Genomic DNA, 436,361 nt, shown 5'->3' on the forward strand with positions numbered 1-436,361 from the left:
TTTGAAAGGAAGTTTCTCCTAAAAATGAACTCGTAATAAATAGAAAGTACCCACTATTAAAAATTAATAGTGGGTACTTTCTATTTTATCTAAATTAATAACTATTTAAACCATTTATACTCTATTTTACGTTTTATGCCCAACCACGATAACGAGCTGCCTCTGCAGTACGTTTAATACCAACGATAAACGCAGCTAAACGCATATCAATTTTTCTATTTTGTGATAATTCATAAATTGTATCAAAAGCAGTTATAAGTTTTTCACGTAATTTAGTGTTTACTTCTTCTTCTGTCCAATAATAACCTTGATTATTTTGTACCCATTCGAAGTATGAAACAGTTACGCCACCAGCACTTGCTAATACATCAGGAACAAGTAGAATGCCACGTTCAGTTAAGATACGTGTTGCTGCTGGTGTAGTTGGGCCATTAGCAGCCTCAACCACGATATCAGCTTTAATATCTGCTGCATTATCTTCAGTAATTTGATTTGTAATTGCTGCCGGAATCAGCACATCACAATCAAGTTCGAACAATTCTTTATTTGAAATTGTTTCTTCAAATAAATTTGTTACTGTTCCGAAACTATCTCTTCTGTCTAACAGATAGTCAATATCTAAACCTTCTGGGTCATGTAATGCACCATAAGCGTCTGAGATACCAACAATTTTTGCACCCATGTCGTACAAGAATTTCGCTAAGAAACTACCTGCGTTCCCGAAACCTTGAATTACCATACGTGCACCTTTTAAGTCTAGCCCTCTTCTTTTTGCAGCTTGCTCAATGGCAATTACTACACCTAAAGCTGTTGAACGATCACGGCCTTGTGAACCGCCTAAAACAATTGGTTTACCAGTAATGAAACCTGGTGAATTGAATTTGTCTAATGAACTATATTCATCCATCATCCACGCCATAATTTGAGAGTTTGTAAATACGTCTGGTGCTGGAATATCTTTAGTTGGTCCAACGAATTGAGAAATTGAGCGCACATACCCACGAGATAGACGTTCTACTTCATGAATGCTCATTTGTCTTGGATCACAAATGATTCCACCTTTACCTCCGCCGTACGGTAAATCCACTATGCCACATTTCAATGTCATCCACATTGATAGGGCCTTAACTTCTTCTTCATCAACATCTGGATGGAAACGAACTCCACCTTTTGTTGGTCCAACAGCATCATTATGCTGTGCACGATAACCAGTAAATGTTTTAACAGTACCATCATCCATACGGACAGGAATTCGAACTTCAAGGAATCTTAAAGGTTCCTTTACTAAATCATACATACCATCGTCAAATCCCAGTTTATGCAATGCTTCTTTAATAATTTGTTGCGTAGAAGTAACTAAATTATTATTCTCAGTCATGATTCATTTCGCCTCTTTTTCGTAACTAATGATTTCGCTTTCATGATAATTGTAACATAACATTTCGCTTTTTAAAGAGTTTTCAAAACTTATATTTTTTAACTATAAATTTACTCGAAAACGCTTCTTACTTTGTCTAATGCAAAGTCTAATTCTTCTTTTGAAATAATAAGTGGTGGAGCAAAACGGATCACAGTGTCATGAGTTTCTTTACATAATAACCCTTTTTCTTTTAATGCTTCACAATAAGGTCTCGCATCTTCATTTAATTCAATTCCGATAAATAAACCGCGACCACGAACTTCTTTAATTGCAGGGTGATCTATTTTTTCTAGTTCAGATTTGAAATAATTTCCTAATTCTAATGAACGTCCTGGTAAATCTTCGTCGATAATAACATCTAATGCAGCATTTGAAACTGCACAAGCTAATGGGTTACCACCAAATGTAGAACCGTGAGACCCAGGTGAAAACACACCTAATACTTCTTCGTCTGCTAATACGACTGAAATTGGTAATACGCCGCCGCCTAATGCTTTACCTAAAATGTATACGTCTGGTTTAACGTCATCCCAGTCTGTAGCAAACAATTTACCTGAACGACCTAAACCAGCTTGGATTTCATCGGCAATAAATAAGACATTATGTTCATCACATAATTCTCTAATTGCTTTTAAGTAACCTTCTGGTGGAACATTGATTCCAGCTTCCCCTTGGATTGGTTCAATTAAAATTGCAGCAGTATTTTCGTTGATTGCGCCTTTAACAGCTTCAATATCTCCAAAATCAACTTTATTAAATCCTTCTAATAATGGACCATATCCACGTTGATATTCAGGTTCTGATGATAACGATACTGGAGCCATAGTACGACCATGGAAGTTACCATTGAATGCAATTACTTCTGCTTTATCTGGTTCTATATTTTTAACATCGTAAGCCCAACGACGTGCAGCTTTTAACGCAGTTTCAACCGCTTCAGCACCTGTGTTCATTGGCAATGCTTTTTCTTTACCTGAAAGTTTACAAATTTTTTCATACCATTCGCCTAGATTATCACTATGGAATGCACGAGACACTAAAGTAACTTTATCTGCCTGGTCTTTCAATGCTTGAATAATCTTTGGATGTCTGTGACCTTGGTTTACAGCTGAATACGCAGATAGCATATCCATATATTTATTACCTTCGGGATCTTTAACCCAAACACCTTCTGCTTCCGATATAACGATTGGAAGTGGCACATAGTTTTGTGCTCCATAATGATTTGTTACTTCTATGATTTCTTTTGATCTTGACATGATATCTCCCCTTTGAAAATATTTAAGAGTCTTTTTTAACTCTAAAACGATACTTGTTCATAGCATAACGTATTTAGAGTTCAACTGAAACCATTTTCTAAAACTACTCATTTCATGCGACTTATAAGCTGATACATCAACAAAAATCAAGCTTTAAACATATCTTTAAACTACTCGATTTATATGTAAGCCCTTACATATATAATGGCATAATTACCTATGTTTATACAAGATAATTTTGTCTGATTTAAAAAATAAAATATCGTTTATTATTTTTACATAAAATTGTATATTCAATCATAAATTCATGCATTATAACAGTGGATAAATTAATAAATATACACTGTTATTTACTCGTAATTATATATAATTACTAATGAATAATACCTTGCCCAATATCTACTAGTTTGATGAAGCCATAATAATAATTGTTATTTTTAAATTATTTTTCCGAATTTTTCGTTTTATTTCATCTATAAGCTGCTAATATTTTACTTTTATCTATAAATAAAAAAGTAGCATATCAATCACAATATCTTTGGAAAATTGTGATAATACACTACTTGATGTTCTATATACTATTTATTATCTGTTCTTGGAAGTGGGTAGAAACCTTTATTAAACTGTTCCCATAATTTTGGTGGTAAATGATGCTTGTCTTTTCTATTTGGATCAAAATGAGAAATAATTTGATCTTCTTCACCGTTTTTAATTTTACTAACAAAATTGTGATCTAATAAGATTTCTCTACCTAAAGCTACAAGTTCTACATTTGTTGATTCAATCGCTTCAATTGCTTGTTCCGCAGTAAATATTGAACCAATACCAACAAGTGGCATACGACCATTAATCCATTGTAATAACAATTTAATACGTTCTTGACCTTTATATTGTCCTTCACGCGTTTTTGAATGTATATCCATCAATGAAACGTGTAAATAGTCTAATGGTTTTTCAATTAAATGTTTTACTAACGTTTCTGTAATTTCCATGCTTATACCCGGTGTTTCTGCTTCTTCAGGTGAAAATCTATATCCAACGATAAAATCTTTATTCCCGTGACGTTTAACTGTTTCTGTCACTTCATCAACAACTGCATTTGCGAATTTATAAGGATCTTCGCCCCATTCATCATTACGACGGTTGTAATAAGGTGAGACAAATTGATGGATTAAATAGTGGTTAGCACCATGAATTTCTACGCCATCAAAACCAGCTTCAATCACTCTTCGTGTCGCTTCACCAAACGCTTTAATTGTTTTTTCTATTTCTTCAACAGTGATTTCACGTGCATGATGTTCTTCTTGTTCTCCAAAACTTTTTAATGAAATTGGACTCGGTGCAGCTACATCTCCATTAGGAGTTAAATTAGGTAATGCCTGGGCACCACCATGATGGATTTGAACGACAGCTTTAGATCCATTTTTCTTCATTGCCTCAGCTAATCGTTTCAACCCTTCTAAATTTGAATCATGTGCTACAGAAGGTTGTCCAGGAAATGCTTTACCTAAATCTGTTACATTACTAGCAGCAGAAATAGCTAATCCCACATCTTTTGAACGTTGTTCCATATATACTACTTCTTCATTTGAAATCGACCCATCATCATTAGAAGATACGTGTGTTAGCGGAGCTAAGACAAATCTATTTTCTAATACAACTTTATTAGGTAATGTGAGCTTTTCAAATAATGGTTGAAATTTTTTATCCATTACAATTATTCCTCCTAAGTAAAATACCATATCGCTTTTTTTCACACTATTTGAGTGCTTGTTAATTCTAACTACCTAAACTATAAAGATAAATAAATATGCTCACGCATGTAATTTTTGATTATATCTTCTTCACAATAAAAAAATACTGACATTTCTTATCGAAATGTCAGTATCTTGTTAAAGATGTTTTTTCATCTTTAATAGCGTTTTTGGACTGTTTAATCCAAACCGGCAAGCGTTCTTTAATTGTTTGAAACCCATATTTTTCGGTTTCTTTAATTTCATCTAATACTGATTGCTTTTCCTTCTTACGTTCATAATTTTTAAAATAGTCATTATCTTTTAAAGAAAGATTCAGTTTACCTTCATCATCAATTGAAATCACTTTCGCTCTTACAATTTGTCCTTCTGATAAAAACTTTTTCAAATTATGGACGTAATCATCCATAATTTCGGATATGTGGATTAATCCTTCAGCATTGTCCGGGGTTTCTACAAAAGCGCCATACGGTTGAATACCAGTCACACGAACTTTGATATGTTGACCTACTGTATAGTGATTATTCAACGTGATAACCCCTTATTTCGTTTTACTTAACACTATTATAATAGCATAAATTATAACTTGGTACTAACATTTAATAGAAAAATTTCACATTTTATATATTCCATACAATAATTCAACAAAATAAAAACCTGAACCTTCTATGTATAGCAAGTATCTACTCTCATTTAACACTTAAAATTGCTAGACTATAAAAAATTCATACATAAAAAAGTGTCTACCTATTTTCAATACGTTTAATTACATTGTTAACTTGTAAAGTACTTTCAATAAAAAAACAGGCTCAACTTCACACTCAACATAAAATTACTAAATTGGGTGTTCGATTGAACCTGTTTTATATATTATATTTTATATTCTGCTTATAATTGCAAAACTATCATTTCTTACTCGCTTACTTTTGGTTTTCTTCGATATCAATTGAATCAATTGTAATATCATGTACTGGTTTATCTTGAGGGCCTACTTTTGTATTTGCAATGTCTTCTAATGTTGCTTTCCCATCTATTAATTGACCAAAAACTGTATGTTTTTGATCTAACCAAGGTGTACCACCATTTTCACCGTATGCTTTAACAATCGGTTCTGGCCAACCACCATCTGCTAATTGATTTAGCATTGATTCAGGTACTTCTGTCATTTGGACAATGAAGAATTGAGATCCATTTGTATTTGGACCAGAGTTTGCCATCGATAAAGCACCATATAAATTAAATGCTTCAAGTGAGAACTCATCTTCGAATGCGCCACCATAAATACTTTCGCCACCCATGCCACTTGCTGTTGGGTCTCCGCCTTGTACCATAAAATCATTAATTACACGGTGGAAAGTCACACCATTATAATAACCATTTTTAGCATGTGTTACAAAGTTTTCCACTGTTTTTGGTGCCACGTCAGGTAATAATTTAAATGTCATATCTCCTTTATTTGTGTGTAATACTATTTTAATTTCGTTACCGTTTATTTCTGAATTTAACTGAGGATAGTTCGTCATTTTTATTCTCCATTTCATGTTAAGATGATATATGTATTCTAACACAAATGAAGGGATGTATTGAATTATGTTATATCGTTTTGCACATAAAACTGGAAGTTACGGTGTCATAATAAAGGAAGAAGATGAAAATCAAGTCTTAGTACAAGTGGAACAAGTTATCAAACACCCAAAACAAGGTGATTTACATAGCCCAACTGAAACTGAAAATGTATTTTTTCATGAGCGTAAAGCGTTAAGTCATTTTGAAAAGCGCTATACAACTAAATCGCATCTTAAATCATTCACAGAAGACGAATTACCTTATGAACAATCACTACAACAAGCAATCACTAAACTGGAACTTAAATTAAAAGATCAGGATACGTTACATGCAAAGAAATCACTCGAGAATTTACAGCAACTTAAGAAAGATTACGCAATTCAATATAAACAAAATTTTGAATAAAAATACTGCGTTTCTTCTTATTTAAATAAACATTAAATTCATGTGCTTCATGGGTTAGCCATGTTTTTCAGAATAGTCTAATTCATGTATAATAACCTTATACTATTTTTAAAGGAGGATAAAATAATGAGTTTGTTACATATAGCGGTTCTTCTACCGTTAATATTTGCACTCATTATTCCATTTGTATATCGGTTTCATAAACGAATACATTTAGGATGGTTTGTGTTACCTATCCCCGTCGTCTTATTTATATATTTCCTCTCATATATTTCTACAACCATGTCAGGGAATACCGTAATGCAGAAAGCAAACTGGATGCCTCATTTTGGTATGAATTTCGATTTATATGTTGATGGTCTGGGATTACTATTCAGTTTGTTAATAACTGGCATTGGTAGTTTAATCGTACTATATTCTATAAGTTATTTAAGTCGACAAGAGCAATTAGGGAATTTTTATTGTTATCTCTTGCTCTTTATGGGTGCAATGTTAGGTGTTGTTTTATCTGATAATATTATTATGTTATATCTATTTTGGGAGTTAACTTCATTTTCTAGTTTTCTACTCATATCATTTTGGCGTGACAAACAAGCATCTATTTACGGTGCTCAAAAATCAATGCTTGTCACTGTCTTTGGTGGCTTGTCACTACTGGGTGGTCTTATTCTATTATCACTCGCAGGTGGCTCTACAAGCATTCAAGAACTTATTGGAAATGCATCTGAAATCCAAACAAGTCCGTATTTCATTTTATCAATGATATTCGTATTAATTGGTGCGATGACAAAATCTGCTCAAGTTCCATTTTACGTTTGGTTACCGGATGCAATGGAAGCGCCAACGCCGGTCAGTGCCTACTTACACTCAGCTACAATGGTTAAAGCGGGTCTTTACTTAGTAGCACGTATGACACCCATCTTTGCACTTTCGCAAGGTTGGATTTGGACAGTAACTGCTGTCGGTTTAATTACTCTATTTTGGGCGTCATTAAACGCTACAAAACAACAAGATTTAAAAGGTATCTTAGCATTTTCTACCGTTTCACAACTTGGTATGATTATGTCTATGTTAGGTATAGGTGCAGTAAGTTATCATTTTGAAGGTGCTGAAAGTCAACTTTATGTTGCTGCGTTCACCGCTGCTGTGTTCCATCTTATAAATCACGCTACATTTAAAGGTGCGTTATTTATGATTGCTGGTGCCATTGACCATAGTACAGGTACTCGTGATGTAAAAAAATTAGGTGGATTGCTAACAGTAATGCCTATTTCTTTTACAATTACCATAATCACCTCACTCAGTATGGCAGGGGTGCCACCGTTTAACGGTTTCCTTTCTAAAGAGAAGTTCTTGGAAAGTATGATTGAGGTCACAAACGTAAACTTATTTAGTTTAAATACGCTTGGCTTATTAATTCCAATCATAGCAATTATCGGTAGTATATTTACATTTGTATATTCTATAAGATTTATTGGCCAAATCTTCTTAGGTAGCCATAAATCAGATGCTTTACCGAAAAAAGCACATGAAGCTTCTATACTAATGTTGTTTTCACCAGCTATTTTAGCAATATTAGTTATTGTATTTGGGTTCTTCCCTTCTATATTAACGGGATCAATTATTGAACCTGCTGTTAATTCAATTAGTCAAAGTACTGGAACGCATGCAGAATTCCATATGTTCCATGGTTTTACACCAGCATTTTTCTCTACCATTGGTATATATATTGTTGGTATATTGCTAATTTTATCGTTTGGCTATTGGGTGCGCTTATTACGCGCACATCCTACAAAACTTACAATCAATTACTGGTATGATAAGTTCGGTAATGATTCGCCAGGTTACTCAAGTAAGTTCACAAATGCTTATGTGACTGGTTTTACACGTAACAACTTAGTAATTATATTTATTTCTTTAATTTTAATTACTTTAGCTACATTATTAGTCACACCATTTGGTATTAACTTTAAAGACGTGAGTGAAGTACGTCCATTTGAATTAATCATAGTGGTACTTATAATTACATCAGCTTCTATGATTATATTTGCACGTTCACGACTGTTCAGCATCATTATGGCAAGTGCTGTAGGTTATTCTGTCGCTATATTCTTTATATTCTTTGGCGCACCAGACTTAGCCTTAACACAGTTTATAGTTGAATCAATTTCTACAGCGTTATTCTTATTGTGTTTCTATCACTTACCAAACTTAAACAGACATAAAGAGACGCGTTCATTCAAACTTGTAAATGTTTTAATTTCTATTGGTGTGGGTGCAGTCGTAACTGTACTTGGTTTAATCGCTTATGGTAACCGACATTTTAGCTCTATTTCTGAATTCTACAAAGAGCATGTATATGACTTAGCACACGGTACAAATATGGTTAACGTTATACTTGTCGATTTCCGTGGTACCGATACTTTATTCGAATCTGCGGTGCTTGGAATCGCTGGTTTAGGTGTTTATACAATGATTAAACTTCGTACAAGTAATAAAACAAATGACGAAGGAGGTAAAAACATTGAAAAGACAGAAGAATAATATAATCTTTCAATATTCAGCTGTTGTTATCTTCTTCCTCATCGTAATGTTTGGTTTATCTTTATTTTTGGCAGGACATTACACACCAGGTGGTGGCTTCGTAGGTGGACTGTTATTAGCCAGTGCGCTTGTCATCATCACTGTGGCTTTTGATATTAAAACTATGAAAAAAATCTTTCCTTGGGATTTCAAAATATTAATAGGCATTGGTTTGCTATTTTGTATAGCAACACCTATGGCGAGTTGGTTTTATAGTAAAAACTTCTTCACGCACACACCGTTTGAAATACCTTTAGGAATATTACAACCGATAGAAATGCACACAGCAACATTCTTTGACTTAGGCGTACTGTTTGCGGTTGTCGGTACCATAATGACTATAATCTTATCGATTGGAGAGGATGAGTAATGGAAATAGTAATGATATTTGTTTGTGGTATCCTCACAGCAATGAGCGTCTACCTCATTCTTTCTAAGAGTTTGATACGTATCATTATTGGGAGTACCCTTTTAACACACTCTGCCAACTTATTTTTAATTACAATGGGTGGGTTGAAAAAAGGTGAAGTACCGATATTTGAAAAAGATATTACTTCATATGTAGATCCGCTACCACAAGCGTTAATTTTAACAGCTATTGTAATTTCATTTTCTGTAACAGCTTTCTTCTTAGTACTTGCCTTTAGAAGTTATAAAGAGTTAGGAACTGACAACGTAGAAAGTATGAAAGGAGTGCTAGATGATGATCGAGAGTAATCTCATTATTTCACTACTCGTCATACCAATGTTAACTATTATTGCACTTGTGTTCATTGGTAAGCGCCCTATTATTAAACGATACGTTGCACTAAGCGGGACAGCTGTCACATTAATTTTTGCATTTATAAACTTAAACAACGTATTAAAGAATGGGATTATAACTTTAGAACTTGGTTCATGGGAAGCTCCATATAGTATTGTATTAGTACTCGATATATTTAGTATCCTTCTCGTGATTTCAAGTTTAATCGTAACAATGCTAATTATTTTATATTCTTATCAATCAGTGGGCATAGAACGTGAAACGTATTACTACTACTTCGCAGTAATGTTCATGCTAACAGGTGTCATAGGTTCATTTATCACAGGTGATATTTTTAACTTATTCGTATTCTTTGAAGTATTCTTACTGGCATCTTATATTCTATTAGTTATCGGTGGTACGAAAGTACAATTAAGTGAAACAATAAAATATGTACTTATAAATGTTACATCATCCGCTTTCTTTGTTATTGCGGTAGCAATGCTCTACTCGGTAGTTGGTACGTTAAATTTAGCCGATATTGGTGAAAAATTAGGACAACTACCTGCTGCTGATACTGGGATTGTAAATATCATATTCATCATGTTTATCTTTGTATTTGCAACAAAAGCCGGCGTTTTTCCAATGTACATTTGGCTACCAGGCGCTTATTACGCCCCACCAATTGCAATCATTGCCTTTTTCGGTGCATTATTAACAAAAGTTGGTGTCTATGCAATTGCCAGAACATCAAGTCTATTCATTCATGATACATCAAGCTTTCCGTTCTACATTATTCTTTTCTTAGCATTATTAACCATTATTTTTGGTTGTGTAGGTGCAGTGAGTTATTTTGATACTAAGAAAATTATTATCTACAATATTATGATTGCTGTCGGCGTAATTTTAGTCGGTGTAGCTATGATGACCCAAACTGGTATGATGGGTGCTATTTATTACACGTTACATGATATGTTAATTAAAGCAGCACTGTTTTTCTTAATTGGTGTTATGTACAAAATTACTAAAACGCATGACTTACGTAAGTACAGTGGTCTCATTAAAGACTATCCAGTTTTAGGTTGGACATTCTTTATTGCAGCGCTTAGCTTAGCAGGCATACCACCACTAAGTGGTTTTTATGGTAAATTTTATATTGTACAGGCTACCTTCGAAAAAGGTTTCTATTTAAGTGGTATTGTCATACTGCTTTCAAGTCTTGTTGTACTTTATTCCGTTATTCGCATATTCTTACAAGGATTCTTTGGCGAATCAAAAGGATATAAAATCAATCCTAAATTACAATATAAAGGTATACTTGCGATTGCTATTGTATCAGTTGTAATTTCAGTACTTTTCGGATTATCTGCAGACTTTCTACATCCAATTATAAAAGATGCTGCAGAGGCGTTCTATGATCCAAGTGTTTATATCGATGGCGTATTGGGGGGAAAATAATATGGCAGTCCAAATATTAGTAAATTTACTTTTATCCGTTTTTTGGTTGTTTGTAACAGGGAGTTATACTTTTAATAACTTTATACTAGGCTACTTATTTGCCCTATTATTAGTATACCTAATGCGTGGTATTTTACCTGGAAGGTTTTATATTATTACAGTTTATAAAATAATTAAACTTTGTTTTGTTTTCATTATAGAATTAATAAAAGCAAATATAGATGTGATACGTATTATTATTAAACCTAAGATGGACAATAAACCAGCATTTTTCACTTATAATACTGACTTGAAAACAGACTGGGAAATTGCGTTATTATCTAATTTAATAACTTTAACACCTGGTACAGTAGTGTTGGGTATAAGTGATGATCGTACTGAAATTTATATACATTGTATTGATTTTAGTACTAAAGAGGAGGAAGTGGACGGTATTAAATCCTCCCTTGAAAAAGTCGTTAGAGAGGTAGGCGAAAAATGATGAACTACAATATAATCTTAATTATCGCATTAGTCATCGTAGCGTTGTCTATGTTAGGTATGCTTGTGCGTGTAATCTTAGGTCCTTCTCTAGCTGACCGCGTTGTTGCACTTGATGCAATAGGTATTCAACTTATGGCCATCGTCGCATTATTCAGTGTGTTCTTAGGCACTAAATATTTAATGGTCGTCATCCTATTAATCGGCATTTTAGCATTCTTAGGTACAGCAGTATTTGCGAAATATATGGATAAAGGTAAGGTGATTGAATATGATAACGACGATCGTCATTAGTATCGCACTTATTTTAGTTATCCTTGGTTCACTCATCAGTGCACTTGCAGCGATTGGACTCTTACGTTTAGATGATGTCTATTCAAGGGCACATGCTGCTGGTAAGGCAGCTACATTAGGAGCTATGTTATTAATTAGTGGTGTATTCTTGTTCTTTATTGGACGTGAAGGCTACGCAAGTATGCAGTTACTTATTGGTATATTATTTATCTTAATTACCGGTCCATTATCAAGCCACCTCATTGTTAAAGCTGCATATAATTTAGATACACCCGCTTCAAAACGAACAAAACGTAACGATTTAAAAGATGAGTTAAAAGATACAAAAATCTAATATAAATTGCTTTTCCCTATATTATGAAACACTCAGCTATCATTAAATAGCTGAGTGTTTTTTTATAATTTATAGACACAGATTAAGATAATTTTAACCAGTATGTTCATTTCTATTTGTCATAGATAAAAATTAATGATATATTAAATCGTAATCATTTCGTTTTAAAGGAGATTTAATACTTATGACAACTTGGACAATTATCGGTGGTGGTTTGCATGCTGCTACAATAGCTATCAAACTAAGATCGAAGGGGTTAAAAAGTGACCGTTTAAAAATTATAGACCCACATCATAATCTCTGCGAACAATTCAATAATTATACTAAACGTATAGACATGCCCTATTTACGTTCCCCATGTGTACATCATGTTCATCCTAACCCATTTCATTTGAGACAATATGCTAAGAAAATGCACTACACACATCCAGCTTATGGTCCCTACAAACGACCAAACCGTGATATGTTTATGGATCATACGCATGAGCTTATTCATCACTTTGAATTAAACCAAAGTCATATACAAAGTTATGTCAATAAAATAGAAAAAGACGACAAGCAATGGTTAATACAATTAAGCAATAATGAATGGATACATACAGATAATTTAATCATTGCTTTTGGCTGTAATCATGAACCATACACGCCTAAACTGTTTGTACAACAACCCGATATATCACATGTGTTCGATAACGATGAATCCTATTATCAGGAAACTTCACATGTCGTTGGTAGTGGTATATCAGCTGCACATTTATGCTTAAGACTATTAAAAGAAAATAACAATAAAATTCACTTGTGGACGAATAAACACATAGATGTACATGATTTTGATGCAGACCCAGGATGGCTCGGTCCTAAAAATATGACTTCTTTTAATGCCATTGAATCTTCTGAACAAAGATTTGATATTATTAAACGCGAGCGACATAGAGGATCTATGCCTAAAGAACTAGAATTAAGGCTTAAAAAGTACACCAAACAAAACAGATTGAATATGCATATCAATGAACTTACAGATATTCAACAACATCATATTTGCACTGAAAAGTATTGCTTGCGCTATGATCATATTTTATTAGCTACAGGGTTTAAAGAATCAATCATGCAGCAGCCCATTATTAAGCACCTTACGAATCACTTCCAAGCCCCTATAACATCCTGCGGCTTGCCATATATTTCTCCAACCTTAGAATGGTTACCTAACCTCTTTGTCACAGGTGGTTTAGCTGATTTAGTGCTTGGACCATTTGCACGCAATATTATGGGCGGACGTGAAGCAGCACTTCGTATTGCAGAAGCTTATGATGAAATTGAAAATAAAAGCAAATCAAAAAGCGCTATAAAGTTAAATAATTAACTTTATAGCGCTTTTTGATTATTAACGTTTCAGAGGCTTTATAGCAATTGTTCCGCGCATGACACAAATTAATCTATCTGTATCATCTTTAATATCTATATTCCAGACCTGTGTTGTCTTACCCTCATGTATGATAGATGCTGTTGCGTAAATTGTACCCTCTGTAGTAGATCCAATATGATTTGCATTCATTTCTAATCCTAATGGTACATATTGAGTCGTATCGATTAAATATGCCGCACCCATAGAACAAGCTGTCTCTCCTAATGCTAAACTCGCACCACCATGTAAATAGCCAAATGGTTGTTTAACTTGATCCGTTACTGGCATAGACATAATTAACAAACCCTGTGCTTCTTTTTCTATTTTCATATTTAACGCTTCTAACATATTGGTCATTGCTGTCACTCCGTTTTCCACTTAATAGCTTTATAGTACCATAGCAGCAATTGTACCGAAAATAATTAACGGTATATTGTAAAACACAAAGTTAGGTATACACGTATCTCTAATGTGATCATGCTGACCATCAACGTCTAATCCAGCAGTTGGGCCAAGTGTTGAATCACTTGCGGGCGAACCAGAATCACCTAACGCACTCGCTGTACCAATTAAAGCTATAAGCCCCATTGTGCTTAATCCTAAAGATTCGCCTAACGGAACAAATAATGTAGCTATAATAGGTATCGTAGCAAATGATGAGCCAATACCTAACGTGACAACTAATCCAATCAAATACATTACGATAATACTTATAAGTTTATTATCTCCTATGACACCACTTATGCCATTCACTAACTTAGAAATGTCACCTGTTTCATTCATCACACCCGCAAAACCATTTGCAGATAAAATAACGACACCGATAAAGGACATAATTTGTATACCCTCAACAAATTTCTTGTCTAATTCAGTCCATTTATATGCTCTAGAAATAAAGAATACTAAGACACCTGCTAATGCACCAAAGATCATTGAATCAGTAAGTAATTGTACAAGGAATGTTGCGATAATGGAAACTACTGTAACTATAAGTATATAAGGTTTAATTTCAGTGTGAGTTGTATCTTTTACTTCATCACGTTGTATATATTTTCTTGGCTTTCTATAATAGTATATACCTGCAATCAAGCCGACAATATACCCTATCGATGGTATAAGCATCGATTTCCAAATCATACCCATTTCAATTGGATGATCTGCTTTTGAAAAACCACTTTGAATAATTTGGTGGTAAATTTGTCCAAAACCAAAAGGCATAAGAACATAAGGAAAACATAAACCAAAGCCAATGATGATTGCTATTTGTCTTCTATCGATATTAAGTTCATTAAATAAACTGATTAATGGTGGAATAACGATTGGGATAAATGCAATATGTACAGGAATTAAGTTCTGACTCATTATACTTATCGCTAATAATGCAACAATAATAACAATTTTCACTTTTACTCGTGACATTTTACTATTTTCAGCATGAATAGCATCTATAATTTTATTCACTAAATAATCGGTAATGCCACTATAAGAAATAAGTGCTGCAAAACCACCTAACAAGGCATAACTAAGTGCTACTTCAGCACCATCTACTATATTTTTACCAAATACGGACACAATTTCAGTGATATTCATTCCTGAAATTAAGCCACCTACGAGCGCACCAATAAATAAACTTATCACTACATTTAATCTACATAAACATAAGACAATCATCAGTACGACTGCTATAACTACTGCATTTATCACAAAGCATGACTCCTTTACCACGTTATCGAACTAAAGCATTACGAAATTTATAATATCAATATCCACTTCAATTGTCAATGGCATTTACCCAATGTGTTTCCATATTTTAGCTCATTGGTAATTCATAACCTACTGTCAAATGATTATTACATGTTTTTCATATTATAAATAAAAAAATGGAAAACCCTATAAAATAATTTATGAGTTTTCCATTACAATAATAACAAAATGATTTAAATTACTTTAACATTTACTTTAATGTGCGCAACCATTGAACAATGGTTGGAATTAAATAGCCTGTCGGTCCTTTTGGTCCTTTATATGTGTTGCTTTCAGTTGTTGCAGGCCCTGCAATGTCAAAATGTAAATGAGGTGTCTCACCTGCAAAATGATTAATAAATGTAGCAGCAAACAAAGCTTTTCCATGACCATTCGTATGATTCACTAAATCAGCGACTTCACTTTTACGGATTAAACTTTGTTCTGTAGAGGTCATTGGTAATTCAAAAACATATTCGTCTACTAATTGTGCTTTAGCAATTATAGCCTCAAGCTGGTGTTCTGCGTTATGTTTAAACACTGCAGCTTTATCTTCACCAAGTGCGGCTACAGCTGCGCCGGTTAAAGTTGCAAAATCAAGAATTACTTGTGGCTGAAATTGGTTTGCATAAAATACTGCATCACCTAATACTAAGCGTCCTTCAGCATCCGTATTCAATACTTCAACAGATTCACCGCTTAACGCTGTATAAACATCGTCAGGTTTCATAGCTATTTCATTCACCATATTTTCAGCAGCTGCAATAACCCCTACAATATTTACTTTTAGTTTTAATTGGCGTGCTGCTTCAATCATTGCGATCACATTCGCAGAACCACACATATCATACTTCATCGTTTGCATGCCTATTTTCGGCTTAATAGAATAGCCACCCGAATCGTAAGTAATACCTTTACCTACAAGTGCTATAGGCTCAGCATCCGCATTGCCTCCATTATATGTAAGTGTAATAACTCTAGGACCATGCTTTGAACCTTTACCAACTGCATGTATCAATCCAAAGCCTTCACGTTGTACGGTATCGCTATCTTTAATATCGACAGCAACGTCTGTATCTTTAAAGTGATTTTGAATGCATTCAGCATAATAACCTGGTGTTAATATATTAGGTGGTATATTACTATAATCGCGCGCTAAATTAATCGATGAACCAATAATTAATCCTTGCTTAACAAATGTGTGCACTGCTGAACTTTCTGTATGTATATCTAAATCAAGTTGATAAGGCGGCATTTTATTCGTTTTATAGCCATCAAATTGATACGTTGCTTGTTCACTTTGTTGCCCTAAAATTTCTGCAACCGTATCTATCGTAATTACTTGAGAGCCAAACGTATCAAATAAGAGTGAAGCCTGAGTAATTCTATCTTTTTTTAAATATTGAAATAAGTTGCCAAATACTTTTAAAAAATCACTATAGTTTGTTGTTTTTAAATTGCCTAAACCAACTGTGATGAGTTTTAATTTTTTACCATTTAATGAAAACAGTGTACTAGAAATTGCCCCAACATTTGTATTAATAATTTGATTGCGTTTTAGTTCTTCTAATTTTTCAATTATATTTTCATCTTCTATAGTTAACTCACTAATTTGATTCAAGTGTTCTGGCACACCAACTACTAAAGTTTTATTGTTAATATTAGTATTGCTTTGCATTGTTACTTGCATTGCGCATCCCTCTTTTTCAATTATATTTTTAATGTGTCATTATCTATCCATTATTTTATTAAAAATAATACCACAGTTTATATGGCTTAGCTTAGTGCTTTTTTATTTAATAAAAAGACCTATCTATTTACTAGACAGGTCTTTTTAAGTACAGAATCACATAGTGCATGCGCCTGTATTATTTAATTGCTATATTAAAATTTACCTTTTTTAAATGCTAAGCCGACACCGCCAAGTTTGTATACTGCACGTGTATCGATAACTTTTTTCATGAATGCAGCTTTTTTACCTTGAATATCTTTACCATAAACAACGCCTACACCATCATTAGAACCTAATGAACATACAGTACCACGATCAACATATTCAAATTCTTGAGTTGGTTGACCTTCTAAAATATTTATAATATTTTTAGCAGTCTGTTCACCTTGTTGCATAGCAATTTGCGCAGTTGTTGGTAATGGGCGTTCTTCACCAGCTGGGATAAATGCAGAAACATCACCAATTGCAAAGACATCGTCATAACCTTCTATAGTTAAATCTTGTTTAGTAACGATGCGTCCACGTTTAACACCTTCAAATGATTCTTCCATTAAATTGCTACCACGAACACCAGCAGCCCATACAGCTGTATTAGCTTCTAGTTGTTGCTCTTCATCGTTAACTTTTACTACGAAACCTTTTTCGTTAGCTGCAACGATTGGAGTACCAATTTTGAATTCTACGCCTCTATCTTCTAAGTAACTTACAGCGTGGTTAACTAATTCATCAGAGAACATTGGTAACATTTTTGGAGCAGCTTCGACACAAGTAATTTTAACTTTGCCTTGTTCTACACCATATTTATTACATAATTCAGGGATGCGGTCAGTTAATTCACCTAAGAATTCCACACCAGTAAATCCTGCGCCACCAACAATAATAGCTAAATCTTTGTCATCTTTTTGTTTAGAAGATGCATAGTTAGCAAATTTGTCTTCGATATGACGAGATAATTTACGAGCAGTTAAAACGTTTTCGATTTGGAAAGCATGGTCTTTCATGCCTTTGATACCAAATGTTTCAGTTTCGAAACCTAATGATACAACTAAGATATCGTAATCAAAAATACCAGCGTCAGTTTCTACTTTTTTAGCATTGCGGTCGATTTTTGTAACTTCTGCTTTAACAAAGTTAACTTTGTCTTTGTTTACTACACTTTCAACTGGATATAGTAAATCTTCATAGCTAATCGTACCTGCTGAAGCTTCATGTAACCAAGTAGCTTCATAATGGTAATCATTTTTATTAATTAATGTAACTTCAGCTTCATCTGCTGAAATTTGCTTTTGTAATTTTGTAATAGTTTGTAAACCTGCATAACCCGCGCCTAAAACTAATACTTTTTTACGATCTTGAGCCATTTCATTCACCTAAACTTTCATAATTTTTTTGTTGCCTTAGTCTTTTGCTATACCCTATATTTTAATTAGTAATTCACAAAAAAGACATTTTTTATCCAATACTAATTTTATAGTTTTTATAGCTTATTTTCAAGCGCTAATGCCCATATTGTTTATTATTTCACATAAACTTATAAAAGGCTATAGCTCACCTTGGATATTATGCGAACTATAGCCTTTAAATTTTAAAAATTAAATTAACAATCTTCTGGAGAACCAGCAACTTTGGCTGTTCTAAATGAACTACCGCAACCGCAAGATGCAATTGCGTTTGGATTATCAATTTGGAAACCGCCGCCCATGAGTGACTGTTTGAAATCAATTCTAGTACCATCTAATACAGGTTTGTCATATTTTTCTACAAGTATTTTCAAACCGTGGACTTCCAAGACTTCATCATTTTCACCTGGCTCTGCTTCAGCTGACATACCATAAGTAAGGCCCGTACAACCTCCACCATTTATTTTAATTTTTAAATAACCATCTGCCATATCATTTTGTTGTAACATGTCTTTTACTTCATATGCTGCTGATTCAGTTATTTCAACTACTGCCATTATAATTACCTCCTAAAAAATCCATGTTTCTTCTATATGTGCGTAAATTTTTTGTAATAAGTCATCTGGCGATTCACCTTCAACGATAACACCATTCACTAGTGCGTACAACCCACTTGAACATAGTCCACAATTTTGTAAGCAACCATATTCTAATACGTCTACTTCTGGGTCATTTTCAAGTTGATTATATACGTAGTCCCCGCCTTTCGCTAAATTCGAAATGCAGAACTCAATTATTGGATTCATAATACACCCTCTCATAAATTATCAGTTGAACAATTATAACAAACACTGCACATAGTTGACTACATACTAGCTTATAAAATCCACACTTTTATACTGTCTTATCAACCAGAATAAACAATTGATTATAGATATATAATTAATCAATTAGCCACATTTATTTATCAAATAGATTGCGTCAAAATAAGCCTTTATTACTTAAGTAGATGAAATAATAAATTCTGTTACAAATTAAATGTAATTACAAATAATAAAGTATCTACTTTATTTGTAGAAGTATTCAAAAAGGCTTATAATATATCTAAGTAAGCTGATTATAGAAAATTGGTATATCGATGAAAGACGAAATATGATTTAACCACATTATATTTAATAACTTACATTGACGAGTTGAAGATAAAATACATCTCATTTTATCTTCATGCTCAATACAATTTTTACTAGAGGGGTATCACAAATGAAAAACTTAGTCTTATTAGGTGGCGGCTATGGAAATATGCGCATCATGTCACATATTTTACCATCTGCACTTCCTGAAAATTATACGGTCACATTAATTGATCGTATGCCTTACCACTGTTTAAAGCCAGAGTTTTATGAGTTGGCTGCTGGTACTAAATCTGATAAGGATGTTCGTATGAATTTTCCTGATTCTGATCGCATCAACAATGTTTTTGGAGAAATTAATGATATCGATTTAGAAGATCAAATTATTTCCGTTGGCAATACGAAAGTAGATTATGATGAATTAGTGATTGGTTTAGGCTGTGAAGATAAGTATCACAGTGTGCCAGGTGCTGAAGAATACACACATAGTATTCAAACATTATCTAAATCTCGTGAGACATTCCACCATTTAAGCGAATTACCAAATGGCGCCAAAGTAGGTATCGTTGGTGCTGGGTTAAGTGGTATCGAATTAGCAAGTGAACTACGTGAAAGTCGAGAAGATTTAAAAATCTACCTCTATGACAGAGGCGAACGTATTCTACGTCGTTTTCCTGAAAAGTTAAGTCAATATATTGAAAATTGGTTTAAGAAAAATGATGTAACTGTAGTACCAAACTCTGATATTAATCGCGTAGAACCAGGCTGTATCTATAATAATGATGTACCTGAAGAATTAGATTTAGTCGTATGGACTGCAGGTATTCAACCTGTTGAGGTAGTTAGAAACCTTCCAATAGACATTAGTAAAGGTGGCCGTGTTATTTTAAATCAATATCACCAAGTGCCTACCTACAAAAACGTCTATGTGGTAGGTGACTGTGCAGAATTACCGCACGCACCAAGTGCACAGCTCGCTGAAGCACAAGGTGATCAAATTGCAGATGTTATGAAATTACAATGGCAAGGTAAAGCACTTCCAGAAAAAATGCCTGAAATTAAAGTTCAAGGTTTCCTCGGCTCACTTGGGGATAAAAAAGGATTTGCTTATATAATGGACCGAACTGTTACCGGCCGCTTAGCTTCTATTTTAAAATCAGGCGTGTTATGGTTATATAAATACCATAACGGTTAAAAAGTACTCTCTCCTCAAATTAGTAATACGAAAAACAAATTTGGACAATAAAGCGCTTAAGACATTATAATAAGATGTCTCAAGCGCTTTATCTTTTTAAAACGTAATATTTAATTGAAAGATTAAATAGGATGTGATTAATGCGCATCCATAAATTTCGTTATATCTTTTAATTGTACATAACCATCTGATACATATTCTTCATTTATAGTAACTAATGGATAGAATAATTCATCTTCTTGAATGCGTTCAATATACTGTTGGTCATGATCTGTTAAGTTCTCAGTATCTTTTTCAATATCAATATATGTGAATTCAAACTGAACATCTGGATATTTCCTTTTTAATAATGGTTGTAACCAATCGTAAGTATTGCGTGCTGTTGGCGCATTAACGCAACTTGCACAAACAATATCTGCACCATAAACGATGACACTAGCTTTATTCATTTTAACATTCCCCTTTTGTATTGATTGATAGATTTTTCCTTATCTTTCTATTATAATAAAAAGATAAGTAGAATATGAAATAACTCACTTGAAAGGAGGCATTTCCATGCCAACTGAAAACGTAACAATGTTTGATCAAGTAGCAGAAGTAATTGAAAAACTTCGTCCCTTCTTACTACGTGATGGCGGTGACTGTTCACTCGTTGATGTAGAAGATGGTATTGTTAAACTACAATTACATGGTGCATGTGGTACATGCCCTAGTTCAACAATCACTTTAAAAGCAGGTATTGAACGTGCTTTGCATGAAGAAGTACCAGGAGTAATCGAAGTAGAACAAGTATTCTAATTGATATATTCATATATAGATAACATCTCAAGATTAAGTTTCTTTCGAGCACTTTAATTAACTATTTCATTTTTGTAATGCGAATAGTTTCAAAGCATAGTCAAGCTAAACGAATAACATCGTTTAGCTTTTTATTTTGCAAAAATTACAAGTGCTTTACTAGAAATGTATTCTCCGTCATAATATCAATTTTCCGACTGATTATACAATATTCCGTACTTTTCCACCGTATATTTCTAGTGAATGCCACTTTTTGGATTGCTTAAAGTTAAACAAGAAGTGGAGTTATTTTAATGGCAATAAGCGTAAAGAAAATTGTTGATCATCGAGCTACTCAAATATATAAAACATAAAAATGATGGCTTCTATTTTATTTCACATAGAAACCATCATTTTTCAGTTATCTAAGAAGCTTATGTTCCAGATTTAATCCATAATTTTAACTATAAAAAAGAATAGAAGCGTTGAAACTTTCACATTTTCAATTCAGACAACAACTTGATTGATTTAACAATAGACTCTGAAACTTGTTAGTAAAATGCTAAATTATTCTTGTAAGTGTTGATTAATTCTTTCGCTTATATACACCCAGCCTTTCCATCCAATATGTACTGCATCACTTACAATATATGGTTCATAATCTTTATCTGACATATCATAAACGTCTCCACCATGTTCTACAATTGTTTGATTAATTTTTTTATAGATACCTTGTCTTCTCTGTTTATCAATACCAATATAATCATACCACTTACCATTAGATGGTAAGATTATATATTCAACATCAGCCCCAGCTTCGTTTAGTGTGTCTACTAACAATGCTAAATCATTAAACTCTGGAGAGTTAATATTAAACTCATAATCTCTATTTATTTTACGTTTATGACTTTTTATTAAATCCCAATATTCATCTCTAATACCAAACTCATTTGATTTCGTTCGTGCTTCACCATATTTTTCTGCTTGCTTTTGAATATCCTCCCATGACTGACCTTCTTGAGTTACAGGTTTAACTTGCGATAATGGAGAAGAAGTTAACGGAAACATCGCTTTTATTAATTCAATTTTTTTCAATTGATTATCTGTGAAAGATGAAATATAAGTATCCTTAACATTTTGGGGTTGTTGTGCTACTTTTTCCAAATAGGGCTTATTTTCAGCATCTTTAAACTATAACAGTCTTTTAGCAAAACGTTGTTTAAGTTCAGGGCTTAACTTATTTTGTTTAAACAGTTGGTTTAACTGCCCTTTAGCAATACGTGCTTTAAAATTTTCAGATGTTAAACCATTATTAGTAAACCATTGCGGTGATACAATAAACGCTATCTTTTTACCTTTAAGATTATCATATTGCGAACCAATTTCTACTGCATTGACTAAATCTGTTGAACCACCTGTTCCAATTAAAAATGGTTTGTCGGGAATATTTTTATCATTGTTTATTAATAAAGCTGGGTTAAAAGGATCATCTTTTTCAAGTTCACTCGAACCGTAAATTGGATAATATGCATCAGATTCATACATCTTATCTTGAATTAATGTTCCTTTTAACACTTGATCTGATAACGATATACGTTGTGTTTCTAAAGTTTTTGAATTAATTAATCCTGTAAACCAACTTACTGGTATAGCTAAGAAAATTCCAAACAATATAAGACTTGCGATGATTGGTATAAATGGTTTTAGTTTCATCTTAATTCTTCTAAAACCGCTACTATTTTATTTGGTGTTTCCCATTCGTCTCTATCAAAATCCATGATTGAAACCTCTATATCTAATTTGTTTTGTATTTCTAGTAAAAGTCCCACTGTTTGAAAAGAGTCTATTATACCTTCTTCAAATAATTCAACATCTGGATTTTCTTTAACGATACTATTTTCAGCTACTTCTTCTAATAAATCTAAAACTTGTTTTCTAAATTCCATAAAAATTCCTCCTATTTTTAAAACAGTTTTCCAGAAAATATCAGAAAACCAAACGTTACAAAATGAAATGTGATAATGATACTTAACATTGTTGTAAATAGATTTTGCCATCGTGGCGGATGATTTTTTCTCCACTTTTCCTAATAACCGTAGCCAATAAAAAGTACCGCATGATATAAACCATATAAAATATAATGGATTTCAATACCATGCCACACACCCATGATTAAAAAGTTAAGTGAAAATGCAATATTGGACATCGCAAATTGACTTTTCAATAATTTTTTCTTTGACATAAAGAATAATGATCTCATATATATACAATCTCTGAACCAAAACGATAATGACATATGCCATCTATTCCAAAAATCTTTAATATTTTTAGCTTTAAAAGGTTGCTTAAAGTTTTGAGGAGTTTGTATGCCATACAAATAACTAAATGCAATGGCAAACAACGAATAACCTGCAAAATCAAAAAATAAATATAAACTATAGGCATACATATACAGCCATTTTGCAGTAAAGCTCGTAAAATCTAACATGAGTGGATTGATTGCATACATTTGGATTAAGTACGCAATAATATATTTATACAAAAATCCAAGCATTATAAAATGAATTGCTTTAACTAATAGTTCACGATAACGTTCTCCATTAGGTATTTTATTATCATCTTTTACAAATCGTTTATAACGATCGATTGGTCCAGATGAAATGGTTGGAAAGAATGAAATAAATTGTATGACTTTCCAACTTTTTATTTCTTTAATTGAGCCGTCACGTATTTCCATCAATAATTGAACACTTTTAAAAGTTACATATGAAATACCTAAAAATCCTATAAATTCTATGACTTTATTTTCATGAAGTTTCAGCTGTGCAGCTCCAAACCAAGAACTTTGCATCACTTTCACAATAATTAACGGTAATATAGATAATGTGATGACCATAAAAAATTTACTGAATGTATTATTTTTAGCTCGATATTTCCAATAATACATAATAATTAAAACTTGCCAAATCGTATAGAGCAAAAAATTTATAACTTGAACACTTAAATAATCCTGTCCAAGTAAATTGTGTTTTTCAGATGAGAAAATAAGTACAATCATTATTACAGTACTCACACCATTATATATGCGGCTTCTTTTACCCATAAGACCAAGAATAATGACGGGTATTAATACTATAGTTGCTATGAGAAAAAACGTAAATGTGCCATATGGAATCATTACATTACATCCTCAGCAATCTTTTTACGATCTAATTTACCATTTACTGTTAAAGGCAATTTATCTTGGAATATAACTTTCCTTGGAATCATATATTCTGGTATCCGTTGTTTTAATTCATATTTGATGTTATGAATTGCTTCTTGTTCATTTTCCACACGGTCAGCTTCATTTACTACGATTACAGCATTTAAATGTATAACTTTATTACCTTTGTATATTGGCACTACTATAGCTTCCTTGATACATGCTATTTGGCCTAATTGAAATTCTATTTCTTCTAATTCCATTCTGTAACCATTTAATTTAATTTGAAAATCTATACGACCATTGATAAACCATTGGTCATCTCTTATTTCTGCTTTGTCACCTGTATAATAGTACTTTTTATTATTATTTATTTTAAACACTTCATTAGAACGAACCTCATCTTTGACGTATCCCGCGCTTACACACTTTCCAGAAATAACAAGCTCACCTTTATCTGTCAGTGATAAAGATGTACCTGGTCTTGGAACGCCCACCGGTAAAGGATTATATCGCTCAATTACCGCTTCAGTAATCAATATACTCGTAACAGCTACAGTTGCTTCTGTAGGACCATATGTGTTGTATATATAAGCAGATGGAAAACGCTGTAATAACATTTGAGCAGTTCTATGTGCCAAAATTTCACCACAAAAGAAAAATTCTTTTAAACTCGTGTATGTTGTCTCAGATAAATTGGGTAGCATTAAACACATCTCCATAAAGGATGGTGTTGAAACCCATATATTTATTTTTGAATGCTCCAGCATTTGATTTAATAGTTTAGGTTTATTAATCATCGTTTTATCTACTAAATTTAATGTACCTGCAGTTGTGATACATGGATAAACTGCCATCACTGATAAATCAAATGAAAATGGTGCTTGATTTAACCATTGTTGCTTATGACCTAATTTATTAAGGTCAACCATCCATTTAGTGAATTGATTCAAACTTTCATAACTTATTTGAACTCCTTTAGGTTCGCCTGTAGAGCCAGATGTGAATATCGTATAAGCAATATTCTCTCCTACCATCCTAGAATCAAATTGCTCCATGTTTAATGCGCTTGTCATCATACTCTGTTCTATCACATTAATTCCCTTTATATTTATATCATTTTCAGTTGTATTGAATATAAATTGACCTTCTATTTTTTCAATAATGGACTGAATACGCTCATGAGGTATAGATGTATCAATTGGAACATAACCGCAACCAGCTTTTATACTTGCTAACATACCGACAATCATAAATGGAGACATGTGACCATATAAAATGAGCGGTCGCTTAGAATCTTTAATAATGTCAGCCAGTATATTTGAATATTGGTTCAATTCACGATAAGTCAAACTCTCATTATTATGTTGAATTGCTTTATGATCAGGGTGATTTTGGGCATTTTCAATTAGTGCTTGTATAATATCTTTCATGCTTCTCTCCTCTATTAAAATTCATTATAAATAAAGTTATTATGAGTATCGCCGGTACCATATATGAGATACAGCGCTATAAAAATAGCAAAATAAAGCAGCGTTATGAGCCAAGGTTTTAACTTATTAAATAATGAATCTTGTTCTATTTTTTTACTCATTGGTCACCTCTTCTTTTCATTTCAGACTAAACTATAATTAAATTATGTAATAAATAAAATTTTATTAGTTAAAGCAATTTACATTGCGTTAACATTTTACTAATATATTATACATTTTTTACGACAGATTGACAATTGAATAAACAAATTTATATATAACAAAAGTGTTATATTGAATAACGCATAAAAAAGAGTGGGATTACTTTTTTTAAAATATTAATATAACAAAGTGAGTTTCATGAAAAGTTGTGCATAAAAAAACTGCTAATAAAGTCTTTGACTTTGTTAGCAGAAATATAGACTCATTATCAATGAGTTTTTGTTCTATAAGTTGGGTTCTAAAGTTAACAAATAGGGACTTTAATAATTTATCCATGATTGGATGTACTCTAAAACGATTGATTATTCTATATGATGGTTTTTGATTTTGAGATAACCACATCATACGAACACTATCGGAAAGTGCAGCTTCAATTCTTCGTCCAGAAAATATTGATTGTGTATAAGCAGAAAGAATTATTTTTAACATAGAAAAGCAGCAATCCATTAGAAACTAATAGATTGCTGCTTTTAATTTGAGAATGGGATATTTATGTCCCATTCTCTCTGAGAAGGTGTAATTTAATTTTATGAAATCGGTGTTTTAGCCTGTTTATGACTTAACACTAAGCGTATATTATCTACACAAAGTTGAATCATGCGATTTCTCGTTACTACAGATGCACTACCAATATGTGGTAAAATGACTGCATTTTTCATTGATAACAATGGATGTGTCATATCAATCGGTTCTTGACGTAAGACATCCAAACCACATGCACCAATTTCTCCATCTTGTAAAGCATTAACAAGTGCTTGCTCATCAACAACTGCACCTCGGCCGATGTTAATGAATATCGCATCATTTTTCATCTTTTTGAATGCAGCAGTATCAAATTTATTTCTTGTATCTTCAGTAAGTGGCGCTGTACAAATAATAAAATCACTATGCTCAAGCATTGTATCAAAAGGCACGTATAAAGCGCCTAATGCTTCTTCAGCATCTTTATGTCTTGACCTATTGTGATACATGATATTTGCATTGAATCCTTTCAAGCGTCTCGCAAAGGCTTTTCCGATATCACCCATGCCGTAGATGCCTACCTTAGCATTATATAAATCTTTACCTGCCAAAAGATATGGCCCCCAACTTTGCCATTCCCCTCTTTGTACGTATTGTTCCGCTTCAACAATGCGTCTTGCCACGGTCAGCATCAAAGTGAAGCCTAGCTCTGCTGTTGTCTCAGTTAACACGCCAGGCGTATTCGTAACAACAATCCCTTTACTTTGTACTAGTTGGACATCTATATTATCGAAACCAACTGCCATATTTGCAATCACTTTCAAATGAGGTGCTGCTTCTATAACTTCTTCGTCAATTTTTTCACTTAAAGTTATAAGACAGGCAGTTGCATCTTTTAAAGATGCCAAAAATTTATCTCTTGGCATTGGTGTATAAGATTCATTCCAAACTTCTACATCTGCAAGTGTTTCTAATTGTTCTATAAATGACTTAGGTATTTTTCTACTAACGACTATTTTATTCATACAATCACCCCTACATTTTGAGTTCTTTGATCACTTCATTCAAATCTTTAAACGTATAAGTCGGAGGTATTTCTTTGAGTACGATTTGTTCCTTAGTTGTGACACCTGTTTGTACATGTATCGTATCAATGTCCACATTAATTCCTGAAAGAATATCCGTATCATATAAATCTCCAACCATAGCTACTTCTGAACGCTCTAAATCTAAAATTTCCAATGCTTTTTTCATAATAATAGGTTCAGGTTTACCGATAAATGTCGGTTGAATACCTGTAGATACTGTTACAACACTCGTAATAGCACCGTTACCTGGTAAGAAGCCTCGTTCTTTAGGTATCGACACATCTTGATTTGTTGATATAAATTTCGCACCATTACGTACGCCTAATGTTGCAGTAGTCAATTTTTCATATGTAACTGCTTCATCTAATCCAATTACTACGTAATCCACAAACTCATCGTCTTTCAATATTAATCCGTGACTTGTTAGTGCTTTTTCAAGGCCGCTACCACCTAACATATAAACAGTAGCACCTGGAGATTCTTCTGAAATGTATTCAGCAGTTGCAAGTGCGGAAGTAACTACTTCGTCTGCCTTTGCATCTACACCCATTGTATGTAATTTTGAAGCTACTTCTTCTGGTTCTTTCGTAGAATTGTTCGTTACGTATAAATGTGGAATTTGTTGTTGGTTTAGATATTCTATAAATTGCGTTGCACCATCAATAGTTTCATTACCTTTATACATCGTGCCATCTAAATCAATAAGATAAGCTTTGTAATTTTTCATTAATATTTACTCTCCTTTTTTACCAAAAGCTGTAACTGGCACATCTTCACTTTTTAGAAAACGTATGACTTCTTCAATAAATTGTTGATAATAAGGCACCGTCTCATCAAAAAGTGGTATAAGACTAGCCGTATCAAGCTCATCATAATAGTGGACGAATTGTTTTCTTACATCGACCGTTTTGTTAATGTGAACTTGTGTGTCTTTAGAAATCACTTTTTCTAATTCTAAAATATCGATAACGTCTTTATAGTTACCTGGATCTCTTAATATAAAGCCATCAATAACCATATTTCCGATATCTACAGCTGACTCTATAAACATTTGTGCAATACGTTCAAACGCATAGTGATTATCTTTACTTTGAGGATAATCTGTAATTAATTGTTGTAAATAATTTAACTTTGTATTCAATTTTTCTTTATTAACAAAATACATCATCGTCACCCCTATCATTCTAATCATACCATACCTTTGCAGTCGAATTCATTTATCGTTATACTGTGAATTAAGACTTTTTAATCATGAAAAAAGAATCAACTACTGTATTATATTATAAGTCACACACTAAGAGGAGTGTTATAAAATGATTGATATGTATCTATATGATGACGACGAATCAGCTCAAGTCCAATTTGTCGGATTTGTAGGTGAACATAGTCGTTACGATTTGATGTTAGTCCAAACCAATCGTCATTTTGGTAAAACTATCGTATTAAATATGCAAACAAATAAATTTGGGATTATCGGCACAGATGATTTGGAAGAAGAAGGTTACATCTCATATATACTTGGTGTTAATGAAGATGAAGGAAATGAAATCACCGAATATTTAAATGAAGTCATTCAATAGTTATTAACTATTAGAAAGCTTCATTAATTTTATATCACATTTGCATATGAGACTCCTAGGAAACAACGGGTGTCACATACTACAGGAACAATACATATGCCTATGCCTACATAATCAAAATCGTAATATTTAAATATAGCAAAAGAACTCATCCACAAATTTTAATGGATGAGTTCTTTTTAAAACGAGAGCTTTATGTTCTGTTCCCTTTTTATTAATCAACATTTATTTTTCTGTATCTTGAATACTCGGCTTAATCTTTACATCTTGTAATTTATTTTCTTCAAAATCATGATCAACCTCTTCAGTTTCATCTACATATGCTTTAAGTTCTTGTTCTGGAATACGTCTCAAGATAAAATATGGGCAACCAAAATTACAATATTCTAATAAATAATCTTGTATTGTCGAAAAACGTTTGCTCAACTCTGCCTTTTTGTTTTTATCAGTATAAAAACCTTTTAATCTTAATTGTTCGTAACCAAAGTCACCTACAACGTAATCATACTTATCTAATATGTCAGAATAACGATTTGCGAAGGTTTCCTCGTCAAAACATTCTCTATACTCTTCTATGATTTCAAAGTAGTGTTCATTCACTTTTATCATTTCATTCACCTAATCTAAGTATACTATCCATGCATTCAATGAACGTCCAACTGCTATAGTCAGGCTGGTGCTATGCAATATATACTTTATATTTCTAATAAAGACTTAGCCCATAAAGTGAAGCTAAATTAAGCACACTTAACAAATGAACTAAGTCTTATTTACTATTAAATCTTTGTATCAGTACCCAATTTTTCTTCACCAATACGATGTTTTTCTTTGGCAGCTGCATTCACTTGTTCATCTGCATGATATGAGCTTCTTACAAGCGGACCAGCTTGGCAATGTTTGAAACCTTTATCCATCGCAATTTTTCTTAATTTACCAAATTCCAATGGTGTATAGTATTTTTCAACTTTTAAGTGTTTACGTGAAGGTTGCAAATATTGACCTATTGTTAAGATATCAACATCATTTGCTCGTAAGTCATCCATTGTTTCATAGATTTCTTCATGTGTTTCACCTAAACCTACCATTAAACTTGATTTAGTTGGAATATCGGGTTGTAACTCTTTAGAGCGTCTTAAGAACTCTAACGTACGATCATACGTTGCTCTTGCACGAACTGTCGGCGTTAATCGGCGGACTGTCTCGATATTGTGGTTTAAAATATCTGGTTTTGAAGCCATTAATGTTTCTAACGCTTCAAAATCTCCACCCATATCTGATGGCAATATTTCTATTGAAGTAAACGGATTACGTTCACGCACTTTACGTACCGTCTCAGCATAAACATTTGAACCAGCGTCTCTTAAATCATCGCGTGCTACTGCTGTTATAACAACATGTTTTAAGTTCATTAATTCAACAGATTCAGCCACACGTTCTGGCTCATCTAAATCTAACTCGTTAGGTAATCCTGTCTTAACTGCACAGAAACGACAAGCACGTGTACATACTGCACCTAAAATCATAAATGTAGCAGTACGGCGTTCTCCCCAACATTCATGTATATTGGGACACTTTGCTTCTTCACAAACTGTATTCAAATTCTTTTCGCGCATCATTTTCTTCAGACCAGTGTAGTTCTCATTAGTGTTCAGCTTTATTTTCAGCCAATCTGGTTTACGTAAAATTTCTTCATTTTTAGTAGCCATATCCGCACAATCCTCCTGAGTTTGAAATCTGTAATCATTATAACGAAATTTTCAATAAATTAAAACGTATATTGTTAATTTTTAAAATTCTAGTAATTTTTCCTTGAAAATATCTCTTAAGAACTCAGGCATTAAGTAATCTATAGCCTCATCTTTTAACATTGGGAAATAACGACCGAATGTGTACATATCAACTGTCCCTAAAATGTAAGTCGCTTCATCATCAATTTCTTCGCCGTTAATAAAGTAACGTGATTCAGATTCTATAAAACCTAAATTATATAATATATATCCACCAAATATATTACCTCTAAAGCCTAAACCTTGTGCATGCTCATGAATATATTCTTGTTTCTGGCTTTTTATTATAACGTTTTTCAATTCTTGTCCACTTAATTTAATCCTTACTGCATTAATTGGGTGAGGTAGCATCTGATGAATATCATATTCAGTAACTTGATCTGCAATGACACCTTTAACGATTAATCCAGCATTGATAATCGTACAGTCAGCATTCGTAAATTCAAATATACTTTCAGCAAGCATATGCGCCGTTTGCGTAATAACATCTGTTCTACGTGGCAGCTCGATTTGTCGATCGACAATAGGTTCACTTAAAAGTGCCTTACCTTCAGCTTCAAAACCTGTTTCAACTTCAGGCAAAGTTTCAACTGGATATATCGTAGCTTCTTTTCTAACAACTTGTTTGTTTTCAATTTCAAGAGTAACTTCACCTAAAAAATTGCCATATTTACCTGCTGCTGCCATTAATACACCGTTATTCATTTCACCATTTTCAAAATAATGATGAGTATGACTACCTAAAATAAGGTCAATTTCAGGAATTTCTTGGCATAACTTTTCATCGAAGAAAACACCGACATGACTCATAATAATTAATAAATCATACTCCCCTTCATTAGCACTAATTTCATCTTTTATTGCTTCTAAAGGATTAGTTACTACCCAATCAAGTGCTCTATAAAAAGGCGTAAATGGTGCAGTAGCTGCAATAAATAAAATGCGTACACCATCTATAACTTTAATTAAAGATGTTGATATATGATTTGGTAATTGTCCTTGTTCATCAAAAACATTGGCACATGTCACTTCGAAGTTCGCATCATCATAAAGTGTATTTAAAGCTTCATGTGAAATTGTCATACCTTCATTATTTCCTATCGTGGCAATATCACACTGTGCTTTATTTAACAGTTCAACATTTTTTGTACCCATCGTTGCCTCAGTAACTGGCGCAGATAAGTCAACATGGTCGCCAATATCTAAATAGAGTGAGGGATGATCTAGTTTCGGTCTATCTTCGGCTAAATATTTTGAAATTCGTGCATATTCATGTAAATGACTATGTATATCATTTGTATGATAAATCGTTAGTTTCATCTATAATTTCCCTCCTCTTACTTTATAGGAATGATTTTATTATTAAATATATACCCATAATTAACATAAATGTACGTAATAAAAAGACTACTGTATCTGATTTTATGGATTGATTCACTTTCACGCCTAGTTTAGCACCAAAATAACTCGCAATAATTAGGACGATAGCATATGACCACGCGACATGCCCTTGTACAATGTGTCCTGCTGAACTCATTATACTTGTGAAAAATATCATCATCATACTTGTACCAACTGCCACATGAGGCGGGAACCTAAATACAATAAGCATTAATGGTGTCATTAATGCACCGCCACCAATGCCGAATAATCCAGTTAAAGTACCAATAAATAGTGTCGCAATAAATGCTACTAGCGGCGGTACACTATAATGATATTTTTTACCAGTACCATCGACATAACTACGCTCATATTTGGGTTTATCAAATATTTTAAATGGTTTAATCTTATTTCTTATAATCAGTAAGATGGATACAATGATTAAGAATATACCAAAATATAAATTAAAGGATTCTAACGTTAAATAGCGACTTAGTAACGCTCCAATTAAAGAACCAGGCAATAAGCCAAATAAAAATATTGATCCGTTTTTCACATCTACTTGCTTTGTTTTTAAATAACCTAAAGTTGAAGTTAAACCCGTCACTATTAAAATAACGGAAGATGTTCCTATAGCGATTTGAGGCGTGATACCTTCTAATAGGTTATTCTCTACCCCAAGATATATCAAAGTAGGCACGATAATGATACCGCCACCGATGCCCACAATAGAGCCTAAAATTGCTGATAACCCTCCAATTAAAATCAATAATATAATTGTTAACATGTAATCTCTCCTAGAATAATTTTAATTGTTGCGGTGCTAACCCTTGATAATCAATGCCTAATATTTTTTGGTAAGTTTTTGCATTTTGAGCAGCATGGCCACCAGAATTATTATTAAAAACAACGTAAATGTTTTTAGCTTTGTGTTCTAATACTTTCATTTTACTTACTAAATCTTTTAATTCTTGTTCATTATAATCGTATAAATACCTTACATCTCTCCATGCTTCATCCGTCATATCTTTTTTAGTCCAGCCGTGAACATTTCTCCCATGATACCTAACAAATGCAGTTTCATGCGTAATGCGATTAACTAACGGAATCGAACCTTGACCTGCTTGTGGTTCATCACACACGGAATGTATTATTTGTTGCTGCGTTAAAAACGCTAATGTTTCTTCTTTATAAGCATCATTAAACCATGATCGATTACGAAATTCTACACACATAGGAAATGCTTTTAATTGCTCACGAATATAGCGTATATATGTAATATTCTGAACTGTACAATCAAACCATGGTGGAAATTGTACTAATACCATAGCCAGTTTATTTTCGTCTTTTAATGGTTCTAGCATCGCTTTAAATTGATCAAATAGGATTTGCCTAGTTTCTGCATAATCATGATAATCAGCATGCAAAGTTAATGCTTGATGTATCTTTACGACAAATTCAAAGCGTTTAGGTGTTTCTCTTATCCATTTTCTTATATTTCTTTCAGGTTGAATTGCATAATAAGTAGCATCTAATTCTACTATCGGGAAATGACTTGCATATGTCACTAGTTTATCTGCTTTTCGTTGCAAGTCTTCGTATAATGAATCATGATCGCCCCAACCCGTTAATCCAATATTTATCATAGTATCACCAATGTAATGATACCATATATGTTTTATTGGATTCACTTGATTAAATTTAATTTACTATAACTTTAAAAAACAAGAGATTTCTATAATATACAGAGTACACTTAGCCTAATTTACTCATCTCTATATTATAGAAAAACGATTGCTCATAATATAAGGATACGAGCAATCGTTTAGCGTAAGACATCTATGTTATTGATATAACAATTTAACTATTCAATAGTGCTTTTGATTCATTAATTATACGTTGAATTAACAACGTAGCGGACACATTTTGAGCAAGACGTGGACTTTGACCGCTCCATAAATGTGTCCACTGTGCATCCCCTTTTTGAGCTGCTTCTTTACGAATCGCACTCGTTAACTGGTTTTGAATTGGATAGTCCGGTATGTCATCGTTATATTCATCCATTTTATGGATAAAATCATTATCAATACCGCGAGCGGGCTTTCCAGTAAATACATTAGTGATTACAGTATCTGTTTCTTTACTTTGTTGTATCATATTTTTATATAGTGATGATGCACCACTTTCTTCAGTAGTTAAAAATGCAGTTCCCATTTGAATTGCTTCTGCACCTAAAACGATACTTGCCACTAGTCCACGACCGTCCATAATACCGCCAGACGCAATAATTGGTATATCAATTGCATCAGCAATTTGAGGGACGAGTGACATTGTTCCAATTAATGGCGTCTGGTTACTTCCAGTAACAGTAAATGAACCTCTATGACCGCCTGCTTCACTACCTTGTGCAATAATAGCATCTACCCCTGCACTTTCATTAGCGATTGCTTCATCTACAGAGGTTGCGGTACCCACAATGGTTATATCTCTTTCTTTTAATTTTGCAATGGTTATTTGATCAGGAATACCGAAAGTAAAAGTAACCACCGGTACGCCCTTTTCAATAACAACATCAATTGCATGATTAAATTGATGTGTTTCATCCATATTCAATACTGGCTCTTCAATGTTAAACGCACGCCGATATGGTTTTAGCCAAGCATTCATATGTTCTACTTTATCTGGAATATATAATTTCTGACTAGGTACAAACAAATTAACGGCATAAGGTAAATCAGTCAGTTGTTGTACATAGGTAATTTCTTTTTCAAGTCGCTCAGGTGTGAAATAACCTGCACCGATACTTCCCAATCCTCCACTATTACTCACAGTTGCTACTAATTCAGGCGTTGTGTTACCTGCCATGCCTGCTTGCACAATCGGAAATCTAATACCTAAAACCTCAGTAATTCTTGATGATAATTTCATATAGCACACCCCTTTTTCAACACTTATATTTAACTACAAAATGAGTATAAAAGTGTTATTAAAACGTTATTTCTTGTTGTATGCTTTCATTTGTTCTTCGATTTTTTCATTTTCTTCTTCATCCATTTCATCTTCTATCTCCATACCTAACATCTCTTCAATTAGGTCTTCATAAGATACAATACCTTCTGTACCGCCGTATTCGTCTAATACAATCGCCAAATGTTTACGTGATACAGTCATTTTTCTTAGCACCCACTCAGCCTTATTATGCTCATTTACAAATAAAGCTTCAGAAGTATATTGTGTCATATTGTTATCGGTCTCACGACTCCAAGCTAATAAATATTTTGAATGGAAAACACCAATAACATTATCTATATCTTCATCATACACTGGATAGCGGGTATAGGGATTTGAAACAACTGTATCATATGCCTCTTTGTAAGACACATCTGATGAAAACGCTGTAACATTTATTCTAGGTGTCGTATCAATATCTTTAATTTTTAATTTTTCAAAATCCATAACCCCTTGTATACGGTTGCGTTCCATTTCATTAAATGCACCTTCACTACCTGCAATCGAAACCATCTGTCTGATTTCCTCTTTTGAAAATCGTTGCTGGTCTTCATTACCTTTAGAAAGAAACTTATTTATCGCATCAGTCATACTATTTAAGATTAACGTTATTGGTTTAAATATAATAATAAAGAATGAAATCGGTGTATAAACTAAACGTGAAATTCTATCAGGGTATGTAGCAGCAATCGATTTGGGAATGACTTCAGATATTACAATAATCGTTACTGTTGTCACAGCTGTTGCAATACTAACACTAATTCCTAAATCAACAGCTAAAATTGTTATTAATGTAGGTAAAACAATATTTGCTATATTATTACCAATAAGAATAGTGGTAATAAATTCACTTGGTTTAACTAATAATTGCGATAATTTTTTAGACTTTTTATCGCCTTTTTGAGCTTGTGTTTGCATCTTCATCCTATTGGCTGCCGTCAATGCGGTTTCACTGCCTGAAAAGAAAGATGAAGCAAACAAAAGTATGATTATAGCTATAATCATATATGCATTACTCCTTTAGTATAATTTATAATAAAAAAATTTATAGGTTATAATTTGATTCCCTTCTTTCAAAACTTATAAACATTACAAAAGTATTAGGATTTTGAATCATCTAATTGTGATGAATTAACTAAATTAAATTTTAAATAAGTTAATTAGTAAATATCATCCTTTAGTACTATTTCCTATCATATATATATTATGAATTTTATAGCTATGCTAGAATTAAGATAAGCGTGACACTTAAGTACGCTAAATTCGGGAAACTCTTCACAAACTCACTTATATTAGTGAGTTTTTTAAGCTAACTTTACAAGGAATGTTTTATTTATGGGAAATTTAATGATGTATACGGCTTTTGCCTTTTTCTGTATATTATTCTTAATAATAATTTTCAGTCTCCTTTTTGATATTAGCAAACTGGGAAAATGGATTATTATTTGTACAGTAATGATACTGCTCTTATCAATTATCGTTTTGTACAGAACAGGTGCAGACCTGCGAAGAGAAAATATCAGTACGCTCCAATACGGTACTAGCTATACATAAGCACAAGTGCCCAACCAATTCATATGGCTGGGCACTTGTTTTCTTATCCTTCTTGAAATTCGTCAAATCCTCACCCTATTAATGGTGAAAAGTTTGAAATATACCTTAACTTTATTCTATTTTTCAAGAAAATATGTCACAAATAGTATGATTGGTGTATACCAATGCTATAAACTTCCCTTGTATTTTGAAATTTTGATAGCGCATAAAGTTGTTTCTTTACTAAAAGGGGTGTTTTTTATTAAGTATTATATGACTTTAGTTTCTGCTTTCGCTACATTAGTCGCCTATCTCATACCAATATTATCTTTTAACAAAGTATTTAATGGTAACTTATATTTTTATAGTGGATTTTTTATAATCATAATATTAATTATGATTAATATTATTTCAGCTATCAATGGTGACCGCATTGTAAATAGCTTACTGTGTTTATTAACACTGGTAGCACTACTTATTTTTACTTTTCCAATATGGAAGGTTTTAATTTTTTAAAATTATGCATAAATAGCAAAGTTATGTATAAAAAAGCACGAGATGATACGCAAACTTCGATAACATTTAAAGAATAAATGATATTGAATTCGTATCTCTCGTGCTTTTATTTTGTAAGAAATTGTTGAATCAGCAGCTAAGACTAGCCAATTGATCCTTCCATTTCGAATTTGATTAAACGGTTCATTTCAACAGCGTATTCCATTGGAAGTTCTTTTGTAAATGGTTCAATGAAGCCCATTACAATCATTTCAGTCGCTTCTTCTTCTGAAATACCACGGCTCATTAAATAGAATAATTGTTCTTCTGAAACTTTAGATACTTTTGCTTCGTGTTCTAACGAAATATTGTCATTAAATACTTCATTATATGGAATAGTATCTGAAGTAGACTCGTTATCTAAAATTAAAGTATCACATTCGATGTTTGAACGTGCGCCTTTTGCTTTACGACCAAAGTGCACGATACCACGATAAACAACTTTACCGCCATCTTTAGAAATAGATTTAGAAACAATTGTAGAAGATGTGTTTGGCGCTTTGTGAATCATTTTAGCCCCAGCATCTTGTACTTGTCCTTTACCAGCAAATGCGATAGATAACGTACTGCCTTTAGCTCCTTCGCCTAAAAGTACACAGTTTGGATATTTCATAGTTAACTTAGAACCTAAGTTACCATCAACCCATTCCATATTACCATTCTCGTATACTAAAGTACGTTTTGTAACTAAGTTATATACGTTGTTCGCCCAGTTTTGAATCGTTGTATAACGTACATGCGCGTCTTTGTGTACAATGATTTCAACAACAGCTGAGTGTAACGAGCTTGTTGAGTAAACTGGTGCTGTACAACCTTCTACATAGTTTACAGATGCGCCTTCATCAGCAATGATTAAAGTACGCTCAAATTGACCCATGTTTTCAGAGTTAATACGGAAATAAGCTTGTAAAGGTGTATCTAATTTAACGTTTTTCGGAACGTAAATAAATGATCCACCTGACCACACAGCTGAGTTTAACGCTGAGAATTTATTATCTGCAGCAGGTACAACTGTTGAGAAGTACTGTCTGAATAAATCTTCGTTTTCTCTTAAAGCGCTGTCTGTATCTTTAAAGATGATACCTTGGTCTTCAAGTTCTTGCTCCATGTTGTGATAAACAACTTCTGATTCATATTGTGCTGAAACACCAGCAAGATATTTTTGCTCAGCTTCAGGAATACCTAATTTATCAAACGTACGTTTAATTTCTTCAGGCACTTCATCCCATGAGCGTTCAGTATTTTCTGATGGTTTAACATAATAAGTGATATCATCAAAGTTTAATTCTGATAAATCTCCACCCCATTGAGGCATAGGCATTTTGTAGAATTGTTTTAATGATTTTAATCTATAATTAAGCATCCATTCAGGTTCACTTTTCATATTCGAAATTTCGCGGACAATATTTTCTGTCAAACCGCGTTCTGATCTAAAAATGGAAACATCTTCGTCGTGGAAACCATATTGATAATTCCCAACATCAGGTGCTTTTTTAGCCATTTAAATCACTCCTTTTATATATTAAAAACAACTTACGTGCAAGTTTATTTATTGTATTATTCTCTTTTAACTGTCTGCTATAAGAATAATGATTTCATTTATATACGTTCATGAAATTTCATGTTGTTCCTACTAGTTTGAATGGGATTTTACACAATGTCAATGGTTCGACTCGAATTAGTCTTCTGCATTGCCTTCCTTTTCAACTGTACCCTTTTCTAAGGCTTTCCAAGCTAACGTGGCACATTTAATTCTTGCAGGAAATTGTGAAACACCTTGCAGTGCTTCGACGTCTCCCATGTCTTCACTGATTTCATAATCTTCGCCAAGCATCATTTTTGAGAATTCTTGACTCATTTTCATGGCATCAGCTAACGAATTGCCTTTAACCGCTTCGGTCATCATTGAGGCGCTAGACATTGAAATTGAACAGCCTTCTCCATCAAATTTCGCATTTTTGATAAAACCATCTTCTATATCAAACGTAAGATGAATACGATCCCCACACGTTGGATTGTTCATGTCTACTGTCATAGATCCATTATCTAAAGTACCTTTGTTTCTAGGGCTTTTATAATGATCCATAATCACTGAACGATACAACTGATTTAAATTATTAAAATTCATATGAGAAAAACTCCTTCGTTTGTTTCAAGGATTCAACTAATTGGTCAATATCTTCTTTCGTGTTATAAATATAAAAACTTGCACGGGCTGTAGAAGATTGTTTTAACCATTTCATTAGTGGTTGAGCACAGTGGTGCCCTGCGCGAACAGCTACACCTTCAGTATCAACCGCAGTTGCAACATCATGCGCATGAACATCAGTCATATTGAAAGTAATGATACCAGCACGACGATCTTTTGCTGGACCATATATCTCGATACCTTCTATCTCTGACATTTTGTCATAAGCATACTGTGTTAACATTGCTTCATGTTGATGAATTGCTTCGAACCCTAAATTTTGTAAATATTTTATAGCCTCTGCAAAGCCAATCGCTTGTGCAATCAGTGGCGTACCTGCTTCGAATTTTGTTGGCAAATCTGCCCATGAAGCTTCATATTTATCAACAAAATCTATCATATCTCCACCAAATTCAACCGGTTCCATGTTATTTAACAATGTGCGTTTACCATATAAAACACCTATACCCGTTGGGCCAAGCATTTTATGACCACTAAAACTATAAAAGTCAGCATCTAAGTCTTGCATATCTATATCCATATGAGGGGCAGCTTGTGCACCATCCACACTGATAATTGCACCATGATCATGCGCTATTTCGGCAATAGCTTTGATATCGTTTATAGTGCCCAATACATTGGAAACGTGCGCTATAGCAACTATTTTTGTTTTTTCATTAATAGTTGCTTTAACATCCTCAATCGCTAATTCTCCATCTTCAGTCAATGGAATAAATTTCAATTCTGCCTTTTTACGCTTCGCTAGTTGTTGCCAAGGAACGATATTAGCATGATGTTCCATTTCAGTAACAACGATTTCATCACCTTCATTAACATTTGCATCGCCATAGCTATGTGCAACAATATTAATTGATGCTGTAGTACCACGTGTGAAGATAATTTCTTCAAAGTATTTCGCATTTATAAAACGTCTTACCGTTTCACGTGCATTTTCATAACCATCTGTTGCTAATGAACCAAGTGTGTGAACACCACGATGCACATTAGAGTTATATCGTTTGTAGTAATCATCAATCGCATCAATCACTTGAGTAGGCGTTTGACTTGTTGCTGTAGAATCTAGATAAGCTAGTCTATTACCATGTACTTGCTGCTTAAGAATTGGAAAATCTTTTACAATTTCACTAACATTTAATGATTCGGTCAAATTATCCACAGACCTTTCTTAATTAAAAATCTATAATCAGACCTTAGTAAAGTTAGGAAGGCTACTTTTAATTCAAATTTAAAAAGTACTTAACAAAAATTATTCGCATCCCTAACAATTGAATTACTACTGTCTTTAACGTAATTAATATCGTTAATTATTTATTAATTTTAAGTTCAATTACTTCACGTAATTTGCGTTTTACATCTTCAATCGGTAATTCACGTACAACTGGATCTAAGAAGCCGTGAATAACTAAACGTTCAGCTTCTCGACGTGAAATACCACGACTCATTAGATAATAAAGTTGTTCTGGGTCTACACGACCTACTGATGCTGCATGTCCTGCTTCTACGTCATCTTCGTCTATTAACAGAATAGGATTCGCATCCCCACGTGCCTTTTCAGAAAGCATGAGTACACGTGATTCTTGTTGCGCGTTTGATTTAGCGCCACCATGTTTAATGTAGCCAATACCATTAAATATTGTTGAAGCACTTTCTAACATAACGCCGTGTTTTAAAATATATCCGTTTGTTTCTTTACCGTATTGTACGATTTTAGACGTTAAATTGATTTTTTGACTACCCGTACCAATAACAACAGATTTTAATTCACTTTCTGAACGATCACCAATTAAATTAGTAGTATTATCAATTATTTGGCTACCTTCATTCATTAGTCCTAATGCCCAGTTAATTGTTGCGTCTGCTTCTGTCATACCGCGACGAATAATGTGACCTGTAAAGCCTTTGTCTAAATAATCTACTGAACCATAAGTGATTTTCGAATTTGCAGCAGCACTTACTTCTGAAACGATGTTAAGTTGGTTACCTTCACCACTTGCATTTGACAAATAGTTTTCAACATACGTTACTTCTGCACTTTCTTCAGTAGCAATAATAACGTGATTATAGAAACTTGCATTAGCATCGTCATGTAAAACAACGTATTGAATTGGATGTTCAACTATTACGTTTTTAGGTACATATACAAACATACCGCCATTAACAAGCGCTGTGTGTAATGCTGTTAATCTATGTTCATCAACAGTTACTGTGTCATTCATAAAATATTTTTTTACTAAATCAGGATGATTCTTCAACGCATCTGATAATCCTTCAATGATTACGCCATCGTTTTTTGCAGAATCAGAAACCTTTGTATAAGCAAGTGTATTATTATGTTGTATTACTAAGTTCTCTGTGTTTTCTACATCAATAATTTCTTTTACTTCTGCAGGTAGATTTTCAATTGATTCATAAACATTACCTACTGTTTCATGTTGTTTAAATGAATCGAAATCCCATTTGTTAATTTTTGTTTTATCTGGTTTTGGCATTTCTAAAGTTTCAGTTAATTTCAACGCTTCTCTACGTAATTCAGTTAACCAAGAAGGTTCATTATGGGCTTGTGAATATTCAACAAGTTGAGCTTCAGAAATGTTCAAAGTTTCAGTCGTCATACTATTTTTTCCTCCCATTTGATGATTGTATGATTTAATTCATTGGTATAAATCAAAACCTTAAATCTTCATCTAAATTAATGTTTTCATATGATTTGAGACTTATTATTGAGCGTTGAACTCTTCTTTAACCCATTCATAGCCTTCTTCTTCTAAACGTTTTGCTAATTCAGGTCCGCCTGAAGTAACCACTTTGCCCGCATACATAACATGTACATGGTCTGGAGTAATGTAGTTTAATAGACGTTGATAGTGAGTGATAATTAATGCACCGAATTCTTCGCCACGCATTAAGTTGATACCTTTAGATACTACTTTTAGAGCATCGATATCTAAACCAGAGTCAATTTCATCTAAAATTGCGAATTTTGGTTCTAACATCATTAATTGAAGAATTTCATTACGTTTTTTCTCGCCGCCAGAGAATCCTTCGTTTAAATAACGTTGCGCCATATCTTGATTGATATCTAAACGATCCATTTCTTTATCTAATTTTTTGATAAATTGCATCAAGTTAATTTCATTACCTTCTCCACGTTTAACATTAATTGCTGAACGTAGAAAATCTGCAGTTGTAACACCAGTGATTTCTGACGGATATTGCATAGCTAAGAAAAGTCCAGCTTTTGCACGTTCGTCAACTTCAAGTTCTAATATGTTAACACCGTCTAATAAAACTTCACCTTTCGTTACTTCGTAGTTAGGGTGTCCCATGATTGCTGATGATAATGTTGATTTACCAGTACCATTTGGTCCCATTACAACGTGTATTTCGTCTGTGTTAATTGTTAAGTTAACACCCTTAAGAATTTCTTTATCTTCAATAGACACATGTAGGTCTTTAATTTCTAATGTTGATGGCATACATATTCCCTCCGTATTATATGATATGTTTTTCTTATCTAGTTTATAATAATTTTAATCTACAGTCAAAAGACTGAGCCTTTCTTACATCTTCTAATTATAACGTAGTTATATTCGAATATAAACCTTTTCAGGAGCTAAATTAAAATCGTTATTAAAACACAATCATTTTCGATAGGGATTCTTTAATTTTTGTAACTGATAATAATATCATCTTTGTTCTCAATACCTATATTCTTTTAAATTAGAGTCTCAGTTCATTTATATGTGATAAACAATAATCTTTTCTATTTTGCTTTTAATATTATCATGCTTACTTTTATGCTATTATCATTTATATATTTTTAATCAAAAGGAGACTGTCATGTCAAAAATAAAATGGTCAAATATTTGGAAAGGATTTGCTATGGGAACAACTGATTTAGTTCCGGGAGTGAGTGGAGGTACAATCGCCCTCTTACTCGGTATTTATGATGAGTTTATTCGTTCTGTTAGTGGTCTTTTTTCAAAACGTTTTTGGGAAAGTTTAAAATTTTTAATACCAATCGGATTAGGGATGGTAATTGCTATTGGCTTATTAAGTAAAGTTATTAATTACTTACTTAATGAACATACAGTACCCACGATGTTCTTTTTTGTTGGGTTAATCTCAGGAATCGTTCCATATTTATTAAAAACTTCTCGATTTAAACAAACATTTAATGTTAAACATTACTCTCTTGTAGTATTAGGTATCATTATAATTGTTGTTATTACTTTATTAAACAACGGCGACAAGCATGCAGGTGAAACACTAGAACTTTCAACTGGTCTTTTCATAAAATATTTTATTGCTGGTGCGTGTGCTTCTAGTGCTATGTTACTTCCAGGTATATCAGGATCATTTATGTTATTAGTGTTTGGAGTATACGGTACAGTAATGTATGCTCTCTCAGAATTTATTTCGCTAAACTTTAATGCCATTCCTGTATTGATTTCTGTTGGTTTAGGCGTTATTGCCGGTTTCTTATTTGCTAGTAAAATCATTCAACATTTACTGACTTACCATACTTACTTAACCTATGCATTAATTATTGGTTTTGTAGTAGGTTCGCTTTACGCAGTATTTCCTGGCCTCCCGGATTCTATTTTAATATGGATAATTTCAATCATAACGATAATTTGTGGCTTTATTATTAGTTATAAATTAGGAAGCACTACAAAAGATTAAAATCAATATATGTTTGAAACGCCGTCGATATTGCTCGATGGCGTTTTTAAATACACTTTCTCAAATTTTTCGATGACACAAAAAACAAATTCAATTTTTTAACCTCTGTAAATCTTGATAGTGGATAACTACACTCATTTTTTATATAATGAACTTTCAATCATTTTTAGATTGAATCAGAAAATATTGGAGGAATTAATTAATATTTGGGAACCCTTATTAGTTTAATCACGTTTATCATTTTATTAATACTTACTGCATTCTTTGTCGCTTCAGAGTTCGCAATAGTCAAAGTTCGAACATCAAGAATCCACTCGCTTGCAACAGGTAATAACAAAAATGCACTTTCAGCACAAAAGGTAGTAACACACTTAGATGAATACCTAGCCGCCTGTCAATTAGGTATTACAATTACCGCTTTAGGCATCGGTATGGTCGGCGAATCGACTTTCGAGTTTATGTTACACCCGCTTTTCAGTAGTTTAGGTTTGTCAGATTCGATGATACATGTCTTCACTTTAATTAGCGCTTTCGTAATTGCAACCTATTTACACGTTGTAGTCGGCGAAATGGCTCCTAAGACAGTTGCGATACAAAAAGCCGAACAAATCACATTAATTATAGCTAAACCAATGATCATGTTTTACAAATTATTTTATCCATTTATATATATACTTAATGGTTCAGCGAGATTAATTTTGAAGATGTTTGGTATGCAACCTGCTAAAGAAAGTGAACTCTATCATTCCGAAGAAGAATTAAAATTATTGATTAAAGAAAGTCATGAAGGCGGAGAAATCTCTGAAAATGAATTAACACATATCAATCGTGCATTTGCCTTTGATGAAATGACGGTTAATGATGGTTATATTGCTCTCAACAAAGTTTCAATTATCGATATTAAAAATGATGTAGATGAAACAAAAGCTTATATAAATAATGCGAATTACACAAGATTCCCTGTATTTAGAGATAACCCAACTCAAATTGTTGGTTACTTACATGCTAAGGATTTTTTAAATGATGATTTAACGACACTTGAAGATATTACAAACGATATTCTAAAAGTAAGTCTTAATACTAAATACCATCATGTATTAGAGCTGATGAAAACACATCAAATCCACATCGCACTTGTCGAAGATGAAAACCGTGATCCTATTGGTATAATTACCATGGAAAACATTTTAGAAAATATAGTTGGCGATATTAAAGATGAGCATGATTTAGTCTAAATATATACTTTAATTAAAATAGTATTTCAACCGTAGACAAACCACCGACGAAGTTAAGCAACTTTGTCGGTGGTTTTTTGTAGTTCTTTAAGTACAATCTTATTATTTTATATGTCAGAAGCGTTTGGCTCAGACACGGTTACATATTTACGTATTGAAGTATTCTGCAAGCACTAAATTAGTCCCATTTGCTCATGCGTCTTGTAAGAACCCAGATAAATGCGCTAAAAAATAACCCGGAAGTATATGTCCCATCACTTTTAAATCATTTATGATATAAAAGCATCCCATAACCTCCGAGCTATTAAATAAAATATCAACAGCGAAAGTGATATTTTAGTGATTCTATATATAATCAATATATAAACCTTCCATTATTATAGAAAGCTTACCATTAATTTGTTAGTTCTCCCATTGAAAATTAAACTGATTTTTCTCAATCAATCTATTTCCATTCTCTTATTTTACTCACCTGAGACCACTATTTCAAATATAAGAGATAAGCGTGCATCACATGTTTCAATAATTTATTACAATTTACTTTATAAATTCTATACACAACTATATTTTACAGTTTTTTATTATTGCCTTATATTCTCCAAACGTCAAAAATACATACCCACGCATTTATATGTTTTGATAATCTAATATATAATTTATGATATCCTTAAGCAAAAAGGAGATTTATTATGGGTTTACTAGCTGCTATTGTATTAGGGATTATTTTCATACCTATCTACGCTTATTTTTGGGCTTTTATATTTCGCTGGGAAAATAATAGAAGAGTTAAGCGGAACAACTTTACCCCATGACTGATAAACAGTATTATTTACTTTTAATCGTACATGGAATATTTGCTACATTTCTAGTTATCTTTGCAATATACATAAGTTACTTTAAATGATATGTGCCTATTTCATAATAATAAAGCCCTCTACACTCATATTCTCAACTTTAATTTTTTATTATCGTATTAATTAAAAACAAGAAAGAGTCAAAATGGAATGACAATTATTACCTAAATAGCAATTTTGTGTTAACGAATCACAAAGGCAATCCTATACAACTTAGACGCTTTTACATATTTTTAAGAACGACTGTTAAAGATGAAGAGATTATAAAAGAAGTATCTTCACAAATATTAAGTCGTAGCCATATCTTTAAAAAGTGTTATAGAACAAATAGATAAAGAAATGATGAACAACCTTGAATAAGTAAAACTTAGTTAACACGTCCAAATTTGGTCGTGTTTTTTATGCTTTATATTCGATAATTTTTACATACTGCTCTTTTTCAATTCTTACAACCATAAAAAAGAACCCTCAAACCATTGCGGTTAAAGGATTCTTCATGAAATTTGATGTTATTTTGCTGGAATAATTGAGCAATTTATCAAGGAAGTTCATGAATAATCAAAATACTGATATATAGGAATTTTTAGTTCATTCAAGTTAATTTATTGTTCATACCCTTGCCCTTATTATCAAAATTACACGCTTATTTGCCCTTGAATTTTAACCAGAAGCTTTCTTTTTCTTCAATGCCAAATAAGCACCAAAGCAAGCTAGAAGGGTCCCCATTATAAGATTTATGCTAACCACCGATTCTCCCATAAGAACGCTTGCCGCTCCTCCAATTGCTGGAAACATCGCAACCATATATCCACTTTCAGAAGCACCGATGTTGCTAATTAGTTTCAAATAAAATAACCATGCTAAAAATGAAGCTAATATAGATAGATATAATAGTCCAAACCAGAAATTAGGTTCTTGTGGTAACGCATATGAGTATCCTTTAAGACTAGTATAAATAATTAAAAATAGTACGGCAGATGACATACCTATTGTATTAGCTAAAACCGGATTAGTATTGTTATCACTATTATATAATGAAAATACATCTCCAATAGATGTAATAATAGTACCAGCTAAAGCCATTATTACACCAATTATAAATTTACTTGTTAGATTATTTAAATCTGGGAATAAAATTATAAAAACACTTAATATGCCTATAAATCCACCCCAATATATCCTATTAGGTATTTTCTTTTTAAAGATTAGACTTATAAATATCGGTGTTAATATCGCCTTCATAGAAAATATAAGAGTCACTATTGCTGCAGTACTATAAAATGTACCATAATAGAGCAACAGATAACTTATTGTAAAATTACACAAACCAAACCCAATCACAGTAAACCAATTCACACTTTTTAAGTCTATTTTTTTCATTAGAAAGGAGAGTAGTATCGAAAACAAAATTAAGGCAATAACCGATCTGTATAATAGTGCAACTTCTAATGGTACGCTATCACCTTGAATTTTCACAGCTATAAAATTTAAGCCCCATACTAGCATACAGAAAAAATACATTAAAAAATTCATAATTACACACTTCGCTTAATATTTAATTTATCAAAAACAAATACAATAGAGGATACTAATAACTCCATTTGTTCTTCAGTATGATTTGGCGTTACATTAATTCTGAATCTTTCAGTACCGCTCTCCACAGTAGGTGAATTAATTGCTTGGACATATATGTTAAAATTATCAAATATTAATTTAGCTACTTGAGTACATTGCTTAGAACCACCTATTATAACTGGCAGAATGTGAGTTGTACTCTGTTCTAAAACTTCTAAACCATTTTCTTTCAATTCTGAAATCTTGTTAAAAAATAAAGTTTTATACATTAGCATTCCCCTTTATAATGTTTTATCCAGCAACTGATATTAAGTTAATATTCCCTTTCAGCTTATATTATACCACCCACTTTAATAATATTTAAATATAGTTTATAGCAATTTAAATATTATGTTATTTATAATTCCTAACTGTAAAATTTTAATGCCTAACTGCTTTACAAAATATTATATTTTTGATAACTATTTTTTAAAACATTATTTTTAGTTTAGTGATTAATATTTTGGATAAAATTGCCAAAAGTTATTAAACATAGACACAAAAATTCTATATTAATGAAAATGCTAATTAACTTTATATATTTTATAAATGCATAACTACCCACCAACACTTCTGCTGACGGGTAAAAATCAAAATGATTTTATGTTATCTTTTAATTTACTACAAGACAGTTATGTCCTAAAAATAACCGCTTATGGAAACTTTAGATATTAAAAGTAAGACTCAAGTACAAAGATGATGAAAGTAATAACTTTCATCAACAATTTGGAAAACAATATTCATATGGAAAAGGAATTGAAGAATTAAATAATGAGATAAATTAAAATTAAAAATTAAGCGTCAACAAGCTGAAATTGATGTTTAAATAAGTACGAAGAATTGGAAAGGAAGTGGCGACAAAAGTAATGATACGAGTAGTTAATGCGTTGAAATTGAGCTTTCCAGTAAAAGTAATATTAGAGGTTTTTAACATCCCCAAATCTACTTATTATCGTTGGAAACGTAAAAATTATGAAGCAGATTCAGTTGAAGAAAAAACTAAATATATTTGTCATAAACACAACTATACCTATGGCTATAGAAAAGTAACTACAGAATTAAATAAACATAGTGTCAAAAAGGTTAACCATAAAAAAGAACCCTTAAACCGTTGCGGTTAAAGGATTCTTTATAGAATTCGATATTATTTTGCTGGTACGACCGCACCATCGTATTCTTTGTTGATGTAGTCTTTAATTTCTTTAGATTGGAGTACATCAATTAGTGCTTTGATTTTCTCGTCATCTTTATGACCTTCTCTTACGCCAATTAAATTCGCATAAGGATTGTCTTTTGCTTTCTCTAGAACAATTGAATCATCTTTAGGGCTTAAATCTTGATCAATTGCAAAGTTTGAATTAATAATTACAGCATCAGCATCTTCGTTTTGATAAATTTTAGGTAGATACTCTGCAGATTGTTTATTATTAAATTTGATGTCTTTTTTATTTTCTACAATATCATCAAACGTAGCGTCTTCTGTTTTAACGCCATCTTTTAATTTAATAAGTCCTTCATCTACGAAGAATTTTAAGAAACGTCCTTCTTCAGCTGGATTATTCGAAACATATACTGTTGCGCCTTTTGGTAAATCTTTTAAACTTTTATATTTTTTAGAGTAAACTGCCATAGGCTCCAAGTGAACGTTTCCTGCTGATTCCACTTTATAGCCTTTGTCTTCCTTCTCTGTTTTTAAATATGGTGTATGTTGGAAGAAGTTCGCATCAAGTTCACCTTTATCTAATAATTTATTCGGTGTTGTATAATCATTAATCGTTTTGATTTTTAGCTTATAACCTTTATCTTCTAACAATGGTTCTGCTTTTTCTAATATTTCTGCGTGCGGTGCTGGCGAAGCTCCGACTGTAATTGTCTTATCTTTTTCATCTCCGCCACCGCCACATGCTGCTAATAAAAGTGCTAAAGCAACTACAGAAACTAAACTTAATATTTTTTTCATATAATAAAGTCCCCTTTTAAAATTTATCGTTTATCTATTTTATTTGTAGACCAGTCACCAATAAATTGAATGATAAATACAATAATCAGTATTAAAACTGTTGATACAAATATGACGTCATTTTGATTTCGTGTGAAGCCAGTTAAATACGCTAAGTTACCTAAACCACCTGCACCAATTACACCTGCAACCGCTGTTGATCCAACTAAAGCAATTGCAGTCACTGTAATACCGGATATTAAAGCTGGCATTGCTTCTGGTAAAAGGACTTTTTTCACTACTGTCCATGTATTTGCGCCCATTGACCAAGCCGCTTCGATTACGCCTTTGTCGATTTCTTTAAATGCGATCTCTACTAATCTTGCATAGAACGGTGCAGCACTAATAATCAATGCTGGTAAAGCTCCAGTTGGTCCACTAATTGTTCCTAATATTAAACTTGTGAATGGAATCAACAAGAGTATGAGAATAATGAAAGGTATCGCTCTGAATAAGTTTACGATAAATGAAACTACACTATAAAAGACTCTTGCCACTGGTGATTTACTTTTAGCTGATAAGAAGAGTAATACACCTAAAATCAGTCCTAAAACAAAAGCAAACGCTGTTGCTATTACAGTCATATAAATTGTTTCATATGTTGCTAACCAAACTTCGTCCCAACTAATATTTGGCATAGTAACCATCTCACGGAGTATGTCACCAAACGAATTACCCATGCTTTAACACCTCCACTGAAACGTGTTGCGCTTCTAAATCATTTTTGAATTTTTCGAATTTTTCTGAATTTACTGTTGGTAAATGCACTACTAAAAAGCCGATTGAACCGTCTTTCGTATGTTTAATATTAGCTTCCAATATATTTACATCAATATTATGCGTCTTAGTTATGTATGATACTAACGGCTCCGTAGTATTGCTTCCTGTAAAATTCAAGCGAACTACATAATCATTTTCATTTAATGTTATTAAATCTGTGATAGATTCATCAAAATCATCGTCTAAATCATCTTTCACAAAGCGTTTTGTTACTTCATGTTGTGGGTTTTCAAAGACAGTTGTAACCTTGCCTTGTTCAATTACACGGCCACTTTCCATAACAGCGACTTCATCACAGATACGTCGAATGACATGCATTTCGTGTGTAATGATTACGATTGTTAAATTTCGTTCTTCTTTAATCTTTAATAATAATTCTAGAATTTCATCTGTCGTTTGAGGATCTAACGCACTTGTTGCTTCATCGCAAAGCAATACAGTAGGTTCATTAGCTAATGCACGCGCGATACCGACACGTTGCTTTTGACCGCCTGATAATTCCGATGGATATGCATTTTCTCTTCCTTTTAGTCCTACCAATTCCACTAGTTCTAAAGCACGTTGCTTCGCTTCACGGCGTGAAACACCAGCAATTTCTAGCGGAAATGTAATATTATTTAATACATTTCGTGACCACAGTAAATTAAAATGTTGAAAAATCATGCTCACTTTTTGACGTTTTTTTCTTAAATCTGATTTAGATAAATCACCAATCTTATCTCCATCAATAATTACGTCACCTGAAGTAGGTTGCTCAAGATTGTTCAAGAGTCTTACTAAAGTACTTTTCCCCGCTCCTGAAAAACCAACTACTCCAAAGATTGAGCCTGATTGAATGTTTAAATCAACATGATCTACAGCTAGTACGTCGTGTTTTTTTGTCTTGTACCTTTTGACTATTTGATTTAATTCAATCATCACACTTGCCTCCTTGTATTACACTATCAATTAAAAAATGCTTCCTCTTTTATTCAGTGAAGAAAAGAGAAAGCATTAATCGCTTCTCTCATCTCCCAAAGTTAATCGTAACTTCATGTGAATTGGCACCATTTCTGATTCAGACGGTTGCCGGGCTTCAAAGGGCACATCCCTCCACCACTCTTGATAAGAGTATCATTTATTTAATTATTTTTAATCCTATCATCGCACTCATGTTTCGTCAATAACTATTTTAAATTTTCTAACAAATAAGGAACAGATTGAAATGCGTAAATTCTTTTCTGCTCTTTACCTTTAGACATCAACATGAGCACAGGTACAGATTGTATTTCTTGCGCTTGGCTAAAATCAGGATGAAAATTCAAATCTATTTTTGTAATTGGTAGTTTCAAAATTTCATTTGCTATAGCTAACATGCGTTCTGAAACTTTACAAGTTCCACACGTTGGTGTATAACCAAATATTAAATATTTTTCTTTTTCTTCATGTTCGTGCACATCTGCACGGTGTTCACTTGTTACATTCATGTTAATAAACTTACCCTTTCAGCTATATAATCTAATTTTGCTTTAGCTACTTTTTCTGCGTCTTTTACAGAAAAACCATGTTTTCGCAGTACTTTGGATAAATATGGTTTAGGGCATCTAGCAACCTCACAATATTGTCTATCTATGCGTATATGTTTACTTTCACTGAGATATCGTTTGAACCATTTCCGTATCTTTTCACCTTCTTTATCTGAATCAACAAGAATATACACTTGTTTATCATATAAAGTTTCAACCATTTCATCGATTTTATCAATGCCCATAGTACCGTTTGTACATATGATATCAATTGGCTGATCAATAACTTGCTTTACCCGCTTCTTGTCTGACTTGCCTTCGACAATGATAACTTGGTTTAGTATCGTCATGACATCCACCCTCTAAATGTTGATAGTTGTTCAATCTACTTAGTTCTTCACAATACTTAGCGACTATAAACATAATTTACATATTCCTAATCTTATCTTATTATTGAAAATAATTTTTGTCATTTAAAGACATCTAATTAAATATTCATTATCTTATATAAGAACTGTTTTTTAGTACTATTAAGCTATGATTTACTATAGCTCACTTTATGCATCTTTTAACTTGACTAAAAATCACATAAAATAGATTATTCTCATTAAAAAAACCCCAAGATAATCTATATCATGGAGTTCATACTTTGTTTTTATTCACCAATCATTTCTGAGTATTGCTCAGCTGATAGTAATTCATCTAATTGACTTTCATCACTTAATTCAACTTTTACCATCCATGCTTTATCGTATGGTGATTCATTTACGAATTCTGGGCTGTCTTCTAATTCTTCGTTAGACTCGACAACTTTCCCAGTAACAGGTGCGTATAGTTCTGAAACTGTTTTTACTGATTCAACACTACCAAAAGTTTCACCTTCGTTAATCTCATCGTCGACTTCTGGTAATTCAACGAATACGATATCTCCTAATTCACCTTGAGCATATTCAGTTATACCAATTGTTACTGTATTTCCTTCAATTTTAACCCATTCATGTTCTTTAGAATATTTAAATTCACTCGGTACTGCCACAAGAATCCCCTCCTAAATGATTTTACATATTAATGATGCCATATGAAAAGCTTTCAAGCAACTATTTCCTGATACCATAATGCAATCAGATGTTTTCACAGCAATAGATGAAGCGTTTCCACAATCACTATTGTAACCACTTATTTAATTATGAATTTAAAATTTATTTTATAACCAAGTTTCTTTATATTGGTCTTCTTTAAATCCAACTGTAACTTTATTTCCTGAAATGGCTAGTGGTCTTTTAACTAACATACCATTTGAAGCCAATAAATCTAACTTTTCATCATTCGTTAGATCTTTCAACTTATCTTTCAATCCAAGCTCACGATATTTTGCGCCATGTGTGTTAAAAAGTTTATTAATATCAATTTCTGTCGCTTCAATAATATCTTTAAACTCGTTTTTAGTAGGTGTATGTTGAACGATATCAATTGGTTCAAAACTAACACCATACTCCTGTAAGAACTTAGCTGCCTTCTTACAAGTTGTACAATTAGGATACTGGTAAAATTTTATCATTATGCTGTACCTCCTATGTCTAGTTAACACTAATATATCAAATTTCTACTTAAAACGCTCTTAATATCAAGCTGATTTTTTTAATAATGGCTAATTGTCAGTTATAATAAAGTTAATAATATCTAAAATAAAGGAGTTATACTATGCAACCAATAAATTCTACAGACAATTTTAAAGAAACAATACAAAGTGATAATCCTGTCATTGTTAAATTCGAAGCAGGCTGGTGTCCAGATTGTAAAGCGATGGACATGTGGATTGATCCAATCACTGAAAAATATAATGATTACCAATGGTTCACTGTAAATCGTGATGAATTAGAAGACGTAGCGTCTGACAATGATGTAATGGGTATTCCTAGCTTGTTAGTTTTCAAAAATGGAGAAAAACTAGCTCATTTACATTCAGCAAATGCAAAATCTCCAGAACAAGTTGAATCATTTTTAGCAGAAACATTTAAATAAATTATAAAATATTGCAGATGAAAATCTAAGGCATACATTTAAATATAAAGGCCGCATTGAATTTTAATTTCAATGCGGCCTTTATATATTTATCTCAACAATCATTCAAATGACTGCTTACCCACTTTACAATTATTATATGACAGTTAAAATTTATCAATTATATTATTTAGATGACGTTCTCTATGTGGTACTTCGTCTTCTAAATCAGTTAAATATAAAAATCCGACTAAGCTCTCATCGCCTTTCACTCCAAATAACGCACGCATTTCAGGTTCAAAAATATATGCTGGCGTTTTCCAACACGTACCAATGCCAACTTCATGTAGAAGAAGCATTAAATTTTGAGTGAAAGCTCCAAATGCCATATAATTTTCTAAATTTTGTTTTTGTCTTGGATCTTCTTTTAAGACTAAAGCTAGCATGCCCCCAAGATTTGTTGCTACATTATAATGATCTTCTTGTTTTTTCTTCAGATTAGGAAACGCAATTTTGGTAAGCTGTTTACTCATATCCCCTAATCTATCTTTAGCAATATGAACAACTCTCCATGGCTCTCTCATACCATGATTAGGTGCATCAGTAGCTTGTTGAATAGCTTGATATAAAGCAGCATCGTCTATATTCATATCTCTTTTGAACACTTTAATACTACGACGTTGTGCTATTGCTTCCTGCAATTCCATATAATATCGCCCTTTCACTATTGATAATTATTTTCAATTATAAGACAGGTCGAGATTATTTTCAAACTACTCATATAACTTTAATTGTTGTTTTAACGCTTCAACATGAATTTGACCTGGTGCTTTAGGACTATCAAGACAGCCATACGTTACAGTGCCTCCAAATAATCCCTGCGCAGTCCTTGATATAACACCCAATTTTGACATTGCAATGCCTATTACTTGTTGAGTGACTGAATCAGACGTTTCTGACATCGCACTTAATAAATTAAGCACATCTTGTTTTTCATGAGGCATTACTGCAACTTTTAAATAATCTGGTTCAAGTTGATGCATTTTAAAATAAAGATGTTTTAAAGCTTCTAATGCCGGTGTTTTTTTAAAATCATGATAGGACAATACCACTTGGATTTGTTTGCTTTTAAATTGTTCAATTAAATCTATTAAAGGTTGTGTTGATTTCCCGGGTTCAAATTCAATATCAACTAAATCAATATGTGCTAAATTGATCATTTCAGCTAATGCATTCAAATATGCTTCTTGTGATAACGTGCCGTTTCCACCTTGTGAAGAAGTACGATAAGTAACGAGTATTTTTTTCCCTAAATTTAAACTATAGATATTGTCTACTACTTTAGACACATGCTTCACATCAAAATCCACCCACTGATCTATTCTAAGTTCAATGATTTCTATTGAATCTTGAAATTTAATTAAGTCTTTTATAGTAGATTGTGAAAGTTCGTTTTTTGGCGCTATCGTAACAGCTATATTAACTTCAGTCATTTTTATTACTTCCTTTATCTGATATGATTAAAATAATTGTATAACAATTTTCAAAAATAAAACAATCATTATACATTAACTTATAAAATGGCAGTATTAATCAAAGAATGAATTTTATATGATTTAAAAATAATTCTTCGGGTATACAGTAATAGTAAGTCATTAAGGAGGTAATAAAATGGCAGTAAATTATGAAACTAAAGCAACAAATACAGGTGGCCGTAACGGACATGTTCAAACAGATGATAAAGCAATTGATGTAGCGGTTATTCCACCAGCACAAGCTGACGCTGAAAAAGGTACAAACCCTGAGCAATTATTCGCAGCAGGTTATGCCTCTTGCTTTAACGGTGCATTCGATTTAATCTTAAAACAAAACAAAGTGAGAGATGCTGAACCAGAAGTAACTCTAACTGTACGTTTAGAAGATGATCCAGATGCTGAAAGCCCTAAATTGAGCGTTTCAATTGATGCTAAAGTTAAAAGCGTATTATCTCAAGAAGACGCTGAAAAATATTTACAAGACGCGCACGAATTTTGTCCATATTCAAAAGCTACACGTGGCAACATTGACGTTGATTTAAACGTAGAAGTTGTTGACTAGTATTTAATATAATATTTAACCCCTAGACTCTATTTCGAGCCTGGGGGTTATTTTGTGCTTTGATGTTTCTGCCCTCTTATTTCTTGATGTCTTTAGTATTCTCTGTCTAGGTATTTAATTGTCATCATCACTAAATTGAGTGAAAAAATAAACAACTAAAATTGCAAAAGAAACCAGGATAAGTGCTGTCAGAGAAACAATAATTATAATTAATGCCTCCAAAAGTCTTGCCTCCACTTTAGTATATACCACTATATTACATCATAATCCATCAAATGAATTTCAATTCTTTAAATTTTAAATTTAATTAAAAATAAATTTAAAGCGATGAATTTATTAATCCGAGGAATTTTAAGTTAATTATATTTTTGACATAAGCAAATGGAAAAGTTGCCCAATCACTTCTTTTACTATAGTATTATAAATAAAATATCAGAATATTAATTATTTTATTATATATACTTTGTACAGTTTAGGAGGCATTCAATGACAGATATACGTTACTTAACAAGTGAAGATTCATCTATTTATCGCGCTTTTTTATTAAAGGGCATCCACAAAGAACTTGAAGTATTTGCATGGAAATTGCAAAATGACAAATGCTTAGTTGAATTAAATATACAAAAATTACTTTCTTCACAAACATCAGATTATGCAGTGCTTGGTGCCTTTGAACAAGATGAATTAGTTGGTGCGGCTACTTTAATTCACAAACAAAAATATAGCTTATCTCATAAAGCAATAATGGAAAACATGTGTGTCCAAGGTCATGATGATTATTCAAGAGATTATATCTCTAAATTGTTAATGCGCCATATTTTCCAAATTTGCCATGACAAAGAAATAGAAATCTTATTAACTTCACTCATTTCTAATAATATTAGTGGAAAAGTATTTTTCAGTAACCTCAACTTTGACACACTCTTTTTAGAGGAACATGCTAGAAAATATGAGGACTATTACGTCGATGAACATTGGTTAATATATTACTTTAAAGGCAATGATTTAGAACTATTTAATTAAATAGTTGATACCTGTATATAAAATAATGTTATATTTATTTCATAATCACAATAGCTCACTTTATGTAGCAAAATCATCGAGTTAAAGTAATTTTCCAAAAGTTTTCCTATAATGGCTTGCAATCAAAAGCATTTAGAAATATTATTTTAATAAGTCATACTTACAATCTACATATGCACATTAAAATATCATCTTTCCAATTATAGAAAGGACTGAACAAATTGAAATATGCTACTACATTACTATCTTTGTTCTTATCATTAATCACTTTAGCTACACCTTTACTAGCTGTTAACAAAGTGATAGAAGGCGATATGGCAATATTAGCAGGCGCTTTGTTTATCTTAGGTGTTTTATTATTTAACCTATACGCTTGTATACGTGGCGATCGTGTAGCTAATATCTTTGCTATGTTCGTATCCATCTTCGCATTTATTCTAATGAGTTATCCAATGTGGAAAACATATGTAATGGGGTTTTTAGGTTAGCTTTCTTTTTATACATAACTTCATCTATTTACTATCAAGTGCATCTATTGTTAAATTCAAATTTATCAATAGATGCACTTTTATTTTAAAATTAATTCTTTAGAAAGTTTTTATATAAGTTTTTATTTTTCATTTTACAAATTAAATGAAAGCGCTATAATCAGACAGATGGGGGGAGTCAAACATATGAATTTAGCTTTATTAGGTTTCATTATGATTATCGTTTTCTTGATATTAATCATGTCACGTAAAATGTCAGCATTAACAGCATTGATTGTTGTACCAACTGTTTTTGCTTTGATTGGCGGTTTCTACTCTGGTCTTGGCGAATACATGCTTAAAGGCATTGAAACAGTTGCACCAACAGGTATTATGCTCACGTTCGCCATTTTATATTTTGGTGTCATGATCGATGCCGGGTTATTCGAACCTGTCATCAATCAAATTATTAAAGTAGTTAAAGGGGATCCAGTTAAAATTGCAATGGGTACTGTTGTCCTAGCTTCTATGGTCGCATTAGACGGCGATGGCACTACTACATTCATTATAACTGTAACTGCAATGATGCCACTATATAAAAAAATTGGCATGAGCTTATATACACTTTCAACCTTAGCACTACTATCAATTGGGGTTATGAACATGTTACCTTGGGGTGGCCCGACAGCACGAGCAATTTCATCTTTACAGGTTACCACTGAGGAAGTTTTCATACCTATTATTCCTGCAATGATTGCAGGTATCGTTTTTGCTTTTGCTGTAGCATACATACTAGGTAAACGTGCAAAAAAATACATTACTTCTAATACACATATTGATTTAGATGATGTAAGACCTACAGATACGAAAGAAGAGTCATTATTAAAAAGACCTAAAATGCTCATACCAAACGCAATTTTAACAATTTCATTAATTGTTTGTCTTGTGATTGGTCTGTTGCCTATTCCAGTTATGTTCATGCTTTGGTTCGGTGTTGCAGTTGTACTCAATTATCCAAACCTAAGTATTCAAAATTCAGTAATTAAAAAGCATGCTGGCGATGTACTATCAGTAATAAGCCTTGTTTTTGCATCTGGTATCTTTACGGGTGTTATGGATGGTACACATATGGTTGATGAAATGGCAAATACATTAGTGCAAATTATTCCTGATGCTTTAGGTAATCATTTTGCTTTAATTACTGCCATACTAAGTGGGCCTTTCACTTACTTTATGGCCAATGATCCATTCTATTATGGCGTATTACCAATTCTTGCTGAATCAGCACAACAATTTGGTATATCTAAAGTAGATATGGCCAGAGCTTCAGTATTAGGACAACCACTTCACGTATTAAGTCCACTGTATGCTGCCGGTTATTTACTAGTCGGTATGCTAGATATTGAATATGGACAAAACCAACGTATTGTTATCAAATGGGCAATAGGATCAAGTTTATTTATGATTCTAGTCGCTTGTATTCTCGGTATTATACCTTGGTAGAATTATTTTTTTGACGTGTATAACAACGTTTGAAATTAAAAGAGCCTGGGACATAAGTATCCCATTCTCAAATTAAAAGCAGCAATCTATTAGTTTCTAATGGATTGCTGCTTTTCTATGTTAAAATATTCCGATTTTGAAAGTGCATGCTTGCCTGGGGGTTCGAGCCTGTAGTCTCTCACTCATACTATTCCCCCTAGGCGTCAGCGCTTTACAAAATCGGTACAATTATATAAATTCATACAAAATAATAAGCCACTTTCGTATAATAAAGTTACTCTAACATAACTTTAAAACGAACTCTCTTATGTATAAAATTACAATATGACTCAGCTAACACTACCAATGGAAACTGAAATTTTGATTACTAACAATGATATCGCACATGCAGTTAATCAAATTATTAATACAATTCCAGAAATAGAATTCTACGAATTCAATTACTTAAATGGTGCATCCTCTTATCATCCTAAAATGTAGATAAACCAATTGCTATAAAAGCATTTGGGTTATTTTTATATTTTTTCGTTGATATAATCTTTGTAATTAATTCATTTATCTTCATTAGTATCTATATTGGCCTTTATATAAGTTCAATCAATGAATAATCTATCGTTTTGTTTTTGTTTAAAAATGGTAGTGCTTTGGGCTGACTCCTGCGGGAAAAGCACTAGCCGAAGACTACAGGCTGAGTCTGAGGCTCACGGAAAGCATGCACAAAAGCTACCCATAAAATCGTAAATTTTTTCAACGCTATAACTGGAAACACTCTTTTGAGTGCTTCCAGTTTTTTTATTTAGTAATATTCATATTTTTTGATTAACACATACTAAAAAGCGGGTATATAAAAAGAAAACGCATAACCCATTGCGTTACACGTCATCAAGTATTATTTATTTGAATTACTTGTTTATTAACTTTAAAATTATATAGCTAGAAAATATGATTAAATTTCATTTATTTCACAATTATCGTTTTACCCATATCATACATGGGTAAAACTTAATGTCGGATTTACAATATTAAGGAGTGTTATTTATGAATCAGCTCAAAGAGTGTAATTATATTAATCCTTCGAAAGTTTCACTTGATTGGGAATGTTTTGTCGTCAGTAAGACTGATATGGAATTAGATGGATTACCTAGAGAGCTTATTAATTCATGGATGGCTCAAAGTATACTTGAACCATTCTCTATTAGAAATAATGAAATTAATTTTAAAACAAAAGATATTAAAGATGCCTTAAACAAACAAAACTGGTATTACGAAACATAGATTACTAAATATATTAAGCTATGCTTATATTATTAAGATATAAACTCAGTGCCCGTTTAGCAGAAGCTAACATTTCATGATCTATATAATTACTATAAAAATACGAGTTTAATTCATTATAGCTAGTTGCATCTTTAGGGAAATTATTATCCCTTTTAATTTTGTGAGCGAGTTGTCCAAGAGGTGTATCGTCTTCTATAAAACTAATTACAAAATCATAAAATGTCATAAGCATTACCTCGATTTTATATATTTTTAAATCATTACATGATTTACCATATCGTACTTTTGTCTAATCATATCAAATATAAGTTATTTGTCTACCACGATTCTTTTTATTATTTAAAAAATTAAAAAGAATTGTTGTTATGGCTATATTTAATTTGGAAATGTAAACTTTATAAAGTTTTTTTAATTTAAAGTAAACATTATAAACTGCCTGCAAAATTGCGTGTTTTGCAGGCAGTTTTTTTTACTTAAAAAAATAAATTATTACTTTTTATGATATGACAAGAATTAGAGTTAACACCCTTTTACAGCCATTATCTTCATATATTTTGAACTAAAAAATGGCTGTTAGATTTCCGTAGAATTCTAACAGCCATTTAATAAGTCTAGGATTGCTAGCCTAGACTTATTTATATTCATACTACTTATACTAATACATTACCGTTCTGATCAGCTGGTTTCAATAATGTAAGGATAGCACCAATAATCGCTAATATTTGAGGAATACCTGTCCAACAAAATACTAGGTATAAAATCCCTACGCCCGTTTTCCTAGCGTAGAATTTATGAATACCAAAGCTACCTAGAAACACTGCTAATACAATGTAAATTACTTTATTTACTTCATTCATAGCCAAATCTCCTCGCTTATTTAATTTACTTTCATTATACATCAAACTACTTAATTAATTAAATAATATTAATTATCGCTATATAATAGTTCAAAATACGACCTCTCAATTGTCAAAATCTCACTATATTCATTTGGCATTATTTCATTACTTAACTCTATTAATTCAGTCAAAATATAATCCATCAATTTAGCATTTATTTTATGGTCGTCAAAATGGACTTTCACTTGCTCAATCAATGTATTTTCTTCCATAAGTAATAATGCACGTCCATATGCTTTATCAACTTTTCCCCTTTGAAACGTCGGTGTTAAATAATCAATAACCTCATCCATATTGTCAAATTCATCAAAGGCTACTTTTATATGCGAACTAAGTTTACTCGCTATTTCTTTGATACGTTCATCTTCTTGTTTGTTATCAGGCATGAGATTATTTCGTATATAGACTTTTTGTTTTATAATTTTGGCTTCAGTTTCATTATATTGTTGTTTATTATCAGAGTAATCCTTGGACTTTAAACTATTAACTGCTTCTTTAGTTTCTTCTAAGTTCACATTCATATTTTCCAATATATAACCACCCCTTCCAGAAAATCGTTATTTAAATAGTATAGTATTATCTTTCCTAATTTGAGCTTTTGAAACTTTTAATTAATCAAACGGTGCTTATCCATTTGATTGTGACTCAATATATTTTATATAAATATTTACACTATTGCTGTTAAGTATTTAGTGATAAACTGATAATGCTATAATAAAAATTATATTTACTACATTTAAAATTACAAAAAGCAATAATATTACGCCTTAAATCATTGGCAATTCAACTTTTATATTAAAGGAGGCCTAGTGCTTTGAGTCTACATTTCATGATTATATTCTGGTTATCATTAGTTTTTCTAGTATGTGGTATCGTGTTACTTATCACTTACAAAAACAAAAAGTCTCAGCAAGCTAAAGAATCATTACTTGGAGCAACATTTATGTTAATTATTTTAGGTGTCGCTGGTATTTTATGCTCAATTATATTCAGTTAATCAAATTAAGTCCTGATCACAACGCGAATAATCCCTTAAAGATTATTATATATCGTGACCAGGACTTTTTTAATTTCTCATAAAATTGTAAACCTAATTTACATGTACAATTACAAAACTAAATTTTCGATATAAATCTGGTGTAATCGTAATTAATCAGTAAGAAAATGATAAATTGTTAACATAGCAATTCCTAAAATAAAAAAGTATATAAAGCGTTTATACGCTCTCCTTTTCTCATGACGAACCTCTTCACTTGAATGGTTAACATTTTCGTGCAACCTCGTATTTACAAATAAAAATGGCATTGTTCCTAAAAATGCGAATACAAGACTTAATATTATTGCTATCAGAATATTCATAACATCACCTCTATTAAACAATTTCTTCAATATTGTTATTCCCTGTAATTAACATTTTAACTAAATGAGTCGCATTTACTTTCAGTTGTGTTTAATACCATTTTCAGCAATATAGTTTATAATGAAAATTAAATAATAACTTTTGAACAACAACAATTAGGAGGGTTAATTTTGAATTTAACATACTTACCTCAATGGGAGATTATTAATCAAAGTCAGAAACAATTTATAATACAGGAAGATGCCAATTCTATTTCATTGGTCAGCCCAATTAATGACTATGCAATGGGTATCTTAAGCCAAGTTCATTTTTCTATACAAAATGGTGAAGTAATTAGCACTACTGTAGAAAATAATAGTAAAAATCTAAAAATAGAAATTAATGAAACACAATCACAACTTAAAATCATCGACGTTTAATTTTTTAGACTAAGCCCTTTCTACAATTTGTGTAAAATGCCAATTACAATATTGTAGAAAGGGTATTATATTAATAAGGCAATTATGTATTAAAAATATGTTGCTATATTTAAGTCGTTTTAATAAAGACGGGTGAGTGATAATTATGAAATTATTCAAAAATTTACTTTTACTATTAACTGGTGCACTTATAGTACGAGCATTATTATTAAGTGTAGACAACTCCACTGACGAAAAAGTCGAAAATAAAGTTAGCATACAAGATAAACAAAAATCTTAATATGGAAATTAACTGTACTCATAATCGCTATTAATATAGCTTAGCGATTATGAGTTTTTGTGTTAAAACTTAAACTTTTTACTTTAAAATCATAATAGTATTTTAGAGTGGGACAGAAATCTAATTTTTTAACAAGATTTCGTCGTATGAACCTAGCCTGGCTAAGCTGACTGTAAAATGGAATGCAAGAGCTACTTGTCTTCATAATTGAAGTAGTAGTTCTTTAAAGGTTTGCTATAAGCCCATTTTCAATTCAATCAGCCACTGCGAATTTATAAATTGAGGATTAAAAATTAAAAAACAACAAAACCCACAAGGCTTTGCTGACCATTTAAAAAACCCCTAATTAAAGGGGCTTTTTGACTATAACGGGAGTTATGAATCTTCACATGTCAAAGGACACGTAGAAAAACCATCTCCGTTAAATTCTATCATGCCCTAAGACATGCCTTGGTTATTATATCAAAATAAAAGTTGCCTATACAATCAAAAACTTATTATATCGTCAAATGCGTATATTAAATTTCATAGAGTATCACATTAAGTTATAATTAATTTGTATACATCATCTAAAAGCGAGGTCATTATGCAACACTTTAAAAGTAAAATTGAACACTATCAAATTTATATATATTTTGTAGCACTTGTGCTAGGTATATTAGCTGGTTTATCCTCACAAATATTTTCTATTTTTCTAGAGTCTGTGGTTTCAATTTTTATTGGTATATTAATGTTTAGCATGTTTTCACAAATTCCTTTTTTCAATATTCGCCAAAATCTTTTTACCACGAAATATATAATTGCATTAATTTTATCTAACTTTATAATCATACCTATCTTTGTTTTTGCTTTAATACAATTATTTGAAGTTAGTTCTGCTCCAATATTAATTGGGCTATATCTCGTACTGTTAACACCATGTATTGATTACGTTATCGTCTTCACCGCATTAGGAAAAGGAAATGCACAGCATATGCTTATTTCTACACCTATATTATTTGTATTACAAATTATTCTACTGCCCGTTTATTTTACTATTTTTTTACATAATGAAATCTTATCAATCATTGATATAGCACCATTTATTAATGCTTTTTTCACATTCATCATTATTCCTTTGATGCTCGCATTATTATTACAACTGCTCAGTAAAAAATCTAACTCTATGAATCGTGTCTTAAATCTTACTGCATGGTTACCGGAACTCTTTATGTCACTCGTACTTTTTTCAGTCGTCGGTTCACAAATAAACAAGATTACGAATGATTTAAATATTGTATTAACTGTTGTGCCTATTTATATCTGTTTTATGATTATTGCACCTATAATAGGCTTATTTTGTGGAAAGTTATTCCGTTTAGATATTCCGAATTTAAGAACATTAGCTTTCAGTACTAGTACGAGAAACGCATTGGTTGTGTTACCTCTTGCCCTTTCCTTACCAAACCATTGGATAACCATCACTACAACAGTCATTATTACTCAAACATTAACCGAACTCATTGGTGAGCTTGTTTACATTAAAGTTATTCCTAAGCTTATAAAATAAACAATTAAAATTGAATATTGGTGTCGCTAATCCTATATTTAGATATTTAACAACTCATTTTTTTAGTATAATTAATAAAAATACTAACAAACTCATCATATATATATTCGTTTGTCAGTATGGCTGTATGGTAAACTATCTAACAAAGAGGAGCTTGATGTTATGAAAAAAATTGCCTTAGTCTCATTAGGTATTGTTTCATTTTCACTATTAGTAAAATCTATATTAAGTACATCTACTGATTACGGCACAGATGAATATATTGTTGAAGAAGATAGAACAAACGATCAATTTTAATCATTTTTTACATTGCAATTTTATCAAATCATTATAGAAATAGATAAAGCGAGGCTGAGTTCATATATACATTTCTCAGTCTTTTTATATCGTTTAATCACCCTTTTTAAAATCCAATTATTTCCTATTTGATCAAAAATGCTTTAATATAATCGTTAGGTAACATTTTACACTTAAAAGTTTTTGATTTCCTCTTTCTTGCACTTTCGTATTTCTATTTGATGAGGTGATAAAGATGCAAATTCTAAGAAAAGTATATGAAAACAAGGCACCTATTTATCATATAAAGACAAACTTAGGTTTATTAATTAAAGTCAAAACTGATGACAAATCGAATAAAACTGAAATAACTCACTTATTAACTGCCGTTGCTAAAGACATGGACGAAAAATTAAAAAATAATATTGAATAACGGAAAAGCTATACACCACTCGTGTTTATTCAAATAAAATACAGTCCAATAAATTGAATTAAATTCAACTTATTGGACTGTATCTTTATATACATTAATTCATAACAACTATAATAAAACCTACAAATAATATAAGCATAGATAATCTAGGTTTTTGCTTTCCGACTAATCCACTAAGTAAGACTAATGATAGCCCTACAATGAGTAATTGACCATTAAAAATTGTAATACCCATGGCATCACCAACCATCATAATCACACCATAAACAATGATCAATGCTATAAATATGCTACAAACCAATGATAGTATATTGAGTAATTTCATCTTTTACATCCTTTTAATTTAAATGATACTATTAATATAACTTATCGCTATTATAAAAGAAATACGCCACTTCGAAAAGTGGCGTGAAATCTCGAATCGAAAATATATTCCACACTAAAGTTTGGAGGACTTCTTGTGCTTAGTTATATTTACCCGTTTTTATATAATAAAAACCTAAATAACTAAATTTTGTAAATCGTTCTCAAATTATTTATTTGAACTTATAATTGATTTATCAATGAAGAATATAGCAATAAATGTAAATATTAATAAATTTAAATAAAATTAATCATACTGTTGGAAATGAATCCAACAAAAAGTTATCCTATAGTTAAAGTATTAATAACTAGCAATTTATTTTATAAAAATGATTGCTAGTAACGATAACAACTCAATTCTTTACTTTTAACCATTATGTGTTACTAATTATATTGAATTGTTTCAGATAAAAAAGGGTGATGAAATGGAAGTACTACGCAAAGTTTATAAAGATGACGAGCCTATCTATCATGTTAAAACAGATAAAGGTTCTGTTATAAGAATTAAAGGTTCTGATGATTTAACGGACTCTGAAACTGAAGAATTATTAATGTTAGTTTCTCAAGATATTGATAAAATGAAAAAACAATAAATCAGAAGCTAAAGGATATGCATTTAAGTTGGTGTATCAACCGGAGATATTCAAACAAACATTAAGGGGCTATCACATTTGTTTGAAAAAAAGTCTTTCTAAATGATTTTTCTAAAGACGATGAGTTCAAAAAGACCGAAATTACATCTAGGTAAACCCTAGTTAAATTTAAAAGAGTAGTTTCCATTTCGGAAGCTACTTTTTTTAAATCTATCTAATCCGTTTTGTATTAAATTTAAACAGTTCAAACACATTTCGTTTATTAAACCTTCTTATTATCTTGCCATCATTTCAAATTTAATATGTGGAATATCGTCTTCTAAATAAATATCAGAAACACCTTTAAAACCAAATGATTCATAAAATGATTTTAAATAGGCTTGCCCCAAAATACTGATGAGTGATCCACTATATTTTTCATTTATAATATCTATTGTTTTCTGCACAATGTTACGCCCAAAGCCTCGCATTCTATAGTTTTGTGCCACTAACACCCTTCCGAAGCTAATATGCGACTGGCGATCAACAATACGCGTGTATGCAGCAATGTGGTTTTCATCCTTCAATATAATATGCAAAGCTTCCTCGTCGTCTTTATCTATTTCTTGGTATGCACATTTTTGCTCTACTACGAATACTTTTATTCTTTCTTCTAAAATATGTAATAGTTCAATATTTGATAAATCTTTTGTCCGTTTAACTACTAATTCCATAAAACACCTCCTATAATTCTTAGAAAATAAACTAAATTAATATTAATGGTAATAGTTCAGTAGTCGGTTACAGTGTCTTTCATCATATATTATTGTTCTATAAGCTGAATTAAATTACCACAAGTATCTTTTATAACCGCAAGTTTGGTGCCATCAACTACCTTAGGTTCAGTATGAAATTCGACACCTAAATTAACTAAACGCTCATGTGATGCTTCCATATTTTCAACACCAAACATAGTTACGGGTATACCAGCACTATATAAACCTTCTTGATAATTTTTGGCAATCTCACTCACATTAGGTTCTAACACTATTTCAACTGGATTATTAGAATTATTTTCTTTTACGGTCAACCATTTAAATTCCCCGCCCATTTCAATATCATGTTTCAGTTCGAATCCTAATTTTTCAGTATAGAATTGTTTCGCTTTATCTTGATTATCAACAAAAATACTCATAGCAATAATTTTCATATGAATCCACCTTATCTCTCTTTTTCGAATTTTTTATTATTAATACATTCTAATCCTTCTCTTATTTAACAAGCTAAATTGCATAATACCAGTATATGATAACGCCTTTATAAGTTCACTGATTTGAAAATAAATAGTGTGTATACTACAATTAAATACGGATTTTATTACAACTCGTTTGGGAGTGATTAATTGTGAAAGTACTAAATGATTTACGTGAAAAATATAATTTAAGTATCTCTAGATTAGTTGTTAATTTAAATAATAACTATGGCAAAGATTTTAGAATTTGTCAGGTTTGGGATTGGGAAAATGGATACCGTCGTGTTTCAGAAAACGATATTGCCATTCTCGCAGATTATTTTAATGTTTCTAAGCAGACATTTAATGCATAATGCTATTGTTATATTAAGCTAAGTACGCATTAAGGGACAGAAATTCGAATAACGTTCTTAGTTATAATAAAGTGGAAAACAACAATCGTTTTCCACTTTTATTTTTTAAATACGACGGTAATAAAATAATCTACGCCTTCCAAACTATTTGTAACAGATGGTGTAACGCTCACAAGATCCCAATGTTGCTTTTCACTAACTTCTTGTAGGAATTCGTTCACTCGTTCATCGAAAGCTTCAAAACCCTCTTCATATTGCATATGCAATGTTTTTATCATCATAAATAATTTCTCTCCTTAAACATGACTTCTACACTTATTGTAAAATGTTCAATAGTTCAAAACAAACATTTCCTGATAGTTTATAAATTATTGAGCAATAATAATGATGTATACTTTAAAATTCCAAAGCTATTTTAGTTCATAATTTAGCCAATCTACAATTTCATTAAATATACTTTTGTTATAAGAAGATTCGTTAAATATTTCGTGTTGCAAGCCGTCATAAATATGAATAGATTTATGCTCTGAGCCTATTTCATTATATAATTGAATTGAATCCTTATAGCTAACTAAACCGTCTTCTTTACCATGTAACATTAATATATTATCCTTGAACTGCTTTGCGTTATTTTTTAAATACTCAACACCATCAAGTAATGTATAAATGAGCCCCATGGATATTTGTTTCGCATTTAAATCATCTAATTTATACTTTTCAACAACTGTTTGGTCAGAACATAATCCATCACTTAATTCATTTTCTACATATTCATATGGAGACATACTTCTATCTAGCTCACCAAATAATTTAATATTATAACGTGTTAATCCCCCCGAAGTGATTATGCCATCTACTGCATTGGGATATTGCGTACCAAATAATGTCACTGTATAGCCTCCCATACTATGGCCAATCAAGTATACTTTACCCTCAAAATTCGATTCCACATAATTAATTACTGCTGATAAATCTTCTACTATTTCATTCATATTACTATAATACGTTTGACGTCCTTCTGAGCGTCCATGTCCTCGTTGATCATATCGAATGACATTGAATTTATTTAAATTTAAATGCCTTGTTAATTCATCATAGCGATCTAAATGTTCTCCTAATCCATGCACTACGATGATATTTGCTTGTGCTTCTTTAACATCATTAATCTTCGTATAAATTCGGGTACTATCTTGAGAATTTAAATATTTTATATAATTCATAAAATACACCCTTTCATTTAAATTATTGCGCCTCAACAATTTTATTCTAACGGCTCTTTAAAACAACATGACTGTATGATTATTCATGCATGTATGAGTAGTAACATATTATATCTATACCCCTAAATTTCTAATATATTTTATTTTCCGTAGTATATAGAAATGGTTTAATTAAAAAAAGCCAACAAAGTCAGAAACTTTGTTGGCACTCTAAATTAAAATCTTATTTACAGAGACCATTTGAATACTCTGGGTTATCTTTATTTAACAACCAATTGCCAGTATTTAAATAGCTAGCATAACTAGACCAAAGAACATAAGGGAAAAGCAAGATACCTGAAATAGGCTTGTTTTTAAAAAATACAACAACGTTAGTCGTTACTGCTATTAATAAAATAAAACTCTCAATCAATGCGATGCCCCTTACTTTCTTTTTAAAATACAATAATGACCATAGAAAATTCAAACTAAGCTGAGTATAATGCGTAGCAGTTGCTGCTTTGGTATTTGTTCCATTGCCTTTAACCAAATTATAAGCTACACCCATGCATAAATATAATATTGGCCAAACAATAGGAAACGCATATCGTGGTGGAGAATACGGTGGTTTTTCAAATTTGCCATAATCTTTTGGTGCTTCTTTTGCAGTGATTTTGCCTATGATATTTCCACCCACAAAAGGTAATAATGTTCTCGTTAACATTTTTATCATTCCCATTATAATTCCTCCTATTTCAAATTTTTTATAATTGAAGATTGTTTTATATAATCAACGTTGTAAAAACAAGCCATACTTTTGAGAAATTCTAAAAGATAAGTTTCATCTATTTTATGTTGTTGAAATTGATATTTTAAACTTTTCTGGAATTCATTTTCTGATGAACTACGTATTTTTTTAAAATACCCCCACATATGATCATAAGCATTGATAATAGAACCTTCAGTTGGCTTTAATGTTAACGCATATGAAATCAAAGATGCTATATCTCCATATGTCGGATTTTGTTTCATTGTTTCTCTAATTTTATTGTAACTATTTTGGTCGTGCCATAACACTTCATATTTATATTGACGCCATAACTGTTCAATTTGATAACGTTGTGTCATATTTATCCGTACCTTTTTTAATACCACATCGTGGCGGTATTTTATCTTTTTTCCATTTATTGAATAATAATGTTTGATATAACTCAAATGCATCTTCACCGTGTACTTTATAATCACCAAAAACATAAAATGGAGGTAGTTTTTCATGTGAAAAATATTTTTGATATTCTTTTTTATAAACAATTTCTCTCAAACGTGCTATATCATTTTTAAAATCTACAGACCGTTTTCCTCCTCGTCGAATATGCTCTTCGTTCATACATTCTAAAATTTTGAAAGTATCTATAATATATGGTTCACCATTGTTATAAACATGAGCAACAATTGGATGTTTAATATAATTACTGTTTACATCAACAAGGTTTAACTTTGCTAAACATACTCTAATAATTTGATATAATTCTAATACTTGCTTCGATAGCCTTCTATTATCTAAAAAACGTGCACTTTTCTTATGGTCTGAGCTTATTCTGAAAATTTGCATATGCATCTTCCCTTACTTATATAGATTATGAATTCTCTAACAAAGTCATTTTTTAAATCCCTACATACAGTATTCACTTTTAAATATTTATATGCAAATAAGAGCTATTTCTCTCAATTTAAATTACCTCTAAAATAAATTAAGCTTCAGTAAATAGAACATTAAATTAAATACTTTTTATAATTCTTGTAAAAGCTTACTCTAAATTCGCTTAATATCAACCTTTGCCCAACTTTTATTTTACAGTTAATGATATGCTTATATAGGAGGCTGATATTAATGTCAAAATACATATTGTCGTATAATTTGAATTCTATTTCATATGGTTATGAAAAATTGCCTGCTAAATTAAATACCTTGGGTAATGCTTTGTATATTTATAGAGGGTTATGGCTTTTAAAAAGTGATTTAGAAAGAAACGAAATATACGAAAGTATTAAAAATTCTTTTAATTCAAACGATGATTTTTTAATATTTAAATTTGAAGAAAGTCCATTAGGTATGTTGAGCGAACAAAAATACGATGAAATCTTGCAAATACTTAATGATTAAACACATCCAAAATTACTGATGTGTTTTTTATTTACATAAATTTCATGGAATAATTCTTGCTAGTAAATCATATTAATACGATTTTAAAGTGCCTACTTGCCTGGGATATGGCTCGATCCTGTAGTCTCTCGCTCATATTATTCCCCTAGACGTCAGCACTTTATAAAATCGTTATTATCTCAGTTATATACACAAAATAAGTAAATCCTATAAATATTAATTTATAGGATTTACTTATTATTATTCATTAGTTATAAAATATCTTCATCTAAATATATATTAACATCACTTATTTAATCGTATTTCCACCATCTAATACAATGGTTTCTCCGGTCATAAAATTGGTCGCGTCACTTGCTAAAAATAAAGCGATTGCTGCTACTTCCTCAGGTTCACCAAATCTTCCTAAAGGGATACCAGCTAAAGCGTCTTCTCTTGCCTTACCTACCCATGCTTTATCAGACAATTCTGTTGCAACAATTGTTGGCGCAATAGCGTTAACATTAATATTAAATTTTGCCCACTCAAATGCCAAGCTCTTAGTTAAATTAACAATTCCAGCTTTTGTTACTCCATAAGCAGTATGTTTATCTAATGTTATTAAAGCATTTTGGCTTGCCATATTAATAATTTTTCCACTTTCACCTTGTTCAATAAATTCATTCCCAACTTTTTGAGCCATTTTAAACGAGGCAGTTAAATTTAAATCAATTTGTTTTTGCCAAATCTCGCTAGACATTGTTTCCGCTTTATCTAACAGCGCAACACCTGCAGAATTCACCAATATATCAATACGGTCAAAAGTCCGCTTTGTTAACTCAATCGCATTATCTATATCTTGTTCATTTGTTATATCACATTGAATACCTAGAATGTGATCACCTTTCAATTCTTTTACACTATCTTTTATATCTAATACTGCAACTTTAGCCCCTTTTTCTATGTAAAAATCGGAAATTGCTTTACCTATACCACTGTTACCCCCAGTAATAATAGCTACTTTATCTGTAATATTAAAATCTTTATCAAATCCTTTATAATTTTGCATAATATCCGCTCCTTTAACTATATATTAAGTATACTAGTTAAATTAAGCGCTTACAAAATAATCCTCTTATACTTTTCTAAATATTCATTATAATTTATTGCTATTTTTCTTTTAATTTTTAACATAAAAAAACACCCACCCCGTAGGGTGAGTGTTAAAGATAATTTATTATTTTAAATTATGCTTTGTTAACGTTAGCAGCTTGTTTACCACGGTCGCCATCAACGATGTCGAATTCAACTGTTTCGCCTTCTTCTAATGATTTGTAACCTTCAGAATTGATAGCTGAGAAATGTACGAATACGTCGTCGTTATTTTCTACTTCGATGAAACCGAAACCTTTATCTGCATTGAACCATTTTACTGTACCTTTATTCATATGAAAACCTCCGTGTGCTTTAGCACATATATTTGTAACTTGTTATTAAAAAATCCAAAGGAGTAAAATTCAATGAATAAGACTACTTTTAAAATTTCCGAATTAAAAATTACTTGAATACAAATATACTATGGTTATAACGCTTTGTCAACAACTTCTATAAAAGTTTGTGTTTCTACATTTTAATTAAACTATCAAATTTTAGTAAATATAAAATTAAATTACCTTTTATTACCTTTTTTACAACAAATTAACTTTATATGTAGTACAATTAGATATAATTAGTTATACATCGTTCAAAACAATTAAAAGTCACGAAAAATTACGAACGCATTCATTGTATAATAAATTCAATTTCCGAGGAGAAATTTATGCAAATCATTAATTATAATATCAATCTTGACCACGTCACTTATACTGTTGAAACTAAAAACGGGCATGTATTCACTCACAGTTTACCGAAAGATACCACTTCAAATAATATATATCGCTACTTAGAAATTTTATCAAATAATGTAGATGGAGCTAACTCATAAATGGGCATATTAATCATTATTACTTTCATAATTAGTTTGATTCTATTGATCATTAGTTTGTTTTCATTTTATGAATTTAATAATGAGCGCAAAATCATCAACGAAAAAAACTTAGACAATAACCATGAGTTAGTATTCAAAAACAATCTAGAAAACTCGTGTTTTTTGGTACTATCTTATTTATTTTATCAGCCGTATTTTTTGCAATTTCTATAATTTTATTATAAAATATAAAACGACAACAAACATTCTAAGTACTTATTTTAGAACTTAAACAAACCATTTGTTATAAAAGCATTTGGTTCTTTTTTATGAGCAATTTCTTCATAATACGACGTTAGTAGTGAATCTTCCAATTTTGAAAGGACATATCATGATCAACAAAACCTTGAATTTCACTGGTTTAATTTTTATTATTTTACTTTTTTTATATACTTCTATTAATTACAATAGTTTGCCAGAGAAAGTACCTGTGCACTTTGATTTATATAGTAACCCAGATGCGTGGGGATACAAAAAAGAAATATTCATTTTTCCAATAATAATTTTAGCTTTATGGATTTTCATGTATCTCTTATTTAAGTATTACGTAAAATTCGAAAATTTTAAATCCACTTTTGAGAATAAAACAATATCCAAAGACGCTATAAATTTCAATAGAAGATTCATTACTATATTAAATTTCGAGTTATCCACGCTTCTATCTTTCATGGGTATTAAAGATGTATATAACGCTACTGGCGGAAACATTGATATAGGTATATTTCAATTTGTCATCATTTTAGTAGTCATTTTTTCTACAATTATTTTGCACCTCTACAAGTGCTACAAACACAAATATTTCTAAAGTTTAGTACTTATAGTAGAACACCACTTAAAAGAGTTATTCTTCGTCTTTTAAGTGGTGTTTATATTATTATATAAACTCTTTCTGAAATGCTATGAGGCATTGTTTTACAAAAATACAGTCTTTATCTTTAAAATAGATGGCTGCTTCATATTGGATAGGCAAATTATTTTTTAATGTTTTAACATTTTCTTTCATTAAATTTGTCTTGCCTCCATTAATCCTGATATCATCACTCAAACAGTCTGGCGCTGTGAGGACACTTCGACCTATATCCCAAGCACTAAGTAAATTATAGAATGTTTCTGTATCTAAACTTTCCAGAAAATTTAACCCTTCACTTTTCGTTTCAGGGTTTTTAATAAATAGTCCAATTAATTTATCTACGACGTTTTTTCGTTTATCATTTTTACTTGTTGTATAAGCATTCGAGAGTATTACTTTATAGGTATTTATGACATTATTTAAATCCATAGTTATCCAACCTCTCTAAATATCTCATTTAAATTAACTTTACTATACCCTTATAGCAAATACAAAAGTATCTGTTCACTATTGTTATAAAGCATAAAGTTCTGCACATACTTTTTAAAAAACGCTTAATTTCTAAAATGATATATCAATTTCTTTTACGTAAACAGCATTGCCAGTTATTTCGATTTCGTTATTTTCTGCAACATTCACTATCATATGGCCATCCTTATTCATTTCTTGTCCTTGTTCTACAATAAGATTGATAGGCATATCACACTCTTTTTTTATATACTTGGCAAAATATGCCCCCATTACACCTGAAGCAGTGCCAGTCACCGGATCTTCTATTGTTCCTGAAAAAGTTGAAGAAAAATGACGACCATGCATATCCGCTTCTTCATAATAACTTTCAAGGCAAAATGGATGTACCGATGCGTTTGGTATTTCATTTAAAATTGAAGAAAACACCTTATTATTTGGTTCCATTTTATTAAAAATATCAAGTGACTTTATAGGTATTAAAAGTGTCCATGCCCCAGTGCTACCGTACATTATGGGTAGCTCATCGTCAAAATCCACTTCTTCAATGCCAATTGCTTTTGCTAAATCATATCTAGATCCTTCAAATTTTTTAAATTGTGGTAATGCTTGTTTCATTGTTATATGTATTTCCTTTTGCTCATTCTTTGTAATACGTATCGGTAAGACCCCTGCATTGGTTTCAATAGTTAGCTCTGTTTTATTTTCTAACCATCCGTTTGTCTTTAACGCATAAATGGTTGCCATTGTTGCGTGGCCACAAAGTTCCATCTCTTGTTTTGGTGAAAAATAGCGTATTCTAAGGTCTGCTCTATCAGATGCTATTGGAAAAGCTGTTTCATTAAATCCTACTTTAAAAGCAACGTCTTGCATCTCCGTTTCTGTTAGGTCATCTCCATTTAAAACAACTCCAGCGGGATTACCTTTATTTGGCTTTTTACTAAAAGCATCATAATGATACACTTTTATTGATTTCATCTATAACCCTCCATTTTTCTGTAACTTAATAGTTTTTATAAGCGTATCATGCATCCAAAAAACTGAAAATCAGAAAATGAAAAAACACTAGGTATCTATGGCTACCTAGCGTTTAACTTTATATCTATATTAATATTACTTAAAGCAATATATTTTTAATCATTTTTAGATATTAATAGCATTAACCACATTAAAAGAATGGAATTGTTTTACTCGCTTTCATAATATCTTTTGTAAAAAAGAATTGTCTACCTTCTCCAGTATATGCAGGGTTCAATATCATATTAGCTTTAGCACTATATAACCATTCAGGATTAATGCCAGACTTTAGTATTTCTTGGAATTCTTGAAAATCTTTTTTCCAATTTAAATTTGGCTCCATATTTATCACCTCAAAGATATAATAGAACACTTGTTCTTGTTTGTAAACAAAAAAAGAAGTAACTGTTAAAACAGTTTACTTCTCAAATATCACATTTAGATTAGAAGAAAATAAATAGAGTATCAATTTCAAGCGTGGATACGTGAAGTCGAGCCAAACTTGTTTAAACAACTGGATTACCTTCTATTTATTTTTTTATTAATCTATTTAGCCTCCCTATTATGCTTTTTTTCATACAAGAAAGAAATAAAACTTCCAAAAAAGCCTAATAGTGCCATAATCACACTACCAAGCAGTTGATCTTTTCCTGTGCCTATAAACATTAATAAGAAGATTAAAATCCCAATTAAGATGCTCATCCCAAGAGCCTTAACATATAATAACATTTATAATCCCTCACTAAATCCCCAAAATACCACACTAGACCATTCTATTATTTATATTTAGTATCGTAAACCGCCTTTTTACACTTTTCAGATATAAAAATAAGGCTAACGCAACGCTGCGCTCGCCTTAAATTATAATCTGTTAACTTTTTATTAATTAAATAAGAATGAGTAATTGGTCAAGTGTTGTGTGCATCATCAATCTTTATAGAAGTAATCTTCGCTACATTTACATAGCTATCACAATCTTTTAGATAAAAGTAATTATATCTATGAATACCTTTTTCAAATCTTTTAAGTGCTAATGCCTTATCAATTTTCCATATATTCTCCACATACTCACGATAAACATTACCATCGCTACATTCTATTATGAATACATATACATCACTCATGTGTTGTCACCCTAATTAATATTTTATGGTTCTCATACGTTAACTCTATTATCCACCTAATGAGTTAGGGTTGCAACATAATGTGGAGTTATTTATATCAAGATACTCTTGTGCATAATTTTGATTAACCGTTCCAATGATAAACAAACGTATTAATCATGAAGTAATTTATTGAACATAATGAGGACGTATAAACCACATTTCAGTTTCATAATATTCATTTAATGATTTTAAAATGAATATACTATACCATCAATTAATTTTTTTGTCTTTTATAGCCTTTTTATAATTTGACTCTTTATATTTCTCCCAATATAATTTTTCTCCATTCTTTCCAATAGTTGATTTTCTTTTACCTAAACAAACAGCACTAATCCCATTAGAAGATATACCTGTTTTTCTAGATGCTTCTGCTATTGAATCGTACACAATACCTGTATTAAGGCACTTCACTTTAATATGTCTATTTTTATTTTTATAAACTCCATGTCTTTTAGCTATATTGGTAACATGTTTAACAGAAACATTATATTTATTTGATATATAATTAGATGACAGACCTAATTTATAATCATTTAAAATTAAGAATTCATTCTTATTAAAACGTCTATCTGCAATTTGAGACATCATTTTTAATTTAATTTCAGTTGTTATTTTAGGTAAAATACTATCATTTACCGATTTCATTAAATAGTTAAAGTAACTTTTACTTCCATCTATTTCTAAAAGATTTATTTGATTATCTATACAGTACTTTCTTTTAATTTCATCTGAAATAATACTCTTTTCATATGAATTTTCCCACTTACTATTTTGATTATCTCTATAATGCTGTTCTCCATGTACCTCTATAGCCAAATTATCATCTGGTAAATAAAAGTCAATATACCTTCTTAATTCGCCTAATTTAAACTGGTGAATATATCGAATTGACACGACTTCTAAATAAGCCATTATAAACTTTTCTGGATAACTCAAAAAAGGTCTACAATAAGGGCATGAAATCCCATAAAAATATAAGTTCCGTGCTATAACATATTTTTCTTTATTACAATTTGGACAAATACATAATATTTTAGCATCGCTACCTATACTATACTTCTTTGCATCTTCTGGTTTTTTCAATAAAGGAATTAAGTGTTTTTTATTATGTAACCAATTGTCTTCCCAAACTTTTTTTCCTGCTGCGTATGGGCTTCCATAACCATAAGCTATATTGTATTGTGTTTGTTGAAAAATTTTACCTGTTTCATTACATTTAACTTTATAACTCAAAATGTTGTGACCTCTAGAATCCTTTCTTCTTAGTTGCTCCAATACAGTTATATTATTAACAATATCTCCTACTTCATATTTATGGTTTTTACTTATTTCACCAATTAGCACACCTATTTTCCCTTTAATGAAATTAGTATTAAAGATTATTTGTGTTTTATCTTTATAAACAACTTTTAATTTAACGCCACCTTTACATCTTTCATAAAAGCTTACATTTAGTACACCTTTAATCCCTTTATAATTAAATCTAACTTTCGCATTATTCATATTTATCCAATAAATAATTTCTTTATTTCCAAATTGTCTTTTGGGCAAATCTAATACATTGATAATATTATTCATAACGACACCTCAGTGTAATTATACCATGATATATATTGATGAATGTACGTTATATCCCTTGTAACTTAATCATGTTCAGTTGCTAAATATATAATAATAAGATCCTCTATGAATTAAAATATGCCAGCTATTCGAAAAAATCAAACAGTTCATTATACTAAATCAATTCTTATTAATGAATCTCAGATCACCTTAATATGCCATGTATATTTCTGTTTTTTAATACCAGAACAAGTATGAAGCTTACTTATTTATATGAGTGGACACAGAGTATAGACAAATTCTTCGGCTAATATTTCATCAACTAGGAAGGCGTCAGACCAAACCTCTACGATTTCTGTAACAGTTTAAAAACAATCCATAGTAATTTTTAGATTTAAATGTCGTTCTTTTCCACATTCATTCTAAATTGTTCAATTTCTTTAATATTGGTTAAAACAAATACTTTTTTATCGTTTTTATTTGCCTTAATTTTTTGTAATAAATATGGTTTTCTGTGCTTAGGAAAATTCCAAATATATTTTAAAAATGTGAGATTGATCCTTTCTTTGCAATCTTTGCCCATATCAATTCTAGTCTTACCAATATTTTTAAACAATCTCTTAAAAACTCTATAAAAACAAATTTTTCTTGGCAAATCTAAAAGTATCACACTATCTGCAGCATTTAATCTTTCATCTAATATACCAGTATAACTTCCATCAATAATCCATTTCTTTTTTTGCAATAATGTTTTTTGAATTTCTTTTTGTTCTTCAGAACTTGTCATAACCCAATTAGGTTTCCAAAATAATACGTCTAAATGAAAAACAGGTATATTTAAAGTATGACCTAGTTGTCTTGATAACGTTGATTTTCCAGAACCCGAAGACCCGATAACCATTATTTTCTCCATATATTTACCACCAATCTATTTAAATGAGTTTCATTCACTATACAATAATTTGATTGCTTTCATTCTTAGCAGTTACTTATATTCATTACAGTATAATTCATGTAGTTTATTGATTAAATCATATGTAAAACACTCAACTCTTTATATTTAACATTACCACTGATACTTAAGAAAATAATATTAAAATAGATTCATTTACTAAACATGCTACATGTTCAGTAGGAATAACGAATATCAATGTTTAGATTCATACATTTAAAAATGAACCTATTGACCAAGAAAAAAATAGAAACTTATAGAAAAGTAACTAAATAGCATGGATAGACTGGTATACTTAATAGTGATAGCACTATCAACTGACAAATATTATTCTAATAATCAATTAGTCCAAATACTGAGTTATTCAATAACAATTCAGTTCATTATAAAATAAATGAATTATTCATCAGGTATTTAATTTACCCTATTATTGTTAGAATTATGTAGAACGTTGTTTTTTAAAAGAGGAGAATATTTATGAATTTAAACGAATTTCAAGCACATATAGAAGATAAATTACCAGCGTTAGATAGCTTTTACGACAAAGCTATCAACTATCAACTAGAAAAGGATAAAAGACGTCCACCGAAAAAGCGCTGGTCAGAGGCAAAAATAGAAAGAGCAGCAAATGCGATGTATAAAGATTTGATGAAAGGTATATATGAAAAAATTAAATCTTTAGTTGAAGAAAGAGAAAAGAAACCGAATGATGTATGGATTGATTATTTAGAAAAATATGAGCTGTACGAACAAATAAACGAATCATTATACGAAATAGAGTTTGATTAAACAATCACAGGTTAACCTCGTAACCCCTGTATATTTCCATCTTTCACTAGTATAAATTAACATTATTCTATTTCTGTTTTTTTAAATATCATAACAAGTAGTAGAGGCTGGGACATATCACATGTCTCAGCCTCTTTGCGAAATGTTCATTCCCTATTAACTTTATTTAAGCCCCTTTATTAAATTTAATGACTGTGTAAATAAATATTGGAATTAAAATAATAAATTCTAATGTTCCTATAATGAAAATGAACACTTCAATATTAGCACTAACTATTTCATTACTTAAGATTAGAAAATCCCATAAACAGTGATATATAATAAGTGGTATAAAGCTCTTTAAATTTATTGAGAGGCAAGCATACACTATTCCACCTAAAAATACCCCAATCATTTGGTTTATCACTTCACCTATTGATGATCCGCCAAAAATATTAACTTCGTGAAATAAGGAAAATAATATCGCACTAACTAAAATAGCTGTTACTATTCCGCCCTTTTGTAAAAATGTTTCCAACACTATACCTCTAAATACTACTTCTTCACTAACACCAACTAAAAGTGTTGTTACTAATATTAAAGAAACCATTGGTATTTTGCCTGTAAAATCTCCATTTATAAAAAATACAACCAATGTAATTATGATTAGAATAATAAGAGGTAAAAACCAAAAAGAAAGCCGTATGTTAAATAATTTTTGTATTGAGAAAAGTTTTTTATACATAAATATAGAAAGCATACTCATAATAATTTCAAAGTAAATCAATACTTTAACCATTTCCGAATTCTCATAATTATAGCCAAAAATATAATGCATTGTTGACATAGCTAATGCCATAATTAACGTAATAATCAATACAAAAAGTAAAGCTTTCTTTCTTTTATTTTTCATCTTATTCCACTCTCTCATTAGTGTAATTTTAAAAACTCAACCTATTTTTTTATCAAGCTAAACCATTTCCAATAAGTTCCCATTCTCCATATATATTCCAGTGGTCCATATTTAAAGTATTTCAGCCAAATACTTGTGAATAACAATTGTAAAATATAGATTGCAATACAGATCCATAAAGTATCCATATAATCTACTTGATCACTATCCACACATAATATAACCAGCCAAATTAATAAAGTTTGTCCTACATAATTTGTAAGCGCCATTCTTCCATATAATCGTAATGGGCTTAAGATTTTAGCAAAGCTTCGTACTTTTATAATTAATAATAATAGAGAGACATAAAATAATGCTATAAATGGACTAGTAGCAACGATTAATTGATCATACAAATCTTTATTTTGAATATATTTATTAATCAATTCATTGTTCGAATTATCTTCTAAAAATTTATATGTAGGAAATACATATGACTTATTTAGCAAAATCCAACTTAATGCAGACATCACACCTGAAGCACTTACTATTACAATTAACACTTTAGTCTTAATGTTCTCAAAAATATTAAATTGACCAGCTGCCAGTCCTAATATGAAATATGGTATCGGTAATATTGTTTTATTACCTATATATAAACAAATAGCCAATAAGATTAAGCCAATGATTAAATTGATATATCTTTTAAAATAAAAACATGGTAATAAGATTAAGCCAATGATTGAATATAATAATAAAGCTTCTCCTGGTTGAAGCATTTGATGCAATATACCGAAACACGCTAAGATTACTAACCTTCTTATAAATACGATATTACTATTTAATTGTTTTGCTTTAGCATTGCGAATAAATATATAAAATCCGACTCCAAATAAAAATGTAAATATTGTAAAAAATTTACTTTCAACAAAAAAATCAATGAACTTTAAATAACTAGCCTGATCGTAGTTACTTGGTGCTGGCAAGACAAATATTGAAATTATATTAGTTAGAATTATTCCTAGTAAGGCAAAGCCTCTCATATAATCTAATTCTGAAATTCTATTGTATTTTACGCTCTCGTTCATATTATCCTCCTAAATTAAATATCTATTTTTTAAAGTTGACTTTCATTAAGCCAAAGATAATTTTAACAAAGGCGGGTATTAATACAACTTACATTATTGTCACACTTCATTTTATTAAATTTAAAAACACACCACTTCTTACAACAAAAAGATTATTTTGTATACGGCACCCTATTTCAACAATCTTATATTCGACAATACTAAATCAACACAAACTAAAAAGACTAAGCCACAATGGCTTAGCCTTATAATCTAACGTCTGCGGGAGTTAATTACATCATTTAATACCGCTATAGGTGTTGCTAAATCATGACTCACATTGTATTTCTAGCTGAGTCTAAAATATAAAAATCACAAAAACAACATAAGTCGTTGCACTTTGTACATATTCATTTTCATACTTGTGTTAGGTAATTATTAAAAAGTGACATTACCTTCAAATTTAAGTACAGTTTCTATTTTAACAACATGATTTAAGTTAATTACTTTATTTTTTGGTTTTGTCACAAACAATAAATTCTCGGATGATTTATCAACATTAATTTCTTTAGCACGTTCTAATTTACCAGTTACCAATAATAAATCTATACTTACAACGTTTTCTTCTTTCAATAAATCAGTTACTATATTTATATTCATTTTATAAATCTCCTTTTCTTCATTACCTTCATTATACATCAAAATGTAATTTTTTACTTGATAATCAAAATTTATTATTAATTATACAATTTAATTGTTATATAATCGTATAACAATTAATGGTTTTTATAGTAATTAAGGGCATCTAATTGCAACATAATTTAAAGCCATCCCTCTACATTTATAATGATACTTAACTTAATCTTAACAATTTAGTTTCACTATTCATTTTTAAGTATAGTACAATTAAGTTATATAATTATTTTTTAGGGGGATGTATAAATGAAGAAGTTATTGTTTTTATTTCTAGCAAGCTTTTTAATATTGGCTGCATGTGGGAATGAAGAAGAAAGTAAGTTAGACGACACAAAGGAAACTAAATCTGAAGATAAAGATAGTAAGAAAGATGATAAGGATTCAGATAAAGGATCAGATGAAGAAAAAGATAAGTCAGATGAAAAACAAAAATCAGACGACAAATCATCTGAAGAAGTAACAACACAAGATGAAAGTACTGAAGAAGCTCAATCGCAAGAACAAGTAAATACACAAGAACAACAATCTACACAACAGCCGGCCCAATCACAACAACAAACACAACAAGCGCCTGTTCAGTCTCAAGAACAAGCTCCTATGGCTAATGAACAACCGACACAAGAGCAACAAAGAAGAGAAATTGATTTAAATAGATTACCAAATGGCGATTTCTCTACTGAAGGCATGTCCAAAGATGCTCAAATGCAAATAGAAGAATTAACTAGACAAAAAGATTTTGAAGGTTTACCACAAAAAGAGTACAACGATCAAGTATCTGCAATTATGAATAGTGAAATGAATTAATTACGATACATCTATCAAATGCTTTTTTTATTTAAAATCAATGAGTTTATTCAACTTATACTTAATACTCACAAACAAAAAAGGCTTAGCCACAATGGCTAAGCCTTTTGATATGGAGATGCGGGAGTTCATCAAAGCATTTATGTATCAAATCATTAAAATTTATAATCGTATTTTCACTTTTCTTTATTGTTATTATTACATTTACTTATCGTGGTTTTTATTTTGCTTTTTACGGAAATAAAAATTTAAAAATATAAATATTAGCCCAATCATTATGAATACACTATGACTTATAATTTTCAATAAAATAAATCTATCTAAATCAAAAACACTAAATACAATTGGCTATAAAATTACTATAACCAATAAATATATAACTACTTTATTAGAAGTTAGATACTTCGCAATAATAATGGACACTTTTTTATGTTATCCAATGTAATCCAGATATTCTCATAGAGTTATTATTTCTCTAAAACATCCTCATTTAAGATTAAAAATGCTATAACACCTATTGGTACACCTAATAATGGTGTTACAAATATACTTGCTATAATGATATAAAAAACTAGCATCCAAACGTCATCAGATTCCCATTTTTTATTTAACAAATAATGCCACATCTCTTTTAAACTCATTAAAAAATCATCTCTATATTCCAACCAATATATGTTTATTTAAAAATATATTATCACACTCACACTATAATACAAACCGCATATTTATATATGAGGTTTTAACTTAAAAGTATTACTTCAAATGTTAGTTTTAATAACTCAATAACTTTCCTTCTTTCATAAGAAATATCCCCTAATCATTTCCAGTTATAGTAGTATTGATTTATATAAATATTTTTCGGAGGTACGTTTATGAATATTGAACAGAAACTTTTTGAAGATGCTAAAACCTTGATAAAAGAAAGATATCCAAATGGATGGGGTGGTGCAGCTGCAATGTATTCAAAAAATGGAAACACTTATACATCTGTTGCGCCAGAGATTATAAATGCCTCTAGTGCTTTGTGTATTGAAACAGGGGCAATATTAGATGCACATAAATATCAAGACATTATTACTCATTCAATTTGCGTTGTAAGAGATGATGAATATAGTAATTTTAAAATACTTACACCTTGTGGTACATGTCAAGAAAGACTATTATATTGGGGAAATAAAATTAAAGTCGGTGTAACAACTGATAATAAGCAACCACAATACAAATTTTTAAATGATTTACAACCTTACCATTGGACTAAAGCTTATGATGACATTGAATTCTCAGAATAAATTTAATAAACATTAAGTCAACTATTTTTAGTTGGCTTTATTTTATATTATCTATACTTTTCGAAAATCCAGATGATTTGTTCTCAAAACCATTATTTTTATAAAAACTATGAGCATTATCCCTTTCTTCTCTATTTCCACTATTTAAAGTGATTGCTTTGCAGCCTAATTGAGTTGCTAATATTTCTGACTCTTTTAATAAAAGTGTTCCATAGCCTTCTTCTCTATAATTAGAATTAATTACGAATGCTAGTAAACGCATATATTCTCCATCTTTTTCATAAAAAAGCATTTTACACATACCACTCAAGCCGATTATTACATTATTCTTAATTAAAAGTAACAAATAATAATCTGTATGATTATATATCTTTTTCAAACGACTGATTAATGATTCTTTTGTTGTTGGATAACCTAAATCTTTATATAAACCTAGCAATTCATCTATCCGATTAATGTCATTCTCTTCAAATAACCTTGTTTCTATTGTCATAATATAACCTACTTATATATAAAATTTCATATCTGGCTTTTCTTCTTTATAATATTCTAATCTATCTTGCAACGTACCTGTATGCAATTCTAACTTGTGGCCGTCTGGATCAGTGAAGTATATTGATTGTTTATCTCTTACATCTCTATTACTTCCTTCTAATATATTAACGTTGTTATCTTTTAACCATTGATACCAGTCGCCAAATTCACTTTCATCTATTGTAAATGCCATATGTGTATATGAGTATTGAATTTCATTTCTAGGTATATTTTTTCTTCATTTAACGCTAGCCACAGACCACCTAATGTGAAATACGCTGTTTTGCCTCTCTCTACTAAAATTTTAGCTTTTAATATATCTTTATAGAAAGCAATAGATGTCTTAATATTCGATACTGAATAAGTCACGTGGTTTATAGATTGAATCATAAAAAATCCTTTCATATTATATAATCACTTCAATTTTTTCTCCATACGATAATTTGTAGTTTCGAAACCCATTTTATTATATAAAGATACAGCTCGCTTATTGTGTCCGAATACATGCAAACCAATACTTTCTACTTCTTTATTTTTGCAGTATTCTTCTATACATTCCATCGTTTTTGTACCTAAACCTTGCCCTCTATATGTATCTTTAATTTTAATATCATAAATAAAACATTTCTTTTGTTCTTTAACTTTAAATATATGTAACCATAAATAACCTATATCTACATTATTATAAATCACAGATAGTAAATATTGATTACTTGTATTTAACCCCTCAGGCAGTAAATTTTCAAATTCTGTACGCGCTCTTTCAATTGATCCATCTTTCTCCCAATCACCACTTTTAACATGTTCTGCAGCATATTCAATTATACTTTCCTCATAAAATGCTTTGAAAGTTTGCTGATTCATGTTTTCTAAGTAAAGACTCATATTTAATTCCTCCTTATTCTAATAAATACTTTGAATTATATGATATCATTGTTTAAATTGATTGAATATTCAAATAATAAAAATTAGGGAGTATTAAAATTATGATAAAAGCAATTTTATTTGATTTAGATGGAACAATTTTAGATAGACCTTCTTCGTTAAATAAGTTTATGGATTATCAATATGACAAATTCATTAACTACCTAAACCATATTGATAAAAATACTTTCAAAAGTAAATTTATTGAGTTGGATCAAAATGATTATGTTTGGAAGGATAAAGTTTATACACAATTAATAGACATCTTTAATATTAATCATATAACCGCTGACATTTTACTAAATGACTATATCAACAATTTCAGAAAACATTGTTTACCATATCCAAATCTAAAAGAATTGTTAGATATACTTGTCTCAAAGAATTACGAAATAGGTATTATCACAAACGGAAAATATCCTTTCCAGTACAATAATATTAAAGCATTAAAAATCGAACACTACATGGATGTCATTTTAGTTTCGGAAAAGGAAAACATCAAAAAGCCTAATCCTCTTATTTTTGAAAAAGCAGCTAAAGAATTAAATGTAGGTTTATGTGAGTGTATTTTCATCGGTGATAGTTTTAAAAACGATTATGAGGCATCTAAATTAGCAGGAATGCATAGTATATACAGATTTAATGGAGAAAATGATATTCCTAATGTAACTGATAGTATTCAAAATTTGTATGAACTAACTGGTATTATTAAAAAATGTTGATGAGCCCATATAAATTATTCGTTAATATTATATATTTATAATTAAAATGAAAAGGTGGATACGTATGGAATTCAGAAAAATTCAAAATGAAGATTACAATAATTGTGCAAAAAATTTAGTTTCAGCTTATAAGGGACCTCCATGGTATAATAATTGGACTGAAAAGGAAGCGTTACTTAGAATTGAAGCTACAATGAGCGGCTTTAATTCTAGAGGTTATGTCATTGAAGAAAATCACAAAATAATAGCCATGTGCATAGGTAGAATAGACTATTATTTTAGTGGCATGAACCAATTTTGCATCGACGAATTTCATGTCGTCCCTGAATCCCAAAACAATGGTATAGGTAAAAAATTAATAAATTCTGTCTCTAATTCACTCAAACTTAATGGAATATATAAAATTTTTCTAATTACAGGTGGAGAACCAGCAGCAAATTTTTATACAAAAAATGGATTTATAAAAACAAATGAAGGAATCATGATGGAACTCGAATTATGATTAAAAAACAGGAACAATTAGGATCAAAATAAACGATGTCAATTACGTGCAACAGTGGGATTTGAAATTAATATTAACTTAAATACAAAAAAGGCTTAGCCACAATGGCTAAGCCTTTTGATATGGAGACGGCGGGATTCGAACCCGCGTCCAGAGGTCCTGATACAGATCTTTCTACGTGTGTAGTCTATCATTGAGTTTCGCATAATGGTAAGTGATAGACGGCCATCATTATGCTAGTTTGATTAATCTCTTCTAGGCAGACTTCAAACGGCAGTGCCTAGCGTATCCTACTAAAGGTTGAATCGCGGTTAACGGCACATAGGAGATGCCGTTAGGCGATGCAGAGTGCTATTACGCAGCTACTGCGAAATTATTGTTTTCTTTGCCAGTTATTATAACTGTGTGTGTTAGTGACGGAGACAACCCTCCGACACGCTTAACCTGCTCATGGTACCCCTGTCGAATCCAAAAACGCCCCCTAAATAGTATAAAATGCACTTCCTATCCACTTCACGCTTATCGCTCAGCTTTTTAGAAAGCACATATTATATTACCAAAGATTAGGGTCTTTGGCAATATATCCGCTTAATAACGGTCTTTCATCGCTCTATCCATGTCACGTTTTACTGCTTTATCTTTCAATGCTTGTCGCTTATCGTAATTTTTCTTACCACGTGCAACGCCTAGCAATACTTTACAGTGTCCATGTTTTAAATAGAGTTTCAATGGCACAATCGAATAACCTACTTCTCTCGTACGTTCACCTAATTTTTCAATTTGACGTTTGTGCAATAAAAGTTTACGTGAACGGCGAGGATCATGGTTAAAGCGATTACCTTCTTCGTACGGAGCAATATGCATATTGTTAAGATACATTTCACCGCGATTAACTTGCGCATAACTATCTTTAAGATTGGCACTGCCACGACGAATTGACTTAATCTCAGTCCCTTGTAACACAATGCCCGCTTCAATCGTATCTTCAATGACGTAATCATGTCTGGCTTTACGATTTTCAGCTAGTGTTCCCGGTGATTTTTTCTTTGGCATTGAGTTTCACCTCTTTGTTGAGTTATTTTTTCTTCTTACGTGCTTTATTTTTCACATTTTTATCTTTATAAAATGGTTTGTGTTTTGTATTACCACTATTTGATTTATCGTTGTTACGTTGATTTTTACCTCGACGTTGTTTGTGTTTCGTTTTACCTTTGCTGTCACCTTTAGACTTATCTGATGATTGGCCACGAGGATTCGCTTGGATTGTCTTACCACGTGAAGGTCTTTGGCTACGTTCATTTTTAGGTAATGGCATACCAACGATTTGGAAATCGATCATGCGCTCATCTACGTCTACGTTGATGACTTTAATTTGAACTGGGTCGCCTATACGGAACACTTTAGCCTGACGTTCACCAATCATTGCCATTTGACGTTCATCGAAATGGTAAAAATCGTCTGTCATATTCGAAACATGTACCATGCCTTCAATCGTATTTGGCAATTCAACAAACATACCAAAATTAGCAACTGAACTAATAATACCTTCGAATTCTTCGCCAACATGTTGTACCATATATTCTGATTTTTTAAGTTCATCTGTATCACGTTCTGCTTCAATCGCTCTACGTTCTCTTTGAGATGTATGATCCGCAATTTCTGGTAACAGTGCTTCCCATTTTGACTTCTCTTTATTGTTCATAGATTGTTCTACAATATATTTACGTATTAATCTATGTACGATTAAATCAGGATATCTACGTATTGGTGACGTGAAATGAGTATAGTATTCAGCTGATAAGCCAAAGTGTCCTAAATTTACATCATCATAACGTGCTTGTTGCATTGAACGTAACATCATTGTTGAGATAACCATTTGTTCTGGTTGCCCTTCAACTTCTTGTTGAATCTTTTGTAATGTTGAAGGATGGATTTCTTCTCCTGTACCTTGAATCATTAGTCCAAAATTCGTAATAAAATCAAAGAACTTGCGTAAACGTTCTGATTTAGGTTGTTCGTGAACACGATATATGAATGGTACTTCTAAGTGATCAAAGTGTTCTGCAATCGTTTCATTTGCTGCAAGCATAAATGACTCGATTAAGCGTTCCCCTTCTCCACGTTTTCTTAATTCTACATCTGTTGGGATACCTTCTTCATTAACGATTACTTTTGCTTCACTAATATCGAAGTCGATTTCACCACGACGTCTTCTCATGTTAACTAAACGTTGTGATAAATCTTGTGCTAAGTCTAACATTGGCGTAACTTCACTGAATTTTTCACGTGTGTCTGCATTTTGATCTGTAATGATTTCATTCACTTCATCATATGTCATACGATAATTTGAATGTATCACACTATCAAAAATCTCATGCTTAACGACTTCTCCACATTCATTAAATTCCATGCGACAGCTCAATGTTAAGCGATCAACGTCTGGATTTAAAGAACAAATACCGTTACTTAAGCGGTGTGGAATCATAGGGATCACACGGTCAACTAAATAGACACTTGTAGCTCGACTATATGCTTCTTCATCTAAGGCTGATCCTTCAGTGACATAATAACTAACGTCAGCGATACTGACTGTTAATTGCGTATGACCATTGCTTAGCTTTTTAATACCAATTGCATCATCTAAATCTTTTGCGTCCGCGCCATCAATTGTAATTGTAAGTTCATCACGTAAATCGCGACGGCCTTCAATTTGTGATGGTTCAATTTCATCCGGCACGGCTTCAGCTTCTGCTAAAACATTGTCTGGAAATTCAATTTCAATGCCATGTTGATAGATGATTGATAATATATCTACCCCTGGATCGTTTTTATGGCCTAATATAGCCGAAACTTGTCCTTCTGGATTGTTTGTACCATCTGCGTACTTCGTGATCTGTACAAGTACTTTATGGCCGTCTACAGCGCCTAAGTTATGTCCTTTGGCGATAAAGATGTCTTGCATAATACGTTTATCATCTGGTAATACAAAACCGAAATGGCGTGCTTCGCTAAACGTACCAACCACTTGTGTGACTGAATGCGTTTCTATCGATTTCACTTCGCCTTCTAGCTTACCTTTATGTTCACCTTTTGAATTTTGTACTTCTACTAGGACCGTGTCACCGTCCATGGCTCTATTAATTTTTGTAGGTGGAATAAAGATATCATCCATTTCACCTTCTTCTGGACGTAAGAATGCAAAGCCTTTTTTATTCTGGCTTAGTTTACCCTTCACCAATTTTGATTGTTGGGATTTGTTAGATTCCTTGCGTTGATATCTATCTGTTTTTGTACGTTGAATTAAACCTGTTTGTTCTAATTCAACAAGCACCTTAATTAAGTCTCTAAATGAGTCGGCACTATTTAAACCTAATGCGTCTTGAAAATCAGATACAGACATGGGTTCATAATCTGGTTGTTTAATAATTTCTTCAATGGCTGGTTTTAAATTCATTATGCCCCTCCTTTCTTTTTTTAAATAATTCTATAATTTTTATTCAGACCAATCTAATGATTCTAAAAATTGGTATACATCTTCAAATACTAATTCTTTTTCCTTATCAATTGTAATGACATGTCCGGAATTCGCATACCATTTAATATCTTTCTCATCAGATTCGCTCTCATTGTATATAATGTTTGCAGAATCTGTATTGATCATTTGGTCTTGTTCTGCTTGAACGACCAATAATGGATCCATTACTTCGTCCACATGATCTCTTACATCTTGGATTTGTCCTTGAAGCTCTTTTAAAGTTTCTGAAGGTTGAAAAACGTCCATTTCTTTATTAATTGTGGTTTCATCTTTACCTTCATACTTTTTAAAATTGCGGGCATATTCTAGCACACCATCAAACATAGACCCTTCTGTCTTAATGTACATAGGTGAACACATAGTTATAATACCCTTTACATCTCTGTTTAAGCTTAATTTTAATGCATAGCAGCCACCAAGTGACAAACCAGCGACTACAATTTCATCGTATCCTTTTTCAACTAAAAAGTCGTAACCGTCTAATGCTTCTTTAAACCATACAAAAGGACTGGATTTTAATATTTCTTCAGGGGGTGCAGCATGTCCCTCATAGTGAGGCGCATAAGATGTGTACCCTTTTTTCTGTAAGAATCGGCCTAATTGTCTTACATCTGATGAATTCCCAGTGAAACCATGTAATAATAACACAGCTCGGTTGCCTTCTTCAAAAAAGAATGGCTTTGGAAGTTTGATTTGCATCGTGATTCAACCCTTTCGCTTATGCTTGATTTCGAGTTAATTAATTTTTATAAATTTCTTTTTAGCGTACAACATATCTATTATAAATAAAAAAGCCCGACTTTAACATTGTCGGACCTTATAAACCAAAATAACTTATGCCTAACATTAACAAGAAGAAAATGACAGACAATATAATTGTTAATCTATGCAAGAATAAATCGACACCGCGTTGCTTTTGTTTACCAAATAACTGTTCGGCGCCACCACTTATCGCACCTGATAGTCCATTACTTTTACCTTCTTGGAGTAATACAACAGTTACTAATGCAATACATACTAAAACTAAAATAATCATTACTACTGTATGCATGAAAATTGTCCTCCATTCATTATATACGAATCGCATTATACCACACGTTCGTCTTCTTTAGCAAACTACTATCTATTGAACGTACTCTTACGTTTAATAGAAACAGCTAACATATAAATCGCTAATACAAATGACATAATCAATACAACCGTTAATGGAATTAAATTAATTCCTGCTTTAACATCTAATATTGCTCCATATACCGGACCGATATTAACTACATTATACAAGATTTGTGAGATGAATACAGCAAACATAAACCACCATAAATAAGTATGTCTATTCCAGATGGCGATGATACCTGCTAAGTTAGCAAATATGTACATTACGCCTGTAAATTGAAAACTATTTTTAATTGTTCCAACAGCATTTTCCGATGGCTTTTGTTCACTATTTAAAAGTAATTGTTTAATTACACTATCATCTAAAACAACAAATAAATGTATTGCATAAAGAATAGCGATGATTAATGAACTATAAGCAATCAGATGAGCCGTTTTTGTTTCTCTTGATTTAGGTTTTACATCCATATAAATTAAGGCTCCTTCTATGATTTACATCTTTAATTATATCAGTTTCATAGTGAAAGATGAACAATTTAAGCAAGTCTTACTATATAAATTATGTGACATAATTTATATAGTCATATTGTTAGGAAGTACTACAAATCCTGTTCGTTTAGCATTTCATCTACCTTCATACTTCCGTTTAAGTAGACGTATTCATTAACTTCGCACCACTCAAGTGGGCTTCTGGAGGATTACAATAGCTAAAGCTATTGCATAAGAAGACCTAACCACTAAAGTGGACCCTGAGGTTTACAATAGCTTTAGCTATTGCATAAGTCCTACTAATCTCAATTTCATTGAAAAAGTAGGACTTTAAAAAAACACGCAAGCCATAAATGACTTGCGTGTTAGCGCGTGAACTCTTTAATTTTTAAGCGATATTATTTAGATAAGTTATAGAAAGATTTAAGTCCGTCAAACTTAGCAGTTTCGTATAATTCATCTTCAATACGTAATAATTGGTTGTATTTAGCAATACGGTCTGTTCTTGATAATGAACCTGTTTTGATTTGACCAGCATTTGTTGCAACAGCGATATCAGAAATTGAAGTATCTTCTGTTTCACCTGAACGGTGAGAAATAACTGCTGTGTAACCAGCTTTTTGAGCCATTTCAATAGCTTCAAATGTTTCAGTTAAAGTACCGATTTGGTTAACTTTAATTAGAATTGAGTTACCGATACCTTTTTCGATACCTTCTTCTAATTTAACAGTGTTTGTAACGAATAAATCGTCACCTACTAATTGTACACGATCACCGATACGTTCAGTTAATACTTTCCAACCGTCCCAGTCGTTTTCGTCCATACCGTCTTCAATAGAGATGATTGGATATTTGTTAACTAATTCTTCTAAGAAGTCAACTTGTTCTTCAGCATTACGTTTTTTACCATTTTCGCCTTCGAATTTAACGTAGTTATAAACGCCATCTTCAAAGAACTCAGAAGATGCACAGTCAAAGCCTAAGAATACATCTTTACCTGGTTCTAAACCAACTGCTTTAATTGCTTCTAAAATAGTTTCTACTGCGTCTTCAGTGCCTTCGAATTTAGGAGCGAATCCACCTTCGTCACCAACTGATGTTTCTAAACCACGGTTTTTAAGGATTGATTTTAAGTTGTGGAAAATTTCTGCGCCCCAACGTAATGATTCTTTAAATGTTTCTGCTCCAACTGGTAATACCATGAACTCTTGGAATGCGATTGGTGCATCAGAGTGAGAACCACCATTAACAATGTTCATCATTGGTACTGGTAATTGTGTACCGTTGAATCCACCTAAATATTTGTAAAGTGGTTGGCCTAATAAATCAGCTGCTGCACGAGCTACTGCTAGTGATACACCAAGAATAGCGTTAGCACCTAATTTACCTTTGTTTTCAGTACCATCTAATTGGATCATCATTTTGTCGATAGATACTTGTTCTAGAACTGAAAATTCACCTTCAACTAATTCTGGTGCAATAATTTCGTTTACATTTTCAACTGCTTTAATAACACCTTTACCTAAGTAACGGTCTTTATCACCGTCACGTAATTCTACTGCTTCGTGTTCACCAGTAGAGGCACCTGATGGAACTAATGCGCGACCAAAAGCGCCACTCTCAGTTAATACTTCTACTTCAACTGTTGGGTTACCGCGTGAGTCTAAGACTTCGCGAGCGTAAACATCTGTAATAATTGGCATGTTTATAATCTCCTTTATAAATAAGTAGTTTAGAAATATTAAATTTCATCTTCATTATAGCTTTAAATACTATAAATACAAAGTAATTTAATTCTCTTGTGTTGTTTATAGATGCTACAAATTATCAGAATAAGAAACCCTTCTATCTTAATTTATAGCATCAATTTTCACTCTAAATTTTAATTCATTAAATTAATGATTGATCAATGATTCACCAGTCATATCTTCTGGTTGGTTTACATTGAGTAAATCTAATAATGTTGGTGCTAAGTCACCTAGACGACCCGTTTCACGCAATGTTACGTCTTCTTTAGTAACGATAACTGGAACTGGATTCGTCGTATGTGTAGTCATAGGTTTATCATCATCTGTTAATACCATGTCTGAGTTACCATGATCTGCAGTAACGATAGCATGACCACCCATTTCTGTAATCTTATCAACCACTTCGCCTAGACATTCGTCTACAGCTTCTATTGCTTTAATCGTTGGTTCAAGCATACCACTATGTCCAACCATGTCAGGGTTAGCAAAGTTTAATAAGATTAAATCTAAGTCACCTTTATTTAATTCTTCAATTAATGCATCTTTAACTTCGTATGCACTCATTTCTGGTTTAAGGTCGTAAGTTGCAACTTTTGGTGAGTCGATTAGACGACGACGTTCACCTTCAAATTCAGCATTACGTCCACCACTCATGAAATAAGTGACATGTGGGAATTTTTCTGTTTCTGCAATACGCAATTGTTTTAAACCATTGTTTTGAACAACTTCGCCGATAGTATTTGTTAAATCAACTTTTTCAAAAACAATTTCTGCTTTCACATTGTCGTTATATTTTGTAAATGTTGCATAAAATAAATCGTCAATTTGTTCAACTTTGAAACCTTCGAAAGCTTTGTCTGTAAATATTTCAGAAAGTTGTCCTGCTCTGTCTGGACGGAAGTTATAAAAAACAACTGCGTCGCCATCATTCACACCGTCATTTTGATCTTTTACGATAAATGGTTCAACAAACTCGTCTGTTAAATCTTTCTCGTAGTTAGCTTCGACACCAGCTTTAGCTGACTCAAAAGTTTCACCTTTAAAATTACGGATTGCATTATAAGCTTTTTCTTCTCTATCCCAACGTTTATCACGATCCATTGCGTAATAACGTCCTGAAACAGATGCAAATTGGCCAATGCCAAGTTCATCGAATTTAGCTTGCGTTTCTTCGATATATTTCAGTGATGATTTTTGATTTACGTCACGTCCATCTAAGAATGCGTGAACATAGACTTTCTCAACACCTTGCTTTTTAGCTAATTCTAATAATGCGAATAAGTGTTTATAATGACTATGAACACCACCATCAGATAATAAGCCAAAGAGATGTAGCGCTGAATTATTGTCTTTAACGTGTTGAATTGCGTTGTTTAATACTTCATTATCAAAGAAATCACCGTCTTCGATAGATTTATTGATACGCGTTAAACTTTGATAAACTACACGTCCAGCACCAATATTCATATGACCAACTTCTGAATTACCCATTTGACCTTCAGGAAGACCAACATCTAAACCACTTGCTTCGATTTGCGTTGTTGGATATTTACTGTAGTAACGGTCGAAATTAGGCTTATTAGCTAGTTTTACAGCATTACCATGTTCTGTTTCTCTATTTGCAAAACCATCTAAAATAATTAATGCAGTTGGTTGTTTCGCCATATTATTTTGCACCTTCTAACAATTGTACAAAATCATCCACTTTAAGTGATGCGCCGCCTACTAATGCGCCATCGATGTCTGATTGAGCCATGTATTCTTTAATGTTGTTAGGTTTAACACTACCACCATATTGAATACGCGTTGCATCTGCTACTGTTTGACTAGATAACTCAGCAACTGTTTCTCTTACAAATGCACACATTTCGTTAGCATCTTCAGAAGTTGATGATTTACCAGTACCGATAGCCCAGATTGGTTCATAAGCAATAACTACTTGTTGTAATTGCTCTTCAGATAAACCTTCTACTGCTTTTTTCACTTGGTTGCCTACAACTTCGTTTGCTTTTCCACTTTCGCGTTCTTCATCAGTTTCGCCAACACAAATGATTGGTGTCATGCCATGGTTAAATACAGCATGTGCTTTTTTGTTAATGTCTTCGTCAGTTTCTTTGAAGATTTCACGACGTTCTGAATGTCCAATAACAACATATTTAACACCAAGGTCTGCTAATGCAGCTGGAGAAGTTTCACCAGTAAATGCGCCATTATCTTCGAAGTAAGCATTTTGAGCACCGATTTGTAATCCTTGTGCTTTACCATCATTTACTAAAGTAACTAATGCGTCTAATTGAATTGCTGGCGCACAAATTACAGATTCTACTTCTTTAGTATCTGGTAATGTTGGTAATGCATTAACGAAATCTTTAGCTTCTTGAACTGTTTTATTCATTTTCCAGTTACCTGCGATAATTGGTTTTCTCATTATATAACACTCCTATTAGTAATTTATGATTAATATTTTAAACACTATAATCATGTCTTGCATATTTAGTCGTGCAATTATTTGTTAGCAATTGCGATAACGCCCGGTAGCTCTTTGCCTTCAAGGTATTCTAATGAAGCGCCGCCACCAGTTGAAATGTGACTGAAGTCATCTGCATATCCTAATGAAATTGCTGCTGCAGCTGAATCGCCGCCACCGATAATTGTGTTAGCATCTTTTAATTCAGCGATTGCTTCACAAATACCAATCGTACCTTTGGCAAAGTTACTTAATTCAAATACACCCATTGGTCCGTTCCATATAACTGTATGCGCACCTTGTAATTGTTCTTTAAATAATTCTACTGTTTTCGGACCAACATCCATTGCTTCTTGATCAGCTGGGATATCATCAATAGATACTTCTGTGATTTCAGCGTCATTTGAGAATTCTTTAGCAATTTTACAATCTACTGGTAATACAATTTGATCGCCAGCACGGTCTAATAATTCTTTAGCAAAGTCAACTTTATCTTCTTCTAATAATGATAAGCCAATTTCTTTACCTTGCGCTTTGAAGAATGTGTACGACATTCCGCCACCGATAAGTACTTTGTCAGCAATTTTCAATAAGTTCGTGATGACACCAATTTTGTCAGAAACTTTAGCGCCACCTAAAATTGCAACTACAGGTTTATCAGGGTTTTCAACTACGCCACCGATATATTTAATTTCTTTTTCCATTAAGAATCCTGCAACTGTTTCTAAATTAGATGCGATACCAACGTTAGACGCGTGCTCACGGTGAGCTGTACCGAAAGCATCATTTACGAATACATCGCCAAGTGAAGCCCAGTATTTGCCTAAGTCAGAATCATTTTTAGATTCTTTTTTACCCTCAACGTCTTCATAACGTGTATTTTCAACTAAAAGTACATCACCTTCGTTAAGTGCTTTAACAGATTCTTCTAGTTTTTCGCCGCGTGTTTCAGGTACAAACACAACATCTTTACCTAATTTTTCTGTTAATGCTGTAGCCACTGGTTTTAAAGTTAATTCTGCTTTATCACTTTCTTCTTTAACTTTACCTAGGTGAGAGAATAATACTACTTTTCCACCTTGCTCAATAATATGTTTTATTGTTGGTAATGCTTGAACGATACGGTTATCATCAGTGATTTCGCCGTCTTTCATTGGTACGTTAAAATCTGCACGTACAAGTACAGTTTTACCTTTTAATTCTATGTCAGTTACAATTTTTTTAGCCATATAAGCTTCCTCCTCTGAATGGAACAATAAAGTAAAATAAGCGGAGAAGCGATGTGCTCCCCGCTTACTCCTAAGCTTATTGTTTAAATTTAACAACATTTAAGCTTGTTAAATTAATTTTTTAATCCGAATTATTTAGATTGGTCAGCTAAATATTCTAAAGTACGAACTAATTGTGAAGTGTAAGACATTTCGTTATCATACCAAGCAGCTATTTTAACTAATTGGTGATCTCCAACTGTCATAACACGAGTTTGTGTTGCATCGAATAATGAACCGTAAGTCATACCGATTACGTCAGAAGAAACGATTTCGTCTTCAGTGTAACCAAATGATTCGTCTGAAGCATTTTTCATTGCTGCGTTAACGTCTTCAACGCTTACGTCTTTTTCTAATACAACTGTAAGTTCAGTTAATGAACCAGTAGCAACTGGAACACGTTGAGCGCCACCGTCTAATTTACCATCGATTTCAGGGATTACTAAACCAATTGCTTTAGCAGCACCTGTTGAGTTAGGGATGATGTTTTCAGCAGCTGCACGTGCACGGCGTTTGTCGCCTTTTCTGTGTGGAGCATCTTGAGTACTTTGGTCACCAGTATATGCGTGAATAGTAGTCATGAAACCTTCAACTAAGCCGAAGTCGTCATTTAAAACTTTAGCTACTGGAGCTAGTGAGTTAGTAGTACATGAAGCACCTGAAACAACTGTTTCTGAACCATCTAATTCACTGTGGTTAGTGTTATAAACGATTGTTTTTAAGTCGCCTGTTGCTGGTGCAGAGATTAATACTTTTTTAGCGCCAGCGTCAATGTGAGCTTCTGCTTTTTCTTTATCAGCGAAGAAACCAGTACATTCTAAAACAACATCGATGTCTAAGTCTTTCCAAGGTAATTTACTTGGTTCAGGTTCTGAGAATGATTTAACTTCTTGTCCATTTACACGGAATCCGTCTTTTTCTACTTCAACTTCTCCTGTGAAGCGACCTTGTGTAGTGTCATATTTTAATAAATGAGCTAACATTTCGTCATCTGTTAAATCGTTAACTGCTACTACGTCAATACCTTCTACGTCTTGAATTCTTCTAAATGCTAAACGTCCAATTCTACCAAAACCATTAATTGCTACTTTAACTGCCATTATAATGGCCTCCTTTAAAATGATATTTAAAAAGTGTATTTCACCTTTTATTACTATTGTTTTGCGATTACTCTTGCCGAAGCTTCGTCTGTGATTAATACAGTGTTATTGGGTGCAATTGAAAGGTAAGCTTTAATAGCTTCTCCTTTTGATTTACCCCCAGCTACGGCAAAGATAAACTTCTTCGACTCAAGGTCTTCTAATTGTAGTCCAATCGTTTTCACTTTATGGACAATGTCACCTTGATCATCGAAATAATATCCAAATGCTTCTCCCGAGGCATTGTGATGTTGAAGTTTCTCTATAACTTCACTAGGTGATTGACGTCTTCGCGCCATCTTCAGCGCATCACCAATGCCGTGGATCGTAATATTGGATTCCTTAATTTTCTCAAGTGAATGGATAACTGATGGTTCTAACATAAGCGTATTATATGTTGTCTCACTTACATTATCTGGTACATATAGTGTTGTATAATCACCGTTCGTTTGCTGCGCCATACTTGCAGCAATCGTATTCGCTTGATATACAACATTTTCACCAAGTCCTCCACGTGCAGGTACGAATAATACGTTGTACGGTTGCTTGTGCATGGCTTCGCTGACATATGCCATCGTTGAACCACCAGTCACAGAAACTATTGCATGTTCGTAAAGAACATCTTCTACAAGTTGTCCCGCCTGACGTGACAACTCAATCTTAACTGTTTTATCAGCATCTGAATCGCCAGGTATGACGTAAACCTCTTTGATGTTGTACTGCTCTTTAATAACTTGCGCAAGATGATGATCGTCTGAATAAATATTGAAATAGCTATTCAATTGACGAATCGTTGTTTCGCCTGCTTCAGTTATTTCCATACCTGTTGGTTTAACTTTGATGAGTTCTTGTTTCTTCAATATATCTGTTTCTGAACGCAGTACACGTTCAGTCAAATCCATGTATTCACTTAAACTTCGTCTACCTACGGGTTGATGCTTGGAGATAGTAGTGAGTATTGAAAAACGACGATACATCTTTTCAACAATTTCTGGAACTAACTTTTGTTGAATTTTTATCAAGTCCTTCACTACTATCCACCTCCATTTCCATTTAAAGGGTCAAGTTCTAACCATAGATTGACTTTTTACGTCCCTGGTGGGACAAAAAAATATAACCTCTTATAACAGCAATACTACTACTATATTTTTAAAATTGCAAGAGAAATACCTATCTATTAATTATTAACTATTGACCATTAAAATTTTTGTTACTTTTGTAACTACCTACAATAATTTAATACCCGCTAAAAACATCAATTAATCATTCATACTTATTATTTTTTAATAGTACATATTATAATATAAACACATATTATTCACATTCTTATGCTTTTACAAGCGTGAATGATTGAATGGTTGTCCTATTATCATTAAAATAGTTTTATAATACTATTTTGGAGGAAAAACTATGTCACAAAAAGATCAACCAGAGGTTATCGATCCGGATGACCAACGATATAAGGACCCAGATCATTTTAATAAGCATAGTCAAAAACCATACGCTGGTACACACCAACACCAATCATATAATTATACAAAAAATATCGGTTGTGGTTGTGGCCCATTCGGTTGTTTGAGTGGTTGCATTACCTTAATACTCTTGTCATCGCTCCTTACTTTCTTATTAAACTTCCTATTTTAATTCAATTTGATTCACATTAGCTTTTATTTTATTTGAAATTATAAGCACCCTGCGCTTCAAGTTCATTAAAATAAAGTCTGCGTTTGTCTTTATAAGGGGTCAACTAATTACTAATGATGAATAATTGATTGGTTTAAAAAATGACAACGCTTTGGTCTGACTCCTTCAAGAAAAATCCTAGCTGAATACTATAGACTAAGGCTATGACTGCAGAAATAGCATAGAAAAACGCCAGCAAAGTCGTAGTCTTTGTTGACAATATAAAAGAAGCACCCGTGAGAACGAGTGCTTCTTTTTAATAGCTTATACAATTATATTTACTAAACCGTTATGAACAACGTTAATCTTCTTCTGATGAATTCGAGTTACTATTTTGTGTTGATCTTTCTTGTGTGTCAGCTTGACTACTTCTTTCTTCTGTTGAAGGTTCAGGTGTTTGCTCTTCAGTTGAAGGTTCTGAAGTTTTTTCTTCTGTAGATGGCTCAGGTGTTTTTTCCTCTGTTGTACGCTCTTCTGTAGTGCGTTCTTCTGTAGTGCGTTCTTCTGTAGTGCGTTCTTCTGTAGTTTGCTCTTCGGTAGAGCGTTCTTCAGTTGTTTCTTCTTTTGTTTTCTCAGGAGAGTCTTTTTCTTCTTCTGTTGTACGTTCGGCTGTTGCAGGTTGTTTTGTTTGTTGTTGAGTTTGTTGTGTCTGCTGTGTTTGTTGCGTAGTTGGAGCTTGCTGAGTTTGTTGTTGGGTTTGTTGCGTTTCTTGTGACTCTTCTGTTGATTTCTCTCTTTTCTTATCTTTTTCTTCTTTAGTCTTTTCTTTTTTCTTATCTTTTTCTTCTTGCTTTTGATCAGCTAAACGTTCATCGGCTTGTTTCGAATGATCTACAAAGGCAAAAATGGCAAAAACTAATCCACCTACTAATAACAAGACAATAATCGCACTCACAATTTTTGCAAAACTGCTCATTTTCTTGTTATTTTGATTATGCTTTGGCATAAGCTCCCCTCACTTCAATTTATATCATAACTTTTATATTTATTCTAAATGTACTTTCATTAACAAATGTATATTTTACACTATTTTTCATACTAATCAAACCGATTAACTATTTTTTAATATGGCTGTTATCTTGATGTCATATCTGTTGTAAAATACAACTATGCTTTAACATTTTATGATTCAGTATAATATTAATCTAAATCAAACTATATTTTCAATACTTTTATTTAATTTCAATTGTTAGTTTACATGTTTCACTATTATCATAACAGGATGTGAGCTAAATATGAATAAACATGATTTATTAAATGATTTTGAGCAGCAGGGTCACCCTAACAAAAAAGGCCTTCGTCAAATGATGGTTGAAAATGACAACTATGAACCAAAGCCTACTTCCAAGAAACGTAATCTTTTCTTTAGTTTTATTATTTTCCTTCTATTAGTTATTTTCAGTCTAATATTTCTTTTCATCTAATAGTAAAGCATTAAAAAATTTATTAGGGATACGTTTATATAAGCAATTTATAAATAAAAAGATAGTTATAAATCTTTAATTACGTTAGCATATAAATATAGGCCTATACGATAATCGCATAGGCCACTACTAAAGGGAGTCAAAATTTTACCTTCGTTAGTATATTATGGGGTATACTCGAAATAATTAAGAGATGATTAATTAATATCGAAGGTACCCTTATTATAACGGTATCCAATATTATTTTAAATACTTCTTAAGATGACTAAATGACATATTCTTGAACAATTTTCGAAAGAATTATGTCAGAAAAATTTAGCTTGAGTCGTTTTTTAATCATTACAGTCTAAAGCATTACTATTTTATGAGGTGATATAATGAAACACTATTTAATAACAGGTGGCACAGGTATGGTTGGTACCCAACTCGTTGAAGCTATCAAGCAAAGTGACGCGCATATAACAATTCTTACTAGACAAGACAAATCAACTTCACACCCAAAAATAACATACGTTAATTGGTCTAAAACGAATTGGGAATCTCAAATTCCTGATATTGACATCGTTATTAACCTTGCAGGTGCAAGCTTAATGAAACGTTGGACAAAAGAACATAAACAAGCAATTATGTTGAGCCGCTTACAGTCTACGCAAGCATTATTCGACTTGTTTAAAAACCGCAAACAAAAACCTTCAGTATTCTTTAATGCGAGTGCAGTTGGTTATTACAAGCCAGATTACGATCGAACTTATACAGAATTATATAAATCGCTCCCTTTTGATTTCTTATCAGAAGTAGTTTACCAATGGGAACGTCGCGCACGTCAGTTTGAATCATTAGGCACACGTGTTGTGATTGGTAGATTTGGCATGATCCTAGCAGAAGATGGAGGCGCCTTACCTTTGATGAAACTACCATATGAATTTTACCTTGGTGGTAAACTCGGTTCAGGTAGACAATGGTATTCTTGGATTCATTTAGATGATTTAACAAGAGCCATACTCTATACAATTAACAACGGAAATGCACATGGCGTTTTCAACTTTACAGCGCCTATTGTTGAACATCAAAATTTATTTGGCTATACATTGGCACGCGTCACACATCGTCCCCATTTCACTTGGGTACCAGCATTAGCCTTAAGATTAGCTTTAGGCCAAATGTCTACAGTTGTATTGGACACACAAAAAGTAATTCCAAATAAATTACAGGCTATAGACTTTAAATTTAAATATCCAGATTTAAAAATAGCTTTAGAAGATTTAGTAGAATAATAATTAAAAAAGACAAGCCACATGATGTGGCTTGTCTTTTTTAATTAAGCTTTTATATTAATTTTAGCGTTATGCTTCAGGAACCATAACTTGGTCAACTAGACCGTATTCTTTAGCTTCTTCAGCTGATAAGAAATTATCACGATCTGTATCTTTTTCAATTTTTTCAATTGACTGACCAGTACGCTCTGCTAAAATTTGGTTTAATTTAGCACGTGTCTTAAGAATATGATTCGCAGCAATTTCAATTTCTGTTGCTTGACCTTGCGCACCACCAAGTGGTTGGTGAATCATTACTTCAGCATTTGGTAAAGCAAAACGTTTACCTTTTGCTCCTGCTGCAAGTAGGAATGAACCCATTGAGGCAGCCATACCAATACAGATTGTTTGTACATCTGGTTTAATGTGTTGAATTGTATCATAAATTGCAAATCCAGCCGTCACACTTCCGCCTGGCGAATTGATATAAAGATAGATATCTTTTTCAGCATCTTGTGCTTGTAGGAATAATAATTGTGAAACAATAGAGTTTGCTACATTATCATCGATTTGTGAACCTAACATAATAATACGGTCTTTTAATAAACGTGAGTAAATGTCATATGCACGTTCCCCACGGTTTGTTGTTTCAATTACTGTAGGTATTAAATTCATTAATATTGCCTCCTCATTTCTAATTGATAAATTTATTTTAACTCAAAAGTCAAATATGGTCAAAAATTAAAGCTCGAAATTTCACGAAACTTACATTATTCTTATTGACCGTTACTTCTAAGATTTGTACACTTGTATTAGCGTGTTTTTTAACCCCTCGTAGTGTAATGGATAACACGTAAGATTCCGGTTCTTAAAATGGGGGTTCGATTCCCTTCGAGGGGACTTGAATAAGATTTTCTAAACATCACCCGATACCATAGGTTATATATCTATGGTATCGGGTTTTATTTTTTATTTAAAAACACTCAACTCATTAACCACTTTTACCATATACCCTTTTTCAATATATCTAGTAATCTATGTAGTCTATAATATGCTAAAAATCTATGCAAGACAATTGTTTCTCTTTTTTAAATCAATACTTTTATAAATTTATTTTACATTTATAAAAGTACTACCTAAAACATCTCTCACATCATGGATTACTAAAAAGGCGTTTTCATCTTCTTCGTTAACAAGCTTTTTCACTCTCGTCACTTGAGACTGTGGCACTACCACGTATAGCATATGCGTCTCACTCTTAGCATAGCCGCCCTTACCAGTTAATATCGTAGAGCCTCTTCCTGTAAAAGCATTAATTTTATCGCTAATTGTTTCACTTTTACTTGATATAATCGTAACTGCTTTTTTAGGATTAAATCCTTCTATGATAAACGATGTCGCTCTTTCGGTTACAAATAGCATAATGATTGTAAATAACACATTTTGTAAAGGAAGTACCATCAAAAAAGATAGAACGACGAGTGCATCCAACACAAAGATGCCTTGCGATGTTTTAATTTCTGAGTATTTATTAATTATCTTAGCTATAACTGATGTGCCTCCAAGTGTACTACCTGTCGCAATAACTAAACCTCCACCAATACCGATAATAGCCCCACCAAACACAGCATTAATCACGAAATTATCCACACCAAGATTTATATTTTCAGTTCAATGTAAGAACAGTGAAAGTGACGTATTTGCTATAACTGTATAGACTGCAGTTGTTTTACTCAAAAATTTCCAACCAATGAATACAACGAGCGTATTGATAATTAATGATGTCCAAGCCGGCGACAATCCAAATGAATATAATAGTGCTAAAGATATACCGACAGTGCCCCCGTCTCCTAAGTTAGATCCAAGTAAAAAACAATTGACACCTATTGCGTTAATAAACGTACCTATTATACAAAGAATAATATTTTTAGAATGCTTATTAAACAGTTTTGACATTAACTCACTCCTTCGACTCCAACAACAATAGGGTTTAAGCATAATTCTATTGCTATTACGCATCACAAATTGTATTAATTATATAAAAAAACACCTCTTTATAGAGGTGTTAATAATCAAAACTAAATTATACAATTATTTTATAATAATACTAGCATAACTAATTCACGTATGACTAGATTTATTTTTAATAATGCCACTAATATTTCTCGAAGGCAGAATTGAAGAGTCCAAGGTAAAATATAAAACTGTAAAGTATATTATTTCAGTTCAATTGGTTCGCCAGTTCTCAATTTATCCGCCATTTCATTCAACTTTCTTAATCGATGATTCACACCAGATTTAGATATATTGCCAGAAGTCATCATTTCTCCTAATTCTTTAAGAGACACTTCTTGGTGCTCTACTCTGAGTTTTGCAATTTCACGTAATCTTTCAGGTAAATTATCCAGACCAATTTCTTGGTCAATTAAACGAATACTTTCTACATGTTTCATAGCAGCGCTTACTGTTTTATTCAAATTAGCAGTTTCACAATTCACCAATCTGTTAACAGAGTTTCTCATATCACGTACGATACGAACATCCTCAAATTTCAAAAGTGCTTGATATCCCCCGATTAAACTTAAGAAATCAGAAATTTTTTCCGCTTCTTTTAAATAGGCAATACTACCTTTTTTTCGTTCGAGGTGCTTTGCATTCAATTCATATTTATTCATTAACTGCGTTATACCTTCAGAATGATCTTCATATAATGAAAATATTTCTAAATGATAAGATGACGTTTCTGGATTGTTTACAGAGCCACCAGCAAGAAAAGCACCACGTAAATAACTTCTTCTCATTTCATCATCATGAATCAATGCTTCATCAATTTCGTGCGTGAAGACACCACTTTTTAAAATACCTAATTCATCCAATATTTCTCTGGCACGTACTTTAATACGACAGATATAAATATTGTTCTTTTTTAATTTCATTTTCTTTCTCACAAGTAGTTCCACTTCAACATTAAATACTTTTTTAATTAACGAATATATACGTCTTGCCGTAGTAGCATTTTCGGTTTGTACGTTAATAACAAATTGTTGGTTGGAAAGACTGAGTGCACCATTCATACGAATAAGCGCACTGAGCTCTGCTTTTGCATTCTCTTCATCTACTTCTATTCTAGTCAGTTCATTTTTCATCTCGGATGCAAAGCTCATAGATTAATCAGTCCCTTCTTTAACTAAATGACATCACTTAGTTATTATTTATCATTTTCTTTCTCACGCGTAAATTCAATCGTGTCAGTTTCTCTCATAGCTATTTCATAAATCATTTTAGATAATACTTCAGTATTATGACGCACGTAGTATTCTTCAGAAACCTCTACTAAATTAGGATGTGTAAATACTTTAATATTTTGTTCTTCCATATGATCCATATTACATTTCACTGGTGATGCTCCATCTTCCATATAGCGCTTTAACACATCTTCAGTAAATGATTGGGTGCTACAGATAGAATAATTGATAAAGTTCTGACCAACATGATCATGTATTGCGTTCACATGATCGATTGCAGTGTAACTATTTGTTTCACCTGGTTGTGTCATAACATTTGAAACATATAATTTAGGAACATCTCCACCTAGCAGTGCATTAGAAATACCCTTCACGCATAGATTAGAAATCACACTCGTATAAAGTGAGCCAGGGCCTAATACGATTAAATCTGCCTCTTCTATTGCTTCAACTGCTTCTTCCATTGGCTCAACATCTTCTGGTTCTAAAAATACACGTTTAATCTTTTTATTCTTTTTTGGAATATTAGATTCGCCATATACAATTTCTCCATCTTCCATCACCGCATTTAAACGTACACTCGTATTGGTAGAAGGAATAACACGTCCTCTAATATTTAAAATTTGACTTAGTTCTTTCACTGCATGTCCAAAATCGTTATTGATGTTGGTTAATGCAGCAATGAGTAGATTACCTAAAGAATGACCTTCGACTTGGTTTTCTTTAAAACGATATTGAAACAATTGTTCTATTGTTGATTCTGTTTCACTTAATGCCGAAATAACGTTTCGTATATCTCCTGGAGCAGGTATATCCATTTCGCTTCGTATTTTACCCGTACTACCACCATCATCAGCTACTGTGACAATCGTCGTAATATCGATCGGATAACCCTTTAAACCACGTGCTAAAACGGATAAACCCGTACCTCCACCTATAAGTACAAGTTTAATTCTTTTCATTTTTTTGTTTCACGCCACTTTCGACATGTGCATCCCTATGTTGTACATACACATTATAGTCAAAACTCTCCCTGAGTTCTGCTCCGATACGTTTGGCTAGTGCGACAGAACGATGTTGGCCACCAGTACAACCTATTGCAATAACAAGTTGAGATTTTCCTTCTTTTTTATATCCTGGTATCATAAATTTCAATAAATCCATTAATTTTTCATAAAAAATGTTTGTTTCTTTCCATTTCATTACATATTTATATACTGCTTCATCTTCGCCAGTTAATGGTCTCAACTCATCAACATAGTGTGGATTAGGTAAAAATCTTACATCAAATACAAGATCCGCATCTATTTGTATACCATGTTTAAAACCAAAGCTAATTACATTAATATTAAATGTTTGATAGTTACTTTGATTAAAATAATCTCCCATACGTTTGCGCAATTCTTTCGGTGTCATTTGCGATGTATCAATCGTATAATTCGCTAAACTTTGTATTTCAGTCAACAACTCACGTTCTTCTTCAATAGCTTCAATTAATGAACGTTGACCTTTTTCATTTAAAGGATGTGCACGACGTGTTTCTTTATAACGAGAAATCAGTTTTTCATTCGATGCTTCCAAGAACATTAAATCAACAATAACATCTGAATTACTCTTAATTTGATCCATTTCTTTAATTAAAGATTTAAATAGTTCCTTACCTCTTAAATCAATAGCAATCGCTACTTTTTGTAAAGAAGGATTTCCTTGCCCCATCAATTCTACAAATTTTGGTAAAAGAATCGGTGGTAAATTATCTACACAGAAATATCCAATGTCTTCTAAACTCTGAATGACCACAGATTTTCCGGCGCCTGACAAACCAGTTACAACCAACAATTCACTCTTTACTATTTCTTTTTCTTCTCGTTGCATCTCTTTACACCATCCATTGATTATTTTAATCGCAAAATTAGTTCTACGCTGTTAATAGCTTATTTATATTGGCATTTATACAATATCTTTCATTTTTCTCAATATAAGTCTAACGAGTTAATATTATCACATTATATTTTACATGAAAAACGACTAAGGTAGTAGCTTTATCTATCAATATTATAACGCTATAGTTGTTTCATTATGTAAAAAAGCTAGAATGTTATAACTTACTATAGATCGTAAGTATGACATTCTAGCTATGACTGAATTTATCTATGATATTTTATAATCTATGACTTTATCCCATCAATGATTCAATTTATTTATGCTTCAATTGTATCGTGTAAATGCTCGATATATGCAATGGCACTTTGTGCAGCAATACTTCCATCACCAGTTGCAGTGACAATTTGACGTAACCCTTTTTCACGTACGTCGCCTGCTGCATATATACCAGGTACACTTGTACTCATGTCTTCATTCGTTAAAATGTAGCCAACTTCATTAGTAATACCTAAATCTTGGAAAGGTATTGTTAATGGTTTCATACCAATGTACACAAATACGCCATCGCCATCTAGTGTTTGTTCTGTGCCATCCTTTGTAGATTCTAATGTTACCGAACCAACTTTGCCATCTTTGTCATTAATTGTTTTTAAAGTGTGACTCCAAATAAAATCAATTTTATCATTTTTAAATGCACGATCTTGTAAGATTTTTTGAGCACGTAATTCATCTCTACGGTGAACAATCGTTACGCTATCAGCAAATTTTGTAAGGAATGTTCCTTCTTCTACGGCTGAGTCTCCGCCACCAATAACAAATAATTTCTTACCTTTAAAGAATGCTCCATCACATACGGCACAATAACTTACGCCACGACCGCCAAGTTCTTGTTCACCAGGTACACCAATTTTTTTGTATTCTGCACCTGTTGAAATGATTACGGCGCGAGCTGTAATTTCACTATTACCAAGGTTAATCACTTTATGAGTACCTTTATCTTCTATAGATTTGATATCGCCATATTGATATTTAGCACCAAATTTTTTCGCATGTTCAAACATTTTCGTTGATAAGTCCGGACCTGTTACCATTTCAAATCCTGGGAAGTTCTCAACTTCTTCTGTGTTTGCCATTTGTCCACCTGGCATACCACGTTCAATCATTACTGTGCTTAAATTAGCACGTGATGCATAAACTGCAGCAGTCATTCCTGCTGGTCCGGCACCTATAATTGCCACATCAAAATCCACTTGTTCAGCCATTTAAATTGCCTCCTGTTTAATAATTCATTATGCGCAGTATATATGATTTCTTGCATTTCTTAAACTTATATGCTCACTAAATAATCTATCGTTTTATTTAAACGGTAAGAAGATATATCAAACCATTCGATTACTTGTTGTTTTGTTATTTTACTATCAGCATTACGATAATACATATACACAAATGCTGCAATATATTCATTTACATTTGTTAAATCTACTTTTTCAGATATAATTGCTTCTGCTTGATCAATCCATACAATAAATAAATCCTCATTATTTTTCAATGATTTCACACCATACAACATCAATAAGCCTCTATGAATGAAATCTAATTTGTTTAATTTTAAATCTTGAATAATATACGTAAGATATAGCTTTTCGTAATCTTCCATAGATTCTAGAACTGCCCAAATTTCTTGTGTCAAAAGCACTTCGCGTCCCTTTAACTGGTTTAATAAGAAAATACCATATAACCTATGATGGCTATCGTCATGGAGTAATAATGGTAATACTTGTTCATCGAAATACATTTTACTCTCTGCAATAACCCAAGGTGCATAACCTACATCTACTTTAGTCATATCTTGCAACTTCGACCAATAATATTTACTATCCTCAATATTGTTTAAATAGTAACTATTATAACTTAACGCATTGTACATTTGGATGGAAAGGAATTTTCCTTTTCTATAAAGTGGCTGTAATATTTTTTGCGAAGCTTCATATTGTTTCAAGTAACATAAAACGATGCCTAGCTTAAATGATTCATCATCATTCATCGGCATGACTTTATTTAAAATTTTTAAATAGCGTTGGTATTTTTCTTTATCATTCGTATTATAAAGTAATAAAGTATAATGACATAATGCATGTACATCCGTATTATCTTCACTAAGCAATCGCTCAAACATTTCTTTAGCAATGTCATATTCATTCATGTATAAATAACACATTGCAAGTAAATTACGCACTACGCGATGTTCTTGAATTTCATCGTTTTGATTTAAGATAAATGTTCGTGCTTCGGGTAATCTTCCCTGAGAAAATAGGTATTGGAAAATAAGTTGTACTGCAAATAGCTGACTTTCTATCTCTATTTTTTCAGCTGAATTATAAGAAACTTCAAACATTTCTTCAAGTTCTTCTTTATAATCTTCATCGTTAGACATCGTGACATAATTTATACCAAATAAAAATGCTTTATTTGCTTCATTTAATGTAATGTTTAATTGACTAAGCTGATAATAACTTTCTTCTACTAACTCTTGTTGCGCAATACTTTCATAAAATAGATGCTCTGCTTTACCACTTAGTCCTATATTCACAAGACATTCCGCGTATTTTACTTTTACATCAAAATCTTGAGGTGACATATCCAGCACTTTGCCATAATATTCTGCTGCCTTTTTATAATCTTGGTGCAGAAATTTTTGGTCTCCCAATTTTTTATAAAATTGACTATCTAATTTCATTGGTATTACTTTGCCGTTATGCGCCATCCATTATCACCTCCTAAATATTAATTAAGTTCTTATTTGCATGGGATTTCCATATGCTAATGCCGAATCAGGTATGTCTTTTGAAATAACAGCACCCGCTCCGACTTTAACATTTGATCCTATGCTTACACCTGGTAATATTGTAACATTCGCGCCAATTAAAGTATTATCACCAATTTGGACACGCCCCGTTCGAAATTCATCAACGAGAAATTCATGAGTCAAAATTGTAGTATTATAACCAATCACACAATTTTCCCCTATGGAAATATACTCTGGGTATAATAAATCGGGAACTACTTTAAAAGCAAATGCTGTGTTTTTACCAATATTCATTTTCAATAAATTGCGATACGCCCAATGTTTTAATTTCACGTGAGGCAAATACCTGCAAATTTCAATAATTATCGTTTGTTTAAATATTTTAATGTATCTAATATAACGATACATATGCCAAAGTGGGTTATTGCCTTTAACTTTAACCTTTTTTAAATTACGCATGATATTTTATCACTTCACTTTTTGATTTGACCAAGTTAACGGACCAACATCTTTATATCTTGGTGCGTTATATTTCACTCTTCTTATAATCATAATCACAATACCTACTATAATCAGTATAATAGACATTAACTGCGCTACTCGAATATCACTAGTTAACATCAAGCTATCTGTACGCATGCCTTCTACGAAAAATCTGCCGATTGAATACCATATCAAATATAGACAGAAAGTATCTCCTATACGTAAATGTTTTCTAAGCAAGATTAGTATAACAAAGCCTAAAATGTCCCAAATAGATTCATATAAGAATGTTGGCTGGTAGTATTTGCCATTAATATACATATTATTAATAATAAAATCTGGAATATGTAAGTTTTCTAAGAATGTTCTTGAAACAGGACCGCCATGAGCTTCATGATTCATAAAGTTGCCCCATCTTCCAATACCTTGGCCTAAAATCATACTTGGTGCAATGACATCACCAATTTGAAACGGATTAATATTTTTTTGTTTACAGATGATAATCCCTGTAACAAATCCACCTATTAAGCCACCGTGTATTGCAATACCACCGTTCCATATCATCGGAATTTCAATTGGGTTTTGAATATAATACGGCCACTGGAATACAACAAAATAAAGTCTCGCCATAATAAATCCAAATATTGCACTCCAAAAAATGATATCAACTAATGTATCTGTATCAAAGCCAATTCGTTTCACACCTTCTTGAGCAATAAAATAACCCAAGAGTATCCCAACAGCGATAATAATTCCGTACCAACGTACTGAAATAGGCCCAAGCTCAAGTGCAATTGGATTGATATAATTTAATGTCATCATTACCTATTTCTCCTCACTATTGCTACCATTTCGTAATATTTCAGCATTTAAGCGATCATTAAACTCTTCTGCTGTATTGATGCCCATAATATTCAGTCGGTAATTCATTGCCGCAACTTCAATAATAACCGCTACGTTACGTCCAGGTCGTACAGGAATTGTTTTTTTCGTAATTTCAGTATCTAAGATACGTAATTTTTCTTCATTTAAGCCGACTCGATCATATAATTTGTCTTTATGCCAGTTTTCTAAATGAATATTTAAACGCAATCGTTTTTCAGTTAAAATCGAACCTGCACCAAATAATGTCATAACATTAATGATACCTAAGCCTCTAATTTCTAATAAATGTTCTATTAATTTAGGTGCTCTCCCAATCAATTCGTCTTTACTAATTTCTCTAATTTCCACATTATCATCTGCTACTAATCTATGACCACGTTTTATTAATTCTAATGCCGTTTCACTTTTACCGATTCCAGAATCACCAGTAATCAGTACACCTACACCATAAACGTCGACAAGTACTCCATGCAGTGATGTTGTTCGTGCTAGTTCATGTTCTAAAAATGTAGTTAAACGACTCATTAATTGTGTAGTAGCAATCGTCGACGCAATTAAAGGCGTGTCGAGTTCTTTTGCTGCAGCGATAAGTTCCTCTGGTGGTTCTAAATCTCTCGTCACAATAATCGCTGGTGTATCTGGACGACATAACTTTCTCATACGACCTTTACGTTCTTCATCTGGTAATAAGTTATAAAAAGATAATTCCGTCGTACCTAATAATTGAATACGGTCAGAAGCATAGTGAGAAAAATAACCTGCCATTTCCAAACCTGGTCTTGAAATATCTGTATTTTTAATTTGTTTGTTTAAACCTGCTTCTCCAACAATAAGATCAAGTTCAAAGCGGTCTACTAAACTCTTGGTAGTTAACATAGTTCACCTCTATCAATATTTCTCTTACATTTGCAATATGATATTATCATATCAAAAAGAAATGATAATCCATATCAAAAAGTGTAGAAGATCGATAATTCAACACATATCTATAATATCTATCATTATATCAATTATAAACGATATCACACACCAGTGACTGATTATATTTTCAATTTATTCATTTAATTTACTACAAATCATTTTCTAGGTATTTGTTGGTAATAAATACAAAAATACCCCCTTCAAAGTTTGCACGTTAAAGTACTTACCTTGAAGAGAGCCATTTATACTTATGTTCCAGCCTTTTTGAGTGGAGTTACATACTTATATTGTTTATTTTACTGTATCTCTTTCTAGCACAGGCTTTAAGTATTGTCCTGTATAACTTTCTTTTACTTCTGCAATTTGTTCTGGCGTACCGGTAGCTACAAGCGTACCGCCCCCATCGCCACCTTCTGGACCTAAGTCAATAATATGATCTGCCATTTTAATAACATCTAAATTATGCTCAATAATAACCACAGTATCACCATTTTCCACTAGTTTATTGAGTACTTTTAATAATCGACCAATATCATCAACATGTAAACCAGTCGTTGGTTCATCAAGAATATAGATCGAGCGACCTGTAGAACGTTTATGCAATTCAGATGCGAGTTTAACACGTTGTGCTTCCCCACCAGAAAGTGTTGTTGCTTGTTGTCCGAGCGTAACGTATCCTAGTCCAACATCAACTAATGTTTTCAATTTACGATGAATTTTTGGTACTTTTTCAAAGAAATTAGTCGCTTCTTCAGCTGTCATTGCTAAAATATCTGCAATGTTTTTACCTTTATACGTGACTTCTAGCGTTTCTCTATTGTATCTAGAACCACCACAAATTTCACACGGTACATACACATCTGGTAAGAAATGCATTTCAATTTTTATAATACCGTCACCTCTACAAGCTTCACAACGACCGCCTTTCACATTAAAGCTAAAACGGCCTTTAGTATATCCTCTTACTTTAGATTCGTTTGTTTGCGCGAAGATATCCCTAATATTATCGAATACGCCTGTATAAGTTGCTGGATTTGATCTCGGTGTTCTTCCAATAGGTGATTGATCAATATCGATTATACGTTCAAGTTCTTCTATTCCTTGAATTTCGTCACAATCACCTGGTTTTACTTTTGATTTATTAATGTGTTTTGCTAATGATTTATACAGCACTTCATTAACTAACGTACTCTTACCTGAACCAGAAACACCTGTAACTACTGTCATTGTTGATAATGGAAAATCTACATCGATATCTTTTAAGTTATTACTTCTTGCGCCTTTAACACTGACTTTACGATCAGTTATTTCACGGCGTTCCTCAGGTACTTCTATCAGTTTTTTCCCGCTTAAATATTGACCAGTGAGTGATTTTTTCTGATTCATTACTTGTTTAGGTGTACCACTCGCGACAATTTCGCCACCATGTTCACCTGCACCTGGGCCTACATCAACCAAATAATCAGCCGCACGCATTGTATCTTCATCGTGTTCTACAACGATCAAAGTATTACCTAAGTCACGCATTTCTTTTAATGTACTTATAAGTCGATCATTATCTCTTTGGTGAAGTCCGATAGAAGGCTCATCTAACACGTAAAGTACACCTGACAGTCTAGAACCAATTTGTGTAGCAAGACGAATTCGCTGCGCTTCCCCACCTGATAATGATCCTGATGCACGATTGAGTGTTAAATATTCTAAACCAACGTTGTATAAAAATTCTAAACGTGAGTTAATTTCCTTTAATATTTGATCTGCAATTTTTCTATCTTGATCTGACAATTCAATATGTTCATACATATGCAAAGCATCTTTAATTGAATGTTCAACAACTTCACCAATATTCTGACCAGAAACATATACAGATAACGCTTCACGGCTTAAACGTTTACCATTACAAGTTTCACAAGGTAGCTCAGTCATATATTTACTCATCATCTCTCTAACAAGTTCAGATGGTGAGTCATGATAACGACGATTAATATTATTAAGCACACCTTCAAATTCCATTGTTCGTTTACGTGTTTGACCATTGCGTTGTTTAAAAGTGAACTCAATTTCTTTACCTTTAGAACCGTTTAAAATGATATCTTGTTGTCTATCTGTTAATTTTTTAAATGGTTTATCCATATTAATTTTATATACTTCACAAACACGATTTAATAATGTTGGATAAAAATCAGAACTTGAAGATTCCCAAGCTATGATTGCACCTTCATTTAAAGTTTTGTTTGTATCAGGAACCACTAAATCTAAATCTACTTTTAATTTCAATCCTAAACCATCACATGTTGGACATGCACCAAAGGGGCTGTTAAAACTGAACATACGAGGTTCTAGTTCACCAATTGAAAAACCACATATCGGACAAGCATGGTTTTCCGAGAATTTTAATTCTTCTCCCCCAATTATATCAACGATTAATGTACCTTCAGCAAGTCTAATCGCAGTTTCTATAGAATCAGCAAGACGTCCTTCAATACCTGCTTTAACCACCAAGCGATCTATTACGACTTCGATAGTATGATTTTTATTTTTATCTAAATTTGGCACTTCGTTTACATCCATAATTTCACCATCAACACGTACACGTACATAGCCTTTTTTGCTAATGTCGTCTATGAGTTTTTCTTGTGCACCTTTTCTATGAGAAACCACAGGAGCCAATAGTTGGATTTTAGAACGCTCTTCAAGTTGCATCACTTGGTCTACCATTTGTTGTACAGTTTGCGATTCTATTTCAATACCATGATTGGGGCAAAATGGTTTGCCTATACGTGCGTAGAGCAACCGTATATAGTCATATATTTCAGTTACTGTCGCTACAGTTGATCTTGGATTTTTACTTGTAGTCTTTTGGTCAATTGATATCGCAGGTGATAAACCTTCAATCGTATCAACATCTGGTTTATCCATTTGACCTAAAAATTGTCTTGCATAAGCACTTAATGACTCTACATATCTACGCTGACCCTCAGCATATATTGTATCAAAGGCAAGTGAAGATTTTCCTGATCCAGACAGTCCCGTCATCACGATGAGTTTATCTTTCGGTATTTCAATATCTACACCTTTTAAATTATGGGCACGAGCCCCTTTTACTACAATGGATGGTTGTTTCATATTTGTCACCCTTCTGCTTTTAATTCAAACAACATATCTCTAAGCTCTGTTGCTTTTTCGAAATCTAAATCTTTAGCTGCTTGTTTCATTTCTTTTTCTATATTTGCGATTGTTTTTTCGCGTTCTTTTTTCGTCATTTTCTTAGGTACTTCAGTTTGTTGTTGTTCATTTGTTTCATCATTTTCGACAGTTGCACTAATAACATCATGAATTTTCTTATTAATCGTAGTAGGCGTAATATTATGTTTTTCGTTATATGCTTTTTGAATTGTACGACGTCGCTCTGTCTCATCAATGGCATAACGCATGGAATCTGTAATCTTGTCACCGTACATAATAACTTCACCGCGACTATTACGTGCTGCACGTCCACTTGTTTGAACAAGTGATCTATGTGAACGTAAGAAACCTTCTTTATCAGCATCAAGAATAACAACAAGAGATACTTCTGGTATATCGATACCCTCTCTTAATAAGTTAATTCCAACAATGACATCATAAGTTCCCATACGTAAATCACGAATAATTTCTATACGCTCCAATGTTTTAATTTCTGAATGTAGGTAATTGACCTTAACGCCAGCTTCTTTTAAATAAGTAGTTAAATCTTCACTCATTTTTTTAGTTAATGTTGTAACTAGCACACGTTCATTACGTTCAATGCGCTCATGGATTTCACTTATTAAATCGTCAATTTGTTTTTCCGTTGGTCGCACTTCAATCTCAGGATCTAATAGACCTGTTGGACGAATAATTTGTTGTACCATTTCATCTGTATGTTCTAACTCAAATGGACCAGGTGTAGCAGATACATAAACGAGTTGATTGGTTTTTTCTTCGAATTCTTCAAATTTTAAAGGTCTATTATCCAAAGCGCTCGGCAAACGGAAACCATGATCTACAAGCACTTGTTTACGTGCACGGTCTCCATTATACATACCCCTAATCTGAGGTAATGTCACATGTGATTCATCAACCATTACAAGCCAATCATCGCCAAAATAATCTAACAACGTATATGGCGTTGAACCCATTGGTCTTAGTGTTAAATGCACAGAGTAGTTTTCAATACCAGAACAGAAGCCCATTTCTCGCATCATTTCTAAATCATAATTCGTACGTTGTTCTAGTCGTTGTGCCTCTAATAATTTATTTTCTGAGCGTAATTCTGTTAAGCGTTCTTCTAGTTCATTTTCAATTCTTTGTATTGCAGATTTCATTTTCTCTTCACGTGTTACGAAGTGGGATGCTGGAAAAATCACAAAGTGATCGCGCTCTCTCAAAACTTCACCCGTTAAATAATTTACTTCACGGATACGATCAATTTCATCACCAAAAAATTCTACACGAATACACATTTCTTCTCTCGAAGCAGGGAAAATTTCAACTACATCTCCCCTTACACGAAATGTACCACGTCTAAAATCAATATCATTTCTCGAATATTGAACGTCTACTAATTTTTTTAAAAGTTCACTTCTGTCCATTTCCATACCAGCGCGAACACTGACTACTAAATCTCGATATTCTTCTGGATTACCTAAACCGTATATACAACTGACACTCGCAATAATAATGACATCGTCTCTTTCAAAAAGTGAACTTGTCGCTGAATGTCGTAATTGGTCAATTTCATCATTTATTGAAGCATCTTTTTCAATAAATGTATCAGTTGATGGCACATATGCCTCTGGTTGATAGTAATCATAATAACTAACAAAGTATTCTACTCTATTTTCTGGAAAGAATTCTTTAAACTCACTATATAATTGACCCGCTAATGTCTTATTGTGGGCGATAATGAGTGTGGGTTTGCCTACTTGTTTAATAACATTACTCATCGTAAAGGTTTTACCTGTACCTGTCGCACCGAGTAAGGTTTGATGACGTTTGCCCTCATTAACGCCTTCAACTATTTTCTTTATCGCATCTGGTTGATCACCCTGAGGTGTAAAATCAGATTGTAATTTAAATTGATGATGTTCCATAGTGACACATGCCTCCTATATAATTTCTAATGATACGAACATACCTGATGTGTCTATGTTTAAAATGTATATACCACTGTTGCTGTGTGTCTGCATCAAGTTTGCAGATTCATATTCTCGTTACATATTTTAACAGATTTACAAATGAAAAAACAAACATTTGTTCGCTTTTATCTTGCTGTATATAAAGAAAAACAAACATAGTTCTGTCACCATGTTTGCCTAAGTTGTATTTGTTTATCCTAAAATAAACTATATTGTTGAAGTTATACAATTATAAAATGCATATTTAACTATAGCAATTAAGTTGCTTAACACTTATTACTCAGTCATCTTCTTTTTTATGAAATTCTAATTGATCGATAATAAGGTAACCAGCTAGCAATGAGGCGACATCTATAAAAATGATCCATTCATTATGAAAAAAACCTTTTTGAACGGATGCACCTATTATAATTAATGTTAAAATCGTTCCTACCCATTTACTTCGTGTTAGCACGCTGAAAAATACCACGAAAATACATGGGAAAAAGGATGCGAGCACATACCAAATCATTCACTTCACCCATTTCTATTATTTAAAATAGCCATTGTTGTTTCACGTAATTCTGATCTTGGGATGAATTTTTCCGTTAACATTTCTGGAATAATATTATCTATAAAATCTTGTACCGAACTTAGATGATCAAATTGCATAATCGTTTCTAAGGACATCTCATATATTTCAAAAAATAGTTGTTCGGGGTTACGCTTTTGTATTTCTCCAAACGTTTCATATAATAAATCTATTTTGTCAGCTACAGAAAGTATCTGACCTTCTAATGAGTCATCTTTACCTTCTTGAAGTCTTTCTCGATATATATCTTGGTAGGCTTCTGGAATTTCTTCATTTATAAAATGATCTACCATTTCTTCCTCTACTTGTGAGAAAAGTTTTTTTAATTCGCCACTTGCGTATTTAACTGGTGTTTTAATATCACCCGTAAAAATTTCAGCAAAATCGTGGTTTAACGCCTTTTCATATAAACTTTTCCAATCTACTTCATTACCATGGTATTCCTCTACTGTAGCCAAATATTGTGCAATTTTTGTCACCTTAAATGAATGCGCAGCGACATTATGCTCAAAGTATTTAAATTTTCCCGGTAATCTAATTAATTTTTCTAAATCAGACAAGCGTTTAAAATATTGATGTACTCCCATGACATCGCCTCCTAGTTTGTTTAATGAATGATTATACTTAATTTTATAATATCATTCAACAATCAAAATGTCTTATCAATGTAATTGAATTTAACTAATTCAATTTATGGGGTGTCTAGTACATAAACTTATATCTCAGCCTCCGTTGTTATTTTGACAGTAATTGGCTGGGCATATACTACGAAATATTATTAGAAAAATTATATTTCTCTCCCATTACCTTATTAATGATATTATTTAAATACATTGATCTATAAACATAGAACCACTCCAAAACATGCAGGAGTGGTTCTATGATGTACCATTTATTATACTCAGCAAAACTTACCTCTAATATAATCTCACTATTAAGCACCTTTTCTTTAGGTATTCAGATGGTATTGTAGGTATATACCAATTTATGATTTGCTAATGAATATAATTATATTGACCAGTGTTGTGAATCGTTCTATAAGATTTTTGTCCTACACCTTGCCAATTCATTTCTGATACTACAATTGAGCCATCTGGGTTTTTACGTTCTACAACACCTACGTGGCCATAGTTACCAGCATTACTTTGTATAATCGCTCCCACTTCAGGTGTATGGTTAACTTTGTAGCCACTATTACTGGCTGCTGAAGCCCAATTATTCGCATTACCCCAAAGGTTGCCTACTGATTTTCCTAATTGTTGACGGCGATCAAATGCATAATATGTGCATTGTCCCCAATTATAATAATTACTACCATTTGAAGCGACTTGTGTTGGTTTATATTGACTAGAATACATTTGTTTGCTTTCATTTTGATTATTTGCTGCTTCTTTTTCCACGTAATTCCAAGTATGTTGTGTCGTTGGTACAAGGTTATTTGATGTTACTCGAACATCATTACCTTCTCTTGTTTCATTCTGTACTTGTTGTTCGTTAAATATACTATGAAGCTGGTTATTTAAATGTGCTGAACCCTTTTCAGATACTGCCACTAATTGGCCTGGGTAAATAACTTCACCTAGATTTGGGTTTAACTGATAAATTTGTTCTAAATTAAGTTGATATTTTTCAGCAATATTTAAAACTGTATCTCCTTGTTTTATTTCTACTATATCTTTGTCTGGAAGTACTAATTGTTCTCCTGCTTGTACAGTTACTCTTTCATTCAATTGATTTAATGACTGAATTTCATTTGTTGTTGTGGCAAATGCATGCGCTATATCAGATAATTTAGCATCTTCTTTTACTGTGTGAATTTGGTCTGCTGAAGCAATACCATTAAAACCAAAAAACAATGCTGCCGATGTTACAGAAAATGTTAATCCCTTCTTCATTACATGTTCAACCCTTTACTGTCTTAAATTTTAATCAATCATAATATAGCATAAAACATTTCGTCTTTTGCGGTTGTTATTATACTGTAATGTAATAGACAATTGATACTTAATATGGGTCAATTCAATTATCTTAAATAGCGCTTAAAACATTGATATTACAACCTTATAGAGGCTATATACATACATCATCCAAATCTAACGTGTAATATTTAAAATTGCATTTTACATGCTTTTATTCATTCTTAAAAAAACAAAAAATCTCGTCACTAGTTTAAATACTAACGACGAGATTTCTAATTTTCATTTGTTTAACTTTCTGAATGATCCATTTGACTACGTAAGTATGCTTCTATAAATGGACTTATATCTCCGTCCATAACTGCATCTACCTTACCTGATTCTTCATTTGTTCTATGATCTTTAACCATTGCATAAGGATGAAAAACATAAGATCTTATTTGACTTCCCCAGCCAATTTCTTTTTGCTCGCCACGAATTTCTGCCATTTCTTGCTCTTGTTCCTCAATTTTTAATTGATATAACTTAGCTTTCAATGTTTTCATTGCAGCTTCTCTGTTCTTAATTTGAGAGCGCTCATTTTGGTTGTTTACTACAATGCCTGTAGGTTGATGGGTAATTCTAATTGCTGATTCTGTTTTATTAATATGTTGACCACCTGCACCAGACGCTCTAAATGTATCAACATTAATATCATCTGGATTGATATCAATTTCAATTTCTGTATTATTGAATTGCGGTATAACATCACAAGAAGCGAATGACGTATGTCTACGTCCTGACGAATCAAACGGTGAAATACGGACAAGTCGATGCACGCCTTTTTCAGCTTTCAAATAACCGTAGGCATTATGACCTTTAACAATTAATGTAACGCTTTTAACGCCCGCTTCATCACCAGGTAGGTAATCTGCAATCTCAACTTTAAACCCTTTCTGTTCACAATACCGTTGATACATTCTTAAAAGCATATTTGTCCAATCTTGTGATTCTGTACCGCCTGCGCCAGGATGTAGTTCCATAATGGCATCGTTCGCATCATATGGACCATCAAGTAATAATTGTAGTTCAAACTTATCTAAGTTTGCTTTAAAATCTAATACGTTCTGTTCCAAATCTGACTTCATATCATCATCGTCATCGTCTAATAATAGTTCTCTTGTAGTTTCCATGTCTTCTATTTCAGATTCTAATCCTCGATATGCATTTACAATCGTTTTTAAAGCATTATTCTTATCAATAATTTCCTGTGCTTTATCTTGATCATCCCAAAAAGTAGGATCAGCCATCATTTCTTCGTATTCTTGAATATTTGTCTCTTTTTCTTCTAAGTCAAAGAGACCCCCTAAGTTGCTCTAATTTTTCATTATAATAATCTATATTACGTTTAATTTCTGATAGTTCCATCACTGCATCTCTCCTGTTATCGTACGATTGAAATACTACTATTAAATTATGTCATTTTATTCAATATATCTATTCTACAAAAGTTTGCAGTTTAATTACAACTCTGCGCTATTTTTTATTTATCAAAACAAGTTAATTTTAATTTTGATAAATAAAAACCGGAAGTTGATATATGCTTTATCAAGACTTCCGGTTTTATTTAAAATCACTTTCAAATTATGCACCGTGGCAGTTTTTATATTTTTTTCCACTACCGCAAGGGCAAGGATCGTTTCTACCGATATGTTCATCTTTAACATAAGGCGATGCTTTAGCCTTTTCTTTACCATCTTCTGCAGATACGTGTTCAGCTTTACCGAAATCTGTTGCTTTATCACGTTCTAAGTCATCTTCAACTGTAACTACTGATTTCAAGATATATTTGCTGACATCTTCTTCGATGTTTTGCATCATTGTATCGAAAAGTTGGTGTCCTTCGTTTTGATAATCACGTAATGGATTTTGTTGACCATAAGAACGCAAGTGGATACCTTGACGTAATTGATCCATTGTATCTATATGGTCTGTCCAATGTAAATCGATTGAACGAAGTAAAATCATACGCTCGAATTCATCAAATTGCGTACCAATTTTCTCTTTTTGATCTTTTAAAGCGACTTCAACTTTCGACCAAACAATATCAATGATATCCTCTTGATCCTTACCTTTGATATCTTCTAGTTTTAAGTCACCTTCATTTAAGAATACATCATCAATATAGTTGATAAATGGCTCGTAATCTAAATCTTCTTCATCTTCATTTATATAATAGTGAACGCTTCTATCTAATGTAGAATGGAGCATTTCATTTACTAAATCTCCGCTTTCATCATTATCAATAATACGGTTACGTTCACCATAGATAATATCACGTTGTTTACGTAATACATCGTCATATTCAAGTACACGTTTACGCGCATCAAAGTTATTACCTTCTACACGTTTTTGAGCAGATTCAACAGCACGTGACACCATTTTAGATTCTATCGGTGTAGAATCATCCATACCTAAACGATTCATCATACTTTGTAAACGTTCCGAACCAAAACGTACCATTAAATCATCCTGTAGTGATAAGTAAAAGCGACTGTCCCCTTTATCACCTTGTCGTCCAGCACGACCACGTAATTGGTCATCAATACGACGAGATTCATGTCGCTCTGTACCGATTACTGCAAGGCCGCCAATTTCTTCAACACCTGCGCCAAGTTTAATATCTGTACCTCTACCTGCCATGTTCGTAGCGATAGTAACCGCTCCACGTTGACCTGCATTAGCAACTATATCTGCTTCACGTTCATGATTTTTAGCGTTTAAAATGTCATGACGTACGCCATGTTTTTTCAATAAATTAGAAATATATTCACTGGTTTCAACTGCAACTGTACCCAATAGTACAGGTTGTCCTAGTTTATGTTTTTCAATAACATCATCAACAACTGCATCAAATTTACCTTTTTGACTAATGTATATTAAGTCTGGTTTGTCCACACGTTGTATCGGTTTGTTAGTAGGAATTTGAGTTACAGTCATATTATAAATGTTTCTGAACTCTTCTTCTTCAGTTTTAGCTGTTCCTGTCATACCAGAAAGTTTGTTGTACATTCTGAAATAGTTTTGGAATGTAATAGAGGCCATTGTTTTAGATTCGTTTTGAATCTTCACGCCTTCTTTCGCTTCTATAGCTTGGTGTAAGCCTTCTGAAAAGCGACGTCCTGGCATTGTACGACCAGTAAATTGGTCAACAATTAAGACTTCACCATTATTCACCATGTAATCCACATCTCTTTGCAATGTTACATGTGCACGTAACGCAGTATTAATATGGCTAATAATATCCACATTATTCACATCATATAGATTATCAATCTTAAACATGCGTTCTGCTTTATCAATACCTTGCTCTGTTAATTGAACAGCTTTTGTTTTCTCATCGTAGTTATAGTCGTCTTCATTTTTAAGCATTTTAGCAAAGACATTTGCTTGTGTATAAAGCGAAGTCGATTTCTCAGCTTCACCTGAAATGATCAGTGGCGTACGTGCTTCATCAATTAAAATTGAGTCAACTTCATCAATGATAGCAAAGTTTAAAGGTCTCATAACACGTTCTTCTGCATAGTTCACCATATTATCACGTAAATAATCGAATCCTAACTCATTATTCGTACTATACGTAATATCACTTGCGTATGCTTCTCGCTTCTCAGTTGTTGTCATACTGTTGATGTTTAATCCTACAGATAACCCAAGAAATTCATATAGTTCTGCCATTTCTTCGCTTTGCGTACTAGATAAATATTCGTTTACTGTAATAACATGCACACCACGACCTAACAATGCGTTTAAATAAACTGGCATTGTAGCAGTTAACGTTTTACCTTCACCTGTTCTCATCTCAGAAATGTCGCCACCATGAATTGCAATACCACCCATAACCTGAACTTTATATGGAATCATATTGAACACACGTTTTGAACCTTCCCTTACGAGCGCAAAGGCTTCCGGTAAAATATCATCGAGCATTTTAAATTGTTTTTTTATATCTTCTTCTGCTTGTAATTGTTTTTGAAATACTTTTGTTTTCTCCCTAATTTCTTCATCAGTTAATATCGACGTATCCTCTTCTAACGCAAGGACTTTGTCGGCTAATTTACCAAGGCGTTTTATTTCTTTTTTATTGCCATCTGCAATCTTTGATAAAAAACCCATTTTGTTCGCTCCTTTAGCTTTTTAACTCTTTGCTTACAACAATTTATGATATCATTTATAAGCTTAAATTTACACTTATTAACTTTCCATTTAAACAGTTTTCTCGCTTGTTAATGCTATTTTTTATTTATTAATAGTTTTCGTTTTTTATTTTATCTCTTATCCAATAAAAATATACACAAGATCTTACCTAACTTTCAAATTATTTCATAGTAACACAACAAAAAATGAGCGTCCATGATTTAACTCAATCATGAACGCTACGGTTAGTTTAATATTGGACTTAATTAAAACAAATTATTCAGTTGTTTCAATCAAACCATATTTTCCATCTCTTCTTTTATAAACAATACTCGTACCATCAGTTTCACGATCTGTGAAAATAAAGAAATCATGTCCTAATAAATCCATTTGTAATACTGCTTCTTCTGAATCCATAGGTTTCAAACTGAAATTTTTTGAACGAATAATTTCGATATCACTTTCATTGTCATCATTTTGAATTTCTTCTGCTTCACTTTCTTGTGGTAATGATGCAAATGCTTCTTGTTCTCCACGATTTCTATTTTTACGATTTACACGCGTTTTGTATTTTCTAACTTGTCTTTCAAGTTTACCGTTAATTAAATCAATACCAGCGTATAAATCATCGTGGCGTTCTTCAGCTCTTAAAGTAACGTTTTTCAATGGAATAGTTACTTCGATTTTTGCTGCCGAATTTTGATACGTTTTTACTTTAACGTGTGCGATTGCATTTGGCACATCGTTAAAATATCTTTCTAATTTACCAATTTTCTCCTCAATATAGTTGCGAATCGCATCAGTAATAGTGAGGTTCTCCCCGTGAATTTCAAATCTGATCATAATAATCGACTCCTTTAAAACCTCTATATTGGTAATATTGCTTACTCTTATAATACCACGTTTCTCCTACCGTGCAAACGTAAACACATCGAATTTTCTGATTTTTCTAACAAACAGCAACTCTGCGGCATTATGAACTGTTAATCCTGTGGTGTAAATGTCATCTACAAGTAAAATATTTTTATTTTCTAAATCTATATTTTTTACGATTTCAAATGGATTTTTTGTTTGCGCGCGTAATTGTTTTCCTAAAAGTGATTGCTTTGGACGGACCCGTGTATATAGTAAAGGTTCATAATTCACACCCATTTCATCTAACACGGCCAGCACGGGATTAAACGTTCGCTCCTTATCTCTAACTAACGGTGACGGTATAGGTACAATGTAATCATATGATATTTTAGGGAACTGAAGCTGTGTTGCTAATATTTCACAGATTGCGACATCTTTCTTGAATTTATATTGATGAATAAGCGTCTTTAACATACCTTTATATTGGTATTGGCAATATAACTGATTCATTAAGTTATATTTTGTTGCTAAAAATAAACAGTCTAAGCAATTCTTCTCATTTTCGTCTAATTTCTTTAAACATCTGACACAGCGATTGAGGGGTTTAATATTGATATCATCCCATTGTTCTATGCATGATTCACATAATTTAGATGCTTTTTTATAAAATGTAAAAGCATTAAACGCTTCAGAAAAAGTATGATGACATTGAATACATCTAGATATCTAACCATCCCCTGTTATGCGCTAATGCGTTCATTTTCTTAATGTCTTTTCGTGCTTTAAGCATGTCCATCGTAATTCCCTCATGTAAATATAATACTAATCCTGATGGTGCCTCTAATTTACGACCCACTCTTCCAGCAATTTGAACAAGTGCACTGCTTTCAAACATATGACTATTGAGCACAATAACGTCTAAGTTTGCCATAGTAAATCCTCTTTCTAAAATTGTAGTGGTAAACATAACTTTATATTCACCTTTTCTTAAAGCGCTCACTTTTTCAAAACGAAGTACATCCTCACTATGCACATAGGTCAATGAAGTTATTTCTGTTTTATAACAATGATACATTTGTTTCATATGCTGTATGTCATTAAAAAACACGAGCGTATATCTATCTGCTTCAATTTGTTGTTTCAATAGTTTCATTAGAAAGCGTTGTATTTTGTGAAATTTTATTTTGTGATATTTAAACTGAGGAACTGGCAAAGGTTGCCTATGAAAACGGGCGGGTAGCGTTATTATAGACCCTTCTTTCATTTTTCTAAGTAATTTAGTCGGCGGCGTTGCAGTCATATAAATGTGGCCATGATGTTCTTTTGAAGCATGTGTTATGACATCAAAGAGTATTGGATCCATTGATAATGGAAATGCATCAACTTCATCTACAATAATCAAGTCAAAATGATGTTTAAATCGATATAATTGATGCACCGTAGCAATCACAAAGTGTCCATTATGACATTGTCTCTGACCTTGATAGAGTACATCTATTGCTTCATCTCGAAAAGCTGCTTTAATACGCAAACTCACTTCTATAACAACATCAACTCTGGGCGATACAACCGCAACATTATAGCCTTCTCTTCTCGCAAAGCTAATACCTTCAAAAATCATTTCTGTCTTACCTGCGCCTGTCACAGCATATAATAAAATAGACGTTAAATTTTTAACCGCTTCTAAAATTTTAATTGAAGCAAAACGTTGTTGTTCTGACAATTTAAATGGTAAATGATATATTCCTTGGGACATATTTACATTTGTTTCAGTAATATATACTTCATTAATATTATCCATTCTTCCCAAATTGATACAATTTCTACAATACACAACTTCTTTATCTAATAATGTTGAAAAGTATTTGTAAAAATGACGTTTCTCTTGTGTATGACACTGTATACAATACCAACATCCTTTTTTGTTTATCACACCAAGTGAAATATGTCTGATTTTCTCATCAGATAAAATATTTTTTTCGATGATTAATTTTCCATAATGTTTTATTTCAAATAACCTCCAATAAAAAAAGACATGCATACCATTCTTGGCACAACATGTCTTTAAACGAGTTAATATTTATGATAAACGTATGTTTCTCCCTGTAAATCCTAGTCCCATACCACCAGAACCTAAGTGCGCTGCAATAACAGGTCCTAACTTAGATCGGTGAAGATTATATTGTGGATATTTTTCGTGTAATTCCTTTTCCATCCAATCTGCATCTTCTGGTTTATCTCCCTCAATAATATATAATGTTACTCCATCATAATCTTTCACTTGAGCGGTAACTTTATTAATTATTTCATTGAGTGCACGTTTTTTAGTACGGACTTTTGCTTCTGGTACAATTTTGCCGTCATCAAATGTTAAAACAGGTTTCATTTTCAACATTGTACCTACCCATGCTTGCGCTCCGGTGATACGACCACTTTTCTGTAGATTTTTCAAATCATCTACCATTAAGATTGCACCAGTCACTTCACGCATAGCTTCAAGCTCTTTAATAATATCTTGGGGCTCATATCCTTGTTCTATCATTTCAACTGCAAGTAGTACATAACCACCTTCTACCATCGCAGCTAATTTTGAATCAAATGTATGCACATTGATTCCTTCCACCATTTTTCCTGCTTGCGTAGCTGTTTGATAACTGCCACTAATTCCAGATGATATAAAAACAGATATGACATCTGTATAACCTTCCTCTCGGAGTTCTTTAAAATGTTTTATAAACTCTCCAATGGCAGGTTGACTCGTCGTAGGAATTGTATTTGAAGTTTCCATTCTTTTATAAAATGCTTCCGTTGATATTGTTGCATTTTCCACAAAGTTTTCACCGTTATCGAAAGTTACGCTTAGCGGCGCGATTCTTATATTATATTTTTCTATTAGTGTTTGAGATAGATAGCTCGTTGAATCTGTCAAGACAGCAATCTTCATCTTAATCCTCCTCAATTATACTCACAACTATGATACCCTATTTTAAGTAAAAAGAAAATTTATTTTTGTATTTAATCTATAATACAATACAGTGTATAATATGTGTAATTAATGAATTTTTAAAACATACATAAATGATTGTCTGACTATACAAAGATGAGGTGACGATAAATGGATGATGCAATAATCACAGTTAAACAAGAACATACAATTGAAAATATAATCAGTAAATCACGTTTTATAGCGCACATTAAACCTGTTGAATCTGAAGATGCAGCTAAAGCTTTTATCGACGCAGTGAAATCTGAACACCGAGAAGCAACTCATAATTGTTCAGCATATACGATTGGAGACCAAATGAATATCCAAAAAGCAAACGACGATGGCGAACCAAGTGGCACAGCGGGAGTTCCTATGCTCGATATTTTAAAGAAATTAGAGATACATAATGCTGCCGTGGTTGTTACACGCTACTTTGGTGGTATTAAATTAGGTGGTGGCGGATTAATACGTGCGTATAGTGGTGCAGTACGAGATGTAATTTATGATATTGGTAGAGTTGCTATGCGTCCTGCTATACCTACAACGGTTACCATTGCTTATGATTTAACGGGTAAGTTTGAATATGAACTCGCGAGCACACCTTACTTATTACGCGAAACAAATTATACCGATAAAGTAAGTTATTACATTGATGTTGTTAAAACAGACTACGATCAATTTATAGATTTTTTAAATCGTAACACTTCAGGGAATTACGATTTAATAGAAAATGAAGTGGTACGCTTACCTTTCGATATTCCTACTTCCTAATCTTAAAATCCAAATTATACGTATGTGAGTATAAAATAAAGAGGCCTCCGTCTTGGAAGCCTCTTTATTAATGATGTTCATCGTCTTTGTTCTGTTGTTTGTTTTCAATTAATTTCATTAAAGGTCTGTAATCATCATCAATGAGACCAGTAAATTCTACAATAAGCTCAATTGTAACTAAAATAAGAATGAGCATCATGAGTACACCCCATGGTTGAGACAAATATAATATAATACTAGCAAGACTAAATAGTAATGCTATAGAATATATAAGTACTACAGTCTGGCGATGTGAATAACCTAATTCTAATAATTTATGATGTAAATGCGATTTATCTGCCTGCATAATATGCTGACCTTTCTTCACTCGACGTATCATCGCAAACAACGTATCAATAAACGGCACTGCTAAGATAACAATTGGGAAGAATAGTGAAATGAAAGTTATATTCTTAAATCCGAGTAATGATAGGAATCCTACAATAAATCCTACAAGTAATGCACCACTATCACCTAAAAATATTTTAGCTGGATGGAAATTGAAGAATAAGAATCCTAAAAGCGCACCTATTAAGACACTGCAAATCATCATAATAAAAATATTTGCTTGTAATATTGCTATAAAGCCAATTGTCATTAAGGCAATCATCGATACACCAGACGCTAATCCATCTAATCCATCGATCAAGTTAATTGCATTAGTGATGGCTACAATCCAAATCACTGTGATAGGGATCCCAAATACGCCAAAATGTATCGTAGGCCCAATTGGTAAGGAGATAAAATCAATCGTCACTCCATAATAGACAACGACGAGTGCTGCAATTACTTGGCCAATTAATTTTATAACTGGTTTCAAATCATAGATATCATCTACAAGTCCCACCAAATAGATTAATACTGATCCAATAACAAGCGGTTTAACTTCGGTTTCTATCGGATGTCCTAGCCATATCCCTAATAGAAACGCAAAAAGTATTACAGTTCCGCCTAATACAGAAACGGGTTTTGTATGTACTTTTCTAAAATTCGGCTTATCTACAATGCCTAGTTTATGAGAAACCTTTATAATTATTGGTGTTAGTATTAAACTGACAATCATTGAAAAAATGATTAATAATAATGTATACATCAGTTCACCTTCATTAATATAATTCTTGATTATTTTGAATTTCAAAGTCGTTACATTGAAAATAATTTTAACTTTAAACTGCAAATTTATATTACCTATAAAATGGTCTGTGATGTTGATGCAACTCTAATAAATTGCACACCTACCATATCTAAATATTTATGCACTTAATACCATAATACCTCATACGCTTTTACTTATACAAATAGTAATGAGATAATTAATATTCTATAAACGAATTCGTTTTGATTTTTAATTATAAACTAAGTGATTTTTATATAATCACTCAGACAAATATTTTAACATGAATATTAAGTGAATGTTATAAATTTCTATTTCTATAGTGATGACAAAATGTAAGTTTTCACTTACAATAACTAAGTGTTTATTCAAAGGAGTGTAACGTTAAATGTTTGAAGCTATTATCTACAATATCTCTGTTATTGTGGCAGGAATTTACTTATTCCATCGCTTACAGTATTCAGAAAATAAAAACATGGTGTTTTCAAAAGAATACGTCACTATTTTAATGACGATAGTAGCACTTTTACTATCCGCCTATCCAGTGCCACTATTCAATGAATACGCACTCTATTTATCATTTGTGCCTATTTTATTCTTAGGTAGATACACAAATATGGTATACACCGTTCTAGCCGCAGTCATTGTCTCTGTAGTCAATGTGCTAATTGGTGATTTCACTATTATTATTGCTACGATTCTCATTGTTATAGCCATCGTAGTCGGTGCAGTTGGACCATTCTTAAAACAAAGCGACATTGTTTCATTACAAATCCTAAATGCAATTACATTAGTTATTTTGGTTATTTTATCACTTATTAGCCCTTATTATGAATTAACAGAAGTGTTGTTCTTAATACCCTTATCCTTTATTTTAACGATTACTTCTTCTATCACATTTGTTGATATTTGGCATTTTTTCTCATTAGTTAATCGTTATGAAAATGAAGATAAACTGGACTATTTAACTGGCTTGGGAAATGTTAAAGAATTTGACAGACATCTAAATGAAACGACGCGTATCGCTGAAGAAAACAATGAGAGCTTAGGATTATTGCTTATTGATATAGATGGTTTCAAAGATGTAAATGATAAATTTTCACATAAATCTGGCGATGCCGTGCTTAGACAAGTAGCTCAACTATTAAAAAATTATGTACCTCAACAATTTAGTATTTATCGTAATGGCGGCGAAGAATTTTCAATTGTTTTATACGATTATACTTTAGATCAATGTGTAAAACTTAGTGAAAATATTCGTGCAGGGGTTGAACAATCTACTTTCCATATGCCTAATAAAGAAGTCATCAAATTATCTGTATCCATTGGTGTAGGTTACTTAACTCAAGAAGATTACAAATCTCAACGTAAAGTATTCAAAATTGCGGATGACATGCTGCATATGGCAAAAAATGAAGGCCGTAATCAAGTTATGTTTAATCCAATTGTTAAATTATAAAAATATTACCAAATTTAACACTGTTCAAACTGGGAGTGGATGTATGAAATCAAGGTTCAATCTTTGATTTCATACACCCACTCTTTTTTTGTGCTCGCTTTTTGTAGAGACGTTTCAAATTATTTAATTTATCTTCAATTTCAAAAAAATAAATACGTCTAAAACAGACACAGTCAACACTCAAAGAATCTATATGTTAAAATTAAAATCTAGATTCAAGCGCATATTTCAATTGTTATTTTTTTAACTTAAAAACAACAATTGCAAAATTATGTTTGTTACAATATATAATGAAAGTTCAAAAATTAATAACATAGTATGAATCATTATTGAAAGTTACTGTTGTACGCTGTAAACTTTCAATTGTTATAAAATCATTTCAGGAGGTGACCAACTATGTCAGATACAATCACTATCATCGATGAAAACAAAGTGATTGACGTCGTACTTATTGCGGGAAGAATTTTGCTAGAAAGTGGCGCTGAAACCTATCGTGTCGAGGATACGATGACACGAATTGCTGCCAATTATGGTTTAGATGATACATATAGCTTTGTAACTTCTACAGCAATTATTTTTTCCCTTAATGATCGTACGAACACACGACTCGTACGTATTCGTGAAAGAACGACTGATTTAGAAAAGATCGCCTTAACCAATAGTTTATCGCGTAAAATTTCAAATAATCAATTAGATATAGACGAGGCAAAATCAGAGCTCATACATTTGCATCACGCATCTTTACAATTTTCATCTATTACAAAATTCTTCGCAGCAGCAGTCGCATGTGGATTCTTCTTAATCATGTTTGGCGGCGGAATTAACGACTTCTTTTTCGCAATTATTGCCGGAGCTGGTGCGTTTTTAACTTTTGATTTTGTACAACGCTATATTCAAATTAAATTCTTTTCAGAATTCCTTAGTGCAGTAGTTGTTATAACGGTCGCCGCCACATTCACTAAATTAGGTCTGGCAGAAAACCAAGACTTTATAACCATAGCTGGCGTCATGCCTCTTGTACCAGGAATATTAATCACCAATGCTATTCGTGATTTAATGGCTGGAGAATTGATTGCTGGTATGTCTCGTGGCGTTGAAGCAGCTCTCACAGCATTTGCAATTGGTGCCGGCGTTGCCATTGTTTTATTAATATTTTAAAAAGGAGTGCTTATATGCTCATCGGCTATTATGTTTTACAATTTATTGTCAGCTTTTTAGCAACAATGCTTTTTTCGATTATCTTTAACGCACCACGTCGACTCCTTTTAGCTTGTGGTTTCGTTGGCGCAATGGGCTGGATTATCTTCAAACTTACTGTGGACTTGGATTTCGGTAAAGTAATGGCTTCATTTTTAGGAAGCTTTATTTTAGCAATTATGAGTCACGTAATGAGTAGACGTTACAAACGACCTGTTATTATCTTTATTGTTCCAGGAATTATCCCATTAGTACCAGGTGGTTTAGCATATGAAGCGACGCGTTATTTAGTTAGTAATCAATATACACTCGCTACAAATACATTTCTTGAAGTCACGTTGATTTCAGGCGCGATTGCTTTTGGTATTCTATGTGCAGAAATCATCTATCATCTCAATACACGGATTAAACAACATTATGGTAGAATGAATGGTAAAACATATAAAAAATCTTACAATATGAACAATAGAGCTTAAGGGGTGTTTTTTTGAAAACTGATATAATTGATAGATTAACAAGATATGTAACAATAGATACACAATCTGATCCAGAGTCTAATACTACGCCTTCTACTGAGAAGCAATGGGATTTACTAAATTTGTTAAATGACGAATTAACGGATTTAGGTTTAGAAACTGACATTGATGAACAAGGTTATTTATTCGCAACATTAGAAAGTAATGTTGGCGAAGTTTTACCTACTGTTGGCTTTTTGGCACATGTTGATACTTCGCCTGATTTCAATGCATCAAAGGTAAATCCACAAATTATAGAAAATTATGATGGCCAACCTATCAAATTAGGTGAAACGAGTCGTATATTGAGCCAAGATGTATTTCCTGCTATGAAACACGTAGAAGGTCATACGTTAATGGTCACAGATGGCACATCACTATTAGGTGCTGATGACAAAGCTGGTGTCGTTGAAATCATGGAAGCAATGAAGTATTTAACAGAACATCCAGAAGTCAAACATGGACCTATTCGTATTGCTTTTACGCCAGATGAAGAAATTGGCAGAGGTCCTCATGCCTTTGATGTTGAGCGCTTTAATGCGGATTTCGCCTACACTATGGATGGTAGTGAATTGGGCGAATTACAATATGAAAGTTTCAACGCAGCAGAAGCAATCGTTACGTGTCACGGTGTCAATGTACATCCTGGTTCTGCTAAAAATGCTATGATTAACGCTATTCTCTTGGGTCAACAATTCAATTCATTATTACCACAAAATGAAGTACCCGAAAGAACAGAAGATTACGAAGGTTTCTATCATTTAATGAAAATGAACGGTGATGTTGAAAAAACGACATTACACTATATTATTCGTGATCATGATAGAAATCATTTTGAATTACGTAAGAAGCGTCTTGTTGAGATTAAAAATGATATTAATACGCATTATACTGATGCACCAATAGAAATCGAAATCAATGATCAATACTATAATATGGGTGAAAAAATCGAACCAAACCCACATGTAATTGATATACCTAAACGTGTCTTTGAAAAGTTAGAAATCCCTGCTAATACAGCACCTATTCGTGGTGGAACAGACGGGTCTCAACTTTCATATATGGGACTACCAACCCCTAATATCTTTACAGGTTGCGCTAACTTCCACGGCCCTTTTGAATATGCTTCCATTGATGTTATGGAAAAAGCTGTAGATGTTATTATTGGCATTGCGCAAGAAGTCGTAAACACTTATAAAAAGTAAAATGAATTTGTTATATAGATCCATGCTCAATAAAAAAGCGTAGATTCCTCACTTTGAGAAATCTACGCTTTTTCTATTACTCATAAATACTTATATTCATTCTGTGTCTGCTTACTGTTGTTTATTTAGCATGTGTTTAAAATGATTAACACCTATCTGTTTACACTTCAAATTGTGTTTTCAATAATTTAATTGCTTGTACTGTATAGTGTCTGATTTGAATACCCATCTTGAAGTCTGTAAAGCTTTCAGGCATTTCTATAAACGTATTAAATGTAGCAGTAACACCCATTGATTCAAACAAATCAAATTTGTCATCTGTTGCACATATGGCAATAGATGGTTTATTATGTTTGGTTGCTAACTCTGCAAGACGCACTGTTGTTGTTTCTAAGATTTGGTCTGCTTCATTTACACCTTCACCGAATATAATTAAATCCGCTTGTTGTATCAAATTATCTAAATGAGTAATTTGATCGACCAGTTCGTGGCTTGTCATAATTTTGGCATCATAAAGTACATTTAAGGCTGCAGCAATACCACCACCTGCGCCACCTCTTTGAACAGGACCCATTGTCAGTTTTAGCTCACTTTTGAAAATTTCACTTAAATACCACAGTAAGTTGTCTATTTCAGCAGCATCTTGACGTGTCATTCCGTAAAGTTCATATGTTTGCATAATTTCACTATTTTTACCATATAGTTTACTGTCAAAATCAGACATTAACTGAAAACGTACATTTTTCAATTGTGGATGAATGCCAGAAATATCTATTTTACGTATATATTTCAACATCTTACTACCTTGACGTAAATCCACTTCTTGAGCCTCATCATCATAGAATTTAGCTCCAAGTGCTTGTAACATACTTGCACCACCGTCAAAGCTGCCTATGCCACCTAACGACATAATAATATGTTCGGCATCATTATCTAATGCATCTAACACAATTTCGCCTAAACCATAACTTGTACGCTCAATGATTGGCTTGTCCCCTTTTAAAAACAAGTTACCTTCAATAATGGTCATATGGTTATCAGTAATGCCATAAACCGCTTCTACCTCATTCATATCTGCATCATGTGCTGGCACTTTATATTTCGTACCTGACTGCCATAAAAAGACAGAATCCATAAGTTCATGACGACCATTAAATAATGGCACTTGAACAATATCTGCTTTTTCTATTTGGCTAGCTACCGCTTCTTCCACATAACGATTGGCTTGATAGCTAGATATAATACCATTAAATTCATCCATCGCTACTAAAACTTTCATATTTGTCACCTCAAATTATTTTGTTAATAACTGTTATTTTATGATGATTATACATAACTCTAAGAAAATCATCTTCCCTCTGTAGACTTATTTATTATAATAGTACATATGTTGGTTTATATCCCTATGCGAGCATTTAAAACACACTTGCTTTGCAATTAAGCGTTCTAACTCATAACCAACGCTATAAATTATAAAGTTTAGCTCTATAAATTCGTTCACTACCAAATAGCAGTCTATATTTCTCATTCACTTATTTATTATACATGCCATTAGGAAATTTTTCACATTAAAAGAAACGCTTGCTAATCTCTTAGTGTTGATAAAAGATTAACAAGCGTTTCTAAATGTAATTAAATTTGTTTTACTCTTCAGCGTTTGCCAAAGAAGCAACATTAATTTTATCATGACTTGCATTCCAAATTGCTTGTCCCTCAACAAAATAAAATGCTTGTGGCGATTCGTGTTTCACATCTGTTTGTTCTTCTATATAATTAGATAAATCTCTCTCTTGTTGTACGATTAAGTAGTAACCATCCATATCTCTTTCATATAAAAATTTGTTGAATTGGTCCATTGCATTTGCTGAAATCGGACATGTTTCACTATGCTTCAATACAAATGCATATTTGTTTTCTTTAATAATTTGCTTAAACTGGTCAATCGAACTCAGCTTTATAGCCATTCTATTCACCTCTAAAAATATTTAACACACCTTAAGTCTCACCAAGTGTGAAAGTTCCACGATATTCTCATATCATTGTTTCCAATTATACACAATTCTCTTTTTATTGTTAACAGTTTATTCAAATTCTTATAACTTAACTTATACATCTATTAATTGTAGTTATCATTAGCTTGCTGATAATTCTTATTAAAAGTAGTTTCATACTGTTCTAGTTCTTCACCTTTTTGAGGTAACTTATTGTAATCTATTTTCGCTAATTGCTCACTAATTTCAATAGTTTCTTCTCTTGTTTCATAATAATTTTGCAAACTATAATACATCTCAATAGCATTTTTTCGAGCGTCATTGACATAGGCATCTGTTATTTCAGCTTTATTCAAGTCTCTAATTTGCTTAGTAATTAATGGCATAATTTGCTCTTTAATAGATTTTTTTATTTCATTTGAATCTGTAGAATCAGCCTCTTCTTCTGCAGTGTTTTTTAAGTCTTTATTGTTTTGTTCTAATTTATTTTTGAAATTAGTAACATCTGTACTATTACCAACTGTACTAGCTTTTTGTATATTGTCCTCTACTTGTGATCTGTTTTTCTCAAATAGTTTTGTGTATTCTAAGATATCTTCATTTGCTTTAATCGATTGATTACATAAATCAATAAACGTTTTCAATTCATTGATTGCTGATTTTTTCTTTTTTACTGAATCTAAATAAGTAGATTTAAGCTCTTTTGTTTCATTTGAACCCGTTGGTAAATTTTTTGCTGCTGTTTCGTATTCTTCTAGTTTAGGAATCAATTTGCTATTTAATTCATTTTGCAAATCATTAAATGCTTTCTTGTTTTTATCTGTCATATCTGTCTTACTCAAATTATCTAAACGTTTTAATTGTATGTCATCCATAACATTTCTTAGTTCTTTTTCTTTATTTTTCACGTCATTTAACGAACTATCAAAATCTTTGAATTCGTTTTCTCCTTCGTTGTTACAAGCAGCTAGTGAAATAGAAAAACAAACTAATAAAACAATGTACAGTATTTTTTTCATTTCTGAACTCCTTATCATTCCATATTATACAGAAACTTATTTAACTTGAAAATGATATATGATATATTGTTTCAGAATTTACAGTTTAACAGTTATATAATAACATTTAAAGGAGTGGTCAACCTATATGTATTCACGCAGACTATTATTTATAACTGAAGATAATAACAATCATTTCACCTAGCGATATAATTATCTCAAAAATGTTTTATTCATTTTATTAGATAAACCTGTCAAATCAACACATCACATCGGAGGCACAAGACACTTCATGTATCCTACTGAACCTATATTAGATATTTTAGTTGGGGTAAATAATTTACATGACGTGACTTCTTTAGACGAAAAGCGTTTGAATTATGAAGGCTTATATCGATTACACCATCCATATAAGAAAAAAATAGTCATGGCTCAATTTAACAATCTTATTGAGTTAAAACAAATCACACGACTACATATTATTCAAAAAGACACGCCACTCTACACTGATTATTTAGAGATGGATGATTTACTGGCTTCAAACAGTATGATTGCTATGCATTTTAATAATAAAAAAACAGCGTTTAGCAAGTCATAACGTAACCATTCGTGATTATGAAAAACACAAACTAATGTTATTTCAACAATTCATTGAACAAACAGACCACAAGTCATTATTAAAATGATTTATGATGACTTATTAATTTAATCAACAGCATAAAATTTGAATAAAACTATAAAACCTTTAATAAATTGCTTTACTATTTAGCAAAGACGGGTAATCATTGGTATAATAAACAAAATGAATTCAACAGGAAAGGATGTTCTAGACTTGCATAAAGATGACATCTTAAAAGAATTAGAAGCAATTGTTCCAAAAGAAATTATTAAAATAGACGAACCATTAAAACGTTATACATATACTGAAACTGGTGGTCAAGCAGACTATTATTTATCACCTACCCAAAATGAACATGTCCAATCTATCGTTCACTATGCATATACAAATGATATCCCGGTCACTTATTTAGGCAATGGCTCAAACATTATTATTCGTGAGGGCGGTATTAGAGGCATTGTAATTAGCTTACTCTCACTAGATTATATAGACGTTTCAGATGATGCTATTATTTCAGGCAGTGGTGCAGCGATTATCGATTTATCTCGTACTGCTAGAGACCATGCGCTAACTGGCTTAGAGTTTGCTTGTGGTATCCCAGGATCAATTGGTGGCGCTGTTTTTATGAATGCTGGTGCATATGGCGGCGAAGTCAAAGATTGCATTGACTATGCGCTGTGTGTAAATGATAAAGGTGAACTCATTACATTAACTAATAAAGATTTAGAGTTAGATTACCGTAATAGTATTGTTCAAAAAGAACATTTAGTCGTTCTCGAAGCAGCATTCACTTTAATGCCTGGTGACAAACAAGATATCCAAGAAAAAATGGATGATTTAACGGAAAGAAGAGAATCTAAGCAACCTTTAGAATATCCATCATGTGGTAGTGTGTTTCAACGTCCTCCTGGCCACTTTGCCGGTAAATTGATTCAAGATGCTGAACTACAAGGTCATCGTATTGGTGGCGTCGAAGTGTCTAAGAAACATGCTGGCTTTATGGTGAACGTAGACAATGGAAGCGCAACAGACTATGAAGATCTAATCCACCACGTTCAAAAAGTAGTAAAAGAGAAATTTGATGTTGAACTACATCGAGAAGTTAGAATTATTGGTGAACACCCAAACGATAATTAGGAGAATTGATTATGGTTAATATATATGGTTCTACTGTAGACAATGAAGCACGTTGCACGCATTATCCAACACCATTAGACATCATCGCAATTAAATTTAAGTGTTGCGGTAAATACTATCCATGCTATAAATGTCATAACGAACATGAATCACATGCTATAAAAAGATGGGATTCTAGTGAATTTAATGAAAAAGCAATTTTATGTGGTGTATGTAGACATGAAATGACAATCAATGAATATATGATGATTGAAGCCTGTCCTAAGTGTGATGGCCACTTTAATAATCGTTGTAAATATCATTACCATCTTTATTTTTCTATATAAACTTCATGCGTTATGCTTAATAATGAATTGAAAAAGGTACTAATCCGTTAATTAATGGATTAGTACCTTTTTATATATTTAAAATAGACTTATACCGATTTTCAAGTACATGCTTAACTAAGCAAACAAATATAAAATAACTTTAAGGCTTGGCACTATGTACTTTATTTTAAAATTCTCATACTATTTTATTTGTTCTTTTACAAATTGTACAAAGGCTTCTGCATCACCTTTTTGTATTTGCTTCATTGGCATTGGTCCAATATTAAAAGTAAAATCAATTTTTTCACCATCGTAACTAATTTGTTCTACTTCTTTATAAGCAATACTTCTGTAATAAAATTCCCCATTCATATCAACATTTAGAATAATACGTTCATTTGTTGCAATAAAAGCACCTTCAAATTCTGAAGAACCTTGAACTGAATATTCTATTGTTCCTAATACACTTGGCCCCTTTTTCTCAGTTGGAAATAAATCACTTGGATTTACATTATCTAAAATCATGTACTTCATTCACCCTTTTCTTTAGTTTATTATACAAGTTTTAAAAATGAATTTTCACGTACTTAACCAATTCATTTTTAGCATAACAAAGAAAATGTTTAATCTAAAGTTCCAAGCCACCCCAAACTATCTTCATGAAACATAAAAAGTCGACAAAGCCATATGGCTTTGTCGACTTTCTGAAAGGAATTGTATCCCCCACGATTATCCTTTTTAAATATTATTTTTCAAGTGCTTTTTCTACTTCTTCAATTTGTTTAATTGATGTAGTTGTAGAACCACTTGCGAAGTACCAAAGTTTTGGATCTAATTCATAAACTTTGTTTTCTTTTATAGCATCTACATTTTTGATAACGTCGTTACCTAAAGCTTGTTCAGCTGTTGACTTACCAGCAATTGCTTGTCCACGGTCCATAGCAAAGATGATATTAGGATTTTTTTCTGCTATATACTCATTCGTTACGTTTTGACCGTGTTTACTACTCTTAATATTTTCATCTGCAGCTGTGAAGCCCATTGTATCAAAAATCATTGCACCGAATCGTTCTCCAGCACCGTATGTTGATAATTCACCTTCGTTAACTAATAAGAATAATGCTTTTTCATCTTTTAAGTCTTTTGTTTTTTCTTTGATGCCAGCAATTTTATCATCTAATTTTTTAGTAAGTGATTTTGCTTCGTCTTCTTTTTGATAAATTTTACCTAATGTTTCAGTGTTTTTCTTCATTGAATTCACTTGGTCTTTGTCGTCAGCGCCAACATATACAACTTTTGCATCTGGTGCTGCTTTTTTGAATTCATCTAGATTTTTTTGATTTGCTGTACGCCCAGAAATATAAATTACATCTGGTTTAGCTTCTGCAACTTTATCGAAATTAACTTCTTTTAGGCTTCCTGTGTTTAAGTATTTTTCATCTTTAAAATCGCTTAAGAAATCAGGTAGTGACTTAGCACCTTCACCTTTAGGAAGTGCTTTAACTTTATCTTCAAGTCCTAATTCTTTCAATGTATCTAATGTACCATAATCAAAAACAACTGCTTTTTCAGGGTTTGTAGGCACTTCTACTGTTTCTTTAACCGTTTTAGCATCACTGCCATCACGTTTTTCCCCACTAGCCTTATAATTATTTTCAACTTTTACAGTTTTATTTGAACCTTCACTTTCTGATTTTGTATCAGATGATTTTTTATCCTCTGATCCACCATTACTACATGCTACTAATAAAAACATTAAACCTACAACTAATAATAAAGATAATTTTTTCATGTTTCTTACGCCTCCTGATTTTCCTAATGATGTATTCCTTTTATGCCCTTAAAAAGTATAACCACGTTACAGTTGCATCACTCCCTTCAAATGTTACGAATGGAATTACATTGAGTATGCGAGCTCTAAATCTTGAGTTGCTGTGAGCTCATCGAAATACACACAAATGCGTTGACCGCGGATTTCTTCAATTCTTACATCCATGTCATATAAAGCTTTTAATGTATCTGTTTGAATAACCTCATCTTTTGTACTTGCTTTGACAACTTCACCGTCTTTTAACGCGATAATATCGTCTGAATAACATGAAGCGAAGTTAATATCGTGAATAACAACGATTACAGTTTTATTTAAATCTTTTGCGAGTTGTCGTAATGTTTGCATAATTTGAACTGAATGTTTCATATCAAGATTATTCAATGGTTCATCTAACAAGATATAATCTGTATTTTGCGCAATTGTCATGGCTACATATGCACGTTGACGTTGCCCACCTGACAATGTTTTAATATAGCGATTTCTAATCTCTTTAAGATGTAACAATTCCAATGCATATTCAACTTGTTCTTTATCTTCTTGTTTGAGATGACCTTTAGAGTATGGAAATCGTCCAAAATTGACTAATTGCTCTACCGTAATATTGAGCTCGGTATGATTAGATTGTTTAAGTATCGATAATTTTTTAGCTAATTCATTACTTTTATAATCACTAATTGATTTACCTTCGATTTCTATAGAGCCATCTTCAAAGTCCATTAGGCGTGTAATTGCGGCTAACAATGTACTTTTCCCAGCGCCATTTGGTCCAATCATAGAAGTGAGTCGTCCTTTATTTATATCAACATTAATATCTTTTAAGATTTCTTTATCTTGAATATTTTTATTAAGCCCTTGTACTCGTATCAATTCGCATGTCTCCTTTTTATTAATAAGTAAATGAAGTAACTTCCACCTACTAAATCAATAATTATACTTACTTGCGTCGTTGCTTGGAATAAATTCTCTACTACACCTTGTGCTATGAATAGACTTAGCCAACTCATTAAAATAGTTGCTGGTAATATGTATTTATGTTCATATGTCTTCATCAATTCATGTGCTAAGTTAACAGTTAATAATCCTAAAAATGTAATCGGACCAACGAGTGCTGTTGAAACAGATACAAGCACTGAAACGAGTATTAACAATAATCTCGTTAACGTTTTATATGAAATACCTAAATTGATTGCTTGATCTTTTCCTAATAAAAGCACATCTAAATATGGTACAGCCCGCATCGTAATCAAAATGAGAATAACTAATATAACACCACAGAGCGTTACTAATTTAGTATTAGATGCGTCAAAGTTTGCGAACATGGAGCTTTGTACAGCCAAGAAATCTTCTGGGTTTATTATTAATTCTAAAAATCCAGTAATACTTCTGAAAAAGGTCCCGAGTATAACCCCTACGAGTAGGATGAAATAAACAGAAACATCACCAATTCTGAAGATACCTTGAAATAAAAGTAATGAAAAAACAATCATTACTAATAATGAAATTGCAAAACTGAGATACAAGTTAGTAACAAATACAGACTGTACGCCAAATGCAAACACGATTAGAACCTTCACAAACATGTATACAGAATCAAGTCCCATAATTGAAGGTGTTAGTAACCGGTTACTTGTAATCGCTTGGAATATCACTACTGAAGCTGCGATTGCGGCTCCAACTAATATCATCAGTATCAGTTTTCTTAATCGGCTAGAAAATTGATACTGGAAAATATCAAAATCAATACCTATTACAAGGTAAAGAGCTGCAGCTACCACTGTTACTGCAAATAAAATAGATAGTTTTGTTTTAGGGCTAGTTTGCATAGTTATGTCGTCCTTTCATCAGCAAGATTATAAAAATAACAGTGCCAAAAACACCAATTGTTAATCCAATATTGATTTCATATGGATACACAACAATTCTGCCGATTATATCTGAAAACATTACAAAAATAGCACCTAGCATTGCTGTATGTGGCAATGCGTTTTTTAAATGATCTCCTCTGAATATAGAAACGATATTTGGAACAATTAAACCTAAAAACGGAAGTGTTCCAACTGTTACAACTACTAAAGCAGTAATTGCTGCAGTAATAAATAAACCGACGTTAATTATTTTTTCATAATTAACACCTAGATTATTACTAAAATCTTTCCCCATTCCTGCAATCGTAAATTGATTCGCAAATATATATGTAAGTACTAATAAAGGAATGCTTAAGTATAATATTTCATATCTCCCGCTTGTAATAATGGCAAAATTCCCATTCATCCAGTTTCCGATACTTTGCACCGCATTCGTTCTTAAGGCAATAAATGTAGCGAAACTAGAAACGATACCACCGAGCATAATTCCTAAGAGTGGGATAAAAATGACATCAGTAAATCGAATAAATTGTACTAATTTCACAAACAGGAAGGTGCCACCAATGCTTAGCGTGACCGCAAATATTAATTTAATAATAATATTTGCTTCTGGAAATAGTATCAGCGATAATAAAATACCTAACTTAGCCCACTCCATCGTTCCTGCAGTTGTTGGACTTACAAATTTATTTTGCATCATTTGTTGCATAATCAATCCCGCAAGTGCCAACGTGCTTCCAGAAATTAATATACTTACCGTTCTCGGAATCCTACTAGATACAATTATGTTTATTTGCTCTTTAGATAAGTGGAATATGTCTGTAATTGAAACATTACTGACACCAATAAATAGAGAAAGGATAGTTAATAATAATAAAATGATAAATAGGACAATACCATTAAGTAAGAATTTCATAATGAGGTAACCTAATCCTTTCGATGTACAATGAATTCATAAACACTATTGGTTTTGATAATCATTATCAATAGTTATATTAAAATTTTAACATTTTTGGCGGTAAATTCAATAGCAATAGGCCATTTTAGTAAAAGTATTCGTAAATTATGTAAAAAATGACCTTTCAAATTACTTTTCACCAAATAAAAAGCCACCAAATTCTCCCCTCGGAAAATCTAGCAGCTCTTAAAATAGGAAGCATTGTTCCTAGTATTTTCTTGTAGCGTCATGTTGTCGAGACAGTCTTAAACAGACTTAATCAAATTACATAACTGCAACAATTTTATTTTAATCTTCAAATACAAAGTCTTCATCTTTTAATGCTTCAACATTCAACGCTAACGTATAACCGTCACCTTTAACTGAGAAAAAGTCATGGTTTTTCGTTGAAGTATCTAACGCATTTTCAATAATTGGGTTAAATTCTTTTTCTTCAAAGTATGAATCAAAGCCTAAGTTAGCTAATGCTTTATTACCATTATATCTAACATAATTTAGTACATCTTCTGCTATTCCTACTTCATCATATAGTGAATGTGTGTACGCTACTTCGTTTTTATACAAGTCATCTAACAACTTATACATGTCTTGATCTGCTTGTTGTTTTTCACTTTCTGACAGTTCATTACGCATACTTTGTGCATCCATACCTGTAAATACACCGTGGATAGATTCATCTAATAAGATTTTACGTATAATCTCGCCCGATGTTGTCATTCTTCCTTGTCCTGCAAGGTAAAGTGGATAATAGAAACCAGAATAGAATAAGAATGTTTCTAAAAATACACTTGATACACGTGCCATATATTGATCATATACAGATGCATCTTTACCCCAAAGTTTGTGATAGTTATTTACAATTTTATCTGATTTGTATTTTAAATGTGGTTCTTCTAAAACCCATTTATCTAGTAAATAGTTCGTTTCACTGGAAGGTAGTAACGTTGTAAAGATATGTGAATAACTTTTAGCATGGACTTGTTCCATCATACCCATAAATGAATAGACCGCTTTTTTACGTAAATCCGTTGTGTGTAACATGATAAGCGGCATACCGTCATCTGCTTGATGTGTATCCAATCCTGTTAAACCTGCTAAAGCTTTTTTGAAGGCGTTCTTTTCTGCGTCAGATAAAGTCTTCCAACTAGCAATATCTTTTGATACTTTAAACTCTGTTTCTACCCACATTTGTGAAATATTTTGTCGCCAAAACATATTTGTCATGTCTTCTTGCGTATTCCAATTGACTGCTTTCATTTAGATAAATTCCCCTATCCAGTAAAAATTTAATTAAGCAGTGATTTACAGCCTAATCTATATAAAAGACTAGGCTGCTTGTAAAAAACCACATTGCTTATCTGTTACTTAAAATTCTATATTGAACAACTTGTACATTCTTCAACGCTTAACAGTTTATTTCTAGTATAATATAACGATTTTAATCCTTTGTGATGTGCATAAACATATAGTCGAGACAGTTCACGCGTAGATATTTCTGAATTAACATAAAGAATGGTAGAAATACCTTGGTCCACATGTGTTTGAATCGTTGAGATTAAATCGATTAATTTCATTTGATCTGTATTAAATGCTGATTTATAGTACCACATTGTTTCTGGTGATAAGAAAGGCATAGGATAAAATGTTTCAGCATTACCATAAGTACGACGTTCAATTTGATCGACAATTGGCATAACAGAGCTTGTAGCATTTTGTACATAAGAAATACTTTGTGTTGGCGCAATTGCTAAACGATATGCATGGAATAAACCATTTGCTTCAACTTCTTTTTGCAATGCTTTCCAATCTTCTGGAGATGGTATCTCTAAACCATCAAATAATTTGCGTACTTTTTCAAATTTCGCTTCGAATGTTTGTGAAGTATAGAATTCAAAATATTTACCATTGGCATAATCTGATTTATCAAAGTCTTTATAAGTTTCTTGTCTTTCTTTAGCAATTTCCATTGAGCGTTCAATGGAATAGTAGTTCATCATCATAAAGAAGATGTTAGCAAAGTCTTTTGCTTCTTCAGACTCATAGCCAATTTTATTTTTCGCTAAATAACCATGTAAGTTCATTACACCTAAACCAACTGAATGTAACTCACTATTTGCTTTTCTTACACCTGGTGCGTTTTGAATGTCTGCTTCATCACTTACTACAGTCAATGCATCCATACCCGTGTGTACTGAATTCTTGAATTTACCTGATTCCATTACGTTAACGATATTTAACGAACCTAAGTTACAAGAGATGTCACGGTTAATTTCATCTTCTGTGCCATAATCGTTAATAATTGAAGTTTCTTGTAATTGGAAAATTTCAGTACATAAGTTACTCATTTTAATTTGGCCAATGTTTGAGTTTGCATGAACTTTATTAGCATTATCTTTAAACATTAAATAAGGATAACCAGATTGTAATTGTGTCTGAGCAATTGTGTTTAACATGTCACGTGCATCTTTTGTCTTTTTATCAATATTTGGATTTGCGACAAGTTCATCGTAATATGCATCAAGATCAATATCATCTAATGTCACACCATACTCTTTATAAATAGTATGTGGTGCAAACATATGGAAATCTTTACCTTCTTTTGCTAAATCAAAGAATTTAGACGGCACAATTAAACCTGTTGATATTGTAGATAAACGTAAATCTTCATCAGCATTTACTTTTTTCGTATCTAAAAACTCTTCAACATCATAGTGGAAGATATTTAAATATACTGCGCCAGCACCTGGGCGTTGTCCTAGTTGATCTGCGTAACTAAAGCCACCTTCAAGTGATTTTGCAACAGGTAGTACACCTTTTGCTACACCTTTAATACCTTTAATTGCTTCACCACGCGCACGTAATTTAGACAAGTTAATCGCAACACCACCACCAATTTTACTTAATTGTTTCGCTGTGGAATCAATGAAGTTGATAGAATTTAAACTGTCATCTGCCTCAAGTAAGAAACAAGATACAAGTTCTCCGCGGCGTGCGCGTCCAGCGTTTAAGAATGTTGGTGTTGCAGGTTGATAACGTTGTTCAACCATTGCAGAAATAAACTGTTTAGCTGTAGTTTTATGTCCATTTGCTAAATATAATGCAACAATTGCAACGTGTTGCTTGTAGTCTTCTAAATATTGGCTTTTATCATTCGTTTTCAATGCATAATCTTTATAAAACTTACTTGCAGACATGTAGCTCGCAAAATTGAATGGAATGCTTTTAGCATAATCAGTGATTTCTTCTAGGTCTGCCACTGAATATTTAGCAAATACATCAAAATAGAAATCATTATCAACGAGATAGTGAAGACGTTCAAGTTCAGTATCAAAATAAATTGTCTTATCCTGTATCTCTTCTAGATAGACTGCTAATGCCTCTTGATCTTTTTCTAAATCAAAAAAACCATTTTCTTTGCGCTTGGTAACTTCGTTATTTAATTCAATATGATTGTATTTCTTCTCGTCCATAATCTTCATTGAAATGCCCCACCTTATCTTTAAATTCGCTTATATCGTTCGTTGTGCCATGTAATTCAAACTTCATTAATAATGGTACTTGATACCGTTCCGAAATAGATCGTCCAGCTTTTGCAAAATTTTGTCCCCAGTTTCGGTTTCCGCTAGCTGCAACAGCTTGTAATAAGTCGTGATTAATATCTAAAAATGACTGAACAGGTGGCGGTACCTCGCCAAACCCTATTGTTCCAGTGACCAATATGAAAGGCTCATCCATTCTTTCAGAGCAATTATTTTGTGTGATTTCCATTACGTTGGTAAGTTCAGTTCGCTTTATGAATCTACGCACATTGCCAGAAAATGAAAAATATACAACCTTCATCGGATCACCTACTTTCTAAAATATATTTATCTTATTATGATAAAATCATGTATTATATTTAAATGATTAAAGGCGCTTTGAAAAATCAAAATAACTTAGTTTCTCGAACTAACCACAATATATAGTAATTTCTATATCTATATGTAGTTATGTAAAAACTCAATAATTAAGTATTAATGCTTGATTTGTCATGTTTAAGAGCCTAAAACAGTGTGATTTTACATAAATTTTGATTTATTATAAATAAATTGACCACGTAATAAAACACTATATATTGTGTTTTGTCCTGGCCATCAATACTATATTATGTGTTTCATTATACATAACTCAGAAGATTATTAAAAGGCTTTTATTTACGTCAAAATGTTGAATAATCAATAGAAATGGCACCAATTCAACCTTAAAGTGCTATTCATGAATCAAAAAATATTTTTTTGTGATTTTAAGGTTTTATTATTTGCTTTTCATAAAAATCTTGCAATGCTTGATGTGTCGTCTTTTACACAAAATCATTTTATACATTGTGTGAAACACAATGTGTCACTATCATATATTCTATTCTTATAAGTAAAAGATTCACCCTAAATAATAGAACGTTTGTTCGTATTTATATCTTAATATATTTCTCTTCGATTTTCAACCATATATACATCTTCAGAGCATATATGCTAATATGAATACGTTAAAAATTAAAAATTGAGGCGATACATGTGAATCCTAAAGTTAAAGGTATCATTGCTATCTTAGTTTCAGCAGTTGGCTTTAGTTTTATGACTGTCTTCTTCCGATTAGCCGGTGACTTGCCTGTATTTCAAAAGTCTCTCGCTCGAAATTTAGTAGCAATGTTTATACCATTATATTTTATTTTAAAGTATAAACAGCCTTTATTTGGCAAATTAAGTAGTCAACCTTTATTGATTTCTCGTTCAACGTTGGGATTGATTGGTGTGTTACTTAATATCTACGCTATCGATCACATGCTTTTAAGTGATGCAGATACATTAATGAAGCTCAATCCATTTTGGACGATACTACTAAGTATTATCTTCTTAAATGAGAAAGTACGTAATTATCAATTTGTAGCTATGATTGTAGCCATTTTTGGTATGTTGTTTGTTGTTAAACCAGAATTCTCCTCCACTATGATTCCTGCATTGGGCGGGTTATTCTCTGGTATTTTTGCAGCAAGTGCTTATACGTGTGTCAGAGCATTGAGTACACGTGAAGCACCTTATACTATTGTATTTTATTTTTCATTCTTTTCCATTATAGTATTGATACCTTTTACTGTGTTTACATTTGAACCCATGTCTATGATGCAAGTTGTTTATTTAATCGGTGCAGGATTAGCAGCTGCTGCAGGACAAATTGGTATAACACTGGCTTATAGTTACGCACCAGCTAAAGATATTTCAATATTCACGTATGCATCTATTATATTTACCGCAGTATTTGGTTTTATATTATTCGGTGAAACACCAGATTCATTCGCTATCTTAGGCTATATTATTATTATAGGTGCCAGTTACTATATGTTTGAAAAAGCACGTCGACAACCACTTACAATTCAAAAAGAAGAACAAAAACCTAAACGCTAAAGGAGCGATATGCAATGACTGAAGGACGCAATAAAGAAGAATTAGAAGATATTACATTATTAGGTAATCAAAACAATAAATATGATTTTGATTATAGACCTGATGTTTTAGAATCATTTGATAACAAACACCCTGGACGCGATTATTTTGTGAAATTCAATTGTCCAGAATTCACATCATTATGCCCTATTACAGGCCAACCTGATTTCGCAACGATTTATATTTCTTATATTCCTAATATTAAAATGGTAGAATCTAAATCGTTAAAGCTTTATTTATTTAGTTTTAGAAACCATGGTGACTTCCACGAAGACTGTATGAACATTATAATGAATGATCTAATTGATTTAATGGATCCACATTATATTGAAGTTTGGGGCAAATTCACGCCGCGTGGTGGTATTTCAATAGATCCATATACAAACTATGGCCGTCCTGATTCTAAGTATGAAAAAATGGCAGAACATCGTTTAATGAATCATGACCTTTATCCAGAAAAAATAGATAATAGATAATAAATCACTATTTTTTATCTACGCCTCACCTACAATGATTGAATTTTTGGGATATTAATATATGTCTACCATCATTAAACCATCGACTAAGTCACATGATTTAGCCGATGGTTTTTGTATGCTTTCACGGGGGTAAATTACTAAACTTTAATATGATATTCTCACCCTATTTTCATATTTTCAACTGTATAGTGTAAAATTTAATTATATTTGAATAATTCAGGGACACACTTGTTTTTTTTATGAAAACAGTATAGAATAAATCCAACCATTTAAGGGGAGGGAAATTATGAAAAAAGTTAATCATAGTCACGAAGAAATCATGAAAAGCATTCCAAACAAAGGTTTCTTCGGACATCCAAAAGGACTAAGCACACTATTCTTGACTGAGTTTTGGGAGAGATTCAGTTACTATGGTATGAAAGCCATATTAATTTTCTATCTATATTATAGTGTTGCTGACGGTGGCTTCGGGCTTAGCCAAGCAGTTGCTATGCAAATTGTTGCTATTTACGGAACTTTAATTTATATGTCTGGTCTTATCGGAGGGTGGATTGCAGATCGGATTACTGGAACGCAAGATGCCGTCTTCTATGGTGGGTTCCTCATCATGTTTGGACATATCCTATTATCCATTCCGGGTAATTTAACAGCAGCAATGATAGCTTTACTTCTAATTATCGCAGGTACAGGGTTATTAAAACCAAATATCTCTACTACCGTTGGTGAATTATACGAACGCAATGATCCAAGACGTGATGCAGCATTTACGTTATTTTACATGGGGATTAATTTAGGGGCTTTGCTTTCACCTTTAATTACTGGGCAATTGCAAACTAGAATTGGTTTCCACGCTGGTTTTTTAGCAGCAGCAATTGGAATGTTTTTTGGTCTAATCGTTTTTGCACTCAAACGTAAAAAGAATTTAGGGTTAGCTGGTCGCAATGTGCCAATACCGTTAACAAGACCAGAAATCAAAAAATTCGTACTTATTACTGTTGGCGTTATCGTTTTATTCTTAATATACTTATGGATTCTACATTTAAATAATGCCTTAACATTAGGTAACTTTAGTTTCTTAATTACACTGTTAGGTATTGTATTACCGGTATACATATTCCTTAATATGATATTAAGTAAGAATATAACAAAAGATGAACGTTCACGTGTTTATAGTTACGTACCTTTATATATCACTTCCGTGGCTTTCTGGATGATTCAAGAACAAGGTTCAACGATACTTGCAACATTTGCAGATAAAAAAACACAATTAGAAATGTCAGAATTAACAAATGGTTTAATTGATTTTTCAATACCTGCAGCATGGGCGCAGTCATTAAATCCAATTTTCATTGTGCTCTTGGCGCCAATTTTCGCAACACTTTGGATGAAATTAGGAAAGTACAACCCGCCTACCGTACATAAATTTGCTATCGGCACGATTATCGCGGGCTTCTCCTATTTAATTATGATTATTCCATTAGCTACAGGCAACGCGTTAATCAATCCATTATGGCTTGTACTAAGTTTCTTATTGATTACGATTGGTGAACTTTGTATCTCACCAGTAGGTTTATCTACAACTACTAAATTAGCACCAATAACGTTCACTGCACGTATGATGAGCCTATGGATGCTAAGTAATGCAACTGCACAAGGGCTTAACGCTCAACTTGTTGTTGTCTATACAAAGATGAATCAAAGCGACTACTTTATGTACTCAGGACTTATCGCTGTAATCATTGGTATTCTATTACTTATGATTTCACCAAAAGTAAGACGTGCTATGAAAGGCGTTTACTAAACAATCAAAACTAAATACGATTTAAAAAAGTAGTGTCACTTCATTGTGTCACTACTTTTTTGTGTATATTATCAACAAAGACTAATTTTACTAAATGTTAATGTTTTAAAATTAAAATCAAATAAAATAACTTTAAAATATTAACAGAATTTTCCGAATATTGTTATTGTGAGAATATTATTGAAATTTAGTTTTATTAGGAGTAAAATCTATTTTATACATTTTTTATTGGGAGCAAGAAAGGACGGGAATTTTTATGCAAAATCAGGACAAAACCCAAGACCAAGCCATCCAATCTATTCCACAAAAAGGATTCTTTGGTCATCCTAAAGGTCTAGGGGTTTTATTTTTCGTTGAATTTTGGGAGAGATTTAGTTATTACGGGATGCGCGCGTTACTTATCTTTTATATGTATTTCGCGATCAAAGATGGTGGCCTCGGTATGGACAAGGGTACTGCACAATCAGTCATGGCTGTTTATGGTGCTCTAATCTATATGACTTCAGTACTTGGTGGTTGGATATCTGATAGAATCACTGGTACGCGTTCAGCCACATTTTACGGTGGCGTATTGATCATCATTGGACATATATTTTTAAGTTTACCGTTAGATATCATCGGTTTATTCATCTCCATGTTCTTTATTATCGTGGGTTCAGGATTAATGAAACCAAGTATTTCTAATATTGTAGGTAGACTATATCCTGAGAACGATACACGTATGGATGCAGGATTTGTTATTTTCTATATGTCTGTAAATTTAGGTGGGCTACTTTCACCATTAATATTAGATCAATTCGTTAAATCAGGCGATTTCCATGCTGGATTTTTAATTGCAGCAGTAGGTATGGCACTAGGTTTAGTTTGGTATATGATCTTCAATAAGAAAAACATTGGCGATGTAGGAACGAAGCCTACGAATCCTTTAAATCAAAGTGAGAAAAAGAAATACGGTTTAATATTCGCAGCTTCAGCTATAGTTATTGCAGCGGTGTTAATCATCACTGGATTAACTGGAACACTTTCATTTAACATTGTAAGTACCACTGTATTGATACTTGGGGTCGCGTTACCTATCATTTACTTTACTATTATGATTCGCAGTAAAGAAGTTACATCTGATGAACGTTCACGTGTCATTTCCTTCATTCCCCTATTTATTTTAGGTGTGGTTTTCTGGTCAATTCAAGAACAAGGTGCAAATGTGCTTAACATTTTCGCGCTTGAAAGTAGTGATATGTCCTTAAATATATTTGGATGGACAACAGATTTTGGACCAACCTGGTTCCAATCTATTAATCCTCTATTCATCGTATTACTTGCGCCAGTACTTTCAATTATCTGGGCTAAAATGGCAAGACGTCAGCCAAGTTTAGCTACGAAATTTGTCTTAGGTGCATTTTTAGCTGGGGCTTCTTACATAATGATTGGCTTAATTGGCATTTCATCCGGTGGTGCAATGATAAGTGTAAACTGGATTATCTTGTCATATGTTATTTGCGTTATTGGTGAATTATGTTTATCACCTACTGGTAATAGTGCAGCAGTAAAACTTGCACCTAAAGCCTTTAACACACAAATGATGAGCTTATGGTTACTAACAAACGCCTGTGCTCAAGCCATTAACGGTACTTTAGTAAAACTTATCGAACCACTTGGCTATAAAAATTATTTCCTATTCCTAGGAGTAATTGCGATTGTAGTCAGCCTAATCATCCTTGCCTTTGTACCAAAAATCGTCAAAGGTATGCGCGGGGTTAAATAATAATTTAATGATTTAAGTTTGCACAGTAGCTGCCTGATATTTAGTCAGCCCTATGAGAGCGGGAATACGAAATCAAATTTCAAGTTTTGATTTCGTATTCTCCGCTCTTTTTATTTATTTTTATTGAAAATCGGGTAAACTTAATAGGTAAATCAAAATTCTAAGAAATATGGTGAATAAATTGACACAATCAAAATTTAAACACGGCGTATTATTTTACCATGAACACTCAGGTATAAAAGATATATATAACGGGCTCGGAGATGTAGCATCCTCATTGACAACATTTTGTAAACATCTCTCTATCCAATTAAGTGAAAATGAAGGAGACATAATTAGTTATTGTAAAAAAATAAAAGAACAAAGTTATAGTGATGATGTAGATATTATCTTTATTTTAGGTGGAGACGGCACGGTAAATGAACTCGTTAATGGCATGATGCAAAGTCAGCTTGATATCCCAATCGGTATTATACCTGGCGGGACATTTAATGATTTTGTAAAAACATTAAATTTACACCCACGTCATAAAGTAGCAAGTGAACAACTTAAAGAAGCAGAACTAAGATCTTATGATATTATGAAAGTAAATGATGAATATGCTTTAAACTTTGTAGGCATGGGGCTGATTGTACAAAACGCAGAGAATGTACAAAACGGTAACAAAGATGTCTTTGGTAAACTAAGTTACGTTGGTTCTACAGTGAAAACATTACTTAATCCAGAACACTTTGACTATAAAATAACTGTCGATGAAAATGAAATTGAAGGTAATACCACAATGCTTGTAGTAGCGAATGGCCCGTTCATAGGTGGCAGTCGTATACCTTTAACCGATTTATCTCCCAATGATGGTTATTTAAATACATTTATCTTCACAGAAGAAAGAACAAGTGTCTTAAACGATATATTTAAGCAACGTGACAGTATGAATTGGAATAATATGACGGATGGTATTAAACATGTATTAGCGAAGAAAATCACCATCGCTACTGACCCACAGATGAAAGTTGACATTAATGGTGAAGTTGACTTAAAAACACCGCTTCAAATCGAAGTTGTGCCTGATGCTATTCAAATACTAACACTTCCAGAACATAAACAAGTGACCGATACTGAATCAGAATAATTAAGCTTTAACGCGATGTTTTAAATTACAAACAACCACTTAGTTTCAAAAGTCGTTATATTTTAACTAGCAAAGAGGCTGAGATATAGGCTTCTCAATTAACTAAAAAATGGTGTTTTCTACGTGAAATAAAGTAGAAAACACCATTTTTATGTTGTTATATATTTGTATCCAAAACGCATATCTCAGACACTTAAATGGTTAAATGTTGTACTCACTATCTCCTAGGAAATAATTCTCAACATCTTTCCAATTATTCACACGATCAAATCTGTCATCATTGATATTGTGCGTTGCAGTATACATAATCGGTGTACCAGTAAAGATGCTCAACTGTCTAGGGTTATCATCGATTAAATAATCCGCTTTAACAATATCTTTTCGACCACAAAATACAAAATGCTGAGGGTCTAAAAATGGGAAGAAGTGTCTTAACCAATCATATTTATCATGAAATGAAGTCGGTACATCCATTGCTGCAGTTGCGATATATACATCATAATGCTCAGTTAGTTTTTTAACGACATCTTGTGCATCATCCATAACTTGTAATCTCCTGAAAAAGCCAGGTTCCCTTAAAATTTCTGTTAGTAAGCCATCATGCTCAGGCATTGCATGTCTCAATTTTATTCCGTCTAACATCTCATATGTAATTCCTAAATCCGTGCGTTTATTCACGTCATCAAGTAATGCACCTACTGTATCAGCAAGTACCTCATCCATATCAATAGCAATCGATTTTCTCGTCATTTACTACTCTACTCCCTTTTCAATAGCTTCAATCTTTATTATATATAGCCTAAACACTATGTAAAAAGCGACTACATATAACTCCTTTTTCACTTCTAAGTATAGCAAATAACGTTCAACTAAACCAAAATTGTACTTATAAATATAATTTAAACCATGTTAAATGCTATTCACATAACACTTCTCATCATCTTAAATGAATTGGTTTATTATATTTATCTTTACATACACATTTTAGTCTCGTTGAACGTCATCATCATTGATTATAATTAAAATTCAAAGCTTTTAAGTACTTCGATCATTTTATCATTTTGTTCTGGAAAACCGATTGTCACTCGAACCCCTTTAGGAAATTCTCTTGTAATGCAACCAACATTTAAAAACGCTTCATATAAATCATGCGGTTTGTCTGTATTGATATAGACAAAGTTTGTTTGGCTTGGATAAAATCTATCACTTACAGCTAATTCAAAGAATTTTGCTCTCTCTTGTGCGTTATGTTCGCGAATAGATGCTAAGTATTTTTGATCTTCTAATGCTGCCAACGCTGCATACTCAGATAAGCGTCCTACATTAAATGGTGGACGTATAATATTCCATTTTTCGATTGCTTCTTTAGCTGCAACGACATAACCAATACGCATGCCTGCTAAGCCATATGCTTTAGAGAATGTGCGTAATAAAAATGCATTTGTAAATTGCTCTTGTAAGGCTAATGTATCAGGGAAATCCTCCGCAGTTACAAATTCTACATAGGCTTCATCTATAATTACTGGAACATGACTTGGTACACGTGTTAAGAAATGTTGTAACTCTTCATGCGTAAAATAAGTGCCTGTTGGATTATTTGGATTACATAACCATACGAGTTTCGTATCATCGTCAATCTCTGCTAATATACCTTCTAAATCAAAACATCCATTTTGCATAGGCACTTGTGCTACATTTGCAGCTTCTACGGTTGCATTATGATAATACTGTCCAAACGTCATTTCACTTGTTACTATTTTATCTCCAGGAGTGAGTACCGCACGTGAAATCATTAAAATGACTTCGTCTAGGCCTGCCCCGAATAATATGCGTGATGCATCAACATTTAAGTGCTTACTGATTGCTTCTTTGATTAATGGAGAACCGGTCTCAGGATAAAATTGCAATTCATCTAAATGTGCTTGAATCGCCTCGTTAACTTTTGGTGACGGACCATATAAATTTTCATTTGAAGCTAATTTATATAATTCACCTTCAATCCCGTAACTTTCTTTCAATGCTCTAGGCGATAAACCTGGTTCATATGCTGATAATTGTTCAATTTGCTTTTTCATTGTTGCTTCGGGCCTCCTTAAATTTACAGAAATTTCAAAACTTAATAACTATTATAAACCCAATAATAGTTTAAAATCAATGTGTCCTCCTCAAACAGTTTGATTTGTAATCAGTAAAAAACGAGTTCAGATAAATTAAGCATGTTATTCCTATCGCTCATCATCCGAACCCGTAATAAAAGAGTTAATGTTTAATCTATTAAATTATGCTTTTCTAGATATGCTTTTGCAACTTCATATGGGTCTTCTTTTTTCACAGTCACATCGTAGTTCATTTGTTGCATTTCTTCATCTGAAATTTTACCTGCTAATTTATTTAGCGGTGCTTTAATTTCAGGATGTTCTTCTAAATAGGATTCTTTAAACATAGGCGCACCTTGATATGGTGGAAAGACATCTTTATCATCCTCTAGAACGACCATATCATATTGTTTTAATTCAGCATCTGTTGAATATGCATCTATTAAATTGATATCGCCACTTTCAATTGCTTGATAACGTAATTTAGGTTCCATCGTTTTGACGTCTCCTAAATCAAGGTCATATGCTTTTTTCACAGCTGGATAGCCATCTTCACGATCATTAAATTCTAATGTAAAGCCAGGCTTGATTTTGCTACTGACTTTATTTAAATCACCAATTGTTTTAATATCATGCTCTTCTGCAAAGTCTTTTTTCACTGCTAAGGCATACGTATTATTGTATTCCATTGGTTTTAACATCGTCATATCATATTTACTTTCTAAACTCGATTTAGCTTGTTCGTATACTTCGTCTTCTTTCTTAGACTGTAGATCTTCTTTCGTTAATTCACCGAGCACTGTCCCTGTAAACTCAAGATAACCATCTATATCATCTGATTTTAAGGCGTTAAATAAGAAAGCTGTTTTACCCAATCCGTCTTCAACTTCAACAGTATGATCTGTTTCTTCTTCAATTAAAATTTTATACATATTGGTAATCACTGAAGGCTCTGAACCAAGCTTACCTGCTAAAGTCACTTTATCTCCTTTTTGCGCTAACAACGGACCAACTATAAACAATAATAAGATTAATACGATAGCACCTAATGCAATCAGTAATTTTTTGTATGACATTTTTTGCATAAAGCGTAAGGCTAAATCAAATAAGATTGCGAGCAAGGCCGCTGGAATGGCACCGATAAGTATTAATGACGTATCATTTCTATCGATACCTAATAATATAAGGTCACCTAAACCACCTGCACCAATTAAAGCTGCTAATGTTGCCGTACCAATGATTAATACCATAGCTGTGCGAATACCCGCCATAATTACCGGCATCGCAATTGGCAATTCTACTTTACTCAAACGGCGTCCTGGTTTCATACCTATACCTTTTGCTGCTTCTATTAACGAAGCATCAACTTCGTTAATACCCGTGTATGTATTTCTCAAAATAGGTAGTAGAGCATAAACGACTAAAGCAATCACGGCTGGCACTTTACCTATACCAAATAGCGGTATCATCAAACCGAGTAAAGCAAGTGATGGTATCGTTTGTAGTATAGCTGCAATATTCATCACGACTTCAGAAAGTTTACGCGTTTTTGTAAGCAGAATGCCTAAGGGAACACCAATCAGAGTCGCTATTAATAAAGCAATAAATGATATTTGCATATGTTCAAAAATAGTTGTTAATAATTGACCTTTGCGCTCTACAAGAGTGTTAATGAATTCATTCATCCATTATGACCTCCTTTGCCTTCTGACAAAACTTTAAATATATCTTCTCGTTTTAGCACATGTTGTGTAGAAGCTGCTTCGTCATCGACAATAATTGCTTCATGGTCAATTAAATGCTCATAAATATCGCGTACAAAATAATTACTTTGTACAACAGGATAACTTTCATGAGCCATTTCTGATTTATTGTTTGGTAAATTGCTAACCAGTTCAGATAATTTCATATCATTAACCGTACGTTTTACTTTATCTCCCATAAACTGCTTCACAAAGTCATTTTTAGGATTTTTAATAAACCCTTCTGGTGTATCAATTTGTTCAACTCGACCCTCATTTAATAAACATATACGGTCGCCCAGTTTCATTGCTTCTTGAATATCATGTGTTACGAAAATAATCGTTTTTTTAATTTTTTGTTGTAATTCAATTAAATCATCTTGTAACTTTTCACGGCTAATCGGGTCTAGCGCACTGTATGGCTCATCCATTAATATCACTGGCGGATCGGCGGCCAATGCACGAACCACGCCTACACGTTGCTGCTGACCTCCTGACAACTCATCTGGTTTACGATTTTTATATAATTCAGGTTCTAAACCCACCATATTCAATAATTCATCCACGCGTTGATTAATATCTTTTTCTTTCCACTTTTTCATTTGTGGCACTTGAGCGATATTCTCTTTGATTGTCATGTGGGGGAAAAGTGCGATTTGTTGCAGTACATAGCCTATATCCCAACGCATTTCATAAATAGAATAATCACTAATTGGTTTATCATTAAAATAAATATATCCTTCAGATAACGAAATTAAGCGATTGACCATTTTTAAGGTCGTTGTTTTTCCACAACCTGAAGGACCAATTAACACAAAAAATTCGCCTTTTTTTATATTAAAACTGATGTCATCGACTGCAGTTTTATCTCCATATTTTTTCACTACATTTTTAAATTCTATCACTTTGTCACCTTCACTTTACTGTCCTCTATTTTAAAAAATTAGATTAAATTCACATTTACTACGACTATTCCCTATTTTCATATAATTCATGTATTTATCAAGCAATTATCAAAGTTTTTGTTTTACTTCATTAATAACTTGTTTTTACAAAAAAGCGAAGTTAACTCAAATCAAAAATATACCTATGATTTTTTGTTACATAGTATATTATAATTTGAAATTTAACTTCGCGGTTATGGTTATATTTATTAAAAGCAGAAAACTATGTGGCACTACAACAACTAACTTGATTATATTTTTGCTTTATATGATTGAATGGTTTCTAAGAACATTGGACAGTAATGTTTTAATTTGTAACTACCTACGCCATCAATTAAAATCATATCTTGTTTTGATTCTGGCTTTCTTTTAGCAAATTCTTCTAGTGTAAAATCAGAGAAGATACTTACTGGCGGAATACTCAAGTCCTCACTTAGCTGTTTACGTACAGCTATAAGTTCATCAAATAGTGCACGATCCACACCTTCAACGGTATTGATATTAACTTTTTCTGTAGTTTTACGTTTAAATGGCGTCGTAAATATAGTGACTTGATCACTCAATAAACTTTTCACAGAGTTATCACAAGTTAATATTTCATCATACTCATTTAAAAAGCCTTTAAATCTCAATTCATCAATAAGATGACTTAAATCTGATGTAGTGTAGTTTTTCATAATACCATGTGTCGACAATTCATTATAATCACAGTAGCGAATATAATCAGATTCTTCGCCTCTTAATACTTGTATAATGACGCTATAGCTTTCTTTCTGTTTCATACGTGCAATACAACTCACAATCATTTTTGCTTCATTTGTCATATCGTACGTTTTATTTTCTCTTACACAATTACTACACTGTTCACATTCTTCAAGCTTTTCATTCGGCTCAAAATAATGTACAAGTGTTGCTTCTAAACACTTTTTAGTTTTTGTATAAAGTATCATTTTATTTAATTTTTCGCCCATCTTATCTTTATAATCATCATCTGCTTTCGATGAAGATATAAAATACTGATGTAAGCCGATGTCACGTTCACTAAATAATAAAATACAATCACTATTTAAGCCATCACGACCTGCACGACCTGCTTCTTGATAGTATGATTCTAAATCGCCAGGCATATTATAATGAATAACAAATCTTACATTGGATTTGTCGATACCCATACCAAAAGCATTCGTAGCTACAACTACGCGTACACGATCATAAACAAAATCATTTTGGGCAGCTTCACGCTCTTTGTTCGATAGTCCACCATGATAGGTTGTACTCTTAATATCATTAATCGCTAACGCTTCTTGTAATTCTTCAACTTGTTTTCGTGTTGAACAATAAATAATGCCGGATTCTTTTTGATATTTTTTAACATATTCCAACACAAATTTTTGTCGTTGATATGTAGGATTGACTTGAAAGACTAGATTTCGACGTTTTGTACTTGTTTTAATCTCGTCATTTTTATTAATATTCAAGCGATCCATAATGTCTTTTTGAACTTCAATTGTCGCAGTTGCAGTAAGTGCTACAATTGTAAAATCTTGTGGTAATGCAAATACCTTATGAATCACATCTCGATAACTCGGTCTAAAATCGTGACCCCATTTAGAAATACAGTGTGCTTCATCAAAAGCAACTAACGGTATATTTAATTGTTGCACCATTTGAACAAAATAAGCATTATCGAAACGTTCAGGCGCCACATATAGAAATTGGATTTCACCTTTTCTAAGTTGTGCCTCTATTTCTTTTTGTTGTTTCTGAGTTAAACTACTGTTTAAGTACGCCGCGCGTATACCCATGGCCTTTAATTGATCAACTTGATCTTTCATTAGCGAAATTAATGGACTGATAACGATTGTCGTACCGCCCAACATTAATCCCGGAACTTGATAACAAATTGATTTTCCCCCGCCAGTAGGTAATACACCTAGCGCATTTTGATGATTCATTACTTTTGTTATAATTTCTTTTTGACCCGGACGAAATGTATCGTAGCCAAAATAATGCGATAAAGTTGATTCCATGTTAACAATCCCTCATTGTTCTTTTAGTTCTTCTAGTTCACTCCATCTTGCCATATCATCTTCGTACGTCTGGTTAAGACGACGTTGTTCTTCAGTTAATTCTTTGATTTTAGCATAATCTGAACTTGCTGCAATCATTTCTTCATCGATGCTTTCTAATCTTTGCTCAGTAGTTTCAATACGTTCAATAATTGTTTCATATTCTTGCTTTTCTTTAAAAGATAGCCCTTTTTTCTTATTCGTATTTTGTTTTACATGTGTTTGTTGTTTCTGTTGCTTTTGCTGTGCTTGGGCTTTATCTTGTTCTTTTTTATATGCTTCATAATCTTCAAATGTCCCTATAATACGTTCCATTATACCATCGTGAATATACCAATATTCTTGGGCTACTTTATTCAAGAAATATCTATCATGACTTACTGTGATTACAGCGCCGCCAAATGTTTCAATATAATCTTCTAATATTGTGAGCGTTTCAGTATCTAAGTCGTTTGTTGGCTCATCTAATAGCAAGACATTCGGCTGATGGACTAATAATCTCAACAGATATAGTCTTTTTTGTTCGCCACCTGATAATTTATATATTTTTTTACCATGTGTGGAACTTGGGAATAAGAAGCGTTCGAGTAGTTGTGTAATTGAAACTGAAGTACCATCTTTTTCTTTAGCTACTTCACTTTCTTCTCTTAAATAATCAATCATTCTTACATCACGATCTAATCGCTCTTCACTTTGTTTAAAGTAAGCAACTTTTACGGTCTGCCCAATTTTCAGATTACCTTCGAAGGCTTGATCTTCGCCACTCAATATATTTAACAATGTTGTTTTACCAGCACCATTAGGCCCAACAATACCAATTTGCTGACCACTTTGAATTATTTGAGTGATGTCTTCGAACAATGTCTTATCATTTATGCGCTTAGTCAGAGCATCGAATTCAAAGACTTGTTTCCCCAATCTTGAATAAGCAAGATTTAAAGATGCTTTATCTTGTTGATGCTGATTTTTGACCTCTTGTTCTAAATCGTTAAATCTATTTTTACGTGCTTGTTGTTTTGTAGTTCGTGCTTTTACACCCGCACGCATCCAAGCAAGTTCTTTTTTATATAAAGATTGTTGTTTCGATTGTTGTTTTTGTTCGATAATTTCATTTTCTGCACGTTGTGCTATATAAGCTTCATAATTACCAGCATAAGTGCGTAATTTCCCACGGTCTAATTCGATGATTCGTGAGGATACTTCGTTTAAGAAATAACGATCATGTGTGACAAATAACACCGTGTGTGGATATTGTTTCACATAATTGATTAACCAATTGATAGATTCAAAATCTAAGTGGTTAGTAGGCTCATCTAGAAGTAATAAATCAGGTTGTTCAATAAGTGTCTTCGCAAGACCCACTCTTTTTTGTTGACCACCTGAAAGTTCACTTACTTCTTTTGTCGTATCATGAATACCTAATTTAGAAAGTATCGTCTTGATTTCTGCACTGTAATCCCATGCTTGATTCGCATCCATTGCATCTTGTGCTTGCATCATTTTTTGTAAATCTGACTCACTCTGGGTCGTACTATATTGATTCAGTGCAGACTCATATGCACGTATAACTTGAAGTGTTTTAGTTTCTGAGGTTAGTACTGCTTCAAAAACAGACATATTTCGATCAAAATCTTGTTTTTGAGAAGAATAACGGACGCGATACGAATTGGGATGTGATATTTCCGCATCGTAATCTTCGTCTAGTCCTGCTATTACTTTTAACAAAGTACTCTTGCCAGTCCCATTTATACCAACGAGTCCTATTTTTTCTCCTTCAGAAATAGAGAGATGTAAATCATCGAAAATAGTCTTATCGGCATATGACTTATTTAAATGTTCAATTTTGTATGCTTCCATCATTCTACATCCTTTTTAATATCGAAATTTTTAAATATCGAAAATAGTAATTATATCTGTTAAACTTAATTTCAGTTCTATATATTATACACCTTTTTGAACTCAAATGATACAAAGGAGAGAAGCTTATGCCGGAATTTTTCCAAAACTTACCTCCTTACATCCAAGCATTAATAGCTGGTCTTATCACATGGCTACTTACTGCATTAGGAGCAGCATCGGTATTTATTTTCAAAAGAGTTAACGATAAGTTATTGAACTCAATGCAAGGTTTTGCTGCAGGCATTATGATTGCTGCAAGCTTTTGGTCATTATTACAGCCAGCCATTGCTTATGGTGAAGGCACAGCTTTCCCATGGTTACCTGCTGCTATTGGTTTTTTATTGGGTGGATTATTTATTCGTGGATTAGATTTAGTTATTCCTCATATACATCCAAACACCAAAGACACTAATCAATTTCATGAAGGTGTAGGTACTAAAAAACTCAACAAAAACACATTACTTGTATTGGCAATTACGTTACACAATATTCCAGAAGGTCTTTCTATAGGTGTAGCCTTTGGTGGTATTGTTTCTGGTAATGGCCAAGCAACATTTTTAGGCGCTGTTGGATTAGCCATCGGTATCGGGATACAGAATATTCCAGAAGGTGCAGCATTGTCAATGCCAATACGCGCTGCAGGTGCATCAAGATGGAAAGCTTTTAATTATGGACAAGCATCAGCCATCGTCGAACCTATATTTGCTGTAGTCGGTGCTGCTGCGGTGATAATGATCACCCCTATGTTGCCATATGCTTTAGCATTTGCTGCAGGTGCAATGATATTCGTTGTGGTTGAAGAACTTATACCAGATTCTCAAGCAAGTAATAATACAGACCTTGCAACGTTAAGTCTAATGTTAGGATTCACAATCATGATGATACTTGATGTCGCACTTGGATAAGGACGTAAATTTTGTATTAAAAATGGTTTAGACATAAACCTAATTAGAAAAATAGCTATGGGCACTTGAAAAAGTACCATAGCTATTTTTGTGTCATTTTTTAAATATGTAGTCGAATGAATCTAAAGTAAAATTTAAAAAGAGCCAATATACCTAAATTAGGTATATTAGCTCTATAAATTAACTATTATTTTTTCTCTTTTCCTTTTGGACCTGGCTTATATTCGTACTCAGAAGGTTTCACTTTTTCGAAATCTGGATTGTCATAGAATCTCAATAAGTCACCATTAATCAAATCGTCACTCATTTGTAGATCTTTTTCAGCTTGTTGTTTACGTTTTTCAAAATCTTTAGGTTTTTCTGTTACTGGTTCATTCGTTTTATTATCATAAATTCTACCATTAACATATTTATAATCTTTCGTTATAAAGTCACCGTTTCTGAATGGCACTGTGTTGTTATGTTCTTTCGATAACATGTCTGTACCCATCATTAGGTAATTCTTAGTATCAATACCCATTAAATGAAGCAGTGTAGGCATAACGTCTGCTTGACCAGCATACGTTTCATCTACTGCGCCTTCCTTACCTGGTATTTTCAGCCAGAAGCCTGTACGGTTTAAGTCAGTAAATTTAGCAGGTGTAATTTCTTCACCTAATAATTTTTCCATAGCTTTATTATGGTTTTCAGAAATACCATAGTGGTCACCGTAAATCATTATAACGGAATCTTCATAAAGACCTTTTTCTTTCAATTCATTAACAAATTCTTCTAACGATTCATCTAGATATCTAGCTGTTTGAACATAGCCATCTACCGTTGAATCTCCAGTATTTGGTGATTCTATTGTTGCATCCTCTGGTGATACAGTAAATGGATAATGGTTTGTTAATGTAATTAAATGACTGTAAAATGGTTCTTTTTCTTTAGCTAAGTAATCTGCTGATTTATCAAAGAACTCTTTATCTTTAAGACCTAGATTCTCAAGATTTTCTTCAGACATATCATAATAGGTCGCATCATAGAATTTATCTATACCAAAGTGTCTATACACTTGATCACGGTTCCAGAATGTTTTGTAATCACCATGCATTACACTAGATGTATAACCTTGTTTTTGATCAAGAATTGCTGGTAATGCTTGGTAAGTGTTATCACCTTTCAATGAAAAGGCTGAACCTTGAGGTAAACCATACAAACTATTATCCATTGTAAACTCTGAGTCTGATGTTTTACCTTGACCCGTTTGATGGAAGAAGTTTGGATAATATCTATAACCTGCATTCCCTGATGATAATTTATTTAAGAATGGTGTTACTTCTTCTCCGTTGACTTTTTTATCAATTAAGAAAGTTTGGAAACTTTCTAAGTGTATTTTTATAACATTTTTCTTTTTACCTGCACCAAAATACTCTTGGTTCGGTTCAACTCGTTTTTGTTTCGAATAATTTAACACTTTAGTTAAGTCATCTTCATTAGCTAAAGCTTTTTGTTGGTTATTTTGAATTGTTTTCACACCATCATAGACAGTGAAATTATACGGTCCTAAATATTTCACTAAATATTTGTGATCGAAAGTACGTGTTAATAATTCAGGACGATCTGATTCAGCAAAAGCTAAATTCAGGAAGAATAAGGCAATTGCAGCTGCCATAACTACTGGCACAAACTTTTTACTGAATACACGTTTACCTAACCATTTTTGTTTAAATATCAAGATAAAAAGGTAAATGATTGTATCAATAAAGTATACAAAGTCATACCATTTAAATGAAGCTGTCACTGCGCCGCCCATTGAATCAACATTTCCAACTTGGTTCAATGTACTAAACGTTATAAAATCAGAGAAGAATCTGAAGTAAACAACGTTCGCGTATAGTAGGAAAGTTAAAACAAAGCCACCAATAAAGATGAACCAGAATGCTTTCTTCCCTTTAAAGAATAAGAAAATACTTAATACTAAAGCGATTAAACTGTATGGATTCATTAATAGGATTAGGTTTTGTACTAACCCTTTAACACCTAAAGAAAAATCAACATAATATGAAAAATACGTTTTAAATGCGACAGTAAGCACGGTCAGAATAAAAAACGCAAAAAGAGTTAATTTCTTTTTGTGTAGACTCATGTTTGTTTCCCCCGATATAGATTAATATAGGTTGGAAAATAATCCATACCTAGTAAAAAATTGGCAAAGTTACTGTGTTCAATATGTTATTAGCGATGTTAGTATCCCTAACTAAACAAAGGTCGTTATTGGCAAAAGTTATCTTCTTTAGGTTAAGTTTTTTAAAATCCTGATCAGCTGTGTATGTAATTTAAATTTCTATACACTAGAATTTTATTAGCTTGTTCAATTGTGAACTAAAGTTATAGTTTTTGAAATTTTAAGTTTTATATATTCTAATTTAGAAACTTTTCATTTGTCTATATAGTGTAAATTGTGTTGACGCTTTCGATTATTGCTTAACGTCATCTTCACAGTTTTTATCATTTTGTAATGTTTCCGTAACAAAACGCATATAGTTCAATGTATAAATATAAAGCAATTCCGGTCAAATTTCAAGTAAAAACACACTTTCAAGCATAATTTAACGTTTTGCCACCGTTTTGTTAAAGGCTTGTTAATTGGCTGTGAATATATCATTAAGAAATAATATGCTTTTTAATTATACTCTGCTTGGTTTTTATATTAATCGGACTAGAGTCGTATATGAAATGAATTTTTATTTTAATATTTCACGAAATAATAATGCCCTTCTAGAAAGCTTTCTACAAAAACTCAAAAGTTATATATCTAAATATGCGCAATATAAAAAGCTGTAACCCTCGAAAAATTAACTTGAGGCGTTACAGCTGATCAGCAAGTCTATATATTATCTTTTATTCAGTAATATATAGACTTGCTATTTTTTATTTCAACATCTCTAACTGCATTCTATATTCAATACCATGAAACAATTGGTTTAACCAATTCGTATATTTAATTAAATTCTTTTCTACAGTTTCAATATCTATAAATTGGAACTTTAATTTTGTACCTTGATGCTTTTGACCCAACTTAGTTAAATGATAACTCGCTATTGTCCCAATTTGTGGGTAACTGCCTATTGTATAATGGTCATTGAGTAAAATAATCGGTGTACCATCTCTTTTAACTTGTATCGTGCCTATTTGAACAGACTGATGTGCCGGCATATCTTCATAAAAAGCCTTCACGGGCTGTCCTTCTACATACATCCCGACTCTATTTGCTTTACTCGTGACTTTATATTCTCCAAGCGTAAAGTGACTTAACGCTTCTTGTTCGAAGTCTTCTGTCCCTTTATTTTTAATGACATGAAAAACATCGGACATATAGTTAAAGGAAAGTGCATAACCATCAATACCCCAGTCTGTTTGATGTTTTTCTTCTAGATTTTCAAACAATTTAAGGTGACGTTCAGTATAGTCGCGTTTCATATTAATTTCGTCGCCTTTTTGCAATTTACGTCCATGAAAACCGCCAATTTTGACTTTGAAGTCGGTGGAGGTTGAGCCTAACCATTCATCTAATTCGAAACCACCACCGATTGCTAAATATACTCTAGAAGTGCGATTTGTCTCTGTAAATACAAGTACGTCACCTTTTTCCATTAAGTATAATTTATTTGGTAATACTTTCATATGCTCTGTTTTAGCTTTAAAACTACCACCGCTTAACGCAATCAATGTCGATTCAGTAAAGCGAATGCTCGCCATTCTATTTGTCATCTCTAACGTAGCTTCACGCTTATCATTTGCAACGAGTCTGTTCGCTATTTCATGAGATAATGGATCTAGTGCGCCACCAGGAATAACACCGTTGTGCTCGTAGCCTTTACGACCAAAATCTTGGAAACTTGAGAATAATCCTTCACCTTCTATTATGATTGACATGGTTCGAAGCCTCCTAGATCCAGCGTTTCTTCTGTTATTGCTTTAAATTTAACATTATCGCCTAATTTTAGCTTAGTAAAATCTGCTAGTTCTGGGTCAAACAAACGAATAGGTGTATAGCCAATGACTAACCAATCGCCATAAGTATCTATTGTAGTAATACCTGTCTTTTTCCCTTCTATTATGACAGAACCTGCTGGAATAAATGTTTTTTTGCCACCTGTGTGATTAACAAATAAACGCTTATCCATTCCGGTAAGATAAGGAAATCCAGGTGTAAAACCCATCATTGAGACAAAATACGTATGTTTCGTATGTAGCTTCACAAATTTATCAAAATCTAATTTGTAATGCGTTAATAAAGCCGCTAAATCAGGCCCAAATTCTCCACCATAAACAACTGGAATTTCCATCGGTTCAATCGTTTGCTCTTCGTGTTTAATCTCTAATTGTACGGTTTGCATTAATGCGTTCATATATAAAAATGGTGATTTAATATTGTAGTGTTTGATCATGTCTCGCGCATCATAACAAATCATCATATCTGATTCAGTAGGTACAATTTCGGTTATAAAAGGATAATCTTTTTCTAATAAATACGTTTTTAATGCTAATAAATCTTCTGTTAAATCCTTAGAGACTTCTTTTTCAATAGAAACTACAATTGCTTGGTCTCCCTGGCTATATATTTTCATAGGCTCACCTCTTATATTCTTACTAATGATAAAACACATTTAACCCTTGTACCAAATAACCCACAAGTGCTTTCACTAGAAAATAGACTATTACAAATTGAACCATGCAAGAGATGGTAATTACGAATCTTGCAATATAAATCTGTTGTTTCTTCAGCAAACGATTTACATACCATTTTGAAAGCAAGGTTATTAAAATCATTGTCAGTATCCAAACTAATATCATCGTTATGCCCCACTCGCTGTTTATAATTTATTACGTAATTATTTAAGTGTACCCTTGTATATAGTCTATTGGGAATGCTTGTGTATCACTAAATTTAATACTATGATACGCCTTATTTTACCTATGTAAATCAAAGGCTAATTTGTCACAACTCTCATATTTTCACGTTAACGGTTTTCTATAATAGGTCCCATCTCTGAATTCATGGTAAACCCAATGTTTATACTTTCTATATTCTATAGATAAATTTCAACCTCGGCAACCTCTCGCAAACTATTTATAAGAAAAACCTGTATCTGGTTTTTCAATATTTTATCTTTAAAATCATTTATATCGTAATTTTTTTGCGATAATTTCCCATCATCTATAAGTGATTGCCTCATACAACCACGCAAGAAATCTTCATTATATAGAGGTGTATAATAGCATTCATCTTCTTTTATCATGATATTTCCAATATCAAATTCTAATATTTTTCCATTTGAATCATACAACAACACAAGATCAGTCTGATGATTATGTGATAAATGTTTTCTAATAGTTGTCTTATTTATTAATTCGGGTTTATTTACATTATCTGTTAAAGGTAGTAATTTTGCTGTAAATTTATTTTTATCAGATAAGGTTGCAACAACATAATCTAGTGACCCATCTTGGTCTAATAATATTTTTATGCGATACGGACCTGTTGGATAATCATTCATTAACATTTCGATTAACTGATTCCATTTCGCTTCATCCAAGTTAAATTTAAGTTGCTCAGCAGACTGTTTTATTCTTTTTTTATGATAAGGCAGGCGCGGAAACTTTCCTTCTTCCAAACGCATCGTTTCAAATAACTGCATTATAACCTCTCCAATATCTTTGTTTTATCCTTAAATTCTTGCACTTCATCGTCAGGCTTAGAGTCTATAGTAATACCTGCACCCACGCCGTATATGGCTTGGTTATCCATGTATTGAATCGTTCGAATAGGCACGTTGAAAATGGACTTCCCTTCAGGCAACAACAAGGCAACTGTACCACAATAACCATTTCTCGGGGTTTGCTCTAACTTTTTAATATACTTCATAGTATTGATTTTTGGTGCTCCTGTAATAGAACCGCACGGAAATAATGCTTTTAAGATATGCATGAGTTTAGTCTCTTGATGTAACGTCCCTGTGACCATCGACGTCATTTGAAATACAGTGCTGTAGCGTTCTATATGAAATGGTTTATAGACTTTTACAGTTCCTGTCTCTGTAATACGGCTAATATCATTTCGTAACAAATCCACAATCATGACATTTTCCGCTTTATCTTTAACTGAATTCATTAACGTATGTAAATTTTGCTGATCTTGCGCTTCTGAATGTCCTCTAGCTATAGTACCTTTCATGGGCTTACTTAATAATACATCTTTCCGATTTTCAAACGGACCACGTTGGAAAAATAATTCTGGCGAAAGAGAAGCTAACTGTACTTCATCTGTATCGATTAAAGCAGAATAAAAACCATGATTTTGCTGCTGTAACACTTCATATAATGTAGCAATCGGATAATGAATGTCATCAGTCAAACGTGTCGTATAATTCACTTGATATGTATTACCTTCAATAATTGCGGATTGAACTGCTTTAATATGAGTAATTAATTGAGATTTATTTAATTGAAATTTAAAATCACATTTTGGTATGTATTGCTCTTTTTTGTCAGTTAATGTTATATCTTCCTTTTTGTCAAAAACATAAGCAGCTGCAAAAACATATTCACCCTGTATTTGTATTGTAGCCATCTGTTCATTAAAAAAAGGTGCCGCTTCATACGGTAAATACAAAGCTACATAGCTACCTTGGTGTTGATGCATTTCTGCAAATTGTATAACGCTGCCTACTTCGTCTAAATGATATGCGATTAATTTATCTTTACACTGCGTAAATTGGTATTGATGGGATTCATATTCTGATTCGTCTAATAAATAGCGATAATTAAATTGTATCTGCATGAGAACCCTCCACGATTTCTATAAATAATTTTATTTGTTCAATACCATATTCACTCAGGATAGATTCAGGATGATACTGTACACCAAAAACAGGTAACGTTTTGTGTGCACACGCCATAATGATACCTTCTTGATTTGTTGCTGTAACTTTTAATATTTTTGGAAATGTCTTAGTATCAGCAATTAAAGAATGATATCGCATAACATAAAATGTATCGGCTAAACCTTTAAAAATACCACTGTTATCATGTTGAATTTGAGTTGTGTGACCATGAATCGGTTTATCACCTTTTATAATATCTCCGCCAAAATAAGTCGTTATTTGTTGAAATCCTAAACATACACCTAGAATTGGAACTTGTTCTGAAAAAACTTTTATAACTTCATCTAATATAGGATAATCATCAGGTGATCCTGGTCCTGGAGAAATAACTATAGCATCTGGAGACATTTGCGTAATCTTCTCAGTAGTAATCTCTTCAACATCTACTACATTAACTGCCCCACTATAACTTTGCTTAATATAGTCTACAATATTGTATGTAAATGAATCTTTATTATCAATGATTAGTATCATTTCTTCACCTCGTTATGTATCTTTCACTACCTATTATACTCATTATCCCAAATCTCAACTTGATTTTACAGTTTAAATGTATTATTCTTATCACCGTATAAATGAATATAAAGAGGTTCCTAGCTGACACCCTCTATAAAAAACTAGACACGTAAACAACGTCTATCTTTTTTATAAGGATAGGCGTTTTTTTATGGTGTCATAGCGAAAATGAGTCAAAGCTAGTATGACATTATTAAGGAGTGCAAGATATTATGACGCAACAATCTTTAAACAGTAATAAAGCCATCGTGGTTTTCAGTGGTGGACAAGATAGCACGACTTGCCTATTTTGGGCTAAACAACATTACAATGATGTAGAATTAGTGACATTTGAATATGGACAAAGGCACGATACAGAAATTAAAGTAGCAAAGCAAATTGCTGAAACACAAAATGTAAAACATCACATATTAGATATGTCCTTACTTTCTCAACTTACACCAAACGCATTAACGCAGCATGATATGGATATTGAAGTTGGCGAAGACGGCGTGCCAAATACATTTGTACCGGCCAGAAATCTTTTATTCTTATCATTTGCAGGTGCGCTTGCATATCAAACAAACGCGAAACATATTATTACTGGCGTTTGTGAAACTGATTTTTCTGGATACCCTGACTGTAGAGATAGTTTTATAAAATCAATGAATGTTACTTTATCTCTATCTATGGATAAAGATTTCGTTATACAGACACCATTAATGTGGTTAGATAAAAAAGAAACTTGGGCACTAAGCGATGAACTTGGTGTACTAGACTATATTAGATACAATACGCTCACTTGCTACAATGGCGTTATCGGTGAAGGTTGTGGAGAATGCCCTGCTTGTGAATTAAGAGCACGAGGTTTAGACGCTTATCTAAAAGAAAAAGGAGCTGAATAACGTGTTCCAACAAAATTATCCTAACGTTCAACATCCTTATAGCTTTGAGCTTAATAAAGACTTCAACTTTTCTGCAGCCCACTACATTCCTAGTGAAGATGCTGGAAAATGTATGCGTACACATGGTCATACCTACTTCGTAAATTTAACAATTGGTGGCGACACATTAGATCATAATGGGTTTTTAGTGAATTTTAGCAACTTAAAAAAATTAGTTCATGACCAATTCGACCACCATTTACTCAATGATTTACCTCAATTCAAAGGCAAGAGTCCATCAACAGAAATCGTTGCACAGACTATTTATGAAATGGTACAAACTTCATTAAACGAACGAGACAACCAGCCTAAATGTCTACAAGTTTATGTTAGAGAAACACCAACAAGTTATGTGGTCTATAGACCAAAGGAGTCCAAATATGAGTAAAATTCCTGTTTTAGAAATTTTCGGTCCAACAATTCAAGGTGAAGGCCGAGTGATTGGACGAAAAACGATGTTTGTTCGCACAGCTGGTTGCGATTATCGTTGTAGTTGGTGTGATTCAAGCTTCACTTGGGATGGTAGTGCTAAAGAAGATATACGCATGATGACCGCTGAGGAAATATACGACTCACTTTATGAAATTGCTGGTGACTCATTTAATCACGTAACAATTTCTGGAGGTAATCCTGCTCTTATAAAAGGCATTCAGGATTTAGTCGATCTTTTTGAAACTAAAAACATTTATAGCGCATTAGAAACTCAAGGGAGTAAATTCCAACCTTGGATGACACAGATTGATGACTTAACTATTAGTCCGAAACCCCCAAGTTCAAAAATGAAACCTAATCTACCAATATTAGATGAAGTTATTGAAAATTGTATACCTGCTTCTTTAAATTTAAAAGTAGTAATTTTTGATGACCAGGATTACGATTTTGCTAAAATGATACACCACAGATACCCTACGATTCCTTTTTATTTACAAGTAGGTAATCCTTATCTAGATGGCGATTACGTTGAATCACATACTGAAAAGTTATTATCATTATATGAAACACTCGTCGATCGTGTAATGGCAAGCAGTGATATGAATAATGTTTACGTCTTACCACAGTTACACACATTGTTATGGAGTAATAAAAAAGGTGTTTAAATTGAGTATTTCGTACGATACGTTGTATAATGCTTCTTATCCACATAACGGTGTCACTCATTTTAGTGACTTTAAATCGTTAGGATAACTATCACTGCTAATATATAAGAAAAAATATTTATTTCTATTTGACCTAATATTTTATGTAAATTTAAATAATTAATTGTTATTAAATGATTAACGTAATATTAATTGGTATAATGTTGCAGTGAAGTATCTAGGTTAGGAGAGCAACATGCTAATAAATATAATTATAAATATAGCTGCGGTATTAATTATTCTTGGAATTGATTTATATCGTCAGAATTTCAAACAACTTAAGTTTAGCTCTATACTCATTGCTTTATCTGTAAATGGTCTCATCAATTTATTTCTCGTCGGTGAATATGACTACATCGCATTTTATACAAGTGCGCAACTCATCATTTGGACCATATTACAATTGTATATAAATAGAAAAGTAACTGTATACGTTATAACAGATCAAAAATTTATTGCGATTGTTCTTACTATTATAATGAGTACATCCTTAATACTTACTTATAGTACAAGTCATGATTCATTTTATATGTCTATTCCTTATTTAGCCCCAGCCATTTTTATCATAGGCGCTATCATGCTTTTTTATAGCACATTTCAACCAAAGGAAAAAGAACAACTTAAATTTATGAATCGTATTCGACGCCCTATTTTTGTGGGCCAAATATTAATTATTGCATCATCATCAGTAATGACACTATTAACGCCTTATTGGTATGCTTTTTTAATTATTCATTTATTATTTATATCATTCTTATTATGGCAGAATATATTTTCTTCACATAAATGATTAACCTTTTATATTTCGTGGTATAGATTAGAAGTCGAACGAATAATAAAGGAGGCAAAACAATATGGGCTTTATACTTATGTTAATAGTCGGTGGTTTAATCGGTTGGATAGCTGGTGGCATCGTAGGTAAAGATATTCCAGGTGGTATTTTAGGTAATATAATTGCTGGTATTGTAGGTTCCGCACTAGGCTCTTGGATACTTGGTGATTGGGGTTGGCATTTAGGTGGCATCGCGATATTCCCAGCGCTGATTGGAACAATCATACTAGTTGCACTTGTATCATTCATACTCGGTAAATTACGTAAAAAATAAAATTACTAATCTAAAACATTAATAATTTAAATCAAGGTGATAAACCAAATGCTGCAAAGGCACTTGGTTTATTTTTTATAGCTATTAATTCTCTTGAGTCAATCTGTGTTTATTAATTCCATTATTTAATGCCAATTGAAAAGGCTATTGATGATGACTGACTCCTAACTACTAGTTAATAAAGCACTAGACAGATACTAAATGCTGATACTGCGCCTACAGAAAGTGTACAAAAAAAAGTGAAGTTGAGACATGTATTTTGTCTCAACCTCACTTTTTAATTTGGCAGTGGCTGACTGAATTGAAAATGCACTCATATCAATATTTTAAATAACCACTACTTCATCTATAAAGTTAAGTTGTTATTATGCGAGCACATCAGCTCTTGTATTCCATTTTCTAGTCATCTTTGCCGAGCTTGGCTCATACAACGAAATCTTATTTAAAAATAAATTTTTGTCCTACTCGCACTTTAAAACATCTAATTTTTAATTATTATCTATTTTTAACAAGTTTTTTCTCTTCTTCACTTTCATTTATCTTACTTTCATAATTTTGATGATCTTGTTTAAAACGCTCATTCATAGTTTCTTCAAAGCTACGTTCCACTCGTTGACTTGAACAATTTAAGTTCGATGCCTGTACAATATATTTCGGTCGTTGTTTGACCTCATAATAAATGCGTCCAATATATTCACCAACGATTCCAATTGAAATCATTTGTATACCACCTAATAGTAATATTGCAGCAATAGTTGAGAAATAACCTGGTGTTTCAATACCATTAAACACAATTCCTGCAAAACTATAACCGATATACAACAGACTGATAAAGAACACAATAAAACCAAGATAAATCATTGCACGTAAGGGTTTGTTATTAAAAGATATCAAGCCATCAATACCATAATTTAACAATTTAGCAAATGACCATTTAGATTCTCCGTCTTCTCTTTCTACGTTTTCATAAGTAAACACTTTGGTGTTATACCCAATCCATTCATATAGCCCTTTTGAAAAACGGTTGTATTCATCTAAATCAGTCAATGAATGCACTGCACGTTGACTCAGCAATCTGAAATCACCGACACCATCTTCCAATTTAATATCTTCTACAAAACGATTAATCATTTTGTAATACAATCTTGTCATGAATCTTCTAGTTGGTTTTTCATTCTTTCTGTCACGCTTCGCAACAACTTGATCATAACCGTCCATATAGCCAGCAATCATTTGGGGTATTAATTCAGGCGGGTGTTGCAGATCAGCATCTATCATAATTGCTGCGTCACAATCTTTACTATTTTGGAAACCTGCAATCATCGCAGACTCTTTTCCAAAATTACGACTAAACGAAATAAATTTCACATGATTATCCTTAGTCGCTACATCTTGAATAAATTTTATTGTTTGATCTTTACTACCATCATCTACAAATAGTAAATCATAGTCATATTGATGATGTTGACTATCTTTTGATAATATCTCAGTCAAACGTTGATAAGTCTTTAATACTACTTCACCTTCATTATAACAGGGCACTATAACTCTTATTTGCATATTAAACACCTTCATTTCAATTACTTCAATTTCACTTTATCAATTTTTATCACTATAATGCTATACTAACCAATTAGATTTACACAATCTTTATATAGCCTTAATATTCATTGCCCGAACTTAACTTAAGCAACTTATTTTTTAAAAATATATAATCATTTAAATTAGATAGATCTTAAAAAACAGAGCAAAATGATTTAAGCGTTACAAAATAAGATAATACATTGAAATTTAAATATGGTTACTAATGTTGTTCAGTATTAAAATCATTAAAAGTTATAATTTGTAACTTTAGTCTATCAACTATTTGATGAATTTGGAAACAAAACCCTTTATTATCGCTACTAGAACTATTTCAATACTTATTATTATACATATATATAGCACATCGTTTTTTAAAGGTACTGGCGCATAAGGAATAGTATAAGTCAGAACTACTGGCTCAATCCATATTATAAAAATTAAAAGCACCAAGCCATTAGAAAAAACTAATAGATTGATGCTTTCTATTTGAGCTTGAAATATTTATGCTCTAGGTTGTTGTATCACTTCTTATTTCAAACTACCTATACGTACATTATCTGGATCATTTCCTTGACGGTCATCACAATTCAAACGATCTATCTCAGCAATATCTGTCAATTCTAAATTAAAGTCGAAAATATCGTAATTTTCTTTAATGCGTTCTGGTGTTTTTGATTTCGGAATAATTAAGCGATCATGTGACAAATGCCAACGCAATACAATTTGGGCTGGTGTTTTACCATAGCGGCTTGCCATATCTGTGATCAATTCGTGTTCTAATAAACCTCTATTTCTCATCAATGGCATCCATGCTGTCACAGCGATATCATGCTTATTACAAAAAGTTTGTAGTTCATGTTGATTAAAATACGGATGCACCTCTATTTGATTCACAGCAGGTACGATTTCAGTTTGCGACATTAGTTTTTCTAAATGGTGCGCATTAAAGTTACAGACACCAATTGCTCGGACTTTGCCTTCTTCATATAATTTTTCCATTGCTTTATACGTTTCAACAAATAAACCATCCGCTTCACATGGCCAATGTATTAAAAATAAATCTAAATAATCTGTTCCTAGGTTTTCTATCGATTTTGTGAAAAATTTGATTGTATTGTCATAACCTTGGTAATCATTCCAAATTTTTGATGTAAGAAATAAATCTTCGCGCGCTATTTCAGATTGTTTTAATGCTTTGCCTAACGCTATTTCATTTTTATAAAAATAAGCAGTATCAAATGCACGGTAACCCGCTTCTAAAGCAGCTGTTACTGCAGGTGCCATTTCTTCATCTGCAATTTTATATACTCCAAGACCCACTCTCGGCATTGGATAACCATTATTTAAATAATACACGTCTTCTAACATAATTAATCCCCCTTCAACTAAGTTGAAATTATTATAAAGATATATCGTTATACTTTAATCATTATAGCAATACGTAATACATGTATCACGCATAATTGTTTCAATATCAACGCCACCACTATTATGGTAGTAATCTAAGCCTTCTCATGTGAAACTCATATACAAAAAAGCTATCGACATAATCAGAGACTTTATCGATAGCTTTAAATATATAAGACAATGATTAATCGTTATCTTCATTGTCTTCATTATCTTCAGGTGTGGGACGTGTTGCATTGTATTCAACTTCTAATAAAACAGTAATGATTTGATGGTTATCGACTTCTGATATAATCCAACGATCATATTCAGTATCGACATAATCATTTTGTTGTAAGTTTGTATTATGTGCTTGCAACCAACCACCGATTGTATCAATGTCTTCAGAATCAGCAAATTCAATGCCGAGTTCATCATTTAAATCGTCTAATAATACACGACCACTGATTTGATATCTGCTGTCTGTTACTTTTACAACATCGTTTACTTCGTCGTCATCAAATTCATCACGAATTTCGCCAACGATTTCTTCTAAAATATCTTCCATCGTCAAGATACCTGCTGTACCACCATATTCATCAATAATCAAACTGATATGAACATGTTCACGTTGCATACGAACTAACGCATCGCTAATACGTGTTGTTTCAGAAATCATTGGTAAATCATGAATGTAATTACCTACTTTAATAGGTTTGCCTGAAGCATATTCTGTTAAAAACTCTTTTACATTAAGAAAACCTTTCACATGGTCTTTGTCCCCATCTTCTGTAATCGGGTAACGTGTAAATTGATGTTCTTTAATTGTATCTAATAGCTCATTTACATTAAACGGTTCGTTCAATGTAGTCATTTGTGTACGAGGCACCATGATATCTTTGGCTTGTCTCTCATCAAATGAGAAGATGTTTTGCATATAAGCCAATTCTGTTTGGTTTATTTCGCCACCGTTATAGCTATTGTTTATTATAATTTTTATTTCTTCTTCTGACATTGCATCGTTATTCGCATCAGGATCTACACCGAACATACGTATAATCATTCTTGAAGAACCATTCATTAGCCAGATCAACGGTTTCATAATGGCACCGAAGTAATACAATGGTCTAGCATATATCAATGCTACTTTCACAGTATGTTGAATGGCCAACGTTTTTGGTGCCAGTTCACCGAGTACTACGTGCAGGTAGGTCACAATGATAAATGCGACAATAAATGAAATTGTCGTTGTTAAGGCTTCAGGTAAATTAACTGCTTCAAATAATGGATGTAATAATTTACTAAAGGTCGGTTCACCTAACCAACCTAATCCTAAAGATGTCACTGTAATACCCAATTGACACGCTGATAAGTAGTAGTCCAAGTTTTTAATCATTTTTTTTACTATACGTGCATTACCATTGCCTTCTGCTACGAGTTGTTCAATTTTTGTCGCGCGGACTTTCACTAATGAAAATTCCGATCCTACGAATACCGTTGTTAATGCTATTAAAAAAACAAATAATGCTAAATTTATTATGGTCACAGTTTCCAATTAGTTCCCTATTTCTAGGGATTCACCTCCAAATATCGTGTCACAATAGGTGACCGTACATAAGATTTATTGCTATGTTGCATTTTCATATTATATACTAAATCCTTCCCATTTGTGACACCTCCCGAAAAATACGCATTTCTTCTATTTTATCACAATCTTAAGTCATCATGTAATTTGTACGTACGAAATTTTATTTCTCTAACTTAACATTTAAACGCAAATTTTAAGTCGCGTCAACTTTTTGATTCAATTTACACTTTACATAACACGTTTTAAAGTGAGTTAAATTTCAGATTGTTATTAAGAAAATTTGTGTATTTCGCCTGCTTTTATAGTAGTTTGGACTGTAATTTCATCATCTACTATAACGATGTCTGCGTCTTTTCCGACCTTCAAACTCCCTTTTTGCGATTCAATATTTAATGCGATTGCTTGATTTAAACTTGTTACTCGCCATAAATTATCTGGTGAATCACCCGTATATTGTATTAGATTTTTCAGTCCTTCATTCATTTTCAATATGCTACCCGCCAGTGCGCCAGATGCTAATCGAGCTTCAGAACCTTTTACTATAACGTTTTGTCCGCCTAAATCATATTCACCATCTGGCATACCTTTCGCTCTCATTGCATCAGTAATTAAGAAAAAGCGTGTATTCCCCTTTTGTTTATAAGCAATTTGAATCGCTGTAGGGTGTGAATGAATACCATCCACGATAAGTTCAGTACTTAAGCTATCATTGGTCCATGCCGCACCAAAAACACCTGGTTCTCTATGCTCGAATGGAGTTCCAGCATTATATAAATGCGTCACATGTTTAGCGCCACGTGCTACCGCTTCATTTGTTTCATCAAAAGTTGCAACCGTATGACCAATAGAAAAACGTATTTGATCATGTAACGCCTCTAATGTTTCGTGAGCACCTTCAACCTCAGGAGCAAATGTGATCACTTTAATTTGGTTGTTAGCTGTTTTTTGAAATTGTTGTACTTTTTCTATAGAGGGTCTTTGCACATAGGCTGGGTTTTGCGCTCCTACTTTATGTTCAGAAATAAATGGTCCTTCTAAATGTATGCCTACGATGTCGGCTGCTTTTAGAACGTTCTGTTGTTTCTGATATTCGATGATGTTTTCTAATGCTTTTGTAATATTCTCGTCAGATTGTGTCATTGTTGTGGCTAAGAAACTTGTTGTGCCTTCAGATAATAGTGATTCTGCTAAATGTTTCAATCCATCACATGATGCGTCCATCGCATCTTCTCCATAGCCACCGTGCATATGAATATCTATAAACCCTGGTAAAACATGCTGACCTTGAGCATCATAAGTTGTTAACGCACCTTCATAATCCCCTTTGCCTACGTCAGTAATTTTATCGTCCTTAACAATAATATATCCGCGTTCTATTATTTCTTCTTCAGTATAAATTCTCCCATTTTCAATCACATATTCAACCATTTTCTCTACCTTCTTTTCTTTGTTTTACGCAATGTGTCTATTTCAACACTTCGCTTTTTATTTTACCAAACTTAAGTCTTTTATTATATTCAAAAGTTTTTGAATTTCAGTATTACATATAAATAAAAACCAGCAGAAATACTCATTAACTTGTGAGCTTCTGCTGGTTTTTTCTAAGTTTATTCATTTTATAAAACTTTATACACTAGTTAGCTGTAACTTAAGAACTTTGTATTTCGTCTTCCGTCACTTTTGGTTTTAACAATCCATAAATGATTGCACCTACGATTGATCCTATAACAATTGCAATAAGTGATTGTAACACGTGACTGAAATCAGTACCTACTATAACAAAGATACCACCGTGTGGCGCTTGAATTGAAGAACCTAGTCCTAATGCGATTGCACCTGCAACCCCTGAACCCACCATCATTGATGGAATGACTCTTAGTGGATCAGCTGCTGCAAACGGAATTGCTCCTTCTGTAATGAAAGATAATCCCATTACATAATTTGGTGCGATAGAACCTTTTTGCTCTTTAGTAAATTTCTTGCGGAAAATTAACATCGCTGTTGCAATTGCGATTGGTGGTACCATACCACCAATCATTGCCGCTGTAATTGGTGCAGCATTGCCTTCTGTTAACGCTGCAGTCGCAAATACGTATGCTGCTTTATTAAATGGTCCACCCATATCGATAGCCATCATTGCACCAATGACTAATCCTAAGAGCATAATATTCGTTCCTGATAAACCTTCTAAACCATTAAGTAGTAAATTATTCAACCACGACGCTGGAGGGTTTAATACATAAACCATTACTAAACCTGTGATTGTTACTGATAATACTGGGAAAATTAATGTAGGTTTCAAACCTTCTAATGATTGAGGTAACCCGCTGACAAGTTTCTTAATACCTTGTGTTAAATAACCTGCTAAGAAACCTGCAAGAATACCTCCGATAAAACCTGCATCACCTGAAATTGCTAACATACCACCAACTAAACCAGCTGCAAAACCTGGTTTATCTGCAATACTACGCGCAATATAACCAGCGAGAATTGGTATAATTAACGCAAAGGCACTCTGATTACCAATATTCCATAATTGTTCAGCAAATGCATTATACTCAGAACTATTTGGATCATACGAGTTTGGTCCAAATAAGAAAGCGATTGCCATTAAAATACCACCGGCAATAACAAGCGGTAACATATTGGAAACACCATTCATTAAGTGTTTATAAATTGTTTTACCAAAGCCTTGTTTTTCATTACTTTCAGACTGATTTGATGCTTTATGATTGCCTTTGGCTACAAATGGTTTACGAGAAGTATCTTGTGCTATATTGATCAGTTCTTCAGGGCGTTTAATACCATCTGCAACTGGTACTTCCACAACATTTTTACCATCAAAACGGTCTGTTTCCACATTTACATCTGCTGCAACAATGACGCCAGTTGCGCGACGAATATCTTCATCAGTAATGTGGTTTTTTATGCCACCTGAACCATTCGTTTCAACTTTTATTTTTACGTTCATTTTTTCAGCTTGTTTTTTTAAAGCGTCACGAGCCATATAAGTATGTGCGATACCTGTTGGACATGCCGTAACAGCTAAGATATAGGGTTCATCCGAATCTGTTGCTGGTGTAGTCGCAGCTGCTTGTGTTTCTGCTTCTTCCTCTTCGGTCGCTTCATCATCTGCTTTATCTATAATTTGAAGCACTTCTTGTGGAGAATTTGCGTGAAGTAAATCTTCACGCACTTTTTCGTCCATTAAAATACCTGATAGCTTAGCTAATGCATCTAAATGAGTTTGTGCCCCACCTTCTGGCGCTGCAATCATAAAGAATAAATGTGCAGGTTGCATATCCAAACTTTGATAATCAACACCTGTTTTTGATTTGCCGAATGCAATCGCCGGTGTGTCTACTGCTGCTACTTTTGCATGGGGTATCGCGATACCTTCACCAATACCTGTAGTACTTTGTGATTCACGATTATGAATCGCTTCTTTAAACGTTGTTACATTATTGAGTTTGCCCGCTTTATCGAGTTGATTCACTAACTCATCAATAACACCATTTTTTTCTGTTGAAGAAAGGTCCATTGCAATTGTATCTTTTGTTAATAACTCGGTTATTCTCATCTTATTCACTCCCACCTAATGTTGTAATCATTACTTGTGATTTAATATTTTCAATAGACGTCCTCGTTGCCAAGTCATCGTTAAATGCTGTTGCCGTCCCAGCCGATACAGCCTGTTTAAATGCTTCTTTAATAGATAAACCAGAATTTAGCCCTGCAACCATCCCCGCTACAGTACTATCACCTGAGCCTACTGTATTTACTACTTGACCATTTGGTACAAGTGCTTTGTAACTATGTTGCTTGTCTACGTATACAGCTCCATCTCCACCGAGAGAAATAATGACTGAAGTCGCGCCCATTTTCAAAATTTCACGGCCGTAATTCATTACTTCTTTATCTGAATTGATAGTCGTATCGAACATCACTTCTAATTCATCTTTATTTGGCTTGATAAATAAAGGGTGATATTTCAAAACAGATTCAACGAGTTCTTTTTCAGCATCAACGACAAGTTTCGCGCCTGTATCTTGTGTGATTTCCGCAATTTGTTCGTATGCGTTAGCAGGTACACTTTTAGGAATGCTACCCGCAACAATAACTGTATCGTGTTCTGAAGTATTGCTGATTTGTGTTAATAAGGCTTCGAATTGTAATTGAGTTATATTAGGTCCTGGCGCGTTAATTTCTGTTTCATGACCTGTTTTCAATTTGACGTTAATACGCGTATCTTCATCAACATGCACAAAATCTGTATCAATTTCTGCTTGCTTTAATGTTTCTTCAATAAATCGACCTGGAAATCCCCCGGTAAAACCTAACGCTGTAGATTGAACACCTAATGTTTTTAAAACTCTTGAAACATTTATGCCCTTACCACCTGCAAATTTATTTGTTTCAGTTGCTCTGTTTAACCCATTAAGTTCAAATTCATTTGAAAACATAATGTAATCAATAGAAGGATTAAAGGTTACTGTATAAATCATAATGTTCCTCCAATAAAATTATATTTTTCAGCATAATATTGAAAAGTCACGCCTTGCATCGCTTTTGCAGAAGTGACTAACGCCACATTCTCTAGTAAAGGCACATGTGCGAAATATACTTTTTCATATTTAGCATGGTCTACTAATACATAAACTTGCGTTCCTAATTCCATAGCATGGTGCTTTATGATTGCTTCTTGTTCATCTGGTGTAGTCAGTCCATATTTCATGTCAATACCGTTCATACCGAGAAACACTTTATCAAAACGATATCGATTCAGCGTCTTCAGTGCACTCGCACCTACTGTCGCAAATGTTGTTGCTTTCACTTCTCCACCAAGGATGAGTGTTCTAATACCTCGTTTTAATAATTCTTCTACGTGCGTCAAACCATTTGTCACTACAATAATGTCATTTGCATTAATATATGGAATCATTTCTAAAGTTGTTGAACCCGCATCTAAAAACACACAATCGTCATCATCTATTTGGCTCGCTGCTAATCTCCCAATTTCTTGTTTTTCTCTTAGATTAGTACTTCTTTTATCAGCCAAATTAGGTTCTAACAAAGATGATTGATTTAGCTTTGCGCCACCATGTATTCTTTTTAACTTTCCCATTTGTTGCAATTTTGATAAATCGCGACGAACTGTTGAGGCACTACTACCTGTTCGATCAATCAATTCTTGTAGTGTTAAAAAGTCTTTTTGTGACAATTCAGCCAATATTAACTCGTGGCGTTTTTCCGTGATCATCGCTTCACCTCATCTCAACACCATTATAATGTTTCCGCTTTCATTTTTCAATCATTATTTACCAAAAACAATCAAAATCAATCAAAAATATAACACATTTTTTCAAAATCTCTTCATTTAGCTATCTGCTTTAAAAATCAAATCAGTTTTTTATTTCATAAAACAAAAAAACCATAAAGCAGGAAATAATCCGTTACTTTATGGTCATTAGCTTAATAATATTTAATTATGTTCATCATGTGTCACTTTTTTAACTTTGGCTCGTGTTGTTCTAATTAAATGCGCTACATCTATTTTAATTTGTGTACCACGTGCTCCACCACTGACATAGATAGCATCTATTTCTTCAACTTGTCGATCAATAATTGTTGGGAATTGCCGTTTCATACCAATCGGGGAACAACCGCCACGGACGTAGCCAGTCACTTTTTTTAAATCATCAAGTGGCATTAACTGTAATTTCTTTTCATTAACTGCTTGCGCTGCTGACTTCATATCAAGAGAGGCATTTACAGGAATAATAAATACAAAGTGCGCATGTTTAGCATTTTCTAACACGAGTGTTTTATAAACTTGTGATACATCTACGCCGACTTTTTCAGCTACAGTCTTTCCATCCATATGACTTTCTGATACCTCGTAAGTATTGACGCAATACTCAATTTTCAAGCGATCGAGCATACGCATTGCATTTGTTTTAACTTCCTTCATTACAACACCTCGTATCATATGTTAGTAATAATTCACTAAGTTATAACTGATATCATTCATACTTTTATTTAAAATCTAAGATTTATTTATCTAAGTCTAAGTTTTTTATAAAACGAGTTAATTCTTCATGCATAGATTCATCTTTTAAAGCAAATTCAATTGTAGTTTTCACAAAACCTAATTTTTCACCTACATCGAATCGATCACCTTCAAAGTCGTAAGCATAAACTTGATCGTGTTTATTTAACCTTTCAATTGCGTCCGTAAGTTGAATTTCTCCACCTGCACCTTTGCTTTGAGTTTTTAAATAATCGAAAATATCAGCTGTAAGAACATAGCGACCCATAATTGCTAAATTAGACGGCGCAGTGCCTTGTTTCGGTTTTTCAACGAATTCTTTCACTTCATATTTTCTACCTGATTTTTCTAATGGATCGATAATACCATAGCGATGTGTTTGGTCTTCTTCTACTTCTTGTACGCCGATCACAGACTTTCCAGTTTCTTCATAAGCTTCTATCAATTGCTTAATGGCTGGATTATCAGATTCAACAATATCATCACCTAAAAGCACCGCAAATGGCTCATCACCTATAAATTGGCGTGCAGAATAAATAGCATGACCTAAACCTTTTTGCTCTTTTTGTCTTACATAAAATATATTAGCAAGTTCTGTAGAATATTTAACTTTTTCTAGTAAGTCCGTTTTTCCTTTATCTTGTAAAATCATTTCTAATTCTTTTTGATTATCAAAATGGTCTTCAATAGCACGTTTATGTTTACCAGTAACTATAATGATATCTTCGATGCCTGCTCGTGCTGCTTCTTCTACTATGTATTGGATTGTAGGTTTATCTAATATAGGTAACATTTCTTTTGGCATAGCTTTCGTAGCTGGTAAAAATCTTGTTCCTAACCCAGCTGCAGGTATGATTGCTTTTTTTATCTTTTTCAAAAATGCTCATCCTTTTCATTAAAATATTTTAACCTTGGTTTATATAGTTTGCACTCATTTCAATTGATAATATTATCATAACATTGATACTTACTGCTTTATACTAATTTCATAGCATAAAAAAAGCCGCGCAACTCCATTTTATCATCAGTTTACGCGACTTTTATTTTACTTTTAATTTAAGGATGGCTGACGAACTACGTCACCCACTTTGTTTACTACCACTTTATATTCTTTTTCTGTTTTAGACTCATAAAAAGTATAAAACATACCTTCTTTAGATGTTTTAACATTTTTGAGAACTGCATTCTCACCGAGTTCATCTTTAGCATACTTTTCAGCAATTACTTTTGATTCTTGCGGTGAAATACTAGGTGTATTAGAAGTTTGTTGCTCTTTCACGCGATATGACTTATCAAAAATGTGCGCTTTATTATTTTTATCTACCGTAACTCTATAAAAAGTGTTGGGCTGTTCTTTGTTTTCAAAAGTAAAAATATAATAATAGGCACCTTGGCATGTGCGATCAATACCATAATCATTATATGCATTAGCAGCATTATTATCTTTATTCACAAGTGTTTGTGCTTCTTTTTGTGCTTCGGAGAACTTGGGTAAATTAGAATTCCCGATTTCATTATTTTTTAAATTGTGTGTCGTTTTTTTAGCTATTGGTACATATGCTTCGGCATTATAAGGTTCTTCTTGTTCAACATCTTTCACTGCTGCACTAATAGTATTATCACTGTTGTGATTGTCGTCACCTTTAGTTTCAGTTCGTTTATCATTGTTTGAACAACTAGAAATTGTTTCATGAACTTTTGCTAGTGCTTGTTGATTTGTAGCTATAAATAAGAGAAAACATAAACAACAAGCAAGAAGGAATGCCATAATTGATAAAATTAAATTTTTCAAATTCATCCCCTTACTTACATTACTTTTTTAATATTTCCTACATATTAGCATATTTTATTAACTTAAAACTTATATAGACCACAATTTAAACCAATCGTAATCTCTGTAACATTAATATTACGCAATATGACTTTATTTAATCTTAATGTCATATTGTGAGTCATATAACACAAAAATTATGTAAATTAAAAAGAACGTACGTGAATGAGTCTACGTACGTTCTACTTTATTTATCTTTTTTAAGTTATGATTTTCTAAGGTTCGTTCTTATCATTTTTTCAACTAGTATAACAAACATACCAAGTATCATTACTACAACTGCCATATATAAAGGATATTCAAAGTTAACGTCATATAACGTCCCAGCCACTAAAGGTCCTATAAAATTCCCCATACTCGTAAAAGTGGAATTTAAGCCACCTGCAAAACCTTGACGATCTCCTGCAATATTAGAAAAATAATTTGTGATTGCAGGTCTAATCATATCAAAACCAATAAACACAATAAAGCTGATTACCATGATAGACCAATAACCATCCACAAATGTCAAAGCGAGTAATACAATTGCTGAATATATCAACGAGTAATTGATAAATGTGAGTTCTTTAAAATGTTTCATAAATTTATCAAAGAAGAATACTTGGAATACAGCACCTAAGATACCTCCACCTGTAATTGCAAATGAAATATCTAAAGGTGAATAGTGTGCTTTATCTGCTGTATATAATGGGAATAATGTTTCAAATGCTGATAAGCCAAAAGCGAGCACAAGTGTTAAGGTGATTGGTGTAAGGAAGACTTTCCAATCAATTTTTGTAAGTAATTCAGGTTGATACACTGTAAATCCATCTTGCGTTTCATTTTTAGGGTTTTTAATCAAGATAATAGAAAGCAGTAATGCTAAACAGCCACTAAATCCTGCTACGTAAAATGGTAGCCTATGAGAAAATTCTGCAAGAAAACCACCTATACCTGGTCCTAAAATAAAGCCAGAATTAATAATTGCTGACATATAGCCAAAATTCTTAGCTTTATCTTTACCTATTGAAATATCTGCAATCATTCCAGTAACACCAGGCATAACCATACCAGCACTGAACCCACCAAGAATTCTAGACACAATTAAGAGTGAGAAAGTATGACTAGCGGCAAACAAGAATTCTGATATTGCAAAAAGTCCTAACCCAATACAAATAATTAATTTCTTTCCTAATTTATCTGCTAACGTCCCACCAAATGGCGAAATAACCATTTGAGCTAATGCAAAGACGGCAACAAGAACCCCTAAATCGCTACCTTTTAATCCTAAATCTTTCAAATAAACAGGAAGAACTGGAACAACTAAACCAATACCTAAAAAGACTAGAAAAATATTAAAATATAAAATTACAAATTGCTTATTCACGTTTCTCACTCCATTCGTTTATACCATTCATATCATGATACGTTCTTTTAATATATATATATAATATTAGAGTATTTTATAACATTTATACATCAAAAGACAATAGAAAATTTTGTTCATCTAAACACTTTTATATAAACTATAAAAAAGAACTTGTATACTATAGTTGTAATCAATTTTAAGAATGGAGGTTTCACATGGTATATCAAGTTGACGGAAAGACAATTGTGCTTGTTTTAGAACGTGGCGAAGACATTGTAGAAGCAGTGACAGATATAGCTAAAGAACAAGGCGGTAAATTCGGTACAGTAAGTGGCATTGGTGCTTGTGATGATGTAGAACTTAATTTTTATAACATCGACACTAAAACTTATGAGAAAAAATCCTTTGAAGAACCATTAGAATTAATTAGTCTTTTAGGTAATATCTCTCACATCGATGACAAACCATTTGCGCATTTACATGCAACCTTTGGGACTAATACTTACGCAACACTTAGTGGTCATTTAACGAAAGCGGTCGTTTCAGCTACAGCCGAAATTGTAATCACTATGACCGACTTAGATATTAACCGTAAACATGATGAAGCAATTGGACTTAATTTATTAAATTTATAACTGCATCCTAACCAGTGGATCGCACGTAGATTAATTGCACTATCGACTCATTAAAGACTGATGAAAGGTTCCGCATATATGGATTCATCAGTCTTTACTTCTTTTCTAGCTAAAACAATTAAGCTTTCATTTAGTCGTTTTTTTTAAATGTATTTATAACTACAATCATTCTTTTTTTATTCAACCGTAAATCATTTAGTTAATAACAATTCATCATTATCATTGATATTTACATTCAAAAAATGTATTATATAATCTCATATTCAAAAATACGAGTTAATTTTCCCTTAGCTTTTTTAATATTGAGAGGGAATTTTTATTGGCATTTTTTCAATAAAATTGCTATTACTAGTAATTTCCACAATATATTTAAATGCTTTATTCAGAAAGAAAGTAGGTGTATTTATGAAGGCTCGTTATATCGCTAGAACGATATTTCTAATATTAATCATTATTTCTATTTTCTTTAATGATTACTATCAATTTATGACTTTAAATTTATTTCTAGCATATGTGCCATTTGAACTATGCTTACTCTTAAATCTATTTAAACCTGTACATAAATATGAATGGCCACTATTTATTATTTTTGCTCTTATTTTCTTATTTATGGTGCCTAACACACTTTATATGGTTACAGATTTAATTCACTTAAATCAATTTACATTCAATTTCTATCAAGGTTTAATATTAGTAGAATGGGCATATTTCACTTTTCTAGTATCAGCAGTGTTACTTGCATTGTATTTATTAATTTTAATGTTTTTAGAAATGGAAAAATTCACGCCTTACCTCTGGTTAAATAGAACAATAATCATTGCAATGATGTTTTTAAACGGTTTAGGCATTTATATTGGACGTTTCTTACGTTTACATTCAGTCTACCTTATTAATGAACCGCTTCGCATTATCAATAAAGTATGGTCAAATTTAAATCTTGAAGCAATATGCTTTGTGCTGTTGCTTGTAGTATTACAAGGCATATTAATTTTATTTGCGAAAGGGGTACGAAGTGCAAGATGACATTTAACATTATAATTTTGCTTATTGTATTTCAATTAATTATTGGACATCTATTGCATGATATAGGATTTTCATATACTCGTAGTATCATACTCATGTGTCTCCCTTTAGGTATTGGATTATTTTATTTACAATTATTTTATTATGAACGCCGTTTCCCTAATTGGGACGTACCAAAAAATGTAAGAGTAAGACTAAAATACATGTATATATTAACATTCTTTGAATATGTTGCTTTATACATCTGTATTTTTAGATTGTAATTAATTCGAATTTGGATTATAAGTATAAGTAAGTAAATCTAGATCATAGTTTTAAGTTGAATAAAGGGCTATTAAGGTTCCATAACGGAACCTTAATAGCCCTTTTTTATATTGAAATAAAATCGGATGGTAATACATAAATCAAAAGTTGTAATTTGACCTAATATGCCCGCCCCACAAGTCTGCCTAGCAAATGGCATACAAGAGCTTAAGCTCTTGCATAAGAACTAAAGGGCATTTTCAATTCACTCAGCCACTGCTAATTTAATGATTGAGGCTGAGACATGTATTTTGTCTCAGCCTCATAGTTCTAATAATCTTTCTTAGTATATTTCACTATTGTTTATTGTTTGAGTGATTTTTTTACTTCTGTAACTGCGTTTGCAGAAACTTGTAATTGTGCCTGTTCGTCTTCAGATAATTGTAATTCTACGATACGCTCTATACCTTTAGATCCTAAAATTGTTGGTACGCCTAAACATATATCAGAGAAACTGTATTCTCCCTCTAATAATGCAATACTTGGTAATAAACGCTTCTGATCTTTTAAAATTGCTTCAACCATACTGTAGACCGCTGATGCAGGTGCATAATACGCTGAACCACTTCCAAGTAATTCTACGATTTCTGCGCCTCCTTTTCGCGTACGCTCTACAATCTGTGTAATTTGCGTATTGTTCAGAAGTTTATTCAGAGGCACGCCGTTTACATTTGTTGATGTTATTAAAGGTAACATCGTATCGCCATGGCCGCCTAACACTAATCCTCTGATATCTTTAACCGATACATTAAGTGCTTCTGCAATAAATGTTTGGTATCTAGCTGTATCTAAGACACCCGATTGTCCGATTACACGTTCCTTTGGAAAACCAGAGGCTTGTAATACAGAATAAGTCATGGCATCTACAGGATTTGTAAGTACGATTATTTTGCAATTAGGTGAATATTTTACAATTTCTTTCGTTACATCATGCATCACAGCTTCGTTGACTTGAACTAAATCGTCACGACTCATACCAGGTTTGCGTGCCACACCAGCAGTGATGACAACTACATCAGAGTTCGCTGAATCAGCATAATCAATAGTACCTGTTACATTAACATCGAAACCATATATCGGACTACTTTCTAATATATCTAGTGCTTTTCCTTTCACAAGGCCTTCACTCTCTGGACGGTCAATGAGTACGACATCTGCGAGTTCTTGTTGGGCCACAATAAAAGCTAATGTTGCGCCAGTATTTCCAGCACCTATTATCGAAACTTTTTGCTTTGTCATAATGCAATCCCCCTATATCGTCAATACATATTGTATGTTTATTATAACATTTAAAATATGTATCGCGCTATTTAAATCATAAGAATCTAAAATTTAATCTGGGGAGAATATCAATCTTATTTTTGCGTTCTTTGTCGTTTGAACCATTTCCAAATGACAAAAATAATTAAAATAGCTAAAATAATATAAATAATACGAGAATATATATCCATATAATAAACAATCGTGTGCCAATTACCACCTACGGCTTGGCCTAAATAAATTAACACTGCGTTCCAAATGATAGTACCTACTGTAGTAAATAGTATGAATAAGGGGATATTCATACGTGTTAAACCAGCTGGTATTGAAATTAAACTTCTCAATAAAGGAACAAAGCGACAGAAAAAGACTGTCCAATAACCATATTTTTCAAACCATTGAATTGTCTTATCTAAATCTTTCGTCTTCAAACGTAAAATCTTTCCATATTTATCTACAATACGGTAGAGATTACGTTCACCAATCCAAGCGCCTATACCATATAACACAATCGCTCCGACTACAGAACCAATTGTTGAGGTAACTAGAACACCAGTATAGCCTAATCCAGATTGGGTAGTCATAAAACCACCGAACGTTAAAATGATTTCAGATGGAATTGGTGGAAATATATTTTCTAAAAAGATAAGTAGGCCTATGCCCCAATATCCATATTGTTCCATAAATTGTGTAATCCACTGTTCCATTTACTTCCTCCTATTTTGTTCGATAATACATAACCTTTATTTCTCTGGACGTTCATAAATTAAAGTAAATTATTTGCCGCTGCATATAAATATAGTGATGCACCAAATAATGCCATAGATAAAATCGTTAATATTAACGCTAGTATTGCAGTACGTTTGTAATGTTTTATAAACGCTACAAATAAAATACCCGCGTTATAAAAGAAAAACAATCCAAATAGCGTCATCATTAAAGTTATATCAGGAAATGCTAAATTTAAAATTGCGATGACAAGTGCAAATCCTAAAAATGGGAAATTAATAAAATTACGTTGAAATTTAAGTTGGTTTCTTTGATGTTGTTCGTTCTGTGTATTCATTAGTTACGCTCCTTCAATATGTACTTTAAGGGATATCGTGGCCTAGGGAAGCTGTATAAATATCAAACCATTCTTGATCTGTAATTGTAACTTCTAAACCTTTTATTGCTTCGTCAATACGTTCTATTTTATGAGTGCCTAATACAGGCATTATTGTTGCTGGATGTTTATTTAACCATGCCATTACAATGCCATTCACACTAGTATGATATTTTTGTGCTAGGGGGGAAATCACGGCCATAATTCGAACAGATTTTTCATCTTCTAAATCGAATAATTTACCGCCTGCCATAGGACTCCATGACATCATTTTAACATTATCTTTATACATATGATTCATTAGGCCATTTTCAAGTATATCTATAGTATATGGCGAAATTTCTAATTGGTTTAATGTAATATGCAACTTATCAGAAACAAGATGTTTGCTCAATAAATCATATTCTGATTTATTAAAATTAGAAACACCAAATGATTTCACTTTCCCCTCGTTAACTAAAGCAGTGATTGCTTCAGTCACTTCTTGTGGATCCATCAAAGGTGACGGTCTATGAATAAGTAGTGAATCCAGATAATCTACTTGCAACTCTTGTAGAGAACGATCTACAGACTTTTGAATATGATGCTTACTATGATCATAACGGTGACCGTCTGCTTCATGTATACGTTCTGATGGCAGCACAATACCACATTTAGTAACAATCTCCATTTGTTCACGTAATTGAGGAGATAATTTCAATGCTTCTCCAAATATACCTTCACATGAGTACCCACCATATATATCAGCATGATCCATAGTAGTAATACCTCGTTCTACTAATTCATTAAGGTAACGATTTAATTGTTGTGGTGTCCACTGCCAATCTTTTGCTCTCCAGAATCCTTGTATTACTTTTGAAAATGAAACATGTTGATTAATCTTTACTTTATCCATATTACCAACACTCCTTTTAATATTTAAAAAATTAAGTGAATTGTAGCATGTCTAATTGATTGCGTATGCGATTAACATCTATTTGTTCACCTATAAGCACAATGGTTAAAGGCATGGATGCATCAATAACTTGATAGTCTGGCAAACCAAACGCATATTGAAATTCATATGTATCATTTGGCATATCACGAAACTTTACGTATCCCTTTAATCTTAAAACATTATCTGGCAAGCGTAAAATAAATTGATAGAATAGTTGCCTATCTATTGGTCCAGAAAACTGATATTGCATACTATTTATCCCATGATGATGTGTATGTCGTTCTATATTTTGTCCTTTATTTTGCGTTACTGAAATTAATTGCTCCATATCTAAATTTGCATAACTCGTATAAAATGTCGGTGCATATGGATTAATTTCAAAAATTTCATTTATACGTTCTTTCTCTTTTTCATCAATTAAATCCATTTTATTGACTACAACTGTATGACTTGCATATAATTGTTCTTCCATCAATTGTGTTGTACTATGAGTATATTGGGCTCTGGTTAAAAATCTTGGAGCGTCGACTAAGCCAATAACCACTGGTGGATTAACGCTTGCGACGATTTCAGGATCTTGACATGCCGCAATTATTTCGATTGGGTGTGCTATACCTGTCGCTTCAATAATAATATGGTGCATTGCACTTTTGTTTAGAAAATGTTTTAATTGTTTTATTAAATCTTGTTGCAAGTCACAACATACGCAACCATTTAATATTGACGCAACCTCAATATCATCGCTGATTGCACGGCTATCTACATCTAAGTTACCGTATTCATTTACGATGATACTCGGGTTTTCATCATTACTTAGTAAATATTTTACATAATTACTGAGAAATGTAGTTTTTCCACTACCTAAAAAACCTGTTATGATTGTAATTGACGTTTTTGGATTTTTAATTTTTTTCATATAACCACTCATTTCTTGATACAAATGTCTGCATAAAAGTACAATTATTCGTATAATTAAACTTTTACTTGATAAAATTTTAAATTTCTTCTAAACTTTATACGTACACTACATTTTAGTATGGCACAGTACAAAAGTGTTTTGAGGAAGTGTCACACACACATCATAAGACGGATTCAGGTCCGATACAGAAGAAAACGGATAGAATGTCTGGAGGAGAACTTTATGTCTGAACCACTTAATTTAAAAGAACAACTTTGTTTCAGTTTGTATAATGCTCAAAGACAAGTAAATCGCTATTACTCAAATAATGTCTTTAAGAAATACAAATTGACTTATCCACAGTTTTTAGTTTTAACAATCTTATGGGCTGAGTCACCTGTCAATGTTAAGAAAGTCGTTACTGAATTGGCACTTGATACAGGTACTGTATCTCCATTACTTAAAAGAATGGAACAAGTTGACCTAATCAAACGCGAGCGTTCTGAAATCGATCAACGTGAAGTATTCATTCATTTAACTGATAAGAGCGAAGCAATTCGCCCTGAATTAGATACAGCTTGTCAAGACGTTGCAGTAGCATCTTCATTAAGCACAGATGAATCTAAAGAACTAAATCGATTACTTTCAAAAGTAATCACTGCCTTCACAGAAGAAAAAGCAAAATAATTTTTCAATGGCAATGGTAAACATTAGATAGTTCTTCTATCTAAATTTATTCATTAAATATACTTGATTTATAATGAGAGCTCAAACACAAATGTGTTTGAGCTCCATTTTTTGACTTATAAGCAAAATAATGTAACGTTTCGTTTAAGAAACATTCATTTCAACCATTTGATATAAATAGCCTCTTTCTGTAATTAGAGACTGATAACTTCCACTTTCTACAATTTCCCCTTCACTCATAACTACAATTTTATCAAAATACGGTAGCAACCTTAAATCATGTGTTGCAACAATTAAGGTTTGAGCTTTGGTATGAATGATGTCCATTACACTATCTGTATGATATATATCGAGTGCTGTAGTAGGTTCATCCATGATCCAAATCGGTACATCTCTTAATAATAATCTTGCAATACCAAGTCTCTGTATTTCACCGCCTGATAATGTATTACCAGATATGGTAATGTATCGATCTAAATCGATATGATCCAAACCTAAATTAGCTAGAACGTTGCGTAGTTCAACATCATCTTTTTCAGTAAACAAGTTTTCTCTCACTGTACCATCAAATAACTGTTGTGTTTGTAATAGGGCATTGATTTGACTATATTTTTCTTCATCTACGATATTTGTAATATCTTGATGATTTAATAATATCTCTCCTTTATCACTTTGATACAAACCTAACATGAGTTGCAATAACGAACTTTTACCAGATCCTGAAGGTCCAATAATAGCAACATGCTCGCCTTTATCAATTGATAATTGGATATCTTGTAATACATAACTTGATTGATTCCAATACTTGAAGTTGAGGTCTCGAACCTTATACAATGGCTCGGTAGGTAAGACTTCTAAATACATTGCTTCCACGCCCTGCTTCATAGGATGAGCAATCACTTCATCAATATCATAGAAAGCTTCATCAGTATCCGCTTTAAAGTAAGCTACATTACTCATAGGTATCGCTTGTTCGAAAAGCGTCAGCATCATTAATACGATACTTGTTAAATAAACAACGTCTAATTCTTGATTTTGTACTTGAACTACACCTAAATACAGTGTGAAAAATAGTGCAATCATCGAAACAATATTTAAGCTATATTCGTATAGTGATAAAAATCGTTGCTCTTTTGCTTGAGCTGCTTCATAGTCATCCAGTTGATGAAGCACTTGTTTTTTATAAAATTCTGTTCGACCAAAACGATCCAACTCTTCATAACCTTCTTTATAATCATAAAATTGGTTTAAAAAATCGCCTTGAACTTTGTTAACTTGCCTTTTCAGTATACGTGCACGCTTAGCACTTAACCACGGTATAACTACTAAGGTAGCAATCATACTAATACATATGATAATCGCATGTACATATGAGAAGTAAATCATTACGATTGTAGAAATGATTGCTGTAACACCTATTACTACAGGTGGATAATAAACACGCAAGTATATATTTTGCAGAGCTTCAACTCTGCCAATCATTCGTGCGATTAAATCACTAGAATTAAATTTTCGATATACGTCGGGAACGACCGGAATTAAATGTTTGAAAAATTGAACCCTAACGTTTCTAAGCATTGTAAAAGTCGCTCTATGTGATAACAACCTTTCAATATATCTGGCAATTGCTCTTATAAATCCAAATAATTTTACTGAAGCTATCAGAACCATTAATGCAAATAACGGGGCGCCAAGTGCACTTTGCGTTACCATATAACCACTTAAAAAGAACATGCTAAGTGCTACTAAACTTCCTATAACTCCCACAATAATCGAAAGTATCAAATCTCTATCTATTTTAAATTGAATATGTGGCTTCATGTTACGTCACCACCTTTATCATTGTTTCTTCTCTCTTGTGTATCTATCGATGTCAAATAGCCATTTTCAATATATATACGTCTATCAGCATTTTTAATAGTATTTTCTCTATGTGCAATCGTAATAACAGTTGTATCCACAAATTGTTGTGCAATTATATCTTGTATAATATTTTCTGTTTTCACATCTAAGCCAGTAGCAGGCTCATCAAAGATAAGTACGTCTGGTTGAATCATTAGTACTCGAGATAGTTCTACACGTCTCATTTGACCGCCTGAGAGCATCTCACCGCCCTCTCCAATCCATGTATCTAATCCATCCTTTAAAGATAGTACTTTTTCTTTTAAATCAACATCATCTAATACTTTTAATATTTTATTTTCATCCATCGATTGAAACATAGTAATATTATCGCGTATAGAGGCATTAAAGATATAAGGCATCTGACTTAAAAAACCTAATTTCAAATTGGCATTTTGATAACTCACTTCACCTGACTGGGCATCGAAACGTTGTACAATAACCTGTGCAAGTGTCGATTTACCCGCACCACTTTTCCCGACGAGCGCAATTTGCTCTCCTCTAGAAATATTCAAATTAATATTATTTAAAGCATTTTGTTGTGCATCATCATATTTAAAGCTAACATTCTCCAATTTAATTAATGCAGATTGTTGTCCATTTGTACGAATCTCAGGTTTCAGCGCTTTTTCTTGTTCATCTAATAAATCGAACACAACGTCGCTCGATCCTTCACTTTGCTTTCCTGTGTGAAACGATTGCCCTAAATCTTTAATAGCGTTATAAAATTCAGGCGCTAATATGATTGCAATCGCAGCTGTTTTAAAATCAATACTATTGAATAAAATCAATCCTAATCCAGCTTCTAAAGCTACAAGACCAATCCCTAGCATACTAATAAATTCAAGCATGAGTCCGGATAGAAAAGCACTTTTTAAAATACGCATAGTTAAATCTCTGAATGTCGTACTTTCTTCATATAATTCTTGTTCTGTCTGAGCTGTTCTATTAAAAAGTTTTAAAGTGATAAGTCCTTTAACTTTGTTTAAAAATTGCTGACTGAATTGGTTTAAATAGGTCATTTTATCTTTAGATTCATCACGTGTTTTTAATCCAAAAATAATATAAAAAAGAGGAATAAATGGTGCAGTGACTATCATAATTAAAGCCGTATTTAAATGAATAAAACACATAGCAACAATGATAAACAATGGAATCATCATTGATTTAAATACTTGCGGGAAATAACTATTAAAAAATGGAACAATACCATCAATACTTTCAGTCAAAGTATTCATTTGAACGCCAATTGGCTCTTTTGACTGTTTGAATATAAGTTGGCGTCGCAAATCATATTTCACTTTTGTAGACATGCGATTACCGATCATTTGATTTATTGTATTAAATGTTGCGCGTGCGATTAAAATAAATAATGTAAACAGTAATAGTATTAACAAATTTTGGTTCGTTTCCAATAACATTGCATTTAAAATTTCTGCAATAGCAATATTCTGAACGACTACGGTAATAGCTAATAATGTACTGATTACAAACATAAACATTGGGTATATTTTATATTTAAATGCTAAATTTGTTAATCTTTTCACAATTATCACCTGCCACATATTATAAACTGATTCATTGAAAATTAAATGAATTCGCTCATTATTATTAGTAATTTTTTATGCTAATTTCATATTTCAGACATAATTAGGATTTTCTCTTTTTCAACGCTTGAATTCCTTTTATTATATTAATCTCAGTCTTTAGTCTAAAATTACATTTAGATGTGGCGCATTACATTTTTATTGTGCTATCATTATAAAATGAAAATCTATGAAATTTAATTAGTAATATGAAAGTAGGTAAATTATGTTAATACTTGAATTGATTAAAGGACTTATTCTAGGTATTGTTGAAGGCTTAACAGAGTTTGCACCTGTTTCTTCAACAGGTCATATGATCCTTATCGATGACATGTGGTTAAAATCAAGTGAATTTTTAGGATCAGAATCAGCCTTCACCTTTAAAATTGTAATACAACTTGGTTCTGTTTTTGCGGGTGCATGGGTATTCCGTGAACGTTATTTCGAAATGCTTCATATTGGTAAGTACAAAGCATCTTCTATCGATGGCGTTGGTCAAAAACCGAATCGCTTAAACTTACTACATATTATTGTCGGTATGATTCCTGCAGGTATTCTTGGGTTATTATTTGATGACGTTATTCAAAAATACTTATTCAGTGTTCCAACTGTAATGATTGGATTATTTGTTGGTGCTATATATATGATCATAGCTGATATTTATAGTAAAAAAGTTGCAAATCCACAATCAGTTGACCAAATCAATTATATCCAAGCATTTGTAATTGGGCTATCACAAGCAGTTGCAATGTGGCCTGGTTTCAGTAGATCTGGATCTACAATATCTACGGGTGTATTAATGAAGATGGATCACAAATCAGCATCAGACTTCACTTTCATTATGGCTGTACCTGTTATGTTAGCAGCTAGTGGCTTGTCACTCGTTAAAAACTTTGAATATATTCATTTAGACCACTTTGGTTTTTATGCATTAGGCTTTATCGCAGCGTTCGTTGTCGGTTTAATTGCAATTAAGACATTCCTGTACTTAATTAGTAAAGTTAAATTAATTCCTTTTGCTATATATAGAATTGTTTTAGTTATTATTATCGCTATCCTTTATTTCGGTTTCGGTATTGGACAAGGTATTTCAGGCGAATAATATTTCAATGGACTATTGCTTATGCATCAATATAACTAAATGTTTTGAAACAGTGAGACTGAAATCTAACTTTTCTAATAAAGTTTCGTTGTATAAACTCAGATTAATAAAGTTGACTAGCAAAAGAATGCAAGTGTATTTTTAGTTCAGTCAGCTACTACCAAATTAATAATCGAGGCTAAGGCGTATATTTGTCTTAGCCTCTTCTTTTTTATTATCGCTATGCTAAATGACGTTTATCTTTCTGTATAGACTGTATTTAGCGTTTATTTTCGTGTATTATAGGGTAATATGTAGATAGTATAAAATTAAATGGAGGCAACGAGTATGGACAAAAAGCAATTAATCAAAACAATCATCACAGTAGCACCTGTGTTTTTAGTACCGCTAATCGTTGAACGCAAACGTATTAAGGATCATCCTGATGTGAAAAAAGCAAGTGACGCAACAGTTAGTGCTTCTAAAACAGTTGCAGATAAATCTGTACGTGTTAAAGATAATGTTGTAGAAAAATCTTCTCACGCAAAAGACTACGTTGCAGATAAAAAACATGACATGGATCAAAAACGTGAACTTAAACGTATCGCAAAAGAACATGATCCAGCCTATATTGAGAAAAAAGGCGAAAAATTAGAAAAAGAAAATCGCAAAGAAGCAGATAAAATGAACAAACTTCTGCAAAAAAATATAGACAAACGTCATAAAGAAGAAGAAAAAGCACGTCAAGATAATAAGAAACAACGTATCAAAGACATGAAAAAATCAAATAAACACATGGAAAAAGTTGGTTTAACTCCAGGTAAACTTGATGATGAAACAGAGAAAAAAGGCGAAAAGCTAGAAAAAGAAAATCGCAAAGAAGCAGATAAAATGAACAAACTTCTGCAAAAAAATATAGACAAACGTCATAAAGAAGAAGAAAAAGTGCAAGAGAAAAACAAAAAAGCACGCTTATCTGAATTCAAAAAGTATAAAGACTACGTGGCCAAAAGTGTTGTTAAACAAAACAAAGAAGAAAATGGTAAATAACGCTAATGACACAAGTCATTATTGATGGAGATGCTTGTCCTGTAACCAATTCAGTAATTGAATTGACTGAGGGGACAAGCATTTTTGTTACCGTTGTTCGCAGCTTCAGTCATTTTTCTACAGTAGTACAACCAGACCACGTGAATATTATCTATGTAGACGATGGGCCAGACGCTGTTGATTTTAGAATTGTAAAACTGGTACGCCCTAGTGACATTGTGATCACACAAGACTATGGCTTAGCTAGCTTACTTTTAAACAAGACGAAAATAGTTATGCATCATAAAGGTTACATCTATACGCAACAAAACATTGATACATTATTAGAGCAACGTCATGCGAGTGCTCAATTTAGAAGAAGTGGCGGACGTACAAAAGGTCCCTCAGCTTTTACTGAGCAGGATGTAGCTGAATTTGAAGCTATCTTTTCGTCTATCATTGCAAATCAGATGTCGAGCAAGGAGGAATAAATATGAAAAGCATTGCGGTGTATTGTGGTGCCAGTAAAGGAAACGATGAAACCTATATTACTGAAGCTTATCAGTTGGGTAAGTATATGGCTGAACAAGGTTATGAATTAATATTTGGGGCTGGTTCTGTAGGTATCATGGGCGCTATTCAAGACGGCGTATTAGATCATGGCGGTCGTGCTGTAGGCATCATGCCAAATATGTTAAATGAAAAAGAAATTACAAGTGGAAAATTAAGCGAATTGATATTAGTAGATTCTATGCATGAAAGAAAAAATAAAATGGCTGAATTAGCTGATGCTTTTGTAATGGCTCCAGGTGGCGCAGGTTCATTAGAAGAATTTTTTGAAATGTATAGTTGGTCCCAAATTGGTATTCACGAAAAACCTATTGCCGTGTTCAATATCAATGGGTTTTTCGAGCCCTTACAAGCACTTTTAGATCACATGATTCAAGAAGGTTTCATAGATTCTAAATACAAAAACCTTGCTCCTTTGTGCAACACGAAAGAATCACTATTCGAAGCGATAAACAATTATAAACCACTTGGTATTAGAACTTATGATTAAATATATCGTATTAAAAAACTAAACGTTGGGATATAAATCCTAAACTTCAATAGACGGGGAGTGGGACAGAAATCAAAATTTGATTTCCGCCCCACTCCCCGTCTTATGTTATTATGCACTTTCTAATTATAAAATTTGAACACTCATTACACTACAGTAAAAGCATTATTAATTGTTTTAGAATCATAACCGCAACAATTAAAATTATAATAGCAGATACTTTATTTAATATCATAATGTATTTTCCTGTTTTATCAATGTTGCCTATCATTTTTCCAGAAATTGCTAAAAAGAAAAACCAAACCCATGATATAACTACAGTTGAAATAGTAAACAAGACTTTATCCGTACCATCATATATTGCCCCACTCGTTCCAATGACACCAATTGTATCCATAATTGCATGTGGATTCAGTAGCGATACAGAAATCGCAAAACCAACTTGCTTCTTCGCTGTCATTGGTCGATAACGCTTCAATTTATCTGGCCTTGCTTTCCATAACGACCAAGCCATATATATTAAAAAAACTAAACCTATACAATAGATAGAAACTTGCAGCATGGGAAATGAGAGTAAAATAACTGACACGCCTAATACTGCTAACACAATAAGAAATGTATCACACAGACCTGCTGTAATAATGACGGGTAACGTTTTATATATACTCTTATGGTTGGCACCTTGATTAAATACAAATACATTTTGCGCACCCAATGGTAAGATTAATCCCAATGCGAGTAAGAACCCATGAGCTAATGGTTGTAACATGTCAATTCCTCATTCCTCAATTTTAAATTTCCAAAAATAAACCAGACCAATTTTCAAAATCTTTATTCATTAAAAATGTATGAAGATAAGGTCTATAAGTACTATACTATAATAAATACAAGAAAATCGGACCAACCAGAAACCAATAAAAATACCAACCAAATTTGATATAGGAGCGTTTATATGTTCAAACCCAAATACAAAAAAATCATCGATGATATCATTTCAAAAATAAATGATGAGACATTTGAACGTGGTATGAAATTGCCATCTCAACGGAAAATGGCAAACTACTACGATGTAAACCGTTCAACTATTATACAAGCTTTAGATATTCTTCAAAGCTATGGTGTTATAGAAGGAAAAGAAAGAAGTGGACTTTATCTTTCAGACAACAAGTGGAGCACTTATATAAATAACAATACAAATTGGCAAAAGTATATTAGTAATAGTAGCTCAAAAAACAACCAATACTTTATACAAATGATTAACAAATTAGAGTTTGAATCTAATTTAACTCGCTTAAGCACTGGAGAACTTAGTCCAGATTTAATTCCAAATGAAAAATTCAAAGAAATTCTTTCTACAAGTGAAAAAGACTTACTTAATACAAACTATAAGCACCCACAAGGTAGTTTAAAATTAAGACAAGCGATATCAAACCATGTAAAAAAATTAGGCATAATATGTAATGAGGAGAATATTTGTATCACTTCCGGTGCTTTGCAAGGTCTGAAGTTAATTGCTGATGGCTTACTCGTTCCACAATCGAAAATCATTATAGAAACGCCATCATACATTAATTCTATACGTACTTGGCATAATATTAGAGCAGATATTAAACATATACCTATTTTTGAAATAAAAAGAAATATTAATAATATTTTTAATGCAACATCAGCATACAATAATAGTATTTTTTATTGTATTCCTACATTACATAACCCAACTACAAATTCCTATACAATAGATGAAAAACAAAAATTAATCACACAATGTAAAGAAGCTGGAATACCTATTGTAGAAGATGATGTATATGGTGATTTATGTTTTGATAATGAACGTCCACTTCCTTTAAAGTCTTTTGCAGATAATGATAATATCTTATATCTCAATAGTTTGTCTAAAACTGTGAGTCCCGGCTTGAGAATAGGTTGGATTATAGGAAAACCTTCAGTAGTACAACATTTAGCCGACTTAAAAATGCAAAATGATTATGGAGCAAGTTCACTTTCACAATTCGTTGCGACTGAATGGCTAAATGCGCCTTCCTATCATGAAAGTCATTTAATAAAATTGAAGCAAGAACTTTTAAATAAAAGAGATGTCTTTTTACATTCACTGGACAAGCACTTAAGTCTTTTAGGAACTTGGAAAAAACCAAAAGGCTCCTTTTATATATGGTTTAAATTAAATAAACCTGTTGATATGAAAATATTGTTTGACGAAGCTATAAAACACAAGATTTTAATAAATCCCGGAGAAATATATGATACAAAATCCAAAAATTATATACGCTTTTCTTATTCATATATAGATAACAACGATATAGACAAAACATTAAAAACATTAAGCGAATTAATTCAATTTCAAACACCTACTGCTTAAATTAAGTAAAATTAACACAAGAAGATCTCATCACTAGGTTCAATACTAATGATGAGATCTATTATTTTAAAGAAGATTATTTATACACTAAATCCATGTGTATTCACAAATTTTCGCATTTAACTACTTGATTTTAAGCTTTCATCATCTAACATAGCTAAATTTTTATAATATCTTACATGTCTATTAAGCGGATGATGTTTGCTTAATTCTGGATGTTCAAAATAATCATAAATTTCCATACCTAGTTTTTCCATGACTTTGAGTGAGGGCTCATTGCTTTCCGAAGTAAAAGCATATACCTCATTTAAGCCTTGTTGTTTCGCATACTTCAGTACCGCTTCTGCACCTTCAGTAGCTAGGCCATTGCCCCAAACTTCCGGAATGAGTCGCCAACCAATTTCATAAAATGGTAACTCTTCAAATGGGAACTTGCTCTCTTCTGTCACATAATTCAGGCCTATAAAACCTAACCACCCATTAGTTTCTTTAAGTTCTACAGCAAACAAACCAATACCATCATCTAATATCATTTCATTCATTTTATTCATATCGTGTTCTGAACGTTGATAACTTAATAAGCTCGGAAAATATCTACGAACTTGTTGATTCGCATTCATTTGTTGGAATGATAATAAGTCTTCCTCTTGCCAGTCTCGTAACCTTAAACGTTCAGTTTCAATATAAACTGTCATATGTTACACCTCTATACTGGAAAAATAATTTTCTATACAAAAGTAACGCGTTATGAATCTTTTCATATCGCGCTACCATACTGTTTTTTATAATTTGTTTATGCTCTTGTAATATAGCTAATTAATTCAAGATTAACAGCTACTTCTTTTAAGCGATTACGTTCACTTTTCGGTGCAGTAAATGTTGCATCGATAAAATCATTTTTATGGTTTAATTTATAAGTAGCAACAAACGTATCTGTATCAGATTCAAAGTTAGGTAAATGCGCAATCACGCGTTTGATTTCACCTGTTGAATCTTTTATTTCTCTACCTGTAATATTTTCTAATTCTCTACCTAGTTCAGGTAAAGTAATTGAACGACCTTCTAATAAATTAAAATCTTGTTCATGCATAATGCTTACCTCTCTTTCTATATAGACGACTTATTAATCTACTTCATTCTTACAGTTGCCCTATGAAGTGAAAATCACTGAATAATAATCGACCTATATTCCAAAATTCATATTTTAAAAAATTATTTTGTATGTTTTATATTAATCTTTATTATGTTTAATGATACCCATTATACCAATTACTAAAACCATAATACAATGATTTCCTAGGAAATAAAGAAATATCATCTGAAATAGCATTAAATGTGATTTCTATATGTTATACAAATAATATTTCATTTTTCGAGAAATTTGTTCGTCAATTTTGTATCAAATACACTATTTATTACTATGGTAAATGCCTAGGTATAGTAACAACAAACACCATAGCATCGTATATTTTATGTTTCAGCGTTGATTTCTTTCTCTAAATCTTTCGACTGGTCTTGTAATTTATCTTGCTCTTTTTCCAGTTTTTCTTTTTCTTTTTTCAAATCTTTATTCTTCTTCTCTAATTTATCTATATCTTTTTCTAAAGAAGCCTTTTCATCATCTTTACCACAAGCGGTTAATGCAATCGTCGATGCTAATATGAGTGCTAAACACTTTTTCATATATATACTCCTTTTTAATGCAATTATAATAAATTAATTTTATCATTTTTCTCTATTATCTTCATTATTTACCCTTAAATTTTTAGTCATTATGACTTTACTTATTTGATAGTCCATATTTCGATTTAATTGTTGCATCTGAACATTGTGACTGTCCACTGTGCTTTCTATTTTAAAAGCGCCTACTGCTCGTGCCCATGCTTCGACTTCATTTTTAAAACGCGTAGCAATCCCTTGCTTACGAAATGCTTCATTAACATATAGCATTTCTATTATCACTTTATTATAATCTTTCAAATAGCGTGCCCAAATAAAACCTATAAGTTCTTCCTTCTGTGTTTCGAGCCATACTAAATCTGTATTATATTTCAGCCCATGATTTATCATTTCTTCACGTAACCCAACAGATAACCGGCTTTTACTATAATCTTCATTTTGTTTTGCAAGTTCACTTTCATGTATGTCTGCAATTTCAGTAATATATTGTTTTTGTTTAAGTGAAAGTTTTTCCATGTTTTCTCCTTTAAAAAGTAATGTTGATTTATAATGTTATATTCGTCATAATAAGCCTTATCATTACATTCTATAAAAAGGACTGCGAAATTCAAATGAAATCTACTGACAAATTAATGCGAGAAAATAATGTAAAAGCTTTGCGATTAAATAATACAGATAGAGATGCATTCGAAAATTACATGACATACGTCCGAGCAGATTTAAGTGTTAATCCTCACGATTCTGAAAAAATGTTGAATCGCATTTTAAATCAATTATTGGAAGCTGAAAAAGAAGGTATACTCGCCATGGATTTCTTTGAACATGATCCTAAGTCACATGCCAAAAAGGAACTTAAAAAATTACCAAATGAAACAATTTTAAATATATTTAAATACATAATTCAGCACATCTTTTTGTTATTTGGTATATTTTGTTTCCTTAAAGGATTTATTGGCTTTTTCATTGGTGCGAAGCGATTATATTTATATTCATTTCCTCTTGTTGTATTAGTAGGAATTTTCATCATTTTTCTATTTATATGGATGATATTCCGAACTGTACAAATGCAGTGTTTTACAAAATCACATTGGACATGGATATTAACGTATGTCGTCATTTTATTACTATTATATGCAATATTTTATGTATTTTTCATTCCTCAATCATTTTTAGCATTTGGGCCTTATATATTAATAAGTAATTGGACCTTTATTATAATCTCATTTATCGTTATACCCATCGCTTTATTTATTGATCATCATTATACAAATAAAGATACAAATACATCTTTATAATCTTGTTGTTTAAATAATAGTGGCTATTTGGTACAGTCTCTAACCTTTTAATAAAGTGCTATATCTTCAATTATTAATTTTGCGTACCAACTAGCACCCACTTTCAAAAGTGAAATATTTTAAAACAAAAAGATCTCATCACTAGTTTAAATACTAATGATGAGATCTTTTTTGAGTCTGGATAATATATATCTTAGACTCTTGTACGTATTGTCACGTCATATGCATTGTTATTATGGTGCCATGCCTTCTTTTCTTTCCACAGCGATACTAATAAACAAGAATATCAGACCGATTGCAGTTAGTATCGGCGCAATTAGACTTAATGATGCTATCGGTAAATTCGTCACGACAACGCCACCAATAAAGGCACCAAGCGCATTGCCTAAATTAAATGCAGATTGGTTTAATGTACTTGCAAGCGTAGGCGCATCTTTAGAAATAATCGTACTTTTAAATTGTAATGATGGACTCATACTAAAGCCGATTAAACCAAAGAAGAATATGCCTGCTACCATTAAGAAACCATTCATTTGTATAAAGTATAATAGTAAGAAGTAAACGATAAAGATTGAGAAAATAATTTGTAACGCTTTATTTAAATTCCAATCCGCAAGTTTACCACCAACGACGTTACCTAATGTAACACCTACCCCAAAAATAATTAACAGATATGAAATCAAGTTTTCTTGTACATTTGATACATCAGTCAATACTGTAGAAATATAAGTAAAGTATGCAAATACACTACTGAAACCAAATAATGTCACTGCTAAAGTTAACCACAAACGTTTTTCTTTTAAAATTTGTAGTTCTTTTTTCAATGATGATTTTACTGTATCACGTTGCATAGGCACAAAAATAATAATGCCTATAAGTGCTAGTGTTCCTATAATAGCAATAATAATAAACGTCATCGGCCAGCCAAAGTTTTGACCTATTAATGTCCCGAATGGTACACCTAAAATATTACTTAAACTTAATCCCATAAACATTAGTGCCATCGCACTTGCACGTTTCTCTGGCCGCACCATATTCGCAGCTAAAATAGAACCTATACCAAAGAATGAACCATGAGCCAACGATGTAATGATACGACTTGTCATCATAAATCCATAACTCGTACTAAATGAAGCAGCAAAATTCCCTAATATAAAAATAGCCATTAAGGCTAGTAGTAAATATTTTCTATTCCATTTAATCGTCAACATAACTATGATAGGCCCGCCGATTGCAACACCTAATGCATAACCAGTTATCAATTGTCCTGCCTGACTTACAGTTACGTCAAAATCCCGTGCAATATTAGGTAATAATCCCATAATTACAAATTCTGTCATACCTATTGCAAACGCACCGATTGCAAGCATCCATATAGCAATTGGATATTTCATTTTTGACTCCCTTCCGAAATCATATTTTTTTCACATGTTTGTGATTATACTAAAATACAGTTGCCAAAAACAAGGGAGTTGCTTGGTTTTCTCCTATTTTTAAAATTAATTCGCTTACATTTAATTTAGCTGTATTCATTTAATAAATTGCTTTACATCATAATACTACCAAGAAAATTAAAAAAGTTAGCAATCGCCAAAAAAGTTAACAGTGTTTAGAACACTCAATTACCCTTCTTATGACAATAGCTAACTCACTAATTTTAATTAATTAGTAATGCATCGATAAAGAACCACACTACCATGATAAACATGATAATCCCTTGTGCAACAGTACTCGCTAAAAATGCTACGATAGACCCAAAACTTGCTTTTAAAGCCTTTGAAAAGTTGGGTTCTTGTATCATTTCAACAACTAGTACCGTGATAAATGGAATAATAATAATTCCAAATGGTGGAAATACAAAGCAACCTACGATTACACCAATGAGCGCCGCATACTCGCTAAGTTTAGAACCACCAAATTTATTTACAAAATATTTATTCATGATAAAATCTGCTACTAAAATAAACACGGTGAATAAAATCATTGATACATAGAATATCCATGATAAATTGCCATTATGAAATGCGAATTGATAAATTAAAAACCCTACCCATAATACAAGCACTGATGGAATAATAGGTTTAATTAAACCTACAAATGCTAAGACAAATGATGCGATAATTAATATCCATAAAATTACTGTCATTTTTATCTACTCCATACTTTCTTCTGTGAATTTTTGATCTTTTGTAAAGTATATTAATATCATACCTAAAAATATAGCTGTCGCTGATACAAAGAATACATTTCCCAAACCTACCCAGTGACTCATAATTCCACCTAATAAGTTCCCACATAACTGACCTATCACCATCGCGTTAGCAAAAAGTGTAGATGCATATCCTGGAAAATCTGGTAAAATATCTTGGAAATAACTGATGCCTAAACCAAGTAATATTGCTAAGAAAATAGCTAAAAATACTTGGCCGACAAACATCATTACCAAATTTTCGAACACACCAATACTAAAGTAAAACAGGCCACCAAACAATCCACCTAACATCAGTAGCACACGTGTCGTGAGTTTCGCAGATAAAATACCTAACACGACCATAAATGGAACTTCTAAACCGGCACATAGACTGGCTAAACCACCTACATACCCTTCAGCTTCATTCAAATATTTAGTGACGAACAACGGCATATTCAATGTATACATCCATTGACCAATATGTAATAAAATAAAGGCTAAAAATGGAACGATTAATGCCTTATCATGTAACATATTAGGTGCTTTCGCCTCAATATGATTCACATCAGTTGTGGTTTGTTTTGTTTTGATATCTTTAAAAAAGAATACCTGTAACATCAGTGTAAATAAAATAATGGTAACAGTTCCAGTAAATAACCCTGCGTAACCATTAACACCTAATAATAAAGCTCCGATTAACGGACCAAATAAGAATCCAAATGAGAACATGGAACGCAATACGGCATTAGCAAACTTCGCTCTATCTCTTGAAGCCGAAACATTGATAGACTCTCTAGCTGAAGCATACATTTGAGGCATTGCGGGCGCGAAAAACCCTTGAAAAACGGCATACATAACAATAAATATCCATACTTCATGAATATAGAAGTAAATAGAAAAACTAACAGCACCCATTAACAATGCTGTAATGATTATGACCTTCCTATTTATATTGTGTGTATCAGAAAAGCGTGCAACAATTGTGTTCATTATAAATTGGCTGATTGCTGCTAATGCTAATAGCAGACCATATTGTGTAGAAGTCATACCCAAATCATTGGTCGCAAATAAAACAAGATAAGGTACAGTGATTGAAATTCCCATACCTAAAAGCATCATATTGACTACAAATAGTTTGTAATTCTTAATATGTAATAAAGCACTAAACATATAACAAACCTCTATTCTACTAAATTAGGTGTCAATTCTCGTATATCACTTAAATAGGCAATGTATAAATGATTATGTATTAGCTCCCATTGATGTTATTCAACATATTCCATCATTAAATTGATAAATGATTCTACTTGAGGCAATTGTAACATGCTAGAATCGTAACTTAAAAATGTGGAACGAATCAATGGTTTTTCATCTATATTTACGCGTCTAAATTCAAACTGGTCACGGTCTAGATGCTTCATCATGATCTCAGGCAAAATTGTTACACCGACACCATTTAACAGCATCTCTTTACACGTGGCCACTTGATCAACAGTAATCATAGCATGATAATCCTGACCTATTTGACTCCCATACCATTCTTTAATTTGATTAATATAAATTGGATCTGCTTGAAATTCAATAAATGGCATTTTATCAACATCATCGTAACGATTTTTAGGATTAATAAAATAATGATCATCATTAAATAAATGTGTATTACTTAAGTTCATAATTTTATTACCACGTATAATCATCACATGGTAATCTCTATGGTTTGCTTTAATTTGTTCACTCGAACCTACTTGAACTTGAATCTCTACATTAGGAAATTGGCGTGTAAATAAGTTTAATACTTGCGGTAATAAAGTTTGTCCGATTAATGAAGAACAACCGATTGAAATCGTACCGTTGACTTCACCAATGTGCGCTTGCATTTTATCTAAAAATAAACGCTCTTTGTTCAGCATATCTCTAGCATGCTCTATAATCATCGAACCTTCTGTTGTAGTAATCAATTGTTTCTTAGTACGTATAAAAACATTTACACCAAAAGTATTTTCAATTGATTTTAAACGTTGTGTTACTGCAGGTTGTGATATATATAATATTTCTGCTGCTTTCCTTAGTGTTCTTGTTTCATCTAAAGTGGTTAACAAGCGATAATCGTCAATCTTCATATTATCCCCCTATATTTTAAAAGCACTTTTAATCATTTCATTGATTGGTTATTATTCATGTTCACTTAACATTTCATAATATAATTTCAAATTTCAAATTATACGTTTTTAACATTTATCATCTAGCAGTGTCACTATAACATGATTCACATGATGCTCATACACTGATTCACAATACATGTATCATTCAATTAAATTTGTACAAATAATCTTAAAGTTCTGGTTCTGAGTCGCGATGTGTTGAATGATTTTGGTTGTGATTACTACTTTGTTGATTGTGGTTTTCACTTTTAATATGCTTATTTGGGTGTTTATGATCGTGTTGTTTAGCTTTGTATGGTTTATGTTTATGCTTTTGCTCATTATATTTGGCTTTACCATGTAATGGGTGGTGTTGATTTTTTGATTTTTGTTTAATCTTGTAATAACAATACATAATTTTATCTTTCATCGTTGAAAAATCAGCCTCAATTTTTATCATTAATTGATGCGCAATAATATATGCTTCGTGATACTGCTTTTTAGTAATTTGTCCTTGATCTAAAGCACGTTGTAAATCGTCTTCATCTACAAGTTCATATTCCCCATTTGGTAATACAAGTACATCTAAACATAAATCTATTGTACGTGCGTTTCCTTTTTGTGTAACATTCTTAATATTTATATCAAAGTAATATTCTAATGGGTTGCCCTTGTCATCTAGCATCACTGTAATACTATATCGTTTTTTTTCGGGCAAGATTTGTAGCCATTGATAGTTATCATCCGCAACAATAATATTTTGGCCCACCACTGTCACCTCTAATGGTTCACGTACTTTTTTCATCGTCACCAAACCAATAATACCCTTGAACTTGTTGTTGTTTACTTTGACTTCTGTATACTCTTTGTCAATGATACGACGCCAGTGACGCTTATCAATATATTTTACTTTCACTGTCACCAACTCCTTGTCATTATTATATAAAACTGTTTACTTTATGTCATCTTATGGATTATACTGAACGTCTTCCAATTTTGTATCACGAATTTAATTATTATTATTGTACTATATTTCATAGTGTAAAAGCGAAATTGACAATTATAATAAAGTTTGATAGATTTTATCTATATTTTTCTGAAAATTCTATAAATAAAGGAGATAGTAACATGGCAGTCATTCAAAGACCTTTTAGAGCGGATCATGTTGGTAGTTTATTAAGACCACAACGCCTAAAAGATGCACGTAAAGATTATCAAAATGAAGTCATCGATGCACAAGCATTACGAAATATCGAGGACGAAGAAATTGAGCACATCATAGAGAAACAACTAGAAGTAGGTTTACATAGCATCACTGATGGTGAATTCCGCAGAAGCTGGTGGCATTTCGATTTCTTGGAAAATTTAGACGGTGTCAATGGCTATACTTCTGAGCGTGGTTTAGCATTTAAAGGCGTTGAAACTAGAAATCATAATGTTAAAGTTGAGAGTAAAGTCGCTTTTAACCCAAATCATCCACATTTTGAACACTTCAAATTTTTATATGACAAGGTTAATGGACGTGCAACAGCAAAAGTATCTATCCCAAGTCCAAACCAGCTGTTCCATCCAAATATCTTAAATGAAGACATCTATCCTGATATCGAGGATTATGCACATGATGTTGCTCAGGCATATCGTGAAAGTTTGCTCAAATTTTATGAATTAGGCGCACGTTACATTCAATTAGATGATGTTTATTGGGCTAACCTAACTTCTGGTTCTCAGAAAACACGTGGCCGTGACCGTACTGAAGCAGACAAAGAAGCAGCACGTCAGCTTGCATATCGTGTTGTAAATGAAGCAGTCCAAGATTTACCAGAAGATCTACTCATTACTACACATATTTGTCGTGGTAATTATCAATCAACTTGGGCAATTTCAGGTGGCTATGAGCCAGTCGCACCTTATTTATTCAAAGAAAATTTAGGTGGCTTTTTCCTAGAATATGACGATGATCGTTCAGGTGATTTTGAGCCATTACGCTTTTTCCCTAAAGAAAATTCAGCAGCTGTATTAGGGCTTTTCACTTCAAAAACAGGTGACTTAGAAGATAAATCTGCCATACTTGCACGTATTAAAGAAGCACAACAATATGTTGATTTAGATCAAATTTGTTTAAGTCCACAATGTGGCTTTGCTTCAACAGAAGAAGGCAATAAACTGACTGAAGATGAGCAATGGAAAAAACTAGCTTACGTTGTAGAAATTGCAAACGAAGTCTTTGGAACAGCAAAATAAACATACTTTACTAACTCGTAAGAAGTATTAATATTAAAATTGAGAGGCCTATCAGACTTAAAAATCTGATAGGCCTTTATTAATATCTAAATTTTTAAATTAAAGAACAATTAATTTCCAGCTATATCACTTTCGGATAAAGCATAACGTTCATGTATATCTTTTAAACTTGGAAATTGATTATTCAACCATTCTTTACTCAATAGTTCAAAATGTTCAAATTCAAATGCAGGTTGGCACATACAGCCTACAAGTGCATAACCATTTTCACCTTCAATTGAAGAAGCAAAAATCGTTCCTTTTGGAACTACATATTGTAAAACATCCCCCGCTTCAAGGTCTTTGCCTATTGTCACACTTTGATAACGTCCATCTGAATGAATCATATGCACTGTTAAAGAATCTCCAGCGTGGTAATACCATATTTCATCTGCATCGATACGATGAAAATGCGATATATTGTCATGTGTTAACAAGAAATAAATACTTGAATATACTGGTCTTTCATTTAGATTATTTGATTTAGCTTTGATAATCTCTTTATAATAGCCACCTTCTGGATGGGGTTGTAAATCTAGTTGATTAAGCCAATACTGGATATTTTCACCCATATTACTTCAAGTCCACATTATGGAAAACGTTTTGAACGTCTTCTAAATCTTCTAAAGCATCAACTAGTGTTTCAAAAGCTTCTTGATCTTCTTCAGATAATTCTATATCTGATTGTGGCAACATCTCAAATTCAGCAACCTTAAATTCTTCGACACCTGTTTCACGTAGAGCATCTTGAACTTGAGCAAATTGATCTGGTTCAGCGTAAATAATAGTTAACCCATTTTCTTCAACGATATCTCTCACATCGATATCTTTTTCCATCAACGCTTCTAACGTATCGTCTGCTGATTTGCCTTCAATACCAAACACAGCCGTATGATCAAACATATACGCAACTGAGCCTGAAACTCCCATATTACCGCCATTTTTACCAAAAGCTGCACGTACATCAGAAGCAGTTCTATTCACATTTTCTGTTAATGCGTCTACGATAATCATTGAACCATTTGGTCCAAAACCTTCATATCTTAATTCATCGTAGTTTTCTTCACTTGCTCCTTTAGCTTTTTCTATCGCTCGATCAATAATATGATTCGGTACAGAATAAGTCTTAGCTCTTTCTAAAGTTAATCTTAGCGCTTGGTTTGATTCCGGATCTGGTTCACCTGATTTAGCCGCTACATAAATTTCTTTACCGAATTTAGCATAAATTCGACTTGTATTTTTGTCCTTTTGCGCTTTTTTCTCTTTAATATTATTCCACTTACGTCCCATACTTTCATCACACTTTCTCGAAAAATATTTTTATTAACATGATATATTATACAATAATTTCGCTCTATTACATAGAACTACGTATATAAATGACAAATAATCGCACCTTATATATTACATAATAAAAAAGACTAGCCATACACAATTGAATTTCATGTATACCACTAGTCTTTTAAATCATCTTAAAATATGAATCAACAAGAGACATTTCTTTACTTGAAACTATATATTTTATTCAATATATGATTCAATTTCATCTAATAATGCTTCGTAATGTGCAGCGTTCTTTTCATTCATTAATAAATATACTTTACGTTCATCTTCTGTTGAACGTAGCTTACTCACTCTATCTTGATCAATCAAACGACGAATTGAAGCAAGCACTTTGGTTCTACTCAAATCCAATTCCGCAGTAGCTATTTTTAAAAATGGCTGCATCAACATATGTTTTTCACTACAATTTTGTTGAACCAATTCTAAAACTGCTACATCATTTATTGTCAATTTATATTTTTGTTCTATGTAATGCGTTAAACTTTTATATTTTTTATAAACATTTAAAAATTGAGCCTTTTTCTCTTCATTCATTGCTATCACACCTCCACATGAAAATATGATGAATGTTTCTAACACTTACTAAAATAACACTTTTTATTTTTGTATTTTTTATTTGAAACAACATACTTTTATCTTTACGCAATTTTGAATAAAATATTTAAATTTGTCAACACTTTTTCATTAATTTAACTAAATTATAATAACAACTAATTAGATTGCTCTTTTTTAAATCGTGTCATCACTATATAATTGCTATATAAAAAAACACCCTTAAAGTTGATTACTAAAATCTACTTTAAGGGTGTTAACATGTTAAATAATTAACTATCAAAAACCAAGTACTTTAACTATAATTACTTCATACTTTATCTTCTAAATTTATTCGCTAGTCTTAAAACGTATTTTATAATGTGTAATAAATTGATGAATAAATTAAAGCCCATTTCTCTTGGTGAGAATTGACCCCGTTTCATACGGTTAAAGTCGTATAAGGTGTAAAGCAGGAACAATAATAGACCTACCACAGTAATAATCGTGTGGAACAATGAATTTTGAATAAACATACCAATCAAGCTTGCAACAATTAGGGCTACTAATGTTACAAATAAGTATTTACCCATACTTGCGGCATTGCCAATTACAAAAAAGCCTATAATACCAAACACCATAAATCCTGCAATGGCAAGAATCACATTTTTATAGAATACTTCAGGTCCTAAATTTTGCATATATGTCGTAAATGTTGCGAATGATAGCAATCCTACTACAATTGCATATATGTGAGAAATTACTAAACCATATTTACGCGCTCTGTTAAAAATAACGGTGATAAGAACTAAACCAAGTAACACGAAAGATAAAGGTCTTCTCCATTCCAACGGCAAGTATTGTCCGAAGTAACAACCAATGCCAAAAATAATCCAGTAATAGACAAAAAAGAGCCATACTTTTCCGTAAGCATGAGACTTAGACTTATCTTTAGACTGTTGTTTATGCTTATTTATATGTTGTGCAGTTTCAGCCAATTGATTCACTCCTTAACTATAAAAAAGTATTTAAATACTTGAATATTATAATAACATTAATAACATACTATAATCTTTCAATAAGCGTAATACTTTAACTTTCACTATTTCAAACAATACCAAACATGAACCACATAATTTTCCAAATCTCTTTAGCTGAGTCTATTTATTTATAACTACAAGCAACTTAATTGTTACAAACACGAAAAAGTTCAATACAATTATCTCTTTATAATGTCTTATAAATCGCACAAGAAACGTCTTAAAGGCACTTCATCCTTTTTGTACTCAAATGTTAATAATATTACATCTTTATAACAACACCCACAAAACACCTGATTTTTGATAGTATGGAACGTGAATTGAGATTAAAGAAACTATCACATATATTTAATACATATCTGCTTTTGGGATATATAGGAATTGAAGGAGGAGTTCTTTTTGAAAAAGTTAGCATTTGCAGTAACAGCTGCTTCAGGCGCTGCAGCGGTTATTTCCAATCATGAAGCCGATGCATCAACACAACACACAGTAAAATCTGGTGAGTCACTTTGGACAATTTCACAACAATACGGTGTATCAGTAGATGAAATCAAACAAAGTAATGATCTCAATAACAATATCGTATTTCCGGGACAAGTTATTGAAATTGGTGGAAGTGGTTCACAAGAGCAAGGCTCAAGTTCAAACTCTTCTTCACAATCATCTGGTGGTTCAACGCATACTGTAGAATCTGGTGAGTCACTAAACATCATTGCCAATAATTATGGTGTTTCAGTAGATGAACTTATATCAGCAAACAATTTGAGTGGATACATAATCTATCCTAATCAAACGTTAACAATTCCAGGTGCAACTGGTGGTTCTGGCGGTTCTGGTGGTACAACAACTCCAAATACAGGTAGTTCTTCAGCAAGTGATGCTAATCTATACGATTGGGGTCAATGTACATGGCACGTATTCAATCGTAGAGCTGAGACCGGCAAACCAATCAGCACATATTGGTGGAACGCTGATCATTGGGCAAACAATGCAGCAGCAGATGGTTATACTGTAAATAATACACCAAGCGTTGGTTCAATTATGCAAAATTACGAAGGCCCTATCGGTCACGTGGCTTATGTAGAACAAGTTAATCCAGATGGTAGTATTTTAATTTCAGAAATGAATTATAATACAGCACCAGGGACAGTGGATTATCGTACAATCCCAGCTTCACAAGCTTCAAGCTATAATTATATTCATTAATCTATGAATATAATATTGAATAAAAAGCAGTTAGACTTCTCTTTAGAACTCTAACTGCTTTTTAATTTGAAAAATTTTAAAGAAAATTACATATAATATCATTCATAAGCTCACTCAGTCGTCTTATGAGCGTACAAATATCTTTACTACTCTTGTTAATACAACTTATAAACTGCTCATAACAAAGCCACTGATGTCTATAAATAAAGAACACCAAATTATAAAAGTAATAATTTGGTGTTCCTATTTTTGAGAATAGACAATCACGTCCAAACTCTTTTATTATTTAAAACGCTAATCATGCTATACCATGCCTACTTACAGGAAGATATTCACAACGAAATATACAAGGGCAGCAACAATTGCAGAAATAGGCATTGTAATAACCCATGTAACAATCATACGTTGTGCAGTATTCCATTTCACACCTTTAATACGATTAGATGAACCTACACCTAGAATAGATGAAGAAACAACATGTGTCGTTGATAACGGAAAATGTAATGAAGATGCTACAAAGATTGTTAAAGCAGATGATAAATCTGCCGCAGCACCATTAGCCGGACGAATTTTCATTATATTGCCACCAACTGTTTTAATGATTTTCCAACCACCAACAGCTGTCCCTAACCCCATAGCAGTAGCACAGGCAATTTTAACCCACAATTGTGGTTCAACAGTACCACTTGGTTGTAAGTTAGCTACGATTAAAGCTAATGTAATAATACCCATTGATTTTTGAGCATCGTTGGTACCATGTGAAAATGATTGTAACGACGCTGTGAAAATTTGGAAGAATCTAAAGTTTCTATTTGTTTTTGTTAAGTTTGCATTTTTAAATACGACTTTAACAATTGAATACATAATGAAACCTACACAAAAAGCAATTACTGGTGATATAAGTAAAACAGCAATGATTTTTGTAAAACCTTCATAGTGTAATACGGCAAATGACCCCTGAGATGCGATAGCTGCACCTGCAATGGAACCAATTAACGCATGCGAAGATGAACTCGGTATACCATAAAACCAAGTAAGCAAGTTCCAAAAAATCGCTGCAATGATAGCCGATAGCACCACAACAAGCCCATTTTCTAATTTAAATGGGTCTACAATATCTTTAGTTATTGTACCTGCAACTCCAGTAAAAGCTAATGCACCAATAAAGTTCATAACTGATGCTAATATAATAGCAGTTCTAGGCGTTAATGCACGAGTTGAAACAGCAGTAGCGACAGCATTGGCTGTATCATGAAAACCATTGATAAAGTCAAAGATAAGTGAAAAAATAACAATAGCTACTGTGATGATTAAAATATATTCCATTAGTTAGGACTCCTTAGCTATTTTTCATAATTATAGTTTCAAAGTTATTCGCTACAGCTTGACATTTATCTGCAATTTCTTCCATGCTTTCATAAATTTCTTTTATTTTAATAAGCGTTATTGGATCTGTTTCACTGTTAAAAATGTGTTTGATTGATTGACGTAAAATGCCATCACAATTTGTTTCAAATTCTTTAATATTAATAGAATGAATACGCATATGAGATAATTTTTTATCAACGAGTAAACCAACAGCTAATTTCATTTCTGCAATAGCTTTTTGGATATTATCAACAAATTCAGCCATATATTCATCTGTATATTCAATTGAATACATTTCAAACATCGCTGACGTTTCTTCTATTGCATCTAAAACATCATCAATTGCATTACATAATGAAAGGATATCCTCTCGTTCGATTGGTGTAATGAAGGTTTGGTTTAAATCGGAAATCACTTGATGCATTAATTCATCACCGTGTGATTCATATTTTTTAATATTGTCTGAATAAGCTTTCAGATCTAAGTGCGTATTAAAATCCATTTTCCCAAACTCAATTGCAGCTCGATCTAAGTTAAAGACCATTTCTTCAAGTTGCACCATGAACTTATCTTTTTTCTTGTTAAACATCCAAAAAATCCTCCATTTACAGCGACTGTTTCCAATCAGCTTCAATAAATTTAAAAAATCAAAACTCTTTTAAGACAAATTAAAATTGGCAAGATTTACAATTCACTCATCATTTCATTACTTAATGTGCCCTTACCTTCATGAAAATGAGTCTTTGCTTCTATACCGGTTAAAAAATCTCGCAAATGTTGATTTGTCCTTATATGAAAATAGCACAAAATTTACAATTCCACAATTAAATTTACAATCTATTAACATTTAGAACTTGTAAGAATAAAATATTCTTTTAAAATATAATATTCTAAAATATATTTTAGTCCCCATTTCAAATTGGCGAATTCCATAATTAACGTTTTATATTCATAATAAAAAAAGCATTGAAAGTTAAAAAACTTCAATGCTTCAGAACAAGGACAATTACGATTAATTGTATTCTTTTCTTTGAAAATGGAAGTGATTGGGCTCAAGTCCATCTTAGTTAATAAAGCAATAGTCGAAGACTCCCAGATGAGACTGTGCTGACGGAAAGTGTACACAAATTACTTCCAAAAGCCGTAAGACTTTATCAATGCTTTTCAGATAGTCTTGCAATAAGTTCATTTTGATTAGGAAACATAAATGTAGCCTTTGTTCCTATTTGTTCTTCGGAAGTGATATCTACTCGTATTCCTAATTTGTCTTTAACGTTACCTACTAAATATAAACCAATGCCCGATGAAGTAGTCTCATTACGGTAAGCAGTGGAAGTGAATCCTTTATCGTAAATTCTCGGCAAATCTTTCTTACTAATTCCTCTACCTTCATCTATAATTTCAAGTGTTATATGTTTATTAACTATATGGGCTTTTATGTGAATTGTACTATCTTCACTATATTTGATGGCATTAGATAAAATTTGTCTTATCATCATCCGACACCATTTTGTATCTGTATAGACATCGTAGTCCGCTTCAAAATCAAGATCGTAATCAATGCCTTTAGATTGACTAATATACCTTGTGATTTGTATTTCTTCTATAATAAGACGTTTTAATGCTACATGTTCAAAGTATAAATCATTATTTTGAAACTCTAATCTCGTTAAAAATAATTGTCTGTCTAACATTCCATTAATTCTCGACCACTCATAAAGCAAGGCGTACTTTCTCTCTACATCTCGCTCTTTTTCAATAAGTAGCTTCATTGCTGTTACTGGCGTCTTAATGTCATGCACAAAATCAGTTAATGACGCTTCAGTTGTTTGAATTTGTTGTTTTTGAGTTGTAACTAACCTTTTCTGACTAGTAATTTGATTATATAAATAATTTACCATCTCTTGTTGAAAGGGAGTATCAGCAAGAGATTTATGTTTTAGTTCTTCAGGCTCGATGTTATTGTACAAGTGTTTGAAAAATTTTACTTCCTTTATATATGTATATAACAAAAAAATCACTGAGATTCCTAAATTCAAAATAATAATATAAAAAATACTACTTACACTGATATCGTAATCTAAATATGCAATAAATAGAAAAATGAAATGTAATAATATGAGCCAAAGTATCCAATTTAATCGAGAACGAAGGAAAATTAATAACCATTTAATGTTAGCCATGCGCCATATACCCTTTGCCTATTTTAGTTTCAATCGCATCATTCATATCAATATCAGCTAATTTTTTTCTTAAACGATTCACGTTTACAGTTAACGTGTTATCACTTACAAATGCTTCATCATCCCACAATGCTGTAATCAAAGTATCTCTAGTAACGATTTGATTTTGCTTTTTCACTAACATTTCTAAAATAACCATTTCAGTCTTAGATAAATAGATTTGAGCATCACCTTTACTAATGCTGTCTTTAGATAAATCTAAAGTCGTTTCTTGCCAAGACAATACACGCTTCTCCTCAATACTGAATTGATAAACACGTCTATATATAGCTTGTAGTTTGGCAATAAGTACACTCGTATTAAATGGTTTTTGGACATAGTCATCTGCGCCTAATTCCATACTCATAACTTGATCCATTGGATTATCGCGTGAAGATAAGAAAAGAATAGGTGTATTGGAGACCTCTCTAATTTTTCGAGTCCAATAAAAACCATCATACTTAGGCAATTTAACATCCATAATTACAATTGCAGCATTCACTGCTTCAAACTTTGACATAACATCATTAAAATCACTGATGCCATGCACTTGAAAGTCCCATTGCTCTAATTCTTCGCTCAGTTCTTTAAATAATGTCATATCATCTTCTACTAATAAAATGTCCACATGATCACCTTTTCAATTATTTAGTATATTTTATTTCTTCTCCTGACTGTATACGACCATTGAAATGCTTAATACGACAATCTATTTCGAATCCTCTCATCATCAAATCTTGAAATGGCGATTGGAACAAGTAATACGCCGGCCAAATGAGTTTAGGAATATAATCATATAAATGAACAATTACAGTTTGTGTACCTTCCAGTTTTCGAAATTCTAACTTTCCTTGTTTCGTTAAATTCGGTTTCACTATCGATCCACCTACTAAATTTAATGTAATCATATCACTTTCTGTTACCGTTTTATGAAGTACAAGTATTGGATTGCGTTTATCTTTTATATAAACAACAAAATTATCGCCCTCATTATAAGTATGTAACATCGTTCCTTTAGTTTTATTTAACCAATCAAAATAATATTCCACCATCTGATTTAAGGTCCAGTTCATTGGCAGTTGTACATTAAGTGCACTGCGTACATCATCATACTTTGAAACTTGTAACTCGACTGCAACATGAGGTCGTGAAACTTTTACTTCTGTTTTTTCGACAGGCGTTCCATACGCAGACAATCGCTCTATTGACTCATTATCAAAGCGACTACCACTAATATAAATGATTTTTTTTATTCCTTTTTTAGCCGTCGCACGCCCAAAATTATCAGCAGCAATTAAATTCATATCTCTAGCTGTTGCTTTTGTCAGCTTTGCTGAATGCTTGGTTGGATCTAAATAATAGATGGCCATATCCATACCTTCCATTGACTCAAGGACATCATTATAATTATAAATATCTTTTTTTAACCATGTTACTTCTTGAAACTCATCTTCTTTAGGATATTTCGACATCGTAAAAAGCGTTGCGTCATCTTTAATGGATTGTATTAAGTTTTTTCCTATATAGCCTGTTACACCTGCTAATAAAATATTAGGTTTCATAGTTATACTTCCTTTATATTAATTTGGCCCAATTCAAATATCTCCTAGTAAAATCATGCTAATGATGTTAAGTTATACTATAACTGAGTATCAGCAAAATAGAAATAAGGAGTGGACACTTATGGTTCATCAAATTCGTGAAATTGGTATCAATGATATAGATCCATTTGTAAAATTATTAACTACTATCTATGATGAATCTGAATATTTAATATATAATCCTGGTGAGTATGCTCCATCTAACAGTGATGCTGTTTCAAACTTGGAACATTATATAACATCACCGTCCAATGCAATATACGTTGCCGAAAATAATGGTGAACTTGTTGGGTTTTCAATCGTAACAACTGAAAAATTTGAACGTACACGTCATGAAGCCAATTTTTCCATGGGTGTTATTAGACACTATCGAGAAAAAGGGCTTGGTCAATCACTTATTAATTCTATTGAAGCGTGGTGCTTAAACCATAACATTCGCCGAATCGAAGTTTCTGTAGTCCCTGAAAATGAAACAGCAGTAGCTTTATTTAAAGCTGCTGGATATCAGATTGACGGCGAACTTCGAGATAAACTTTATATCGATGGACGTTATTTCAATAAATATATAATGTCTAAGTTATTACTTTAGTCTACCTCAATGTTTATATATTAAACGTTTCACTATTATAGTTTAATTATAAATTAATAAATGGGAATGGAACAGAAATCTAATTTTTCTAATAACATTTCGTTATATGAATTAAGTCTGACAAAGAAGACTAGAACTAAAAACAGCTTATAGTATCCATTACAGGAGAGCTATAAGCTGTTTTTTGAATTTATTTATATAACTTTATTACTTCTAGCTAACTTAACACATTAGTAAGGATTCAATTGAACCCCATCAGGAATTTTTGATTCAGGTTTTAATTCCCTCTCTACACCAGAAGCACTTGTGTTTCTACTTAAGAAACTCAACGTATCTTTCATATTTTGCTGTGACTCTGGTAATTGCATATGAAATTGGTATTGATGTCTTAAATTATGTGATCCATCATAAAACAGTTTATCCACTGGAACATCTTTTTCTTTTAGTTTTTTATAAAAATCAATATTTTGACTATAAAATGGATCTGCATCCCCTACTGATAAAAATGTTGGTGGATAATCTTTTGTCACTTGGTTTATCGTAGACATTTCACTGATATATTTAAATTGTTGTTCCCAATCTCTCTTGCCAGTGTAACTCTCCATAAAGAGCTGTATTCTTGGAAATTCTGTTTCTTTCACAGTTTTCATATCATAAAAGCCACCAAAAAAGATTGCTGCTTTGATTTGATCTGGTTCAAATTGTTGATTAAACTCCATATCTTCTCGTAATGATTCATTTGTTTGGATAGCTGTAAATTGACTGGATAATTGGGCACCTGCTGAATCACCACCGAAAACAACTTGATCAAAATCTATAGGTAACTCATGTTTGTTCTGTTTGATAAACTGAACTGCGCGATCAATTTGTTTTAACTGTGTCGGGTATTTATAGTCAGGTGCAAGTGCATAATTAATATTCACTACGATATAACCCTGTTCAGCAAATTTTGATAATAACGGGTTTTTATATTGTTTATCTCCTGCAATAAATCCTCCACCATGTAACCAAAAAATGACAGGCAATTTATTATCTTGATCTAATTCAGTAGGTGTTAAAATATCTAAGCGGCTATTGGGTATCCCGCTACTATAAGTTATATTAGTAAATGCATTTACATTTTCATTATTAATTTGTACTTTTTCTTTAAATTCTTGGGCATTTTGTCGGTCATATTGTTGCTTTAGTAATATTGCAATCACAATTGCAACGATAACAAAAACAACAATAGCGATAATTGTCCATTTATGTTTTTTCTTCATGCTCGACCTTCCCTTTCGCATGCATTGTATCATAATTAATTAGTACGTAGTAGTATTTATTTGAACGATTATATTAGACAAAACTGCTATTTTCTTTATTTTAAAACCAAATTAATAAACTACCATTAATAATTATAAAATTTTCTCTATATAAGTTAATATCATATTTTAAAACAAAAAATGGCTGCTAGATATCCAATAGGATTCTAACAGCCATTTATTAAATCTAGGATTTATATCCTGATTTTATTTATATACTTTATTTCATCACAATTACGCTATGTGATCTTTATTTTGATTTTTTCTTGCATAGTATTTAATAAGTACTGCAATAACTACAACTAAGCCAATTACACCCATGATTGGATATAAGAAGTTAATTAAATCTGCGAAACCTACGAAACTTAATGCATAAGCTACGAGCACCATTGCAACTATAAACACATGATAATTTTTACTATATGGCTCTGTAAATCTTGCAGCAAACGAATACGTTAAACCAAGAATTGTATTGTACATAACTGCTAACATAATAATCGATAATACCAAACCAATCCATGGATTAATTTCATTTGCTAACGTTAGTGTTGGAATCGAAGCCTCTTTAATTGTTGGATACTCTGATTGTAATGCAAAGTTGATAAGCGCTAGTAATATTGTGTATACAACACCACCAAATAACGCACCTGCACCAGATATTTTTCGTTTAGAAGCATCGCCACCGATTGCAACAATTGTACTAAAACCAACCGCGAATGCTAATCCACCATAAATAATACCGTAAAGAATACCTTTCCAAATACTCGCCTCTGGAACTGTTTTGTTCACTTCTGCAATGGAAATATTTCCATTAAATAAGTAAAATATTGCAATGATAACAACTAAAATAATTAAGAATGGCGTTACCATACCTAATGCACGTACAATTTTGTTAAAGTCCATTAATAATGTAATATAGATAGCAATCACCATAATTAATGCACCTAACCACGTTGGTATGCCAAAACTTTCTTCAAACGTTGATCCTGCACCTGCAATCATTGTGACTGAGATACCAAATAAGAAGAAGATAAGTAAATAATCAATAATCTTACTAAATACACCACCGAATAAATAATCTAAAGTGGATTCATGATTTTGTGCATCGAATGCAGTACCAATCTTAGCAACTTGTCGACCTGCAAACCCTAATATCAATCCTGATATAATAACTCCTAGATACGACCAAAGCCCATAAGGAGTAAAGAATTGCATTACTTCTTGTCCAGTTGAAAAGCCAGCACCTACTACGATACCAACATAAGCGAAACCAATTTTTATAGCTTCTTTATTCAAGCCCATGTGATTTATAACCTCCTCTTAAGTTAACACATTGAATTATTATAACGCACTGTCATTATTTTGCAACACGACAAATTTTAAATTAACACTATTAATTATTTTTTTACACTAATCATCTAGTGAATTTACATACATTTAAAAATTCACTTTAATTTTTAAATATAAATTAAAACTCTGTATTAGCGGGTTTAAAACAGATTAAAGCTTTTATTTTTGAATTTTTATACATTCACCATACACTTATTATCACCATTTTAAAACTCTAAATTTTTTTAATTTTTTATTGCTTTCAAGTTAACTACATGTCATAGCATTTAAATCGTCGCTGTATTTCTATAATCTCAGTGAAAATTTATTATGTATATTATAATTAATAAATTTTTATAGAAAAACAAAATTAAAAACCGAAAAACTCAATTAAAAACTGAGCTTTTCGGTTAAATATGTTTTATTGCTAAGCATGTTAATTAATGTGCATTTTTATAGCGATTTAATTCATTGAAGTCTACAACGACATTATCCATACGTTTAGCCGTTTCTTTAAGCACATTACGCGCAACACTATTAGACGGATCTAATTTAAGTATTTGTCGAGACACATCAAATGCTTTTTTATCAGAAATGACTGGTTCGGGAACTGCATGTAACAATAACATTTGTAATAAACTTTTCACTTCTTTACTGTCCGTAAGTTTTATGGATGATTCTGCATGATAATAAGCTGAATCCAATGCACCTTGTAATTCACTTAATGGATAAACTAATAATAGAAAAGCCAAATCATGCATTTCTGCAGTTTCTTCTACTTTCATCATATCTAAAATACATGTATAAAACATGACGCTTTCTACTTCATGTGCACTTGAAATGTAAGCCTCTTCAAATTCCATAAAATCTGTCTGGGACATTAAACGTTTTACTGACTCGAATTCGCCGTTTAAGACATGCTTTTGTATTAAATCTTTCATGGCAATGTCCTCCTAGGTATCCAGATTTCTATAACAGTTAGGTTCTATTCTACCACATACCATTTATATATTCATATAAAAATGAATCTTTTTGCCATATTAATTGAAGACCTTATAATATTATAATTACCTAACCTATATCAATAATCTATCGGTATGAACAAGTGAATTTTTATCCGAAATTGCGTTTCAATTCTTCGACAATTTCTTCGATAGAACCGCCTACTGATAATTTAACAGCAGCTGTAAAACTACCTTCAACAATTGGTGCATCGACTTTTACTACTTGATACTTACCTTCATACATTTCAATAGCTAAATCTAAGTTCATTTCTGCGGAGCCAATATCATAGAAACAAAGTGCATCATCGTCTAAATCATTAATCATTTCTTGAATATGATCGTAAGATGTTCCAATTTTACCTTCAACGCCACCTTGTATTAATATTGAAACATCTCCTGCCATTTGTTCCAATAATACTTTTGTACCGTTTGCAATATCTTCGCTATGACTCACAATTACAATTTTCGTCATAATTATTCATCTCCAATCAATGCGTTTAATATATAAACACTACTCTGTGCACCTGGGTCAATGTGACCTTTTGATTCTTCTTTAAAATACGATGCTCTTCCTTTTGTAGCAACGATATCTTTTGTTTCGTCTGCGTATGTTTGTAGTACATCTGCATTTAAAGTTTCGCCTTGTTGTACCGCTTCATTTGCACGTTCTATAACGTCATACATCGTTTTTTCATTTAATTCAACTTTACCTCTTTGTTTAATCGCTTCAGAAAAAGAATTCAATACTTCTTTTAAGTTTGTGGCGTCTAACTCATCACCAACAACTTGAGACATTTTCACAAAACTAAAACCATACAATGGACCTGAAGCGCCACCAATATTAGACATCAAAGTCATACCTGTAGACTTCAATAAATTTTGCATGGAACTATCATCTATTTTCTCTGGTAATGCTTTAAATCCTCTAACCATGTTCACACCATGGTCGCCATCGCCTATTGCTCGATCTAATTCTGTTAATAATGTTTCTTTTTCTTCAAACACTTCTACTAAATTAAGTAATCTTTCCTTTAATTCACTTACATTCATTTGCGTTCAACTCCTTATCGTATCTATGACTAATCAACTATTAATTAAAGTAAGGACTTGCTGTAGACTGAGTTAATGCTGTTAACACTTCTTCAGTATATGGGACTAATGTTAAGGATAAGCCCTGCATATCTAATGCAGTCATATAATCTCCCACAAACCAATGTACAACATCAATGTGCTTCTCTTGGAAATTTTCTGCTACATATTTTGCTGCTATATTAAGTTCCGATAATGGTGTAGCACCCATACCATTCACCATAACGATAAGTTTTTCTGAGCTTACTTCTTCCATTAAAGCTTTAATTAATCGTTCGACAATTTGATCTACAGTTTCTACTTTTTCTCTAGATAATCCTTTTTCTCCATGGATACCTACACCGATTTCCATTTCATCACTTTCAATATCAAATCCATATTGCCCAGTTGTCGGTACCATTGGCGCAGTTAAAGCCATTCCCAACGTCTTAACACTTGGTAAAAATTGGTCTACTTTTTCTTTAATGTTAGTTAATGACTCACCTTGGTCTGCTAAATAACCTGCATATTTATGTGCTAATACTGTACCAGCAACGCCTCTTCTTTTATCATCATCGCTTACTGCAATATCGTCCTTAACAATGACTGTTGCCACTTGTATGTCTTCCATCTCTGCCATTTCTTGTGCCATTTCAAAATTCATAACATCACCAGCATAGTTCTTCACTATAAGTAAAACACCGTCTCCATTATCAACTGCTTTAATTGCACTTAGAATTTTATCAGGTGTAGGTGATGTGAATACTTCACCACAAACAGCGGCGTCGAGCATACCTTCTGCTACATAGCCAGCATGTGCAGGTTCGTGACCACTTCCACCACCAGAAACTAGAGCAACGCCTTGCTTTTTCTTATCTTTTCTTACAACAACAGTATCTGCAATGACTTCAATTTCATTATTCGTTAACGAAAGTCCGTCCAACATATCTGTTAAAAATTGTGTTTTATCTTTAATTAGTTTTTTCATAGAGATGACCTCCTAATTTGAATGTTCATTTATAGTATACCCTACACACGAATGCAAACGCTAACATATGAAAATTGATAATGATTTCTTTTGAAATTATTATCAAAAATATTTAAATAAAAAAGCTTGAGACATATAATTATGCCCAAGCTCCTTTTTCATTTAATTTATACTGATTTGGTTTTATACATTAAATATAAGAAATAAGGTGCACCAATGATTGCGACCACGATCCCAGCTGGGATACCTGAAGGTTGTAATATCACTTGTCCTAACGTATCTGCTAACACAAGTAAAAATGCACCTATTAATATTGAAATAGGTAGAAAGAGTTGGTGTCTTGGACCAACAATCGATTTAGCAATATGTGGTCCTAATAAGCCAATAAAGCCAATTGAACCAGCTACCGAAACAGCAGTAGAAGATAATATAACTGCAACAAGCAATAATACGATGCGTTCTCTGCCAATTTTTACACCTACACCTTGAGCTATATGTTGATGTGTATTTAATAAATTTAAAACATTAGACTTAAATAATAAAAATGGAATCAATATGAGAACCCATGGTATAAATGCAATGACAAATGCCCATTCATCTCCCCATATATTACCAGCAAGCCAAGATGCAATAAACTCTGACTGAGCTTCATCAAATGTGGACATTAAAGTCATTGAACCACCACTTAACGCAGTAGCCATACCTACCCCAACAAGTACCATACTTGCAGGTGTAATTCCTTCGCCTTTATTATAACTAAATGAGAAGATGATAAATGCTGTTAAGATGCCACCAATCATGCTTACGATTGGTAGTACGTAGACAAAATTTCCAGCATCTACATTTCCTATAACCATAAATAGCGCTATGGCGAAACCACTACCTGCATTAATTCCTAATATACCTGGCTCAGCTAATGGGTTCTTGGTAACACTTTGGATAATCGCACCACTCATAGCTAATGCTGCACCAGCTAAAATCGTAATAATCATCCGTGGCATTCTAAATTCCATTAATATCAATGTATCGGTATATGCGCCTTGACCAACTAAAGTCTTGAAAAATGTACCTATCGACATTTTATACTCACCTGAAGTCATACTCCACGCACAAGCTAGCAGTACAAGTATAATCAGAATCACCATTGTTAACCATTGTTTATGTCTCAGTTTTGGATCTATCATGAGAAGCGACCTCCTCTTTTAACTAAATACAAGAAGTAAGGTACACCTATAAAGGAAATAATAGCTCCAACTGGTGCTTCACCTAACATACGTGCAACCGTATCAGCCACAAGCATCAACAAGCCACCAACCAATGCTGTGAGTGGAATAACACGGGCGTAGTCTGTACCGACTATATATCTCACAATATGTGGCACCATCAAGCCAACAAATGCAATTTGGCCTACCATAGCAACAGCTACACCAGCCATCACCATAGATAAAATTAAAGTGATAGCACGTGTAAACGCCACATTCTGTCCTAAGCCTCTAGCCAATGTTTCACCTAAATTTAAAATCGTTAACTGTTTACTCATACTAACCATAATGATAAGCGCCACCAAAATAAAAGGCGCTGCCCACATCAACTGATTCCATGTTGTTCCAGATACGCCGCCAGCACTCCAAAACGTCAAACTTTGGTTCAATCTAAATAATAGCGCTACGCCTTGACTTAAGGCTGTTAGTAACGCACTAACTGCTGCTCCGGCTAATATAATTCTCATCGGGTTAAAGCCATCGCTTCTTGATCTTCCTATCATTAAAACGAAAAAGCCACCTATGAGTGCACCAATAAAGCCTGCTAACATCAATATGATGAATGGTGCAGATGGATAAAATGCGAAGGTAAGCGCCAACATAAATGAGGCACCAGCATTTAGACCAATTAAACTTGGATCTGCTAAACCATTTTTAGTAACACCTTGAATTACAGCGCCTGAAGTTGCTAAGGCAACCCCTACTAAGATTGCTCCGAGATCTCTTGGAATACGTATTTCACTTATAATATTATGCTGTTGGTTTTTAGGATTATAATTGAAGATTGCCTCGAATATAGTAGATATATGGATTTTTGCATCTCCATATAAAATCGACACAATTAAAGCAACTACTAGTAATATAAACACTATTATAAATGTAGTTGTAAAATTCAACTTACCCTTTTTCTTTGTGGTCATAATTAGCCTCTAAACTTCCGAATAACTTTTTCTACATAAATCGTACGTCACTAGCATAGGTTTCCCTGTTCTTGGGTCTGTGCTAATTTCAACATCTATATTGAATACTTTTTCTAAAATTTCTTTAGTTAATACGTCTTCAGTCTCACCATTAGCAATAATATCTCCATTTTTCATAGTGATTAAATGATCTGAAAATCTCACCGCTTGGTTAATATCATGTAAGACCATAACAATAGTACAACCTTGTTCTTTATTTAATTGTGTAATTAACTCTAAAATTTCTAATTGATGTGAAATATCTAAAAACGTCGTGGGTTCGTCTAAAAAGATTATATCTGTGCGTTGTGCCAATGCCATAGCTATCCATACTCTTTGACGCTGGCCTCCACTTAAATCATTAATAGGACGTAGTCTGAATTCATATGTGCCTGTAACTGATAACGCCCAATCGATTTCTTTTTTATCTTCTGCTGAAAGACGTCCAAATCCTTTTTGATGAGGGAAACGTCCATAGGATACTAATTCTCCCACTGTAAGACCATCCGCAACTTCAGGAGATTGTGGTAAAATCGCAATTTTTTTGGCAATATCTTTGGTTGCTTGTGCGTGTAAGTTCCCACCATCTAACTTAATTTCGCCACTTTTAATAGGTAATAATCTCGATAATGCTTTCAATAATGTCGATTTCCCACAACCATTCGGCCCTATAATTGATGTGATTTTACCGTCAGGTATATGGACATCTAAGTTTTCAACAATTACATTTTCCCCATAACCGATAGTAACTTGTTCTCCTTCTAAGCGACTCATAAATTCCCTTCTTCCTATATAAATAAGCATAATGCACTATATATGTTTTTACATTTAATTTGTCTCAATTCATCGTAAATATCATTAATTCAATTTAATAAATGATAATCATTATCACAGATGGTATTATATCATTTTTTATATATTATGACTATTAAATCTCATCCTTTTTAACGCTCTTTTTGATTAATTTAATATACATTAAAAAGAGACAATATCCCTTTTATAATCTTATATAATGTTAAATTACGGTAAAAATAACTAGTTGTTTCACCATTAATATAATAACTTCAATATCCACTAGACAGCTATCTAGATAATCTAACAAAACCCATAAATTACAGGTTTAAGCTGTGACCGCAAAAGGGGTACTTAAAAAACTGCCATGAGGTCAGGAGACTTCATGGCAGTAAAAAAATCTTTATTTATATTTCAAGCACTTATATTTTAAAATAAGTTAATGTTCATCAATCAAGAAACCATTACCATAAACATCACGCACATCATGAATAACTAAAAAGGCTTCCTCATCTATATTTCTTATCAAACGCTTCGCCTTGGTAACTTGTGTTTTAGTAATTACAACATAAAGTATATCTTTATCTTGTTTAGTGAAATAACCTCTACCATTTAAAATAGTCAGTCCACGCCCAACTTGTTCATCAATGACTTTTGCTATTTCGTCAGGATTGCTTGAAATAATTGTCATTGCTTTCTTCGTATTTAGACCTTCTATTACATATTCCATTACTTTCGTACCAATATATAATGAAATAACTGTTACTAGCGCGCTAGAAATTGGAATTACTGTTAGTGAAATTGCTACTACAATTAAATCAAAGAATAGCAATGCATATGGTGTACTTATATCCAAATATTTATTAGCAATTCTTGCTAAAATCGTTGTTCCAGCTGTTGTACCACCAGCAAGTACAATAACACCGATACCCAAACCAACGCATAGACCACCAAATACCGCATTAACTAATATATTTCCAGTTTCAATTTGCCAACTTGCTGTTAATTCTAAAAATATCGATATTAATATTGTAGCCACAATCGTTAAATACATACTTCTTTTACTTAAAAATTTATAACCAATTGCAATAAGCACAGCATTAAATACAAAATTGGTAATACTAGGAGAAATATGAAAGGCATAGTATAGTACGATTGCTAAACCAGTCACTCCTCCTTCACCTAAATCAGCAGATATAATAAATGTATTTACCCCTGCCGAGAATGCAAATGATCCAAATAGGACTAATATTAAATCACGTACTGTTTTATTCACCTACACGACCCCCTTGTATTTGCTTCAATCAATTGAATGTTAGCAAAAAATGACCAATACCACAACATCCACCAGCATAAAAACACATGAAAATTATATTCAAAAAGCAATTATAAAATTAAGTTTTTCAATTTTTAAAAATTCTGAATTTTCGGTTTACTTTAGCGCATTCCTTTGCTATAATAAAATCTATCTTCTTATTGATAGCCAATAAGAAGCCATCTCCTTTGTGTTGTTTATAGTAACAAACAAAACAATTTTTGCTCGAGTATATTAATGGTACCTAGTCCTTACTATTAGTATATAATTAATTCATTTCCCGTAAAAGCCAAGTAATGATGAATGTGTCTCCTCACTTCATTTACTTGGCTTTATTTTTATGTGAAATGTTAAACTATGAAGTATTTTCAAAAACGTAAAAACTACCCACAAAGTTTTATTGACTAAAATTTTAGATCATTGATAAACCACTTGTTGTAAAAGCGTGCATAAAAAAATGCCAACAAAGTCTCCGACTTTGTTGGCATTCTGAAACTATATTTTATCTACAACTTCTTACCAAGCAAACAATCCTACAAACCCTGCAGTCATTAATGACACTAAAATACCTGCAAGTAATAACATTGGCACGTATTGAGATACGAAGTCTGATGTTTTTTTATCAACAATACCTTTTAATGTACCTATGATCATACCGATTGTTGAGAAGTTCGCGAATGATATCAAGAACGTCGTAATAACAGCTCGTCTATGAGGAGAATAAGAATCTATTACATCTTTAATTTGCCCCATTACTACAAACTCATTCGTTACAATTTTCTTCGCCATTTGTTGTGCTACAATCCATGCTTCATCCCACGGTAAACCAAGCAGTAATGCGAATGGATACATGAATGCACCTAATATTTGATCTAAGCCAAAGCTTCCTTTAAGACCTGCCCAACCACCTATAATACCTGTTAGCAAGTTGATAAAGCGATCAATCAAATCAGAAAGTGCTACAAAACTGATAACGAATGCAACAATAATTAAAATTAATTTACCTGCATTTAAAACTGAATCTCCTAAGAATGAGAAGAATGGTTGACGCTCTATTTCATCATTGCGAATACTATAAATAATATCTTCTTTTTCCTCTACAGATACAGGATTTAAAATTGAAGACACAATAATCGCATTAATGATATTTAATGGAATTGCCGTCAATACTAAATCTCCCGGCACCATAGACACATATGCACCTACTATCGCACCAGATACCGAACTCATCGACATCATTGCGACTGTTAGTACACGCGTTTCTTTCATTCGTTTCAATTGTTCATTTGATACTGCAAGTGCTTCAGTATTACCTAAAAACATCATTTCTATCCCAAAGAATGATTCGAATTTAGGTTGGCGCGTAATTTTAGCTAATACCCAGCCAATTGCACCAATTAATTTTGGTAATATATTGAAATACATCAAAATATCAAATAATGGAACAACTAATAATATAGGAAATAACGCACTTACTGCCATATCCATCGCGCCGGGTTCTACCCAACTCGCAAAAGCGAAGCCAGTCCCTGCATGGGCAGAATCAATTACCCAAGAAATTCCATTTGCTAAACCTTGTACAGCTGTTTTTCCCCAAGTAAAAGACATAAAGAACCAAGATAAGAATAAATTTAAAACGACTAATATCCCAATCGATTTCCATTGGATATTTTTTTTGTTTCTAGAAAATAGTACAGCAAGTCCTAAGAAAACAAATAATCCAATTATGTTAATCACTAAAAACATAATACACCCACCATTCCTTTTTAAATCGATGATAACAATGAACTTCTAAAAGTAACTTGTTGCTATGTATCGGAATAACTAAAGCAAACACATTAAACGATTGTCAAAGCAGATAATGGCACATTTATAACAATCCTTAATGTGTTTACTTTTATATTACTTATCCCTGTTTAGTTAATTCAGTTATTTATAAATTTAGTTATATACTTTTCAAGTCATCGTTTCTTAATAATGCACAATAATTATAGCATGTATGGACTTTATATAAAATAACAATTTTATAGTTCGATTATCATAGTGAAAAACATGATTTTAAACGGGAAATGTCCGCTTTTTCTCATGAAAGCGAATACATCAATATGGTTTTCAAACGTGTTTTTCGCTTTTTACTATTTTGATAAATTTTGCGTGCGTACAAATTGTTGATATTTTTCGTGATTTTCCATTAATTCTTGATGGCTTCCTTTACCTGTAACCTCTCCACCATCAATAAAGATAATTTGTTCTGCTTTTTTAATAGTAGAAAGTCTATGTGCAATAACAACTGTCGTACGATTTTCCATTAGTTCTTCTAATGCATCCTGAATTTTACGTTCACTTTCACTATCTAAATTGGCAGTAGCTTCATCTAGTAATAAAATATCTGGATTTTTAACAAAGCTTCGTGCAATATCTATACGTTGACGCTGTCCACCAGATAATTTCAAACCACGTTCGCCCACTATCGTATCGTAGCCATCATCAAATTGTTCGATAAACTCATGACAATTGGCTAACTGTGCATAATGGATTAGCTCATCCTCTGTCACTTCACGGTTGATACCGTACAAAATATTATCTTTAATCGTACCGTTCATTAATGCGTTAGATTGCATAACGTAACCAATTTTCTCACGCCAATCTCCTAGCGAGATATCGTAAATAGATTTACCACCATATGTAATGTGACCCTCTTCAATTTCATACATACGTTCTATAATATTAAAGATTGTACTTTTACCTGACCCCGATGGCCCAACGAATGCTGTTACTTTGCTTGATGGTATATCAAAAGAGACATTTGAAAGTATCGGTTTAACGCCATATTTAAAATCAACATTTGTAAATGTTAGGCTACCATCAATGATTTCGCTTCCTTGATTTGACTCCAGTGGTTCGGTAGGTTCTTCCATAATTTCATAAATACGGCTACTAGCACCTACTGCTCTTTTATAATCCGTCACTAAAGTAGATAAATTAACGAGTGGCGCAGAAAGTTGAATAACATAGAAAATCATTGCAATTAATGTTCCAGCCGTAATCGCACCAGTAGAAATTCTAATCGCACCAAAACCTAAAATAATAGCTATCGTAAGTAACATGATCATTCCAGTTATAGGTTGTATGATAGCTGTAATTTTTGCTTGTTTTAAACCTAAAAAATAAATTTCTTTCAAATTTTTATGCGCATTATCCAATTCAAGCTTTTCAGTACTTGATATTTTAACTAAGCGCATTTCTGTTAATACGCGGCCAAGCAAACCACTAAAGTTAGCAATTTCTGATTGCGTTTTTTTAGATATATTTTGCATAATCTTACCTAAAGGTATCATGATAAGAATAAATAATGGGATTGTGATAAAAGTTAATAATGTCATTTTCCAATCCATTATAAAAAGCATAATTAACGAACCTATAATTGTTAATAAGGAAGGTAATAAATTGGGCAATTTACGCGAGATAAATTCATTTATTACTTTTGTATCATCTGTTAAACGACTCATTAATTGACCGCTTTCGTTTTGATCAAAGAATGGCATTTTCAAATGAATAATATGTCGCCATAGGACTGAGCGAATAGCATAAATAATCTTTTCACCAATCTTACTTAATAAATATAAGCCTAAACCGCTCAGTAAGGCATTTATGATAAATATAGCTATAAATGCGGCAATGAACATCCAGTTAATATCTTCAAAAGAAAATTCATCAACAAGTTTACCAGTGAAAAAAGGTACGGCTAGTCCTGTGATACTACCTAATGAAGAAATTGTTACAGCAATCACAATCAGCCCCACTGGCCAAGATAATTTTTTAAATAAGTAGAACAATGGATTCTCTTGCTTCATGTTTATTACCTCTTCTAAAATTATTTTGAAATTCAGTTACTATTTAATGAAAATGAGCAGTTCACCATAATAGTAATACAGATGTTACGCATACAACTCCACACAACAAGGTTTCATACAATCATTTATCTATAGCACAACAAGGCTAAAAACCATTGTTATAACATTTTATTATTGACCTAAATGTGCTAAGATATTTCTATTGCACTAAAACTGAATATATTAAGAGGGAATGTAATTATGAGAAAGTTAATTCTGACAATCATAACTGTACTCTTCGTTGGTACAATTATAACACCTTTTGCCGATGCAGAAACAGTAACACCTACTCAAGCGGCAAACCAATATGGTCAAAGTGTTTCCGAAGACTACCAACCAGAAGGTGCAGTTAATGTTGCACAAACAGGTCAAATTCTTTATCAGTATCAGATGGATAAAGATTGGTACCCTGCTTCAATGACCAAGCTGATGACAATGTACCTCACACTTGATGCAGTCAATAAAGGAAAGTTATCTTTAGATGATACTGTAAAAATTACAGAAGATCATTATCGAATGTCCACTTTACCAAAAATTAGCAACACGAAACTATATCCAGGTGAGACATACACTATCAAAGAATTACTTCAAATAACAGTCTCAAACTCTAGTAATGCTGCTGCACTTATTTTAGCAAAAGAAGTTTCTGGTAATGTTTCAGATTTTACAGACGCAATGAATGAAAAAGCAAAATCTCTAGGCATGAAAAACACTCATTTCGTTAACCCAACAGGCGCAGAAAACACTCTGTTAAAGGATTTTACGCCAGAGAAATATAAAGATCAACAGAGTTCTACATCAACAGCGAAAGATTTTGCTATTTTATCACAACGTGCAGTTCAAGACACACCAAAAATCCTACACTTTACAAAACAGCTTGCACCTACACAACACGGCGTTACTTATTACACCTTCAACCATTCACTTGAAGGTGCTGATATGAGTTTAGAAGGTACTGACGGTTTGAAAACTGGTTCAAGCGACATCGCAGATTACAACCACACCATTACAACCGAACGTGATGGTTTTAGAATTAATCAAGCTATCATGGGAGCCGGCGATTATAAGTCGCTCGGTGGAGAGAAAGAACGTAATAAGATTGGGAACGCCTTAATGAATATGTCCTTTGATCAATATAAACGTGAAAAGATATTATCTAAAGGTGAACAAGAAATTAATGGCGATACGTATTATGTAGAAAAAGATCTTTATGATGTGTTACCAAAAGAGTTTGATAAAAATGATTACAAACTCGTGGTGGAAGATGGCAAAATACATGTTGATTATGATCGAGAATTTATTTCTGATAAATATGGTCCACCAACAGTAAGTGTGAAAAAACCACTCGTTCATAAAACAACTACAGTTGTCCAATCATCATGGGATGACCATCCAATACTAACATTGCTGGGTACGGTCTTAATCATTACTGCACTTGCAATTATTGTTTATCTCATTTTAGATAAATTTAGAAAAAAATCAAAACGTAAATAATTAGTCTTGCTCGTTGAATAGCACTGCTCCTATTCAATACATTTAACTTAAAACCACTTTCATTAAATTCGATTTAAAATGAATTTATATGGAAGTGGTTTTTTCAATATAAAAACCCAAGTCATCTCGGCACTGAACCCTTAAAATGGGAACTTAATAAAAACACTATTTTCTAGGATGCTAATTTCCTGAACTCTATAGGAGATAAGTAGCCTAGTTTTTGTTGAATTCTTACTTTATTATAGTTTTCAATGTAATTTTCGACAATATCTATTACAATGTTATTAGAGCTCTTGAGCTCTTTATTTAAGTAGAATGTTTCACACTTTAGCGAGGAATGGAAACATTCAATTGGGGCATTATCAGCTGGCGTTCCCTTACGGGACATGCTTCTGGTAATGCTTTTTTCTTCGCATAATTTATAATATTCATACGATGTGTAAACACTTCCTTGATCGCTATGAAGTATACAACTATCTGGAATTTCTAATTGGTTCAAAGTCTCGTTCACTAAATTTTGATTCTGGTGATTATCTATAGTATAAGCAACTATTTCCCCGTTATAGACATCCATAATTGACGATAGATACAACATTGTATTACCGAAAGGTAAATAAGTAATATCTGTTACAAGTACTTCTAATGGACGATTTGCATTAAAATTCCTCTGTAACAAATTGCCTGTTTTATAGAATGGATTACCTGGTTTTTTAGATTTTTTAGGTTTAACCCTACAATTCAATTCGTTTTCTTGCATAAGCCTTTGCACTTTCTTGTGATTAATTTTTTCCTTACTAAATTTATTTAATTCAGCAGTCACTTTTCTATAACCATAGGTATATTTGTGCTTATGACAAATCGATTTAATTGCTTCTAATTCCGAATTTGTTTCATGTTTTTTACATTTCCAGCGATAATAGGTAGATTTGGGTATGTTAAATACCTCTAATATCATTTTAACTGTATATTTTGATTCTAATGCTTCAACCACTTGTATTATTATTTTGGGCGACACTCCCTTTCCAATTCCTTGTACTTTTTTAAAATTTCTAATTCTGCGTTTTTTCTTTTATTCTCCAATTTTAATTGTTCAATTTCTGAAAGTTCTTCTAATCCCTTTCCGTAGGAATATTGTTTTCCAACTTGTTGATGAAATCTATAATGTTCACCATTTTGGTACCATTTCCACCAAGTTTTCACTTGTGATCTATTTCTAATGTTTAATGTATTCATAATTTCTTTTGCACTATATCCCTCAATTTTCATTTCAATAGCTTTATTTTTGGTTTCTAGTGAATAAGTAACTCTTTTCATAGAAAAACACCTCCGTATAAATTCATTTTAGTATGAATTCAACGAAAGTGTTTTTATTTTATTCCCACAATTGGGGGTCAGTTCATCTCAATTTTGTGTAAACACAAAAACGAGATGACTTGGGTTAGTTAACTTTAATATTCAGTTTTAAAAAGTGATGCCTTCGACAAAAATTCTATATCAAACTCACTTTATTTTTCTGCGTCACCATAAAGCTCTTTTTTAATTTTAGTTGTTGAGATACCTTCTGTACGATTTAAGTAAATGACTTCACATTTCTCTTTCAAGAAATCAAATTCACCTTCCCAATCGTGGCCCATAACAAATGTATCTATTTCAAAACGGTCAACATCGATTTCTTTTTGACCCCAACCGCCTTCTGGAATAACTAAATCAACGTAACGAATTGATTCTAACATCATTTTACGTTGTTCGTAATTGTAATATGATTTTTTATTTTTCACACTATTAAACTCATCCGTTGATAATGCTACAACTAAATAATCGCCCATTTCTCTCGCTCTTCTCAATAATTCTATATGTCCGTAATGTAATAAATCATACGTACCATAAGTAATCACACGTTTCATAAGTATATCTCCCTTTACAGAATATTAACTTAAAATTTACATTTTTAAAAATTATAGCATATTGCTCAAAAGTTTACGAATTCTGTCATTTTTTAGCGTTTTAAATAATATTTTAATTTCATCTTTCCTCTTGATTTTGCACGCTTTGGCAGCACTTCTACTTTAAAACGATAATAATTAGGTCTACCGATTCCAACACTTAATAGTGTTTCTCTCCATTGTTGATAAAGTGCTTTATTCCATTTTTTACTCCCTTGCTCAACTACTTTAATTATTCTAAACATAGCCTTACCAGAGTAATCTGTTTTTTGCATTGCGTTGATATATGTTGTTACACTATCTAATAATTTTTTAGTAATCACATTATTCTTTTCGATATACGCTTGTAGTAAATAACTTACTATTAATTCATCCATTCGATAGCTATAATACGTTCTTTCATCTTTAGATGACAACAAGTCCATTACACGTGTTCTCACTTTTAAAGCATCTAACATGTAAGATTCAAACTGTTCTGCACGTTGATTTGTAACAGATCCTTCTATTTCATTGTATCCATATACAATATTAGGTAATAATTGAATTTTTTTCGCCTTTTTATATGCTGTTATAATAAAACAATGTTCTTCACAAAAAACAACGTCTTCATCAAATCTTAAATCAGCAAACTGTGCACTAAACATTTTCCCACCTGGACCAATTGACTGCATGATATCAGGGCATTGCGCTAACTCTACCTTCTCTAGCTTTTGAATCTCTTGATGCGTATATATTGGTTGCCACTCACCATGTTTACCTTTAGCTATTTGACCTAAAACGATATCCACATCTTCCGCTTTTTGATAAAAATCTGCCATAAAATCAATTCTACTCGTTAAAAATTCATCATCAGCATCTAAAAACATAAATACGTCACCAGTCATATGCGCAAGTCCTTTATTTCTACTTGCAGCTGCACCTTTGTTCTCCTGGTTAATTAGCGTAATATTTGGGTACTCTTTTTGTAATTGCTCTAGAACTGTTCTACTCTCATCAGTAGAGCCATCATTGATACAGATAATTTCATAATTTTGTTTCGTATCTACCGATGCAATCGCTCTACGAATTGTACTTGCTGCATTATATACAGGAATTATTATTGATATTTTCATAGTTTCACCATTTCCTCTATATAGTGAATGACTTGCGTTAAACTATCTTTAGCATTGTACTCATGCCAAGTTTCAAATAGTGGAGACCATACTATACTATTTTCTTGTAGTTTACGCACTAACTCATCTTCACTATAAACTTTATATTGGGCGGGTATGTCATAATAAAATGAATTCAAACCGCGTTCCTTTTCATATTGCTTCTCATCGTATACATAAAATAATGTGGGTTTATCTAAAATACTTGCTTCAATTGCCAATGAGCTATAATCACTTATAATCACATCTGCCATAATCATCAGAGATTGCAAGTTAATCGTTGTTTGATTATCGTTTGCTATAGAGGGATGTAATTTACTCAATAAAGTATAGTTCGGCAGTGCAGTTTCAAAATTCACTTTATCAATATTACGGTTAGATTGCTTATGTTCTCTATATGTCGGCACATATACTGCTACTTTTCCTTCTATACCATATTGTTTCTTAAGCTCTTTCTGTCTTTTTTCAACATTTAATAATGTATAAGGTACTAATCTTGGCAGGCCTGTTTTTAAAAACTGTTCGTCGGCGGCTTCAAATGCATCTTTAAAACAAGTGACCATAGGTTCTCCACCAACTAAATATTTATCTGTTGCTCGGTAAACCTTTTGATACTGATGGACCATTGGTTTATTCGATAAGTCCACTTGGTGATCTTGGAGCCCAAAGTTTTTAAGTGCACCAGCAGCGTGCCACGTTTGAATCACTGTCTGATTCGTCTTTTTCTTGAAACCACCAAACATTAAATAATACGTATCAATTATTATCACCTTGGCAGTGCTTAATGCTTTAATATGTTGAAATACTTTTTTATTACCTGCAGGTAGAAATGTCACATTTTCAAATTGTTGTATATATTTTCTATTTTCTTCGTTACCTATTACTGTAATTTTATATAATTTTCTATTTAACGCTTCTACAATGGGCAATACATCTTCTGCAAATGTCATCATGACCACGATATGATTATTCTTCAGCTTTTTTTTACTATAAATTAAATTTAATAAGCTAATGATAAACATATAAAGCTTTTTGATTATCTGTCTCACAAATTCCACCGCCAATTTAAATTTCGACTCTTATTGTTTACATTATATCTGTCTTGCACTAAAAATTATAGAAAAATCCTTTAACAACTATTTCAGTCATTAAAGGATTCATGTCAGCTCAAATAATATGAGTTAGTATTTTAAATTTCGACTTACATAAAGTCTGCGAATTGATCTCTGTAACGCATATGCATAATAGAACCTATTACAAATAAGAAGATAATAATAAACATATTATAAAGCGTTAGTTCCCAATGCGTGATAAAGTACCATTCTTTATGTAGCACTGCAGAACGATATGCTTCTGCAAGATAATATATAGGATTTAATTTCATTACATCTTTCACAATACCTTCTGGTGGCACAATCAAAATAGAAGATGCAAAGAACACCATTCTCATTAAAGCTTGAATCGCTTGTTGTGTATCTTTCACGAGTACACCAAGCGTTGAAGTAAATAATGCAATTGCTGTTGTAAGAATTAGTGCGAATGGCACATATAAAAACAGCTGCAACGTATAAATCGTAGGATAGTAACCTGCTAACATACAAAGTAAAATAACTACAACAAGTAACGCAAGATGTCCATAGAATCTACTCATTACAATATACGATGGGATAATCGATAGTGGGAAATTCATTTTTGCCACTTGATTATATTTAGTCGCTATTGATTTTGTACCTTCTAATATACCTTGGTTAACAAAGAACCACATGCTAATACCTACGAGCAACCAATAAATAAATGGTACACCATCTACTGGGCCGTTATCTCTAATTCCTAAACCAAACACGAACCAATAAACCATAATTTGCATTGCTGGATTAATTAATTCCCAAGCCGTGCCTAAATAGTTGTTTGTATTAGTGATTTTCATTTGGAACTGAGCCAATCTCTGAATAAGATAGAAATTTTTAAAATGCTCTCTAAAAACTACCCATACTGCATTCATTTTAATAAACCTCACTTTCAATCGATTTACCTTATCACATTCCATTTACGATGTTACACTTAAATTTAATATACGCTTTATTGTCTATCTTAACAACTTTCATTTACTATCGGAAATCAGAATAGCTAAAAAGTGCTATAAATGATATATTTTTGTATACTAAGTGATGAAACAACGTTAATGAAAAATGAGATATAAGCTATCGTAACTTTATATTTTTCATTAATTTATCTTTATAGTTGATTTTATAACGTAAGTTCAGTAAAATTTAACAACTGTATAAAACTTCACTTCGTTAAATTGTACTCACTTACTTTACAATAGGTTTATAAATTTAACAACTAATATAATATATAATACAATAAGAGTAACTGTAAATAAGGAAGGTAAAATTATGAATGTATCGGTTGACATTAAAAATGTGACTAAAGAATATCGAATTTATCGTAATAACAAAGAACGCTTAAAGGATGTCCTTCTTCCTTTTCACGAGAATAAGACTTTTTATGCCCTAAATGACTTGTCCTTAAAAGCATACGAAGGTGATGTCATAGGTCTTGTTGGTATCAACGGTTCCGGAAAATCTACACTGAGTAATATGATTGGTGGATCATTATCACCAACGAGTGGCGGTATCAACCGTGAAGGCGATGTAAGTGTAATCGCTATTAGTGCAGGATTAAATGGCCAACTTTCAGGTGTTGAAAACATCGAATTCAAAATGTTATGCATGGGCTTTACTAGGAAAGAAATCAAAGATTTAACCCCTGAAATCATTGAATTCAGTGAACTTGGAGAATTTATTTATCAACCCGTCAAAAAATATTCTAGCGGGATGCGTGCAAAATTAGGCTTTTCTATAAATATCACTACTAACCCAGATATTCTAGTCATCGATGAAGCTTTATCGGTTGGTGATCAAACGTTCGCCCAAAAATGTTTAGATAAAATATTTGAATATAAAAAACAAGGAAAAACTATCTTCTTCGTAAGCCATAATATGAAACAAGTCCGTGATTTTTGCACTAAGATTGCTTGGATTGAAGCAGGTAAACTTAAAAAGTTCGGTGAATTAGACGACGTATTACCTGAATATGAAAAATTCTTGAATGATTTTAAAAAACGTTCTAAAGCAGATCAAAAGAAATTTAGAAGTGATTTAGATAATTCTAGGTTTGTAGTTAAATAACAGTAGGCTCACAACTAGTGTTATGAAAAATATAAAAGCGTAAATTGCAGAGAATTCAAACTGCAATTTACGCTTTTATTACTTTTTACGGGTTTCTTTAATTACTTTAAAAACAAATCGAGGTATTGATTTCATTCTTCCTAAGCGTTTCCAGTCTATAATCAGACGGTAAACCCACTCTAAATTCAAGCGTCTAAATAATGCGGGCGCTCTTTTCTTCGTGCCACTAAACACTTCTATTGAGCCACCTACGCCCATCAATACTGTTTGAGTAAATTTATTCATGTGTCGTTCAATCCAGTGTTCCTGTCTAGGATATCCCATCCCCACAAAAACATAATCAGGATTAAATGAGGTGATTTGTCTTAAGACCATTTCATCTGTTAAATCGAAAAAGCCATGATGAAAGTCAAAGTGAATGTTTGGATACTTTTGTGCTAAATTTTGTTGTGCTTTGATAACAACTTCATTATTAGAACCTAGTAAAAAGACTTTTTGATAATTCGCATTAGCGATTTTTAAACATTCTTCCATTAGTTCAATGCCAGGCACACGTTCTTTCAAGGGCGTTCTAAGTAACTTAGACGCTTTTACAACGCCTGTACCGTCTGGAATAACATAATTCGCGCTATTAATTAAATTACGATATTTAATATTATCCGTAGCGTAATCCACTATTTCTGGGTTTGCAGTAACAATAAATAAATTTTCTGGACTATTGGATAAGAAAAAATGTTTAACATTCTCTCGCATGTCCTTTAAAGTAACATTATCAAAATATACCGATAAGACATTTACTTTATTTAATTTGTTGCTCTCCGTCATTGTTGGTGATCTCCTAACTCAAAATACATCAAATGTAATTTAACATTTAGTTATTATTGCAATATTAACACATGACGCGTTTTACAGATATTTTAAAACTGTTCTTACTTTTATTCTTATAATATACATCAAAAGTCTAAATGCTTTCTTGTCTAAATTACTTTATACTATAGATTATGCTATGACAACCTTACTTTTTTTATGAATATGAGGTTGTTGAAATATTAAATCGAGGTAATCATATGACAAAAATACATGAATTTTTCAGTTCAGCTATTCAGCTCAATTTATATTGGGTTATGATTATAGCTCTACTTTATATAATCATTCATAATTATCGCAATAAACCGATAAACCGAATTTTGGATATTTATTTAAATTACATCCCTGTATTAACACATGAATTTGGACACATTTTATTCAATAAATTAAGTGGTGGGAAAGCCAAAGATTTAGTTATTGTTGCATCGCCTACTGAACGTATTGCTACGTCGCAACAAGGATTCGCTGTGACTCAATCAAAAAGTCGTTTCGGTCAATCTATCACTACATTTGGTGGTTATATCATGCCACCACTCATGTTATTTTTAGGTTTCTCAGCTATTGAATTTCAATACCCTAGTTTATTTATAAGTGCATACTTAGTTATATTTATTTATTTTTTAATACTAACCTCAAGAAAGATACTGCCAATCTTCATTGTTATTTTACTTATTGCACTACTCTATTTTTTATTCCAAAGTGATAATCAATTGATGATGTTTTACATTGTGAGCCTTACATCTCACTTTATATTGGGTGTCTTATTAGGCGAAGTCTTGCAATCTTCAGTCACTATTTTTAAACTGACATTTTCACAACAGCCTGTATCTTGGGATGGTAGTACTTTAAAAGAGTTAACACATGTCCCTACCTTTATTTACAGCATGATATGGATAGCGATTAATATCTTCACAATTTATCAATTATTTCATGGGTACTTTTTTACTTAAATCACTGAGCTTGAGATGATGTTTCTAACATCTACCTCAAGCTTTTTTTATTTTTTTCAAACAAAAAAGTGGATGCTAAAAGCTACCCACTCCATAAATATCATTTATATTTCAGCGTAAATATGCGCTGCATTATCATAGCTTAAAATTGTCACATTTTCGTCTTTTTGAACAATAATCACTTTATTTGTATCGTCTTTATTAATGATTTTAATTTCTTCATCAATTAATATATCTTTGCTCGATAAATATATGAGTAATTCAGTACGATCACGAACACGTTTAATTGTCACCTTATCGTCAGCCTCAAATGAAAGTAAATTCGTAGTATAAAGTTCTTTGTATTTACTATCACGTGGTATCACGCCACCATGTGGACAAGTAATTGGATAATCCAATAGTTTATCCAAACGTTCTACAAACAAATTAGATACTTTGTGCTCTAAAACTTCTGCTTCTTGATGTACTTCTTCCCAATTATATTTCAATATTTTTATTAAAAACAATTCAATTAAACGATGACGTTTAATGATATCCAACGTGTATGTTAAACCTTTATCTGAAAGCTGCACACCTTTATATGGTTTTGTTTCAACATACCCAGTTTTTTCTAAACGGTGAACCATTTCACTGACTGAAGGTGGTTTGATGTTTAAATATTGGGATAGTGTCTTATTTGAAACAAAAAAATGATCACCATTGTGCGTTAAAATCGCCTTTAAATAGTCTTCTTTTTCTTCAGTTAGCATTATCTCACCTCTCAACTCATTCACTTCATTGTATCACGAATCGACTTGACACGCTAAATCTTCATGGTATATTATAAGATAAATTAGGTTAGGCTAAAAATATTATTAAGGAGGTCTAATATGTTAAGAGTTAAAAACCTAAATCTAACTTTAGGGAATAAACATGTCTTAGAAGATATTAATTTAAACATTCCTATAAAAGGCGAGATTATTGGCATAATGGGGCCAAATGGTGCTGGGAAATCATCTTTACTCAAATCTTTTATTGGGGAGTTTAAATCTACTGGGACCGCCCACTTAAACGATGATTACATACATAATTCATTAAAATCTATCACCTATATTCCACAAAAAGCACATATTGACTTAGATTTTCCAATTGATGTCGAACATGTTGTTATATCAGGCGCATACAAAGATATTGGTTGGATTAAATGGGTAACGTCAGAAACTAAAAAAAGGTTAAATCAATTGATGAAAACCTTGGAATTAGAAAGTTTACGTCATCGTCAAATTTCACAATTAAGTGGTGGTCAATTACAGCGTGTACTTGTCGCACGTGCGCTAATGACGGAAAGTACACTTTATTTGTTAGATGAGCCCTTTGTCGGTATTGATTTCCATAGTGAACAAATCATTATGACACAACTACAAAAATTGAAAAGTGAAGGTAAATTACTTTTAATTGTCCATCACGATTTATCAAAAACTGAAGAGTATTTTGATCGTGTCATACTTTTAAACAAAACAATTCGTTATTTCGGTGACAGTAGTACTGCAATGCTACCAGAGAATTTAAATAGTACATTTTTAAATTCAAACTCAAAAATTGAAGCGACTTAAAACAACAGAAAGGAGATAAATTTATTATGGAATTCGTTCAACATTTACTCGATTATAAATTTTTAAGCAATGCCTTAATTATTTCAATCGTAGTTGGAATTGTATGTGGTACAGTTGGCTGTCTCATCGTCCTTAGAGGACTTTCGCTAATGGGTGACGCAATGAGTCATGCTGTGTTACCTGGTGTCGCCCTATCTTTCTTATTCAATATCCCTATGTTTATTGGGGCATTAATCACAGGTATGATTGCCAGCATCTTCATTGGCTTTATTACGAAAAATAGTAAAACCAAACCTGACGCTGCTATCGGTATCAGTTTTACAGCATTTTTAGCGATGGGTATTATTTTAATCAGTTTGATTAACAGTACCACTGACTTATACCATATATTATTTGGTAACTTACTCGCTGTAACTCAATCAACATTTTGGTCAACAATTGTTGTCGGTGTACTGGTTATGATATTAATCATACTATTCTACAGACCGTTAATGGTCTCAACATTTGATCCAGTATTTAGCCGAATGAGTGGTCTAAACACCACTATAACTCACTATTTTGTAATGTTATTACTATCACTTGTAACTGTAGCGAGTATTCAAACTGTCGGCATTATTTTAGTTGTCGCATTATTAATTACGCCAGCCTCAGCAGCGTTTTTAATTGCAAAAAAATTACATACAATGATGATTATATCAAGTCTTTTTAGTACAATCAGCGCGATTGTTGGCCTCTATTTCAGCTATCTTTATAATTTGCCAAGTGGTGCAACAATTGTATTATGCGCATTCTTGATTTACATCGTTATTTTTATACTAAGTAAATTACAAATTTTTAATAAGAAAGGACAAACTATATGAAAAAAATAATAGCAATTGCACTCGTTTTCATCCTTTTTTTAAGTGCATGTAGCAATGGGAGCAATGAAAAAAGCGATACAGCTTCAAATGATAAATTAAAAATTGTTACGACAAATTCAATATTATACGATATGGTCAAAAACACTACCGGTGATAATGTTGAAATACATAGTATTGTGCCAATTGGCCAAGATCCTCACGAATATGAAGTTAAGCCTAAAGACATCAAAGCACTAACTGATGCAGATATTATTTTTTATAACGGTTTGAACTTAGAAACAGGAAATGGCTGGTTTGAAAAAGCATTAAGTCAAGCCAATAAGTCAACTAAAGATGATTCTGTAGTAAGACCTTCTGAAAATGTAAAACCACTGTATTTAGAAGGTGGCGAAGGTGACAAATCAAAACAAGACCCTCATGCTTGGTTAAGTTTAGACAATGGTATTAAATATGTTGAAACAATCAAAGATACAATATTAAAACACGATAAAAAACATAATGACGAAATCAAAGCTCAAAGCGAAAAGTATCTTGGAGAACTAGAACAACTTAATAAAGAAAGTCATGATAAATTCAATGATATTCCTAAAGAGCAACGCGCAATGATCACAAGTGAAGGTGCCTTCAAATATTTCTCTAAACAATATGACATCAAACCTGGTTATATTTGGGAAATTAATACTGAAAAGCAAGGTACACCTGAGCAAATGAAACAAGCAGTTCAATTCGTAAAAGATAATAATTTGAAGCATTTACTTGTTGAAACAAGCGTTGATAAGAAGAGTATGCAAAGTTTAAGCGAAGAAACGAAAAAAGACATCTTTGGCGAAGTATTTACTGATTCAATCGGTGAAAAAGGATCTAAAGGTGATTCTTATTACAATATGATGAAAGAAAATATCGAAACAGTACATGGCAGCATGGAATAAGTCGATAGGCTATTTAACCTATTATAGGTGAATAGCCCCATGTCGTTCGTTACCCTCCTTATAACGTACGGCATGGTGGTATTCAAGCCTTAAATCATCTCCTTAGCTCCATCAATGGTAGATTCCTCCCCCATTGATGGAGCTTTTTTTTAGCGAAACTTCTTCCTAAAAGGAAGTTAGTTTCGCTTATGCATGCGTCTTGACGCAGGCGTTCCTTAATCTCCCTGTTAAGATAGTGCCTCTTATGAATGCGCCATAGCACAAGTATTCTTCTTAAAAATTCACTTTAGTGTTTAGGTGTTTTTATGCATAAAGACTTACTTTCCAATTCATTGCGATTAGTAAGTCTTACGCATATGCTTTAGCATATGTGATCCACTACAACAGCTCAGGCGTTCCTTCTCTCCTACAAGGAAATTAGTTTCGCTTATACATTCGCCTTTAAGAATGTATTACTCAATCGTTTAACTCATTGATGTTATTCTAAATAACCTTTGAATAAGTAATATCTACATTAGTATTACAGGGTCTATTGATAATCTTCCATTATTTAATTTAAATATATTATTACTGTTTAAAAAATGTCAGTAATTTGAGTCGAAGAATACAGGCTGAGGCTGTGCCCGTGGAAAGCGTACAAAAAAAGTGCCAACAAAGTCGGAGACTTTGTCGACACTCTGAGAGGCTGAGACAAAATACATGTCTCAGCCTCAATTATTATATTAGCGGTGGCTGACTGAACTGAAAATGCGGTTATATTAAGCTCTTGTATTCCATTTTCTAGTTAGCTTTGCTGGGTTCGCTCATACGACGAAATCTTGTTAGAAAAATTAGATTTCTGTCCCACTCCCTCATGCTATTTAAGAATCATTCATTAATCCGTTAAACTATCTACAATAATCATTTCATCATAATTTATTGCTTCACGTATTTTTAAAGCAGTAACTTCGCTTACCTCTTCATCTTCAACCATTTGATTCAATACACGGCGTTGTTCTTTAAGCGCCGTTAATTTAATTTTTGTTATTGAATCCTCGCTTTTTGCATTAAAGAAATTAGACGGCGTTAAGTTATCTATACGTATAAGATAACTATCACAGATCATACCTACTTCTAATTTATTATCTTCAGTTGTTTCTTTAGCTAAACGACTTACGACGCGATAATGTACTGTACGCATAACATTAGAGATTTCTCGCAAGTTGTCAATGATGGATAATGAAGTAGCTGCATTGGTCTTAACTTTACGTTTAATTCTACGTTTTAAAATCATTGCTCTAAGTTCAACTTTTATACGTTGAAGTAACGAAGCTTGCTTATAGACTTGCGTACGTTCAGAATAACGCATATAGTTTTCTAGAACATTAGTAGTAATATCACCATTCTCTACTAAACCTTTTAATGTATTATTTTCAACCGCAAATGCAATATTTTGTAGTCTTTGAAGTTCCTTCGTATTTTCATCTTCGTTTTCCACAGTTTTTAAAAATGCTAATTTCTCATGATAATCCTTGATTACATTACCATATTGAAAACTAGATTCCACAGATGACATTTGATTTAAATTATCAATGACTTTTTCTAATATTAAAACACGTGCCTGCTTGAAACTCATTCCTTTTTGTTTCGGTTTTTCAGCATTTGGTGTAACTAATGGTAAGACAAATTGCGCAACAATCAAACTAATAATCACCATTCCAGATGCTATAAAAAGTAAATCATCTCTAAAAACAAAAGAATGATGATCTGCTAACACATACGGTAGAGTTAAGGCAATTGCTAACGAAATTGTGCCATGAACGCCGCACACCGTCATGACAAACGCATACATGCCACGTTTTGGAGGTGCTTCTGTCGGTTTCTGATTATCTTCATTATAAGAAATCATTTTTTGGAATGGACTGACTGGTAAGTAAAAGTAAGGATATAATATGAATACCCATAAAAATCTAAATAAATATATCGCAAGTGCAATTAAGCAAGTAACGACAATTAAGAAAATTAAATTATGAGGTTCATTTTCTATAATTCTTCCTACTACTTCAGGTATTAAGTATCCTAAAATAGAAAATACAAAACCATTTAATGCATAACCTAATATATTCCAGGTGTGGTTATAACTCATTTGCAATCTCGTACGTGCTTGAGCAATACGGTCACGCTCAAAACCATGTACTAAACCTGCCACTACAGCAGCAATGATACCTGATGCATGAAACATTTCTGCCACTATATATGTCACAAAAGGTGTAACAAGCTGTATAAAAGTGAACATATTAATATTTTCAATACCACGTCTAGATAACGTTACTCTAAATCTTACTAAAGCTACCCCAATAAGAAGCCCAACAATAAAACCGCCTATTGAAGAAACAAGAAATTGTTCAACAGCATGCGTCACTGAAAACGCACCTGTAACAAGTGCTGCTACAGCAATTTTAAAAGATATGATACCCGCAGCATCATTTAAAAGTGACTCACCCTCTAAAATTGTCATAGATCCTTTTGGTAACACTTTCCCATTTGTAATAGCTTGAACTGCAACAGCATCTGTAGGGCATAATATCGCAGCAAGCGCAAAAGCTGCAGCCATTGGTAATTCCGGCCAAATCCAATGAACAAAAAGCCCTACTACAATTACAGTAGTAATGACTAAACCTAATGCCATCATTAGTACCGGTTTAATATAACGCCTTAAGTGGACACGCGAAACCTTAACCCCTTCTACAAAAAGTAATGGTGCAATTAATGCAACCATAAACAGTTCTGAATCGAAATGAAGTTCAACAGGTACAGGAATCACATACACCAACATACCGAGTATAATTTGAATAAAAGCTAAAGGCACTTTCGGTATAAAAATGTGTACAAGTGAGCTAACGATTACTAGTGCTAAAAAAATGAGTATCGTCTCAAATATTTGCAAGGTTTCACCTCTTTTCAACTTAATTATTTTTTCATAATTGTTGAGGTTGAAACAATAAATAATATCGTTTTTTAAATGAACATACTGTGTCTCAAACTCTTACACCTAATAACAAATAGTATAACCCCTATCACCTATTTGATTAATATTTTTAAAATTAACACAATTACAAATATATATTATTTTATCATTTTTTTACCCTTTGCTTAAACGTATTACACTTAGGAAGTTGAATTTTTTTTACAACTTTTCATATACAGTCTAATGCACAATTAAATAGTATTACCTAATTTAATATAAAAATCACAATAGAATGCATATACAAAATAGGTCTGATGCATACGCGTTCGAGACAACTAAAAAAATGATGAGGCTGCGACATATACTTATGTCCCAACTTCATCATTTTTTAGAATTTATATATTAGTAATCGTGTTCTTTTTCATATGTTTTACGTCTACGTTCTTCACGATCTTCTGCACGTTTTTTCAACATATCAAATGTATTATTTTCCTTAGAACTCAACAATATATTTGTTTGTCTTGGCGCGTCACTTTTACGATACATGTATGCCCCTGTACGATAAGCGGCACGTGATATTAAGTGTCCTCCGACTGGCGACGTTAAATTAATAAACACCAATGCCAAAATAAGTCGCACACTTAAATAACCTTGTGAAGAAATAAAATAGATAATAACGCCTACAAGTGTCAGTAATACTGAAAGTGTAGAACTTTTAGTCGATGCGTGACTTCGTAAAAATACATCTTGAAATTTAATTAAACCTATTGCACTTATTAATGCGATAATACTTCCTAAAAACATCATAAATGCTGCGATTAAATTAACGATTTCGCTTGTTATTTGCATTGAAGACGTGCCCCCCTTCTATAAATCTAGAAATGGAAACGCTGCTTACAAATGAAATAATAGCGATTAATAGAATTGAATCAAGGAACGAGAATGTACCAAAGACAATACTTAGCATACCTACCATAGACATAAGTATGGCACTTGCGGTATCAAAAGCAACTACCCTATCAGCAGTTGTTGGTCCTTTAATCAATCTAAATAAAGTTAATAATAATGCAATTCCAAACAAAATCAGTGCACTTGTAATGAAAAAATCAATAAGGGATTCTATCATTCTGCCACCTCCAATATGAGTCCTTCATATTGTCTAATACTTTTTAGCAATTTTTGTTTTTCTTTGTCTGACACATCAATTGCGTGTATAAAGAACTTTTGTTTTTCTTTTGAGATTCTAATTACTGTTGAACCAGGCGTTATAATAATCAAAATTGTTAAAAAGCTAACTTCCCAATCACTACTTAACGTTGTTTCATAAGTTACCAAGCCCGGATTTAAATCTTTAGTTTTAAATAAAATATAATTAATTGTTGTCATACTAGACGTGACTAGTTGATATAGATAAACAGCTAAAAATTTAATCGTTACCCAAACTTTTTTCAGATAAAATTGCTGTCCAAAAAAGCGGTGTAAAATATAGATAACTAATAAGCCAATAAGATAACCTGAGGAGAACGTTGATGCTTTAAAAGATTCTTCATCTTGAAAAAGTACCCATAAAAAAGCAATGACAATGTTAAGCAAGACTTGTTGCATTATTTATCCTCCTTCACTAAATGAGGGTTAACCATTTTTTCATATAGTCCATCATCCATATTTAAGTGTGTCGCATTATCTGTCACTTTGAAAATCAATGGCGCTGCAAGTCCCATAGCGAGTATCACTGCTGTCAATATCCCAATGAGACTTTTACGATACGTAGGTATCTTTTTAAATTCTGTTTCTACAGCTTTCTTCTCATTACCCAGATACATCGTAAAGAAGATTCTGAACAAGCTAAACATTGCAATTAAACTTGTAATTATCATTAAAGCTAAGCCAATATAATTACCATTTTCTATAGCACCTTTAAAAATGAATACTTTACCAGGGAAACCACTAAATGGTGGTACGCCTCCGATAGCTAAGATCATAACTACAAAAGCCACACCAAAGAATGGTTCTTGTTTGGCTAGACCATTTAAATTTCTATATTGTCTGTATCCAGTAATATAGACTAAACTACCAATAATAAAGAATAGCAATGTCTTAACGACAATGTCATTAGCTAAATAGAAAATAGCGCCATTGACGCCAGCATAGGTATTTGATCCTAATCCTAATATGATAAATCCAATTGAAAGTATAACTTGATATGCTGCAATCTTTTTAATATCACGATAAGCAAGTACGCCAAATGCTCCAATCAGCATTGTAATACAAGCTAAAAATACCAGTAGTGGATGCGTAATGCCTTCATGACCATCAAAAATCAATGTAAAGAACCGGATTAATGCGTAAGCCCCTACTTTAGTCATTAATGCTGCAAACAGTGCTGCAAGTTCTGTATTTAAAACTGCATAGGCTTTAGGTAACCACATAAAGAGCACTAATGCTGCTTTAGCACCAAAGGCAATTAAAAAGACCATAGACACAATCGTTATAGCACTTTTGTCATTCATCTCATTCAATCGCTGTGCTACAAGAGCAAAGTTTAACGTACCTGTCATTTTATAAAGCAACCCAATACCTAGAAGTAACAACCATGATCCAAGTATATTAAGTACCACATAAATAATTGCCGCACGTAATTGCTCAATTGATTGTCCTAATGTGATAAGTACGAAGGATGCCAATAACATAACTTCAAACATGACATATATATTGAATAAGTCAGCTGTTAAAAATGAACCTATAACACCTACAGTTAAGAATAAGATGAAACTTGGTAGATAATAGCGTATTGCTCTTTTCTCTGTTCTACCAAAACCATAAGCCATAATTAACGTAACAACGAAGCTGGATGTAGTAACCATCAATAAACTTAATGAATCACCAACAAATTGAATACCAAAAGGTGCTTCCCATCCTCCAAAATCTAAGGCAATAGGTTTGTTATACATTACGTGAATTAATAAGTACAATGAAATAACTGTTGTAACAGCCATCGTTCCAATTGAAAAAACTCGAGACAATCTGCTGTTAGTACGGATGAAGACAAGGGCTAATGCACAAACTGCTGGGAGAAGTAACGGTAGTATTAATAAATTACTCATTAGCATCGTCGTCATCACCTCTCAATACATCAATTTCATCTTCTTTTGTTACACGATACGTTCTATATACAAGTACTAATAGAAAAGCTGTCATTGCAAAGCCAATTACAATCGCCGTTAACACAATTGCCTGTAATAAAGGATCAACAAAGTTTTTACTGCCTTCTCCTATCAAAGGTTCAACCATATTCTTGCCATATTGACCCATACTCATAATAATTAAATTGCCTGCATGTGTGTAAATAGATATACCTATAACGATTCTTATTAAATTGACTGATAATATCATATACGTTCCGATAAATATTAAGAAGCCAATAACCATTAATAATATAAGATTCATGATCGACCACCACTTATAGATAACATAACCGTTACGACAACACCTACAACAGATAATACAATACCTGCTTCAAATAACGTTACGGTCGTTAAATGGACTTCACCTAACAAAGGTAATTGTACATATGCGTCAGTTTGGTAAAGGAACGGTTTACCAAAAAACATAGGTACAACTGCAGTAGCAAAAGAAACTAATGAACCTATGATCATTAATATTCTAAAATCTAAAGGCAAAGCGACCAACACTTGTTTAACATCGAAGGCCAAGAACATTAAAATAAATGCTGAGCTAAATACAAGACCACCAATAAAGCCGCCACCTGGATTATTATGACCTGCCAAAAACAGATAAAATCCAAAAGTTAACAATATAAAAACGACAATCTTGGTTACCGTTCGTAATACAACATCATTCTCTTTCATCTTGACCCCTCCGTTCTTTAAAGTTAAGTAATGTATAAATTCCTAAACCAGCAATGATGAGCACCATACCTTCAAATAAAGTATCTAGTGCACGGAAGTCACCAAGAATGGAATTTACAATGTTTTTGCCGCCTGACAACTCATATGCATCATGGTAAAATGTCGAAATTGTAGGCATCGAGTCACTTTGTTGTGCAATAAATACAAGCATGACTACAATCACTGCCATCAATAGCGATACAATAATTTTGACCGCTTCACGTTTTTTGTGAACTTTTGTACGCGGTACGTTGGGTAGTCTTGAGAAACTAACAATAAATAATATTGTTGTAATCGTTTCGACAACTAATTGTGTTAATGCTAAATCTGGTGCTTTCATTAATATAAAGAATATCGTTACACAATAACCGATAATTCCATTTAAAATAACCATTGTTAAACGTTGACGTATAAATGTTAAAGCAATACCTAGTACAAATACAACAATTAATGTGATCACTTCTAACGGGCCAAATTCACTCACATGAATTTGTTGCACTTTTGGAAATCCTGTTTGAATAACTCCATATACCACAACCATTATAAAAATAAGTAAAGTTAATGTGATGTAATGATTTAAACGGTTATTCATTAAGCTACGGATTCCATATCCTGAATAATGTTCAAATTGTTTATATGACCCTAAATATAGATCTGTAATTGATGTTACTTTAATCTTATTAGCATATTTTTTCCAATCGATTTTAAATACTGCTGTGAAGCCAACAATCATTACAATCAAACTTAAAATCAACGGTAAATTAAATCCGTGCCACTGTGATACATGTGGCGCTATTTTATCTACATTTTCTCCAATTGTGATACTTCGTAATGCCGGTAAAATAATATGATGTCCAAATATATTTGGAACAAAGAATATAATCGGTAACAAAATCATCATAATTGCAGAAGGTAGTGTGAACATGAATGGTTCATGCGGATTTTTTATCGGTAAATCTGCTTTCTGATAGTCTCCCCAGAAAACTTCCTTAATCATGTAAACTGCATAAATCAAAGTAAATATACTTGCTACAACGCCTATCACCGCAATAATTACCGTAAGGAATATATTGAATTGGGGTAATTGGTGTGCGCTCACAAGTCCGTCAAAGAACATTTCCTTACTCAAGAAGCCATTTAAAAATGGAATACCTGCCATCGATAAAGCAGAAAGTAACATTATTATATGTGTAATGGGAAACACTTTTCTTAAACCTGATAAGCGACGAATATCTCTTGTACCTGTCTCATGGTCAATAATACCTACACCCATAAACAGCGCACCTTTAAACAAAGCGTGATTCATTAAATGGAATAAAGCTGCGAACAGTATTAAACCATAAATTTTAGAAAGGTCACCTGTCGGATGTTGAGCAAATCCTCCACCTAGTCCTACCATTGATACAATCATACCTAGTTGACTAATTGTAGAATAAGCTAATATTGCTTTCATATCGACTTGACGTATCGCATTGATTGCACCAAAAATCATTGTGATTAAACCAACGAATGTCACACAATAAATATAGAAATCACTTAAACCTAAAACAGGTGTGAATCTAAATAGCAAGAATATACCTGCTTTAACCATTGTTGCCGAATGTAGATACGCACTTACTGGTGTTGGAGCAGCCATCGCTTTCGGTAACCAAATGTGAAATGGAAATTGAGCTGACTTTGTAAATGCCCCTATTAAAATGAGAATAATAATAGGTATAAACAAGTCACTTTGGGCAATTTTATCACTCTGTTCAATAATTGAAGTTATTGAATTGGTTCCTGTTACAGTATAAATCATAATGAAACCTGCTAATAATGCCAAACCACCAAAGACTGTAATCATAAATGATTGTATGGCCCCAAATTGACTATCACCTTTATTGTACCAATAGGCAATAAGCAAGAACGAAGATACACTTGTTAACTCCCAAAACACATACATAAGAATCGTATTGTTAGCAGTAACGATACCTAACATACTGAGCATAAAAAGTAATAAATATACATAAAAACGTGGTAAATTGTCATGTTCTTTAGATAAATATTGAGTTGCGTAGTAAAATACGGCTAAACCAATGAGTGAAATTAATAAACTGAAGAATAAACTCAATCCATCTAATCTAAAATCAATATTGATATCTAAGAGTGTTAGCCACGATATCTTAACCGTTACAAAATGTCCTGCCATCACTTGAGGTATTTGCCATAAAAAGTAAATCGAAGAAATAATCGGTGCAATTAAAGCAATTTGACCTGCAAATCGCTGGAATTTAGGATTTATTAGTGTGCACAATACCGCTACCATGATTATAATCAAGGCACCCAGTAAATATATTAAGCTCATCATATCCCTCCTTTAATTATATTTTATAAATTTAAAGCTATTGTTGTTTTAGTAGTCTTTGCAGAAATACCTATGAATTTCATCGTTTCAAAAGTTGTTTGATGACCTAAATATTTTTGAATAATAGAAATAGATATACCAGATTGATAAGCATGATAAGCAAATGTCTTTCTTAACGTCGTCAAACCAATATGTAACATGCCTAACTCTTCAGCTGCAGCATGGATAATACGATATGCTTGTTGTCTTGATAGACCTTTTAAAGTTCTATTTGATCGAAACAATAGCTCATCATTTTTCAGATCTTCTTCTGTAATAAAGATCATTAATTCATTCCTCAACGTGTCGGGTAATCTAATATGAATATTGGGAGCATGGTCCTCTAGCCAATACTGCTTAATATCATCGTGTTCGTCTTTGACGTCTGACACACAAAGATTTAGTAGTTCGGAAAGTTTAACACCAGTATGTATTGCAAACTTGAATAATAAATAATCTCGTTTCGACTTATTACTTAATACTTCATACATAGACTTTATCTCTTTTATATCCCTTATAGGGTCCACTTGATTCATATATTCACCTCTTAACAAATTGAATGTTTCTTATTTAATGATATATGATATTTATGTCACATGGAAGTATTTAAACCGAATTTCCCAAAAAAATTTTGACCATTTTAGGATGTTTATTCGATATATATAGTGAAAGGAGGTTAAGCAAATGAATCAAATCAAACAGCTTGGAGTCACATTAACTCGCGTTTTGTATGATCAAGATGGAAAAGCTTCAAAGTTCAAGCGTCATTTCGCAAATTTAAATACCGAAGCAACGCCAGAACAAATAAAAAGCTTCAAGTCTATTATTGAGCAAATTACTGGTGAGCACTTTGACACTATCGAAGTTATTAAAACTGAAACAATTAATTAAGGAGGAGAAAGAAATGATGTCCCAAACATTAGAACTTATTTTCAATGATGCTGTGAATAAAACAATCAAATTGCAAATACCTAAGATCGAACATTCGGTAAACGAAGGTACGGTTAAGGAAGGAATGAATAAATTAATCACGCTTGATATTTTGAGACCAAAAACAGGCATCCCTACAAAAGTTCATTCTGCGCATATTATAGATAAGACAACCAATGTTCTATTTGAAAATTAGTTAATTCTATTATAAATATATTTACTTAGGTGATTAACTAAAAAAAGGCTTGAAACAATTTGAACTGACCCCCAATTGTGGGAATAAAATAAAAACACTTTCGTTGAATTCATACTAAAATGAATTTATACGGAGGTGTTTTTCTATGAAAAGAGTTACTTATTCACTAGAAACCAAAAATAAAGCTATTGAAATGAAAATTGAGGGATATAGTGCAAAAGAAATTATGAATACATTAAACATTAGAAATAGATCACAAGTGAAAACTTGGTGGAAATGGTACCAAAATGGTGAACATTATAGATTTCATCAACAAGTTGGAAAACAATATTCCTACGGAAAGGGATTAGAAGAACTTTCAGAAATTGAACAATTAAAATTGGAGAATAAAAGAAAAAACGCAGAATTAGAAATTTTAAAAAAGTACAAGGAATTGGAAAGGGAGTGTCGCCCAAAATAATAATACAAGTGGTTGAAGCATTAGAATCAAAATATACAGTTAAAATGATATTAGAGGTATTTAACATACCCAAATCTACCTATTATCGCTGGAAATGTAAAAAACATGAAACAAATTCGGAATTAGAAGCAATTAAATCGATTTGTCATAAGCACAAATATACCTATGGTTATAGAAAAGTGACTGCTGAATTAAATAAATTTAGTAAGGAAAAAATTAATCACAAGAAAGTGCAAAGGCTTATGCAAGAAAACGAATTGAATTGTAGGGTTAAACCTAAAAAATCTAAAAAACCAGGTAATCCATTCTATAAAACAGGCAATTTGTTACAGAGGAATTTTAATGCAAATCGTCCATTAGAAGTACTTGTAACAGATATTACTTATTTACCTTTCGGTAATACAATGTTGTATCTATCGTCAATTATGGATGTCTATAACGGGGAAATAGTTGCTTATACTATAGATAATCACCAGAATCAAAATTTAGTGAACGAGACTTTGAACCAATTAGAAATTCCAGATAGTTGTATACTTCATAGCGATCAAGGAAGTGTTTACACATCGTATGAATATTATAAATTATGCGAAGAAAAAAGCATTACCAGAAGCATGTCCCGTAAGGGAACGCCAGCTGATAATGCCCCAATTGAATGTTTCCATTCCTCGCTAAAGTGTGAAACATTCTACTTAAATAAAGAGCTCAAGAGCTCTAATAACATTGTAATAGATATTGTCGAAAATTACATTGAAAACTATAATAAAGTAAGAATTCAACAAAAACTAGGCTACTTATCTCCTATAGAGTTCAGGAAATTAGCATCCTAGAAAATAGTGTTTTTATTAAGTTCCCATTTTAAGGGTTCAGTGCCAATTGTTTCAGGCCTTCTTTTTACACAGAATAATTGACGTTTTAAACAGCTCACCAATTAATCTCACTATTATTGATTTATACCATTAATCTCTATAGGGTCTTAATCTAACCGTATCACCAAAAAATATCTTTTTCTTACCTAACTTCTTGCATATTGCATATTTATCATACACTTCAACAATTTGAGCTAAATTTTTATAAGATCTTCTTGGATTCAACACTTCTATAAATTGATTTTTCTTAATGCCATCATTACTTCCTGCCCCAACAAAAAAAGTTTCCTCATCTGTTAGTCGAATTATGGAAAGCTGTTTCAATATAATTAGTCACTCACTTCTTCAAAAGCTTTTATTATTATAAAGTTATTATTACTTCATAGTTGTTAATCTTATTTCCCAAAAACCATTAACATACGTATTCTATTATATTTTGTGTGTTGTGTACATCATAATAAACTAAAAAGCTATTTTCTTTTAAATAATTTAAACATAGGAAAAGCATAACCTTTCCTATATAATGTAATTATCCTATTAGAAAGCGTGATTTAATGTTCCTTTTATATATTATTGGGATTATCGCAGGTATGGTTGTTCCGTTCCAAACTTCAATTAATTCTAGACTAAGCCTTTATACAAAATCTTCATTCTATGCGTCAACAATCTCATTTGCAACAGGTACAATCTTTTTAATCATACTCAATCTTATAACTAATCCTCATGTTTTTACAGCACAATTTTACAGTAACCAATCTTTTAGTTACATATGGTTTGTCGGCGGTATGCTTGGCGTCATTTTCCTAACTGGGAACTTACTCCTTTTACCCCGTTTAGGTGCATCTCTTACTGTAGTGCTCACTGTAGCTGGTCAAATCATTATGGGTGTGACAATCGACACATTTGGCTGGTTTGGAGCTGATAAAGAAGCCTTCACAGCATTTAAAGTACTGGGTATTATATTTTTAATTTTCGGTATCATTCTGATGAATTATGTTCGCAGAAACCCTAAAGACAAAAATAAAAATAGTTCAATTTATATTTGGTTGTTTATTGGATTTATATTTGGCTTCTGTCCACCTATTCAAACTGCTATTAATAGCGCATTGGGTCAACAAATAAATTCCTCAGTAATGGCTTCACTGATATCATTTACAGTAGGTACAATTGTATTATTTATTTTGACTTTAATTTTCAATAGAAGTCTTAAACTTGCTACTTTCACACCTAGAGAAGGTCGTCTTAAACCTATTTACTTTATCGGTGGTATCCTTGGTGTGATTTTTGTGACTACAAACATTATTTTAATGCCTCACTTGGGCGCTGCATTGACTACAATTATTGTTATGCTAGGTCAAATGTTAATGGGTGTTATTATAGATCATTTCGGCTTGCTGGGCACTTACAAAAATAAAATTACTAAGAGAAAAGTTTTCGGTCTTATTGCTATAATGATTGGCATTATTTTATTGAGATTATTTTAAAAATTGTTCACTCGAGTCATTTACTTTTAACATTTAGTAAATGACTTCTTTTTTTATAACAAATCCTTTGTTTTTCGCTGTATAATCAAATCATCAAGACATCAAGAGGTGACATCATTGAAGAAAATCATTATTTTATTTACTGTGTTGATAATACTTTGTAGTATCGGCGCCCTAAGTTTTTACTATTTCAAAATTAAAATAACCACGAGTAAACCAGAGCATCATATTGACACTTTGAAAATAACCTATAATAAACCCTATACCTTTATAGGAAGGCAAGAGCCTGCTCAACGATTTCCAGTACATTATGAGCCCCATAAAGGCTATATTAATGATTGGTTCGTTAAGTCACATGACAAAATAGAAAAAAACCAGCCTCTATTTGAATATTATAATCCACGTATTGAACATCAAATTAGTAGCAAGCAAAAATACCTTTCACAATTAAAGCAAAACAATAAATCCTCCACTACCCCGGTACATTCAGAAATATTACGTCTACAAAATCAAATCGCACAACTCCAAGAACAACTTCGTATCACAGTTTATGCTCCAGCGTCTGGCATCGTTCATATTAATCAATCATGGTCTAATCAAACTAAATCTCCTGTTATGCAAATCTATGATTCTACTACAGTAATCAAAGCTGAAGTTGATGAAGTGATAATTGATAAGCTTCATTTAAAAGACAAAGTTTCTATTAAAGACAATAATCAGCAAACATTTGACGGTGAAGTGAATTATATTTCTAATTTCCCAATAAACATAGACATATCAACTAAAAATTCCAAATATTTAGTTGAGCTAAATTCAAATTCTGCCGCTGTTTTTGGTAAACATTTCACAGTAGAAATACCTAACCACATTATTGAAGTTCCCAAAACAGCAATATATGATAAGCAATTTGTTTTCATACAAAGAAATAAAAAATTTATAAAACGAGTTATTAAAACACAAAATTCGGGTACTAACAAAGATGTACTAATTCTTGAAGGATTAAATCAAGGAGATGTCATAGCTAGAAATGCCGATACTGTGCTGTCTAAAAATTAGACGTACACGTTATAAAAAGTTATCATTTTAAAATATGATAAGATTATTTACCCTTTTTATCATATTATGGTAAATTGAAAAACAGAAAAATAAATTTTGATTAGTGTATTGGTATTTAAAGAATTGAATTAATAATAGAAATCATTAACGTAACGCTTAAACATGTTTTTGTTTACTTTCTATTTTTATTTAGTTATAATAAACTAAATAATAGTGGTTTTAATATATTTCACTTAAATATAATCGAGCCACAAATTATGACAAACACTTTGTATTTAACTTTGAATTAAGACAAATAATCATACAAAAAAATTATTAATATGTATATTTGATTGGGCATTTAGAATAGGGAGGAATTAGGATGGCTATCACCAAAATCGATGATTGCTTTGAATTATTAGCTATGGTCACATATGCTGACAAACTAAAAGGTATTATCAAAAAAGAATTTTCAGTAAGTTTCGAGGAGTTCGCTGTATTAACATATATTAGCGAGCACGAAAGTGAAGAATATTATTTAAAAGATATCATTAATCACTTGAATTACAAACAACCACAAGTTGTTAAAGCTGTTAAAAACTTATCTCAAGAAGATTATTTTGATAAGAAACGTAACGAGCAAGATGAAAGAACTGTATTAATCTTAGTTAACACTAAGCAACGTAAAAAAATCAATGAACTATTAACTCGCGTTAATAGTCGAATTAAAGAAGCTAACGACGAAAAAGAAGTTTAAGCTAATTTAAATTTCTATAATATATTCAACTTATTTTTTAAAGAGGGAGTGGACATGTATTTATGTCCACTCCCCCTTTTTTATATGTACTTATCTTTTTCATGTTATCAACACCACTTCAAAGATCTTCATTCCATACAAAAAGTAAAAAATACCGTTGATAAAGTCCTGAGACATTATATCAACAGTATTTCATAAAAAAATAAAAAAATTGCAGTATCTATGCTCTATAAAATAACAACGTGTATTTTATAACGACTTTGCAAAACCCCTTTATACTAAATCATTCTTTTGATATTTCAAAGCATCAATAAAATCTAAATAGGCTTCCACAAAATGATCGGGCTCTTCAATATGTGGCGCATGACCTGATTGCTTAAATTCTAAAATAGTTAAAGTTTGAAACGCATGATTATATCTATCCGTTGATTCTCCCATATTTAAGGAGTCATATCTTCCATTAACTAGTAGTGTTGGAACATTAACATGTTCAATCTCAATGTCTTTATTAAAAACTGGAAATCCCATTATTGCTCTTGTTGCAACAGCACTATCTTCGGCTGATTGTCTACTATAAATGAGCTGATTTTGAAACCACTTTTTCGCTTTTCCTTGATCTTTATACATATACGGTAACAATAGAATAAGTGCTTCAGATTTATCAAAGCCTTCTATTTCATCTTGATGTTCTATCATTAATTTATTTAACCCGTGTACACTGTCTATGAGATTAGATGCAATTAAAGTTAATGATGTCACCATTGATTCATATTTGTTAGTAAAACTTTTAGCTATTAAGCCACCCATATCATGTCCAATTAAATGTGCTTCTTCAACTTCTAATTTTTTCATTAATATTTTTAAATCTTCAACATGATCTTCTAAATTAAAGGAGTTCGGCTTAGAAGATTTACCATGCCCTCTCACATCGTAAACAATAACATCAAATTTATTTTTCAATGCATCTTTCAAGTTATATAAAGAAGCCATATTACTATCTAGTCCATGTATTAATATAACAGGAAAACCTTGACCCTCACGGATATATGCTATCTCGTTGTTACAACTTGTTTCGATTTTTATCATTATGGGCCACCTCCCTTTTCAGAAGTAATATACCCTTATTTCGTGTTTATTACGCTACTATTTTTGCTTTTGTCAGAATATATCGTTTATAAATTTATTATTTTTCTATTCCAGCTATTAAAAAAAGCGCTTCAAGATGTTAACGAATTATTTCAGTTAACATTTTGAAGCGCGTTCTAAAAATATATTTATATAAACTATTTTAACTTTAGTTCCTAGATGAAATACGTATTGTGTAATAAATAATAACAATTAATAGCAAGAACCAAATAACGATAGATCCAATTTGAGCAATTTCAGGACTGCTAATCATCGCGTCTATTGTTTTTTGACAAAGTAGTAAACCAATACCAGTAAATTCTAATCTTCTAAAATAAAGACCAGCAATACTGAATATAATACCTACAAAAAATACAGCTTGGTGTCCGTATACAGTTACTGCTACGATACCCAAATTCATATTAAATGCGTGTGCAATAATGAGTATAAAAGACACACCTGCAACTACCAATCCTATTATTCTTTCGAATTTATTACTATAAAGATAGTTTTTCCAATCAATACGTAAATATATAAAAATCGAAATTGGTAAGATAATTAAACAATAAAAGATAGACAATCCTGTTGCTGCTTGGAACGGCACAAATTGTTTATCATATAAATACGATAGCAATATAAAATTCAGTATAAAAAACACAATAGGATTCAATTGCAATGTAAACAAATTACGTTGTATCGTCAAAATCACTTCAGCGGGTGATTTTTTTCTATATTCAATATAATCTTCATCTTTTTCTTCAGATTTCTGAAAATCTTTTTTCAATTTCACTTTAATATCATCTATTAAATTTGGTGAAAGACCTTTATGAGTGAAGTAATCATTAATGTTTTCCACTAGTACTTTGTCGTTAACTCTCATGACAAGCTCCTTTAATAATATTTGAACTATATCTACTATAATTTAATTTATAATCTCATACTTACACTTATTTTAACAATAAAATAACCGACAAGTATATAGCTTTACACTTGCCGGTCAAATTATTCTTTTTAAATGCTATAAGCAATATTTATTCACCAATATCTATACGATATAGTTTAATGTTTTTATCACTTGGAGATGATGAGCTGAATTGATATGAAACTTCATCATCTTGCACATAGCCAAAGTTACCAGTTACATTATTATAATGCTCACGTGCGACCGCATCTTTGCTTACTTCATTTTTAACTTTATCATAAGCTGGGCCATCAGTATCATTATAACTCATAGAAACACGAGTAATTTCGCCTTCATTTTTCTTACCATCAGTAGCTACAACAAGTACACCATTGTCTTTTTTAAATTCGTAATAATGTTCACTGTTATCAGGTCGATGAGAATAGACTGGCGTATCATTATTTTTCAATACACTTTGAATAGACTCGCCTAATGTTGCGCCTTCTAATGTTGTATCTCCTTCTTGTAATGCCTTAACATTTTGGATAGAGTTACCTGAAGCCGCATCCACACTACCTGCACCAATTCCAGAAAACGCTAATCCTGAAACTAAAACTGCCGCAAACATTTTTTTCATAAGCGCTCTCTCCTTCTATTTAAAAGTTATTTTGTGCTCATCAACAGTGTACTATAAATATTACGTAATTAACAGGGATGTTACAAAAAGATTACATATTCATATCTTTTGTAATATAAATGTGCGGCTATTCTATATTTTTGTTTTTTCATTTGCTTTAATAAAACCTGCTACAACGTCGAGGAATTTTTCTTGCTGTTCTATAAATGGATATAACCCTGATTTTTCGAACACTTCAAACGAAACATCCCCAATATAGTCACCCACTTCCTTAGCTTCTACAACGGTTGTTCTTTCACCGTGTTGACCAGCGATAATTAAAGTTGGTAAATGGATTTCCCCTAAATAATGCATTATTTGATTATTATTAAATGATTCCTTTACTGCTGTTAATTCAGCTTTCGTAGCAATTGCATTGGTATCATCTACTTGTTTTAAAACCTTTTTAGCTGCGCGTTTTGAATAATATAAATGCTTATCAAAAAACTTTTGTTGCGCTTTTTGTTCCCAATTACGTACTTTATCTGAATATTTGCGATACAAACGTTCTTCAGGTGTTATTTCATTAAGTAGCGTTGGATTCACTAATGTCAGTGTCGTTGCCATATCTGGATATTGAGCAACAAATGAGGCTGCAACTGATCCGCCTAATTCATGGCCAATTAATGAACATTCTGGAATATATAAATAATCTAATAACGCTTTAATATCTTCTGCATATGTTTTAAATTCAATACCATTTGGTTTATCTGAGTAACCATGGCCTCTTAAATCAATAAGCACAACCTGATGTGTTTTATTAAAAGCATTTTCAAGTTCATTGTAAATAGATAAATTATCTAAGGCAGTGTGTATCATTACAATAGCATTGCCCTCACCACTTGTTCTGTAATTCAAAGCGACACCATCTTTTGTTGTAAATAAATTCATTGATTATCTTCCTTTCTTCGCTATAGATAATATTGTTAATAATTCTTCAGTACTTCTAATCGTAAAATCTATTTCTTCAGGTAATGGTTCTACTTCAACATCATCGTCTTCCTTGAACCAAACGCTAATCATTCCCATCGCTCTCGCAGGTGCAACATCATTTAACGGATCATCACCCACATACATCGTTTCTTCTGGTTTTGTCCCTAATTGGGATAACATATCTTCAAAAATCTTAGGATGTGGCTTACGATAACCTACTGTTTCAGATGTAGACAAATAGTTAATCGCATCTTCTACACCTAAAGTATGCATACGAAATTGTTTAATTTTCGACTTTCCATTTGCGATTACACCCGTGAGGTAGCCACTACTTGTTAACTTTTCAAGTGTATAAAGCGTGTCGTAATAAGGAAATACATAACGATAAAAATGCATTTCAAAATCATTAAATAAGTCTTTCCACGTTAAGCGATCAACATGAAAATCTTTAATAATTGCTTTGTACAACTCTGGTTTATCATGATCTTCATCGTCATCTAATTCTATAAATTTTTTCTTAAAATCTTCAAGTTGTATACGTACTAAATAATCATGAAACCTTTCATACTGTTCTTCTATAAATTTTTCGCGTGATTTTTTTCGATCTAAAAGTGTACCTTCTAAGTCAAAGACGACCGCTTTTACTTGTGTTAAGTCCATCATCATTACCTCTTTAATTTAAACTTTTACTTTAATTCATGCTTAACTGTATATATTCATCTATTTATACTTCGTTATTCATACATGCGTGGTTGTGTAATCATGATATAGAATAATACTGGTATCCCCAGTAAAGCGAGTATAATACTTGCAGGCACTTGGAATGGTTCTAAAACAACACTTCCTAACCAATCTGAAAGCACCATAATTGTACCACCAATAATCATATTAAGTATCATTTGTTGCCCTAAATCATAATGACCACTGTGTCGCCGCACAAGTTGTGGTATAACCATACCAATAAAGCCAATAACACCAACAAAAGCAACGATTACTGCAGTTAAAATTGATGCAATCAACAACACGCTATATGTCATGCTTTGAACATTTAAACCTAATGATTTGGCTCGTAAATCGCCAAGTTGTAATAATTTAATTTTAGAAATCATGCTTAATAAAATAATAACACCAATGAGTAGCACTGTGCCAATGTATACCACTTCGTTATATTCAGCTGAAGAGAATCCACCAAACATATAATTGACAATATTATTCATTTTATTTTGATTAAATATAATGAGTATATATAGAAAGGCGTTAAATAAAGCCCCTATCATAATACCCGATAATATCAATGTTCTAATCGGATACCCCCTAGACATCGCTATCGTTAGAGCAAGGACTAAAATCAATGTAATAATACTGAATGCAACTGAAAATATTGGCAACCAAATAAATGACATTCCTAGGACGACAGCCAAGCCTGATCCAAATGTTGCCCCACTCGCTAATCCTAATGTAAAACTATCTGCTAATGGATTATTTAATAAGGTTTGAAACATATGGCCTGCAAGTGTTAAACCAATACCTGCAAGCAATGCTTGTAGTGTTCTTGGTATTCTAACTTGAAAGAGGATAGTTTGGGTCAGTGCGTTGCCGATATCCCCAATACTCCATAATAAACTTAGTAATATGCTAGCAATGAGTAATGTTAGCCATATTATGATTGATTTATAGTACTGCATTTTTTTGCCACGCTTTCAATGAAATCTTTCAATTATTACAATATCATCTGTTAATGCTTAACACTACACCTGCCCCTATAAATGCCAGGAATTTCATAAGCTCAAGATTGTACGGTAATATGGTTATAGAGATAAATATGCTACTCTTTGTATATGGCTTCTTTTAAAGCTTTTAGTCCATCATCAATACGTGGACCGGGACGCGAAATTTCATCGCCATCAACAGCTTCAACATGATTTTGTTGCACTGCTTTTATGTCACTAAATCCACCACGATTATTTAATATTTTTTGATATTCGGCTTTAGAAATACCCATTGTCGAAATCATAATATCTGGATTCTTCTTAATAATTGCTTCTTTACTTACTTTTTGCCAACCTTCTAAATTCGAAAAACTATTCGTTGCGTTTAATTCGCTTAACATATCATCAAAAAAAGTGTTATTACCCGCTGTAAATATTTCTGGTTCAGAAGATACTTCCATAAACACTTTTTGTGGTTTAGCATCTTTTGGTACAGATGCTTTCACTTCTTTAATATTTTGTTTTGTCTCTTTAATGAGTACATTTGCCTCATCCTCTTTACCAGTCACCTGCCCAATTTGTTTAAATGTGCTATACATTTCAGTAATTGACTGTGCATCTTTCACGTAGACTATTTTAACGCCACTATCTTTAAGCGTATTTAATATATCACTACTTGTCGATTTCTGGGATTCATGCGCTAAAATTAAATCTGGTTTTGCTTTTAATAAGGATTCTTTATTTAATTTCATTGCATCAAACTGCTGCTTATCTTTAACTTCTTGCGGATAATCATCAACAGTGGAGACACCCACAATATTATTTCCTAATCCTAATTCATACAATATCTCCGTATTACTAGGCATCAACGATATTATCCTATCATAAGATTGTTTGTCCGAATTCTTTGCTTTCTCTTTCGTTTGGTCTTCGTTTGTTCCACAAGCTGCTAATAAAAATACTAAAACAATAAAAAGATAAAATATTTTATGAGGTCTTTTCACGTCGTAATCTCCTAGTTCATATTTTTCTTTATCATATCAAAATTCAGCCCAATTTTAATTAACAAACCTAAATTTTTTCTATAAATACACATTTAATGGTGAAATCACTAAAAAAACACCAAACGACTGCTATCAGTCATTTGATGCCTAATTAAGCGTTTATGTCATATTTTATAAACAAATTCAATGGAAGACAAATTTAACTGAAATTATCTTCTTTATTAACAAATATACGCATTGTTTGAATTAAATAATGATGGAAATCATCGTTTCGATTTTTGTTAATATTCTTTATAAATCGCTCATCTTGTTCATACGTATGTGCCATATATTCGATAAATTGATTATCACAATTAGGCACTTGAATCGATAAAATACATTTGAGTTCTTCAATAGTGTCAACTGCTTGATTAGGTGTAACACCTTCATTTTGTAGTTGATTCATTTTATTAAAAAACGCTTCAAGTTGCTGTGCTATTTTATCATAATAAGACTGTTGTTGATTTTTAGTTTTTCGAGCGTTATTTTGTTCAAATGCTTGGTAATAATTAGAATCTTTATATTTGCTGTATGCTTCACGCTCATATTGTCCGGTTAAATCAAATCCATTGAAATCTTTAATCTCCAGCGCCTCATATTGATGGTTTTCAAAATGTTCTTCTAACTTTTCTAATATACGATTGAATTGATTACGTTTGTCTAAAACAATTTCATAACGAGTACTAAGAATTTCATTCTTTTCAGTTATAGTACTTTCAAAATATCGTTTTATTTCTTCTAACGTTAATTCTAACGCTCTTAAAAATAAAATATGTTGTAGTTTCGTTAAATTTTCCATGTTATATGATCTGTAACCTTGCTCATATACTTGATTTGGTATTAATAGACCTATCTCATGGTAGTAACGTAACGTACGTGTACTTATACCCGTGATATTTGCAATGTCTTTCGGACTAAATTGTTGTTTCATTTATCTCGCCTCCTATAACGTAGTATGTAGTATAACGTTACGTGAAGGTCAACCTCTTTTTTAATTTTCAAAATAATCATCTAAAAATGTATATTTTGTATTTATTTTACCGTTAAAATAATTTTTACCAAAATTATCTAACAATGCGTGGAATTCGTTAGCATCTTGATTTGAAAAATCATTTGGTAGTTTAATGTGTCGTTTTAATTGTTCATAACTGTTTGTTTGCCTATATCCTAATTTTCGATATAGCCTCCTTGAATAACTGTCTGCAATAAACTCAACGCCTCCAAAGATATATACAATGAGTACATCAGCTGTCTCACTACCAATGCCTTTAATTGCTATCAACGCTTTTCTCAAGTCTTGTTTATAATGATCATTAATCTCCTGGTAATCAAAATCATAGTGCTCCAACCAACTTAATAAAGAGAGAATTGTTTGCGCCTTATTTTTATAAAATCCACTCGATTTAATTAATATTTGTAACTCTTCTATCTTTAAATTCAAGATGTGATGTGGTTCTAAATGTGTTGCTTGCTTTAAAGATTCAATTGCATATGCTGCATTTCGCCAATTCGTATTCTGAACGAGAATCGCGCCCAACATAACTTCTATTTTTGATTCTGCCGGCCACCAACCCTGTGGACCCATGTGATCATATAGTAGTTGATATAACGTTTTTGTATCCAACATAGTATCCCCATCCCTCTTCAACTTTAAGTTTTATAATTATTTGTAAGTTAATTTATTAAAAAAGAGCGAGCAACAATTTGTTATTGGATAAGTTGCTAAACTATCTAATCCATACAAATCTATTACTCACTCTCGTTAAGCGAATCTTATCATTTTAAACTTTTACTTACATAGATTCTGGTGCATTAACGCCGACTAAATCTAATGCATTATGCATTGTGATTTTGACTGCATTAATAAGCGCGATTAACGCTGTTGTCTTTTCAACATCATCTGTTAATACTTTTTCCGCATTATAGAATTTATGGAAGTGAGAAGCTAACTCTTGAATATAATTCGTAATTCTATGAGGTGCTCTTTGAACTGCTGAACTTTCAATCATTGTTTCGAATTCAGCTATTTTTTTCAATAAATCAATTGCTTTTGCATTTGTGATATATGAATAATCCGCTTCTTTTGAAGGTTTAATCCCTCTTTCTTCAGCTTGTTTCAAAATCGAACAAATACGTGCATGTGCATACTGTGCATAATACACTGGATTGTCTTGAGATTCTTGTTTCGCTAGTTCCATATCAAAGTCAAAATGTGTATCCGGACTACGCATTGTTAAGAAATAACGCGCAGCATCTACGCCAACTTCATCCATAATTTCACGTAACGTAATTGCATTACCTGTACGTTTACTCATTTTCACTTCTTGTCCATCTTGCATTAAGCGAACCATTTGCATAATTTGGATCTCAAGGCGATCTTTTTCTACACCGAATGTTTCTAACGAAGCTTTCAAACGATTGATATAACCGTGATGGTCTGCACCAAATAAGTTGATTAACACATCGTTGCCACGTTCTATTTTATCAAAATGATAAGCGATATCTGGCAAGAAGTACGTGTAGTTGCCGTCTTTCTTAATTAATACTCTATCTTTATCATCTTTGAAATCAGTCGTACGTAACCACGTTGCACCATCTTGTTCATACGTATAGCCAAGGTCTGTCATTTTATCTAAAACTTTTTTAATTTCGCCTTTTTCGTATAAAGATGTTTCACTAAACCAACTGTCAAAGTGTGTATTGAAATCAGACAAGTCTGTTCTTAATTTTTCCATCTCATAATCGACACCGAGTTGTCTAAACGTTTTTATACGTTCGTCCTCTGAAAGGTCTTTTAACTCAGGTTGTTTGTCAGCTAAATCTTTACCGATATTAATGATATCCTTACCGTGGTAACCGCCTTCTGGCATTTCAAAAGAATCATCACCAAGCGCTTCGAAATAACGTGCTTCAATTGAGCGCGCTAAATTCGTAATTTGATTACCAGCATCGTTGATATAGTATTCTCTAGTTACTTGATAGCCTGCTGCTTCTAAGATATTTGATAATGTATCTCCGACTGCTGCATTACGGGCATGTCCAATATGTAGGTCTCCTGTTGGGTTTGCAGAAACATACTCTACTAAGATACTTTTACCATTAGCTTCTTCAGTATGGCCAAATTTGTCGCCTTTATCCATTGCTTCAGAAATGATTGCAGTTAAATACGAATTGTCTAAATAAAAATTAATAAATCCAGGACCTGCGATAGCTACTTTTTCTACTTTAGCTTTTGTTGTATCTAAATTATCTACAATAGCTTGTGCGATTTCACGTGGATTGCGTTTTGCTATTTTTGTTAAGACCATTGCAATATTTGTTGAATAGTCACCATTACTTTTATCTTTAGGAATTTCTATTTTGATTTCTGGAATTTCACTCGTATCAGCAAGTTGTGCCTGTTGGATACTGTTATTAATTTCTTCAACCAATGTTTGTTTAACTTGATCAATTATGTTCATTATGGTGTCTCCTTATAAGTAATTTCATATTGATAAGATCCCATTTTCTCTTCATCTTGAATTAAATCATAATGTACTTTCAATTTGCCACCGTCAGGCGTAACAAAATGTAAAATGGAATGTGTACGTACCGTTAGTGGGATGCGTCCGCCACTAATTTCATATAAAGTAATCGTATCTTCACCTTCAACGAAATGAAGAATCATTTTAATTTCACCGTTGCGAATGATTTTGACACCTGATTCTTCAATTTTCACTGTCACATTTACAATAACATCATTAATTTCTTCTTGATATCGGATAAATTCAGCATTGCGTTTTTGCCAAGATCCTTGTGTATTTTGCGAAAATTTCTCTTTATTATCAAATTGTTTAACAATTTGTTTCGTCTGGATATTAACATTGTTTTCCAATGTGCGTTTCACCCTAATCTTTAAAATAATACAAACAATTATAGCATACTTGAAATAAGCAATACAGTTGCGAAAACAATTTTCAAAGCGTTAATTTCACACTAACTGAAAATATAGAATTTCTTTTTACATACCTAAGTCAGCAGCAATATAAGAATAACTGAATAGATTTTACATGCAACACTTACAATTAAGTTGAATTCACATAATAAAAACAGCCAGAATTCAAACAATTCGGCTGTCTACTTAATCTAATGCCAACATGGCTTAGATGTTACTTACATTAAATTTACTGTGTGTTTAATGCGTCATGCAAAGCTTGTTCAGAATTATTCCACATCTCTATATCATGCGCTTTAAGAAAATCTTTTAAAACTTGTTTATTTTCTTCACCGATGTGTTCAATTTCTATTTGACGTTTCATAGATTTATCCATCATATTGACGTGTTCGGGCATACTTTTATATCCTCTACGAATACTTTTATTCACCATTAAATAACAGCCTGTAACACCTGCGTAGTATGGACCATTTTCGCCTCGTTCAGTCGTAACCCAGCATAGCCAATACTCTTTGGCATCTTCACCTTCAACGACTTCTTTTTCTTTAATCCATTTAACACCTTTTTCAACACTTGCGCGCGCATGCATACCACCAACATCAATAAAGGCTTCCTTATTTTGAACATCAATAAAGACAGGCGCTACGTTATCTAAACTGATTGAACCGATATTCGTACCTTTATGTCCATCTAGTGGGTCATTCTTAATGATGTTAAATTTAAAACCTTTGTTTTCAGCCACTAGCAAACACCTCCCATAAAATAAGTTTCATAATTAATTGTAATATCTACGTTCTATTTTAAAACCACAATACGTCTCATGTATACTTAAATGGTTTTTAAAAGTTAGATTCAAAACGACAATTTAATGGCCAACACTTTTCTACCATTGGTTAATCGCTAATTCAATTCATTTAAAATGCTGATAATCGCATTTCCTATATTTTCATCTTCAATTTCAGTAATAAACTCTTTAGGATAATATAGTTTATAATCCTCCCTGTTTATACCAGTAATACTATGAATGATCAATGACTGACTACTAATTTCACGTATTTTACCATTACGGCGCAATAAATGAATAGGTTGTCTATCTGATCCAGGCCTATCATAATCGTATGGTAAATCCGAGAACGATTCACTTACAAAATAATAATTTGGATCTATACCTGCTTGTATAAACAAATCGGTTAATTCTGTAATTGTAATAATAGAACCGTCAAACGGCATGTATTTAAATAAGTCACGATTAATAAAACGACGGGATAAATCACTTAAGATTGCATCATCTTCTTTCACCCATGCTTTTAAATAATACAGTACCACGGCTTCATCTAAATCCACGTATTGTTCAATTGTCATGGACTCTTCAAAGAACGGTATGAAATCTGTAGGATGCATTTTAAATGTATAGCCTTCCTCATATAACTGCTTCGCGCGTTTCAAACAATTATTTAATAATACTTCCCCACCTCGACTTACTGGGTGGAAGTAGATTTGCCAATACATTTGGTAACGACTCATAATAAAGTTTTCTACTGCGTGCATACCACTTTCTTTAATAAGCACTTCATCTTTAGATGGACGCATTAATCTTAAGATACGTTCCATATCAAACTGGCCATAAGATACACCTGTGAAATATGCATCACGCTGTAAATAATCCATTCTATCTGCATCAATTTGTGATGAGATCATAGAAATCACCAATTTATTCTTATGCGTTTTATTAATTACATCTGCAACTTGTTGCGGAAAATCTTCTGAGACACGCTTTAATACTTCATTTACTTCAGTTGGTCCCGTAATAATCGCTTGTGTAAATGCTTCGTGATCCGTGTTAAAAATTTTTTCGAAACTATGTGAAAATGGTCCATGCCCTAAATCATGTAATAAAGCAGCACATAAAGCTAAAGGTCTGTCATCATTATCCCATGCTTCGCGACCATCAAATGAATCATCAATCAATCTACGTACAATTTCATATACACCGAGCGAATGCCCAAATCTACTATGTTCTGCCGTATGGAATGATAAATATAATGTGCCTAACTGCTTAATACGACGCAAGCGTTGAAATTCTTTCGTCTTAATTAAATCCCAAACCACTTGATCTCTGACATGAATGTACCTATGAATCGGGTCTTTAAAAACTTTTTCTTCAGGTAACTTTTGTGTAGCATAAGTTGTAAATGTCAATGTAGTCCTCCTGTTCATACCCTATACTTTGCAGATCATTTTAATGGCTTACGTAACAACGCTAAGTCCATTGCTTCACCGTACATTACATGTGTGTATGAGCGTACTTTTTCAAAACCTTTTTGTTGGTAGAACGTCATAGCTTCTTCATTTTTATTATCTACTTCTAAATAAACTTCATTATAGTCATCTTTAAAATAACGAATACCTTCGGACAATAGATTAGAACCATAACCATGGTGTTGCCATGATGGGCTCACATAATGTGCAGACAAGAATAATTCAGTACCATAAATAAATATAGCAAAGCCAATAATATTTTCGTCTTCTTCGACTACTAAAAACAATTGATCTTCTAAACGTTTTAGTAAATGTTGTTCATTATATGAAGCAGCCAGTAATTCATTTACTGTCTTAGCTGCGTAAATATTTAAATACGTATTATACCAAGCTTTTGTTGCTACATCTCTGATGCTGACAACATCTTCAGCAGTTGCTTTTCTTACTTTGTGCATGTTGCTCTCCCCCTATTTAGATAGGTAATAATAGCTACATTATAACATAATTTTAGTATTCAAAATACTTTATCTATCTAGAATAAAAATAGTTTGAACAACATAAATCATTTGCTCAAACTATCCTTTAATATATTTACTTTTGGCCTAATGTTTGTTGCCATTCTTGTGCACGTTTTAATGCATAAACGTCCTTTTCAATATCGCCTGGCTTTTCAGCAGTACCAATAATATAACCTGATAACGTTGCGCCAATAAATTCCAAGCTATATTTCACTTGTGTGATACATGGCTTTCCTTTAACTTTCGGGAAATCTCCACCAACGATGATTAATCTAAAATCTTTTTTCGCCATTTCTTCTTTAAAATTTTTATAATTTGGATCCATTAATGTTTCAGACCAATGATCGAAAAATGCTTTTACTGATGCCGATAAACTGTACCAATACACCGGCGAAGCAATAATAATCGTCTCACTCGCTAATACTTTATCAATAATCTCTTTATAATCATCATTATATGATTCTATTACCTTATTATCATGTCTTACATCTCTAACTGGATTTAATTGATATTGTGTTAAATCTATCCATTCGTAGTCGTATCCTGCTATGGCCGCTTTAGTTAAATGAGCAGTGTTTCCCTCTGGTCGACTGCCCCCGAATAAAACTGTGATCATAATAATCTCCTTCTACTACTAAATTAATAATATATCTGTTGAGCTTTATAATTATACATTTTGACTATTTAGGTAAACTTAATTAATAATCCTACACTAAATAATGGAATTATTAAACAGAAAAATGAAAATACATTAATAAATTAAATTGTTTGCTCAAAAATAGTACTTTTCCAACATACTATTTATCTATATTTTTAGGTTTAAAGTTTATAAATATAAAAAGTAGATAAACACTACATGGTTCATCTACTTTAATGTTATTATTCTATTGGAAATAATTGTTCTATTTTTTCGATTTCCTCATTTGTTAATTTAAAATCAAGGGTTATTAAATTATCCACGACTTGGTTTGGTCGTTTGGCTCCCGGAATAATAACATCTAATGATGGTTTAGTAAGATAATACGCTAATACAACGTGTACTACATCTACTCTATGATTATCAGCAATCACTCTGAGTTGATCTACTTTTTCTAAGTTTTCTTGATATCTTTCACCTTGAAACTCTGGATTTTCAGCACGAAGATCATCAAACTTCGTGTTCTCTGTATATTTACCAGCTAATAGACCTGATACTAATGGGAAATATGGAATAAATGTAATATTATTTTCTGAAGTATATTCTAAAATCGCCTCATTTTTACGATTCAATAAATTATATTCCATTTGAACGACATCTACATATCCATCTTTATTCGCTTCTTTTAATTGTTCTAAGCTGAAATTCGAAACGCCAATTGCTTTTATTTTGCCTTCGTCTTTTAATTCTTTTAAAGCTGCTACGGCTTCATTTTTAGGTGTTGATTCATCCGGAGAATGAATATAATACAAATCAATATAATCTAATTGTAGACGTTTTAAACTTTGTGCCACCTGCTCTTTTAAGAATTGCGGATTATTCGAGATTTGTACATTTCCGTCTTCATCAAAATAATGTGCACCCTTCGTAGCTATCGCAAATTCTTCTCTCGTAAATTCTTTTACTGTCTCCCCGACAAGTTCTTCTGAACGTTCAGGTCCATAGATAAATGCCGTATCTAATAAATTAATATCATTTCTAATTGCTGTACGTACAGTTTCTTTCCCTTGTTCTTCATCTAAATTATTATAAAAGTTATGACCACCTACTGCGTTCGTTCCTAAAGCAATGGGTGATACTTTAACATCTGATTTACCTAATTGTACTTTTTCCGCCAAACTTCTTCAGCTCCTTATATTAAATATGAATCGCGTATTTTAAAATACGATTTCTATATTTATGCTCGTTAGCCTCGCAATATTATTGAACAACCTTTTGCACGTCTTTATAAATCAATAGCTAAAAACCGGTGTGCAAAGAACCATTAAAATTTAATTGTTTCACTAACTTCATAATTTGTATTTACCCTTTTCAGCTCATTTTATATGTGTTTTTATGAATAAATTGTATTTTTAAACCATTTCATTACTTTTATCAACAAATGAAGCAAATATAATACTATCTTTATAGAATTTATCATGATAATTCTAATATTTTAAATAAATTGCTTGGACCAGAACAACACTAATTGCTATAAAAAACACAAAAAACAGCAGTGCAACTTAAATTCATAAGTCTCACCACTGCTCATTCACTTTCAAATATTATCAATATAAACATTGCATCTATATGTTATTTCGCACTTTTTCGCTGTGCGAGTTTCTCTTTCAATTTTCTATCTTGTTCTTCTTTACGACGTTTACGCAACTCATTACGCTGTCTCAAGCGCTCTTCTTCTTCTGGATCTCTTGGTTTTTGTAACTGTTTCATTACTTTTTCCATGAGTTCTTCTTCTGTTAGTGCAGCCAGCGGACGGTTATTAACAAACGCAAATGTTTTTCGTCTGCCTGGACCACAATAGGATTGACAGCCAATCTCTATTTCAGCTTCAGGGTCTAATTTCGTCAACTTTTTTTCTAATGATTTACAATCCACACCCTGACAATCATCACAAATTAGAAATTTATTTTGCAACTACACCCTCACCTTTCTAGTAATATACAGAGTCAAAAATCCTATGCTAATTTAATATGTATAGGTGCACGCATTCACATTTTTTGTATTTACAACTCTAATTATTTTACTCTTTTAAGTAAAAATTTCAAGTTTTTAATTATATTGTTTGCCTATTATGACTTGATTCAAGTTGTCTTATAAATAAAAAAGTGAACTTAGTATATGCTTTTATATTCGCATACTAAGTTCACTTCATCGACTTTTAAGTCCACCATAAATCTGGTGCAGGATTTTCTATATTTACTGATTTCAAATTATTTACTGCTTTAGTAAAACCTTCTTCAATCGACATAATCGGATCTTCATGTTCGATACTTACGACATAATCATAGCCATTGATTCTCAATGCGCTAATGATTTCTCCCCATACTTGTGGGTTATGACCATAGCCTACAGTTCTAAATGTCCAAGCACGCGTTTGTACATTGCCATAAGGTTGCATATCCGTTAAACCATACATATTTACATTTTCTTGATCAATGTATGTATCTTTAGCGTGAAAATGGTGAATTGCATTTTCACGACCTAAAATTTTAATTGCAGCAACTGGATCGATACCTTGCCACCACAAATGACTAGGGTCTAAGTTAGCACCAATCGCATCATTTGTCGCTGCTCTTAATTTCAACAATGTATAAGGGGTATGTACTAAAAATCCCGCATGTAGTTCAATTGCGATTTTGACACCTTGTTCTTTTGCGTAATCTGCTGCTTTTTTCCAATATGGAATTAGTTTTTCTTCCCATTGCCATTCTAATATTTCAGAATAGGCTGTTGGCCATGGCGTTACTGGCCAATTAGGATATTTTGCTGTTTCATCCGAACCAGCCACACCTGAAAAAGTATTAACCACTGGCACATTTAATAAAGCCGCTAATTTTATTGTTTTAAACAAAGTATCATGCGCATCTTGTGCATGATCTTGATTTGGTGAAATTGGATTATTGTGACAGCTAAAAGCACTAATGCCTAAACCACGTTGGTGTATTTTTTTTAAATATTCAGCTCTTTTACTTTCATCTTCTAATAATTCATCTAAAGGGCAAAATTGATTACCTGGATTACCTCCAGTACCTAATTCAACCATATCAACACCCGCATCGGCTACATAGTCCAACATTTCTTCAAAAGTCTTATCTTGAAATAATACTGAGAACACACCAATTTTCATAAATTAAACCCTCCCCAAAATTTTAAAACATTACAATCGAATACTATGTCCTTCTGTGCTGCTTTGATATATCGCATCTATTAATATATTAATTTTTTGCGCTTGTTCAGGTTGTACGACTAACGCTTCATGCCCTAGACAACTGTTCACAAAATTAAGTGCTTGTCTCTGGGCTGCAATTTCTTCATCATGTGCTGCATCGGCTTGTTCTGTAAAAAACGTGCCAAACCGTGGTTGGTATATTTCAAAGGGATATAAACTTATGCCACCGTCCACACCTGAAATGCTTATATGTTTTGTATCTTCTTTAATATTTGCTGACCAGGAACATTCAAATTGCATCGTTGAATGATCTTCAAAAGTAATGAAGCTCGTGACATGATCATCTACATCAAACGTTTCATGATCAAATTCTCCCCAGTCATTGATTTGATTCGGCGTTTTGCTTAGTCTGTTATATGTTTTACCTAGGACTTCAATGGGTTCAACATCTTTTAATAACCATAATGACAAATCTAGCAAGTGACATCCGTAATCGATCAGACTACCGCCACCTTGCAATGTTTTATTCGTAAACACACCCCAACCTGGCACTTTTCTTCTACGTAAGGCTTGTACACGTGTGACAAGCGCATCACCAACTACGCCCTCATCCACAGCATTTTTTGCGGTAATCGCAGCATCCGTAAATCGATAGTGATAACCTATAGCCAATAATTTGTCAGCACGCATAGCAGCTTTAACCATCTGTTCGCATTCTAATTGATTCATCGCCATCGGTTTTTCACAAAACACATGGACACCCGCTTCTAAAGCCGCAATAGAAATTTCTGCATGGAATTTATTTGGTGTGCAAATAGCTACGGCATCAACCTTTTCAAACATAGCTTCATAACTTTCAAACACTGTACCAATTGCGAATCTATCCGCTACTGTTTTCGCCAGTGTTTGATTGACGTCTTGCACTGCCACAATTTCAGCAAGATGACTTAAATTTTGAAATGCAGGAATATGTCTGCCTTGCGCAATACCACCACAACCAATAATCCCGATTTTCAATTTTTCCACATTCCCCATAGTAATCAAACTCCCAACCCTATTTTTCTTTTATTTCTTCTAACGGTTGAGCATTGCCATATTGATGTTTCGGTGTATTGGAATTACATGCCCATTTCACACCATTTTTGATGACTTGTTGGATGTTGGCATTATAATATGTCGGATAACTTTCATGACCTGGTCTGAAATAGAATATTTTGCCATTACCCCTTTTAAAAGTTGCTCCGCTTCTAAAGACCTCTCCGCCTTCAAACCAGCTAATAAAGACAGTTTCATCAGGTGCTGGAATATCAAAATGCTCTCCGTACATTTCTTCTTTTTCTAATTCAAAATATGAATCTAAGCCTTCAGTAATCGGATGTGTCGGATCAACTACCCATAACCTCTCTTTTTCATCTGCTTCTCTCCACTTAAGGTCACAAGTGGTACCCATTAAGTTTTTGAATATTTTCGAGAAATGTCCAGAATGTAACACAACAAGCCCCATGCCATCCAATACACGTTGTTTCACTTTTTCGACAATGACATCATCAACTTCATCATGAGCTTTATGCCCCCACCAAACTAATACATCTGTGTTTGCTAATACATCATCTGTCAGGCCATGTTCAGGTTCGTCTAGTGTCGCTGTCTTAACTTGGTGTTCAGCCTCTAGAAAAGAAGCTAATGCTTTATGAATGCCTTCTGGATAAACTTTTTTTACTTCAGCACTTTCTTGTTCATGACGAAATTCATTCCAAATTGTAATATTCAATAGTAAGCTCCCCTTTGATTAATGTTTATTTAAGTATACCGCTTTTCCTGTTTTTGCAGATTCATATATCGCTTCTAATATTTGAGTCACTACAAATGCTTCTTTCGGTTTTACGACTGGCTCAGTATCATGAATAATATTATTTATCCAAGCACGTGCTTCTTCTTCAGCTTCATCGATTTTTTCACTTTCATAAAAATCAACACCTGCATTATCTACTTCAATTTGAGATGTATATAAAGTGCCGAATGATTCACCATGGATGCGCAAACCATCTTTCATATCAGCGCCACCATGCGTACCTGACAATGCACATTTCGCTTCATCCACGTCTAATGAATTGAGTGCCCAACTAGATTCTAAGATAATCGTTGCGCCATTACGCATCTTAATAAAGCCAAACGCTGAGTCTTCAACAGTAAATTTATCTGGATCCCATGATCCCCAAGCATTTGCCGCATTGTCTTGTTTACCTAATTTATGAAAAGTAGATCCCATAACAGACTCTGGCTCGTAATTATCCATCATCCATAATGTTAAATCTAAGGCATGTGTACCAATATCAATTAATGGTCCGCCTCCTTGTTTCTCTTCATCTAGGAACACACCCCAAGTAGGAACTGCACGACGTCGAATTGCTTGTGCTTTACTATAATAAATATCTCCTAAGTCTCCACGTTGCGTCACCTTCCGTAGATGTTGACTGTCTGCTCTAAATCTATTTTGATAACCAATTGTTAATTTTTTATTATTTCGCTCCGCTGCATCAATCATTTCGCGTGCTTCGTCTGAAGTTTTAGCCATTGGTTTCTCACACATTACATGTTTACCCGCATTTAATGCTGCGACTGTAATATCCTTATGTGTATTATTCGGCGTACACACATGTATGACTTCTATAGATTTATCTTCGAGTAACTGTTTGTAATCTTCATATATTGCCGCATTGTCTATACCATATGTTTCCGCTGCAGATTCAGCTTTCGCTATGTCTATATCGCAAAAAGCGACCATAGTTGCTTCTGAAATTTTTTCTAAACTTGGCAAATGCTTACCATTAGCTATGCCACCGCATCCAATTATTCCAATTTTCACATTCATAAGACTCATCCCTTTATATTAAATTTATCCAACCTTTAAAGTAACCGCTTACAAAATTTCGTATTACATTTAAGCTTTATTTCTTTTAAAAGCTTAATACTTAGTTTCATATTAAAATACAATATTAAAAATACCAATAAATTTGACGTATTTAGATTTTATATATTAACATTAGAATATATTTTCAAATTTCGGAAAATTTTCCAATGAATAGGTGGAATCTGCACATATGGTACTTGATCATCTTATAAATAAACACTTTGAAGAATTAACTGAAAATGATTTACATATCATCAATATCATACGTCAAAATATGGATGACATGTCAGCTATGAAAATTCATGATTTAAGTAAACTGACGCATACTTCCATCTCAACGATTCATAGACTCGTTAAAAAAATGGGGTTTGAAGGCTATAGCAACTTTAAGTTTTACTTAAAAATGGAAAACAACACGCAACCATCACATTTAGCAAACACTGACCCGATTGTCGAAGATGTGCAAAGAACCGTAGAACACCTTGAAATGTTCGACTATAAACTTTTAAACCGTTTATTAGAAGATGCACCTTTCGTCTATATATTCGGTACAGGCATGGCTCAGCAAAATGTGGCTCGGGAAGCCCAACGTCATATGCTTTCTATCTCTAAACGCTCTATTGTAGTTAATGATGAAAATGAATTGCGCTTAGCAATAGATCAAATGTCTCCAGAAGATTTACTTTTCATCATCTCTCTATCTGGTGAAACTAAAAATTTAAAAGAACCTATTCAACTCATTAAATCACGTGAATTGCATTACGTCTCAATCACAACTCTACATGACAATTATATTGCCAAAAATGCAGCATTCAATATTTACGTCAACAGTGCGCCAATGCAATTTTTTAATAATACGGAATATTACAGTTTCACTCCATATTATGTAGTTTTTGATTTTATCGCTAGAACATATCACAACTATAAAATTTCCAAATAATGATACAAATTATATGATGTAAAGCAACGATATTGTTGACTTTACATCATATTTAATTTTGTAGCCTTACGCATCGTGCTTAATAATTTGCTCTGCCGCTTCTCTCACTTGTGGAACCGAAAGCCCTACGATGACTTGCACGTTTTTACCACTTTTCACAAGACCATGCGCGCCACCTACTGTTTTAAAATAATCAGCTTCTTCTACTTTTTCAGGATCTTTAACAGTCACACGTAATCTAGTTGCACAATTTGTTATATCAGCAATATTTTCAGTGCCACCCAAGCCTTCTAAATAAATCGCAGCTTTTGTTTCATATTCGTTTTTATCACTATTTTTTTTATTTTTATTTTCCTTATAATCACGCTTCGTATAGAGCTTAGCATCTATATCATCATCCTTCTCTCTACCTGGCATAGGTATATCCATTTTTAGTATGATAAATCTGAATAAATAATAATAAATGAATATGAATATAATACCTATAATAAATTGAGCAACGTAAGTTCCCCAATGAGAACCAAATAGTGGAATCCAATTGGTTGCTGCAATTTCAATGAAGCCACCACCTAAATTACCTACGAGACCAAACCCATGCATAATTGTTACCATTGTTGCTCCAAGTATAGCGTGGATTAAAAATAGGAACGGTGCTATAAAGATAAACGTAAATTCTAAAGGTTCTGTAATACCTGCAAACACAGCTGTTAAAGTAGCCGCTAGTAATAATGCCCCAACTTCTTTCTTTTTATGTGCTTTTGCTGTTGAATATATCGCAAGTGCTATACCAATTGAACCGAACATTTTAATATTACCTTGTAATAAAAATCCACCACCGGGGAAAATTTCTTTTAGTGGTTTTGTTGTTTGCGAATACTCAGTTAAATGAGAAATCCAGTATGATTTTATACCACCATCGACCACTGCCGGTCCATATTCAAATGGTGTATATATGAAATGATGTAACCCTGTCGGAATTAAAATTCGTTCTAAAAAGTGGAAGAGCCATACGCCCACATAACTTGATGAAGCTAAAAATACTTGTAACGAAGCAATCCATCCTTGAACAATAGGCCACCCCCAACTTGTTAAAAAAGCTAAAGGTATCATAGCAAAAAATGCAATCATGACAACAAACGGCGAACCTTGGAATATTCCTAAAGACTCTGGCAATTTCTTATCATAATATCGATTATGTAACCAAATCGCGATGCCTGAGATGATGAGTGCACCGATAATATTTGTATCTAACGTTTTAATACCTGCGAGTTCCGTAATACCTGTGACTTCTCCAGCATCACCCTTAAAGTCCACGCCAAAAGCAGGCCCCCATGTCGTTAATATGCTATTTATAAAATAATTAAACATCATATAAGTTACTACCGAAGACATTACTGCATGACCAGCTGATTTTTTAGCTAGTGAAATAGGTAAGCCGATAACGAAAATAAGTTCTATATTTTCAAATACAGTCCATCCACCATTTTCAATTAATGACCATATTTGAAACCATAAACCATTAGGATCAGCTAGCTGACCCATAATCGCCTCGTTTTTAAACAGTGTAGCTATACCAATAATAATCCCGAAAAATGGAAATAGTAATACTGGAACAATCATTGCGCCACCAAATCTACGAATTGCATCTCCAAACTTACGTCCGAAATTCATAATAATCACCCTTCTATCACCGCACTATTGTAAGCGATTTCTTAAGATGATCGTATGCTTTAATCTCAATGAGTTCAATAACATTTGTACATTTAGACAATTGATTTCTACAACTGAATTTATTTCCATTTAGAGGTAAATTTTCCATAGAGTGATATTAGATGTATTCTGACTAACGACTACGTATTATGAGTTGATTAGCAATGGTCGATGGGTTTGGTTTATGGGTCTGGTTGATTCGCAGTTTACTTTTATTCAATTTCAGCAAAAAAAAAGACAGTAATGAGCAGGACATATATTTATGCCTCAGCTTCATACTGTTCATTTTCATTATTGACCGTGATATATATTAAACTCCAAAGGTTTTACTTCATTTTCTAACCATTCATCGTAAATGCGTTGTTTATTAATACCTTTATTGATTATCGTGATGCCACAATCTCCACCGCCTGCACCTGATGTTTTGGCAGCACCGCCATATTTTTCAGCTACAGAACACAACACTTTTAAATGCGCAGTTTCAATATCAACTGTCGCTTCTTTATCCATAGATTGAATAATTTCACGGTTGATGCGAATCATTTGTTGCACGCCTTTAATATGATTCGTTTTAAAAGCATGTATCAACTTCTCAACACATAAATGAGAGCGTTCCAAGAATTTACCATAAAAAGTAGGGTCTGATTTCAAGCGTTTCACTTCACTCACTAAATGGTGTGATGAAGCTGGTGAGCCAGTCCAACCTATAAGCACTTCCATATTCTCTGGTGGCTGTAATGGTTCGATATGAAGCCCAGGCCAGTTTTTATTCAATACATCATTGACTGACGTATCTTCGATTTGCTGTGATACCCATTCATGATCAAACGTACTATAAGCTAACCAGCCAGTATAAACACTAACAGCAATATCACCACAAGAACTTAAACTCTGTAACTTCATATTTGCAATAACTGCAAGTTTGTAAATATATAAATTAGATAAATGCATACCATAAAATTCATTCAAAGCTTTAACCACTGATACCAAGACAGCTGCACTAGAACCTAAACCATATTTATGCCCATTTGTATCGTCTAAATTACTATCAATTGTTAAATTGAAATGTTTTAAAGGCATATTATTACTTCTTACAAATTGTTCAAAGATTTCAATTGCTGTGATGACATACTTCAATTGTTTAGCCGCATTTAAATCTGAAACTACAATTTTATCTTCACGTCTTTGAAATGTGACTGGTTCATGATGTAAAGTCTTAGAATGTATCGTGCCTTGAGTTGCATTTGAATCTTCAATAGAAGCAGTTACAAATCGATCTACTGCGATTAATATTGATTTATATCCAGGTTCGACAACTGCGTATTCACCTGCAATGTATAGCTTCCCTGGTGCTTTAACTTGAATCATTTTATCTCTTCCTTACTCAATAATTTCTACGCCTGTACGTGTAATGTCGCTCGCAATGATTTGGTCTTCTTTAAACGATTTATGTAATGCATCAATAACCGCTTGTTTATTTTTCTTTTCTACTAAAATTTTAACATTAGGGCCTGCGTCCATCGTAAAGTAACAAGGATGACCCGCCTTACGACATTGGTCTACGATGTCCATCACTAAGTAACTGTCATCGACCATATAAGTGAACGGCGGTTGAGCACCTAAGTTTGTTGCATGCATGCGTAAACCATTGGCTTCAATCACTTCCCCTAATTGTTTAAAATCTTTTTGATTTATTGCATGTTTAACTGACGCTATGTCCTCATCCACATGGTCTAACCAATATTGATAAAAACGTGATGTATCACGTGTAAGTGACATACCGGCACGACTTGAAACTTTTTTCGATTTATTATTAATGACTACAAATATCATTGCTAAATCGTCTTCCCAATTATCTGCTTCAACAGGAAAACTGTACGATGTCTCATCATCATACCCTTTTTCCCATTCTACAAAACCGCCATAGATACTTCTAGAAGCTGATCCTGACCCCCTACGTGCCAATCTAGATAACGCTTTGCCTGTTAAACCAAGATTCAAAGCTGCATCACAAGCTGCTGCTAATGCCGCATAAGCACTTGCTGAAGATGCTAATCCTGCTGCTGTAGGGACATAATTATCACTTTCAATATAGGCAAACATTGAGGTTTGACTTAAGTCGCGGAACACATCCATAAAACGGTGTATCTTAGCCGCTTCTGCGTCATTTACTGCTTGACCATTCAAAATAAGCGTATCTTTAGTATAGCTTTCATCAAATGTCACTTTAGTTTCAGTATAAAAGCGATCTAATGTAACCGACAAACTATTATTCATCGGAATAATATAAGTTTCATCAGCTTTACCCCAATATTTTATTAGCGCAATATTTGTATGTGCACGTGCTTTACCACTATTAACCAACGTCATTAACCTCCTAAATATTCAATCCATGTGTGATGTGCGCCTAAGTCTTTCGCACTTTCAACAATTTTCTCAGCCACTTCTAAGGTTGAAGCAAGTACAATCATACTACCACCGCGACCGCCGCCAGTTAATTTTCCAGCAATGGCGCCTTGTTGTTTACTTGCCTCAAGTAATGTTTCAATTTTATTATGGCTTACCGTTAATGTACGTAAGCTTTCTTGACACAAATTAAAGATAGAGGCTAATTTTTCGAAGTTATGATGCTCTATAGAGTCACTTGCTTCATATACAAGTTGACCAATATGTTTCACATGTTCTAAGTACGTACTATCTTCTTTACATAAATTATGTACATCTTCAACTGCTTGTTTCGTAGAGCCGAGTACGCCAGTATCAATAACAATCATGTAACCATTCAATTCTAATGGCTTTAATGTCGTTACTTTACCTTGCTTAAACCATACTGGCTTATTCGATACAATCGTTTGTGTATCAATGCCACTTGGTTTACCGTGTGCAATACGTTCCGCCCAATTAGCTTCTTCTATCAACAACTTATCAGATAATGGTTTGTTGAGGTAATCGAAACTTGCACGCACAAAAGCAACCGCCATTGCAGCACTTGAGCCTAGTCCTCTAGATGGTGGTAAGTTTGTATCAATCGAAACTTTTATAGGTGTTTGGATTTCATATTTTTCTACAAAACGAGTTATTACTGCCTTTAAATGTTCAGGTGCATCAATTAACTCACCTTCATATACATCACTTTTAATACATGAAGAAAGAGGTTCTTCTATAGATTCTATTTTCGCTCTCACTTTCCCGGTCGTAAATGGAATCGCTATTGCTGGCTCGCCAAATGTAACAGCATGTTCACCAATTAATATTACTTTTCCATTCGCTTCCCCATATCCTTGTTGTGTCATATTCTCAATCACCTTTAGTATTTTCTTTAGTTTTATATTTTAAGTAAGCTACACATTACAGACAACACTGATTTTAATCATTTCAGAACACCACAATGCATTCTGCTTGAAATTTGCCAGGAAATTCCGTGTTTTAAAGTCTCGTTGTTAGCCAATCTAATATGTCTTTTATCATTATTAATTTGAAAAGACTGCTCGTATTCTATAGGAAAATACTCAACCTTAACTAATTTTACACACATTATTATACATTATCTCATAAATTTTATATTATGCCATACAACTCTAGTCATAGTTACTTGGTTTATTTTTAATTAAATAACAGAAAGTGCTTTTTCAAAAGTTAATACCTGCTACTAATTATAATCAATACTTTTCCATTATAAAACTCTATAGTCTTATATTCAAAAAGTTAACATGATTTTACGGAAATTTATTTAAATTAGTTAGTTTTAAACTACACTTTTCCTATATTACTTATTTAGTTTCTATAATTCAACAATTAGAAAGATTTATGTCAATATTTTTTATATTAACTATAAAAAAGACCAGAGCCGTTACTTTAATAAAAAAGTACCGTTTCTGGTCTTAATAATGATTTAATCCATTGCTTGATTCATCTTAGCGTTACGTTCAATCATTTTTTCAAAATAACCTTCATAGCGTTGCCATTCATCATCTGTTATAGGTTCCATATTTAATCGTCCACCTAAATCTTTAAGCGCGTATAATAACTTAAACATTACGTCTTGAACAGTGATTGCTTTGCTTAATAATGACTCTAATGACGCCATGCATTGTGGATCTATATTTGGATAAGTAAATTTTGTTTCTTCATCCTTTAACGCGCGCTTATAAAAAGACTTCATCATATCGGCGCGTTCACTGCCATCACCTTCTACACAAAGATATACTTGTACAGCAATGCCGCCACGTACTCGCCTTTGTGAAATGCCTGCAAATTTTCGTCCATTAATACTTAAATCAAATTTCCCTGGACAATATGAACGTTCAATTTCGTGTGTTTCAATCTCTACGTCTTCATCTTCAAACATTTTTGAAACCAATAAATACATTACTGTAAAAGCTTCGTCTATTGTAATGTCATGTTTACCTTTAAATAGGAGAGAAATATTGAGTATACCTTGGTCTAAGACTACACCTAGGCCACCTGAATTTCTAACAATCGCATTATAGCCACGTTCTTCAGTAAGATAACGAATACCATCTTGTAAAAAAGGTAGGCGTGAATCATGGATACCTAAAATGACTGTATGTTGGTGTATCCAAGTACGTACAACATTACATGATAAATCTTTGCCAACACTTTCTGAAAATGTATCATCGAATGCAAATGATTGCATAGGCGCTAACCCAGAAGAATGGTCAATATAACGCCAATCTATACCATTAAAGTATTTGCTTGCTAAATCCATTATTGTAATGTTTGCGCAGCAGTGATGATTGATAAATTATACACGTCTTCTGTTGAACAACCACGAGATAAATCATTCACTGGAGAATTAAGTCCTTGTAGTACTGGACCTACTGCATCAAAACCGCCTAAACGTTGTGCAATTTTGTATCCAATATTACCGGCTTCTAAACTTGGGAAGATAAATACATTAGCATTACCTTGTATTTTTGCGTCTGGTGCTTTTTTCTTAGCAACTTCAGGTACGATTGCTGCGTCAAATTGGAATTCACCATCTACAACAACATCTTCAATATTGTCAGTTTTAATTTTCTCTTGCGCTAAGTTCACTGCATTTGCTACTTTTTCAACATCGTCTGATTTTGCAGAGCCTTTTGTTGAAAAACTTAACATTGCTACACGCGGTGTCATGTCAAAGCTTTTAGCAGTTTTTGCACTCTCTACTGCAATTTCAGCTAAGTCTTGTGCTTCAAGTGTTGGATTGATTGCGCAATCGCCGAAGATATATTGTTCTTCTCCTTTAATCATAAAGAAAACGCCAGATGTTTTTGAAACGCCAGGTTTCGTTTTAATAATTTGTAACGCTGGGCGAACTGTATCGCCTGTAGAATGTGCTGCACCGCTGACTAGTCCTTCAGCTTTACCAGTATAAACAAGCATTGTACCAAAGTAGTTTACATTTTTTAGCATTTCTTGTGCTTGTTCTTCAGTCGCTTTACCTTTACGGCGTTCAACGAAAGCAGTTACTAATTCTTGTTTCAATTCACTTGTTTCTGGATCGATAACCTCAATGTTAGTAATATCTAATCCTTTATCATTAGCTAAAGTCTTCACATTAGCTTCATTACCTAATACTACTGGTGTAACATATTCCGTATTTTGTAATTGTGTTGCTGCTGTTAATACGCGTTCATCTTCACCCTCAGGTAATACGATTCTCACATTTTTTCCTGAAAGTTTTTCTTGTAATACATCTAATAAAGACATAGGGGCCTCCTCGAAATTTAAATCTATTTATTTACACTATATAGTATACGTTATTTTTTTATAGAATTCCATGTCACCAATTTGTAATCATTTACTTATGTTTTAACAGTTTCTTTATGGTAGAATTTTATAGTGAAGACATAGAAATTTTCACAAAGGAGCGATTTACAATGCCACAAGTACCAGAAACGTTAGACGGTTGGTATAGTTTACATTTATTATATGCTATTGATTGGACTACTTTACGTTTAGTTCCAGAGGAAGAACGTCAATCTCTCGTGGAAGAATTACAATCGTTTTTAGATAAGCACGAAGAAGCACGCACAAATAATGCAGGAGATCATGCATTTTATAATATTAATGGTCAAAAAGCAGACCTTCTTTTATGGGTATTACGTCCAGAAATGAAAGATTTAAATGCTTTTGAAAATGAATTTAATAAATTGAAAATTACAGATTTCTTAATTCCAACATATTCTTATGTTTCTATCATAGAATTAGGTAATTATCTTGCAGGAAAATCTGATGAAGATCCATATGAAAATCCTCATATTAAACCAAGATTATTCCCAGAATTACCTCGTACTGAATACATCTGTTTCTATCCAATGGATAAACGTCGTGGTGAAACATATAACTGGTATATGTTACCACTTGAAGATAGAAAGAAACTTATGCATGATCATGGCATGATTGGTCGCCAATATGCAGGTAAAATCAAACAATTCATCACTGGATCTGTTGGTTTTGACGATCATGAATGGGGCGTAACACTTTTTGCAGAAGACCCACTTCAATTCAAAAAAATTGTTTATGAAATGAGATTTGATGAAACAACTGCACGCTACGGCGACTTTGGTAGTTTCTTCGTAGGTAATATCATCACAAAAGATGTCTTACAAGATCTATTTTCATTATAAAATACAATAAACGATTCCGTTCATATTAATGGAATTGTTTAAGACTGTCGGCAAAGTATCTAACTTTGTCGACATTTTTTATACATTTTCATAAACCGTTACTCGCTCTTACTCGCTCTGGCATTTAACATGTTGTTACTTAAGGTTCGCAAGCTTACGCTTGCATAACTCGCTCTAGCTTTCAACATGTTGAAAGCAGAGCGAGTAAAAAAAGGCACACTTGCTATTAAACAAGTGTGCCTGAGTCTGTGTAGTGTGTTTGGGAGAACTTTAATCACTACTTAATTTAATATTAACTGTTAAATATTGTCGCTACTCAATATTTGTCTGAAACAGCTAACTAATATTATTTTAGCCTATTTGCGAAATTTGAAACATATTTAAATTACTTAAATTGTATAAAATGTTATATTTTAAATTTTATAAAGCGTATAAGTTACTTTCTGATTCTTCTAACAATTTTTAAGAGTAAAGTGTTACAATAAAAATTATTAACTCAATAACTTATTCCTATGCTATGAATACAAAAACATAGCTTTAGTTAAATACTTCATTATTGGTGATTAAATGACAATATACAATCAAACAGTTGAAAGTTATGATGAAAGAATGGCGAAAGATGTTATTTTGCTTGCAGGACGTATCCTGTTGGAATCTGGTGCAGAAGGTTCCAGAGTTGAAGATACAATGACTCGAATTGCAACTACATTAGGCTATCCAGAAAGCAATAGTTTCGTAACAAATACTGTAATTAACTTCATGTTACATAACGAATCTTATCCTAGGATTTTCAGGATTAAAACACGAGATACAAATCTTCATCGCATATCAAGAACAAATGGCATATCTAGGCGTCTTGCTTTAGGTGACATTTCACTTGAAGATGCCTTTCAAGAACTGCAAAAAATATATCACGAACAAAGCATTAACCATGATCTAATTTTCAAATTTATAGCTGCCGCTATTATCGCAGCGAGTTTTTTATATCTTCAAGGTGGCATCTTAACAGATGTACTTACTGCTATTTTGGCTGGGTCCTTTGGCTTCATTGTTGTAGAAACGCTTCAAAGGAAACTACATGCTCAATTTATCCCAGAATTTATGGGCGCAATTGTCATCGGCCTCATAACCGTTTCAGGGCATCATTTAATACCCGGTGGTTCGATATCTACTATCATAATAGCTTCAGTAATGCCTATCGTGCCTGGTGTATTAATCACGAATGCCATTCAAGATTTATTCGCCGGTCATATGTTACTATTTACCACTAAATCACTAGAAGCCCTAGTGACTGCTTTTGGTATAGGCGCCGGCGTTGGTACTATACTCATTATTTTTTAGGAGCAATGTCTATGTTTTGGATTTTAAATTTAATATTTAGTTATACTGCTTCCCTTTTCTTTGGTGTGATATTTGATGTACCAAAACGCCTATACAACACAGTTGGTATTGTAGGTGCGTGTGGGTGGATGTTTTATATTTTATTTTATGAAGGTTTTCAATTCCATACTATATATTCTAGTTTCTTTGGAAGTATTGCGTTAGGTATGCTGAGTCACATCATGGCTCGTTATAAAAAGGAACCCGTAATTATATTTATGGTTCCAGGTATTATTCCACTCGTTCCTGGTGGCCTTGCATTCGATGCAACAAAAAACTTAATCTTATTAGAATTTAGTAAAGCCATTAATACAATGCTAGAAGTGACTTTAATTGCTGGTGCTATCGCTTTAGGATTACTTTTTGCTGATCAAATATCAAAGCTTATTGTTTCTGGTACGAAAATACGTAAAAAAAGAATTTAAAATGCATGATACTAAATCAAAAACCTGAGAAAAATCATTTGTAATAATGATTTTTCTCAGGTTTTTTGTTACTCGTCATTTCTATAATCAAACCTCTAATAATAAAAGCCCTCCAATATAAACACTTTTAATGTGTCTGTATTGAAGGGCGTATATGAAATTATATAATCCAAGTTTAAATGTTAGAATTGCATAATTTTACATGCAAAAAACATGATTATTATTCACAAAAATAACTAGGTGTTCGCTTTATCTGATTTATTTTTATTAATTAAATCTACTATTTCATCTTCTGATTGATTTAAAATAAGTTTACTTAATCTGTCATTATCCATATTTTTCAGTTTTGGATAACGTACAACAAAGAAAATCAAACCAATGATTAACCAACCGCCTAATGCGATATAAGATGGGGTTGAAAGTGCCGCTGGTGACCCAGGGACTAATAATAACAGTAAGAACACAAATGAAACGATTGAACCTAATATCGCAAATACTTTGTATACAGGTCCGTATGTGTTACTTGATTTATCAAAACTAAAGAGTCTTGCTGCTGATAAACATGTAATAAAATAAGCAATTGATACACCTGTTGAAGACATATCAACAATCCATGTTAATGCAGTACGACCTAGCCACGGTGCAATTAATGTAACAGAAACTAAAAAGAAAATTGCAATATAAGGTGTCTTATATTTTTTATGCAATTTACTAAATACAGAAGGCATAATGCCTGAGCGTCCCATTGAGAATAATAAACGGCTTGAACTCATCAAGAATCCATTTAAACCAGTGAATATCCCCATCATAATTGCGATTGCTAGCACTGCTAAACCAATGTAACCAAATGCCTCTTGTGTCACAGCACCTGTTAACCATAAATTACCATTTAAACTTGTAGATGAGCTACTTAACCAACTTGTGTATAAAATCATTAATACATAAGTAAATGCTGCGGCAAGTAAACTATAAACGATTAATTTAAATGTTTTATTCGGCGCAAAATCAAATTCTTCTGCTGTTTGTGGAATATTATCAAATCCAACATATGCCCATGGCGCTACTGCCACAATCATAATAATGGATGTAAACCAACCTTCTTTTTCATTCGTTAACGGTTGTAAATTTTCAAAAGAGAAGTTATTCCCGAAGAATGAACCGAAAAATAGTAATACGATTGTTATAACCAATGCTACACAGAAATAAAATTGTAGAGACCCTGATACACTTGCACCTTTAATTGCTATAAACATAAAGACAATTAATAATAACGATGCAATAAGAATCTCAGTTATATAAACATCCCATCCTGCAATAGGATATAACTTACCAGTTTCTAATATATCTGGTAGTAAGAACTTAATTAATAAACTAAATGCTGTTGCGTTTAAAGCTACAACACATATATATCCAAAAGTTAAAAACCAGGATGAGAAGAAACTAACGTACCTTCCAAATCCTAAAAAACTAAATGCAAATGCTCCACCTGAAACTGGAAAACGTTCAACTAAAGCACCATAACTTACTGCAATCAGTATCATTAATAATGCACCAATTACAATACCTATCGCTGCAGATATAGGGCCTGATTGACCAATCCAGTCACCAGGTAGGATAAATGCACCCCAACCTATACATGAACCATAGGCTATAGCCCATACAAATTTCTCAGATAAGTTTTGTTTTAAATCTCCTCTATCTATTTGCTTATCATTTTGACTCATAAATAAAATTCACCTCATGGACTGTATTATACCCACAAGATGAATTCTATAACAATTAAAAATTTATAATTTAAATGTTCCGATAATAAGCATTAACCAACCTACTATGAATAAAACCCCACCGATTGGCGTAATTGCGCCAAGGATACGAATTTGAGTTAATGCCAAAATGTATAATGAGCCACTGAAAAAGACGATACCGAAGAACATGAGCCAACCTGCCCAATTCACGTTAATTGAAGTTGTACCACTAATGATACCAAGCGCAAGTATGCCTAAACCATGATACATTTGGTAAGTCGTTGCTTTTTCCCATACTGATAAATATTTTGCTGATAGTTTATTTTCTAAGCCATGTGCACCAAATGCGCCAGTTCCTACTGCCATCATTGTGTTCAATGCACCTAATATAATAAATACTTTCATCATGCTATTTACTTCCCTTCTTAATTAAAAATCAAATATTGAATCTCCATTACCTATTTCATCATCTGTAACCAACTTGTTAGCTGTAAGTGATGTGTCAGAAACGCTATTTTGTGGCGCTGGTTGTGATGTTTTACCGCCCATCGCTCGAATCTCTTCCTCAGATACAGCTGGTTTTTTAGAAGCTGATTGGGGTTTTGAAGTACCATTACTTACTATAGTAGATGTTTGAAATGACGAAGAAACATTATACGTATTATCTTTATAACTTTTATGCTGACTTGTCGACCCTGTAACAAGTGAAGTCAACGTATGAATAGCATAAATATGCTTTTCAAATTCAGCATTATTATTTGCTTCGTCCGCTGCTACTAATTCTTGCTCAATTAACTGTATAACCTTATCTTTTTCCATGTTTATGCCTCACCTTCACACCAATTCACTGGTGCTTTACCATTTTCTTGTAAATACGTATTTGTTTGAGAATATGGTTTTGAACCAAAGAAACCACGATAAGCAGATAAAGGACTTGGATGTGGAGACTTAATAATATGATGTTTTGATGTATCTATCAATTTGACTTTTTGTTGTGCGGGTTTTCCCCATAAAATAAACACAACATTTTCTAATTGTTCAGATACTGTTTTAATCACTTCATCTGTGAAAAGTTCCCAGCCAATTTCTTTATGTGAATGTGCTTCACCTTGGCGAACAGTCAGAACTGTATTCAATAACAAAACACCTTCGCGCGCCCAATCTTGTAAATGTGGCGTTGTTCTTTCACAACCTATGTCCTCTTTAAGTTCTTTATACATATTACGCAACGAAGGTGGAAACTTAGCATCTGGTTGTACTGAGAAAGCTAAGCCATGTGCTTGATTCGGTCCGTGATATGGATCTTGACCTAATATGACAACTTTCACTTGTTCAAATGGTGTTAAATCAAATGCTTGATAAACATTCTCTCTATCTGGGTATACAATTTCTGTTGTATATTCTTTTTCTAAAAATTCGTGCATCGCACTAAAGTCATGTCGTGTAGTAATTTCATGAAAAACATCTGACCATTCCATATTCCCTCTCACCTCAGTTTGTATTTTAACATATTAGAACTACTTTCACGTGCAAGAAATTATGCGCGTGAATAAGTAGATCTTATGCATGAGCTTCAGCTCAGGCGAACCATTATTTCTACTTTGTATTCACAAGAATAGAACCACTTATGCATGTAAAGTAGTACTTCTTGCGTTAGCAAGATTAGCACTACTTATGCAAGTGCATCAGCACTTGTATACCTTCAAACCAGATCAGGTAACTCTATTTCTCTTCATCAAAAATAAAATTAATCTACCTTATACAAAGTAGTTAAATATTGCTCGCTATTTAAAAGGTCATTATTTAGAATACTCGACAAACGTGGTATGATATGTACAAAAGAAATTTAGGAGTGAAGATTCATGGCATTGAAAAAAACATTAACGATTGCAGGTTCAGACACAAGTGCAGGGGCAGGTATGCAAGCAGATTTAAAAACATTTCAAGAGTTAGAGACATACGGCATTGTTGCTCTGACATCAATCGTTACAATGGATAAAGCGACATGGTCTCATGACGTAACGCCAATTCCATTTGATGTATTTGAGAAACAATTAGAGACAGCAATCTCAATCCACCCAGATGCTGTGAAAACAGGTATGCTCGGTACACAAGAAATAATCAAACGTGCTGGTGAAGCATATGTAGAATCTGGCGCCGACTACTTTGTCGTTGATCCAGTAATGGTCTGTAAAGGCGAAAACGAAGTATTAAATCCTGGCAACACTGACGCAATGATTGAACATTTATTACCTAAAGCAACTGTCGTAACACCAAATTTATTTGAAGCAGGACAACTTGCAAATCTAGGTACTTTAAAATCAATAGATGATATGAAAAAAGCTGCTGAAATCATTCATAAACAAGGCGCACAGCATGTCATTATTAAAGGTGGTAAAGCTTTAGATCAAGATAAATCTTATGACCTTTACTATGATGGTGAACACTTCTACCAATTAACTACTGATATGTTCCAACAAAGCTATAATCATGGTGCAGGCTGTACTTTTGCTGCAGCAACTACTGCGTATTTAGCCAACGGCAAAACACCTAGAGAAGCAGTTATTGCTGCCAAAGCTTTTGTTGCTTCTGCAATTAAAAATGGTTGGAAGATGAATGACTTTGTAGGACCGGTTGACCACGGTGCATATAACCGTGTTGAACATATTGATGTTGACGTTACAGAAGTTTAAAAACAACGCTATCAATAAAATAAACCAAGTAGAAATTAAATATATTTCTACTTGGTTTTTGTATATTAAATATGCTTTATGATACTGTCACACTCGTTACATAACCATCACTCATATGAAATACGATATAACCTTCGCCTACTTTATACCCATACAAACCATCGGAGCTATTTACTTTGTCCCCATGAAGCGGTGGTTGATATTCAAAGTTTTGTCCAAATTGCACTCTCATACCTTGTAAACTTACTGCATCTTCCGCTATCTCAAATTCTACTGAATTAGCTTTATTACCATTTACTTTTTCAAATTTTTGATCATAAATTACTTTGCTCTCAGAACCAGAATCATATTTACTATTCACTTTAATATCATTAAAAGTAACATTACCTGCTTTCAATCCATTATAAAATGCTTGATCTAATACAAAATCTCCACCTTGAGCTGTGTAGCCTTGATACTCATAATAAGGTTGCGTCGTTTCTGCTTGTGCTTCACTTTGTGATATGTCTTCGTTAGCAATGCTTAGGCCTACTGTAGTTCCAAACACAATACTACATGCTACAAAAGTCTTCGCAATTTTTTTCATACATTATCACTCCAAGCTTGAATTTTAAAACACGATACATCTCAGTTACAATTTACACCACAATTCAACAAAGTTCAATTCTAACCCTTTTGCTTCACTCACCATTTTCACATACTTTTTACTTTTTAAATCATATACGACATAAGACCGATACGAAGTTGATACTGAAGACTCATGTATTTTCCAAGTAAATCTATTAGTATATTAAGTGTAGAGAGAAAAAGGAGGGAATCACAGCATGATTATCTACAAACAGGCTTTTGAAAATGGTAACCCAATATATGAAATTATCACTAAAACTTTCAAAACAATTTCTGTTAAATTTGATGAAAATTTCAGCATGAATGAATTATATAAGTTACTCTCTCTACTTGAAAGTGATGTTGATAATATGAAACTAACCTATTAATAACATTTACTTTACACCTAAGACTTTTCAAAATTTAGCTTTAAACAGATTACAGAAGAACATATATGCAATAAACTCCCCTTTAGAAATTAGAAGTTTAAAAAGAATAAAGGCAACATAAGTTGTCCCCTTATGTTGCCTTGACTAACACAACCCTATAAACACTCACCCTATGAGCGGTACACAGTTAGACAAAGATTGTCCCCTTTGTTGTGCTTGGAGAGAATACTCGAAGCAAGTTCTAACTTATGTACCGCTCTTTTTTATACATACAATAACTTAAATTCTTCACACACCATAATTTCTGATTCATCAAAAGGAATACCTAATTCAGCATAATATGATTCGAAAAATTCGATATGTGCTTGGCGCCAATGTGCCAGTGACTTATCTCCTTCACCTTCAAGATATGCATGATGTTCAGTAACATCATTAAATGGTGTTTGATAAACACGTGTAGTTTCAATGATACATTGCGGGTTTCCTTTTTCATTTAATACAACACTGATATCACCGACTTGTGGTAACGCTTCTTCCTCTACTTTATAAGATGATAATCCACTTGTCGTCGCAGTTTTCATGCCCTTTTTCACTAAATCAGCTAATTCATCTTCGTCAACACCAAAAGACCAAGCATCAAATTGCACACCTTTATATTCAGGAAATGCTTCAATAAAAGATCTCCAATATGTTTCTACTGTCATAGTTATCCTCCTAGTATACTTGTTACTTCACTTATTATTGTATCGTACTCTTTTAAATTAACACAAAAAAGTACTCGCCAATGCATTATACCCTCATCCTTTGTATACACCTTGAACACCATAACCAATTCAACATTTATATTTTCACAATAAAAATTTTTACATCACCGCTTTGATTAGAAATAACCATTTTTTCGTTTGTTACAAGTTCAAAATTTAAAGATTCATTTATTTCAACCGTTGCCATGTATTTCACTTTGTATGCTACCCATGCTAATTTTTTATTTGTAAGTGCTAGCTGCACAATCAATTGACCAGGCACTATATGTTGATGCACTGGGTTTTGATCATTAATTAAGCCTAAATATTCATTCACTTGTTCTGTTGTTATTTGTATCATACTATAGCTGCTCCAAAAATATTTGTTTAATAGTGATATAGTTTTCACTATTTTTATGTACATCTAATTTAAAAGTATATTTCATAAATGATTTTATTTTCTTCTTCTCTATCATACACATATGCGCTAGATATGTCTCATTCGTTTCAAGCGATTTTGTATGGTTTATTTCTGTTTCTTTCAGCAAAATATTGCGGTTAGCATATTGCTGAAACAACTGAAATTCTGGCCATAACTTAGCACAATATAGTGGCGGTACTTTATTTAATGGATATTGATTAAAATATTGATTATAAGCTATGACATCATCTTCATTAAATATGATTTCTTGCCCTTCATGTCCATCTTTCAAACAATAATGCATTGCCCATGCCGCCTCCTATTCCCATAGTAGCAATTGTTCTTTGATATTCATCCATGTAAAACAAGCGCGTCACTAAAGCTGCACCACTTGCACCGTAGGGGTGCCCTGTAGCGATTGCGCCGCCATAAACATTTAATTTCGCATCAGTTAATCCCAACATTTCTTGACTTGCTAATACCTGTGATGCAAAGGCCTCATTCAATTCGACCGCATCAATTTCATCAATAGTATAGTGATTTTTTTCTAATAGTCTTGTCACTGCTGGTGCAGGACCTATCCCTAATATATTCGGGTCTACGCCTACAGTTAAACCATCTGTAAATGCTAACCCGCTATTAAAACCACATGCTTTGGCAGTTTCTTTTTCCATAATCATTAATAACACTGCACCATCATTTTTCATACAACAATTTCCAGCAGTAACTGTGCCTTCAGGTAAGAGTGGTTTCAAACGATTCAGCGTCCGTTCCGTTAACTTTGGTTTAATACTTTCATCTCGCTGAAATGTTTCATCCTTAACTTGAAATGGCATTATTTCTCGGGAAATGATTTGATGTTCATATGCAGCCATTGTTTTTTGATGGCTCATCCATGCATAATAATCTTGTGCCGTTCTTGAAATGTTGTAAGTTTGAGCTACATTTTCAGCCGCTTCAATCATTGAAGGGTCCTGTCTTTCAGGTGCAAATGATGCACGTTCAAAAAACTCTGGTAATTGGGTATCATAAACAGATTGCGGTCGCTTTATTTTCCAAGGTGAACGGCTCGTACTTTCTACACCGCCTGCCATATAAATTGTACCTGCGCCTGCTTGTATCATACGGCAAGCTTGTAATATCGCTTCTAACCCTGAACCACACTGTCTATCGATAGTTACGCCCGGGATGTGGTGATCTAGTTCTGCTTCAAGTAAGGACTTTCTCGCCAAATTACCTCCATTACCTACGACATTACCCAGAATAACGTCATCAATATCTGACATCACACGGGGGAATGTTTCTTTGAAATGTGTAAATAATGGCTTTATGAGGTGTTCTGGCTCTATATGCTTAAGCTTTCCTCCATATTTGCCAAATGCTGTACGTTTTGCCGCAACAATCACTGCTTCTTTCATTATTTAAACTCTCCTCCTAAGTAACGTTCCTTCATTTGTCTACGCGCTATTTTCCCACTTTGTGTATAGTACATTTCATCTATTTTAATCAATTTAGATGGTATTTGATATCTTCCCAAATATGATGACAAAAAACTTTTCAAAGATTGATAAGACACATATCGTGTACCTGTATAAAGTAGTACTGCAATCTCTCCGAACTTCGAATGTGGTTCACTCACTATGCACACTTCGTTAAAATATTCATATTCTTGGGCTACACGCTCAATTTCAGTTGGATAAACATTTCGACCACCAATAATCATGCGGTCACTCTGACGTCCGTGCAAATAGAGATATCCGTTATGATCAAGTGATGCAAAATCACCAATTTCCAGCCATTTACTTCGTGAAATATCTTGATTTGCATAACCACTAAACACCATATTACTTTGAATATGTAACACGCCTACACCCTGTTCATCCTGATGTGCCAAGTGTATTTTCACATTTGGAAAAGGTAAACCCACAGAATGATACGGTGCTTCATTATTGTAGTTATAACTTATAAAGCTTGCTTCAGATGTTCCGAAGAACTCTATTAATATAGTTTGCGGCATATATTGTTGAACTTTATTTCTTATTTCCAAAGGTAACTTATCACCTGTAGAAAAAATATAGCGCACTGACTCCATTTTAATATTTTCAGCCAAACACGATGTTAACATCGTCGGCACTAAAAACATGGCAACTGTTTCAGATACTTTTTCAATCGTTTGTAATAGCAACGGCGCATCAAATTGACGTTGTCCTATAAACGTTCTGCCACTATACAGCGCATAGATACAAGTATATAAAGACAACGAATGAGATAAAGGTCCAGGTGCAACGAGTATATTAATCAGCGTTCCTAAAAGCTTTTCGTTTTCTTTGTATGAATATATCCATGATTTTTCATTGCGATAATAAGCTTTTGGTAAGCCTGTCGTTCCTGAAGTAAAACCAACATGTAATAAATCATCATGCCACTTCAATTGATTATTTTTAATATGCTTACTTATTATTTCTTGTTCCTCATTGATTACATAAGAAATCCCATAATGGTTTAGTAATGTGTCTATCTGCGCTTGTGACCATTGAAAATCTAGTATGCATGGAATACAATTTTTCTTTAACAATGCACAATAATAGATGATTGTTTCCATAGGGTCTTTCATTATGACTGCTACAAATTGATGACTAGGAATACTCGCTATATCTTCAAGCACTAATTCGATATTTATTTTTAATTGTTTATAATTGCACTTTAAATCATCAAATTGCAACGCAAGGCGTTGTGGCAGTTCTTGTGCGTGTTGATCAATCTTTTCTAATATTTCCACTTTCATGTCACCCTTTGAATTGTAAACTTTAATATAATATATATTAACATTAATTATAGTTGTTTACCTTTACACAATCACTGATAAATTTTAATCGTGGAGGCTTAGGTCATCTTCTTCCCAATTCTTTTTAGAATTCAATGATAATTTCAATCCAAATCCCATTAGCACATTAAATTTTCCAGAAATAAAATATCCAAACCCAATTTTAGAAAAATCTGCGTACCAAAAATCCCTCACTGCATTTTGTAGTGAGGGATCTTCTTTTTAATAGAACAACTTATTTATAGTTGTTAAAGAAATCTATAGTTAGTGATTTTACTTTTGGTGAAAGTATAAGGACAGCAATAACGTTAGGTATAAGCACAATGGCAAGTGCTAAATCTAACAAATTCCATAGTTGTGTTGCTGCACCCAAAGCACCTACGATTAATGATAATACGTAGACGACTTTCATAATCCAACCACCTGTTAATCCAAATAAGAATTCTGCCATTCTAGAGCCGTAAAAAATCACGACGATGACCGTTGAAAATACGAAAAACACCATCGAAATCGATACAATCATACTGCCAAATTGTCCAAAAGCATCTTCAAACGCTCTGGCTATGAGCGCTGCAGATTGTGATTTTGCGTCTTCTGCTGTCCAGACACCAGAAACAAGTACAACGAAAGCAGTCGTACTACATACGACAAACGTATCGACTACAATTTCACTGACACTCCAAAAAGCCTGACGTACAGGATGATCCGTTTTAGCAGCTGCATGAGCAATAGGTGATGTACCAAGACCTGCTTCATTAGAATATATGCCTCGTGCAAATCCCCAACGGATGGTAGTTGCGAGCGCTGCACCGAATGTGCCGCCTAATGCTGCACTAGGATTAAACGCTTGTTCAACAACAAGTGCAATAATATTAGGCACTTGAGTGATATTCATTACGACAATAGCAAATCCTAACAAACAATATAAACCTACCATGATTGGCACAATCTTCTCAGTAAATGATGCGATACGTTGAATACCACCAAACACGACTAATGCTGCAAGAATAGCTAGAACGACACCAGTTACACCCATATGTATATTAAATGTATCATGAACAGTCCTTGCAGCCGAATGACCTTGTACCATAATACTTGGAATAAGCTCAAGCATCAGCGCAAAAGCAAAGACGATAGAAAAAATAGCGCCTAACTTTTTATTTTTAAAACCTTTCTTCATATAATATGTAGGTCCACCAACAAATTCGCCCTTTTTATTTTTTTCACGATAATGTACACCGAGTACGTTTTCACTGAATTTTAAAGCCATGCCTAGGAATGCAATTACTATCATCCAAAAGACTGCACCTGGCCCACCCATCATAATAGCCGTAGGTACACCAACAATATTCGCAGCGCCTATCGTAGATGATAACGCAGAGGTCAATGCTTGCCTCGGTGTGATTGTACCCTCACCCTTAGGCGTTTTATTGACACTTCCAAAGGTCTGTTTCATCATATAAAAGAAATGTCTAAACTGAATAAATTTCAAGTTTATTGTTAAATATAAACTTGCAACTAATAATAATGTAACTAAAGGAAACCCCCAAAGCCAATCTGAAAAAGCAACGATTTTTTCCATTATATCTCCCCTTTAATAATGTATTAAAATCAATTTGTCATAGATCTACGTGAAAATAGTCTAAAAGTAACTAAACTATTTTTTTATAGTATCCCCTATTTGTTTTATTCTTAATCATTAGTTGCCATTTTAAAATTCGTTTTTATATTCTAATTAACTTTCTTCTATAGTTTTTAAATTTATTATTTTTAATATTAAAATAAATTGTAGTATCAAAGTCTCAAAACTATATACTTTGTTATCAATCAACTGTTTAGCATAGCTATAGCACATACGCTTTAGTTGAGTTTGATTAACAATTAAACATCAGGGAAAAGGTAACATACAACAAATTTTTATCACGTATATTTATTTTTTCTTTTTTAAAATAATAACTAGTCAAAACCGACCTTAATGCATTGTAATTCATATAAAAACTTAAACAGTTAGGATGATTAAAATGAAGAAGATTTTAACTATTAACATCATCGTTTCACTTGCAATAATCGCTTTTATAACATGTAAACAATGTATAGATATGACACAAGAAAATAGTATGGAAGATCATAATAGAGTTCATTTAGATTAATTTTAATATACAGAAATAAAAAGAGAGAGGAAACTTAAATTTAGTTTCCTCTCTCTTTTTACTTTTATTAACACTTATATTTGGTTATTCCAAATTTGCGTGGTTTTGTTGCATTGCTTCTTCATCAACTTTTAACTCAGTCATTAAGTCTAAAACAATACTATCTAAAAACACTTGTGATGCTTGTTCAAATAGGCTACCTAGGGGTTGTGCTGAACCTTCAGCATCATATTTCGTCCCTGCCGGTAATTCAATAACTGCATTTGCAAGTTCACCTATCGCTGAAGCCGGGTTTGTCGACAATAATACAACTTCTGCACCTACAGCTTTAGCTTTATCTGCTAATAATCTTAAATGCTCTGTCGATCCTGACCCAGAGATAATAACAAACAAATCATTTTCAGTAATAGACGGCGTTGTAGACTCACCCACAACATGCGCGTATTTGCCTAATTGATTTAAACGCATTGCAAAACTATTTGCTACAAAGCCAGAGCGACCTTTTCCTGCAACAAATATTTGATTCGCTTCAACCACTTGTGTTAAAAACGTTTTTGCTTCACTATCTTTAACGTGTGATAGTGTATGGTCTAATTCATCTAATATTAAGCGATAATTTGTAATTTCAGTCATATTATCTGCCTTCAATCGCATCTCTACATTGTTTAGCAGCTTCAACTGGATTGTCAGCGTTAGCAATACCGCCACCAACTACAACCAAGTCTGGTTCTTCTGCTACAACTTCTTTAATTGTATCTGGTTTAATACCACCAATAACAGCTACTTTAGAATTAGAAATAACTGATTTAACTTTACGTAAACTTTCTAAAGGAGATTGACCTTCAGCTTGTAAGTCATAACCAGTATGCACAGCGATATAGTCTGCGCCTAAATCGTCTAATTCTTTAGCACGTTTTTCTAAATCTTGTACTGCAATCATATCTACTAACAATTCTTTACCACTTTTATGTGCTTCTTCAACTGCTGCTTTAATTGATGCATCTTCAGCAACACCTAAAATTGTTATTACGTCTGCACCAAATTTAACTGCTTGGCTTACTTCATAGTCTGCAGCATCCATAATTTTTAAGTCTGCAAGTACTTTTACGCCTTCTATATTATCATTTAAATGTTGAACCGCTGGTAAACCTTCATTAATAACGATTGGTGTACCAATTTCTACGATATCTACATAATCTTTAACTTTATTCGCAAGTTTTGCCGCTTCCTCTTTATTCAATAAATCAATTGCTAGTTGTAATTCCAAAATGATCATCCCTTCTTGAATTAAATTATAGAGCCATCGTTGTGACTTAACTTACTATATAATGTTGCACTTAAGCTATTTACCCTTAGTTTTATATATTAAACGAGTAAAATAACACGATAAACACTTGTATATCCTCTACCTAAAATGAATATACCCGTTAACACCTATGTTAATACTATGTTTTATTGTTAAAACTACAGTCATAATAAATTGATTGTTATGCAAATTATATATAAATCTTATTACACTTATGCATTATACTTCTTTTATATCTTTTTAACAGGAATTGGATTCCACCTCTATTTAAGTATTAAATTGAGACTTTTTAATATAAATTGAGCAGAGTGATACATTTCTGCTGTGCTTTTTAGTAGAATGAAGAGATAATCAAAATATAAAATACAATTCTTAGATATAAAATTCACTTTTCTGGTAGAAAATGTATACGAGTCGGTTTACACTAAAGTATAGACTTATATCATAGAAATCTATTGTGTTAAGTAAATATAAATAATTGAATTTTGTAATGTTGGGTTTGGAAGCAAGGAGGCAAAATTTTGGAACAAATAAACAATGAGGAAGTACAAGCATTACTTTCTTCATATGAGCATAAACCTGTATACTTACATGTTGAAACAACAAATGGTGCATATGCTGCTCACTTTGACCAACGTGTATTTAATGCGGGAACTTTTTTGAGAAATATTCAAGTGACTTACGAACACGCTCAACTTAAAGGTGGCAACAAAGATCCTTTCCGTGTCGGTCTTAAATTGAAAGATAGCGGTTGGGTCTATGTCCAAGGATTAACACATTATGAAGTGAATGAGAATGGTGAGCTTCTGCTAGCAGGGTTTAACTATGAAGGTCAATTAGCTGCTGCTTTAGAAATTAGTACTCAACCGTTCAAAGCATAAGGAGGGCGTATCATGACAGAGGAAAGCCAAGTATTAGTAATTTTTCCACATCCAGATGATGAATCATTCTCATCTGCAGGCACATTAGCACGCTATATCGATAATGGAGTTCCAGTCACGTACGCATGTTTGACACTCGGACAAATGGGACGCAATTTAGGCAATCCACCTTTTGCTACACGTGAGACATTACCAGATATTCGTGAAAAAGAATTAGAAAAAGCAATGGAAGCAATAGGCATAACTGATTTACGTAAAATGGGTTTACGAGATAAAACTGTAGAGTTCGAACCACATGATGAAATGGATGCAATGGTTAAATCCCTCATTGATGAATTACAACCATCTGTCATCATTTCTTTCTATCCGCAGTTTGCTGTTCATCCTGACCATGAAGCTACTGCAGAAGCAGTCGTGAGAACGGTTGGTCGTATGCCAGCATCTGAAAGACCACGTTTACAGCTTGTAGCATTTAGTAATGACGCACATGAAAAATTAGGTGCACCAGACATTCTAAATGAGATCAGTGATTATAAAGAGGTTAAACTACGTACATTCGAAGCACATGCATCTCAAACAGGTCCATTCTTAGAGTCACTTGCAACACCTGACGTACCTGGAGAAGCACACAGTTTCTTAGAAGTAGAACCTTATTGGACTTATAACTTTGAATCTTAAGTGGAGGCAATAGCATGACAGAATTTGACTTATCTACTAGAGAAGGAAGATGGAAGCACTTTGGTTCTGTTGACCCTATCGAAGGTACGAAACCAACTGAAAAAGAAAATATGAAAGACTTACAAAGTACACATAAAGATTTCTTGTTTGAAATCGAAGAGGTAGGTATTAAAAACTTAGTTTACCCAGTACTTGTAGATCGTTTCCAAACTGCTGGAAACTTTAGTTTTTCAACAAGTTTAAATCAAGACGAAAAAGGCATTAATATGAGCCGTATATTAGAAAGTGTCGAAAAGCACTATAATAATGGCATTGAATTAAATTTTGACGCACTTTATCAATTATTACGTAGTTTACAAGTTAGCATGGAACAAAACGCTGCTGGTTTAGATGTCTCAGCTAAATGGTTCTTCGACCGTTATAGCCCAGTCACTCAAATCAAAGCTGTTGGTCATGCCGATGTAACTTATGGTTTAGCGATTGATAAAGATGATGTAACCCGTAAAGAGATTACAATCCAAGCTGCGGTGACTACACTTTGCCCTTGTTCAAAAGAAATTAGCGAGTACTCAGCACACAACCAGCGTGGTATTATCACTGTAAAAGCTTTTCTAAATAAAGATGTTGATTTAATAGGTGATTATAAAGAAGTCATTTTAGATGCAATGGAAGCTAATGCAAGCTCTATTTTATATCCTATTCTAAAACGTCCTGATGAGAAAAGTGTTACAGAACACGCTTATGAAAATCCAAGATTTGTAGAAGACCTTATCCGTCTGATCGCTGCAGATTTGGTAGGTTTTGAGTGGCTTGATGGTTTTGAAATAGAATGTCGCAATGAAGAATCTATTCACCAACACGATGCTTTTGCTAAATTAAAATACCATAAATAGTTAAATACAATTTAACTCATACGCTTTATTTATTATAGGAGTACTAATATATATTTATTAGTACTCTTTTTTTGTTCAAAATTTGAATATCTCTAGTAAATGTAATTTCAATTTTTCTAGATTATCTATTTGATGTTATGTTTTTAATTATTAAAAAGTAAAATTTTAAGCGTTACTATTAAATTATTTACTCTAAAATCTAAACTCGCATATTAATTTTAAAATAATGTGTATCAAGAGTTAAATTTTGTTAATGTCCGATATACACTTTTCGTATTAAAATTATTATAGAGGAGATGCTTCTTAGTATATTGGTGTGGTGAAATAAATAATGGATTATGATTTAAAGATATATAATAATAAAACATTCAATTTTAAATGTTTACGTACTAACCATTTTTTAAATATCTATTTCGTTTTTGATGGAGCAATTACAATACTAAAAAACAACAATTTTCAACATTATCGTACAGGAGATATATTTTATATTCATGACTATGAATGTATTAATGATATCAACTTTGAAGGCACGTTATTATGTCTATCTATAAATAATTACTATTATTATAAAATTTTGAATAAGTATGCTCAAAATGAACATAATATAATAGATGAAGATAATCCCGATTTAAAAACACTTTATAACGACGTCATTTTATCAATGTTAAATCAATCAAACACTAAAGATATAGAACGAAAATTATTATATTTAATTAAAGCGACTTATCTTAATACCATAAATACAACTCCTCGCTCTAAATCTGAACGGAATTTTAAACATATATTGATTAGAGACGTTATTCAATATATTAATAACAACTGTGAAAGAAAATTAATTTGCCAAGATATTGCGCATCAATTTTTTGTGAATAACAGCTTTTTATCGCGTGAATTTTCAGCACTTATGTGTTGTACCTTATCAAACTACATTATTGCTTCAAAAATTCACTTTTCAGCATGTGCTTTATTAAATGGTGATAGTTTAGATTTTGTATGGAGACAGTATCACTTCCATTCACTTAAAGATTATATATATCATTTTCAAGTAATCAAAGGTGTAAACCCTTATGGATTTAATAATAAACAACCTATTATAGAAGGTATTAAAAATTTCAAAATAATACAACAAAGAACAAATAACTTAATGTGGTGATAACATGAATATAATAACTTACGAAGAAAAGAGAAAATTAATTAAAAAAGTAGTAAAACAAAATTTGAACCTTACATTTGCTGAAATAATTATATTGGATAAATTACTTTATATTAACAAAGAAAGTATTGAAGCGGTAGAACTCAAAAGGTTGTTGTATAGTCACAACACACCCATTTCAATACAAATCAACAATCTCATTGAGCTAGGGCTATTAAAAAAATCTAGAGATGCATATGATGAGCGTTGCATTCATTTACATAATATAGACCTACCTAAAATAAAGTCGATTTTAGATCAATATCATACAATCGTAACTTCTATTTTAAAGCCATCAAGCTCAAAATAGCATACATAAAAATAACTGTTAGGCCCTATTTAGAAACCTAACAGTTATTTTAGTATAATTTAATCATTTAACTTATTTTAAATGTTCATAAGGACTATTTTTAACAAAAGAAATGATTTGATCTACAAATAATCTAGCACGTAATTGGAATTCTTCATTATCTAAATATAATGTACCATCGTCTAATTTTTTATAATCTGTATCATGCGTAGCAATTTGTGTTGGCACTGCAATACCTAATAATGTACGTACAATTAAACGTAAATGTGATAGCGGTTCTGAACTTACGATACCTCCACTATTACCAATAAGGCCTACAGGTTTCATTTTGAAATCATCCATAGTTAAATGATCTAAAGCATTTTTTAAAATACCAGAGTATGAACCATGATAATTCGGAGATCCTAAGACGAAAAAGTCCGCTTCTCTTGCTTTAGCTTGTAATGTACTTAAATTATTTTTATATGTTTCACTTGGACTAGAAGCACCTGAAACATCAAGTTGGTGAATTGGATGTTCTGCAAGATCAAAAATTTCAACTTCAAAATCATGTTCTTCAAAATGCCCTTTTAAATATTGGGATAGCGCTGTTGTATGTGAACCTAATTTCGCACTCCCTACAATGATTAAACCTTTCATAATACACTTCTCCTCATACTAAATTTCATTATTTTCTTTGAGCAATTTCATAATCGCTTTTCCGACGCCACTTTGCTCATTTGTGTCTGTAGCATACTTAGACACTGCTTTTACTTCAGGCGTAGCGTTATCCATCGCTACAGAGTAACCAGCACGCTCTAGCATAGAAATATCATTCATGTTATCACCTATTGCCATAACATTTTCCATATCTATATTAAGACGCTCTGCAATCGTTTCTAACGCGATGCCTTTTTGTGCATCTGAGTGTGTAATTTCAATATTGCCTCTTGAAGAAGAAGAAATTGCAAGACTTTCTGATTGTGCTAGTTTCTCACTTGCACGGTCAATTTTTTCTAAATCACTGTCAAAAGCAAGGATTTTCATAACGATTTCTCCAGGGGTATCTTCAATCTTGTCATAATTATCTACAACTTTTAAAGTACCATTATCAATTCGTTTTTGAATACCAGCTTTAATTTTTTCTACGTCTGCTTTTTGACCAGCTCGTTCTGCAATATCTATATATATTTCTAAATCGCGTTGAGGGTTTTCAGTGTAGATACCTAAGTTTGTATAAACTTGATAATAAATATCTTCCTTATCCATCTCAGTTGTAATTCTATTAATTAACTCACGATTCAATTTAGATGTACTCATGATATTAAAAGATTCATCTCTCACTTCTGCACCATTTAAACAGATGTAAGGCACTTTCAAATCTGTTTGATTTACAGGTGAATTGGCTTCATAAAAAGCACGTCCCGTAGCAATAACTACTGTTATGCCTTGCGATTGTGCATATTGAATCGCCTTAATATTCTCTTCTGATATCTCATGTGCCGCATTTAATAATGTACCATCCATATCTGTTGCAATTAATTTTATCATTAATTTACCTCGTTTCCTTCTATGATCGATAACACAATCTTAATTACACACCATTCTCATTTGCCACAAATTTGTAACACACTCATATTCTACCAAATCTTTAGTGATTTGTATTATCGGCTGTTTGTATGATTTTTTTATTTTTTCTTAAATTTTTAAAAAATATTTTTAATAATTGGCTACATGCTTCTTCTAATACACCTGTTTGAACCGTTGCCCGATGATTAAATCTTGGTTCTTGTAACAGGTCCATGAGACTACCTGCACAGCCACCTTTGGGATCTTTGGCTCCATAAATCACATACGGAATACGGCTCATTACAATCGTTCCAGCACACATCACGCATGGTTCTAGCGTGACATAAAGTCGGCAGTTTTCTAAGCGCCAACTACCGACGACAGCAGCAGCTTTCTGAATTGCAAGATGCTCAGCGTGTGCAGTTGGGTCTTGTGATGATTCTCGCAAATTGTGTGCTCTTGCAATCACTTCATTATCTCGAACAATGACAGCACCAATAGGCACTTCACCAATATCCCCTGCTTTTTTTGCTTCTTCAATCGCAATTTTCATAAAATCTTGGTCAGTTGTCATGTGTCTTACACCTCACATATGGTACAATATTTATTGTCTATTTTAACATTGGAGCGGTAAATATGAAAAAACAATTTATTGCTGTTGAAGGCCCGATTGGTGTCGGAAAGTCTTCTTTAGCGCACAAACTTAGTCAAACTTACAATTACTATGAAGAAAAAGAAATTGTAAATGAAAATCCTTTTTTATCAGATTTCTATGAAGATATTTCTAAATGGAGTTTCCAAACAGAAATGTTCTTTTTATGTAATCGTTACAAACAATTCCAAGATCTTGTTTCAAATGAAAGTGGTATCGTTAGTGATTATCACATTTATAAAAATAAAATTTTCGCACATAATACCTTAACGAGTGCCGAATACAGTAAATTCTCAAGAATTTATGATATTTTAACTGAAGACTTGGAAATGCCTAATATCATCATCTTTTTAGATGCGGAATTAAAAACCTTAAAAGACCGTATAGCACAACGTAACCGCAGTTTTGAACATCAAATTGAGGATGACTACCTACTTAATTTAAAGCGTGATTACAATGCCTATTATAATTCGTTAAAAGCTGACGGAGAACGCGTCATTCGCATCGACACGACACGCCTTGATTTTGTTAAACACAATGATGACTATAATTATATTTTAGAATTAGTGAAACCACTGATTGGAGGACAAATGCATGAATAAATACGGTATCCCTCAAGATGCTGTGATTACTATCGCTGGTACTGTAGGCGTAGGAAAATCAACATTAACAAAAGCTTTAGCCGAACGCCTGAATTTTAGAACTTCATTTGAAAACGTGGACCACAACCCCTACCTCGATAAGTTTTACAACGACTTTGAGCGTTGGAGTTTCCACTTACAAATTTATTTCTTAGCTGAACGTTTTAAAGAACAAAAACGCATGTTTGAATATGGCGGTGGTTTCATCCAAGACCGTTCGATTTACGAAGATGTCGACATTTTCGCTAAAATGCATGAAGAACAAGGTACAATGAGCCCAGAAGACTTTGAAACATATTCTGAATTATTTAACGCCATGGTCATGACGCCTTATTTCCCTAAACCAGATGTATTGATTTATTTAGAATGTGATTACGATGAAGTCATTGATCGCATTAATCAGCGTGGTCGTCAGATGGAAATGGAAACTGACCCAGAATATTGGCAAAAACTATTTAAACGTTACGACGACTGGATAAGTGAATTTAACGCATGTCCTGTTGTACGTGTGAACATTAATGAATATGATTTACATGAAGATCCAGACTCATTAAACCCAGTCATTGATAAGATTCGTCATATCATTGAAACACATCGTAAAGTGGATCAACGCTAATACAAATAAAGTGTCGACAAAGCATCTGACTTTGTTGGCATTTTTTTGTACATATTTTTCTTAAATTCAATTTCGACTTTTCTATTTATTTCATACTCACTTGCCTAGGACACGGTCTCAGCCTGTAGTCTTTTACTATCGTTTTATTAACTAGCCAGGAGTTGGCCAAATCACTGCCATCATTCAAACAAAAATTATCAAGAAGAAAAAACAGCTATAAAAAACAATGGAGTGGGACAATTATTATGTCTCACTCCTTTTTCATTGCTATAACAATGTATTACTCAATATGTCTGCGGTAGATTATTTTTTCAATTTCGTCTTCTGTCACATACTTACTATAATAATGTTCATCTGTTTGATCTAATCCAAATGAGCTCGCTTTGTCTTGATCTTCTGTACCAATATAAAGTTGTTGTTCTGTATCTTGGTATAAATCAAAAACGGCACCTTCATATCTTGCTTCTTGAAATAATGAATAAAGCTCATCAACATCGTCTCTCGGGATACGTTTGAAATATAATGTATGCGCTGATTGATTTGCTGTTTGTGCTTCAAAACCATGTTCCAATGCCTTTTCGTCTTCTGTTGCTAGCACCAATTCGTTACCAACAATTTCAACTACTTTATAAGTTTCGCCTTTATAATCTGCGTATTTTCCATCAATCATACAATCACCTCTATGTTTATATTAAAGAAAAAAGTCATAATATACGATACGTATATTATGACACAATTTGTGAACTACGCATATTGATTTAATATTCCTAGAACGTCATTCGCGTTATCTACAATATGGTCAGCTTTATTAAGTTCTTGTTCTAATCCTACGCCCGTTAGTACAGCAATCTTAAGGCCTAACTTAGCATTTACACCTGTTTGTATATCATTGGCGGTATCACCCACGATGATTACATCTTGTGGTGATACGTCGTAGTTGTTAAACAAGGGATTAAGCACTTCTGGATTAGGCTTTTCAACTGCATTAGCTTCCGTAGATATGACTACATCAAAGAAATGATCAAATTGAGTTACTTCTAAAAATTGTTCTACACCCTTTTTAGAGTCACTTGTTACTATCCCCATTTTATAGCCTTGGTTTTGTAGCGTCTCCAACGTTTCATAAATACCTTCTACCAGAACATTTTCTGGCACTCTATTATCAACAAGTGTTTGGCTCCTCTTTTGTGCCCACTTAGAAACGTCCTGACCAGCAATATCACATAACGCTTTGACCATTTCTTCTAAAGCGCCTGAAGCCATTATTGTGCCAGGTTGAATTTCTCCATCTACGATACCTAAATGCTTATATGCTGCATCTATATCATGTATATTGTCCTTGTATGCTTCCATGAAATCGTCGACGAGTTGTAAGCCAATCTTCATCCAACTACCGTCAAAATATATTAATGTGCCATCTTTATCAAATAAAATCCATTTCATCGCTTGAACAGCTCCTATGTATTAACTTCATACTAAATTATATCGCACTTTATTTTAATATAAAGATATAAGGCTAAACAAATAATGAAACTGGGAGAATAATATTATTAAATTCAATATTTTAGAGAACGTTGAAAAAACATCTCTTTATGTTAATATTATTTCAAAGTTAAGTTAATTTTTTCTTGATATTTAATTTTTATAAAAAGGAAGATGATATATGATATATCTATTCGTAATCATTGTAGTCGCAACGTTAATTGGCATGTTTTTTTTAAAGAGACAAAAGCCTACGTCTCCCAAAAGTTGGCTTAAGGGCATTGGATTAATTATTCTTTCTATCATCATTGTAAATGGCTTTTATCATATAGATGAAATTTTAAACGGTGCTAAGAAAGAGCAAGAAGATATTCAAAATAGACAAAACCCAAAATAAAAAGTATCACTGCAATAATTACAGTGATACCTAAGCTTTCTAAAAGCTCATATTTTTAAATAATTTTCATACATTGATTATAAGACAAGTTTATGGATTTAAATAATCAAGAAAACCTTCTTTGTCACTTTAAGAAGCTTTGTGTCAAAATCGAACTTTTTTTAAACTTTTCTATTTTAATATTGTGTTATTTAAAACATCTCTCAATGCTTCTACCATCTCATATTTTTTCTCTGTTGTGAATGAAACGTGGTTCCCTGGTACAGTAACATAAGGTTTATCTAGCTTTTCAGCAAGTACCCGAGCTGTTCTCGCATAATAAGCATCTTTACTGTCTGCGCCAGCCATAAATACGAAGGACAAATTGTCTTTTTTTATTTTTTCTAAATCTGGTGTTTCACTCGAAATATGGGCATATTCGTGTGCAAAAAAATATTCAAGCGAGTTTGCAATCATCCCATCTTTATCATCAATTACATCGTTTTCGCTTCCTGCAGGATTAAAACCAACAAGTGAGTTACTGAATTCTTTCATTGCAGCAAAAGGTCCCTTTTCTTTATAAGTGTTATAAACGAAATCAACATATTCATCCCACTTCTCAGCATCTGGTAAAACTTTCATAATCGCTGGTTCATGTAAAAACCCACCAGCAATAACCTCCGGATAATCTTCAATGAGTTTCAAACCAATAGCGGCCCCACCACTGTTCGCAAATAACAATACTTTTTCAATTTTCATATCACGAACGATAGCAAGGGCATCTCTAGCCTCTTGTGACACATCAAGATCTGCATTAAAATCTCCAGTACTTCTAGAATTGCATCTTCTATCGTAACGTACGACAGTATATTCGTCAGACAAAATAGAAGATAAATCGGAGTAAGTATCTGCATCACCACCAAATCCTACTATAGTTAATAGAATAGGACCTTTCCCTTTTACATCATAAAATATTTCTGCGCCTTCGGTAACTACACTTTTTGTATATGACATTTTAACCAGCTCCTGTTCAAATTTAACTCAAATTTATTTTAGCCTTTATATATACTCCTAAACAATATGCATTGTATCTACAATTGTTTAAAAATATACACTAAACCTATAAATGTTTAGTAACGTACAATTTCATCTAAAAATCCACAAAAATAAATAGCACCCTAAAACAATGTTTGGGTGCTCTACTTTAAGTGATTCATTCAATATTTGTTCTACTTAGTGGGAATAAAGCAAAGACACTTTGGTTGAATAAATCACAGAATATTAATTTAATGCATTTCATATGTTTTAACTTTTTATTTTTGCTAAAATTTAGTCAATAGCGTTAAGGAGGAATGAAATACATGTTCATAGCACAAGCCAATTTTACAGCTTCTTTAGAAGATAGAGCGATTTTGGATAACAAAATAAGCCATGCTAAAGATGATTTTTCAGGATATGATGGTTTAATAGACGTAGAAATTTGGAAAAACGAAACAAAATCTAAAATTTCATACTCTATCGTATCGAAATGGAATGAAAAAAAGGATTTCCAAGCATGGGTGTCACGTCCAGCACATGTTGAAGAACATAAAAATATGCGCAAGGAAGAAAAAGAAAATACTAAACCTACAAGTATTGAAAAACAAATAAAACAATTTGAGTTACTAGATATATAAAATATAATCGATAATTATCATAAGAGACACTTCTTTTAAAAAGAAGTGTCTCAGAGTGCCGACACAGTTTCTGACTGTGTCGGCATTTTTTGCACGTTTTCTTAGGACCAGATTCTGTAGTATTAGTATAGTGCTTTATTAACTGTTCAGAAATAAATATGAAGTGCTTTCTATATCCGTATTAATTTCTAGTAATCACTTACTACGTATAGTAGAAACTATCTTATATTTAATTTTCATTATTTAAAAAGTATATTTATCCCCATCGTTTGGTACTTTAAGTTGTGAAGAAAATTGTTTTTCTTTTGCGAATTGCTTTAAATACTCTCTTGAAAGGTTCCAATGATTTACAGCTTCCATATGAACAACGATGATCTCAGATGATGGCATTAATTTAGCAACTTCATAAATATCATTTTCATCCATAACCAACGAACCGCCTTCATTAAATTGGTTATCTCCACCATTAACAACTATGATTTCAGGGTTATAAGTTTTTAAAGTTTTTTCAACTTCTTCATACCAAACTGTATCGCCAGCAATGTATAATGATTTTTCATTATCCTGTTGAAATATCAAACCACACACTTTACCTGCAATTTTCACTATATCACCACGACCGTGTTGACCTGGTGTTTTAATCACTTGGATATCTCCGATTTGATTTGTATCTTCTAAAGCTTCAACATCTGTGAACCCAACATTTTTTACTTCTTCAGCATCTTCACTGTTCTGTGTGTAAATTTTAATATCTATTCTGTAAGTTATACAAATATTTAAGTTTTATTTTTTTATTCTCAATAATTATAAGTAGACATGTTAAGAAGAGACTGCTTTTTTCTGTTATGCTCCCTTCAAAGTAGACACTTAAAAAGTGAAATCTTTGGAGGGTCTTTTTTATGTCTCGTAAACTTTAAGTTGAAAAACATTAGCAAGAAGTAAGCTCGATTTTAAAAAGGTAGCTCTTAATCATTTAATATATCATTAAGCTTTTCAGAGAATATTGGTGTATACAAATATCGGTAACCCTTTTGTGTTGGATGGGCATCATCTGCCATCATCGTTTTATCATCTTTAGCTAGTTTATTTATTATCTTGTCTCCCCATACATCAATAATATGGATATCCCATTTATTTTTTATTTCTAATAGTTTCTTAATCAAAAATTCATAATAAGGGTCTTTATCACGTATACAAGTATAAAATACAATAGGACAACCCCAATTTTCTTTAATATATGAAATAATAAATTCGATGGCACCTATGATTGTTTCCGTATCAAAATCATTAATACTATAAGATTCACTGATTGATCCTATAGGCTTGTTGAATCTTGCGTCATTTGTAGATAACTGACATACAAAGGCATTTAATTTGTTATCTGTAGAAACATTGCTTTTTAATCTTTCTACATAACTTGATTTTTGTTTACCAGCTAGTGTTGTACCTGATTGAGCTTCTTTAATTGTATCCACATCATATTCTTTATTTAAAAATGCTACAAATGAATTACCTTTAGCTGCAGCACCATAAGTAATTGAAGAACCTAAAAACAATATTCTTTTATTATTCAAATTACTGTTTTTATCTAAATAACTTTCATTTGGTCCAAATTCATCTTTGTTACCTTTAATTATATTCGGTGTATTTTTGATTAAAGAGATTAATGTGCTTGTCGTCTGCATAATTGTTCTGAGTTTGTTCATCTATATGCCTCCTATTTATCCTGCTATTGTTCTTGAATTTCCTTTTCTATTACTTTGTCGTTAATTTCTACTGAATGCACTAGCTACTTTCTTCGTAGAAAAAACACCTCCGCATAAATTCATTTTAAGATGAATTCAGCGAAAGTGTCTTTGTTTTACTGCCACTCATTGGAGTCCGTTCACATCACCAAATAATATACACATATACCGGTCTCGGTAGTCAGTAATTTCCGACCCTGTTTCTGCACCAATAACTCATACTTTTTATTTTGTACAAAAATAATAAATCCATTCGCTATATTAAGCACATATGTAAATCCTACACAAGTAGCGTTAATATCAAGCACTCCTGCATTTTTTATCTAGTTTAGCTAATACATATGAACCCTGTGCAGTTATTTTGGCAATTTACTTTATTAATAAGTACCCATGATAGCATCTTTGACTTTTTCTTTGTAAAAGTTTTTAATTTTTAAATTTTCGTCCTCTGTGAAAGATTTAGTATCTAATGCCTCTAAATTTTGTTTCACTTGTGTCACATTTCTAAACCCTGGATTAATACAAGATATTTCTTTAGCATCTAAAATCCATCTTAATGCTGTACTTGCCATGGAAGAACGACCTTCTTTAATCCATGTTAGTTGATCGGATAATTCGACCCCTTTTTGAAAACCTAGTCCAGAAAATGTTTCACCTACATTAAAAGCTTCGCCATTTTCATTAAATTTACGATGATCATCTTCAGCAAATTGAGTTTTCGTTGTAAATTTTCCTGTCAACAATCCACTTGCAAGTGGCACTCTCGTAATGATGCCTACACCTTGTTGGTAAGCTTTAGGAATTAATTCCTCTAATGGTTTTTGGCGGAACATATTAAAAATAACCTGCAAGCTTGCTACATTAGGATATTCTAAACATATTAAACCTTCTTCAACTGACTCAACACTCACCCCATAATGTCTTATGAGACCTTCTTCTTTTAATTGGTCTAATACGTCAAAGACACTACCCTCTTTTAAAATTTCAGTAGCAGGGCAATGGATTTGAAACAAATCAATTGTATCTCTGTTTAATCGACGAAGACTATCTTCACAGTATGACTTTACCGTTTCATAACTATAATTTTGTGGGTCAGCAATATCCCCTTGTCGACAGAATTTTGTTGCAATATAAATTTCATCTTCTTTGCCAGCAGTCGCCTTAGCTAATAATTCTTCACTATGACCATCTCCATAAACATCAGCTGTATCAAAGAAATTCACGCCTTGATCAATTGCATATTCTAAAGCACTTAATGCATCTTCATCATTTGTTTCACCCCATGCACCACCTATTGCCCATGTACCAAAACTAACTTCACTGATCATCATACCTGTATTACCTAACTCGCGATATTTCATAAAATTTTCCTCCCCTTAAAATAAAAAAATAGTTCACCATCTCTATTTATATGCTTAATTTCATTTTTGTATAATTCTATGTTTTACACATGTTCTTTACCCTTTATTAGTAAAAGTAATAAGCATTAACTATTATTTTATATCTTTGTATAAATTAAAGTTATATTGTATTTTTTAAAGTATGATACATTAAATTTTGAAAAACAGACAATATAATTTGAATTACTAGATATATAAAATACAAAAGGCGCTTCTTTTAAAAGAAGCGCCTTTTGTATTTTATTAATATCTTGGTACAACGACTCTCCAACCTTGTGGGTCTTCAAGTTTACCACTTTGGATACCAGTGTAGTTGTTATATAAATCTTGCGTGATTTTACCAGTTTCATTGTTATTAATTACAATTTCAGTTTCGCCATATTTCAATTGTCCTACTGGAGAAATGACTGCTGCTGTACCTGTACCGAATACTTCAGTTAACTCACCTTTATTATGTGATTCAATCAATTCATCAATTGATACACGACGTTCTTCTACTTCATAGCCTAAATTGCCAGCTAATTCAATGACTGTTTTACGTGTAATACCAGGTAAAATACTACCGTTTAATTCTGGCGTTACAAGTTTGCCATTCTCTACGAAGAAGATGTTCATACTACCTACTTCTTCTACATATTTTTGCTCTACACCATCTAACCAAAGCACTTGGTCATAACCTTGTGCAGAAGCATTTGTTTGTGCTAATAAACTTGCCGCATAGTTTCCTGCGACTTTAGCGTGACCTACGCCACCACGAACGGCACGTACATATTCATCTTCTACATAAATCTTAGTTGGGCTTAATGACTCGCCACCATAATAAGAGCCTGATGGTGATAAAATGATAAGTAATTTATAAGAGTATGAAGGACGTACGCCTAATATACCTTCAGTCGCGAAAACGTATGGTCGTATGTAAAGTGATTGACCTTCACCCTCTGGTACCCAGTCACGTTCGATATCTACTAATTGTTTTAGACCTTCTAATACAACTTCTTCATCAACTTTCGGCATATCTAAACGAGATAAAGAGTCATTAATACGTTTAAAGTTCTCAGATGGACGGAACAAATCAACTTCGCCATCATGTTTATATGCTTTTAAGCCTTCAAATACAGCTTGCCCATAATGAAGTGCTTGAGCTGCTGGAGAAAGTTCAATTGGACCATAAGGCACAATCTTTAAATCATGCCATCCTTGATCAATATCGTAGTCGAAACTTAACATATAATCTGTGAAGTATTTTCCAAAACCTAAACCACTTGGATCCGGTTTTTCTTTAAGTGTTTCTCGTTGTACAAATTCAATTTTTTCTGACATGATTTTTCCTCCTAATGTTATTTCCTTGAGTATTACTTTAAATTATACCAATCCACAGGGCACTGTTCAATAATTTTCAAATAATTTAAAATATACTAAAAATGCACACTACTTACTTTCAAAAGTATTTTGTGATTAATAATATCCCAATATGTCTATAAAGCACTCGTATATCAACAATACCTATGCAAATATTGATGAATAATTTTTGTTTTAAAAAATGGCAGAGATTTGGGTCTACTCTTGCGTAAAAGCACTAAGCGAAGACTACAAGCTTAAAGCCCCCACTACTGTATGAGTGAGGGCTTTAAATTAGATTATCTTACTGTTTCTTTATCTTCTATAGCCTTTAACATCGTTTGAGTCATTTTAGTTAAATCATATTGTGGATTGAATCCCCATTCTGCACGTGCACAGCTAACATCTATACTGTTTGGCCAACTATTCGCGATAGACTGTCTTATTGGGTCTACATCATATTCTAATTGAAACTCAAGATAAAATTCTTGAATTGCTTCTTTCACCATTTCTGGTTCAATACTCATTGCACTTAAGTTATATGCATTACGATTAATTAATTTAACGCCGTCCGCTTCCATAAGTTGAATAATGGCATCTATGGCATCTTCCATATACATCATATCCATATATGTGTCTTTTTCGATAAAGCTAGTATAACGACCTTCTCTCACAGCTTTGAAATAAATATCTACCGCATAGTCTGTCGTACCGCCACCTGGCTCTTTTATGTGAGAAACTAAACCTGGGAATCTCACACTACGTATATCGACACCAAATTTATCGAAATAGTACTGACATAATAACTCTCCAGCAACTTTATTCACTCCATACATAGACGTTGGTCGTTGAATCGTCACTTGTGGTGTATTCACTTTAGGTGTTGAAGGTCCAAATGCGCCAATTGAACTTGGTGTAAAGAATTGCAAGTTGTGTTCACGTGCTGTTTCTAAAGCGTTCATTAAACCACCCATATTTAAATCCCAAGCAAATAATGGATTTTTTTCAGCAACGCCTGACAATAATGCTGCCATATGCATCATTGTGTCTGGCTTAAATGTCTCAACTAACTCAAACATACGCGCTCTATCAGTAACATCTAATATTTCAAACGGCCCATCTACAATCGCTGAATCTGCTTCTGGTTGTTTAATATCTGTAGCTAAAACATTATCATTTCCATATAACATTCTACATTTCACTACGAGTTCGGTTCCAATTTGTCCTAAAGCACCTGTAATCATAATTTTTTTCATATTTCTATCTCCCCTTGTGCATTACAGAAACTGTAATGTTTTTCTCGTGCGTACACAATCCTTATTTTCAACTAAATTATACAATAAAAGCGCTTTATCGTATACATTGAGTGTACATTTTTTAAATGTTTTAGTATTTTAAATTTAAAACACACTCATTCAAACGTAAAAAACCCCCTTGCTACCATTAATAGCTAGGGGGTTAATGCACCAACATACTAAACTTTTGCCAATTTAGTTTTAACACCTTAGACTATATTATTGGATTGAACACACAGTATAATTGAGTTCCGTTCATTAGCTATGCAAACATAATGTTTAATACCCTGTTAATATAGATATTTTGATCATCTATACCACTTTCACAAAATTCATCTCAATAACAAGTACTTTAATGTATATTTTGAACAATAACTGATATTATTAATAAATAAATATGCAGTGAGAGGGATGACATAATGACTTATTTAATCATTATTTTATTCGCTGTTTTAATCATGTCATTAGTTTTAAGTTATTTTTGTTTTAAAGAAAGTAAAGCTGAAATTGACCAAAGTAAACAAGCGAAGCGTAGCGAAAACGAAAGAATAGGCGTAAAGAAACAGTCACATAAAGTACTAACCCTAGCCATCGTGTTACTTGTTTTCAGTGTACTCGTTTTAATAGGTATTATTTGGATTCTAATAGCAATGTAGATTCATTTATAAAAATTTAAAATGATTTAAATTTACAAATATATTTAAAAAGACGACCTTTTAGTTATAAGATCGTCTTTTTTGTATGCGATAAGCAGCTTTTTTACTTGTCATTTTCTAGTTTTATTTGCGCTTCGATAACTTCATTTTTACTATCAAAATCATAATTTTGAGAATTGAGCGGTTTCCCCGTTTCTACAATACTTTTTATACTTTCCATATGGAATTGCCAACCTGCAAAATCTATGATGATGTGTGGAAATTCAAATGGTAAATATTCAATAAATGTTAGTTCCGTTTGTTGAACTTTGTTATTTAATTCAAACTTCACATTCCCAATATCCCATGTAAAGCCAATCGTCTTATTTTCTTCAAGATGTGTGATTGTCATTTCTAAATCGTCTTCTTCCTCTAAATGGAAGTACATTTTTCCATTCACTTCTCTTTTTTCAAATGACAATTGTGGAAACCATTGCTGTATTCCTTCAGTAGTACTCAAATAATTAAATATCGTTTCCTTATCTCCATCTATATCTATTTGCAATGTTTGATAAACGCCTTGTCCATCTTTTGAATATTGTGTTTCCATATTTAAAGTTCTCCTCTCAATTCAAATATTATCTAGGAAAAATTTAAATTCTTAATTCTTCATGCTAATTTACCTAGACTCATTTAATACGTTTTACCCTTTTTCGTTATAAACTATTACTAATTCACATATATTTATTATGTGTCTCAACCAAATTTAATATGAGTAAAAAACTGAAATGACGCTATCCATGACCATTTAATTAGCTGCAATAGAGAATTAAATTTACCTATATTTTTCTCTTCACTCCCTTCTTTAATGCATCTTTTGCGTTTTCAAATTTCTCATTATTTTAAATTTTTCAATTTTTTTGTATAAATGTTTGTAAATTTCTATTTATTTATATACACTTAGTGAAATACTGGTGAGAGTATGTACTCTATTTTCAACTTATTCAGTAAAAGAAAGTTAGGTGTATATGGAAAAAGATAAGAAAAAGATGTTGAACAAAATGGTAAAACCTTTCGCAAAAACTAACTACACAAAAAGTACAATACAAATTATAAATACATTACTTCCTCTTATTGCAATTTTAGTAGTAAGCGGACTTTTATATAATGTGCATTGGTCATTAGCAATTATTAGTAGTATATTCGCGTCTATATTTTTAATTAGAACATTCATCATTTTTCACGATGCTTGTCACGGATCATATTTAAAAAAACAAAAGCACAATGATTTACTCGGAAACGTAACTGGTTTCCTTACGCTGTTTCCTTACAGAAAATGGCGTAGAGAACATTTAATTCACCATGCTGGTAGCGGTAATTTAGAAAAACGTGGTATCGGTGATATCTGGGTTATGACAGTAGAAGAATATACAGAAGCATCTAAATTCCAACGTTTAACGTATAGAATTTATCGTAACCCACTTGTGATGTTTGTATTAGGACCGTTCTTCTTAGTATTTATTTCTAATCGCTTTAATTCTAAAGACGCTAAAAAGAAAGAACGTATCAATACTTGGATGAACAACATTTTATTATTAGTCGTATACGGTGGTCTAATTTATCTATTAGGCGTAGGTCATTTCTTTGCAGTATTTGCACCAATGATCTTCATTGCTGGCATGTTAGGTATTTGGTTATTTTACATCCAACATACATTTGAAGATTCTTATTTCGAAGAAGCTTCTGAATGGGACTATGTAAAAGCAGCAATTGATGGTAGTTCGTACTATAAATTACCAAAAGTACTACATTGGGTTACAGGAAACATAGGTTATCATCATGTACATCATTTGAATCCTAGAATTCCTAACTACTCTTTAGAGGAAACACATGAAACTGTTACACCTCTACATCATGCAACATCTATTACGCTTAGAGAAAGTCTGACATCATTAAAATTCAAATTATATGATAAAAGTCATAAACGCTTTATCACTTTTAAAGAATTTTCACTTAGAAATAAACAACCATCATAAACACTTAATATTCAAACAAACAACAAAGGAGAAGTGCTTGTTAACCCAAGCACTTCTCCTTTTTCTATTTTGAAACTTCAATTTTAGTTAACTCATGCTATGTTTAATCTTTTTAATGTCCTCTGGTGTTGTTTGACAACATCCCCCTATAATTTGAACACCTTCCATTAACCACTTCGGAACTTGTTCAATAATTTCATCACTGTTAGCATCATTTTCCCATTTTTTGCTATCCGCATTATAATGAGAACCTCCATTAGGATACAACGCAATTGTCTGACTCAAACTAGCTAATCCTTTGTCTAATGATCGATTGATTCCTTTAACTGAAGAACAGTTAATACCAAAAATCGGAATAATAGTGCCCTTCTGTTTAATATAATCAATTAGTTTCTCGAATTCTGTTCCATCTGATAAATTTCCTGTGTCATCGACAGTTACAGAGATCCAAAATGTTTGTTCTTCGGTATAACTCGGTATAATATTTTCTATAATTGCTTGAATCTCTTCAAAATTAGGAACAGTTTCAAACACAAAATCATTTATCCCCCTTGAAATCAAAGCGTTTATGCGTTGTTCATGAAATTTAAAATAGGCTTCTCGACTTATTACATAATTCCCTGTATATTCTGAGCCGTCGCTTAAATATGCGCCATATGGACCCAAACTACCTACAACCACTTGATTATTATTTGTTGCATCCATAACTTGCTCTACCGCTATTGTAAAAAGGTCATCAATTTCCTCATTCTGCATTCCTATATCTGTAAATGTTTGATAACTTGCTTGATATGTACTTGTTAAAATAATGTCGGCACCTGCATTTGTAAAATCTTGATGGGCTTGCTTTATTTTAATTGGTTGATGTCTAAGTACTTCACTAGACCATAACGAAGAATTCAAATCACAACCAGCTTGTTCTAATGTAGTTGCTAGTCCGCCATCTAAGACAATTGGAGATTGTGTTTTCACTTTTTCTAACAGTCTCATCTATACTCCTCTTTTCTTATTAAATTTAACAAAATAATAAATTAACGCAATCGCTGCAAATGGTAGCCCGAAATAAAGTGCAGGTGCTTGATTAGGATCAAAAAGCATTCCAACACAAGAAATTAAGCATAATATAAACCCAATAATTGGAATCGATTGGTGTACTTTTAAGCTTCGGTCAATTTTTTTAGCATTAAAATATGCAATACAGATACTCATCCACACGATAACAACTGCTAAACCAGCAATTGAAACTAGAATTACATATAATGTATCTGCTACATACACGCTAGAAAATAAAGCCAATAAGCCACCAATCATGCTAAATAATGTTGCATTCACTGGCATATGATGTTTATTTAGCTTTCCAAACCATTTAGGAAACACACCTTCATTCGACAAACTCCAAATCATTCTGCTCGCAGCATATAACCCTGAATTAGCTGCAGATAACAAAGCTGTTATAATCACTAAATTCATAATGTCACCCGCATAAGGGATTCCCATTTTTTGAAAAATAACAACAAATGGACTTTCTAATGACTTACCTTGATAACTTGGTATTAAAATAGAAATAATAACCATTGTACCTATAAAAAAGACAATAAGACGCCATAACGTTGCTCTAATCGCTTTGGGTATTACTTTTTCAGGATTCTCTGTTTCACCAGCAGCAATGCCGATTAATTCAGTGCCACTAAATGCATAATTCACAGCTAGCATTGTTAAAAACACAGAACCTATACCATTAGGAAAAGTAGGATTCGTATATCTATCAGCAATTGTGTTTAAACCTTCATAACCATCGTAGTGAATAAATCCGATAATTACCAAAAGACCTAAAATAATAAATACGATAATCGCAATAACTTTTACTAAAGAAAAATAAAATTCAACTTCTGCATAAAACCGTGTCGATATAATATTAAATAATAAAATTAATATAATTGCAATCGTAGCAAAAATATAAACGGGGGTTTCAGGCATCCATTTCTGCATCAAAATACCCACTGCTGTAAATTCAGAACCTAATGCTACGGTCCAAGTTAACCAATAAAACCATGCTACGATATATCCAACAGATGGATGAATGTAAAGACTTGCATATGTATGAAATCCACCTGTAACAGGATGTTTGATCGCTAATTGCCCTAGACATAACATAACGAGATAAACTAAAATTGAGCCAATTAAATAAGATAGTACCGTTCCAAATGGACCTGCTTGTTGCAAAGTATATCCAGAACTTAAAAATAATCCTGTTCCAATAACACCACCAAAGCTAAGTAACATAAGATGACGTTGTTTCATTGCACGTTTAAATGATGGTTGTTCCATTAATGTTCTCCTTATCTTCAAGTTCTACACTTTTTAAATATAATTATTCATTCTATTAATTTCTGAAAATTTAGTCAATGTATTTTTTTCTCAATTCACTTCCCGCTCATATATGTATTGTCTTTAATGATTCTTTCGTTTTCAAAGAGAATTTCATCTATTTATTCACTGAATTTTCAAACTTTTATAAAAATTCAATCTCTAGTATTGATTTTCAGTCGTAAAGTCTATAACATTTATAGATAAGTAAGTACAAATATTATAAGTAATAGATAGAGGGGAAAATATAATGACAGAACATAATGACTTAGTGAAATCTACCCAAGAAATTACAAAAGAAGCATTACATAAATTAGGCTTTGACGATGGCATGTATGATTTAATCAAAGAACCTTTAAGAATACTAGAAGTCCGTATACCCGTCCGCATGGATGATGGTACTGTTAAAACTTTTACCGGTTACCGTGCGCAACATAATCATTCTGTTGGTCCTACTAAAGGTGGCGTACGTTTCCATCCTGATGTAAATAAAGAAGAAGTTAAGGCACTTGCAATGTGGATGACGATGAAATGTGGTATTACTAACTTACCATTTGGTGGCGGTAAAGGCGGCGTCATCTGTGACCCACGTCAAATGAGTAATCAAGAGCTTGAAAATCTATCTCGTGGTTTTGTTAGAGCTATATCACAATTCGTAGGTCCTGCGAGTGATATCCCAGCACCAGATGTTTATACTAATCCACAAATCATGTCTTGGATGATGGATGAATACAGTAAAATTAATCGTTCAAATGCTTTTGCCTTCATCACTGGTAAACCACTCTCTTTAGGTGGTTCAGAAGGTCGTAACCGTGCCACTGCGCTTGGTGCTGTAATTACTATTGAAGAAGCAACTAAACGTAGAAACATTGATATCAAGGGGTCTCGTGTTGCGATTCAAGGATTTGGTAACGCTGGTAGTTTTATTGCCAAAATCTTACATGATATGGGAGCAAAAATTGTAGCTATTTCTGAAAGTTATGGCGCTTTACATGATCCAGATGGTTTAGATGTTGACGAGCTTGTAGAGCTTAAAGAAAAACATGGCCGTGTTACACACTTATTTGAGGGCGTCATCCCTAATAAAGAATTATTTGAAGTCGACTGTGATATTCTTATCCCAGCTGCATTATCAAATCAAATTACTGAAGAAAACGCACATGACATTAAAGCAAGCATCGTTGCAGAAGCAGCGAATGGTCCTACGACAAAAGAAGCGACACGTATATTAACAGAACGTGGTGTGTTACTTATACCTGATGTACTTGCGAGTGCTGGTGGTGTAACTGTTTCTTACTTCGAATGGGTACAAAATAATCAAGGCTATTATTGGTCTGAAGAAGAAATAAACAGTCTACTCCGTGAAAAAATGGTAGAAGCATTCAATAAAATCTATGACTTAGCTGAAAGTAGAAAATTGGATATGCGTTTAGCTTCCTATGTTGTAGGTATCAAACGTACAGCTGAAGCTACACGTTTCCGTGGTTGGGCATAAATTTTCACAATATATCAATGTGATAAACATTGTCTTTTCAAAAGCTACACCTTCATTGGTGTGGCTTTTTATTATTATATTTATCTATACAGCTTCCAACAATTCTTCCTAATCCTTTTCACCCACCCTTTCCTCTTCATAATCTAATAAAAATTTATAAATAATCCTCTAATTCATATATATTTTGAATTATTCAATCAGTGAATTTTCTGATTTATTTGAAAAATAAAAAAATACTCTATATAATTATCTACAATAAAGGGGAGGATATAAATTATGAAAAATAACATTTATGGGAATACACCATGTTTTTTAAATAGTAAAAATTTAAATCAATCAAATACTTTAGATACAGATGTAATTGTATATGGAGTACCTTTTGAAGGCGAAAGCACTTGGGGAGATTATACAGGTGTAGAACTTGGTCCAAAGCAAATTAGACTGTCCTCTGCACGTTACAGTCAATATCTACCAGAACTAAACCACATTGATATTAGTGAACACTTATCTATGGGGGACGTCGGTGATGTGCCATTTGTCGCTCATGACAATAAAGAAAGCTATGATAACATTACAGATTTCACTAAAAAACTATGGGAAAGTGAAAAATTCTTAGTTGGCTTTGGCGGCGAACACGGTGTCACTTATCCTATTCTTAAATCATTAACAGAAACTGGTAAAAAAGTCGGCATCATTCATTTAGATGCACATTATGATAATATGCCAGATTATGAGGGTGAAGCTTATGCCCGTAATACACCTTTCATGAGACTTTATGAAACAGACGGTGTACGTAACGAAAGCATTATTCACACTGGTATTCACGGCCCGAGAAATCATCCATCAACAGGACGTTACGCTGAAGAAGCTGGTGCCGTAACGATAACAATCAATGATATCCGTGAATCAAATAATATAAAACAGTTTGCCCGTGACATCTACGCTCAAGCAAGTGCCGATGTAGATGTCGTATATTTAACAATATGTAGTGACGTATTGGATTTCGCTTATAATCCAGGTGGACCTGTCGATGGTAATGGTCTAACGTCCTATGAATTATTAACGATGATTCACGAATTTGGTGCGCTCGGCCTATGTGGTATGGATTATGTAGAAGTTTATCCTATGAAAGATGCCAATCAGAATTCTGCCCATTTCGTTTCTACAGCAGTATTATATGTACTTGCTGGCCACGTCGCTTATTTAAATAAATTAAAATAATCTGAGGAGTGGTTAAATGTTTAAACACGCGGGTAAGATTTTACGATCGCTTGGCCCTGGTATGATTATCACTGCTTCATTCATTGGCCCTGGTACAGTAACAACCATGACTCAAGGTGGCGCAGGATTTGGCTATAGTTTACTATGGGCAGTTGTCTTTTCAATCATCGCCACGATCGTGTTACAAGAAATGATTATTCGTTTATCTCTCGTTACACGTGAAGGCTTAGGTGAAGCAATTCAAGATTTATTTTCTAATAAAATTGGTAAGCTAATCATCGTGTGGTTCACACTCATTGCTGTAACCATTGGGTGTGCTGCCTATATTAGTGGTGACTTGATTGGAACCTCACTTGGGGCATCTTACTTACTTAATTTACCTGAGAATTGGGTTGCTCCAGTTATCGGCGTTATTATATTACTCATTGGATTATTTGGTAACTATAAATTTTTAGAAAAAGTTATGCTTGTACTTATGGTTATCATGGGCGCAATATTTATCACTACGATGATTGTTATAAAACCAGATGTTATGGGCATTTTAAAAGGTGCCTTCATTCCAACAATACCAGATGGTTCTATTCTTACTGTTATCGCTCTAATCGGTACAACCGTTGTGCCATATAACTTTTTTATCCACTCAACAGCTGTACACGAACGTTTTAATGGTGTTAAGGAGTTGAAATTTGCACGTTGGGATACAATTATTTCAATTACTGTCGGTGGTGTGATTTCTGCTGCAATATTAATTTCAGCAGCCACTTTAATTAAAGGTGAAGAAGTATCAAGTGTCATTCAACTTGCTGGACCGTTAGAACCTGTTCTTGGCGATGCTGCACCTATAGTGATTAGTGTTGGGTTATTCGCTGCAGGTCTGTCATCAGCCATTGCTTCTCCAACGGGTGCCGCTGCAACAATTAGTAGTCTACTCGGTTGGAAAGGCGGCATGCAAAGCAAGAAATACAAACTTGTCTTTGTTGTGATTATCATTATTGGAATTATTACTTCAGCACTTGGTTTTGAACCGCTTCAAGTCTTACTTATTGCGCAAGCGTTAAATGGTATGATTTTACCTATTATTGCAATACTTATCTTTATTATTATTAATAAGAAAAATCTAATGGGCCGCTTTGTAAATACACTTTGGCTCAATATTATCGGAGGACTCGTTGTTTTAACCGTTTCCTTCTTAGGTATCTATAGTTTTATCGATGCTATAACAAGTTTCATTTCAGGCTAAATTCATATTAAACATGACAAAAGGGCTAATAAAGCAGTTATTCAACTGTACTTTATTAGCCCTTTGCCTTAATTAATCCTATTCAATTAAAGATATGCATTTCATCTTTTAAAAGAATTTATACTAATTTTTTATCAGAAAATTTATTGTAAACCCACCTTATCACTAAAGCTAGCGTAATAAACAATCCGATATAACCGAATGTTTTAAATACAAAGTTTACTAAATCAACAAATCCAATAAAGCTTAATAAGAATGCCACAATTAATGTAATACCCATCATTACCACATAACTTTTACTATATGGTGTAGTAAATCTGCTTAAAAATGGATACATCATACCAACGCAACTATTGAATATAACGCCAATCATTACTGCAGACATAAAAATACCAATGACTGGGTGTATATCATTTGCCAACAATAACGTAGGAATATCTACACCATTTGCATTTTGAATATTTGCCAGTAACCCTGCAGTCATGATTAATAATAAAATACTGAATGCTAAGCCTCCGTAAAATGACCCTCTTCTTGCAGCTTTATGACTCATTGAATCATTACCGACAATTGTTAAGAATCCAAAACTATTTCCAATAATCAGTCCACCATATACGATAGCATCCCACCACCAAAATGAACTTGATGTTTTTGAGGGCTCTATTTGTTTACTAACTTCTGAAAATGGAACCGTTGGATTTAAAATATTATATCCTGCGATAATTAACACAGCAATCACTAGAAATGGTGTAACTATGCTCAATATCGTCATTATACGATTAAATTTAAGTTGTAATACAATAAACAATAGTATAACTAGGGCTAATGACCCTACCCATACTGGTACGCCAAACCCTTGTTCCATGGCAGAACCTCCGCCTGCTATCATAACTACGGTTAATCCAAACAGGAAGAAAATGGTTAAGTAGTCGATAATACGACCTACAATTTTACCAAACATATGATTTAGTGAAATTTCATAAGTATCTGAGTCTAATCTATAACCAACTTTTGAAGTTTGTCTCGTGGCGAAAGTCACAATTATACCAGTAACAATTACAGCTATGTATGCATAATTACCGTGATTCACAAAAAATTGTAGTAACTCTTGTCCAGTTGTAAAACCTGCACCTACAATAAAACTCAGATAAGCTAACGCCATTTTTATGGCCGCTTTATTATCCTTGCTCATTGATGAAGCATCCCCTTTTCAATTATTTGTAAAACATCATAAGTTTTTATTATAACATTCTTCGTTAATTCTTGTTTTATTAATATAATGCTCCGCTTTATTTTTTTGAACTTAAACATAAAAAAGAAGCAACATATCATCACTGATATATTGCCTCTGGGTTATTTTAATTAACGTTTTATTCTCTTACATCAATTTTGCAACATCACGCATAATGCTCGCTTTCTTATAGCCATGTAGGTCATGCAGTGATTGATATGCGTTAAATAATTTTTTATAGATTTCCACTTTATCCGGTTGAGGCTCAACAGTATATAATACGGGTTCTTTCATTGCTTTGACCGCCTCACTAAAGTCCGTATGCGCCCCACCACATATTGCGCCTAAAATAGCTGCGCCAATTGCTGGTGCATATTCGCTATCAATAACCGTCACTCGTTTGTTCAGCACGTTCGCATAGATATCCATGAGTAATGTATTCTTTTTAGGAATACCACCACAAGCAAATACATGATCCACTTCCATATGCCATCCTTCATACTGTTGCATAATCATTTTAGTACCAAATGCGGTTGCCTCCATGTACGCACGATAAATTTCTTCATGTTTCGTATGTAATCCCATGCCAAATAAGCAACCTTTTAAATTACTATCACTGAGTACACTTCTATTGCCGTTGTGCCAATCTAGTGCGATAAGTCCACTTTCGCCAGGGTATAATTTAGCGGCCTTTTCATTTAATAATTCAAAAATTGAAATATCCCGTAACTTCGCCTCTTTGACATCATCATACGGCGTTTGTTTCGCCACGTACTCAAATAAGTCACCTACAGCAGTTTGTCCTGCCTCGTATGCATAAAGTTCTGGAATAATGGCACCTTTAACTGAACCAGAAATACCAGGCACCTTATGTTGTTCTTTATTAAGCATTAAATGACATGTACTTGTGCCCATGACCATAGTCATTTCTTTATCTCTTTCTGAACCTATCCCTAATAAACTTGCATGCGCATCTATAATAAATGGACTGACTTGCGTTTCTGGTGAAAGTCCTAGTTTATCTGCCATTGTCTGACTAACCTTACCTACAGTTTCACCAATATTAACGACTGGTGCTTCCACTTTCGCTCTTACAATATTAGATAAATCATTATCTACTTTATCAAACAAATCATAATGGAATCCTGTGTCCGCTTCCCAAAACGATTTAAACCCTAAGCCACAATTTGATCTGACGTTTTGATCAGTGAGTCGATTGACAATCCAGTCCCCCGCCTCCATGATATACGCACTCTCAGCTATCACTTCAGGCGCCTTATTGTTTACTTCCATAATCTTAGGTATCATCCACTCACTACTCGCATTAAAGCCATAGTAGCCTAACCAACGATTCTTCTCTTCAAGCGCAGTCTTAAATAATACATCTGCCTCGTCTTGCGCACCATGATGCTTCCATAATTTAACGTAAGCGTGTGGATTATCTTTAAATCCTTCCTTATTATGAATAGGCTCCATATTTTCATCCACAAATACCACAGTTGACGATGTAAAATCTATACCGATACCGACAATTTCGTTTGGCGCAATTTGTGTTTTTGCTAAAATAGCTGGAATGCCTTCTTCAATAACTTCCATATAATCATTCGCATTTTGTAACGCATAACTTTGAGGTAGTTTTTGACCATCAAGTTCTCCTTCTATCGTGCCATGTGTATATGTTTTAATAAATTGCTCTACAATTTCACCATTCTCTGTATTTATAAGAAAGGCTCTACCTGAACCTGTTCCAAAATCTATCCCTATACTGTAAGCCATACTTTAACCCTCCAGATCTTCCTATACGACAGAAAGCGCTTTCTTAAATCATAATTAAGATTCTCTAAAAATACAAGGGAGCGGGCAAACGAAATCATAATTTGATTTCATTTGCCCGCTCCCATAACACTCACTATTATAATCACATTAAAACATTTTAAAACGTTTCAACTTCATTAAACTGTGATAAATAAAGTTGTTTATAGTGTCCATCTTGTTGCATTAATATTTCGTGACTACCTTCTTCTAAGATTTCGCCATCTTTGATAAATATAATACGGTCTACGTCTTTAATTGTTGATAAACGATGCGCAATAATGAGCGATGTTCTATTTTCAGACAGCTTTTTAAATGCCAATTGAATTTTATTTTCTGTTTCTATATCTAACGCACTTGTAGCTTCATCTAAAATAATAATAGACGGGTCTTTTAAAAACATTCTAGCGATGGAAATACGCTGTTTCTGTCCACCAGATAATTTCGTACCTCTTTCACCTACGAGTGTATCCAAACCAAAGGGTAAGTCTTCGATAAATGTTTCTAATTGCGCATTTCTAACTGCATCCCATATTGCAGTTTCGTCAGCTTCTAAATAGCCATATACAATATTATCTCTTAAAGTACCAGAGAAGAGAAATACATCTTGCTGTACGACACCAATTTCTGCACGCAATGAAGCTAACTGAATCGATTTGATGCTTTGGCCATTAATTAAGATATCACCGTCATCTACTTCATAAAATCTCGGCAATAAAGAACTGATTGTCGTTTTACCACTACCACTCGGTCCAACCAATGCAATCTTCTCACCATGCTGAATATCTAAATTTAGTTTTTTTAGAATTGGTGTTTCGCCATATCCAAATGTTACATCTTTATATTGAATCGTCTTAGGATCACTCGGCATTTGAATCGCATCTGGTGCATCCTGTATTTCTGGATTAATGCTTAATATTTCGCTAAAGTTTTTAAATCCTGCAATTGCTTTTGGAAATAGCTCTATAATCATATTAATTTGTTGTAATGGTTTAAAGAGTACATTCGTAATCATGATAAATGCAACGATACCACCATATGATAAATCACCATTCAACACAAAATAACTTCCGACTACTAACACAATAATTAATGTCAGATTTTGGGCAATATGACTAATTGTAATATTCCAAGACATATAATTATATGCTTTTAATTTTGTAGCTCTAAAATTATCATTTATATTTCTAAATTTCGTTTGCTCATGTTTTTCATTTGTAAAGGCCTGTACAAGTCTTATGCCACCCACATTATCTGCGATTAATTCATTAAAACGTGACACATTTGTAAATAAGTTCTTAAATGCACGAGACATTTTTTGGCTGAAAAATATAGCCAAGATAAAAACAATAGGCACCACACAAAACGTAATGAGTGCTAACTTTACATCAATCGTTAACATGATGACAAATGCACCAATCAGCGTCATGATAGATAAAAATACATCTTCTGGGCCATGATGGGCAGCTTCACCAATATCCATCAAATCATTCGTCAGTCGACCAATGAGCTTTCCGGATTTTTGGTTATCAAAATACTTAAAATTCAATTTCTGAATATGACTATATAAATCATTACGCATATTATGTATATGCCTAAATCACCATTAATACATAAACAAAACACTGTTAAATCAACGTTTTATATTCTCACACATGCCATTATTTTTAGTTTTTTCATTCCATTATGTCATAATTATGTCATGACAGAACTTAATTACATATTCATTCCCGTATGCGTGAGATTTATTATTTTTACATTTCTTCCAAATTAGAAATATTATTTTTTATCTCATCAATAACTTGCTTTCTTTCCCTGTCAATCCATTTATATGATATTAAAAATTCTTTCAAACCACTATCTATATCATCTACTCTCACTAAATACGAATTTAATTTACTATAGATTTCATCAATAATTCTTTCATTTTCTATATTTACAATTGGTTCTAACATATTTATTGTAATATTGGGAACTTCTTCTTCAAAATTGTTTACTTTTGATTGATCCATAACATTATTTCTTTGTTCTTCAATTTTCAGATGTTCTTGTATTATAAAACGAAAATCATTCACTCTTTTAGAATTTCCTATTTCATAGTCTTCATCTGAAATATCTTTATAGCTTTCACCAAATTGAATTGTAAAATTAATATAGCTTTTTATCAAAACTTCTATGTTCTGTAAAATAGAATTGTATGTATTTATTTCATGCAAATATTCTTTTAGCATATTGTTTTTGATTTCAGCTTTCAGTCTTTGCCTATTGAACTTTTCTATTTTTCTATTTTCATTTAATTGATTGTCTATTTGAATTTTAGTGTTTTTCGTAGCTGTTTCTCCCGAAATTTTTGCACCCCAATAAGCACCTCCAAATGTAGCAAATAAACCCATAAATAGTAAAGCTATTTCAAACGAATTTTCTTGCCCAAACATTAAGGCTAAACTCCCCAATGATAAACTTAGTAAAAAAATAAATAAAATGATAACTACATTATTTTTCATTATTAACAAAATATTTTTCAAAACATCATTCACCCTCTTAGTATATATATGTATAATTATCTACATAAATAATTATATAAGCAATCCTTTTTGTAAATTTCACTAACAATAGATTTTATAAAATAAATTTACTTATTATTATAAATATCCATCTCTGACATTCCCCCTGTGCTGCATCGAGAAATGAATAAACGTATAGTTGTTCGTTTGACGTTCTATAATTATGTCCATATTATCATTAAATATAAACAAATTCTTAAATTTTTATATTAACCATAACTTTTTGTTATCATCTTTATTTTTTATGTATAGTACAATTAAGTTAATAATTTATTTTTAAAGGGGATATGTAAAATGAAAAAGTTATTATTTTTATTATTAGCGAGTTTCTTAGTATTAGCAGCATGTGGGAACGAAGAAGAAAGTAAGCTAGACGATAAGAAAGAAACTAAAGCGTCTGATAAAGAAAGTAAGAAAGACGATAAGAAAAAAGATGAAGATAAAGAGAAAGAGAAAGAAAAATCAGACGATAAGTCTAATGAAGAAGTAGCAAACGAAGAACCACAATCACAAGAACAGCAAAGCACTGAACAACCTGTGCAATCACAAGAACAAGTGAATGCTCAAGAACAACAACCTGTTCAGTCACAAGAACAAGCACCTGTACAACAAGAGCCTACTGCCCAAGAAAAAGCAGAAGCTAATGCGAAAGTAGCTAAAGAACATGGTTATACTGGTTTACCTAATGGGGATGCTCATAGTGATGTGCCAGTTGGCCAAATTGAATTACCACCTGAAGAATTAGCTAAGGAAGAAGCTAAGCCTGAATATCAAGATGTAGTCGAAACCGAAGAAGAAAGTGATTGGGTAAAAGGTCAAGATGAATGGATGAATGCAAGCGAATCGGAAAGAACAGAAATTAGAAAAGCAGATGCTGAGAAATATGGGTATGAATACGACCCTAGCGACTATGAATAATTCTACGGGCATTTAACTATGCCCTATATATTTTTATCAAAAAAAACGCCTAACTAAGTTAGACCTTGAAAGGAGGTGATATTGTGAGTGATGAGTATTATAATAAAGAGCAAATAGATTATGAAATTAACGGTAAAACAGAAGGCGAAAAGAGAAACCAAGAATCTGGAGACAAAAGTAATCTGACGGTTGAAGAAATGAAAAAAAGACTTAAAGAAGATAAAGACTAACCTTATTTTTTCCAAAAATAATAATCAAGTTTAACTCTATTTTCAAAATCAATATATACCTCTGAATACTCTGATGTTTTAATAATTTCGTCTTTTAATTCAGAGTATTCTCTACTAATAATTATATTTCTATTAGACTTTTTAGAAAAACTTTCGATTATTCCTTCGTCTATTATACTGTTGTCCATTTCTTTAATAATAACATAAATCATATACTTATCATTTTCATATCTTTTAATGTGAATAGGTAAAGTATTTGTTAAACTTAAATTTTTTCTAGCTCTATTTGTATTAATGAATCTATTATATATATCTAGTAGCAATGGATAGATTATTTCAGTTAGTAATACAACTAAAATTATGCTACTAAAAAGGGATAAACTAATTTTTGTAAAAGATAAATTATTAAATAATTCATTAACATTATTTATTCCTGAAAACAAACTTAAAATTAACAAGAATATTAGTATAGATATAATAGAAAAGAAACTGAGTATTACATTTTTATTATCGCTATTATAGTAAATTATGTTTTTACTAGATAATGAATAATAAGTATAAAAACCTGGAATACCGGAAGTAATTAATAACAATATAATTTCCAACATCTCACCCGCTTTTTATTTAATTATAACACATACCTATAGATTATTCACTTTTCCATAGTTTTTATCTATAGGTATATATTTTTATCTTTTTTAGGAGGAATGATTATGACAGTCAAAAATACGGAGTTTAAGAAGTCTGCAACACCAGTGTTTTGCGCCATTTCGTTGGCGTGCTGTTGGCGTAAAAAAACATCTATTCATTTAGGTGGGTTTATTTTATCTCTATAATATCTAACAAATTAACCTTACTTAAACCAGTTTCTTCATATAAATAGAGTAATTGTGTGTGAACATCTACTTTGTGTATGTACCCCTCTTTTTCTTTAATATATCCATCTACAAAATAACGCAATTCAATTGTTGGGTCATGATACATTTGAATATTAACTTATCGTTTAGATCATTCAATTGATGGTCACTTAATGACGATCTATCAATCTTATTTTGGTCTTGTATGTATTGTTCTAGTTGCTCGTATTGTTCGGGTAACGTCTTAAAGGCTAGCCACTTAACCATGCCACGCCCTTGTGGTATACGTGGGTTAAGGTACTCTCTAGGGATTTTACGATAATCGGATTCATATTTATATTCATCTGGTGCATCTTGGTTAACAATCATTTTAATCACCTCACAAATATAACGGAACTTTTGTTCGTATGAATAAATAAAAATATATAATTGGCATAAAAAATAGCCGCCCCGAAAGGCGACTCTGTAATTTTTTAAAAAGAATAGTATATCTAAATATTCTATTTAATCAGAACTTTTCCACCAGGTATAAATTCCTACTAAAGTTATAAAGCCTGCTACATATAACCAATTCGGTATACCTGAGCTTCCAGATGATTTTTCAAATTCTTTATACTTCATATCTACCGTACTTCCTTGAAGTTCTTCCCCGTTTGGATCTACTGCCCAGTAGTCTATAAAGACCAATTTTTCCCCCTCTTTTTGAAATCTATATACAGGTGAATTTTTAGAATCACCGGGAGGCTCTGCTTCAATGTATATAATATTTTCACTTACATCTTGGATTTCATACTTTAAGGTGTATTTAAATATATCATGCTTAATAGTGATTTCACCGTCATCGAACGTTATTGTATAGTTTGATTCTTCTTGTGATTCCCAAGTACCTTGTAAAAATTTATCTGTATCATTACCACAAGCATATAAAAAGATAATCACAGAAATAATTAAAAAAGGTATTTTAAGATTTTTCACATTTTCCACTCCTTATATATATTCAAATTAAATTATAAATGAATTAAAGAATTTTTCAATGCTTTTTGCACATAAAAAAGTACCCCTAATTAAAGGGGTAAAAATATAATGTAAATTAATATATAAGGATCCAATTCAATTGGACTAACTCATTCTTTAATAATATAACATAAAAAACACCCAGTGACATGTTTGGGTGTTAGGGATTTTTTTACAAATAATGCATTTGTTTGGTAGTGATGTTTGCATGTAATAATACTTTACCACATTAAACATAAAAATAACCACTCCGAAGAGTGGTTCCATATATTTCGGTCTAATTTGCTCCATTATCTTTTGGTGCTATAGTCTGTTCAATTTTCTCTATATTTCCTTTCACAGCTTCGAGTATCTGTGTTGAAAATTCAGCTTTCTTTTCATTGCTCCAATCATTGTTATCTACATCATTATTATATGAATTTATTACTGATGGTATAATTTCTATAAAACAATGTAACAACACTTTAGATTTCTTAAGTGTTTCTTCTTCTTTTACATAATCTCCTGTATAATTATCTATATTAATATCAATTTGAGAATTATTTTCATAGAACCTAATCTCATAGGTATTTTTGCAATGTTGAAATTGAGCTAAAATCTCAGTTAAAGATTCCATTTCAATAATAAAAGATAATGTGCTAAATAAATTCATAACATCGTTGCCAGATCCAGTTAAAGTTGCTTGATTTTGGTTTCCTAAACCTTTAAACCCCGTAACACTTTTTAAAACAAGCTCTTCGACCTCATCAATATTGTTATCATTTTTAAACTTGGATACTAACCAAAGAAAAAAATCAGATTCGAATACAAAAGCTTGTGCTTCTATTATTTTATTTTTATCACTATTATTAAATTTCCTCAAAATTTTCAATGCATTAGATCCTCTAGCTTTATCAATTAAATATTGAGTTCTCATACCATCCGTATAAATAACAAAAAAACCTGATGTAGTTTTAATTCTCTCTGCAAATATCGGATTTTGTTCTTGACCTTTCATCAAGGAGTCAAATTTATATTCGAAATAATTATACTCAAACTCACTCTCTTTTATAGTCACTTTTTTATTTTCATCAAAATATTTATTAATACTGTAATCTAATGGTTCACCAGTATAGGTATCTATTTCATTATCTCGCCAATTTTCATAATCAAGAATATTATTGATTATTTCTTCGATATTCCTATAATCTCCGTCTTGATTTTTTGAATTATCTACATACTTACTATACATAAAATCTTCCTATCTGTTATGAATTTTTAAGTTTGTAACGTTTTTACCGTATTTTATTTTACAGCCTTTAAAATCAACTTTTATTTCACTTTCTCTAACTGATTCTTCATATAGTGCATTTATATTAATATCAAAATTAAATGTAAAACTGTTAGTATTATTTTTCAAATTGTAACTATATATATATTGAGATATCGTTTTAATTTCAGGATCATTTGTTTTTGTAACATCTATCCAATCTGGGAAATATACAAAAACATACCCTTTTGCATTACTAGTGTTACCTAAGATGTCAACTTTCACTGATATCTTTCTTGGTTTTCCATCTAATTTTATAGTATTTGATTTATCTCTAGAGTCTATTACTTTCATATCCACCATAGACCTAAAGGATAAAAATAAAAACAAAATAAAATTGAATATAGAGGTATACAGAGCAACACTCATAGTAAAAATAATATCTTGAGGAAAAAAATGAGTAAGAAAAGGAAAAATACACATAAAGTTATAATTAATTGCGCAGAAATACGAAAGAAAAATAAAAATAAATGTAAATATTGCTTTAAGAAGATCTGCTTTCCACTTATTATTCATTTAAGTATCCATTCAATATTTCTTTTATAATGTCCATAAATATCAATTCATTATTTTGTCCGAAAATAAGTCCATTAGAGTGAACCTCTTCTGAAACATTTGCTTCAGTATTATACAAAATTATTTTATCAATAAATATCGAACCATCATCAAGTGCCCAAAATAAATATTCTTTCATTAACGTAAAATCTTTTTCTTTATTTTTAATTTGATTAAATATTAATTTTATTTCATCAATTGTTTCTTCATCAATTGTAGGGTCTGTTATTTCCATGTTAATAATCTCCCAATCCCTAGAACCATTTACTTTTTCAAGTATTTTCAACATAAGATATGAGTTAATTGTAATTTGAGTATAACCTTGTTCATATATTTTTTTCATTATTTCGGGATATGAGCCAAATTTAGACAAATCATCAATTTCAACTGAAATCACGTCATAAACATTATCATTATATATTTTCATTAATTTCACATAATTTGTCATTGTCATTTCCCCCTCCCGAATTTTATTGTCATATATAATATAACCTATAAATTAATTGTAATACAACAAAAAATATTGTATTAATGCAATACTTTACCCAACAACTCATTTAGCATTTGCCTAACTCTCGGTGCTTGCACACCAAATATACTACCAGCCTTTTCGAAACTAACTCCATTACAAATTAATAAAAACAAATTATGTTCTTTTTCAGTCGCTACTCTTTCTACAATAACCTCTAACTCGTTAAAAAATATAATATCCTCAACATTGCTATTATCTATCTCATTCGTTTCTTCTTGATCATTCACATTAAAGAAGTCATCAATACCAATATCTTCATCACACGTAACTTTATTATCTATTGTATTGTGATAATTCAATATGAACTCTTTTACAGTTGCTTTATCGTATCTCATACATAATCCACTGCCTTTGCAACACGTTTCAATATAACCTCTCTAGCGTGTCTTAGTGTTAATTCACTTACACCTATCACATCAGCTATCACTTCATCTGTATACTTCTTATCATCCCACCAAGTGAGTTTAATAATCTGTTGTACTTTAACTTCACTATTGTTAAATACCTCTGTAATACCCTTTACAATCGATTCTAGGTTCATGTACTTTAATTCGTTCATATCACTAGGTTTATTCTTATAAGTATCAACCATACTATGATAATTACGCATGTATTTTTCTAATATTGGATAATCTACTTTATCTAATCCCCTAATCACACAACCAACTCCTCACGCTCATTATTTAGGCTTTTTTTTACTTCTACTACAAAGTTTTGATATATAACTTCATTCTCTTTTTCACGCTGTTCATTGCGTTCTATACGTTTATTGTGATGTATCTTATATAAATCTTCCTGTAACTTATCAATTGTCTTATAAGGCTTGTTACTGCCATTAGATTTGAAGTATCTCATCACTTCTTTTTGTTCCTTAGGTGTGTAGTTACTGATAAGTTTCTTCAATAAATTGAGTTTCTTGGTACTATTAATTTTAAAACGATTCAATTCATCTTTTTGGTCAGTGATCCATATGACTAATTTCTCTACTGGATATGAAACTGTTATAACACCAGCGATTTCATCACACACTGTATGAGAAGTATTAAGATGATACATTGCATTGATTTGTTCCTGTATTGCTCGTATCTTACTATTAATAAACATGGGGTTATATTGAGTTAACAGTTCATATTCCGTTAATTTTGTACCATAGTAGTAAAATATGCTCTGCGATTTTATAAGTTTCAAATCCATCACCTCTTTTCAATTTGTATATGGGGAGGGGGTTATACGCGATAATTATTAACAAATGTCGAGAAAAGACTCCCCACCTCGTTCCCCGAGGTTAAAATAAAATTAAAAATATTTTGGTGGGGGGGGTTAAATAATACAGATACACCACAATAGTGCATCTGCAATTGTTTTACTTTATACCTTTTGGATATCGTCCCATGTCAATCCTTCATCATATTCATGGTGAACCACATTGTTAATATCAATAACATAATCCTCGTTATTTTTTAAATGACTTATCGTCTTTATCGCTTGCGCATTACTTCTTATCTCTATATCAGTTAATTCTCTTTCTTTAAAGTTTCTTACTCTGCCATATATGTGTGTTTTACCTAATACATCTGCGAAGTACTGTATAGCTTGTTCGCTTATAGGTCTAATACAATAAATATATTCTTCTCTTAAGTATTGTTTTGAATTTTCTCTTTTGACTTTTTCAAATGCCTTCATTAATAATCCTCCTAATAGTTTTTAATTAATTCATTGTTTTTATTATTAATATTTTGATTCGTACTATATAAATTATATTTTTCTTTATAATATAGTGCGTTTTGGTCGGTGATATATTGTGATAAAGAACCACCAAACACGCCAATTCTAAAACGTAACCAACTTTTACCCACACGTTTCTCACTGTCAAAATGTCCTACTACATCTGTTCTCCAGTCTTCTACACTATCTGGATTATTTAAAAATAGCTTCATGCCTTGTGCTATCCTTTGTTCATTTTGCATTTCTGAACGCTGCTCAAGTAACAGATCTTTTTGCTTAATCAATGATTTAATTTGCTCCTCTACACTGTTTAAATCATTTGTATTACTGTTAATGTTTTCTTCTAAAAGTTTGTATTCCTTATCAAAATTAGACTGTACTAAATTCATTTTATCTTCTGGTACACGTGGCACAAACTGACGGTTAACCCTTATATCTAATTCTAATTTCTTTTCTTTATTTAGTAGTTCCTCAACTTCTTCATCAGGTGCACGCTTGATATATTCCTTTAACATGCTTAGTTCTTCATGAGGTAATACGCCATAGTAAAACTGTCTATCCTGTTCAAGCAATAACTGTAACGCCCTCATAGATTCAGTCATATATTTTGCTTTTGGTTCCTTAACTTTAATGTGAGTTACTGTTTCATTCTTTCGTTCATCAGCCTGTAAATTTTCATTCATTTTACTAATAATATTTCTTAATTTATTATTTTGAAATCCGAGCATTGTTTTATTCTCCCTTATTTTTAACATTATTATTTTTATTGTTTGTTTACTTAATTAAGTTCTTTGACATTGTCTATCTATAATTCTTTTGATTTGTCTAAATTCATCTTCTTTACGTGTATATTTTCTTATTCTCTTACTTAGATAACTCGCTGATACATACCGAGGATTAATAGGTGATTGTTTAATAATTTTATTAGCCACTATATTTAAATTTTTCATGCTTAGCACCTCATTAAGTAATCTCTAAACCAATTATATTTAGCGTTTCTAACCACTTTTACGTTACCTTCATTATACCATTATGGGGTATATAAATCCAATACTGACGAGGGTTTGAGTTGTATAAAGATATAAAATATCTGGAATATCTTTAAATGCGTATACGTACGCGTATTTGAGATTAAATTTAGTGTTATTTATCTAATTGTTTAATACTTTTCTCACTAGCGTTAAAGTGCCAATTGAGGCAATTCTTGTCTTTCACATCAAATCCAGCTTCCAGCATAGCCCCTTTAAATTGACCATTAGTTACATAACTACTTCCAAAGGTACCAGACAACGATTCACGATATTTTCTTTCAAAAACATGTTTCAATCCATATGAAGAACGTCTTGTATTAAATGTTTTAATTTTATTAATTGAGTAGCAAAATTCTAGTAATGCGTCTTTCTCAACTTGGTTTAACTTTTCGAATTCTTCGGGTTGATCTAATTGATTCATAATATTTGCTCCATTCTTATTTTTATTATCAGTGTGTCACGAGAGTGAAATAAAAGTTGCTACATTCTTTAAAAGTTGCTACAAATCCCATAAAACATTACTCCCACAATGATTTTAACGATTCCTGAAATGGTTAAAACCTGCTACATGAGTTGCTACATTCTTTAAAAGTCGCTACAAAAACTTGCTACACAACAGTTAAAACCTGCTACATTTTATTAAAAGTAGCTACAATATTTGAAAACTTGCTACACTCAAATCCTTACTCCCACAACGCTTTTGATAATTATGTAGCAACTCTATCTAAATGTAGCAACTTTTGTCCTTACTTCTCTGACACAGAATTTATTTTTTTATACAAGTTACTTCCTTTTTGTGGTTCTATAATATTATCTTTGTCACTGTATTTGTCGTCGGTATCATATGGCGCTACATCATATAATACATCGCTATTTTTATGATAAAATCTTAACGGGTAACCTTTAAATGGAGAACGTGCCATTTCTACCGTATAACCTAGCCTTATTAATTCTTTAGTGAAACTGTGTACTTTCATGACTTCGTAACCATATCTTTTTGCCCATTGTCGATATATTTCGTATGCTACTTCTCTTGCTCGACCGTCTACGGGGTGAATAGGTCTATTACCTTCCATATCTAAAAAGTGCCTAACTGGTTCGTTTTCATATTGATAACTTTCTACCAGTTCATCGCTTTCATCTACTTGAGTAAACTCACCTGTATTTAATAGTTCGGGAAGATGTTCCATACATTTATTTAATAATGCTGTTAAAATATCAGGTTGGTTTAACTTTTCATCAAGACCAAGCTCTTTTTCATAACCACCGTCACCAAAAGTGCGTTTCATAGGAACAATAACCATACGTCGATAAAATCCAAACGTTTTATCACTTGCAGGTGGAATGTTATTACCAGCAAACAACAGTTTATTATGTGGTTTAAAATCAAAGTCTTGCTTGCCTTTAGGGTTAACATTAATTACATTACCAGTGGCAATTGATTTATAGTTACCTGTATCTTTAATAAACGTATTGTCCATATCATCATCAATATTAACCATCTTGCCCATTAGACGAGCTGGTTTAAATTCATGCCCTAAATCTTTAAATTTTAAAGCAGTGGTGTTTCTCCGACCAATAAAATTTTGTATTAGTTGAAGCAATGTTGACTTACCATTACTGCCATTTTTATTTTTTGTACCTGTACTATAAAAGAATATTGTTTTTTCTAAAAAGTTTTCTTTGTATAGACAATATGCGATCACTTGATAAATAAGTTTTTCAATTTGAGAATCGTCATCTGCGACACCTCTTATAAACCTTTCAAGCACTGCACTTTCAACATTCTTATCATATTTTACGTCAATCTTACTTGTAGATATATGTTGTGGTGAATAGTCTGTTAAATCACCCGTTTTTAAGTTTAAAACACCATTATCTACAACTAATTTATGTGGTTCTAACTGTTTATCTTTAAACTTTATAGACATTGCCTTTAATTTATAAAACACTTCCCTATTTTGATGTTCCTTAATTTGTGGCATTTCTAAATAAGCAATTTGTCTAATGGTATCTTCATCTAAATGTTGATAGTATTTTCCGTTAAAAAAATGAATGTTACCATCAATCATAATCATGTTGTATTTCGAAGCTAAATTATGACTAAAGGTAGTGTGATTAAACTTGTCGTCGTCCTCTTGCTGAATCATTTCTTCACGATAATCCGATATATGACTTAAAACTTCTCTTTTGTCACTCATTTACTAGCCCCTTTCTTTTTATTTTTCTTATCTTTTTTCAGTATTGAAATAAAGGTCTTATTCACTTCCTCTTGCTCAATAGGTGGCGAGCAATTCATAGCCCAAGCACTCACTAAACCATATACAAGTTCAGGTTCAACATATCTGCGTAATAGGTAGCCACTTATTGAAGCTAGCGCTTGATTGCGTTCACCTTCACCAACACCAAACGCAAGATCACGCCAATAAGATGAATCACGCTTTTTATATAGGTTTGAGTAATTAATGGTAATTGGTTTGTCTTTTTGTATGTTGTCTAGATTTGTAGACAACTGATTTAAATCATCGTTAGTTATAGCAGGAGCATCATTATGTTTAAAAATATATACTGCGCTTTTATCCTTCTTAACTGGTAGCGCCATAACTTGCGACGGTACAAAACTAGCTTCGTCTACTTCATAACCAATATGGTTTGCTAAAGTGTTTGAATACTTTCTATAATCATCTGCACTCACAGGCTCAATTAAAGGTACCATTAAGCGTATTCTAGGCTTTTCGGTATGATGTGAGTGTGTGGTGTGATATGCCCACGAATAGCCTTCTAATTGCTTACAAATAGCATTGTCTAATCCTTTGAAATCAGTAATCACATCATAATCAAGCGCAATAACAGAACGATTAATAATATTGTCGTCCTTACGGTACTTTTCATAACCGTTGCTATCTTCAACATCACCATAAAGCACTAAACCACGTTTATACTTGTTTTCATTAATCATTGGTATTTGTAATTTATTGAGCCAATCAGACCAATTCCATGTATCAAAATCACGAAATGAGTTGGAATAAAGGCTGTCATATTGTATAATGGATATACGAAAATCGTTATCCAATTTTATTTTGTTAAACTCTTTCATTTTTCCACCTCTTTTAAAATGAGAGGCAACCATGATAAAATATCTATGCATGATTACCTCATGTATTAATTACTACGCGTTATCTTCGGTTTGGTCGCCAGCAGATAATGCGTTTTTTTCTTGCTCAATATTAATTTGAATATCATCTTGCATATTCTCAATGTCACGTCGGATTGCTGATAAGGTAGATTCCACAATGTAATTTTGCTTAATGTTGTTATTAATCATTTGATGCACCATAGGCTCATTACTTTTCATTGCAAACTCTCTACCACTTTCTAATCCTGGAGCTTCTGCACTCAAGAAATCTAATAGTGATTGAACCTTATTTCTCAAATCTGCAAACTCAATGCTTTCTTGTACTTTTTCTGTGTATAACATTATTCCATTTCCTCCACTTCAATATTTCCTACAATGTAATCTAATGCCCATTCTAATATTCCAATGATGTGACCTTTTCGATTTGTTGTATGCTTTGTTTCCCCGTCTGTATCAACTATGCTATATTCGTATACTTCCTTTTTATCTTTCAATACATCTCTAAAAGTTAGCGTTACATCATCTAGTATTAAAAATTCTTCACTTTCAAAATCTAATTCACATAGAATATTAAATAAATCTTTTCTAAATAGATTAATTACTTTTTCTAAGTAAGTTGTTTCTGTAATCCCTTGTTCAGTAAGCATGTTATAACCAATTGATAAGCTACTACTGTTATTTACAACCTTTTCCATATCTCCAGTTACTTTTGATAATTGATGTTTTTGTTTAATATTCATCTTACTCAACCTCCAATTTTTTTAATGTAATTCCTGATACTGCCATAAATCCATAAAATGTTATTGCTATAAATATGTCTAATACTATGCCGAGTAATACAGTTACAAGTGATAGTAATAAAATATATAGTAGGTATTTCATAGATTCACCTTCTTTAAACTTTTTAGATCGTTGTTAGTAATATCCATCTGCGAAGTAATATGATCCATGAAATCATCTACATCAGACTTCTTAAAACGGTATGTGCTACCTACACGAAAATATTTCATTCCGTTTTTGATTAGCAAATCATCAATAGTAGGTTTTGATAAATTAAGATATTTTGATAACTCGTTATAAGTCATAAAGTATTTCTCTTTTGCTAATTCCTCCACACGTTCATCAATTGCTTGTTGTAACATGCCACGGGCTTCATCTTCATCAATGCCGATATTAAACATGTGTTACGCCTCCTTTTAATTTTTGCTACTTTTTGCTACTTTTTTACTAAAAAAAATTTCATCTATAGTAATTTTTTCAAAGCCATTATTTACTAGCTTATCTTTGACTTTCATTTTTTCATAATCTTTAAAAGGAGTAATACCTTTTTCTTTATTTCTGTAAGATTGTACAGAAATATTTAATAAGCGAGCCATTTCAATTTGTGTATAACCTATAAATTTGCGATAGCTAACAACTTTATTTTCCATCTAAAATACCTCCTTTGCTACTTTATGCTACAAGATTACCATACCAGTTTTCTATTTGCAATACTTTCAATGCTACTTTTTGAAACTACTCCTTTTGAAATTACTTATATGATGATAAAATAGTATTAATTTAAAAGTTAAGAGGTGGATTATCATCAACCAAACAATTTTATCTAAAAACATTAAAAAGATAAGGCAATCAATTGGATTGACAATGGAGGATTTCGGAAAAAAATTCACTCCTAATGCGCATAAATCTTTAGTATCAAAATGGGAAAAAGGGCAATCTCAACCAAGTGTTGAAAGACTTAAAAAAATAGCTGAAATAGGTGATGTTTCAGTTGACTATCTGATAAGTGGTAATAAAATAACTTACAATAATTTTATAAAAAAAATAAAAAATAATGATGAGTATTTAAAAGAAGAACTGTCTGAAAAACTACTTAATTTTATAGAAAGTCTTTTTCAAGACTATGAAGAAATAAAAAATGAACAATCACAAATAATAAATTTATTTTTAGCATTCCAAGAAGAATTGGATATTTCAATAAGTGAATTAATTCCTAGATTTACAGAATTGATATACGACCAAGAACTAGATTTTTATATTGAAGGATCTTATATTTTGTACACTGAAGATATTTATAAAATAACTACAAAAATATATTTGATAGACTATATATATGAATTATTAGTTCAGATTTCACTAGATTACCCCTCTATTTATTATAGAAATTTAATAGAAATTTTAGGGTCTGCAAAAGATGAAATAATCAATGTTTCCTTTAAAAAAAATAATTATACTGATACACAGCAAACGTCATTCAAACCTAAATTTATAAGAGAAGCTGTTTATAATGATTATACAACTGATATTAATAAAATAATTGAAAAAATAAGAAAATATAACTTACATCAAAATAAATGATTCGGGTGATTAAATGGCAAGCTATGACCAACTCAATAATAAATTATGGCGCTACCGTATATCATTAGGTAAAAGCCCTGTTACTGGTAAATACGAATATATATCTAAGACTGGATTTAAACGCAAAAGTGATGCGAAGAATGCTGCTGAATTAGTTGAAAGACAAATAAGAAATGGTGAGTATATCGCACCTTCCACTCATACGTTCAATTATGTAGCTGATGAATGGATTAAACACTATAGTAGAGATGCAAAAGTAAGTAGTGTGAGGGTACGTGAGAAGGCTATACATCACGCTAAAGAGCTATTTGGTAACAGAAGTATACAGACGATAACAAAGCGTGACTATCAAGCGTTTGTGGACGATATAAGCGCTCGATTTAGTAAAAATTATGTAGCTAGTATTGTAAGCTCAACTAACCTTATATTTAAGTATGCGTTGGATATGAAGATAATTGCTAAGTCGCCTATTGAGGGAATTAAGAGGGCTAAATTTAAGCCTACTGTTGAGGATTTAGAACAGAATAGCTTACAACAAAAGTTTCTTGAAAAAGATGAATTATTTAAATTTCTAAGCGTTGCTAAGCACCACCACAAGCCACTGAATAGCTTTGAATTATTTACCTTCCTTGCGTATTCTGGTATGCGTGCAGGTGAAGTGTTAGCGCTTAAATGGTCTGATATTGATTATGAAGAAAGTACAGTGAGTATCACAAAGACGTATTACAATCCAAACAATAATAAGAAAAAATATCAGATACTTACACCAAAAACAGAATCATCAATCGGTAAAATTTCAATAGATCCTAACGTTATTAAGTTGCTTCAAGATTATAAATTGAATGTGCAAGACAAATGGAAAAATGAGCTGTACGTGGATAATGATTTCATATTCACAGACAATAACGGCTATCCTCTTGTTTTTAAGAAGTTGTCACAGTGGATTCAGGCGATTATGTCACAGACTGATATTAATAAGAATATTACGACTCACTCGTTCAGATATAGCCATTGTAGCCTTTTAATTGAAGCAGGTGTACATATCAAAGAGATTCAGGAACGGTTACGCCATAAGGATATTCAAACGACTATGAACATATATGCAAGTATCACAAAATCATACAAAAAAGACGCTTCTCAAAGATTTAGTAACCTCATGGAAAACGTCTCGAAAGAATTATTTTAATCACGATTAGATTCAGCTGAACCTAATCGGTATTTTTATTTTTTAAAATTTTTATGTCAAAATTATGTCATTATCAAACACTAAACGCCTTCAAATCAACGTTAAAGACTTGTTTTACATCATTACGCATATCACGCTCTATATTCGTACCTAACTTATGTCCCCAATATGTCACGATAAATTTAAGTACCGCTACAATTCCAAAGACAAACAGCAATGCAATTCCAAAAATCACTATGAGATTCCATTGATTAGTAGGTAATAAACGGTCAATATATATACTTGTAATAAGCGGGAAAATTAATTCCAACAAACCTACAACAATTGCCGAACCAAAATCTAAGAAAAACAAACCCTTATATGGTTTGTAATAGCTAAAAAATGCTTTCACAACACCCCACCTATTCTATAATTCAATATTTTATTTATTCTTTACATATACTTTATATTATGGAGTAATTGATATGGATTATCAATAACATTCAAATCATATTTGTGACATTTTAAAAAGTGAATTTATAACACTTAAATAAATTTTTATTTCATTCCTTTTCATCTTTACCATATAAAATAGCAACAAAAAATAAACTCCTTAACCAATGTTGAATTAAGGAGTTTATTTTAAATTTTATATCTATTCTATACGCCAGAATAAGACGAGAAGCCGCCATCTACAGGAACGACGATACCTGTAACGAATCCGCTTAATTCTTTATCCATCAACCAATAAAGTGTGCCTAGAATATCTTCTGGTACACCGAAACGATTCATTGGTGTTTGTGAGAGAATTTTTGAAGCACGTTCTGAATAAGAACCATCTTCATTTCTAAGTAAAGCTTTATTTTGAGCTGTTTCAAAGAATCCAGGTGCAATTGCATTCACTCGAATGTGACCGGCAAAGTAAGTGCTCAACCATTGCGTAAAGTTACTTACAGATGCTTTTGCGCCACTGTATGCTGGAATCTTAGTCAGTGGTGTAAATGCGTTCATTGATGAAATATTAATAATTGTACCTGCCTCAGATGAAACGACATCTTTACCAAATACTTGAGACGGTAAAAATGTACCTGTGTAATTTAATTTAAATACTTTATCAATACCATCTTCTGTTAAATCAAAGAATGTTTTATCACCCTGTTCATCATACATTTCATCATTTGTTGTGGCATTCGGGTTATTACCACCTGCGCCATTAATCAGAATTGTAACTGCACCAAATGTATCGTTATATTTAAGTTTCGCTTGTGTTAAAGCATCTTTATCCAACACATTTGCCACTAATGCGACTGTTTGTTGTCTTTCTTTATCAATTTCATCTTGTAACTCAACAATTTTATCTTCAGAACGTCCTAAAATACCTACGTTGGCACCTTTTTCTACAAGGCCTTTGACGAACGTTGATCCAATAACACCTGTTGCACCAGTGATTACTACATTGACTCCTTCAAATTGTCTTGACATCATTTGCTCACTCCTTCAATTAAACCATTAATATAAGTTGCGCCTAATGCTCTATCGAACAATCCATAACCCGCTTTACCTGTTTCGCCCCAAATCATACGTCCGTGATCTGGTCTGATTGTGCCCTTGAAGTTAATATCTTGCAGTGCTTCTACCACTGCTTTCATATCTACTGAGCCGTTTTTAGATAAATGACCTGTTTCCAAGAATGAATGTGAATCTAGTCGTTTCACGTTACGCATATGCACGAAATGGATATGCTCGCCAAACGTTCTAATCATGCTTGGTAAATCATTTTCAGCTAATGAACCTAAAGATCCAGTACAGAAACAAATACCATTATTTTTACTATCATTTATAGAAAGTAAACGTTCATAGCTATCTTTATTTTTAATGATACGTGGAATACCAAATATAGGCCATGGTGGATCATCCGGATGTATCGCCAAATCAATGTCATGTTCGATTGCAGTTGGTAATACACCATCTAAGAAGTACTTCAAGTTCTCCCACAATTGCTCATCCGATATTTCACGATAAGATGTAATTAAATGATTCATTTCTTCTCTCGAATAACTTTCGTCCCAACCTGGTAAGTTTAAATCGGTCGTTAATGGATCAATATCTTTTAACTGATCATGTTTATAAATCAACGTATTAGAACCATCAGATAATTCATAGTCTAATTGTGAACGTGTCCAATCAAAGACAGGCATGAAGTTATATGTCACTGTCTTAACACCATTTTCAGCTAAATTCACTAATGATGTCTTATAATTTTCAATCAGTTCATCACGTTTATCTGTACCTAATTTAATTTCTTCACTTACAGGTAAACTTTCAACGACTTCAAATTTCAATCCTGCCGCTTCGATTGTTTGTTTTAATTTTGCGATTCTTTCTGTTGTCCAAACTTCACCTACAGGTACATCATAAATTGCAGAAACGATATGCTTCATGTCTGGAATTTGTTTAATGTTCTCTAATGTAACTGGATCATCTTCACCGTACCAACGAAATGATAATTCCATCGTTATACCTCCTTAACGCCTTCTATTTTGAATAAATTCACTGCATTGTTATAGCAAATATCTTTTAACATTTGTTCAATTGTTGCATCTGATAAGGCAATCTCACCTTTTTCAATCTTGTCTCCTAAGAAATTACATAAAATTCTTCTGAAATACTCATGGCGTGTATAAGAAATCATGCTACGTGAATCTGTCAGCATACCTACAAATTTAGCTAATAAGCCGACGTTCGCATAATCTACTAAGTGCTGTTCCATGCCTTCTTTCGTGTCATTAAACCACCATGCAGCACCTAATTGCACTTTATGCTCGCTGTTAGTAAAGTTACCTGCAGTAGCTTGAACCATAAGATGATCATTACCATTATTAGGATAAATAATCGTATCTGATAGGGCATTGTGTTGTTCAAGGTGATCTAGCATCGCGTTCAATGTTTTAGCGCTTAGTTGTTCACCTACACTATCGAACCCACTGTCAGTACCTGCGACTTCTAACATTTTCGAATTATTATTTCTAGTTGGTCCTAAATGGAATTGTACGACCCAATTTAATTCGTTATATACTTTACTAATTTCAGTTAGAATGTAACCCGCTAATTCGTATTGTTGCGTTTCGGAAACTGCTTCACCCTTCATCATGGACTCATAGATTGCCGTAGCTTCTTCTGTTGTCGCATACATTAATGGTGCTTTTTCAAAACTTTGGTCAGAACTTCTTGCACCTTGTCTATTAAAATAATGAACGCGTGTTTTAAGTGCTTCGATATAACTGTTTAAATCTTTAATTTCACCGTCAATCGTTTGATCAAGCTGCTTAATCTTGTCTTTAACTGTTGTTTCACTTAAGAATACGTAACTATCTGGTCTGAACGTAGGAATCACTTTAAATGTTACTTTTTTATCTTGATTTAATAATTTGTGATATTCCAAATCATCACATGGGTCATCCGTTGTACAAACTACAGAGACATTACTTTGTTTAATTAAGTTTTGAGGTGTATGTGATGATTTCGCTAATTTACGATTTAAAGATTTATATAGCTTTTTAACATTCACTTTATCTAAATCAGCTTCTTCGTTAAAATAGCGTTTTAATTCAAGTGAACACCAGTGATACATTGGGTTAACGATTGAATAAGGCAACATGTTCATAAATGCTTCAAATTTATCGAAATCATCTGCATCACCAGTAATTAATTCTTCTTCTATACCGTATGCTCTCATTAAGCGCCATTTGTAATGATCTCCGGCTAACCACAATTGCGTAATGTTTTCATAGTTTTTATTTTCATAAATTTCTTTTGGGTCTAAGTGACAGTGAAAATCATAAATTGGTAGATCTTTAACCTTTTGATATAACTTTACTGCTGTTTTATTATTTAATAAAAAATTGTCATTAATTAATGCCATGTTATTGCCCCTTTTCTATAATCCTAATAATTTAGGAAGGAATAATGAAATTTGCGGAATGAACGTTACGATTAACAATAAAATAATGAGTGCGATAAAGTAAGGCACTAAATATTTGAATACTGATTCCACACGAACACCGCCGACACTCGCACCAACAAATAATGCACTACCAACTGGTGGCGTGATATTACCAATACATAAATTAAATGCAATTAAGATACCAAAGTGAATTGGATCTAAACCTAAAACTTCTGAAATAGGTAAGAAGATCGGTGTGAAAATCAATACTGCTGGTGTTATATCCATAAATGTTCCGATGACTAATAAAATTACGTTCATCATCAGTAGTAAAATGATTGGATTATCTGTCATTGATAGAATGCCATTTGAAATGGCTTCAGGTAGTCCTGTATAACTCATTACGAGTGAAAATAGTGCAGAAGCTGTAATCAAGAACAGAATCATACCACTAATTTCTGCCGTTTCTTTGATGACGTTAGGTATTTGTTTGAGTGTCAGACTTTTATATATTAGTGATAACACTGTAGCGTATAACACTGCTACTGCTGCACCTTCTGTTGCTGTGAATATACCTGACACAATCCCGCCAATGACTACGATAATTAAAAATAGACTTGGCAAAGCATCTAATGTTAAAAATAATTTATCTTTCCAACTAATGCGTTCAGATACTCTGTAACCTTGTTTCTTCGCCATAACATAAGCCACGATCATACAAGCAACGCCCCATAAGATACCTGGTATATAGCCTGCGATAAATAGTGCTGCTATTGAGGTGCCACCACTCACAAGTGAATACACAATCAATAGTGAACTTGGTGGAATCAATAAACCAGATGGCGCAGATGCTATATTTGCCGCTGCAGAGTATTCTTTTTTATAGCCTTGTTTTTCTTCCATTGGTCCCATGATGCGTCCCATTGCGGCCGCCGCAGCGACACTAGAACCAGAAATAGAACCAAATAGCATATTACCTACAATATTCGTATGTGCCAGTGAGCCAGGTAATCTACCTACTAACACTTTGGCAAAGTTCACTAATCTAAAGGCGATACCACCGTTATTCATAATAATACCTGCCAAGACGAATAACGGAATGGCAAGCATTGTAAAATCATCAATGCCCGTAACCATACGCTGTGCTGCCGTTATAATCGTTACATCGAATGGTAATATCATTAATAACGTTATGATAGAACTCAAAATAATAGCCAATGCGATAGGCAAGCCGAATATCAAGAAAGCGAAGAATGTGATGAACAATACTAAACCTGCTGCAAGTGTCATACACGCTCACCCCCGTCTTCTTGATTGGCTTCTTTAACTGCTTCAAGTTCTCCTTTATCTAACAAGTTATATATTGCGTAGAAAATGATAAAGATGCCCGAAACAGGTAATGCGCCGTACATCGCTGCCATAGATAAGCCAGTAGATGGTGCAATTTGTGACCATGTTAAATTCACAACTTCATAGCCACCCCAAATCATGAGTACGAGTGCTACGATAATGATTATGACGTCTGAAGCCTTTTCCATAATAAGTTGTATTTTTTCAGGAAATCTTTCTCGAATAAATAAAATGGCTATATGTTGTTTTACACCAAATACATAACTGGCACTGAGCAAACCAAACCAAATCAATAAGAATCTAACGATTTCTTCACTCATTGTACTTGGACTATTCAAGATAAAGCGTGTAGCAACTTGATAAACGGATAATATAACCATTACAAAAAGTGCAATACCGGCTAACGTGAGGAGGAGTTTATCAATGATCTTTTTTGCTTTCTTCATAAAGCTGCTCCTCCTTCTCGATTAGTTTATAATCATCTTTTGTATCTGGGTTCTCTTTAAATTCATCTTGTAGAGGCTGAGAAGCTTTTTTGAAAGAAGATTTATCTACGTTATGGAATTTCACACACATGTCTTCTTTGGCTTTCTTTTTAGCCTCTTTCACTTCTTTATCCCAAATTACTTCATGTTTTTCAGTAGAATAAGCTGCTGCATCTTTCAACCATTTCTGCTGTTGTTTCGTTAAGTCATCATACGTATCTTTGTTCATAATCAAGATATCTGGAACAATTGCGTGTTCCGTATAATGATAATTTTTAGCAACTTCACCGTGGTTGTTTGTTGTGAGTGAAGTTTCATTATTCTCAGCTGCATCAATCACACCCGATTGTATCGCTGTATATACTTCACCGTAATCCATTGGTGTCGGTGTGCCGCCTAATGACTTAATTAAATCAACACTCGTTTTGCTTGGTTGAACTCTTATTTTCATACCTTCTAAATCACTATTATCTTCAATTTTTTTATCTTTCGTGTATATATTACGCACGCCAGCGTCATAGTATGTGATCCCTAGAAACCCCTTATCTCCAGTGGATTTGAAAAACGCATCTTGTACTTCTTGTTTTTTCATAACATGACGATAATTCTCTTCTGATTCAAATAGATAAGGCATGTTAAACAATGAATATGTTGGAGAAAAGCTTTCCAATGCAGCCGATGACACTTTAGTCATTTGTATTGCATTGGTCTGCGTCATTTCAATTGCTTCACGTTCACTACCTAATTGACCATTCGGATAAATATTAACTTTAAGTTGACCATGAGATGTTTCTTCTAATCTTTCTTTAAAAATCTCAAGTGATTTATGAACCGGATGGCTCGTCGGTTGATTATGCGCTAACATAATTTCTTTTTGCTTCTCTTCCGCATTAACATAACTATGAGGAAGTGATAAAGCTAACATTCCCGCTATAAAGAATGCGCTTACAAATAGTGTTAAAAATTTTTCCATATATCTCTTATGCCCCTTTGTTTAAGGTTCTATCGACTAAGCCCACCGAAATGAGAGGATAAATTATGCACATCGTTTTCTTCTACACTTAATGCATCCTCGTTTGTCGTATGTTGTAAGACTGAACATTTCGTCGCAAAATCTATAGTCTCGTCTAATTGCCAATTACGAATCAGTCCATGTAAGACACCAGCCATAAATGCATCACCGGCTCCAATGCGATTCAATACCGTATATTGATAAGCTTGGCCTTCAATATAGCTTTGTTGCGATAACATAATACCTTGTAATGTACTTTGCTCAATATCTCTATTACTGGAAGCCATTAATGGCATCTCATATTGTGATTGAATCGTTTCAGCACATGTCTTCATATCATCTTCTTCAGAATTTGTCTCAAGTAAATGTGTCGCATCCTTTTTACCAAAGAAGAGTACGTCAACAAGTGGCAGTATCGACTTGATTACTGGTACGGCTTCTTCTTTAGACCACAAGTTACTTCTGAAATTAATATCAAATATGATTTTAACGCCTTGTTGCTTTAATTTAGTTAGTGCATCAACGATATGTTGTCGTACTGTTGTATTAACTGCCAATGTAATACCAGTCAATACAAAGTAATCACCACTTTGTATTGGTAAGTCATCGATGATGCTTGACCCATATTCTGCGAAAGTTGAATGTTCGCGATCATAGATAACTTTACCACTTCGAAAGTCAAAGCTCTCTTCCATATAATATGTGCCTATTCTACCGTCTTGCTGTTTCAAAAATGTTGTACCTACTTGTGTCTGATACAGCTTTTTCATAGCTAAATTGCCTAATGCATGTTGTGGTAATACCGTTAACATTTCAGTAGCGTGCCCAAATTGAGATAAGGTCACGAGCGCATTTAATTCTGCACCTCCAACATTAACACCAAAGGTATTGGCATCTTTCAGTTGTTTGTAATCAGGTGGAGTATAGCGTAGTAATACTTCTCCAAATCCAAATACCGTCATAGTTATACCTCTCTTTTTAATTCAGAAATATATTGCACTAAAGCTTCTTGTCCTTGTTGTTGATAAATTTTTGTAATTTCACTGCCAATGCCTACTGCAAAACTACCTGCGTCTAACCATTCTTTTTGATTATCTTTACCCACGCCACCAGTTGGAACAATCTCAATTTGTGGTAATGGACCTTTGAAATCTTTGATAGATTTAGGTGAAAATTGTGTTGCTGGGAATAGTTTCAATACTTTACAACCATAGCGTAACGATTCAACCATTTCTTTAACCGTCATGCATCCTGGAATATAAGGAACGTCATACAAGTTAGCGATTTTAGCTGTTTCCTTATCAAAAGATGGACTTACAATAAATTTAGCACCGTTTAAAATCGCTGTACGTGCCGATACACTATCAAGTACAGTACCTGCACCAATGAGCGCATCTTCTCTCTTAGATAATTCAGCAATAATTTCTATCGCATTTGGTGTCGTTAACGTTACTTCGATAATATTAAGCCCTTGTTCTATAATTAGATTCGAAATATCTAAAAACGTCTCTGGGTTGTCTGTACGCATTACTGCAATGTGTTGACCTTCTTGAATATACTTCATCGTATCTCTTGAATTCATCTTTACATCTCCTTATAAATTTCATCTTTTGTGTTTGACCTCTGAAAATAACAACGTTGTTATTAAGATTCAAAAAAATATTCTAACGCTTATCTTTATGGTATAATTAATTCTAACTTAAATCAATCTATTTCAAGGAGAACTTTTATGGCTGTTACTTTAAAAGACGTTGCCGAAGCCTGTGGTGTCAGTTATTCCACGGTCAGTAAAGCATTAAAAAATTCCCAACTCGTTAAACCAAAAACAAAACAAATGATTCAACAAAAAGCGCTTGAAATGAATTACATACCTAATCATTCGGCTCGAGCACTCGTTTCTAAAAGAAGTGGCACGATTGGATTAATCTGGCCTTCCGTAGATCGTGTTGCCGTGACCCATCTCATTTCAGAAATTAATAGAGCCATTAAATCACTCGGTTATGTCATGTTTGTTTCAATCGATGACGTTGCGGCCGCTTCAAAGAAATTTGTTGAATTTGGCTGTGATGGTATCGTTATCTTTGATGAAGGTGACAATTCAAACTTACCGCCTGAAATTTATAATAACGTACCGGTAGTCGCATATGGTGTAGATAGAGATATTCCCTACCCGATTATCAATGTCAATCATGCAGAAGCGATGATTATGGCCATTAATGCCTTATTAGAACAAGGTATTCAAACGATTGATTACATAGGCGATATTAATACAAATGACGCCCGTCAAATCGCTAAAAAAGATGCGATTACTGATTACTGCAATGCGCAAAACATTACCTATCGTATTATCGATTCTAATGGATTGAACGCGATAGAAGCAGAAGCATCCGTGAAGCAACATTTAAAAACCGACACGCTTTCTCCTGGCGTGATTTGCGGGAGTTACGATATTACTGTAGGGACGATTAATGCCATTGGACCTGAGAATCAACCAATGATTTACTCTTACGATAATATTCCACAAATTAAAAAATTAGATTATCCTGTCAATGCTATCGGTGTTCCTACATCTGAAATCGCTCAACAAATCGTGACTACATTAGATAAAGTTATTAAAAATGAACCAACCGATGCAGCATATCATTTACATCCATCATTACAGAATAATATTTAATACATGCAAATTTCATTAAATTAACAAAGCGACCCTAGCTACATTGGACAGTGTAGTCAGGGTCGCTCTTGTTTGAGAGATATTTATCTAGAGGGTTATTACTTTTAATATTACTTCAACTGAAGCATAAGCTTTCTTAAATATATGAAGGCATCTAGCAAGTGATTTTTATAATCTAGGAATGCCATTACCAAATTGCATTGTGCCTGTCTTGTTGTCTGTTATACAACATCGCGTACACCTATCACTTTATAATGTAATGACATGCTACTTGCTAAAATGCCGTTAATATAACGCGCGCTTTATATATTGCTTGCAAGTCACGTGTTACAACACATCTTGTTTGTACAGAAAAAAGTTAACCAATATTTAGAGAGATAGGGGTTGTTTTCAGTTTTTTAATGGGAGAACTGATGAATTTTATTGGTTTTAACTATAATTCTAAAACACGCAACTGTGCAAGCATTGGTTAACATACGATACATTTGTATCTATATTACAAATGTATCACGTATCTAATCCTACTTTCATCTCTGATTAGTACGTTATGATTACCATCTTTATAAAATTTGAGGACTCCCTTAGTTATCTTCTGCCGTTATGAGTCCTGAGTTGAATTATCATTTATTATAAAAGCTATCATATATTGATTGTACGTGGATATTCATACATATTGAAAACTCAACTTATAACCATTTCGCAATGATCAGTTAATCAGTACTCATAACCCTCTACAACTTCTATTATATTACGCCTTTATCTATGATTAAAATACATAGTTGGAATATTTGACATTCCTTAGTGGAATACTTCAACTTTGATGACACTTTTTTATTTCAAATCCTTTAAAAAATTAATCCATTCATGCGTAACGTGATTCATATAACTTTCTTTCTTCCATATAACACCTAAATTCCACGCTACATCAGCACCACTTATTTCAATGCCGACAACACCATCATTTAAGATATTGACGATACTTTCAGGTAATATACTCACGCCAATACCATCACGAATCATATTTTCTATAAAAGTAATTTGAGACATTTTAGCTACTGTTTTAGGATGAAATCCTACTTTTCTACAGCTTTCTATAATTTGATCTTTCAGGTAATAGTCATCATGAAACATAATAAAGCTCTCATCTTTCAAATCACCTAAATAGATAGATGATTGTTGGGCTAACTCAGAATTTTTATCAACGATAAGTAATAACTTCTCCTTATATAGAGGTACCGCATGATAGATATCCTCATCCACTGGTAAAGTTGTAATACCGACGTCAATTTCATCGTTGTTCAAATAAAATTCGACCGCTTTCCCGCCGCCTTCAATGACTTCATATGTCACATTAGGATACTGGGAATGAAACTGGTTTAAACTTTCCGTAAACAACCTGACATTCATAATTGCCGATATGCCGATGCGGATATGACCTCTTTCTAAATTCGTGACGTCGCCCATTTCTAATGATAAATCATCTAAGACTGCTAATGCTTCAACACACTTATCATAAAAAATCTGTCCTATATCCGTTAGAATAATATGCTTTTTTCTTCTATCAAACAAAGTAATATCAAATTCGTTTTCAATGCTTTTAATATTTTTACTAATTGTAGACTGTGCGATATATAAATGTTCTGAAGCTTGTGTCATTCCACCATTTCTCACAACTTCTACAAAATATTTCATTTGTTTTATTTCCATATTCTGCTCCTCTGAATAGCCCTATCATCATTTTATTAACTTAGCGTAATTGTGCAATTGCTTCTTCAGCAGCATCTGCGATTACTTTATCATCTGGCTGACCATCTTTGTCATCTTGTTTTGTATAAATTGCAAGAATAATTGGTTTTTTATGTTTATCTGGATAGATAAATGCTAAATCATTACGCGTAGCATATGTTAAGCCCTGGCCACTTTTATCTCCAACGATATAGTTGTCTGGTACACCTGCTTTAATTAAACTATCGCCTGTTTCATTTTCAATCATAACTTGTTTCAGTAAATCTAAATTCCCGTCACTTATTTGGTCACTTGTTAAAATTGTATTTAATGTCTGTGCTGCAGCTCTAGGTGTTGTAGTATCGGCTGTACTATTTGGATCATAGAGGTTTAACTCCGGTTCTAAGCGTTGTGGATTAGAAATATTGTCACCCAATTGCTTCAACTCATGTTTAAAGGCTTTAACGCCACCAAGTTCTTCCATTATTTTATTATTAGCCGTATTATCACTTTGTAACATAGATGCTTTAATTAAATCTTTAAGTGTCATCTGTTTGCCTATGTAATTTTCAGTTACAGGTGAATATTCTACAATATCTGCTTCATTAATTGTTATTTTTTTATTTAAATCTTTTTCTGAATAATTATTTAATAACACACCGCTCGCGATGGCTTTAAAAGTAGAAGCAAATGCAAAACGTTCATTCGCATTGTGTTGAACTTTTTTACCATTCTCAGTATTAATACCATATACCCCAACTGTTGTATTATTATCTTTTTCTATTTTATCAAATTCATTCGCTGATACCGTACCATTGCTCATCATGAAAAATAATGCACTAAACACTAAACCCCAAAAAACTTTTTTCATAAGTATCCAACTCCCCTTAATTTAAATATAACCTTATACTTATGTTAACTATAATTATTATATTACAAAAATACAATTATTTATAAATACCTAAATTTTGCTTCTACAATAAAAACCCCTCATTGTCATAATCACTAACAATGAGGAGTGAACGAGTCATACTTTATAATAACTGTAACTCATTATTCTGTATGGCTATTGGCTTATAGTCATTTCCATTAAATTATCTTTTGTATCAAAGAACGCTGTGTAGCTACCTTCATTTGTTTTATATTTTACAAACGTGCCATCCTCGTTACCAAGTTTTCCTTCTTCAGTTATTTCATTAGAACTGTGTGCATCTTTAAACGTATCCTTTGAAACTGAATCTGGTTTAGTGAAGAAAGTTGTTTGAACAACTTCATCATCTTTATTAAATGATGCTGTTGTATCATAAATTGTTTCGTTATATTCAACTTTAGAGTCTGCTTTTGGATCTACTTTATAGCCATCGATTGAGACATTATCATATTTTAACGCTCTTACAAAGTTGTAATCTTGTGTAAATGAAGCATCATATGTTGTATAACCTTCGTAGTTATACCATGGTGTTTCAGCTTTTAATTCTACACCACTCGCACTACTTTCAGTGTTGGCACCGCTAGCGCCACCTTCACCGTGCCCCCATTTCTGTACTTGCTCTGACTGCGCTTTGACTTCTTGATTATTACTCGTTATATACGCTGCGGAAGAACCTACGACAAGTGTTGATACTATGACTGTTGAAGATAGTAACTTTACTACTTTATTCATTATAAATCACTCCTATTTTGTAGTTTCCCTTTTGGCAAGTGTAATTATTCACCTTCATCATACTCCAAAACATGTTAATTGCAAGGATTTTCTCTTTTATATATTAAAATTATTATCAGAATTAAATTAGATTTTTTTAACTTAAGCAGTTGAAATTTTACCAGTAAACGACTTAACCATGTATAGTGAATATATGATTATGAAATTAGAAAGGATGATTTTTTATGGTACATATCTTACAAGTCGATTTTCCTTTAGATGGTCCGTTTGGAGATGAAATGGCACGACAATTCGAGGATTTAGCAAAATCGATTAATGATGAACCAGGATTTTTATGGTAAATTTGGACCGAGAACGAAACAGCAAAAGAAGCAGGTGGTATTTACGCCTTCGACAGTAAAGCGCATGCTGAAAGTTACTTAAATATGCATAGCGAACGACTCAACGCTATGGGAGTTACGGAAACCAACGCCAAAATATTCACTATAAATGAAGGATTAACACAGATTACACACGGTCGTGTTGAGTAGATTTTTGACAATAGCATATTAAAAATACCCCAGCAATAGCATCACCTAAAAAGTGTGCGTATTGTTGGGGTATTTTGTGTAAACTTCAAAATTCCCTAGGTAATAACTTTAATACATCTTTGCCATTTCTTCTGTAAATGTTTGGTAAGTTATTTCATTCTTAGATAATCGTGCTACTAACATATACATTTGTTCATTCTTTGTATATTCTTTTTTATATAATAAATGATCCGCTTTCTTTTCTTCTGGTAACGGGTCTTTAATGTTGTCACCTTGTAAAAATGCTGCATAATATCGCATACCGAATAAGCGCTGTGACTGGGCATCGATATGAATCTCATCAGGATTGGCTGTTAAACCTTGTGCCGTTACGTAAAAACAGTTATCTTTTGCTTCTGCTACAGTTTTAATCACTTCATTAATTTGAGTGTATTCTGATGCACTTTGACCAAACGCTGCTTGGCCTAAGAAGTCTCCTAGCAAGCCCATTACGAATGGCAGTTGAGGTGCATTAAGCGCTTGTCTAAAATGATCCACAACTTGATTTAACTTAATTTCGTAGTCAAGATGCTTACCTTCTAAACTATCACTTTCACCTTGATGCCATAATATACCGATAAGTTCACTGCTTTCCATCGCAAATTCAGCTTCAGAAATCGCATGTCGTGTTAACACTTGATCCTCTGCCCAATCATCAATCGTTGTACCACCATCTGCACACGGGATTAAGCCAATTGTTTCATCTGGATGATCATCTAACCACAATTTAGCAAACGATGCTGCGGGGCCTATACCTGCAACAGAACGATCACTATGTATCGGTTCGTCCATCATTTGCCATCTACCATTTTTCAATACTTGAATGCGCTCATCTAAGATTGGCTTCACGCTATCGATAAAGCCACGCCCGGCCATATTAGACTGCCCTATAAGTAAAATTGATTTCATATAAATTTCCCTTTCCGCTTTTGGAATGTATGTACTATTAATCATAAATATCATATCGTATGTATGTATTTGATTGAAGTAAAAAGGGGTTTTAGTATGTATAGACATAAAAATGACTACCAAATTAATGATAGTCACTTTTATTTTATTCGTTTTGTTGTTTCAATAATTTTTGATAAAAGTAATTGGCTACTACGATATCAACGATGGCTACGCCTACGGATTTGAAAATTGTAATTTCATCTTCAGATAGTCTGCCTTCTAATTTTGCAGAAACAATGTTCCCGAGTTCTCCGTATAAACCATCTGCTTTAAATACACCTTCTGCTACCGGGTTGATTAAGTCTCCTGTTTCTTCCATGACCGCTTCTACTGCTTCTACAACAACCTTGTCTGCATCTGCAATGGCTTGAGATGGTAATTCTTGCATATCTGGTTTAAAGGAACCGACAGCATTTAAGTGAACGCCTGGCGCTAAACGCTTATGAAATACTGGTTCTGATGCATTGGTAGCAGTTACAATGACATCCGCGTCTTCTATGGCCTCGTCTACGTTATCAAACACTGCTAAATCTAGATTTGGATATTCACTTTGTACTTCTTCAGCAAAAGTCACAGCTTTTTCATACGTGCGATTGTAAAACTGTATACGGTCAATCTGTCTTACTGCAAGGACTGCTTTAATAAGACCATCCGCTTGATCTCCTGTGCCTATGACACATAATGTTTTAGCATCTTCACGTGCAAGGTATTTCGTTGCCACACCTGATATCGCACCTGTACGTATCTTCGTTAAATAAGAGCCTTCGAGTACCGCTAGTGTTTCACCTGTTTCATAATCAGATAAAATAACAGATCCTACAATGGTTTTCTTACCGACTTTAGTATTATTTGGTGCCACGGTCACTGTCTTAAGTCCGACAATCTTCAATTCATCTGACAATGCCGGCATCACGAGATAACGGTTGTCCTCATTAAAAGGTAACGAATAGCGCAAAGGTGTATCAGTCTTGCCCTCTGAATATGCACGTAAGGATTCCGCTACTGCTTCAACAATTTCTGACATATCTAATAATTGTGCTTGTTCTTCTGCGCTTATAAAAAGCATAAAACACCTCTATTCCATATCATTTGTTTCAATAATGTCAGTTTTCTTTTCAAATTTATTCTCAAATAGTATTAAGAGTCCAAATAAAATGACGATTATCAATAATATAAGCCACGCCAAACTATTTTTTATAAATAAAAAGTCAAAAAAGATTGCTGCCATCAGTCCATAACCAATCATATCTTTAACGTATAAAATCCAATAGTCAGCTTTCACACTAATAAATGTGTTTATATTGTCATCTTGTGTTTGTATATCATATAAAGTCACTTTCAATCTACGAATTACAATAAAAATCAATATTAAAATCATAACTGCAGTGAGCATTTTATTATACAAACTATTTTCTAGTATTTCCGACATTGCAAGACAAGCAATGGTAAAAATAACAGATACCCAACTTGTATCATTTGCGTCTGGACCTTTCATCAGTAATTCACCCTCAAGTCATCAATATATTAAGTTATCTATAACGTAACATATTTTTATTGAAAATTATCACTGAATTAAGATTAAATATTATTTATATTTTTTTGTTTATTGAACAGTATAACCACCATCAATTAAAATAGCCTGCCCGGTGACACTTTTAGCGCTGTCGCTACACAAGAATAATGCATAATCTGTGATATCTTTAATATCTAATAAGCGTTTTTGTGGAATCAACGGGTATAATACGTCTTCTAACACTTGCTCTACCTCGACGCCTCTATCTTTAGCTAAATCTGCCATTTGATTACGTACGAGTGGCGTATCTATGTAACCAGGACAAATCGCATTGACTGTAATGCCTTCCGACGCCGTTTCCAAAGCTGAGACTTTTGTTAAACCGATAATGCCACGTTTAGCGCTGTTATACGCTGCTTTTCCAGCAAAACCAATCACGCCATTAATTGAAGCCATATTTAAAATACGACCAAATTGTTGTTCTTTCATAATCGGCAATGCATATTTTGTACCAATAAAACTGCCAGTTAACATGATATCAATCATTTGTCTGAGCTTGTCAGTTGGGAATGATTCGATACTTTCAACATGTTGTAAGCCTGCGTTATTAAATAAAATGTCTAAACGACCATACTTTGCTACAGTTACATCTACCATATTCTTAACTGCTGCTTCGTCAGTGACATCTACTTGAACGGGCATGCAATCGTAACCTTGGTCTTTCAAATCATGCGCTTCTTGAGCTAATTTTTCATTATTTAAATCAGCTAACACGACTTTAGCGCCATTTTCTAAAAATACTCTAGCAATCCCTAAACCGATGCCACTTGCTGCACCTGTAATAATGACTACTTTATCTTTGACCATTCTACACACCTACTTCAAATGATTTTCAAATTGTGCTTCTGTATTGGCTTCAACTTCTTCCAAAGTAACATCATCTTGTAATTCAACAAGCTTCATCACTCCGTTTTCAAATTGAAATACTGCTAAATCTGTAATTAATGTATTGACGACGCCAGCACCAGTGAGTGGTAATTCACATTGCGCTTTAATCTTAGATTCACCATGTTTATTCATGTGATCCATAATTACGACGACCTTTTGTGCGCCAACGACTAAATCCATCGCGCCACCCATACCTTTGACTAATTTACCTGGAATCATGTAATTGGCTAAATCTCCTGTTTGTGAGACTTCCATGCCACCAAGGATTGCTAAGTCGATATGTCCGCCACGAATCATAGCGAAGGATTCCGCATTATCAAAATACGACGCACCTTTGGCAGCAGTTACTGTTTCTTTACCTGCATTGATTAAATCAGGGTCCACTTCGGCGTCTGTTGGATAAGGTCCGATACCTAGCAATCCATTTTCAGATTGGAAAAAGACATTCTCTACATGGTCATTAATTTCATTGGCCACAAGCGTGGGCATACCGATACCTAAATTAATTACCATATCGCTTTTAATCTCTTGTGCGGCACGTTGAATAATCATCTTACGTTGTAATTGTTTATCCATGATTAGCCCCCTTTACAGTGCGTTTCTCAATGCGTTTTTCAAAATGCTCTCCTAAATAAATATAGTCGACGTAAACACCTGACATATGTACTTCATCCGGATCAATTTCGCCAACTTCAACTAATTCTTCAACTTCAACGACAGTCGTTGTGGCAGCCATTGCACATAATGGATTGAAATTACGCGCAGTTTTTTCAAAAACTAAGTTGCCATAGGTATCTGCTTTCTGTGCTTTTACAATACCAAAATCACCCTTAATCTCACGTTCCATGACATACGTTTCACCATCAAATTCACGCGTTTCTTTACCTTCAGCGATTAACGTACCGACACCTGTTTTCGTATAAAAAGCAGGTATACCTGCGCCACCTGAACGTAATTTCTCAGCTAATGTACCTTGTGGTGTTAATTCTACATCTAATTCACCATTAATTAATTGTTGTTCAAATATTTTATTTTCACCCACGTAGGAACTAATCATTTTATCAATTTGTTTTTTCTCTAATAAACGGCCTAAACCAAAATCATCTACACCACAATTATTACTTACTACTGTTAAAGCTTTCGTACCCTTCGTACGGATTGCTTCAATAGCATGTTCTGGTATGCCACATAACCCAAAGCCACCAGCAAGTACAGTCATGCCATCCTCTAATCCATCGAATGCTGTATGTATATCATTAATTACTTTCGACATAAATAAACCTCATTTCTATCTATTGTTTTAATACCTAGTACTAAAAACGATTATACTTGAAACTGCTCGTGAAGTCTTTTATTTATGTTTGCGGTTACATTAATTTTAATAATAAAAAAACCACTATTTATTACTAAAATAGTGGTAGTTTAATTTAAAAATACATTTTACTTATCTAATTTCAAATTATTTTTATAATCCTTAATTATTTTTTCATTATCTCCTGGGTAAAAATAATTAAGCCCATCATCACCCATTGTATTTTCACCTTTTAATGTATGACGATTTACAGTCTCTTGTGCTGATTGATAATCAGATCTAATATCATTAAGTTCAGTTAAACTTAAATTAGTTTGTACGTTATCTTCTACAGCATCGAAAATTGTATTGATTTTAGGAATAGCGCTTGGTTTAAGTGATTTTTTAGCGACTGCTTCTATTACAAGTTGTTGACGTACTTGTCTTCCTTCGTCGCCACCTGCACCTGCTTCTTTTCTACTTCGCATAAATGCTAAAGCTTCATCACCATTCATGTGATGTTTTTTACCTTTTTCAAAAACATAGTCTCTAACTTTAAAATTACTATTACTAACGACATCTACACCATTAATTTCATCTATAAGCGTAGAAACACCATCCATATTGATTGAAGCATAATGGTCAATAGGTACATTCATCAATTTTTCTACTGATTTCACTGCCATATCTGGACCACCATACGCATATGCATGATTAATCTTTTCTTCAGTATCTTTACCAACAATTTCAGCATGTGTATCTCTAGGTACACTAATCATTTCTGTTTTCTTGTCTTTCGGATTTATAGACAGTAACACAATAGAATCTGACCTTTGTCCACCATTTTCTTGCTTTCTAACTTCATCATCATCAATACCAAAGAGAACAATTGAAATTGGATCGCCTTTCTCCCTCGGTTTATCTCTTAATTCCGAATGTTCTCTGTCTAACGGATTATTGATAGAGTTATTTAATGAAAATAATTTATAAAAAATAAAAGCAGCTACAAGAATAACTAAGATTGCCAACACAATAATTACCGTAACGACAATTTTCTTAGTTAATGATTTTTTCTTTTTTCTCATTACATTACTCCTTGTCGTGTAAAGTTTTAATTAATTGTTTCTTGTACAGACTGTTCAAATGATTTGTATTGACTGGTATTTAAATATCTTTCATCAATGACTTTAGAATAAGTTAAATTACCGTAAATTTTATTGAATATATTTATTTTTCCTAAAACATTCCTAAATATCATAGGCACAGGTACTTCTATGATCTTAATTTTCTTGTCAGAGTATTTTCTAATCAATTTTAAAGCAGAGTTAGTATTCATAAATTCTTCATTTTGTGGATGAGTAATTTCTGGTTCTGGATTATTCATTAAACTTAAAAGGTGTATACATAAATTATCTATATGTATGACACTTCTTTCATTATTAATTTTAGGGAATATAGGGTTCAATTTCGCTACTTTTATTAATTTCGCAAAATTTCCAGGCCCACCTTTTCCAAAAATCATAGGTGGTCTTACACTATTCACCACATAGTCTCTGTCGATTAATAATTGGATAGCTTGTTCAGCTAGTAATTTAGAAGAACCATATGCTGTATTTGGTTTATACGGTGTACTTTGATCAATTTGAACATTTTCTATTAAAGAACCATTCAGCCCATAAACACTCATTGTACTTAAAAATATAAATTGTGGAACTCCATCATTTTTAGCTTTTTCAGCGAATTGTTTTGTTAAATGATAATTTATATTCATATAATCCACCATTTTTGCGTTAGGTGTGTTGTTATGAACTAAAGCGGCTAAATTAATAACTACATCGAATTTACTTAACGATTGCAATTTCCAATCGTTATTTTTCAAACTTATTCTAAAAACATTACAACCATTTTCTTCTAAAAGTGATTGTAGTTCATTTCCAACAAAGCCATTTAAACCTGTAATTAATACATTTTTTCTCATTAATGACTTATCCCCTCTGAAGAAATAGTGTTTTTGATAGTCTTATAAAGTATATACATGTCTAACATGAAAGACTGATTTTCTGTATAAAACTTATCATATTGAACTTTTTGATCATCTGAATTATCATCTCTACCCATGACTTGAGCTAAACCTGTTAAACCTGGTTTCACTAAATGAACGTTAACCTCTGTTCTTTTTTCAATGAGTTCATATTGATTGTATAAAGCTGGTCTTGGACCAACTACAGCCATATCACCTTTTATAATATTAAATAATTGTGGTAACTCATCTAAAGAAGTTTTCCTGATGAATTTTCCAGTTTTAGTTATATAGTCTGATGGGTCTAATTTATCAGTAGCTACATTAGGTGTATCTTGTCTCATAGATCTAAACTTATATATTTTAAATAATTTATTTTCTAAACCCGGACGATCTTGTTTAAACACAATTGGACCTTTAGACTCAAGTTTAATTGCTAATGAAACAAGAACTAATACCGGAGAAAATATAATTATTGCATAGGTCGAGCTAAATATATCGAAAATTCTTTTCATATAATTCACTCCTCCTTTAAAAATTTATCAGAGATATTTTCTAAATTTATTTTATTGCCATAATAATATTCATTTTTCATTGGATACAGTACCATTTCACCACCATTTGGATGAAATGTCATTTCGCCAAACAAATATTCTTCACTACTAACTAAAAAGTCAACACGACAAAACGGGAATGGACTAGCTAATTCTTCCGAAATATTTATCATTTCATCAATATAATCGCTAAAATTAAAATGACTATCATCAAAGCCTTTACGTTTAATATCGACTTGTAAAGGCTTCAATTTAGTATCATAAAGATTTAATTGACTATCTAACGACTGATTTCCATTGTCATCATTTATACCTTTAATAATTGCAAAAAACTCTACTTTTCCATTAAATACAAAAAATTTATAATCTAAATATTTATTCATATCTAAGAAAGGTTTTACAATAATTCTAGGTGATATATTTTTAGAATTCCACTCTCTAGAAATCTCATAATAATTTTTAGTTAATGATTTTTCGAATTTTTCTTTTGCTTTTTTCATATCCGTTTTATCTCTAATTATAGCTTAGTTTACTCCAGACATATGATTAGTTTTCAAAACATTTTATTAGGTAATTGATTAAAATCAATTTCATCAAAAGACTTATATACACCTATAAATGGTGGCAATATGCTAGAATAACCTTTTTCCACTAAATTCTCTCTTATTCTATATTTATCTGTATATTCTGTTTGTAATGGATTTCTATAATTTAATTTCAACCAATTTATCTTTTCTATATGCAATTCAGGATTTATTAAATTTAATTTTATTCCTGTATTTAACCTCACGTTAAGTTTGACGTATGTTTCATCACTTAGTTTACCCATTAAATAAATCTTTATTTTCCTTAATTTTTTATAAAATCCTTTTGTGGAATTTCTTAAAAATAACTTTCTGAATATGACTTTAACTTTACTAATCATTTTTACACTTCCTTACTTAATTCCTTAGTATCTAATTTTATAAATATAAAAATTTCAATTGAGACCTTTATTGCAAAACTTACTAATTGTGCAACTGCAATCGAGACTAAACTATTATCTATAAGATTAAATAAAATAGATAGTATTATAAATGAAATAAGCGTTACTACATCTAGCATTGCTTTTTTTAATAAAGAATAATATTTCAAAAGAAAACTTCTTATAATATAATCAATGCATATAAAACTAAAAGTTAATGTCACATATATATATATATCAAACACTTCCTCAATATATTGAGGGTATATTATTTTCATAATTATTATTCCAATAAAATAAGAAATAACAAAAACGCTAATAAAAACTCCAGGTAAGGAAATAAGCACTCTATTCTTTAGATATTTAGTAATATTATCCGTATTTGCTAAATAACTTAAAATAACTGATGATATCATATTAAAAGGAAATAGCATCAATTTAGTAGGCAACGTAGCAATATAAAATATTGTTATGCTTGAGGCTCCTAATAAAATATTTATTATAAGCCGATCTGAATAATTCATAAGTGAAGCTGAAAATCCTGAAACCATTAAAAAATTAAGCGATATCAAATCAAAGTCCTTAATTTTCGAGTTTATCAAAACAACAATATTTATTCTATTTAATAAATAGATTATGATATTTATGACGAATTCTATTGCCATAAAAGAAATTAAAATTTCAGTAACACTATTAATTGTTATAAAATATAGACATGCGTACATTGAACTTAGTAAAAAATTGACAATTAAAATCATTGAAAACTTTTTTTGTACTCGATACCAAACCATTAAAAACATTCTACTTGCAGTAAATACCACTAATAATCCTAATAATATATAGTTTACTATATCAATTTTATTAATAATTACTGATACACTTGATATTATTGTTAAAATCAAAAAACACATTAATAACTTTTTATAAAAACTGTAATATGCCGACCTATTTTTTAATTCATTGAATAATTCATTGAATTTTTTTTGATATAAATTAGTAAAACTTGTAGCAATTGTAACTGTAAATATATTAAAAATCCCATAGATTAATAAAAACCAACCAAAATTACTTTGTCCTAAATTTTTTTCAAATACTGGAAACAATAATAACTGTTGTACTGCAATAAACATTGCTTGTGAAACAATATTTAAAGTTATATCTTTTAAAAATTTCATAATTAACAATTATTCCTATTAATTACTTTTACATATATATCTTTGTGATATAGTGCATTTTGTTCCCAACTGAATGCTTGTTTGTTTAAATCATTCAAGTTATTTTGTATTTGAGAATAATTATTTATAATCATTTTAGTTTTCTTAATTAAATCAATTCCACTGTTAGAATTTACAGGGTAACCAACAATACCTTCTAAAAAGTATTTATCAAATCCTTCATCTTTTGTATAAATAACAGGTAAGTTTTGAGTTAAAGCTTCTAAATACACTAATCCAAATGTTTCATGGTGTGATACTAAAGAAAAAATATGCATTTCCTTCATAATCTCGCTAATTTCTTCTTTAGATTTACTGCCTAAAAAGACTAGATTTTTATATTTCTTTAAATATTCGTAGTAATCATGATCAATAACATCACCGACAATATAAATTTTAATATTATTTGAAAAATATTTTTCATTCAGATTTTCTGCTAGAATTTCAATATTCTTATTCTTCATAATTCTACCAACAAATAAAAAATTTATTTCATTTGATATTTGTTTTTTTTCATTCACTTTATTATTAATCCAATACTGATTTATACCATTAGGTATTGTATAAGATTTACTTTTGATATTTTTAATATCTTCATGATTCACATATAAGTTTTCAATCGTTTTATATTTATAAGATTCGGATAAAAAAATAATTGCACTTGCATTATTCAATATTTTCCTTCCTAAATTTCTTAAATGCTTGTAATATTTTAAGTAATAATTCACATCTGTATTTCTTACCGTTATAACATAAGGCCTATTTGACTTAAATGCTTGATAACCGTCAGAAAATAATGTATGAGCATGTATAACATCATAATTTTCTAACTTAATATTAATGGATTTCATCCATTTTTTTATTTTTTTCTGCTTTCTAAAATAAAAAAATCTATCAATAGGTTTTAAAAATTGTTCATATTCTATTGTTGCTTTATTATCTACTAAATTACTGTTGATATGTTTGTTATCATTTAGTTTTCTTGGCATAAGTATTTTACTATCTATATCATATTTTTCTAATTCACTTATCATTTCACTATATAGTGGTGAGTGAAGATAATTACTATTTAAATGCAATACATTCATTCATTAACCTTCTTTCATTAAATAGACCAGTACTTAACTACATCGCTTTCATATTTCTTGAATCTATTTTTCAAATCAATAATTATTGCATTATCTTGGTGTAATAATTTTATAAATTCATCATCCTTAGTTTCCATGAATTCCTTATGGTTCACAGCATATAGTAATACATCAATGGGTTCGGCAATATCTTTAAAGTCTACAATGTCTGCTTCTAATTCACCATTATAACTTTCAACATAAGGGTCTACTATTTTAGGTCTAATACCAAATTCATTCATTTCACTTATCATATCCATAACTTTTGAATTTCTAAAGTCAGGAGTATTCTCTTTAAATGTTAATCCAGCTATAACTACATTACTATTTGATGATTTATTATATTTCATTAATTCTTTAATTATATTATTAACTACGAATTGTGCCATTTGATTATTTATTTTTCTTCCCGCAGATATAATTTGAGAATGATATCCTAAGTTTTCTGCTTGATAAATAAAATAATAAGGATCCACCCCTATACAGTGACCACCTACCAAGCCAGGATAGAATTCAAGTGCATTCCATTTGGTGTTCATTGCTTCAATAACTTCAAATGTATTAATATCCATTAAATTGAAAACTTGAGATAATTCATTCATAAATGCAATATTAATATCTCTTTGGCTATTCTCTACAACTTTCGCACTTTCCGCTACTTTAATAGATGAAGCTTTATACGTACCAACTTTTATAACTTTATCATATACTGATGCTATTTCTTCTAAAGCTTCTTTGTCTATACCAGAAACAATTTTCACTATATTTTCTACAGTATTTTTTTTGTCACCTGGATTTATTCTTTCAGGAGAGTAACCCACTTTAAAATCATTTGGTGAAACTAATCCAGAAATACTTTCAATTAATGGTACACAGATATCCTCAGTAACACCGGGATAAACAGTAGATTCATAAATAATATAATCATCTTTATTCATATATTTTGCAACCATTGTAGTAGCACCTTCTATTGGATCTAAATTTGGTGTATTGTCTTGTTTAATTGGAGTAGGCACTGTGATAATATAAAAATCAGCTTCTTTTAAATCATTCTCATCAGAAGTAAATTCTACTGTAGTTATTTTTAATCTTTCTTCTCCAATTTCCCCGGTTGGATCTACATTATTTTTATAACTTTTAATTTTATTTGCATCAATATCAAAACCTATTACATCATAATGTTTAGCAAATGCTACTGCTAAAGGCATTCCCACATAACCCAATCCAATAACTGCAATTTTTCTGTTTTTTTTCATTTTAAGTAACTCCCTTATTATTAATCTTAATAGCTATTAATTTCAAAATTTCAAATATAAATGCTAGCGGATAATTGAAAAAAGCTTTTAAAGACGAATGAATAGCTTTGGTTTTCCTTCCATGGTTAAGATGATCCAATGTTTTAGCTAAATAGTGTCTAAATAAGATTCTCTTTTTATCCTTTATTTTTAATTCCTTTATATTTTCTAACTTGTAGTTTAATAAGTTATCTAACTGTTTTTGTCTTTTATCACTTGTTGAAATTCGATTTCCTTCATGGACTATCGCAATTGAGAAATATTCATTCATATAACCCAATTTATACTTTCTTTTCAATGCATTATCTACGAGATGAAACTCATGTCCCATTTCAACGTTCGGAAATCCAACAATATCAATAAGCATTTCTTTTCTAAACATAAAAGTTGGTGTACCTGTAAGATGATACTTATAGTGTTCTACAAGTAATTCTTCGCTAGTAAACCGGTTGTTTTTAAACCAATTAAAAGTTCTTAAATCTTTGACCTTGTAGGATGTGTCCAATATAGCTAAATTGGATATTACAAAATCAAACCTGTTATTTTCTAGAAATTCAACTTGCTTTTCGAGCTTATCTTTTAAATAAAAATCATCATCATCTAAAAATGAAATATATTTTCCATTCGCAATTTCAATACCTTTATTTCTAGATTCTGCTCCACCAATATTTTTTTTATTTTTGGCGTAGATAATTCTTTCGTCGTGGAAAGATTGTACTAAATTACTAATTTGGTAAGAATAATCGTCGTCGTAATTATCATCTATTATAAGAATTTCAAAATTTTTATAACTCTGGTTTAATACTGATAATATAGAACGTTCTAACAATTCTGGCTTTCTATTAAATGTGGGAATAATAATTGAAACTAAGCACATTGTATTTCAACCTCTTTCTTTCATATCATTCTTAGGTATAAAGAAGTATCCAAATATTAAAAGGAATAGCATACCGTGTGTTATTAATAAGGTTTCTAAGAATGATGTATTAATTATATAAATATAAGTGAATATTAATCCAAAGTAACGATGGCTAAAGTCTAATGATTTTAAAAGAAACACTAAAATTACTAATGTTATTGTGGCAAAGAGTACCCCAATTATACCAAACTAATATAGCCTTCAGCGAATATTCCAACATTGGCTACCGTTTCTTTTTTACCTAAAACACCTTCTCCAATATAACTAGCTATATTGCTATCTATTTTATTGCCAAATAATACACTTAAAAAAGTTTGGCCATAGTAAGTAAAATTATTGTGAAATTCTTGAAAATAAACGTCAAATAAATATCCAGGAAAGTAAAATATACGTCTAATATAATCAGCTAACTTATATGATCCAAAAATAGCATTTTCTATCAAACTAAATACAAACACCATATTTATCATTAAAACGAACATGAAATTTTTTAATTGTATATCGAAATAAATAGAAAGCAATAGCTGCCAAAGCGCCAATCAAAATACTTTTTACTGCTCCATTTAATAAAAATAAAAGAACAATAAATACAAGAACTATTGAACTTAATATATATTTTTTTTTGACCCAGAAAAATATAAGAAGAAATGGAAATACCACTCTTGCAATGGAGCTATATAAATAATTTAATATTAATCCATAGTTGCTATTACTTTCTAGTCTAGTATCATAAATTTCATTAAATAATAGATTGGACAAATTAATTGAACCTATGTTTTTCAAAAAAGGTATTAAAATAATAATTGCAAAAATAATTGCAACAGCATTAAAATATTTGTTATTTACATCAATTTGTTTTCTTTTTATTTTAAAATTATCTTTATCTAATATATCTAATAAAAACAATGAAAATTGAGGTATTATAACAAATAAAAATAGTGAGTTATTACCTATATATAAAGAAACAACTGATTGACCAAATACAATCATAATCAAGAATATATTGTATATTAAGTTATAAAATTCATTTTTCATGAATAACTGCAATAATATTAAAATAGAAATTATAATTATATGGCCATACAAAGCAGTTTGTTCAAAGCCATCTTTAACAAAGCCTTCATAGATAAAATATTTTGAAACTAAATTAACGTATACAAGATGGAACAATATATACACTATAAATAACATTATTAATCTTATAATTTTCAGTAGCATACAATTTCCCTTCTACTTATTAACGAAGTCGATAAGTTTCTCTTTATTAAAATCCTTTAATATTTCTGAAATCAGAGTGTTTACTTCTTCTATATTTCCAGGGGTAACTTTGCCTCTATAAATCTTCTCAAAAACTTGTTCTGGATGGATTTCATTTTCATTTAATAATTCTTCATATAATTTTTCTCCTGGTCTTATTCCAGAATATATTATCCCAATATCTTCTTCTTTTTTACCGCTTAAGCGAATTAAGTTTTTAGCTAAATCAACTATTTTTACAGGTTTTCCCATGTCTAATACAAATACTTCCCCACCTTGAGCTAATGCACCTGCTTGCAACACTAGCCTAGAGGCTTCAGGTATAGTCATGAAATACCGAGTCATTTCAGGATGAGTTACTGTCACAGGACCTCCTGCTTCAATTTGTTTTTTAAATAATGGAATTACTGAGCCTCTTGAACCTAGAACGTTACCAAAGCGTACTGCTATAAAACGAGTAATACTTCTTTCATCATTTAAACTTTGAACTATCATTTCTGCTACACGTTTTGTCGCCCCCATTACATTTGGTGGGTTCACCGCTTTATCGGTAGATACCATTACAAACTTTTTAACCCCGAATTCTTTTGCTGCTTCTGCTGTATTCTTAGTTCCTAGAATATTATTTTTTACTGCTTCTAATGGATTATATTCCATTAATGGGACATGTTTATATGCTGCAGCATGATATACAGCGTATGGTTTATACATATTCATAACTTCATGTAAACGTTCTTTATGTTGAACATCTGCAATTATAGGTATGAATTCAATTTCATTTCCAAAAACATTGATTAATTCCTGGTTTATTAAGTAAATGCTATTTTCACCATGACCTAATAAAATAATTCTGTCTGGATTAAATTTGCACACTTGTCGACAAATTTCTGAACCAATAGATCCACCAGCGCCTGTAATCAATATTGTTTTATTAGTTAATTCTTTGGATATTGAAGCCATGTCTAATTCAACCGGATCCCTACCTAATAAATCTTCAACTTCTACTTTCTTCAGTTGATTTACTTCAATTTCTCCTGATAACACATCTTCGATATTAGGCATTTTAAATAGTTCTACGCCTTCAATATTACAAATATCATTTATTTCGTTAACTCGTTCTTGACTTAATGTAGGTATTGCTATAATAATTTTTTTAATTTGGAACTTTTTAACAAGTTCTGGTATATCTTTAATATATCCTTGCACTTTTACACGTTCAGTAATTGTAATTTTTTGTTTATTAATATCATCATCTACAGCTAAAACAGGTTGCATACGCATGTCATTACTTCTTAGCATTTGACGAATTAACATTGAGCCACCTTGCCCTGCTCCAACGACTAATGTTGATTTTTTTTCAATTGGACTATCTATATAATATCTTCGATAAACTCTCCAAAATAGTCTTGATCCACCAATTAATAATAAGTGCATCATCCAAGTAATAAAATATAATCTTAAAAATGGTCTTCCTCCTGAAATTAATGAGACCAATAATATTGTAGATACAATTGAAAATGTAACTGCTTTTACAACTGATATTAATTCACCTACACTAGCATACTCCCAAGCTCTATGATACAAATTAAAAAAATAGCCAAAGATATGATGAGATATTAATAAAATAATTGATGATAATACTAATAAGTCAATGGAATATGCATCAAAATATGGTTCTAAAATTGAATACCCTAAGAACACTGAAAACGTAACAATAAATGAATCTATTATAATTAATATAAAAAAACGCAACCTCGCAGAAATTTTCGTCACTTTTAATCCCCTCAATCCAATTTACTATAAAAGTCCAAACCACTTTTTCTGCTTATATTCTTGCGTTGGTTTGTGTTTGGAAACTTCCTCATTATTAATAACTGCTTTTCCATTCTCCACTAATCTTTCTAAATCTTCATAATAAATTTTTAAATTTCTTTCTCTAAATAACTTCTCCATAACAAATGTACGTACATCACTACTATGTGCATCTGAAGCAACAAAATGAGTCAAATTATTATCAATCATTTGTAGTGATGATTTTTTCACTTTTCTTCCAAAATCTCCCAATAATGAAGAAGAAGTGATCTGACTTAAAGCACCTACATTTACTAAATTAAAGAGTATATCTAAATTCTCAGTAATTGCTTTGTTACGTTCTGGATGCGCAATAATTGGTACATATCCCATAGTTTGTAATTCATAAAATAATTTATGACTATAATGTGGTACTTCATTACTTGGAAATTCTATTAATAAATATTTCGAATTATTAATACCCTCAATCTTCCCATTGTGGAGATCATCAATAATTTGATCTGTAACTCTAATTTCTTGTCCAGGATATAAGTTAATTCCAAGCTGTTCAATTTGTTCATTGTTGCCTAACTCATTTAACTTTTCTTTAACCACTTGAATATTATTATTATATCTTGGATGAAGATGATGTGGAGTTGCAATAATGTCCGTAACGCCTTCACTCTTAGCCTGTTTAAGTAAATCAATGGCTTCACCCATGCTCTTTGGTCCATCATCTACATCAACTAATATATGATTATGAATATCTATCATTATTCTTCACCGTAATAGTAATAGTAACTAGAAGTTTTATCTAAAGGCATTTTATTTAATATAGCACCTAATAGTTTCCCACCTGCTTTTTCTATCAAATCTTTTGCTTTTTTCACTTCGTTTTTATTATTTTTTTCTGCATCGACAACTAAAGCACAATTTTTAACTGTTTGCGCATAAATTTGGGCATCAGTAACAGTATTAATGGGGGGGGTATCTATAACAATAAAATCATAATGATTCAATAATTCATTGTATATTTCATCGAAATGCCTAGAAGCTATTAGTTCGGATGGATTTGGTGGTGTTGGCCCAGCAGTTAAAATAGCTAAATTATCTATTTTTGTTTCTTTTATAGATTCACTATATGTTGCCCTATTAATAATCAAATTAGAAAGACCACTATTATTTGGCAAATCGAATATATAATGCTGGGTGGGCTTTCTCATATCACCATCGATAATCAAAGTTTTATAACCTGCTTGTGCGTATGTTATTGCAATATTTGCTGAAATAGTACTTTTTCCTGAAGAAGGTTTCTCTGAAGTTATCAATAAACTCTTAATTTCTTCCCTTGCACTTGAAAACATAATATTCGAACGAATACCTCTAAACTTCTCACTTATTGTAGACTTAGGTTTATCATGTACATACAATGGTGATAATTTTGTTTTGCTTTTAACCATGTTTACATCTCCTTAATTAAATTTTTGTATTGATCCTAAAACTGGTATACCTAATTCATTTTCAACATCATCTTCAGATTTAATTCGTTTATCAATTAATTCATAAAATAAAATTATTAATATCGAAATTATTATTCCTACAAATATCCCTACTACAGTATTTAATAAAATTTTGGGTGAGACCTGTTCAGATTTTCCTGCTTCTGATAATACTGATACATTATCCACATTCATAATATCTGGAACCTCATCACTGAATACATTTGAAATCGTATTTGCAATAATAGTTGCATCTTTTTCACTTTCACTTACAACTGATATATTTAATAATTGTGAATCTGATTGACTTGACGCAGTTATCATTGAACTTAATTCGTCTTCACTATATTTATTATCTAATTCATCAGATACTTTATTTAAAATCCTGGGACTAGTAACAACTTCTAAATACGTGTTTACTAACTGAATATCACTTTGAACTTGTTGTGCCATTATTTGAGATTCACTTTCTTTTTGATTAACTAAAACTTGTGTGTTAGCTTCATATTCTGGTTTAATTATTGTTAAACTAACTACTAACCCAAGTATTAGCCCTAATATAGGTAATATTAAAATTAGTTTGTAATGTTCCTTCATTTTTGAAAAGATATTAATTAAATTTAAAGATTCTTTCATAACTTCCTCCATGTAATTTTATTTTTTATTTTCATTTAAATCATTACTTGCTTTTTCTTTTTGGAATGTTGCAAATAGTATTCCGGAATAAAATACTATTAATATTGGATAATTCCATCCAGATATTGTATCTGCTTGCAAACCAACTAAATAAGAGAAAAGAATGATTTGTTGACCCAATATTTTTAGTTTTCTATCTTTAGAAAAAGAAAAAGAAATAAACAATATTAAATATAATATAGTTTGAATTATTAAATATACAAAACCGTAATTAACAATCGCATATAAAAAATCATTATCTAAAGTATTGATAGAGTTGGGTCCTAATCCTAGTAACCATGATCCCTCAAGTTTTTCTAAAGCATCTTTCCACATAAATATTCTTTCGTTAAATGAGTTAACAGAAGTTAATTCACCTGTTTCAAATACTGTTATCAATTGGTATAAATATAAAAATGTATTTTTAAAACTTACAATAAACCATCTTATTAATAATAATATCAATCCAAAAAATAATATATACGCTGGAAATTTAAAAATATAAAAGTATATAGTTCGTTTTATTTTAAAAATTTGTATAAAAATCAAAACAGTAGGTAATATCACAATAAAAGATCTAGATCCAGTAAAAATTACTATTAATGTTACAACACCGATACCTAAAATTTTGAAAATAATTCTTTTTTCAAAAATTAGTATTATAGCTCCAAGTTGAACAGCAATCCACGCAAGAATATTCGGATTATTTAAAGTTCCAACAATCCGCAAAGCTTTCCCAATAGGTGACGCTTTCATATCATTATAAATATATCCAAATGCTGTTATATTAAAAGCTTGTGCCGCACCTACAACCATTTGAAATGATAAAACTATATAAGCAAACGCTAATAAACTTTTATGTATGGTTTTGGTATCTAAATTCAAACCTATGTAATATGTAAACACTAAAATTAATATAAAAAATATCGGTTTTAGTAGATGCACAAAAGCGTCTATCTCAATATGCGAATTATTAAATAAAATTGATAACGACATAAAAATAATCAATATAAAATAAAGTATAACAATAGACATTATATTTCCATTTATATTGTATTGATTAAAATCTTTTATATTCATTGCTAAAAATAGAATTAATATTGAGATTAACGGATAGGTGATGAATTGTGAATTTTCAAATGGATTAGGTAATAATAAAAATACGAGTGGTACTAAAATCAAATACAATGAAATTTTATTTTTCCTATTCAACAACATCATAATTCTCCTAATTAAACTTAATTTCTAAAAATACATCAAACAAGCTTATTTAATTTTTCCAAGTATTGCTCAGAACAAACTCATAATTATATAATACAAGAATATTCTTAAAAAGTGTAGCTTTATTTCAAAATAAAGCTTTTTTATTTTATCTTCGAATATAATTTTATATGTAAATTATTGACGCACACATTAATATTGTGTAAATAAAAAACATATACTCATTACATTTATTTTACAAAAAGTAAACCTTATCTTTTATATCATTCTAAGTGATATGCTTTAAAGAAACTATGACTTATATACAAATAAAAGACACTACTTTCTTCAGTTGAAAGTAGTGTCTTAAAGCAAGTCATTTAATTTTAAAGTTGGGGGATTCAAAAGACACCCTATTTTTTATTTCATTTTAAATTTAATTGATTCACAAAATATATTATTATGCTATCTCAATCTGGAAACGGCGTATGACTGTACCATCATCCAACGTGGATGGTTCGATTTCTTCGCCACCGTTATGCTTAATTACTGCTGCGGAAACTTCATTATCTTGATCACAAGTAATTAAAGCTTCTTGAACACCAATTCTTGATAAGTAGTCTAAAGATTTCTTCAACAACTTGTTGCCAAAACCTTTGCCACGGTATTTTTTGCGAATGCCGTAGCCAACATGGCCGCCGACTTTTTTCAGTCTATCGTTTAAGTTATGACGAATATTGGCAGCACCGATGATTTCATCATCATCTATTAAAAATAATGTCGTATTATCTACAGTTTGATCGTGTGATTTGTTATCTGCTAATTCGTGAACTATTTCTTCAAAATTACTATATTTTGTAATATTTGTAATCTCGGGTACTACCTTTTCATCATGATCAATCCATTCTCTCATATAATCACAATATAATGCTTCGTCACCCATTGTTAATTCTCTAAATTCAACCATGTTGACACTCCTTCCTTTTAAGTTATTACTCATCTATGATTTCGTTGTGTGTATTTAAATAGTACACATAATGATCTGTCCATTCGCCATTCTCAAATATGAAACCTTTACGCACACATTCAAATTGAAAGCCTACTTTTTCAATCAAACCGATTGAAGGCATATTATCTATATTGATATGTGCTTCAAGTCTGTGAAAATGCAGTGTATCTCGTGTGCTTGCTTAACTAATTCTGTCACTGCTTCATAAGCAAAGCCTTGATTCCAATACTGATTGTGAATAAAATAACCAATTTCAGCCCACTGAAAATTGTCGCGGCTCAAGTTCTTAATATCAAGCATGCCTAAATGATTCATCTCTTTATCAAAAATCCCAAAGATATATAAATCATCTGCTTCAATAGTTTGTTGTTGCCTTACAATAAGCGCTGCAAACCACGGTTCAGTCGATTCTGACATGTCTACTTGACCTTTATCATATTTAAATTGAGACGGCTTGCGGTTTACAAAACCACGCAACCATGTTTCGTAATCATTTTCTTCCAACGGTCTAATGATAAGGCGTTGTGTAGTAAAATGCAACCCTAAATTTTTCGTCATCTAAAATCCCCTTCATACCGCCATCTGTTATCTAAACTATAACATTTTTCACCATGAAAGCGTATTTTTCACTACGCTTTATACCTTAGTGCTTGTTCCGATATTAGCTCTATAGTTGGTTGTCTATTATTTTGATCATGATATTTGAAAAACATCGCACTTCTTCTTAAGTAAAACTTGCTCATTTTGAAGTTATTTTTTCTAACTTTAACAACTTCTTTTACTAATGAAGTTACATCATAAGTTACAGGACCAAACCCATTTTGTACATAGTTGAAATAGCCAGGAGTATACACTGAATATGTATAGATTTCATCAATATCAAATTGATAATAAATGATTGGTTTTCTTAAATAAGCAATATCAAATGCGATAGACGATACATCTGTTATTAACAAGTTAGTGTTGCTAATAATATCTTTATAACTAAAGTGATTAGGGATGTTGATATATGTAATATGCTTAAAAAATTTCGAAAATCGGTCTTGCATTCTCGGATGTAAGCATAAATTAATTTTATTGTTTTTATGTTTGGCTATTTGTTGAATCTTAGGGTGAGTTAAAAATGCATAAATAGATTTATAAAAATGACTTTCTACGAATTGTTTATCACTTACTTCAAGTAGATGAGGTCTCCAAGTAGGCATGACGGTTATCACTTGCTCAGTACTTTTTTTATTGTGACTTAATAAATCGAACCTAGATAATCCTGAAAGTATCACTTCTTGTTCACTAAAACCGTATTTTTCTATAATTTCTCTTTTCTCTGCTTCAGCACTTGTAATAAAATAATCTATTGGTTTGTTCCGTTTATGTAATAACGTAGATAAGTCATTCTGAATTACACCATGTTGTAAAAATATGAATTCAAAGTCTAAAAGCTCTCTGATAAATTTCCCATTGATGCCACCAAACGGATTAAACAGATATGCTTCTGAGTGTGATGTAAAAAGTTTGTTTGTTTTAAACATGAGTATATGGTGTCTTTTACTATTAAATGCAACAATCTTATCTCCATATTCTTCACGCAACTTTACAAAGTCTGGGCTGGAAGGATAAATAAGAAAATATGCTTTAACGTCAGGTTTGTTTTTTACCACAAAATCAAATAATGCTTCTGCGTTATCACCTGCCTTATCTAATCTATCGACGAATAACCATACTTTGTCATTGCTTCTTTTTTTATTAATAATGCCTATGATTTTATATATAGCTGACTTTCTTGTTTTTTTATTTTTTAGTAAGCCAAGTATATTTTTCCATATAATAAAACGCTTCTTTTTGATATTGAGAATCTTCTTATTATCTTCAATTCTTAACATTCTATTAGCATATTGTTTAAATGAAATCTTCGTATTACTAAAATTCGTATGCCTTGTTTTACTAACTTGGTTAATTTTTTCTAAGCTGCTATGATTCACAAGATATTTTAATTCTATCTGCTTAATGTCGTCATTTAAACTTATATCAAATCTGTAAAATTTATTATAACTGATGTTTTTATTCAAAAATTTTTGTGATGTTATTATCGATTCTTGAACAGGTCGAACAATTTCTTCTTTATTAATTATTGCTACTGGTATAACATCAATATTCATATTAATATTTGGTAAGCTATATCCGCATTTTAATAGTTTATTTTTTTCATAAAGATATTCTGTCTTTAAATACATATCACTCACATTTTTAATAAAAATCTGGTTTGAATATATTTTATATTCTCCGTTTTCATGCTTTATATTTAAATTTGTCCCTTCATATTTCACTGATAAAATAGCGATTTGATACACAGCATTAATTTGCTTTAGATGCGTATTAGAGATTACGTCATCATCCATTCGTTTAAGTAACTGAATGATTTGGTTTGTATATTTTTCTAGTTGTTTACTGTTCAGGGTTGAAAGCGTAATATTTTGATAACTTAATCTATATTGTAAATCATATAAAATCATCATTTGTACGTACTTAGGAATATTATTGCCACGGTTGTCATTGGTTAAGTAATTATGAAATTTTTCGATGGTTGGACTATAAAACGTTGGGTTAGATAATGCTTTATCTATAGCTGATGATTCGTCTCTTCTTTTCCTATACCAATAACAACCTTGCGTGTAGCTCATTAAACCAATTTTAAAAGTTTGTTTAATGACATTGTAAACAAATTTAGCATCTTCACCATATTTTAATGAAGCATCAAAAGTTACACCTTTAATAGCTGACGTTCTAAAAAATACAGAAGCAACATTCATTTGAATATGATCATAATCTTGTTTTAAATCTACGACTTTATTTACTTTATTTTCATATTTAAAATTTAAGGGATGTTCTCCAACAATATTGTCAAAAAACCTTAACCTTGTAGAAATAACATTAAGCGTAGGATTCATTTCAAAATAATTATATACATGCTTTAAAGTTGTAAGTCCCCATTTGTCATCCGAATCAAGAAAGTTTACATATTTACCTCTTACATACTTTAACCCTGTATTTCTAGCGATAGAAACCCCTTCATTTTGTTTACTTATATAATAAATATTATTAGGATACCTATTTCTATATTTAGTTAATATAGCCTCTGAATTATCTGTCGATCCATCATTCACAAGAATAATCTGTATATCCTCTAAATTCATATTTTGTTTAATAATACTATCTAATGTTTCTTCAATGTATTGTTCTGTATTATATACAGGTATTACAATACTCATTTTAAAATCATATTTTTCATATAAAAGTTCATTTAAACTTAAAATTTGAAAATCTTCAGTTTCAAATATAGCCAAGTCACTTAAATCTTTATATTTCAGTACGAGGTCAATACCATGACTGTTTTCAATATCAGCTTGTATCATAGATTTCATATGATAAGCTATAATAATTTTTTTATATTCATCTCTACAATGTGTTACGATTTCATCTACTTCATTCATTGATGAAAAACTACCATAAACCACTAATTTCTTCATATTTTAGCCGCTCCTGAAAATTCGACAATTGCTCCAATGTTTGATAAATGCACTTTAACAATTTATCATTAAGCAGAGCACAGTCTAATACAATATATTATAATTATATTAAGAAAAATATGTGTGGAGGTAAATATAAATTTATTAATATTTTTGTCTAAAAATCGACTCATTAATGCTAAAAGTATAGTTTTATTAATTATATTGAGAGTGATTCTTAAAAATTAATATTTAAAAGTACTTTCTTGTTATTAGAAAGACCATTAATCCATAGTGTAAAAATACTGTTTTATGGGTATATAAGTAAGTGAAAGCATTGGATGAATTATATTGTGCTTAGCCATTTAGAATTACCTCTAGTAAAAAACACATCTCTTAACTATAAGATGACATGGGTTTGGTATCTTAAGGAGGTTGTTACTATGACTCATAATAGATCTAAAAAATTATTTTTGTTGTTTGGTGTACTGGCATGGTTATCAGTAATGATTTTATTCATTCTACCAATATTAGCGCCCTATCAAAATTTTATTGAATCTGATACTGGTTTGGCGCTCGGTTGGATTATTGTACTACTTGCCTTTATCACTCTATTTTATGTGGCTATTGTCATACTAGATATATATAGCCCAATCGCAACACAAGTATTACAATTTGTACTGTTAACAGTAGTGATTATTTGTGCAGTACCGTCTATCACTGCGTTTATTCTGGCATCATTCGTTGTAGATATTAGTATAGTTGAAATATTTATTCCAATTGTACTTGTTATATTAGCAAGTATGCTTCATATCTTATGGTTCACAATTCCATTTATCCAAAATAAACAAACACGTAAACGTTTAAAGTCTAAAGCAGGACTTTAAACAACAGTGAAAACCCTGCTCATTTTCACATAATTATGTTTAATAGCCATGTTACTAAAAAGTAGCATGGCTATTTTAGTTATTCACTATTTCTTCCCTTTTCTGGTCATAAAAAAACGGGAGTGAAAAAGAAATCAAAATTTGATTTCATCTTCCAACTCCCATAATGGTTGAGTCTGAAACAGGTGTTGATACGTCAGACTCAAGTTTAAATCCTTACTATTTAATTGTTCCTAGTTCTTTGCCTACTTTTTCATAAGCAGCTAGTGCTTGGTCTAACATTTCTTTCGTATGCGCAGCTGTTGGCATGTTACGCACACGTCCTGTACCTTTAGGAACTGTTGGGAAGACGATTGACTTCACATAGATGCCTTCGTCTTTCAAACGGCTACTGAATGCTTGTGTTTCCTTCTCATCGCCAATAATAACAGGTGTGATTGGTGTTTCTGAGTTACCAATATTAAATCCTAGATCTTTTAATCCAGCTTTTAAATAATTACCATTATCCCAAAGTTTATCGTGTAATTCTGTAGATGCCATTAATTTTTTCACTGATTCAGTGATTGCTTTCGTATCTCCAGGCGCTAATGATGTAGAGAATAAAAATGGTCTTGATTGTACTTTTAACCAATCAATTAATGATTGTGTTCCAGCTACATAACCACCTACAACACCAATCGCTTTTGATAACGTACCCATTTGGAAATCAATCTTGTCCTGTAAGCCAAAATGTTTTACTGTGCCTGCACCTTTACCCATCACGCCTGAACCATGTGCGTCATCAACATAAGTAATTAAGCCAAATTCTTCGGCGATTTCAACGATTTCTGGCAATTTCGCAACATCACCGTCCATGCTGAATACACCATCAGTAATGTACATAACTTTATTATATTGACCTGACTCCACTGCTTCTTTTGCTTTTGCGCGTAAGTCTTCCATATCTGAGTGGTTTACACGAATAATTTTCGCTTTAGATAAACGACAGCCATCTATAATAGATGCGTGATTTAATTCATCTGAAAGTATCGCATCATGTTTATTCATAACAGCAGAAATTGCTGCCATATTACAGTTGAAACCTGATTGATACGCTACTGCTGCTTCTGTCCCTTTAAATTCAGCTAATTTTGCTTCTAATTCATCATGTAAATCTAATGTCCCATTAATCGAACGTACTGCACCTGCACCAACACCATGTGTATCAATTGCATCTTTCGCAGCTTGCTTTAAATCTTCATCTGTTGCTAGTCCTAAATAATTGTTCGAAGATAAGTTAACGTAATTCTTTCCCTTGATATTAATTTCAGGCCCATTCGCACCTTCAATTGTATCTATTTCATTGTATAAACCGTTATCCTTTAAATACTGAATATTTTCATCTAAAAAGCCATGTAGTGATTGTACCACTGCAAGCCCCCCTTTGGATTGTCTTTGTGTTTAAGTTAATCATAACCTATTTTTAAAATACATGGAAGTAGAATAATAATTAAAAAGAAAGCGTTTTCTAAAATTGAATTTGTCCGTTAATAATTGGTGGTACAGTTAAGTTATTTTAAATGGTATACTGGATAAAAATGACTAAGGAAGAAGGGTTGAAGTTGTTTGATTGGTTTCAACTAGCGCAAGAAAAAGAAAGTAAAATGATACAAGTACGTCGTTACTTACATCAATATCCCGAATTATCGTTCGAAGAATACCATACTCATGATTATATTCAAAATCAATTGAGTCAATTGTCATGTGAAATACGTACACCCGTAGGTCGCAATGGTATCGTTGCGACTTTTAAAGGTCGTGGCGACGGTCCCACTGTAGCATTACGTGCAGACTTCGATGCACTACCTATAGATGAACTTACAGAAGTCGATTACAAATCTAAAAATCCTGGTGCCATGCACGCATGTGGTCATGATGGTCACACCGCAACTTTATTAGGCGTGGCTGAAATTATAGAGCATCATCTACAATTTTTAAATGGTAACGTGGTGCTCATCTTCCAATATGGCGAAGAAGTAATGCCAGGTGGCTCTCAAGAAATGATAGACGATGGTTGTTTACAAGACGTAGACAAAATATACGCTAACCATTTATGGAGCGGTTATCCTACAGGTACGATTTATTCACGTGCTGGTGCAATGATGGCTTCACCAGATGAATTCAACATTACAATTCAAGGTAAAGGCGGACATGGTGCCAAACCACACGAAACCATTGATCCTGTAGTTATCATGGCTGAATTTATTATGAGTGCACAAAAAATCGTTTCAAGAACGATTGACCCTGTCAAACAGGCAGTGATAAGTTTTGGTATGGTCCAAGCAGGATCTGCAGATAATATCATCCCTGACACTGCATTTTGTAAAGGCACTGTACGTACATTCGATACAGAAGTCCAAACTCATGTTATGACTAAAATGGATAAACTCTTACAAGGTCTTGCTGTGGCAAACGACATCACATATACAATGGATTACATTAAGGGCTATCTACCTGTCCACAACAATCCAAATAGCTATGAAGTTGTTAAAAAAGCAGCAAACGATATTAACTTAAGATTCAACGAGTCAGAATTAATGATGATTGGTGAAGACTTCTCTCATTACTTAAAAGTCCGTCCAGGTGCTTTATTCCTAACAGGATGCGGTAATCCAGAAAAAGATACAACACACCCACATCACAGTCCAAACTTCAATATTGATGAAAAAGCAATGAAATACACCGTTAGCCAATTCCTCAAAATTCTAGAACTCGAAAATGTGATTGTTAAAACCACTTCGTAATTTTATTACGTTAGTGGTTTTTATGCATGAGCTTTAGCTCAGGTAATCCTTTACCACTTAGGAATGAAATGAGTTAGTGGCGCTTATGCCTGCGTGTAAACGCAGGCGTTCCTCTACCACTTCGTAATTTTATTACGTTAGTGATTTTTATGCATAAAGACTTACTTTCCAATTCATTTGGATTAGTAAGTCTTACGCATATGCTTCAGCATATGTGATCCACTACAACAGCTCAGACGTTCTATTATTACTTATATGAAATATTGACTATGTAATAACTTTTCTATCTACCTATATAAACAAGCACAATGTCGTTTTGGCATTGTGCTTGTTTGTTTTCATTATTATTTTTATTTTCGTTAATTCAATTATACTATTTGCTTAAAACAGCAGTTATTTACGCAAATACCTGCGGGAAGACTACAAGATGAAGACTACAAGCTAGGGCGATGTCCGCGTAAATAATGATAAAAAAGTGCTAAAGACAATTATATTAAGAAGCCCTAATCCATTTCGGGTTTCTGTGGTTTACAATAGCTTTGCTATTGCATTAAGAAGCCCTAATCACTTGTTGTGATAAGGGCTTCTATATAAAAAAAGAGCCTCCATAAAGGAGACTCCTAAAATATCTATCAAAGATAGAAATTATTTATTATTTAATAATTGAAGTTACAACGCCTGATCCAACAGTACGTCCACCTTCACGGATAGAGAAACGAGTACCATCTTCGATAGCGATTGGTGAAATCAATTCAACTTGCATTTCAACGTTATCGCCAGGCATAACCATTTCAGTACCTTCTGGTAAAGTAACAACGCCTGTTACGTCAGTAGTACGGAAATAGAATTGCGGACGGTAGTTAGTGAAGAATGGAGTATGACGTCCACCTTCTTCTTTTGATAAAACATAAACGTCTGCTTTGAAGTTAGTATGCGGTGTAATAGTACCAGGCGCAGCTAAAACTTGTCCACGAGAGATGTCATCACGTGATACACCACGTAATAAAGCACCAATGTTGTCGCCAGCTTCAGCGTAGTCTAGTAATTTACGGAACATTTCAACACCTGTAACAGTTGTCTTAGTTGATTCCTCTTGCATACCGATGATTTCAATTTCAGCACCGACTTTGATTTGACCACGTTCAACACGGCCTGTAGCAACAGTACCACGACCAGTGATTGAGAATACGTCCTCAACTGGCATCATGAATGGTTTGTCAGAATCACGTTCTGGTGTTGGGATAAATTCATCAACAGCGTCCATTAATTCTAAGATTTTGTTTTCATATTCTTCAACGCCTTCAAGCGCTTTTAATGCTGAACCAGCGATTACAGGAACGTCGTCGCCAGGGAAGTCATATTCGCTTAATAAGTCACGAACTTCCATTTCAACTAATTCTAATAATTCTTCATCGTCAACCATGTCAACTTTGTTTAAGAATACAACTAATGCTGGAACACCAACGTTACGTGATAACAAGATATGTTCACGAGTTTGAGGCATTGGACCATCAGCAGCAGATACTACTAAGATACCGCCGTCCATTTGAGCAGCACCAGTGATCATGTTTTTCACATAGTCAGCGTGACCTGGGCAGTCAACGTGAGCATAGTGACGAGAATTAGTTTGGTACTCGATATGAGAAGTATTAATTGTAATACCACGTTCTTTTTCTTCTGGAGCGTTATCAATCATGTCATATGATTGAGCTACAGTGTCACCATTTTTTGCCATTACAGTTGCAATTGCAGCTGTTAAAGTAGTTTTACCATGGTCAACGTGTCCGATAGTACCAATATTGGCATGGGTTTTTGAGCGGTCAAATTTTTCTTTAGCCATTATAAAATCTCTCCTATTCGTTAGAAAATTAATTTTTAAAATTTATCTCTCATGACAGTTACTCACTGTCACGAGAAGAATATTTGTTACTTGTAATAAAGGACTATATAGTACCTTTATAATGCATTTCAGCTAAAAAATCAATTGATAAAACTGTAAGCTACATAATTAAGCATTACATGTAATTAACAGATAGACTGTTATCTTACAAAATAAATTTAATTACTCAGCTGAATTACCACTGTTTTTCTTGATAATTGCTTCAGCAACTGATTTTGGAACTTCTGCATAGTGGTCAAAGTACATAGTATACGTACCGCGACCTTGAGTGTTAGAACGTAATGATGTTGCATAACCGAACATTTCTGAAAGTGGTACAAAAGCGTTAACAACTTGTGCATTACCACGAGGTTCCATACCATCAACACGTCCACGACGAGATGTTACGTCACCCATGATGTCACCCATGTACTCTTCAGGCATTTCGATTGTTACTTTCATCATTGGTTCTAAGATAACCGGATCACATTTTTTAGCAGCTTCTTTAAGCGCTAATGATGCAGCAATTTTGAAGGCCATTTCTGATGAATCGACATCATGGTATGAACCGTCATATAATTTAGCTTTAACATCAATTAAAGGATAACCAGCTAATACACCGTTTTCCATTGAATCTTTAAGTCCTGCTTCAACTGATGGAATGTATTCACGAGGAACTACACCACCAACGATAGCGTTTTCGAATTCAAAACCGCCACCAGTTTCGTTAGGCGAGAATTCAATCTTAACGTCACCATATTGACCACGACCACCAGATTGACGAGCGAATTTACCTTGAACTTCAGCTGATTGCTTAAATGTTTCACGGTATGAAACCATTGGAGCACCAACGTTACATTCAACGTTAAATTCTTTCTTCATACGGTCTACTAAGATATCTAAGTGAAGTTCACCCATACCACCAATGATAACTTGTCCAGTTTCATCGTCTGTGTGTGCATGGAATGTTGGATCTTCTTCTTGTAACTTAACTAAAGCTGTAGTCATCTTGTCTTGGTCAGCTTTAGATTTTGGTTCAACAGATAAGTGAATAACAGGTTCTGGGAAATCCATAGATTCCAAGATAATGTCATTCTTCTCACCACATAAAGTATCACCAGTAGCAGTATCTTTAAGACCTACCGCAGCAGCGATATCTCCTGAGTATACTGTGTTAAGCTCTTGACGAGAGTTAGCGTGCATTTGTAGTAAACGACCTACACGTTCACGTTTGTTCTTTGTAGAGTTCTTAACGTATGAACCAGATGAAAGCGTTCCTGAATAAACACGGAAGAATGTTAACTTACCAACATAAGGGTCAGTCATTACTTTGAACGCTAAAGCAGCGAACTCAGCATTGTCATCAGCTTTTGCGATAACTTCTTCTTCTGGGTCATCAGCACGATGTCCAACAATTGGTTTAACGTCTAATGGTGATGGTAGGTAATCAATTACTGCGTCAAGCAATAACTGAACACCTTTGTTTTTGAACGCTGTACCAACAAGAACTGGATAAAATTCAATATCATTTGTTGCTTGACGGATAGCGTCTTTTAATTCAGCGACAGTGATTGCTTCGTCAGCTAAATATTTTTCCATTAATTCATCATTACTTTCAGCAACTGCTTCAATTAATGCTGAACGAGCTTCGTCAGCTCTTTCTTTATGATCCTCAGGAATTTCAATTTCTTCAATATCAGTTCCTTCGTTATTGTTATATTTGAAACATTTCATTTCAACTAAGTCAATGATTGCTTCAAATTGATCTTCAGCACCAATTGGTAATTGAATTGGTTGTGCATTAGCTTGTAAACGGTCATGAATAGTGCTAACTGCATATTCAAAGTTAGCGCCCATTTTGTCCATTTTGTTTACGAAGACAATACGAGGTACACTGTAATTTGTTGCTTGACGCCAAACTGTTTCAGTTTGAGGCTCAACACCTGATTGTGCATCAAGTACTGTTACTGCGCCATCAAGTACACGTAAAGAACGTTCAACTTCAACAGTGAAGTCTACGTGTCCTGGTGTATCGATGATATTTACACGGTGGTCATCCCATTGTGCTGTTGTTGCAGCAGATGTGATTGTGATACCACGATCTTGCTCCTGTTCCATCCAGTCCATTTGTGAAGCTCCTTCATGAGTTTCACCAATTTTGTGGATACGTCCAGTATAGTAAAGAATACGTTCTGTCGTAGTTGTTTTACCAGCATCGATGTGGGCCATGATACCGATATTACGAGTTCTGTCTAAACTAAAATCTCTAGCCATGTATTTTTCTCCTTCCAGTATAACTGCGAATAAATACTATAAATATGGCGATGCCCTAAGCATGCGCCTTCGATAGTAAACTATCAATGTGGAACATGCTCAGGGATAAAGCTACTATCCTACCAACGATAGTGAGCGAAGGCTTTGTTAGCTTCAGCCATTTTGTGAGTGTCTTCACGTTTCTTAACTGCGCCACCTGTATTGTTGGCTGCATCTAAGATTTCGTTAGCTAAACGCTCTTCCATAGTTTTTTCACCACGGTGACGCGAATAATTAACTAACCAACGAAGTCCTAAAGTCGTACGACGTTCTGGACGAACTTCAACTGGTACTTGATAGTTAGAACCACCTACACGGCGAGCTTTAACTTCTAATACTGGCATGATGTTGTCGATAGCTTCATCGAATACTTCAACAGCTTCACGACCACTACGTTCTTGAACTAAGTCGAAAGCAGAATAAAGAATTCTTTGAGCTGTCCCACGTTTACCATCTAACATGATTTTGTTGATCAATTTTGTAACTAATTTAGAGTTGTGGATTGGATCCGGTAATACGTCTCTTTTTGGTACTGATCCTTTACGAGGCATAATGTAAATCCTCCCTTCCTATTATAGTATATTTTTTAAATTTATTGCGAAAATTTACGGAATCTTAAACTTATTTTTTAGGTTTTTTAGCTCCGTATTTTGAACGGCTCTTTCTACGTCCATCTACGCCTGAAGTATCAAGCGCACCACGTACAACGTGATAACGTACACCAGGTAAATCTTTTACACGTCCACCACGTACAAGTACAACACTGTGTTCTTGTAAGTTATGTCCGATACCAGGGATATACGCATTAATTTCGATACTGTTTGACAAACGTACACGGGCATATTTACGTAACGCGGAGTTAGGTTTTTTAGGAGCCATAGTACCTACACGAGTACAAACACCACGTTTTTGTGGAGAGTTTAAACTAGTGTATTTTTTCTTTTTGCTGTTAAAGTTTCTGTTCAAAGCTGGTGAACCGTATGTTTTCGATTTGCTTTGTCTAGGTTTACGTACCAATTGATTAATAGTTGGCATTGAATGTTTCCTCCTCTCATCATTTATAATCCCACACATCCAGGTGGTTCATTTCAAGGGCAAATAAAATTTAGTAAGAATAATTCTTACTAATCTCATTTTAATAACGCAACAATTGTTGCATTAACGTTAATACCTACATATTCTCCTAAAGCTTGCTTGCTTTTGAAAAATGAAACAGGTATTTGTTTATGATTGATTTGACTTAACACGCGAGTCAGTAAATGAACTTCAACGTCTTCAGCAATAATCAATGATGTAACTTGGTTCTTATCCAAAGCCTTAAGCGTTTGTTTAAGCCCAATAACATGATGTTGTTTGTTAAAGCGTGCAACTTTTTCATTAGACATTAAAATATCCTCCAAAGTTCTGCTTGCATCAACCTTAATAATAATAACATCTTAGCTACTGTTGAGTCAACTTTAAATACGATAAATTCTTCAAAAAACATAAAAAACAAGTGATCGAAATATAATATCTCGATCACCTTGTTTATTCAGTAAAAAGAATTATATCTTAGTTGTCTCTGATTCTTCTGAAACTGTTGCATTTGGTGCAACTGTGTCGTATTTAACGTCTCTGTAACGTCTCATACCAGTACCAGCTGGAATTAATTTACCGATGATAACATTCTCTTTAAGACCAAGTAAGTTATCGCGTTTACCTTTAATTGCAGCATCTGTAAGTACACGTGTTGTTTCTTGGAACGAAGCTGCTGATAAGAAGCTTTCTGTTTCAAGAGACGCTTTCGTAATACCTAGTAAGACTGGTTTAGCTGTTGCTGGACGTTTACGTTCTTTAAATGCGTCACGGTTTGCATCAGTAAAGCTGTGAATATCTACTAATGAACCTGGAAGTAACTTAGTATCTCCAGCTTCGATAATGCGTACTTTACGTAGCATTTGTCTAACCATAACTTCAACGTGTTTATCATCAATTTCTACACCTTGCATACGGTAAACTTTTTGAACTTCTTTTAATAGATAGCTTTCTGTTGCATTTAAACCTGATACAGATAAATAGTTCTTAGGCTCGATTGAACCTTCAGTTAGAACTTCACCACGTTCAACGCTTTGACCAACCTCAACTTTCAATCTTGAAGTACCTGAAGCTAAATATGATTTAGATTCGTTCGCACCTTTAATAACGATTTCTTGTTGACGGTCTTTCGCAATCTTGATGTCATCAACGACACCTTCGATTTCTGTAATCACGGCTTGACCTTTAGGATTACGTGCTTCGAAGATCTCTTGAATACGTGGAAGACCTTGCGTGATATCACTACCTGCTACACCACCTGTATGGAATGTACGCATTGTAAGCTGTGTACCTGGTTCACCAATTGATTGTGCAGCAATTGTACCAACTGCTTCACCAACTTCAACTTTTTCACCAGTAGCAAGGTTTTTACCGTAACATTTTTCACAAACACCGTGACGTGTATTACATGTAAATGCTGAACGTATATACATTGATTCAATACCAGCGTCTGTAATTTGTTTAGCAATGTCTGCAGTTACTAATTGATCTGGTTTTACAATTACTTCATCAGTCTCTGGATGACGGACAGTTTCTTTAGAATAACGTCCTTCGATACGTTCGATGAATGGTTCGATCATTTCTGTACCTTCTTTGATATCAGAAACAAGTAGACCACGGTCAGTGCCACAATCTTCATCACGAACAATAACATCTTGAGCAACGTCAACAAGACGACGAGTAAGGTAACCTGAATCGGCTGTTTTAAGTGCTGTATCGGCAAGACCTTTACGCGCACCATGGGTAGAGATAAAGTACTCTAACACTGTTAAACCTTCACGGAATGAAGAAGTGATTGGTAATTCAATAATCTTACCTGATGGTGCAGCCATAAGTCCACGCATACCTGCTAACTGTGTAAAGTTAGATGCGTTACCACGGGCACCAGAGTCACTCATCATAAAGATTGGGTTTGTTTTATCAAGTGAGCCCATTAATTTTTGCTGAATTTGGTCTTTAGCGTCAGTCCAAATTTCAACAACAGCGTTATAACGTTCAAATTCAGTGATTAAACCACGATTAAATTGTTTCGTAATTCTCTCAACTAATTTTTCGTGTTCATCTAAAATTTCTTGTTTATCTGGTAATACTACGATATCAGATACACCAACAGTGATACCTGCTTTAGTTGAGAATTTGAATCCTAAGTCTTTCATTCTGTCTAACATCATAGAAGTATCTGTGATGCTGAAACGATTGAAGACTTCTGCAATAATATTTCCTAAGAAATTCTTATTGAAAGGTTCAATTAATTCTTGGTTATCGAAGTATTCTTTTAATCCGCCTTCTCCTAATTCAGTAGCTGATACGAAATATCTAGCTGGTGTTTTATTTTCTAAATTAGTTTGTGTTGGTTCGTTAATATATGCAAATGAATCCGGAATGATTTCATTGAATATAACTTTACCAACTGAAGTTAACAAGATTTTTTTGTTTTGTTCTTCAGTAAATGTTGGATTATTAAATGATTTAGCATGTACACCAATACGTGAATGTAAGTGTACGTAGCCATTCGCATAAGCTTTTAACACTTCATTTGTATCATTGAAAATCGCACCAGTATTCACTGATTCTTTACGCTCTAAAGTTAAGTAATAGTTACCTAGCACCATATCTTGTGAAGGTGTTACAACTGGTTTACCATCTTTAGGGTTTAAGATATTTTGTGCTGCAAGCATTAACATACGTGCTTCTGCTTGAGCTTCTTTAGATAATGGTACGTGAACTGCCATTTGGTCACCATCAAAGTCAGCGTTGTAAGCTGTTGTAGCAAGTGGATGCAGACGAATTGCACGGCCTTCAACTAATGTAGGTTCAAATGCTTGAATACCTAATCTGTGAAGTGTTGGTGCACGGTTTAAAAGTACTGGGTGTTCTTTGATAACATCTTCCAATACGTCCCAAACTTCATCATCCATGCGTTCAATCTTACTTTTCGCATTTTTAATGTTTGTAGCAATTTCACGTTGAACTAATTCTTTCATGATGAAAGGTTTGAACAATTCTAATGCCATCTCTTTAGGTAGTCCACATTGATACATTTTCAAGCTAGGTCCAACTGCAATAACTGAACGACCTGAATAGTCAACACGCTTACCTAATAAGTTTTGACGGAAACGTCCTTGTTTACCTTTTAACATATGAGAAAGAGATTTTAATGGGCGGTTACCTGGTCCAGTAACTGGACGGCCACGACGACCATTATCGATAAGTGCATCAACAGCTTCTTGTAACATACGTTTTTCGTTTTGGACGATGATGCCTGGAGCACCTAAGTCTAATAAACGTTTCAAACGGTTGTTACGGTTGATAACACGACGATACAAATCATTAAGATCACTTGTAGCAAAACGTCCACCATCTAATTGAACCATTGGTCTGATTTCTGGTGGGATAATTGGAAGTACGTCTAACACCATCCATGCTGGATTATTACCAGAATGTCTGAATGATTCAACTACTTCTAAACGTTTAATTGCACGTGTAAGTCTTTGACCTGTTGCTGATTCTAACTCATCTCTTAGTTGTTTAAGTTCAGCGTCTAAGTCGATTTCTTGTAGTAATTCTTTGATACCTTCAGCACCCATTTTGGCGTTGAATTTACCTGGGAATTTATCATAGTACTCTCTGAATTCTGCTTCAGATAATAATGTCTTTTGCTCTAAACCAGTTGGACCTGGGTTAACAACAACATAAGAAGCGAAGTAAATAACTTCTTCTAACGCTCTTGGCGACATATCTAATAAAAGACCCATACGACTTGGAATACCTTTGAAGTACCAAATGTGTGATACAGGCGCAGCTAATTCAATATGGCCCATTCTTTCACGGCGCACTTTTGACTTAGTTACTTCTACTCCACATCTGTCACAAACCATACCTTTATAACGTACACGTTTGTATTTACCACAACTACATTCCCAGTCTTTCGAAGGTCCAAATATTCTCTCACAGAATAGACCATCTTTTTCTGGTTTTAAAGTACGATAGTTAATTGTTTCTGGCTTTTTAACCTCACCAAAAGACCATGAACGGATTTTTTCGGGTGAAGCAAGTCCTATTTTCATATAATGGAAATTATTTACATCAATCAAGGAGCCTACCTCCTTCAATTTAGATTAGCTGTGCAAATTGATTGATTGCTCTATATCAATAATGGAATAACCAAGATTAAGGCAAATACGAACATGTATTGTACCTTAACTTGGTGTATTCTTTTATAAACTTAAATGCAATTAGTCTGTAATTTCTTTCTGTGATTGTGGCGCTTCTTTTTGTTGAAGATCCACTTTACGTTCAACGACATCATCATCTTCATTGTCTTGCATGTCAATTTCATTGTCATGCTCGTCCATAATCTTAACGTCTAACCCTAAACTTTGTAATTCTTTCATCAATACTCTGAATGATTCAGGAACACCTGGTTTAGTGATGTTTTCACCTTTAACAATAGATTCATATGTTTTCACACGACCTACTGTATCATCGGATTTGTAAGTTAAGATTTCTTGAAGTGTATATGCAGCACCGTATGCTTCAAGTGCCCATACTTCCATCTCACCGAAACGTTGTCCACCAAATTGTGCTTTACCACCAAGTGGTTGTTGCGTAACAAGTGAGTAAGGTCCTGTTGAACGTGCGTGTAATTTATCGTCAACCATGTGAGCAAGTTTCAGCATGTACATTACACCAACTGAAATTCTGTTATCAAATGGTTCACCTGTACGTCCGTCATATAATACCGTCTTACCGTCACGAGCCATACCAGCTTCTTCAATCGTTGACCATACATCATCATCACTCGCACCATCAAATACTGGTGAAGCAACGTGAATACCTAAGTTTTTAGCAGCCATACCTAAGTGTAGCTCTAATACTTGTCCGATATTCATACGTGATGGAACACCAAGTGGGTTCAACATGATATCGATTGGCGTACCGTCTGGTAAATAAGGCATATCTTCTTCAGGAACAAGTTTAGAAATTACACCCTTGTTACCATGTCGACCACACATTTTGTCACCAACGTGTATTTTACGTTTTTGAACGATATACACACGAACTAATTGGTTAACACCTGGAGATAATGTGTCGTCTCCTTCTTCACGGTTAAAGACTTTAACATCTAGAACAATACCACCTGCACCATGAGGTACGCGTAATGATGTATCGCGAACTTCACGTGCTTTTTCACCGAAGATTGCATGTAGTAAACGTTCTTCTGCAGTTAATTCTGTTACACCTTTAGGCGTTACTTTACCGACTAAGATGTCACCATCATTAACTTCAGCACCTACGTATACAATACCGCGGTCATCTAAGTTTTTAAGTGCACTATCTGAAACGTTAGGAATATCACGAGTGATTTCTTCAGGTCCTAGTTTTGTATCACGTGCTTCAGATTCATACTCTTCAATATGAATAGAAGTGTATACGTCATCTTTAACTAGACGTTCACTCATGATTACAGCATCCTCGTAGTTATAACCGTCCCAAGTCATGAAACCAACAACTAAGTTTCTACCTAATGCCATTTCACCAAGTTCCATTGAAGGACCGTCAGCTAAAATTTCGCCTTTAGTCACTACATCGCCAGTAGCAATGATAGGTCTTTGGTTATAACATGTACCAGTATTTGAACGTTTGAATTTAGCTAATGGATAGCGATCTAATTCGCCTTCATATTCTTGACCATCTTCTTCAATAAGTCGACGTACAAGAATTTCATTAGATTCAACGTGTTCAACACGGCCTTTATGTTTTGCAACAATTGCTGCACCAGAGTCACGTGCTGCCACGTGCTCCATACCAGTTCCTACGAATGGTGATTCAGGATTCATCAATGGCACTGCTTGACGTTGCATGTTTGCACCCATCAATGCACGGTTAGAGTCATCGTTTTCTAAGAAAGGAATACATGCTGTCGCAGCAGAAACAACTTGTTTAGGTGAAACATCCATGTAGTCCATTTTTTCTTTAGCCATAACTGTGTTATTACCACGGAAACGACAAACAACTTCGTCTTCTACGAAACGACCATTTTCATCTAATACAGAGTTTGCTTGAGCTACTACATAGCTGTCTTCTTCGTCAGCTGTTAAGTAGTCAATTTGGTCTGTGATTGAATGTGTTTCAAGATCTACTTTACGGTAAGGTGTTTCAATGAAACCAAATTCATTCACACGCGCATAACTAGATAGTGAGTTGATAAGTCCGATATTCGGACCCTCTGGTGTTTCGATTGGACACATACGACCATAGTGAGAATAGTGAACGTCACGTACTTCCATTTGAGCACGTTCACGTGTTAAACCGCCGGGTCCTAATGCTGATAAACGACGTTTATGTGTTAACTCGGCTAATGGGTTAGCTTGGTCCATGAATTGTGATAATTGAGAGCTACCAAAGAATTCTTTAATAGATGCAATAACAGGACGAATATTGATTAATTGTTGAGGCGTAACAGAATCAGTGTCTTGGATAGACATTCTTTCACGTACAACACGTTCCATTCTTGATAAACCAATACGGAATTGATTTTGTAATAGTTCCCCTACTGAACGTAGACGACGATTACCTAAATGGTCAATATCATCTGTAAAGCCAATACCACTTAACAAGTTAAAGAAGTATGACATTGATGCAATAATATCTGCTGGTGTAATACATTTCACTTCTGAATCAGGGAAAGCATTACCAATCACTGTAGTTGTACGTCCTTCTTCATCGTTCGGAACGTATACTTTGATTGATTGAATCTCAACAGGTTCATCAATAACAGTACCTTCTAATTCAAAGACTTCACTGTTTGCATTTGCTTCTAGTACATCCATAACCTCATCTAAGTTACGACGATCTAAGACTGTACCTTCTTCAGCTACAATTTCACCTGTTTCAGTATTAACAATTGGTTCAGCTAATTTCTGATTGAATAAACGGTGTTTCAAATGAAGTTTTTTATTCGCTTTGTAACGACCTACACTAGCTAAGTCATAACGTTTCGGATCAAAGAAACGAGAATATAATAAGCTCTTAGCATTTTCAACTGTAGGCGGTTCGCCAGGGCGTAAGCGCTCATAAATTTCTAATAATGCTTGATCAGTATTTTCAGTACCATCTTTTTCTAAAGTATTACGTAAGTACTCGTTTTCACCTAAAAGATCAACAATTTCTTGATCAGTTGAGAAACCTAAAGCACGTAATAATACTGTTAATGGTAATTTTCTTGTTCTATCAATACGTACATAAACAACATCTTTCGCATCAGTTTCATATTCTAACCATGCACCACGGTTAGGAATGATTGTTGCATCGAAGTTTGTACGACCATTTTTATCTAGTTTTTCATTGAAGTATACGGATGGTGAACGAACTAATTGTGAAACGATTACACGTTCAGCACCATTTATTACGAATGTACCTGTATCTGTCATTAATGGGAAATCGCCCATAAATACTTCTTGCTCTTTCACTTCGCCAGTTTCTTTGATGATTAGACGTACTTTTACACGTAGAGGTGCAGAATACGTTGTATCACGGTTTTTTGATTCTTCTAAATCATATTTCGGTTCTCCGAGTCTATAATCTACAAACTCTAAAGAAAGATTGCCTGTGAAATCTTCAATCGGAGAAATGTCTCTAAACATTTCTAATAAACCTTCTTCTAAGAACCACTCGTAAGACTCAGTCTGAATCTCAATTAAATTCGGTAATTCTAATACCTCTGAAATTCTCGCATAGTTTCTACGTTTACGATGTCTTCCATATTGGACAAATTGACCTGCCAAACAGATTCACCCCTCAAAAATTGCGTGTTTACTTTTACTAAATGAGCCAATATAATGAGATAAAAAGAAAACGGTAGCATACCAAATGACACCATTTTCCATTTTACCTCATATACATTGTTCATTTACACGTAAAAGTACACACTTATTGAACATAAATTTTTACATTCTATTACTATATCAGATTGATACTTTTAAATCAAGCTTTCGTGCTTCTTAAAATGTAGTAACCTTTGTCTTTTGCTAAGACTTCTACATTGTTAAAAGTGTCTTGCATTTTTTGCTTTGCTGATGACATGCCTTGTTTTTTTTGAATTACGACATACAGCGCGCCATCTTGCTTTAATACCTTATATGCGTCTTCTAAAATGCTGTGAACGACTTTTTTTCCTGCTCTAATCGGTGGATTAGTCAGCATAAAATCATAAGCGTCGGCTTCTACCTGCGATAAACCATCACTTTCTTTGATTTCCACGTTGTCTATACGGTTCTTTTTTCTGTTTTTTCTTGATAATGATAGTGCACGCTGATTAACATCAACCATCGTCACTTCATGATGCGGGGAAGTTTTTGCAATCATTAAACCGATAGGGCCATAACCACAACCAACATCCAAGATGCGTTTAGTAGGGCCAGGAGGATATGCTTTCAAAAAAGTTTTTACTAATAAATCTGATCCAAAGTCAATCTTTCCTTTTGAAAAGACGCCTGAATCTGTTACTAGCTCTAATTTACAGTTATCGTAGGAGTACGTAAAAAGCAACTCATCACTTTCTACTTCAGGATTTTCATCATAATAATGACTCATGACTACACCTCTTTTAATCTAATTCTTCTTAGATTAATACTATACCCATGTTATATGTCACATTGTGGTCGAACCACAGTAACGACCATAGATATAGATCAAATAAGATAAAACCCCGTTATACTAATAACGGGGTTTTCATTTCTCAAAGATTTCAGATAAAATACATTTCACTTAAAATCAGCGTACCGAAGTAGCGATGCATTAAGCTGCTTGTATCATCTTCACTATATAATTATTAACTGTTAGACAGCAAAAATTATTTGATTTCTACTGTAGCGCCAGCTTCTTCTAAAGTTGCTTTAAGTTCTTCAGCGTCTTCTTTAGCTAGTCCTTCTTTGATTACTTTAGGAGCATCGTCAACTAAACCTTTAGCATCTTTTAATCCAAGACCAGTTGCTTCTTTAACAGCTTTAACAACTTTGATTTTAGATGATCCAGCTGATGTTAATTCAACGTTGAATTCAGTTTGTTCAGCTTCAGCGTCTCCGCCACCTGCTGCCCCTGCTGCTGCTACTGGAGCTGCTGCAGTTACACCAAATTCTTCTTCAATTGCTTTTACTAAGTCGTTTAATTCTAAAACTGACATTTCTTTAATTGCTTCAATGATTTGTTCTTGATTAGCCATTTTAATATTCCTCCATTAATTGTTATTAGTTTATGCGCAATTATTCAGCGCTTTCTTCTTTTCCTTCTTGTTCTTCTCCAATTGCTTTAACCGCATAAGCGAAGTTGCGTACTGGAGCTTGTAATACTGATAAAAGCATAGAAACAAGACCGTCGTGTGATGGTAATGTACCAACAGTGTTAACTTGCTCTGCTGAGATAACATTGCCTTCCATAACACCTGTTTTAACTTCTAATGCTTTATGTTCTTTAGCGAATCCCGCGATTACTTTCGCTGGAGCAACTACATCTTCAGTTGAAGTTGCGATTGCTGTAGGACCTACTAAGAATTCGTTTAACCCGTCAATACCAGCTTGTTCAGCTGCACGGCGAACCATAGTGTTTTTGTAAACTTTATACTCAACACCAGCTTCACGTAATTGCGAACGTAATTCAGTTACTTCAGCAACGCTTAGACCACGATAGTCAACGATAACTGTAGATACTGAGTTTTTAAGTTGTTCTGCAATGATATCAACTTGTTGTTGTTTTGCATCGATGATAGCAGACATTTAGACACCTCCATAGATTTAGTTTGGTGCTTTTTATCTTGAGTTATTGTCCTTATAAACATTACTCAATAAAAAAAGCACTTTCTACCCGTGGCAAAAAGTGCTTGAAAGATCTAAATTCTTCACGTTCAAGTCAATTTTAGCCTCGGCAGGATATAATTTTAAGTTATCACTAACTCCTACTGTCTTAGGTAAAATAATACATTAACCAATATAACTGGTTTCATGTGTTATGTCAATATTTATTTAAGGCTGAAAGCAAGACTTTCAGCCTTAAAATATTTTATGTTAAAAATTATAGTTTAAAGCCTGATGTGTCAACTTTAACTCCAGGACCCATTGTTGTTGTTACAGCAACAGATTTGAAGTAAGTACCTTTAGCTGATGCAGGTTTTAATTTAGTTAAAACGTCTTGTAAAGTTCTGAAGTTTTCAACTAATTTTTCAGTATCAAATGATGTTTTACCAATTGATGCATGAACGATACCTGATTTTTCAGCACGGTATTCAACTTTACCAGCTTTGATTTCTTCAACTGCTTTAGTAACATCCATAGTTACTGTTCCAGTTTTAGGGTTTGGCATTAAACCTTTAGGTCCTAATACGCGACCAAGTTTACCAACTTCGCCCATCATGTCTGGTGTAGCTACTACTACGTCGAAATCAAACCAACCTTGTTGGATTTTTTCTACGTATTCACCTTCACCAACGAAATCAGCACCTGCTGCTTCTGCTTCAGCTGCTTTTTCGCCTTTTGCGAATACTAATACACTTTGTGATTTACCAGTACCGTTTGGAAGCACTACTGCTCCACGGATTTGTTGATCATTTTTACGTGTATCAATACCTAAACGGAATGCTACTTCAACTGATGCGTCAAAGTTAGCAATGCTTGTTTCTTTAGCTAATGCAATCGCTTCTTCAACACTGTAGTGTTTTTCACGATCAATTTTGCTAGCTACTTCTTGATATCTTTTGCTTTTTTTAGCCATTTCATGTTCCTCCTTCAGTGGTTTTAGCGGAATTCCCTCCCACATTTACTTGTTTTCACAAGTTAAGAGCAGATAACAGAGAGGTTTAATTGTATTTTATCGTTGGAATGAACTTCCTTAATAAATGACATTTATTCCTCATATTACGACAATATTGAATGCTGTCATCATGTTTGTCTTTTCTGTCATCTGCTTCTATCGTCAATCTATGTTTTCATTACTAATTTTTAATTATTGAACTGTAATACCCATACTACGAGCAGTACCTTCGATAATACGCATAGCTGCTTCTTCGTCTGCAGCGTTTAAATCTTGCATTTTTTGGTTTGCAATTTCACGTACTTGATCTTTAGTTACTGTTGCTACTTTGTTTTTATTAGGTTCGCCTGAACCTTTTTCAACGCCAGCAGCTTTTTTAAGTAGTACTGGAGCCGGTGGTGTTTTTGTAATAAATGTAAATGAACGATCTTCATAAACACTAATTTCTACCGGTATGATTAAACCTACGTCTTCTTGTGTACGTGCGTTGAATTCCTTACAGAATCCCATAATATTCACACCTGCTTGACCTAATGCCGGACCAACTGGTGGTGCTGGATTTGCTTTACCTGCAGGAATTTGTAATTTAACTACTTTTTCTACTTTTTTAGCCACGATGTGCACCTCCTTGATATCGTGATGTGGTCACAGGACTCAATTTTGTCCTCCCACTCTTCTACATTTCGTGACGAAATGAACGCTCTATGAGCGCGACCACAGTATTATACCATTAACCCGTTTGATAACGCAATGGTAAAGTGTAACTTTTTTAAAGAAGACCTTATCAATTTCATTGATTAGGTCTTCTTATGCATGAGCTTTAGCTCAGGTAGTCCCCAAAACATTCATCACTTTAGTGATTAGAGGTTCTATATGCATGAGCTTCAACTCAGGTAATCCTCTAAACATTCATCACTTTAGTGATTAGATATTGTTATGCATGAGCTTTAGCTCAGGTAATCCTCAAAACTTTCATCACTTTAGTGATTAGAGGTTCTTAATGCATGTAAAGTGGCTCTTCTCGCTTTAGCGAGATTAGTGCCACTTATGCAAGTGCCTTAGCACTTGTAATCATCTACAGTTTTTCAACTTGATCAAATTCTACTTCTACTGGTGTTTCTCTACCAAACATGTCTACGAGAACAGTAAGTTTGAATTTATCAGCCTCAATTTCTTGAACTTCGCCAACTTGATTAGCGAATGGACCTGATTTAACTCTCACTTGTTCACCTAAATCTAATTGAACATCAATTGTTTTCTCTTTCATGCCCATTTGTTTAAGGATGAAACGTGCTTCATCTGGAAGCAATGGGTTAGGTTTAGATCCAGAACCAGCTGAACCAACAAATCCTGTTACGCCAGGTGTATTTCTCACAATATACCATGATTCATCTGTCATCACTAATTCAACTAATACATAACCAGGAAATGTTTTTTTAGTTAATGTTTTGGCTTTACCATCTTTAACTTGTGTTTCTTCCTCTTCCGGTATAACTACTCTGAATATTTTTTCTGTCATATTCATAGATTCAACACGTTTTTCTAAATTCTTTTTAACTTTATTTTCATAACCAGAATAAGTATGCACAGCATACCAACGCTTTGCGTCAACTTCTTCAGACATGTCGTCACTCCTATCTATTTAATTAACTCTATAATTCTACCAATTCCTAAGTCTAAGGCATAGAAGAACACTAAGAAAAATACTACTGTAGCTACAACAATGACTGTGTACTTAAATAATTCTTCTTTCGTTGGCCAACTTGTCTTTTCCATTTCTGACTTTACGCCTTGGAAGAAATTTTCTTTTTTAGCCATTAACAAGACCTCCGTATTATTTCGTTATTGCTTATTCCATATAACAAATCAAGCAAATACAATACTCTCAACTTAGTTGGAAAGATATATTCACTCAACTGATTACTTAATATGTCATCTTATTATTTTGATTCCTTGTGCATCGTATGTGCATTACATCTCGGACAATGTTTTTTTAATGTCATTCTAGATGTAAGGTTACTTTGTTTCGGAACATTATAATTTCTACTGCCACAGACTTCACAATTCAGTGGTACTTTTTTCATTAGACTTCACCTTACTCATTATAATACCAATCTACTATACAGAACTTCTGAGTCAATTGTCAATTGTCAGCAATCCACTCAAACATGCTATTTTCGTGATACTGGCACTACATACAACTTGGTTTCAATACATATTTTCATTTTTCCAAACAACGTCTTATCTTTATTTTACAACGATGTATGGCATTGTAAACTACTTTGGTGTTTAAATTTAAAATTTGTGCAATTTCCTGTGGTTTATAGTCTATTAAAATATAACTTATAATACGTTGTTCTAAATCGGTTAGTCTTTTCAAGCACTGCTTTAATTGCGAAGATATTTCCCGTGCAATGATGTATTTGTCTATAGGTTGTTCAGATTTTGAATTATTATAAGTAACTATAAATTCATTCACAAGCACTTCTTGACGGCGTTGTGTATACATTTTTTTGCGTATATAATCATTTTTTACATTTTTTATGACGCAATTGACATAATGTTCTAAAGGCGTCGCTTCTGTAAAATCAAAACGGCTTAACACACTATACAATTTCAAAAGTACTTCTTGGCATAAATCTTCTTTGTCACTCGGGTGAACTGAAAAATGATTTAATCTTTTATTAATCAATGGTGTCATTTCATCAATAATTTGTTCCACATCAATTTCATTTTGTAATCGATTCTTCGAATAAGTTGTACATTCTTTGTTGTGAATTCTATCAAACATGTCCGTAATCCTTTCCTTAAAGTAAGCATAGGATACAGGGTTTGCTATAAAAAAATCAAGGTGCAAAATAGTTATTTGTGATTATCTCCGCGTCTTAATTTTTCAAATTCTTTAAGAATCTCATGAGAGAGCTCGATTCGTGTTCGTGGCTTTTGTTCGTTGAAGCCATCGAGCTCTTTAGATACAGATACTTCGTTCTCTCTTAAGTCTCTCCACATCTCTCTTGAAGATATACGATAAGCTCCCGCACCGAATATCGCATGCTGTTCACTCATATCACTCGTGACAACCGTAATATGTCTAGTATGTTTCTCGTATAAATCATAGACATAACGTTCTATATAACTGTCTGCCGTTTCTTTTTCTTTTGTGAATATCGTTTTAACCCCGTGGTACATATATTCTGTAGGTGGGCCGGATTGTTCATAAGCATCAAAAACGCAGACAACTTCATCAGCTATTACAGCATTGTAATTCGCTATAGCTGTAAGTAATTGATCACGTGCTTCCTCGAGATTGTCTTTTGCTATTCGACTTAAGTCCTGCGATTGCCCTATCATATTATAACCATCAATGATTAAGTAACGATCCTTCATCTCTTATCTCCAATCTGATGACGTTTGCGGTAAACCTCATACATCATCAGACTTGCTGCTACTGACGCATTTAAACTATTAACATGACCAACCATAGGAATATTGATATAGAAGTCACATTTATCTTTTACTAAACGGCTCATACCTTGTCCTTCGCTTCCAATCACAATCGCTAAAGGCATAGCTGCATCCATTTCTCTATAATCCGTTGAATTCTCCGCTTCAGTACCAACAACCCAATAACCATTGTCTTTTAAAGTATCAATCGTATTAGCTAAGTTCGTCACACGAATAACAGGTATGTGCTCTATTGCACCTGTAGAGGCTTTAGCTACCGTTTGTGTTAGTGCAACTGAACGTCTCTTTGGAATGATAACTGCATCCACACCTGAGGCATCAGCCGTTCTTAAAATCGATCCTAAATTATGCGGATCTTCTAAACCATCTAGTATAAGTACTGTAGATAATTTGTCTTGTGCTTTTTGCGTAACTAAAAATTCGTCGAAATCTGCATATTCATATGGTGCAATATATGCTGCAATCCCTTGATGAGGTGACTCTGACAATCCGTCTATTTTAGATTTCGGCACTGTTTGTACAATGATTTTTTGGCTATTTGCTTTTTTTAAAATTTCATTTATTTGACCTTTTTTGATAGTATCTTGAATTAAAATCTTATTAATTGTATGTCCTGAGACAATCGCTTCTTTAACTGCATGGCGACCGACTATAACTATCTCTTCCACAGTACCACTACCTTTCATCTACATTTTTTACGATACATTCTAACAATGATGTTAAACGTTCATGTTCTTTTTCTAGATATAAAAAACCAATGACGGCTTCTAATCCTGAACTTTTACGATATGTTTGTATATCTGTATTCTTCGCTTTTGTATAACTTTTAGCATTTCTACCGCGACGCACAATATCTTGTTCACTTTCAGTAAACCAATTGTTTTCCATTAAAAACTCAAGTGTCTCTGCCTGACTCTTAGCAGACACATAGCGTTTTGCTTCTTGATGTAATCGGTTAGGTTTAGCTTTCAATTTCAACACGATATATTCTCTCACGTGTTGATCTAAAACAGCATCGCCCATATATGCCAACGTCAAAGGATTCAATAATTTGTTATCCATATTAGCCACGTTTAAATCTCACACCCTGCGCTGTATCTTCTAAAATAATATTTTGTGCTTTTAAGTCATCACGAATTTCGTCTGCACGCGCAAAGTCTTTATTTTGTCTCGCCTTGTTTCTTTCTTCTATTAACGCTTCGACTTGTTCATCTAAAAGCATGTCGCTCTCTTTACCTTTAAGTGGCACACCAAGTACGTCGCTGAAAATTTCATATACTTGTTTAAAGCGTTCAATTACTGTTGTAGAAGTTGTGTTTTCTAAGATGTATTTATTAGCTAGTTTTGCTAAATCATACCATGCAGTAATTGCATTGGCTGTATTAAAATCATCATTCATTACTGTTTCAAATTGTTTTAAAATATCATCAATTGCTTCTACATATGCAGATTGATCTTCAATATTTGTCGCAATCGCTTCACGTTCTTCAATCGCTTGATAACTGTTACGTACACGCTCTAACCCACTCTTAGCTGCTTCAACAAGTTCAACATTATAATTAATTGGACTTCTATAATGTACACTGATCATAAAGAAACGTAATACATCAGGGTCGATTTGTTTTATAATATCGTGAACAAGCACGAAATTACCTAACGACTTACTCATTTTTTCATTATCTATGTTGATAAATCCATTATGCATCCAATAGTTAGCAAACGGTGCATGGTTATGTGCTTCTGATTGTGCAATTTCATTCTCATGATGAGGGAATTGTAAATCTGTGCCACCCGCATGAATATCAATTGTTGCTCCTAGTTCATGATATGCCATTACAGAACATTCAATGTGCCAGCCTGGTCTACCTTTACCAAATGGACTATCCCAGCTTATTTCTTCTGGTTTTGCTTGTTTCCATAATGTAAAATCCAAAGCGTCTTCTTTTTGTTCACCTTGTTCTATACGAGCGCCTACCTTCAAATCATTCAATGATTGATGACTTAATTTACCGTAGTCTTCAAATTTACGTGTTCTGAAGTATACATCGCCACCGCTTTCATAAGCATTGCCTTGATCTACAAGTTCTTTAATAAACTTAATAATATCATCCATATGGTTCATGACACGTGGATTAGATGTTGCTTTTTTAACGTTTAGTGCACCTACATCTTCGTAAAAGGCATCGATATAACGATCTGCTATCGTTTCTACAGATTCACCTAATTCTTTAGAACGCTTGATTAATTTATCGTCAACGTCAGTAAAGTTCGACACATATACCACTTCGTATCCTTGATATTCGAAATATCTTCTTACCACATCGTAATTAATTGCAGGTCTTGCATTACCAATATGAATATAATTATATACTGTTGGTCCACAAACATACATTTTAACCTTACCTGGCTCAATAGGCTCAAACGTCTCTTTTTGACGTGTTAACGTATTATATAATGTAATCATCTTGTATCTCTCCATTTCTTGTTTTCTCAAGTTGTTTTTCTAATTCTTTCAATTGTTCATAAACAGGATCTGGTAAGTTACGGTGATCGAACGTTTTACCAATACGTCTACCATCTTGCTTAACGATATGACCCGGTATACCTACGACTGTTGAATAACTTGGTACAGAATTTAACACAACTGAGTTTGCTCCTATGTTCACATTCGAATCAATTTTAATATCACCTAGTACTTTGGCGCCCGCAGCTATTAATACATTGTCCCCTATATCAGGGTGACGTTTACCTCGTTCTTTACCAGTACCGCCTAATGTAACACCTTGATAAATCGTGACGTTATTTCCTATATTACATGTTTCTCCAATAACAACACCCATACCGTGGTCAATAAATAAACGTTTGCCTATTTTAGCCCCAGGATGTATTTCAATACCTGTGAAAAAGCGTGCAACTTGCGAAATTAATCTTGCTAATATATATTTCTTCTTTTTATATAATTCATGCGCAATCAAATGACTCCACACTGCATGTATACCTGCATAAGAAGTGACAACTTCCAATGTAGTGCGCGCAGCTGGGTCTTGTTCAAACACCATGTTTACATCATCTTTTATTCTTTTCAATATCTTAAACAAGGTTGCTACCTCCTTATTAAAAAAAGCACCTCTAACTGACTTGTTAGAGGTGCTTTGCACGGTTCCACTCTTATTTTTAAATATAAGTTGATTACCTTAACCATAAGTATGGTTAAAAATATAAAACAACTTATCTTCACTCATTAAAGTTTATTTAGTTCATTAACACAAAGGTGCATTCAGCAATTTCAGTGGTGTGCTCACAGCAACCGCACACTCTCTTGACACATTTCATCGCTTACTAATCCTAAGGCCATTTCAATTTTAATAATAGGTGGTTCGATGTAATTTTTCAAGTATTTTCATCTTGAGACAATATCATCGCACGCAACCCTCTTTATTTAACGTAGTTTTTCAAACGTAGTAACACTTTTTCTTTACCTAATACTTCAATTGTATTTGGTAATTCTGGTCCATGCATTTGGCCTGTTACAGCAACACGAATTGGCATGAATAGTTGTTTGCCTTTAATACCAGTTTCTTTTTGAACTTCTTTGATTGTTTTTTTAATTTCTGCCGCTTCAAATGGTTCAAGTGCTTCTAACTTTCCATATAAGTGGTTCATTAGTTCTGGCACTTGTTCACCCTCGATGATTTCTTGTTCATCGTCACCTAAAATTTGTTCGTCACGGAAGAATAGCTCAGATAAAGGAACGATTTCTCCAGCATAACTCATTTCTTTTTGATAAAGCGCAACAAGTTTACGACCCCATTCCAAATCTGCTTCGTTTGGATTTTCAGGTAGTAATTCTGCTTTGATAAGGTGTGGTAAAGCTAATTCGAATACTGTTTCAGTATCTTTTTGTTTCATATATTGGTTATTCACCCATGCTAATTTTTGCTTGTCGAAAAATGCAGGTGATTTAGATAAACGTTTTTCATCGAAGATTTTAATGAATTCTTCTTTAGAATAAACTTCTTCTTCGCCTTCTGGTGACCAGCCTAACAATGTAATAAAGTTAAATAATGCTTCCGGTAAATAACCTAAATCACGATATTGTTCGATGAATTGTAGGATTTGTCCGTCGCGTTTACTTAATTTTTTACGTTCTTCATTAACGATAAGTGACATATGCGCGAATCTAGGCGCTTCCCAACCAAACGTTTCATAAATCATTAATTGTTTTGGTGTATTAGAAATATGATCATCGCCGCGAATAACATCTGAAATTTCCATGTAGTGATCATCAATAGCTACTGCAAAATTGTAAGTAGGTACACCATCTTTTTTAACAATAACCCAGTCACCCATATTATCTGAATCAAATGAAATTTCACCTTTAACCATATCTTCAAAAGTGAACGTTGTGTCTTTAGGAACACGGAAACGAATGGCAGGTTGACGACCTTCCGCTTCGAATTGTTGACGCTCTTCTTCAGTTAAGTGTGCATGTTTCCCACCATAACGTGGCATTTCTCCACGTTTGATTTGTTGTTCACGCTCAGCTTCAAGTTCTTCTTCAGTCATATAACATTTATACGCTTTGTCTTCATCTAATAATTGCTGAATAAGCGGATTATAGATCTCGCCACGTTCTGATTGGCGATAAGGGCCATAACCTTTATCTTTATCGACAGATTCGTCCCAATCGATGCCTAACCATTTTAAATTATCAAATTGTGAAGATTCGCCATCAGTTAGATTACGTTTACTGTCCGTATCTTCTATACGAATTACAAAATCTCCATCATAATGTTTAGCAAATAAATAGTTGAATAATGCAGTTCTTGCATTACCGATATGCAAATAACCTGTTGGACTTGGGGCATATCTAACTCTTACACGATCACTCATTATGTTCACTCCCGTTTTTAATATTAATTAATAATGTTTTTATAGCGTTTTATGTTTCATCACTTGTTACACTCATACACACATCAAAAAAGCTGAACGTGTATCAACTTAACTTTATGTCGTTAACAATAATAATGACGCTCAACCATTAATAAGTTTGTTATTCTACGCTTATTAATAATACCATAGCTTATAATTTTTAAAAGTATCACTATCCAAAAAACTGTGTACTTTCACACACATGCTACACACTCGTCATTCCTTTTATAGTAATACAATTTCGCTATCAATTGTAGCACTTTAAAGCTTAATATGAAATCACTGTGCTTAAATCCAAAGTGATCAGCACACAAATTTTATAAAAATTATATTCAACTATCAAAAAAAGTTTCATGTGAAACTGTAACAATTTTAGCTACATTTCATATAAAACCTTTAGTAATTTATTTAATTAATCTTTTTTGCAAAAATAATTCTTCCTGATGACGTTTGTAATAAACTGATTACTTCTAAATCAATATACTCACCGATATGTTTCTTGGCATTATCTACAACAACCATTGTTCCATCATCTAAGTATCCAACTGCTTGTCCTGATTCTTTACCCATTTTAGTAAGTAATAAGTTAAAACGGTCACCTTGATGTACTGAAGGTTTAATCGCTTCGGATAAATCATTAACATTTAACGCTTGAATACCTTGCACATGACACACTTTATTGAGGTTGAAATCAGTAGTGATAATATGTGCTCTGTAGTGCTGTGCTAACTTAATTAACATTGCATCGATGTCACTATGAGACTTCGTCGGATGAATAATACGCGTAGGATGATTAGTATCATATAGTGAATTCAAAATATCTAACCCTCGTTGACCCTTTTCACGTTTCACACTGTCATTTGCATCAGCAACAACTTGCAATTCATTGATGACACCTTGTGGTATGAGTATTTCACCATCAATAAAACCACACTCTATAATATCTAAAATGCGACCATCTATAATAGCACTTGTATCAATAATTTTTGGCACTGCATTACGTGCGTTAATAGACATCGAGCGCGCCATATTTTCCGGGAAGAACAATAACATTTCATCACGTTTGCGTAAGCCAAATTGAAAACCGAAATAACCTAAAATAATTGTAACAATGATTGGCACAAAATGGTTCAACACATTATTACCTATAATTTGAAAAATAAATGATATCATAACAGAAATAACTAAACCGATCATCAGTCCAATTGTAGCAAACAAAATTTCTACAGCACTTTGACGCATTATAGTTTGTTCTAATTCTTTCAACGATAATGTCGCTTTTTTAATAAACCAACCAAAAATTAAAAAGAAAATAACAATACCAAGTAGTCCATTGAAATAGTTATTAGTTAATAACATATAATCACTTAACCCAGTATCCACAGCAATTTCTGGAATAAGATATACGCCTAAACTAGCGCCTAAAATAACATAACACAAAATAACAATGATCCTTATCATGTTCAAGTTCTAACACCCCTTTCTCTATAAAGTTATACAGATTAAATGTTTTCTCATCTGTAAATTTTGGGAATTTAATTTATTGTTTTGTCAAAGCGTATTTTAAGGCTTCGTGAACACTTTTCACGCCAATGACCTTAATATCACTAGGGAATTGCCATCCGCCAATATTGGATTCTGGAATAATAATACGTTTAAATCCGAGTTTCTCTGCTTCCTGTACACGTTGCTCTATACGAGATACGCGTCTCACTTCTCCAGTCAGTCCAACTTCTCCTATAAAGCAATCTAAACCATCTACTGTTAGATCTTTAAAGCTTGAAGCAGTTGCCACAATGATACCTAAATCAACAGCAGGTTCTGTTAATCTTACACCACCTGCAACTTTAATATACGCATCTTGTTGTTGTAGTAAATAATTTTCTTTTTTCTCCAAGACTGCCATCAACAGACTCAAACGGTTGTGATCAATACCTGTTGCCATCCGTCTAGGATTATTAAAAGTCGTTGGGGTAACAAGGGCCTGAACTTCTATGAGTAAGGGTCTCGTGCCTTCCATTGTAGAGACAATAGTCGAGCCGGGCACATTTGTCGAACGTTCTTCTAAAAACATCTCGGATGGGTTTTTAACACCTTTCAATCCGCTTTGTTTCATTTCAAAAATACCCATTTCATTTGTAGAACCAAAACGGTTTTTCACCGCTCTCAAAATACGATATGCATGGTGTTCGTCACCTTCGAAATAAAGTACTGTATCTACCATGTGTTCTAATAAGCGTGGACCAGCAATTTGACCTTCTTTTGTTACATGTCCCACAATAAATGTTGCAATATTCATTTGTTTAGCAATGTTCATTAAGCTTTGAGTACTTTCTCTTACTTGAGACACTGAGCCTGGTGCTGAACTAATTTCCGGATGGAATATCGTTTGGATTGAGTCAACTACAAGTAAATCCGGTTTTAATTGTTTTACTGTTTCGTGAATGACTTCTAAATCAGTTTCTGCAAATACATTAAGTTCGCTTGAATCTTCATCCAATCTTTCAGCTCTTAGCTTAGTTTGATTTAATGATTCCTCACCTGTTATGTATAAGACGTTATGCGATTGTGATAGTGCCGCACATATTTGTAATAGTAATGTTGATTTCCCTATACCAGGATCTCCACCAATCAATACGAGCGAACCATTAACAATACCTCCGCCGAGCACACGATTAAATTCGTCTGACTTGGTTTTAACACGTGGTGTCGTTTCTTGTTTAATTTCATTTAACTTCTGTACTTTTGAAACGTTGTCGCGATCACGACTGCGCACGCCATGTTTTGGACTTGCCGCCTTTTGCTCAACAATTTCTTCCATTTGGTTCCAGCCACCACAATTTGGACATTTGCCCATCCATTTTGCGGACTGATAACCACATGCCATACATTCAAAAACAACTTTCTTCTTGGCCACTATTGCACCTCCATCTTTCATTGAACAAATCTATTTTATACCTCAACCTGTTTAAAAACAAATTTTAATCTTATTTAACTCACTGCGGTCTTTACGATTAGTCTTTTCAATTACATTTGCTCATACCTGTCTCTAACTTCACTTACGTTAAAGCTGTTTTTATAAAATACCATGCATAGATATATACTACCAATAATATTATAAATTTATCGAATGAAAATGATATCCTAGTTTTTAAAGAATGATTTAAATTTTCTATTATTAAATAAAAAGCGCCTCTCAAAGGCGAACTAACACATTTGAGAGGCGCTATAATCTAAAAAGCTCACTTTTAGTGATTAAACTTATAATTCTGTTGTTTCTTTATCTTTCTTTTTTTCTTTTCTATCTTGAATATTATATTTAAATTCTTTGCCATCATGATCAATTTCGACTTTTTTACCTTCAATTTGATTACCGTCTAAAATTAATTCACTTAGGTTATCTTCTACTGTTTTTTGAATTGCACGAATTAATGGTCTAGCACCATACTCTGGATCGTAGCCTTCTTCAGCAATTTTTTCTTTTGCGGCATCTGTAACTTCGATGTTGATATCTTGTTCAGATAGACGATCTGTTAGTTTGTTAATCATCATTGTTACAATTTCTTTCAATTCTTCTTTAGAAAGTTTGTGGAATACAATAGTATCATCAACACGGTTTAAGAATTCTGGACGGAAAGCATTTTTCAATTCTTTCATCATTGTGTTACGAATTGTTTCGTAATCTTGGCCTTCTGATGCACCACCGAAACCTGCAAAGCGTTGATCTTGTAATTCTTGTGCACCAACGTTTGATGTCATAATAATTACTGTATTACGGAAATCTACACGACGTCCTTTTGTATCAGTAAGATGTCCATCATCAAGCACTTGTAACAAGATGTTAAATACATCTGGATGTGCTTTTTCAATTTCATCAAATAAGATAACTGAATAAGGTTTACGTCTTACTTTTTCAGTCAATTGACCACCATCATCATGTCCTACATAACCTGGAGGCGCACCAACTAAACGACTGACTGCATGTTTCTCCATAAATTCACTCATATCCACACGAATCATTGCGTCATCTTCACCAAACATAGACTCTGCTAAAGCACGAGCTAATTCAGTTTTACCTACACCTGTAGGACCTAAGAAGATAAAGCTACCGATAGGACGTTTAGGATCTTTCAATCCAGCTCTCGCACGTCTAACTGCTTTACTGATAGACGTTACAGCAGCTTTTTGTCCAATAACTCTGTTATGAAGTGTATCTTCTAAGTTTAATAAACGATCTGATTCAGTTTCATTAATTTTCGTTAATGGAATACCAGTCCAGCCAGCGATAACTTCTCCGATATCTTCTTCTGATAAAGAAGTATTGTCGCCATTTTGTGCGTTCTTCCAATTATTATTAGCTTCTTCGTATTGTTTTTCTAATTTCGTTTGTTTATCACGAAGATTTGCTGCATTTTCAAATTCTTGTGAATGTACTGCAGCATCTTTTTCATTTTTAACTTGCTCAATTTCTTGTTCTAATTCTTTCAAGTTCGGTGGTGTAGTATGACTTCTAAGTCTAACTTTAGAACTTGCTTCATCAATTAAGTCGATTGCTTTATCAGGTAAGAAACGATCTGAAACATAACGGTGACTTAAAGTAGCCGCTGAAATTACCGCTTCATCTGAAATGTTAATACGGTGATGTGCTTCATAACGATCACGTAATCCTTTTAAGATTTCAATTGTATCTTCAACTGTTGGTTCATCGACTTGAACTGGTTGGAAACGACGTTCAAGTGCCGCATCTTTTTCAATGTTTTTACGGTATTCATCTAATGTCGTTGCACCGATACATTGTAGTTCTCCTCGTGCAAGTGCAGGTTTCAAGATGTTTGATGCATCAATAGCACCTTCCGCACCGCCTGCGCCAACTAATGTGTGTAATTCATCGATGAATAGTATAACGTCACCTGCTTGATGAATTTCTTCCATTACTTTTTTCAAACGCTCTTCAAATTCGCCTCGATACTTCGTGCCAGCTACAACTGTTCCCATATCAAGTGACATTACGCGTTTGCCTTTAAGTGTCTCAGGCACTTCATTTTTAATAATCGATTGAGCTAGGCCTTCTGCAATTGCAGTTTTACCTACACCTGGCTCACCAATAAGTACTGGGTTGTTTTTAGTACGACGACTTAAAACTTCAATTACTCTTGTAATTTCTTTGTCTCTACCAATAACTGGATCTAGTGTGCCATCTTTTGCAATAACAGTTAAGTCACGTGCAAGGCTATCTAAGGTTGGTGTGTTATTAGATTTATTAGCTTGTGCATTTTTATTACTTAACTCTGGACTACCTAATGCTTTAACAACTTGTGCACGTGCTTTAGTTATATTTAAGTCTAAGTTTGCAAATACACGTGCTGCTACACCTTCATTTTCTCTAATTAAACCAAGTAAAATGTGTTCTGTTCCCACGAAATTATGGTGTAATTTTCTCGCTTCATCCATTGATAATTCAATGACTTTTTTCGCACGAGGTGTGTAGTGTAAAGCGCCCATCTGTTCTTGACCATGGCCGATTAATTTTTCTACTTCTTCTACTACTTTTTCTTCAGTAATTTCAAATGATTCTAATACTTTAGCTGCAATACCTTCAGGCTCTTTCATCAACCCTAAAAGTAAATGTTCTGTTCCAATATTTGAATGATTTAAGCGAATTGCTTCTTCTTGAGCATGTGCTAATACACGCTGTGCACGTTCTGTCAGTCTACCAAATAGCATAGCATGACCTCCTAATTTATATGTTCTCTTAATATATCTGCTCTTTTTTCATTTACTACTCTATCATCTTCATCATCTAATAAGAATGGCGATTGTATTGCTACCATTAATTCATTAAATTTGAAGTTTTCTAGTTCAATATAGCCTAAATCAATACCGAGTTTCACTTCACTTAACCTCAGTGATGCTTCCTCCATAGATATCAGTCTACTATATTTTAATATTCCTAACGAACGATATACTCGGTCCAATGTTTCAATGTGATTGTGACGATTCATACGTTCGCGAATTTGCATTTCTTCATTAATGATTTGTTGTACAACTTCAGTTAAACTTTCGATGATTTCTTCTTCCGTTTTTCCTAAAGTCAGTTGATTTGAAATTTGATAAATATGACCATAAACTTGCGAACTTTCACCAAATATTCCTCTTATCGTAAAACCAAATCTGTTAATCGTTTGAGCGATGCGATTCATACGCTTCATAATTGTTAAACCCGGTAAATGAAGCATCACGCTCGCACGCATGCCAGTTCCAATGTTTGTCGGACAAGTTGTTAAATAACCTAATGTTTCATCAAAACTTACATCCAACTCACTATCAAGTGTATCATCTATAGTAGAAGCATTCTCGTACAATGTTTGCAGTGATAAATCATTTCCCATAGCTTGAATTCGAATATGATCTTCTTCATTCACCATGATACTCAATGATTCATCCTCGTTGAGCAACACTGCTGAGGCAGGTTGTCTGATTAATTCAGGACTTATGAGATGTTTCGCAACAAGTTTATACTTGCTTTGCTGATCCATAGTATCTAAGCGTTGCATAAACAAGTCAGGAAGCGCATCCTGTACCTCATTAATCACTCTATAACCATCCTGCTCTGACGGAAACATTAATGGATGGACATGATTTTCTAAGTTTCTAGCCAATCGGATTCTTGAAGACATCACGACAGGGCTTTCTTCTTTATCGCGCATCCATTCACTCATGTATGCACTAATATCATTATCACTCATCATGTTTCACCTCGCCATCGTCTTTCAATGCTTTAATTTCATCCCGAACAATTGCAGCTTCTTCAAAATTCTGATCTTCAATAAGCTGATTTAAATATGAATTTTTTTCTTCAATTTGTTTTTTTAGTGCTAATTTTCTATGCGAAGATCGAGGTGTTTTTCCTGTATGTTCTATTTGACCACCTTGCACACGACGCACAATGTCGACAATGTCTTCTTTAAAAGTTGCATAGCAGTTTGCACAACCAAATTTACCAACATGTGCAATATCTTTTAACGTCATATGACAAGTAGGACATCTTTTTTCTTCTTTAAAAGCAATTTCATCAAAATCGATACCATGTTTAGCTGCTAAGTGCTGTAAAATTTGTTTTACCACAAATGCGCCTTCAATATCATCTTGGGATTGTAACTGTTGATTTTGTGTCCAAGGATTGCCACCCTGAGCACACGTCGAACAAACCCATTTTTCATTTACACCGTCTTGTCCTTTTACTGCTACTTTAACTTCTACTTCGTTTAAATGACAATTTTCGCATAGCACGACTAAACACCTCGCTTTAGTAATAATTTATTACAGGTAATAAACGTTTAATAATATTAGCCCGTATAATATCTCTCGATAATACATCCATTTTTAATGTTTCTCTATCAATGACAGCATAAATCATTTTTGCTTCACGTTCATTGATATATTTTTTATCTAATAAACCATCTATAATGTAATATGCTTGTTGCTGAGAAATGGATGGTCCTATTAATTGAAGTAAGTGATTAATGTAACCTGTTTCATCTTTATTTTCAATTTTGGTGATTCGGATGTACCCACCGCCACCCCTTTTACTTTCAATTTCATAACCATGTTCATTTGTAAAACGTGTTTTAATTACATAATTCAGTTGAGAAGGCACGCAGTCAAAGCGCTGTGCAATATTTGCACGTTGAAGTTCTACAACGTCTTTATTGGTGTCTTCAAATAATTTCTTAATGTACTGTTCTATGATGTCAGACATATTGTGCATGATTATCACCTCTTTTGACCTTCTTTGACTATATTATATGACCAACTTTGACCTTTTTCAACCAATATGATTAAAAAATATTAGTTTAAGGATGTAAGTGCTCTCACTTTTATTGTATTATAGGTAGTAAGAAAAAATTAAAAGGGATGAAAAATATGCATATTATTATCGGTTTAATTGGGATTGTAGTATTTCTTGGGTTAGCCTTTCTTTTCAGCTCCGACAGAAAAAATGTTCGCTGGCAATATGTTGGGTTATTACTTGTAATACAACTTATCATGGCGTTTATTTTGTTAAAAACACAATTTGGGATTACAGTCATTAGTGGTATTTCAGCAGGCTTTAATTACTTATTAGCACAAGCAGCTGAAGGTGTAAATTTCGTATTTGGTGGATTTGAATACATAGATCCAGAGAATCCTCCATTCTTCTTTAACGTATTATTACCAATTGTTTTCATATCAGCATTAATTGGTATTTTACAATATACTCGTATTTTACCTGTAATTATTAATGTCTTAGGTTTAGTTATATCTAAAATTAATGGTATGGGTCGTTTAGAATCATATAACGCTGTTGCAGCAGCAATTTTAGGACAATCAGAAGTATTTATTTCGTTGAAAAAGGAACTTGCTCATATTCCAAGTCAACGTCTTTATACTTTAACTGCTTCAGCAATGTCTACCGTGTCTGCATCTATTATCGGTGCTTACTTCGCGTTAATTGAACCACGTTTTGTTGTTACAGCAGTCGTGTTAAACCTCTTCGGTGGTTTCATTATTGCTTCTATCATCAACCCTTACAAAGTTGATCCAAAAGAAGATAAATTAATTCTTGAAGAAAGTGAAACAAATAAGCAATCCTTCTTCGAAATGTTAGGGGAATACATTTTAGATGGGTTTAAAGTAGCAGTCATCGTAGGCGCAATGTTAATTGGTTATATTGCTATTATTGCTTTACTAAATGGCTTAGTTAGTGCCATTTTCACTGGTATTTCAGGTGGTAGTATTACTTGGGACTTCCAAACACTAATCGGTTTCGTATTTGCACCATTCGCATTCTTAGTTGGTGTGCCATGGAATGAAGCTGTACAAGCTGGTTCTATTATGGCAACGAAATTATTATCAAATGAATTTGTAGCAATGCAAAGTCTAAGTGAAGTTAAAAACATGAGTGAACACGCAAAAGGTGTTATCTCAGTATTCGTAGTATCATTCGCAAACTTTAGTTCTATCGGTATTATCTCTGGCGCAATCAAATCGCTTAACAACGAAAAAGGCGATGTAGTAGCACGATTCGGTATAAAATTATTATTCGGTGCTACATTAGTTTCATTTATTTCTGCAGCCATTGCAGGGTTCTTTATTTAAAGTTTAATATTCAAAAGAGCCTGAGACAAAATACATGTCTCAGGCTCTTTTATTATATTGGCAGTGGCTGACTGAACTTAAAATGCCCTTTTATCAAGCTTTTAAAGAACTACTACTTCATTTATGAAGACAAGTAGTTCTGATGCAAGAGCTTTAGCTCTTGTATTCCATTTTTTAGTCAGCTTTGCCGGGTGGGACGACGAAATCTTGTTAGAAAAATTAGATTTCTGTCCCACTCCCTTTTTTATACTTTTTCAATTACGGCCGGTTTAACAATCGCTTCAATGAAGTATTGTGTGACTCTATAATCATCCGTTAATTCAGGATGAAATGAAACTCCTAAATAACAGCCTTGTTGAACAGCTACAATTTTGTCACCCTCTGTGCTAAGTACACTAGCCTCACCATGCACACTTTCTATATGAGGAGCTCTAATAAATACACCTTCAATATCTTTGGCAATTCCTTTCACATCTAACTCACTTTCAAAGCTATCAACTTGTCGGCCAAAAGAATTCCTTTGAACAGTAATATTCAGTTTATCTAAATAACCTTCTTCGCCAACAATGTTCGCTGCTAAGATAATTAAGCCAGCGCAAGTACCAAACATAGGTAATGTGGATTGTTGCAAAGCATCTTTGAATCCATATAGATTCATTAAGCGACGTAACGTAGTAGATTCTCCGCCTGGTATAATCAATCCATCAATGTCATCCAACTGTTCGACACGCTTAACTGCTACACCTTCATGACCACTTAGTGCAATATGACGTATATGTTCTCTCACAGCGCCTTGTAAGGCTAAAACACCAATTTTCATATTACCATCCACGCTCTTGCATACGCTCTTCTAATGATAACTCATTGATATCTAAGCCTTTCATTGCTGTGCCTAATTCTTTAGCTAGACGTCCAATTAGTTCGTAGTCTTGGTAATGTGTAGTTGCTTGTACAATTGCTTTAGCAAATTTTTCTGGATCTTCTGATTTAAAAATACCAGATCCTACAAATACTCCGTCTGCACCTAATTCCATCATTAAAGCAGCATCTTGAGGCGTTGCTACACCACCAGCTGCAAAATTAACTACTGGTAATTTACCATTTTCTTTAATAGATTTTAAAATTTCGTATGGTGCACCAATATTTTTAGCCTCAGTCATAATCTCATCGTCATGCATAACTGTTAAACGACTCACTTCTGAATTAACCTGACGCATATGTCTAACTGCTTCTACGATGTTCCCAGTACCTGGCTCACCTTTAGTACGTAACATTGCAGCACCTTCACCAATACGGCGTGCAGCTTCACCTAAGTTACGGCAACCACATACAAATGGTACAGTGAATGTATCTTTACGTAAATGATACTCTTCATCAGCTGGTGTTAATACTTCAGATTCATCGATATAGTCAACACCCATAGATTCTAATACACGAGCTTCAGTTATATGACCAATGCGTCCTTTAGCCATAACTGGTATAGAAACAGCATTCATAACTTCTTCTACAATTTTAGGATTAGCCATACGTGCCACGCCACCTGCAGCTCTAATGTCAGAAGGCACGCGCTCTAATGCCATTACTGCAACAGCACCTGCATCCTCAGCTATCTTAGCTTGTTCAGCATTTACAACGTCCATAATGACGCCGCCCTTTTGCATTTCCGCCATTCCTCTTTTAACTCTTTCAGATCCAATTACTTTAGACATATTTATTTAACCCCTTTACTTAGTTGATTAAATTCATTTTAAAAGATAAACTGGTATTTAAAAAGGGGCAATTCTAGATTAATTTAGGAGGTCAGTTGTAATGACGAAAGAGCATTTATACATCAATCTATACGAGAATCTAAAAAAACAAATCATTGAAGGCCAATATAAATCAGGAGATAAATTCCCTTCAAAACGCGCGTTAGGGCAACATTTATCTGTAAGCAATACAACAATCGAACATGCTTATCAAATCCTATCAGATGAGGGGTACATATTCGCCAAGCCACGATCAGGCTATTTTGTATCTGACGTTGAAACTTTACCAATTATTACCAGAGAAATACACGCATCAAACACACATCATGAACAAAATAACGACAATCAAACTCAACAAACATATGAATTTGCCTTTAACTTATCAGAAATAGATACAGAATACTTTCCTATGCAACAATTCAGAAAATATGCGCGCGATGCTTTTGAAGATAGCCAATTAAACTTACTACAACATGCAAATCCCAAAGGAGAATGGACATTACGCCAAGAAATAGCGCATTATTTATTTAATAGTAGAGGCGTAGCATGTCATCCAGAACAAATCATTATCGGTTCTTCTACAGAACAACTTATTAATTTAGTGACTGATATATTGAATAAAGGCCGCTTTTTAATTGAAAATCCTAGCTATCCACCCATCAAACAAGTATTAGACAAAAAACAAATTACTTATCTTCAAGTACCTGTGAACAATACAGGAATTGAACTAGAATATTTCAACGAATCTAATAATAATATTGCTTATGTTACACCTTCTCATCAGTTCCCTACCGGCTATGTGATGAATTTAAAAAAGCGTACTCAACTTATTCATTGGGCACAGCAATTTGAAAATAGATACATTATTGAAGATGATTATGATTCGGAATTCCGTTACTTTGGAAAGCCTATTCCTGCATTACAAAGTTTAGATACAAAAGATAAAGTCATATATATTAGTACATTCTCAAAATCTTTATTCCCAAGTTGCAGAGTTGCCTACCTAGTATTACCTAACAAATTGTTAAAATTATATAATACACTAGAAAATAAAGAAGGTAATACAGTGCCTTCACATATACAAAAAATGGTGGCAAACTTCATGCAGTCAGGTAGTTTTGAGAGACATTTAAATAAAATGAGAAATGTTTATAGAGACAAACTTAAATTTATATTAGATGCACTCAAACCCTATGAAGAACAATTAGAAATTGATGGTGCATTAGCAGGCATGCACTTTACACTAACTGTAAAAAATGGCTTGACTATGACGCAATGTTTAAAAAATGCAGAAGAAAACAAATTGAAAATTATTCCTTTTAGTAAATATGATAAATCACAGCAATCTGTAAAATTCATTTTAGGTTTTGGTGGTATACCTTTTTCACAACTAGAAGGACATACCAATGCACTAATTCGTTCTCTGACAATTTTAAAGCATGACTAATATCTAAAGCACTATTTTCTTGCCAGCAAGATTAGTAGTGCTTATGCAAGTAAAGTATCATTTTTTAATTTATAAAGAACCACTTTTTCGCTTGCGAAATTAGTAGTTCTTATACAAGAGCACCAGCTCTTGTAATCCTTAAATTAAACTCATCTCTATCGGACCATCCTCTCTTTTTTGCGCATAAAAAAAGAGACCTCTCGGTCTCGGCTCATCGCATCCTATAATGCTGCCTGGCAACGTCCTACTCTA

Annotated in this window: 448 protein-coding genes, 1 tRNA gene, 1 other RNA gene, 9 pseudogenes, 1 riboswitch and 1 other annotated feature; of the genes and pseudogenes, 117 read left to right on the top strand and 342 right to left on the bottom strand. The window is 32.7% G+C overall.

Features of this window, described 5'->3' with window-relative positions:
* Window positions 1-133: 133 nt before the first annotated feature.
* From SOJ_RS10805 to SOJ_RS10825, 5 genes are all read right to left on the bottom strand, one after another.
* Window positions 134-1,378 carry a Glu/Leu/Phe/Val family dehydrogenase gene (locus tag SOJ_RS10805; RefSeq protein WP_002508134.1) on the bottom strand — a complete coding sequence of 415 codons (1,245 nt, stop codon included), beginning with the start codon at window positions 1,376-1,378 and terminating at the stop codon, window positions 134-136.
* 110 nt (window positions 1,379-1,488) lie between these two features.
* The gene (locus SOJ_RS10810) at window positions 1,489-2,679 is read right to left on the bottom strand and encodes an ornithine--oxo-acid transaminase (protein WP_002508135.1); all 1,191 of its coding nucleotides are present in this window, start codon (window positions 2,677-2,679) and stop codon (window positions 1,489-1,491) included.
* 578 nt (window positions 2,680-3,257) lie between these two features.
* Window positions 3,258-4,391 (bottom strand): NADH-dependent flavin oxidoreductase, encoded by a 1,134-nt coding sequence (locus SOJ_RS10815; protein ID WP_002508136.1) that lies wholly within the window; start codon window positions 4,389-4,391, stop codon window positions 3,258-3,260.
* A gap of 169 nt (window positions 4,392-4,560) precedes the next feature.
* Window positions 4,561-4,962 (bottom strand): S1 domain-containing post-transcriptional regulator Ygs, encoded by a 402-nt coding sequence (ygs, locus tag SOJ_RS10820; RefSeq protein WP_002508137.1) that lies wholly within the window; start codon window positions 4,960-4,962, stop codon window positions 4,561-4,563.
* Between the two features lie 391 nt (window positions 4,963-5,353).
* Window positions 5,354-5,956, bottom strand: coding sequence for a peptidylprolyl isomerase (locus tag SOJ_RS10825; protein ID WP_002508138.1), 603 nt, complete (start codon window positions 5,954-5,956; stop codon window positions 5,354-5,356).
* A gap of 67 nt (window positions 5,957-6,023) precedes the next feature.
* Between SOJ_RS10825 and kapB the strand changes: the two genes are divergently transcribed.
* From kapB to SOJ_RS10870, 9 genes are all read left to right on the top strand, one after another.
* Window positions 6,024-6,404 carry a sporulation phosphorelay system protein KapB gene (kapB, locus tag SOJ_RS10830; RefSeq protein WP_002508139.1) on the top strand — a complete coding sequence of 127 codons (381 nt, stop codon included), beginning with the start codon at window positions 6,024-6,026 and terminating at the stop codon, window positions 6,402-6,404.
* Between the two features lie 126 nt (window positions 6,405-6,530).
* Window positions 6,531-8,948: a Na+/H+ antiporter subunit A gene (locus tag SOJ_RS10835; protein WP_002512224.1), complete on the top strand. Its 2,418-nt coding sequence runs from the start codon at window positions 6,531-6,533 to the stop codon at window positions 8,946-8,948.
* Complete coding sequence (locus tag SOJ_RS10840; protein ID WP_002512223.1) at window positions 8,929-9,357, top strand: Na(+)/H(+) antiporter subunit B; 429 nt, start codon at window positions 8,929-8,931, stop codon at window positions 9,355-9,357. The genes SOJ_RS10835 and SOJ_RS10840 overlap by 20 nt, the downstream gene beginning before the upstream one ends.
* Window positions 9,357-9,704 (top strand): Na+/H+ antiporter Mnh1 subunit C, encoded by a 348-nt coding sequence (mnhC1, locus tag SOJ_RS10845; protein ID WP_002508142.1) that lies wholly within the window; start codon window positions 9,357-9,359, stop codon window positions 9,702-9,704. Before SOJ_RS10840 ends, mnhC1 begins: the two co-directional genes overlap by 1 nt.
* Window positions 9,691-11,187: a Na+/H+ antiporter subunit D gene (locus tag SOJ_RS10850; RefSeq protein ID WP_002508143.1), complete on the top strand. Its 1,497-nt coding sequence runs from the start codon at window positions 9,691-9,693 to the stop codon at window positions 11,185-11,187. Before mnhC1 ends, SOJ_RS10850 begins: the two co-directional genes overlap by 14 nt.
* Before the next feature lies 1 nt (window position 11,188).
* Window positions 11,189-11,668: a Na+/H+ antiporter subunit E gene (locus tag SOJ_RS10855; protein WP_002508144.1), complete on the top strand. Its 480-nt coding sequence runs from the start codon at window positions 11,189-11,191 to the stop codon at window positions 11,666-11,668.
* Entirely contained in the window at window positions 11,668-11,961 is a 294-nt protein-coding gene (locus tag SOJ_RS10860) for a Na(+)/H(+) antiporter subunit F1 (RefSeq protein WP_031266039.1), read from the top strand. Before SOJ_RS10855 ends, SOJ_RS10860 begins: the two co-directional genes overlap by 1 nt.
* Window positions 11,939-12,295 (top strand): Na+/H+ antiporter subunit G1, encoded by a 357-nt coding sequence (locus tag SOJ_RS10865; protein ID WP_002508146.1) that lies wholly within the window; start codon window positions 11,939-11,941, stop codon window positions 12,293-12,295. Before SOJ_RS10860 ends, SOJ_RS10865 begins: the two co-directional genes overlap by 23 nt.
* 184 nt (window positions 12,296-12,479) lie before the next feature.
* Entirely contained in the window at window positions 12,480-13,655 is a 1,176-nt protein-coding gene (locus SOJ_RS10870; protein ID WP_002508147.1) for an NAD(P)-binding domain-containing protein, read from the top strand.
* A 21-nt stretch (window positions 13,656-13,676) separates the two neighbouring features.
* On the opposite strand, the gene SOJ_RS10875 is transcribed toward SOJ_RS10870, so the two are convergent.
* The 6 genes from SOJ_RS10875 to SOJ_RS10900 form a co-directional block, all read right to left on the bottom strand.
* On the bottom strand, window positions 13,677-14,054 hold the full coding sequence (locus SOJ_RS10875) for a hotdog fold thioesterase (RefSeq protein WP_002508148.1): 378 nt from the start codon (window positions 14,052-14,054) through the stop codon (window positions 13,677-13,679).
* Between the two features lie 30 nt (window positions 14,055-14,084).
* Entirely contained in the window at window positions 14,085-15,401 is a 1,317-nt protein-coding gene (locus SOJ_RS10880) for a Na+/H+ antiporter family protein (RefSeq protein WP_002508149.1), read from the bottom strand.
* 250 nt (window positions 15,402-15,651) lie between these two features.
* Window positions 15,652-17,130 (bottom strand): M17 family metallopeptidase, encoded by a 1,479-nt coding sequence (locus SOJ_RS10885; protein WP_002508150.1) that lies wholly within the window; start codon window positions 17,128-17,130, stop codon window positions 15,652-15,654.
* Between the two features lie 194 nt (window positions 17,131-17,324).
* Window positions 17,325-18,533 carry an NAD(P)/FAD-dependent oxidoreductase gene (locus SOJ_RS10890; protein ID WP_002508151.1) on the bottom strand — a complete coding sequence of 403 codons (1,209 nt, stop codon included), beginning with the start codon at window positions 18,531-18,533 and terminating at the stop codon, window positions 17,325-17,327.
* A 236-nt stretch (window positions 18,534-18,769) separates the two neighbouring features.
* Window positions 18,770-19,129 carry a HesB/IscA family protein gene (locus SOJ_RS10895; protein ID WP_002508152.1) on the bottom strand — a complete coding sequence of 120 codons (360 nt, stop codon included), beginning with the start codon at window positions 19,127-19,129 and terminating at the stop codon, window positions 18,770-18,772.
* A 12-nt stretch (window positions 19,130-19,141) separates the two neighbouring features.
* Entirely contained in the window at window positions 19,142-19,378 is a 237-nt protein-coding gene (locus SOJ_RS10900) for a YuzB family protein (RefSeq protein WP_002508153.1), read from the bottom strand.
* 454 nt (window positions 19,379-19,832) lie between these two features.
* Here SOJ_RS10900 and SOJ_RS10905 point away from each other — a divergent pair, with 454 nt between their 5' ends.
* Window positions 19,833-20,897 (top strand): NAD(P)/FAD-dependent oxidoreductase, encoded by a 1,065-nt coding sequence (locus tag SOJ_RS10905; protein WP_002508154.1) that lies wholly within the window; start codon window positions 19,833-19,835, stop codon window positions 20,895-20,897.
* Between the two features lie 137 nt (window positions 20,898-21,034).
* On the opposite strand, the gene SOJ_RS10910 is transcribed toward SOJ_RS10905, so the two are convergent.
* The gene (locus tag SOJ_RS10910) at window positions 21,035-21,346 is read right to left on the bottom strand and encodes a YuzD family protein (RefSeq protein ID WP_002508155.1); all 312 of its coding nucleotides are present in this window, start codon (window positions 21,344-21,346) and stop codon (window positions 21,035-21,037) included.
* A 106-nt stretch (window positions 21,347-21,452) separates the two neighbouring features.
* On the opposite strand from SOJ_RS10910, the gene SOJ_RS10915 reads away from it, so the two are divergent.
* Complete coding sequence (locus SOJ_RS10915; protein ID WP_002483816.1) at window positions 21,453-21,695, top strand: NifU family protein; 243 nt, start codon at window positions 21,453-21,455, stop codon at window positions 21,693-21,695.
* A gap of 546 nt (window positions 21,696-22,241) precedes the next feature.
* Here SOJ_RS10915 and dltD read toward each other — a convergent pair.
* From dltD to SOJ_RS10960, 9 genes and pseudogenes are all read right to left on the bottom strand, one after another.
* Window positions 22,242-23,387: pseudogene (dltD, locus tag SOJ_RS10920) on the bottom strand (D-alanyl-lipoteichoic acid biosynthesis protein DltD).
* Entirely contained in the window at window positions 23,384-23,620 is a 237-nt protein-coding gene (gene dltC, locus SOJ_RS10925) for a D-alanine--poly(phosphoribitol) ligase subunit 2 (RefSeq protein WP_002508158.1), read from the bottom strand. Before dltC ends, dltD begins: the two are co-directional and overlap by 4 nt.
* 17 nt (window positions 23,621-23,637) lie before the next feature.
* A pseudogene (gene dltB / locus SOJ_RS10930) lies at window positions 23,638-24,852 on the bottom strand (D-alanyl-lipoteichoic acid biosynthesis protein DltB).
* The gene (gene dltA / locus SOJ_RS10935; RefSeq protein ID WP_002508160.1) at window positions 24,852-26,312 is read right to left on the bottom strand and encodes a D-alanine--poly(phosphoribitol) ligase subunit DltA; all 1,461 of its coding nucleotides are present in this window, start codon (window positions 26,310-26,312) and stop codon (window positions 24,852-24,854) included. The pseudogene dltB and the gene dltA overlap by 1 nt, the downstream one beginning before the upstream one ends.
* A 14-nt stretch (window positions 26,313-26,326) precedes the next feature.
* Window positions 26,327-26,473: a teichoic acid D-Ala incorporation-associated protein DltX gene (locus SOJ_RS10940; protein WP_002508161.1), complete on the bottom strand. Its 147-nt coding sequence runs from the start codon at window positions 26,471-26,473 to the stop codon at window positions 26,327-26,329.
* Window positions 26,474-26,762: 289 nt separating this feature from the next.
* A pseudogene (locus SOJ_RS10945) lies at window positions 26,763-27,002 on the bottom strand (transposase); the annotation flags it as partial.
* Window positions 27,003-27,100: 98 nt separating this feature from the next.
* Window positions 27,101-28,060, bottom strand: coding sequence for a 2-hydroxyacid dehydrogenase (locus SOJ_RS10950; RefSeq protein WP_002508162.1), 960 nt, complete (start codon window positions 28,058-28,060; stop codon window positions 27,101-27,103).
* A gap of 10 nt (window positions 28,061-28,070) precedes the next feature.
* Window positions 28,071-28,850, bottom strand: a complete 780-nt coding sequence (locus SOJ_RS10955; RefSeq protein WP_002508163.1) for a TIGR01457 family HAD-type hydrolase — start codon at window positions 28,848-28,850, stop codon at window positions 28,071-28,073.
* 6 nt (window positions 28,851-28,856) lie between these two features.
* A complete protein-coding gene (locus SOJ_RS10960; protein WP_002512214.1) occupies window positions 28,857-29,288 on the bottom strand; it encodes a DUF86 domain-containing protein in 432 nt (143 codons plus the stop codon).
* Window positions 29,289-29,436: 148 nt separating this feature from the next.
* Here SOJ_RS10960 and SOJ_RS10965 point away from each other — a divergent pair, with 148 nt between their 5' ends.
* On the top strand, window positions 29,437-29,703 hold the full coding sequence (locus SOJ_RS10965) for a DUF3055 domain-containing protein (RefSeq protein ID WP_002508165.1): 267 nt from the start codon (window positions 29,437-29,439) through the stop codon (window positions 29,701-29,703).
* A gap of 225 nt (window positions 29,704-29,928) precedes the next feature.
* Here SOJ_RS10965 and SOJ_RS10970 read toward each other — a convergent pair whose 3' ends face one another.
* The 12 genes from SOJ_RS10970 to sufC form a co-directional block, all read right to left on the bottom strand.
* Window positions 29,929-30,312, bottom strand: coding sequence for a YutD family protein (locus SOJ_RS10970; RefSeq protein ID WP_002508166.1), 384 nt, complete (start codon window positions 30,310-30,312; stop codon window positions 29,929-29,931).
* 167 nt (window positions 30,313-30,479) lie between these two features.
* Entirely contained in the window at window positions 30,480-31,409 is a 930-nt protein-coding gene (gene lipA, locus SOJ_RS10975) for a lipoyl synthase (protein WP_002508167.1), read from the bottom strand.
* An 81-nt stretch (window positions 31,410-31,490) separates the two neighbouring features.
* The gene (locus SOJ_RS10980) at window positions 31,491-32,810 is read right to left on the bottom strand and encodes a bifunctional metallophosphatase/5'-nucleotidase (RefSeq protein ID WP_002508168.1); all 1,320 of its coding nucleotides are present in this window, start codon (window positions 32,808-32,810) and stop codon (window positions 31,491-31,493) included.
* Window positions 32,811-32,832: 22 nt separating this feature from the next.
* Window positions 32,833-33,657, bottom strand: coding sequence for a sulfite exporter TauE/SafE family protein (locus SOJ_RS10985; RefSeq protein ID WP_002508169.1), 825 nt, complete (start codon window positions 33,655-33,657; stop codon window positions 32,833-32,835).
* A gap of 10 nt (window positions 33,658-33,667) precedes the next feature.
* On the bottom strand, window positions 33,668-34,516 hold the full coding sequence (locus SOJ_RS10990) for a DUF72 domain-containing protein (protein ID WP_002508170.1): 849 nt from the start codon (window positions 34,514-34,516) through the stop codon (window positions 33,668-33,670).
* 214 nt (window positions 34,517-34,730) lie between these two features.
* Window positions 34,731-35,798, bottom strand: a complete 1,068-nt coding sequence (locus SOJ_RS10995) for an NAD(P)H-dependent flavin oxidoreductase (RefSeq protein ID WP_002508171.1) — start codon at window positions 35,796-35,798, stop codon at window positions 34,731-34,733.
* Between the two features lie 66 nt (window positions 35,799-35,864).
* Window positions 35,865-36,884: a hemolysin family protein gene (locus SOJ_RS11000; protein WP_002508172.1), complete on the bottom strand. Its 1,020-nt coding sequence runs from the start codon at window positions 36,882-36,884 to the stop codon at window positions 35,865-35,867.
* 1,186 nt (window positions 36,885-38,070) lie between these two features.
* A complete protein-coding gene (gene sufB, locus SOJ_RS11005; RefSeq protein ID WP_002508174.1) occupies window positions 38,071-39,468 on the bottom strand; it encodes a Fe-S cluster assembly protein SufB in 1,398 nt (465 codons plus the stop codon).
* Window positions 39,469-39,645: 177 nt separating this feature from the next.
* Window positions 39,646-40,095: a Fe-S cluster assembly sulfur transfer protein SufU gene (gene sufU / locus SOJ_RS11010; protein WP_002508175.1), complete on the bottom strand. Its 450-nt coding sequence runs from the start codon at window positions 40,093-40,095 to the stop codon at window positions 39,646-39,648.
* Complete coding sequence (locus SOJ_RS11015; protein ID WP_002508176.1) at window positions 40,085-41,323, bottom strand: cysteine desulfurase; 1,239 nt, start codon at window positions 41,321-41,323, stop codon at window positions 40,085-40,087. The genes sufU and SOJ_RS11015 overlap by 11 nt, the downstream gene beginning before the upstream one ends.
* Window positions 41,324-41,480: 157 nt before the next feature.
* Entirely contained in the window at window positions 41,481-42,788 is a 1,308-nt protein-coding gene (gene sufD, locus SOJ_RS11020) for a Fe-S cluster assembly protein SufD (protein WP_002508177.1), read from the bottom strand.
* Between the two features lie 105 nt (window positions 42,789-42,893).
* Entirely contained in the window at window positions 42,894-43,652 is a 759-nt protein-coding gene (gene sufC, locus SOJ_RS11025) for a Fe-S cluster assembly ATPase SufC (RefSeq protein WP_002508178.1), read from the bottom strand.
* 364 nt (window positions 43,653-44,016) lie between these two features.
* On the opposite strand from sufC, the gene SOJ_RS11030 reads away from it, so the two are divergent.
* Window positions 44,017-44,862, top strand: coding sequence for a DUF368 domain-containing protein (locus SOJ_RS11030; protein ID WP_002508179.1), 846 nt, complete (start codon window positions 44,017-44,019; stop codon window positions 44,860-44,862).
* Between the two features lie 206 nt (window positions 44,863-45,068).
* The gene (locus tag SOJ_RS11035) at window positions 45,069-46,097 is read left to right on the top strand and encodes a hemolysin family protein (RefSeq protein ID WP_002508180.1); all 1,029 of its coding nucleotides are present in this window, start codon (window positions 45,069-45,071) and stop codon (window positions 46,095-46,097) included.
* Between the two features lie 1,514 nt (window positions 46,098-47,611).
* On the opposite strand, the gene SOJ_RS11040 is transcribed toward SOJ_RS11035, so the two are convergent.
* Together SOJ_RS11040 and SOJ_RS11045 are read right to left on the bottom strand one after the other, a co-directional pair.
* Window positions 47,612-48,484: a DMT family transporter gene (locus tag SOJ_RS11040; RefSeq protein ID WP_002508182.1), complete on the bottom strand. Its 873-nt coding sequence runs from the start codon at window positions 48,482-48,484 to the stop codon at window positions 47,612-47,614.
* A 2-nt stretch (window positions 48,485-48,486) separates the two neighbouring features.
* Window positions 48,487-48,795 carry an aminotransferase class I/II-fold pyridoxal phosphate-dependent enzyme gene (locus tag SOJ_RS11045; protein WP_002508183.1) on the bottom strand — a complete coding sequence of 103 codons (309 nt, stop codon included), beginning with the start codon at window positions 48,793-48,795 and terminating at the stop codon, window positions 48,487-48,489.
* Window positions 48,796-49,431: 636 nt separating this feature from the next.
* On the opposite strand from SOJ_RS11045, the gene SOJ_RS11050 reads away from it, so the two are divergent.
* Window positions 49,432-49,686 (top strand): IS3 family transposase, encoded by a 255-nt coding sequence (locus SOJ_RS11050; protein WP_002508184.1) that lies wholly within the window; start codon window positions 49,432-49,434, stop codon window positions 49,684-49,686.
* 23 nt (window positions 49,687-49,709) lie between these two features.
* Here SOJ_RS11050 and SOJ_RS11055 read toward each other — a convergent pair whose 3' ends face one another.
* The 7 genes from SOJ_RS11055 to SOJ_RS11085 all read right to left on the bottom strand — a co-directional run bounded on the left by SOJ_RS11055 (window position 49,710) and on the right by SOJ_RS11085 (window position 54,407).
* Entirely contained in the window at window positions 49,710-50,525 is an 816-nt protein-coding gene (locus SOJ_RS11055; protein WP_002508185.1) for a MetQ/NlpA family ABC transporter substrate-binding protein, read from the bottom strand.
* Between the two features lie 23 nt (window positions 50,526-50,548).
* Window positions 50,549-51,244 (bottom strand): methionine ABC transporter permease, encoded by a 696-nt coding sequence (locus SOJ_RS11060; RefSeq protein ID WP_002508186.1) that lies wholly within the window; start codon window positions 51,242-51,244, stop codon window positions 50,549-50,551.
* Complete coding sequence (locus SOJ_RS11065; RefSeq protein WP_002508187.1) at window positions 51,237-52,262, bottom strand: methionine ABC transporter ATP-binding protein; 1,026 nt, start codon at window positions 52,260-52,262, stop codon at window positions 51,237-51,239. The genes SOJ_RS11060 and SOJ_RS11065 overlap by 8 nt, the downstream gene beginning before the upstream one ends.
* 85 nt (window positions 52,263-52,347) lie before the next feature.
* Window positions 52,348-52,455: riboswitch (SAM riboswitch) on the bottom strand.
* 55 nt (window positions 52,456-52,510) lie between these two features.
* Window positions 52,511-52,810, bottom strand: coding sequence for a thioredoxin family protein (locus SOJ_RS11070; RefSeq protein WP_002508188.1), 300 nt, complete (start codon window positions 52,808-52,810; stop codon window positions 52,511-52,513).
* Window positions 52,807-53,199 carry a toprim domain-containing protein gene (locus tag SOJ_RS11075; protein ID WP_002508189.1) on the bottom strand — a complete coding sequence of 131 codons (393 nt, stop codon included), beginning with the start codon at window positions 53,197-53,199 and terminating at the stop codon, window positions 52,807-52,809. Before SOJ_RS11075 ends, SOJ_RS11070 begins: the two co-directional genes overlap by 4 nt.
* A 305-nt stretch (window positions 53,200-53,504) precedes the next feature.
* The gene (gcvH, locus tag SOJ_RS11080; protein ID WP_002508190.1) at window positions 53,505-53,885 is read right to left on the bottom strand and encodes a glycine cleavage system protein GcvH; all 381 of its coding nucleotides are present in this window, start codon (window positions 53,883-53,885) and stop codon (window positions 53,505-53,507) included.
* A gap of 168 nt (window positions 53,886-54,053) precedes the next feature.
* The gene (locus SOJ_RS11085) at window positions 54,054-54,407 is read right to left on the bottom strand and encodes an arsenate reductase family protein (RefSeq protein ID WP_002508191.1); all 354 of its coding nucleotides are present in this window, start codon (window positions 54,405-54,407) and stop codon (window positions 54,054-54,056) included.
* Between the two features lie 143 nt (window positions 54,408-54,550).
* Between SOJ_RS11085 and SOJ_RS11090 the strand changes: the two genes are divergently transcribed.
* The gene (locus SOJ_RS11090; protein WP_002508192.1) at window positions 54,551-54,871 is read left to right on the top strand and encodes a thioredoxin family protein; all 321 of its coding nucleotides are present in this window, start codon (window positions 54,551-54,553) and stop codon (window positions 54,869-54,871) included.
* Between the two features lie 146 nt (window positions 54,872-55,017).
* Here the strand turns inward: SOJ_RS11090 and SOJ_RS11095 are convergent, their stop codons facing one another.
* Window positions 55,018-55,557: a nitroreductase family protein gene (locus tag SOJ_RS11095; protein ID WP_002508193.1), complete on the bottom strand. Its 540-nt coding sequence runs from the start codon at window positions 55,555-55,557 to the stop codon at window positions 55,018-55,020.
* Between the two features lie 66 nt (window positions 55,558-55,623).
* Entirely contained in the window at window positions 55,624-56,343 is a 720-nt protein-coding gene (gene aroD, locus SOJ_RS11100; protein WP_002508194.1) for a type I 3-dehydroquinate dehydratase, read from the bottom strand.
* Between the two features lie 178 nt (window positions 56,344-56,521).
* Here aroD and SOJ_RS11105 point away from each other — a divergent pair, with 178 nt between their 5' ends.
* From SOJ_RS11105 to SOJ_RS11125, 6 genes are all read left to right on the top strand, one after another.
* Entirely contained in the window at window positions 56,522-56,947 is a 426-nt protein-coding gene (locus SOJ_RS11105; RefSeq protein WP_002508195.1) for an organic hydroperoxide resistance protein, read from the top strand.
* 486 nt (window positions 56,948-57,433) lie between these two features.
* Complete coding sequence (locus tag SOJ_RS11110; protein ID WP_002508196.1) at window positions 57,434-57,970, top strand: GNAT family N-acetyltransferase; 537 nt, start codon at window positions 57,434-57,436, stop codon at window positions 57,968-57,970.
* Window positions 57,971-58,191: 221 nt separating this feature from the next.
* Window positions 58,192-58,458, top strand: a complete 267-nt coding sequence (locus SOJ_RS11115) for a hypothetical protein (RefSeq protein ID WP_002508197.1) — start codon at window positions 58,192-58,194, stop codon at window positions 58,456-58,458.
* A gap of 186 nt (window positions 58,459-58,644) precedes the next feature.
* Window positions 58,645-59,940: a CitMHS family transporter gene (locus tag SOJ_RS11120; protein ID WP_002508198.1), complete on the top strand. Its 1,296-nt coding sequence runs from the start codon at window positions 58,645-58,647 to the stop codon at window positions 59,938-59,940.
* A 324-nt stretch (window positions 59,941-60,264) separates the two neighbouring features.
* Window positions 60,265-60,420, top strand: coding sequence for a hypothetical protein (locus tag SOJ_RS14435; protein ID WP_155115716.1), 156 nt, complete (start codon window positions 60,265-60,267; stop codon window positions 60,418-60,420).
* 558 nt (window positions 60,421-60,978) lie between these two features.
* Entirely contained in the window at window positions 60,979-61,215 is a 237-nt protein-coding gene (locus tag SOJ_RS11125) for a hypothetical protein (RefSeq protein ID WP_002508200.1), read from the top strand.
* A gap of 13 nt (window positions 61,216-61,228) precedes the next feature.
* On the opposite strand, the gene SOJ_RS11130 is transcribed toward SOJ_RS11125, so the two are convergent.
* From SOJ_RS11130 to SOJ_RS11140, 3 genes are all read right to left on the bottom strand, one after another.
* Window positions 61,229-61,444 (bottom strand): sterile alpha motif-like domain-containing protein, encoded by a 216-nt coding sequence (locus SOJ_RS11130; protein ID WP_002508201.1) that lies wholly within the window; start codon window positions 61,442-61,444, stop codon window positions 61,229-61,231.
* A gap of 424 nt (window positions 61,445-61,868) precedes the next feature.
* A complete protein-coding gene (locus SOJ_RS11135; protein WP_002508202.1) occupies window positions 61,869-62,075 on the bottom strand; it encodes a TM2 domain-containing protein in 207 nt (68 codons plus the stop codon).
* A gap of 68 nt (window positions 62,076-62,143) precedes the next feature.
* Window positions 62,144-62,638 (bottom strand): hypothetical protein, encoded by a 495-nt coding sequence (locus SOJ_RS11140; RefSeq protein WP_230456618.1) that lies wholly within the window; start codon window positions 62,636-62,638, stop codon window positions 62,144-62,146.
* 293 nt (window positions 62,639-62,931) lie between these two features.
* On the opposite strand from SOJ_RS11140, the gene tsaT reads away from it, so the two are divergent.
* Window positions 62,932-63,114 (top strand): type II toxin-antitoxin system toxin TsaT, encoded by a 183-nt coding sequence (gene tsaT / locus SOJ_RS11145; RefSeq protein WP_002508204.1) that lies wholly within the window; start codon window positions 62,932-62,934, stop codon window positions 63,112-63,114.
* A 152-nt stretch (window positions 63,115-63,266) separates the two neighbouring features.
* Here tsaT and SOJ_RS11150 read toward each other — a convergent pair whose 3' ends face one another.
* On the bottom strand, window positions 63,267-63,476 hold the full coding sequence (locus SOJ_RS11150) for a hypothetical protein (protein ID WP_002508205.1): 210 nt from the start codon (window positions 63,474-63,476) through the stop codon (window positions 63,267-63,269).
* A gap of 171 nt (window positions 63,477-63,647) precedes the next feature.
* Between SOJ_RS11150 and SOJ_RS11155 the strand changes: the two genes are divergently transcribed.
* From SOJ_RS11155 to vraX (SOJ_RS14500), 5 genes are all read left to right on the top strand, one after another.
* Window positions 63,648-63,896: a hypothetical protein gene (locus tag SOJ_RS11155; RefSeq protein ID WP_002508206.1), complete on the top strand. Its 249-nt coding sequence runs from the start codon at window positions 63,648-63,650 to the stop codon at window positions 63,894-63,896.
* A gap of 145 nt (window positions 63,897-64,041) precedes the next feature.
* A complete protein-coding gene (locus SOJ_RS14805) occupies window positions 64,042-64,176 on the top strand; it encodes a hypothetical protein (RefSeq protein ID WP_002508207.1) in 135 nt (44 codons plus the stop codon).
* Between the two features lie 586 nt (window positions 64,177-64,762).
* A complete protein-coding gene (locus SOJ_RS11160) occupies window positions 64,763-65,725 on the top strand; it encodes an arsenic resistance protein (RefSeq protein ID WP_002508208.1) in 963 nt (320 codons plus the stop codon).
* A gap of 162 nt (window positions 65,726-65,887) precedes the next feature.
* On the top strand, window positions 65,888-66,022 hold the full coding sequence (locus SOJ_RS14810; protein ID WP_002508209.1) for a hypothetical protein: 135 nt from the start codon (window positions 65,888-65,890) through the stop codon (window positions 66,020-66,022).
* A 235-nt stretch (window positions 66,023-66,257) separates the two neighbouring features.
* Complete coding sequence (vraX, locus tag SOJ_RS14500) at window positions 66,258-66,434, top strand: C1q-binding complement inhibitor VraX (protein ID WP_002508210.1); 177 nt, start codon at window positions 66,258-66,260, stop codon at window positions 66,432-66,434.
* A 94-nt stretch (window positions 66,435-66,528) separates the two neighbouring features.
* On the opposite strand, the gene SOJ_RS11165 is transcribed toward vraX (SOJ_RS14500), so the two are convergent.
* Window positions 66,529-66,759: a hypothetical protein gene (locus tag SOJ_RS11165; protein WP_002508211.1), complete on the bottom strand. Its 231-nt coding sequence runs from the start codon at window positions 66,757-66,759 to the stop codon at window positions 66,529-66,531.
* Between the two features lie 463 nt (window positions 66,760-67,222).
* Between SOJ_RS11165 and vraX (SOJ_RS14585) the strand changes: the two genes are divergently transcribed.
* Entirely contained in the window at window positions 67,223-67,390 is a 168-nt protein-coding gene (gene vraX / locus SOJ_RS14585) for a C1q-binding complement inhibitor VraX (RefSeq protein WP_002508212.1), read from the top strand.
* A gap of 275 nt (window positions 67,391-67,665) precedes the next feature.
* Here vraX (SOJ_RS14585) and SOJ_RS11170 read toward each other — a convergent pair whose 3' ends face one another.
* The gene (locus SOJ_RS11170) at window positions 67,666-68,103 is read right to left on the bottom strand and encodes a GNAT family N-acetyltransferase (protein ID WP_002508213.1); all 438 of its coding nucleotides are present in this window, start codon (window positions 68,101-68,103) and stop codon (window positions 67,666-67,668) included.
* 89 nt (window positions 68,104-68,192) lie between these two features.
* Window positions 68,193-68,579 (bottom strand): VOC family protein, encoded by a 387-nt coding sequence (locus tag SOJ_RS11175; RefSeq protein ID WP_002508214.1) that lies wholly within the window; start codon window positions 68,577-68,579, stop codon window positions 68,193-68,195.
* Window positions 68,580-68,773: 194 nt separating this feature from the next.
* Between SOJ_RS11175 and SOJ_RS11180 the strand changes: the two genes are divergently transcribed.
* Window positions 68,774-68,974 carry a helix-turn-helix domain-containing protein gene (locus SOJ_RS11180; RefSeq protein WP_002508215.1) on the top strand — a complete coding sequence of 67 codons (201 nt, stop codon included), beginning with the start codon at window positions 68,774-68,776 and terminating at the stop codon, window positions 68,972-68,974.
* A 98-nt stretch (window positions 68,975-69,072) separates the two neighbouring features.
* Here SOJ_RS11180 and SOJ_RS11185 read toward each other — a convergent pair whose 3' ends face one another.
* The 5 genes from SOJ_RS11185 to SOJ_RS11205 all read right to left on the bottom strand — a co-directional run bounded on the left by SOJ_RS11185 (window position 69,073) and on the right by SOJ_RS11205 (window position 71,785).
* Window positions 69,073-69,255, bottom strand: coding sequence for a hypothetical protein (locus SOJ_RS11185; RefSeq protein WP_002508216.1), 183 nt, complete (start codon window positions 69,253-69,255; stop codon window positions 69,073-69,075).
* Window positions 69,256-69,384: 129 nt separating this feature from the next.
* Window positions 69,385-70,194 (bottom strand): alpha/beta hydrolase, encoded by an 810-nt coding sequence (locus SOJ_RS11190; protein WP_002508217.1) that lies wholly within the window; start codon window positions 70,192-70,194, stop codon window positions 69,385-69,387.
* Window positions 70,195-70,417: 223 nt separating this feature from the next.
* Entirely contained in the window at window positions 70,418-70,912 is a 495-nt protein-coding gene (locus SOJ_RS11195; RefSeq protein ID WP_002508218.1) for a TspO/MBR family protein, read from the bottom strand.
* An 11-nt stretch (window positions 70,913-70,923) separates the two neighbouring features.
* Window positions 70,924-71,301: a DUF1722 domain-containing protein gene (locus SOJ_RS11200; RefSeq protein ID WP_002508219.1), complete on the bottom strand. Its 378-nt coding sequence runs from the start codon at window positions 71,299-71,301 to the stop codon at window positions 70,924-70,926.
* Window positions 71,279-71,785: a pyrimidine dimer DNA glycosylase/endonuclease V gene (locus SOJ_RS11205; protein WP_002508220.1), complete on the bottom strand. Its 507-nt coding sequence runs from the start codon at window positions 71,783-71,785 to the stop codon at window positions 71,279-71,281. Before SOJ_RS11205 ends, SOJ_RS11200 begins: the two co-directional genes overlap by 23 nt.
* Window positions 71,786-72,064: 279 nt before the next feature.
* Here SOJ_RS11205 and SOJ_RS11210 point away from each other — a divergent pair, with 279 nt between their 5' ends.
* On the top strand, window positions 72,065-72,337 hold the full coding sequence (locus tag SOJ_RS11210; RefSeq protein ID WP_002508221.1) for a hypothetical protein: 273 nt from the start codon (window positions 72,065-72,067) through the stop codon (window positions 72,335-72,337).
* A 289-nt stretch (window positions 72,338-72,626) separates the two neighbouring features.
* On the opposite strand, the gene SOJ_RS11215 is transcribed toward SOJ_RS11210, so the two are convergent.
* Window positions 72,627-73,385, bottom strand: a complete 759-nt coding sequence (locus tag SOJ_RS11215; protein WP_002508222.1) for a GolD/DthD family dehydrogenase — start codon at window positions 73,383-73,385, stop codon at window positions 72,627-72,629.
* Window positions 73,386-73,563: 178 nt separating this feature from the next.
* Window positions 73,564-73,764, bottom strand: coding sequence for a cold-shock protein (locus SOJ_RS11220; protein ID WP_002508223.1), 201 nt, complete (start codon window positions 73,762-73,764; stop codon window positions 73,564-73,566).
* 909 nt (window positions 73,765-74,673) lie between these two features.
* Between SOJ_RS11220 and SOJ_RS14890 the strand changes: the two genes are divergently transcribed.
* On the top strand, window positions 74,674-75,147 hold the full coding sequence (locus SOJ_RS14890) for a DUF1648 domain-containing protein (RefSeq protein ID WP_002508225.1): 474 nt from the start codon (window positions 74,674-74,676) through the stop codon (window positions 75,145-75,147).
* Between the two features lie 69 nt (window positions 75,148-75,216).
* On the opposite strand, the gene SOJ_RS11230 is transcribed toward SOJ_RS14890, so the two are convergent.
* The 7 genes from SOJ_RS11230 to SOJ_RS11260 all read right to left on the bottom strand — a co-directional run bounded on the left by SOJ_RS11230 (window position 75,217) and on the right by SOJ_RS11260 (window position 80,316).
* A complete protein-coding gene (locus SOJ_RS11230) occupies window positions 75,217-75,621 on the bottom strand; it encodes a hypothetical protein (protein ID WP_002508226.1) in 405 nt (134 codons plus the stop codon).
* Window positions 75,622-75,753: 132 nt separating this feature from the next.
* Entirely contained in the window at window positions 75,754-76,638 is an 885-nt protein-coding gene (locus SOJ_RS11235) for a PhzF family phenazine biosynthesis isomerase (protein WP_002508227.1), read from the bottom strand.
* A 190-nt stretch (window positions 76,639-76,828) separates the two neighbouring features.
* Window positions 76,829-77,020 carry a hypothetical protein gene (locus SOJ_RS11240; protein WP_002508228.1) on the bottom strand — a complete coding sequence of 64 codons (192 nt, stop codon included), beginning with the start codon at window positions 77,018-77,020 and terminating at the stop codon, window positions 76,829-76,831.
* A 203-nt stretch (window positions 77,021-77,223) separates the two neighbouring features.
* The gene (locus SOJ_RS11245; RefSeq protein ID WP_002508229.1) at window positions 77,224-77,406 is read right to left on the bottom strand and encodes a hypothetical protein; all 183 of its coding nucleotides are present in this window, start codon (window positions 77,404-77,406) and stop codon (window positions 77,224-77,226) included.
* 179 nt (window positions 77,407-77,585) lie between these two features.
* Complete coding sequence (locus SOJ_RS11250; protein ID WP_002508230.1) at window positions 77,586-77,801, bottom strand: hypothetical protein; 216 nt, start codon at window positions 77,799-77,801, stop codon at window positions 77,586-77,588.
* A gap of 252 nt (window positions 77,802-78,053) precedes the next feature.
* A complete protein-coding gene (locus SOJ_RS11255) occupies window positions 78,054-79,421 on the bottom strand; it encodes a hypothetical protein (protein ID WP_002508231.1) in 1,368 nt (455 codons plus the stop codon).
* 376 nt (window positions 79,422-79,797) lie between these two features.
* On the bottom strand, window positions 79,798-80,316 hold the full coding sequence (locus SOJ_RS11260; protein ID WP_002508232.1) for a DNA topology modulation protein: 519 nt from the start codon (window positions 80,314-80,316) through the stop codon (window positions 79,798-79,800).
* Between the two features lie 516 nt (window positions 80,317-80,832).
* On the opposite strand from SOJ_RS11260, the gene SOJ_RS11265 reads away from it, so the two are divergent.
* Window positions 80,833-81,144 carry a hypothetical protein gene (locus SOJ_RS11265; protein WP_002508233.1) on the top strand — a complete coding sequence of 104 codons (312 nt, stop codon included), beginning with the start codon at window positions 80,833-80,835 and terminating at the stop codon, window positions 81,142-81,144.
* A gap of 166 nt (window positions 81,145-81,310) precedes the next feature.
* Here the strand turns inward: SOJ_RS11265 and SOJ_RS11270 are convergent, their stop codons facing one another.
* The 3 genes from SOJ_RS11270 to SOJ_RS11280 form a co-directional block, all read right to left on the bottom strand.
* Window positions 81,311-82,036: a CPBP family intramembrane glutamic endopeptidase gene (locus SOJ_RS11270; RefSeq protein WP_002508234.1), complete on the bottom strand. Its 726-nt coding sequence runs from the start codon at window positions 82,034-82,036 to the stop codon at window positions 81,311-81,313.
* A 41-nt stretch (window positions 82,037-82,077) separates the two neighbouring features.
* Window positions 82,078-83,103 (bottom strand): DUF418 domain-containing protein, encoded by a 1,026-nt coding sequence (locus tag SOJ_RS11275; protein ID WP_002508235.1) that lies wholly within the window; start codon window positions 83,101-83,103, stop codon window positions 82,078-82,080.
* Between the two features lie 417 nt (window positions 83,104-83,520).
* Entirely contained in the window at window positions 83,521-83,742 is a 222-nt protein-coding gene (locus SOJ_RS11280) for a hypothetical protein (RefSeq protein WP_002508236.1), read from the bottom strand.
* A 282-nt stretch (window positions 83,743-84,024) separates the two neighbouring features.
* On the opposite strand from SOJ_RS11280, the gene SOJ_RS11285 reads away from it, so the two are divergent.
* On the top strand, window positions 84,025-84,582 hold the full coding sequence (locus tag SOJ_RS11285; RefSeq protein ID WP_002508237.1) for a hypothetical protein: 558 nt from the start codon (window positions 84,025-84,027) through the stop codon (window positions 84,580-84,582).
* A 467-nt stretch (window positions 84,583-85,049) separates the two neighbouring features.
* Here SOJ_RS11285 and SOJ_RS14440 read toward each other — a convergent pair whose 3' ends face one another.
* Window positions 85,050-85,223: a VraH family peptide resistance protein gene (locus SOJ_RS14440; protein WP_002512200.1), complete on the bottom strand. Its 174-nt coding sequence runs from the start codon at window positions 85,221-85,223 to the stop codon at window positions 85,050-85,052.
* Window positions 85,224-85,454: 231 nt separating this feature from the next.
* Here SOJ_RS14440 and SOJ_RS11295 point away from each other — a divergent pair, with 231 nt between their 5' ends.
* Window positions 85,455-85,871, top strand: a complete 417-nt coding sequence (locus SOJ_RS11295; protein ID WP_002508239.1) for a cytidine deaminase — start codon at window positions 85,455-85,457, stop codon at window positions 85,869-85,871.
* Window positions 85,872-85,908: 37 nt separating this feature from the next.
* Here the strand turns inward: SOJ_RS11295 and SOJ_RS11300 are convergent, their stop codons facing one another.
* The 3 genes and pseudogenes from SOJ_RS11300 to SOJ_RS11315 form a co-directional block, all read right to left on the bottom strand.
* Window positions 85,909-86,364 carry a GNAT family N-acetyltransferase gene (locus SOJ_RS11300; protein WP_002508240.1) on the bottom strand — a complete coding sequence of 152 codons (456 nt, stop codon included), beginning with the start codon at window positions 86,362-86,364 and terminating at the stop codon, window positions 85,909-85,911.
* 12 nt (window positions 86,365-86,376) lie between these two features.
* Window positions 86,377-86,795: pseudogene (fosB, locus tag SOJ_RS14225) on the bottom strand (FosB/FosD family fosfomycin resistance bacillithiol transferase).
* Between the two features lie 24 nt (window positions 86,796-86,819).
* Window positions 86,820-87,290 (bottom strand): GNAT family N-acetyltransferase, encoded by a 471-nt coding sequence (locus SOJ_RS11315; protein WP_002508243.1) that lies wholly within the window; start codon window positions 87,288-87,290, stop codon window positions 86,820-86,822.
* A gap of 101 nt (window positions 87,291-87,391) precedes the next feature.
* Here SOJ_RS11315 and SOJ_RS11320 point away from each other — a divergent pair, with 101 nt between their 5' ends.
* The gene (locus SOJ_RS11320; protein WP_002508244.1) at window positions 87,392-88,051 is read left to right on the top strand and encodes an HAD family hydrolase; all 660 of its coding nucleotides are present in this window, start codon (window positions 87,392-87,394) and stop codon (window positions 88,049-88,051) included.
* 64 nt (window positions 88,052-88,115) lie between these two features.
* Window positions 88,116-88,553 (top strand): GNAT family N-acetyltransferase, encoded by a 438-nt coding sequence (locus SOJ_RS11325; RefSeq protein ID WP_002508245.1) that lies wholly within the window; start codon window positions 88,116-88,118, stop codon window positions 88,551-88,553.
* A 120-nt stretch (window positions 88,554-88,673) separates the two neighbouring features.
* Here the strand turns inward: SOJ_RS11325 and ssrA are convergent.
* From ssrA to SOJ_RS11380, 12 genes are all read right to left on the bottom strand, one after another.
* Window positions 88,674-89,035, bottom strand: a transfer-messenger RNA (tmRNA) gene (ssrA, locus tag SOJ_RS14230).
* Between the two features lie 106 nt (window positions 89,036-89,141).
* Window positions 89,142-89,606 carry an SsrA-binding protein SmpB gene (gene smpB / locus SOJ_RS11330; RefSeq protein WP_002508246.1) on the bottom strand — a complete coding sequence of 155 codons (465 nt, stop codon included), beginning with the start codon at window positions 89,604-89,606 and terminating at the stop codon, window positions 89,142-89,144.
* A 22-nt stretch (window positions 89,607-89,628) separates the two neighbouring features.
* Entirely contained in the window at window positions 89,629-92,007 is a 2,379-nt protein-coding gene (rnr, locus tag SOJ_RS11335) for a ribonuclease R (protein ID WP_002508247.1), read from the bottom strand.
* 39 nt (window positions 92,008-92,046) lie between these two features.
* Window positions 92,047-92,787: an alpha/beta hydrolase gene (locus tag SOJ_RS11340; RefSeq protein WP_002508248.1), complete on the bottom strand. Its 741-nt coding sequence runs from the start codon at window positions 92,785-92,787 to the stop codon at window positions 92,047-92,049.
* Between the two features lie 118 nt (window positions 92,788-92,905).
* Window positions 92,906-93,139 carry a preprotein translocase subunit SecG gene (secG, locus tag SOJ_RS11345; protein ID WP_002508249.1) on the bottom strand — a complete coding sequence of 78 codons (234 nt, stop codon included), beginning with the start codon at window positions 93,137-93,139 and terminating at the stop codon, window positions 92,906-92,908.
* 68 nt (window positions 93,140-93,207) lie between these two features.
* Complete coding sequence (locus tag SOJ_RS11350; protein WP_002508250.1) at window positions 93,208-93,669, bottom strand: hypothetical protein; 462 nt, start codon at window positions 93,667-93,669, stop codon at window positions 93,208-93,210.
* A 419-nt stretch (window positions 93,670-94,088) separates the two neighbouring features.
* The gene (gene eno, locus SOJ_RS11355; RefSeq protein WP_002508251.1) at window positions 94,089-95,393 is read right to left on the bottom strand and encodes a surface-displayed alpha-enolase; all 1,305 of its coding nucleotides are present in this window, start codon (window positions 95,391-95,393) and stop codon (window positions 94,089-94,091) included.
* A 192-nt stretch (window positions 95,394-95,585) separates the two neighbouring features.
* Complete coding sequence (gpmI, locus tag SOJ_RS11360; protein WP_002508252.1) at window positions 95,586-97,103, bottom strand: 2,3-bisphosphoglycerate-independent phosphoglycerate mutase; 1,518 nt, start codon at window positions 97,101-97,103, stop codon at window positions 95,586-95,588.
* Between the two features lies 1 nt (window position 97,104).
* Window positions 97,105-97,866 (bottom strand): triose-phosphate isomerase, encoded by a 762-nt coding sequence (gene tpiA, locus SOJ_RS11365; protein ID WP_002508253.1) that lies wholly within the window; start codon window positions 97,864-97,866, stop codon window positions 97,105-97,107.
* 77 nt (window positions 97,867-97,943) lie between these two features.
* Window positions 97,944-99,134: a phosphoglycerate kinase gene (locus tag SOJ_RS11370; RefSeq protein ID WP_002508254.1), complete on the bottom strand. Its 1,191-nt coding sequence runs from the start codon at window positions 99,132-99,134 to the stop codon at window positions 97,944-97,946.
* A gap of 131 nt (window positions 99,135-99,265) precedes the next feature.
* Entirely contained in the window at window positions 99,266-100,273 is a 1,008-nt protein-coding gene (gap, locus tag SOJ_RS11375) for a type I glyceraldehyde-3-phosphate dehydrogenase (protein ID WP_002508255.1), read from the bottom strand.
* A 53-nt stretch (window positions 100,274-100,326) separates the two neighbouring features.
* Window positions 100,327-101,343, bottom strand: coding sequence for a sugar-binding transcriptional regulator (locus SOJ_RS11380; RefSeq protein WP_002508256.1), 1,017 nt, complete (start codon window positions 101,341-101,343; stop codon window positions 100,327-100,329).
* A 379-nt stretch (window positions 101,344-101,722) separates the two neighbouring features.
* Between SOJ_RS11380 and SOJ_RS11385 the strand changes: the two genes are divergently transcribed.
* Entirely contained in the window at window positions 101,723-101,956 is a 234-nt protein-coding gene (locus tag SOJ_RS11385; protein WP_002508257.1) for a hypothetical protein, read from the top strand.
* Window positions 101,957-102,296: 340 nt separating this feature from the next.
* Here SOJ_RS11385 and SOJ_RS11390 read toward each other — a convergent pair whose 3' ends face one another.
* A complete protein-coding gene (locus tag SOJ_RS11390) occupies window positions 102,297-102,941 on the bottom strand; it encodes a DUF4887 domain-containing protein (protein WP_002508258.1) in 645 nt (214 codons plus the stop codon).
* A 289-nt stretch (window positions 102,942-103,230) separates the two neighbouring features.
* Between SOJ_RS11390 and SOJ_RS11395 the strand changes: the two genes are divergently transcribed.
* The gene (locus tag SOJ_RS11395; RefSeq protein WP_002512176.1) at window positions 103,231-103,419 is read left to right on the top strand and encodes a hypothetical protein; all 189 of its coding nucleotides are present in this window, start codon (window positions 103,231-103,233) and stop codon (window positions 103,417-103,419) included.
* Between the two features lie 377 nt (window positions 103,420-103,796).
* Complete coding sequence (locus tag SOJ_RS11400; protein WP_002508259.1) at window positions 103,797-104,693, top strand: TIGR01777 family oxidoreductase; 897 nt, start codon at window positions 103,797-103,799, stop codon at window positions 104,691-104,693.
* Between the two features lie 69 nt (window positions 104,694-104,762).
* Here the strand turns inward: SOJ_RS11400 and clpP are convergent, their stop codons facing one another.
* A complete protein-coding gene (gene clpP, locus SOJ_RS11405) occupies window positions 104,763-105,347 on the bottom strand; it encodes an ATP-dependent Clp endopeptidase proteolytic subunit ClpP (protein ID WP_002508260.1) in 585 nt (194 codons plus the stop codon).
* 153 nt (window positions 105,348-105,500) lie between these two features.
* Here clpP and SOJ_RS11410 point away from each other — a divergent pair.
* Window positions 105,501-105,572, top strand: a tRNA-Arg gene (locus SOJ_RS11410).
* A gap of 210 nt (window positions 105,573-105,782) precedes the next feature.
* On the opposite strand, the pseudogene SOJ_RS11415 reads toward SOJ_RS11410, so the two are convergent.
* From SOJ_RS11415 to fakB1, 20 genes and pseudogenes are all read right to left on the bottom strand, one after another.
* Window positions 105,783-106,628 (bottom strand): annotated as a pseudogene (locus tag SOJ_RS11415) (YitT family protein).
* A 260-nt stretch (window positions 106,629-106,888) separates the two neighbouring features.
* A complete protein-coding gene (gene whiA, locus SOJ_RS11420; protein WP_002512107.1) occupies window positions 106,889-107,836 on the bottom strand; it encodes a DNA-binding protein WhiA in 948 nt (315 codons plus the stop codon).
* A gap of 44 nt (window positions 107,837-107,880) precedes the next feature.
* Window positions 107,881-108,879 (bottom strand): gluconeogenesis factor YvcK family protein, encoded by a 999-nt coding sequence (locus tag SOJ_RS11425; protein ID WP_002508264.1) that lies wholly within the window; start codon window positions 108,877-108,879, stop codon window positions 107,881-107,883.
* Window positions 108,866-109,792, bottom strand: a complete 927-nt coding sequence (gene rapZ, locus SOJ_RS11430; RefSeq protein ID WP_002508265.1) for an RNase adapter RapZ — start codon at window positions 109,790-109,792, stop codon at window positions 108,866-108,868. The genes SOJ_RS11425 and rapZ overlap by 14 nt, the downstream gene beginning before the upstream one ends.
* A gap of 326 nt (window positions 109,793-110,118) precedes the next feature.
* The gene (gene trxB, locus SOJ_RS11435) at window positions 110,119-111,063 is read right to left on the bottom strand and encodes a thioredoxin-disulfide reductase (protein ID WP_002508266.1); all 945 of its coding nucleotides are present in this window, start codon (window positions 111,061-111,063) and stop codon (window positions 110,119-110,121) included.
* Between the two features lie 65 nt (window positions 111,064-111,128).
* Complete coding sequence (locus SOJ_RS11440; RefSeq protein ID WP_002508267.1) at window positions 111,129-112,565, bottom strand: tetratricopeptide repeat protein; 1,437 nt, start codon at window positions 112,563-112,565, stop codon at window positions 111,129-111,131.
* Window positions 112,566-112,589: 24 nt separating this feature from the next.
* Entirely contained in the window at window positions 112,590-113,066 is a 477-nt protein-coding gene (locus SOJ_RS11445) for an acyltransferase (protein WP_002508268.1), read from the bottom strand.
* A gap of 9 nt (window positions 113,067-113,075) precedes the next feature.
* Complete coding sequence (gene lgt, locus SOJ_RS11450; RefSeq protein WP_002508269.1) at window positions 113,076-113,912, bottom strand: prolipoprotein diacylglyceryl transferase; 837 nt, start codon at window positions 113,910-113,912, stop codon at window positions 113,076-113,078.
* A gap of 3 nt (window positions 113,913-113,915) precedes the next feature.
* Complete coding sequence (hprK, locus tag SOJ_RS11455) at window positions 113,916-114,851, bottom strand: HPr(Ser) kinase/phosphatase (protein ID WP_002508270.1); 936 nt, start codon at window positions 114,849-114,851, stop codon at window positions 113,916-113,918.
* A gap of 336 nt (window positions 114,852-115,187) precedes the next feature.
* Window positions 115,188-118,022: an excinuclease ABC subunit UvrA gene (gene uvrA / locus SOJ_RS11460; protein ID WP_002508271.1), complete on the bottom strand. Its 2,835-nt coding sequence runs from the start codon at window positions 118,020-118,022 to the stop codon at window positions 115,188-115,190.
* Window positions 118,023-118,027: 5 nt separating this feature from the next.
* The gene (gene uvrB, locus SOJ_RS11465; RefSeq protein ID WP_002508272.1) at window positions 118,028-120,010 is read right to left on the bottom strand and encodes an excinuclease ABC subunit UvrB; all 1,983 of its coding nucleotides are present in this window, start codon (window positions 120,008-120,010) and stop codon (window positions 118,028-118,030) included.
* 325 nt (window positions 120,011-120,335) lie between these two features.
* Window positions 120,336-120,566, bottom strand: a complete 231-nt coding sequence (locus tag SOJ_RS11470; protein WP_002508273.1) for a CsbA family protein — start codon at window positions 120,564-120,566, stop codon at window positions 120,336-120,338.
* A 5-nt stretch (window positions 120,567-120,571) separates the two neighbouring features.
* Complete coding sequence (locus SOJ_RS11475) at window positions 120,572-121,213, bottom strand: YfbR-like 5'-deoxynucleotidase (protein ID WP_002508274.1); 642 nt, start codon at window positions 121,211-121,213, stop codon at window positions 120,572-120,574.
* A 408-nt stretch (window positions 121,214-121,621) separates the two neighbouring features.
* Window positions 121,622-122,521: a COG3942 and LysM peptidoglycan-binding domain-containing protein gene (locus SOJ_RS11480; RefSeq protein WP_002508275.1), complete on the bottom strand. Its 900-nt coding sequence runs from the start codon at window positions 122,519-122,521 to the stop codon at window positions 121,622-121,624.
* Between the two features lie 311 nt (window positions 122,522-122,832).
* Window positions 122,833-123,949, bottom strand: a protein-coding gene (gene prfB, locus SOJ_RS11485) for a peptide chain release factor 2 (RefSeq protein WP_103170440.1) whose coding sequence is annotated in 2 segments (ribosomal slippage) — window positions 122,833-123,876 and window positions 123,878-123,949 — 1,116 coding nt in all. Because the reading frame shifts where the segments join, the coding sequence is not laid out codon by codon here.
* 216 nt (window positions 123,950-124,165) lie between these two features.
* The gene (secA, locus tag SOJ_RS11490) at window positions 124,166-126,697 is read right to left on the bottom strand and encodes a preprotein translocase subunit SecA (RefSeq protein WP_002508277.1); all 2,532 of its coding nucleotides are present in this window, start codon (window positions 126,695-126,697) and stop codon (window positions 124,166-124,168) included.
* Window positions 126,698-126,994: 297 nt separating this feature from the next.
* Window positions 126,995-127,561, bottom strand: coding sequence for a ribosome hibernation-promoting factor, HPF/YfiA family (hpf, locus tag SOJ_RS11495; protein WP_002508278.1), 567 nt, complete (start codon window positions 127,559-127,561; stop codon window positions 126,995-126,997).
* Between the two features lie 66 nt (window positions 127,562-127,627).
* On the bottom strand, window positions 127,628-128,299 hold the full coding sequence (locus SOJ_RS11500) for a ComF family protein (RefSeq protein ID WP_037539602.1): 672 nt from the start codon (window positions 128,297-128,299) through the stop codon (window positions 127,628-127,630).
* Window positions 128,292-129,614 (bottom strand): DNA/RNA helicase, encoded by a 1,323-nt coding sequence (locus SOJ_RS11505; protein ID WP_002508280.1) that lies wholly within the window; start codon window positions 129,612-129,614, stop codon window positions 128,292-128,294. Before SOJ_RS11505 ends, SOJ_RS11500 begins: the two co-directional genes overlap by 8 nt.
* A gap of 39 nt (window positions 129,615-129,653) precedes the next feature.
* Window positions 129,654-130,517 (bottom strand): fatty acid kinase binding subunit FakB1, encoded by an 864-nt coding sequence (fakB1, locus tag SOJ_RS11510; protein WP_002508281.1) that lies wholly within the window; start codon window positions 130,515-130,517, stop codon window positions 129,654-129,656.
* Window positions 130,518-130,688: 171 nt separating this feature from the next.
* On the opposite strand from fakB1, the gene SOJ_RS11515 reads away from it, so the two are divergent.
* A complete protein-coding gene (locus tag SOJ_RS11515; protein ID WP_002508282.1) occupies window positions 130,689-131,330 on the top strand; it encodes a YigZ family protein in 642 nt (213 codons plus the stop codon).
* Window positions 131,331-131,397: 67 nt separating this feature from the next.
* On the opposite strand, the gene SOJ_RS11520 is transcribed toward SOJ_RS11515, so the two are convergent.
* Window positions 131,398-132,462 (bottom strand): glycosyltransferase family 4 protein, encoded by a 1,065-nt coding sequence (locus SOJ_RS11520; RefSeq protein ID WP_002508283.1) that lies wholly within the window; start codon window positions 132,460-132,462, stop codon window positions 131,398-131,400.
* 409 nt (window positions 132,463-132,871) lie between these two features.
* Here SOJ_RS11520 and gdpS point away from each other — a divergent pair, with 409 nt between their 5' ends.
* The 4 genes from gdpS (at window position 132,872) to pepT (ending at window position 136,859) form a co-directional block, all read left to right on the top strand.
* Window positions 132,872-133,942 carry a GGDEF domain-containing protein GdpS gene (gene gdpS, locus SOJ_RS11525; RefSeq protein WP_002508284.1) on the top strand — a complete coding sequence of 357 codons (1,071 nt, stop codon included), beginning with the start codon at window positions 132,872-132,874 and terminating at the stop codon, window positions 133,940-133,942.
* Window positions 133,943-134,338: 396 nt separating this feature from the next.
* Complete coding sequence (locus SOJ_RS11530) at window positions 134,339-135,100, top strand: threonine/serine exporter family protein (RefSeq protein ID WP_002508285.1); 762 nt, start codon at window positions 134,339-134,341, stop codon at window positions 135,098-135,100.
* 14 nt (window positions 135,101-135,114) lie between these two features.
* Window positions 135,115-135,615 (top strand): threonine/serine exporter family protein, encoded by a 501-nt coding sequence (locus tag SOJ_RS11535; protein ID WP_002508286.1) that lies wholly within the window; start codon window positions 135,115-135,117, stop codon window positions 135,613-135,615.
* A gap of 11 nt (window positions 135,616-135,626) precedes the next feature.
* On the top strand, window positions 135,627-136,859 hold the full coding sequence (pepT, locus tag SOJ_RS11540) for a peptidase T (protein ID WP_002508287.1): 1,233 nt from the start codon (window positions 135,627-135,629) through the stop codon (window positions 136,857-136,859).
* A gap of 160 nt (window positions 136,860-137,019) precedes the next feature.
* On the opposite strand, the gene SOJ_RS11545 is transcribed toward pepT, so the two are convergent.
* The 3 genes from SOJ_RS11545 to SOJ_RS11555 all read right to left on the bottom strand — a co-directional run bounded on the left by SOJ_RS11545 (window position 137,020) and on the right by SOJ_RS11555 (window position 139,869).
* Window positions 137,020-138,138: a glycerate kinase gene (locus SOJ_RS11545; protein ID WP_002508288.1), complete on the bottom strand. Its 1,119-nt coding sequence runs from the start codon at window positions 138,136-138,138 to the stop codon at window positions 137,020-137,022.
* Between the two features lie 364 nt (window positions 138,139-138,502).
* A complete protein-coding gene (gene ytxJ / locus SOJ_RS11550) occupies window positions 138,503-138,823 on the bottom strand; it encodes a bacillithiol system redox-active protein YtxJ (protein ID WP_002508289.1) in 321 nt (106 codons plus the stop codon).
* A 152-nt stretch (window positions 138,824-138,975) separates the two neighbouring features.
* Complete coding sequence (locus tag SOJ_RS11555; RefSeq protein ID WP_002508290.1) at window positions 138,976-139,869, bottom strand: EMYY motif lipoprotein; 894 nt, start codon at window positions 139,867-139,869, stop codon at window positions 138,976-138,978.
* Between the two features lie 127 nt (window positions 139,870-139,996).
* Between SOJ_RS11555 and SOJ_RS11560 the strand changes: the two are divergent.
* The 3 genes and pseudogenes from SOJ_RS11560 (at window position 139,997) to SOJ_RS11570 (ending at window position 141,930) form a co-directional block, all read left to right on the top strand.
* Window positions 139,997-140,534: pseudogene (locus SOJ_RS11560) on the top strand (GrpB family protein).
* A gap of 116 nt (window positions 140,535-140,650) precedes the next feature.
* The gene (murB, locus tag SOJ_RS11565) at window positions 140,651-141,604 is read left to right on the top strand and encodes a UDP-N-acetylmuramate dehydrogenase (protein ID WP_443255804.1); all 954 of its coding nucleotides are present in this window, start codon (window positions 140,651-140,653) and stop codon (window positions 141,602-141,604) included.
* 11 nt (window positions 141,605-141,615) lie between these two features.
* Window positions 141,616-141,930 (top strand): CHY zinc finger protein, encoded by a 315-nt coding sequence (locus SOJ_RS11570; protein WP_002508293.1) that lies wholly within the window; start codon window positions 141,616-141,618, stop codon window positions 141,928-141,930.
* Window positions 141,931-142,113: 183 nt separating this feature from the next.
* On the opposite strand, the gene SOJ_RS11575 is transcribed toward SOJ_RS11570, so the two are convergent.
* The 8 genes from SOJ_RS11575 to nrdI form a co-directional block, all read right to left on the bottom strand.
* Window positions 142,114-142,437: a PH domain-containing protein gene (locus SOJ_RS11575; protein WP_002508294.1), complete on the bottom strand. Its 324-nt coding sequence runs from the start codon at window positions 142,435-142,437 to the stop codon at window positions 142,114-142,116.
* A 220-nt stretch (window positions 142,438-142,657) separates the two neighbouring features.
* On the bottom strand, window positions 142,658-143,704 hold the full coding sequence (locus SOJ_RS11580) for a ferrated catecholamine ABC transporter substrate-binding lipoprotein SstD (protein WP_002508295.1): 1,047 nt from the start codon (window positions 143,702-143,704) through the stop codon (window positions 142,658-142,660).
* 105 nt (window positions 143,705-143,809) lie between these two features.
* Window positions 143,810-144,610, bottom strand: coding sequence for an iron ABC transporter ATP-binding protein (locus SOJ_RS11585; protein WP_002508296.1), 801 nt, complete (start codon window positions 144,608-144,610; stop codon window positions 143,810-143,812).
* Window positions 144,607-145,566 carry an iron chelate uptake ABC transporter family permease subunit gene (locus SOJ_RS11590; RefSeq protein WP_002508297.1) on the bottom strand — a complete coding sequence of 320 codons (960 nt, stop codon included), beginning with the start codon at window positions 145,564-145,566 and terminating at the stop codon, window positions 144,607-144,609. The genes SOJ_RS11585 and SOJ_RS11590 overlap by 4 nt, the downstream gene beginning before the upstream one ends.
* The gene (locus SOJ_RS11595; protein ID WP_002512098.1) at window positions 145,556-146,524 is read right to left on the bottom strand and encodes an ABC transporter permease; all 969 of its coding nucleotides are present in this window, start codon (window positions 146,522-146,524) and stop codon (window positions 145,556-145,558) included. Before SOJ_RS11595 ends, SOJ_RS11590 begins: the two co-directional genes overlap by 11 nt.
* Before the next feature lie 330 nt (window positions 146,525-146,854).
* Complete coding sequence (gene nrdF, locus SOJ_RS11600) at window positions 146,855-147,823, bottom strand: class 1b ribonucleoside-diphosphate reductase subunit beta (protein ID WP_002508300.1); 969 nt, start codon at window positions 147,821-147,823, stop codon at window positions 146,855-146,857.
* 116 nt (window positions 147,824-147,939) lie between these two features.
* Entirely contained in the window at window positions 147,940-150,045 is a 2,106-nt protein-coding gene (gene nrdE, locus SOJ_RS11605) for a class 1b ribonucleoside-diphosphate reductase subunit alpha (RefSeq protein ID WP_002508301.1), read from the bottom strand.
* Entirely contained in the window at window positions 150,008-150,406 is a 399-nt protein-coding gene (nrdI, locus tag SOJ_RS11610) for a class Ib ribonucleoside-diphosphate reductase assembly flavoprotein NrdI (protein WP_002512096.1), read from the bottom strand. Before nrdI ends, nrdE begins: the two co-directional genes overlap by 38 nt.
* 710 nt (window positions 150,407-151,116) lie before the next feature.
* Here nrdI and SOJ_RS11615 point away from each other — a divergent pair.
* From SOJ_RS11615 to SOJ_RS11635, 5 genes are all read left to right on the top strand, one after another.
* Window positions 151,117-152,004 (top strand): DMT family transporter, encoded by an 888-nt coding sequence (locus tag SOJ_RS11615; protein ID WP_002508303.1) that lies wholly within the window; start codon window positions 151,117-151,119, stop codon window positions 152,002-152,004.
* A 14-nt stretch (window positions 152,005-152,018) separates the two neighbouring features.
* On the top strand, window positions 152,019-152,519 hold the full coding sequence (gene queF / locus SOJ_RS11620; RefSeq protein WP_002508304.1) for a preQ(1) synthase: 501 nt from the start codon (window positions 152,019-152,021) through the stop codon (window positions 152,517-152,519).
* A gap of 289 nt (window positions 152,520-152,808) precedes the next feature.
* Complete coding sequence (locus SOJ_RS11625) at window positions 152,809-154,323, top strand: peptide MFS transporter (protein ID WP_002508305.1); 1,515 nt, start codon at window positions 152,809-152,811, stop codon at window positions 154,321-154,323.
* A gap of 256 nt (window positions 154,324-154,579) precedes the next feature.
* Window positions 154,580-156,088, top strand: a complete 1,509-nt coding sequence (locus tag SOJ_RS11630) for a peptide MFS transporter (RefSeq protein WP_002508306.1) — start codon at window positions 154,580-154,582, stop codon at window positions 156,086-156,088.
* Window positions 156,089-156,257: 169 nt separating this feature from the next.
* Entirely contained in the window at window positions 156,258-157,217 is a 960-nt protein-coding gene (locus SOJ_RS11635; protein ID WP_037539606.1) for a diacylglycerol/lipid kinase family protein, read from the top strand.
* A gap of 201 nt (window positions 157,218-157,418) precedes the next feature.
* Here SOJ_RS11635 and SOJ_RS11640 read toward each other — a convergent pair whose 3' ends face one another.
* From SOJ_RS11640 to SOJ_RS11665, 6 genes are all read right to left on the bottom strand, one after another.
* Complete coding sequence (locus SOJ_RS11640; protein WP_002508308.1) at window positions 157,419-157,967, bottom strand: 5' nucleotidase, NT5C type; 549 nt, start codon at window positions 157,965-157,967, stop codon at window positions 157,419-157,421.
* A 269-nt stretch (window positions 157,968-158,236) separates the two neighbouring features.
* Window positions 158,237-159,292, bottom strand: a complete 1,056-nt coding sequence (hisC, locus tag SOJ_RS11645) for a histidinol-phosphate transaminase (protein WP_002508309.1) — start codon at window positions 159,290-159,292, stop codon at window positions 158,237-158,239.
* Between the two features lie 191 nt (window positions 159,293-159,483).
* Complete coding sequence (locus SOJ_RS11650; RefSeq protein WP_002508310.1) at window positions 159,484-160,998, bottom strand: ABC transporter permease/substrate-binding protein; 1,515 nt, start codon at window positions 160,996-160,998, stop codon at window positions 159,484-159,486.
* Complete coding sequence (locus SOJ_RS11655) at window positions 160,995-161,960, bottom strand: ABC transporter ATP-binding protein (RefSeq protein ID WP_002508311.1); 966 nt, start codon at window positions 161,958-161,960, stop codon at window positions 160,995-160,997. Before SOJ_RS11655 ends, SOJ_RS11650 begins: the two co-directional genes overlap by 4 nt.
* A 290-nt stretch (window positions 161,961-162,250) precedes the next feature.
* Window positions 162,251-164,029, bottom strand: a complete 1,779-nt coding sequence (gene recQ, locus SOJ_RS11660; protein ID WP_002508312.1) for a DNA helicase RecQ — start codon at window positions 164,027-164,029, stop codon at window positions 162,251-162,253.
* Between the two features lie 12 nt (window positions 164,030-164,041).
* Complete coding sequence (locus tag SOJ_RS11665; RefSeq protein ID WP_002512094.1) at window positions 164,042-165,925, bottom strand: ABC-F family ATP-binding cassette domain-containing protein; 1,884 nt, start codon at window positions 165,923-165,925, stop codon at window positions 164,042-164,044.
* Window positions 165,926-166,053: 128 nt separating this feature from the next.
* Here SOJ_RS11665 and SOJ_RS11670 point away from each other — a divergent pair, with 128 nt between their 5' ends.
* Entirely contained in the window at window positions 166,054-166,872 is an 819-nt protein-coding gene (locus SOJ_RS11670; protein WP_002508314.1) for a ZIP family metal transporter, read from the top strand.
* A 187-nt stretch (window positions 166,873-167,059) separates the two neighbouring features.
* On the opposite strand, the gene ltaS is transcribed toward SOJ_RS11670, so the two are convergent.
* The 6 genes from ltaS to SOJ_RS11705 form a co-directional block, all read right to left on the bottom strand.
* Complete coding sequence (gene ltaS, locus SOJ_RS11675) at window positions 167,060-169,000, bottom strand: polyglycerol-phosphate lipoteichoic acid synthase LtaS (protein WP_002508315.1); 1,941 nt, start codon at window positions 168,998-169,000, stop codon at window positions 167,060-167,062.
* Window positions 169,001-169,785: 785 nt separating this feature from the next.
* Window positions 169,786-170,790: a biotin-dependent carboxyltransferase family protein gene (locus SOJ_RS11680; protein WP_002508316.1), complete on the bottom strand. Its 1,005-nt coding sequence runs from the start codon at window positions 170,788-170,790 to the stop codon at window positions 169,786-169,788.
* On the bottom strand, window positions 170,778-171,485 hold the full coding sequence (gene pxpB / locus SOJ_RS11685; RefSeq protein ID WP_002508317.1) for a 5-oxoprolinase subunit PxpB: 708 nt from the start codon (window positions 171,483-171,485) through the stop codon (window positions 170,778-170,780). The genes SOJ_RS11680 and pxpB overlap by 13 nt, the downstream gene beginning before the upstream one ends.
* A 462-nt stretch (window positions 171,486-171,947) precedes the next feature.
* The gene (locus tag SOJ_RS11695) at window positions 171,948-172,556 is read right to left on the bottom strand and encodes an aminotransferase class IV (RefSeq protein ID WP_002508318.1); all 609 of its coding nucleotides are present in this window, start codon (window positions 172,554-172,556) and stop codon (window positions 171,948-171,950) included.
* Window positions 172,556-173,698: a chorismate-binding protein gene (locus SOJ_RS11700; RefSeq protein ID WP_002508319.1), complete on the bottom strand. Its 1,143-nt coding sequence runs from the start codon at window positions 173,696-173,698 to the stop codon at window positions 172,556-172,558. Before SOJ_RS11700 ends, SOJ_RS11695 begins: the two co-directional genes overlap by 1 nt.
* The gene (locus SOJ_RS11705; protein ID WP_002508320.1) at window positions 173,682-174,275 is read right to left on the bottom strand and encodes an anthranilate synthase component II; all 594 of its coding nucleotides are present in this window, start codon (window positions 174,273-174,275) and stop codon (window positions 173,682-173,684) included. Before SOJ_RS11705 ends, SOJ_RS11700 begins: the two co-directional genes overlap by 17 nt.
* Before the next feature lie 254 nt (window positions 174,276-174,529).
* Between SOJ_RS11705 and queC the strand changes: the two genes are divergently transcribed.
* The 5 genes from queC to SOJ_RS11730 all read left to right on the top strand — a co-directional run bounded on the left by queC (window position 174,530) and on the right by SOJ_RS11730 (window position 177,482).
* The gene (gene queC, locus SOJ_RS11710) at window positions 174,530-175,201 is read left to right on the top strand and encodes a 7-cyano-7-deazaguanine synthase QueC (RefSeq protein ID WP_002508321.1); all 672 of its coding nucleotides are present in this window, start codon (window positions 174,530-174,532) and stop codon (window positions 175,199-175,201) included.
* A gap of 1 nt (window position 175,202) precedes the next feature.
* Window positions 175,203-175,628 carry a 6-carboxytetrahydropterin synthase QueD gene (gene queD / locus SOJ_RS11715; protein WP_002508322.1) on the top strand — a complete coding sequence of 142 codons (426 nt, stop codon included), beginning with the start codon at window positions 175,203-175,205 and terminating at the stop codon, window positions 175,626-175,628.
* A complete protein-coding gene (gene queE / locus SOJ_RS11720; RefSeq protein WP_002508323.1) occupies window positions 175,621-176,337 on the top strand; it encodes a 7-carboxy-7-deazaguanine synthase QueE in 717 nt (238 codons plus the stop codon). The genes queD and queE overlap by 8 nt, the downstream gene beginning before the upstream one ends.
* Window positions 176,338-176,572: 235 nt before the next feature.
* Window positions 176,573-177,166, top strand: coding sequence for a hypothetical protein (locus tag SOJ_RS11725; protein ID WP_002508324.1), 594 nt, complete (start codon window positions 176,573-176,575; stop codon window positions 177,164-177,166).
* 64 nt (window positions 177,167-177,230) lie between these two features.
* The gene (locus SOJ_RS11730) at window positions 177,231-177,482 is read left to right on the top strand and encodes a GlsB/YeaQ/YmgE family stress response membrane protein (protein WP_002508325.1); all 252 of its coding nucleotides are present in this window, start codon (window positions 177,231-177,233) and stop codon (window positions 177,480-177,482) included.
* A 495-nt stretch (window positions 177,483-177,977) separates the two neighbouring features.
* Here the strand turns inward: SOJ_RS11730 and SOJ_RS11735 are convergent, their stop codons facing one another.
* The 11 genes from SOJ_RS11735 to norA form a co-directional block, all read right to left on the bottom strand.
* A complete protein-coding gene (locus tag SOJ_RS11735; protein WP_002508326.1) occupies window positions 177,978-179,042 on the bottom strand; it encodes a glycosyltransferase family 2 protein in 1,065 nt (354 codons plus the stop codon).
* Between the two features lie 552 nt (window positions 179,043-179,594).
* Window positions 179,595-180,434: an aldo/keto reductase gene (locus tag SOJ_RS11740; protein WP_002508327.1), complete on the bottom strand. Its 840-nt coding sequence runs from the start codon at window positions 180,432-180,434 to the stop codon at window positions 179,595-179,597.
* Window positions 180,435-180,657: 223 nt separating this feature from the next.
* Window positions 180,658-182,007, bottom strand: coding sequence for a hemolysin family protein (locus SOJ_RS11745; RefSeq protein WP_002508328.1), 1,350 nt, complete (start codon window positions 182,005-182,007; stop codon window positions 180,658-180,660).
* Window positions 182,008-182,310: 303 nt separating this feature from the next.
* Complete coding sequence (nagA, locus tag SOJ_RS11750; RefSeq protein WP_002508329.1) at window positions 182,311-183,468, bottom strand: N-acetylglucosamine-6-phosphate deacetylase; 1,158 nt, start codon at window positions 183,466-183,468, stop codon at window positions 182,311-182,313.
* A 220-nt stretch (window positions 183,469-183,688) separates the two neighbouring features.
* Window positions 183,689-185,620, bottom strand: a complete 1,932-nt coding sequence (locus SOJ_RS11755; RefSeq protein WP_002508330.1) for a PTS fructose transporter subunit IIABC — start codon at window positions 185,618-185,620, stop codon at window positions 183,689-183,691.
* A gap of 1 nt (window position 185,621) precedes the next feature.
* The gene (gene pfkB / locus SOJ_RS11760) at window positions 185,622-186,545 is read right to left on the bottom strand and encodes a 1-phosphofructokinase (protein WP_002508331.1); all 924 of its coding nucleotides are present in this window, start codon (window positions 186,543-186,545) and stop codon (window positions 185,622-185,624) included.
* A complete protein-coding gene (locus tag SOJ_RS11765) occupies window positions 186,542-187,300 on the bottom strand; it encodes a DeoR/GlpR family DNA-binding transcription regulator (RefSeq protein WP_002508332.1) in 759 nt (252 codons plus the stop codon). The genes pfkB and SOJ_RS11765 overlap by 4 nt, the downstream gene beginning before the upstream one ends.
* Before the next feature lie 222 nt (window positions 187,301-187,522).
* Window positions 187,523-188,011 (bottom strand): Cys-tRNA(Pro) deacylase, encoded by a 489-nt coding sequence (ybaK, locus tag SOJ_RS11770; protein WP_002508333.1) that lies wholly within the window; start codon window positions 188,009-188,011, stop codon window positions 187,523-187,525.
* Between the two features lie 82 nt (window positions 188,012-188,093).
* Window positions 188,094-188,966, bottom strand: coding sequence for a UTP--glucose-1-phosphate uridylyltransferase GalU (gene galU, locus SOJ_RS11775; RefSeq protein ID WP_002508334.1), 873 nt, complete (start codon window positions 188,964-188,966; stop codon window positions 188,094-188,096).
* Between the two features lie 174 nt (window positions 188,967-189,140).
* A complete protein-coding gene (locus SOJ_RS11780; RefSeq protein ID WP_002508335.1) occupies window positions 189,141-189,881 on the bottom strand; it encodes a hypothetical protein in 741 nt (246 codons plus the stop codon).
* Between the two features lie 244 nt (window positions 189,882-190,125).
* Window positions 190,126-191,286: a multidrug efflux MFS transporter NorA gene (gene norA, locus SOJ_RS11785; RefSeq protein ID WP_002508336.1), complete on the bottom strand. Its 1,161-nt coding sequence runs from the start codon at window positions 191,284-191,286 to the stop codon at window positions 190,126-190,128.
* Window positions 191,287-191,483: 197 nt separating this feature from the next.
* Here norA and SOJ_RS11790 point away from each other — a divergent pair, with 197 nt between their 5' ends.
* The 3 genes from SOJ_RS11790 (at window position 191,484) to SOJ_RS14735 (ending at window position 193,189) form a co-directional block, all read left to right on the top strand.
* Complete coding sequence (locus SOJ_RS11790; protein ID WP_002508337.1) at window positions 191,484-191,903, top strand: PPC domain-containing DNA-binding protein; 420 nt, start codon at window positions 191,484-191,486, stop codon at window positions 191,901-191,903.
* 405 nt (window positions 191,904-192,308) lie between these two features.
* Window positions 192,309-192,926, top strand: coding sequence for a DUF1361 domain-containing protein (locus SOJ_RS11795; protein WP_002508338.1), 618 nt, complete (start codon window positions 192,309-192,311; stop codon window positions 192,924-192,926).
* Window positions 192,923-193,189, top strand: a complete 267-nt coding sequence (locus SOJ_RS14735) for a hypothetical protein (protein WP_002512086.1) — start codon at window positions 192,923-192,925, stop codon at window positions 193,187-193,189. Before SOJ_RS11795 ends, SOJ_RS14735 begins: the two co-directional genes overlap by 4 nt.
* Window positions 193,190-193,532: 343 nt before the next feature.
* On the opposite strand, the gene mdh is transcribed toward SOJ_RS14735, so the two are convergent.
* The 5 genes from mdh to SOJ_RS11820 form a co-directional block, all read right to left on the bottom strand.
* Window positions 193,533-194,468 (bottom strand): malate dehydrogenase, encoded by a 936-nt coding sequence (gene mdh / locus SOJ_RS11800; protein WP_002508339.1) that lies wholly within the window; start codon window positions 194,466-194,468, stop codon window positions 193,533-193,535.
* Window positions 194,469-194,584: 116 nt separating this feature from the next.
* Window positions 194,585-195,196, bottom strand: coding sequence for a DedA family protein (locus tag SOJ_RS11805; RefSeq protein ID WP_002508340.1), 612 nt, complete (start codon window positions 195,194-195,196; stop codon window positions 194,585-194,587).
* Between the two features lie 59 nt (window positions 195,197-195,255).
* Entirely contained in the window at window positions 195,256-195,555 is a 300-nt protein-coding gene (locus SOJ_RS11810) for a hypothetical protein (protein ID WP_002508341.1), read from the bottom strand.
* A gap of 25 nt (window positions 195,556-195,580) precedes the next feature.
* Window positions 195,581-196,489 (bottom strand): aldo/keto reductase, encoded by a 909-nt coding sequence (locus tag SOJ_RS11815; protein WP_002508342.1) that lies wholly within the window; start codon window positions 196,487-196,489, stop codon window positions 195,581-195,583.
* A gap of 31 nt (window positions 196,490-196,520) precedes the next feature.
* A complete protein-coding gene (locus tag SOJ_RS11820) occupies window positions 196,521-197,447 on the bottom strand; it encodes a CobW family GTP-binding protein (protein WP_002512084.1) in 927 nt (308 codons plus the stop codon).
* Window positions 197,448-197,672: 225 nt separating this feature from the next.
* On the opposite strand from SOJ_RS11820, the gene SOJ_RS11825 reads away from it, so the two are divergent.
* Window positions 197,673-198,116 carry a MarR family winged helix-turn-helix transcriptional regulator gene (locus SOJ_RS11825; protein ID WP_002508344.1) on the top strand — a complete coding sequence of 148 codons (444 nt, stop codon included), beginning with the start codon at window positions 197,673-197,675 and terminating at the stop codon, window positions 198,114-198,116.
* Window positions 198,117-198,260: 144 nt separating this feature from the next.
* On the opposite strand, the gene cydC is transcribed toward SOJ_RS11825, so the two are convergent.
* Entirely contained in the window at window positions 198,261-199,937 is a 1,677-nt protein-coding gene (cydC, locus tag SOJ_RS11830; protein ID WP_002508345.1) for a thiol reductant ABC exporter subunit CydC, read from the bottom strand.
* The gene (locus SOJ_RS11835; protein ID WP_002508346.1) at window positions 199,934-201,565 is read right to left on the bottom strand and encodes an ABC transporter ATP-binding protein/permease; all 1,632 of its coding nucleotides are present in this window, start codon (window positions 201,563-201,565) and stop codon (window positions 199,934-199,936) included. The genes cydC and SOJ_RS11835 overlap by 4 nt, the downstream gene beginning before the upstream one ends.
* 265 nt (window positions 201,566-201,830) lie before the next feature.
* On the opposite strand from SOJ_RS11835, the gene SOJ_RS11840 reads away from it, so the two are divergent.
* From SOJ_RS11840 to SOJ_RS11855, 4 genes are all read left to right on the top strand, one after another.
* Entirely contained in the window at window positions 201,831-202,706 is an 876-nt protein-coding gene (locus tag SOJ_RS11840; RefSeq protein ID WP_002508347.1) for an undecaprenyl-diphosphate phosphatase, read from the top strand.
* Between the two features lie 327 nt (window positions 202,707-203,033).
* Window positions 203,034-203,735 (top strand): hypothetical protein, encoded by a 702-nt coding sequence (locus tag SOJ_RS11845; RefSeq protein WP_002508348.1) that lies wholly within the window; start codon window positions 203,034-203,036, stop codon window positions 203,733-203,735.
* Between the two features lie 5 nt (window positions 203,736-203,740).
* A complete protein-coding gene (locus SOJ_RS11850) occupies window positions 203,741-204,205 on the top strand; it encodes a YaiI/YqxD family protein (protein WP_002508349.1) in 465 nt (154 codons plus the stop codon).
* A gap of 2 nt (window positions 204,206-204,207) precedes the next feature.
* Window positions 204,208-204,774 carry a TIGR00730 family Rossman fold protein gene (locus tag SOJ_RS11855; RefSeq protein ID WP_002508350.1) on the top strand — a complete coding sequence of 189 codons (567 nt, stop codon included), beginning with the start codon at window positions 204,208-204,210 and terminating at the stop codon, window positions 204,772-204,774.
* A gap of 151 nt (window positions 204,775-204,925) precedes the next feature.
* On the opposite strand, the gene SOJ_RS11860 is transcribed toward SOJ_RS11855, so the two are convergent.
* Window positions 204,926-205,543: a LysE/ArgO family amino acid transporter gene (locus tag SOJ_RS11860; RefSeq protein ID WP_002508351.1), complete on the bottom strand. Its 618-nt coding sequence runs from the start codon at window positions 205,541-205,543 to the stop codon at window positions 204,926-204,928.
* 183 nt (window positions 205,544-205,726) lie between these two features.
* On the opposite strand from SOJ_RS11860, the gene SOJ_RS11865 reads away from it, so the two are divergent.
* Window positions 205,727-207,151, top strand: coding sequence for an aminotransferase-like domain-containing protein (locus tag SOJ_RS11865; protein ID WP_002508352.1), 1,425 nt, complete (start codon window positions 205,727-205,729; stop codon window positions 207,149-207,151).
* Window positions 207,152-207,270: 119 nt separating this feature from the next.
* Here SOJ_RS11865 and SOJ_RS11870 read toward each other — a convergent pair whose 3' ends face one another.
* The 4 genes from SOJ_RS11870 to SOJ_RS11885 form a co-directional block, all read right to left on the bottom strand.
* Window positions 207,271-207,846 (bottom strand): GNAT family N-acetyltransferase, encoded by a 576-nt coding sequence (locus tag SOJ_RS11870; RefSeq protein WP_002508353.1) that lies wholly within the window; start codon window positions 207,844-207,846, stop codon window positions 207,271-207,273.
* A 98-nt stretch (window positions 207,847-207,944) separates the two neighbouring features.
* A complete protein-coding gene (locus SOJ_RS11875; protein WP_002508354.1) occupies window positions 207,945-208,241 on the bottom strand; it encodes a hypothetical protein in 297 nt (98 codons plus the stop codon).
* Between the two features lie 380 nt (window positions 208,242-208,621).
* Window positions 208,622-208,834 carry an SA0632 family lipoprotein gene (locus tag SOJ_RS11880; protein ID WP_002508355.1) on the bottom strand — a complete coding sequence of 71 codons (213 nt, stop codon included), beginning with the start codon at window positions 208,832-208,834 and terminating at the stop codon, window positions 208,622-208,624.
* Between the two features lie 42 nt (window positions 208,835-208,876).
* Window positions 208,877-209,347 carry a GNAT family N-acetyltransferase gene (locus tag SOJ_RS11885; RefSeq protein WP_002508356.1) on the bottom strand — a complete coding sequence of 157 codons (471 nt, stop codon included), beginning with the start codon at window positions 209,345-209,347 and terminating at the stop codon, window positions 208,877-208,879.
* Window positions 209,348-209,442: 95 nt separating this feature from the next.
* On the opposite strand from SOJ_RS11885, the gene SOJ_RS11890 reads away from it, so the two are divergent.
* The gene (locus tag SOJ_RS11890; protein WP_002508357.1) at window positions 209,443-210,126 is read left to right on the top strand and encodes a DUF1129 family protein; all 684 of its coding nucleotides are present in this window, start codon (window positions 209,443-209,445) and stop codon (window positions 210,124-210,126) included.
* A gap of 233 nt (window positions 210,127-210,359) precedes the next feature.
* Here SOJ_RS11890 and SOJ_RS11895 read toward each other — a convergent pair whose 3' ends face one another.
* From SOJ_RS11895 to SOJ_RS11915, 5 genes are all read right to left on the bottom strand, one after another.
* Window positions 210,360-211,520 (bottom strand): MFS transporter, encoded by a 1,161-nt coding sequence (locus tag SOJ_RS11895; protein WP_002508358.1) that lies wholly within the window; start codon window positions 211,518-211,520, stop codon window positions 210,360-210,362.
* Between the two features lie 263 nt (window positions 211,521-211,783).
* Window positions 211,784-212,272 (bottom strand): DUF456 domain-containing protein, encoded by a 489-nt coding sequence (locus tag SOJ_RS11900; protein ID WP_002508359.1) that lies wholly within the window; start codon window positions 212,270-212,272, stop codon window positions 211,784-211,786.
* A gap of 6 nt (window positions 212,273-212,278) precedes the next feature.
* Window positions 212,279-213,487, bottom strand: a complete 1,209-nt coding sequence (locus SOJ_RS11905; RefSeq protein WP_002508360.1) for a sugar efflux transporter — start codon at window positions 213,485-213,487, stop codon at window positions 212,279-212,281.
* A gap of 95 nt (window positions 213,488-213,582) precedes the next feature.
* A complete protein-coding gene (locus SOJ_RS11910) occupies window positions 213,583-214,437 on the bottom strand; it encodes a LysR family transcriptional regulator (protein ID WP_002508361.1) in 855 nt (284 codons plus the stop codon).
* 211 nt (window positions 214,438-214,648) lie between these two features.
* Window positions 214,649-215,374 carry a DUF402 domain-containing protein gene (locus tag SOJ_RS11915; protein WP_002508362.1) on the bottom strand — a complete coding sequence of 242 codons (726 nt, stop codon included), beginning with the start codon at window positions 215,372-215,374 and terminating at the stop codon, window positions 214,649-214,651.
* A gap of 212 nt (window positions 215,375-215,586) precedes the next feature.
* Here SOJ_RS11915 and SOJ_RS11920 point away from each other — a divergent pair, with 212 nt between their 5' ends.
* Window positions 215,587-216,699, top strand: a complete 1,113-nt coding sequence (locus SOJ_RS11920) for a 5-methyltetrahydropteroyltriglutamate--homocysteine S-methyltransferase (RefSeq protein ID WP_002508363.1) — start codon at window positions 215,587-215,589, stop codon at window positions 216,697-216,699.
* A gap of 110 nt (window positions 216,700-216,809) precedes the next feature.
* On the opposite strand, the gene SOJ_RS11925 is transcribed toward SOJ_RS11920, so the two are convergent.
* The 4 genes from SOJ_RS11925 to SOJ_RS11940 all read right to left on the bottom strand — a co-directional run bounded on the left by SOJ_RS11925 (window position 216,810) and on the right by SOJ_RS11940 (window position 219,611).
* Window positions 216,810-217,310 (bottom strand): cupin domain-containing protein, encoded by a 501-nt coding sequence (locus SOJ_RS11925; RefSeq protein WP_002508364.1) that lies wholly within the window; start codon window positions 217,308-217,310, stop codon window positions 216,810-216,812.
* A 1-nt stretch (window position 217,311) separates the two neighbouring features.
* Window positions 217,312-218,028 (bottom strand): YebC/PmpR family DNA-binding transcriptional regulator, encoded by a 717-nt coding sequence (locus SOJ_RS11930; RefSeq protein WP_002508365.1) that lies wholly within the window; start codon window positions 218,026-218,028, stop codon window positions 217,312-217,314.
* 231 nt (window positions 218,029-218,259) lie between these two features.
* Entirely contained in the window at window positions 218,260-218,616 is a 357-nt protein-coding gene (locus SOJ_RS11935; protein ID WP_002508366.1) for a transcriptional regulator, SarA/Rot family, read from the bottom strand.
* 335 nt (window positions 218,617-218,951) lie between these two features.
* On the bottom strand, window positions 218,952-219,611 hold the full coding sequence (locus SOJ_RS11940) for a Bax inhibitor-1/YccA family protein (RefSeq protein ID WP_002508367.1): 660 nt from the start codon (window positions 219,609-219,611) through the stop codon (window positions 218,952-218,954).
* Window positions 219,612-220,052: 441 nt separating this feature from the next.
* On the opposite strand from SOJ_RS11940, the gene SOJ_RS11945 reads away from it, so the two are divergent.
* Entirely contained in the window at window positions 220,053-220,859 is an 807-nt protein-coding gene (locus SOJ_RS11945; RefSeq protein ID WP_002508368.1) for a LysM peptidoglycan-binding domain-containing protein, read from the top strand.
* Window positions 220,860-221,177: 318 nt separating this feature from the next.
* Here SOJ_RS11945 and SOJ_RS11950 read toward each other — a convergent pair whose 3' ends face one another.
* From SOJ_RS11950 to SOJ_RS11970, 5 genes are all read right to left on the bottom strand, one after another.
* Window positions 221,178-222,185, bottom strand: coding sequence for an inorganic phosphate transporter (locus SOJ_RS11950; protein WP_002508369.1), 1,008 nt, complete (start codon window positions 222,183-222,185; stop codon window positions 221,178-221,180).
* A gap of 13 nt (window positions 222,186-222,198) precedes the next feature.
* Complete coding sequence (locus SOJ_RS11955) at window positions 222,199-222,816, bottom strand: DUF47 domain-containing protein (protein ID WP_002508370.1); 618 nt, start codon at window positions 222,814-222,816, stop codon at window positions 222,199-222,201.
* Between the two features lie 565 nt (window positions 222,817-223,381).
* The gene (locus SOJ_RS11960; RefSeq protein ID WP_002508371.1) at window positions 223,382-224,410 is read right to left on the bottom strand and encodes a sensor histidine kinase; all 1,029 of its coding nucleotides are present in this window, start codon (window positions 224,408-224,410) and stop codon (window positions 223,382-223,384) included.
* Window positions 224,403-225,077 (bottom strand): response regulator transcription factor, encoded by a 675-nt coding sequence (locus SOJ_RS11965; protein ID WP_002508372.1) that lies wholly within the window; start codon window positions 225,075-225,077, stop codon window positions 224,403-224,405. Before SOJ_RS11965 ends, SOJ_RS11960 begins: the two co-directional genes overlap by 8 nt.
* A 16-nt stretch (window positions 225,078-225,093) precedes the next feature.
* Window positions 225,094-226,011, bottom strand: a complete 918-nt coding sequence (locus tag SOJ_RS11970; protein WP_002508373.1) for a hypothetical protein — start codon at window positions 226,009-226,011, stop codon at window positions 225,094-225,096.
* Between the two features lie 121 nt (window positions 226,012-226,132).
* Here SOJ_RS11970 and SOJ_RS11975 point away from each other — a divergent pair, with 121 nt between their 5' ends.
* Window positions 226,133-226,639, top strand: a complete 507-nt coding sequence (locus SOJ_RS11975; RefSeq protein ID WP_002508374.1) for a GNAT family N-acetyltransferase — start codon at window positions 226,133-226,135, stop codon at window positions 226,637-226,639.
* Between the two features lie 230 nt (window positions 226,640-226,869).
* On the opposite strand, the gene SOJ_RS11980 is transcribed toward SOJ_RS11975, so the two are convergent.
* The 12 genes from SOJ_RS11980 to SOJ_RS12035 all read right to left on the bottom strand — a co-directional run bounded on the left by SOJ_RS11980 (window position 226,870) and on the right by SOJ_RS12035 (window position 240,511).
* Window positions 226,870-227,901 carry an alpha/beta hydrolase gene (locus SOJ_RS11980; RefSeq protein ID WP_002508375.1) on the bottom strand — a complete coding sequence of 344 codons (1,032 nt, stop codon included), beginning with the start codon at window positions 227,899-227,901 and terminating at the stop codon, window positions 226,870-226,872.
* Between the two features lie 273 nt (window positions 227,902-228,174).
* Window positions 228,175-229,242 (bottom strand): YkvI family membrane protein, encoded by a 1,068-nt coding sequence (locus SOJ_RS11985; RefSeq protein WP_002508376.1) that lies wholly within the window; start codon window positions 229,240-229,242, stop codon window positions 228,175-228,177.
* A 467-nt stretch (window positions 229,243-229,709) separates the two neighbouring features.
* Window positions 229,710-230,210 carry a hypothetical protein gene (locus SOJ_RS11990; protein ID WP_002508377.1) on the bottom strand — a complete coding sequence of 167 codons (501 nt, stop codon included), beginning with the start codon at window positions 230,208-230,210 and terminating at the stop codon, window positions 229,710-229,712.
* A gap of 172 nt (window positions 230,211-230,382) precedes the next feature.
* Window positions 230,383-230,745 (bottom strand): dihydroxyacetone kinase phosphoryl donor subunit DhaM, encoded by a 363-nt coding sequence (gene dhaM, locus SOJ_RS11995; RefSeq protein ID WP_002508378.1) that lies wholly within the window; start codon window positions 230,743-230,745, stop codon window positions 230,383-230,385.
* 2 nt (window positions 230,746-230,747) lie between these two features.
* Window positions 230,748-231,323, bottom strand: a complete 576-nt coding sequence (gene dhaL, locus SOJ_RS12000) for a dihydroxyacetone kinase subunit DhaL (RefSeq protein WP_002508379.1) — start codon at window positions 231,321-231,323, stop codon at window positions 230,748-230,750.
* Window positions 231,324-231,363: 40 nt separating this feature from the next.
* The gene (gene dhaK / locus SOJ_RS12005; protein ID WP_002508380.1) at window positions 231,364-232,329 is read right to left on the bottom strand and encodes a dihydroxyacetone kinase subunit DhaK; all 966 of its coding nucleotides are present in this window, start codon (window positions 232,327-232,329) and stop codon (window positions 231,364-231,366) included.
* A gap of 167 nt (window positions 232,330-232,496) precedes the next feature.
* Window positions 232,497-233,513, bottom strand: a complete 1,017-nt coding sequence (locus tag SOJ_RS12010) for a FecCD family ABC transporter permease (protein WP_002508381.1) — start codon at window positions 233,511-233,513, stop codon at window positions 232,497-232,499.
* Entirely contained in the window at window positions 233,510-234,511 is a 1,002-nt protein-coding gene (locus SOJ_RS12015) for a FecCD family ABC transporter permease (RefSeq protein WP_002508382.1), read from the bottom strand. Before SOJ_RS12015 ends, SOJ_RS12010 begins: the two co-directional genes overlap by 4 nt.
* 9 nt (window positions 234,512-234,520) lie before the next feature.
* A complete protein-coding gene (locus SOJ_RS12020) occupies window positions 234,521-235,324 on the bottom strand; it encodes an ABC transporter ATP-binding protein (protein ID WP_002508383.1) in 804 nt (267 codons plus the stop codon).
* A 457-nt stretch (window positions 235,325-235,781) separates the two neighbouring features.
* Window positions 235,782-236,618: a YitT family protein gene (locus tag SOJ_RS12025; protein WP_002508384.1), complete on the bottom strand. Its 837-nt coding sequence runs from the start codon at window positions 236,616-236,618 to the stop codon at window positions 235,782-235,784.
* A gap of 555 nt (window positions 236,619-237,173) precedes the next feature.
* The gene (locus SOJ_RS12030) at window positions 237,174-238,403 is read right to left on the bottom strand and encodes a NupC/NupG family nucleoside CNT transporter (RefSeq protein WP_002508385.1); all 1,230 of its coding nucleotides are present in this window, start codon (window positions 238,401-238,403) and stop codon (window positions 237,174-237,176) included.
* A gap of 389 nt (window positions 238,404-238,792) precedes the next feature.
* Window positions 238,793-240,511 (bottom strand): ABC transporter ATP-binding protein, encoded by a 1,719-nt coding sequence (locus SOJ_RS12035; protein ID WP_002508386.1) that lies wholly within the window; start codon window positions 240,509-240,511, stop codon window positions 238,793-238,795.
* A 240-nt stretch (window positions 240,512-240,751) separates the two neighbouring features.
* Here SOJ_RS12035 and pbp4 point away from each other — a divergent pair, with 240 nt between their 5' ends.
* Window positions 240,752-242,044: a penicillin-binding protein PBP4 gene (gene pbp4 / locus SOJ_RS12040; RefSeq protein WP_002508387.1), complete on the top strand. Its 1,293-nt coding sequence runs from the start codon at window positions 240,752-240,754 to the stop codon at window positions 242,042-242,044.
* A gap of 172 nt (window positions 242,045-242,216) precedes the next feature.
* Here pbp4 and SOJ_RS12045 read toward each other — a convergent pair.
* The 5 genes from SOJ_RS12045 to SOJ_RS12070 all read right to left on the bottom strand — a co-directional run bounded on the left by SOJ_RS12045 (window position 242,217) and on the right by SOJ_RS12070 (window position 247,140).
* Window positions 242,217-243,358 (bottom strand): IS3 family transposase gene (locus tag SOJ_RS12045; protein WP_156789159.1). Its coding sequence is split into 2 segments (ribosomal slippage): window positions 242,217-243,088 and window positions 243,088-243,358, totalling 1,143 coding nucleotides; the frame shifts between segments, so codons are not numbered across the junction.
* 191 nt (window positions 243,359-243,549) lie between these two features.
* Entirely contained in the window at window positions 243,550-243,948 is a 399-nt protein-coding gene (tagD, locus tag SOJ_RS12055; RefSeq protein WP_002508388.1) for a glycerol-3-phosphate cytidylyltransferase, read from the bottom strand.
* A gap of 92 nt (window positions 243,949-244,040) precedes the next feature.
* Complete coding sequence (locus SOJ_RS12060) at window positions 244,041-245,099, bottom strand: glycosyltransferase family 2 protein (protein ID WP_002508389.1); 1,059 nt, start codon at window positions 245,097-245,099, stop codon at window positions 244,041-244,043.
* Window positions 245,096-246,187, bottom strand: a complete 1,092-nt coding sequence (gene tarB / locus SOJ_RS12065) for a teichoic acid glycerol-phosphate primase TarB (RefSeq protein WP_037539608.1) — start codon at window positions 246,185-246,187, stop codon at window positions 245,096-245,098. The genes SOJ_RS12060 and tarB overlap by 4 nt, the downstream gene beginning before the upstream one ends.
* Window positions 246,188-246,339: 152 nt before the next feature.
* Window positions 246,340-247,140, bottom strand: coding sequence for an ABC transporter permease (locus tag SOJ_RS12070; protein WP_002508391.1), 801 nt, complete (start codon window positions 247,138-247,140; stop codon window positions 246,340-246,342).
* 394 nt (window positions 247,141-247,534) lie between these two features.
* Here SOJ_RS12070 and tagH point away from each other — a divergent pair, with 394 nt between their 5' ends.
* Window positions 247,535-248,329, top strand: coding sequence for a teichoic acids export ABC transporter ATP-binding subunit TagH (tagH, locus tag SOJ_RS12075; protein WP_002508392.1), 795 nt, complete (start codon window positions 247,535-247,537; stop codon window positions 248,327-248,329).
* A 78-nt stretch (window positions 248,330-248,407) separates the two neighbouring features.
* On the opposite strand, the gene tarA is transcribed toward tagH, so the two are convergent.
* Complete coding sequence (gene tarA / locus SOJ_RS12080) at window positions 248,408-249,154, bottom strand: N-acetylglucosaminyldiphosphoundecaprenol N-acetyl-beta-D-mannosaminyltransferase TarA (RefSeq protein WP_002508393.1); 747 nt, start codon at window positions 249,152-249,154, stop codon at window positions 248,408-248,410.
* Window positions 249,155-249,396: 242 nt separating this feature from the next.
* Between tarA and SOJ_RS12085 the strand changes: the two genes are divergently transcribed.
* Window positions 249,397-250,146, top strand: a complete 750-nt coding sequence (locus tag SOJ_RS12085; protein ID WP_002508394.1) for a M50 family metallopeptidase — start codon at window positions 249,397-249,399, stop codon at window positions 250,144-250,146.
* A gap of 104 nt (window positions 250,147-250,250) precedes the next feature.
* Here SOJ_RS12085 and SOJ_RS12090 read toward each other — a convergent pair whose 3' ends face one another.
* Window positions 250,251-250,895 (bottom strand): metal-dependent transcriptional regulator, encoded by a 645-nt coding sequence (locus tag SOJ_RS12090; protein ID WP_002508395.1) that lies wholly within the window; start codon window positions 250,893-250,895, stop codon window positions 250,251-250,253.
* Window positions 250,896-251,015: 120 nt separating this feature from the next.
* On the opposite strand from SOJ_RS12090, the gene SOJ_RS12095 reads away from it, so the two are divergent.
* Genes SOJ_RS12095 through mntC form a run of 3 tightly spaced genes read left to right on the top strand, consistent with a single transcriptional unit; the run spans window position 251,016 to window position 253,527 of the window.
* A complete protein-coding gene (locus tag SOJ_RS12095; protein WP_002508396.1) occupies window positions 251,016-251,738 on the top strand; it encodes a metal ABC transporter ATP-binding protein in 723 nt (240 codons plus the stop codon).
* A gap of 23 nt (window positions 251,739-251,761) precedes the next feature.
* The gene (locus SOJ_RS12100) at window positions 251,762-252,598 is read left to right on the top strand and encodes a metal ABC transporter permease (protein ID WP_107510615.1); all 837 of its coding nucleotides are present in this window, start codon (window positions 251,762-251,764) and stop codon (window positions 252,596-252,598) included.
* Window positions 252,595-253,527 (top strand): manganese ABC transporter substrate-binding lipoprotein MntC, encoded by a 933-nt coding sequence (mntC, locus tag SOJ_RS12105; RefSeq protein ID WP_002508398.1) that lies wholly within the window; start codon window positions 252,595-252,597, stop codon window positions 253,525-253,527. Before SOJ_RS12100 ends, mntC begins: the two co-directional genes overlap by 4 nt.
* A gap of 874 nt (window positions 253,528-254,401) precedes the next feature.
* Here the strand turns inward: mntC and SOJ_RS12110 are convergent.
* From SOJ_RS12110 to SOJ_RS12150, 9 genes are all read right to left on the bottom strand, one after another.
* Window positions 254,402-256,453, bottom strand: coding sequence for a cation:proton antiporter (locus tag SOJ_RS12110; protein WP_002508399.1), 2,052 nt, complete (start codon window positions 256,451-256,453; stop codon window positions 254,402-254,404).
* A gap of 423 nt (window positions 256,454-256,876) precedes the next feature.
* Complete coding sequence (locus tag SOJ_RS12115; RefSeq protein WP_002508400.1) at window positions 256,877-257,323, bottom strand: Na+/H+ antiporter subunit G; 447 nt, start codon at window positions 257,321-257,323, stop codon at window positions 256,877-256,879.
* A complete protein-coding gene (gene mnhF2, locus SOJ_RS12120) occupies window positions 257,298-257,600 on the bottom strand; it encodes a Na+/H+ antiporter Mnh2 subunit F (RefSeq protein WP_002508401.1) in 303 nt (100 codons plus the stop codon). The genes SOJ_RS12115 and mnhF2 overlap by 26 nt, the downstream gene beginning before the upstream one ends.
* Window positions 257,597-258,079, bottom strand: coding sequence for a Na+/H+ antiporter Mnh2 subunit E (mnhE2, locus tag SOJ_RS12125; protein ID WP_002508402.1), 483 nt, complete (start codon window positions 258,077-258,079; stop codon window positions 257,597-257,599). Before mnhE2 ends, mnhF2 begins: the two co-directional genes overlap by 4 nt.
* Window positions 258,079-259,584, bottom strand: coding sequence for a Na+/H+ antiporter Mnh2 subunit D (gene mnhD2 / locus SOJ_RS12130; RefSeq protein WP_037539610.1), 1,506 nt, complete (start codon window positions 259,582-259,584; stop codon window positions 258,079-258,081). The genes mnhE2 and mnhD2 overlap by 1 nt, the downstream gene beginning before the upstream one ends.
* On the bottom strand, window positions 259,571-259,921 hold the full coding sequence (gene mnhC2, locus SOJ_RS12135; RefSeq protein WP_002508404.1) for a Na+/H+ antiporter Mnh2 subunit C: 351 nt from the start codon (window positions 259,919-259,921) through the stop codon (window positions 259,571-259,573). Before mnhC2 ends, mnhD2 begins: the two co-directional genes overlap by 14 nt.
* Window positions 259,918-260,343 carry a Na+/H+ antiporter Mnh2 subunit B gene (mnhB2, locus tag SOJ_RS12140; protein ID WP_002508405.1) on the bottom strand — a complete coding sequence of 142 codons (426 nt, stop codon included), beginning with the start codon at window positions 260,341-260,343 and terminating at the stop codon, window positions 259,918-259,920. The genes mnhC2 and mnhB2 overlap by 4 nt, the downstream gene beginning before the upstream one ends.
* Window positions 260,330-262,726, bottom strand: coding sequence for a DUF4040 family protein (locus tag SOJ_RS12145; protein WP_002508406.1), 2,397 nt, complete (start codon window positions 262,724-262,726; stop codon window positions 260,330-260,332). The genes mnhB2 and SOJ_RS12145 overlap by 14 nt, the downstream gene beginning before the upstream one ends.
* 23 nt (window positions 262,727-262,749) lie before the next feature.
* Window positions 262,750-263,301 carry a tyrosine-type recombinase/integrase gene (locus SOJ_RS12150; protein WP_037539612.1) on the bottom strand — a complete coding sequence of 184 codons (552 nt, stop codon included), beginning with the start codon at window positions 263,299-263,301 and terminating at the stop codon, window positions 262,750-262,752.
* Window positions 263,302-263,449: 148 nt separating this feature from the next.
* On the opposite strand from SOJ_RS12150, the gene sroA reads away from it, so the two are divergent.
* From sroA to SOJ_RS12170, 3 genes are all read left to right on the top strand, one after another.
* A complete protein-coding gene (gene sroA, locus SOJ_RS12155) occupies window positions 263,450-263,656 on the top strand; it encodes a sigS mRNA-stabilizing protein SroA (RefSeq protein ID WP_002508408.1) in 207 nt (68 codons plus the stop codon).
* A gap of 16 nt (window positions 263,657-263,672) precedes the next feature.
* Complete coding sequence (locus tag SOJ_RS12160; protein WP_031266061.1) at window positions 263,673-263,891, top strand: DUF2922 domain-containing protein; 219 nt, start codon at window positions 263,673-263,675, stop codon at window positions 263,889-263,891.
* 145 nt (window positions 263,892-264,036) lie between these two features.
* Window positions 264,037-265,178 (top strand): IS3 family transposase gene (locus SOJ_RS12170; protein ID WP_156789159.1). Its coding sequence is split into 2 segments (ribosomal slippage): window positions 264,037-264,307 and window positions 264,307-265,178, totalling 1,143 coding nucleotides; the frame shifts between segments, so codons are not numbered across the junction.
* Between the two features lie 129 nt (window positions 265,179-265,307).
* Here SOJ_RS12170 and SOJ_RS12175 read toward each other — a convergent pair.
* Window positions 265,308-265,541 carry a hypothetical protein gene (locus tag SOJ_RS12175; protein ID WP_002508410.1) on the bottom strand — a complete coding sequence of 78 codons (234 nt, stop codon included), beginning with the start codon at window positions 265,539-265,541 and terminating at the stop codon, window positions 265,308-265,310.
* Between the two features lie 230 nt (window positions 265,542-265,771).
* Between SOJ_RS12175 and SOJ_RS12180 the strand changes: the two genes are divergently transcribed.
* From SOJ_RS12180 to sarA, 3 genes are all read left to right on the top strand, one after another.
* Window positions 265,772-266,701, top strand: coding sequence for a DMT family transporter (locus SOJ_RS12180; RefSeq protein WP_002508411.1), 930 nt, complete (start codon window positions 265,772-265,774; stop codon window positions 266,699-266,701).
* Window positions 266,702-266,809: 108 nt separating this feature from the next.
* Window positions 266,810-267,757 (top strand): efflux RND transporter periplasmic adaptor subunit, encoded by a 948-nt coding sequence (locus SOJ_RS12185; RefSeq protein WP_230815334.1) that lies wholly within the window; start codon window positions 266,810-266,812, stop codon window positions 267,755-267,757.
* 361 nt (window positions 267,758-268,118) lie between these two features.
* Window positions 268,119-268,493: a global transcriptional regulator SarA gene (sarA, locus tag SOJ_RS12190; protein WP_002508413.1), complete on the top strand. Its 375-nt coding sequence runs from the start codon at window positions 268,119-268,121 to the stop codon at window positions 268,491-268,493.
* Window positions 268,494-268,766: 273 nt separating this feature from the next.
* Here sarA and SOJ_RS12195 read toward each other — a convergent pair whose 3' ends face one another.
* From SOJ_RS12195 to SOJ_RS12295, 21 genes are all read right to left on the bottom strand, one after another.
* The gene (locus tag SOJ_RS12195) at window positions 268,767-269,579 is read right to left on the bottom strand and encodes an alpha/beta fold hydrolase (RefSeq protein ID WP_002508414.1); all 813 of its coding nucleotides are present in this window, start codon (window positions 269,577-269,579) and stop codon (window positions 268,767-268,769) included.
* Between the two features lie 208 nt (window positions 269,580-269,787).
* Entirely contained in the window at window positions 269,788-270,498 is a 711-nt protein-coding gene (locus SOJ_RS12200) for a hypothetical protein (protein WP_002508415.1), read from the bottom strand.
* A 151-nt stretch (window positions 270,499-270,649) separates the two neighbouring features.
* Window positions 270,650-271,156, bottom strand: coding sequence for an SA0570 family protein (locus SOJ_RS12205; protein WP_002508416.1), 507 nt, complete (start codon window positions 271,154-271,156; stop codon window positions 270,650-270,652).
* Window positions 271,157-271,288: 132 nt separating this feature from the next.
* Window positions 271,289-272,086, bottom strand: a complete 798-nt coding sequence (locus SOJ_RS12210; RefSeq protein WP_002508417.1) for an alpha/beta fold hydrolase — start codon at window positions 272,084-272,086, stop codon at window positions 271,289-271,291.
* A gap of 3 nt (window positions 272,087-272,089) precedes the next feature.
* Window positions 272,090-272,788, bottom strand: a complete 699-nt coding sequence (locus SOJ_RS12215; protein ID WP_002508418.1) for an HAD family hydrolase — start codon at window positions 272,786-272,788, stop codon at window positions 272,090-272,092.
* Window positions 272,789-272,862: 74 nt separating this feature from the next.
* A complete protein-coding gene (locus SOJ_RS12220) occupies window positions 272,863-273,813 on the bottom strand; it encodes a FecCD family ABC transporter permease (RefSeq protein ID WP_002508419.1) in 951 nt (316 codons plus the stop codon).
* Window positions 273,814-273,953: 140 nt separating this feature from the next.
* Entirely contained in the window at window positions 273,954-274,841 is an 888-nt protein-coding gene (locus SOJ_RS12225; RefSeq protein WP_002508420.1) for an ABC transporter substrate-binding protein, read from the bottom strand.
* 199 nt (window positions 274,842-275,040) lie between these two features.
* A complete protein-coding gene (locus tag SOJ_RS12230) occupies window positions 275,041-275,811 on the bottom strand; it encodes a MerR family transcriptional regulator (RefSeq protein ID WP_002508421.1) in 771 nt (256 codons plus the stop codon).
* 60 nt (window positions 275,812-275,871) lie between these two features.
* Window positions 275,872-276,507, bottom strand: a complete 636-nt coding sequence (locus tag SOJ_RS12235; RefSeq protein WP_002508422.1) for an endonuclease III domain-containing protein — start codon at window positions 276,505-276,507, stop codon at window positions 275,872-275,874.
* Between the two features lie 166 nt (window positions 276,508-276,673).
* On the bottom strand, window positions 276,674-278,341 hold the full coding sequence (gene argS, locus SOJ_RS12240; RefSeq protein ID WP_002508423.1) for an arginine--tRNA ligase: 1,668 nt from the start codon (window positions 278,339-278,341) through the stop codon (window positions 276,674-276,676).
* Entirely contained in the window at window positions 278,341-278,754 is a 414-nt protein-coding gene (locus SOJ_RS12245) for a DUF1934 domain-containing protein (protein WP_002508424.1), read from the bottom strand. Before SOJ_RS12245 ends, argS begins: the two co-directional genes overlap by 1 nt.
* Before the next feature lie 289 nt (window positions 278,755-279,043).
* On the bottom strand, window positions 279,044-279,556 hold the full coding sequence (locus SOJ_RS12250; RefSeq protein WP_002508425.1) for a YwhD family protein: 513 nt from the start codon (window positions 279,554-279,556) through the stop codon (window positions 279,044-279,046).
* A gap of 158 nt (window positions 279,557-279,714) precedes the next feature.
* Window positions 279,715-281,031 (bottom strand): HD domain-containing protein, encoded by a 1,317-nt coding sequence (locus tag SOJ_RS12255; protein ID WP_172457955.1) that lies wholly within the window; start codon window positions 281,029-281,031, stop codon window positions 279,715-279,717.
* Window positions 281,032-281,048: 17 nt separating this feature from the next.
* A complete protein-coding gene (locus SOJ_RS12260) occupies window positions 281,049-281,528 on the bottom strand; it encodes a GNAT family N-acetyltransferase (RefSeq protein WP_002508427.1) in 480 nt (159 codons plus the stop codon).
* Window positions 281,529-281,664: 136 nt separating this feature from the next.
* Complete coding sequence (locus SOJ_RS12265) at window positions 281,665-282,207, bottom strand: flavodoxin family protein (protein ID WP_002508428.1); 543 nt, start codon at window positions 282,205-282,207, stop codon at window positions 281,665-281,667.
* Between the two features lie 263 nt (window positions 282,208-282,470).
* Window positions 282,471-283,406 (bottom strand): aldo/keto reductase, encoded by a 936-nt coding sequence (locus SOJ_RS12270; RefSeq protein ID WP_002508429.1) that lies wholly within the window; start codon window positions 283,404-283,406, stop codon window positions 282,471-282,473.
* Window positions 283,407-283,860: 454 nt separating this feature from the next.
* A complete protein-coding gene (locus tag SOJ_RS12275; RefSeq protein WP_002508430.1) occupies window positions 283,861-284,202 on the bottom strand; it encodes a DUF1450 domain-containing protein in 342 nt (113 codons plus the stop codon).
* A gap of 244 nt (window positions 284,203-284,446) precedes the next feature.
* Window positions 284,447-285,415 carry a sugar phosphate isomerase/epimerase family protein gene (locus SOJ_RS12280; protein WP_002508431.1) on the bottom strand — a complete coding sequence of 323 codons (969 nt, stop codon included), beginning with the start codon at window positions 285,413-285,415 and terminating at the stop codon, window positions 284,447-284,449.
* A 30-nt stretch (window positions 285,416-285,445) separates the two neighbouring features.
* A complete protein-coding gene (locus SOJ_RS12285; protein WP_176723065.1) occupies window positions 285,446-286,483 on the bottom strand; it encodes a Gfo/Idh/MocA family protein in 1,038 nt (345 codons plus the stop codon).
* 28 nt (window positions 286,484-286,511) lie between these two features.
* A complete protein-coding gene (locus SOJ_RS12290) occupies window positions 286,512-287,228 on the bottom strand; it encodes a ThuA domain-containing protein (protein WP_002508433.1) in 717 nt (238 codons plus the stop codon).
* Window positions 287,229-287,246: 18 nt separating this feature from the next.
* A complete protein-coding gene (locus SOJ_RS12295; protein WP_002508434.1) occupies window positions 287,247-288,329 on the bottom strand; it encodes a Gfo/Idh/MocA family protein in 1,083 nt (360 codons plus the stop codon).
* Window positions 288,330-288,558: 229 nt separating this feature from the next.
* On the opposite strand from SOJ_RS12295, the gene SOJ_RS12300 reads away from it, so the two are divergent.
* Complete coding sequence (locus tag SOJ_RS12300) at window positions 288,559-289,308, top strand: MurR/RpiR family transcriptional regulator (protein ID WP_002508435.1); 750 nt, start codon at window positions 288,559-288,561, stop codon at window positions 289,306-289,308.
* A 66-nt stretch (window positions 289,309-289,374) separates the two neighbouring features.
* Here the strand turns inward: SOJ_RS12300 and SOJ_RS12305 are convergent, their stop codons facing one another.
* The 6 genes from SOJ_RS12305 to pta form a co-directional block, all read right to left on the bottom strand.
* Complete coding sequence (locus SOJ_RS12305; RefSeq protein ID WP_002508436.1) at window positions 289,375-290,979, bottom strand: alpha-glucoside-specific PTS transporter subunit IIBC; 1,605 nt, start codon at window positions 290,977-290,979, stop codon at window positions 289,375-289,377.
* A 330-nt stretch (window positions 290,980-291,309) separates the two neighbouring features.
* A complete protein-coding gene (locus SOJ_RS12310) occupies window positions 291,310-292,386 on the bottom strand; it encodes a phosphomevalonate kinase (protein WP_002508437.1) in 1,077 nt (358 codons plus the stop codon).
* Window positions 292,387-292,398: 12 nt separating this feature from the next.
* Complete coding sequence (gene mvaD / locus SOJ_RS12315; protein WP_002508438.1) at window positions 292,399-293,382, bottom strand: diphosphomevalonate decarboxylase; 984 nt, start codon at window positions 293,380-293,382, stop codon at window positions 292,399-292,401.
* Window positions 293,383-293,387: 5 nt separating this feature from the next.
* The gene (gene mvk / locus SOJ_RS12320; protein ID WP_002508439.1) at window positions 293,388-294,311 is read right to left on the bottom strand and encodes a mevalonate kinase; all 924 of its coding nucleotides are present in this window, start codon (window positions 294,309-294,311) and stop codon (window positions 293,388-293,390) included.
* Window positions 294,312-294,910: 599 nt separating this feature from the next.
* The gene (locus tag SOJ_RS12325; RefSeq protein ID WP_002508440.1) at window positions 294,911-295,747 is read right to left on the bottom strand and encodes a lipoate--protein ligase family protein; all 837 of its coding nucleotides are present in this window, start codon (window positions 295,745-295,747) and stop codon (window positions 294,911-294,913) included.
* The gene (gene pta / locus SOJ_RS12330) at window positions 295,747-296,733 is read right to left on the bottom strand and encodes a phosphate acetyltransferase (protein WP_002508441.1); all 987 of its coding nucleotides are present in this window, start codon (window positions 296,731-296,733) and stop codon (window positions 295,747-295,749) included. The genes SOJ_RS12325 and pta overlap by 1 nt, the downstream gene beginning before the upstream one ends.
* A gap of 170 nt (window positions 296,734-296,903) precedes the next feature.
* On the opposite strand from pta, the gene hemQ reads away from it, so the two are divergent.
* The 3 genes from hemQ to SOJ_RS12345 all read left to right on the top strand — a co-directional run bounded on the left by hemQ (window position 296,904) and on the right by SOJ_RS12345 (window position 299,458).
* On the top strand, window positions 296,904-297,653 hold the full coding sequence (hemQ, locus tag SOJ_RS12335; protein ID WP_002508442.1) for a hydrogen peroxide-dependent heme synthase: 750 nt from the start codon (window positions 296,904-296,906) through the stop codon (window positions 297,651-297,653).
* A gap of 573 nt (window positions 297,654-298,226) precedes the next feature.
* The gene (locus tag SOJ_RS12340; protein WP_172457968.1) at window positions 298,227-298,994 is read left to right on the top strand and encodes a threonine/serine exporter family protein; all 768 of its coding nucleotides are present in this window, start codon (window positions 298,227-298,229) and stop codon (window positions 298,992-298,994) included.
* Window positions 298,995-299,005: 11 nt separating this feature from the next.
* Entirely contained in the window at window positions 299,006-299,458 is a 453-nt protein-coding gene (locus tag SOJ_RS12345) for a threonine/serine exporter family protein (protein ID WP_002508444.1), read from the top strand.
* 236 nt (window positions 299,459-299,694) lie between these two features.
* Here SOJ_RS12345 and SOJ_RS12350 read toward each other — a convergent pair whose 3' ends face one another.
* From SOJ_RS12350 to SOJ_RS12365, 4 genes are all read right to left on the bottom strand, one after another.
* Window positions 299,695-301,182: an APC family permease gene (locus SOJ_RS12350; RefSeq protein ID WP_002508445.1), complete on the bottom strand. Its 1,488-nt coding sequence runs from the start codon at window positions 301,180-301,182 to the stop codon at window positions 299,695-299,697.
* Window positions 301,183-301,245: 63 nt separating this feature from the next.
* Window positions 301,246-301,608, bottom strand: coding sequence for a DUF423 domain-containing protein (locus SOJ_RS12355; RefSeq protein ID WP_002508446.1), 363 nt, complete (start codon window positions 301,606-301,608; stop codon window positions 301,246-301,248).
* Window positions 301,609-301,632: 24 nt separating this feature from the next.
* Entirely contained in the window at window positions 301,633-302,022 is a 390-nt protein-coding gene (locus SOJ_RS12360; protein WP_002508447.1) for a DUF5327 family protein, read from the bottom strand.
* Window positions 302,023-302,024: 2 nt separating this feature from the next.
* Window positions 302,025-302,693 carry a uracil-DNA glycosylase gene (locus tag SOJ_RS12365; protein WP_256092338.1) on the bottom strand — a complete coding sequence of 223 codons (669 nt, stop codon included), beginning with the start codon at window positions 302,691-302,693 and terminating at the stop codon, window positions 302,025-302,027.
* A 372-nt stretch (window positions 302,694-303,065) separates the two neighbouring features.
* Between SOJ_RS12365 and thiD the strand changes: the two genes are divergently transcribed.
* Window positions 303,066-303,896, top strand: coding sequence for a bifunctional hydroxymethylpyrimidine kinase/phosphomethylpyrimidine kinase (thiD, locus tag SOJ_RS12370; protein WP_002508449.1), 831 nt, complete (start codon window positions 303,066-303,068; stop codon window positions 303,894-303,896).
* Window positions 303,897-303,972: 76 nt separating this feature from the next.
* Here the strand turns inward: thiD and isaB (SOJ_RS12375) are convergent, their stop codons facing one another.
* Window positions 303,973-304,482 carry an immunodominant staphylococcal antigen IsaB family protein gene (gene isaB / locus SOJ_RS12375; protein ID WP_002508450.1) on the bottom strand — a complete coding sequence of 170 codons (510 nt, stop codon included), beginning with the start codon at window positions 304,480-304,482 and terminating at the stop codon, window positions 303,973-303,975.
* 238 nt (window positions 304,483-304,720) lie between these two features.
* Here isaB (SOJ_RS12375) and vraX (SOJ_RS14505) point away from each other — a divergent pair, with 238 nt between their 5' ends.
* The gene (gene vraX, locus SOJ_RS14505) at window positions 304,721-304,891 is read left to right on the top strand and encodes a C1q-binding complement inhibitor VraX (RefSeq protein ID WP_002508451.1); all 171 of its coding nucleotides are present in this window, start codon (window positions 304,721-304,723) and stop codon (window positions 304,889-304,891) included.
* Window positions 304,892-305,154: 263 nt separating this feature from the next.
* Here vraX (SOJ_RS14505) and SOJ_RS12385 read toward each other — a convergent pair whose 3' ends face one another.
* The 6 genes from SOJ_RS12385 to SOJ_RS12410 all read right to left on the bottom strand — a co-directional run bounded on the left by SOJ_RS12385 (window position 305,155) and on the right by SOJ_RS12410 (window position 310,461).
* On the bottom strand, window positions 305,155-305,595 hold the full coding sequence (locus SOJ_RS12385; RefSeq protein WP_002508452.1) for an ASCH domain-containing protein: 441 nt from the start codon (window positions 305,593-305,595) through the stop codon (window positions 305,155-305,157).
* Between the two features lie 136 nt (window positions 305,596-305,731).
* Window positions 305,732-305,995 (bottom strand): hypothetical protein, encoded by a 264-nt coding sequence (locus tag SOJ_RS12390; protein WP_002508453.1) that lies wholly within the window; start codon window positions 305,993-305,995, stop codon window positions 305,732-305,734.
* 1 nt (window position 305,996) lies between these two features.
* The gene (locus tag SOJ_RS12395) at window positions 305,997-306,359 is read right to left on the bottom strand and encodes a hypothetical protein (RefSeq protein WP_002508454.1); all 363 of its coding nucleotides are present in this window, start codon (window positions 306,357-306,359) and stop codon (window positions 305,997-305,999) included.
* Complete coding sequence (locus SOJ_RS12400; protein WP_002508455.1) at window positions 306,331-307,473, bottom strand: thiolase family protein; 1,143 nt, start codon at window positions 307,471-307,473, stop codon at window positions 306,331-306,333. The genes SOJ_RS12395 and SOJ_RS12400 overlap by 29 nt, the downstream gene beginning before the upstream one ends.
* A complete protein-coding gene (locus tag SOJ_RS12405; RefSeq protein WP_002508456.1) occupies window positions 307,473-308,834 on the bottom strand; it encodes an AMP-binding protein in 1,362 nt (453 codons plus the stop codon). The genes SOJ_RS12400 and SOJ_RS12405 overlap by 1 nt, the downstream gene beginning before the upstream one ends.
* A 280-nt stretch (window positions 308,835-309,114) precedes the next feature.
* Window positions 309,115-310,461 (bottom strand): alanine/glycine:cation symporter family protein, encoded by a 1,347-nt coding sequence (locus tag SOJ_RS12410; RefSeq protein ID WP_002508458.1) that lies wholly within the window; start codon window positions 310,459-310,461, stop codon window positions 309,115-309,117.
* 439 nt (window positions 310,462-310,900) lie between these two features.
* Here SOJ_RS12410 and SOJ_RS14815 point away from each other — a divergent pair, with 439 nt between their 5' ends.
* Window positions 310,901-311,029, top strand: coding sequence for a hypothetical protein (locus SOJ_RS14815; RefSeq protein ID WP_002508459.1), 129 nt, complete (start codon window positions 310,901-310,903; stop codon window positions 311,027-311,029).
* Between the two features lie 84 nt (window positions 311,030-311,113).
* On the opposite strand, the gene hxlB is transcribed toward SOJ_RS14815, so the two are convergent.
* Both hxlB and hxlA read right to left on the bottom strand, forming a co-directional pair.
* The gene (gene hxlB, locus SOJ_RS12415; RefSeq protein ID WP_002508460.1) at window positions 311,114-311,662 is read right to left on the bottom strand and encodes a 6-phospho-3-hexuloisomerase; all 549 of its coding nucleotides are present in this window, start codon (window positions 311,660-311,662) and stop codon (window positions 311,114-311,116) included.
* Between the two features lies 1 nt (window position 311,663).
* Complete coding sequence (gene hxlA, locus SOJ_RS12420; protein WP_002508461.1) at window positions 311,664-312,296, bottom strand: 3-hexulose-6-phosphate synthase; 633 nt, start codon at window positions 312,294-312,296, stop codon at window positions 311,664-311,666.
* Between the two features lie 557 nt (window positions 312,297-312,853).
* On the opposite strand from hxlA, the gene SOJ_RS12425 reads away from it, so the two are divergent.
* The 5 genes from SOJ_RS12425 to SOJ_RS12445 all read left to right on the top strand — a co-directional run bounded on the left by SOJ_RS12425 (window position 312,854) and on the right by SOJ_RS12445 (window position 316,289).
* On the top strand, window positions 312,854-313,216 hold the full coding sequence (locus SOJ_RS12425) for a YojF family protein (RefSeq protein WP_162129935.1): 363 nt from the start codon (window positions 312,854-312,856) through the stop codon (window positions 313,214-313,216).
* A 12-nt stretch (window positions 313,217-313,228) separates the two neighbouring features.
* The gene (gene bshB2 / locus SOJ_RS12430; protein ID WP_002508463.1) at window positions 313,229-313,894 is read left to right on the top strand and encodes a bacillithiol biosynthesis deacetylase BshB2; all 666 of its coding nucleotides are present in this window, start codon (window positions 313,229-313,231) and stop codon (window positions 313,892-313,894) included.
* Window positions 313,895-313,908: 14 nt separating this feature from the next.
* Window positions 313,909-314,787, top strand: coding sequence for a GTP cyclohydrolase FolE2 (gene folE2 / locus SOJ_RS12435; protein ID WP_002508464.1), 879 nt, complete (start codon window positions 313,909-313,911; stop codon window positions 314,785-314,787).
* Between the two features lie 331 nt (window positions 314,788-315,118).
* Window positions 315,119-315,940: a hypothetical protein gene (locus SOJ_RS12440; protein ID WP_002508465.1), complete on the top strand. Its 822-nt coding sequence runs from the start codon at window positions 315,119-315,121 to the stop codon at window positions 315,938-315,940.
* Window positions 315,941-315,944: 4 nt separating this feature from the next.
* Window positions 315,945-316,289 carry a MarR family transcriptional regulator gene (locus SOJ_RS12445; RefSeq protein ID WP_002508466.1) on the top strand — a complete coding sequence of 115 codons (345 nt, stop codon included), beginning with the start codon at window positions 315,945-315,947 and terminating at the stop codon, window positions 316,287-316,289.
* A 72-nt stretch (window positions 316,290-316,361) separates the two neighbouring features.
* On the opposite strand, the gene SOJ_RS12450 is transcribed toward SOJ_RS12445, so the two are convergent.
* From SOJ_RS12450 to tadA, 3 genes are all read right to left on the bottom strand, one after another.
* Window positions 316,362-316,928, bottom strand: a complete 567-nt coding sequence (locus SOJ_RS12450; RefSeq protein WP_002508467.1) for an NADPH-dependent FMN reductase — start codon at window positions 316,926-316,928, stop codon at window positions 316,362-316,364.
* A gap of 18 nt (window positions 316,929-316,946) precedes the next feature.
* Window positions 316,947-317,819 carry a Cof-type HAD-IIB family hydrolase gene (locus tag SOJ_RS12455; protein ID WP_002508468.1) on the bottom strand — a complete coding sequence of 291 codons (873 nt, stop codon included), beginning with the start codon at window positions 317,817-317,819 and terminating at the stop codon, window positions 316,947-316,949.
* A 100-nt stretch (window positions 317,820-317,919) separates the two neighbouring features.
* Window positions 317,920-318,411 carry a tRNA adenosine(34) deaminase TadA gene (gene tadA / locus SOJ_RS12460; protein ID WP_002508469.1) on the bottom strand — a complete coding sequence of 164 codons (492 nt, stop codon included), beginning with the start codon at window positions 318,409-318,411 and terminating at the stop codon, window positions 317,920-317,922.
* A 62-nt stretch (window positions 318,412-318,473) separates the two neighbouring features.
* Between tadA and SOJ_RS12465 the strand changes: the two genes are divergently transcribed.
* Window positions 318,474-319,091: a deoxynucleoside kinase gene (locus tag SOJ_RS12465; RefSeq protein ID WP_002508470.1), complete on the top strand. Its 618-nt coding sequence runs from the start codon at window positions 318,474-318,476 to the stop codon at window positions 319,089-319,091.
* Window positions 319,084-319,746, top strand: a complete 663-nt coding sequence (locus tag SOJ_RS12470) for a deoxynucleoside kinase (protein ID WP_002508471.1) — start codon at window positions 319,084-319,086, stop codon at window positions 319,744-319,746. Before SOJ_RS12465 ends, SOJ_RS12470 begins: the two co-directional genes overlap by 8 nt.
* 280 nt (window positions 319,747-320,026) lie before the next feature.
* Here the strand turns inward: SOJ_RS12470 and SOJ_RS12475 are convergent, their stop codons facing one another.
* Window positions 320,027-320,416 (bottom strand): hypothetical protein, encoded by a 390-nt coding sequence (locus SOJ_RS12475; protein ID WP_002508472.1) that lies wholly within the window; start codon window positions 320,414-320,416, stop codon window positions 320,027-320,029.
* A 74-nt stretch (window positions 320,417-320,490) separates the two neighbouring features.
* The gene (locus tag SOJ_RS12480; protein WP_002508473.1) at window positions 320,491-321,189 is read right to left on the bottom strand and encodes an HAD family hydrolase; all 699 of its coding nucleotides are present in this window, start codon (window positions 321,187-321,189) and stop codon (window positions 320,491-320,493) included.
* A gap of 220 nt (window positions 321,190-321,409) precedes the next feature.
* On the opposite strand from SOJ_RS12480, the gene SOJ_RS12485 reads away from it, so the two are divergent.
* Complete coding sequence (locus SOJ_RS12485; protein ID WP_002508474.1) at window positions 321,410-321,625, top strand: hypothetical protein; 216 nt, start codon at window positions 321,410-321,412, stop codon at window positions 321,623-321,625.
* A 171-nt stretch (window positions 321,626-321,796) separates the two neighbouring features.
* On the opposite strand, the gene SOJ_RS12490 is transcribed toward SOJ_RS12485, so the two are convergent.
* A complete protein-coding gene (locus tag SOJ_RS12490) occupies window positions 321,797-322,618 on the bottom strand; it encodes an alpha/beta fold hydrolase (RefSeq protein WP_002508475.1) in 822 nt (273 codons plus the stop codon).
* A gap of 347 nt (window positions 322,619-322,965) precedes the next feature.
* Here SOJ_RS12490 and SOJ_RS12495 point away from each other — a divergent pair, with 347 nt between their 5' ends.
* A complete protein-coding gene (locus SOJ_RS12495) occupies window positions 322,966-323,280 on the top strand; it encodes an antibiotic biosynthesis monooxygenase family protein (RefSeq protein ID WP_002508476.1) in 315 nt (104 codons plus the stop codon).
* A 243-nt stretch (window positions 323,281-323,523) separates the two neighbouring features.
* Here the strand turns inward: SOJ_RS12495 and SOJ_RS12500 are convergent, their stop codons facing one another.
* The 6 genes from SOJ_RS12500 to SOJ_RS12520 form a co-directional block, all read right to left on the bottom strand.
* Entirely contained in the window at window positions 323,524-324,054 is a 531-nt protein-coding gene (locus SOJ_RS12500) for an MBL fold metallo-hydrolase (protein ID WP_338009708.1), read from the bottom strand.
* 191 nt (window positions 324,055-324,245) lie between these two features.
* Complete coding sequence (locus tag SOJ_RS12505) at window positions 324,246-324,986, bottom strand: SGNH/GDSL hydrolase family protein (RefSeq protein WP_002508478.1); 741 nt, start codon at window positions 324,984-324,986, stop codon at window positions 324,246-324,248.
* A 165-nt stretch (window positions 324,987-325,151) separates the two neighbouring features.
* On the bottom strand, window positions 325,152-325,238 hold the full coding sequence (locus SOJ_RS14895) for a hypothetical protein (RefSeq protein WP_081332209.1): 87 nt from the start codon (window positions 325,236-325,238) through the stop codon (window positions 325,152-325,154).
* A gap of 164 nt (window positions 325,239-325,402) precedes the next feature.
* Window positions 325,403-326,386: an aldo/keto reductase gene (locus tag SOJ_RS12510; protein WP_002508479.1), complete on the bottom strand. Its 984-nt coding sequence runs from the start codon at window positions 326,384-326,386 to the stop codon at window positions 325,403-325,405.
* Between the two features lie 282 nt (window positions 326,387-326,668).
* Window positions 326,669-327,745, bottom strand: coding sequence for a branched-chain amino acid aminotransferase (locus SOJ_RS12515; RefSeq protein ID WP_002508480.1), 1,077 nt, complete (start codon window positions 327,743-327,745; stop codon window positions 326,669-326,671).
* A gap of 317 nt (window positions 327,746-328,062) precedes the next feature.
* Window positions 328,063-329,019, bottom strand: coding sequence for an NAD-dependent epimerase/dehydratase family protein (locus SOJ_RS12520; protein ID WP_002508481.1), 957 nt, complete (start codon window positions 329,017-329,019; stop codon window positions 328,063-328,065).
* A gap of 458 nt (window positions 329,020-329,477) precedes the next feature.
* On the opposite strand from SOJ_RS12520, the gene SOJ_RS12525 reads away from it, so the two are divergent.
* Window positions 329,478-329,714, top strand: coding sequence for a hypothetical protein (locus tag SOJ_RS12525; RefSeq protein WP_002508483.1), 237 nt, complete (start codon window positions 329,478-329,480; stop codon window positions 329,712-329,714).
* 103 nt (window positions 329,715-329,817) lie between these two features.
* On the opposite strand, the gene SOJ_RS12530 is transcribed toward SOJ_RS12525, so the two are convergent.
* Window positions 329,818-330,303 (bottom strand): SRPBCC domain-containing protein, encoded by a 486-nt coding sequence (locus SOJ_RS12530; RefSeq protein ID WP_002508484.1) that lies wholly within the window; start codon window positions 330,301-330,303, stop codon window positions 329,818-329,820.
* 418 nt (window positions 330,304-330,721) lie between these two features.
* Between SOJ_RS12530 and SOJ_RS12535 the strand changes: the two genes are divergently transcribed.
* Window positions 330,722-331,729, top strand: a complete 1,008-nt coding sequence (locus SOJ_RS12535; protein WP_002508485.1) for a fatty acid desaturase — start codon at window positions 330,722-330,724, stop codon at window positions 331,727-331,729.
* Between the two features lie 87 nt (window positions 331,730-331,816).
* On the opposite strand, the gene mmuM is transcribed toward SOJ_RS12535, so the two are convergent.
* Both mmuM and SOJ_RS12545 read right to left on the bottom strand, forming a co-directional pair.
* Window positions 331,817-332,719 (bottom strand): homocysteine S-methyltransferase, encoded by a 903-nt coding sequence (gene mmuM / locus SOJ_RS12540; protein WP_002508486.1) that lies wholly within the window; start codon window positions 332,717-332,719, stop codon window positions 331,817-331,819.
* Complete coding sequence (locus tag SOJ_RS12545) at window positions 332,720-334,057, bottom strand: amino acid permease (protein ID WP_002508487.1); 1,338 nt, start codon at window positions 334,055-334,057, stop codon at window positions 332,720-332,722. It abuts the gene before it with no gap.
* A 289-nt stretch (window positions 334,058-334,346) separates the two neighbouring features.
* On the opposite strand from SOJ_RS12545, the gene SOJ_RS12550 reads away from it, so the two are divergent.
* From SOJ_RS12550 to SOJ_RS12560, 3 genes are all read left to right on the top strand, one after another.
* Entirely contained in the window at window positions 334,347-335,591 is a 1,245-nt protein-coding gene (locus tag SOJ_RS12550; RefSeq protein ID WP_002508488.1) for a Glu/Leu/Phe/Val family dehydrogenase, read from the top strand.
* A 276-nt stretch (window positions 335,592-335,867) separates the two neighbouring features.
* On the top strand, window positions 335,868-336,812 hold the full coding sequence (locus SOJ_RS12555) for an agmatinase family protein (RefSeq protein ID WP_002508489.1): 945 nt from the start codon (window positions 335,868-335,870) through the stop codon (window positions 336,810-336,812).
* A 16-nt stretch (window positions 336,813-336,828) separates the two neighbouring features.
* Window positions 336,829-338,052 (top strand): Nramp family divalent metal transporter, encoded by a 1,224-nt coding sequence (locus SOJ_RS12560; protein ID WP_002508490.1) that lies wholly within the window; start codon window positions 336,829-336,831, stop codon window positions 338,050-338,052.
* Window positions 338,053-338,170: 118 nt separating this feature from the next.
* Here SOJ_RS12560 and SOJ_RS12565 read toward each other — a convergent pair whose 3' ends face one another.
* The 4 genes from SOJ_RS12565 to SOJ_RS12580 all read right to left on the bottom strand — a co-directional run bounded on the left by SOJ_RS12565 (window position 338,171) and on the right by SOJ_RS12580 (window position 343,620).
* Complete coding sequence (locus SOJ_RS12565) at window positions 338,171-339,244, bottom strand: YkvI family membrane protein (RefSeq protein WP_002508491.1); 1,074 nt, start codon at window positions 339,242-339,244, stop codon at window positions 338,171-338,173.
* Between the two features lie 186 nt (window positions 339,245-339,430).
* On the bottom strand, window positions 339,431-341,059 hold the full coding sequence (locus tag SOJ_RS12570) for a ribulokinase (RefSeq protein WP_002508492.1): 1,629 nt from the start codon (window positions 341,057-341,059) through the stop codon (window positions 339,431-339,433).
* A gap of 157 nt (window positions 341,060-341,216) precedes the next feature.
* The gene (locus SOJ_RS12575; protein ID WP_002508493.1) at window positions 341,217-342,677 is read right to left on the bottom strand and encodes an ABC transporter ATP-binding protein; all 1,461 of its coding nucleotides are present in this window, start codon (window positions 342,675-342,677) and stop codon (window positions 341,217-341,219) included.
* 172 nt (window positions 342,678-342,849) lie between these two features.
* Window positions 342,850-343,620: a hypothetical protein gene (locus tag SOJ_RS12580; RefSeq protein WP_156789171.1), complete on the bottom strand. Its 771-nt coding sequence runs from the start codon at window positions 343,618-343,620 to the stop codon at window positions 342,850-342,852.
* Window positions 343,621-343,953: 333 nt separating this feature from the next.
* On the opposite strand from SOJ_RS12580, the gene SOJ_RS12585 reads away from it, so the two are divergent.
* On the top strand, window positions 343,954-344,577 hold the full coding sequence (locus tag SOJ_RS12585; protein ID WP_002508495.1) for a hypothetical protein: 624 nt from the start codon (window positions 343,954-343,956) through the stop codon (window positions 344,575-344,577).
* A gap of 83 nt (window positions 344,578-344,660) precedes the next feature.
* Window positions 344,661-344,807, top strand: coding sequence for a hypothetical protein (locus SOJ_RS14445; RefSeq protein ID WP_002508496.1), 147 nt, complete (start codon window positions 344,661-344,663; stop codon window positions 344,805-344,807).
* Between the two features lie 2 nt (window positions 344,808-344,809).
* Here the strand turns inward: SOJ_RS14445 and SOJ_RS12590 are convergent, their stop codons facing one another.
* On the bottom strand, window positions 344,810-345,412 hold the full coding sequence (locus SOJ_RS12590) for a hypothetical protein (protein WP_002508497.1): 603 nt from the start codon (window positions 345,410-345,412) through the stop codon (window positions 344,810-344,812).
* A 108-nt stretch (window positions 345,413-345,520) separates the two neighbouring features.
* Here SOJ_RS12590 and SOJ_RS14820 point away from each other — a divergent pair, with 108 nt between their 5' ends.
* A complete protein-coding gene (locus tag SOJ_RS14820) occupies window positions 345,521-345,643 on the top strand; it encodes a hypothetical protein (RefSeq protein WP_274516992.1) in 123 nt (40 codons plus the stop codon).
* Here SOJ_RS14820 and SOJ_RS12595 read toward each other — a convergent pair.
* The 18 genes and pseudogenes from SOJ_RS12595 to SOJ_RS12675 all read right to left on the bottom strand — a co-directional run bounded on the left by SOJ_RS12595 (window position 345,627) and on the right by SOJ_RS12675 (window position 356,396).
* Window positions 345,627-346,033, bottom strand: a pseudogene (locus SOJ_RS12595) (YolD-like family protein). The gene SOJ_RS14820 and the pseudogene SOJ_RS12595 sit on opposite strands and share 17 nt — an antisense overlap.
* A 135-nt stretch (window positions 346,034-346,168) precedes the next feature.
* Window positions 346,169-346,639 carry a hypothetical protein gene (locus tag SOJ_RS12600; protein WP_002508500.1) on the bottom strand — a complete coding sequence of 157 codons (471 nt, stop codon included), beginning with the start codon at window positions 346,637-346,639 and terminating at the stop codon, window positions 346,169-346,171.
* Window positions 346,640-346,955: 316 nt separating this feature from the next.
* Entirely contained in the window at window positions 346,956-347,909 is a 954-nt protein-coding gene (locus tag SOJ_RS12605) for a hypothetical protein (RefSeq protein ID WP_002508501.1), read from the bottom strand.
* A 9-nt stretch (window positions 347,910-347,918) separates the two neighbouring features.
* A complete protein-coding gene (locus SOJ_RS12610; RefSeq protein WP_002508502.1) occupies window positions 347,919-348,503 on the bottom strand; it encodes a hypothetical protein in 585 nt (194 codons plus the stop codon).
* Window positions 348,496-348,996, bottom strand: coding sequence for a hypothetical protein (locus SOJ_RS12615; protein WP_002508503.1), 501 nt, complete (start codon window positions 348,994-348,996; stop codon window positions 348,496-348,498). Before SOJ_RS12615 ends, SOJ_RS12610 begins: the two co-directional genes overlap by 8 nt.
* Before the next feature lie 74 nt (window positions 348,997-349,070).
* The gene (locus tag SOJ_RS12620) at window positions 349,071-349,409 is read right to left on the bottom strand and encodes a hypothetical protein (RefSeq protein WP_002508504.1); all 339 of its coding nucleotides are present in this window, start codon (window positions 349,407-349,409) and stop codon (window positions 349,071-349,073) included.
* Complete coding sequence (locus SOJ_RS12625) at window positions 349,406-349,684, bottom strand: hypothetical protein (protein WP_052034667.1); 279 nt, start codon at window positions 349,682-349,684, stop codon at window positions 349,406-349,408. The genes SOJ_RS12620 and SOJ_RS12625 overlap by 4 nt, the downstream gene beginning before the upstream one ends.
* Before the next feature lie 44 nt (window positions 349,685-349,728).
* Window positions 349,729-350,268, bottom strand: a complete 540-nt coding sequence (locus tag SOJ_RS12630; RefSeq protein ID WP_037539618.1) for a hypothetical protein — start codon at window positions 350,266-350,268, stop codon at window positions 349,729-349,731.
* Window positions 350,269-350,442: 174 nt separating this feature from the next.
* Window positions 350,443-350,757, bottom strand: a complete 315-nt coding sequence (locus SOJ_RS12635; protein WP_002508507.1) for a hypothetical protein — start codon at window positions 350,755-350,757, stop codon at window positions 350,443-350,445.
* Between the two features lie 11 nt (window positions 350,758-350,768).
* Window positions 350,769-351,527 (bottom strand): hypothetical protein, encoded by a 759-nt coding sequence (locus SOJ_RS12640; protein ID WP_002508508.1) that lies wholly within the window; start codon window positions 351,525-351,527, stop codon window positions 350,769-350,771.
* A gap of 415 nt (window positions 351,528-351,942) precedes the next feature.
* Window positions 351,943-352,251: a hypothetical protein gene (locus SOJ_RS12645; RefSeq protein ID WP_002508510.1), complete on the bottom strand. Its 309-nt coding sequence runs from the start codon at window positions 352,249-352,251 to the stop codon at window positions 351,943-351,945.
* Between the two features lie 325 nt (window positions 352,252-352,576).
* Window positions 352,577-354,031, bottom strand: coding sequence for a DNA primase family protein (locus SOJ_RS12650; protein WP_002508511.1), 1,455 nt, complete (start codon window positions 354,029-354,031; stop codon window positions 352,577-352,579).
* A complete protein-coding gene (locus tag SOJ_RS12655; protein WP_002508512.1) occupies window positions 354,028-354,927 on the bottom strand; it encodes a primase alpha helix C-terminal domain-containing protein in 900 nt (299 codons plus the stop codon). Before SOJ_RS12655 ends, SOJ_RS12650 begins: the two co-directional genes overlap by 4 nt.
* 72 nt (window positions 354,928-354,999) lie before the next feature.
* Window positions 355,000-355,308 carry a hypothetical protein gene (locus SOJ_RS12660; RefSeq protein WP_002508513.1) on the bottom strand — a complete coding sequence of 103 codons (309 nt, stop codon included), beginning with the start codon at window positions 355,306-355,308 and terminating at the stop codon, window positions 355,000-355,002.
* Window positions 355,308-355,706, bottom strand: coding sequence for a TscA family type II toxin-antitoxin system antitoxin (locus SOJ_RS12665; RefSeq protein WP_002508514.1), 399 nt, complete (start codon window positions 355,704-355,706; stop codon window positions 355,308-355,310). The genes SOJ_RS12660 and SOJ_RS12665 overlap by 1 nt, the downstream gene beginning before the upstream one ends.
* Window position 355,707: 1 nt before the next feature.
* On the bottom strand, window positions 355,708-355,848 hold the full coding sequence (locus tag SOJ_RS14590) for a hypothetical protein (protein WP_002508515.1): 141 nt from the start codon (window positions 355,846-355,848) through the stop codon (window positions 355,708-355,710).
* A complete protein-coding gene (locus SOJ_RS12670) occupies window positions 355,845-356,147 on the bottom strand; it encodes a helix-turn-helix domain-containing protein (protein WP_002508516.1) in 303 nt (100 codons plus the stop codon). The genes SOJ_RS14590 and SOJ_RS12670 overlap by 4 nt, the downstream gene beginning before the upstream one ends.
* A 15-nt stretch (window positions 356,148-356,162) precedes the next feature.
* Window positions 356,163-356,396 carry a helix-turn-helix transcriptional regulator gene (locus SOJ_RS12675; protein WP_002508517.1) on the bottom strand — a complete coding sequence of 78 codons (234 nt, stop codon included), beginning with the start codon at window positions 356,394-356,396 and terminating at the stop codon, window positions 356,163-356,165.
* 190 nt (window positions 356,397-356,586) lie between these two features.
* Between SOJ_RS12675 and SOJ_RS14095 the strand changes: the two genes are divergently transcribed.
* Together SOJ_RS14095 and SOJ_RS12685 are read left to right on the top strand one after the other, a co-directional pair.
* Window positions 356,587-357,324: a helix-turn-helix domain-containing protein gene (locus tag SOJ_RS14095; RefSeq protein WP_274516991.1), complete on the top strand. Its 738-nt coding sequence runs from the start codon at window positions 356,587-356,589 to the stop codon at window positions 357,322-357,324.
* 13 nt (window positions 357,325-357,337) lie between these two features.
* Window positions 357,338-358,510, top strand: coding sequence for a tyrosine-type recombinase/integrase (locus SOJ_RS12685; protein ID WP_002508519.1), 1,173 nt, complete (start codon window positions 357,338-357,340; stop codon window positions 358,508-358,510).
* Window positions 358,511-358,583: 73 nt separating this feature from the next.
* Here SOJ_RS12685 and SOJ_RS12690 read toward each other — a convergent pair whose 3' ends face one another.
* The 9 genes from SOJ_RS12690 to eda all read right to left on the bottom strand — a co-directional run bounded on the left by SOJ_RS12690 (window position 358,584) and on the right by eda (window position 366,861).
* Window positions 358,584-358,901 (bottom strand): ABC transporter transmembrane domain-containing protein, encoded by a 318-nt coding sequence (locus SOJ_RS12690; RefSeq protein ID WP_002508520.1) that lies wholly within the window; start codon window positions 358,899-358,901, stop codon window positions 358,584-358,586.
* 248 nt (window positions 358,902-359,149) lie between these two features.
* A complete protein-coding gene (locus SOJ_RS12695; protein WP_002508521.1) occupies window positions 359,150-359,971 on the bottom strand; it encodes an SDR family oxidoreductase in 822 nt (273 codons plus the stop codon).
* The gene (uxuA, locus tag SOJ_RS12700) at window positions 359,971-361,002 is read right to left on the bottom strand and encodes a mannonate dehydratase (protein WP_002508522.1); all 1,032 of its coding nucleotides are present in this window, start codon (window positions 361,000-361,002) and stop codon (window positions 359,971-359,973) included. The genes SOJ_RS12695 and uxuA overlap by 1 nt, the downstream gene beginning before the upstream one ends.
* A 2-nt stretch (window positions 361,003-361,004) precedes the next feature.
* A complete protein-coding gene (gene uxaC, locus SOJ_RS12705) occupies window positions 361,005-362,411 on the bottom strand; it encodes a glucuronate isomerase (RefSeq protein ID WP_002508523.1) in 1,407 nt (468 codons plus the stop codon).
* Between the two features lie 15 nt (window positions 362,412-362,426).
* Window positions 362,427-363,722, bottom strand: coding sequence for a TRAP transporter large permease (locus SOJ_RS12710; protein WP_002508524.1), 1,296 nt, complete (start codon window positions 363,720-363,722; stop codon window positions 362,427-362,429).
* Window positions 363,719-364,228 carry a TRAP transporter small permease gene (locus tag SOJ_RS12715; protein WP_002508525.1) on the bottom strand — a complete coding sequence of 170 codons (510 nt, stop codon included), beginning with the start codon at window positions 364,226-364,228 and terminating at the stop codon, window positions 363,719-363,721. Before SOJ_RS12715 ends, SOJ_RS12710 begins: the two co-directional genes overlap by 4 nt.
* Window positions 364,203-365,240, bottom strand: coding sequence for a TRAP transporter substrate-binding protein (locus SOJ_RS12720; RefSeq protein ID WP_002508526.1), 1,038 nt, complete (start codon window positions 365,238-365,240; stop codon window positions 364,203-364,205). Before SOJ_RS12720 ends, SOJ_RS12715 begins: the two co-directional genes overlap by 26 nt.
* Before the next feature lie 29 nt (window positions 365,241-365,269).
* Window positions 365,270-366,241: a sugar kinase gene (locus tag SOJ_RS12725; RefSeq protein ID WP_002508527.1), complete on the bottom strand. Its 972-nt coding sequence runs from the start codon at window positions 366,239-366,241 to the stop codon at window positions 365,270-365,272.
* Window positions 366,242-366,243: 2 nt separating this feature from the next.
* On the bottom strand, window positions 366,244-366,861 hold the full coding sequence (gene eda, locus SOJ_RS12730) for a bifunctional 4-hydroxy-2-oxoglutarate aldolase/2-dehydro-3-deoxy-phosphogluconate aldolase (protein WP_002508528.1): 618 nt from the start codon (window positions 366,859-366,861) through the stop codon (window positions 366,244-366,246).
* A 147-nt stretch (window positions 366,862-367,008) separates the two neighbouring features.
* On the opposite strand from eda, the gene SOJ_RS12735 reads away from it, so the two are divergent.
* Window positions 367,009-367,953 carry a LacI family DNA-binding transcriptional regulator gene (locus tag SOJ_RS12735; protein ID WP_002508529.1) on the top strand — a complete coding sequence of 315 codons (945 nt, stop codon included), beginning with the start codon at window positions 367,009-367,011 and terminating at the stop codon, window positions 367,951-367,953.
* Between the two features lie 831 nt (window positions 367,954-368,784).
* On the opposite strand, the gene cidR is transcribed toward SOJ_RS12735, so the two are convergent.
* The 3 genes from cidR to isaB (SOJ_RS12750) all read right to left on the bottom strand — a co-directional run bounded on the left by cidR (window position 368,785) and on the right by isaB (SOJ_RS12750) (window position 371,341).
* Window positions 368,785-369,660, bottom strand: a complete 876-nt coding sequence (gene cidR, locus SOJ_RS12740) for a cidABC operon transcriptional activator CidR (RefSeq protein ID WP_002508530.1) — start codon at window positions 369,658-369,660, stop codon at window positions 368,785-368,787.
* Window positions 369,661-369,700: 40 nt separating this feature from the next.
* Complete coding sequence (gene bla, locus SOJ_RS12745) at window positions 369,701-370,549, bottom strand: class A beta-lactamase (RefSeq protein WP_002508531.1); 849 nt, start codon at window positions 370,547-370,549, stop codon at window positions 369,701-369,703.
* Window positions 370,550-370,744: 195 nt separating this feature from the next.
* Entirely contained in the window at window positions 370,745-371,341 is a 597-nt protein-coding gene (gene isaB / locus SOJ_RS12750) for an immunodominant staphylococcal antigen IsaB family protein (RefSeq protein ID WP_002508532.1), read from the bottom strand.
* Window positions 371,342-371,565: 224 nt separating this feature from the next.
* On the opposite strand from isaB (SOJ_RS12750), the pseudogene SOJ_RS12755 reads away from it, so the two are divergent.
* Window positions 371,566-371,871 (top strand): annotated as a pseudogene (locus tag SOJ_RS12755) (monooxygenase).
* A 108-nt stretch (window positions 371,872-371,979) separates the two neighbouring features.
* On the opposite strand, the gene SOJ_RS12760 reads toward SOJ_RS12755, so the two are convergent.
* The 25 genes and pseudogenes from SOJ_RS12760 to SOJ_RS12875 form a co-directional block, all read right to left on the bottom strand.
* Window positions 371,980-372,819, bottom strand: a complete 840-nt coding sequence (locus SOJ_RS12760) for a sialate O-acetylesterase (RefSeq protein WP_002508534.1) — start codon at window positions 372,817-372,819, stop codon at window positions 371,980-371,982.
* Between the two features lie 145 nt (window positions 372,820-372,964).
* The gene (locus SOJ_RS12765) at window positions 372,965-373,927 is read right to left on the bottom strand and encodes an ornithine cyclodeaminase family protein (RefSeq protein WP_002508535.1); all 963 of its coding nucleotides are present in this window, start codon (window positions 373,925-373,927) and stop codon (window positions 372,965-372,967) included.
* Between the two features lie 9 nt (window positions 373,928-373,936).
* Entirely contained in the window at window positions 373,937-374,356 is a 420-nt protein-coding gene (locus SOJ_RS12770; RefSeq protein WP_002508536.1) for a hypothetical protein, read from the bottom strand.
* A gap of 108 nt (window positions 374,357-374,464) precedes the next feature.
* Entirely contained in the window at window positions 374,465-375,241 is a 777-nt protein-coding gene (locus tag SOJ_RS12775; protein WP_002508537.1) for a 3-hydroxybutyrate dehydrogenase, read from the bottom strand.
* A gap of 9 nt (window positions 375,242-375,250) precedes the next feature.
* Complete coding sequence (locus SOJ_RS12780) at window positions 375,251-375,898, bottom strand: 3-oxoacid CoA-transferase subunit B (protein ID WP_002508538.1); 648 nt, start codon at window positions 375,896-375,898, stop codon at window positions 375,251-375,253.
* Entirely contained in the window at window positions 375,891-376,595 is a 705-nt protein-coding gene (locus SOJ_RS12785; protein ID WP_002508539.1) for a CoA transferase subunit A, read from the bottom strand. The genes SOJ_RS12780 and SOJ_RS12785 overlap by 8 nt, the downstream gene beginning before the upstream one ends.
* A 167-nt stretch (window positions 376,596-376,762) precedes the next feature.
* A complete protein-coding gene (locus tag SOJ_RS12790) occupies window positions 376,763-377,698 on the bottom strand; it encodes an LCP family protein (protein WP_002508540.1) in 936 nt (311 codons plus the stop codon).
* Window positions 377,699-377,724: 26 nt separating this feature from the next.
* Window positions 377,725-378,591, bottom strand: a complete 867-nt coding sequence (locus SOJ_RS12795; RefSeq protein WP_002508541.1) for an NAD-dependent epimerase/dehydratase family protein — start codon at window positions 378,589-378,591, stop codon at window positions 377,725-377,727.
* The gene (locus SOJ_RS12800; protein ID WP_002508542.1) at window positions 378,591-379,148 is read right to left on the bottom strand and encodes a sugar transferase; all 558 of its coding nucleotides are present in this window, start codon (window positions 379,146-379,148) and stop codon (window positions 378,591-378,593) included. The genes SOJ_RS12795 and SOJ_RS12800 overlap by 1 nt, the downstream gene beginning before the upstream one ends.
* A 5-nt stretch (window positions 379,149-379,153) precedes the next feature.
* Entirely contained in the window at window positions 379,154-379,687 is a 534-nt protein-coding gene (locus tag SOJ_RS14745; RefSeq protein WP_002508543.1) for an ATP-grasp fold amidoligase family protein, read from the bottom strand.
* A 53-nt stretch (window positions 379,688-379,740) separates the two neighbouring features.
* Window positions 379,741-380,112 carry an ATP-grasp fold amidoligase family protein gene (locus SOJ_RS14750; protein WP_002508544.1) on the bottom strand — a complete coding sequence of 124 codons (372 nt, stop codon included), beginning with the start codon at window positions 380,110-380,112 and terminating at the stop codon, window positions 379,741-379,743.
* A 2-nt stretch (window positions 380,113-380,114) separates the two neighbouring features.
* Window positions 380,115-381,326, bottom strand: coding sequence for a hypothetical protein (locus SOJ_RS12810; protein ID WP_002508545.1), 1,212 nt, complete (start codon window positions 381,324-381,326; stop codon window positions 380,115-380,117).
* 2 nt (window positions 381,327-381,328) lie between these two features.
* A complete protein-coding gene (locus tag SOJ_RS12815) occupies window positions 381,329-382,453 on the bottom strand; it encodes a glycosyltransferase family 4 protein (protein ID WP_002508546.1) in 1,125 nt (374 codons plus the stop codon).
* Between the two features lie 17 nt (window positions 382,454-382,470).
* Complete coding sequence (locus SOJ_RS12820) at window positions 382,471-383,748, bottom strand: nucleotide sugar dehydrogenase (RefSeq protein ID WP_002508547.1); 1,278 nt, start codon at window positions 383,746-383,748, stop codon at window positions 382,471-382,473.
* A gap of 1 nt (window position 383,749) precedes the next feature.
* Window positions 383,750-384,664, bottom strand: a complete 915-nt coding sequence (locus tag SOJ_RS12825) for a glycosyltransferase family 2 protein (protein ID WP_002508548.1) — start codon at window positions 384,662-384,664, stop codon at window positions 383,750-383,752.
* A gap of 221 nt (window positions 384,665-384,885) precedes the next feature.
* The gene (locus SOJ_RS12830) at window positions 384,886-385,149 is read right to left on the bottom strand and encodes a hypothetical protein (protein ID WP_002508549.1); all 264 of its coding nucleotides are present in this window, start codon (window positions 385,147-385,149) and stop codon (window positions 384,886-384,888) included.
* Window position 385,150: 1 nt separating this feature from the next.
* Window positions 385,151-385,924, bottom strand: a complete 774-nt coding sequence (locus SOJ_RS12835) for a hypothetical protein (protein WP_002508550.1) — start codon at window positions 385,922-385,924, stop codon at window positions 385,151-385,153.
* Window positions 385,925-385,936: 12 nt separating this feature from the next.
* Entirely contained in the window at window positions 385,937-387,736 is a 1,800-nt protein-coding gene (locus SOJ_RS12840; protein WP_002508551.1) for a polysaccharide biosynthesis protein, read from the bottom strand.
* 24 nt (window positions 387,737-387,760) lie between these two features.
* Entirely contained in the window at window positions 387,761-388,528 is a 768-nt protein-coding gene (locus SOJ_RS12845) for a tyrosine-protein phosphatase (protein ID WP_002508552.1), read from the bottom strand.
* Window positions 388,528-389,214, bottom strand: a complete 687-nt coding sequence (locus SOJ_RS12850) for a tyrosine-protein kinase (RefSeq protein WP_002508553.1) — start codon at window positions 389,212-389,214, stop codon at window positions 388,528-388,530. Before SOJ_RS12850 ends, SOJ_RS12845 begins: the two co-directional genes overlap by 1 nt.
* 12 nt (window positions 389,215-389,226) lie before the next feature.
* Window positions 389,227-389,889 carry a Wzz/FepE/Etk N-terminal domain-containing protein gene (locus tag SOJ_RS12855; RefSeq protein WP_002508554.1) on the bottom strand — a complete coding sequence of 221 codons (663 nt, stop codon included), beginning with the start codon at window positions 389,887-389,889 and terminating at the stop codon, window positions 389,227-389,229.
* Window positions 389,890-389,907: 18 nt separating this feature from the next.
* On the bottom strand, window positions 389,908-391,143 hold the full coding sequence (locus SOJ_RS12860) for a hypothetical protein (RefSeq protein ID WP_156789173.1): 1,236 nt from the start codon (window positions 391,141-391,143) through the stop codon (window positions 389,908-389,910).
* 445 nt (window positions 391,144-391,588) lie between these two features.
* Complete coding sequence (locus SOJ_RS12865) at window positions 391,589-392,095, bottom strand: GNAT family N-acetyltransferase (RefSeq protein ID WP_002508556.1); 507 nt, start codon at window positions 392,093-392,095, stop codon at window positions 391,589-391,591.
* 25 nt (window positions 392,096-392,120) lie between these two features.
* Window positions 392,121-392,695 (bottom strand): annotated as a pseudogene (locus SOJ_RS12870) (GNAT family N-acetyltransferase).
* Between the two features lie 71 nt (window positions 392,696-392,766).
* On the bottom strand, window positions 392,767-395,661 hold the full coding sequence (locus SOJ_RS12875; protein ID WP_002508559.1) for a bifunctional glycosyltransferase/CDP-glycerol:glycerophosphate glycerophosphotransferase: 2,895 nt from the start codon (window positions 395,659-395,661) through the stop codon (window positions 392,767-392,769).
* Window positions 395,662-396,083: 422 nt separating this feature from the next.
* Here SOJ_RS12875 and SOJ_RS12880 point away from each other — a divergent pair, with 422 nt between their 5' ends.
* A complete protein-coding gene (locus SOJ_RS12880) occupies window positions 396,084-396,527 on the top strand; it encodes a hypothetical protein (RefSeq protein ID WP_002508560.1) in 444 nt (147 codons plus the stop codon).
* A gap of 219 nt (window positions 396,528-396,746) precedes the next feature.
* Here SOJ_RS12880 and SOJ_RS12885 read toward each other — a convergent pair whose 3' ends face one another.
* Window positions 396,747-397,937 carry a glycine C-acetyltransferase gene (locus SOJ_RS12885; RefSeq protein WP_002508561.1) on the bottom strand — a complete coding sequence of 397 codons (1,191 nt, stop codon included), beginning with the start codon at window positions 397,935-397,937 and terminating at the stop codon, window positions 396,747-396,749.
* Window positions 397,938-398,128: 191 nt separating this feature from the next.
* Here SOJ_RS12885 and SOJ_RS12890 point away from each other — a divergent pair, with 191 nt between their 5' ends.
* Entirely contained in the window at window positions 398,129-399,310 is a 1,182-nt protein-coding gene (locus tag SOJ_RS12890; RefSeq protein ID WP_037539624.1) for a M20 family metallopeptidase, read from the top strand.
* Between the two features lie 652 nt (window positions 399,311-399,962).
* Here SOJ_RS12890 and tuf read toward each other — a convergent pair.
* From tuf to SOJ_RS13025, 28 genes are all read right to left on the bottom strand, one after another.
* Window positions 399,963-401,150 (bottom strand): elongation factor Tu, encoded by a 1,188-nt coding sequence (tuf, locus tag SOJ_RS12895; RefSeq protein WP_002508563.1) that lies wholly within the window; start codon window positions 401,148-401,150, stop codon window positions 399,963-399,965.
* 222 nt (window positions 401,151-401,372) lie between these two features.
* Window positions 401,373-403,463 (bottom strand): elongation factor G, encoded by a 2,091-nt coding sequence (fusA, locus tag SOJ_RS12900; protein WP_002508564.1) that lies wholly within the window; start codon window positions 403,461-403,463, stop codon window positions 401,373-401,375.
* Window positions 403,464-403,582: 119 nt separating this feature from the next.
* Window positions 403,583-404,053 carry a 30S ribosomal protein S7 gene (gene rpsG, locus SOJ_RS12905; protein ID WP_002508565.1) on the bottom strand — a complete coding sequence of 157 codons (471 nt, stop codon included), beginning with the start codon at window positions 404,051-404,053 and terminating at the stop codon, window positions 403,583-403,585.
* Between the two features lie 70 nt (window positions 404,054-404,123).
* Window positions 404,124-404,537: a 30S ribosomal protein S12 gene (gene rpsL, locus SOJ_RS12910; RefSeq protein WP_002508566.1), complete on the bottom strand. Its 414-nt coding sequence runs from the start codon at window positions 404,535-404,537 to the stop codon at window positions 404,124-404,126.
* Between the two features lie 95 nt (window positions 404,538-404,632).
* Window positions 404,633-404,887, bottom strand: coding sequence for a ribosomal L7Ae/L30e/S12e/Gadd45 family protein (locus SOJ_RS12915; protein ID WP_002508567.1), 255 nt, complete (start codon window positions 404,885-404,887; stop codon window positions 404,633-404,635).
* Window positions 404,888-405,046: 159 nt separating this feature from the next.
* Window positions 405,047-408,643: a DNA-directed RNA polymerase subunit beta' gene (gene rpoC, locus SOJ_RS12920; RefSeq protein ID WP_162129936.1), complete on the bottom strand. Its 3,597-nt coding sequence runs from the start codon at window positions 408,641-408,643 to the stop codon at window positions 405,047-405,049.
* A gap of 168 nt (window positions 408,644-408,811) precedes the next feature.
* Window positions 408,812-412,363 (bottom strand): DNA-directed RNA polymerase subunit beta, encoded by a 3,552-nt coding sequence (gene rpoB, locus SOJ_RS12925; protein ID WP_002508569.1) that lies wholly within the window; start codon window positions 412,361-412,363, stop codon window positions 408,812-408,814.
* A gap of 199 nt (window positions 412,364-412,562) precedes the next feature.
* Entirely contained in the window at window positions 412,563-413,171 is a 609-nt protein-coding gene (locus SOJ_RS12930) for a class I SAM-dependent methyltransferase (RefSeq protein ID WP_002508570.1), read from the bottom strand.
* 259 nt (window positions 413,172-413,430) lie between these two features.
* A complete protein-coding gene (gene rplL / locus SOJ_RS12935; RefSeq protein ID WP_002508571.1) occupies window positions 413,431-413,799 on the bottom strand; it encodes a 50S ribosomal protein L7/L12 in 369 nt (122 codons plus the stop codon).
* Between the two features lie 40 nt (window positions 413,800-413,839).
* Entirely contained in the window at window positions 413,840-414,349 is a 510-nt protein-coding gene (rplJ, locus tag SOJ_RS12940) for a 50S ribosomal protein L10 (protein WP_002508572.1), read from the bottom strand.
* 62 nt (window positions 414,350-414,411) lie between these two features.
* Window positions 414,412-414,559, bottom strand: a sequence feature (ribosomal protein L10 leader region).
* A gap of 85 nt (window positions 414,560-414,644) precedes the next feature.
* On the bottom strand, window positions 414,645-415,340 hold the full coding sequence (rplA, locus tag SOJ_RS12945; RefSeq protein WP_002508573.1) for a 50S ribosomal protein L1: 696 nt from the start codon (window positions 415,338-415,340) through the stop codon (window positions 414,645-414,647).
* A 231-nt stretch (window positions 415,341-415,571) separates the two neighbouring features.
* The gene (gene rplK, locus SOJ_RS12950; protein WP_002508574.1) at window positions 415,572-415,994 is read right to left on the bottom strand and encodes a 50S ribosomal protein L11; all 423 of its coding nucleotides are present in this window, start codon (window positions 415,992-415,994) and stop codon (window positions 415,572-415,574) included.
* Window positions 415,995-416,454: 460 nt separating this feature from the next.
* Window positions 416,455-417,003, bottom strand: coding sequence for a transcription termination/antitermination protein NusG (gene nusG / locus SOJ_RS12955; protein ID WP_002508575.1), 549 nt, complete (start codon window positions 417,001-417,003; stop codon window positions 416,455-416,457).
* A 14-nt stretch (window positions 417,004-417,017) separates the two neighbouring features.
* Window positions 417,018-417,197, bottom strand: coding sequence for a preprotein translocase subunit SecE (gene secE / locus SOJ_RS12960; RefSeq protein WP_002484168.1), 180 nt, complete (start codon window positions 417,195-417,197; stop codon window positions 417,018-417,020).
* A 122-nt stretch (window positions 417,198-417,319) separates the two neighbouring features.
* Window positions 417,320-417,463, bottom strand: a complete 144-nt coding sequence (gene rpmG, locus SOJ_RS14250) for a 50S ribosomal protein L33 (RefSeq protein WP_002508576.1) — start codon at window positions 417,461-417,463, stop codon at window positions 417,320-417,322.
* Between the two features lie 137 nt (window positions 417,464-417,600).
* Window positions 417,601-418,170, bottom strand: coding sequence for a sigma-70 family RNA polymerase sigma factor (locus tag SOJ_RS12965; protein ID WP_002508577.1), 570 nt, complete (start codon window positions 418,168-418,170; stop codon window positions 417,601-417,603).
* Window positions 418,171-418,241: 71 nt separating this feature from the next.
* Window positions 418,242-418,766: an NYN domain-containing protein gene (locus SOJ_RS12970; protein ID WP_002508578.1), complete on the bottom strand. Its 525-nt coding sequence runs from the start codon at window positions 418,764-418,766 to the stop codon at window positions 418,242-418,244.
* Window positions 418,763-419,512, bottom strand: coding sequence for a 23S rRNA (guanosine(2251)-2'-O)-methyltransferase RlmB (gene rlmB / locus SOJ_RS12975; protein WP_002508579.1), 750 nt, complete (start codon window positions 419,510-419,512; stop codon window positions 418,763-418,765). The genes SOJ_RS12970 and rlmB overlap by 4 nt, the downstream gene beginning before the upstream one ends.
* A 7-nt stretch (window positions 419,513-419,519) precedes the next feature.
* Entirely contained in the window at window positions 419,520-419,906 is a 387-nt protein-coding gene (locus SOJ_RS12980) for a Mini-ribonuclease 3 (protein ID WP_002508580.1), read from the bottom strand.
* A 1-nt stretch (window position 419,907) separates the two neighbouring features.
* Entirely contained in the window at window positions 419,908-421,308 is a 1,401-nt protein-coding gene (gene cysS, locus SOJ_RS12985; protein ID WP_002508581.1) for a cysteine--tRNA ligase, read from the bottom strand.
* Window positions 421,292-421,933: a serine O-acetyltransferase gene (gene cysE / locus SOJ_RS12990; protein WP_031266086.1), complete on the bottom strand. Its 642-nt coding sequence runs from the start codon at window positions 421,931-421,933 to the stop codon at window positions 421,292-421,294. The genes cysS and cysE overlap by 17 nt, the downstream gene beginning before the upstream one ends.
* A 346-nt stretch (window positions 421,934-422,279) precedes the next feature.
* Complete coding sequence (gene gltX / locus SOJ_RS12995) at window positions 422,280-423,737, bottom strand: glutamate--tRNA ligase (protein WP_002508583.1); 1,458 nt, start codon at window positions 423,735-423,737, stop codon at window positions 422,280-422,282.
* 447 nt (window positions 423,738-424,184) lie between these two features.
* On the bottom strand, window positions 424,185-425,243 hold the full coding sequence (locus tag SOJ_RS13000) for a PIN/TRAM domain-containing protein (protein ID WP_021339719.1): 1,059 nt from the start codon (window positions 425,241-425,243) through the stop codon (window positions 424,185-424,187).
* Window positions 425,244-425,316: 73 nt separating this feature from the next.
* The gene (gene radA, locus SOJ_RS13005) at window positions 425,317-426,693 is read right to left on the bottom strand and encodes a DNA repair protein RadA (RefSeq protein ID WP_002508585.1); all 1,377 of its coding nucleotides are present in this window, start codon (window positions 426,691-426,693) and stop codon (window positions 425,317-425,319) included.
* 344 nt (window positions 426,694-427,037) lie between these two features.
* Window positions 427,038-429,500 carry an ATP-dependent Clp protease ATP-binding subunit gene (locus SOJ_RS13010; RefSeq protein WP_002508586.1) on the bottom strand — a complete coding sequence of 821 codons (2,463 nt, stop codon included), beginning with the start codon at window positions 429,498-429,500 and terminating at the stop codon, window positions 427,038-427,040.
* An 11-nt stretch (window positions 429,501-429,511) separates the two neighbouring features.
* Window positions 429,512-430,522 carry a protein arginine kinase gene (locus tag SOJ_RS13015; RefSeq protein WP_002508587.1) on the bottom strand — a complete coding sequence of 337 codons (1,011 nt, stop codon included), beginning with the start codon at window positions 430,520-430,522 and terminating at the stop codon, window positions 429,512-429,514.
* Window positions 430,515-431,066, bottom strand: a complete 552-nt coding sequence (locus tag SOJ_RS13020) for a UvrB/UvrC motif-containing protein (protein WP_002508588.1) — start codon at window positions 431,064-431,066, stop codon at window positions 430,515-430,517. The genes SOJ_RS13015 and SOJ_RS13020 overlap by 8 nt, the downstream gene beginning before the upstream one ends.
* A 16-nt stretch (window positions 431,067-431,082) precedes the next feature.
* Entirely contained in the window at window positions 431,083-431,544 is a 462-nt protein-coding gene (locus SOJ_RS13025) for a CtsR family transcriptional regulator (RefSeq protein WP_002508589.1), read from the bottom strand.
* Window positions 431,545-431,699: 155 nt separating this feature from the next.
* Between SOJ_RS13025 and SOJ_RS13030 the strand changes: the two genes are divergently transcribed.
* Window positions 431,700-432,914 (top strand): NupC/NupG family nucleoside CNT transporter, encoded by a 1,215-nt coding sequence (locus SOJ_RS13030; protein ID WP_002508590.1) that lies wholly within the window; start codon window positions 431,700-431,702, stop codon window positions 432,912-432,914.
* 244 nt (window positions 432,915-433,158) lie between these two features.
* Here SOJ_RS13030 and pdxT read toward each other — a convergent pair whose 3' ends face one another.
* Window positions 433,159-433,734, bottom strand: a complete 576-nt coding sequence (gene pdxT, locus SOJ_RS13035; RefSeq protein ID WP_002508591.1) for a pyridoxal 5'-phosphate synthase glutaminase subunit PdxT — start codon at window positions 433,732-433,734, stop codon at window positions 433,159-433,161.
* A 1-nt stretch (window position 433,735) separates the two neighbouring features.
* Complete coding sequence (pdxS, locus tag SOJ_RS13040; protein WP_002508592.1) at window positions 433,736-434,623, bottom strand: pyridoxal 5'-phosphate synthase lyase subunit PdxS; 888 nt, start codon at window positions 434,621-434,623, stop codon at window positions 433,736-433,738.
* A gap of 100 nt (window positions 434,624-434,723) precedes the next feature.
* Between pdxS and pdxR the strand changes: the two genes are divergently transcribed.
* Entirely contained in the window at window positions 434,724-436,109 is a 1,386-nt protein-coding gene (pdxR, locus tag SOJ_RS13045; RefSeq protein ID WP_002508593.1) for a MocR-like pyridoxine biosynthesis transcription factor PdxR, read from the top strand.
* The last annotated feature ends 252 nt before the right edge of the window (window positions 436,110-436,361 follow it).

Source organism: Staphylococcus sp. OJ82 (genome assembly GCF_000294465.1).
Taxonomy (GTDB): Bacteria; Bacillota; Bacilli; order Staphylococcales; family Staphylococcaceae; genus Staphylococcus; species Staphylococcus equorum.

What these genes read in the sequence shown, in the direction of transcription:
- SOJ_RS10805 (WP_002508134.1), bottom strand. Translation starts at nt 1,378, where the DNA reads ATGACTGAGAATAATAATTTAGTTACTTCTACGCAACAAATTATTAAA.
- SOJ_RS10810 (WP_002508135.1), bottom strand. Translation starts at nt 2,679, where the DNA reads ATGTCAAGATCAAAAGAAATCATAGAAGTAACAAATCATTATGGAGCA.
- SOJ_RS10815 (WP_002508136.1), bottom strand. Translation starts at nt 4,391, where the DNA reads ATGGATAAAAAATTTCAACCATTATTTGAAAAGCTCACATTACCTAAT.
- SOJ_RS10825 (WP_002508138.1), bottom strand. Translation starts at nt 5,956, where the DNA reads ATGACGAACTATCCTCAGTTAAATTCAGAAATAAACGGTAACGAAATT.
- kapB (WP_002508139.1), top strand. Translation starts at nt 6,024, where the DNA reads ATGTTATATCGTTTTGCACATAAAACTGGAAGTTACGGTGTCATAATA.
- SOJ_RS10835 (WP_002512224.1), top strand. Translation starts at nt 6,531, where the DNA reads ATGAGTTTGTTACATATAGCGGTTCTTCTACCGTTAATATTTGCACTC.
- mnhC1 (WP_002508142.1), top strand. Translation starts at nt 9,357, where the DNA reads ATGGAAATAGTAATGATATTTGTTTGTGGTATCCTCACAGCAATGAGC.
- SOJ_RS10850 (WP_002508143.1), top strand. Translation starts at nt 9,691, where the DNA reads ATGATCGAGAGTAATCTCATTATTTCACTACTCGTCATACCAATGTTA.
- SOJ_RS10855 (WP_002508144.1), top strand. Translation starts at nt 11,189, where the DNA reads ATGGCAGTCCAAATATTAGTAAATTTACTTTTATCCGTTTTTTGGTTG.
- SOJ_RS10860 (WP_031266039.1), top strand. Translation starts at nt 11,668, where the DNA reads ATGAACTACAATATAATCTTAATTATCGCATTAGTCATCGTAGCGTTG.
- SOJ_RS10865 (WP_002508146.1), top strand. Translation starts at nt 11,939, where the DNA reads ATGATAACGACGATCGTCATTAGTATCGCACTTATTTTAGTTATCCTT.
- SOJ_RS10870 (WP_002508147.1), top strand. Translation starts at nt 12,480, where the DNA reads ATGACAACTTGGACAATTATCGGTGGTGGTTTGCATGCTGCTACAATA.
- SOJ_RS10875 (WP_002508148.1), bottom strand. Translation starts at nt 14,054, where the DNA reads ATGACCAATATGTTAGAAGCGTTAAATATGAAAATAGAAAAAGAAGCA.
- SOJ_RS10885 (WP_002508150.1), bottom strand. Translation starts at nt 17,130, where the DNA reads ATGCAAGTAACAATGCAAAGCAATACTAATATTAACAATAAAACTTTA.
- SOJ_RS10890 (WP_002508151.1), bottom strand. Translation starts at nt 18,533, where the DNA reads ATGGCTCAAGATCGTAAAAAAGTATTAGTTTTAGGCGCGGGTTATGCA.
- SOJ_RS10895 (WP_002508152.1), bottom strand. Translation starts at nt 19,129, where the DNA reads ATGGCAGTAGTTGAAATAACTGAATCAGCAGCATATGAAGTAAAAGAC.
- SOJ_RS10900 (WP_002508153.1), bottom strand. Translation starts at nt 19,378, where the DNA reads ATGAATCCAATAATTGAGTTCTGCATTTCGAATTTAGCGAAAGGCGGG.
- SOJ_RS10905 (WP_002508154.1), top strand. Translation starts at nt 19,833, where the DNA reads ATGAAAAACTTAGTCTTATTAGGTGGCGGCTATGGAAATATGCGCATC.
- SOJ_RS10910 (WP_002508155.1), bottom strand. Translation starts at nt 21,346, where the DNA reads ATGAATAAAGCTAGTGTCATCGTTTATGGTGCAGATATTGTTTGTGCA.
- SOJ_RS10915 (WP_002483816.1), top strand. Translation starts at nt 21,453, where the DNA reads ATGCCAACTGAAAACGTAACAATGTTTGATCAAGTAGCAGAAGTAATT.
- dltC (WP_002508158.1), bottom strand. Translation starts at nt 23,620, where the DNA reads ATGGAATTTAGAAAACAAGTTTTAGATTTATTAGAAGAAGTAGCTGAA.
- dltA (WP_002508160.1), bottom strand. Translation starts at nt 26,312, where the DNA reads ATGAAAGATATTATACAAGCACTAATTGAAAATGCCCAAAATCACCCT.
- SOJ_RS10940 (WP_002508161.1), bottom strand. Translation starts at nt 26,473, where the DNA reads ATGAGTAAAAAAATAGAACAAGATTCATTATTTAATAAGTTAAAACCT.
- SOJ_RS10950 (WP_002508162.1), bottom strand. Translation starts at nt 28,060, where the DNA reads ATGAATAAAATAGTCGTTAGTAGAAAAATACCTAAGTCATTTATAGAA.
- SOJ_RS10955 (WP_002508163.1), bottom strand. Translation starts at nt 28,850, where the DNA reads ATGAAAAATTACAAAGCTTATCTTATTGATTTAGATGGCACGATGTAT.
- SOJ_RS10960 (WP_002512214.1), bottom strand. Translation starts at nt 29,288, where the DNA reads ATGTATTTTGTTAATAAAGAAAAATTGAATACAAAGTTAAATTATTTA.
- SOJ_RS10965 (WP_002508165.1), top strand. Translation starts at nt 29,437, where the DNA reads ATGATTGATATGTATCTATATGATGACGACGAATCAGCTCAAGTCCAA.
- SOJ_RS10970 (WP_002508166.1), bottom strand. Translation starts at nt 30,312, where the DNA reads ATGATAAAAGTGAATGAACACTACTTTGAAATCATAGAAGAGTATAGA.
- lipA (WP_002508167.1), bottom strand. Translation starts at nt 31,409, where the DNA reads ATGGCTACTAAAAATGAAGAAATTTTACGTAAACCAGATTGGCTGAAA.
- SOJ_RS10980 (WP_002508168.1), bottom strand. Translation starts at nt 32,810, where the DNA reads ATGAAACTAACGATTTATCATACAAATGATATACATAGTCATTTACAT.
- SOJ_RS10985 (WP_002508169.1), bottom strand. Translation starts at nt 33,657, where the DNA reads ATGTTAACAATTATATTATTGATTTTAATTGGAGGGTTATCAGCAATT.
- SOJ_RS10990 (WP_002508170.1), bottom strand. Translation starts at nt 34,516, where the DNA reads ATGATAAATATTGGATTAACGGGTTGGGGCGATCATGATTCATTATAC.
- SOJ_RS10995 (WP_002508171.1), bottom strand. Translation starts at nt 35,798, where the DNA reads ATGAAATTATCATCAAGAATTACTGAGGTTTTAGGTATTAGATTTCCG.
- SOJ_RS11000 (WP_002508172.1), bottom strand. Translation starts at nt 36,884, where the DNA reads ATGATTATAGCTATAATCATACTTTTGTTTGCTTCATCTTTCTTTTCA.
- sufB (WP_002508174.1), bottom strand. Translation starts at nt 39,468, where the DNA reads ATGGCTAAAAAAGCACCTGATGTTGGGAATTATCAATATGGTTTCCAC.
- sufU (WP_002508175.1), bottom strand. Translation starts at nt 40,095, where the DNA reads ATGAATTTTAATAATTTAAATCAGTTGTATCGTTCAGTGATTATGGAT.
- sufD (WP_002508177.1), bottom strand. Translation starts at nt 42,788, where the DNA reads ATGACGACTGAAACTTTGAACATTTCTGAAGCTCAACTTGTTGAATAT.
- sufC (WP_002508178.1), bottom strand. Translation starts at nt 43,652, where the DNA reads ATGCCATCAACATTAGAAATTAAAGACCTACATGTGTCTATTGAAGAT.
- SOJ_RS11030 (WP_002508179.1), top strand. Translation starts at nt 44,017, where the DNA reads ATGTCAAAAATAAAATGGTCAAATATTTGGAAAGGATTTGCTATGGGA.
- SOJ_RS11040 (WP_002508182.1), bottom strand. Translation starts at nt 48,484, where the DNA reads ATGAATTTTTTAATGTATTTTTTCTGTATGCTAGTATGGGGCTTAAAT.
- SOJ_RS11045 (WP_002508183.1), bottom strand. Translation starts at nt 48,795, where the DNA reads ATGTATAAAACTTTATTTTTTAACAAGATTTCAGAATTGAAAGAAAAT.
- SOJ_RS11050 (WP_002508184.1), top strand. Translation starts at nt 49,432, where the DNA reads ATGATACGAGTAGTTAATGCGTTGAAATTGAGCTTTCCAGTAAAAGTA.
- SOJ_RS11055 (WP_002508185.1), bottom strand. Translation starts at nt 50,525, where the DNA reads ATGAAAAAAATATTAAGTTTAGTTTCTGTAGTTGCTTTAGCACTTTTA.
- SOJ_RS11060 (WP_002508186.1), bottom strand. Translation starts at nt 51,244, where the DNA reads ATGGGTAATTCGTTTGGTGACATACTCCGTGAGATGGTTACTATGCCA.
- SOJ_RS11065 (WP_002508187.1), bottom strand. Translation starts at nt 52,262, where the DNA reads ATGATTGAATTAAATCAAATAGTCAAAAGGTACAAGACAAAAAAACAC.
- SOJ_RS11070 (WP_002508188.1), bottom strand. Translation starts at nt 52,810, where the DNA reads ATGAATGTAACAAGTGAACACCGTGCAGATGTGCACGAACATGAAGAA.
- SOJ_RS11075 (WP_002508189.1), bottom strand. Translation starts at nt 53,199, where the DNA reads ATGACGATACTAAACCAAGTTATCATTGTCGAAGGCAAGTCAGACAAG.
- SOJ_RS11085 (WP_002508191.1), bottom strand. Translation starts at nt 54,407, where the DNA reads ATGATAAAATTTTACCAGTATCCTAATTGTACAACTTGTAAGAAGGCA.
- SOJ_RS11090 (WP_002508192.1), top strand. Translation starts at nt 54,551, where the DNA reads ATGCAACCAATAAATTCTACAGACAATTTTAAAGAAACAATACAAAGT.
- SOJ_RS11095 (WP_002508193.1), bottom strand. Translation starts at nt 55,557, where the DNA reads ATGGAATTGCAGGAAGCAATAGCACAACGTCGTAGTATTAAAGTGTTC.
- aroD (WP_002508194.1), bottom strand. Translation starts at nt 56,343, where the DNA reads ATGACTGAAGTTAATATAGCTGTTACGATAGCGCCAAAAAACGAACTT.
- SOJ_RS11105 (WP_002508195.1), top strand. Translation starts at nt 56,522, where the DNA reads ATGGCAGTAAATTATGAAACTAAAGCAACAAATACAGGTGGCCGTAAC.
- SOJ_RS11110 (WP_002508196.1), top strand. Translation starts at nt 57,434, where the DNA reads ATGACAGATATACGTTACTTAACAAGTGAAGATTCATCTATTTATCGC.
- SOJ_RS11120 (WP_002508198.1), top strand. Translation starts at nt 58,645, where the DNA reads ATGAATTTAGCTTTATTAGGTTTCATTATGATTATCGTTTTCTTGATA.
- SOJ_RS14435 (WP_155115716.1), top strand. Translation starts at nt 60,265, where the DNA reads ATGACTCAGCTAACACTACCAATGGAAACTGAAATTTTGATTACTAAC.
- SOJ_RS11125 (WP_002508200.1), top strand. Translation starts at nt 60,979, where the DNA reads ATGAATCAGCTCAAAGAGTGTAATTATATTAATCCTTCGAAAGTTTCA.
- SOJ_RS11130 (WP_002508201.1), bottom strand. Translation starts at nt 61,444, where the DNA reads ATGACATTTTATGATTTTGTAATTAGTTTTATAGAAGACGATACACCT.
- SOJ_RS11135 (WP_002508202.1), bottom strand. Translation starts at nt 62,075, where the DNA reads ATGAATGAAGTAAATAAAGTAATTTACATTGTATTAGCAGTGTTTCTA.
- SOJ_RS11140 (WP_230456618.1), bottom strand. Translation starts at nt 62,638, where the DNA reads ATGAATGTGAACTTAGAAGAAACTAAAGAAGCAGTTAATAGTTTAAAG.
- SOJ_RS11150 (WP_002508205.1), bottom strand. Translation starts at nt 63,476, where the DNA reads ATGAATATTCTGATAGCAATAATATTAAGTCTTGTATTCGCATTTTTA.
- SOJ_RS14805 (WP_002508207.1), top strand. Translation starts at nt 64,042, where the DNA reads ATGAAATTATTCAAAAATTTACTTTTACTATTAACTGGTGCACTTATA.
- SOJ_RS11160 (WP_002508208.1), top strand. Translation starts at nt 64,763, where the DNA reads ATGCAACACTTTAAAAGTAAAATTGAACACTATCAAATTTATATATAT.
- SOJ_RS14810 (WP_002508209.1), top strand. Translation starts at nt 65,888, where the DNA reads ATGAAAAAAATTGCCTTAGTCTCATTAGGTATTGTTTCATTTTCACTA.
- vraX (WP_002508210.1), top strand. Translation starts at nt 66,258, where the DNA reads ATGCAAATTCTAAGAAAAGTATATGAAAACAAGGCACCTATTTATCAT.
- SOJ_RS11165 (WP_002508211.1), bottom strand. Translation starts at nt 66,759, where the DNA reads ATGAAATTACTCAATATACTATCATTGGTTTGTAGCATATTTATAGCA.
- vraX (WP_002508212.1), top strand. Translation starts at nt 67,223, where the DNA reads ATGGAAGTACTACGCAAAGTTTATAAAGATGACGAGCCTATCTATCAT.
- SOJ_RS11170 (WP_002508213.1), bottom strand. Translation starts at nt 68,103, where the DNA reads ATGGAATTAGTAGTTAAACGGACAAAAGATTTATCAAATATTGAACTA.
- SOJ_RS11175 (WP_002508214.1), bottom strand. Translation starts at nt 68,579, where the DNA reads ATGAAAATTATTGCTATGAGTATTTTTGTTGATAATCAAGATAAAGCG.
- SOJ_RS11185 (WP_002508216.1), bottom strand. Translation starts at nt 69,255, where the DNA reads ATGATGATAAAAACATTGCATATGCAATATGAAGAGGGTTTTGAAGCT.
- SOJ_RS11190 (WP_002508217.1), bottom strand. Translation starts at nt 70,194, where the DNA reads ATGAATTATATAAAATATTTAAATTCTCAAGATAGTACCCGAATTTAT.
- SOJ_RS11195 (WP_002508218.1), bottom strand. Translation starts at nt 70,912, where the DNA reads ATGGGAATGATAAAAATGTTAACGAGAACATTATTACCTTTTGTGGGT.
- SOJ_RS11200 (WP_002508219.1), bottom strand. Translation starts at nt 71,301, where the DNA reads ATGACACAACGTTATCAAATTGAACAGTTATGGCGTCAATATAAATAT.
- SOJ_RS11205 (WP_002508220.1), bottom strand. Translation starts at nt 71,785, where the DNA reads ATGCAAATTTTCAGAATAAGCTCAGACCATAAGAAAAGTGCACGTTTT.
- SOJ_RS11210 (WP_002508221.1), top strand. Translation starts at nt 72,065, where the DNA reads ATGTCAAAATACATATTGTCGTATAATTTGAATTCTATTTCATATGGT.
- SOJ_RS11215 (WP_002508222.1), bottom strand. Translation starts at nt 73,385, where the DNA reads ATGCAAAATTATAAAGGATTTGATAAAGATTTTAATATTACAGATAAA.
- SOJ_RS11220 (WP_002508223.1), bottom strand. Translation starts at nt 73,764, where the DNA reads ATGAATAAAGGTACAGTAAAATGGTTCAATGCAGATAAAGGTTTCGGT.
- SOJ_RS14890 (WP_002508225.1), top strand. Translation starts at nt 74,674, where the DNA reads ATGATCAACAAAACCTTGAATTTCACTGGTTTAATTTTTATTATTTTA.
- SOJ_RS11230 (WP_002508226.1), bottom strand. Translation starts at nt 75,621, where the DNA reads ATGGATTTAAATAATGTCATAAATACCTATAAAGTAATACTCTCGAAT.
- SOJ_RS11235 (WP_002508227.1), bottom strand. Translation starts at nt 76,638, where the DNA reads ATGAAATCAATAAAAGTGTATCATTATGATGCTTTTAGTAAAAAGCCA.
- SOJ_RS11240 (WP_002508228.1), bottom strand. Translation starts at nt 77,020, where the DNA reads ATGGAGCCAAATTTAAATTGGAAAAAAGATTTTCAAGAATTCCAAGAA.
- SOJ_RS11245 (WP_002508229.1), bottom strand. Translation starts at nt 77,406, where the DNA reads ATGTTATTATATGTTAAGGCTCTTGGGATGAGCATCTTAATTGGGATT.
- SOJ_RS11250 (WP_002508230.1), bottom strand. Translation starts at nt 77,801, where the DNA reads ATGAGTGATGTATATGTATTCATAATAGAATGTAGCGATGGTAATGTT.
- SOJ_RS11255 (WP_002508231.1), bottom strand. Translation starts at nt 79,421, where the DNA reads ATGAATAATATTATCAATGTATTAGATTTGCCCAAAAGACAATTTGGA.
- SOJ_RS11260 (WP_002508232.1), bottom strand. Translation starts at nt 80,316, where the DNA reads ATGGAGAAAATAATGGTTATCGGGTCTTCGGGTTCTGGAAAATCAACG.
- SOJ_RS11265 (WP_002508233.1), top strand. Translation starts at nt 80,833, where the DNA reads ATGAATTTAAACGAATTTCAAGCACATATAGAAGATAAATTACCAGCG.
- SOJ_RS11270 (WP_002508234.1), bottom strand. Translation starts at nt 82,036, where the DNA reads ATGAAAAATAAAAGAAAGAAAGCTTTACTTTTTGTATTGATTATTACG.
- SOJ_RS11275 (WP_002508235.1), bottom strand. Translation starts at nt 83,103, where the DNA reads ATGAACGAGAGCGTAAAATACAATAGAATTTCAGAATTAGATTATATG.
- SOJ_RS11280 (WP_002508236.1), bottom strand. Translation starts at nt 83,742, where the DNA reads ATGAATATAAATATAGTAACTGATTTATTGAAAGAAGAAAACGTTGTA.
- SOJ_RS11285 (WP_002508237.1), top strand. Translation starts at nt 84,025, where the DNA reads ATGAAGAAGTTATTGTTTTTATTTCTAGCAAGCTTTTTAATATTGGCT.
- SOJ_RS14440 (WP_002512200.1), bottom strand. Translation starts at nt 85,223, where the DNA reads ATGAGTTTAAAAGAGATGTGGCATTATTTGTTAAATAAAAAATGGGAA.
- SOJ_RS11295 (WP_002508239.1), top strand. Translation starts at nt 85,455, where the DNA reads ATGAATATTGAACAGAAACTTTTTGAAGATGCTAAAACCTTGATAAAA.
- SOJ_RS11300 (WP_002508240.1), bottom strand. Translation starts at nt 86,364, where the DNA reads ATGACAATAGAAACAAGGTTATTTGAAGAGAATGACATTAATCGGATA.
- SOJ_RS11315 (WP_002508243.1), bottom strand. Translation starts at nt 87,290, where the DNA reads ATGAGTCTTTACTTAGAAAACATGAATCAGCAAACTTTCAAAGCATTT.
- SOJ_RS11320 (WP_002508244.1), top strand. Translation starts at nt 87,392, where the DNA reads ATGATAAAAGCAATTTTATTTGATTTAGATGGAACAATTTTAGATAGA.
- SOJ_RS11325 (WP_002508245.1), top strand. Translation starts at nt 88,116, where the DNA reads ATGGAATTCAGAAAAATTCAAAATGAAGATTACAATAATTGTGCAAAA.
- smpB (WP_002508246.1), bottom strand. Translation starts at nt 89,606, where the DNA reads ATGCCAAAGAAAAAATCACCGGGAACACTAGCTGAAAATCGTAAAGCC.
- rnr (WP_002508247.1), bottom strand. Translation starts at nt 92,007, where the DNA reads ATGAATTTAAAACCAGCCATTGAAGAAATTATTAAACAACCAGATTAT.
- SOJ_RS11340 (WP_002508248.1), bottom strand. Translation starts at nt 92,787, where the DNA reads ATGCAAATCAAACTTCCAAAGCCATTCTTTTTTGAAGAAGGCAACCGA.
- secG (WP_002508249.1), bottom strand. Translation starts at nt 93,139, where the DNA reads ATGCATACAGTAGTAATGATTATTTTAGTTTTAGTATGTATTGCATTA.
- SOJ_RS11350 (WP_002508250.1), bottom strand. Translation starts at nt 93,669, where the DNA reads ATGGATGTAAAACCTAAATCAAGAGAAACAAAAACGGCTCATCTGATT.
- eno (WP_002508251.1), bottom strand. Translation starts at nt 95,393, where the DNA reads ATGCCAATTATTACAGATGTTTACGCTCGCGAAGTCTTAGACTCACGC.
- gpmI (WP_002508252.1), bottom strand. Translation starts at nt 97,103, where the DNA reads ATGGCGAAACAACCAACTGCATTAATTATTTTAGATGGTTTTGCAAAT.
- tpiA (WP_002508253.1), bottom strand. Translation starts at nt 97,866, where the DNA reads ATGAGAAAACCAATTATCGCAGGTAACTGGAAAATGAATAAAACAGTT.
- SOJ_RS11370 (WP_002508254.1), bottom strand. Translation starts at nt 99,134, where the DNA reads ATGGCTAAAAAAATTGTAACTGACATAGAATTAAAAGGTAAAACTGTA.
- gap (WP_002508255.1), bottom strand. Translation starts at nt 100,273, where the DNA reads ATGGCAGTTAAAGTAGCAATTAATGGTTTTGGTAGAATTGGACGTTTA.
- SOJ_RS11385 (WP_002508257.1), top strand. Translation starts at nt 101,723, where the DNA reads ATGTCACAAAAAGATCAACCAGAGGTTATCGATCCGGATGACCAACGA.
- SOJ_RS11390 (WP_002508258.1), bottom strand. Translation starts at nt 102,941, where the DNA reads ATGCCAAAGCATAATCAAAATAACAAGAAAATGAGCAGTTTTGCAAAA.
- SOJ_RS11395 (WP_002512176.1), top strand. Translation starts at nt 103,231, where the DNA reads ATGAATAAACATGATTTATTAAATGATTTTGAGCAGCAGGGTCACCCT.
- SOJ_RS11400 (WP_002508259.1), top strand. Translation starts at nt 103,797, where the DNA reads ATGAAACACTATTTAATAACAGGTGGCACAGGTATGGTTGGTACCCAA.
- clpP (WP_002508260.1), bottom strand. Translation starts at nt 105,347, where the DNA reads ATGAATTTAATACCTACAGTAATTGAAACAACAAACCGTGGGGAACGT.
- whiA (WP_002512107.1), bottom strand. Translation starts at nt 107,836, where the DNA reads ATGAGCTTTGCATCCGAGATGAAAAATGAACTGACTAGAATAGAAGTA.
- SOJ_RS11425 (WP_002508264.1), bottom strand. Translation starts at nt 108,879, where the DNA reads ATGAAAAGAATTAAACTTGTACTTATAGGTGGAGGTACGGGTTTATCC.
- rapZ (WP_002508265.1), bottom strand. Translation starts at nt 109,792, where the DNA reads ATGCAACGAGAAGAAAAAGAAATAGTAAAGAGTGAATTGTTGGTTGTA.
- trxB (WP_002508266.1), bottom strand. Translation starts at nt 111,063, where the DNA reads ATGGCTGAACAAGTGGATTTTGATGTGGCAATTATAGGTGCCGGACCA.
- SOJ_RS11440 (WP_002508267.1), bottom strand. Translation starts at nt 112,565, where the DNA reads ATGGCGCATAACGGCAAAGTAATACCAATGAAATTAGATAGTCAATTT.
- SOJ_RS11445 (WP_002508268.1), bottom strand. Translation starts at nt 113,066, where the DNA reads ATGCGTAATTTAAAAAAGGTTAAAGTTAAAGGCAATAACCCACTTTGG.
- lgt (WP_002508269.1), bottom strand. Translation starts at nt 113,912, where the DNA reads ATGATGACATTAAATTATATCAATCCAATTGCACTTGAGCTTGGGCCT.
- hprK (WP_002508270.1), bottom strand. Translation starts at nt 114,851, where the DNA reads ATGTTAACTACCAAGAGTTTAGTAGACCGCTTTGAACTTGATCTTATT.
- uvrA (WP_002508271.1), bottom strand. Translation starts at nt 118,022, where the DNA reads ATGAAACAACCATCCATTGTAGTAAAAGGGGCTCGTGCCCATAATTTA.
- uvrB (WP_002508272.1), bottom strand. Translation starts at nt 120,010, where the DNA reads ATGGAACATCATCAATTTAAATTACAATCTGATTTTACACCTCAGGGT.
- SOJ_RS11470 (WP_002508273.1), bottom strand. Translation starts at nt 120,566, where the DNA reads ATGATTTGGTATGTGCTCGCATCCTTTTTCCCATGTATTTTCGTGGTA.
- SOJ_RS11475 (WP_002508274.1), bottom strand. Translation starts at nt 121,213, where the DNA reads ATGGGAGTACATCAATATTTTAAACGCTTGTCTGATTTAGAAAAATTA.
- SOJ_RS11480 (WP_002508275.1), bottom strand. Translation starts at nt 122,521, where the DNA reads ATGAAGAAGGGATTAACATTTTCTGTAACATCGGCAGCATTGTTTTTT.
- secA (WP_002508277.1), bottom strand. Translation starts at nt 126,697, where the DNA reads ATGGGTTTTTTATCAAAGATTGCAGATGGCAATAAAAAAGAAATAAAA.
- hpf (WP_002508278.1), bottom strand. Translation starts at nt 127,561, where the DNA reads ATGATCAGATTTGAAATTCACGGGGAGAACCTCACTATTACTGATGCG.
- SOJ_RS11505 (WP_002508280.1), bottom strand. Translation starts at nt 129,614, where the DNA reads ATGCATGTCTTTTTTTATTGGAGGTTATTTGAAATAAAACATTATGGA.
- fakB1 (WP_002508281.1), bottom strand. Translation starts at nt 130,517, where the DNA reads ATGAAGATTGCTGTCTTGACAGATTCAACGAGCTATCTATCTCAAACA.
- SOJ_RS11515 (WP_002508282.1), top strand. Translation starts at nt 130,689, where the DNA reads ATGGATGATGCAATAATCACAGTTAAACAAGAACATACAATTGAAAAT.
- SOJ_RS11520 (WP_002508283.1), bottom strand. Translation starts at nt 132,462, where the DNA reads ATGTATACATTATTATTAATCATTTTTTCAATGATTGTCAGTTTAATA.
- gdpS (WP_002508284.1), top strand. Translation starts at nt 132,872, where the DNA reads ATGTTTGAAGCTATTATCTACAATATCTCTGTTATTGTGGCAGGAATT.
- SOJ_RS11530 (WP_002508285.1), top strand. Translation starts at nt 134,339, where the DNA reads ATGTCAGATACAATCACTATCATCGATGAAAACAAAGTGATTGACGTC.
- SOJ_RS11535 (WP_002508286.1), top strand. Translation starts at nt 135,115, where the DNA reads ATGCTCATCGGCTATTATGTTTTACAATTTATTGTCAGCTTTTTAGCA.
- SOJ_RS11545 (WP_002508288.1), bottom strand. Translation starts at nt 138,138, where the DNA reads ATGAAAGTTTTAGTAGCGATGGATGAATTTAATGGTATTATATCTAGC.
- ytxJ (WP_002508289.1), bottom strand. Translation starts at nt 138,823, where the DNA reads ATGGCTATAAAGCTGAGTTCGATTGACCAGTTTAAGCAAATTATTAAA.
- SOJ_RS11555 (WP_002508290.1), bottom strand. Translation starts at nt 139,869, where the DNA reads ATGAAAAAAATACTGTACATTGTTTTATTAGTTTGTTTTTCTATTTCA.
- murB (WP_443255804.1), top strand. Translation starts at nt 140,651, where the DNA reads ATGAATTCAACAGGAAAGGATGTTCTAGACTTGCATAAAGATGACATC.
- SOJ_RS11570 (WP_002508293.1), top strand. Translation starts at nt 141,616, where the DNA reads ATGGTTAATATATATGGTTCTACTGTAGACAATGAAGCACGTTGCACG.
- SOJ_RS11575 (WP_002508294.1), bottom strand. Translation starts at nt 142,437, where the DNA reads ATGATTTTAGATAATGTAAATCCAAGTGATTTATTTCCAACTGAGAAA.
- SOJ_RS11580 (WP_002508295.1), bottom strand. Translation starts at nt 143,704, where the DNA reads ATGAAAAAATTATCTTTATTATTAGTTGTAGGTTTAATGTTTTTATTA.
- SOJ_RS11590 (WP_002508297.1), bottom strand. Translation starts at nt 145,566, where the DNA reads ATGCAAACTAGCCCTAAAACAAAACTATCTATTTTATTTGCAGTAACA.
- SOJ_RS11595 (WP_002512098.1), bottom strand. Translation starts at nt 146,524, where the DNA reads ATGAAATTCTTACTTAATGGTATTGTCCTATTTATCATTTTATTATTA.
- nrdF (WP_002508300.1), bottom strand. Translation starts at nt 147,823, where the DNA reads ATGAAAGCAGTCAATTGGAATACGCAAGAAGACATGACAAATATGTTT.
- nrdE (WP_002508301.1), bottom strand. Translation starts at nt 150,045, where the DNA reads ATGAAGATTATGGACGAGAAGAAATACAATCATATTGAATTAAATAAC.
- nrdI (WP_002512096.1), bottom strand. Translation starts at nt 150,406, where the DNA reads ATGAAGGTTGTATATTTTTCATTTTCTGGCAATGTGCGTAGATTCATA.
- queF (WP_002508304.1), top strand. Translation starts at nt 152,019, where the DNA reads ATGACTGAAGGACGCAATAAAGAAGAATTAGAAGATATTACATTATTA.
- SOJ_RS11625 (WP_002508305.1), top strand. Translation starts at nt 152,809, where the DNA reads ATGAAAAAAGTTAATCATAGTCACGAAGAAATCATGAAAAGCATTCCA.
- SOJ_RS11630 (WP_002508306.1), top strand. Translation starts at nt 154,580, where the DNA reads ATGCAAAATCAGGACAAAACCCAAGACCAAGCCATCCAATCTATTCCA.
- SOJ_RS11635 (WP_037539606.1), top strand. Translation starts at nt 156,258, where the DNA reads ATGGTGAATAAATTGACACAATCAAAATTTAAACACGGCGTATTATTT.
- SOJ_RS11640 (WP_002508308.1), bottom strand. Translation starts at nt 157,967, where the DNA reads ATGACGAGAAAATCGATTGCTATTGATATGGATGAGGTACTTGCTGAT.
- hisC (WP_002508309.1), bottom strand. Translation starts at nt 159,292, where the DNA reads ATGAAAAAGCAAATTGAACAATTATCAGCATATGAACCAGGTTTATCG.
- SOJ_RS11650 (WP_002508310.1), bottom strand. Translation starts at nt 160,998, where the DNA reads ATGAATGAATTCATTAACACTCTTGTAGAGCGCAAAGGTCAATTATTA.
- recQ (WP_002508312.1), bottom strand. Translation starts at nt 164,029, where the DNA reads ATGGAATCAACTTTATCGCATTATTTTGGCTACGATACATTTCGTCCG.
- SOJ_RS11665 (WP_002512094.1), bottom strand. Translation starts at nt 165,925, where the DNA reads ATGGAAGCATACAAAATTGAACATTTAAATAAGTCATATGCCGATAAG.
- SOJ_RS11670 (WP_002508314.1), top strand. Translation starts at nt 166,054, where the DNA reads ATGCCGGAATTTTTCCAAAACTTACCTCCTTACATCCAAGCATTAATA.
- ltaS (WP_002508315.1), bottom strand. Translation starts at nt 169,000, where the DNA reads ATGAGTCTACACAAAAAGAAATTAACTCTTTTTGCGTTTTTTATTCTG.
- SOJ_RS11680 (WP_002508316.1), bottom strand. Translation starts at nt 170,790, where the DNA reads ATGTCAATCATAATAGAAGGTGAAGGATTATTCTCAAGTTTCCAAGAT.
- pxpB (WP_002508317.1), bottom strand. Translation starts at nt 171,485, where the DNA reads ATGAAAATATATAGCCAGGGAGACCAAGCAATTGTAGTTTCTATTGAA.
- SOJ_RS11695 (WP_002508318.1), bottom strand. Translation starts at nt 172,556, where the DNA reads ATGCAGTTATTTGAAACGATGCGTTTGGAAGAAGGAAAGTTTCCGCGC.
- SOJ_RS11700 (WP_002508319.1), bottom strand. Translation starts at nt 173,698, where the DNA reads ATGCAGATACAATTTAATTATCGCTATTTATTAGACGAATCAGAATAT.
- SOJ_RS11705 (WP_002508320.1), bottom strand. Translation starts at nt 174,275, where the DNA reads ATGATACTAATCATTGATAATAAAGATTCATTTACATACAATATTGTA.
- queC (WP_002508321.1), top strand. Translation starts at nt 174,530, where the DNA reads ATGACGCAACAATCTTTAAACAGTAATAAAGCCATCGTGGTTTTCAGT.
- queE (WP_002508323.1), top strand. Translation starts at nt 175,621, where the DNA reads ATGAGTAAAATTCCTGTTTTAGAAATTTTCGGTCCAACAATTCAAGGT.
- SOJ_RS11725 (WP_002508324.1), top strand. Translation starts at nt 176,573, where the DNA reads ATGCTAATAAATATAATTATAAATATAGCTGCGGTATTAATTATTCTT.
- SOJ_RS11730 (WP_002508325.1), top strand. Translation starts at nt 177,231, where the DNA reads ATGGGCTTTATACTTATGTTAATAGTCGGTGGTTTAATCGGTTGGATA.
- SOJ_RS11735 (WP_002508326.1), bottom strand. Translation starts at nt 179,042, where the DNA reads ATGCAAATAAGAGTTATAGTGCCCTGTTATAATGAAGGTGAAGTAGTA.
- SOJ_RS11740 (WP_002508327.1), bottom strand. Translation starts at nt 180,434, where the DNA reads ATGTTAGAAGACGTGTATTATTTAAATAATGGTTATCCAATGCCGAGA.
- nagA (WP_002508329.1), bottom strand. Translation starts at nt 183,468, where the DNA reads ATGGTTGAATATGTGATTGAAAATGGGAGAATTTATACTGAAGAAGAA.
- SOJ_RS11755 (WP_002508330.1), bottom strand. Translation starts at nt 185,620, where the DNA reads ATGAGAATAACCGAGTTATTAACAAAAGATACAATTGCAATGGACCTT.
- pfkB (WP_002508331.1), bottom strand. Translation starts at nt 186,545, where the DNA reads ATGATTTATACAGTAACCTTTAATCCTTCTATTGATTACATTATGTTT.
- SOJ_RS11765 (WP_002508332.1), bottom strand. Translation starts at nt 187,300, where the DNA reads ATGATCACGGAAAAACGCCACGAGTTAATATTGGCTGAATTGTCACAA.
- ybaK (WP_002508333.1), bottom strand. Translation starts at nt 188,011, where the DNA reads ATGAAGGAAGTTAAAACAAATGCAATGCGTATGCTCGATCGCTTGAAA.
- SOJ_RS11790 (WP_002508337.1), top strand. Translation starts at nt 191,484, where the DNA reads ATGGTATATCAAGTTGACGGAAAGACAATTGTGCTTGTTTTAGAACGT.
- SOJ_RS11795 (WP_002508338.1), top strand. Translation starts at nt 192,309, where the DNA reads ATGAAGGCTCGTTATATCGCTAGAACGATATTTCTAATATTAATCATT.
- SOJ_RS14735 (WP_002512086.1), top strand. Translation starts at nt 192,923, where the DNA reads ATGACATTTAACATTATAATTTTGCTTATTGTATTTCAATTAATTATT.
- mdh (WP_002508339.1), bottom strand. Translation starts at nt 194,468, where the DNA reads ATGACAAAGCAAAAAGTTTCGATAATAGGTGCTGGAAATACTGGCGCA.
- SOJ_RS11805 (WP_002508340.1), bottom strand. Translation starts at nt 195,196, where the DNA reads ATGGAACAGTGGATTACACAATTTATGGAACAATATGGATATTGGGGC.
- SOJ_RS11810 (WP_002508341.1), bottom strand. Translation starts at nt 195,555, where the DNA reads ATGAATACACAGAACGAACAACATCAAAGAAACCAACTTAAATTTCAA.
- SOJ_RS11815 (WP_002508342.1), bottom strand. Translation starts at nt 196,489, where the DNA reads ATGGATAAAGTAAAGATTAATCAACATGTTTCATTTTCAAAAGTAATA.
- SOJ_RS11820 (WP_002512084.1), bottom strand. Translation starts at nt 197,447, where the DNA reads ATGAAAAAAATTAAAAATCCAAAAACGTCAATTACAATCATAACAGGT.
- SOJ_RS11825 (WP_002508344.1), top strand. Translation starts at nt 197,673, where the DNA reads ATGTCTGAACCACTTAATTTAAAAGAACAACTTTGTTTCAGTTTGTAT.
- cydC (WP_002508345.1), bottom strand. Translation starts at nt 199,937, where the DNA reads ATGAAGCCACATATTCAATTTAAAATAGATAGAGATTTGATACTTTCG.
- SOJ_RS11840 (WP_002508347.1), top strand. Translation starts at nt 201,831, where the DNA reads ATGTTAATACTTGAATTGATTAAAGGACTTATTCTAGGTATTGTTGAA.
- SOJ_RS11845 (WP_002508348.1), top strand. Translation starts at nt 203,034, where the DNA reads ATGGACAAAAAGCAATTAATCAAAACAATCATCACAGTAGCACCTGTG.
- SOJ_RS11850 (WP_002508349.1), top strand. Translation starts at nt 203,741, where the DNA reads ATGACACAAGTCATTATTGATGGAGATGCTTGTCCTGTAACCAATTCA.
- SOJ_RS11855 (WP_002508350.1), top strand. Translation starts at nt 204,208, where the DNA reads ATGAAAAGCATTGCGGTGTATTGTGGTGCCAGTAAAGGAAACGATGAA.
- SOJ_RS11860 (WP_002508351.1), bottom strand. Translation starts at nt 205,543, where the DNA reads ATGTTACAACCATTAGCTCATGGGTTCTTACTCGCATTGGGATTAATC.
- SOJ_RS11865 (WP_002508352.1), top strand. Translation starts at nt 205,727, where the DNA reads ATGTTCAAACCCAAATACAAAAAAATCATCGATGATATCATTTCAAAA.
- SOJ_RS11870 (WP_002508353.1), bottom strand. Translation starts at nt 207,846, where the DNA reads ATGACAGTTTATATTGAAACTGAACGTTTAAGGTTACGAGACTGGCAA.
- SOJ_RS11875 (WP_002508354.1), bottom strand. Translation starts at nt 208,241, where the DNA reads ATGCATGAACAAGATTTTAATTTATTAGAAGGTCGTTCAATTACTTTA.
- SOJ_RS11880 (WP_002508355.1), bottom strand. Translation starts at nt 208,834, where the DNA reads ATGAAAAAGTGTTTAGCACTCATATTAGCATCGACGATTGCATTAACC.
- SOJ_RS11885 (WP_002508356.1), bottom strand. Translation starts at nt 209,347, where the DNA reads ATGGAAAAACTTTCACTTAAACAAAAACAATATATTACTGAAATTGCA.
- SOJ_RS11890 (WP_002508357.1), top strand. Translation starts at nt 209,443, where the DNA reads ATGAAATCTACTGACAAATTAATGCGAGAAAATAATGTAAAAGCTTTG.
- SOJ_RS11895 (WP_002508358.1), bottom strand. Translation starts at nt 211,520, where the DNA reads ATGAAATATCCAATTGCTATATGGATGCTTGCAATCGGTGCGTTTGCA.
- SOJ_RS11900 (WP_002508359.1), bottom strand. Translation starts at nt 212,272, where the DNA reads ATGACAGTAATTTTATGGATATTAATTATCGCATCATTTGTCTTAGCA.
- SOJ_RS11905 (WP_002508360.1), bottom strand. Translation starts at nt 213,487, where the DNA reads ATGTTTAGTGCTTTATTACATATTAAGAATTACAAACTATTTGTAGTC.
- SOJ_RS11910 (WP_002508361.1), bottom strand. Translation starts at nt 214,437, where the DNA reads ATGAAGATTGACGATTATCGCTTGTTAACCACTTTAGATGAAACAAGA.
- SOJ_RS11920 (WP_002508363.1), top strand. Translation starts at nt 215,587, where the DNA reads ATGGCAGTCATTCAAAGACCTTTTAGAGCGGATCATGTTGGTAGTTTA.
- SOJ_RS11925 (WP_002508364.1), bottom strand. Translation starts at nt 217,310, where the DNA reads ATGGGTGAAAATATCCAGTATTGGCTTAATCAACTAGATTTACAACCC.
- SOJ_RS11930 (WP_002508365.1), bottom strand. Translation starts at nt 218,028, where the DNA reads ATGGGACGTAAGTGGAATAATATTAAAGAGAAAAAAGCGCAAAAGGAC.
- SOJ_RS11935 (WP_002508366.1), bottom strand. Translation starts at nt 218,616, where the DNA reads ATGAATGAAGAGAAAAAGGCTCAATTTTTAAATGTTTATAAAAAATAT.
- SOJ_RS11950 (WP_002508369.1), bottom strand. Translation starts at nt 222,185, where the DNA reads ATGGAATATATTTTAATCATCACAGTAGCTATTGTTATTTTTTCACTT.
- SOJ_RS11955 (WP_002508370.1), bottom strand. Translation starts at nt 222,816, where the DNA reads ATGTTTAACAAGAAAAAAGATAAGTTCATGGTGCAACTTGAAGAAATG.
- SOJ_RS11960 (WP_002508371.1), bottom strand. Translation starts at nt 224,410, where the DNA reads ATGGCTAACATTAAATGGTTATTAATTTTCCTTCGTTCTCGATTAAAT.
- SOJ_RS11970 (WP_002508373.1), bottom strand. Translation starts at nt 226,011, where the DNA reads ATGAAACCTAATATTTTATTAGCAGGTGTAACAGGCTATATAGGAAAA.
- SOJ_RS11975 (WP_002508374.1), top strand. Translation starts at nt 226,133, where the DNA reads ATGGTTCATCAAATTCGTGAAATTGGTATCAATGATATAGATCCATTT.
- SOJ_RS11980 (WP_002508375.1), bottom strand. Translation starts at nt 227,901, where the DNA reads ATGAAGAAAAAACATAAATGGACAATTATCGCTATTGTTGTTTTTGTT.
- SOJ_RS11985 (WP_002508376.1), bottom strand. Translation starts at nt 229,242, where the DNA reads ATGGGCTTGAATAAAGAAGCTATAAAAATTGGTTTCGCTTATGTTGGT.
- SOJ_RS11990 (WP_002508377.1), bottom strand. Translation starts at nt 230,210, where the DNA reads ATGAAAGATTTAATACAAAAGCATGTCTTAAACGGCGAATTCGAGTCA.
- dhaM (WP_002508378.1), bottom strand. Translation starts at nt 230,745, where the DNA reads ATGACGAAAATTGTAATTGTGAGTCATAGCGAAGATATTGCAAACGGT.
- dhaL (WP_002508379.1), bottom strand. Translation starts at nt 231,323, where the DNA reads ATGAATGTAAGTGAATTAAAGGAAAGATTACTTAATTTAGTAGAAGTG.
- dhaK (WP_002508380.1), bottom strand. Translation starts at nt 232,329, where the DNA reads ATGAAAAAACTAATTAAAGATAAAACACAATTTTTAACAGATATGTTG.
- SOJ_RS12010 (WP_002508381.1), bottom strand. Translation starts at nt 233,513, where the DNA reads ATGATAGATCCAAAACTGAGACATAAACAATGGTTAACAATGGTGATT.
- SOJ_RS12015 (WP_002508382.1), bottom strand. Translation starts at nt 234,511, where the DNA reads ATGACCACAAAGAAAAAGGGTAAGTTGAATTTTACAACTACATTTATA.
- SOJ_RS12020 (WP_002508383.1), bottom strand. Translation starts at nt 235,324, where the DNA reads ATGAGTCGCTTAGAAGGAGAACAAGTTACTATCGGTTATGGGGAAAAT.
- SOJ_RS12030 (WP_002508385.1), bottom strand. Translation starts at nt 238,403, where the DNA reads ATGTTTTTAGTGATTAACATAATTGGATTATTTGTTTTCTTAGGACTT.
- SOJ_RS12035 (WP_002508386.1), bottom strand. Translation starts at nt 240,511, where the DNA reads ATGAAGCAAGAGAATCCATTGTTCTACTTATTTAAAAAATTATCTTGG.
- pbp4 (WP_002508387.1), top strand. Translation starts at nt 240,752, where the DNA reads ATGAGAAAGTTAATTCTGACAATCATAACTGTACTCTTCGTTGGTACA.
- tagD (WP_002508388.1), bottom strand. Translation starts at nt 243,948, where the DNA reads ATGAAACGTGTGATTACTTATGGTACGTATGATTTATTACATTACGGA.
- SOJ_RS12060 (WP_002508389.1), bottom strand. Translation starts at nt 245,099, where the DNA reads ATGAAAATATCAATAATAATTCCTGTATATAATGCAGCAAGTACAATT.
- SOJ_RS12070 (WP_002508391.1), bottom strand. Translation starts at nt 247,140, where the DNA reads ATGAATGCAGTATGGGTAGTTTTTAGAGAGCATTTTAAAAATTTCTAT.
- tagH (WP_002508392.1), top strand. Translation starts at nt 247,535, where the DNA reads ATGAATGTATCGGTTGACATTAAAAATGTGACTAAAGAATATCGAATT.
- tarA (WP_002508393.1), bottom strand. Translation starts at nt 249,154, where the DNA reads ATGACGGAGAGCAACAAATTAAATAAAGTAAATGTCTTATCGGTATAT.
- SOJ_RS12085 (WP_002508394.1), top strand. Translation starts at nt 249,397, where the DNA reads ATGACAAAAATACATGAATTTTTCAGTTCAGCTATTCAGCTCAATTTA.
- SOJ_RS12090 (WP_002508395.1), bottom strand. Translation starts at nt 250,895, where the DNA reads ATGCTAACTGAAGAAAAAGAAGACTATTTAAAGGCGATTTTAACGCAC.
- SOJ_RS12095 (WP_002508396.1), top strand. Translation starts at nt 251,016, where the DNA reads ATGTTAAGAGTTAAAAACCTAAATCTAACTTTAGGGAATAAACATGTC.
- mntC (WP_002508398.1), top strand. Translation starts at nt 252,595, where the DNA reads ATGAAAAAAATAATAGCAATTGCACTCGTTTTCATCCTTTTTTTAAGT.
- SOJ_RS12115 (WP_002508400.1), bottom strand. Translation starts at nt 257,323, where the DNA reads ATGCAAATAACAAGCGAAATCGTTAATTTAATCGCAGCATTTATGATG.
- mnhF2 (WP_002508401.1), bottom strand. Translation starts at nt 257,600, where the DNA reads ATGATAGAATCCCTTATTGATTTTTTCATTACAAGTGCACTGATTTTG.
- mnhE2 (WP_002508402.1), bottom strand. Translation starts at nt 258,079, where the DNA reads ATGCAACAAGTCTTGCTTAACATTGTCATTGCTTTTTTATGGGTACTT.
- mnhD2 (WP_037539610.1), bottom strand. Translation starts at nt 259,584, where the DNA reads ATGCTAATGAGTAATTTATTAATACTACCGTTACTTCTCCCAGCAGTT.
- mnhC2 (WP_002508404.1), bottom strand. Translation starts at nt 259,921, where the DNA reads ATGAATCTTATATTATTAATGGTTATTGGCTTCTTAATATTTATCGGA.
- mnhB2 (WP_002508405.1), bottom strand. Translation starts at nt 260,343, where the DNA reads ATGAAAGAGAATGATGTTGTATTACGAACGGTAACCAAGATTGTCGTT.
- SOJ_RS12145 (WP_002508406.1), bottom strand. Translation starts at nt 262,726, where the DNA reads ATGAGCTTAATATATTTACTGGGTGCCTTGATTATAATCATGGTAGCG.
- SOJ_RS12150 (WP_037539612.1), bottom strand. Translation starts at nt 263,301, where the DNA reads ATGAATCAAGTGGACCCTATAAGGGATATAAAAGAGATAAAGTCTATG.
- sroA (WP_002508408.1), top strand. Translation starts at nt 263,450, where the DNA reads ATGAATCAAATCAAACAGCTTGGAGTCACATTAACTCGCGTTTTGTAT.
- SOJ_RS12160 (WP_031266061.1), top strand. Translation starts at nt 263,673, where the DNA reads ATGTCCCAAACATTAGAACTTATTTTCAATGATGCTGTGAATAAAACA.
- SOJ_RS12180 (WP_002508411.1), top strand. Translation starts at nt 265,772, where the DNA reads ATGTTCCTTTTATATATTATTGGGATTATCGCAGGTATGGTTGTTCCG.
- sarA (WP_002508413.1), top strand. Translation starts at nt 268,119, where the DNA reads ATGGCTATCACCAAAATCGATGATTGCTTTGAATTATTAGCTATGGTC.
- SOJ_RS12195 (WP_002508414.1), bottom strand. Translation starts at nt 269,579, where the DNA reads ATGATAAAAATCGAAACAAGTTGTAACAACGAGATAGCATATATCCGT.
- SOJ_RS12200 (WP_002508415.1), bottom strand. Translation starts at nt 270,498, where the DNA reads ATGAGAGTTAACGACAAAGTACTAGTGGAAAACATTAATGATTACTTC.
- SOJ_RS12205 (WP_002508416.1), bottom strand. Translation starts at nt 271,156, where the DNA reads ATGAAAAAAATGTTTGCGGCAGTTTTAGTTTCAGGATTAGCGTTTTCT.
- SOJ_RS12210 (WP_002508417.1), bottom strand. Translation starts at nt 272,086, where the DNA reads ATGAATTTATTTACAACAAAAGATGGTGTCGCTTTGAATTACAGAACA.
- SOJ_RS12215 (WP_002508418.1), bottom strand. Translation starts at nt 272,788, where the DNA reads ATGGACTTAACACAAGTAAAAGCGGTCGTCTTTGACTTAGAAGGTACA.
- SOJ_RS12220 (WP_002508419.1), bottom strand. Translation starts at nt 273,813, where the DNA reads ATGCAGTACTATAAATCAATCATAATATGGCTAACATTACTCATTGCT.
- SOJ_RS12230 (WP_002508421.1), bottom strand. Translation starts at nt 275,811, where the DNA reads ATGAAACAACAATTTAGTCCGAAAGACATTGCAAATATCACGGGTATA.
- SOJ_RS12235 (WP_002508422.1), bottom strand. Translation starts at nt 276,507, where the DNA reads ATGTTGGATACAAAAACGTTATATCAACTACTATATGATCACATGGGT.
- argS (WP_002508423.1), bottom strand. Translation starts at nt 278,341, where the DNA reads ATGAACATAATTGATCAAGTTAAACAAACATTGGTTGAAGAAATTAAT.
- SOJ_RS12255 (WP_172457955.1), bottom strand. Translation starts at nt 281,031, where the DNA reads ATGAACAGGAGGACTACATTGACATTTACAACTTATGCTACACAAAAG.
- SOJ_RS12260 (WP_002508427.1), bottom strand. Translation starts at nt 281,528, where the DNA reads ATGCACAAAGTAAGAAAAGCAACTGCTGAAGATGTTGTCAGCATCAGA.
- SOJ_RS12265 (WP_002508428.1), bottom strand. Translation starts at nt 282,207, where the DNA reads ATGATCACAGTTTTATTCGGGGGCAGTCGACCAGAGGGAAACACTGCT.
- SOJ_RS12280 (WP_002508431.1), bottom strand. Translation starts at nt 285,415, where the DNA reads ATGAAAATTGGTGTGTTCTCAGTATTATTTCAAGATAAGACTTTTGAA.
- SOJ_RS12295 (WP_002508434.1), bottom strand. Translation starts at nt 288,329, where the DNA reads ATGAATGTGAAAATTGGAATAATTGGATGCGGTGGCATAGCTAATGGT.
- SOJ_RS12300 (WP_002508435.1), top strand. Translation starts at nt 288,559, where the DNA reads ATGGTACTTGATCATCTTATAAATAAACACTTTGAAGAATTAACTGAA.
- SOJ_RS12305 (WP_002508436.1), bottom strand. Translation starts at nt 290,979, where the DNA reads ATGAATTTCGGACGTAAGTTTGGAGATGCAATTCGTAGATTTGGTGGC.
- SOJ_RS12310 (WP_002508437.1), bottom strand. Translation starts at nt 292,386, where the DNA reads ATGATTCAAGTTAAAGCACCAGGGAAGCTATACATTGCAGGTGAATAC.
- mvk (WP_002508439.1), bottom strand. Translation starts at nt 294,311, where the DNA reads ATGACACAACAAGGATATGGGGAAGCGAATGGAAAAGTAATATTAATT.
- SOJ_RS12325 (WP_002508440.1), bottom strand. Translation starts at nt 295,747, where the DNA reads ATGGATTTAGCAAGCAAATACTTTAATGGTATAGATTGGCGTTATATT.
- pta (WP_002508441.1), bottom strand. Translation starts at nt 296,733, where the DNA reads ATGTCTTTATTAGATGTATTACAAGAAAAACTTTCAGGAAAAAATGTG.
- hemQ (WP_002508442.1), top strand. Translation starts at nt 296,904, where the DNA reads ATGCCACAAGTACCAGAAACGTTAGACGGTTGGTATAGTTTACATTTA.
- SOJ_RS12345 (WP_002508444.1), top strand. Translation starts at nt 299,006, where the DNA reads ATGTTTTGGATTTTAAATTTAATATTTAGTTATACTGCTTCCCTTTTC.
- SOJ_RS12350 (WP_002508445.1), bottom strand. Translation starts at nt 301,182, where the DNA reads ATGAGTCAAAATGATAAGCAAATAGATAGAGGAGATTTAAAACAAAAC.
- SOJ_RS12355 (WP_002508446.1), bottom strand. Translation starts at nt 301,608, where the DNA reads ATGAAAGTATTTATTATATTAGGTGCATTGAACACAATGATGGCAGTA.
- SOJ_RS12360 (WP_002508447.1), bottom strand. Translation starts at nt 302,022, where the DNA reads ATGGAAAAAGATAAGGTTATACAGTTAATTGAGCAAGAATTAGTAGCA.
- thiD (WP_002508449.1), top strand. Translation starts at nt 303,066, where the DNA reads ATGGCATTGAAAAAAACATTAACGATTGCAGGTTCAGACACAAGTGCA.
- isaB (WP_002508450.1), bottom strand. Translation starts at nt 304,482, where the DNA reads ATGAAAAAAATTGCGAAGACTTTTGTAGCATGTAGTATTGTGTTTGGA.
- vraX (WP_002508451.1), top strand. Translation starts at nt 304,721, where the DNA reads ATGATTATCTACAAACAGGCTTTTGAAAATGGTAACCCAATATATGAA.
- SOJ_RS12385 (WP_002508452.1), bottom strand. Translation starts at nt 305,595, where the DNA reads ATGACAGTAGAAACATATTGGAGATCTTTTATTGAAGCATTTCCTGAA.
- SOJ_RS12390 (WP_002508453.1), bottom strand. Translation starts at nt 305,995, where the DNA reads ATGATACAAATAACAACAGAACAAGTGAATGAATATTTAGGCTTAATT.
- SOJ_RS12395 (WP_002508454.1), bottom strand. Translation starts at nt 306,359, where the DNA reads ATGCATTATTGTTTGAAAGATGGACATGAAGGGCAAGAAATCATATTT.
- SOJ_RS12400 (WP_002508455.1), bottom strand. Translation starts at nt 307,473, where the DNA reads ATGAAAGAAGCAGTGATTGTTGCGGCAAAACGTACAGCATTTGGCAAA.
- SOJ_RS12410 (WP_002508458.1), bottom strand. Translation starts at nt 310,461, where the DNA reads ATGGAAAAAATCGTTGCTTTTTCAGATTGGCTTTGGGGGTTTCCTTTA.
- SOJ_RS14815 (WP_002508459.1), top strand. Translation starts at nt 310,901, where the DNA reads ATGAAGAAGATTTTAACTATTAACATCATCGTTTCACTTGCAATAATC.
- hxlB (WP_002508460.1), bottom strand. Translation starts at nt 311,662, where the DNA reads ATGACTGAAATTACAAATTATCGCTTAATATTAGATGAATTAGACCAT.
- bshB2 (WP_002508463.1), top strand. Translation starts at nt 313,229, where the DNA reads ATGACAGAGGAAAGCCAAGTATTAGTAATTTTTCCACATCCAGATGAT.
- folE2 (WP_002508464.1), top strand. Translation starts at nt 313,909, where the DNA reads ATGACAGAATTTGACTTATCTACTAGAGAAGGAAGATGGAAGCACTTT.
- SOJ_RS12440 (WP_002508465.1), top strand. Translation starts at nt 315,119, where the DNA reads ATGGATTATGATTTAAAGATATATAATAATAAAACATTCAATTTTAAA.
- SOJ_RS12445 (WP_002508466.1), top strand. Translation starts at nt 315,945, where the DNA reads ATGAATATAATAACTTACGAAGAAAAGAGAAAATTAATTAAAAAAGTA.
- SOJ_RS12450 (WP_002508467.1), bottom strand. Translation starts at nt 316,928, where the DNA reads ATGAAAGGTTTAATCATTGTAGGGAGTGCGAAATTAGGTTCACATACA.
- SOJ_RS12455 (WP_002508468.1), bottom strand. Translation starts at nt 317,819, where the DNA reads ATGATAAAATTAATTGCAACAGATATGGATGGTACATTATTAAATGCG.
- tadA (WP_002508469.1), bottom strand. Translation starts at nt 318,411, where the DNA reads ATGACAACTGACCAAGATTTTATGAAAATTGCGATTGAAGAAGCAAAA.
- SOJ_RS12465 (WP_002508470.1), top strand. Translation starts at nt 318,474, where the DNA reads ATGAAAAAACAATTTATTGCTGTTGAAGGCCCGATTGGTGTCGGAAAG.
- SOJ_RS12470 (WP_002508471.1), top strand. Translation starts at nt 319,084, where the DNA reads ATGAATAAATACGGTATCCCTCAAGATGCTGTGATTACTATCGCTGGT.
- SOJ_RS12475 (WP_002508472.1), bottom strand. Translation starts at nt 320,416, where the DNA reads ATGATTGATGGAAAATACGCAGATTATAAAGGCGAAACTTATAAAGTA.
- SOJ_RS12480 (WP_002508473.1), bottom strand. Translation starts at nt 321,189, where the DNA reads ATGAAATGGATTTTATTTGATAAAGATGGCACATTAATATATTTTGAC.
- SOJ_RS12485 (WP_002508474.1), top strand. Translation starts at nt 321,410, where the DNA reads ATGATATATCTATTCGTAATCATTGTAGTCGCAACGTTAATTGGCATG.
- SOJ_RS12490 (WP_002508475.1), bottom strand. Translation starts at nt 322,618, where the DNA reads ATGTCATATACAAAAAGTGTAGTTACCGAAGGCGCAGAAATATTTTAT.
- SOJ_RS12495 (WP_002508476.1), top strand. Translation starts at nt 322,966, where the DNA reads ATGTTCATAGCACAAGCCAATTTTACAGCTTCTTTAGAAGATAGAGCG.
- SOJ_RS12505 (WP_002508478.1), bottom strand. Translation starts at nt 324,986, where the DNA reads ATGAACAAACTCAGAACAATTATGCAGACGACAAGCACATTAATCTCT.
- SOJ_RS12510 (WP_002508479.1), bottom strand. Translation starts at nt 326,386, where the DNA reads ATGAAATATCGCGAGTTAGGTAATACAGGTATGATGATCAGTGAAGTT.
- SOJ_RS12515 (WP_002508480.1), bottom strand. Translation starts at nt 327,745, where the DNA reads ATGTCAGAAAAAATTGAATTTGTACAACGAGAAACACTTAAAGAAAAA.
- SOJ_RS12520 (WP_002508481.1), bottom strand. Translation starts at nt 329,019, where the DNA reads ATGAAAAAAATTATGATTACAGGTGCTTTAGGACAAATTGGAACCGAA.
- SOJ_RS12525 (WP_002508483.1), top strand. Translation starts at nt 329,478, where the DNA reads ATGACTTATTTAATCATTATTTTATTCGCTGTTTTAATCATGTCATTA.
- SOJ_RS12530 (WP_002508484.1), bottom strand. Translation starts at nt 330,303, where the DNA reads ATGGAAACACAATATTCAAAAGATGGACAAGGCGTTTATCAAACATTG.
- SOJ_RS12535 (WP_002508485.1), top strand. Translation starts at nt 330,722, where the DNA reads ATGGAAAAAGATAAGAAAAAGATGTTGAACAAAATGGTAAAACCTTTC.
- mmuM (WP_002508486.1), bottom strand. Translation starts at nt 332,719, where the DNA reads ATGAGACTGTTAGAAAAAGTGAAAACACAATCTCCAATTGTCTTAGAT.
- SOJ_RS12545 (WP_002508487.1), bottom strand. Translation starts at nt 334,057, where the DNA reads ATGGAACAACCATCATTTAAACGTGCAATGAAACAACGTCATCTTATG.
- SOJ_RS12550 (WP_002508488.1), top strand. Translation starts at nt 334,347, where the DNA reads ATGACAGAACATAATGACTTAGTGAAATCTACCCAAGAAATTACAAAA.
- SOJ_RS12555 (WP_002508489.1), top strand. Translation starts at nt 335,868, where the DNA reads ATGAAAAATAACATTTATGGGAATACACCATGTTTTTTAAATAGTAAA.
- SOJ_RS12560 (WP_002508490.1), top strand. Translation starts at nt 336,829, where the DNA reads ATGTTTAAACACGCGGGTAAGATTTTACGATCGCTTGGCCCTGGTATG.
- SOJ_RS12565 (WP_002508491.1), bottom strand. Translation starts at nt 339,244, where the DNA reads ATGAGCAAGGATAATAAAGCGGCCATAAAAATGGCGTTAGCTTATCTG.
- SOJ_RS12570 (WP_002508492.1), bottom strand. Translation starts at nt 341,059, where the DNA reads ATGGCTTACAGTATAGGGATAGATTTTGGAACAGGTTCAGGTAGAGCC.
- SOJ_RS12575 (WP_002508493.1), bottom strand. Translation starts at nt 342,677, where the DNA reads ATGCGTAATGATTTATATAGTCATATTCAGAAATTGAATTTTAAGTAT.
- SOJ_RS12585 (WP_002508495.1), top strand. Translation starts at nt 343,954, where the DNA reads ATGAAAAAGTTATTATTTTTATTATTAGCGAGTTTCTTAGTATTAGCA.
- SOJ_RS14820 (WP_274516992.1), top strand. Translation starts at nt 345,521, where the DNA reads ATGACAGTCAAAAATACGGAGTTTAAGAAGTCTGCAACACCAGTGTTT.
- SOJ_RS12605 (WP_002508501.1), bottom strand. Translation starts at nt 347,909, where the DNA reads ATGTATAGTAAGTATGTAGATAATTCAAAAAATCAAGACGGAGATTAT.
- SOJ_RS12610 (WP_002508502.1), bottom strand. Translation starts at nt 348,503, where the DNA reads ATGAATAATAAGTGGAAAGCAGATCTTCTTAAAGCAATATTTACATTT.
- SOJ_RS12615 (WP_002508503.1), bottom strand. Translation starts at nt 348,996, where the DNA reads ATGACAATGACAAATTATGTGAAATTAATGAAAATATATAATGATAAT.
- SOJ_RS12620 (WP_002508504.1), bottom strand. Translation starts at nt 349,409, where the DNA reads ATGAGATACGATAAAGCAACTGTAAAAGAGTTCATATTGAATTATCAC.
- SOJ_RS12625 (WP_052034667.1), bottom strand. Translation starts at nt 349,684, where the DNA reads ATGCGTAATTATCATAGTATGGTTGATACTTATAAGAATAAACCTAGT.
- SOJ_RS12630 (WP_037539618.1), bottom strand. Translation starts at nt 350,268, where the DNA reads ATGGATTTGAAACTTATAAAATCGCAGAGCATATTTTACTACTATGGT.
- SOJ_RS12635 (WP_002508507.1), bottom strand. Translation starts at nt 350,757, where the DNA reads ATGAAGGCATTTGAAAAAGTCAAAAGAGAAAATTCAAAACAATACTTA.
- SOJ_RS12640 (WP_002508508.1), bottom strand. Translation starts at nt 351,527, where the DNA reads ATGCTCGGATTTCAAAATAATAAATTAAGAAATATTATTAGTAAAATG.
- SOJ_RS12645 (WP_002508510.1), bottom strand. Translation starts at nt 352,251, where the DNA reads ATGAATCAATTAGATCAACCCGAAGAATTCGAAAAGTTAAACCAAGTT.
- SOJ_RS12650 (WP_002508511.1), bottom strand. Translation starts at nt 354,031, where the DNA reads ATGAGTGACAAAAGAGAAGTTTTAAGTCATATATCGGATTATCGTGAA.
- SOJ_RS12655 (WP_002508512.1), bottom strand. Translation starts at nt 354,927, where the DNA reads ATGAAAGAGTTTAACAAAATAAAATTGGATAACGATTTTCGTATATCC.
- SOJ_RS12660 (WP_002508513.1), bottom strand. Translation starts at nt 355,308, where the DNA reads ATGTTATACACAGAAAAAGTACAAGAAAGCATTGAGTTTGCAGATTTG.
- SOJ_RS12665 (WP_002508514.1), bottom strand. Translation starts at nt 355,706, where the DNA reads ATGAATATTAAACAAAAACATCAATTATCAAAAGTAACTGGAGATATG.
- SOJ_RS14590 (WP_002508515.1), bottom strand. Translation starts at nt 355,848, where the DNA reads ATGAAATACCTACTATATATTTTATTACTATCACTTGTAACTGTATTA.
- SOJ_RS12670 (WP_002508516.1), bottom strand. Translation starts at nt 356,147, where the DNA reads ATGTTTAATATCGGCATTGATGAAGATGAAGCCCGTGGCATGTTACAA.
- SOJ_RS12675 (WP_002508517.1), bottom strand. Translation starts at nt 356,396, where the DNA reads ATGGAAAATAAAGTTGTTAGCTATCGCAAATTTATAGGTTATACACAA.
- SOJ_RS12685 (WP_002508519.1), top strand. Translation starts at nt 357,338, where the DNA reads ATGGCAAGCTATGACCAACTCAATAATAAATTATGGCGCTACCGTATA.
- SOJ_RS12695 (WP_002508521.1), bottom strand. Translation starts at nt 359,971, where the DNA reads ATGTCAAGACAATTTGAAGGAGTCAATGTAGTAATCACTGGTGCAACA.
- uxuA (WP_002508522.1), bottom strand. Translation starts at nt 361,002, where the DNA reads ATGGAATTATCATTTCGTTGGTACGGTGAAGATGATCCAGTTACATTA.
- uxaC (WP_002508523.1), bottom strand. Translation starts at nt 362,411, where the DNA reads ATGGCATTAATTAATGACAATTTTTTATTAAATAATAAAACAGCAGTA.
- SOJ_RS12710 (WP_002508524.1), bottom strand. Translation starts at nt 363,722, where the DNA reads ATGACACTTGCAGCAGGTTTAGTATTGTTCATCACATTCTTCGCTTTC.
- SOJ_RS12715 (WP_002508525.1), bottom strand. Translation starts at nt 364,228, where the DNA reads ATGAAGAAAGCAAAAAAGATCATTGATAAACTCCTCCTCACGTTAGCC.
- SOJ_RS12720 (WP_002508526.1), bottom strand. Translation starts at nt 365,240, where the DNA reads ATGGAAAAATTTTTAACACTATTTGTAAGCGCATTCTTTATAGCGGGA.
- SOJ_RS12725 (WP_002508527.1), bottom strand. Translation starts at nt 366,241, where the DNA reads ATGACGGTATTTGGATTTGGAGAAGTATTACTACGCTATACTCCACCT.
- eda (WP_002508528.1), bottom strand. Translation starts at nt 366,861, where the DNA reads ATGAATTCAAGAGATACGATGAAGTATATTCAAGAAGGTCAACACATT.
- SOJ_RS12735 (WP_002508529.1), top strand. Translation starts at nt 367,009, where the DNA reads ATGGCTGTTACTTTAAAAGACGTTGCCGAAGCCTGTGGTGTCAGTTAT.
- cidR (WP_002508530.1), bottom strand. Translation starts at nt 369,660, where the DNA reads ATGGAAATAAAACAAATGAAATATTTTGTAGAAGTTGTGAGAAATGGT.
- bla (WP_002508531.1), bottom strand. Translation starts at nt 370,549, where the DNA reads ATGAAAAAAGTTTTTTGGGGTTTAGTGTTTAGTGCATTATTTTTCATG.
- isaB (WP_002508532.1), bottom strand. Translation starts at nt 371,341, where the DNA reads ATGAATAAAGTAGTAAAGTTACTATCTTCAACAGTCATAGTATCAACA.
- SOJ_RS12760 (WP_002508534.1), bottom strand. Translation starts at nt 372,819, where the DNA reads ATGAAATCAATTTTACTTATAGGGCAGTCTAATATGGCCGGGCGTGGC.
- SOJ_RS12765 (WP_002508535.1), bottom strand. Translation starts at nt 373,927, where the DNA reads ATGCTTTTTATAAGCGCAGAAGAACAAGCACAATTATTAGATATGTCA.
- SOJ_RS12770 (WP_002508536.1), bottom strand. Translation starts at nt 374,356, where the DNA reads ATGAAAGGTCCAGACGCAAATGATACAAGTTGGGTATCTGTTATTTTT.
- SOJ_RS12775 (WP_002508537.1), bottom strand. Translation starts at nt 375,241, where the DNA reads ATGGTCAAAGATAAAGTAGTCATTATTACAGGTGCAGCAAGTGGCATC.
- SOJ_RS12780 (WP_002508538.1), bottom strand. Translation starts at nt 375,898, where the DNA reads ATGGATAAACAATTACAACGTAAGATGATTATTCAACGTGCCGCACAA.
- SOJ_RS12785 (WP_002508539.1), bottom strand. Translation starts at nt 376,595, where the DNA reads ATGTCGAAAGTAATTAATGATATACATACAGCATTCGATGGATTAGAG.
- SOJ_RS12790 (WP_002508540.1), bottom strand. Translation starts at nt 377,698, where the DNA reads ATGAGAAAAAAGAAAAAATCATTAACTAAGAAAATTGTCGTTACGGTA.
- SOJ_RS12795 (WP_002508541.1), bottom strand. Translation starts at nt 378,591, where the DNA reads ATGAGAAAAAATGTATTAATTACAGGTTTAAATGGCTTTGTTGGAAAT.
- SOJ_RS12800 (WP_002508542.1), bottom strand. Translation starts at nt 379,148, where the DNA reads ATGAAAAGAATTTTCGATATATTTAGCTCGACCTATGCAATAATTATA.
- SOJ_RS14745 (WP_002508543.1), bottom strand. Translation starts at nt 379,687, where the DNA reads ATGAAAAAAGCAAAAGAAAAATTCGAAAAATCATTAACTAAAAATTAT.
- SOJ_RS14750 (WP_002508544.1), bottom strand. Translation starts at nt 380,112, where the DNA reads ATGATTAGTAAAGTTAAAGTCATATTCAGAAAGTTATTTTTAAGAAAT.
- SOJ_RS12810 (WP_002508545.1), bottom strand. Translation starts at nt 381,326, where the DNA reads ATGAAATTTTTAAAAGATATAACTTTAAATATTGTTTCACAAGCAATG.
- SOJ_RS12815 (WP_002508546.1), bottom strand. Translation starts at nt 382,453, where the DNA reads ATGAATGTATTGCATTTAAATAGTAATTATCTTCACTCACCACTATAT.
- SOJ_RS12820 (WP_002508547.1), bottom strand. Translation starts at nt 383,748, where the DNA reads ATGAAAAAAAACAGAAAAATTGCAGTTATTGGATTGGGTTATGTGGGA.
- SOJ_RS12825 (WP_002508548.1), bottom strand. Translation starts at nt 384,664, where the DNA reads ATGTGCTTAGTTTCAATTATTATTCCCACATTTAATAGAAAGCCAGAA.
- SOJ_RS12835 (WP_002508550.1), bottom strand. Translation starts at nt 385,924, where the DNA reads ATGCTACTGAAAATTATAAGATTAATAATGTTATTTATAGTGTATATA.
- SOJ_RS12845 (WP_002508552.1), bottom strand. Translation starts at nt 388,528, where the DNA reads ATGATAGATATTCATAATCATATATTAGTTGATGTAGATGATGGACCA.
- SOJ_RS12850 (WP_002508553.1), bottom strand. Translation starts at nt 389,214, where the DNA reads ATGGTTAAAAGCAAAACAAAATTATCACCATTGTATGTACATGATAAA.
- SOJ_RS12855 (WP_002508554.1), bottom strand. Translation starts at nt 389,889, where the DNA reads ATGAAAGAATCTTTAAATTTAATTAATATCTTTTCAAAAATGAAGGAA.
- SOJ_RS12865 (WP_002508556.1), bottom strand. Translation starts at nt 392,095, where the DNA reads ATGGTTGAATTTAGAGAATTAACAATGGGTGACGAAGCATTATATTGT.
- SOJ_RS12875 (WP_002508559.1), bottom strand. Translation starts at nt 395,661, where the DNA reads ATGAAGAAATTAGTGGTTTATGGTAGTTTTTCATCAATGAATGAAGTA.
- SOJ_RS12880 (WP_002508560.1), top strand. Translation starts at nt 396,084, where the DNA reads ATGACTCATAATAGATCTAAAAAATTATTTTTGTTGTTTGGTGTACTG.
- tuf (WP_002508563.1), bottom strand. Translation starts at nt 401,150, where the DNA reads ATGGCTAAAGAAAAATTTGACCGCTCAAAAACCCATGCCAATATTGGT.
- fusA (WP_002508564.1), bottom strand. Translation starts at nt 403,463, where the DNA reads ATGGCTAGAGATTTTAGTTTAGACAGAACTCGTAATATCGGTATCATG.
- rpsG (WP_002508565.1), bottom strand. Translation starts at nt 404,053, where the DNA reads ATGCCTCGTAAAGGATCAGTACCAAAAAGAGACGTATTACCGGATCCA.
- rpsL (WP_002508566.1), bottom strand. Translation starts at nt 404,537, where the DNA reads ATGCCAACTATTAATCAATTGGTACGTAAACCTAGACAAAGCAAATCG.
- SOJ_RS12915 (WP_002508567.1), bottom strand. Translation starts at nt 404,887, where the DNA reads ATGTCTAATGAAAAAGTTGCACGCTTTAACAAACAACATCATGTTATT.
- rpoC (WP_162129936.1), bottom strand. Translation starts at nt 408,643, where the DNA reads ATGAAAATAGGACTTGCTTCACCCGAAAAAATCCGTTCATGGTCTTTT.
- SOJ_RS12930 (WP_002508570.1), bottom strand. Translation starts at nt 413,171, where the DNA reads ATGAGTCATTATTATGATGAAAATCCTGAAGTAGAAAGTGATGAGTTG.
- rplL (WP_002508571.1), bottom strand. Translation starts at nt 413,799, where the DNA reads ATGGCTAATCAAGAACAAATCATTGAAGCAATTAAAGAAATGTCAGTT.
- rplJ (WP_002508572.1), bottom strand. Translation starts at nt 414,349, where the DNA reads ATGTCTGCTATCATCGATGCAAAACAACAACAAGTTGATATCATTGCA.
- rplA (WP_002508573.1), bottom strand. Translation starts at nt 415,340, where the DNA reads ATGGCTAAAAAAAGCAAAAGATATCAAGAAGTAGCTAGCAAAATTGAT.
- nusG (WP_002508575.1), bottom strand. Translation starts at nt 417,003, where the DNA reads ATGTCTGAAGAAGTTGACGCAAAGCGTTGGTATGCTGTGCATACTTAT.
- secE (WP_002484168.1), bottom strand. Translation starts at nt 417,197, where the DNA reads ATGGCTAAAAAAGAAAATTTCTTCCAAGGCGTAAAGTCAGAAATGGAA.
- rpmG (WP_002508576.1), bottom strand. Translation starts at nt 417,463, where the DNA reads ATGAAAAAAGTACCACTGAATTGTGAAGTCTGTGGCAGTAGAAATTAT.
- SOJ_RS12965 (WP_002508577.1), bottom strand. Translation starts at nt 418,170, where the DNA reads ATGTTTGATAGAATTCACAACAAAGAATGTACAACTTATTCGAAGAAT.
- SOJ_RS12970 (WP_002508578.1), bottom strand. Translation starts at nt 418,766, where the DNA reads ATGAAGGATCGTTACTTAATCATTGATGGTTATAATATGATAGGGCAA.
- SOJ_RS12980 (WP_002508580.1), bottom strand. Translation starts at nt 419,906, where the DNA reads ATGGATAACAAATTATTGAATCCTTTGACGTTGGCATATATGGGCGAT.
- cysS (WP_002508581.1), bottom strand. Translation starts at nt 421,308, where the DNA reads ATGATTACATTATATAATACGTTAACACGTCAAAAAGAGACGTTTGAG.
- gltX (WP_002508583.1), bottom strand. Translation starts at nt 423,737, where the DNA reads ATGAGTGATCGTGTAAGAGTTAGATATGCCCCAAGTCCAACAGGTTAT.
- SOJ_RS13010 (WP_002508586.1), bottom strand. Translation starts at nt 429,500, where the DNA reads ATGCTATTTGGTAGACTGACAGAACGTGCACAGCGTGTATTAGCACAT.
- SOJ_RS13015 (WP_002508587.1), bottom strand. Translation starts at nt 430,522, where the DNA reads ATGAGTGATAATGATATTAGTGCATACATGAGTGAATGGATGCGCGAT.
- SOJ_RS13025 (WP_002508589.1), bottom strand. Translation starts at nt 431,544, where the DNA reads ATGCACAATATGTCTGACATCATAGAACAGTACATTAAGAAATTATTT.
- SOJ_RS13030 (WP_002508590.1), top strand. Translation starts at nt 431,700, where the DNA reads ATGCATATTATTATCGGTTTAATTGGGATTGTAGTATTTCTTGGGTTA.
- pdxT (WP_002508591.1), bottom strand. Translation starts at nt 433,734, where the DNA reads ATGAAAATTGGTGTTTTAGCCTTACAAGGCGCTGTGAGAGAACATATA.
- pdxS (WP_002508592.1), bottom strand. Translation starts at nt 434,623, where the DNA reads ATGTCTAAAGTAATTGGATCTGAAAGAGTTAAAAGAGGAATGGCGGAA.
- pdxR (WP_002508593.1), top strand. Translation starts at nt 434,724, where the DNA reads ATGACGAAAGAGCATTTATACATCAATCTATACGAGAATCTAAAAAAA.